Source organism: Pseudomonas xantholysinigenes, assembly GCF_014268885.2.
Classification (GTDB): Bacteria; Pseudomonadota; Gammaproteobacteria; order Pseudomonadales; family Pseudomonadaceae; genus Aquipseudomonas; species Aquipseudomonas xantholysinigenes.
On record NZ_CP077095.1, the window covers coordinates 1 to 457,200 of the forward strand.

Annotated in this window: 404 protein-coding genes, 3 tRNA genes, 1 other RNA gene and 4 pseudogenes (1 of these 412 only partly in view); 200 read left to right on the forward strand and 212 right to left on the reverse strand. The window is 64.2% G+C overall.

What is annotated here, in order from left to right:
- The 4 genes from dnaA to gyrB are packed head-to-tail and all read left to right on the forward strand — an operon-like array spanning position 1 to position 6,218.
- Positions 1-1,530: a chromosomal replication initiator protein DnaA gene (gene dnaA, locus HU772_RS00005; RefSeq protein ID WP_186652870.1), complete on the forward strand. Its 1,530-nt coding sequence runs from the start codon at positions 1-3 to the stop codon at positions 1,528-1,530.
- Between the two features lie 40 nt (positions 1,531-1,570).
- Positions 1,571-2,674, forward strand: coding sequence for a DNA polymerase III subunit beta (gene dnaN / locus HU772_RS00010; RefSeq protein WP_134689112.1), 1,104 nt, complete (start codon positions 1,571-1,573; stop codon positions 2,672-2,674).
- Between the two features lie 15 nt (positions 2,675-2,689).
- Positions 2,690-3,793, forward strand: coding sequence for a DNA replication/repair protein RecF (recF, locus tag HU772_RS00015; protein WP_186652868.1), 1,104 nt, complete (start codon positions 2,690-2,692; stop codon positions 3,791-3,793).
- A gap of 4 nt (positions 3,794-3,797) precedes the next feature.
- Positions 3,798-6,218, forward strand: coding sequence for a DNA topoisomerase (ATP-hydrolyzing) subunit B (gene gyrB, locus HU772_RS00020; RefSeq protein WP_186652866.1), 2,421 nt, complete (start codon positions 3,798-3,800; stop codon positions 6,216-6,218).
- Positions 6,219-6,326: 108 nt separating this feature from the next.
- Here the strand turns inward: gyrB and HU772_RS00025 are convergent, their stop codons facing one another.
- Together HU772_RS00025 and HU772_RS00030 are read right to left on the reverse strand one after the other, a co-directional pair.
- Positions 6,327-7,244 (reverse strand): Abi family protein, encoded by a 918-nt coding sequence (locus HU772_RS00025; protein WP_186652863.1) that lies wholly within the window; start codon positions 7,242-7,244, stop codon positions 6,327-6,329.
- 305 nt (positions 7,245-7,549) lie between these two features.
- Entirely contained in the window at positions 7,550-8,848 is a 1,299-nt protein-coding gene (locus tag HU772_RS00030; protein WP_186652860.1) for a sigma-54 interaction domain-containing protein, read from the reverse strand.
- Positions 8,849-9,095: 247 nt separating this feature from the next.
- Between HU772_RS00030 and HU772_RS00035 the strand changes: the two genes are divergently transcribed.
- The 3 genes from HU772_RS00035 to HU772_RS00045 are packed head-to-tail and all read left to right on the forward strand — an operon-like array spanning position 9,096 to position 12,116.
- On the forward strand, positions 9,096-9,980 hold the full coding sequence (locus HU772_RS00035; protein ID WP_186652858.1) for an MBL fold metallo-hydrolase: 885 nt from the start codon (positions 9,096-9,098) through the stop codon (positions 9,978-9,980).
- Between the two features lie 40 nt (positions 9,981-10,020).
- Entirely contained in the window at positions 10,021-11,301 is a 1,281-nt protein-coding gene (locus HU772_RS00040) for an NAD(P)/FAD-dependent oxidoreductase (protein ID WP_186652857.1), read from the forward strand.
- The gene (locus tag HU772_RS00045) at positions 11,298-12,116 is read left to right on the forward strand and encodes a sulfite exporter TauE/SafE family protein (protein WP_186652856.1); all 819 of its coding nucleotides are present in this window, start codon (positions 11,298-11,300) and stop codon (positions 12,114-12,116) included. Before HU772_RS00040 ends, HU772_RS00045 begins: the two co-directional genes overlap by 4 nt.
- On the opposite strand, the gene HU772_RS00050 is transcribed toward HU772_RS00045, so the two are convergent.
- Positions 12,105-12,992 carry a LysR family transcriptional regulator gene (locus HU772_RS00050; RefSeq protein WP_186652855.1) on the reverse strand — a complete coding sequence of 296 codons (888 nt, stop codon included), beginning with the start codon at positions 12,990-12,992 and terminating at the stop codon, positions 12,105-12,107. The two genes, HU772_RS00045 and HU772_RS00050, sit on opposite strands and share 12 nt — an antisense overlap.
- A gap of 239 nt (positions 12,993-13,231) precedes the next feature.
- On the opposite strand from HU772_RS00050, the gene HU772_RS00055 reads away from it, so the two are divergent.
- Both HU772_RS00055 and HU772_RS00060 read left to right on the forward strand, forming a co-directional pair.
- Positions 13,232-14,881, forward strand: a complete 1,650-nt coding sequence (locus HU772_RS00055) for a GMC family oxidoreductase (protein ID WP_186652853.1) — start codon at positions 13,232-13,234, stop codon at positions 14,879-14,881.
- 97 nt (positions 14,882-14,978) lie between these two features.
- The gene (locus HU772_RS00060; RefSeq protein WP_186652852.1) at positions 14,979-16,598 is read left to right on the forward strand and encodes an MFS transporter; all 1,620 of its coding nucleotides are present in this window, start codon (positions 14,979-14,981) and stop codon (positions 16,596-16,598) included.
- A 234-nt stretch (positions 16,599-16,832) separates the two neighbouring features.
- Here HU772_RS00060 and HU772_RS00065 read toward each other — a convergent pair whose 3' ends face one another.
- The 4 genes from HU772_RS00065 to glyQ form a co-directional block, all read right to left on the reverse strand.
- Positions 16,833-17,603 carry a lysophospholipid acyltransferase family protein gene (locus HU772_RS00065; protein WP_186652850.1) on the reverse strand — a complete coding sequence of 257 codons (771 nt, stop codon included), beginning with the start codon at positions 17,601-17,603 and terminating at the stop codon, positions 16,833-16,835.
- 65 nt (positions 17,604-17,668) lie between these two features.
- Entirely contained in the window at positions 17,669-18,196 is a 528-nt protein-coding gene (gmhB, locus tag HU772_RS00070) for a D-glycero-beta-D-manno-heptose 1,7-bisphosphate 7-phosphatase (protein WP_186652848.1), read from the reverse strand.
- Between the two features lie 4 nt (positions 18,197-18,200).
- Positions 18,201-20,255, reverse strand: coding sequence for a glycine--tRNA ligase subunit beta (glyS, locus tag HU772_RS00075; RefSeq protein ID WP_186652846.1), 2,055 nt, complete (start codon positions 20,253-20,255; stop codon positions 18,201-18,203).
- Positions 20,252-21,199: a glycine--tRNA ligase subunit alpha gene (gene glyQ, locus HU772_RS00080; protein WP_011531473.1), complete on the reverse strand. Its 948-nt coding sequence runs from the start codon at positions 21,197-21,199 to the stop codon at positions 20,252-20,254. The genes glyS and glyQ overlap by 4 nt, the downstream gene beginning before the upstream one ends.
- Positions 21,200-21,283: 84 nt before the next feature.
- On the opposite strand from glyQ, the gene HU772_RS00085 reads away from it, so the two are divergent.
- Positions 21,284-21,835, forward strand: a complete 552-nt coding sequence (locus HU772_RS00085) for a DNA-3-methyladenine glycosylase I (protein ID WP_186652844.1) — start codon at positions 21,284-21,286, stop codon at positions 21,833-21,835.
- A 41-nt stretch (positions 21,836-21,876) separates the two neighbouring features.
- Positions 21,877-22,764 carry a lysophospholipid acyltransferase gene (locus HU772_RS00090; protein WP_186652842.1) on the forward strand — a complete coding sequence of 296 codons (888 nt, stop codon included), beginning with the start codon at positions 21,877-21,879 and terminating at the stop codon, positions 22,762-22,764.
- A 116-nt stretch (positions 22,765-22,880) separates the two neighbouring features.
- Here the strand turns inward: HU772_RS00090 and HU772_RS00095 are convergent, their stop codons facing one another.
- The 5 genes from HU772_RS00095 to def all read right to left on the reverse strand — a co-directional run bounded on the left by HU772_RS00095 (position 22,881) and on the right by def (position 27,516).
- Positions 22,881-23,189, reverse strand: coding sequence for a tetratricopeptide repeat protein (locus tag HU772_RS00095; RefSeq protein ID WP_186652840.1), 309 nt, complete (start codon positions 23,187-23,189; stop codon positions 22,881-22,883).
- A gap of 120 nt (positions 23,190-23,309) precedes the next feature.
- Positions 23,310-24,683: a Trk system potassium transporter TrkA gene (trkA, locus tag HU772_RS00100; RefSeq protein ID WP_186652838.1), complete on the reverse strand. Its 1,374-nt coding sequence runs from the start codon at positions 24,681-24,683 to the stop codon at positions 23,310-23,312.
- Between the two features lie 24 nt (positions 24,684-24,707).
- The gene (rsmB, locus tag HU772_RS00105) at positions 24,708-26,018 is read right to left on the reverse strand and encodes a 16S rRNA (cytosine(967)-C(5))-methyltransferase RsmB (protein ID WP_186652836.1); all 1,311 of its coding nucleotides are present in this window, start codon (positions 26,016-26,018) and stop codon (positions 24,708-24,710) included.
- The gene (gene fmt / locus HU772_RS00110) at positions 26,015-26,947 is read right to left on the reverse strand and encodes a methionyl-tRNA formyltransferase (RefSeq protein ID WP_186652834.1); all 933 of its coding nucleotides are present in this window, start codon (positions 26,945-26,947) and stop codon (positions 26,015-26,017) included. Before fmt ends, rsmB begins: the two co-directional genes overlap by 4 nt.
- 62 nt (positions 26,948-27,009) lie before the next feature.
- A complete protein-coding gene (gene def, locus HU772_RS00115; RefSeq protein WP_028690050.1) occupies positions 27,010-27,516 on the reverse strand; it encodes a peptide deformylase in 507 nt (168 codons plus the stop codon).
- 208 nt (positions 27,517-27,724) lie between these two features.
- Here def and dprA point away from each other — a divergent pair, with 208 nt between their 5' ends.
- The 6 genes from dprA (at position 27,725) to HU772_RS00145 (ending at position 31,696) form a co-directional block, all read left to right on the forward strand.
- Complete coding sequence (dprA, locus tag HU772_RS00120) at positions 27,725-28,822, forward strand: DNA-processing protein DprA (protein WP_186652832.1); 1,098 nt, start codon at positions 27,725-27,727, stop codon at positions 28,820-28,822.
- 38 nt (positions 28,823-28,860) lie between these two features.
- On the forward strand, positions 28,861-29,418 hold the full coding sequence (gene tsaC / locus HU772_RS00125) for an L-threonylcarbamoyladenylate synthase type 1 TsaC (RefSeq protein WP_028690052.1): 558 nt from the start codon (positions 28,861-28,863) through the stop codon (positions 29,416-29,418).
- Positions 29,419-29,614: 196 nt separating this feature from the next.
- Entirely contained in the window at positions 29,615-30,136 is a 522-nt protein-coding gene (locus HU772_RS00130; RefSeq protein ID WP_225923174.1) for a hypothetical protein, read from the forward strand.
- A gap of 429 nt (positions 30,137-30,565) precedes the next feature.
- The gene (locus HU772_RS00135; protein ID WP_186652824.1) at positions 30,566-30,877 is read left to right on the forward strand and encodes a hypothetical protein; all 312 of its coding nucleotides are present in this window, start codon (positions 30,566-30,568) and stop codon (positions 30,875-30,877) included.
- A gap of 263 nt (positions 30,878-31,140) precedes the next feature.
- Positions 31,141-31,425 (forward strand): type II toxin-antitoxin system Phd/YefM family antitoxin, encoded by a 285-nt coding sequence (locus HU772_RS00140; protein WP_046853585.1) that lies wholly within the window; start codon positions 31,141-31,143, stop codon positions 31,423-31,425.
- The gene (locus HU772_RS00145) at positions 31,391-31,696 is read left to right on the forward strand and encodes a Txe/YoeB family addiction module toxin (protein WP_186652822.1); all 306 of its coding nucleotides are present in this window, start codon (positions 31,391-31,393) and stop codon (positions 31,694-31,696) included. Before HU772_RS00140 ends, HU772_RS00145 begins: the two co-directional genes overlap by 35 nt.
- Positions 31,697-31,762: 66 nt before the next feature.
- On the opposite strand, the gene HU772_RS00150 is transcribed toward HU772_RS00145, so the two are convergent.
- Complete coding sequence (locus HU772_RS00150; protein ID WP_186652820.1) at positions 31,763-32,740, reverse strand: NADPH:quinone reductase; 978 nt, start codon at positions 32,738-32,740, stop codon at positions 31,763-31,765.
- Between the two features lie 132 nt (positions 32,741-32,872).
- On the opposite strand from HU772_RS00150, the gene hemF reads away from it, so the two are divergent.
- Positions 32,873-33,784 (forward strand): oxygen-dependent coproporphyrinogen oxidase, encoded by a 912-nt coding sequence (gene hemF, locus HU772_RS00155; protein WP_186652818.1) that lies wholly within the window; start codon positions 32,873-32,875, stop codon positions 33,782-33,784.
- 25 nt (positions 33,785-33,809) lie between these two features.
- The gene (aroE, locus tag HU772_RS00160) at positions 33,810-34,634 is read left to right on the forward strand and encodes a shikimate dehydrogenase (RefSeq protein WP_096049038.1); all 825 of its coding nucleotides are present in this window, start codon (positions 33,810-33,812) and stop codon (positions 34,632-34,634) included.
- Between the two features lie 124 nt (positions 34,635-34,758).
- Here aroE and HU772_RS00165 read toward each other — a convergent pair whose 3' ends face one another.
- The 3 genes from HU772_RS00165 to betC all read right to left on the reverse strand — a co-directional run bounded on the left by HU772_RS00165 (position 34,759) and on the right by betC (position 38,921).
- Positions 34,759-36,324, reverse strand: coding sequence for a SulP family inorganic anion transporter (locus HU772_RS00165; RefSeq protein WP_186652817.1), 1,566 nt, complete (start codon positions 36,322-36,324; stop codon positions 34,759-34,761).
- Positions 36,325-36,465: 141 nt separating this feature from the next.
- A complete protein-coding gene (choX, locus tag HU772_RS00170) occupies positions 36,466-37,389 on the reverse strand; it encodes a choline ABC transporter substrate-binding protein (protein WP_186652815.1) in 924 nt (307 codons plus the stop codon).
- A gap of 14 nt (positions 37,390-37,403) precedes the next feature.
- Entirely contained in the window at positions 37,404-38,921 is a 1,518-nt protein-coding gene (gene betC / locus HU772_RS00175) for a choline-sulfatase (RefSeq protein WP_186652808.1), read from the reverse strand.
- A 109-nt stretch (positions 38,922-39,030) separates the two neighbouring features.
- Between betC and HU772_RS00180 the strand changes: the two genes are divergently transcribed.
- Together HU772_RS00180 and HU772_RS00185 are read left to right on the forward strand one after the other, a co-directional pair.
- Complete coding sequence (locus HU772_RS00180; protein ID WP_186652806.1) at positions 39,031-39,930, forward strand: choline sulfate utilization transcriptional regulator; 900 nt, start codon at positions 39,031-39,033, stop codon at positions 39,928-39,930.
- Positions 39,931-40,106: 176 nt separating this feature from the next.
- Positions 40,107-40,439, forward strand: a complete 333-nt coding sequence (locus tag HU772_RS00185; protein WP_186652805.1) for a DOPA 4,5-dioxygenase family protein — start codon at positions 40,107-40,109, stop codon at positions 40,437-40,439.
- A gap of 102 nt (positions 40,440-40,541) precedes the next feature.
- On the opposite strand, the gene trpA is transcribed toward HU772_RS00185, so the two are convergent.
- Together trpA and trpB are read right to left on the reverse strand one after the other, a co-directional pair.
- Positions 40,542-41,351, reverse strand: a complete 810-nt coding sequence (gene trpA, locus HU772_RS00190; protein ID WP_186652803.1) for a tryptophan synthase subunit alpha — start codon at positions 41,349-41,351, stop codon at positions 40,542-40,544.
- Positions 41,348-42,565, reverse strand: a complete 1,218-nt coding sequence (gene trpB, locus HU772_RS00195; protein WP_186652801.1) for a tryptophan synthase subunit beta — start codon at positions 42,563-42,565, stop codon at positions 41,348-41,350. Before trpB ends, trpA begins: the two co-directional genes overlap by 4 nt.
- A gap of 214 nt (positions 42,566-42,779) precedes the next feature.
- Here trpB and HU772_RS00200 point away from each other — a divergent pair, with 214 nt between their 5' ends.
- Complete coding sequence (locus tag HU772_RS00200) at positions 42,780-43,676, forward strand: LysR family transcriptional regulator (protein WP_186652799.1); 897 nt, start codon at positions 42,780-42,782, stop codon at positions 43,674-43,676.
- Here the strand turns inward: HU772_RS00200 and HU772_RS00205 are convergent.
- Positions 43,673-43,996: an ElaB/YgaM/YqjD family protein gene (locus tag HU772_RS00205; RefSeq protein WP_186652797.1), complete on the reverse strand. Its 324-nt coding sequence runs from the start codon at positions 43,994-43,996 to the stop codon at positions 43,673-43,675. The genes HU772_RS00200 and HU772_RS00205 overlap by 4 nt on opposite strands.
- 151 nt (positions 43,997-44,147) lie before the next feature.
- Here HU772_RS00205 and HU772_RS00210 point away from each other — a divergent pair, with 151 nt between their 5' ends.
- Together HU772_RS00210 and HU772_RS00215 are read left to right on the forward strand one after the other, a co-directional pair.
- Positions 44,148-44,363, forward strand: a complete 216-nt coding sequence (locus HU772_RS00210) for a dodecin (RefSeq protein ID WP_011531496.1) — start codon at positions 44,148-44,150, stop codon at positions 44,361-44,363.
- A 102-nt stretch (positions 44,364-44,465) separates the two neighbouring features.
- Positions 44,466-44,687 (forward strand): DUF1161 domain-containing protein, encoded by a 222-nt coding sequence (locus HU772_RS00215; RefSeq protein WP_186652794.1) that lies wholly within the window; start codon positions 44,466-44,468, stop codon positions 44,685-44,687.
- Between the two features lie 146 nt (positions 44,688-44,833).
- Here the strand turns inward: HU772_RS00215 and HU772_RS00220 are convergent, their stop codons facing one another.
- Positions 44,834-45,838 (reverse strand): LLM class flavin-dependent oxidoreductase, encoded by a 1,005-nt coding sequence (locus HU772_RS00220; RefSeq protein WP_186652793.1) that lies wholly within the window; start codon positions 45,836-45,838, stop codon positions 44,834-44,836.
- A gap of 152 nt (positions 45,839-45,990) precedes the next feature.
- On the opposite strand from HU772_RS00220, the gene HU772_RS00225 reads away from it, so the two are divergent.
- Positions 45,991-46,416, forward strand: coding sequence for an OsmC family protein (locus HU772_RS00225; protein WP_186652792.1), 426 nt, complete (start codon positions 45,991-45,993; stop codon positions 46,414-46,416).
- Between the two features lie 75 nt (positions 46,417-46,491).
- Positions 46,492-46,725 (forward strand): DUF1161 domain-containing protein, encoded by a 234-nt coding sequence (locus HU772_RS00230; RefSeq protein WP_186652791.1) that lies wholly within the window; start codon positions 46,492-46,494, stop codon positions 46,723-46,725.
- 145 nt (positions 46,726-46,870) lie between these two features.
- Here HU772_RS00230 and HU772_RS00235 read toward each other — a convergent pair whose 3' ends face one another.
- Entirely contained in the window at positions 46,871-47,284 is a 414-nt protein-coding gene (locus HU772_RS00235) for a PA0061/PA0062 family lipoprotein (RefSeq protein WP_186652789.1), read from the reverse strand.
- Between the two features lie 55 nt (positions 47,285-47,339).
- Positions 47,340-47,759, reverse strand: coding sequence for a PA0061/PA0062 family lipoprotein (locus tag HU772_RS00240; protein WP_186652788.1), 420 nt, complete (start codon positions 47,757-47,759; stop codon positions 47,340-47,342).
- A gap of 88 nt (positions 47,760-47,847) precedes the next feature.
- Here HU772_RS00240 and HU772_RS00245 point away from each other — a divergent pair, with 88 nt between their 5' ends.
- The gene (locus HU772_RS00245; RefSeq protein WP_186652787.1) at positions 47,848-48,918 is read left to right on the forward strand and encodes an aminopeptidase; all 1,071 of its coding nucleotides are present in this window, start codon (positions 47,848-47,850) and stop codon (positions 48,916-48,918) included.
- 114 nt (positions 48,919-49,032) lie between these two features.
- Here the strand turns inward: HU772_RS00245 and HU772_RS00250 are convergent, their stop codons facing one another.
- Positions 49,033-49,683, reverse strand: a complete 651-nt coding sequence (locus HU772_RS00250) for an HAD family hydrolase (RefSeq protein ID WP_186652786.1) — start codon at positions 49,681-49,683, stop codon at positions 49,033-49,035.
- Between the two features lie 101 nt (positions 49,684-49,784).
- A complete protein-coding gene (locus tag HU772_RS00255) occupies positions 49,785-50,333 on the reverse strand; it encodes a gamma carbonic anhydrase family protein (RefSeq protein ID WP_186652784.1) in 549 nt (182 codons plus the stop codon).
- A 66-nt stretch (positions 50,334-50,399) separates the two neighbouring features.
- Between HU772_RS00255 and prlC the strand changes: the two genes are divergently transcribed.
- The 4 genes from prlC to HU772_RS00275 all read left to right on the forward strand — a co-directional run bounded on the left by prlC (position 50,400) and on the right by HU772_RS00275 (position 56,032).
- Entirely contained in the window at positions 50,400-52,487 is a 2,088-nt protein-coding gene (gene prlC / locus HU772_RS00260; RefSeq protein WP_186652782.1) for an oligopeptidase A, read from the forward strand.
- Positions 52,484-52,765: a YheV family putative zinc ribbon protein gene (locus HU772_RS00265; protein ID WP_186652781.1), complete on the forward strand. Its 282-nt coding sequence runs from the start codon at positions 52,484-52,486 to the stop codon at positions 52,763-52,765. Before prlC ends, HU772_RS00265 begins: the two co-directional genes overlap by 4 nt.
- A gap of 132 nt (positions 52,766-52,897) precedes the next feature.
- On the forward strand, positions 52,898-54,907 hold the full coding sequence (locus HU772_RS00270; RefSeq protein WP_186652779.1) for a M3 family metallopeptidase: 2,010 nt from the start codon (positions 52,898-52,900) through the stop codon (positions 54,905-54,907).
- Between the two features lie 66 nt (positions 54,908-54,973).
- On the forward strand, positions 54,974-56,032 hold the full coding sequence (locus HU772_RS00275; protein WP_186652777.1) for a PA0069 family radical SAM protein: 1,059 nt from the start codon (positions 54,974-54,976) through the stop codon (positions 56,030-56,032).
- A gap of 47 nt (positions 56,033-56,079) precedes the next feature.
- Here the strand turns inward: HU772_RS00275 and HU772_RS00280 are convergent, their stop codons facing one another.
- The 6 genes from HU772_RS00280 to HU772_RS00305 all read right to left on the reverse strand — a co-directional run bounded on the left by HU772_RS00280 (position 56,080) and on the right by HU772_RS00305 (position 69,279).
- On the reverse strand, positions 56,080-62,487 hold the full coding sequence (locus HU772_RS00280) for an SPM autocatalytic domain-containing protein (RefSeq protein WP_186652775.1): 6,408 nt from the start codon (positions 62,485-62,487) through the stop codon (positions 56,080-56,082).
- Positions 62,488-63,078: 591 nt separating this feature from the next.
- Positions 63,079-63,600, reverse strand: a complete 522-nt coding sequence (locus tag HU772_RS00285) for a hypothetical protein (protein ID WP_186652773.1) — start codon at positions 63,598-63,600, stop codon at positions 63,079-63,081.
- A 50-nt stretch (positions 63,601-63,650) separates the two neighbouring features.
- Positions 63,651-64,145, reverse strand: a complete 495-nt coding sequence (locus HU772_RS00290) for a hypothetical protein (protein ID WP_186652771.1) — start codon at positions 64,143-64,145, stop codon at positions 63,651-63,653.
- 25 nt (positions 64,146-64,170) lie between these two features.
- Positions 64,171-65,586, reverse strand: a complete 1,416-nt coding sequence (locus HU772_RS00295; RefSeq protein WP_186652770.1) for an HlyD family type I secretion periplasmic adaptor subunit — start codon at positions 65,584-65,586, stop codon at positions 64,171-64,173.
- Positions 65,587-65,617: 31 nt separating this feature from the next.
- Entirely contained in the window at positions 65,618-67,744 is a 2,127-nt protein-coding gene (locus HU772_RS00300) for a type I secretion system permease/ATPase (RefSeq protein WP_186652768.1), read from the reverse strand.
- A gap of 119 nt (positions 67,745-67,863) precedes the next feature.
- Positions 67,864-69,279 carry a TolC family outer membrane protein gene (locus tag HU772_RS00305; protein ID WP_186652766.1) on the reverse strand — a complete coding sequence of 472 codons (1,416 nt, stop codon included), beginning with the start codon at positions 69,277-69,279 and terminating at the stop codon, positions 67,864-67,866.
- 455 nt (positions 69,280-69,734) lie between these two features.
- On the opposite strand from HU772_RS00305, the gene HU772_RS00310 reads away from it, so the two are divergent.
- Both HU772_RS00310 and HU772_RS00315 read left to right on the forward strand, forming a co-directional pair.
- The gene (locus HU772_RS00310; protein WP_186652764.1) at positions 69,735-70,454 is read left to right on the forward strand and encodes a carbonic anhydrase; all 720 of its coding nucleotides are present in this window, start codon (positions 69,735-69,737) and stop codon (positions 70,452-70,454) included.
- Between the two features lie 190 nt (positions 70,455-70,644).
- Positions 70,645-72,180 (forward strand): SulP family inorganic anion transporter, encoded by a 1,536-nt coding sequence (locus HU772_RS00315; RefSeq protein ID WP_189664850.1) that lies wholly within the window; start codon positions 70,645-70,647, stop codon positions 72,178-72,180.
- A 120-nt stretch (positions 72,181-72,300) separates the two neighbouring features.
- Here the strand turns inward: HU772_RS00315 and HU772_RS00320 are convergent, their stop codons facing one another.
- Entirely contained in the window at positions 72,301-72,942 is a 642-nt protein-coding gene (locus tag HU772_RS00320; protein ID WP_186652762.1) for a hypothetical protein, read from the reverse strand.
- 381 nt (positions 72,943-73,323) lie between these two features.
- Between HU772_RS00320 and coxB the strand changes: the two genes are divergently transcribed.
- From coxB to HU772_RS00340, 4 genes are read left to right on the forward strand one after another with little or no spacing between them, the layout of a single operon-like run.
- Positions 73,324-74,451 carry a cytochrome c oxidase subunit II gene (coxB, locus tag HU772_RS00325; protein WP_186652760.1) on the forward strand — a complete coding sequence of 376 codons (1,128 nt, stop codon included), beginning with the start codon at positions 73,324-73,326 and terminating at the stop codon, positions 74,449-74,451.
- A gap of 31 nt (positions 74,452-74,482) precedes the next feature.
- The gene (gene ctaD, locus HU772_RS00330; RefSeq protein ID WP_186652758.1) at positions 74,483-76,072 is read left to right on the forward strand and encodes a cytochrome c oxidase subunit I; all 1,590 of its coding nucleotides are present in this window, start codon (positions 74,483-74,485) and stop codon (positions 76,070-76,072) included.
- A gap of 10 nt (positions 76,073-76,082) precedes the next feature.
- Positions 76,083-76,634 (forward strand): cytochrome c oxidase assembly protein, encoded by a 552-nt coding sequence (locus HU772_RS00335; protein ID WP_186652756.1) that lies wholly within the window; start codon positions 76,083-76,085, stop codon positions 76,632-76,634.
- Positions 76,635-76,650: 16 nt separating this feature from the next.
- On the forward strand, positions 76,651-77,538 hold the full coding sequence (locus HU772_RS00340; protein ID WP_186652755.1) for a cytochrome c oxidase subunit 3: 888 nt from the start codon (positions 76,651-76,653) through the stop codon (positions 77,536-77,538).
- A 22-nt stretch (positions 77,539-77,560) separates the two neighbouring features.
- Here the strand turns inward: HU772_RS00340 and HU772_RS00345 are convergent, their stop codons facing one another.
- The gene (locus HU772_RS00345) at positions 77,561-77,764 is read right to left on the reverse strand and encodes a twin transmembrane helix small protein (protein ID WP_110736050.1); all 204 of its coding nucleotides are present in this window, start codon (positions 77,762-77,764) and stop codon (positions 77,561-77,563) included.
- Between the two features lie 63 nt (positions 77,765-77,827).
- Between HU772_RS00345 and HU772_RS00350 the strand changes: the two genes are divergently transcribed.
- From HU772_RS00350 to HU772_RS00370, 5 genes and pseudogenes are all read left to right on the forward strand, one after another.
- Positions 77,828-78,571: an SURF1 family protein gene (locus HU772_RS00350; protein WP_186652754.1), complete on the forward strand. Its 744-nt coding sequence runs from the start codon at positions 77,828-77,830 to the stop codon at positions 78,569-78,571.
- Positions 78,537-79,115: a PA_0111/PP_0108 family redox-active disulfide protein gene (locus HU772_RS00355; protein ID WP_186652752.1), complete on the forward strand. Its 579-nt coding sequence runs from the start codon at positions 78,537-78,539 to the stop codon at positions 79,113-79,115. The genes HU772_RS00350 and HU772_RS00355 overlap by 35 nt, the downstream gene beginning before the upstream one ends.
- A gap of 9 nt (positions 79,116-79,124) precedes the next feature.
- Positions 79,125-80,198 carry a COX15/CtaA family protein gene (locus HU772_RS00360; protein ID WP_186652750.1) on the forward strand — a complete coding sequence of 358 codons (1,074 nt, stop codon included), beginning with the start codon at positions 79,125-79,127 and terminating at the stop codon, positions 80,196-80,198.
- A 35-nt stretch (positions 80,199-80,233) separates the two neighbouring features.
- Positions 80,234-81,082: a heme o synthase gene (gene cyoE / locus HU772_RS00365; protein WP_189664856.1), complete on the forward strand. Its 849-nt coding sequence runs from the start codon at positions 80,234-80,236 to the stop codon at positions 81,080-81,082.
- A pseudogene (locus tag HU772_RS00370) lies at positions 81,079-81,705 on the forward strand (SCO family protein); the annotation flags it as partial. The gene cyoE and the pseudogene HU772_RS00370, both read left to right, overlap by 4 nt.
- A gap of 130 nt (positions 81,706-81,835) precedes the next feature.
- Here the strand turns inward: HU772_RS00370 and HU772_RS00375 are convergent.
- The 3 genes from HU772_RS00375 to HU772_RS00385 all read right to left on the reverse strand — a co-directional run bounded on the left by HU772_RS00375 (position 81,836) and on the right by HU772_RS00385 (position 84,349).
- The gene (locus HU772_RS00375) at positions 81,836-82,606 is read right to left on the reverse strand and encodes a MetQ/NlpA family ABC transporter substrate-binding protein (RefSeq protein WP_186652745.1); all 771 of its coding nucleotides are present in this window, start codon (positions 82,604-82,606) and stop codon (positions 81,836-81,838) included.
- 64 nt (positions 82,607-82,670) lie between these two features.
- Positions 82,671-83,342 carry a methionine ABC transporter permease gene (locus HU772_RS00380; protein ID WP_186652743.1) on the reverse strand — a complete coding sequence of 224 codons (672 nt, stop codon included), beginning with the start codon at positions 83,340-83,342 and terminating at the stop codon, positions 82,671-82,673.
- A complete protein-coding gene (locus HU772_RS00385) occupies positions 83,342-84,349 on the reverse strand; it encodes a methionine ABC transporter ATP-binding protein (protein ID WP_186652741.1) in 1,008 nt (335 codons plus the stop codon). The genes HU772_RS00380 and HU772_RS00385 overlap by 1 nt, the downstream gene beginning before the upstream one ends.
- A gap of 224 nt (positions 84,350-84,573) precedes the next feature.
- Between HU772_RS00385 and katE the strand changes: the two genes are divergently transcribed.
- Positions 84,574-86,718: a catalase HPII gene (gene katE, locus HU772_RS00390; protein ID WP_186652740.1), complete on the forward strand. Its 2,145-nt coding sequence runs from the start codon at positions 84,574-84,576 to the stop codon at positions 86,716-86,718.
- Between the two features lie 85 nt (positions 86,719-86,803).
- Here the strand turns inward: katE and HU772_RS00395 are convergent, their stop codons facing one another.
- The 4 genes from HU772_RS00395 to zur all read right to left on the reverse strand — a co-directional run bounded on the left by HU772_RS00395 (position 86,804) and on the right by zur (position 89,670).
- Complete coding sequence (locus HU772_RS00395) at positions 86,804-87,511, reverse strand: PA5502 family lipoprotein (protein WP_186652736.1); 708 nt, start codon at positions 87,509-87,511, stop codon at positions 86,804-86,806.
- A 128-nt stretch (positions 87,512-87,639) separates the two neighbouring features.
- A complete protein-coding gene (gene znuB / locus HU772_RS00400; RefSeq protein WP_186652735.1) occupies positions 87,640-88,422 on the reverse strand; it encodes a zinc ABC transporter permease subunit ZnuB in 783 nt (260 codons plus the stop codon).
- Entirely contained in the window at positions 88,415-89,188 is a 774-nt protein-coding gene (gene znuC, locus HU772_RS00405) for a zinc ABC transporter ATP-binding protein ZnuC (protein WP_186652734.1), read from the reverse strand. The genes znuB and znuC overlap by 8 nt, the downstream gene beginning before the upstream one ends.
- A complete protein-coding gene (gene zur / locus HU772_RS00410; RefSeq protein WP_134689051.1) occupies positions 89,185-89,670 on the reverse strand; it encodes a zinc uptake transcriptional repressor Zur in 486 nt (161 codons plus the stop codon). The genes znuC and zur overlap by 4 nt, the downstream gene beginning before the upstream one ends.
- Before the next feature lie 18 nt (positions 89,671-89,688).
- On the opposite strand from zur, the gene HU772_RS00415 reads away from it, so the two are divergent.
- The gene (locus HU772_RS00415) at positions 89,689-90,645 is read left to right on the forward strand and encodes a zinc ABC transporter substrate-binding protein (RefSeq protein WP_189664849.1); all 957 of its coding nucleotides are present in this window, start codon (positions 89,689-89,691) and stop codon (positions 90,643-90,645) included.
- A 60-nt stretch (positions 90,646-90,705) separates the two neighbouring features.
- On the opposite strand, the gene HU772_RS00420 is transcribed toward HU772_RS00415, so the two are convergent.
- Together HU772_RS00420 and HU772_RS00425 are read right to left on the reverse strand one after the other, a co-directional pair.
- Positions 90,706-91,656 carry a homoserine kinase gene (locus tag HU772_RS00420; RefSeq protein WP_186652725.1) on the reverse strand — a complete coding sequence of 317 codons (951 nt, stop codon included), beginning with the start codon at positions 91,654-91,656 and terminating at the stop codon, positions 90,706-90,708.
- Positions 91,657-91,728: 72 nt separating this feature from the next.
- Positions 91,729-92,016: a DUF2782 domain-containing protein gene (locus HU772_RS00425; protein ID WP_186652723.1), complete on the reverse strand. Its 288-nt coding sequence runs from the start codon at positions 92,014-92,016 to the stop codon at positions 91,729-91,731.
- A 74-nt stretch (positions 92,017-92,090) separates the two neighbouring features.
- Between HU772_RS00425 and polA the strand changes: the two genes are divergently transcribed.
- On the forward strand, positions 92,091-94,838 hold the full coding sequence (polA, locus tag HU772_RS00430) for a DNA polymerase I (protein WP_186652711.1): 2,748 nt from the start codon (positions 92,091-92,093) through the stop codon (positions 94,836-94,838).
- A 465-nt stretch (positions 94,839-95,303) separates the two neighbouring features.
- Here polA and yihA read toward each other — a convergent pair whose 3' ends face one another.
- Entirely contained in the window at positions 95,304-95,936 is a 633-nt protein-coding gene (gene yihA, locus HU772_RS00435; protein ID WP_186652709.1) for a ribosome biogenesis GTP-binding protein YihA/YsxC, read from the reverse strand.
- Between the two features lie 208 nt (positions 95,937-96,144).
- Between yihA and HU772_RS00440 the strand changes: the two genes are divergently transcribed.
- The 7 genes from HU772_RS00440 to HU772_RS00470 all read left to right on the forward strand — a co-directional run bounded on the left by HU772_RS00440 (position 96,145) and on the right by HU772_RS00470 (position 103,447).
- The gene (locus tag HU772_RS00440) at positions 96,145-96,447 is read left to right on the forward strand and encodes a c-type cytochrome (protein WP_050703202.1); all 303 of its coding nucleotides are present in this window, start codon (positions 96,145-96,147) and stop codon (positions 96,445-96,447) included.
- Positions 96,448-96,478: 31 nt separating this feature from the next.
- Positions 96,479-97,096 carry a c-type cytochrome gene (locus tag HU772_RS00445; protein ID WP_186652706.1) on the forward strand — a complete coding sequence of 206 codons (618 nt, stop codon included), beginning with the start codon at positions 96,479-96,481 and terminating at the stop codon, positions 97,094-97,096.
- Between the two features lie 174 nt (positions 97,097-97,270).
- Positions 97,271-97,906, forward strand: a complete 636-nt coding sequence (gene dsbA, locus HU772_RS00450) for a thiol:disulfide interchange protein DsbA (RefSeq protein WP_186652704.1) — start codon at positions 97,271-97,273, stop codon at positions 97,904-97,906.
- 12 nt (positions 97,907-97,918) lie between these two features.
- A complete protein-coding gene (locus tag HU772_RS00455) occupies positions 97,919-98,773 on the forward strand; it encodes an endonuclease/exonuclease/phosphatase family protein (RefSeq protein WP_186652702.1) in 855 nt (284 codons plus the stop codon).
- 97 nt (positions 98,774-98,870) lie between these two features.
- Positions 98,871-100,859: a diguanylate cyclase gene (locus HU772_RS00460; protein WP_186652700.1), complete on the forward strand. Its 1,989-nt coding sequence runs from the start codon at positions 98,871-98,873 to the stop codon at positions 100,857-100,859.
- 92 nt (positions 100,860-100,951) lie between these two features.
- The gene (locus HU772_RS00465; protein ID WP_186652697.1) at positions 100,952-101,728 is read left to right on the forward strand and encodes an N-acetylmuramoyl-L-alanine amidase; all 777 of its coding nucleotides are present in this window, start codon (positions 100,952-100,954) and stop codon (positions 101,726-101,728) included.
- A gap of 99 nt (positions 101,729-101,827) precedes the next feature.
- Positions 101,828-103,447 carry an EAL domain-containing protein gene (locus HU772_RS00470; RefSeq protein WP_186652695.1) on the forward strand — a complete coding sequence of 540 codons (1,620 nt, stop codon included), beginning with the start codon at positions 101,828-101,830 and terminating at the stop codon, positions 103,445-103,447.
- 21 nt (positions 103,448-103,468) lie between these two features.
- Here HU772_RS00470 and HU772_RS00475 read toward each other — a convergent pair whose 3' ends face one another.
- Both HU772_RS00475 and algB read right to left on the reverse strand, forming a co-directional pair.
- On the reverse strand, positions 103,469-105,247 hold the full coding sequence (locus tag HU772_RS00475) for a KinB sensor domain-containing domain (RefSeq protein WP_186652693.1): 1,779 nt from the start codon (positions 105,245-105,247) through the stop codon (positions 103,469-103,471).
- Positions 105,244-106,590, reverse strand: coding sequence for a sigma-54-dependent response regulator transcription factor AlgB (algB, locus tag HU772_RS00480; RefSeq protein WP_186652692.1), 1,347 nt, complete (start codon positions 106,588-106,590; stop codon positions 105,244-105,246). Before algB ends, HU772_RS00475 begins: the two co-directional genes overlap by 4 nt.
- 212 nt (positions 106,591-106,802) lie before the next feature.
- On the opposite strand from algB, the gene HU772_RS00485 reads away from it, so the two are divergent.
- From HU772_RS00485 to HU772_RS00510, 6 genes are all read left to right on the forward strand, one after another.
- Entirely contained in the window at positions 106,803-107,624 is an 822-nt protein-coding gene (locus HU772_RS00485) for a BON domain-containing protein (protein ID WP_186652691.1), read from the forward strand.
- Between the two features lie 174 nt (positions 107,625-107,798).
- Positions 107,799-108,083: a hypothetical protein gene (locus HU772_RS00490; protein WP_186652689.1), complete on the forward strand. Its 285-nt coding sequence runs from the start codon at positions 107,799-107,801 to the stop codon at positions 108,081-108,083.
- Between the two features lie 44 nt (positions 108,084-108,127).
- The gene (locus HU772_RS00495) at positions 108,128-108,289 is read left to right on the forward strand and encodes a DUF1328 domain-containing protein (RefSeq protein WP_003252966.1); all 162 of its coding nucleotides are present in this window, start codon (positions 108,128-108,130) and stop codon (positions 108,287-108,289) included.
- A 5-nt stretch (positions 108,290-108,294) separates the two neighbouring features.
- Positions 108,295-108,765, forward strand: a complete 471-nt coding sequence (locus tag HU772_RS00500; RefSeq protein WP_186652688.1) for an inhibitor of vertebrate lysozyme family protein — start codon at positions 108,295-108,297, stop codon at positions 108,763-108,765.
- Positions 108,766-109,492: 727 nt separating this feature from the next.
- Entirely contained in the window at positions 109,493-110,827 is a 1,335-nt protein-coding gene (gene gltP, locus HU772_RS00505) for a glutamate/aspartate:proton symporter GltP (protein ID WP_186652686.1), read from the forward strand.
- Positions 110,828-111,077: 250 nt separating this feature from the next.
- The gene (locus HU772_RS00510; protein ID WP_028688661.1) at positions 111,078-112,307 is read left to right on the forward strand and encodes a nucleoside recognition domain-containing protein; all 1,230 of its coding nucleotides are present in this window, start codon (positions 111,078-111,080) and stop codon (positions 112,305-112,307) included.
- Here HU772_RS00510 and HU772_RS00515 read toward each other — a convergent pair.
- The 9 genes from HU772_RS00515 to HU772_RS00555 form a co-directional block, all read right to left on the reverse strand.
- The gene (locus tag HU772_RS00515) at positions 112,289-112,903 is read right to left on the reverse strand and encodes an ABC-type transport auxiliary lipoprotein family protein (RefSeq protein WP_186652683.1); all 615 of its coding nucleotides are present in this window, start codon (positions 112,901-112,903) and stop codon (positions 112,289-112,291) included. The genes HU772_RS00510 and HU772_RS00515 overlap by 19 nt on opposite strands.
- Complete coding sequence (locus HU772_RS00520) at positions 112,900-113,838, reverse strand: MlaD family protein (protein WP_186652681.1); 939 nt, start codon at positions 113,836-113,838, stop codon at positions 112,900-112,902. The genes HU772_RS00515 and HU772_RS00520 overlap by 4 nt, the downstream gene beginning before the upstream one ends.
- Positions 113,839-113,841: 3 nt before the next feature.
- A complete protein-coding gene (locus HU772_RS00525; RefSeq protein WP_225923074.1) occupies positions 113,842-114,627 on the reverse strand; it encodes an ABC transporter ATP-binding protein in 786 nt (261 codons plus the stop codon).
- Positions 114,624-115,757: an ABC transporter permease gene (locus HU772_RS00530; RefSeq protein WP_186652680.1), complete on the reverse strand. Its 1,134-nt coding sequence runs from the start codon at positions 115,755-115,757 to the stop codon at positions 114,624-114,626. Before HU772_RS00530 ends, HU772_RS00525 begins: the two co-directional genes overlap by 4 nt.
- Positions 115,758-115,911: 154 nt before the next feature.
- Positions 115,912-116,934, reverse strand: coding sequence for a DUF5924 family protein (locus HU772_RS00535; protein WP_186652678.1), 1,023 nt, complete (start codon positions 116,932-116,934; stop codon positions 115,912-115,914).
- A 129-nt stretch (positions 116,935-117,063) separates the two neighbouring features.
- The gene (locus HU772_RS00540; RefSeq protein WP_186652676.1) at positions 117,064-118,470 is read right to left on the reverse strand and encodes a M16 family metallopeptidase; all 1,407 of its coding nucleotides are present in this window, start codon (positions 118,468-118,470) and stop codon (positions 117,064-117,066) included.
- Positions 118,471-118,501: 31 nt separating this feature from the next.
- The gene (locus HU772_RS00545; protein WP_186652675.1) at positions 118,502-120,160 is read right to left on the reverse strand and encodes a Na/Pi cotransporter family protein; all 1,659 of its coding nucleotides are present in this window, start codon (positions 120,158-120,160) and stop codon (positions 118,502-118,504) included.
- A gap of 348 nt (positions 120,161-120,508) precedes the next feature.
- Complete coding sequence (locus HU772_RS00550) at positions 120,509-121,279, reverse strand: TerC family protein (protein WP_186652674.1); 771 nt, start codon at positions 121,277-121,279, stop codon at positions 120,509-120,511.
- A gap of 72 nt (positions 121,280-121,351) precedes the next feature.
- Positions 121,352-122,659, reverse strand: a complete 1,308-nt coding sequence (locus HU772_RS00555; protein WP_186652673.1) for a CitMHS family transporter — start codon at positions 122,657-122,659, stop codon at positions 121,352-121,354.
- A gap of 267 nt (positions 122,660-122,926) precedes the next feature.
- On the opposite strand from HU772_RS00555, the gene HU772_RS00560 reads away from it, so the two are divergent.
- Positions 122,927-123,328: a GFA family protein gene (locus tag HU772_RS00560; protein ID WP_186652672.1), complete on the forward strand. Its 402-nt coding sequence runs from the start codon at positions 122,927-122,929 to the stop codon at positions 123,326-123,328.
- Positions 123,329-123,567: 239 nt separating this feature from the next.
- On the opposite strand, the gene HU772_RS00565 is transcribed toward HU772_RS00560, so the two are convergent.
- The 6 genes from HU772_RS00565 to HU772_RS00590 form a co-directional block, all read right to left on the reverse strand.
- Entirely contained in the window at positions 123,568-125,526 is a 1,959-nt protein-coding gene (locus tag HU772_RS00565) for a DUF7844 domain-containing protein (RefSeq protein ID WP_186652671.1), read from the reverse strand.
- Complete coding sequence (locus HU772_RS00570) at positions 125,523-125,843, reverse strand: DUF2388 domain-containing protein (RefSeq protein ID WP_186652669.1); 321 nt, start codon at positions 125,841-125,843, stop codon at positions 125,523-125,525. The genes HU772_RS00565 and HU772_RS00570 overlap by 4 nt, the downstream gene beginning before the upstream one ends.
- A 35-nt stretch (positions 125,844-125,878) precedes the next feature.
- The gene (locus HU772_RS00575) at positions 125,879-126,172 is read right to left on the reverse strand and encodes a DUF2388 domain-containing protein (protein WP_186652667.1); all 294 of its coding nucleotides are present in this window, start codon (positions 126,170-126,172) and stop codon (positions 125,879-125,881) included.
- A gap of 89 nt (positions 126,173-126,261) precedes the next feature.
- Positions 126,262-126,579, reverse strand: a complete 318-nt coding sequence (locus HU772_RS00580; protein ID WP_186652665.1) for a DUF2388 domain-containing protein — start codon at positions 126,577-126,579, stop codon at positions 126,262-126,264.
- 299 nt (positions 126,580-126,878) lie between these two features.
- Positions 126,879-127,091 (reverse strand): DUF1127 domain-containing protein, encoded by a 213-nt coding sequence (locus HU772_RS00585; protein WP_186652663.1) that lies wholly within the window; start codon positions 127,089-127,091, stop codon positions 126,879-126,881.
- Positions 127,092-127,705: 614 nt separating this feature from the next.
- Positions 127,706-129,094, reverse strand: coding sequence for a NorM family multidrug efflux MATE transporter (locus HU772_RS00590; RefSeq protein ID WP_186652661.1), 1,389 nt, complete (start codon positions 129,092-129,094; stop codon positions 127,706-127,708).
- Between the two features lie 156 nt (positions 129,095-129,250).
- On the opposite strand from HU772_RS00590, the gene HU772_RS00595 reads away from it, so the two are divergent.
- The 3 genes and pseudogenes from HU772_RS00595 to HU772_RS25150 all read left to right on the forward strand — a co-directional run bounded on the left by HU772_RS00595 (position 129,251) and on the right by HU772_RS25150 (position 132,290).
- The gene (locus HU772_RS00595) at positions 129,251-130,180 is read left to right on the forward strand and encodes a LysR substrate-binding domain-containing protein (protein WP_186652659.1); all 930 of its coding nucleotides are present in this window, start codon (positions 129,251-129,253) and stop codon (positions 130,178-130,180) included.
- A 205-nt stretch (positions 130,181-130,385) separates the two neighbouring features.
- A pseudogene (locus tag HU772_RS25145) lies at positions 130,386-131,378 on the forward strand (Cache 3/Cache 2 fusion domain-containing protein); the annotation flags it as partial.
- Positions 131,379-131,597: 219 nt separating this feature from the next.
- Positions 131,598-132,290: a methyl-accepting chemotaxis protein gene (locus HU772_RS25150; RefSeq protein ID WP_437182461.1), complete on the forward strand. Its 693-nt coding sequence runs from the start codon at positions 131,598-131,600 to the stop codon at positions 132,288-132,290.
- Between the two features lie 138 nt (positions 132,291-132,428).
- Here HU772_RS25150 and hglS read toward each other — a convergent pair whose 3' ends face one another.
- Together hglS and HU772_RS00610 are read right to left on the reverse strand one after the other, a co-directional pair.
- The gene (gene hglS, locus HU772_RS00605) at positions 132,429-133,814 is read right to left on the reverse strand and encodes a 2-oxoadipate dioxygenase/decarboxylase HglS (protein ID WP_186652655.1); all 1,386 of its coding nucleotides are present in this window, start codon (positions 133,812-133,814) and stop codon (positions 132,429-132,431) included.
- A gap of 199 nt (positions 133,815-134,013) precedes the next feature.
- Positions 134,014-134,904 carry a LysR family transcriptional regulator gene (locus HU772_RS00610; protein ID WP_186652653.1) on the reverse strand — a complete coding sequence of 297 codons (891 nt, stop codon included), beginning with the start codon at positions 134,902-134,904 and terminating at the stop codon, positions 134,014-134,016.
- Between the two features lie 135 nt (positions 134,905-135,039).
- Between HU772_RS00610 and amaB the strand changes: the two genes are divergently transcribed.
- The gene (gene amaB, locus HU772_RS00615; RefSeq protein WP_186652651.1) at positions 135,040-136,530 is read left to right on the forward strand and encodes an L-piperidine-6-carboxylate dehydrogenase; all 1,491 of its coding nucleotides are present in this window, start codon (positions 135,040-135,042) and stop codon (positions 136,528-136,530) included.
- A 131-nt stretch (positions 136,531-136,661) separates the two neighbouring features.
- Complete coding sequence (gene amaA / locus HU772_RS00620; protein ID WP_186652649.1) at positions 136,662-137,948, forward strand: L-pipecolate oxidase; 1,287 nt, start codon at positions 136,662-136,664, stop codon at positions 137,946-137,948.
- Between the two features lie 99 nt (positions 137,949-138,047).
- Here amaA and HU772_RS00625 read toward each other — a convergent pair whose 3' ends face one another.
- Positions 138,048-139,475 carry a mechanosensitive ion channel family protein gene (locus HU772_RS00625; protein WP_186652647.1) on the reverse strand — a complete coding sequence of 476 codons (1,428 nt, stop codon included), beginning with the start codon at positions 139,473-139,475 and terminating at the stop codon, positions 138,048-138,050.
- 316 nt (positions 139,476-139,791) lie between these two features.
- On the opposite strand from HU772_RS00625, the gene ycaC reads away from it, so the two are divergent.
- The 3 genes from ycaC (at position 139,792) to HU772_RS00640 (ending at position 143,064) form a co-directional block, all read left to right on the forward strand.
- Positions 139,792-140,421: an isochorismate family cysteine hydrolase YcaC gene (gene ycaC / locus HU772_RS00630; RefSeq protein WP_046853656.1), complete on the forward strand. Its 630-nt coding sequence runs from the start codon at positions 139,792-139,794 to the stop codon at positions 140,419-140,421.
- A gap of 56 nt (positions 140,422-140,477) precedes the next feature.
- Positions 140,478-141,029 carry an antibiotic biosynthesis monooxygenase gene (locus tag HU772_RS00635; protein ID WP_186652645.1) on the forward strand — a complete coding sequence of 184 codons (552 nt, stop codon included), beginning with the start codon at positions 140,478-140,480 and terminating at the stop codon, positions 141,027-141,029.
- Positions 141,030-141,225: 196 nt separating this feature from the next.
- On the forward strand, positions 141,226-143,064 hold the full coding sequence (locus tag HU772_RS00640; protein WP_186653156.1) for an amidohydrolase: 1,839 nt from the start codon (positions 141,226-141,228) through the stop codon (positions 143,062-143,064).
- A gap of 32 nt (positions 143,065-143,096) precedes the next feature.
- Here the strand turns inward: HU772_RS00640 and HU772_RS00645 are convergent, their stop codons facing one another.
- The 7 genes from HU772_RS00645 to HU772_RS00670 form a co-directional block, all read right to left on the reverse strand.
- A complete protein-coding gene (locus HU772_RS00645) occupies positions 143,097-144,008 on the reverse strand; it encodes a LysR substrate-binding domain-containing protein (RefSeq protein WP_186652643.1) in 912 nt (303 codons plus the stop codon).
- 1,106 nt (positions 144,009-145,114) lie between these two features.
- A complete protein-coding gene (locus HU772_RS00650; protein ID WP_225923076.1) occupies positions 145,115-146,065 on the reverse strand; it encodes a hypothetical protein in 951 nt (316 codons plus the stop codon).
- Positions 146,062-146,538, reverse strand: coding sequence for a PAAR domain-containing protein (locus HU772_RS24890; RefSeq protein ID WP_225923078.1), 477 nt, complete (start codon positions 146,536-146,538; stop codon positions 146,062-146,064). The genes HU772_RS00650 and HU772_RS24890 overlap by 4 nt, the downstream gene beginning before the upstream one ends.
- Before the next feature lie 204 nt (positions 146,539-146,742).
- A complete protein-coding gene (locus HU772_RS00655; protein WP_217858744.1) occupies positions 146,743-147,036 on the reverse strand; it encodes a DUF3077 domain-containing protein in 294 nt (97 codons plus the stop codon).
- 694 nt (positions 147,037-147,730) lie between these two features.
- Complete coding sequence (locus HU772_RS00660; protein WP_186662002.1) at positions 147,731-149,518, reverse strand: monovalent cation:proton antiporter-2 (CPA2) family protein; 1,788 nt, start codon at positions 149,516-149,518, stop codon at positions 147,731-147,733.
- 238 nt (positions 149,519-149,756) lie between these two features.
- Positions 149,757-150,773 carry an alpha/beta hydrolase gene (locus tag HU772_RS00665; RefSeq protein ID WP_186662003.1) on the reverse strand — a complete coding sequence of 339 codons (1,017 nt, stop codon included), beginning with the start codon at positions 150,771-150,773 and terminating at the stop codon, positions 149,757-149,759.
- Between the two features lie 289 nt (positions 150,774-151,062).
- Complete coding sequence (locus tag HU772_RS00670) at positions 151,063-152,550, reverse strand: YifB family Mg chelatase-like AAA ATPase (protein WP_186662004.1); 1,488 nt, start codon at positions 152,548-152,550, stop codon at positions 151,063-151,065.
- A 200-nt stretch (positions 152,551-152,750) separates the two neighbouring features.
- On the opposite strand from HU772_RS00670, the gene HU772_RS00675 reads away from it, so the two are divergent.
- Positions 152,751-153,017 carry a type II toxin-antitoxin system RelB/DinJ family antitoxin gene (locus HU772_RS00675; RefSeq protein WP_186662005.1) on the forward strand — a complete coding sequence of 89 codons (267 nt, stop codon included), beginning with the start codon at positions 152,751-152,753 and terminating at the stop codon, positions 153,015-153,017.
- A 9-nt stretch (positions 153,018-153,026) separates the two neighbouring features.
- Here HU772_RS00675 and HU772_RS00680 read toward each other — a convergent pair whose 3' ends face one another.
- The 5 genes from HU772_RS00680 to HU772_RS00700 form a co-directional block, all read right to left on the reverse strand.
- Complete coding sequence (locus HU772_RS00680) at positions 153,027-153,299, reverse strand: type II toxin-antitoxin system RelE/ParE family toxin (RefSeq protein WP_186662006.1); 273 nt, start codon at positions 153,297-153,299, stop codon at positions 153,027-153,029.
- 93 nt (positions 153,300-153,392) lie between these two features.
- Entirely contained in the window at positions 153,393-153,827 is a 435-nt protein-coding gene (locus HU772_RS00685) for a DUF2493 domain-containing protein (protein ID WP_225923079.1), read from the reverse strand.
- Between the two features lie 10 nt (positions 153,828-153,837).
- Entirely contained in the window at positions 153,838-156,549 is a 2,712-nt protein-coding gene (gene mgtA, locus HU772_RS00690; protein ID WP_186662007.1) for a magnesium-translocating P-type ATPase, read from the reverse strand.
- A gap of 919 nt (positions 156,550-157,468) precedes the next feature.
- Positions 157,469-157,897, reverse strand: coding sequence for a TOBE domain-containing protein (locus HU772_RS00695; protein ID WP_186662008.1), 429 nt, complete (start codon positions 157,895-157,897; stop codon positions 157,469-157,471).
- A 24-nt stretch (positions 157,898-157,921) separates the two neighbouring features.
- On the reverse strand, positions 157,922-158,185 hold the full coding sequence (locus HU772_RS00700; RefSeq protein ID WP_186662009.1) for an accessory factor UbiK family protein: 264 nt from the start codon (positions 158,183-158,185) through the stop codon (positions 157,922-157,924).
- A 402-nt stretch (positions 158,186-158,587) separates the two neighbouring features.
- On the opposite strand from HU772_RS00700, the gene glnK reads away from it, so the two are divergent.
- From glnK to sutA, 3 genes are all read left to right on the forward strand, one after another.
- On the forward strand, positions 158,588-158,926 hold the full coding sequence (glnK, locus tag HU772_RS00705; RefSeq protein ID WP_002555808.1) for a P-II family nitrogen regulator: 339 nt from the start codon (positions 158,588-158,590) through the stop codon (positions 158,924-158,926).
- A 47-nt stretch (positions 158,927-158,973) separates the two neighbouring features.
- Positions 158,974-160,308: an ammonium transporter gene (locus tag HU772_RS00710; RefSeq protein WP_186662010.1), complete on the forward strand. Its 1,335-nt coding sequence runs from the start codon at positions 158,974-158,976 to the stop codon at positions 160,306-160,308.
- 432 nt (positions 160,309-160,740) lie between these two features.
- Positions 160,741-161,070 carry a dormancy-specific transcriptional regulator SutA gene (gene sutA, locus HU772_RS00715; RefSeq protein WP_134688994.1) on the forward strand — a complete coding sequence of 110 codons (330 nt, stop codon included), beginning with the start codon at positions 160,741-160,743 and terminating at the stop codon, positions 161,068-161,070.
- Positions 161,071-161,192: 122 nt separating this feature from the next.
- On the opposite strand, the gene HU772_RS00720 is transcribed toward sutA, so the two are convergent.
- The 6 genes from HU772_RS00720 to lptM are packed head-to-tail and all read right to left on the reverse strand — an operon-like array spanning position 161,193 to position 165,803.
- On the reverse strand, positions 161,193-161,888 hold the full coding sequence (locus HU772_RS00720) for an HAD family hydrolase (RefSeq protein ID WP_186662011.1): 696 nt from the start codon (positions 161,886-161,888) through the stop codon (positions 161,193-161,195).
- Positions 161,885-162,784, reverse strand: coding sequence for a tyrosine recombinase XerC (gene xerC, locus HU772_RS00725; RefSeq protein WP_186662012.1), 900 nt, complete (start codon positions 162,782-162,784; stop codon positions 161,885-161,887). Before xerC ends, HU772_RS00720 begins: the two co-directional genes overlap by 4 nt.
- Entirely contained in the window at positions 162,784-163,482 is a 699-nt protein-coding gene (locus HU772_RS00730) for a DUF484 family protein (RefSeq protein WP_186662013.1), read from the reverse strand. Before HU772_RS00730 ends, xerC begins: the two co-directional genes overlap by 1 nt.
- Before the next feature lie 13 nt (positions 163,483-163,495).
- Positions 163,496-164,326 carry a diaminopimelate epimerase gene (dapF, locus tag HU772_RS00735; protein ID WP_186662014.1) on the reverse strand — a complete coding sequence of 277 codons (831 nt, stop codon included), beginning with the start codon at positions 164,324-164,326 and terminating at the stop codon, positions 163,496-163,498.
- 4 nt (positions 164,327-164,330) lie between these two features.
- Positions 164,331-165,578, reverse strand: coding sequence for a diaminopimelate decarboxylase (gene lysA, locus HU772_RS00740; protein ID WP_186662015.1), 1,248 nt, complete (start codon positions 165,576-165,578; stop codon positions 164,331-164,333).
- Between the two features lie 9 nt (positions 165,579-165,587).
- Positions 165,588-165,803: an LPS translocon maturation chaperone LptM gene (gene lptM, locus HU772_RS00745; RefSeq protein ID WP_134688988.1), complete on the reverse strand. Its 216-nt coding sequence runs from the start codon at positions 165,801-165,803 to the stop codon at positions 165,588-165,590.
- Positions 165,804-166,055: 252 nt separating this feature from the next.
- Here lptM and cyaY point away from each other — a divergent pair, with 252 nt between their 5' ends.
- The 3 genes from cyaY (at position 166,056) to rnk (ending at position 167,176) form a co-directional block, all read left to right on the forward strand.
- A complete protein-coding gene (cyaY, locus tag HU772_RS00750) occupies positions 166,056-166,388 on the forward strand; it encodes an iron donor protein CyaY (protein WP_008097793.1) in 333 nt (110 codons plus the stop codon).
- A 1-nt stretch (position 166,389) separates the two neighbouring features.
- Positions 166,390-166,608, forward strand: a complete 219-nt coding sequence (locus HU772_RS00755; protein ID WP_186662016.1) for a DUF1289 domain-containing protein — start codon at positions 166,390-166,392, stop codon at positions 166,606-166,608.
- Positions 166,609-166,765: 157 nt separating this feature from the next.
- Positions 166,766-167,176 (forward strand): nucleoside diphosphate kinase regulator, encoded by a 411-nt coding sequence (gene rnk / locus HU772_RS00760; RefSeq protein WP_011536336.1) that lies wholly within the window; start codon positions 166,766-166,768, stop codon positions 167,174-167,176.
- Positions 167,177-167,199: 23 nt separating this feature from the next.
- Here the strand turns inward: rnk and HU772_RS00765 are convergent, their stop codons facing one another.
- The 4 genes from HU772_RS00765 to HU772_RS00780 all read right to left on the reverse strand — a co-directional run bounded on the left by HU772_RS00765 (position 167,200) and on the right by HU772_RS00780 (position 172,004).
- Positions 167,200-168,063: a PI-PLC domain-containing protein gene (locus HU772_RS00765; RefSeq protein ID WP_186662017.1), complete on the reverse strand. Its 864-nt coding sequence runs from the start codon at positions 168,061-168,063 to the stop codon at positions 167,200-167,202.
- A 324-nt stretch (positions 168,064-168,387) separates the two neighbouring features.
- Complete coding sequence (locus HU772_RS00770; protein ID WP_186662018.1) at positions 168,388-171,246, reverse strand: class I adenylate cyclase; 2,859 nt, start codon at positions 171,244-171,246, stop codon at positions 168,388-168,390.
- Positions 171,247-171,407: 161 nt separating this feature from the next.
- Positions 171,408-171,653 (reverse strand): TIGR02647 family protein, encoded by a 246-nt coding sequence (locus HU772_RS00775; protein WP_186662019.1) that lies wholly within the window; start codon positions 171,651-171,653, stop codon positions 171,408-171,410.
- 51 nt (positions 171,654-171,704) lie between these two features.
- Positions 171,705-172,004, reverse strand: a complete 300-nt coding sequence (locus tag HU772_RS00780) for a hypothetical protein (protein WP_186662020.1) — start codon at positions 172,002-172,004, stop codon at positions 171,705-171,707.
- Positions 172,005-172,151: 147 nt separating this feature from the next.
- On the opposite strand from HU772_RS00780, the gene HU772_RS00785 reads away from it, so the two are divergent.
- Positions 172,152-172,811 (forward strand): glutathione S-transferase, encoded by a 660-nt coding sequence (locus HU772_RS00785; protein WP_186662021.1) that lies wholly within the window; start codon positions 172,152-172,154, stop codon positions 172,809-172,811.
- 122 nt (positions 172,812-172,933) lie between these two features.
- On the opposite strand, the gene argH is transcribed toward HU772_RS00785, so the two are convergent.
- The gene (gene argH / locus HU772_RS00790; protein ID WP_186662022.1) at positions 172,934-174,328 is read right to left on the reverse strand and encodes an argininosuccinate lyase; all 1,395 of its coding nucleotides are present in this window, start codon (positions 174,326-174,328) and stop codon (positions 172,934-172,936) included.
- Positions 174,329-174,626: 298 nt separating this feature from the next.
- Here argH and HU772_RS00795 point away from each other — a divergent pair, with 298 nt between their 5' ends.
- The 7 genes from HU772_RS00795 to rsd all read left to right on the forward strand — a co-directional run bounded on the left by HU772_RS00795 (position 174,627) and on the right by rsd (position 181,057).
- Positions 174,627-175,376 carry a LytR/AlgR family response regulator transcription factor gene (locus HU772_RS00795; protein WP_186662023.1) on the forward strand — a complete coding sequence of 250 codons (750 nt, stop codon included), beginning with the start codon at positions 174,627-174,629 and terminating at the stop codon, positions 175,374-175,376.
- Between the two features lie 107 nt (positions 175,377-175,483).
- Positions 175,484-176,425, forward strand: coding sequence for a hydroxymethylbilane synthase (hemC, locus tag HU772_RS00800; protein WP_186662024.1), 942 nt, complete (start codon positions 175,484-175,486; stop codon positions 176,423-176,425).
- Positions 176,422-177,189, forward strand: coding sequence for a uroporphyrinogen-III synthase (locus HU772_RS00805; protein WP_186662025.1), 768 nt, complete (start codon positions 176,422-176,424; stop codon positions 177,187-177,189). The genes hemC and HU772_RS00805 overlap by 4 nt, the downstream gene beginning before the upstream one ends.
- Before the next feature lie 45 nt (positions 177,190-177,234).
- Positions 177,235-178,335, forward strand: a complete 1,101-nt coding sequence (locus tag HU772_RS00810; protein ID WP_186662026.1) for a uroporphyrinogen-III C-methyltransferase — start codon at positions 177,235-177,237, stop codon at positions 178,333-178,335.
- Complete coding sequence (locus tag HU772_RS00815) at positions 178,332-179,570, forward strand: heme biosynthesis protein HemY (RefSeq protein ID WP_186662027.1); 1,239 nt, start codon at positions 178,332-178,334, stop codon at positions 179,568-179,570. Before HU772_RS00810 ends, HU772_RS00815 begins: the two co-directional genes overlap by 4 nt.
- 279 nt (positions 179,571-179,849) lie before the next feature.
- Positions 179,850-180,356: a disulfide bond formation protein B gene (locus HU772_RS00820; RefSeq protein ID WP_186662028.1), complete on the forward strand. Its 507-nt coding sequence runs from the start codon at positions 179,850-179,852 to the stop codon at positions 180,354-180,356.
- Between the two features lie 230 nt (positions 180,357-180,586).
- Positions 180,587-181,057 (forward strand): sigma D regulator, encoded by a 471-nt coding sequence (gene rsd, locus HU772_RS00825; RefSeq protein ID WP_186662029.1) that lies wholly within the window; start codon positions 180,587-180,589, stop codon positions 181,055-181,057.
- Position 181,058: 1 nt separating this feature from the next.
- Here the strand turns inward: rsd and HU772_RS00830 are convergent, their stop codons facing one another.
- A complete protein-coding gene (locus tag HU772_RS00830) occupies positions 181,059-181,724 on the reverse strand; it encodes an FKBP-type peptidyl-prolyl cis-trans isomerase (RefSeq protein ID WP_186662030.1) in 666 nt (221 codons plus the stop codon).
- A gap of 224 nt (positions 181,725-181,948) precedes the next feature.
- On the opposite strand from HU772_RS00830, the gene HU772_RS00835 reads away from it, so the two are divergent.
- Complete coding sequence (locus HU772_RS00835; RefSeq protein WP_186662031.1) at positions 181,949-183,007, forward strand: AlgP family protein; 1,059 nt, start codon at positions 181,949-181,951, stop codon at positions 183,005-183,007.
- Here the strand turns inward: HU772_RS00835 and HU772_RS00840 are convergent.
- The gene (locus HU772_RS00840) at positions 182,983-183,462 is read right to left on the reverse strand and encodes a TIGR02444 family protein (protein ID WP_186662032.1); all 480 of its coding nucleotides are present in this window, start codon (positions 183,460-183,462) and stop codon (positions 182,983-182,985) included. The genes HU772_RS00835 and HU772_RS00840 overlap by 25 nt on opposite strands.
- A 50-nt stretch (positions 183,463-183,512) precedes the next feature.
- Between HU772_RS00840 and HU772_RS00845 the strand changes: the two genes are divergently transcribed.
- The 3 genes from HU772_RS00845 (at position 183,513) to HU772_RS00855 (ending at position 186,982) form a co-directional block, all read left to right on the forward strand.
- On the forward strand, positions 183,513-185,423 hold the full coding sequence (locus HU772_RS00845; protein ID WP_186662033.1) for an ATP-binding cassette domain-containing protein: 1,911 nt from the start codon (positions 183,513-183,515) through the stop codon (positions 185,421-185,423).
- Positions 185,423-186,010, forward strand: a complete 588-nt coding sequence (locus HU772_RS00850) for a mechanosensitive ion channel family protein (RefSeq protein ID WP_186662034.1) — start codon at positions 185,423-185,425, stop codon at positions 186,008-186,010. The genes HU772_RS00845 and HU772_RS00850 overlap by 1 nt, the downstream gene beginning before the upstream one ends.
- 339 nt (positions 186,011-186,349) lie before the next feature.
- Positions 186,350-186,982 carry a LysE family transporter gene (locus tag HU772_RS00855; protein WP_186662035.1) on the forward strand — a complete coding sequence of 211 codons (633 nt, stop codon included), beginning with the start codon at positions 186,350-186,352 and terminating at the stop codon, positions 186,980-186,982.
- A gap of 90 nt (positions 186,983-187,072) precedes the next feature.
- Here the strand turns inward: HU772_RS00855 and HU772_RS00860 are convergent, their stop codons facing one another.
- Together HU772_RS00860 and HU772_RS00865 are read right to left on the reverse strand one after the other, a co-directional pair.
- The gene (locus HU772_RS00860) at positions 187,073-187,825 is read right to left on the reverse strand and encodes a slipin family protein (RefSeq protein WP_186662036.1); all 753 of its coding nucleotides are present in this window, start codon (positions 187,823-187,825) and stop codon (positions 187,073-187,075) included.
- A gap of 3 nt (positions 187,826-187,828) precedes the next feature.
- Positions 187,829-189,172, reverse strand: coding sequence for an NfeD family protein (locus HU772_RS00865; protein ID WP_186662037.1), 1,344 nt, complete (start codon positions 189,170-189,172; stop codon positions 187,829-187,831).
- A 96-nt stretch (positions 189,173-189,268) separates the two neighbouring features.
- Between HU772_RS00865 and HU772_RS00870 the strand changes: the two genes are divergently transcribed.
- The 3 genes from HU772_RS00870 (at position 189,269) to HU772_RS00880 (ending at position 190,739) form a co-directional block, all read left to right on the forward strand.
- Positions 189,269-189,727: an aminoacyl-tRNA deacylase gene (locus tag HU772_RS00870; RefSeq protein WP_186662038.1), complete on the forward strand. Its 459-nt coding sequence runs from the start codon at positions 189,269-189,271 to the stop codon at positions 189,725-189,727.
- Positions 189,728-189,787: 60 nt separating this feature from the next.
- Positions 189,788-190,030 (forward strand): DUF2789 domain-containing protein, encoded by a 243-nt coding sequence (locus tag HU772_RS00875; protein WP_186662039.1) that lies wholly within the window; start codon positions 189,788-189,790, stop codon positions 190,028-190,030.
- A 70-nt stretch (positions 190,031-190,100) separates the two neighbouring features.
- Positions 190,101-190,739 carry an NADH:ubiquinone oxidoreductase subunit N gene (locus HU772_RS00880; RefSeq protein WP_186662040.1) on the forward strand — a complete coding sequence of 213 codons (639 nt, stop codon included), beginning with the start codon at positions 190,101-190,103 and terminating at the stop codon, positions 190,737-190,739.
- 6 nt (positions 190,740-190,745) lie between these two features.
- On the opposite strand, the gene HU772_RS00885 is transcribed toward HU772_RS00880, so the two are convergent.
- The 3 genes from HU772_RS00885 to HU772_RS00895 all read right to left on the reverse strand — a co-directional run bounded on the left by HU772_RS00885 (position 190,746) and on the right by HU772_RS00895 (position 193,353).
- Entirely contained in the window at positions 190,746-191,183 is a 438-nt protein-coding gene (locus tag HU772_RS00885) for a CBS domain-containing protein (protein ID WP_186662041.1), read from the reverse strand.
- A gap of 204 nt (positions 191,184-191,387) precedes the next feature.
- Complete coding sequence (locus HU772_RS00890) at positions 191,388-193,118, reverse strand: dipeptidase (RefSeq protein ID WP_186662042.1); 1,731 nt, start codon at positions 193,116-193,118, stop codon at positions 191,388-191,390.
- A 158-nt stretch (positions 193,119-193,276) separates the two neighbouring features.
- Positions 193,277-193,353, reverse strand: a tRNA-Arg gene (locus tag HU772_RS00895).
- A 177-nt stretch (positions 193,354-193,530) separates the two neighbouring features.
- On the opposite strand from HU772_RS00895, the gene HU772_RS00900 reads away from it, so the two are divergent.
- Positions 193,531-196,047: a dermonecrotic toxin domain-containing protein gene (locus HU772_RS00900; protein WP_186662043.1), complete on the forward strand. Its 2,517-nt coding sequence runs from the start codon at positions 193,531-193,533 to the stop codon at positions 196,045-196,047.
- Here HU772_RS00900 and HU772_RS00905 read toward each other — a convergent pair.
- Positions 196,044-196,907, reverse strand: coding sequence for an ABC transporter ATP-binding protein (locus tag HU772_RS00905; RefSeq protein WP_186662044.1), 864 nt, complete (start codon positions 196,905-196,907; stop codon positions 196,044-196,046). The two genes, HU772_RS00900 and HU772_RS00905, sit on opposite strands and share 4 nt — an antisense overlap.
- On the reverse strand, positions 196,904-198,499 hold the full coding sequence (locus tag HU772_RS00910; RefSeq protein ID WP_186662045.1) for an ABC transporter permease: 1,596 nt from the start codon (positions 198,497-198,499) through the stop codon (positions 196,904-196,906). The genes HU772_RS00905 and HU772_RS00910 overlap by 4 nt, the downstream gene beginning before the upstream one ends.
- Before the next feature lie 298 nt (positions 198,500-198,797).
- Here HU772_RS00910 and HU772_RS00915 point away from each other — a divergent pair, with 298 nt between their 5' ends.
- Together HU772_RS00915 and HU772_RS00920 are read left to right on the forward strand one after the other, a co-directional pair.
- Positions 198,798-199,838, forward strand: coding sequence for an ABC transporter substrate-binding protein (locus tag HU772_RS00915; RefSeq protein WP_186662046.1), 1,041 nt, complete (start codon positions 198,798-198,800; stop codon positions 199,836-199,838).
- Positions 199,839-199,866: 28 nt separating this feature from the next.
- Positions 199,867-200,772, forward strand: a complete 906-nt coding sequence (locus HU772_RS00920) for a TauD/TfdA dioxygenase family protein (protein WP_186662047.1) — start codon at positions 199,867-199,869, stop codon at positions 200,770-200,772.
- 87 nt (positions 200,773-200,859) lie between these two features.
- On the opposite strand, the gene HU772_RS00925 is transcribed toward HU772_RS00920, so the two are convergent.
- Positions 200,860-201,831, reverse strand: a complete 972-nt coding sequence (locus HU772_RS00925; protein ID WP_217858722.1) for an IS110 family RNA-guided transposase — start codon at positions 201,829-201,831, stop codon at positions 200,860-200,862.
- A gap of 262 nt (positions 201,832-202,093) precedes the next feature.
- Entirely contained in the window at positions 202,094-202,999 is a 906-nt protein-coding gene (locus HU772_RS00930) for a LysR family transcriptional regulator (RefSeq protein WP_186662618.1), read from the reverse strand.
- Positions 203,000-203,191: 192 nt separating this feature from the next.
- Here HU772_RS00930 and HU772_RS00935 point away from each other — a divergent pair, with 192 nt between their 5' ends.
- The 6 genes from HU772_RS00935 to HU772_RS00960 all read left to right on the forward strand — a co-directional run bounded on the left by HU772_RS00935 (position 203,192) and on the right by HU772_RS00960 (position 212,822).
- Complete coding sequence (locus HU772_RS00935) at positions 203,192-205,528, forward strand: TonB-dependent receptor (protein WP_186662617.1); 2,337 nt, start codon at positions 203,192-203,194, stop codon at positions 205,526-205,528.
- A gap of 17 nt (positions 205,529-205,545) precedes the next feature.
- Positions 205,546-207,219 (forward strand): aryl-sulfate sulfotransferase, encoded by a 1,674-nt coding sequence (locus HU772_RS00940; protein WP_186662616.1) that lies wholly within the window; start codon positions 205,546-205,548, stop codon positions 207,217-207,219.
- A gap of 326 nt (positions 207,220-207,545) precedes the next feature.
- Positions 207,546-208,988 (forward strand): NADP-dependent succinate-semialdehyde dehydrogenase, encoded by a 1,443-nt coding sequence (gabD, locus tag HU772_RS00945; protein ID WP_046853707.1) that lies wholly within the window; start codon positions 207,546-207,548, stop codon positions 208,986-208,988.
- Between the two features lie 182 nt (positions 208,989-209,170).
- The gene (gabT, locus tag HU772_RS00950) at positions 209,171-210,448 is read left to right on the forward strand and encodes a 4-aminobutyrate--2-oxoglutarate transaminase (protein ID WP_186662615.1); all 1,278 of its coding nucleotides are present in this window, start codon (positions 209,171-209,173) and stop codon (positions 210,446-210,448) included.
- A gap of 136 nt (positions 210,449-210,584) precedes the next feature.
- Positions 210,585-211,922 (forward strand): response regulator, encoded by a 1,338-nt coding sequence (locus HU772_RS00955; protein ID WP_225923080.1) that lies wholly within the window; start codon positions 210,585-210,587, stop codon positions 211,920-211,922.
- 480 nt (positions 211,923-212,402) lie between these two features.
- Positions 212,403-212,822, forward strand: coding sequence for a hypothetical protein (locus HU772_RS00960; RefSeq protein WP_186662614.1), 420 nt, complete (start codon positions 212,403-212,405; stop codon positions 212,820-212,822).
- Between the two features lie 28 nt (positions 212,823-212,850).
- On the opposite strand, the gene HU772_RS00965 is transcribed toward HU772_RS00960, so the two are convergent.
- Entirely contained in the window at positions 212,851-213,840 is a 990-nt protein-coding gene (locus HU772_RS00965; protein WP_186662613.1) for a GGDEF domain-containing protein, read from the reverse strand.
- A 140-nt stretch (positions 213,841-213,980) separates the two neighbouring features.
- Positions 213,981-215,165, reverse strand: coding sequence for a delta-9 fatty acid desaturase DesA (gene desA / locus HU772_RS00970; protein WP_186662612.1), 1,185 nt, complete (start codon positions 215,163-215,165; stop codon positions 213,981-213,983).
- A gap of 151 nt (positions 215,166-215,316) precedes the next feature.
- Between desA and dibA the strand changes: the two genes are divergently transcribed.
- The gene (gene dibA / locus HU772_RS00975; protein ID WP_186662611.1) at positions 215,317-217,212 is read left to right on the forward strand and encodes a phosphodiesterase DibA; all 1,896 of its coding nucleotides are present in this window, start codon (positions 215,317-215,319) and stop codon (positions 217,210-217,212) included.
- Positions 217,213-217,374: 162 nt separating this feature from the next.
- Here dibA and HU772_RS00980 read toward each other — a convergent pair whose 3' ends face one another.
- From HU772_RS00980 to HU772_RS01005, 6 genes are all read right to left on the reverse strand, one after another.
- Positions 217,375-218,019 (reverse strand): methionine ABC transporter permease, encoded by a 645-nt coding sequence (locus tag HU772_RS00980; RefSeq protein ID WP_186662610.1) that lies wholly within the window; start codon positions 218,017-218,019, stop codon positions 217,375-217,377.
- The gene (locus HU772_RS00985; RefSeq protein WP_225923081.1) at positions 218,009-219,118 is read right to left on the reverse strand and encodes a methionine ABC transporter ATP-binding protein; all 1,110 of its coding nucleotides are present in this window, start codon (positions 219,116-219,118) and stop codon (positions 218,009-218,011) included. Before HU772_RS00985 ends, HU772_RS00980 begins: the two co-directional genes overlap by 11 nt.
- A 1-nt stretch (position 219,119) precedes the next feature.
- Complete coding sequence (locus tag HU772_RS00990; RefSeq protein WP_186662608.1) at positions 219,120-219,920, reverse strand: MetQ/NlpA family ABC transporter substrate-binding protein; 801 nt, start codon at positions 219,918-219,920, stop codon at positions 219,120-219,122.
- On the reverse strand, positions 219,913-221,301 hold the full coding sequence (locus tag HU772_RS00995; RefSeq protein ID WP_186662607.1) for an LLM class flavin-dependent oxidoreductase: 1,389 nt from the start codon (positions 221,299-221,301) through the stop codon (positions 219,913-219,915). Before HU772_RS00995 ends, HU772_RS00990 begins: the two co-directional genes overlap by 8 nt.
- A complete protein-coding gene (locus tag HU772_RS01000; RefSeq protein WP_186662606.1) occupies positions 221,301-222,482 on the reverse strand; it encodes an SfnB family sulfur acquisition oxidoreductase in 1,182 nt (393 codons plus the stop codon). Before HU772_RS01000 ends, HU772_RS00995 begins: the two co-directional genes overlap by 1 nt.
- A gap of 146 nt (positions 222,483-222,628) precedes the next feature.
- Positions 222,629-223,870, reverse strand: coding sequence for an SfnB family sulfur acquisition oxidoreductase (locus HU772_RS01005; RefSeq protein WP_186662605.1), 1,242 nt, complete (start codon positions 223,868-223,870; stop codon positions 222,629-222,631).
- A 550-nt stretch (positions 223,871-224,420) separates the two neighbouring features.
- On the opposite strand from HU772_RS01005, the gene HU772_RS01010 reads away from it, so the two are divergent.
- Positions 224,421-225,392 (forward strand): IS110 family RNA-guided transposase, encoded by a 972-nt coding sequence (locus HU772_RS01010; protein WP_217858722.1) that lies wholly within the window; start codon positions 224,421-224,423, stop codon positions 225,390-225,392.
- 76 nt (positions 225,393-225,468) lie between these two features.
- Here the strand turns inward: HU772_RS01010 and HU772_RS01015 are convergent, their stop codons facing one another.
- A complete protein-coding gene (locus HU772_RS01015) occupies positions 225,469-226,446 on the reverse strand; it encodes an NADPH:quinone oxidoreductase family protein (protein WP_186654144.1) in 978 nt (325 codons plus the stop codon).
- A 157-nt stretch (positions 226,447-226,603) separates the two neighbouring features.
- Here HU772_RS01015 and HU772_RS01020 point away from each other — a divergent pair, with 157 nt between their 5' ends.
- Positions 226,604-227,005, forward strand: coding sequence for a flagellar basal body-associated protein FliL (locus tag HU772_RS01020; protein WP_186654141.1), 402 nt, complete (start codon positions 226,604-226,606; stop codon positions 227,003-227,005).
- On the opposite strand, the gene HU772_RS01025 is transcribed toward HU772_RS01020, so the two are convergent.
- The 4 genes from HU772_RS01025 to HU772_RS01040 form a co-directional block, all read right to left on the reverse strand.
- Positions 227,006-228,118: an ABC transporter permease gene (locus HU772_RS01025; protein WP_186654139.1), complete on the reverse strand. Its 1,113-nt coding sequence runs from the start codon at positions 228,116-228,118 to the stop codon at positions 227,006-227,008.
- 1 nt (position 228,119) lies between these two features.
- Positions 228,120-230,846: a ribosome-associated ATPase/putative transporter RbbA gene (rbbA, locus tag HU772_RS01030; RefSeq protein ID WP_186654136.1), complete on the reverse strand. Its 2,727-nt coding sequence runs from the start codon at positions 230,844-230,846 to the stop codon at positions 228,120-228,122.
- Positions 230,843-231,802 carry an HlyD family secretion protein gene (locus tag HU772_RS01035; RefSeq protein ID WP_186654133.1) on the reverse strand — a complete coding sequence of 320 codons (960 nt, stop codon included), beginning with the start codon at positions 231,800-231,802 and terminating at the stop codon, positions 230,843-230,845. Before HU772_RS01035 ends, rbbA begins: the two co-directional genes overlap by 4 nt.
- 93 nt (positions 231,803-231,895) lie before the next feature.
- Positions 231,896-232,345, reverse strand: coding sequence for an EVE domain-containing protein (locus HU772_RS01040; protein WP_186654130.1), 450 nt, complete (start codon positions 232,343-232,345; stop codon positions 231,896-231,898).
- A 176-nt stretch (positions 232,346-232,521) separates the two neighbouring features.
- On the opposite strand from HU772_RS01040, the gene HU772_RS01045 reads away from it, so the two are divergent.
- On the forward strand, positions 232,522-232,677 hold the full coding sequence (locus tag HU772_RS01045) for a hypothetical protein (RefSeq protein WP_011536298.1): 156 nt from the start codon (positions 232,522-232,524) through the stop codon (positions 232,675-232,677).
- Positions 232,678-232,696: 19 nt separating this feature from the next.
- Here the strand turns inward: HU772_RS01045 and HU772_RS01050 are convergent, their stop codons facing one another.
- The 4 genes from HU772_RS01050 to HU772_RS01065 form a co-directional block, all read right to left on the reverse strand.
- Positions 232,697-233,305, reverse strand: a complete 609-nt coding sequence (locus tag HU772_RS01050) for a 5-formyltetrahydrofolate cyclo-ligase (RefSeq protein ID WP_186654116.1) — start codon at positions 233,303-233,305, stop codon at positions 232,697-232,699.
- A 61-nt stretch (positions 233,306-233,366) separates the two neighbouring features.
- Positions 233,367-233,546: non-coding RNA, 6S RNA (ssrS, locus tag HU772_RS01055), on the reverse strand.
- A 17-nt stretch (positions 233,547-233,563) separates the two neighbouring features.
- On the reverse strand, positions 233,564-233,881 hold the full coding sequence (locus HU772_RS01060; protein WP_186654114.1) for a cell division protein ZapA: 318 nt from the start codon (positions 233,879-233,881) through the stop codon (positions 233,564-233,566).
- Positions 233,878-234,087, reverse strand: coding sequence for a TIGR02449 family protein (locus HU772_RS01065; RefSeq protein ID WP_186654111.1), 210 nt, complete (start codon positions 234,085-234,087; stop codon positions 233,878-233,880). Before HU772_RS01065 ends, HU772_RS01060 begins: the two co-directional genes overlap by 4 nt.
- Before the next feature lie 153 nt (positions 234,088-234,240).
- Between HU772_RS01065 and HU772_RS01070 the strand changes: the two genes are divergently transcribed.
- From HU772_RS01070 to HU772_RS01090, 5 genes are read left to right on the forward strand one after another with little or no spacing between them, the layout of a single operon-like run.
- A complete protein-coding gene (locus HU772_RS01070) occupies positions 234,241-234,795 on the forward strand; it encodes a YecA/YgfB family protein (protein ID WP_186654108.1) in 555 nt (184 codons plus the stop codon).
- Positions 234,796-234,816: 21 nt separating this feature from the next.
- Entirely contained in the window at positions 234,817-236,151 is a 1,335-nt protein-coding gene (gene pepP, locus HU772_RS01075) for a Xaa-Pro aminopeptidase (protein WP_186654105.1), read from the forward strand.
- Complete coding sequence (gene ubiH, locus HU772_RS01080; protein ID WP_186654102.1) at positions 236,148-237,347, forward strand: 2-octaprenyl-6-methoxyphenyl hydroxylase; 1,200 nt, start codon at positions 236,148-236,150, stop codon at positions 237,345-237,347. The genes pepP and ubiH overlap by 4 nt, the downstream gene beginning before the upstream one ends.
- Entirely contained in the window at positions 237,344-237,826 is a 483-nt protein-coding gene (locus HU772_RS01085; RefSeq protein WP_186654099.1) for a DUF4442 domain-containing protein, read from the forward strand. The genes ubiH and HU772_RS01085 overlap by 4 nt, the downstream gene beginning before the upstream one ends.
- 3 nt (positions 237,827-237,829) lie before the next feature.
- The gene (locus HU772_RS01090) at positions 237,830-239,053 is read left to right on the forward strand and encodes a 2-octaprenyl-3-methyl-6-methoxy-1,4-benzoquinol hydroxylase (protein ID WP_186654096.1); all 1,224 of its coding nucleotides are present in this window, start codon (positions 237,830-237,832) and stop codon (positions 239,051-239,053) included.
- Between the two features lie 209 nt (positions 239,054-239,262).
- On the opposite strand, the gene HU772_RS01095 is transcribed toward HU772_RS01090, so the two are convergent.
- From HU772_RS01095 to HU772_RS01110, 4 genes are all read right to left on the reverse strand, one after another.
- Entirely contained in the window at positions 239,263-239,895 is a 633-nt protein-coding gene (locus tag HU772_RS01095; protein WP_186654093.1) for a TetR/AcrR family transcriptional regulator, read from the reverse strand.
- On the reverse strand, positions 239,895-241,472 hold the full coding sequence (gene gshA, locus HU772_RS01100) for a glutamate--cysteine ligase (RefSeq protein ID WP_186654090.1): 1,578 nt from the start codon (positions 241,470-241,472) through the stop codon (positions 239,895-239,897). Before gshA ends, HU772_RS01095 begins: the two co-directional genes overlap by 1 nt.
- A gap of 241 nt (positions 241,473-241,713) precedes the next feature.
- A complete protein-coding gene (locus HU772_RS01105; RefSeq protein ID WP_186654087.1) occupies positions 241,714-242,097 on the reverse strand; it encodes a PaaI family thioesterase in 384 nt (127 codons plus the stop codon).
- The gene (locus HU772_RS01110) at positions 242,097-244,421 is read right to left on the reverse strand and encodes a Tex family protein (protein ID WP_186654084.1); all 2,325 of its coding nucleotides are present in this window, start codon (positions 244,419-244,421) and stop codon (positions 242,097-242,099) included. Before HU772_RS01110 ends, HU772_RS01105 begins: the two co-directional genes overlap by 1 nt.
- A gap of 147 nt (positions 244,422-244,568) precedes the next feature.
- Between HU772_RS01110 and ompR the strand changes: the two genes are divergently transcribed.
- Both ompR and HU772_RS01120 read left to right on the forward strand, forming a co-directional pair.
- Entirely contained in the window at positions 244,569-245,309 is a 741-nt protein-coding gene (gene ompR / locus HU772_RS01115) for an osmolarity response regulator transcription factor OmpR (protein ID WP_186654081.1), read from the forward strand.
- Positions 245,310-245,402: 93 nt separating this feature from the next.
- On the forward strand, positions 245,403-246,716 hold the full coding sequence (locus HU772_RS01120) for an ATP-binding protein (RefSeq protein WP_186654066.1): 1,314 nt from the start codon (positions 245,403-245,405) through the stop codon (positions 246,714-246,716).
- A 98-nt stretch (positions 246,717-246,814) separates the two neighbouring features.
- Here the strand turns inward: HU772_RS01120 and rimK are convergent, their stop codons facing one another.
- Positions 246,815-247,720 (reverse strand): 30S ribosomal protein S6--L-glutamate ligase, encoded by a 906-nt coding sequence (gene rimK / locus HU772_RS01125; RefSeq protein WP_011531656.1) that lies wholly within the window; start codon positions 247,718-247,720, stop codon positions 246,815-246,817.
- Complete coding sequence (gene rimB / locus HU772_RS01130; RefSeq protein ID WP_437182412.1) at positions 247,717-248,199, reverse strand: retropepsin-like aspartic endopeptidase RimB; 483 nt, start codon at positions 248,197-248,199, stop codon at positions 247,717-247,719. Before rimB ends, rimK begins: the two co-directional genes overlap by 4 nt.
- Before the next feature lie 109 nt (positions 248,200-248,308).
- Between rimB and HU772_RS01135 the strand changes: the two genes are divergently transcribed.
- Complete coding sequence (locus tag HU772_RS01135; RefSeq protein ID WP_186654063.1) at positions 248,309-248,710, forward strand: RNA-binding S4 domain-containing protein; 402 nt, start codon at positions 248,309-248,311, stop codon at positions 248,708-248,710.
- Positions 248,711-248,763: 53 nt separating this feature from the next.
- Here the strand turns inward: HU772_RS01135 and HU772_RS01140 are convergent, their stop codons facing one another.
- Positions 248,764-249,564: a phosphatase PAP2 family protein gene (locus HU772_RS01140; RefSeq protein WP_186654060.1), complete on the reverse strand. Its 801-nt coding sequence runs from the start codon at positions 249,562-249,564 to the stop codon at positions 248,764-248,766.
- 109 nt (positions 249,565-249,673) lie between these two features.
- On the opposite strand from HU772_RS01140, the gene hslO reads away from it, so the two are divergent.
- The 3 genes from hslO to HU772_RS01155 all read left to right on the forward strand — a co-directional run bounded on the left by hslO (position 249,674) and on the right by HU772_RS01155 (position 252,911).
- Positions 249,674-250,576 (forward strand): Hsp33 family molecular chaperone HslO, encoded by a 903-nt coding sequence (gene hslO / locus HU772_RS01145; RefSeq protein ID WP_186654057.1) that lies wholly within the window; start codon positions 249,674-249,676, stop codon positions 250,574-250,576.
- Positions 250,577-250,755: 179 nt separating this feature from the next.
- The gene (locus HU772_RS01150) at positions 250,756-252,297 is read left to right on the forward strand and encodes a phosphoenolpyruvate carboxykinase (protein ID WP_186654053.1); all 1,542 of its coding nucleotides are present in this window, start codon (positions 250,756-250,758) and stop codon (positions 252,295-252,297) included.
- 179 nt (positions 252,298-252,476) lie between these two features.
- Positions 252,477-252,911: an acyl-CoA thioesterase gene (locus tag HU772_RS01155; protein ID WP_186654050.1), complete on the forward strand. Its 435-nt coding sequence runs from the start codon at positions 252,477-252,479 to the stop codon at positions 252,909-252,911.
- Here HU772_RS01155 and HU772_RS01160 read toward each other — a convergent pair.
- From HU772_RS01160 to fdhD, 5 genes are all read right to left on the reverse strand, one after another.
- Positions 252,901-253,557, reverse strand: a complete 657-nt coding sequence (locus HU772_RS01160; RefSeq protein WP_186654047.1) for a response regulator — start codon at positions 253,555-253,557, stop codon at positions 252,901-252,903. The genes HU772_RS01155 and HU772_RS01160 overlap by 11 nt on opposite strands.
- A gap of 118 nt (positions 253,558-253,675) precedes the next feature.
- Complete coding sequence (locus HU772_RS01165; RefSeq protein WP_186654045.1) at positions 253,676-254,485, reverse strand: CheR family methyltransferase; 810 nt, start codon at positions 254,483-254,485, stop codon at positions 253,676-253,678.
- 210 nt (positions 254,486-254,695) lie between these two features.
- On the reverse strand, positions 254,696-255,172 hold the full coding sequence (locus HU772_RS01170) for a YMGG-like glycine zipper-containing protein (RefSeq protein WP_186654042.1): 477 nt from the start codon (positions 255,170-255,172) through the stop codon (positions 254,696-254,698).
- Between the two features lie 380 nt (positions 255,173-255,552).
- A complete protein-coding gene (locus tag HU772_RS01175; RefSeq protein ID WP_186654040.1) occupies positions 255,553-257,898 on the reverse strand; it encodes an FdhF/YdeP family oxidoreductase in 2,346 nt (781 codons plus the stop codon).
- A gap of 8 nt (positions 257,899-257,906) precedes the next feature.
- The gene (fdhD, locus tag HU772_RS01180; RefSeq protein ID WP_186654037.1) at positions 257,907-258,734 is read right to left on the reverse strand and encodes a formate dehydrogenase accessory sulfurtransferase FdhD; all 828 of its coding nucleotides are present in this window, start codon (positions 258,732-258,734) and stop codon (positions 257,907-257,909) included.
- A 173-nt stretch (positions 258,735-258,907) separates the two neighbouring features.
- Here fdhD and lysM point away from each other — a divergent pair, with 173 nt between their 5' ends.
- Positions 258,908-259,348 (forward strand): peptidoglycan-binding protein LysM, encoded by a 441-nt coding sequence (gene lysM, locus HU772_RS01185; RefSeq protein ID WP_186654034.1) that lies wholly within the window; start codon positions 258,908-258,910, stop codon positions 259,346-259,348.
- Positions 259,349-259,466: 118 nt separating this feature from the next.
- On the opposite strand, the gene yrfG is transcribed toward lysM, so the two are convergent.
- Positions 259,467-260,129 (reverse strand): GMP/IMP nucleotidase, encoded by a 663-nt coding sequence (gene yrfG / locus HU772_RS01190; protein WP_186654031.1) that lies wholly within the window; start codon positions 260,127-260,129, stop codon positions 259,467-259,469.
- 64 nt (positions 260,130-260,193) lie between these two features.
- Between yrfG and nudE the strand changes: the two genes are divergently transcribed.
- Both nudE and cysQ read left to right on the forward strand, forming a co-directional pair.
- The gene (gene nudE / locus HU772_RS01195; protein WP_186654028.1) at positions 260,194-260,760 is read left to right on the forward strand and encodes an ADP compounds hydrolase NudE; all 567 of its coding nucleotides are present in this window, start codon (positions 260,194-260,196) and stop codon (positions 260,758-260,760) included.
- On the forward strand, positions 260,757-261,590 hold the full coding sequence (cysQ, locus tag HU772_RS01200) for a 3'(2'),5'-bisphosphate nucleotidase CysQ (protein WP_186654025.1): 834 nt from the start codon (positions 260,757-260,759) through the stop codon (positions 261,588-261,590). The genes nudE and cysQ overlap by 4 nt, the downstream gene beginning before the upstream one ends.
- Positions 261,591-261,631: 41 nt before the next feature.
- On the opposite strand, the gene HU772_RS01205 is transcribed toward cysQ, so the two are convergent.
- Genes HU772_RS01205 through rfbB form a run of 7 tightly spaced genes read right to left on the reverse strand, consistent with a single transcriptional unit; the run spans position 261,632 to position 268,700 of the window.
- The gene (locus HU772_RS01205) at positions 261,632-262,087 is read right to left on the reverse strand and encodes a thioesterase domain-containing protein (RefSeq protein WP_186654023.1); all 456 of its coding nucleotides are present in this window, start codon (positions 262,085-262,087) and stop codon (positions 261,632-261,634) included.
- Positions 262,084-263,493, reverse strand: a complete 1,410-nt coding sequence (locus tag HU772_RS01210; protein WP_186654021.1) for a sigma-54-dependent transcriptional regulator — start codon at positions 263,491-263,493, stop codon at positions 262,084-262,086. Before HU772_RS01210 ends, HU772_RS01205 begins: the two co-directional genes overlap by 4 nt.
- On the reverse strand, positions 263,490-265,304 hold the full coding sequence (locus HU772_RS01215; protein ID WP_186654019.1) for a sensor histidine kinase: 1,815 nt from the start codon (positions 265,302-265,304) through the stop codon (positions 263,490-263,492). The genes HU772_RS01210 and HU772_RS01215 overlap by 4 nt, the downstream gene beginning before the upstream one ends.
- Before the next feature lie 39 nt (positions 265,305-265,343).
- A complete protein-coding gene (rfbD, locus tag HU772_RS01220; protein ID WP_186654017.1) occupies positions 265,344-266,204 on the reverse strand; it encodes a dTDP-4-dehydrorhamnose reductase in 861 nt (286 codons plus the stop codon).
- Positions 266,201-266,749, reverse strand: coding sequence for a dTDP-4-dehydrorhamnose 3,5-epimerase (gene rfbC, locus HU772_RS01225; RefSeq protein ID WP_186654015.1), 549 nt, complete (start codon positions 266,747-266,749; stop codon positions 266,201-266,203). The genes rfbD and rfbC overlap by 4 nt, the downstream gene beginning before the upstream one ends.
- Entirely contained in the window at positions 266,746-267,621 is an 876-nt protein-coding gene (gene rfbA / locus HU772_RS01230; protein WP_186654013.1) for a glucose-1-phosphate thymidylyltransferase RfbA, read from the reverse strand. The genes rfbC and rfbA overlap by 4 nt, the downstream gene beginning before the upstream one ends.
- Positions 267,618-268,700 (reverse strand): dTDP-glucose 4,6-dehydratase, encoded by a 1,083-nt coding sequence (gene rfbB, locus HU772_RS01235; RefSeq protein WP_186654011.1) that lies wholly within the window; start codon positions 268,698-268,700, stop codon positions 267,618-267,620. The genes rfbA and rfbB overlap by 4 nt, the downstream gene beginning before the upstream one ends.
- 187 nt (positions 268,701-268,887) lie before the next feature.
- On the opposite strand from rfbB, the gene HU772_RS01240 reads away from it, so the two are divergent.
- The 4 genes from HU772_RS01240 to HU772_RS01255 all read left to right on the forward strand — a co-directional run bounded on the left by HU772_RS01240 (position 268,888) and on the right by HU772_RS01255 (position 273,636).
- The gene (locus HU772_RS01240; RefSeq protein WP_186654009.1) at positions 268,888-271,788 is read left to right on the forward strand and encodes an aminotransferase; all 2,901 of its coding nucleotides are present in this window, start codon (positions 268,888-268,890) and stop codon (positions 271,786-271,788) included.
- Between the two features lie 202 nt (positions 271,789-271,990).
- Positions 271,991-273,097, forward strand: coding sequence for an agmatine deiminase (aguA, locus tag HU772_RS01245; protein ID WP_186654006.1), 1,107 nt, complete (start codon positions 271,991-271,993; stop codon positions 273,095-273,097).
- Positions 273,098-273,280: 183 nt separating this feature from the next.
- On the forward strand, positions 273,281-273,478 hold the full coding sequence (locus HU772_RS01250; protein WP_186654003.1) for a hypothetical protein: 198 nt from the start codon (positions 273,281-273,283) through the stop codon (positions 273,476-273,478).
- Between the two features lie 20 nt (positions 273,479-273,498).
- Positions 273,499-273,636, forward strand: a complete 138-nt coding sequence (locus tag HU772_RS01255) for a hypothetical protein (protein ID WP_186654001.1) — start codon at positions 273,499-273,501, stop codon at positions 273,634-273,636.
- Here the strand turns inward: HU772_RS01255 and HU772_RS01260 are convergent.
- The gene (locus HU772_RS01260) at positions 273,624-275,711 is read right to left on the reverse strand and encodes a TonB-dependent receptor (protein ID WP_186653998.1); all 2,088 of its coding nucleotides are present in this window, start codon (positions 275,709-275,711) and stop codon (positions 273,624-273,626) included. The two genes, HU772_RS01255 and HU772_RS01260, sit on opposite strands and share 13 nt — an antisense overlap.
- 567 nt (positions 275,712-276,278) lie before the next feature.
- Between HU772_RS01260 and HU772_RS01265 the strand changes: the two genes are divergently transcribed.
- On the forward strand, positions 276,279-277,586 hold the full coding sequence (locus HU772_RS01265; protein ID WP_186653995.1) for an OprD family porin: 1,308 nt from the start codon (positions 276,279-276,281) through the stop codon (positions 277,584-277,586).
- Between the two features lie 30 nt (positions 277,587-277,616).
- Here HU772_RS01265 and HU772_RS01270 read toward each other — a convergent pair whose 3' ends face one another.
- From HU772_RS01270 to tssA, 12 genes are all read right to left on the reverse strand, one after another.
- A complete protein-coding gene (locus HU772_RS01270; RefSeq protein ID WP_186653993.1) occupies positions 277,617-279,287 on the reverse strand; it encodes an FMN-binding glutamate synthase family protein in 1,671 nt (556 codons plus the stop codon).
- Positions 279,288-279,434: 147 nt separating this feature from the next.
- Positions 279,435-281,363 carry a type VI secretion system Vgr family protein gene (locus tag HU772_RS01275; protein ID WP_186653990.1) on the reverse strand — a complete coding sequence of 643 codons (1,929 nt, stop codon included), beginning with the start codon at positions 281,361-281,363 and terminating at the stop codon, positions 279,435-279,437.
- 11 nt (positions 281,364-281,374) lie between these two features.
- Entirely contained in the window at positions 281,375-284,050 is a 2,676-nt protein-coding gene (gene tssH / locus HU772_RS01280) for a type VI secretion system ATPase TssH (RefSeq protein ID WP_186653987.1), read from the reverse strand.
- The gene (tssG, locus tag HU772_RS01285) at positions 284,043-285,041 is read right to left on the reverse strand and encodes a type VI secretion system baseplate subunit TssG (RefSeq protein WP_189664880.1); all 999 of its coding nucleotides are present in this window, start codon (positions 285,039-285,041) and stop codon (positions 284,043-284,045) included. Before tssG ends, tssH begins: the two co-directional genes overlap by 8 nt.
- Before the next feature lie 14 nt (positions 285,042-285,055).
- Positions 285,056-286,918 carry a type VI secretion system baseplate subunit TssF gene (gene tssF, locus HU772_RS01290; protein WP_186653974.1) on the reverse strand — a complete coding sequence of 621 codons (1,863 nt, stop codon included), beginning with the start codon at positions 286,916-286,918 and terminating at the stop codon, positions 285,056-285,058.
- Entirely contained in the window at positions 286,915-287,430 is a 516-nt protein-coding gene (gene tssE, locus HU772_RS01295) for a type VI secretion system baseplate subunit TssE (RefSeq protein WP_186653960.1), read from the reverse strand. Before tssE ends, tssF begins: the two co-directional genes overlap by 4 nt.
- A complete protein-coding gene (locus HU772_RS01300) occupies positions 287,424-287,834 on the reverse strand; it encodes a hypothetical protein (RefSeq protein WP_186653957.1) in 411 nt (136 codons plus the stop codon). The genes tssE and HU772_RS01300 overlap by 7 nt, the downstream gene beginning before the upstream one ends.
- Entirely contained in the window at positions 287,831-288,265 is a 435-nt protein-coding gene (locus tag HU772_RS01305; protein ID WP_186653954.1) for a type VI secretion system amidase effector protein Tae4, read from the reverse strand. Before HU772_RS01305 ends, HU772_RS01300 begins: the two co-directional genes overlap by 4 nt.
- 72 nt (positions 288,266-288,337) lie before the next feature.
- Complete coding sequence (locus HU772_RS01310) at positions 288,338-288,826, reverse strand: Hcp family type VI secretion system effector (protein WP_028689173.1); 489 nt, start codon at positions 288,824-288,826, stop codon at positions 288,338-288,340.
- 106 nt (positions 288,827-288,932) lie between these two features.
- On the reverse strand, positions 288,933-290,426 hold the full coding sequence (gene tssC / locus HU772_RS01315; RefSeq protein ID WP_186653950.1) for a type VI secretion system contractile sheath large subunit: 1,494 nt from the start codon (positions 290,424-290,426) through the stop codon (positions 288,933-288,935).
- An 11-nt stretch (positions 290,427-290,437) separates the two neighbouring features.
- On the reverse strand, positions 290,438-290,953 hold the full coding sequence (gene tssB, locus HU772_RS01320) for a type VI secretion system contractile sheath small subunit (protein ID WP_134693245.1): 516 nt from the start codon (positions 290,951-290,953) through the stop codon (positions 290,438-290,440).
- A gap of 73 nt (positions 290,954-291,026) precedes the next feature.
- Entirely contained in the window at positions 291,027-292,061 is a 1,035-nt protein-coding gene (gene tssA, locus HU772_RS01325) for a type VI secretion system protein TssA (protein WP_186653941.1), read from the reverse strand.
- 397 nt (positions 292,062-292,458) lie between these two features.
- On the opposite strand from tssA, the gene tagH reads away from it, so the two are divergent.
- The 17 genes from tagH (at position 292,459) to HU772_RS01410 (ending at position 312,431) form a co-directional block, all read left to right on the forward strand.
- Positions 292,459-293,787 carry a type VI secretion system-associated FHA domain protein TagH gene (gene tagH / locus HU772_RS01330; RefSeq protein ID WP_186654170.1) on the forward strand — a complete coding sequence of 443 codons (1,329 nt, stop codon included), beginning with the start codon at positions 292,459-292,461 and terminating at the stop codon, positions 293,785-293,787.
- A 49-nt stretch (positions 293,788-293,836) separates the two neighbouring features.
- The gene (gene tssJ, locus HU772_RS01335; RefSeq protein WP_186653931.1) at positions 293,837-294,334 is read left to right on the forward strand and encodes a type VI secretion system lipoprotein TssJ; all 498 of its coding nucleotides are present in this window, start codon (positions 293,837-293,839) and stop codon (positions 294,332-294,334) included.
- A gap of 16 nt (positions 294,335-294,350) precedes the next feature.
- Positions 294,351-295,685 carry a type VI secretion system baseplate subunit TssK gene (gene tssK, locus HU772_RS01340; RefSeq protein WP_186653914.1) on the forward strand — a complete coding sequence of 445 codons (1,335 nt, stop codon included), beginning with the start codon at positions 294,351-294,353 and terminating at the stop codon, positions 295,683-295,685.
- Between the two features lie 180 nt (positions 295,686-295,865).
- Entirely contained in the window at positions 295,866-297,176 is a 1,311-nt protein-coding gene (locus HU772_RS01345) for a DotU family type VI secretion system protein (protein ID WP_186653899.1), read from the forward strand.
- Positions 297,173-300,679, forward strand: coding sequence for a type VI secretion system membrane subunit TssM (gene tssM, locus HU772_RS01350; RefSeq protein WP_186653897.1), 3,507 nt, complete (start codon positions 297,173-297,175; stop codon positions 300,677-300,679). The genes HU772_RS01345 and tssM overlap by 4 nt, the downstream gene beginning before the upstream one ends.
- Positions 300,676-301,332 carry a type VI secretion system-associated protein TagF gene (tagF, locus tag HU772_RS01355; RefSeq protein WP_186653884.1) on the forward strand — a complete coding sequence of 219 codons (657 nt, stop codon included), beginning with the start codon at positions 300,676-300,678 and terminating at the stop codon, positions 301,330-301,332. Before tssM ends, tagF begins: the two co-directional genes overlap by 4 nt.
- The gene (locus tag HU772_RS01360) at positions 301,329-302,048 is read left to right on the forward strand and encodes a PP2C family protein-serine/threonine phosphatase (protein WP_186653869.1); all 720 of its coding nucleotides are present in this window, start codon (positions 301,329-301,331) and stop codon (positions 302,046-302,048) included. Before tagF ends, HU772_RS01360 begins: the two co-directional genes overlap by 4 nt.
- A 7-nt stretch (positions 302,049-302,055) precedes the next feature.
- On the forward strand, positions 302,056-305,040 hold the full coding sequence (locus tag HU772_RS01365; RefSeq protein ID WP_186653866.1) for a serine/threonine-protein kinase: 2,985 nt from the start codon (positions 302,056-302,058) through the stop codon (positions 305,038-305,040).
- Positions 305,040-305,744 (forward strand): ABC transporter ATP-binding protein, encoded by a 705-nt coding sequence (locus HU772_RS01370; protein WP_186653853.1) that lies wholly within the window; start codon positions 305,040-305,042, stop codon positions 305,742-305,744. The genes HU772_RS01365 and HU772_RS01370 overlap by 1 nt, the downstream gene beginning before the upstream one ends.
- A complete protein-coding gene (locus tag HU772_RS01375; protein ID WP_186653851.1) occupies positions 305,744-306,946 on the forward strand; it encodes an FtsX-like permease family protein in 1,203 nt (400 codons plus the stop codon). Before HU772_RS01370 ends, HU772_RS01375 begins: the two co-directional genes overlap by 1 nt.
- Positions 306,939-308,705: a formylglycine-generating enzyme family protein gene (locus tag HU772_RS01380; protein WP_186653848.1), complete on the forward strand. Its 1,767-nt coding sequence runs from the start codon at positions 306,939-306,941 to the stop codon at positions 308,703-308,705. The genes HU772_RS01375 and HU772_RS01380 overlap by 8 nt, the downstream gene beginning before the upstream one ends.
- A gap of 78 nt (positions 308,706-308,783) precedes the next feature.
- Positions 308,784-309,710, forward strand: a complete 927-nt coding sequence (tagQ, locus tag HU772_RS01385) for a type VI secretion system-associated lipoprotein TagQ (RefSeq protein WP_186653836.1) — start codon at positions 308,784-308,786, stop codon at positions 309,708-309,710.
- A gap of 226 nt (positions 309,711-309,936) precedes the next feature.
- Positions 309,937-310,794 carry an Ssp4 family T6SS effector gene (ssp4, locus tag HU772_RS01390; protein WP_186654167.1) on the forward strand — a complete coding sequence of 286 codons (858 nt, stop codon included), beginning with the start codon at positions 309,937-309,939 and terminating at the stop codon, positions 310,792-310,794.
- Entirely contained in the window at positions 310,791-311,210 is a 420-nt protein-coding gene (locus HU772_RS01395; protein WP_217858748.1) for a hypothetical protein, read from the forward strand. Before ssp4 ends, HU772_RS01395 begins: the two co-directional genes overlap by 4 nt.
- 3 nt (positions 311,211-311,213) lie before the next feature.
- The gene (locus HU772_RS01400; RefSeq protein ID WP_186653822.1) at positions 311,214-311,648 is read left to right on the forward strand and encodes a hypothetical protein; all 435 of its coding nucleotides are present in this window, start codon (positions 311,214-311,216) and stop codon (positions 311,646-311,648) included.
- 160 nt (positions 311,649-311,808) lie between these two features.
- On the forward strand, positions 311,809-312,000 hold the full coding sequence (locus HU772_RS01405; RefSeq protein WP_134693260.1) for a type II toxin-antitoxin system HicA family toxin: 192 nt from the start codon (positions 311,809-311,811) through the stop codon (positions 311,998-312,000).
- Between the two features lie 17 nt (positions 312,001-312,017).
- The gene (locus HU772_RS01410; protein ID WP_186653820.1) at positions 312,018-312,431 is read left to right on the forward strand and encodes a type II toxin-antitoxin system HicB family antitoxin; all 414 of its coding nucleotides are present in this window, start codon (positions 312,018-312,020) and stop codon (positions 312,429-312,431) included.
- Here HU772_RS01410 and HU772_RS01415 read toward each other — a convergent pair whose 3' ends face one another.
- Positions 312,432-313,811, reverse strand: coding sequence for an ATP-binding protein (locus HU772_RS01415; protein WP_186653818.1), 1,380 nt, complete (start codon positions 313,809-313,811; stop codon positions 312,432-312,434).
- A 1-nt stretch (position 313,812) separates the two neighbouring features.
- Positions 313,813-314,532 carry a response regulator gene (locus tag HU772_RS01420; protein ID WP_186653815.1) on the reverse strand — a complete coding sequence of 240 codons (720 nt, stop codon included), beginning with the start codon at positions 314,530-314,532 and terminating at the stop codon, positions 313,813-313,815.
- Between the two features lie 141 nt (positions 314,533-314,673).
- Here HU772_RS01420 and HU772_RS01425 point away from each other — a divergent pair, with 141 nt between their 5' ends.
- On the forward strand, positions 314,674-316,968 hold the full coding sequence (locus tag HU772_RS01425) for a TonB-dependent siderophore receptor (protein ID WP_186653812.1): 2,295 nt from the start codon (positions 314,674-314,676) through the stop codon (positions 316,966-316,968).
- On the opposite strand, the gene HU772_RS24895 is transcribed toward HU772_RS01425, so the two are convergent.
- Positions 316,920-317,177 (reverse strand): DUF3079 domain-containing protein, encoded by a 258-nt coding sequence (locus HU772_RS24895; protein WP_225923082.1) that lies wholly within the window; start codon positions 317,175-317,177, stop codon positions 316,920-316,922. The genes HU772_RS01425 and HU772_RS24895 overlap by 49 nt on opposite strands.
- 78 nt (positions 317,178-317,255) lie before the next feature.
- Positions 317,256-318,347 carry a copper-containing nitrite reductase gene (nirK, locus tag HU772_RS01435; protein ID WP_437182422.1) on the reverse strand — a complete coding sequence of 364 codons (1,092 nt, stop codon included), beginning with the start codon at positions 318,345-318,347 and terminating at the stop codon, positions 317,256-317,258.
- 546 nt (positions 318,348-318,893) lie between these two features.
- Here nirK and HU772_RS01440 point away from each other — a divergent pair.
- Positions 318,894-320,192: a hypothetical protein gene (locus HU772_RS01440; RefSeq protein WP_186653806.1), complete on the forward strand. Its 1,299-nt coding sequence runs from the start codon at positions 318,894-318,896 to the stop codon at positions 320,190-320,192.
- 3 nt (positions 320,193-320,195) lie between these two features.
- Positions 320,196-320,774, forward strand: a complete 579-nt coding sequence (locus tag HU772_RS01445; RefSeq protein WP_186653805.1) for a hypothetical protein — start codon at positions 320,196-320,198, stop codon at positions 320,772-320,774.
- A gap of 285 nt (positions 320,775-321,059) precedes the next feature.
- Here HU772_RS01445 and HU772_RS01450 read toward each other — a convergent pair whose 3' ends face one another.
- The 9 genes from HU772_RS01450 to HU772_RS01485 form a co-directional block, all read right to left on the reverse strand.
- Positions 321,060-322,490, reverse strand: a complete 1,431-nt coding sequence (locus HU772_RS01450; RefSeq protein ID WP_186653802.1) for a P-loop ATPase, Sll1717 family — start codon at positions 322,488-322,490, stop codon at positions 321,060-321,062.
- Between the two features lie 225 nt (positions 322,491-322,715).
- Positions 322,716-323,000 (reverse strand): hypothetical protein, encoded by a 285-nt coding sequence (locus tag HU772_RS24900; protein WP_225923083.1) that lies wholly within the window; start codon positions 322,998-323,000, stop codon positions 322,716-322,718.
- Entirely contained in the window at positions 322,997-323,977 is a 981-nt protein-coding gene (locus HU772_RS01455; RefSeq protein WP_186653799.1) for an integrase domain-containing protein, read from the reverse strand. Before HU772_RS01455 ends, HU772_RS24900 begins: the two co-directional genes overlap by 4 nt.
- A gap of 929 nt (positions 323,978-324,906) precedes the next feature.
- Positions 324,907-326,226 carry a tyrosine-type recombinase/integrase gene (locus tag HU772_RS01460; protein WP_186653795.1) on the reverse strand — a complete coding sequence of 440 codons (1,320 nt, stop codon included), beginning with the start codon at positions 326,224-326,226 and terminating at the stop codon, positions 324,907-324,909.
- 163 nt (positions 326,227-326,389) lie between these two features.
- Positions 326,390-326,465 (reverse strand) — tRNA-Thr (locus HU772_RS01465).
- Positions 326,466-326,563: 98 nt separating this feature from the next.
- The gene (locus HU772_RS01470) at positions 326,564-326,815 is read right to left on the reverse strand and encodes a hypothetical protein (RefSeq protein ID WP_437182413.1); all 252 of its coding nucleotides are present in this window, start codon (positions 326,813-326,815) and stop codon (positions 326,564-326,566) included.
- A gap of 22 nt (positions 326,816-326,837) precedes the next feature.
- Positions 326,838-327,224, reverse strand: coding sequence for an Aq_678 family protein (locus HU772_RS01475; RefSeq protein WP_186653792.1), 387 nt, complete (start codon positions 327,222-327,224; stop codon positions 326,838-326,840).
- Positions 327,225-327,242: 18 nt separating this feature from the next.
- Entirely contained in the window at positions 327,243-327,449 is a 207-nt protein-coding gene (locus HU772_RS01480; protein ID WP_011536200.1) for a helix-turn-helix domain-containing protein, read from the reverse strand.
- Between the two features lie 9 nt (positions 327,450-327,458).
- Positions 327,459-328,037 (reverse strand): hypothetical protein, encoded by a 579-nt coding sequence (locus tag HU772_RS01485; RefSeq protein ID WP_186653787.1) that lies wholly within the window; start codon positions 328,035-328,037, stop codon positions 327,459-327,461.
- Positions 328,038-328,470: 433 nt separating this feature from the next.
- Between HU772_RS01485 and HU772_RS01490 the strand changes: the two genes are divergently transcribed.
- Together HU772_RS01490 and mdtI are read left to right on the forward strand one after the other, a co-directional pair.
- Complete coding sequence (locus tag HU772_RS01490; RefSeq protein WP_186653784.1) at positions 328,471-328,830, forward strand: SMR family transporter; 360 nt, start codon at positions 328,471-328,473, stop codon at positions 328,828-328,830.
- A complete protein-coding gene (gene mdtI, locus HU772_RS01495; RefSeq protein ID WP_186653782.1) occupies positions 328,824-329,141 on the forward strand; it encodes a multidrug/spermidine efflux SMR transporter subunit MdtI in 318 nt (105 codons plus the stop codon). Before HU772_RS01490 ends, mdtI begins: the two co-directional genes overlap by 7 nt.
- A 213-nt stretch (positions 329,142-329,354) precedes the next feature.
- On the opposite strand, the gene HU772_RS01500 is transcribed toward mdtI, so the two are convergent.
- The 5 genes from HU772_RS01500 to HU772_RS01520 all read right to left on the reverse strand — a co-directional run bounded on the left by HU772_RS01500 (position 329,355) and on the right by HU772_RS01520 (position 333,720).
- The gene (locus HU772_RS01500; protein ID WP_186653780.1) at positions 329,355-330,590 is read right to left on the reverse strand and encodes a methyltransferase; all 1,236 of its coding nucleotides are present in this window, start codon (positions 330,588-330,590) and stop codon (positions 329,355-329,357) included.
- A 141-nt stretch (positions 330,591-330,731) separates the two neighbouring features.
- The gene (locus HU772_RS01505) at positions 330,732-331,421 is read right to left on the reverse strand and encodes an ABC transporter permease (protein ID WP_186653778.1); all 690 of its coding nucleotides are present in this window, start codon (positions 331,419-331,421) and stop codon (positions 330,732-330,734) included.
- Positions 331,422-332,114, reverse strand: coding sequence for an ABC transporter permease (locus HU772_RS01510; RefSeq protein WP_186653776.1), 693 nt, complete (start codon positions 332,112-332,114; stop codon positions 331,422-331,424).
- Positions 332,115-332,171: 57 nt separating this feature from the next.
- Positions 332,172-332,933, reverse strand: coding sequence for an ABC transporter substrate-binding protein (locus tag HU772_RS01515; protein WP_186653774.1), 762 nt, complete (start codon positions 332,931-332,933; stop codon positions 332,172-332,174).
- A gap of 13 nt (positions 332,934-332,946) precedes the next feature.
- Positions 332,947-333,720, reverse strand: a complete 774-nt coding sequence (locus HU772_RS01520) for an ABC transporter ATP-binding protein (protein WP_046853793.1) — start codon at positions 333,718-333,720, stop codon at positions 332,947-332,949.
- 605 nt (positions 333,721-334,325) lie between these two features.
- Here HU772_RS01520 and gabP point away from each other — a divergent pair.
- A complete protein-coding gene (gabP, locus tag HU772_RS01525) occupies positions 334,326-335,711 on the forward strand; it encodes a GABA permease (protein WP_186653764.1) in 1,386 nt (461 codons plus the stop codon).
- 178 nt (positions 335,712-335,889) lie between these two features.
- On the opposite strand, the gene HU772_RS01530 is transcribed toward gabP, so the two are convergent.
- The 6 genes from HU772_RS01530 to HU772_RS01555 all read right to left on the reverse strand — a co-directional run bounded on the left by HU772_RS01530 (position 335,890) and on the right by HU772_RS01555 (position 341,480).
- Positions 335,890-336,333, reverse strand: a complete 444-nt coding sequence (locus HU772_RS01530) for a hypothetical protein (protein ID WP_186653750.1) — start codon at positions 336,331-336,333, stop codon at positions 335,890-335,892.
- 194 nt (positions 336,334-336,527) lie between these two features.
- Positions 336,528-337,538 (reverse strand): polyphosphate kinase 2, encoded by a 1,011-nt coding sequence (gene ppk2 / locus HU772_RS01535; RefSeq protein WP_225923084.1) that lies wholly within the window; start codon positions 337,536-337,538, stop codon positions 336,528-336,530.
- Positions 337,539-337,725: 187 nt separating this feature from the next.
- Positions 337,726-337,801, reverse strand: a tRNA-Phe gene (locus HU772_RS01540).
- Between the two features lie 90 nt (positions 337,802-337,891).
- On the reverse strand, positions 337,892-338,164 hold the full coding sequence (locus HU772_RS01545; RefSeq protein WP_110734368.1) for an oxidative damage protection protein: 273 nt from the start codon (positions 338,162-338,164) through the stop codon (positions 337,892-337,894).
- Entirely contained in the window at positions 338,161-339,228 is a 1,068-nt protein-coding gene (gene mutY, locus HU772_RS01550; protein WP_134689918.1) for an A/G-specific adenine glycosylase, read from the reverse strand. The genes HU772_RS01545 and mutY overlap by 4 nt, the downstream gene beginning before the upstream one ends.
- A complete protein-coding gene (locus HU772_RS01555) occupies positions 339,225-341,480 on the reverse strand; it encodes an AsmA family protein (protein WP_186653747.1) in 2,256 nt (751 codons plus the stop codon). The genes mutY and HU772_RS01555 overlap by 4 nt, the downstream gene beginning before the upstream one ends.
- A gap of 468 nt (positions 341,481-341,948) precedes the next feature.
- Here HU772_RS01555 and HU772_RS01560 point away from each other — a divergent pair, with 468 nt between their 5' ends.
- The 6 genes from HU772_RS01560 (at position 341,949) to hisF (ending at position 347,091) form a co-directional block, all read left to right on the forward strand.
- Positions 341,949-343,607 carry an OFA family MFS transporter gene (locus HU772_RS01560; RefSeq protein ID WP_186653733.1) on the forward strand — a complete coding sequence of 553 codons (1,659 nt, stop codon included), beginning with the start codon at positions 341,949-341,951 and terminating at the stop codon, positions 343,605-343,607.
- A gap of 270 nt (positions 343,608-343,877) precedes the next feature.
- The gene (gene hisB / locus HU772_RS01565) at positions 343,878-344,471 is read left to right on the forward strand and encodes an imidazoleglycerol-phosphate dehydratase HisB (protein ID WP_084941144.1); all 594 of its coding nucleotides are present in this window, start codon (positions 343,878-343,880) and stop codon (positions 344,469-344,471) included.
- Positions 344,472-345,110 (forward strand): imidazole glycerol phosphate synthase subunit HisH, encoded by a 639-nt coding sequence (gene hisH, locus HU772_RS01570; protein ID WP_186653729.1) that lies wholly within the window; start codon positions 344,472-344,474, stop codon positions 345,108-345,110.
- Positions 345,111-345,371, forward strand: coding sequence for a DUF2164 domain-containing protein (locus HU772_RS01575; protein ID WP_186653727.1), 261 nt, complete (start codon positions 345,111-345,113; stop codon positions 345,369-345,371).
- A gap of 107 nt (positions 345,372-345,478) precedes the next feature.
- Positions 345,479-346,210 carry a 1-(5-phosphoribosyl)-5-[(5-phosphoribosylamino)methylideneamino]imidazole-4-carboxamide isomerase gene (gene hisA, locus HU772_RS01580; protein WP_186653724.1) on the forward strand — a complete coding sequence of 244 codons (732 nt, stop codon included), beginning with the start codon at positions 345,479-345,481 and terminating at the stop codon, positions 346,208-346,210.
- Between the two features lie 110 nt (positions 346,211-346,320).
- Positions 346,321-347,091 carry an imidazole glycerol phosphate synthase subunit HisF gene (hisF, locus tag HU772_RS01585; protein WP_008091498.1) on the forward strand — a complete coding sequence of 257 codons (771 nt, stop codon included), beginning with the start codon at positions 346,321-346,323 and terminating at the stop codon, positions 347,089-347,091.
- A 120-nt stretch (positions 347,092-347,211) separates the two neighbouring features.
- Here hisF and choV read toward each other — a convergent pair whose 3' ends face one another.
- The 3 genes from choV to HU772_RS01600 form a co-directional block, all read right to left on the reverse strand.
- Entirely contained in the window at positions 347,212-348,390 is a 1,179-nt protein-coding gene (choV, locus tag HU772_RS01590; RefSeq protein ID WP_186653708.1) for a choline ABC transporter ATP-binding protein, read from the reverse strand.
- The gene (gene choW, locus HU772_RS01595; protein WP_186654157.1) at positions 348,387-349,235 is read right to left on the reverse strand and encodes a choline ABC transporter permease subunit; all 849 of its coding nucleotides are present in this window, start codon (positions 349,233-349,235) and stop codon (positions 348,387-348,389) included. The genes choV and choW overlap by 4 nt, the downstream gene beginning before the upstream one ends.
- Before the next feature lie 81 nt (positions 349,236-349,316).
- Positions 349,317-350,264 carry a choline ABC transporter substrate-binding protein gene (locus HU772_RS01600; RefSeq protein WP_186653705.1) on the reverse strand — a complete coding sequence of 316 codons (948 nt, stop codon included), beginning with the start codon at positions 350,262-350,264 and terminating at the stop codon, positions 349,317-349,319.
- Between the two features lie 444 nt (positions 350,265-350,708).
- Here HU772_RS01600 and HU772_RS01605 point away from each other — a divergent pair, with 444 nt between their 5' ends.
- Together HU772_RS01605 and gbdR are read left to right on the forward strand one after the other, a co-directional pair.
- Positions 350,709-352,085: an L-serine ammonia-lyase gene (locus tag HU772_RS01605; protein WP_186653703.1), complete on the forward strand. Its 1,377-nt coding sequence runs from the start codon at positions 350,709-350,711 to the stop codon at positions 352,083-352,085.
- 389 nt (positions 352,086-352,474) lie between these two features.
- Positions 352,475-353,581, forward strand: a complete 1,107-nt coding sequence (gene gbdR, locus HU772_RS01610; RefSeq protein ID WP_186653694.1) for a choline metabolism transcriptional regulator GbdR — start codon at positions 352,475-352,477, stop codon at positions 353,579-353,581.
- Positions 353,582-353,691: 110 nt separating this feature from the next.
- Here gbdR and HU772_RS01615 read toward each other — a convergent pair whose 3' ends face one another.
- Positions 353,692-353,949, reverse strand: a complete 258-nt coding sequence (locus tag HU772_RS01615) for a hypothetical protein (protein WP_186653692.1) — start codon at positions 353,947-353,949, stop codon at positions 353,692-353,694.
- 338 nt (positions 353,950-354,287) lie between these two features.
- Here HU772_RS01615 and HU772_RS01620 point away from each other — a divergent pair, with 338 nt between their 5' ends.
- On the forward strand, positions 354,288-355,634 hold the full coding sequence (locus HU772_RS01620; RefSeq protein WP_186653689.1) for a zinc-dependent metalloprotease family protein: 1,347 nt from the start codon (positions 354,288-354,290) through the stop codon (positions 355,632-355,634).
- Between the two features lie 94 nt (positions 355,635-355,728).
- Here the strand turns inward: HU772_RS01620 and HU772_RS01625 are convergent, their stop codons facing one another.
- From HU772_RS01625 to choX (HU772_RS01640), 4 genes are all read right to left on the reverse strand, one after another.
- On the reverse strand, positions 355,729-356,202 hold the full coding sequence (locus HU772_RS01625; protein WP_186653686.1) for a thioesterase family protein: 474 nt from the start codon (positions 356,200-356,202) through the stop codon (positions 355,729-355,731).
- Positions 356,203-356,212: 10 nt separating this feature from the next.
- Complete coding sequence (locus tag HU772_RS01630; protein ID WP_186653683.1) at positions 356,213-357,178, reverse strand: L-carnitine dehydrogenase; 966 nt, start codon at positions 357,176-357,178, stop codon at positions 356,213-356,215.
- 150 nt (positions 357,179-357,328) lie between these two features.
- Entirely contained in the window at positions 357,329-358,213 is an 885-nt protein-coding gene (gene cdhC / locus HU772_RS01635) for a 3-dehydrocarnitine:acetyl-CoA trimethylamine transferase CdhC (protein WP_186653681.1), read from the reverse strand.
- 168 nt (positions 358,214-358,381) lie between these two features.
- Positions 358,382-359,326 carry a choline ABC transporter substrate-binding protein gene (gene choX / locus HU772_RS01640; RefSeq protein WP_186653678.1) on the reverse strand — a complete coding sequence of 315 codons (945 nt, stop codon included), beginning with the start codon at positions 359,324-359,326 and terminating at the stop codon, positions 358,382-358,384.
- Between the two features lie 146 nt (positions 359,327-359,472).
- Between choX (HU772_RS01640) and HU772_RS01645 the strand changes: the two genes are divergently transcribed.
- A complete protein-coding gene (locus tag HU772_RS01645; protein WP_186654155.1) occupies positions 359,473-360,417 on the forward strand; it encodes a GlxA family transcriptional regulator in 945 nt (314 codons plus the stop codon).
- 69 nt (positions 360,418-360,486) lie between these two features.
- Here HU772_RS01645 and HU772_RS01650 read toward each other — a convergent pair whose 3' ends face one another.
- On the reverse strand, positions 360,487-360,888 hold the full coding sequence (locus HU772_RS01650; RefSeq protein WP_186653668.1) for a lysozyme inhibitor LprI family protein: 402 nt from the start codon (positions 360,886-360,888) through the stop codon (positions 360,487-360,489).
- Positions 360,889-361,174: 286 nt separating this feature from the next.
- Between HU772_RS01650 and HU772_RS01655 the strand changes: the two genes are divergently transcribed.
- The 7 genes from HU772_RS01655 to HU772_RS01685 all read left to right on the forward strand — a co-directional run bounded on the left by HU772_RS01655 (position 361,175) and on the right by HU772_RS01685 (position 370,852).
- Complete coding sequence (locus HU772_RS01655; protein ID WP_186653665.1) at positions 361,175-362,152, forward strand: dipeptidase; 978 nt, start codon at positions 361,175-361,177, stop codon at positions 362,150-362,152.
- Positions 362,153-362,365: 213 nt separating this feature from the next.
- Positions 362,366-362,896 carry a DUF5943 domain-containing protein gene (locus tag HU772_RS01660; protein ID WP_028688448.1) on the forward strand — a complete coding sequence of 177 codons (531 nt, stop codon included), beginning with the start codon at positions 362,366-362,368 and terminating at the stop codon, positions 362,894-362,896.
- Positions 362,897-362,911: 15 nt separating this feature from the next.
- Positions 362,912-364,972: a dimethylglycine demethylation protein DgcA gene (dgcA, locus tag HU772_RS01665; protein ID WP_186653662.1), complete on the forward strand. Its 2,061-nt coding sequence runs from the start codon at positions 362,912-362,914 to the stop codon at positions 364,970-364,972.
- A 207-nt stretch (positions 364,973-365,179) separates the two neighbouring features.
- Positions 365,180-367,132, forward strand: a complete 1,953-nt coding sequence (dgcB, locus tag HU772_RS01670) for a dimethylglycine demethylation protein DgcB (RefSeq protein ID WP_186653659.1) — start codon at positions 365,180-365,182, stop codon at positions 367,130-367,132.
- Positions 367,132-368,364 carry an electron transfer flavoprotein subunit alpha gene (gene etfA / locus HU772_RS01675; protein WP_186653656.1) on the forward strand — a complete coding sequence of 411 codons (1,233 nt, stop codon included), beginning with the start codon at positions 367,132-367,134 and terminating at the stop codon, positions 368,362-368,364. Before dgcB ends, etfA begins: the two co-directional genes overlap by 1 nt.
- An 11-nt stretch (positions 368,365-368,375) precedes the next feature.
- Entirely contained in the window at positions 368,376-369,146 is a 771-nt protein-coding gene (gene etfB, locus HU772_RS01680) for an electron transfer flavoprotein subunit beta (protein WP_186653654.1), read from the forward strand.
- An 803-nt stretch (positions 369,147-369,949) separates the two neighbouring features.
- Positions 369,950-370,852 (forward strand): RHS repeat-associated core domain-containing protein, encoded by a 903-nt coding sequence (locus tag HU772_RS01685; RefSeq protein WP_186653651.1) that lies wholly within the window; start codon positions 369,950-369,952, stop codon positions 370,850-370,852.
- A 204-nt stretch (positions 370,853-371,056) separates the two neighbouring features.
- Here the strand turns inward: HU772_RS01685 and gbca are convergent, their stop codons facing one another.
- Positions 371,057-372,349, reverse strand: a complete 1,293-nt coding sequence (gbca, locus tag HU772_RS01690; RefSeq protein ID WP_186653648.1) for a glycine betaine monooxygenase oxygenase subunit — start codon at positions 372,347-372,349, stop codon at positions 371,057-371,059.
- A gap of 298 nt (positions 372,350-372,647) precedes the next feature.
- Between gbca and gbcB the strand changes: the two genes are divergently transcribed.
- Both gbcB and HU772_RS01700 read left to right on the forward strand, forming a co-directional pair.
- The gene (gbcB, locus tag HU772_RS01695) at positions 372,648-373,748 is read left to right on the forward strand and encodes a glycine betaine monooxygenase reductase subunit (protein ID WP_186653635.1); all 1,101 of its coding nucleotides are present in this window, start codon (positions 372,648-372,650) and stop codon (positions 373,746-373,748) included.
- A gap of 234 nt (positions 373,749-373,982) precedes the next feature.
- Positions 373,983-374,633, forward strand: coding sequence for an RHS repeat-associated core domain-containing protein (locus HU772_RS01700; protein WP_186654152.1), 651 nt, complete (start codon positions 373,983-373,985; stop codon positions 374,631-374,633).
- Positions 374,634-374,688: 55 nt separating this feature from the next.
- Here the strand turns inward: HU772_RS01700 and HU772_RS25155 are convergent, their stop codons facing one another.
- Together HU772_RS25155 and HU772_RS25160 are read right to left on the reverse strand one after the other, a co-directional pair.
- Positions 374,689-375,561, reverse strand: coding sequence for a methyl-accepting chemotaxis protein (locus tag HU772_RS25155; RefSeq protein WP_437182423.1), 873 nt, complete (start codon positions 375,559-375,561; stop codon positions 374,689-374,691).
- Positions 375,562-375,591: 30 nt separating this feature from the next.
- A pseudogene (locus tag HU772_RS25160) lies at positions 375,592-376,353 on the reverse strand (MCP four helix bundle domain-containing protein); the annotation flags it as partial.
- 237 nt (positions 376,354-376,590) lie between these two features.
- Here HU772_RS25160 and HU772_RS01710 point away from each other — a divergent pair.
- The 4 genes and pseudogenes from HU772_RS01710 (at position 376,591) to HU772_RS25170 (ending at position 379,237) form a co-directional block, all read left to right on the forward strand.
- Entirely contained in the window at positions 376,591-376,821 is a 231-nt protein-coding gene (locus HU772_RS01710; protein WP_186653614.1) for a hypothetical protein, read from the forward strand.
- Entirely contained in the window at positions 376,818-377,120 is a 303-nt protein-coding gene (locus HU772_RS01715) for a cell division protein ZapA (RefSeq protein ID WP_186653611.1), read from the forward strand. The genes HU772_RS01710 and HU772_RS01715 overlap by 4 nt, the downstream gene beginning before the upstream one ends.
- Positions 377,121-377,482: 362 nt before the next feature.
- Positions 377,483-378,328, forward strand: a pseudogene (locus tag HU772_RS25165) (PDC sensor domain-containing protein); the annotation flags it as partial.
- Between the two features lie 204 nt (positions 378,329-378,532).
- On the forward strand, positions 378,533-379,237 hold the full coding sequence (locus HU772_RS25170) for a methyl-accepting chemotaxis protein (RefSeq protein ID WP_437182424.1): 705 nt from the start codon (positions 378,533-378,535) through the stop codon (positions 379,235-379,237).
- Between the two features lie 106 nt (positions 379,238-379,343).
- Here the strand turns inward: HU772_RS25170 and HU772_RS01725 are convergent, their stop codons facing one another.
- The gene (locus tag HU772_RS01725; RefSeq protein WP_186653606.1) at positions 379,344-380,384 is read right to left on the reverse strand and encodes a threonine aldolase family protein; all 1,041 of its coding nucleotides are present in this window, start codon (positions 380,382-380,384) and stop codon (positions 379,344-379,346) included.
- Positions 380,385-380,701: 317 nt separating this feature from the next.
- Between HU772_RS01725 and HU772_RS01730 the strand changes: the two genes are divergently transcribed.
- From HU772_RS01730 to fdhA, 7 genes are all read left to right on the forward strand, one after another.
- Positions 380,702-381,955, forward strand: a complete 1,254-nt coding sequence (locus HU772_RS01730) for a serine hydroxymethyltransferase (protein WP_186653603.1) — start codon at positions 380,702-380,704, stop codon at positions 381,953-381,955.
- 15 nt (positions 381,956-381,970) lie between these two features.
- The gene (locus HU772_RS01735; RefSeq protein ID WP_134689883.1) at positions 381,971-383,221 is read left to right on the forward strand and encodes a sarcosine oxidase subunit beta family protein; all 1,251 of its coding nucleotides are present in this window, start codon (positions 381,971-381,973) and stop codon (positions 383,219-383,221) included.
- 16 nt (positions 383,222-383,237) lie between these two features.
- A complete protein-coding gene (locus HU772_RS01740; RefSeq protein ID WP_186653601.1) occupies positions 383,238-383,573 on the forward strand; it encodes a sarcosine oxidase subunit delta in 336 nt (111 codons plus the stop codon).
- Entirely contained in the window at positions 383,570-386,587 is a 3,018-nt protein-coding gene (locus HU772_RS01745; RefSeq protein ID WP_186653599.1) for a sarcosine oxidase subunit alpha, read from the forward strand. Before HU772_RS01740 ends, HU772_RS01745 begins: the two co-directional genes overlap by 4 nt.
- Positions 386,588-386,760: 173 nt before the next feature.
- Positions 386,761-387,393, forward strand: a complete 633-nt coding sequence (locus HU772_RS01750) for a sarcosine oxidase subunit gamma (RefSeq protein ID WP_186653596.1) — start codon at positions 386,761-386,763, stop codon at positions 387,391-387,393.
- Between the two features lie 12 nt (positions 387,394-387,405).
- On the forward strand, positions 387,406-388,263 hold the full coding sequence (gene purU / locus HU772_RS01755) for a formyltetrahydrofolate deformylase (RefSeq protein ID WP_186653592.1): 858 nt from the start codon (positions 387,406-387,408) through the stop codon (positions 388,261-388,263).
- 270 nt (positions 388,264-388,533) lie between these two features.
- Entirely contained in the window at positions 388,534-389,733 is a 1,200-nt protein-coding gene (gene fdhA / locus HU772_RS01760) for a formaldehyde dehydrogenase, glutathione-independent (protein ID WP_186653567.1), read from the forward strand.
- Between the two features lie 81 nt (positions 389,734-389,814).
- Here fdhA and HU772_RS01765 read toward each other — a convergent pair whose 3' ends face one another.
- Positions 389,815-390,633: an RHS repeat-associated core domain-containing protein gene (locus HU772_RS01765; RefSeq protein WP_225923087.1), complete on the reverse strand. Its 819-nt coding sequence runs from the start codon at positions 390,631-390,633 to the stop codon at positions 389,815-389,817.
- A 246-nt stretch (positions 390,634-390,879) separates the two neighbouring features.
- Here HU772_RS01765 and HU772_RS01770 point away from each other — a divergent pair, with 246 nt between their 5' ends.
- The gene (locus HU772_RS01770) at positions 390,880-391,449 is read left to right on the forward strand and encodes a DUF2780 domain-containing protein (protein WP_186653561.1); all 570 of its coding nucleotides are present in this window, start codon (positions 390,880-390,882) and stop codon (positions 391,447-391,449) included.
- Between the two features lie 95 nt (positions 391,450-391,544).
- Here HU772_RS01770 and yihG read toward each other — a convergent pair whose 3' ends face one another.
- Positions 391,545-392,432 (reverse strand): 1-acylglycerol-3-phosphate O-acyltransferase, YihG family, encoded by an 888-nt coding sequence (yihG, locus tag HU772_RS01775; RefSeq protein ID WP_186653558.1) that lies wholly within the window; start codon positions 392,430-392,432, stop codon positions 391,545-391,547.
- 182 nt (positions 392,433-392,614) lie between these two features.
- On the opposite strand from yihG, the gene rloA2 reads away from it, so the two are divergent.
- The 4 genes from rloA2 (at position 392,615) to creD (ending at position 396,881) form a co-directional block, all read left to right on the forward strand.
- On the forward strand, positions 392,615-393,115 hold the full coding sequence (rloA2, locus tag HU772_RS01780) for a retropepsin-like aspartic peptidase RloA2 (protein WP_186653555.1): 501 nt from the start codon (positions 392,615-392,617) through the stop codon (positions 393,113-393,115).
- 115 nt (positions 393,116-393,230) lie between these two features.
- Positions 393,231-393,911: a two-component system response regulator CreB gene (gene creB, locus HU772_RS01785; RefSeq protein ID WP_186653552.1), complete on the forward strand. Its 681-nt coding sequence runs from the start codon at positions 393,231-393,233 to the stop codon at positions 393,909-393,911.
- A complete protein-coding gene (creC, locus tag HU772_RS01790) occupies positions 393,911-395,344 on the forward strand; it encodes a two-component system sensor histidine kinase CreC (RefSeq protein ID WP_186653549.1) in 1,434 nt (477 codons plus the stop codon). The genes creB and creC overlap by 1 nt, the downstream gene beginning before the upstream one ends.
- Positions 395,345-395,552: 208 nt before the next feature.
- Entirely contained in the window at positions 395,553-396,881 is a 1,329-nt protein-coding gene (creD, locus tag HU772_RS01795; protein ID WP_186653546.1) for a cell envelope integrity protein CreD, read from the forward strand.
- A 190-nt stretch (positions 396,882-397,071) separates the two neighbouring features.
- Here creD and HU772_RS01800 read toward each other — a convergent pair whose 3' ends face one another.
- The 5 genes from HU772_RS01800 to aceE form a co-directional block, all read right to left on the reverse strand.
- On the reverse strand, positions 397,072-397,686 hold the full coding sequence (locus tag HU772_RS01800) for a glutathione S-transferase (protein WP_186653543.1): 615 nt from the start codon (positions 397,684-397,686) through the stop codon (positions 397,072-397,074).
- 3 nt (positions 397,687-397,689) lie between these two features.
- On the reverse strand, positions 397,690-398,358 hold the full coding sequence (gene msrA / locus HU772_RS01805) for a peptide-methionine (S)-S-oxide reductase MsrA (RefSeq protein ID WP_186653541.1): 669 nt from the start codon (positions 398,356-398,358) through the stop codon (positions 397,690-397,692).
- A 156-nt stretch (positions 398,359-398,514) separates the two neighbouring features.
- Positions 398,515-401,205 carry a putative bifunctional diguanylate cyclase/phosphodiesterase gene (locus tag HU772_RS01810; RefSeq protein WP_186653539.1) on the reverse strand — a complete coding sequence of 897 codons (2,691 nt, stop codon included), beginning with the start codon at positions 401,203-401,205 and terminating at the stop codon, positions 398,515-398,517.
- Between the two features lie 363 nt (positions 401,206-401,568).
- Complete coding sequence (gene aceF, locus HU772_RS01815) at positions 401,569-403,203, reverse strand: dihydrolipoyllysine-residue acetyltransferase (RefSeq protein WP_186653536.1); 1,635 nt, start codon at positions 403,201-403,203, stop codon at positions 401,569-401,571.
- A gap of 13 nt (positions 403,204-403,216) precedes the next feature.
- Entirely contained in the window at positions 403,217-405,862 is a 2,646-nt protein-coding gene (gene aceE, locus HU772_RS01820) for a pyruvate dehydrogenase (acetyl-transferring), homodimeric type (RefSeq protein WP_186653534.1), read from the reverse strand.
- Positions 405,863-406,245: 383 nt separating this feature from the next.
- Here aceE and glnE point away from each other — a divergent pair, with 383 nt between their 5' ends.
- The 8 genes from glnE (at position 406,246) to HU772_RS01860 (ending at position 416,379) form a co-directional block, all read left to right on the forward strand.
- The gene (glnE, locus tag HU772_RS01825) at positions 406,246-409,179 is read left to right on the forward strand and encodes a bifunctional [glutamate--ammonia ligase]-adenylyl-L-tyrosine phosphorylase/[glutamate--ammonia-ligase] adenylyltransferase (protein ID WP_186653532.1); all 2,934 of its coding nucleotides are present in this window, start codon (positions 406,246-406,248) and stop codon (positions 409,177-409,179) included.
- Positions 409,180-409,418: 239 nt separating this feature from the next.
- Positions 409,419-410,468 carry a lipopolysaccharide heptosyltransferase II gene (waaF, locus tag HU772_RS01830; RefSeq protein ID WP_186653529.1) on the forward strand — a complete coding sequence of 350 codons (1,050 nt, stop codon included), beginning with the start codon at positions 409,419-409,421 and terminating at the stop codon, positions 410,466-410,468.
- A complete protein-coding gene (waaC, locus tag HU772_RS01835) occupies positions 410,469-411,527 on the forward strand; it encodes a lipopolysaccharide heptosyltransferase I (RefSeq protein ID WP_186653526.1) in 1,059 nt (352 codons plus the stop codon).
- A complete protein-coding gene (locus HU772_RS01840; RefSeq protein WP_186653509.1) occupies positions 411,527-412,651 on the forward strand; it encodes a glycosyltransferase family 4 protein in 1,125 nt (374 codons plus the stop codon). The genes waaC and HU772_RS01840 overlap by 1 nt, the downstream gene beginning before the upstream one ends.
- Positions 412,648-413,454, forward strand: a complete 807-nt coding sequence (gene rfaP, locus HU772_RS01845; protein WP_186653507.1) for a lipopolysaccharide core heptose(I) kinase RfaP — start codon at positions 412,648-412,650, stop codon at positions 413,452-413,454. Before HU772_RS01840 ends, rfaP begins: the two co-directional genes overlap by 4 nt.
- Positions 413,454-414,188, forward strand: a complete 735-nt coding sequence (locus tag HU772_RS01850) for a lipopolysaccharide kinase InaA family protein (RefSeq protein ID WP_186653505.1) — start codon at positions 413,454-413,456, stop codon at positions 414,186-414,188. The genes rfaP and HU772_RS01850 overlap by 1 nt, the downstream gene beginning before the upstream one ends.
- Positions 414,185-414,937, forward strand: coding sequence for a lipopolysaccharide kinase InaA family protein (locus tag HU772_RS01855; protein ID WP_186653503.1), 753 nt, complete (start codon positions 414,185-414,187; stop codon positions 414,935-414,937). Before HU772_RS01850 ends, HU772_RS01855 begins: the two co-directional genes overlap by 4 nt.
- Positions 414,937-416,379, forward strand: a complete 1,443-nt coding sequence (locus tag HU772_RS01860) for a lipopolysaccharide kinase InaA family protein (RefSeq protein WP_186653501.1) — start codon at positions 414,937-414,939, stop codon at positions 416,377-416,379. Before HU772_RS01855 ends, HU772_RS01860 begins: the two co-directional genes overlap by 1 nt.
- A gap of 8 nt (positions 416,380-416,387) precedes the next feature.
- Here HU772_RS01860 and HU772_RS01865 read toward each other — a convergent pair whose 3' ends face one another.
- From HU772_RS01865 to HU772_RS01900, 8 genes are all read right to left on the reverse strand, one after another.
- Positions 416,388-419,177, reverse strand: coding sequence for a dermonecrotic toxin domain-containing protein (locus HU772_RS01865; protein ID WP_186653499.1), 2,790 nt, complete (start codon positions 419,175-419,177; stop codon positions 416,388-416,390).
- A 66-nt stretch (positions 419,178-419,243) separates the two neighbouring features.
- The gene (locus HU772_RS01870; protein ID WP_186653498.1) at positions 419,244-419,429 is read right to left on the reverse strand and encodes a hypothetical protein; all 186 of its coding nucleotides are present in this window, start codon (positions 419,427-419,429) and stop codon (positions 419,244-419,246) included.
- Positions 419,426-420,538 (reverse strand): PepSY-associated TM helix domain-containing protein, encoded by a 1,113-nt coding sequence (locus tag HU772_RS01875; RefSeq protein ID WP_186653496.1) that lies wholly within the window; start codon positions 420,536-420,538, stop codon positions 419,426-419,428. Before HU772_RS01875 ends, HU772_RS01870 begins: the two co-directional genes overlap by 4 nt.
- Before the next feature lie 77 nt (positions 420,539-420,615).
- The gene (locus HU772_RS01880; protein ID WP_186653493.1) at positions 420,616-423,048 is read right to left on the reverse strand and encodes a TonB-dependent siderophore receptor; all 2,433 of its coding nucleotides are present in this window, start codon (positions 423,046-423,048) and stop codon (positions 420,616-420,618) included.
- A 139-nt stretch (positions 423,049-423,187) separates the two neighbouring features.
- Positions 423,188-424,153, reverse strand: coding sequence for a FecR domain-containing protein (locus tag HU772_RS01885; protein WP_186653490.1), 966 nt, complete (start codon positions 424,151-424,153; stop codon positions 423,188-423,190).
- On the reverse strand, positions 424,150-424,668 hold the full coding sequence (locus HU772_RS01890; RefSeq protein WP_186653487.1) for an RNA polymerase sigma factor: 519 nt from the start codon (positions 424,666-424,668) through the stop codon (positions 424,150-424,152). The genes HU772_RS01885 and HU772_RS01890 overlap by 4 nt, the downstream gene beginning before the upstream one ends.
- A gap of 180 nt (positions 424,669-424,848) precedes the next feature.
- Positions 424,849-425,559, reverse strand: a complete 711-nt coding sequence (locus HU772_RS01895; protein WP_186653484.1) for a 3'-5' exonuclease — start codon at positions 425,557-425,559, stop codon at positions 424,849-424,851.
- On the reverse strand, positions 425,556-427,493 hold the full coding sequence (locus tag HU772_RS01900; RefSeq protein ID WP_186653472.1) for a putative nucleotidyltransferase substrate binding domain-containing protein: 1,938 nt from the start codon (positions 427,491-427,493) through the stop codon (positions 425,556-425,558). Before HU772_RS01900 ends, HU772_RS01895 begins: the two co-directional genes overlap by 4 nt.
- A 212-nt stretch (positions 427,494-427,705) precedes the next feature.
- Here HU772_RS01900 and HU772_RS01905 point away from each other — a divergent pair, with 212 nt between their 5' ends.
- Positions 427,706-428,149 carry a response regulator gene (locus tag HU772_RS01905; RefSeq protein WP_186653461.1) on the forward strand — a complete coding sequence of 148 codons (444 nt, stop codon included), beginning with the start codon at positions 427,706-427,708 and terminating at the stop codon, positions 428,147-428,149.
- 118 nt (positions 428,150-428,267) lie between these two features.
- Here the strand turns inward: HU772_RS01905 and HU772_RS01910 are convergent, their stop codons facing one another.
- Positions 428,268-430,445 carry a malate synthase G gene (locus HU772_RS01910; RefSeq protein ID WP_186653459.1) on the reverse strand — a complete coding sequence of 726 codons (2,178 nt, stop codon included), beginning with the start codon at positions 430,443-430,445 and terminating at the stop codon, positions 428,268-428,270.
- Between the two features lie 458 nt (positions 430,446-430,903).
- Here HU772_RS01910 and HU772_RS01915 point away from each other — a divergent pair, with 458 nt between their 5' ends.
- Entirely contained in the window at positions 430,904-431,422 is a 519-nt protein-coding gene (locus HU772_RS01915) for a glycine cleavage system transcriptional repressor (RefSeq protein ID WP_186653457.1), read from the forward strand.
- A 261-nt stretch (positions 431,423-431,683) separates the two neighbouring features.
- Here HU772_RS01915 and rarD read toward each other — a convergent pair whose 3' ends face one another.
- The 4 genes from rarD to HU772_RS01935 form a co-directional block, all read right to left on the reverse strand.
- Positions 431,684-432,571 carry an EamA family transporter RarD gene (gene rarD, locus HU772_RS01920; protein ID WP_186653455.1) on the reverse strand — a complete coding sequence of 296 codons (888 nt, stop codon included), beginning with the start codon at positions 432,569-432,571 and terminating at the stop codon, positions 431,684-431,686.
- Positions 432,572-432,632: 61 nt separating this feature from the next.
- Positions 432,633-433,607 (reverse strand): serine/threonine protein kinase, encoded by a 975-nt coding sequence (locus HU772_RS01925; RefSeq protein WP_186653446.1) that lies wholly within the window; start codon positions 433,605-433,607, stop codon positions 432,633-432,635.
- A gap of 94 nt (positions 433,608-433,701) precedes the next feature.
- The gene (locus tag HU772_RS01930; RefSeq protein ID WP_186653434.1) at positions 433,702-434,466 is read right to left on the reverse strand and encodes a TOBE domain-containing protein; all 765 of its coding nucleotides are present in this window, start codon (positions 434,464-434,466) and stop codon (positions 433,702-433,704) included.
- Between the two features lie 57 nt (positions 434,467-434,523).
- Complete coding sequence (locus tag HU772_RS01935; protein ID WP_186653430.1) at positions 434,524-435,261, reverse strand: ComFC family protein; 738 nt, start codon at positions 435,259-435,261, stop codon at positions 434,524-434,526.
- Between the two features lie 89 nt (positions 435,262-435,350).
- On the opposite strand from HU772_RS01935, the gene bioB reads away from it, so the two are divergent.
- From bioB to HU772_RS01980, 9 genes are all read left to right on the forward strand, one after another.
- Entirely contained in the window at positions 435,351-436,409 is a 1,059-nt protein-coding gene (gene bioB, locus HU772_RS01940; protein WP_186653427.1) for a biotin synthase BioB, read from the forward strand.
- 2 nt (positions 436,410-436,411) lie between these two features.
- Positions 436,412-437,584, forward strand: coding sequence for an 8-amino-7-oxononanoate synthase (gene bioF / locus HU772_RS01945; RefSeq protein ID WP_186653424.1), 1,173 nt, complete (start codon positions 436,412-436,414; stop codon positions 437,582-437,584).
- Positions 437,577-438,308 carry an alpha/beta fold hydrolase gene (locus tag HU772_RS01950; protein WP_186653422.1) on the forward strand — a complete coding sequence of 244 codons (732 nt, stop codon included), beginning with the start codon at positions 437,577-437,579 and terminating at the stop codon, positions 438,306-438,308. Before bioF ends, HU772_RS01950 begins: the two co-directional genes overlap by 8 nt.
- Positions 438,301-439,128, forward strand: a complete 828-nt coding sequence (gene bioC, locus HU772_RS01955) for a malonyl-ACP O-methyltransferase BioC (protein ID WP_186653420.1) — start codon at positions 438,301-438,303, stop codon at positions 439,126-439,128. The genes HU772_RS01950 and bioC overlap by 8 nt, the downstream gene beginning before the upstream one ends.
- 1 nt (position 439,129) lies before the next feature.
- Positions 439,130-439,810, forward strand: coding sequence for a dethiobiotin synthase (gene bioD / locus HU772_RS01960; protein ID WP_186653418.1), 681 nt, complete (start codon positions 439,130-439,132; stop codon positions 439,808-439,810).
- Positions 439,811-439,958: 148 nt separating this feature from the next.
- Entirely contained in the window at positions 439,959-440,258 is a 300-nt protein-coding gene (locus HU772_RS01965; protein WP_186653416.1) for a pyrroloquinoline quinone biosynthesis protein PqqE, read from the forward strand.
- A gap of 249 nt (positions 440,259-440,507) precedes the next feature.
- Positions 440,508-442,313 carry a phenylacyl-CoA dehydrogenase gene (locus HU772_RS01970; protein WP_186653414.1) on the forward strand — a complete coding sequence of 602 codons (1,806 nt, stop codon included), beginning with the start codon at positions 440,508-440,510 and terminating at the stop codon, positions 442,311-442,313.
- A gap of 362 nt (positions 442,314-442,675) precedes the next feature.
- Positions 442,676-443,959, forward strand: coding sequence for a GGDEF domain-containing protein (locus tag HU772_RS01975; protein WP_186653411.1), 1,284 nt, complete (start codon positions 442,676-442,678; stop codon positions 443,957-443,959).
- Between the two features lie 137 nt (positions 443,960-444,096).
- Positions 444,097-445,875 (forward strand): acyl-CoA dehydrogenase C-terminal domain-containing protein, encoded by a 1,779-nt coding sequence (locus tag HU772_RS01980; RefSeq protein WP_186653408.1) that lies wholly within the window; start codon positions 444,097-444,099, stop codon positions 445,873-445,875.
- Between the two features lie 335 nt (positions 445,876-446,210).
- On the opposite strand, the gene HU772_RS01985 is transcribed toward HU772_RS01980, so the two are convergent.
- Positions 446,211-447,134, reverse strand: a complete 924-nt coding sequence (locus HU772_RS01985; protein WP_186653405.1) for a LysR family transcriptional regulator — start codon at positions 447,132-447,134, stop codon at positions 446,211-446,213.
- Between the two features lie 209 nt (positions 447,135-447,343).
- On the opposite strand from HU772_RS01985, the gene HU772_RS01990 reads away from it, so the two are divergent.
- Entirely contained in the window at positions 447,344-448,621 is a 1,278-nt protein-coding gene (locus tag HU772_RS01990) for an aspartate aminotransferase family protein (RefSeq protein ID WP_186653402.1), read from the forward strand.
- Between the two features lie 171 nt (positions 448,622-448,792).
- Positions 448,793-448,951 carry a YqaE/Pmp3 family membrane protein gene (locus HU772_RS01995; RefSeq protein ID WP_009681539.1) on the forward strand — a complete coding sequence of 53 codons (159 nt, stop codon included), beginning with the start codon at positions 448,793-448,795 and terminating at the stop codon, positions 448,949-448,951.
- Between the two features lie 127 nt (positions 448,952-449,078).
- Here the strand turns inward: HU772_RS01995 and HU772_RS02000 are convergent, their stop codons facing one another.
- From HU772_RS02000 to HU772_RS02035, 8 genes are all read right to left on the reverse strand, one after another.
- On the reverse strand, positions 449,079-450,917 hold the full coding sequence (locus HU772_RS02000) for a S9 family peptidase (RefSeq protein ID WP_186653399.1): 1,839 nt from the start codon (positions 450,915-450,917) through the stop codon (positions 449,079-449,081).
- A complete protein-coding gene (gene pqqE, locus HU772_RS02005) occupies positions 450,883-452,031 on the reverse strand; it encodes a pyrroloquinoline quinone biosynthesis protein PqqE (RefSeq protein WP_186653396.1) in 1,149 nt (382 codons plus the stop codon). Before pqqE ends, HU772_RS02000 begins: the two co-directional genes overlap by 35 nt.
- Entirely contained in the window at positions 452,003-452,278 is a 276-nt protein-coding gene (pqqD, locus tag HU772_RS02010) for a pyrroloquinoline quinone biosynthesis peptide chaperone PqqD (RefSeq protein ID WP_186653393.1), read from the reverse strand. The genes pqqE and pqqD overlap by 29 nt, the downstream gene beginning before the upstream one ends.
- Entirely contained in the window at positions 452,275-453,030 is a 756-nt protein-coding gene (pqqC, locus tag HU772_RS02015; RefSeq protein ID WP_186653390.1) for a pyrroloquinoline-quinone synthase PqqC, read from the reverse strand. The genes pqqD and pqqC overlap by 4 nt, the downstream gene beginning before the upstream one ends.
- 133 nt (positions 453,031-453,163) lie before the next feature.
- Positions 453,164-454,075, reverse strand: a complete 912-nt coding sequence (gene pqqB, locus HU772_RS02020; RefSeq protein WP_186653382.1) for a pyrroloquinoline quinone biosynthesis protein PqqB — start codon at positions 454,073-454,075, stop codon at positions 453,164-453,166.
- Positions 454,076-454,154: 79 nt separating this feature from the next.
- Positions 454,155-454,226: a pyrroloquinoline quinone precursor peptide PqqA gene (pqqA, locus tag HU772_RS02025; protein WP_003243383.1), complete on the reverse strand. Its 72-nt coding sequence runs from the start codon at positions 454,224-454,226 to the stop codon at positions 454,155-454,157.
- Between the two features lie 168 nt (positions 454,227-454,394).
- Entirely contained in the window at positions 454,395-456,680 is a 2,286-nt protein-coding gene (gene pqqF, locus HU772_RS02030; protein ID WP_186653379.1) for a pyrroloquinoline quinone biosynthesis protein PqqF, read from the reverse strand.
- Between the two features lie 197 nt (positions 456,681-456,877).
- Positions 456,878-457,200 carry the 3' end of a carbon-nitrogen hydrolase family protein gene (locus tag HU772_RS02035; RefSeq protein WP_186653378.1) on the reverse strand. 460 nt of this gene lie beyond the right edge of the window, so 323 of the gene's 783 nt are visible here — the last part of the coding sequence; its start codon lies off the right edge, out of view — the gene reads right to left on this strand; it ends in the stop codon at positions 456,878-456,880.

Here is a 457,200-nt window from a genome sequence, read left to right on the forward strand (position 1 = left end):
GTGTCAGTGGAACTTTGGCAGCAGTGCGTGGAGCTTCTGCGCGATGAACTGCCTGCCCAGCAATTCAACACCTGGATCCGTCCGCTACAGGTCGAAGCCGAAGGCGACGAGTTGCGCGTCTATGCGCCCAACCGCTTCGTTCTCGATTGGGTCAATGAAAAGTACCTTGGCCGTTTGCTGGAGCTGCTTGGCGAACAGGGCAGCGGCATTGCGCCCGCCCTTTCCTTATTAATAGGCAGCCGCCGCAGCTCGGCGCCGCGCGCCGCCCCCAACGCGCCGGTAAGCGCCGCGGTCGCGGCGCAGCAGGCACAAGTTCAGCAGAGCGCACAGGTCGTGCGTCCGCTCGAGCCGGCCAGCACACCTGCGGCCGAGCCGGCAGTCGTCGCCGAAGCCGTTGAAGAGCCAAGCTCCCGTGACAGTTTCGACAGCATGGCCGAACCAACGCCTGCGCCAGCCACCAGCGGGCGCACCGAACAGCGCACGGTGCAGGTCGAGGGCGCGCTCAAGCACACCAGCTACCTGAACCGTACCTTTACCTTTGAAACCTTCGTCGAGGGTAAGTCCAACCAGCTGGCCCGCGCAGCGGCCTGGCAGGTGGCCGACAACCCCAAGCATGGCTACAACCCATTGTTCCTTTATGGCGGCGTTGGCTTGGGTAAGACCCACTTGATGCACGCTGTGGGTAACCACCTGCTGAAGAAGAACCCGAATGCCAAGGTGGTGTACCTGCATTCGGAGCGTTTCGTCGCCGACATGGTCAAGGCGCTGCAACTCAACGCCATCAACGAATTCAAGCGCTTCTACCGTTCGGTCGACGCGCTGCTGATCGACGATATCCAGTTCTTTGCCCGCAAGGAGCGTTCGCAGGAGGAGTTTTTCCACACCTTCAACGCCCTGCTTGAGGGTGGCCAGCAGGTGATCCTCACCAGTGACCGCTACCCGAAGGAAATCGAAGGCCTGGAAGAACGCCTGAAATCGCGCTTCGGCTGGGGCTTGACCGTGGCGGTCGAGCCGCCTGAGCTGGAAACCCGCGTGGCGATCCTGATGAAGAAGGCCGACCAGGCCAAGGTCGAACTGCCGCACGACGCCGCGTTCTTCATTGCCCAGCGCATTCGTTCCAACGTGCGCGAACTGGAAGGCGCCTTGAAACGGGTGATCGCCCACTCGCACTTCATGGGCCGCGATATCACCATCGAGCTGATCCGGGAATCGCTCAAGGACTTGTTGGCACTGCAGGACAAGCTGGTCAGTGTGGATAACATCCAGCGCACCGTGGCCGAGTACTACAAGATCAAGATCTCCGATCTGCTGTCCAAGCGTCGCTCACGCTCCGTGGCGCGCCCGCGCCAGGTAGCCATGGCATTGTCGAAAGAGCTGACCAACCACAGCTTGCCGGAAATCGGCGACATGTTTGGTGGCCGCGACCATACCACCGTGCTGCACGCCTGCCGCAAGATCAACGAACTGAAGGAATCCGACGCGGACATCCGCGAGGACTACAAGAACCTGCTGCGTACGCTGACGACCTGATGGCCGTCTGCGCAGCTTATTGAAGGCAAGGGACTAGACCATGCATTTCACCATTCAACGCGAAGCCCTGTTGAAACCCCTGCAACTGGTCGCAGGCGTCGTCGAGCGCCGCCAGACCTTGCCGGTACTGTCCAACGTGCTGCTGGTCGTGCAAGGCCAGCAGTTGTCGTTGACCGGTACCGACCTGGAAGTCGAACTGGTTGGCCGCGTCCAGCTGGAAGAACCCGCGGAGCCGGGCGAGATCACGGTCCCGGCGCGCAAGCTGATGGACATCTGCAAGAGCCTGCCCAGCGATGTGCTGATCGACATCAAGGTCGATGAGCAGAAGCTACTGGTCAAGGCCGGCCGCAGCCGTTTCACCCTGTCGACCCTGCCGGCCAATGACTTCCCGACTGTGGAAGAAGGCCCGGGCTCGCTGACCTGCAACCTCGAGCAGAGCAAGTTGCGCCGCCTCATCGAGCGCACCAGCTTTGCCATGGCCCAGCAGGACGTACGTTATTACCTCAACGGCATGCTGCTGGAAGTGTCCACCGACACCCTGCGCGCCGTTGCCACCGACGGTCACCGCCTGGCCCTGTGTGCCATGCAGGCGCCAATCGGCCAGGCGGACCGCCACCAGGTCATCGTGCCGCGCAAGGGTATCCTCGAACTGGCGCGCCTGCTCACCGATCCGGAAGGCATGGTCAGCATCGTCCTCGGCCAGCACCACATTCGCGCGACCACCGGTGAATTCACCTTCACCTCCAAACTGGTCGATGGCAAGTTCCCGGACTACGAGCGCGTGCTGCCCAAGGGCGGCGACAAGCTGGTGATCGGCGATCGCCAAGCCCTGCGCGAAGCGTTCAGCCGTACCGCGATCCTGTCCAACGAGAAGTACCGCGGTATTCGCCTGCAACTGGCTGCCGGCCAACTGAAGATCCAGGCCAATAACCCGGAGCAGGAAGAAGCGGAAGAAGAAATCAGCGTCGACTACAACGGCAGCTCGCTGGAGATTGGTTTCAACGTCAGCTACCTGCTGGACGTGCTGGGCGTCATGACCACTGAACAGGTTCGCCTGATTCTGTCCGACTCCAACAGCAGCGCCCTGCTGCAGGAAGCCGGCAATGACGACTCGTCCTACGTTGTCATGCCGATGCGTCTGTAACCTAAAGCAGGCGACATGTCCCTTCGACGTCTCTCGGTCACCGCGGTGCGCAACCTGCACCCGGTGACCCTCTCACCCTCCCCCCGCATCAATATCCTTTACGGCGCCAACGGCAGCGGCAAGACCAGTGTGCTCGAAGCTGTGCACCTGCTTGGGTTGGCGCGTTCGTTCCGCAGTACCCGACTGAACCCGGTGATCCAGTACGAGCAAGCGACTTGCACGGTGTTCGGCGAGGTCGAGCTGGCCGAAGGTGGCACCAGCAACCTCGGGGTTTCGCGGGAGCGGCAAGGCGAGTTCACCATCCGCATCGATGGGCAGAATGCCCGCAGCGCTGCGCAACTGGCCGAAATGTTGCCGCTGCAACTGATCAACCCGGACAGTTTCAGGTTACTCGAGGGCGCCCCCAAGGTGCGTCGGCAGTTTCTCGATTGGGGTGTGTTCCACGTGGAACCACGTTTCATGGCCACCTGGCAGCGCCTGCAGAAGGCCCTGCGACAGCGGAACTCGTGGCTGCGGCATGGTACACTGGACGCCGTTTCGCAAGCCGCCTGGGATCGGGAGCTGTGCCTCGCCAGTGCGGAATTGGATGAATACCGTCGCAACTATATCAAGGCCTTGAAGCCCGTCTTCGAGCGGACCCTGAGCGAGCTGGTCGAACTGGACGGGCTGACCCTGAGCTACTACCGCGGCTGGGATAAGGACCGGGAACTCAACGAAGTCCTCGCTACTTCCCTGCTTCGCGATCAGCAGATGGGCCATACCCAGGCCGGTCCCCAGCGCGCCGATCTACGCCTGCGATTGGGCGCGAACAACGCGGCTGACATTCTTTCGCGGGGCCAGCAAAAGCTGGTGGTGTGTGCCTTGCGAATTGCCCAAGGGCATTTGGTCAGCCAGGTTCGCCGCGGTCAGTGTATTTATCTGGTGGATGACTTGCCGTCCGAGTTGGACGAGCAGCATCGCCGCGCCCTGTGCCGCTTGCTTGAAGAATTGAACTGCCAGGTGTTCATCACCTGTGTAGACCACGAATTTCTGAGGGAAGGCTGGCAGACGGAAACGCCAGTCGCCTTGTTCCACGTGGAACAGGGCCGTATCACCCAGAGCCACGACCATCGGGAGTGAAGGCATGAGCGAAAATCAAACGTACGACTCCTCCAGCATCAAGGTGCTGAAAGGGCTGGATGCCGTACGCAAACGTCCCGGCATGTACATTGGCGACACCGATGACGGCAGCGGCCTGCACCACATGGTGTTCGAGGTGGTCGACAACTCGATCGACGAAGCCCTGGCCGGGCACTGCGATGACATCACCGTCATCATTCACCCGGACGAATCCATCAGCGTCCGTGATAACGGCCGTGGTATTCCGGTCGACGTGCATAAAGAAGAAGGCGTTTCCGCAGCCGAGGTCATCATGACCGTGCTGCACGCCGGCGGTAAGTTCGACGACAACTCCTACAAGGTATCCGGCGGTCTGCACGGTGTAGGTGTGTCGGTGGTGAACGCCCTGTCCGAGAAACTGGTGCTCACCGTTCGCCGTAGCGGCAAGATCTGGGAACAGACTTACGTCCACGGTGTTCCACAAGCGCCTATGGCTGTGGTCGGTGATAGCGAAACCACCGGCACCCACATCCACTTCAAGCCATCGGCGGAAACCTTCAAGAACATCCACTTCAGCTGGGACATCCTCGCCAAGCGCATTCGCGAGCTGTCTTTCCTGAACTCTGGTGTTGGCATCCTGCTGAAGGACGAGCGCTCCGGCAAGGAAGAGTTCTTCCGTTACGAAGGTGGCCTGCGCGCATTCGTTGAATACCTCAACACCAACAAGACCCCGGTCAACTCCCAGGTCTTCCACTTCAACGTCCAGCGTGACGATGGCGTGGGTGTCGAAGTCGCCCTGCAGTGGAACGACAGCTTCAACGAAAACCTGCTGTGCTTCACCAACAACATTCCCCAGCGCGACGGTGGCACCCACCTGGTCGGCTTCCGCTCCTCGCTGACCCGTAGCTTGAACAGCTACATCGAGCAGGAAGGTCTGGCCAAGAAGAACAAGGTCGCCACCACCGGTGATGACGCCCGTGAGGGCCTGACCGCGATCATCTCGGTCAAGGTACCGGATCCGAAGTTCAGCTCGCAGACCAAGGACAAGCTGGTTTCCTCGGAGGTGAAGACCGCCGTGGAACAGGAGATGAACAAGTACTTCGCCGACTTCCTGTTGGAGAACCCCAACGAAGCCAAGGCCGTGGTCGGCAAGATGATCGACGCCGCCCGTGCTCGCGAAGCAGCGCGCAAGGCCCGTGAGATGACCCGCCGTAAAGGCGCGCTGGATATCGCCGGCCTGCCGGGCAAACTGGCCGACTGCCAGGAGAAGGACCCTGCCCTTTCCGAACTGTACCTGGTGGAGGGTGACTCCGCGGGTGGTTCGGCCAAGCAAGGCCGCAACCGTCGCACCCAGGCGATCCTGCCGCTGAAGGGCAAGATCCTCAACGTCGAGAAGGCACGCTTCGACAAGATGATCTCGTCCCAGGAGGTCGGCACGCTGATCACCGCCCTGGGCTGTGGCATCGGCCGCGAAGAGTACAACATCGACAAGCTGCGTTATCACAACATCATCATCATGACCGATGCTGACGTCGACGGTTCGCACATCCGTACCCTGCTGCTGACCTTCTTCTTCCGTCAGTTGCCAGAGCTGGTCGAGCGTGGCTACATCTATATCGCCCAGCCACCGCTGTACAAGGTGAAGAAAGGCAAGCAGGAGCAGTACATCAAGGACGACGAGGCCATGGAAGAGTACATGACCCAGTCGGCCCTGGAAGACGCCAGCCTGCACCTGGACGAGTCGGCACCGGCGGTTTCCGGTGTGCAGCTCGAAGCGCTGGTCAACGAATTCCGCGCCGTGATGAAGACGCTCAAGCGTCTGTCGCGCCTGTACCCGGAAGAGCTGACCGAGCACTTCATCTACCTGCCGGAAGTCACCCTGGAGCAACTGGCCAACCATGCCACCATGCAGGATTGGTTGAGCAAGTTCCAGGAGCGCCTGAACAATAGCCAGAAGTCCGGTCTCAGCTACGTGACCAGCCTGCGCGAAGACAAGGAGCGCAACATCTGGCTGCCGGAAGTGGAAATCACTTCCCACGGCCTGGCCAGCTACGTCACCTTCAACCGCGAGTTCTTCGGCAGCAACGACTACCGCTCGGTGGTCAACCTGGGCGCCAAGCTCGGCACCTTGCTCGGCGAAGGTGCCTACGTTCAGCGTGGCGAGCGTCGCAAGGCGGTCACCGAGTTCAAGGAAGGCCTGGACTGGCTGATGAACGAGAGCACCAAGCGTCACACTATCCAGCGATACAAAGGGTTGGGTGAGATGAACCCGGACCAGTTGTGGGAAACCACCATGGACCCGACCGTGCGCCGTATGCTCAAGGTGACCATCGAGGACGCGATCGCCGCCGACCAGCTGTTCAACACCCTGATGGGCGATGCGGTCGAGCCACGTCGTGACTTCATCGAAAGTAACGCGCTGTCGGTGTCCAACCTGGACTTCTGATAGCGCTATATGTACTAGTAGATCAAAGAAAATAGCCCGCGAAAGCGGGCTTTTTCTTTGGTGACTGACTCGTGTTACCGAGGGACTATCGAGTGGCTGATGCAATGGTTAGCTGAACAGGTGTCGAGGGAACCCTGTGACTGGTAATCCCATTGCCTCATAAGTGCATCCCGGTAGGTTTGGCTTGGTGTCCACCAAGGATCCGACCTCCCGGATCCAAGTTGAGCTTGGTGCTATTCGCTTGAGCAAGAACCAAATTATGGATATCAACCCGTACAGCCGCTTTCGAGAGCTTTCGTTGAGCTGCAGGGGCTGAAAGTACGGGTGATTGGCTGGCACCGAGAGAGGATTTGGCGAGGCCTGGTTCCAGATTCGGGTATGGTGAGCGCAGCGATTGCGCAGGTGGCTGATCTGTTGTAGCCAGCGACTGAACATTTTCGCGTCTGAGAGACCTAGTCGGCCAAGGATCAAGTTCTGGTACTTCCCAGAAAGCAACTCGAAGAATTCGGAGAGGTCCCCGAAATCCCAGGCCTCCACCGCAACCCAGACTGGAATGGATTTTTTCGCTTGCATGTGCCACTGAATACAGTCTTCCTTGCTGCGCTTCAAATGTGACTCTTGCTTGATGCTCCATTCGAGCCATTTGTTACGCGGGTTGCCATTACGATCGGTGTATGGCTGGGTCCATTTCGGCAGGATGTATTTCACGTCTGTATACGCCATGGGGTCGTGATAGCCGATCTCATGTGCAACTACAGTTTTTAGATGTACCTCCAGACGCTCGATCGCATCCAGCATGAGCATCCTCAAGGTCTTGTCGAACTTGTAAAGCGAAACGGCATCTTCGAAGGCTGTACCTGGTTCGAATGCATCCAGCCGAATGGGCTTTCTAGATATGCTGCACAACAGACGTTGTTGATGGGGGTCAAGATGGAATTGGCGTGCGGGATACCAGAATCCACTCAGCCGGTAGTAGCCGAGCTGGGCCAGTTTACGCTCGGTCCGCGTCGTATCTTCGATATGCATGCCCCGCTCCGCCAGTATCGCTACCAGATCGGTATAGCTACGGAAAGGCTTGGGAGGTGATAGCTGCGGCACTTTTCCATGTCCCAGATACGAGAAGGCCCGAACGTAATGCCGGACTAAGCCAGCACCAGAGGATCGGGCGCGATTGAGTTCAGTCTGCCGATAGTTGTATCAATCGTCAACCGAATTCGGTTGACGATTCTGGTACTGAAAGCGCGTAGCGAAACTTCCTAGTAGCGTTTACCAGGTTTCGGATCGTTGGATTTGCAAAGCATTCTTTCAACGTTCCACGTGGAACATGTGATTCAGAGGCCCAACGTCTTCAGGCGTCTGTACAAGGTGCGCTCACTCATTCCCAAGTATTCGGCCAGTTCACTGCGTGAGCCTTTAAAGGTTTCCAGGGCATGAGCTAACTCGGCCATTGTGTTGCGTCCGTGAGCGGGGAACAGCTTCTGCTTCGCCGTCGGCTGGATATCCGGAGGCAGGTGTTCTGGCCGGATAAAACCATCATCGGCGAAAAGATGGGCGCGCTCTAGGATATTCCTGAGTTCGCGAATGTTGCCCGGGAAGCTATGTAGGTTGAGCCACGCCAGAGCTTCTGGAGTTACTTTGGGAGACTGCTTGCCAGCAAGACGCTGCAAAAGGCTTTCACACAGCAGAGGCAAATCTTCTGCCCGTTCACGCAGCGAAGGCAGGCGAATCGGGAATCCACTGATGCGGTAATACAGGTCTTCGCGGAACGTCCCTTCGGCCGCCATCTCTTTCAATGGCTTGTGCGTGGCTGATACCAGGCGAAAGTCCGAATGGACCGTGCGGGTGCTGCCGACAGGCCGGAAGCTGCCTGATTCGATCAGGCGCAGCAACTTTACCTGCATGGCCAATGGCACCTCGCCGATCTCATCGAGGAACAGTGTGCCGCCGTGAGCGGCTTCGGCCAGGCCGATCTTGCGCTGGGTTGCACCCGTGAAAGCGCCCTTCTCGTAGCCGAACAGCTCGCTCTCGAACAGTGACTCGGTCAGCCCGGTACAGTCCACCACCACCAAGGGGCCATTGGCCCGAGGGCTGCCCAGGTGCAAGGCGCGGGCGAACAGTTCCTTGCCGGTTCCCGATTCGCCTTGCAGCAGTACCGGAATCTGCGCCGGTGCCGCTCGCTGCAAACTGGCGACTGCCGCCTGGAACGCGGGTGCACGACCGACCAAGCCCTGCTGTTGCGGTTGTGCCGATGCCAGGGTGACGCTGGTGAGGCGTTCGACGAAGGCCACCACCCTGCCCTCGTCGTCGAGGATCGGGCGCAGTTCCACATCCACATGCTCAGGTCCGCGCGGGGTGTGATGAATATGCAGCACGCGCTCGGGTACCTTGCTGCCCAGCGACTTGCGCAGCGGGCAGTGCTCACCGGCCTGGTCGCATGGAACGGCATAGTGGTGCGAGACGCGATGACATTTCTCGCCGATCGGCGCATGCGTCTCGCTGCCAAACTGGCGACGATAGGCGGCATTGGCGGCGAGGATGTTGTAGTCGGTATCCAGCACGATGCTGGGTAGCACATCGTGTTCGAGATAGGACACCAGCGCGAGGATCGCGGGATGGGAAGCGGCTAGCATGACAGCACCAGATGAAGGACCTGGCGAGGGTAGCAAGGACTGCCAAACACTGCCATTGGCTGACAGTCGACTGCCAGGAACTGTCACCTTTGGTTGGCTGGGATAGGGCTGCTGCGCGGCCCATCGCGGCACGAGGCCGCCCCTACAAGGGGACGGCGTCCTATCTGAAAGGCTGGCATGTATCTTGATAAAGCACCTTCCACTGCCTATGCCTTCAAGGAGGCCCGGTGGATAACTGGAGAGTGCAATGATCATCGGCAACAACCTTCACGTTGAAGAGTTCTTCGACAAAGCGACCTGGACCATCAGCTACCTGGTCATGGATGGCGAGACGCGCCAGTGCGCGCTGATCGACAGCGTGCTGGACTACGACCCCAAGTCTGGGCGCACCAGCACCGATTCGGCAGACAAGCTGATCGCCCGGGTCGAGGCGCTGGGCGCCAAGGTGCAATGGATTCTGGATACCCATGTGCACGCCGATCACCTGTCCGCAGCGGCCTATCTCAAGGACAAGCTGGGGGGCAGCATCGCCATCGGCGCGCAGATCACCCAGGTGCAGAAAGTCTTTGGCACCTTGTTCAATGCCGAGCCCGGCTTTGCCCGAGATGGCAGCCAGTTCGATGTACTGCTCGTTGATGAAGAGGGCTTTCGCATCGGCAACCTCCATGCCCGTGCCCTGCATACCCCTGGACATACCCCGGCATGCATGAGCTACATGGTCGAGGATGCAGGCGAGATTGCCGTATTCGTCGGCGACACGCTGTTCACCCCTGACTACGGTACCGCGCGCTGCGACTTCCCCGGCGCCAGCGCGAGAACCCTGTACCGCTCGATTCGTCGCTTGCTGGCCTTCCCCGACCAGACCCGTCTGTTCATGTGCCACGACTACCTGCCCGGTGGCCGCGAGCTGCGCTACATGACCACCGTGGCCGAACAGCGCGCCGACAATATTCATATCCATGAAGGCGTCAGCGAAGAGAGCTTCGTCGAGATGCGCGAGGCCCGTGACAAGACCCTCGACATGCCCGTGCTGATCCTGCCGTCGGTGCAGATCAACATGCGCAGCGGACAGTTCCCCGAGCCTGAAGCGAATGGCGTGAGCTACCTGAAGATTCCGCTGAACAAGCTGTAAGTCACGCTGCACCCATAACGAGATTCAAAGGAACACTGCCATGCCTGCCCTGCTGTCCCCTGCCGATACATCCCGTGCCGACCACCACAAGGTGGTGATCGTCGGTGCCGGTGCCGCTGGCATCGCCACCGCTTCCAGCCTGATGGCCCGCGACCCTTCGCTGGACATCGCCCTGATCGACCCTGCCGATGTGCATTACTACCAGCCCGGCTGGACCATGGTCGGTGCCGGCGTGTTCAAGGCGCCGAGCACTGCGCACACCATGGCTGCCACCCTGCCCCGCGGCGTGCGCTGGATCAAGGCGCGGGTCGAGGGCTTTGACCCGCAAGGTCAATTGGTCATCCTCGACGATGGCCGCGCCGTCAGTTATGAACAACTGGTGGTCTGCCCAGGGCTGAAGCTGGATTGGCAGGCCATCGAAGGCCTGAGCGAAACCCTCGGACGCAACGGCGTCACCTCCAACTACCGCTACGACCTGGCGCCTTATACCTGGCAACTGGTGCAGAACCTCAAGCAAGGGCGCGCCCTGTTCACCCAGCCGCCGATGCCGATCAAATGTGCCGGTGCCCCGCAGAAGGCGCTGTACCTGTCCTGCGACCACTGGTTGCGCAACGGCCAGCTGGGCGATGTAAGGGCCAGCTTCTTCAATGCCGGGGCGGTGTTGTTCGGTGTGCCAGACTATGTGCCGGCGCTGATGAGCTACATCGACAAGTACGGCGTCGATCTGAACTACCAGCATCGCCTGACGGCGGTGGACGGCCCGAATAAGCGCGCTACCTTTGTCCGCACTCTGCCCGACGGCAGCACCGAGACCCGAGTCGAGGCCTTTGACATGCTGCATGTGGTGCCACCTCAGGTGGCGCCTGATTTCATCCGCCAGAGCCCACTGGCCGATGCGGCGGGTTGGGTCGACGTCGATCCGCATACCTTGCGCCATCGCCAGTTCGGTAATGTCCACGCGCTGGGCGATGTGGCCAATACCAGCAACGCCAAGACCGCCGCCGCTGCCCGCAAGCAGGCGCCGGTGGTGGCCAACAACGTGCTGGTGGCCCTCGGTCGCTTGTCGACCCTGGCCCAGTACGACGGTTATGGCTCCTGCCCGCTGACCGTGGAGCGCGGCAAAATCGTCCTGGCCGAGTTCACCTATGGCGGCAAGGTGGCGCCGAGCTTCCCTCGCTGGCTGCTCGATGGGCGCAAACCCACCCGCCTGGCCTGGTTGCTCAAGGCGCAGATCCTGCCGCCGCTGTACTGGAAGGCCATGCTCAAGGGCCGCGAGTGGCTGGCTCGACCGCAACCTCTGGTGGTCGAGGCGCAACGGTGATCGAGCAGCAAATGCTGGGCGCCGGGCTTGGCGCAGTCATTGGCGCGGTGTTGGCCCTGACCGGCGCCGGCGGAGGCATCCTGGCGGTGCCACTACTGGTGTTCGGCCTGGGGCTGAGCATGGTCGAGGCTGCGCCGATTGGCCTGCTGGCTGTGGGGTTGGCAGCATTGGTCGGGGCAGTGCTCGGGCTGCGCCAGGGTTTGGTGCGCTATCGAGCGGCCCTGTTCATCGCGGTAATCGGCATTGCCTGCGCACCCTTCGGTCTGATGCTCGCCCATCGCTTGCCTAATACACCGCTGGCCTTGGTATTTGCCGGGGTGCTGGTGTATGCCTGCCTGCGGATCTGGCGCAAGGCCGCTCGAGAACTGCGTGGTGAATCACCCTGCGGGGAGCGGGAGATCATGCCCTGTGTGCTCAACCCGCTGCAGGGGCGCCTGCGCTGGACCCTGCCCTGCGCCCGGGCGTTGGCGTTCACCGGGATGCTCTCGGGGTTGCTCTCAGGGTTGTTGGGCGTCGGCGGTGGATTCGTGATCATCCCGGCGCTGAACCGCTATACCAACCTGAACATGAAAAGCATCGTCGCCACCTCGCTGGCGGTGATCGCCCTGGTGTCCACTGGCAGTGTGGTCAGCGCCAGCGTGGCGGGGGTCATGCACTGGTGGGTCGGGGCGCCGTTCGCCGTGGGGGCGGTGCTGGGCTTGCTGCTGGCGCGGCCATTGGCGAGCAAGCTGGCTGGTCCACGCCTGCAGCAGCTGTTCGCCGTGGTGGGGTGTGGCGCCGCCGTGCTGCTGGCCGCCAAGGCGTTACTCGGCTAGCAACGCGTCCTGCTCGGCGGCACACAACGCCAGCAGATAGTCCCAGACCACCCGCAGGCGTACCGACTTGTGCAGCTCGCGGCGGGTGCAGATCCAGTAGCTGCGCTGGATGGTTTCGCTGGGCAGGACGCGCACCAGTCCCGGGTTGTGGCGGGCCATGTAGTTGGGCAGCACGGCGATGCCCAGCCCGGCCTGGGCGGCTTGCTGCTGGGCGATCACGCTGGTGCTGCGGAACACCACGTTCGGTGCTCGGCAAAAGCTGTTGAGGAACAACAGCTCCTGGCTGAACAGCAGGTCGTCGACATAGCCGATCCAGCTGTGTCGGGCCAGGTCCTCGCGGCTGTGTAGGGGCGGTGCGCGGTCCAGGTAGTCCTGGCTGGCGTACAGGGCCAGGCGGTAGTCGGTGAGCTTGCGGGTGATCAACAGGTCGGCGCTGGGGCGTTCCAGGTGGATGCTGATCTCGGCTTCGCGGTTGAGGATGCTGACGAAGCGCGGCACCGCCACCAGTTCCACTTCGAGCCCCGGGTAGCGCTGGAACAACGCGTTCATGCGCGGGGTGAAGAACATGATGCCGATGCCTTCGGTGACCCCCAGGCGGATCTTGCCCAGTGGCGTGATGGCCTGGGTGATCTCTTCCTGCGCCAGCAGGGCGACATTTTCCATGGCCTCGGCATGTTTGAGCAGGGCCTGGCCGGACGGGGTGAGTTCATAGCCCTGGGCGTGCTGGACGAACAGCGCGGTGCCCAGGTGCTTCTCGATGCTCTCGATATGCCGGGCCACGGTGCTGTGGGTGGTGTTGAGGCGCTTGGCGGCGGTGAGCAGGCGGCCGCTGCGCTGCAACTCGAGGAAAAACCGCAGATCGTTCCAGTCGAACATGCTGATCCTTTTGGCTGTTCGCGTTGGCCCTTTCGCGGTTAAACCCGCTCCCACAGGGTCAATGCCAAACTCAGGATTGGCAGTGAACCTGTGGGAGCGGGTTTACCCGCGAATGGGCCAGCTCAGGTATGACGCTGTGCTAAAACGCACAACGGCTGCGCGAAATCTCGTGTTTCCTCGGCGAAATTAATCAATAAGATGGATCGGGACAAGAATAATAATCAGGCGCGAGGTTGCACATGCCATCAGCCGATTCTGTCTACGACTACGTGGTCGTGGGTGCCGGCCCCGCCGGTTGCCTGCTGGCCAACCGCTTGTCCGCCGACCCTGCCTGCCGCGTCCTGCTGCTCGAGGCCGGTGGTCGCGACAACTATCCCTGGATTCACATCCCGGTCGGTTACCTCTATTGCATCGGCAACCCACGCACCGACTGGTGCTTCAAGACCGAGGCCCAGCCAGGCCTGAACGGCCGTGCCCTGGGTTATCCACGGGGCAAGGTGCTGGGAGGCTGCTCGTCGATCAACGGCATGATCTACATGCGCGGCCAGGCCGCCGACTATGATCGCTGGGCCGAGCAAGGCAATGATGGCTGGGCGTGGAAGGATGTGCTGCCCTTGTTCAAGGCCAGCGAGAACCACTTTGCCGGCACCAGCGACAGCCACGGCGCCGACGGCGAATGGCGGGTCGAGCAGCAGCGCTACAGCTGGCCGATCCTAGATGCCTTCCGCGATGCCGCCGAGCAGAGTGGCATCGCCATGGTCGGCGACTTCAACACGGGCGACAACGCCGGCTGTGGATACTTTCAGGTCAACCAGCGCAGCGGCGTGCGCTGGAACTCGGCCAAGGCGTTTCTCAGGCCTGTTCTAAAACGACCGAACCTCACGGTCTTGACCGGCGTGCAGGTCGACCAGGTGCTGCTCAACAACACCCGTGCCCGGGCCGTGAAGGCGCTCTGGCAAGGGGCATGGCATGAGTTCGGCGCCCGTCGCGAGATCATCCTGTGTGCGGGGGCGGTGGGTTCGCCCGGCATTCTGCAGCGCTCCGGCATTGGCCCGCGCAAGTTGCTGGAAGACCTGGGCATCCCGGTGCGCCACGACATGCCCGGAGTGGGCGGTAACCTGCAGGATCACCTGCAACTGCGATTGATCTACCAGATCCGCAATACTCGCACCCTCAACCAGATGGCCAACAGCCTGTGGGGCAAGCTGGGCATGGGCCTGCGCTATGCCTTTGACCGCAGCGGCCCGTTGGCCATGGCGCCGAGCCAGCTGGGAGCCTTCGCCCGATCCGGCCCCGAGCAGGCGACCGCCAACCTGCAATACCATGTGCAGCCATTGTCGCTGGAGCGCTTTGGCGAACCGCTGCATGAGTTCCCGGCCTTCACCGCCTCGGTGTGCAACCTGCGCCCGGCAAGCCGTGGACGGATCGACATTCGCTCGGCAGACATGAACGCCGCGCCGCTGATCGACCCCAACTACCTCAGTGACCCCGAGGACCTGCGCGTTGCCGCCGATGCCATCCGCCTCACCCGGCGCATTGTCCAGGCCCCTGCCCTGGCGGCCTTCGATCCTCGCGAGTACCTGCCAGGCCCTGCCCTGCAGAGCGAGGAAGAGCTGCACCAGGCCGCCGGCCAGATCGGCACCACCATCTTCCACCCGGTGGGCACCTGCCGCATGGGCAGTGGCGCGCTGGATGTTGTGGATAACCAGCTGCGCGTGCATGGCATTCCGGGGCTGCGCGTGGCCGACGCCTCGATCATGCCGCAGATTGTCTCCGGCAATACCTGTTCACCCACGGTCATGATTGCCGAAAAGGCGGCACAACTGATCATCAAGGGGGCCAATACCCAGACCAACCTCAGCGACGCCAGCGCGATACCGACGCCCTGACCCGGGTGTTTGCAACAGCGGCGGCTTGTGGTCGCAAGCCGCCGGCAGTGGAACAACAAGAATAATCACTGTGGCCCGCGGGCCGAGGACAGCAACGATGTCGGATTACATCCAGGAACAGGGGGCGGCCGCGAGCAGCCCAAGCCGTCGTGAAGAGCGCAAGATCATTTTCGCGTCATCCCTCGGGACGGTGTTCGAGTGGTATGACTTTTTTCTCTATGGCGCGCTGGCCGCGGTCATCAGCAAGCAGTTCTTCGCTGGGGTCAACGACACCACCGCCTTCATCTTCGCCCTGATGGCCTTCGCCGCCGGCTTCCTGGTGCGCCCGTTCGGCGCGCTGGTGTTCGGTCGCCTGGGCGACATGATCGGGCGCAAGTACACCTTCCTGGTGACCATCGTGCTGATGGGCCTGTCCACTTTCGCGGTCGGCCTGCTGCCGACCTACGCCAGCATCGGCATCGCCGCGCCGATCATCCTGGTGGTGCTGCGCATGCTCCAGGGCTTGGCGCTGGGCGGTGAATACGGCGGCGCGGCCACCTATGTCGCTGAACACGCGCCACCCGGCAAGCGTGGTTTCCATACCGGCTTCATCCAGTCCACCGCCACCCTCGGCCTGCTGCTGTCACTGGTCGTGGTCCTGGCCAGCCGCTACATCAGCGGCGACCAGTTCGAAACCTGGGGCTGGCGCCTGCCGTTCCTGCTGTCGATCGTGCTGCTGGCGATTTCCACTTGGATCCGCATGAGCATGCATGAGTCGCCGGCCTTCGTGAAAATGAAGGCCCAGGGCAAGGTCAGCAAGTCGCCGATCCGTGAGTCGTTCACCTCCTGGCCGAACCTGAAGGTGGTGCTTACGGCGCTGTTCAGCATCAATGCCGGGCAGGCGGTGACCTTCTACACCGCGCAGTTCTACGTGCTGTTCTTCATGACCCAGATGCTCAAGATGGACCCGGCCCAGGCCAACACCCTGCTGATCATCAGCGTGGTGATCGGTGCGCCGTTCTTCGTGTTCTTCGGTTGGCTGTCGGATCGGGTCGGGCGCAAGCCGATCCTGATGCTTGGCCTGTTGCTGGCGACGGTGCTGTACTTCCCGTTGTTCAAGGCCCTGAGCCATTACGCCAACCCGCAGATCGACACCGCCAGTCGCCAGGCACCGATCGTCGTCACCGCCGACCCCCAGGGCTGCACCTTCCAGTTCGACCCGGTGGGCAAGGCACGCTTCGACAGCCCATGCGACAAGGTCAAGACGTTCCTGGTCAAGCAAGGGCTACCCTACAGCTCGGTGAGTGTCGCCGGCAGCGAGGTGATCGTCAGCGTCGGCGACAAGACCATCAATGGTTTCGACGAAGCGGCCATGCGTAGCGCCATCGATAGCGCCGGCTACCCGGCCAAGGCGGATCCCGCGCATGTGAACCAAGTGATGGTGGTGGTGCTGATCGTCGCCATGATCCTGATCGCCACCATGACCTACGGGCCGTTGGCGGCGGTGATGGTCGAGCTGTTCCCCACGCGCATCCGCTATACCTCGATGTCCCTGCCTTATCACATTGGTAATGGCTGGTTCGGTGGCTTCCTACCGACAGTGTCGTTCGCGTTGGTGGTGTACACCGGGGATATCTTCTATGGGCTGTGGTACCCGGTGCTGATTACCGGGGTGAGCCTGGTGGTGGGGATCTTCTGCCTGAAAGAGACCCGGGATGTGGATATCGACAAGGTCTGAGTTTGTCGCTGGCTTCTTCGCGGGTAAACCCGCTCCCACATACCCGCGAAAAAGCCTGCAGCGATTTCAGCCCATGAAAAAACCGGCGTAAAAGCCGGTTTTTTTATCGCGGGAAAAAACTTATGCACGATTTTCGAAAAAACGTCATACATGGAAATAAATAGCTAATTCAATCACTTAGCTATGTATTGAGACGCTTCATCCAAAAATTGCTAACAAGTTATCCACAGATCGTCAGGCAGGCTGCTGCTCAGGTTTTTCCGCGCTTGGCGGCAGCGAACCCATGGCCCGCTGGGTCGCCTCGTTCCATGCCTGGGCACGGTCGTTGAGCTCGGCGATGGCACGCGGGCCAGTCCCCTCGGGGAACATCGGCTTGCCAATCACCACTTCGATGGTGCCCGGGCGCTTGCCCCAGCCTTCACGCGGCCAGAACTTGCCGGCGTTGTGGGCGATCGGCAGTACCGGCAGGCCGGCGTTCACCGCCAGCGCGGTGCCGCCGCGGGAGAACTTGCCCATCTGCCCATGCGGCACGCGAGTACCTTCGGGGAAGATCAGCACCCAGGTGCCCTGCTTGAGCAGCTCGTCGCCCTGGCTGGCGACCTGGCGCAGGGCCTCCTTCGGGTTTTTCCGGTCGATGGCGATCGGCCGCAGCATGGCCATGGCCCAGCCGAAGAACGGCACATACAGCAGTTCACGCTTGAGCACCTGGCTCAGCGGCGAGAAATACGCCGAGAGGAAGAACGTCTCCCAGGTACTCTGGTGGTTCGACAGGATCACGCAAGGTACGTCAGGCACGTTCTCGGCGCCGGTGACCTTGTAGTCGATCCGCAGGATCGTTCGCACCAGGAACAGCGCGCAGCGGCACCAGTACACGTTGATGAACTTGTAGCGCTTGGGGAACGGCAGGAAAGGCGCGACGAAGAAGCTCAGCGAGCACCACAGCAGCGAACTGGTGCCCAACAGCAGGTAAAAAAGAAAGATTCTGATCGCCTGCAGGATCGACATAGTGGCATGTACCGTTGCGGGGCGTGCCCGCCTAATGAAAAGTGCGCAGGTCCCGGCGCACTCTTTTAAATAAGTTCTCTGGCGATGGCTGCCAGATCGTCGAAAATCAGTGTAGTTTTTGCGACGCCCTTTTCCAGGGTCCGCTCGCCCTTGCCGGTTTTCACCAACACGGGTTGTGCATCGACGGCCAGGGCCGCCTCCAGGTCACCTTTGCTGTCGCCGACGAACCATACGCCGGTCAGTGGTACCTGGTAGTGCTCGGCAATGGTCCGCAGCATGCCAGGCTTGGGCTTGCGGCAGTCGCAGCCCTCGTCCGGGCCATGCGGGCAATGCACGATCAGGCCGACTTCGCCGCCCTGCTCGGCCACCAGCGCGCGCAGGCGCGCGTGCATGGCCTCGAGGGTTTCCAGCGGGTAGTAGCCGCGGGCAATGCCGGACTGGTTGGTGGCAACAGCCACCGTCCAGCCCGCCTTGCTCAACTGCGCGATGGCCTCGATCGAGCCGGGAATGGGGATCCATTCCTCCAGCGACTTGATATAGGCGTCGGAGTCGTGATTGATCACTCCGTCTCGATCAAGAATCAGCAGTTTCAACGACTTACCCCAGCAGCGAGATATCGGCCACGCCCAGGAACAGACCGCGCAGGCGGCTGAGCAGGGCATAACGGTTGGCGCGTACCTTGGCGTCCTCGGCGTTGACCATCACCGCCTCGAAGAAGGCGTCGACTGGGTCGCGCAGGGCCGCCAGGCGGGCCAGGGCTTCGCTGTACTGACGCGCGGCCGCCATCGGTTGCACGGCCTGGTCGGCCTGCTGGATGGCCGAGTACAGGGAGAACTCGTTGGCGTTGTCGAAGTACTTCGGCTCGACCTGGTCGGCGATGGCGCCTTCGGCCTTGCCCAGCAGGTTCGACACGCGCTTGTTCGCCGCGGCCAGGGCGTCGGCTTCAGGCAGCTTGCGGAAGGCCTGCACGGCCTGCACGCGCTGGTCGAAGTCCAGTGCCGAGCCTGGCTTGAGGGCACGCACCGACAGGTAGGTGGAAACGTCGATGCCTTCGTCTTCATAACGCGCGCGCAGGCGGTCGAAGATGAACTCCAGCACCTGCTCGGACAGGCCGGCGGCCTTGACCTTGGCACCGAACTGCTTGACCGCGAACTCGACCGCGGTGGTCAGGTCCAGGTCCAGTTGTTTCTCGATCAGGATACGCAGCACGCCCAGGGCCGCGCGACGCAGGGCGTACGGGTCCTTGCTGCCGGTAGGCAGCATGCCGATGCCGAAGATGCCGACCAGGGTGTCGAGCTTGTCGGCGATGGCCACAGCGGCACCGGTGAGGGTCTGCGGCAGCTCGGCGCCAGCACCGCGCGGCATGTACTGCTCGTTCAGCGCCAGGGCGACGTCTTCCGGCTCGCCGTCGTTGAGGGCGTAGTAGTAGCCGGCGATACCCTGCATTTCAGGGAATTCGCCGACCATTTCCGAGGCCAGGTCGCATTTGGACAGCAGGCCGGCACGGCCGGCATTGGCGGCGCTGCCACCGATGTACGGGGCAATGAAGGCGGCCAGCTTGGAAACGCGCTCGGCCTTGTCGAACACGGTGCCCAGCTGAGCCTGGAACACCACGTTCTTCAGGCGCTCGTTGAAGCTTTCCAGCGGCTGCTTCTTGTCCTGCTTGAAGAAGAACTCGGCGTCGGTCAGACGCGGACGCACGACCTTTTCGTTGCCTTCGACGATCTGCTTCGGATCGCGGCTCTCGACGTTGGCCACGGTGATGAAGCGCGGCAGCAGCTTGCCTTCGCTGTCCAGCAGGCAGAAGTACTTCTGGTTGTCCTGCATGGTGGTGATCAGCGCTTCCTGTGGCACCTCGAGGAAACGCTCCTCGAACGAGCACACCAGCGGCACCGGCCATTCGACCAGGGCAGTCACTTCGTCCAGCAGTGCCGGTGGCACGATGGCCGTGCCTTCCTGCTGCATCGCAAGCTCGGCGGTACGCTTGCTGATCAGCTCGCGACGCTCGGCGAAGTCGGCCAGCACGTGGGCCTTGCGCAGGTCCTCGACGTAGTTGGCCGGGGTGGTGATGAGCACGTTTTCCGGGTGGTGGAAACGGTGGCCACGGGACTCACGGCCGGCCTTCTGGGCCAGGATGGTGCAATCGACGACCTGGTCACCGAGCAGCATCACCAGCCACTGGGTCGGGCGTACGAACTCTTCACGGCTGGCGCCCCAGTGCATGCGCTTGGGGATCGGCAGGTCGTTGAGCGAATCCTCGACGATGGTCGGCAGCAGGCTGGCGGTGGCCTTGCCCGGGATGTGTTGGGAGAAGCGCAGCTTCGGGCCGCTCTGGTCGATGTCCGCCAGTTCCACGCCGCACTTCTTGGCGAAGCCCAGGGCCGCCTGGGTTGGCTGGCCTTCGGCGTTGAACGCCGCTTGCAGGGGCGGGCCGTCGATGTTGATGCTGCGGTCCGGTTGCTGCACGTCCAGCTGACGGATCAGCACGGCCAGGCGGCGCGGCGCGGCGTAGACCTGCTTGCCGCTGTAGTTCAGGCCGGCGGCCTGCAGGCCTTTCTCGATGCCGGCGAGGAACGCGTCGCCCAGGGTGGCGAGGGCCTTCGGTGGCAGCTCTTCGGTGCCCAGTTCAACCAGGAAATCTTGAGCACTCATTGTGCAGCCTCCAGCTTAGCCAACACTTCGTCACGCAGTTCGGGAGAGGCCATCGGGAAGCCCAGGCGTGCGCGGGCTTGCAGATAGCTTTGCGCGACGTCCCGGGCCAGGGTACGCACGCGCAGGATGTAACGCTGGCGCTCGGTCACCGAGATGGCGCGGCGGGCGTCCAGCAGGTTGAAGGTGTGCGAGGCCTTCAGGACCATTTCGTAGGTCGGCAGCGGCAGGTCCAGCTTGATCAGGCGGTTCGCTTCGCTTTCGTAGAAGTCGAACAGCTCGAACAGCTTCTCGACGTTGGCGTGCTCGAAGTTGTAGGTCGACTGCTCCACTTCGTTCTGGTGGAACACGTCGCCGTAGGTGACCTTGCCGAACGGGCCGTCGGCCCACACCAGGTCGTAGACCGAGTCCACGCCCTGCAGGTACATGGCCAGGCGCTCCAGGCCGTAGGTGATTTCACCGGTGACCGGGTAGCACTCGATGCCGCCGACTTGCTGGAAGTAGGTGAACTGGGTCACTTCCATGCCGTTCAGCCAGATTTCCCAACCCAGGCCCCAGGCGCCGAGGGTCGGCGATTCCCAGTTGTCTTCGACGAAGCGGATGTCGTGAACCAGCGGGTCCAGGCCGATGGCTTTCAGCGAGCCGAGGTACAGCTCCTGGAAGTTGGCCGGGTTCGGCTTGAGCACTACCTGGAACTGGTAGTAGTGCTGCAGGCGGTTGGGGTTTTCGCCATACCGTCCGTCGGCGGGGCGACGGCTAGGCTGCACGTAGGCGGCGTTCCACGTCTCTGGGCCCACGGCGCGCAGGAAGGTGGCGGTATGGAAAGTGCCGGCGCCTACTTCCATATCGTAGGGCTGAAGCACCACACAACCTTGCTCGGCCCAGTAGTTCTGCAGGGCGAGGATCAGGTCTTGGAAGGTACGCACGGCTGGCGTAGGCTGGCTCACGAAATTCACCTGTATCTGGGGATGCGGATGTAAAGAGCGGGAGTATAACCCGATTCGCCTCGCCCTCTACGTTATTGGAGCCTTATGCCACGCTGCTTTTGGTGTTCCGACGATCCGTTGTACCAGGCCTATCACGACCAGGAGTGGGGAACGCCGCAGCGCGACCCGGCGTTGCTCTTCGAGATGCTTTTGCTCGAAGGGTTCCAGGCGGGATTGTCGTGGATCACGGTATTGAAGAAGCGCGAGCGTTATCGCCAGGTGCTGGATGGCTTCGACCCGGTGAAACTGGCGCGCCTGAGCGACGAGCGCATCGAGGAGCTGATGCTTGATCCCGGCATCATCCGCAACCGTCTCAAGCTCAAGGCCGTGCGCCGCAACGCCCTGGCCTGGCTGGCTGTGGATAACCCGGCCGAGTGGTTGTGGTCGTTCGTCGGCGGCGCGCCGAAGATCAACCATTTCCAGGGCCGCGGCGATGTGCCGGCGGTCACCGATGAGGCCAAGGCCATGAGCAAGGCCTTGCAGAAAGCCGGCTTCACCTTTGTCGGGCCGACCATTTGCTACGCCTTCATGCAGGCCACCGGCATGGTCATGGACCACACCACTGACTGCGATCGCTACGCCGCCTTGCTGCGCTGAGGGGTTACAATGCGCGCCTTGCTGAAATAAGGAATTCGCCTGTGGAAAAGTTCAAGGGCGCCCTGATGGTCGGGGTGCTGCGCCTGTTTGCCAAGCTGCCCTGGAGCGCTGTGCAGCGCGTCGGCGCCGGTATCGGCTGGCTGATGTGGAAAATCCCCAATGGCTCGCGCAATGTCGTGCGCATCAACCTGGCCAAGTGTTTCCCTGAGATGGACCCGGTCGAGCGTGAGCAACTGGTGGGCCGTGCATTGAAGGATATTGGCAAGTCGTTCGTCGAGAGCGCCTGTGCCTGGATCTGGCCACCGCAGCGCTCGTTGGACCTGGTCAAGGAAGTGCACGGCCTGGAAGTGCTGGAGCAGGCCCTGGCCTCGGGCAAGGGCGTGGTGGGCATCACCAGCCACCTGGGCAACTGGGAAGTGCTCAATCACTTCTATTGCAACCAGTGCAAACCGATCATCTTCTATCGTCCGCCCAAGCTGAAGGCGGTGGATGACCTGCTGCGTGAACAGCGCGTGCAGATGGGCAACCGCGTGGCGCCTTCGACCAAGGAAGGCATCCTCAGCGTGATCAAGGAAGTGCGCCGGGGTGGTCAGGTGGGGATTCCTGCGGATCCAGAGCCGGCCGAGTCGGCGGGTGTGTTCGTGCCTTTCCTGGGTACCCAGGCGCTGACCAGCAAGTTCGTGCCGAACATGCTGGCCGGTGGCAAGGCGGTCGGGGTGTTCCTGCATGCCCTGCGGCTGCCGGATGGCTCGGGCTTCAAGGTGTTCCTGGAAGCGGCACCAGAAGCGATGTACAGCACCGATGTAACTGAATCGGCAGCGGCCATGAGCAAGGTGGTCGAGCGTTATGTGCGCGAGTATCCGAGCCAGTACATGTGGAGCATGAAGCGCTTCAAGAAGCGTCCGGCTGGGGAAACACGTTGGTATTAAGAACCTGGGGGCGCTTTGCGCCCCTTTCGCGACGCAAGGCCGCTCCTACAGGGTAATGCGATCTCCTGTAGGAGCGGCCTTGCGTCGCGATGGGCTGCAAAGCAGCCCCGGCGATTTCAGACCTTATTCAATTTCTTCAGAAACACCGTCATCTCCTTCTCGGCCTGCTTGTCCCCATGGGCCTGCGCCGCCTCGATCCCCTCCTCCCAGGCCTTGCGCGCCCCAGCCAGGTCACCCTGCAGCTGATAGGCCTTGCCCAGCAGCTTCCACGCCGCCGAGTACTTCGGATCCTGCTGCACACAGGCCGCCAGGTGCAGCGCCGCTTCAGCCCCATTGCCTTCATCCAGCCAGGCCTTGCCCAGCCCGAACCTCAGCAGCGGGTTATCCACACCCTTGGCCAGCATCTTCTCCAGCGATTCGCGCATAGGTCTCTCTCCCGAATCCATGATGTTGCGAGCGCCTGTGGGAGCGGATTCACCCGCGAATGCGTCGGTAGATCGACAATCGCATTCGCGGGTAAACCCGCTCCCACAGGGGGAAATGAACTAGAAGAAACTCAGGCCCACGTGGAACAGCTTCTCCACGTCCCGAATATGCTTTTTATCCACAACGAACAGGATCACATGGTCGCCCGACTCGATCACCGTGTCGTCATGGGCGATCAGCACCTCCTCGTCGCGGATGATCGCGCCGATGGTGGTGCCCGGCGGCAACGAGATGTCCTCGATGGCCTTGCCCACCACCTTGCTCGATTTTGAATCGCCATGGGCCACCGCCTCGATGGCTTCGGCCGCGCCACGGCGCAGCGAGTGCACGCTGACGATATCGCCGCGGCGCACGTGGGCCAGCAAGGTGCCGATGGTAGCCAACTGCGGGCTGATGGCGATGTCGATCTCACCACCCTGCACCAGGTCGACGTAGGCTGGGTTGTTGATGATGGTCATCACCTTGCGCGCCCCCAGGCGCTTGGCCAGCAGCGACGACATGATGTTGGCCTCGTCGTCGTTGGTCAGGGCCAGGAAGAGATCGGCGTCGGCGATGTTCTCTTCGAGCATCAGGTCCTTGTCCGAGGCGCTGCCCTGCAGCACCACAGTGCTCTCCAGAGTGTCGGAGAGCTGGCGGCAGCGCGCCGGGCTCTTCTCGATGATCTTCACCTGGTAGCGGCTCTCGATGGCCTCGGCCAGGCGCTCGCCGATCTGCCCGCCACCGGCGATGACCACGCGCTTGTTGGTTTCGTCGATGCGCCGCAGCTCGCCCATCACCGCGCGGATGTCCTTGCGCGCGGCAATGAAGAACACTTCGTCGTCGGCCTCGATCACCGTGTCGCCCTGCGGGGTGATCGGCCGGTCGCGGCGGAAGATCGCCGCCACGCGGGTATCGACGTTGGGCATGTGCGCGCGGATCTGGCGCAGTTGCTGGCCCACCAGCGGCCCGCCGTAATAGGCGCGGACCGCCACCAGCTGGGCCTTGCCCTCGGCGAAGTCGATCACCTGCAATGAACCTGGATGTTCGATCAGGCGCTTGATGTAGTTGGTCACCACCTGTTCGGGGCTGATCAGCACGTCCACGGGAATGTGGTCGTTGTCGAACAACTCTTCGCGGGTGAGGTAGGCCGACTCGCGCACCCGGGCGATCTTGGTCGGGGTGTGGAACAGCGAGTAGGCGACCTGGCAGGCGACCATATTGGTCTCGTCGCTGTTGGTCACCGCCACCAGCATATCGGCGTCGTCGGCGCCGGCCTGGCGCAGCACCGTCGGCAGCGAGGCGCGGCCTTGCACGGTGCGGATGTCCAGGCGGTCGCCCAGGTCGCGCAGGCGCTCGCTGTCGGTGTCGACCACGGTGATGTCGTTGGCTTCGCTGGCCAGGTGCTCCGCCAGCGTGCCGCCCACTTGCCCTGCGCCGAGGATGATGATCTTCATCCGCTACTCCCTACCCTTTTGTTCTTACCCGCGCGAAGCGGCGATCTTGATCAGTTTGGCGTAATAGAACCCGTCATGGCCGCCTTCCTGGGCCAGCAACTGGCGGCCGTGGGGCTGGCGCAGGCCGGCTTCGGTGGCCAGGTCCAACTCGCGGGCACCAGGGGTGCGGGCGAGGAAGGCATCGATCACTTCGGTGTTCTCGGTCGGCAGGCTTGAGCAGGTGGCGTAGAGCAGCATGCCGCCCACCTCCAGCGTCGGCCACAGGGCGTCGAGCAATTCGCCTTGCAGCGCGGCCAGGGCCGGAATGTCCTCGGCCTGGCGGGTCAGCTTGATGTCTGGGTGGCGGCGGATCACGCCGGTGGCCGAGCATGGCGCGTCGAGTAGGATGCGCTGGAACGGTTTGCCATCCCACCAGCTGGCGGTGTCGCGGGCGTCGCAGGCGATCAGCTCGGCGTCGAGCTTGAGGCGGTCGAGGTTTTCGCGCACACGGGCCAGGCGCTTGGCTTCCAGGTCGATGGCGACCATGTGGGCCAGGCCGGGCTCGGCTTCCAGCAGGTGGCAGGTCTTGCCGCCGGGGGCACAGCAGGCGTCGAGCACGCGCTGGCCGGGAGCCAGTTCCAGCAGGTCGGCGGACAACTGCGCGGCTTCGTCCTGCACGCTCACCCAGCCGTCGGCGAAGCCCGGCAGGCCGCGCACGTCGCAGGCCTCGGCCAGGACGATGCCGTCACGGCTGTACTGGCAGGCGCTGGCCTGGATGCCGGCCTCGGCCAGCAGTGCCAGGTAGGCGTCGCGGCTGTGATGGCGGCGATTGACCCGCAGGATCATCGGTGGGTGGGCGTTGTTGGCGGCGCAGATGGCTTCCCATTGTTCCGGCCAGAAGGCTTTCAGCGACTTCTGCAGCCAGCGTGGGTGGGCAGTACGCACTACCGGGTCGCGTTCCATGCCGACGAGCAGCTCCTCGCCTTCACGCTGGGCGCGGCGCAGCACGGCATTGAGCAGGCCCTTGGCCCACGGCTTCTTGAGCTTGTCGGCGCAACCCACGGTCTCGCCGATGGCGGCGTGGGCCGGGATGCGCGTGTAGAACAGCTGGTACAGGCCGACCAGCAGCAGCGCCTGCACATCGGCGTCGGCGGCCTTGAACGGCTTCTGCAGCAGTTGCGCGGCCAGCAGGTCCAGGCGCGGTTGCCAGCGGGCGGTGCCGAAGGCCAGGTCCTGAGTGAGGCCACGGTCGCGCTCGTCGACCTTGTCCAATTGCGCCGGCAGCGAGCTGTTCAGCGAGGCCTTGCCGCTGAGTACGGCGGCAAGGGCGCGGGCGGCGGCCAGGCGTGGGTTCATTGGCCGAGCACCTTGCCACTGGCGAATTTCTCGCGGCGGCTGTTGAACAGGTCGCTGAAGGCCAGGGCCTTGCCGCCGGGCAGTTGCAGGCGGGTGAGGCTCAGGGCGCCATCGCCGCAAGCGACGACCAGGCCGTCCTTGCTGGCGGAGAGGATTTCGCCGGGGGCGCCCTTGCCTGTGGACAAGTTAGCGGCCTGCACTTTCACGCTTTCGCCGTCGAGGGTGCTGTGGCACACCGGCCACGGGTTGAAGGCACGGATCAGGCGCTCCAGCTCCACGGCCGGGCGGCTCCAGTCGATGCGCGCCTCGTCCTTGTTCAGCTTGTGTGCATAAGTGGCCAGAGCATCGTCCTGAACTTCACCTTGCAGGGTGCCATCGGCCAGGCCGGCAATGGCCTGCACCACGGCGCCGGGGCCCATGGCGGCGAGGCGGTCGTGCAGGGTGCCGCCGGTGTCGTCGGCGCTGATCGGGGTGATCACCTTGAGCAGCATCGGGCCAGTATCCAGGCCCGCTTCCATGCGCATCACGGTCACGCCGCTCTCGGCGTCACCGGCTTCCACGGCGCGCTGGATCGGCGCCGCACCGCGCCAGCGCGGCAGCAGGGAGGCATGGCTGTTGATACAACCCAGGCGCGGAATATCCAGCACCACTTGCGGCAGGATCAGGCCGTAGGCGACCACCACCATCAGGTCTGGCTTGAGCGCGGCGAGTTCGGCTTGCGCCTCGGCGTTGCGCAACGTCTGCGGCTGGTACACCGGGATGTCATGGGCCACGGCCAGCGCCTTCACCGCGGTGGGCATGAGCTTCTGGCCACGGCCGGCCGGGCGGTCGGGCTGGGTGTAGACGGCCACGATCTCGTACGGGCTGTCGAGCAGGGCCTTGAGGTGTTCGGCGGCAAACTCTGGAGTGCCTGCGAAGACGATGCGCATGGAGTTCTCGCTTCTTGAAAAAGAAAAAGGCTTGCCGGAGCAAGCCTTCTGGAAGGTGGGGATCAGGCTTGCTGGCGGTGCTGCTTTTCCAGCTTCTTCTTGATCCGGTCGCGTTTGAGCTGGGACAGGTAGTCGACGAACAGCTTGCCGTTGAGGTGATCGAACTCATGCTGCACGCACACCGCCAGCAGGCCTTCGCATTCCAGCTCGTAGGGCTTGCCGTCGCGGTCCTGGGCCTTGACCCGCACGCGCAGCGGGCGGTCGACGTTCTCGTAGAAGCCGGGTACCGACAGGCAGCCTTCCTGGTACTGGCCCATGTCGTGGGTCAGTTCCTCGACCGTGGGGTTGATGAAGACGCGCGGTTCGCTGCGGTCTTCGCTCAGGTCCATCACCACGACCTGCTTGTGCACGTTGACCTGGGTGGCGGCCAGGCCGATGCCGGGCGCCTCGTACATGGTCTCGAACATGTCGTCGATCAGCTGGCTCAGGGCGTCGTCGAACTCCGTCACCGGTTTGGCGATGGTGCGCAGGCGCGGATCGGGGAATTCGAGAATGTTCAAAATGGCCATGGCGGTCAGGCAGTCACTGTGCGGTCGGTTGAAAACTGAGCACACATAATAAAGGGAAATGGGGCGTTCGGCACCTGTGAAGCTTGGCTAGGGTCTCTATGGGCTTGATAGCTGCCGTTTCATGGACAGCTTTTCAAAGTGTTACTCACAAAGTTATCCACAGGATGTGCCACGTAATTGGCCCCCTGTCGATCAAGGATGATTCCTCATGAACCCATCCCGTTCGTCGCCTTGTCCGCCTGCGGAACTGGAGGCGCGGCTGCGTCTTCATAGCCTTCCCGATATTGGCTTGCGTCGTTTCCATACTCTCATCGAAGCGTTCGGCAGTGCCTCGTCGGCGCTGAGTGCACCGGCCAGCGCCTGGCATGCGTTGGGACTGAAGGCAGCCAGTATAGACGCCCGGCGCAGCCCGCAAGTGCGCGACGGCGCATTGGCTGCAATGCGCTGGATAGAGCATCCGGGCCAGCATTTACTGATGTGGGACGGGCCTGGCTACCCGGCGCTGCTGGCCGAGATAGACGATCCGCCACCGCTGCTGTTCGTCGCGGGTGACCCTGATTTGCTCGAGCAACCGCAACTGGCGATCGTGGGCAGCAGGCGTGCTTCACCTCCGGCGCTGGATACGGCGGGCGCGTTTTCCCGTTGCCTTTCCCAGGCTGGTTTCACCATCACCAGCGGGCTGGCGCTGGGCGTCGATGGTGCCGCTCATCGGGCCGCTTTGAAGGCCGGCGGGCACACCATCGGGGTGCTCGGCACGGGGTTGCAAAAACTTTATCCACAGCGCCACCGTGACCTGGCACGGGCAATGCTCGACAGTGGTAGCGCGCTGGTTTCCGAGTACCCGCTGGATGCCGGGCCGCTGGCCGGCAACTTCCCGCGCCGCAACCGGATCATCAGCGGCTTGTCGCTGGGCGTGCTGGTGGTGGAGGCCAGCCTGGCCAGCGGTTCGTTGATCACCGCACGGCTTGCCGCCGAACAGGGGCGGGAGGTGTACGCGATTCCCGGGTCCATTCATCACCCCGGCGCCAAGGGCTGCCACCAGCTGATCCGCGATGGTGCCCTGCTGGTGGAAAGCGTGGAGCAGATCCTCGACAGCCTGCGCGGTTGGCAGAACCTGCCGCCCGCAGTTGTGGATAAAGCCGCCCATCCCCTGCTCGCCCTGCTCCACGCCGCACCCCAGACCAGCGAGGGCCTGGCCCACAGCAGCGGCCTGCCGTTGGCCCAGGTGCTAGCAAGCCTCACTGAGCTGGAACTTGAGGGCCGGGTGAGCAATGAAGCCGGGCGTTGGTTTGCCCGTGCGGGCTAAGTACACTGCGCACACGGCGTTTATGCGGAGAGACGGAAATGGTGAGCAGTTGGCGTGTGCAACAAGCCGCGCGTGAGGTGAAGGCGGGTGCGGTGATCGCCTATCCGACGGAAGCGGTCTGGGGCCTGGGCTGCGACCCGTGGAACGAGGACGCGGTGTATCGCCTGCTGGCGCTCAAGTCGCGGCCTGTGGATAAAGGGCTGATCCTGGTCGCCGACAATATTCGCCAGTTCGATTTTCTGTTCGAGGATTTCCCCCAGGATTGGATCGATCGCATGAGCGCCACCTGGCCGGGGCCGAACACCTGGCTGGTGCCGCACCAGGGCCTGCTGCCCGAGTGGGTGACCGGGCAGCACGACACCGTGGCGCTGCGAGTCAGCGATCATCCACAGGTGCGGGAGCTGTGCGCGCTGGTCGGGCCGTTGATCTCCACCTCCTGCAACCCGGCCGGGCGGCCGGCGGCCAAGAGCCGACTGCGGGTGGAGCAGTATTTCCACAACGAGCTGGACATGGTGTTGGGTGGAGCCTTGGGTGGGCGGAAGAACCCGAGCCTGATTCGCGACCTGGCGACCGGTGAGGTTGTGCGCCCGGGCTGATGCCGCTGGCGAGGGCTTTGCCCTCGTTTCGCGACACAAGGCCGCTCCCACAGGCAATCGCGATCCCCTGTAGGAGCGGCCTTGTGCCGCGAAAGGGCCGCAAAGCGGCCCCAGTAACCAATTGGGAAACGTCCTACTACCCCCGTCCTAAGCCGCCACCTTCACTACAGGAACCCCTACCTCTAGCTTGCTCGCCGTGCGTCACAAATCGGCGGGAGCATCTAGAACAATGCCGCTATTCGAGAATGCCGAGTACCTGATAAGGGCGAATCTGGAGCAACTAGCGTCCAATCATCGGGTCAGGGCGGTGGAGATAGGCAGATTTACCGCTGATCAGTTCGAAGCGATCAACAGGCAGAAAGCAGGGCAGGATTTACCCCAGCTTGAGGATCCGGGCATCGTCTTCATTGGCAGTCATGCCTACAGAAGCCGGGTGATACGCGACGGATACACCATTGATGACATGGTTCTGCAAATCAAGGCAGCGCTGGCAGCGACATCGATCTGGAAGAAGGCCACGCACATGACTGCTCTTCGCAGCACGATTGGCCGAATCGATGGCTATGGCAATGAAATCTACGATGAGGCGATTTTTGAACTGACGGCCCGCAAGCCCAAGGCGGAGCTCTATTCCATCGTGCCCAAAGGGGATAGAAACAAGCCCAAAAATAATGGCCGCTTAAGCGGCCAAAGGGTAAGGATGCGCTCGCCCGGATAACTTGAAACTCAACCGGCGCACCAGCACAACCTCAGGGAGAAAGGCTACGCCTCAGAGCCGGCACGGTCAAGCGAGGGGCCCTACCCCTCGCGTGTCGCTCCCACAGGGATTCTCTGCACCCTCAGGACTTTCTGATTTTTCCTCTCAAGGTTGCCCATTTCGAATTCAGAGAAATATCCTACGCAGTCTGTCGACTGCCATTACCTTCTCAGTGGGAACGCCTGCCTCTAGGCTCCAGACCGTCGCCGAATAACTTGGCGATCGGGTGTGGTAACCCGAGCAGGGAGAGATCTTGGCAGTCAATGGCGGCTGCATGCGGGAGGCTTTTTGCCTGCCGGGTTTTGAGATCTCTCCCGGTTTACCACCCCGTGTGCAGCTGCCACCCATTCGTGTGGTAACGAATGCGTGTCGGCCCTGAAACGAGATCTCATGATGAAGAAAATCGTTCCGGATCCACCTCTGCCTTCGACTTCTACCCACCCCTTCGGCCGCTGCGACGCCGGCCACCCTCCACTCTTCACCGTAAACCCCAACATCGAAGCCCACGATGCCCTGGTACACGTCGCGCTCTACCTGCGCTGTGCCTACGACACCGGCATCAAGGCCCTCGATCACCTGCGCGACGAGGGGCGTGGCATGTACTGGTCGAGCCTGCATTCGCTGGAAATGGCGGAGGGATTGGTGGAGGCGATGCTCGATGGCATCGAGTCGGCGCCAGCGGCGAAGAAACCCACTGACTGAACTGACGCAATCGCGGGGCAAATCGCAGCGGCTAACCGCCGCTACGACTTGCCCCGCGATGGGATAGAAACTGGGAAATACCCTACGTGTCACACCGATCCAATCACGTTCCCGCTGAAGGTTTGGGCCGGTAATCTCCCTTTGCTTTGCGCAGCACTCCATCCCGAGTGATGAAGACGCCGACGGCGGGTCGTTGAGATTTGTACACAGCTTTGTACAATGTTCGCTCAGCTCTCCTTTGTAATCCGGGAAGGATTGGACAAATGCATGTACTGACTTTTAGCCAAGCTCGCGCCGACCTGAAGCAAACGATGGATGACGTATGCCGCGACCACGAGCCGGCGATCATCACGCGCCAACGTGGCGAGCCGGTGGTCATGCTGTCCCTGGAGGATTACAACGGCATGCAGGAGACCCTTTACTTGCTAGGGTCTTCTGCCAACGCAAGGCGCTTGCGTTCATCAGTCGAGCAGCTGCGGTCGGGTCAGCCAGTTACTCAAGAGCTGATCATTGATGAACATGAAGTCAAAGCAACGCAACAAGACTGAGGCTCGGAATTCCGTGAGCGTTGCGTTCACTGCCGAGGGGTGGGAAGACTATCACCACTGGCGGGAAGCTGATTCGGCGATCTTCGAGACGGTCAATGTGCTGATCCGCGAGTGCTGCCGTACACCCTTCAAAGGGACTGGCAAACCTGAGCCGCTCAAGGGCGATCTTTCGGGGTTCTGGTCTCGTCGCATCACCCGAGAGCACCGTCTGGTCTACTTCTATGAAGGTGGCCGGTTGACTGTACTTCAATGTCGGTTCCACTACGACTGAGAAATCGCATCGCGGGGCAAGTCGCAGCGGCGGTTCGCCGCTGCGACTTGCCCCGCGATAGAGCCCTCAAGGTAGAAGCACAGTCGAACCAACCGTCCGCCGCGCCGACAACTCCGCCTGCGCCTTGGCCGCCTCGCTCAACGGATACCGCTGCTGGATATCCACAACCAGCTTGCCACTGGCGATCATCGCGAACAGGTCATCGGCCATGGCCTGGGTGTTCTCGGCATTGTTGGCGTAGCTCCCCAGCGTCGGCCGGGTGACATACAACGACCCCTTCTGCGACAGGATCCCCAAGTTGACCCCGGTTACCGCGCCAGAGGCATTGCCAAAGCTCACCATCAACCCCCGCGGCCTCAGGCAATCCAGCGAAGTCAGCCAGGTATCGGCCCCCACGCCGTCATACACCACCGCGCACTTCTGACCGTCTGTCAGCTCCAGCACACGCTTGGCCACGTCTTCATGGCTGTAGTCGATGGTCGCCCATGCCCCGAGCGCCTTGGCACGTTCGGCTTTCTCAGGAGAGCTCACGGTACCGATCAGCTTCGCCCCCAGTGCCTTGGCCCACTGGCAAGCCAACGACCCCACACCACCGGCGGCGGCATGGAACAGCACGAAGTCCCCCGGCTGCACGGCGTAGGTCTGCTTGAGCAAATACTGCGTGGTCAGCCCCTTGAGCATCACCGCCGCCGCCTGTTCGAAGCTGATTGCCTCCGGCAGCTTCACCAAGTTGGTCTCCGGCAGGGTATGCACCTCGCTGTAGGCCCCCAGCGGCCCACCGGCATAAGCCACTCGGTCGCCGACCTTGATCCGGCTGACCCCCTCGCCCACCGCCTCGACCACGCCGGCCGCTTCGGTACCCAGCCCGGAAGGCAGCGCAGGCGGTGCATACAGCCCGCCGCGGAAATAGGTGTCGATGAAATTCAAGCCGATCGCATGGTTGCGCACCCGCACCTGCTGCGGGCCGGGCGGTGCCGGGTCGAACTCGACCAGTTGCAGAACTTCCGGGCCGCCATGCTGGCTGAACTGGATACGCTTGGCCATCACACACTCCTGTCGTCGTGGGTCGCAAAGGCCTTCTATCGGACGCCTTTGCTTGACCGCCGTCAACTGCGACGCGGCGTCGGCCGGTGGTATGCTACGCGGCGAATTTTCCCGCTCCTTCCAGGTGACCCGATGACCAGCCGCACCGAGGCCGTAAAAGCCTACCTGCTCGACCTGCAAGACCGCATCTGCTCTGCCCTCGAAACCGAAGACGGCGGCGCCCGTTTCGTCGAGGATGCCTGGGTGCGCGATGCCGGTGGCGGCGGGCGCACGCGAGTGATCGGTGACGGCAAGGTGATTGAGAAAGGCGGGGTTAACTTCTCCCACGTATTCGGCGCCGGCCTGCCGCCGTCGGCCAGTGCCCACCGGCCGGAGCTGGCGGGCCGTGGTTTTGAGGCCCTGGGCGTGTCGCTGGTGATCCACCCGCACAACCCGCATGTACCGACTTCCCACGCCAACGTGCGGTTCTTCATCGCCGAGAAGGAAGGCGAAGAGGCGGTGTGGTGGTTCGGCGGTGGCTTCGACCTGACCCCGTACTACGGCAATGAGGAAGACTGCGTGCACTGGCACCGCGTCGCCGAGCAGGCCTGCGCGCCTTTCGGCGCCGACGTCTACCCGCGCTACAAGGCTTGGTGCGACCGCTACTTCCACCTCAAGCACCGTGGCGAGCCTCGCGGCATCGGCGGCCTGTTCTTCGACGACCTGAACGAGTGGGATTTCGACACCAGCTTCGCCTTCATGCGTGCGATCGGCGATGCCTATGTCGACGCCTACTTGCCGATCGTCCAGCGCCGCAAGGACACCCCGTACACGGCCAAACAGCGCGAATTCCAGGAATACCGCCGTGGCCGCTACGTCGAGTTCAACCTGGTCTACGACCGTGGCACCCTGTTCGGCCTGCAGTCGGGCGGGCGCACCGAGTCGATCCTGATGTCGCTGCCGCCGCAGGTGCGCTGGGGCTATGACTGGAAAGCCGAGCCGGGCAGCGAGGAAGCGCGCCTGACCGAATACTTCCTGCAGGACCGCGACTGGCTCGCCCAGTAAGCCTGTGGATAACAGAGGAACCGCAATGGACCAGTACGTCGTATTCGGCAACCCCATCGGCCACAGCAAGTCGCCGCTGATCCACCGCCTGTTCGCCGACCAGACCGGCCAGGATCTGGAGTACGCCACCTTGCTGGCGCCGTTGGACGAGTTCAGTGACTGCGCCACAGGCTTCTTCAAGCAAGGCAGCGGCGCCAACGTCACCGTGCCATTCAAGGAAGAGGCTTATCGCCTGTGTGACAGCCTCACCCCGCGTGCGCAACGTGCCGGCGCGGTAAACACCCTGACCAAGCTGGCCGACGGTACCTTGCAAGGCGACAACACTGACGGTGCCGGGTTGGTACGTGACCTGACGGTGAATGCCGGGGTGACACTGGCAGGCAAGCGCATCCTTATCCTTGGCGCTGGCGGTGCTGTTCGGGGTGTGCTGGAGCCGATCCTGGCGCACAACCCGCAATCGCTGGTGATTGCCAACCGTACCGTCGAGAAAGCCGAACAACTGGCGCGGGAGTTCGATGAGCTGGGGCCTGTGGTGGCCAGTGGGTTCAGCTGGTTGCAGGAGCCGGTGGACGTGATCATCAACGCCACTTCGGCGAGTCTGTCCGGTGAGCTGCCGCCGATTGCCGACAGCCTGGTCGAGGCGGGGCGTACCGTGTGCTACGACATGATGTATGGCAAGGAACCGACACCGTTCTGCCAGTGGGCCAGCAAGCTGGGGGCGGCCAAGGTGCTCGATGGGCTGGGGATGCTGGCCGAGCAGGCGGCCGAGGCGTTCTTCATCTGGCGAGGGGTGCGGCCGGAGACTGGACCGGTGCTGGATGAGCTGCGCAGACAACTCGCTCGGGCTTGAGATTGCCGGGGCCGCTATGCGGCCCTTTCGCGACACAAGGCCGCTCCTACAAGGGGCCGCGATTTCCTGTAGGAGCGGCCTTGTGTCGCGAAAGGGCTGCGCAGCAGCCCCCAGGATCTGAAACTCATTCCTGGAATTTGACCGGACATCCTTCAACCCCCTCTAACTTCTGTAGTTCCTCGATTACCTGCGGCCTTGCCCGCTGCAACGTCAGGCTCCCGCCATTACGCATCAACCGCCGCGCCTCGCGGTGCAACATATCCACACCCGAATAGTCGATGAAGTTCACCTGCCGCGCATCGATCACCACATGCGGCCCCTGGCAGCGTTGCAAGCGCACTTGCAGGTAGTGCGCGGCGCCAAAGAAGATCGACCCACCTACCCGCAATACATCCGTCTCCCCTTCCCGGCTTTGCTGCACCCTCGGTCGCGAAGTGCGCTTGAGGTAGAAGAACAGCGACGCCAGCACCCCGGCGTAGATCGCCGTCTGTAGCTCGAGCAGCAGCGTCGCGGCGGCCGTCAGCGCCATCACCAGGAACTCCGAGCGGCTGACCCGGAACAGCGCCCGGATGCCGCGATGGTCCACCAGCCCCCAGCAGATCAGCAGGATGCTGCCCGCCATCGCCGGGATCGGCAGATGGGCGATCAGCCCGGCACCAGCGACCGCGAACAGCGCCACCCACAACGCCGAAAACACCCCGGCCAACGGCGAGCGGGCACCTGCGTCATAGCTGAGCCCGGAGCGGGTAAAGGAGCCGGAGGACAGGTAGCCGGAGAACAATGCCCCGATGATGTTCGACAGGCCCTGGGCGCGGATCTCCTGGTTGGCGTCGATCAGTTGCTCGGAACGGGCGGACAGCGAACGGGCGATGGACAGGCTGGTGACCAGTCCGAGCATGCCGACAGCCACGGCACTGGGCAGCAGGCGCAGGATCAGTTCCACATCGAGTAACGGCAGCGGGCTGAACGGTGGCAACTGGCCGACGAAAGCGGGCACGCGCGGCACATGGCCGAACACGCCGGGCAACAGCCAGGCCGCCAGGCTCACCAGCAGCAGACTTATCAACAGGCCCGGCCAGTGTGGGCGCCACAGCTTCACCAGCACGCCAATCGCCAGGGTGCTCAGCCCCAGAACCAGCGATGGCATGTCCACCTCGCCAACATGGCCGACCAGTTCCTGCACGGTCTTCAGAGCCGTGGCCTGGCTCGGCAGATCCAGGCCCAGCAGGTTGGGCAACTGCCCCAGGGCAATGACCACGGCGGCGCCGAGGGTGAAGCCCAGCACCACCGAATGGGAGACGAAGTTGACCAGCGCGCCGAAGCGCAGCAGCCCGAGCAAGAGTTGGAAGATGCCGCCGAGGAAGGTCAGCAGCAGCACCAAGGTCACGTAATCGGCGCTGCCGGCCAAGGCCAGCGGGCTGATGCTGGCGTAAAGGACGATGGAGATGGCGGCGGTAGGGCCGCAGATCAGGTGCCAGGACGAGCCCCACAGGCAGGCCACCAGCACCGGCACGATGGCGGCGTACAGGCCGTATTCGGCGGGCAGGCCGGCGATCAGGGCGTAGGCGATCGATTGCGGCAGGGCTAGGATGGCGCCGCTCAGGCCCACCAGCAGGTCCTGGCGCAGGCTGCGGTCCGATTGACGGGGAAGCCAGGTGAGGAAGGGCAGCAGGCGGGTCAGGCGGGGCATGGGAATAGGTATTCCTGAAGATTTCACCAGCCCTGTGGGAGCGGGTTTACCCGCGAAGCAAACACCGCGGTGCATGGCACCGGCTGTGCCGGTGTTCGCGGGTGAACCCGCTCCCACAGGGGTTATATGTCGCTCAGTGGGTCAGAGTTTAGCTTTTACGGCCGCTTGGGATTCTCCGCCAGCTTTGGTGGTGACCCCTGCGAGCCAGGCATCCAGCACCTGTGGATGAGCCTTCACCCACCCCCTGGCCGCCTCATCAAAGCTCACCTTCTTATCCACAACCTCGGCCATGATGCTGTTCTCCATGTCCAACGTGAACGTCAGGTTGCTCAACAGCTTCGCTGCATTCGGACACGCCTGTGGATATCCCTTGCGGGTCAGCGTGTACACATCGCCTTTGCTGCCAAACCACTTTTCGCCCCCCGTGAGGTAATGCATCTTCAACTTCACGTTCATCGGGTGCGGGGTCCAGCCCAGGAAGGTGATGAACTGCTGCTTCTTCACCGCCCGATCCACCTGGGCCAGCATTGCCTGCTCGCTGGACTCGATCAGTTTCCACTGCCCAAGCTCGAAATCGTTCTTTTCGATGATCTCTTTCAGCGACAGGTTGGCCGGCGCGCCAGAGCCAATGCCATAGAGCTTTTTGTCGAACTTGTCGGCGTTCTTCTGCAGGTCGGCGAAATCCTTCACGCCTGCATTCCAGACGTAGTCGGGCACCGCCAGGGTGAACTCCGTGCCTTCGAGGTTGCGCCCGAGCCGGTGTACATCGCCATTGGCGATGAACTTGTCATGAAAGCCTTGCTGCGCCGGCATCCAGTTGCCGAGGAAGGCATCCACCCGGCCATCCTTCAGCCCACCGTAGATGATCGGCACGGCCAGGCTGTCGATCTTCACCTGGTAGCCCAGGCTTTCCAGGAGCAGGCGGGCGACGGCGTTGGTGCTGGCGATATCGCTCCAGCCAGGGTCGGCCAGTTTCACGGTGCTGCATTGCGCGTCGCCATCGGCGGCGTGGGCCGTGCCCAGGCTCAGGGCCAGGGCGAGCACGGCGGTGGAGAACTTCTGCATGGCGGCCTCTCTTCTCAATCCAGGGGTGCGGGCTGTGGATAACGTGCCTTGCGCTCGAGGTCGTCGAGATCGATGTGGTTGCGCATGTACTGTTGGCTGGCGTCCACCAGCGGTTGGTGGTCCCAGCTTTTCAGCGTGCCGATGGCCAGCGCCTCGGCCACCAGGCGGCGGCGGCGCTGGCTGGCCAGCACTTGCTGGCGCAGGCTGGGGATATCCCAGCGCTGCTTCGCTTCATCGACAAATGCCTGCAGCAGCGCCTGGTGGTCCGGGCTGCCGGTGAGGTTCTCCCGCTCGTGCGGGTCGCGGCTCAGGTCGTAGAGTAAACAGGGGTCGTCCTCGCTGTACACGAACTTGTAGGCGCCGCGGCGGATCATCATCAGCGGGCCGACGGTACCTTCGGCCATGTATTCGCCGATCACCTCGTCATGACCGTCCTGCCCTTGCAGGTGGCCGAGCAGTGAGCGGCCGTCCAGGTGCAGGTCTTTATCCACAGTGCCGCCGGCCAGGTCGACAAGCGTCGGCAGCAGGTCGCAGGTGGAAACGCTGGCGCTGATGCGCGCAGGTTTGAAGTGCCTGGGTGCGTGGATCAGCAGCGGTACCCGTGCCGACATCTCGAACCAGTGCATCTTGTACCAGAGCCCGCGCTCGCCAAGCATGTCGCCGTGGTCGCCGGAGAAGACGATCAGGGTGTCGTCGGCCAGGCCGCAATCTTCCAGGGTCTGCAGAAGCAGGCCGATATTGTCGTCGATATAGTTGCAGGCGCCGAAATAGGCGCGGCGGGCGTCGCGGATCTTGTCCACGGGTAGGGGCTTGTCCCACAGGTCGTAGACCTTGAGCAGGCGTTGCGAGTGAGGGTCTTGCTGGTCCTGGGCGATCTCGTCGCGGGGCAGCGGGATATCCACAGCCTCGTAGAGATCCCAGTAGCGTTTGGGGATGGTGTACGGGTCATGCGGGTGGGTCATCGACACGGTCAGGCAGAAGGGCCGGCCATCGTCTTCGCGCACATGGTCGTAGAGGTACTGGCGTGCCTTGAACACCACCTCCTCGTCGAAATCCAGCTGGTTGGTGCGCACGCAGGGGCCGGCCTGCAACACCGAGGACATGTTGTGGTACCAGCTCGGGCGCTCGTCAGGCGCGTCCCAGTTCACCGCCCAGCCGTAGTCGGCCGGGTAGATGTCGCTGGTCAGGCGCTCTTCGTAGCCGTGCAGCTGGTCCGGGCCGCAGAAATGCATCTTGCCCGACAGCGCGGTGCGATAGCCGAGGCGGCGCAGGTAGTGGGCGTAGGTCGGAATGTCGGCGGGGAAGTCGGCGGCGTTGTCGTAGGCGCCGATGCGGCTGGGCAACTGGCCGCTGACCAGCGTGAAGCGCGAGGGGGCGCACAGCGGGCTGTTGCAGTAGGCGGAGTCGAACACCACGGCCTGCTCGGCGAGGCGCGCCAGGTTGGGCATCTTGATCGGCGACGGGCTGTAGATCGGCAACAGCGGCGCGGCCATCTGGTCGGCCATGATGAACAGGATGTTGGGTTGCTTCATGGTGCCCTTCCATCGTCGAGAGTTATGGTGAACGCTTGCAATCCAGCATGGTGCTGTGGATAAGTTGGGTAAAGCCCACGTCGGGCAATGACTGGGATTAGCCACGCTTATGTTTGAGCACCTTGCCGACCTGTCTCTCGACGCATTGCGCGTGTTCGAGTCCGCCGCGCGCTTGCGTAGCTTCACGGCTGCGGCCCTTGAGCTGGGCACAACCCAGCCGGCGGTAAGCCAGCAGGTCAAGCGCCTGGAGGCGCAACTGGGGACGCGGTTGTTCGACCGTATCTACCGGGGCATCGAGCTGACCGAAGCGGGCCAGCTGCTGTTCGAGCAGGCACATCAAGGGCTTCAGGCCATGGACGATGGTGTTGCCTTGGCCAGCGGGCGTGGTCAGCGCGAGGTGTTGCAGGTGGCCACTGACTTCGCGTTTGCCGCGTTCTGGTTGATGCCGCGTCTGCAGCGTTTCCACGAGGCTTATCCACAGGTGGATGTGAGCCTGGTGACCGGCGAGCGCAGCCAGGGGATGTTGCGTCCGGACATCGATGTGGCGGTGCTGTTTGGTGATGGGCGTTTCCATCAGGGCGAGAGTCGCTGGTTGTTCGACGAGGAAGTCTTCCCCGTTTGCAGCCCACGGCTGAGTCATGGCAAACCCTTGTCAGCCGTGGCTTTGCAACGATTGCCGTTGTTGCATCTGAAGGGCGAGCAGGCCAGTCGCTGGTTCGATTGGGCGGGGGTGTTTCGTGGCCTTGGTGTGGACAGCCCTCCTCCGTCCGGGCAACTGCGGTTCGATAACTACACGCTGCTGATACAGGCTGCGATTGCCGGGCAAGGTGTGGCGATTGGCTGGGCACACCTGGTCGATGGGCTGGTCGAGCAAGGGTTGTTGTGTCGGCCCATGGAAGGCAGTTTGCGGTCGGAGCGCGGGTATTACCTGGTGCTGCCGCCGCGCAAACGGCGCGGGGCGCTGATACAGCGGTTCGTAGACTGGCTGGAGCAGGAGCGTGGCCGATGAACGGCGCTGTCTGTAGGAGCGGCCTTGTGTCGCGAAAGGGCTGCGCAGCAGCCCCGGCGATCGTGATCATCACGCAAATTCTGGGGCCGCTTCGCGCCCCTTTCGCGACACAAGGCTGCTCCTACAGGGATGGCGTAGACTTCAAGATGTTCGCATTACCGCAATCAGGAGCCACCGTGCAAAGGATCAAGGGCTATCACGCCCACGTGTACTACGACGCATCGACCATGGAGCAGGCCCGCGAACTTTGCGAGGAAGCGACGCGCCTGTTCCCCGTGACCATGGGGCGCATGCACCAGAAACCGGTCGGGCCGCACCCGGACTGGAGCTGCCAGCTGGCCTTCGGGCCGGAAGTGGTCGGCGTGGTTCTGCCGTGGCTGGCGTTGTATCGCAAGGGGTTGGTGGTGTTCCTGCACCCGGAGACCGGGGACGAGCTGGCGGACCACCGCGATCATGCGATCTGGATGGGGGCGATCAGGCCGTTGGACCTGTCGATTTTCAAAGAGTAGGTCGGTGTTGTTTGTGTGGGCCTCTTCGCGGGTAAACCCGCTCCCACAGGATCACACCCTATCCTGTGGGAGCGGGTTTACCCGCGAATCAGGCGACGCGGATCAGGATCTAGCGGCGCGCACACCCTCAGCCAACGCCGAGCACAGGCTCAGCACATCCTGCACCGCCTGGCCGGCATCCTTGGCCTGGGCGATCTTGTCGACCAGCGCCGAACCGACCACCACGCCATCGGCCAGACGGGCGATAGCTGCGGCCTGTTCAGGCGTGCGGATACCAAAGCCAACGCTGATCGGCAGATCGGTATGCCGACGCAGGCGCGCAATGGCTTCGGTCACATGTTCGGTAGTCGCCGAACCCGCACCGGTCACACCCGCCACCGACACGTAGTAGACGAACCCGGAGCTGCGCTCCAGCACGCGCGGCAGGCGCGCATCGTCGGTGGTCGGGGTGGTCAGGCGGATGAAGTCGATGCCTGCGGCCTGGGCCGGAGTGGCCAGCTCGGCGTCATGCTCCGGTGGCAGGTCGACGATGATCAGGCCGTCGACGCCCGCCTCTTTCGCCTCGGCGACGAACTGCGCCACGCCGAAACGGTGGATAGGGTTGTAGTAACCCATCAGCACGATCGGCGTGGTCTGGTTATCCACACGGAATTCGCGAACCATCCGCAGGGTCTTGGCCAGGGTCTGGCCGGCTTCCAGGGCGCGCAGGGTGGCGAGCTGGATGGCCACGCCGTCGGCCATCGGGTCGGTGAACGGCATGCCCAGTTCGATCACGTCGGCACCGGCGGCCGGCAGGCCCTTGAGGATCTGCAACGAGGCGTCATAGCCCGGGTCGCCAGCGGTGACGAAAGTGACCAGTGCCGAGCGGCCTTCGGCCTTCAGTTCGGCGAAGCGTTGTTCGAGACGGCTCATGCCTGTTTCTCCTGGGCGGCCATGTGGTTCATCACGGTTTGCATGTCCTTGTCGCCGCGACCGGACAGGCAGATCACCATCAGGTGGTCCTTGGGCAGCTTCGGCGCGCGCTTGATCGCCTCGGCCAGGGCGTGGGAGCTTTCCAGCGCCGGGATGATGCCTTCCAGGCGGCAGGTGGCGTGGAAGGCGTCCAGGGCTTCGTCGTCGGTGATACTGACGTACTCCACGCGCTTCACTTCGTGCAGGTAGGCGTGCTCCGGTCCGATGCCGGGGTAGTCGAGGCCTGCGGAAATCGAGTGGGCGTCGGTGATCTGGCCGTCGTCGTCCTGCAGCAGGTAGGTGCGGTTGCCGTGCAGCACGCCCGGCACGCCGCCGTTGAGGCTGGCCGCGTGCTTGTCGGTGTGCACGCCGTGGCCGCCGGCTTCGACGCCGATGATCTGCACGCTGGCATCATCGAGGAAGTCGTGGAACAGGCCCATGGCGTTGGAGCCGCCACCGACGCAGGCGATCAGGCTGTCGGGCAGGCGCCCTTCCTTTTCTTGCAACTGGGCGCGGGTTTCCTTGCCGATGATCGACTGGAAGTCGCGGACCATGGCCGGGTACGGGTGGGGACCTGCCACGGTGCCGATCAGGTAGAAGGTGTCGTCGACGTTGGTGACCCAGTCGCGCAGGGCTTCGTTCATGGCGTCCTTGAGGGTGCCGGTGCCGGCGGTCACCGGGACGATCTCGGCGCCCAGCAGCTTCATGCGGAACACGTTGGCCTGCTGGCGCTCGATGTCGGTGGCGCCCATGTAGATCACGCAAGGCAGGCCGAAACGGGCGGCGACGGTGGCGGTGGCCACGCCGTGCATGCCGGCGCCGGTCTCGGCGATCAGGCGTTTCTTGCCCATGCGCTTGGCCAGCAGCACCTGGCCGATGCAGTTGTTCACCTTGTGCGCGCCGGTGTGGTTGAGCTCTTCGCGTTTGAAGAAGATCTTCGCGCCGCCGCAGTGCTCGGTCAGGCGCTCGGCGAAATACAGCGGGTTGGGGCGGCCGATGTAGTCGCGCTGGAAGTAGGCGAGTTCTTCGAGGAACTTGGGGTCGGCCTTGGCGGCTTCGTATTCGCGGGCAAGGTCCAGCACCAGGGGCATCAGGGTTTCGGCCACGTAGCGGCCGCCGAACGCGCCGAACAGGCCGTTGGCATCGGGGCCGGCGCGGTATTGGGTCTGGGTCATGGGGCGCTCCATAGGCGGTGTAGAGGTTGGGATCGTGTTGGCTTCTTCGCGGGTAAACCCGCTCCCACAGGTACCGTGTGGCGTTTGGCATCTGTGGGAGCGGGCTTGCCCGCGAAGAGGCCGACACCGGTCGATGGGCTTTACTCTACCCACGACATGCCCGGCTGAAAACCGATAAGATTGCGCAAACCTGTCAGGAAAACTCACAAGTAAAATGGCCCAGGACCTTCCCCCTCTCAACGCCCTGCGGGCCTTCGAGGCGACCGCCAGGCTGAACAGCGTCAGCCAGGCGGCCGAGGTGCTTCACGTCACCCATGGCGCCGTCAGCCGGCAGATCAAGGTGCTCGAGGAGCATCTGGGCGTGGTCTTGTTCGCCAAGGACGGGCGTGGCGTCAAACTCACAGATGCCGGGATGCGTCTGCGCGATGCCAGCTCCGAGGCGTTCGACCGCTTGCGCAGCGTCTGCGCCGAGCTGTCCCGCGATGCCGACGAAGCGCCCTTCGTGCTTGGCTGCTCAGGCAGCTTGCTGGCGCGCTGGTTCATCCCGCGCCTGGGGCGGTTGAAGGCCGATTTGCCAGAATTGCGCCTGCACCTGTCCGCCGGCGAAGGTGACCTCGATCCACGTCGCCCGGGGCTGGATGCCTTGCTGGTCTATGCCGAATCCCCATGGCCGGCGGACATGCAGGTGCATGTACTCGCCGAAGAGCGAATTGGCCCGGTGCTGAGCCCGCACTTCGAAGGCTTCGATCGCTTGAAAGCCGCGCCAGCCGTGGCTTTGCAACGAGAGGCAGTGCTCCATACCACCTCGCGGCCACAGGCTTGGCCGACCTGGGCGCAGCAGCATGGCATCGAGCCCGGCGCACTGAGTTACGGCCAGGCATTCGAGCATTTGTACTATCTGCTCGAAGCGGCGGTGGCTGGTCTTGGCGTCGCCATCGCGCCACAACCGCTGGTGGCGGATGACCTGAAGGCCGGACGGCTGGCAGCACCTTGGGGCTTTTCCCCCACCCATGCCGCATTGGCCTTGTGGGTGCCCCGGCGCGCCGCGGACGGGCGCGCCGAGCAACTGGCGCAATGGCTGCGCCAGGAACTGCAACAGCAGGCGCTCTAGTTGCGCCGGCACATCAGGTAGGCCGCCAGCAGGCCGAGGGCGCCCACCGCCACGCCGGCGGTGGTCCAGGGATGTTCCTGTGCATAGTCGCGAGTGGCGATGCTGGTCTGGCGGGTACGGGCCTTGACCTCGTCATAGGCATCGCTGAGCAGGCTGCGCGAGTGCTTGAGGGCGTTCTCGGCATTGCCGCGCAGCGCCTTCATGGTCTTGTGGGACTCTTCCGAGGCATCGTGCTTGAGGTGTTCCAGGGCCTTGAGCAGGCTCTCGATCTCGGCTTCCATGCTTTCCAGCGACGCTTTGCGCAGCGAGTTGTGGGCCATGGTGACTCTCCTTCGCGGTGGTGGGCTGTACTGGTTGCGACTGCGCCACCCGGCGAAAGTGCGATCGAACTTTGCCCTGCGGCGATCGCTCGCAGGTAAACCGGGCCTGCGCTGCTAGGCTCAACGGACTACCCAACCGAGGAGAGCGCTCATGTCGGATCATCACACCTACAAGAAAATCGAGCTGGTCGGATCGTCCCCCACCAGCATCGAAGAAGCGATCAACAACGCCCTGGCCGAGGCCGGCAAGAGCATCAAGCACCTGGAATGGTTCGAGGTGGTCGATACCCGTGGGCATATCCGCGACAACAAGGCCGCGCATTTCCAGGTGACGCTGAAGGTCGGCTTCCGTATCGCCAACAGCTGAAATGAAGCAGGGCTAGGCTTGTCTGGCCTGATCGGGTAATAAGTTTCCAGGGCGCGGGCTTCGCGCCCTTTTCGTCTTTGATCTGTACAAGGAAAGCGATCGATGAAGAAGTTGATTCTGGCCGTGGGGTTGATGGCGTTGGCCGGTGGCGCGCTGGCGGCGGGCAAGCCGTGCGAGGAGCTCAAGGCGGAGATTGCCGCCAAGCTGGATGCCAAGGGGGTGAAGGGCTATACGCTGGAGATCGTCAACAAGGGCGAGCCGGCGGGCAAGGTGGTCGGCACCTGCGAGGGTGGGACCAAGGAGATTGTCTACCGGCGTGGCTGATGCGCTGGATTCTTCGCGGGCAAGCCCGCTCCCTCAGGTTTTGCACTGCTATCAAGGTCAGTGGTGCACCTATGGGAGCAACTGCCCTGCTCAACTGCTAAAGCTAGCGCGGTCGCTGTGGGAGCGGGTTTACCCGCGAATGAGGCTCACTCGGTCTTGAGCGCCTGCGCCATCAGCTCATAGGACCTGATCCGGTCGGCATGTTCATACAGGTCGCTGGTGAAGATCAGCTCATCCGCCCCGGTCTGCTCCAGCAGCACCTCCACTTTCGCCCGCACCTTCTGCGGGCTGCCGATCATCGCCAGGCCCAAGAAGCTGCTCACCGCATCGCGCTCATGGGGCAGCCACAGCCCATTCATGCTCTCGACCGGCGGGCGCTGCATCAGGCTCTGGCCACGGATCAGCGCGAGGATGCGCTGGTACACCGAGGTCGCCAGGTAGTCGGCCTTCTCGTCGGTCTCGGCCACCACCATCGGAATGCCGAGCATCACATAAGGCTTGTCCAGCGTCGTCGAAGGCTTGAAATGGTCTCGGTAGATGCGGATCGCTTCGTGCATGTAGCGTGGCGCGAAATGTGAGGCAAACGCATAGGGCATGCCGCGCATGCCGGCCAACTGGGCGCTGAACAGGCTGGAGCCGAGCAGCCACATTGGCACCTCGGTGTCATGGCCGGGCACGGCGATCACTTTTTGATCATCTGTACGTGGGCCGAGGTAGCGCGACAGTTCCTCGACATCGTCGGGGAAGTCGTCGGCACTACCAGAGCGTTCACGGCGCAGGGCGCGGGCGGTCATCTGGTCGGAACCGGGGGCACGGCCCAGGCCTAGGTCTATACGACCTGGGTACAGGCTGGCCAGGGTGCCGAACTGCTCGGCGATCACCAGCGGCGCATGGTTGGGCAGCATTACTCCGCCGGAGCCGACGCGGATGCGCGAGGTGCCACCGGCCAGGTAGCCGATCAGCACCGCGGTGGCCGAGCTGGCGATACCGTCCATGTTGTGGTGTTCGGCCACCCAGAAGCGGTTGTAGCCGAAGCGCTCGACGTGCTGGGCCAGGTCCAGCGAGTTGCGCAGCGCTTGCGCCGGGCCGCCATCGGCGCGCACCGGCACCAGGTCGAGGGTAGAAATCTTCAGGTCTCGCAGGTGCGTCATTGGAGCCTCCGCATCAGGTGGTTGGCCAAGGGCCTTGCGGACTCTGTATGGGCATATTCGGCGGATTCAATGCCTGCCTGCAGATTGATCTGAACTTGATGCAAGCCCAGTCCTCAGAACTTTACATACCCAACCCATGTCCGGGAGGCAGCATGAAAAAGACAGCATCGGCGGTCTGGCAAGGTAGTCTGAAGGACGGCAAAGGCCATATATCCACTGAAAGCGGCGCGCTCAAGCAGGCGCCATACGGCTTCAACACCCGTTTCGAGGGCAGCCCCGGGACCAACCCGGAGGAGCTGATCGGCGCCGCCCATGCCGGGTGCTTCTCGATGGCGCTGTCGATGATGCTGGGCGAGGCGGGGTTCACCCCGGAGCGTGTCGATACTTTAGCCGAAGTGAGTCTCGACAAGCAGGCTGATGGCTTTGCCATTACCGCTGTGCACCTCACACTCAAGGCCGCAGTGCCAGGTGCCAGTGAGGCGCAGTTCCAGGAGATCGCCAACAAGGCCAAGGCGGGTTGCCCGGTCTCCAAGGTGTTGAACGCGACCATCAGCCTGGACGCCACTCTGCTTTCCTAGGCGGCGCAACGGCGGCGGTTTCCTGTAGTCTAAACAGCGTTGGCAGCGCGTCTGCCCTGTCTCAGGAGCCGTTCCATGATCCGCGTAGCAATGGGTGTGCTGGTTTCCCTGCTGGCCACCGCCGCACTGGCCGTGCCCAAGCCGTGCGAGGAACTTAAGGCCGAGATCGAAGCGAAGATTCAGGCGCGCGGGGTGACCTCCTACACGCTGGAGATCGTGCCTAACAGCGAAGTCCGCGATCAGAACATGATCGTGGGCAGCTGCGATGGCGGCACGAAGAAGGTCATCTACCAGAAGAACGATAGGTAAGGCCGGCCTCCACCACTGTAGGAGCGGCCTTGTGTCGCGATGGGCTGCGCAGCAGCCCCGGCGATTTTTGTTTGATGCTGAAATCCTGGGGCCGCTACGCGCCCCTATCGCGACACAAGGCCGCTCAGGCGAATGGCTGTGAGTCTTAGGGAATGCAGGTCACGTTGCTTGGTTCGTTGACCACCACCGTGCGATTGGCGTCGTACAGCAGCACCTGTGGCTGCATCGCCGGGGCTCGCGCCTCCAGACGATAACGTTGGCCGGCCTTGAAGTCGTTGTAGCGCACGGTGAGGTAGCAGGTCCGCTCGGTGGGGTCGGTACTGAAACCACCCGAGTAGATCTCGTAGTCGAAGCGCACCACCAGTTCATGCTTGCCGGGCGTCACCTGGAAATAGCGCCCGTCGTCCAGGCGCTGGCCGTCCAGGCGGTCGGCCATGATGGTTCTGCCGGGCGTGATGGTGTAGAGATCAACCCAGGCCTTGCCTGGATCGACCGGTGGCAAGGGGCTGGCGCATGCCCCCAGGGCACTGAGGGCCATCAGCATCATGGGCTGGCGCATGGCGAAACTCCCGCTCGCGGTTCACAGGTAACAAGCATAGCGCCGTTCGCGAGGTTCAGGTGCGTTGGCAGCCTGCGGGTTCGCCCTGGCCGATGAGTTTTTGCTGCTGGTCGTAGAGCTTGATCCAGGGGCGGAAGCCGATGCTGCCCGCCTGCAGCTGATAGCGTTGCCCGGCGGTGAAGTGCTTGTAGCTGAGATTGAGCTGGCAGTCGCGCCATAACGGCTCGTCCACCGGGCCGATATTGCTGGGCATCACGGCGAACTGGTAGCGCACGGTCAGCTCATGATTGCCGGGCTGCACCTCGAAATAACGGGTGTCGGCCCAGTCGCGCTCATCGACCTGCAGGGCGTGCAGCGAGTCGTTGTCACCCGGGGCCAGGTCGATCCAGGCCTGGTTCGGGTCGGCGCGGGGCAGGAAGGAGGCACAACCGGACAACAGCACGAGCGTGCCGGCGGCAAACAGCAGTGTACGCATGGCGAAGCTTCCCCTTGGCGAGATAGTCTTGGTCGCATTCGGCCGACGAGCGAGATAGACAGCCTCGATGTTTGGACTTTTTCTTTTCATGCGCTGCAGCCGTCGGGCTCTGGACTGCGTTTTCACCCGGTTGGTTCCCGTGGCGCTGGGCGTTCTGCTGGGCGGTTGTTCCAGCGTGGGCTACTACGGCCAGCTGGCAGAGGGGCAGTGGCAGCTGTTGCGGGCGCGCCAACCGCTGGATCGGGTGATTGAGGATCCCTCCACTAGTCTGGAGCTGCGCCAGCGCCTGCTGTTCGCCGAAAAGGCCCGGGCGTTCGCCAGCGCGCAGCTGCGGTTGCCGGACAACGGCAGTTACCGGGTCTACGCCGATCTGGGGCGCCCGTATGTGGTGTGGAATGTGTTCGCCACCCCTGAGCTGTCATTGCAGCCGGTGACCCATTGCTTCCCCATCGCCGGCTGCGTGGCCTATCGCGGTTATTACCGGCAGGGCGCGGCCCGCGGCGCGGCGGCGTTGATGCGCGAGGAAGGGCTGGATGTCTATGTGGGCGGCGTGGAGGCGTACTCGACCCTGGGCTGGTTCGACGATCCGATCCTGTCGACCATGGCCGGCTGGGGTGATGAGCGCCTGGCCACGGTGATCTTCCATGAGCTGGCGCACCAGCGCTTCTACGTGCAGGACGATACCGAGTTCAACGAGTCGTTCGCCTCGTTCGTCGAACAGGAGGGTACGCGGCAATGGCGTGCCGCGCGCGGGTTGGCAGCCATCGAGGACGCGGGCGCCAGGCAGCGCGAACAGTTCACCCGGCTGGTGCTGGCCAGCCGCGAGCGGTTGCAGGCGATCTATGCCGGGCCGTTGGATGAGCCGGGCAAGCGGGTGGCCAAGCAGGCCGAGTTCGAACGGCTGCGCCGGGAATACTGCCAGGTGCGGGATCGGGACTGGGCAGGGGACCGGCGCTTCGATGCCTGGATCTATGCACCGTTGAACAATGCCAAGCTGCTGCCGTTCGGCCTGTATGACCAGTGGGTGCCGGCGTTTTCGCAGCTGTTCAAGGAAGTTGGCGGAGATTGGGCACGGTTCTATCAGCGGGTCGAGGCGCTGGGGCGGATACCGATTGAACAGCGCAAGCTGGCGCTTGGACGGTTGATGGCAAGGCCTTGAGATAAAGGGGCCGCTTTGCGGTCCCTCACGGGCAAGCCCGCTCCCACAGTGACAACGCTCGACCTGTGGGAGCGGGCTTGCCCGCGAAGGGCTGCAAAGCAGCCCCGATACCTGTCAGCCTCTGATGAACGCCTGATGCAGCTCAGCCAGCGTCTCGAAATGGTACGCCGGCGCCTCGGCCTCGAGTTCCTCCCGGCTACCGAACCCATAGCCTACCGCCACTGCTTGCAGGCCATTGCTGCGCGCACCAATCAGGTCATGCTTGCGGTCACCGATCATCAGGGTCTGTGCCGGGTCCAGCCCTTCTTCATCCAGCAGGTGGCGAATCAGCTCGACCTTGTTGGTGCGGGTGCCATCCAGCTCGCTGCCGTAGATCACCTTGAAGTGGTGGTCGAAGGCGAAGTGCCGGGCGATCTCGCGGGCGTATTCCCAAGGTTTGGACGTGGCGATGTACAGTGTGCGGCCTTGGCTGTTGAGTGCCTGCAGCAGCTCTGGCACGCCGTCGAACAGCAGGTTCTCGTACAGCCCGGTGATCTTGAAGCGCTCGCGATAGAAGTTCACCGCCTCCCACGCCTTGGCCTCGTCGAAGTCATAGAACTGCATGAAGGCCTGGAGCAAGGGCGGGCCGATGAAGTGTTCGAGGCGAGCGAGGTCGGGCTCGTCGATGCCCAGCTTGGCCAGGGCGTACTGGATCGAACGGGTGATGCCCTCGCGAGGGTCGGTCAGGGTGCCGTCGAGGTCGAAGAGGATGTTCTGCTGGTGCATGGAGTGGTTCCGCTCGAATTCTGGGTCGATTGCTTCGCCGGTAAACCCGCTCCCACAGGCTGTGTGCAGGCCCTGTGGGAGCGGGTTTACCCGCGAATGCGTCATTGCGGTTGGTCGTAGCCTTCGGCCAGGTGCTGGTCCTTGAGCTTCACGTAGTTGCCGGCGCTGTAGGGGAAGAAGGCATGTTCCTGCTCGCTCAGCAGGCGCACTTGCTTCACCGGGCTGCCCATGTACAGGTAGCCACTGACCAGGCGCTTGCCCGGCGGCACCAGGCTGCCAGCGCCGATGATCACCTCGTCCTCGACGATGGCGCCGTCCATGATGGTGCTGCCCATGCCAACCAGGATGCGATTGCCCAGGGTACAGCCATGCAGCATGACCTTGTGACCGATGGTCACCTCGTCGCCTATGATCAGCGGGAAGCCATCTGGGTTGAACAGCCCGGCGTGGGTGATGTGCAGCACGCTGCCGTCCTGCACGCTGGTGCGCGCGCCGATGCGGATGCGATGCATGTCGCCGCGCACCACGGTCAGCGGCCAGATCGAGCTGTCCTCGCCGATCTCGACGTCGCCGATGACCACCGCCGAGCGGTCGACGAAGGCCCGTGCTCCCACTTTCGGCGTGTGTTGCTGGAAGGTCCGGAGGGCCATGATAGTGTTCCTCTGCAATGCCGATAGGCAGGCTGCCTGCTGCGGTCGGCGTCGATTGTAATTAAGATGGTCCCGTGTTTCTCCTGCCAAGGTACCCGAACCGTGAGTACGAACAACCCGCTGCTGCAGTCCCATGATCTGCCGCCCTTCTCGGCAATCCGCGCCGAGCATGTGCTGCCGGCGATCGAGCAGATCCTCGCCGACAACCGCAAGGCCATCGCCGAGATCCTCGAACAGCAGGGCAAGAACCCAACCTGGGCCGGCCTGGTGCTGGCCATGGACGAACTCAACGACCGCCTGGGCGCCGCCTGGAGCCCGGTCAGCCACCTCAACGCGGTGTGCAACAGCCAGGAGCTGCGCGAGGCCTACGAGTCGTGCCTGCCGGCCCTGAGCGCCTACTCCACCGAACTGGGCCAGAACCGCGCCCTGTTCGAAGCCTATGAAGCTCTGGCTGCCAGCCCTGAGGCCGCTGGCTTCGATGTGGCGCAGAAGACCATCATCGACCACGCCCTGCGCGACTTCCGCCTGTCGGGTATCGACCTGCCGGCCGACAAGCAGCAGCGCTATGCCGAAGTGCAGAGCAAGCTCAGCGAGCTGGGCAGCCGTTTCTCCAACCAGCTGCTCGACGCCACCCAGGCCTGGAGCAAGCACGTCACCGACGAGGCCGCCCTCGCCGGCCTGACCGACTCGGCCAAGGCGCAGATGGCCGCCGCCGCCCAGGCCAAGGGCCTCGACGGCTGGCTGATCACCCTGGAGTTCCCCAGCTACTACGCGGTGATGACCTACGCCGACGACCGCGCCCTGCGCGAAGAGCTGTACGCCGCCTACTGCACCCGTGCCTCCGACCAGGGCCCGAACGCTGGCCAGTTCGACAACGGCCCGGTGATGGCAGAGATCCTCGACCTGCGCCAGGAGTTGGCCAAGCTGCTGGGCTACCTGAATTTCGCCGAACTGAGCCTGGCCACCAAGATGGCCGAGTCCAGCGACCAGGTGCTGAGCTTCCTGCGTGACCTGGCCAAGCGTTCCAAGCCGTTCGCCGCCCAGGACCTGGAGCAGCTCAAGGCTTACGCCGCCGAGCAGGGCACCGCCGAGCTGGCCAGCTGGGACGCCGGCTACTTCGGCGAGAAGCTGCGCGAGCAGCGCTACAGCGTGTCGCAGGAAGCCCTGCGCGCGTATTTCCCGATCGACAAGGTACTGACCGGCCTGTTCGCCATCGTCCAGCGCCTGTACGGCATCGAAATCGCCGAGCTCAAGGGCTTCGACAGCTGGCACCCAGACGTGCGCCTGTTCGAGATCAAGGAAAACGGCCAGCATGTCGGCCGCTTCTTCTTCGACCTCTATGCCCGCGCCAACAAGCGTGGCGGCGCCTGGATGGACGGCGCCCGTGATCATCGCCGCACCGCCGCCGGCGCGCTGCAGAGCCCGGTGGCCAACCTGGTGTGCAACTTCACCCCGGCCACCCCCGGCAAGCCTGCGCTGCTGACCCACGACGAAGTCACCACCCTGTTCCACGAGTTCGGCCATGGCCTGCACCACCTGCTGACCCGCATCGAGCATGCCGGCGTATCCGGCATCAACGGCGTGGCCTGGGACGCGGTGGAGCTGCCGAGCCAGTTCATGGAGAACTGGTGCTGGGAGCCGGAAGGCCTGGCGCTGATCTCCGGCCACTACGAAACCGGCGAACCGCTGCCCCAGGACTTGCTGGACAAGATGTTGGCGGCGAAGAACTTCCAGTCCGGCATGATGATGGTGCGCCAGCTGGAGTTCTCGCTGTTCGACTTCGAGCTGCACGCTACCCACGGCGATGGCCGCAGCGTGCTGCAGGTGCTCGAGGGCGTGCGCGATGAGGTCTCGGTGATGCGTCCGCCGGCCTACAACCGCTTCCCCAACAGCTTCGCGCACATCTTCGCCGGCGGTTACGCGGCGGGTTACTACAGCTACAAGTGGGCCGAAGTGCTGTCGGCCGACGCTTTCTCCCGTTTCGAGGAAGAAGGCGTGCTCAACGCCGAGACTGGCCGCGCCTTCCGCGAGGCCATCCTGGCCCGTGGCGGTTCCCGCGAGCCGATGGTGCTGTTCGTCGACTTCCGTGGCCGTGAGCCTTCCATCGATGCATTGTTGCGCCACAGCGGCCTCACCGAGGACGCGGCGGCATGAGCGAGGTAGCCGTGAGCAAGAGCAAACGTCGCTTCATCGCCGGGGCGGTATGCCCGGCGTGCAGCGAGATGGACAAGCTGATGATGTGGAACGAGGACGGCGTGCCGCACCGCGAGTGCGTGGCCTGCGGGTTCACCGATACCCTGAACGAGCAGGGATTGTCGGTGCCCTCGGAGCTGGGCACCCGGGTCAACCACCTGGCGCCCAAGGCGGCGCCGGCCAAGGTGCAGGCGGTGCAGTTCTTCCCTAATCCGAAGCTGAAGAAACCGGCCGAATAGAGGCGTTGTGCGGCCCGGGTGTCATTGCCGGGCCGCACGCCCCCCGCCGCTCTGGGTGGTAGCTAATCAACGTCCCCAGTGCCAGGTGGCCGTCCATGCTCGCCAGTCCTTCAACTGAGCGAGATGCTTCCTATGTCTTCCGTTAACCCCCTCCTGCAACCCAGCGCCACGCCGATCGACTATGGCGCGGTGACCCTGGATAACGCCCACGAGGCCTTCGCCCATGCGCTCGCGGCTCATCGCGATGGCATTGCCCGGATCATCGAGCAGCAACGTGAGTTGCCGACTTGGGATGACCTGGTGCTGGCGATTGATGAGCTGGATGCCCAGCTCAATGCTGTGCTATTGGCGGCTTCGCCGCTGACCTACAAAGGCGAGGATTGGGCGAACCTGATCAACGAGTGCTATGGGCAATTGCTCACCCGTTTCGATGAAAAACTGGCCAGCTCAGTGTTGCGCGACCTGTACCACAAGCTGGCAGAGCGGATGGGCATGAACCTCGATGCCCATGAGCGTGCCACCTTGCAGTGGTACAGCGAGGCCTTCATCAGGCACGGGGCGCAGTTGGATGAGGCAGGCAAGCAGACGCTTGCGCAGATAAACGGAAAAATCCTGGAAATCGCCGACAGTTTTGCCGAGAACATGCAACTGGAAGGCACCTCTGTCAGCGAGGAAGCTTTGCTGGTGGGGCTCCCAGCCAGATTGCGCAATGAGTTGGCGGAACAGGCCAGGCAAAATGGCAAGTCGGGCTGGCTGATAGGTTCAGATATTGCCTCGACCGAGGCGTTGCTCGATCAAGCTGGCGATCGCAGCCTGCGCGAGTCGGTCTACCGCCGTCACCATCAGCGGGGTGTCAACGCCGATGTGCAGCAGGACAATGGCACTCACCTGCTCAATTTGGCTATCGAGCGTGAAAAGAAGGCCCACCTGCTAGGTTTCAGCGACTACCCAGCGCTGAGCTTGCGCGGCAAAAGCGCGGGCGATAGCGAGCAGGTACGACGCTTCCTGCATGACCTGGCGGCACGCATGCGGCCGCTGATGATCCAGCGGCGCGAGGCACTGCGGATGTTGGCGGGCCAGCACGGCCTCGATACTTTGCAACCCTGGGATCGGCGCTATGTGCAGACCCTTGAGCGCCAGGCCCGGCAACTGCCCACGCTGGATGCCTTTCGCGAGTTCTTCCCCCTGCCAAAGGTGATCGAGGCGCTGGGCGACCTGGTGCACAAGTTGTTTGGGCTGAGGCTCGTCGCGCCTGCATCGCCCGGCACAATGGCGGTCTGGCATCCAAGTGTCAGGGCTTTCGAAGTCTGGCTCGACCATGCGTTGGTGGGTTATTTCTACCTGGATGCCGAGCAGTATGCCGGCAAGCAGCCCGACCTGGTGGCCACCCGTTACATCCATAACCGCCGCGTCGATGCGGAGGGCCGTTTCCACCCGAGCGTGGTGGTGGCTTTCAGCGACACCCCGCAGGGCAGCCCTGCCCTACTGGGCCATACCCAGCTGCTCAAGCTGTTCCATGAGTTTGGCCACGCCATGCATCATCTGCTGGTGCGTACCACCAACCATGTAGCCTCGGGGGTAAGCAACCTTGGCGCGGACGGGGTCGAAGTATTCAGCAAGTTGTTCGAGCGTTGGGCATGGGATGCGGATTATCTGGCGAGTATCTCGGCGCACAAGGACGACGGTCACCCACTCCAGCGCGAGCAGGCGCAGGCATTGCTGGCCAGCTTGCGCGGCGAGGCGCTCGACAAGACCGTCAACGACCTTGCCCTGGCCTTGTTCGACCTCGATCTGCATGCCACGCCCAATGACGGTAGAAGCGTGCGTCAGCGCCTGAGCGAAGCGCGTGAGCGTTGTGGTTACTGGCCGTTGGAGGAGCATGAGCATCCGGCGCATGCCTTCGAGCATCTACTGGGTTATTACGACGCGGGGTACTACGCCTACGTATGGTCGGACGTGCATGCCTGCGATCTGTTCACCCGTTTCCAGCACGCGGGTCTTCAGGATCGCGCCACCGGCGCGGCCTTGCAGGCGGCCCTGCTCGACAGCGGAGCGGCCCAACCGTTGCGCGCGGGCATGCGTGGGTTCCTCGGCCGTGAGCCTGACCTTGAAGCGTTCCTCGCCTGGCATGGGCTGAGCTGACCGAAGGCGCTGGCCGTTCGGGTGAGCACCTTGTACTGTATGTATAAACAGTACGGGGTGTATCCCATGATTCCGCCAGCACCACAACGAGGCCGTGGCACGGTTCACAATCCGCACAACCGCTTCGCCCCACGCCTGTCGGTGGTGGAGGATGACGGCTGGCAGCAGGAAGTCCCGGTCACCCAGGGTACCGAGGTGCGGATCGAGACGGCCAAGACCATCATCGCCCGCAACACCTCCCCCGACCTTCCCTTTGACCGTTCCATCAATCCCTACCGCGGTTGCGAGCATGGCTGCATCTACTGCTATGCCCGCCCCAGCCACGCTTACTGGGACCTCTCCCCCGGCCTCGATTTCGAAACCAAGCTGATCGCCAAGACCAACGCCGCCGAGGTGCTCGAGCAGCAACTGAGCAAACCGGGCTACGTGTGCGCGCCGATCAACCTCGGGTCCAATACCGACCCCTACCAGCCCATCGAGCGCGAGCACCAGCTCACCCGGCGTCTGCTCGAAGTGCTGCTGCGCTACCGCCACCCGGTCACCATTGTCACCAAGGGCTCGCTGATACTGCGCGACCTCGATCTCATCCGCGAACTGGCGAGCCAGCGACTGGTGCGGGTGATGATCAGCCTTACCACCCTCGACGACGAGCTCAAGCGCACCCTGGAGCCCCGCGCGGCGGCACCCAAGGCGCGCCTGCGGGCGATCCGCGTGCTGCGTGAAGCCGGCGTTCCGGTGGGCGTGCTGTGTTCGCCGATGATCCCGATGATCAATGACAGCGAACTGGAGCGCCTGTTGGAGGCGGCGAAGGAGGCCGGCGCGCAGAGCGCGGCGTACATGATGCTGCGCTTGCCGTTGGAGGTGGCGCCGTTGTTCGAGCAGTGGCTGCACGATCACTATCCGCAGCGGGCGGCGCATGTGCTGAGCCTGATCCGCCAGAGCCGGGGCGGCGAGCTGTATGACAGCCGCTTTGGGGCGCGGATGCGCGGTGAAGGGGTGTTTGCCGAGCTGCTGGCGCAGCGCTTTCGCAAGGCGGTCAGGCGGCTGGGGTTCGAAGGGCGGGAGGGGTTGGCGCTGGATTGCAGCGCCTTCTGCCCGCCAGGCGGGCAGATGGCATTGTTTTGATCTGGATGCCGTCACCTGGAGGCTCGCAAGCCTCCAGGTGCCAGGCGTCAGCGCCAGTTGGCGGCCAGCACCGGCTGCAAGGCCTGCGCCTGCGCCGCGTTAAAGCTGCTGGTGGTCGCGCCGGGCGGCGCGAATGCCGCCATGGCCTGGACCAGCTGCTCGACATTGCGGTCCGACAAGTGCTGGCCGTTACCCGCCACGATATCGCGGACCCGCGCAGGCGAGCTGGCGTACCAGTCATGCAGGGTCACCTGCTGCTCACTGCCGAGACGGCTGATCAGCAGGTCATCGCCCTGATGCTGGAACCACAGCTGTTCGGGCAGCACGGGCTTGCCGAAGCTCAAGGTGCTCATGGAGCCCCGGAATGCAAGCTCGGTACGGCCTTCGCCGACTTGCACATCGGCCATGTTGCCTGCGACCACGACGTTGTTGTGGCCTTTGCCCAACGTGATGCTGGCGAACGAAGACGACGTCTCGATGCGGTTGTCGCCATCGCCGACCACCAGCTTGCGGAACTCGCCCTTGACCGTGTTGCCGCCATTGCCCAGGGTGATTTCGGCGAACGAGCCCGAGCTTTCGATATGGTTGTCGCCGTTGCCGGCCACCAGCTTGTCGAGCTTGCCCGAGACGGTGTTGCGGCCATTGCCCAGGGTGAAGTTGGAGGATGAACCGGTGCTTTCGATGAGGTTGTCGCCATGGCCGACCACCAACGTGTCGACCCCTCCCTTGACCGTGTTGTTGCCATCGCCCAGCGTGACCTCGGCCCGCGAGCCAGTGGCGAAGACCTGCTGGTCGTCCTTGCCCAGCAGGGTGGCTTGGGCCCCGCTACCAAGCAGCGCCAGGTGACGACCGCCGTTGGCGGTGACCTTGGTGAACGAATTGCTCAGGTTCACCGCGTACTGGTCGTCGGCCAGGGTGACGCTGTCGAACGTCGGCACGGTCAACACTGTCGGCTGGACGATCAGGTGCAGCATGGCGCTGGCTTCGCTGCCGGCGTTCACCCTGATGTCGAAGTTGCCGGCGAGTCCGGCCTGGGGTGTCCCCGTCAGCGACGCCTGGGCCGAGTCGAAGCTCATCCAGGCTGGTAGCGGTGAGCCGTCGGCCAGGCTGACCTGGTAAACCGGTGCCTGGTCTTTCAGCTCCCTGCCGAACAGCCCGCCCAAGGAGCCCGCGCTCCAAGCCTGGCCGGCGACGATCAACTGATAGGCCTGGGCCGGTGAGGCGCTGGCCTGTGGCTTCGGTGTCGGGGTGGTGTCGGAGGACGTGGGGCGCTTGACCTCGAAGTCGCGGTGGTCAATGACCGTCGGCTTGATCTCCGGCACTGTCACCGGCTCGCGCTCGAAGCGGTCACGTGTGATGTCCGCCATGATCTGCTCGTGTCGGCGCCGCGCTTCTTCGAGGATCGCCGCGACGTCGGTGCTTGGGCGCAGGTCGATCGCAGGCCGGTCAGGGATTCTGACCTCCGGGATTTCGATGGGCGTTGGCCGGATGTCAGGAATCTCGACTGGACGGGTCGGTACGCTCGGCTGGTCATCGAAGCGCTTGCGCCAGTCGTCCGTGCCGCGATTGAGCAGGTCGTTCAGATCCGGGATCCGGTGATCCGGAATGCTGAAGTCCGGAACCCGGGTATCGGGAATCTTGATATCAGGCCGTTCGATGATCGGCGTGAGCCGGTCGGGGATCTCGATGGGCTTGACCCGGTCCGGCAGCGACAGGTCGATCCCTGGCAGGCGGGTTGGCGGCAGCGCGGGTTGGCCGGTCTCCACCGGCAGGTGGGTGCTGGCGAAGATAAAGTCGTTGGCATCCAGCTGGGCCACTTCGATGGCATCGAGGTAGACCAGGTTGACCGGCTGGCCGGCGCCACGCAGCACGCTGGTGTTCAATTCCACTCCGTGGATCTGCGACAGGCCGTTGATGGTGCCGCGGTTCTTCTGGACGATGTTCAGCTCGTCGAAGCGAGTGACGCCGACCTGGCTCAGGTCGATCTTGTCGATGCCATGGCGGAAGCCGCGCAAGGCGTTGCGATAGTCACTGGCATTGAGCTGGTGGCTGATGACGAAGCGGTCCGAGGTGGCGCTGTCGTGGCTGTAGACCTTGCCCGCCAGCGCGGCGACCAATTGCCCGTCGGCACCGCTGCTCATGCTTACGCCCTGGGCGCCACCGTTGAGCACCACGGTGCCGGCGACGGTGCTGGTGTCGACGTTCGGCCGGCTGCTGTCGACATAGTTGGCCGGGGCGACGAAGCGGTCCTGGAACTGGAAGTTCGCCGCGCTGATGTTGCCCAGCGACTGCCCGCTCAGCAGGATGTGCTGGCCGTTGCCCAGGTCGACGCGGACATCCGCGCCCTGCTGCTGCAGGGCCAGGTCGGCGAAGGACTTGCCGGTGAAACCGACCAGGTCGATGACCTCCCCTTTCGCCGCTTCGAAGCGGTGCAGGGTATCCTGGCCACCCTCGCGGCGATGGACCACGAAGAAGTCCTTGCCGCTGCCGCCGGTCAGGCTGTTGTTGCCCCGGCCGCCATCGAGCAGGGCATCGGCGTTGCCGGCCACCAGGGTGTCGTTGCCGTCACCGCTGATGAGGTTGTGCACGCTGTTCGGGTTGCGCAAGGTCAGCGCCGCGCCGCCGATGCTGGCCACGCCGGTGGCCAGGTTGACCTGGACATCGCCGCTGACCGCCGCTGCGTTGAGGGTGTTGCGCCCGCCCGCGGTGCCGTTGCCGGCGTCGTCGAGCACTGCGCGATTGGCCTGGCCCTGCACCGCCTTGAGGTACTCGTCGGTGTAGAAGTAGGTGTCGTCCGCGCCGGCCTTGCTGCCATACAGGCGCAGGGCCCAGTTGTTGAGGGTCACCGGCTGGCCGTTGCTGGCGTCCTTGACCTCGAGGGTCCAGGTGCCGGCCGAGCGTTCGCCCCAGTCGCGGGTGCTCATGAAGCTGTACTTGAAGGCGCCGGAGCGTGTGCTGCCGACGTCGCTGTCGCTGGCCCCGGCCATGCCTTGCGGCACTTTGCCGGTGCGGTCGAGCAGGATGCTGCGGGTGCCGTCGGGCGATACCAGGGTGACCGTGAGGTCGCCAAGGCGGCCGACGCTGGCATCCAGGTCGATTTCCACGTGCTCGACGTTCAGCCCGGCATCCATCTGCACCGAGCTGCTCAGGCTGCCGCCACCGGCCAGGGTCTTGCCCAGGGCACCGCTGCTGGCGCTGAACACGCTTTCGTCGGCGCCGGTGCTGCGGGTCATCCAGCTTTCGGCCAGGCGCACCGCGGCGCGGGCGTCCACTTCGCCGAAGCCGTAGTCGTGGCTGGTGTGCATGCCGCCGCCGTTCCAGTTGCGCGCGCCGTTGTCGTCCCAGCGGGTAGCACTGTCATTAACACGACGGGCCGACAGCGCCAGGATCTGCTGCACATCCCGGTAGCCCAGGTTGGGGTTGGCTTCGAGCATCAGCGCGGCCACGCCGGAGACGATCGGCGCGGCGAAGCTGGTGCCTTGCATGCTGGTGTAGTCGTTGCCGAAGGTCGAGCCGCGCTCGGTCTCCACCAGGCGGCTGGTGGACAGCACGTTGCTGCCCGGGGCCGAGACCAGCAGGCTGGCGCCGGGGTTGGAGAACGGCGTCGAGCCGATCTGCAGGGTCGACAGGTCGCCCTGGGCGTTGATCGCGCCGACTTCGATCGAGAAGCGGTTGTTGTTGGTCAGCGAGCCTTGGGCGCTGCCGCCGTGGGCGCGCTGGTTGCCGCCTGCGGTGACGATCACCGTGCCCAGGCCGCCGCGGCCATTGTGCGCGGCATAGCGGGCGTTGGCCGCCAGGGCGCTGGCGGTGTCGATGGCGCCGTTCTGCAGGTTGCTGATGGCGAAGTCGTTCTGGAAGCCCCAGCTGTGGTTGGCGACATCGTAGTTGACCATGTTGCCCAGGCCGGTCAGGTCGTCGCCCTTGTTGGCCAGGTAGAAGCCGCTGAGCTTGGCGTCATAGGCCACGCCCACGCCGCCCTGGTCGTTGCGCCCGGCCACCATCACCCCGGCGACCATGGTCGCGTGGTTGGAGGCCAGCTCTGGCAGCACGCCCTTGTCGCGCTGGGTCTTGAGCCAGGCCTGGTCGACGTTGGCGGCCAGGTCGGGGTGCTGGATGTCGAAGATTTCCGGCGCCGTGGCGAACTCGCCACCGGGCTCGAACATGGCGATGCGCACGCCCTTGCCGGTGTAGTCCTGCCATACCGGCAGCACGTTGGTGTCGCTCAGGTACCACTGCTGCGCGGCCAGCGGGTCGTTTGGCATGCCGGCGTCGAGCAGGGTCACGCTGGCGCGCATGGGGGCGGTCTGGCCGCTGCCCAGGTCGACCACCGAGGCCGACTTGTTGCCCTGGGCGTCGATGATGCCGTACTTGAAGCCCATCATGCCGGTGTAGCCGGCCAGCGGGGTGAACAGCACGTCACCTTGGGCGGTGAGGCTGACCGAGCCGCCAGTGGCATCGCCGATGTTGTCGATGCGCAGGCCACCCTGGCTGCCGAGCAGCAGGTCGTTGGCCAGCAGGCTGGAGGCGGCGATCAGGTGGCTGCGGTTGCGGTCAAAGCGCTGGCCGTCCTTGTCCTGGCGCAGTACGTCGGCCACTGGCATGGCATTGGGTTGCGACAGGTCCACGGCGGAAATGTCGGCGAAGTTGAGCTTGTGGATGTTGCGCAGTTGCACGGTGCCGTCGCGCCCGGCCAGGTTGTCGGCCACCTGGTAGCCGTTGCTGGTGTGGGTGATGCGGTACTCGCCGTACTTGCCGTGCAGGCTGACCAGGTTGGTGCCGGCGCCGCCGTCGATCCGAGCGTTGCCGTGGCCGACCTCGATCACATCGTCACCGGCTCCACCGTGGATCACATCGTTGCCGCCACCGGCGTGGATGATGCTGCCCCCTGCCGAGGCGTAGATCAGGTCGCCGTTGGGCCCGGCGTAGATCACCGCCTTGCCGCTGCCCCCGATCAAGGTGTTGTGGCCGCTGCCGCCGACCAGCACGTCGTTGCCGGCGCCGCCGATCAGGGTGGCATTGCCCTCCCCGCCCTTGATGAACACACCGGCGCCACCGCCACTGCGGATCACGTCGTCGCCGCGACCGCCCTGGGCGATGGTCAGCCCAGCCTTGGCCATGTTCAGCTCGACGCCCTGGTCGCCGACGATCAGCGCTGTGTCGCGGCCGCCATTGCCCTGGATGTTCTGTGGGTTGTCGCTGGCGCTGATGACGAAGACATCGTCGCCGGCACCCCCGACGTACGTATTGCTGCCGCCACCGCCGACCAGCCAGCTGCCGCTGGCGCTCGCGGTGAGGCGGTCATCGCCGCTGCCGCCGTACAGGTTGTTCACCCCCAGCGCCGTGGCGTCCAGGTGTTCGCCTTGGGTGCTGGTGCTGCTGTAGGCCGTGGTCGTGGCGCCATCGCTGCTGGAGGTTACGCGCAGGCCATTGCCTTGGCGGGTGGTGGTACTGCTCACCGGGTCGCCGAGGAAGTCCACCGCCAGCGCCTCGCGGGTGTTGCCACCGATGACGAACGAACCCCGGGCCAGCACGCGGCTGCCATCGCGGCTCTCGCCAGGTGTACTGGCGGCGCGCACGTTGATCTGGGTGATGCCCAGTTCGGTCAGGGTCTTCAGTTCGCCGCCGTCGACGCGGGCGTCATGGCTGGCGTCTACCCAGACGCGCAGCTGGTTCCAGATCGGGTCGCGGGCATCGATGATGCCATCGCCATTGCCATCCTCGCTGGCCAGCGCGGCGAAGCCGTCCTTGAAGCGGGCCTCGCCCGCCGCGCCGTTCACCCCGGCCTTGCCCTTGTAGTACTCGGAGAACATCTGGCTGACGTCCTTGACCTGGCCGCTGCCGTCGTCGATCACCAGCATGCCGGTCTTGCGGTCGGCCCAGGCACTGCGCTTGAGCGTGCCGCTGTGGTCGGTGTCGAACAGCACGGCGTCGCTCAGGTCGGTCATGCGCACGCCTTCGCCGCCCAGGTCGAGCAGCAGTGGGTCGACGTAGGTGTTGCGGGTGGTCATGGCCGACAGGCCGTTGAGGGTCACCGCGTTGCGCAGGCTGAAATCGAAACCGCTGGTGCTCGGCTGGTCGAGGTAGAACTTCGACAGGTGGCTGTTGGGGCGGGCGTTCGGGTCCAGTTGCATTTCGCCAGGGCGGATGCCGCCGGAGGTCAGGCTGGCCATCTGCGTGGAGGCGAAGTCGGTCTTGTTGAGAATGCCGCCGAGGGCGAACACGTTGTGGGTCGCGGCGTTCTGCACATAGCCGTTGCTTACGTCCTGGCGTGCCTGGTCTTCGCCCTGGACGCGCTGTTGCGGCTTGGGCGAGGCGTCGATGTGGATCTGGATCGACTGGTTGGCGTCAGGCTGGGTGGGGGTGTCTTCGCCGGCGCCGAACCACTGGAAGACTTTATAGCGATTATCGGCGGCGTAGCGTTCCAGCTCTCGTACATACTTCCAGGTAGGAAGCATGTCCAGCTCCGTGGAACTGAACAAATACCGGCTGAGGCCTGCGACATTCTGCATGACGGCAATGGTGATTTTCTTTGCCCGCTCTACGCCCTCTCCTGGGACTTGCACGAAGTCGCGCCCAAGGCCCCACATGCCGATGGGGAGTTCGTCGGCGATAGTGCCAGCCCAGTTCCAGCTTTCTAGCTGCAACCCGAAAACTGCCGACTTCACGTCAGCCCTGATAATTTCAGCTACTTCGGGAAAACCACGCTCTTGGATAATCCGTTCTGAAACATGACGAGCCAACTGGTCAGACGCTTTCTGAAACTCAGCATCCGAGAGCGGCCGTCCTTTACTGGCTGCTGCAAAGACCATGGAGCCGCGTACAATTTCACTAAATTTCGAACCGTCATTGGCATTGATTGAGCTGGCGCTACTCAGCCAGTTTGCCGCAATGGTGAGGTCCTCTTTAAGTTTTGGGTCAAGGGTTTTTGCGTTTTCTGCCTCGACAGCTGCTCTCAAATAAAGATACATGTCTGGATATTTTCCAGCGTCGGTGAGCCGCTTTAGTTCGGCCAACTGGTCGCTGGAAAGGTTTACTGTGTTCATGCATTAATCCCTGTGTGCGAGGATGGGCTCGACGAAGTGTCGAATAAACTCATCCATTTCCTTGAGTTTGTTATGTTTTTCATTGTACTGGTAAATGATCAGAACTCCTTTCTGCATGCGCTGCGCGAACCATGTGTGTCCTACTTTAGAAACAATTACGTGTGCGCTGTCACTGCCATGGAATACATACTTTTCTTCGTTGAATACGCGGTAGACATCGTATTCCTCGTCATGGCGCAAAAATGTTTCATCGTTAATCAACGCGCCAAGGTCATAGTGGTCTGAGACGTAATAGAGTTGAAGCTCTATCACTTCCCCTTTCCATGAGTGATCTACTGCTTTCGCTAGAGGGTAGCCAAGGCGAATAGATATTATTCTTCCGTCAATATATTCAATCGTGCGGCACTCAGCAGCGGTCAAGTTTAATCTGTAAATAGCCTCTGATCGCGAATCGTGTAGCACGCAGCCCAAGCTGGCCTGGCTGCAGATAAGCGTTAGAAGAAAAAGTGGCAGACGACTGATCATTGTGCAGGCTCTGGTGGTTAGCACATGCCGTTGATGTGCAGCTGGGCAATTTAGCGATCCTGTACAGCAGGACTTCCGCCATCTAGAAATAAGCTTTCAAGGAATCTCAATACGTTGGCATCCTGCGTTTTGAAATCTGAGCATTCGCTTGAGTACTGATAACTGACGGCGTATTCATGGAAGCGTCGATACGCTATTCGATTGTGTTGATTTACTTTGACCTGCACCGTATTTCCGTCGGAGCCTGTAAATCGGTCAGAGCCAATCTCATCAAGTACTTTCAACGGTCTATCGTCGGCCTCTACAATTCTCACCCTGACATCGGGGTGACCCACGATTTCCGGTGCTTCCCATGCCAAGGAAGAACTCGTGGTCATTGCGATCCACGGGCGTCTGCAGCGTTCGCTGCGTCGGTATTGTTCATTGGCATTGCTACGCTGCAGCGCCCGTGAAGATCGGGGATCATTCTCCAGTGCCCAGGCGGATTCGACGGATTGAAACAAGAAACTCATCAGCGTGGCTGACAGTTGCTTCATAAACTTCATGTCCTTTAATTCCTTTTCGATGGCATTACCGTTCCCGCAAACTTTCTTGCGCATGCTGTTGCAACGGACTCAGGAAGTAATCGATCACCGTCCGCTGATCGGTCTTGATCTCGGCGCTCACCGCCATGCCCGGCGTCAGCGCCACGGCCTGGCCGTTGACCTGCAGGTGGTCGCTGGCCAGGCGGATGCGGCTGCTGTACACCAACCCGCGGCGTTCGTCCTCGATGGCGTCGCGTGACACGCTCAGCACTTCGCCCTGTACCGTGCCGTAGCGGGTGTAGGTGAAGGTCTCGACCTTGACCGTCACGGCTTGGCCGACCTGGACGAAGCCGACGTCCTTGTTCTCCAGCAGTGCCTCGACCTCCACCGGCTGGTCACCGGGCACGATGACCATCAACGCCTGGGCAGGGGTGACCACGCCGCCAACCGTATGCACCGCCAGCTGCTGGACGGTGCCGTCGACCGGGGCCAGCAGTTGCGTGCGGGCTTCCTGGTAGCGCGCCTTGGCCAGTTCCTGGCGCAGGCTGGCGACCTTCTGTCCGGCGGTCTGCTGCAGGTCGAGCAGGCTGCGCCTGGCCTGGGCCACCACGCCTTCGCGGCGGCGGCGGGCCTCTGACTGCGCGGCGGTCGACTGCAGCACGCTGGCTTGCTGCACCTGCAGCTGGCGCTCCAGGTCGAGGCGGGCCTGTTCCTTGTCGAGGTATTCGTGGCGGGCCACGTACTGCTGCGCCAGCAGGTTCTGGTAGTCCTGGGCCAGCTGGGTGGCGATGGGCAGGGTCTTGCGCAGGCTCGCCACCTGCACCTGGGCGGCCTGGATCTCGGCGCCACGCTGCTGGATCTCGGCATCGACCTGGTCGAGGCTGTTGCGATATTCCTGGTACTGGCCTTGCAGCCAGCGTTCGGCATCCTGCACCTGCTGGGCATCGGCCTGTTCGATGTCGCCTTGCAGCCCATGGGGTGGCTGGCCGCTGGCAATGGCCTGGAGCATGGCGCTGCTGCGCGCCACGTCGATGCGCGCGGCGAGCAGTTCGCTCTCGCTGCGGCGCACCTCGGCGTCGGCGGTGGTCGGGTCGAGTTCGAGCAGCAACTCTCCGGCCTTCACCCGTTGGCCATCGCTGACGTGGATGGCCTTGACCACCGCAGTCTCGCTGGGCTGGACCAGCTTTGTGCGCCCGCTCGGCACCACTTTGCCCGTGGCCACCGCGACCACGTCGATATGACCGAGGCAGGCCCACAGCAAGGCCAGGGCGGCAAAGCCCATGATGCTCCAGACGAACACCCGTGGTGCCGGGTGCGGTGGCCGTTCCTGCAGGGCCAGGGCGGCCGGCAGGAACTCGATTTCGTGGGCGGCGCGCAACGGCGCGTCAAGCGCCTTGCGCTGGCGCCAGGCGTGCTGCCAGGCCTCGCGGTAGCGCTGCCAGAGGCTGGAATAGGCGGACATGGCCTCTCCTTGGTATGGGGTGGTGAGAGGGTCAGCCCTGTTGCAGGCGGTGCAGCCTGGCGTAGTGCCCGGCCTGGTGTGCGAGCAGTTCGGCGTGGCTGCCTTGTTCGACGATCTGGCCGCGGTCCACCACGACGATGCGGTTGGCATCGCGCACGGCGGACAGGCGGTGGGCGATGATGATCACCGTGCGCCCCTGGCAGATCGAACGCATGTTCTGCTGGATGATGCGTTCGGACTCGTAGTCCAGCGCGCTGGTGGCTTCGTCGAAGATCAGGATGCGCGGGTCGCCGATCAGCGCCCGGGCTATGGCGATGCGCTGGCGTTGTCCACCCGAGAGCGAGGCACCGTGCTCGCCCACCATCGTGTCGTAGCCTTCGGCGAGTTCGAGGATGAAGTCGTGGGCACCGGCCAGGCGCGCGGCCTGCATGACCGTCTCCAGCGGGGTGCCGGGGTCGGCTAGGGCGATGTTCTCGCGGATGCTGCGGTTGAACAGCAGGTTGTCCTGCTGCACCACGCCAATCTGCCGGCGCAGCGAGGAAGCATCGGCCAGGGCCAGGTCCATGCCGTCGACCAGCACCCGCCCGCGCTCGGGCACGTAGAGCCTCTGCAGCAGACGGGTCAGGGTGCTCTTGCCGGAACCTGAGCGCCCGACCACGCCGATCACCTCGCCGGGCTCGATGCACAGGTTGACCCCGCGGAGGATCTCCGAGCCATCGGCGCGGTAGCGAAAATGCACTTGGTCGAACTCGATACGGCCTTGCAGGGGGGGCAAGGCGCTGCGTGCAGAACTGGCCAGCTCGGTGCGGGTGTTGAGGATGTCGCCCAGGCGCTGCACCGACACGCCGGTCTGCTGGAAGCTGGTCCATAGCTGGGCCAGGCGCATGATCGGCTGGGCCACGCGCCCGGCCAGCATGTTGAAGGCGATCAGCTCGCCGACCGTGAGCTGGCCATCGATCACCAGGCGCGCGCCGAGCCAGAGGGTGGCGACGGTCACCAGCTTGCCGATCAGGCCGACGCTTTCGTTGGCCAGGGTCGACAGGGTCTGGGTCTTGAAACCGGCGGCGACGTAGGCCGCCAGCTGGTTGTCCCAGCGCCGCAGGATCTGCGGCTCGACGGCCATCGACTTGAGGGTGTCGATGCCGTTGACCGTCTCGACCAGGAACGCCTGGTTCTCGGCGCCACGGTTGAAGCTGTCCTGCAGGCGCTGGCGCAGCACCGGTGTGATCAGCAGCGACACCAGCGCGTAGAGCGGCAGTGAAGCCACCACCACCAAGGTCAGCCAGCCGCTGTAGTAGAACATCACGGCGATGAACACCACCGAGAACAGCACGTCCATCACCAGGGTGATGGCGTTGCCGGTGAGGAAGTTGCGGATGTTCTCCAGCTCGCGCACCCGCGCCACCGAGTCACCGACCCGGCGCGCCTGGAAGTAGGCCAGCGGCAGGTGGATCAGGTGGTGGAACAGGCGTGAGCCCAGTTCGACGTCGATGCGGCTGGCGGTGTGGGCGAAGACGAAGCTGCGCAGGCCGCTCAGGGCCGACTCGAACAGCATGATGCCCAGCAGGCCGATGGCGATCACATCCAGGGTGGTCAGGCCGTGGTGCACCAGGACCTTGTCCATCACCACCTGGAAGAACAGCGGCGTGAGCAGGGCGAAGATCTGTAGCACGAAGGACACCAGGGTCACTTCGCCGAGCAGCTTGCGATGCTTGACGATGGCCGGGATGAACCAAGTGAAGTCGAAGCGCGAGGACTCGCCGGGAGCCAGTGCTTCGCTGCGCAGCAGCAGCAATTCGCCGCTCCAGCGTTGTTCGAGGGTGGCCAGGTCGATGACCTCGGGGCGCTCGGCACGCGGGTCCTGGATCAGCGCCTTGCCCTGGTCCATGCGGGCAATGACGAAGAAGCCACCCTCACGATCGGCGGCAATCGCCGGCAGTGGCGTGCGTGCCAGGCGTTCGATGCAGGTCTGGACGCGTCTGGCCTTGAGGCCGAGCTTGCGCGAAGCCTGCAGCAGCTGTGGCGTGGCGAAGGGTTGCTGGCCATCGCCGAACTCGTGGGCCAGCTGTTCGCCGGAGGCGGCCACGTTGTGGAAACGGGCCAGCATCAGCAGGCAGATCAGCCCGGTGTCCGGGGTGCCTGGTTGGTGTTCACTCATAACGCATCCATGCAGGCCGTGACGACCTGGTAAAGCCAACTAATTCAATAGGTTAGCTTGGTTCGTAAAAATTGTAATCATTTTGCCATCATTGAATGATTGAGATTTCATTCAACTGTTTAACTGGCGATGGGCTGCCTGGCCTCGGGCGGCAGAAAGTCGCGGTCGGGGTCGTAGTCGCGGCTCAGGTAGTGGGACAGCTCGAGCAGGTCCTGGGGAGCCAGGCTGCCGGCGGCCTGCTTGAGCTTCAGGGAATCGATGATGTAGTCGTAGCGGGCATCGTTGTACTCACGCACGGCCCGGTACAGCTGGCGCTCGGCATTGAGGACGTCGGCGGTGTTGCGTGAGCCGAGCGCCCGGCCCACCTGGTTGGCCTTCAGCGAGGCCTGGCTGGAGCGGATGCTTTGCTGGCGAGCCTGGACCTGCTCCACATCGGCGTTGACCGCGCGGTGCAGATTACGGGTCTGCAGCACCACTTCGCGGCGGCGGTCTTCGTGCTCGTCCTCGCTCTGCGCCAGACGCTCGCCCGCTTCGCGGGCCTGCGAGCTGGTCAGGCCGCCTGCGTACAGCGGAATGTTCAGCTCCAGGCCGAGGGTGCCCTGGGCGATGTCGTCGCGGTAGCCGTTGCGACCGAAGTCGGTCGGGTTGCTGTAGCCGAAGCGGTCGTTGTCGCCTTTGCGGTAGGACGCGACGGCATCCAGGGTCGGGGCATGCCCGGCCTTGCGCTGGCGGTTGGCTTGCGCGGCGGCATCCACCGCGTGGCCGCTGGCGAGCAAGGCGAGGTTGCCCTGCACCGCCTGCTCGACCCAGGTGCTGGCATCGTTGGGCACCGGGGCCTGGACCGGCAGTTGGTGGGCGATGCCGGCGATCTGCGCATAGTCCTGGCGGGTCAGGCGGTACAGCGCCTCGAAGGCATCGTCGACCTTGCGTTGCGCCAGCTGGCGGTTGGCACTGGCGTTGTCGTAGGCGGCCTGGGCATCGAGCACGTCGGTGATGCTCGAGGCGCCGTTCGCCAGGCGGCCCTGGGCCTGCTCCTGCTGGCGCTTGAGCGCCTTGGCCTCGGCCTTGGCGGCGGCCAGCGCGTCGAGGGCGCGCAGGGTATCGAAATAGGCCTCGGCGGTTTGCAGGATCAGCGCCTGTTCCTTGGTGGCGAGGTCCAGGCCGGCTTGCGCGGTGCCGGCCTCGGCGGCCTTGAGGGCATACCAGCGGTCCAGGCGCAGCAGCGGTTGGTTGAGGTTGGCCTGGTAGACCATGCCGCTGCGGGTGCGGGTGAGCGCGGGTTCGTCGCGCTGCAGGCGAGTGCTTTCGAAGGTGGCGCCGGCATTGAGGGTCGGCAACAGGCCGGCACGGGCTTGTGGCACGCGTTCGCTCAGGGCCTGGAATTCGTGGCGGGCGGCGCTGAGGCGGGCATCTTGGTCCAGTGCCTGTTGGTAGACCGCCAGCAGGTCGGCGCGTTGCGGGTCGGCGAGCAGTGCCGGGCAGACACTCAGGCTGCTCAGGAAGGTGGCGTGGAGCAAGGTAGTGCGCAGGGGCATGACAATCCGTGTCTGGCGGCGATGAAGGATGCGCATCCTATACTGGCGAAATGCCCTGAATAAATCGGAAGCGCGACATGAATGTTGTCGGAAAGCGCGCAGTAGAGCGGTTTGTTTGTTCTGCAGCGGTGTCGGATCCGCCCCTGTGAGGCGCTGAAGGCCTTATGCGATGGCCCAGTCCGGAGTATCAGCACCGTTAGGGTAAGGCGGCAGTTTCACTCATGGCGCTTGGCAATTGATGCTTTTTTGCTATTATCCAGGGCACCCGCCTCCCAGCTAGAACGACCGTTCTAGAGCCTTCGCAATTAAGTTTCAGTTAAGTTTTCTCCGCTAGCGTAGGAATCAGCCCACCGGGACTGTGATCAATTTCCTGTGCGTGTCATCTAAATCCCGCATAGCCCTGATCTTTCCCCAGTAACATGGCACCTACCTTCAAACCGTCTAGAGGATGAATCATGCCCGTCAAGGACCCATCCAAGGTCGTCCCGGCTGCGCCCGCCGAAAGCGCCGATGCTGCCCTGAAGCATATCGTCGACGGCTTCCTGCGGTTCCATACCGAGGTCTTTCCCGAGCAGCAGGAGCTGTTCAAGAAGCTGGCCACCGCGCAGAAGCCGCGTGCCATGTTCATCACCTGCGCCGACTCGCGCATCGTCCCCGAACTGATCACCCAGAGCTCGCCGGGCGATCTGTTCGTCACCCGTAACGTCGGCAACGTCGTGCCGCCGTATGGCCAGATGAACGGCGGTGTGTCGAGCGCCATCGAATACGCGGTGCTGGCCCTGGGCGTGCATCACATCATCGTCTGCGGCCACTCCGATTGCGGCGCCATGCGCGCGGTGCTCAACCCGCACTCGCTGGACAAGATGCCGACCGTTGCCGCCTGGCTGCGCCATGCCGAAGTGGCGCGCACCGTGATCGAGGACAACTGCTCCTGCGGCAGCGAGCACGAAAGCATGCAGCTGCTGACTAAGGAAAACGTCATCGCCCAGCTGCACCACCTGCGCACCCACCCGTCAGTGGCCTCGCGCCTGGCCGCCGGGCAGCTGCATATCCATGGCTGGATCTACGACATCGAAACCAGCCAGATCGAAGCCTACGATGCCGCCAGCGACCGCTTCCTGCCGCTGACCGCCGGCGAGTCGATCCCCTCCGCTACTCCGAGAGGCCGCTACTAAGCGACCCGTACACGCTGAACACGCCTTGATTGCCGGCTGCACCCGCTGGGTGCGGCACGGCTTGCGCCTGCCTTGAAAACGCCCTGACCCCTTGCCGGCACTCCCGCTGGCGGCCCGCGCCTGCGCGCGATTCAGGGTTCCCCCGTGCTCGCGGCCAGTGGAATGGCCGTGAACCCCAGAAAGGAGCTTCATGGTGAACATGACACAGATCAAAGCGGCATTGCCGCGTGAATTGCTGGCTTCGGTGGTGGTGTTCCTGGTGGCCCTGCCATTGTGCATGGGCATCGCCATCGCTTCCGGCATGCCGCCGGCCAAAGGGCTGGTCACCGGCATTATCGGCGGCCTCGTGGTGGGCTTTCTGGCCGGCTCGCCGCTGCAGGTGAGCGGCCCGGCCGCGGGCCTGGCGGTGCTGGTGTTCGAACTGGTGCGCCAGCACGGCATGGCCATGCTCGGGCCGATCCTGCTATTGGCCGGGCTGTTGCAATTGCTGGCCGGGCGCCTGCGCCTGGGCTGCTGGTTCCGGGTGACGGCACCGGCGGTGGTGTACGGCATGCTTGCGGGTATCGGCGTGCTGATCGTGCTGTCCCAGGTGCATGTGATGTTCGACACGGCGCCGCAACCCTCAGGTGTGGACAACTTGCTGGGCTTCCCGGCGACGCTGGCCTCGGCCCTGCCGCTGGAAAGCGCGGGCAATGGCTGGCAGGCCGGTGCCCTGGGCCTGGGCACCATCGCCATCATGTGGGCTTGGGAGCGCTTTCGCCCGCAACGCTTGCGCTTCATCCCCGGCGCGTTGCTCGGGGTGGCGGCGATGACTGCCATCAGCCTGTGGCTGGCGTTGCCGGTCAACCGGGTGCAGGTGCCCGCCGACCTGTCCGAAGCCATCGACTGGTTGCGCCCAGGCGACCTGCTCGAGCTCGCCGACCCGACCCTGCTGGTGGCGGCGTTCGCCCTGGCCTTCATCGCCAGTGCCGAAACACTGCTGTCGGCTGCTGCGGTAGACCGCATGCACAGCGGCCAGCGTTCGGATTTCGACCGTGAACTGTCGGCGCAGGGTATTGGCAACATGCTCTGCGGCGTGCTCGGCGCGTTGCCGATGACCGGGGTGATCGTGCGCAGCTCGGCCAACGTGCAGGCCGGCGCGCAGACCCGCGCTTCGGCGATTCTGCACGGCGTCTGGTTGCTGGCCTTCGTGGTCGCGCTGAGCAGCGTGCTGCAGCAGATTCCGGTGGCGAGCCTGGCCGGCGTGCTGGTGTACACCGGCGTGAAACTGGTGGACTTCAAGGCGTTCCGTGGCCTGGGCCGTTATGGGCGGATGCCGATGTTCACCTATGCGGCGACGGCGCTGGCGATCGTTTTCACCGATCTGCTCACCGGTGTGCTGCTGGGCTTCGCCCTCACCCTGCTGAAGCTGGCGTTCAAGGCGGCGCGGTTGAAGATCAACCTGGTGGCGTTGGCAGCGCCGGGGCACATGGAATTGCGCCTGAGCGGGGCGGCGACCTTCCTCAAGGTGCCGGCGCTGACCCAGGTGCTGCAGACCGTGCCGGAGGGCAGCACGCTGCATGTGCCGCTGGGCAACCTGAACTATATCGACCATTCCTGCCTGGAGCTGCTGGAGGACTGGGGGCGCAGTGGCGCGGCCAAGGGGTCGCGACTGGTGCTGGAGCAGCGGCGGTTGAAGCGGCGGGTCGAGGGACGGTTGCGGACTACGGCGGGGGTTGGGGTTTAGCGTGAGTCTGTAGCGGCCTCTTCGCGGGCAAGCCCGCTCCCACAGGCACGGAGCTGTTCTCACCCTGTGGGAGCGGGCTTGCCCGCGAAGGGGCCGGCCCAGGTTGCATCAATGTTGAATTCAGGCCGACTGGCCCAATTCCACACCCAGCTGGCGCGACAGGCACGGCCAGCGTTTCCACGCCGCGCCAGTCGCCGGGCTCGACAGCTTGTCGCGGTAGGCTTCGACGGATTCGGCAGCGAAGCTCTGGTCGTCGAGCATTTCATCCACCGAATGGTGCACTACTTCATCCAGCTGGTTGGCGAAGGCCTCGCCGATCAGTTGATGGGCGATCAGGTTGGCGACGGTGGTGTCGACTGGGATCAGTGGCTGTTGGAAGTGGCGGATATACAGGTCGTTGACCTCTTCCACCAGGCGATGGGCGAGGTAGGCCTCGTCCAGCAGGCAGTCCAGCCCGACCTGCCCGGCCATTACGCTCGGCGGCTGCAGGAAGTAGGCTTCGGCGATCTTCAGCACTGGTTTGATCTGCGACTCGATACCGGCCTCGACCGCCACGGTGTGCGCGGCTTCGAGCAATTCCGGTACTTCGTTGATGTAGGCGCCGACGAAGCGCGCCAAGGTACCCTGTGCGTCCTGCTGGGGTAGCTGAATCGAGGGGTGCAAATGCGGCAGTTGCTGCTCGAGGCGATGTTTCAGTTGGCCTGTGCGGCTTTCGTGTTGATGGGCATTTTCGATCTGCTCGCGTACAGCAGCGATGTTCATGACAACTCCAGGGACAAGGCGTTACAAACGGAAGACACTAAGTTAGCTTGCTTACGAGAATAGCTAAGACGCATTTGTTATATCGCTGAGGCACGTGTAGGAAATTCGCTATATCAATGTGCCATCAGTGTGCTCGAGCCCAGCAATTACGCGGCTTTCAGCGCAAACGTTTGGTTCGATGAAGTTGATTTCACCCCTTGCGTTGCGCGCCATTGGTCGGTGGCTATACTCCCGGTGAAACGTGATTCGTTGATGAGGCCCGACTGCCTTTAGCAGGGGGCTCGGTCGTCGAAGCCAGGCAGTCTTGGCCGCCGTTCCCCCCTTTGTCGTAGCAGGTCGTCCACGCCTCCGGGACTACAAGAACGATAAGGGGAACCCGCAATGATGCGACATCCACATGTCTGGATGGGCCTGTTGCTGTGGTCAATGTTTGGTCAGGCACAGGCGGCATGGACCGTGAACATGGCTCCCGGGGCGACGGACGTCTCCCACGCCGTGTTCGACCTGCACATGACCATCTTCTGGATCTGCGTGATCATCGGCATCGTGGTGTTCGGCGCGATGTTCTGGTCGATGGTCATCCACCGCCGCTCCACCGGCCAGCAACCGGCGCATTTCCACGAGCACACCTGGGTCGAAATCCTCTGGACCGTGGTGCCGTTCCTGATCCTCGTGGTCATGGCCATCCCGGCAACCAAAACCCTGATCGACATCTACGATGCCAGCGACTCGGACATCGATATCCAGGTCACCGGCTACCAGTGGAAGTGGCACTACAAGTACCTGGGCCAGGACGTCGAGTTCTTCAGCAACCTGGCCACCCCCACCGATCAGATCCACAACAAGGCGCCCAAGGACGAGCACTACCTGCTCGAGGTCGACCAGCCGCTGGTGCTGCCGGTCGGGGCCAAGGTGCGCTTCCTGGTGACCGCCGCCGACGTCATCCACTCTTGGTGGGTGCCGGCCTTCGCGGTCAAGCGCGACGCTATCCCCGGCTTCGTCAACGAAGCCTGGACGCGGGTCGAGAAGCCCGGCATCTACCGTGGCCAGTGCACCGAATTGTGCGGCAAGGACCACGGCTTCATGCCGGTGGTGGTCGAGGTCAAGTCCAAGGCCGACTACGACGCCTGGCTCGGCGAGCGCAAGGCCGAGGCGGCCAAGCTCAAGGAGTTGACCAGCAAGGACTGGACCCTGCAGGAGCTGGTCGAACGTGGCGACAAGGTCTACCACACCACCTGCGTGGCCTGTCACCAGGCCGAGGGCCAGGGCCTGCCGCCGATGTTCCCGGCGCTCAAGGGCTCGAAGGTCGCCACCGGACCGAAGGAGGAGCACCTGAGCGTGGTCTTCCATGGCCGCCCTGGCACGGCCATGGCCGCGTTCGGCAAGCAGTTGTCGGAAGTCGATATAGCCGCCGTGGTCACCTACGAACGCAACGCCTGGGGCAACAACAAGGGTGACATGGTCACGCCGAAGGATGTGCTGGCGCTCAAGCAGGCGGAAAGCAAATGAACCGGTGCCCCAGGTTGGCAGGAGACAGGACATGAGTGCAGTGATCGACGACCACGCCCAGGGTCATGAACACGCCCACGGCCCGGCCAAGGGCCTGATGCGCTGGGTACTGACCACCAACCACAAGGACATCGGCACGATGTACCTGTGGTTCGCCTTCACCATGTTCCTGCTCGGCGGCTCGTTCGCCATGGTGATCCGCGCCGAGCTGTTCCAGCCCGGGCTGCAGATCGTCGAGCCGGCGTTCTTCAACCAGATGACCACCATGCACGGGCTGATCATGGTGTTCGGCGCGGTGATGCCGGCGTTCGTCGGCCTGGCCAACTGGATGATCCCGCTGATGATCGGCGCGCCCGACATGGCCCTGCCACGGATGAACAACTTCAGCTTCTGGCTGCTGCCGGCGGCGTTCCTGCTGTTGGTCTCGACCCTGTTCAGCCCCGGTGGCGGGCCGAACTTCGGCTGGACCTTCTACGCCCCGCTGTCGACCACCTACGCCCCGGCCAGCGTGACCTTCTTCATCTTCGCCATCCACCTGATGGGCATCAGCTCGATCATGGGCGCGATCAACGTGATCGCCACCATCCTCAACCTGCGTGCCCCAGGCATGACTCTGATGAAGATGCCGCTGTTCGTCTGGACCTGGCTGATCACCGCGTTCCTGCTGATCGCGGTGATGCCGGTACTGGCAGGCGTGGTGACCATGATGCTGATGGACATCCACTTCGGCACCAGCTTCTTCAGTGCCGCCGGCGGCGGTGACCCGGTGCTGTTCCAGCATGTGTTCTGGTTCTTCGGCCACCCCGAGGTGTACATCATGATCCTGCCGGCCTTCGGCGCGGTCAGCTCGATCATCCCGGCGTTCTCACGCAAGCCGCTGTTCGGCTACACCTCGATGGTCTATGCCACCGGGGCCATCGCCTTCCTGTCGTTCATCGTCTGGGCCCACCACATGTTCGTGGTCGGCATTCCGGTGGTCGGCGAGCTGTTCTTCATGTACGCCACCATGCTGATCGCCGTGCCCACCGGGGTGAAGGTATTCAACTGGGTCAGCACCATGTGGGAAGGCTCGCTGACCTTCGAGGCGCCGATGCTGTTCGCCATCGCCTTCGTGATCCTGTTCACCATTGGCGGGTTCTCCGGGCTGATGCTGGCCATCGCCCCGGCCGACTTCCAATACCACGACACCTACTTCGTGGTGGCGCACTTCCACTATGTGCTGGTGCCCGGGGCGATCTTCGGCATCTTCGCCTCGGCGTATTACTGGCTGCCGAAGTGGACCGGCCACATGTACGACGAAACCCTGGCCAAGCTGCACTTCTGGTTGTCGTTCATCGGCATGAACATGGCCTTCTTCCCCATGCACTTCGTGGGGCTGGCCGGCATGCCGCGACGCATTCCCGACTACAACCTGCAGTTCGCCGACTTCAACATGGTCTCGTCGATCGGCGCGTTCATCTTCGGCGCCACCCAGGTGTTCTTCCTGTTCATCGTCATCAAGTGCATCCGCGGCGGCGCGCCGGCCCCGGCCAAGCCCTGGGATGGCGCCGAGGGCCTGGAATGGTCGGTGCCGTCGCCGGCACCGTACCACACCTTCCAGACCCCACCGGATGTGAAGTAGGAGCCCTGCAATGGACGGCCTGTCGCTCAAACGCCTGGTCAGCCGCCTGTTGCTGCTGACGGTGGTGATGTTCGCCTTCGGCTTTGCCCTGGTGCCGATCTACGACGTGATGTGCAAGGCCTTCGGCATCAACGGCAAGACTGGCGGGCAATACGAGGGCAGCCAGGTCAGCGATCCCTCGCGTGCGGTGCGGGTGCAGTTCATGTCGACCAACGCCGGCGACATGAGCTGGGAATTCCACTCCACCGCCGACCAGATCGAGGTCAACCCAGGGGCGGTGAACCAGATGATCTTCATCGCCCGCAACCCGACCAACAAGCCGATGAGCGCCCAGGCTATCCCCAGCATCACCCCGGCCGAGGCCGCGGCGTACTTCCACAAGACCGAGTGCTTCTGCTTCACCCAGCAGGTGCTGCAACCCGGTGAGCGCATCGAGATGCCGGTGCGTTTCATCGTCGATCGCGACCTGCCGGAGTCGGTGAAGCACCTGACCCTGGCCTACACCCTGTTCGATATCACCGCTCGCCACCCCCCGGTCGCCGCGACCGCGGGCGCCCGTTGAGGGAAGGAGATCCGCCATGGCAAGCCACGAGCACTATTACGTCCCGGCGCAGAGCAAGTGGCCGATCATCGCCACGATCGGCCTGTTCATCACCGTGTTCGGCCTGGGCACTTGGTTCAACGACCTCAAGGCTGGCCATCCGGAGTCCCATGGGCCGTTGATCTTCTTCGTCGGCGGGCTGTTCCTGGCGTACATGCTGTTCGGCTGGTTCGGCGCGGTGGTCAAGGAAAGCCACGCCGGGCTGTACAGCGCGCAGATGGACCGCTCGTTCCGCTGGGGCATGAGCTGGTTCATCTTCTCCGAGGTGATGTTCTTCCTGGCCTTCTTCGGTGCGCTGTTCTACGTGCGGGTGCTGGCCGGGCCGTGGCTGGGGGGCGAGGGGCACAAGGGCGTGGCGCACATGCTGTGGCCCAATTTTGAGTTCGTCTGGCCGCTGCTGCACACGCCCGACCCGAAACTGTTCCCGCCACCGAAGGAGGTGATCGATCCGTGGCACCTGCCGCTGATCAACACCATCCTGCTGGTGAGCTCCAGCGTCACCGTGACCATTGCCCACCACGCCTTGCGCAAGGGGCATCGTGGCGCGTTGAAGCTGTGGCTGGGGCTGACGATTGTGCTGGGTATCGCCTTTCTCGTGCTGCAGGCCTACGAGTACCACGAGGCCTACACCGAACTGGGGCTGACCCTGGGCTCGGGGATCTACGGCGCGACGTTCTTCATGCTCACCGGGTTCCACGGCGCGCACGTGACCTTGGGGACGTTGATCCTGTTCGTGATGTTCTGCCGAGTGCTGCGCGGGCATTTCAACCCGGACAAGCACTTCGGCTTCGAGGCGGCCAGCTGGTACTGGCACTTCGTCGATGTGGTCTGGGTGGGGTTGTTCATCTTTGTGTATGTGCTGTAGGAGCCCTGTGGGAGCGGGGGTTTCAGAACGGCGCGTGCGACACCAACTGCCCGCTGATGAAGCCCCAGGCCACCAGCCCGATGGTCAGGGTGGCGAGGGCGACACGCACGGTGAGGGCCTTGAGCAGGCGGGTCGACTGGTCGTCGTCCTTGACCAGGAACACCAGGCCACTGAACAGGCTGGCGATGGTGGCCAGCAGCATCAGGACAATCGCGGCCTTGAGCATGGCGAAACTCCGGGGGGATGCAGTGATGAGGACAAGTATAGCGATTGCCCCGACGGGGCCCCGATGAGGCCGTTCCGTCCGGGCTGGATCCCGACCCTGGTGGTGCTCGCGCTGCTGCCGGGGTTGATCGCGCTCGGCTGCTGGCAGCTGCGTCGCGCCGATGAAAAACGCGCCTTGCTCGATACCTACACCGCGCGCCAGATCGAAGCGCCAGTGGCCGCCGCGCAATTGCGCCAGTTGCCGGATCCGGCTTTCTACCCCGTGCATCTCTACGGCCGCTTCGACGCCGAGCACAGCCTGCTGCTGGATAACCAGCTGCGCGATGGCAGGCCTGGCGTGGAACTGTTGCAGCCGTTCCACGACCAGGCCAGCGGGCAATGGCTGCTGGTCAATCGCGGCTGGCTGCCCTGGCCGGATCGGCGCGTGCCGGTGCGCTTCGACACCCCCGACCAGCCGCTGGCGCTGGAGGCCTCGGTGTATGTCGCGCCCGGCAAGACGTTCCAGCTCCACCCCGATTCGACCGAAGGCCAGTGGCCGCACCTGCTCACCGCCATCGAACCGACCGCGCTCTGGCAGCAACTGGGGCGGGACGGCTTCGCCCATGAACTGCGCTTGCAACCGGGACCGGCCAGCTATCGGCTGGACTGGCCGGTAGTCGCCATGGGGCCCGAAAAGCACCTGGGCTATGCCGTGCAGTGGTTCGCCCTGGCGACGGCATTGCTGCTGCTCTACCTCTATTTCGGCTGGCATCACAACGACAAGGAGAACCGCCATGGCCGCCGCCACGAGTCCGCTGCACGCACCTGAAGGCCGCAAGGCCCGTGGGCGCCTGCAATTGCTGCTGATCCTGTTCGTCGTGCTCGGGCCGATGATCCTCGCCACCAGCATGTACAAGCTGCAGTTCTGGGTGCCGGACGGGCGCAGTTACCACGGGGTGATGATCGGCAACGGCCTGGGCCGCGCCGATATCGGCATCGATGCCCAGGATGAGCGCTGGCAATTGTTGGTCAGTGCCCCCGAGGCCTGCGCCGAAGACTGTCGGCAGTTGGTGTATCTGGCCCGGCAGATCCAGATCGGCCTGGGCCGCGACGCCAGCCGCGCCAGCCATGCCCTGGCTTCGGCCCAGGCGCTGGATGGCGATTACCAGGGCATGCTCGACCGTGAATACCCGCAGTTGCAGCGCTATCCGCTGGACGCCCAGCGTTACCGGCAAAAGGTTGGCGAGCCCGGCCCGCAGCTGTGGATCGTCGACCCGCACGGCAACCTGGTGTTGCGCTATGACGCCAAGGTCAACGGCAAGCAGGTGCTGGATGACCTGCGTCACCTGCTCAAGCTGTCCAACATCGGCTAGGAGGCCGCCATGGCCAGACCCGGATTCCGCCTCGCTGTGTTCGCCACCCTGCTGGCGCTGCTGGTCGTGCTGCTCGGTGCCTACACCCGGCTGACCCATGCCGGGCTCGGCTGCCCGGACTGGCCGGGCTGCTACGGCTTCATCAGCGTGCCCAAGACCGATGCGCAACTGGCCCATGCCGAGCTGCACTTCCCCGAGCACCCGGTCGAGGAAGCCAAGGGCTGGGCGGAGATGGTCCATCGCTATTTCGCTGGGACGCTGGCGCTGGTGATCGCCCTGCTCGCCTTCCAGGCCGTGCGCCGACATGCCCGAGATGGCCAGCCCTATCGCTTGCCGCTGCTATTGCTGGGCGTTGTGCTGGCCCAGGCGGCGTTCGGCATGTGGACGGTGACCTTGAAGCTCTGGCCCCAGGTAGTCACCGCGCACTTGCTCGGTGGCTTCACCACGGTCAGCCTGCTTTTCCTGTTATCCCTGCGTCTATCCCGGGCCTTTGCGCCTTTGCCGAAACTGCCCCTGAGCCTGCGCCGTATCGCCGCGTTGGCACTGCTGGTGGTGATCGGCCAGATCGCTCTGGGCGGCTGGGTCAGCTCCAATTACGCGGCAGTGGCCTGCATTGACCTGCCCACCTGCCATGGCCAATGGTGGCCGGCGGCGGACTTCAGCAACGGTTTCCACCTCACCCAGCATGTCGGCCCCAACTACCTAGGCGGGCAGCTGGACAGCGATGCGCGCACCGCGATCCACATCAGTCACCGCCTCGGCGCATTGATGGTGATCACGGTGCTGCTGATGCTTAGCTGGAAGCTGCATCGCCATGGCCTGACCGGCCTGGCACGCCTGGTACTGCTGGCGCTGGCGCTGCAGATCGGGCTGGGCGTGAGCAATGTGCTGCTGCACCTGCCGCTGGCCGTGGCCGTGGCCCACAACGCTGGCGGCATCCTGCTGCTGCTGAGCATGGTGCTGGTGAACTACCGCATCCGCGTGGTCGACAAGGTGCGCGTGGGCCATGGCTGGCGCCTGCGGCCGATCACCAGCGCGGGCATTTCCCATCACATGAGGAACGACTCGTGGCGACGCTTCTGAGCACGGATAGCCCGCGCGCCGGTTGGCGCGACTATATGGAGCTGACCAAACCCAAGGTGGTGGTGCTGATGCTGATCACCTCGCTGGTGGGCATGTTCCTCGCCACCCGCGCCGGGGTGGCCTGGAGCGTGCTGCTGTTCGGCAACCTCGGCATCGCCTTGTGCGCGGGTGGCGCGGCGGCGGTCAACCATGTGCTGGACCGGCGCATCGACGCGCTGATGGCCCGCACCCACAATCGCCCGCTGGCCCAGGGCCGGGTCGCGCCGTTGCCGGCCTTGCTGTTCGCCCTGCTGCTGGCCTTGGCGGGCATGGGCCTGCTGCTGGTATTCACCAACGCCCTCACCGCCTGGCTGACGCTGGCCTCGCTGCTGGGTTACGCGGTGCTCTACACCGGCTATCTCAAGCGGGCCACGCCGCAGAATATCGTGATCGGCGGCCTGGCCGGGGCAGCCCCGCCATTGCTGGGCTGGGTGGCGGTGAGCGGGCATGTGAGCGCCGAGCCGCTGCTGCTGGTGCTGATCATCTTCGCCTGGACTCCGCCGCACTTCTGGGCCCTGGCCATCCACCGCAAGGCCGAGTATGCCAAGGCCGATATCCCCATGCTGCCGGTGACCCACGGCGAGCGCTACACCGCCCTGCATATCCTGCTGTATACCCTGATTCTGCTGGCCGTGAGCCTGCTGCCCTATGCCATCCACATGAGCGGCCCGCTGTACCTGGCCTGTGCCCTGGGGTTGGGCCTGCGCTTCCTGCAGTGGGCCTGGGTGTTGTACCGTGGCAGCCGGCCGCACGCGGCGATCGGCACGTTCAAGTACTCTATCGGCTACCTGTTCGCCCTGTTCATCGCGTTGCTCGTTGACCACTACCTGTTGCTGAACCTATGACCCGAACCCAGAAAACTGTCTTTATCCTCGTTGCCCTGGTCGCGCTGATCATGGGCCTGACCGTCAACAAGGTGCTCAACGACCGCGGTCAGTTGAACCCCACCGAACTGATCGACGCCGGCATCATCCTGCTGCCACAGAGCCGCAGCGTGCCGGACGTGAGCATGACCGACCAGAACGGCCAGCCGCTGGCGCTCAATGAACTCAAGGGCAAGTGGTCGTTGCTGTTCTTCGGCTACACCTATTGCCCGGACATTTGCCCGACCACCCTGGCCCAGCTGCGCCAGGTCAAGAGCGAGCTGCCCAAGGAAGCTCTGGAGCGTCTGCAGGTGGTATTGGTGAGCGTCGACCCGAACCGCGACACGCCGAACCAGCTCAAGCAGTACCTGGGCTATTTCGACAAGGATTTCGTCGGGGTGGCGGGGTCGATCGAGGATACCCAGAAGCTGGCCAATGCCTTGAGCATCCCGTTCATTCCGGCCGATACCAGCAAGGCGGGGTATACCGTGGATCACAGCGGCAACCTGGCCATCGTCGGGCCGGATGGGCGTCAGCGCGGGTTCATTCGGGCGCCGTTCAACAACCAGAAGCTGGCGGCGCAGTTGCCGGGGCTGGCCCCGCGATTGGCATTCGGTCCTCGGGCCTGCTGCGCAGGCCATCGCGACACAAGGCCGCTCCTACAGGAGATTGCATTCCTCTGTAGGAGCGGCCTTGTGTCGCGATGGGCCGCAAAGCGGCCCCGGGGATGTCAGCTTAGAACGCTGGCACCACAGCGCCCTTGTACTTCTCGGTGATGAACTGCTTCACCTCGGGCGAGTGCAGTGCCTGCACCAGCTTCTTCACCGCGTCCGCGTCCTTGTTGTCCTCGCGGGTGACCAGGATGTTCACGTACGGCGAATCGCTGCCCTCGATGGCCAGGGCGTCGGTCTGCGGGTTGAGCTTGGCTTCCAGCGCGTAGTTGGTGTTGATCAGGGCGGCATCGACCTGGGTCAGCACGCGCGGGATGGTGGCCGCTTCCAGCTCGCGGAACTTCAGGCCTTTCGGGTTCTCGGCGATGTCCTTTAGGGTCGACAGGATGTTCTTGTTGTCCTTGAGCTTGATCACCCCGGCCTTGTCCAGCAGCAGCAGGGCGCGGCCGCCGTTGGTGGCGTCGTTGGGGATGACCACGGTGGCGCCGGATGGCAGCTCGTCGAGCTTCTTGATCTTGCTCGAGTACACGCCCAGCGGCTCGATGTGCACGCCGGCAACACTCACCAGGTGGGTGCCCTTGGCCTTGTTGAACTCATCCAGGTACGGTTGGTGCTGGAAGAAGTTGGCGTCCAGGCGCTTTTCGGCCACCTGCACGTTCGGCTGGATGTAGTCGGTGAACTCCTTGACCTTCAGCTCCACGCCCTCTTTGGCCAGCTGTGGCTGGACGAACTTGAGGATCTCGGCGTGCGGCACCGGGGTGGCGGCGACGGTCAGGGTCTCGGCGTTGGCCGAGAAGGCCGCGACGGCGGCGACAACAGCAAGCAGCTTCTTCATTGATCACTCCTTGTGAGGGCCGCGACGGCCCCCGAACGGGTCGGCCGGGCCGACCCCATTGGGGTTACTTACGGGAATAATGCACGACCAGCTTGTCGCCGATCATCTGCAGCACCTGGACCAGGATCACCAGCAGTACCACGGTGACGATCATCACGTCGGTCTGGAAACGCTGGTAGCCGAAACGAATCGACAGGTCGCCCAGGCCACCGGCGCCGACCACGCCGGCCATGGCGGTGTAGGACACCAGGGTGATGGCGGTCACGGTGATGGCGGCGATGATGCCCGGCATCGCTTCAGGCAGCACGGCCTTGAAGATGATCTGGCGGGTGGTGGCGCCCATCGACTGAGTGGCTTCGATGATGCCCCGATCGACCTCGCGCAGCGCGGTTTCCACCAGGCGCGCGAAGAACGGCGTGGTGCCCACCACCAGTGGCGGGATGGCGCCGGCGACGCCCAGCGAGGTCCCGGTGATCAGTACCGTGACCGGGATCATCACGATCAGCAGGATGATGAACGGCACCGAGCGCACGATGTTGACGATGGTCGCCAGCACGGCATAGAACTTGGTGTGCTCGAACATCTGCCGCGGGCTGAACAGGAACAGCACCACGCCCAGGGGCAGCCCCAGCAGCACGATGAACACCAGCGAGGTGAACAGCATGACCATGGTGTCGTTGGTCGCTTGCCAGATCTCGACCCAGTCGACGTTGGCGAAGTAGTTCAGGATATCCATCAGCGCAGTACCTCCATATGTACGTCAGCCGCCGTGAAGCGGGCGAACGCCGCTTCCATGTCGCCACCCATCAGAGCGAGGGTCAGCTGGCCATAAGGAATGTCCTTGATGCGGTCGATGCGCCCGGCCAGGATGCTGTAGTCCACCCCGGTCTCGCGGGCCACGGTGCCCAGCAGTGGCGCGTAGGTGGCGTCACCCTGGAAGGTCAGGCGCACGATGCGCCCCGGTACGTGGGCGAAGTCGTCGCGTTGCTCGTTTTCGTCGACCTGCTCGTCTTCCTGGACGAAGCGCTTGGTGGTGGCGTGCTGCGGGTGCAGGAACACCTCGGCCACCGGGCCTTGCTCGACGATCTGCCCGGCATCCATCACCGCCACGCGGTCGCAGACCCGGCGAATCACGTCCATTTCATGGGTGATCAGCACGATGGTCAGCTTCAGCTCGCGGTTGATCTCCGCCAGCAGTTGCAGCACCGAGGCGGTGGTTTGCGGATCGAGGGCACTGGTGGCCTCGTCGCACAGCAGGATCTTCGGGTTGGTGGACAGGGCGCGGGCGATGCCGACGCGCTGCTTCTGCCCGCCCGACAGTTGGGCCGGATACTTTTTGGCGTGGTCCTGCAGGCCGACGCGGGCGAGCAGTTCGGTCACGCGCTTGTCGATCTGCGCGCGCGGCAGCTCGCCGGCCAGCACCAGGGGCAAGGCGACGTTGTCGGCGACGGTCTTGGAGGCCAGCAGGTTGAAGTGCTGGAAGATCATCCCGACCTGCTGGCGGAAGCTGCGCAGCTGATTGGCGTCGAAGGCGGTGACGTCTTCGCCGTCGACGACGATCTTGCCGCCGGAGGGCTCCTCGAGGCGGTTGATCAGGCGCAGCATGGTGCTCTTGCCGGCGCCGGAGTGGCCGATCAGGCCGAACACCTGGCCATCTTCGATGGTCAGGCTGGTCGGGTTCAGGGCCGGGATATCCCTACCGGCGACGCGGTAGGTCTTGTGGACGTTTTGAAACTCGATCACTGAGCGAACCTTGTGGGGCGCATGGAAATTGGGCTGGCGGTGTGCCGGGGTGGCGCATTTTAGCCTTTTTCGATAGCGGTACTTATCACTTATTTCCGATTGATCCAACTCGCCGGGCATAACGCGACAACCGGTAATCCAGATTGAACGCTCGCCGCGACGCCTCAGTCACTACTTCAACCAGCCCCCAGGGGCAGCCTGAAGACTGATGAGGAGAGCCGGACATGGCCAGCAAGAACACGCCGGAACCACGCGCAAGCCAGGTGGCGGGCACCCAGACACCCGATCGGGCCAACACCAACGCCAAGTTGCAGAGTCTGGAACACTTCCGCAGCGACGCCAGCGGCCAGGCGCTACGGACCAACCAGGGGGTGAAGGTTGCCGACAATCAGAACAGCCTCAAGGCCGGAGCCCGTGGGCCCTCGCTGCTCGAAGACTTCATCATGCGCGAGAAGATCACCCACTTTGACCACGAGCGCATCCCCGAGCGCATCGTTCATGCCCGTGGCACCGGGGCTCACGGCTATTTCCAGAGCTACGGCTGTCACGCCGAACTGACCAAGGCCGGTTTCCTCCAGGACCCGGACGCCATCACCCCGGTGTTCGTGCGTTTTTCCACCGTGCAGGGGCCGCGCGGCTCCGGCGACACGGTGCGTGACGTGCGCGGCTTTGCGGTGAAGTTCTACACCGACGAGGGCAATTTCGACCTGGTCGGCAACAACATGCCGGTTTTTTTCATCCAGGATGCCATCAAGTTCCCGGACTTCGTTCACGCGGTGAAGCCTGAACCGCATAACGAGATGCCCACCGGCGGCTCGGCCCACGATACGTTCTGGGACTTCGTTTCGCTGGTGCCGGAGTCGGCGCACATGGTGATCTGGGCCATGTCCGACCGTGCCATCCCGCGCAGCCTGCGCATGATGGAAGGCTTTGGCGTGCATACCTTCCGGCTGATAAACGCCGACGGCGTGGCCAGTTTCGTCAAGTTCCACTGGAAGCCGCGCCAGGGCGTGCACTCGGTGCTGTGGGACGAAGCCCAGAAGCTGGCCGGCAAGGACGCCGACTACCACCGTCGCGACCTATGGGATGCGATCGAGACCGGGCACTACCCGGAGTGGGAGCTGGGCGTGCAGATTGTCCCCGAGGCCGACGAGCACAAGTTCGAGTTCGACCTGCTCGACCCGACCAAGCTCATCCCCGAGGAGCTGGTGCCGGTGACGCCGCTGGGCAAGATGGTGCTCGACCGCAATCCGGATAACTTCTTCGCCGAAGTGGAGCAGATCGCCTTCTGCCCGGGGCATATCGTGCCGGGCATCGACTTTACCAACGACCCGTTGCTGCAAGGCCGGCTGTTCTCCTATACCGATACGCAGATCAGCCGCCTGGGTGGGCCGAACTTCCACGAAATCCCCATCAACCGGCCGATTGCCGCCAACCACAGCAGCCAGCGCGATGCCATGCACCGCATGACCATCGACAAGGGGCGTGCGTCCTACGAACCCAATTCGATCGATGGCGGCTGGCCGAAGGAAACTCCGCCGGCTGCGCGCGATGGCGGTTTCGAGAGTTACCAGGAGCGTATCGATGCGCACAAGATCCGCCAGCGCAGCGAGTCGTTCGGCGATCACTTCTCCCAGGCGCGGCTGTTCTTTCACAGCATGAGCGCCAGCGAGCAGCAGCACATCATCAAGGCCTACAGCTTCGAGCTGGGCAAGGTGGAGCGTGAGGAGATTCGTGCCCGGGAGGTGAACGAGATCCTGGCCAACATCGATCTCAAGCTGGCGGCGGCGGTGGCGGCCAACCTCGGGCTACCCGTGCCGAAGGCCGGGACGGTCAAGGTCAAGGACAGCAAGCCCGGCCAGTCCAAGGCCTTGAGCCAGATGAACCACCCCGGTGATATCGGCATCAGCGGGCGCAAAGTTGCTGTTTTGGTGGCCGATGGCGTGGACGCGGCGAGCGTCGACAAGGTGGTCAAGGCGCTAGAAGCGCAACGTGCGCGGCCGATGCTGCTGGGGCCGACTTCGGCGGCGGTGAAAACTGCCGATGGCAAGGCGCTTGCGGTGGATGCATCGATGGAGGGCATGCCGTCGGTGATGTTCGACGGGGTCTGGGTCCCAGCGGGCAAGGCATCGTTGCAAGCATTGGAGAGCAGTGGCGTGGCCAAGCACTTCCTGCTCGAGGCCTACAAGCACCTCAAGCCCATGGGGTTGGCGGTGGATGCCAAGCTGCTGCTGAACAAGCTGGGGTTGCAGGAGGATGCTGGATTATTGCTGGGCGATGATCGGAAGACGTTCGAGGCCTTCTTCAAGGCGGTCGAGGGGCATCGGGTGTGGGCGCGGGAGGCGGCGGTCGAGGCTATTCCTGCATAAGCAAGGCCGCTCCTACAGGGATTTCGCGGTCACCTGTAGGAGCGGCCTTGTGTCGCGATGGGGCGCGCAGCGGCCCCGAAAAATCTCACTTCAGGTGGGGAACCAGCACCACCTGAGCCGGCAGCGAACGCTGGATCTCATGGGTCTGCTGCAACGCGAAGCCGCTGTCGAGCTTGCGCACGCGTTTCTCCAGCAGGGTCTTGAGCCACGGCGCGTCCTGGGTGCGCGGCACCTGGAAGACCACCTCGCACTGGTAGTTCACCACGTCGGCGGCGATGTCATCGAGCTGGCGACGCAGGGCGCGGCTGTCGGTGGTCTGCAGCGCCACCACGGTAGACGGCGCGGCCGGGTCGATCAGGCGTGCCTTGGGCTTGGCTTCGGCGGCCTTGAGTGCGGCCTCGGCCTTTTCCAGTTCGGCCTTGCGTGCCTGGGCCATGGCGTCACCACCGGTCAGCGCGGGCGCTTGCGGCATCAACGCACGGGCACGGGCCAGGGCGGTGGCGGCAGCGTTCACATCGCCCTTTTGCAGCACGATCTGGCTGCGTTGCAGATAGGCTTCGGCCAGCTGGCGCTGGTGCGGCTCGACCCGCGGATCGTTTGGAGCCTGCGCCTGCAGCGCGGCCAACTGGTCCTCGGCGGTGGCCAGCTCGCTGCTGGCGATGCTTTGTTCCAGCTGCTGCCAGGCATCCGGTTGAGCAGGCGCGCTCGGCTGTTCTGCCGGGGTGCTGGAGCACGCAGCCAGGAACAGGGAAAACGCGGCAACAAGCAGATAACGTGAGGCGAACGGCTTCATTCCTGCGACTCTCTATTTGCGCAAAAAGCGAGCAAGTCTACACCCAGGTGCGCACGCTCGAAAACAAGTCCTACAGACCTGCAACCGGTGAAAAGGTTGCAGGATGCGCTTGCGCGCATCCAGATATTTCAGCGTTTGGGCAACGCCAGGCTCAGCAAGAATAGCACTGCCGCGCAGACCACGATCGACGGTCCGGCCGGGGTGTCCTTGAACCACGACAGCGCTAGGCCGCCGCACACTGCGGTAACACCCAGCAGGCTGGCGCCCAGGGCCATCTGTTCCGGCGAGCGGGCGTGACGTTGTGCCGCGGCGGCCGGAATGATCAGCAACGAGGTGATCAGCAGCACGCCGACGATCTTCATCGCCACCGCGATCACCACCGCGATCAGCAGCATCAACGCCAGGCGCAGGCCCGCCACCGGCAGGCCCTCGACCATGGCCAGCTCTTCGTGCACGGTCACGGCCAACAGCGGTCGCCAGAACACGGCCAGCAGCACCAGCACCAAGGCGCTGCCGCCAAGGATCCAGGCCAGGTCCGTGGTGCTGATCGCCAGCAGGTCACCGAACAGGTAGGCCATCAGGTCGATGCGCACGTCGTGCATGAAACTCAGCACCACCAGGCCCAGCGACAGGGTGCTGGGGGCCAGAATGCCAAGCAGGGTGTCCGAGGCCAGCGGCTGGCGCTGTTGCAGGGTGACCAGCAGGATCGCCAGCAACAGGCAGCCAACGGTCACCGCCAGTGCCGGGCTGACGTCCAGGGCGAAGCCCAGGGCCACGCCCAGCAGCGCGGCATGGGACAGCGTGTCGCCGAAATAGGCCATGCGCCGCCACACCACGAATGAACCCAGCGGGCCGGCCACCAGCGCCAGGGACAAACCGGCAAGCAGGGCGTAGAGAAGAAAATCAGCCATGCTTGCAGTGCTCTCCGTGGACATGGGCGCCGGGGGCGATCACGGCGCCATGCAGGTCGTGACTGTGATCGTGATGATGATGGTAGACGGCCAGGCTTGGGGCGTTCTGGCCGAACAGCTCGACGAAGGCCGGGTCGTTGCTGACCTGCTCGGGGTGGCCTGAGCAGCACACGTGGCGGTTGAGGCAGACCACCTGGTCGGTGGCGCTCATCACCAGGTGCAGGTCATGACTGACCATCAGCACGCCGCAGCCGTGGCGGTCGCGCAGGCGGGTGATGAGGTTGTACAGCTCGGTCTGGCCGACCACGTCGACGCCTTGCACCGGCTCGTCCAGCACCAGCAACTCGGGCGCGCGCAGCAGGGCGCGGGCCAGCAGCACGCGCTGCATTTCGCCGCCGGAAATGGTCTGGATCGGGCTGTCGATCACCTGCTCGGCACCGACCTCCTGCAACGCCGACAAGGCGGCCGCGCGATCCACGCCGGGTACCAGGCGTAGGAAGCGCAGCACCGACAAGGGCAGCGTGGCGTCTACCTGGATCTTCTGCGGCATGTAGCCGATGCGCAGCTTCGGCTTGCGCCAGACCTTGCCACGGTGCGGCTTGAGCAGGCCCAGCACGGCGCGCACCAGGGTGGTCTTGCCGGCGCCGTTGGGGCCGATCAGGGTGACGATCTGCCCGGGGGCGACCGACAGGTCGATGCTGTCGAGCACCGCCTCGCCGCCGAAGCTGACGCCGACCTGCTCGAGGCGGATCAGGGCGTCGCTCATGCCTTGCCCCGGCAGTTGCCGCACAGGCCGACCACTTCGACGGTCTGGGTCTCGACGGCGAAACCCACGGCCTTGGCGCTGTCGACGATGGCGTTGCTGATGCTGTCCTGTTCCAGCTCGATGGCCACGTGGCAGGCGCGGCAGATCAGGAACTGGCCCTGGTGCGCGTGCTCGGGGTGGCTGCAGCCGATGAAGGCGTTGAGCGAGGCGATGCGGTGCACCAGGCCGTTGTCGAGGAGGAAGTCCAGGGCGCGGTACACGGTGGGCGGCGCGGCGCGGCGGCCATCCTGCTCGCTGAGCACGGCGAGGATGTCGTAGGCGCCCAATGGCTTGTGGCTCTGCCACACCAGCTCCAGCACCCGCCGGCGCAGGGCGGTCAGGCGCAGACCCTGGCGGTTGCACAGCGCATCGGCCTCGGCCAGCGCGCTGTGGACGCAATGGGAATGATCGTGGGGGCGGTGGGCCAGTGGCGTGATGGACATGGGCAGCGACGGTTCTGGATGGAGACGTTATTATGTTACCTGTTTCTGACGACCCGAGTATCCACCGTGTCCCGATTCCTTGCCCTGTTTGTCGCTTTCATCGCTGTTTCGGCCAACGCCGACGTGCGTGTGCTGACCAGTATCAAGCCTCTGCAGCAGATCGCCGCCGCCGTCCAGGACGGTGTCGGCAGCCCCGATGTGCTGCTGCCGCCAGGCGCCTCCCCGCATAACTACGCGCTGCGCCCGTCCGATGTGCGCAAGGTCGGCGATGCCGACCTGCTCTACTGGATCGGTCCGGACATGGAAGGTTTCCTGCCCCGGGTGCTGGGCAACCGTGCCAAGCCGACCGTGGCCGTGCAGTCGCTGGCGGGCATGCAACTGCGTCACTTTGGCCAGGACAGCCATTCCCATGACGAGGACGACCACGACGATCACGACCATGACCACCGCCCGGGCAGCCTCGATGCGCACCTGTGGCTGTCGTCGGTGAATGCCCGGGTGATCGCGACGCAGATGGCCGGCGACCTGGCGGCAGCCGATCCGGCCAACGCCACGCGTTACCAGGCCAACCTGAAACAGTTCGTCGAGCGCCTGGATGCCCTTGACCTGCGCATCAAGCAGCGCGTGGCAGGCATCGCCGGCAAACCGTACTTCGTGTTCCATGAGGCGTTCGACTACTTCGAGGCGGCCTACGGCCTGAAGCACACGGGCGTGTTCAGCGTGGCGTCCGAAGTGCAGCCGGGCGCGCAGCACGTGGCCGCGATGCGCAAGCGTCTGCAGGAAGTGGGCAAGACCTGCGTGTTCAGCGAGCCGCCACTGCGCCCGCGCCTGGCCGAGACGTTGACGGCGGGGTTGCCGGTGCGTTTGGCGGAGCTGGATGCGCTGGGGGGCAGCGATAGGGTGGATGCCAAGGGTTATGAGCGCTTGCTGGAGAAACTGGGCAGTGACCTGAGCGGTTGCCTGGAAAAGCTCTAGCGCCAGGGCTGGCCCTTTCGCGGGTAAACCCGCTCCCACAGGTTGTGGGAGCGGGCGCGGTTACAAGGCGAACGGCAGCTTCAGCGCCACCTGCTGGCGCTGCGCCAGGCGCACCTCGAACTCGCTCGGGTCATGGATCATCACATCCATCCCGGCAAATGCCTGCGCCGCGATCAAGCGCGACAGCCAGAAGCGCACGCACGCCACGCGCAGTATCACCGGCCACAGCTCGGCCTCGGCGGCGGTGAATGGCCGTAGCGCCGCATAGGCACCCAGCAGCGCCTGGGCGCGTGGCAGGTCGATGCCGCCCTGCTCGTCCAGGCACCAGTCGTTCACGGTGATGGCGATGTCATACAGCATCGGCCCGGAGCAGGCGTTGTAGAAGTCGATCAGCCCGGTCAGGTGGGTGCCTTCGAACATCACGTTGTCGCGGAACAGGTCGGCGTGCAGGTTGGCCTTGGGCAGGGCGAGGATCTGCGCCTTGTGCGCGCGGATCTCGTCCAGTGCCGGGGTCAGCAGCGCCGCCTGTTCGGTGCTCAGGCCCGGCAACAGCTCGGCGCCAGCCTCGAGCATCCACTCCAGGCCACGGTCGGTGCGGCGCTCGAGCATTCGCTCGCGGGTGGCCAGGTGGATATGCGCCTGGAGTTCGCCGACCTGGGCGCAATGCTGGTTGTTCGGTGCCTTGACGTGTTTGCCCGACAGCCGCGGTTGCAGCAGCGCCGGCTTGCCGCACAGCTCGCGCAGGCCTCGGCCGTCGCGGTCACGCACGGCGTAGGGCACAGGCATGTCGGCCTCGTGCAGCACGTCGAGCAGGTCGATGAAGAACGGCATGTCTTCGGCCGGCCCGCGCTCGATCAGTGTGAGGACGAACTCCCCTTTTTCCAGGCTGACGAAAAAGTTGCTGTTCTCGGTACCGGCGGCGATGCCCTGGAAATCAAGCAGGCGGCCCAGCTCGTACGGCGCCAGAAAGGTTTCCAGCTCAGGCCGGGACACAGGGGTGAAGACTGACATGTTGAAGAATTGCCCATGCGGGCACCTCCGCCCGGAAGTGCCTGGTTGATAAGAACGATACGCGTTACTAGCTTACCACTCGAAGATCTTCCAGGACGGAATCAGCATGTCCGGCTGGTCGGAACGAATGAAATTGCCTTCGGAGCCATCGGCGCGTACCAGGAAATAAGGCTTGCCGCCTTTCGGCGTGACCTTGATCGCATACAGGAAACCGTTCTGCCGGTACTCCTGGATGGTTTTGTCGCCTTCCGTGCGAATGGTTACATCGGGATCGGCCGATGGGGCTTCGTCCGCCGCCAGGGTGACGGCTGGCATGGTGGCCAGCAGACCGAGCAGTAACAGGCGATTGAGTGTGCGCATGATAACCTAGTCCTTTTGTCGTCATTGATCCGGCTATTCTAGCTCCGGACCCGCCGAAAAGGTTGATTCTCCTCATGAGCCAAGCGCCCCTCGTCCTGGTGGACGGTTCGTCCTACCTCTACCGCGCCTTTCACGCGCTGCCGCCGCTGACCACCTCCAAAGGCATGCCCACCGGCGCGGTCAAGGGCGTGCTGAACATGCTCAAGAGCCTGCGCAAGCAATACCCCGACAGCTTGTTCGCGGTGGTCTTCGACGCCAAGGGCGGGACGTTCCGCGATGCCATGTTCGCCGAGTACAAGGCCAACCGCCCGAGCATGCCCGACGACCTGCGGGTGCAGGTCGAGCCGCTGCATGCCAGTGTCCGCGCCCTGGGCTACCCGCTGTTGTGTGTCGAAGGCGTGGAGGCCGATGACGTCATCGGCACCCTGGCGCGCAGCAGCGCGGCGGCCGGTCGCCCGGTGATCATCTCGACCGGCGACAAGGACATGGCCCAATTGGTGGACGGCCACGTCACCCTGGTCAACACCATGACCGGCAGCGTGCTGGACGTCGCCGGCGTGCACGAGAAGTTCGGCGTGGGCCCCGAGCACATCATCGACTTCCTGGCCCTGATGGGTGACAAGGTCGACAACATTCCCGGCGTGCCGGGTGTCGGCGAGAAGACCGCGGTAGGCCTGCTGACCGGTATCGGCGGCGGCTTGAGCGACCTGTACCAGAACCTCGACAAGGTCCCGGCCCTGGCCATCCGTGGCGCCAAGACCCTGCCGGCCAAGCTCGAGGAGCACCGCGACGCGGCCTTCCTGTCCTATGAGCTGGCCACCATCAAGTGCGACGTCGAGTTGGATGTCGAGGTCGATGCACTGGTTTGCGGCGAGCCCGACCGCGAGGCACTGCTGGCGCTGTACACCGAGATGGAATTCAAGAGCTGGATCGCCGACGTGCAGCGCGAGGCGGCCCAGGCCGGTACCACGGTCGTTGCCGCCGCAGTACCTGAGCAGAAGGTCGAGCCAACGTACGAAACCATCCTCGACCAGGCGCGTTTCGACGCCTGGCTGGAGAAACTGCGCCAGGCGCCGCTGTTTGCCTTCGACACCGAGACCACGGGCCTGGACGCGCAGAAAGCGCAGCTGGTCGGCCTATCCTTCGCTGTCACCCCGTTCGAGGCCGCCTACGTGCCGCTGGCCCATGACTACGAAGGCGCTCCGGCGCAGTTGGACCGTGAAGCCGTATTGCTGGCGCTCAAGCCACTGCTGGAAGACCCAGCCAAGGGCAAGGTCGGGCAGAACGCCAAGTACGACATCAATATCCTGGCCAACGGCAGCCCGGCCATCCTGATGCGTGGCGTGGCCTACGACACCATGCTCGAGTCCTACGTGTTCAACTCCACCGCCACCCGTCACGACATGGACAGCCTGGCGCAGAAGTACCTGGACCACACCACCATCTCGTTCGAGGACATCGCCGGCAAAGGCGCCAAGCAGCTGACCTTCAACCAGATCCACCTGGACAAGGCCGGCCCCTATGCCGCCGAGGACGCCGACATCACCCTGCGTCTGCACCACGCGTTGCAGGCACGCTTGGCTGAAACGCCGAGCGTGATGCCCGTGCTGATGGACATCGAGATGCCGCTGGTGCCCGTGCTGGCGCGCATCGAGCGCCAGGGCGCACTGGTGGATGCGGCGTTGCTGAAGGTGCAGAGTGGCGAGCTGGGCGTGAAGATGGCCGACCTGGAGAGCAAGGCCTTCGAGCTGGCCGGTGAGGTGTTCAATCTGGGCTCGCCCAAGCAGCTTGGCCTGATCCTGTACGACAAGCTCGGCATGCCGGTGTTGAGCAAAACCGCCAAGGGCCAGCCTTCCACGGCCGAGGCCGTGCTCGATGAACTGGCCGAACAGGGCTACCCGCTGCCCGAAGTACTGATGCAGTACCGCAGCCTGAGCAAGCTCAAGAACACCTACACCGACAAGCTGCCCGAGCAGATCAACCCGCGTACCGGGCGCATCCACACCTCCTACCAGCAGGCCGTGGCCGCCACCGGGCGCCTGTCGTCCAACGACCCGAACCTGCAGAACATCCCGATTCGCACCGCCGAAGGCCGGCGCATACGCCAGGCCTTCGTCGCCAGCCCAGGCTACAAGCTGCTGGCGGCGGACTACTCGCAGATCGAACTGCGCATCATGGCCCACCTGGCCAAGGACGAAGGCCTGCTGCATGCCTTCCGCAACGACCTGGACGTGCACCGCGCCACCGCCGCCGAGGTGTTTGGTGTGGCCCTGGAGGCGGTGACCACCGACCAGCGGCGCAGCGCCAAGGCGATCAACTTCGGCCTGATCTACGGCATGAGCGCGTTCGGCCTGGCCAAGCAGATCGGCGTCGATCGCAAGCAGTCCCAGGACTACATCGACCGTTATTTCGCCCGCTACCCCGGCGTGCTGGCGTACATGGAGCGCACCCGCGCCCAGGCCGCCGAGCAAGGTTTCGTCGAAACCCTGTTCGGCCGGCGCCTGTACCTGCCGGACATCAACGCCAAGAACCCGGCCCTGCGCAAGGGCGCCGAGCGCACGGCGATCAACGCGCCGATGCAGGGCACCGCGGCGGATATCATCAAGCGCGCCATGGTGGCGGTGGACAACTGGCTGAGCGACAGCGGGCTGGATGCGCGGGTGATCCTCCAGGTGCACGACGAACTGGTGCTGGAGGTACGCGAGGACCTGGTCGAGCAGGTGAAAGATGAAATTCGTGGCTACATGAGTGGCGCCGCGCAACTCGATGTACCGCTGCTGGTGGAAGTCGGCATTGGCGCGAATTGGGACGAAGCTCACTAAACGCAGCGTGAAAGCTGTGTAGGATCTGCGGCGTAGTGTCGCGGATCCGGAGCTGGCCGAAGGCCATTAGATCGGGAGTTTCATGAAACTATCGCAAATAGTTTCCAGGGGCTCGGAACTAATCCGGTGAACCGCCACTCAGAGGTACTGAATGGCTGGTGAAGCCTTTCGATGCTCCTATGTTGTGTTAAGTGTTGGCAGATACCCGGACCCCGCCCTAGCGGTCCGGACTTGAACCCCGAACTTCCCCCTCCCCATATGAAGTCCGGGGTTTTTTTTGCCCGTAATTCGGCGTTTGGGCGGGGTGCTGCCTCTGTGGAAGCGGGCTTGTCGGACCGCCGCACCGCCGCGAAGCAAGCGACGCGGTGCCTGGCACCGGCTGTGCCGGTGTTCGCGGCTGAAGCCGCTCCCACAGTGACCGCGCTAGCTTTGGCAGTTGAGCAAGACAGTTGCACCCACAAGCCTTCAGGCCACCGGCTTGTCTTCCAGCTCCATCCAGTCCGCCAGCACCCGGTAGGCTTCTTCCAGGCCCAGGCGCTTGGGCGCCGAGAACAACTGGATGGTCACGCCGTCACCCCAGCCCTTGCGAATCTCCGCCTGTACCTTGAGCAGGGTGTTCTTGCCCGCGCCGTGGGTCAGCTTGTCGGCCTTGGTCAGCAGGATATGCATGGGCATGCCGCTGGCCTTGGCCCAGTCGAGCATCATCTTGTCGAAGTCGGTCATCGGGTGACGGGTGTCCATCATCAGGATCACCCCGCGCAGGCACTCGCGGCTGCCCAGGTAGGCCTCCAGGTGTTTCTGCCAATGCTGCTTGAGCGGGATCGGCACTTTTGCATAACCGTAGCCCGGCAGGTCGACCAAACGCCGTTCATCGTCCAGACTGAAGAAATTCAGCAGTTGGGTGCGCCCGGGGGTCTTCGAGGTGCGCGCCAGGCTGGCGTGGGTCAGGGTGTTGAGGGCACTGGATTTACCGGCGTTGGAACGGCCGGCGAAAGCCACCTCGTAACCCTGGTCTTCGGGGCATTGTTCGACCTTGGCGGCGCTGAGGGCGAATTTGGCTTTCTGGCAGAGGCCGAGGATGGGGTTCTTGACTTGCATGGGATTTCCGATGTGGGTGTTGCCCAGCGCTGGAGGCGTAGGACCAGGCCTGGCAAGCGGTGTCGTTTCCGTTTGGCTGGCGGAAGTATATAATGCCCCAGTTTTTGTGTGCTCATTCGCCCAGCGAAGGCAATTGAGCATGGGGTGTCGAACAATAGCTCGCGCAACAGAACGCAGCGCGGCCCCCAACCCTGTCAGGTCGTTTCGCATGGCGAAATGGCTGCTTGCTGTCGGTATGTTCCTGCCGTTTTTCAGCGCACAGGCTACACAGGATCCCGAGGCGTTGTACAACCGCACGTGCGCGGCCTGTCACGCCGGACAACTGCCCCAGGCACCTAAAAGCGGTGACCGGGCGGCCTGGGAGCCAAGGCTGGCGCGAGGCATGGAGCAACTGGTGGTGCATGTTACACAGGGTTTCAAGGCTATGCCGCCGCGTGGATTGTGCATGGACTGCAGTGCCGAGGACTACCGTTTGGTCATCCTTTGGATGAGCGGCAGTCCCGATACATAACATTTCACCCTTAGCCGTGTTGGATTAGCTGATGAACAAACTAGTCGTGAGTCTGCTGTTGACCATGGGTGTCGCAGGTGCGGCCACTGCTGCAGAACCTATCAAGGGCGACGCCGCCGCCGGCCAGGCCAAGACTGCCGTCTGTGGCGCCTGCCACAACCCCGACGGCAATAGCCTGGCGCCGAACTTCCCGAAACTCGCCGGCCAAGGCCAGCGCTACCTCGAAAAACAACTGCACGACATCAAGTCCGGCAAGCGTACCGTGCTGGAGATGACCGGCATGCTGGCCAACTTCAACGACCAGGACATGGCCGACATCGCCGCCTACTTCGCCAGCCAGAAAGGCAGCGTCGGCGCCGCCGATCCGAAGCTGGTCGAGCGTGGCCGCGCGCTGTTCAACGGCGGCGACCTCGAGAAAGGCATGCCGGCCTGCACCGGTTGCCACTCACCCAATGGCGCGGGCATCGCCTTGGCGGGTTTCCCCCATCTCAGTGGCCAGCACGCCCAGTACGTCGGCAAGCAGCTGACCGACTTCCGCGAAGGCAACCGCACCAACGACGGTGACGCCATGACCATGCGCACCATCGCCGGCAAGCTGAGCAACAAGGACATCGAAGCGCTGTCCAGCTACATCCAGGGCCTGCACTGATCCTCTAGGTCCGGGCGTTAACACTCGGTTAATGCTTCAGCGCTAAAGATGAAAAGGGCAGCCCGCGCTGCCCTTTTTTCTGTCCATAGCCGTTACACTACAGAACTCGAGCCCTTCCCGGCCTGTCCTACGCAGGTCGCGTCGAGGCGACCAAAGACTGCTCAGGAGTAAAGCATGCGTAAACTGATTCTCAGCGCTGCGCTGGTCGCCGCCAGCGTATTCGGTATGGCCGCCGTGCAGGCCGCTGAACCTGCCACCGCCGGCAAGGAATATATCGAGCTGAGCAACCCCGTCCCGGTGTCGGTGCCAGGCAAGATCGAAGTCGTCGAGCTGTTCTGGTACGGCTGCCCGCACTGCTACCACTTCGAGCCGACCATCAACCCCTGGGCTGAAAAGCTGCCGAAGGACGTCAACTTCAAGCGCGTACCCGCCATGTTCGGCGGCCCGTGGGATGCCCACGGCCAGATGTTCCTGACCCTCGAAGCCATGGGCGTCGAGCACAACGTCCACGCTGCCGTATTCGACGCCATCCAGAACAAGCGCATGCGCCTGACCAAGCCTGAAGAAATGGCCGATTTCCTGGCCACCCAGGGCGTGGACAAGGACAAGTTCCTGGCCACCTTCAACTCATTCGCCATTAAAGGCCAGGTCAACCAGGCCAAAGAGCTCGCCAAAAAGTACGAAATTACTGGCGTTCCAAGCCTGGTGGTCAATGGCAAGTACCGCTTCGACCTGGGTACCGCTGGCGGTCCTGAGGGCGTGCTGAACGTCGCCGACCAGCTGATCGCCAAGGAGCGCGCCGCTAAGTAAGCGGCGAGCGCCATGGGCCGCTTTCGTTCCACCCGAAGCGTCGGCCTGCACCAGCCGCAGGTCAACGAGCATCACCTGCAGGCCACCGGCCTGCCGGCCGATGGTCGTCTGCGGCTGCTCAGTTTCAATATCCAGGTCGGTATCAGCACCGAGCGTTATCGCCATTACGTGACCCGCAGCTGGCAGCACCTGCTGCCGCACAATGGCCGCGCCGGCAACCTGCAGAAGATCGGCGAGCTGCTCGGTGATTTCGACCTGGTGGCCTTGCAGGAAGCCGATGGCGGCAGCCTGCGCTCGGGCTACGTCAACCAGGTCGAGCATCTTGCCCAGCTGGGCGCCTTTCCCTACTGGTACCAGCAGCTCAATCGCAACCTCGGACGCTTCGCCCAGCACAGCAACGGCGTGCTCAGCCGCCTCAAGCCCCAGCACCTGGAAGACCACCCCTTGCCTGGCCCCGCAGGGCGAGGAGCGATCCTGGTGCGTTTTGGCGAGGGTGAGGACGCGCTGATCGTGGTGGTGATGCACCTGGCCCTGGGCGCCAAGACCCGCGTCCGCCAGCTGGCTTACATTCGCGAGTTGATCGGCGGCTATCGCCACCAGGTCCTCATGGGTGACATGAACACCCACGCCAGCGACCTGCTCGAACACTCGCCGCTGCGCGACCTGGGCCTGGTCGCGCCCCAGGTCGAGGCCACCTTTCCGAGTTGGCGGCCACAGCGCTGCCTTGACCATATCCTGCTCAGCCCGAGTCTGGCCCTGGAGCGGGTCGAGGTGCTGGCCCAACCGATTTCCGACCACCTTCCGGTCGCCGTCGAGATCCGATTGCCTGATGCCCTGACTGTGGATACGCTGCCGATCCCCAGCTAGGCCTGCCAAGGGCGAGTCATGCCCTCAAGTGTTCGGCTTTTCCGCCGAAATCCAGTGATTACAGGACTAGATGCCACCACCCGTTGCGGAATCAGGCATGACCGAAGAAGCCGAGCGCTGGAAAGAAAAATACCTCAAGAGCATCGAGCAGCAGGAAAAGCTCGAGCGGCGCTGGGAAGCCCGCCTCGACCTGCTGCGCCGTGGCCTGGTGCGCAGCACCCTGGCGGCGGAAGGCAGCGACAAGATCGTTGACCAGTGCATGAAGGAAATGCGCGAGGTCATCCGTGGCGACAACATGGATGCCGGGCTGGCCGGGCTGATTCCGCGCCTGGAAAAAGCCGTGCTCGATTCCGAGCAGCGCCGCGAGACGCGCATGAACCAGGTCAGCGAGGCGCTGACGGCACTGGTTACCCAGTTGCAGACTTTGCCCCTGCCGGGCGATGTCGCCCGCCCGCTGAAGAAACTGGCGAAAAAGCTCGATGGCGGCGTCAGCCAGTCCCGCGAATTGCCGCCTTTGCTGGGGGAGCTCAGTGGCCTGCAGGGGCGCGCCCTGAGTGCCGTGCAACGGCCAGACGAGGACGCCCGGCCGGGGTTCCTGCAACGCCTGTTCGGTGGCCGCGAAGAGGCGCCGACCGACCTGGCGCTGGTGCCCGTCGCGGCCGAAGTACCGCTCCCATCACCTGTGCCGGCGGCGCCAGTTGCCGCGCCACAGGACGCCGATGAATTGCACGCCTTGCCCCCCGCGCCACTGGCGCGGCACGAGACGGTCGCGGTGCCTGAGGACGCGGCCCCGGTCGTCGAGCTCGAGTTGCCAGGCCCGGCGCTGGTCGAGACCACCCCCGTGGTTGCGCTCGAGCCCCAGCCTCAGCCCGAGGAGTTGGCGCCCGCAGTGCCGGTCGAGCCCGAGCCCACGCCCGTCGAGGCTGAACAGCCGGCAGTAGTCGATGCGCCGGAAATCCTGCCGGAGGGTGATGAGGCACCGGCCGAGGACAGTCCCGGCGAGGATGGCCCCTATGCCCTGCCCGATGCCGTCGAGCCGCCCTACAGCCAAGTCGCGGCCCATATCGAGCAGACCCTGATCGGTCTGCTCGACGATCTCAGCCTGCCCGAGCGTCACAAGGCTCAGGCCCTGGAGATGCGCGAACGCGTCTCGCGAGGCCTCAACTGGTATGAGCTGATCCCGGTGCTGGATGACCTGGCCGTGCTCATGCTGGCGATCACCGACAGTGGCCAGCATGAGTTCGAGGCCTACCTGCAGGAGCTCAACGAACGCCTGGAAAGCTTCCAGAGCCACTTGCACGAAGCCAGCGCGGGTCATGCCGACAACAGTTCCGCCGCCCGTGAACTGGACAGCCAGTTGCGCGAGCAGGTCGATGGCCTGCAGAGCAGCGTACAGGGCGCCGTCGATGTCGACAGCCTCAAGCACATCCTCGAGAACCGCCTTGAAGGCTTGTTGGTCACCATGGACGAACACCAGCATGAGCGCGATCGTCGTGAACAAGAGCTGGCCGGTCGCCTGCAAGGCCTGGCCGAGCGGGTGGCGAGCATGGAACAGGAAGCTCAGGGTTACCGCGAGCACCTCGAGGAGCAGCGGCAGAAGGCGATGATCGATCCGCTGACCGGCCTGCCCAACCGCGCCGCCTGGTCCGAGCGGGTCGAGCGCGAGGTGCTCGAGTGGCAGGACAACGGCGGTCACCTGGCGATGGCCATTCTCGACCTCGACCACTTCAAGCGCATTAACGATGGCTACGGTCACCTGGCTGGCGACAAGGTGTTGAAAATCGTCGCCGAGCAATTGCGCAAGCGCCTGCGTGGCCGCGACTTCATCGCCCGCTTTGGCGGCGAGGAATTCGTCCTGCTGCTGCCGCAGACCTCGCCACCGGCTGCGGTGCAGGTGGTCGAAGCGCTGCGCGCGGCGATCGAAGCCTGCCCGTTCCACTTCAAGGGCGAGCGGGTGGTGATCACCACATCCATCGGTCTGAGCGCCTTCCGCTCCGGCGAGCGCAGCGACCAGGTGCTCAAGCGCGCGGACGAGGCGCTGTACCGGGCCAAGGACAACGGCCGCAACCGAGTCGAGCAGGCGTGAGCCTGCCTGTGATCGGAGGCATGGCGATCCGATGCGCGGAGCACGTTATACTGTAGCGCTAATGCCGCCTACCTCATGACGTGTTCCCCGCAATGAAAAGACTTTTCACCGCCCTGCTCCTGCTTGCCCTGGCCGGTTGCTCCAGTGGCCTGCGCATCGATCGCAGCCACCCTTCGGCGAACCAGGACAGCCGTATCCAGTTCGTCGTGCTGCATTACACCAACGCGTCGCTGGAGCGCTCGCTCGCCCTGCTCACCCACGGTGAGGTCAGCAGCCACTATCTGATCGGCGATGGCCCGGCCACGGTCTACCAGTTGGTGGACGAGAATCGTCGCGCCTGGCACGCCGGTGATAGCCAATGGCAGGGGCGTACCTGGCTCAACTCCAGCTCCATCGGCATCGAGATCGTCAACCCGGGCTACACCGATACCCCTTCCGGGCGGGTCTGGCATCCGTACAGCGAGGCACAGGTACAGGCGCTGATCGCCTTGCTCAAGGACATCGTCAAGCGCAACAACATCGACCCCCGACACATCATCGGCCACAGCGACATTGCCCCCCTGCGCAAGCTTGACCCGGGCCCGCTGTTCCCCTGGAAACGCCTGGCCGACGCCGGCCTGGGCGTCTGGCCTGATGCCGGCGCCGTGGCGCGCCAGCAGGCGTATTTCGAGGTCAATCCGCCGACCGTGACCTGGTACCAGCAGCAACTGGCGCGCTTTGGCTATGCCATCGACCAGACCGGCGAGCTGGATGTAGCCACCCGTCATGTGATCGCGGCGTTCCAGATGCGTTTCCGCCCACAGCGTTTCGATGGCATGCCGGATGCGCAAACGGCGGCGATGCTGCAGGTACTCAATCGCAAGCGCTAGCCGGCCTTGCCGGCGTCTACCGGGGAGCGCATATGCCCAACGGCCGCGCCAACTGCTGAATCCGTTGCTATACCTTTGGTATTCAACTGGATGCCGTGCATGTCTGCCCTGTTCGCCGTGGTGCGTCAATTTTTCCACCGGCCCTGGCTGCTGGCCGCTCTCGCGGCCCTGGCCAGCGCCGCGCTGTTGCTGGCCGCCAGCGTCGGGGTGACCCTCCAGCAGATGACGCAGAACGAAAGCGCGCAGATGAACGCCCGGGGCGAGCGCTTTCTCGAGCGCCTGGAGCAAGTGTTCGGCCAGTTGCGCGAGGGCGTCGATCAACTGCAGGCGCAGCCTTTGCGGGGCTGCGACACGGCCATGCTGGCCCAGTTGCAGCAGGTGGCGCTGAAGTCGCGGTTCATCTATGAGGCGGCCTATGTCAGCGGCACCCAGGCCTGCTCCAGCCGTGGCGGCGAGCGTGTCATCGAGCCGCTGCGCACGCCGGATATCCAGGGCCCGACCTACAGCTACTGGCTCAACACCACCACCGAGCCCAATGAAAACCTCGCGGCGCTGATGCTCGGGCGTGGCAACTTCCTGGTCTCCACCTCCCGTGGCCATCTCACCGATGTGGTCGACCTGCCGGCCGGCGGCAGCCTGTTGGTGGTGCTGGACCGTGGCACCCGGGCGATTCCGGTGCTCGGCCCGGAGCAGCACTGGCCGCCCACCGACGATTGGCCGCCGCCGTCGCACAAGTCGCTGGTCGAACTGCCCGACCGCCTGGTGTACCGGATGTCGACCAAATCGCCGGACTATCAGCTGGTGCTGATCGCACCCAGGGCCAGCCTGCCGCTGAAGCTCAATGGCATGCTCTGGCTGCTGTTTCCCGGTAGCCTGGTGCTGGCGTGTTGCATCGGTTGGTTGGTCTTGCAGCTGATCCTGCAACGCCGTTCGATGAGTTCCGAACTGCAGCAGGCGCTGCGCCGTGGCGAGCTGCAGGTGCTGTACCAGCCGATCTTCGAGCTCGACAGTCGCCGCTGTGTCGGCGCCGAGGCGCTGGTGCGCTGGCGCCGTCCGGATGGCAGCCTGACCAGTCCGGAGTTGTTCATCCCGTTGGCGGAGGACACCGGGCAGATCCGCCAGATCACCGACTTCGTCCTGCAACGGGTGCTCGAGCAACTGGGGCAGTTGCTGCGCGCCAACCGGCAGTTGTACATCTCGGTGAACCTGGCGGCGTGCGATGTGATGGCGCCGCGCATTGGCCGGGTGGCAGCACGCCTGCTGGCACACCACCGAGTGGCCGCCAGCCAGATTGCCTTCGAGGTGACCGAGCGCGGCCTGATCGATGTGGTAGTGGCGCGGGACAACCTGCAAGCGTTGCGGGCGGTGGGGCATCAGGTATTGATCGATGACTTCGGCACCGGCTATTGCAGCCTGGCCTACCTGCAGACCCTGCCGGTGGATTGCCTGAAGATCGACAAGTCGTTCATCGATGCCCTCGGTCACGACGCCGCCAGCAGCGGCGTGGCGCCACATATCATTCGCATGGCCCATGACCTGCATCTGCGGGTGATCGCCGAAGGCATCGAGTGCGAGGACCAGGCCGTGCTGCTCAATGCCGAAGGGGTCAACTATGGCCAGGGCTGGCTGTTCGCCCATCCGCTGAATGCCCGGCAGTTCGCCGAGCTGATCACCCGCGGTCGGCGGGTGGCGGGCCGGCGTATCGACGATGAGCCGTAACGCGGTTGATTACGCCATGAATCAGACCGGTAAGGCCATGTAGAACTGCGTGCCCTGCCCAGGCCGCGAAAACACCCCCATGCGTCCGCCGTGCAACTGCACGATCTCCTTGCACAGCGCCAAACCCAGGCCAGCCCCGCCCTTCTTGCGCCCGACTTGCACGAACGGCTCGAAGATTCGCCCTTGCTGACCATAGGCGATGCCTTCGCCACTGTCCTCGACGCTGATGATCACCCGCTCGGCATGCCGCCTTGCATGCAGGCGGATGCGCCCGCCATGGCCGGTGTGGCGGATGGCGTTGTGCAGCAGGTTGTCGAGCACTCTGTCGAGCTGGGCAATATCGGCCTGCAGCCGTGGCAGCGGGGGCTCCAGTTCGCGCACCAGCTCGATCTGCTTGGCTGCCGCCTGTTCGGCGAAGCGCTGCTCGGCGCGTTCGAACAGGACGTCGAGGTTGCAGGGCTCCAATGCCAGCTTCTGCAGGCCGCTCTGGTAGCGTGAGAAGTTGAGCAGGTCGTTGATCAGTTGGGTCAGGCGCTGCATTTCCTCGCCGATGGTCTCGAGCAGGTCGCTCTCGCGGGCTTCGGGCGGGAAGCTGATGCGCTCGCGCAGCAGGCCGAACGCCATGTGCATGCCGGTGACCGGGGTGCGCAACTCATGGGAGGCGCGTAGCACGAACTCGCTGCGTACCCGCTCGAAGGCGCGTTGCTCGGTGACATCGTGCAGCACCATGACCGCGCCGAGGATCGGCCCCTGGGGGTGGCTGACCGGGGTCAGGCTGTAGGTCAGCAGGCGGCTTTCCTCGTCCACTTCCAGGTTCAGGTCGTCGGGCGGGCGATCCAGGCTGCCGCCGCGCAGCACCTGGCGCAGCTGCTGTTCCAGCTCTGGGCGTTGCAGCGCCTCGGCCAGGCTGACCCCCAGGCGGCTGGGGTCCCAGCCGAGCTGGCGCTGGGCCACCGGGTTGAGGTGCTCCAGGCGCCCCTGGCGATCGATGATCAGCAGCCCGTCATCGATGCTGTCGAGCACCGCCTGCAGACGCTGCTGGCCGGCCAGCAGCTCGTCGATGTTGGTGGCCTGGTGCTTGCGCAAGGCATCGGCCATCAGGCCGAAGCGCCGGGTCAGTTGGTTGAGTTCGGTGGCCTGGGTCACCGGCAAAGTGACGTCGAAATTGCCCTGGCCGACCTGGTCGGCGGCCTTGGCCAGGGCTTCGATCGGCTGACCGAAACGCCGGGCGATGTTGTGCGCGGTGATGAAGCCTAGCACCAGCACGGTCAGGCCCATCAGGCCGAGGGTACCGCCGACCAGCAGCGCGTGATCGCGGGACTGTTCCTCGCTACGGGCGATGTGTTCCAGCGCCTGCTTGTGTGAGTCGAGCAAGTCGTTGCGTACCTGGTTGAAGGCCGCGCCAAGGGGTTGCTCGACGCCCATGCTGCGCGCTGGCGCGGGGCTGTCGCGGTAGGCTTGGAGGAAGGCCTGGTAGTTGCTGCTGGCCTTGCTGAAGCCGGTGCGTTCGCCGTCTTGCTCCAGGCCCTGGTTGAGCAGGCCCTGGAACTGGCTCTGCAAGGTGACCAGGCTCTTCGGGTCGGTATAGGGGTCGAGCATCAGGTTCAGCTGTTCACCGAGGTTTTGCCGCAGTTGCAGGCCCAGTGACAGGGTATGGGTGGTGTCCTGCACCAGGCGCTGCTGCAAGGTTGCCATCTGCAATACGCTGACCAGCCCCAGCAGCAGGCCCAGCAACGCCACCGTCACCAGCGCCGAAATGCTGAGGAACAGTCGCGTGCGCAGCTTCATCGGCCATTTCATAGGTTGTACTGCTTGCGTTTGCGGTACAGGGTGGAGGCGTCGATACCGAGGGTCTTGGCAGCCTGGTCGAGGGTGTCGCTGGTGGCCAGCACCGCGCCGATGTGCGCCCGTTCCAGCTCATCCAGGCTCAGCGCGGCGCCAACCCTTGGAGCATTGCTGGCCTGGGCTTCAGCCATGCCCAGGTGGCTGATTTCGACACGCTCCTGTGGGCAGATGATGCTGGCGCGCTCGATCACGTTACGCAGTTCGCGGATGTTGCCTGGCCAGCGGTAGTTGAGCAGCGCGCTGCGGGCCTCGTCGCTGAAGCCTCGGGCCGGGCGCGCGTACTCCTTGACGAAGCGCGCCAGGAAGCGGTCGGCCAGGGTCAGGATGTCTTCGCTGCGCTCGCGCAGTGGCGGCAAGTGCAGGGTGATCACATTGAGGCGATACAGCAGGTCTTCGCGGAAGCGGTTCTCGCGCACCATCTCGTCGAGGTTGAGGTTGGTGGCGGCGAGAATGCGGACATCGGCGCGGCGGGTGACTGGATCGCCGACCCGCTCGTATTCCTTATCCTGAATGAAACGCAGCAGTTTTGGTTGCAACGTGAGGGGAAAGTCGCCGATCTCGTCGAGGAAAAGGGTGCCGCCATCCGCCTGGCTGACTCGCCCCAGGGTGCTTTCGCTGGCGCCGGTAAAGGCCCCGCGGGTATGGCCGAACAGTTCGCTTTCCATCAGCTCGGCGTTCAGCGACGGGCAGTTGATGGTCACACAGGCCTTGCGTGCGCGCTTGCTCCAGCCGTGGATGGCGCGTGCCAGTTCGCCCTTGCCGGTGCCGGACTCGCCCAGGATGAGGATATTGGCGTCGGTGGTCGCCACCTGCCGGGCGGTTTCCAGCACCGCCATCATCGCCGGGCTGTGGGAGTCCAGGCCGTCCTTGGGCTTGCGTACTTCGCCTTCGAGGGCTTCCAGGCGCGCGGACAGTTGGCGTACCTCCAGCTGCTTGGCGGTGGCCAGGCGCAACTGGTCGGGGCTGCACGGCTTGACCAGGTAATCGGCGGCGCCGGCCTGGATCGCGTCCACCGCGGTGTCGATGGCCGAGTGGGCGGTGACTATTACCACCCGCATCCACGGCGCCTGGATACGCATCTGCGCCAGCACATCCAGGCCGTTGTCCTCGCCCAGGCGCAGGTCGAGGAAGCACAGGTCGAACACTTGGCGTTGCAGCAGGGTCTCAGCCTGGGCGGCGCTGTTGGCGGTGGCCACGCTGTAGCCTTCGTCCTCGAGGCAGTAGCGGAAGGTACGCAGGATGGCGGACTCGTCGTCCACCAACAGAATGCGGCCTTGGTTGTCCTGGGCAGATTCCATTTTTCCTGCGCTCCTTTGGGATTGGTCTCAATTAGTGTCGGAAAAATCGGGCAAGTTGCATGGTTAATTCTGATTGATTCCGCGCCATGCATGCTAGCCGAGTGCCTTCATGATGGTTAAGTGATTGAAAAACCGCAGGATGGTTCCCCGTTTTGCACTGGCACACCGCTTGCGCCTGCCTTGGGTTGAGCTATTCGCAAGGAGATCTATTCATGTGCTATTCCCTCCGAATGACCGCGCTGGCTGTCTGCCTGCTCCCGATGATTGCCCCGGCGTTGGCCGACCCAGTACAGGACGCCCGTCTCGAAGGCGCCCTGCAGACGGCGCTGTCGCTCAACCGCATGCTCAACCCCTTCTCTATAAAGGTGCAAGTCGAAGGGCAGCGGGCGCGATTGACCGGTGAGGTCGAGAACCCGGTGGAGCACGCCCTGGCCGAGCAGGTGGCGTTGGCCACCCTCGGCGTGGAGCAGGTCGACAACCAGCTGCGGGTCAACCCGCAACTGGTGGAGCAGCCACAGGAACTGCGCGCTTATGCCCAGCGTCTGGAGGACGCCACCTTGGCTGCGGTGATTCGTGCCCGTTTGCTGTGGAGCCGGGTGACGGAACAGGCGCCCATCGCGGTGGAAAGTCGTGAGGGCGTGGTGACCTTGCGCGGCAAGGTGGACAGCCCTGAGGCCAAAGAGCTGGCCGGGGTGCTGGCGCGCACTACTACCGGCGTGCACCTGGTCAACAACCTGGTCAGCCTGGACAGCACTGGGCTGGCCAAGGCCCGGGAGACGCCGGTGGACGCGCTGGATGGCCCACAGCCTAGCGACAGCTGGATAGTGGACAAGATCCGGGCCAGCTACCGCTTCAGCCGCAACCTCGATGGGCTGAACCTCAAGGTCGCCAGCGAACAGGGGCTGGTCAGGCTGGCCGGCGAGGTGGTCAGCAGTGAGCAGAAAACCATCGCGGTGGAGGTGGCACGGCAGATTGTCGGAGTGCGCGGGGTGGACGCCGACCTGTTGAAGGTCGCGACCAAGCTGGAAGGTTGAATCGTGCAAATCGCACGGTCGACCAGCGGGCATCGTGCAGGATACGTCCTTGCAATAGCTGAGTAATATTAGTAACTAATTGATTTATAAGGATTTTAATAAATAAAACAGACTGGCATGCAGCCTGCACTGATCCTTCCAGCATGGATAACAAGTACAGCAGGAGGAGCCGGCATGAATCGCCCCAACGTCAACCGCGCACAGGTCGCCGAATGGCCATTGCGTCAGCTGCTGTTCCTCGCCATGGCCGTACTGCTCACCTTGGTGGCCGGGCAGGCCTACTACAGCTGGCAGACCGCCCGGCTGGCCGAACAGGTGGCGGCGCAGACCGCACTGTTGACGCAATTGCGGGCGAACACCGGCAACACCCTGGTCAGGGCCGCCGAGCCACTGGCCCAGGCCGATACCGCGCCGGCAGTCCTCGAGCGCGTCGAGCCCCAGGAACGCTGGGTGTTCTGATCTCCCACCGCTTACCGATTTCGCACGAGAAAAGGAGAAACATCATGCTTAGTTGGGCAATCACCTTTCTGATCATCGCCATCGTTGCCGCGGTCCTGGGCTTTGGTGGTATCGCCGGCGCTGCCACCGGTATCGCGAAGATCCTGTTCATCGTCTTCCTGGTGCTGTTCGTGGCGTCCTTCTTCTTTGGCCGCGGCAGAGGTTGACGATCATGGGCAGGATGCTCCCCAAGGCGCTGGTCACCGCCCTGTTGCTGGGCGGTGGCGCGGCGGCTATGGCCGCCAACGACGGTCAGGTCCGGGTCAACCAGTTGCTGGGCAGCGACCCGGAATACCGGCAGACCTGGCAGAAGACCATCAAGCAGGAAGAACGCTTGCCCGAGTGGGTGATCAACCTCAGCGGCAGCTCGGCGCAGCAGATGTCGGCGGTGACCGAGGACGGCGACCAGTACCTGGTCGGCCCCCTTTGCGAAGCCGAGGACAAATGCACCTACAAGCGTCTGATCGTGGCGTTCAGCTGGGACAAGGACGACGCCTACGGGATGCTCGTGGAAGTGCCCGAAGGCCTGCCCGCAGACAAGTCACCCACTCGTCACGCCGACTATCGCTGGCTGGGCAAGCCGGACGATGGGATGAAGGCGCTGTTGCGCGAACAACTCAAGCGTGATCCGAACTGGTACTGACCAACGGCAGCGCGCTGTAACGCAATAGAAGCTGAACCTTTTTATCTTTCAGGCTTCTATGATGCGCCGCCCCGAGGAGGGACGGCGCATGACCAGGGGGCCGGGCTGTTCTGATTGTTGCAGGATCGGAGTGGCCTAGGGGCACAGGGAGTGCCTCCGCAATGGGCCGGGTCAGGAGAGGGTGGCATCGGAAGTTGCAGGTCGGTGACGCACAGAGGCGTGTGACCGATCTGGCTTCCGAAGCGCCTTATGTAGGAATCCTTCCTTATATACGGGCGACTTTTTTCTCAGACACATTTTGTCGCTACCGTACATCGAAATTTTTTTACCTGTCCGACGCGTCAGCTTGAGTGGCATTTCAGCCATTCGGATTGTCGAACACGCCACTTCCACCCATAGCGTCAGTCCGCCAAATCTGCCGAAAAATGGCGTTTTGGTCTTGTTCGGAAATCCGAACGTTGAAAATCAAGGGCTTGGCGATGCCCGATTTTGTCTTCTGGTCTCATGCCGATTCGGCATGGGGTAGTCGTTTCCGGCATTAGACTGCCCCTGCCTGCGTCGCAATAGTTGCCGCCTTTTTCCTCGGCCCGAGCGCCAGCCAAGCTCGCTCGCGGTGTCCTTACAGAGGGGCAGCGGCCCGCAAAGTTACCATCCATGATCCTTTCCAAGGCTCTGGGATGGGCTTTTCAGACCGATGCTCGTGACCACTACAACAAAGGGTAATGACATGAAGAAGGCAAAACTGAGCCTCGCCTGGCAGATCGTCATCGGTCTGTTGCTGGGCGTTGCAGTCGGCGCGCTACTGAATCATTTCAGTGCGGAAAAGGCATGGTGGATCAGCAACGTCCTCCAGCCGGCCGGCGACATCTTCATTCGCCTGATCAAGATGATCGTCGTCCCGATCGTGATTTCGTCGCTGATCGTGGGCATCGCCGGGGTTGGCGACGCGAAGAAACTGGGCAGCATCGGCCTGAAGACCATCATCTACTTCGAGGTGGTGACCACCATCGCCATCGTCGTCGGCCTGGTCCTGGCCAATGTGTTCCACCCGGGCGCCGGCATCGACATGAGCACCCTGGGTACCGTCGACATCTCCAAGTACCAGGCCACCGCGGCCGAGGTGCAGCATGAGCACGCGTTCATCGAGACCCTGCTCAACCTGATCCCGTCGAACATCTTTGCAGCGCTGATGCGTGGCGAAATGCTGCCTATCATCTTCTTCTCGGTGATGTTCGGCATGGGGCTGTCGAGCCTCAATGCCGATCTGCGCGAGCCGCTGGTGCGTACCTTCCAGGGCGTGTCGGAGACCATGTTCAAGGTCACCCACATGATCATGAACTACGCCCCGATCGGCGTGTTCGCCCTGATCGCCGCCACCGTCGCCAACTTCGGCTTCGCCTCCCTGCTGCCGCTGGCCAAGCTGGTGCTGCTGGTGTACTTCGCCATCGCCTTCTTTGCCTTCATGGTGCTGGGCCTGGTGGCGCGCGTGTTCGGCTTCTCGATCATCAAGATCATGCGCATCATGAAGGACGAGCTGATCCTCGCCTACTCCACCTCCAGCTCCGAGACCGTGCTGCCGCGTGTGATCGAGAAGATGGAGAAGTACGGTGCGCCGAAGTCGATCTGTTCGTTCGTGGTGCCGACCGGCTACTCGTTCAACCTCGACGGTTCGACCCTGTACCAGAGCATCGCGGCGATCTTCATCGCCCAGCTGTACGGCATCGACCTGTCCTGGAGCCAGCAGCTGCTGCTGGTGCTGACCCTGATGGTCACCTCCAAGGGCATCGCCGGCGTGCCGGGCGTGTCGTTCGTGGTGCTGCTGGCCACCCTGGGCAGCGTGGGTATCCCGCTGGAAGGCCTGGCCTTCATCGCCGGTGTCGACCGCATCATGGACATGGCCCGTACCGCGCTGAACGTGGTGGGCAACGCCCTGGCCGCGGTGGTCATCGCCAAGTGGCAAGGCATGTACGACGCCGAGAAAGGCGCGGCGTACTACCAGTCGCTGGTGCTGGACAAAGGCAAGAGCGAGGCCGTGGTGGCGGGCAAGACCGTCAACCAGTAAGCCGCTGAGCTGAACAAAAAGCCCCGACTAGTCGGGGCTTTTTGTTTTATAGGCAACCACTCCCCCTGTAGGAGCGGCCTTGTGTCGCGAAAGGGGCGCGCAGCGGCCCCAGAGTCTCGGCATCATGCAAAATCGCCGGGGCCGCTGCGCAGCCCTTTCGCGACACAAGGCCGCTCCTACAGGTACTCGGCCTCCAGCCAGGCACCGGCATGCGCTATCATTCGGGCATTTTTCACGGGGGAACACACGGATGCTCAACGGCCTGTGGCTCGGCTTTTTCCTGGTGGCGGCCATCTCCGCCCTGGCCCAGTGGCTGGTGGGCGGCAACGCCGGCATTTTCGCCGCCATGGTCGAGAGCATCTTCGCCATGGCCAAGCTGTCGGTGGAAGTCATGGTCTTGCTGTTCGGCACCCTGACCCTGTGGCTGGGCTTCCTGAAAATCGCCGAGAAGGCCGGCATCGTTGAATGGCTGGCCAAGGTCCTCGGCCCACTGTTCGCCCGGCTGATGCCGGAAGTGCCGCCCGGCCACCCGGCCCTGGGCCTGATCACCATGAACTTCGCCGCCAATGGCCTGGGCCTGGACAACGCCGCCACGCCCATCGGCCTGAAGGCCATGCGCGCGCTGCAGGAGCTCAACCCCAGCAGCACCACGGCGAGCAATGCGCAGATCCTGTTCCTGGTGCTCAACGCCTCGTCGCTGACCCTGCTGCCGGTGACCGTCTTCATGTACCGCGCCCAGCAAGGCGCGCCCGATCCGACCATGGTGTTCCTGCCGATCCTGCTGGCGACCAGCTGCTCGACCCTGGTCGGCCTGCTGTCGGTGGCGGTGATGCAGCGCCTGCGCCTGTGGGATCCGGTGGTGCTCGCCTACCTGATTCCCGGCGCCCTGCTGCTGGGCGGTTTCATGGCGTTCCTCGGCACCCTGTCGGCGGCCGCGTTGGCCAGCCTGTCGTCGATCCTCGGCAACCTTACGCTGTTCGGGGTGATCATCCTGTTCCTGGTGATCGGCGCGTTGCGGCGGGTGCAAGTCTACGAGGCCTTCGTCGAAGGCGCCAAGGAAGGCTTCGACGTGGCCAAGAGCCTGCTGCCTTACCTGGTGGCGATGCTGGTGGCAGTCGGCGTGTTGCGCGCCTCAGGGGCGCTGGAGCTGGCCCTGGACGGCATTCGCCATGCGGTGAACTGGATGGGCCTGGATACGCGTTTCGTCGAAGGGCTGCCCACCGCGCTGGTCAAGCCGTTCTCCGGCAGCGCGGCGCGGGCCATGCTGATCGAGACCATGCAGACCCAGGGCGTGGACAGCTTCCCAGCCTTGGTGGCGGCGACCATCCAGGGCAGCACCGAGACCACCTTCTATGTGCTGGCAGTCTACTTCGGCGCGGTGGGCATCCAGCGTGTGCGCCACGCCGTGGGGTGCGCCCTGCTGGCCGAGCTGTCCGGGGTGATCGCGGCAATCTTCGTCTGCTACTGGTTCTTCGCCTGAGCCTGGCTGACGGTCCAGTCGATCACCTGGCGCGCCAGTTGGTCGCTGGCCGTGCCGAAGCCGGCGACCACTGCCGGAACCTTGTTGTCGTTCAACGGCTGGCGCACTTCGAAGCGCTTGCTGGCGAGGATGCGCTGGCTCCGGCCCTGCACCAGCCGTGCATCGTAGCGAATCACCACCTCCACTGCCCCGCCGGCGCGGTATTCGCTCTGGAACGCCTGTAGTTCGCCACCCAGTTCGTAGTCGGCCTGCAGGTTGCTGTCGTCGGCGCTCAAGCGCTGTACCCGGCCATCGCGCTGGAAGCCGTCGAGCAGGCGGTTGCGTACCAGCATCGGCACCGGGTCGCTCCAGCGTGCGCCCTTGTAGCTGCTGATCACGTCACCCTGGGGGATCACCGCGATACGCGGCCCGGCCAGGGTCTCGCTGGCCAGCGGCTTGTTCAGGCGCAGCGACCAGTCCAGCGGCGCGGCGGCGCGGGCCGACTGGTTCACCGGCAGACGGTAGATATCCACAGGCTCGCTTTGCGGCAGGATCGAACAGGCCGAAACCAGGCTCAGGGTGGTGGCGGCGAAGGCCAGGCGCAGCGACGGGGTCATGGCTGGAACTCCTTGTTGTTGTCGCGGCCCAGCAGGTAGCCGCTCGGGTCGGCTTCCAGGCGCCGGGAGATGCCCTTGAGCGAATTGAGGGTCTCGCGCAGCTCACGAATCGCCGGGGCGATCTGATTCAGGCCCTGGGCACCGTCGTCCAGGGACTGGCGGTTGTCCTTGAGCAGGCTGTTGATGGTGGCGGTGCTCTCGGCCAGCGACTGCATGGCCTGCTCGGCGCTGCCGATGGCCTGCTTGCCCTGGGTGCCGAGCAGGCCGTTGGCGTTGCGCATCAGCGCCTGGGTCTCGGCGAGGGTGGCGTTGGCCTGCTTACCGACCTGGGCCAGTTGCTCGATGGCGTCGGCGATGCCGCCCTTCTGGCTGGCGAAGGCGCCGGTGGTCTGCTCGAGATTGGCCAGGGTGTTGCTCAGGCGCTCGATGTTGCTTTCGGAGAACATCAGGTTGGCGTTGTGCAGCAGCAGGTTGATGTTGGTCACCAGGTCGCTGCTGTCATTGAGCAGGCGCGATATCGGCGAGGGCGAGGCGATGATCACCGCCAGCTTGCCGTCCTTGCCCTTGAGTTCCGGGCTTTGCGGGGTGCCGCCGCTGAGCTGGATGAACGCGTTGCCGGTCACCCCGGCCAGGGTCAGCTTGGCCTGGGTGTCTTCCTTGACCGGGGTATCGCCGCTCAGGCGTACCCGTGCCAGCACCCGGCGCGGGTCCTTCGGGTCCAGGCGCAGGCTGCTGACGTCGCCGACCTTGATGCCGTTGTACTGCACTGGGCTGCCGCGGCTCAGGCCCGACACCGCCTCGTTGAACACCACTTCGTAATCCTTGAAGGCATCGTCGACGCTGGACTTGGTCAGCCACAGGCCGAACAGCATGGCGCCGGCCACCACCAGCACGGTGACCAGGCCGATCAAGACATGATGAGCTCGGGTTTCCATCGTTCAGCGCTCCTGGCGGGCGCGCAGGGCGGCGTCTTCGGCCGCCCGGCCACGCGGGCCGTGAAAGTATTCGTGAATCCACGGATCAACGGTCTGCTCGACCTCGGCCAAGGGGCCCGCCACCAGCACTTTCTTCTGCGACAGCACCGCCACTCGGTCGGTGATGGTGTAGAGGGTGTCCAGGTCGTGGGTGATGAGGAACACCGACAGCCCCAGGGCGTCGCGCAAGGTGAGAATCAACTGGTCGAAGGCGGCGGCGCCGATCGGGTCGAGGCCGGCGGTGGGCTCGTCGAGGAACAGGATGTCCGGGTCCAGGGCCAGGGCGCGGGCCAGGGCGGCACGCTTGACCATGCCGCCGGACAACGAGGCTGGGTACTTGTCGGCAGCGCTGATCGGCAGTCCGGCCAGGGCCAGCTTGACCCCGGCCAGGTGCTCGGCGTCGGCCCGCGACAGCCCGGCATGCTCGATCAGCGGCAGGGCGACGTTTTCGGTCACGGTCAGCGACGAGAACAGCGCGCCCTTCTGGAACAGCACGCCGAAGCGGCGTTCGACCAGCGAGCGCTGGGTTTCGTCGAGCGTGGCCAGGTCCTGGCCGAACACCTTGACCGTGCCTTCGTTGGGCCGGCGCAGGCCGACGATGCTGCGCAGCAGCACCGACTTGCCACTGCCAGAGCCGCCGACCACGGCGAGGATCTCGCCGCGATACAGGTCCAGGTCGAGGTTTTCGTGCACGCTCTGGCTGCCGAAGCGGTTGCATAGGCCCCGGACTTCGATCACGGCTTCAGTCACCAGCCCATCTCCATGAAGAACAGCGCGGCCACCGCATCCAGCACGATCACCACGAAGATCGATTGCACCACGGCCGAGGTGGTGTGGGCGCCGACCGATTCGGCGCTGCCGCTGACCTTGAAGCCTTCCAGGCAACCGATGGCGGCGATCAGGAAGGCGAAGAACGGCGCCTTGGCCAGGCCCACCAGGAAGTGCTGCACGCCGATGTCACTCTGCAGCAGCGAGAGGAACATGGCCGGCGAGATGTCCAGCGTCAGGGCGCAGACCACGGCGCCGCCGACCATGCCGCAGAGCATCGCGACGAAGGTCAGCAGCGGCAACGCGATCAGTAGCGCCAGTACCCTCGGCACCACCAGCAGTTCGATGGGGTTCAGGCCGAGAGTGCGGATGGCGTCGATTTCTTCGTTGGCCTTCATCGAGCCGATCTGCGCGGTGAAGGCGCTGGCGGTGCGCCCGGCCATGAGAATGGCGGTGAGCAGCACGGCGAACTCGCGCAGGAAGGAAAACGCCACCAGGTCGACGGTGAAGATGGTCGCGCCGAAGTCGGCCAGCACCGTGGCGCCGAGGAAGGCCACCACCGCGCCCACCAGGAAGGTCAGCAGGGCGACGATCGGCGCGGCATCCAGGCCAGTCTGTTCGAGGTGGGCGACTACTGGGGTGACGCGCCAGCGGTGCGGCTGGAACAGGCGCAGGAACAGGGTCTGCAGGATCAGGCCGATGAAGCCCAGGACTTGCTGGGTGTCCTGCCACAGCTGGTCGACGGCGCAGCCGATGCGGGCCAACAGCAGGAGCAGCACCGGGCGTTGGGGCTCCTTGACCGGTATGCAATAGTCCTGCACCGAGCTGTAGACATTCTTCAGCAGCGCGCGGCTGGCGTCGGGGAGTTCGTCGGTGCAGCGCGACAGGCGTTCAGCGCCCAACAGCTCGGCCAACAGCGAGGCACCGGCGGTGTCCAGACGGCCCAGCTGGCTGAGGTCGACCTGGGTGTCATCGCCGTACTGGCTGCCCAGGCGCTCGCATTCGCGCTTGAGGCTGGCGTAGTGGGCCAGGGTCCAGTCGCCGGCGATATGCAGGCGGGATGGCTGCTGGAGGGTGTCCAGGGTGGCGCTCGGGACGGTCATAAGTTCCATGCGTCTGGCTGAGGGCACAGAGGCTGATCATAGCGCAGCAGCATGGTCGACGGGGATTCCTGTGGGAGCGGGCGTGCCCGCGAAGCAGGCACCGCAGACTCAGGCACCAGCTTCGCTGGTGTTCGCGGGCAAGCCCGCTCCCACAGGTGTCGCGTCAGGATGCTGGCACGTCGTCGACCACCTTGAACCGCAGCACCCCGATCACCTGGCCATCCTCGGTCAGCACCCGCACCTGCCACTTGCCCACCGGGTTCGGCGGGAAGTTCTGCTTGTGGGTCCAGGCCCGGTAGCCCTCCTTGCGCCCGCCGTGGATGTCCAGGGCGATGCGGTCGACCTCTTTGCCGTCGAGCTGCCACACATGGTAGATGCGCTCGTCCAAGCCTCGCGGCGCGTTGATCGCGGTGTAGGCGTACAACCCGCCGCTGCGGATGCGGCTGGCGGGAACCTCTTCCAGCGAAGCTCCCGGTTGGCGGTTGATCACTTCGGTACTTACCGCCACATCGGTCATCCACAAGGTCGCGGGCGGTACCCAGGAGCGCAGCAGCCAGCCGCCTGCGCCCACGGCCAGGGTCACCAGCACCAGGGCCACGCCGCGGCGCCAGGAGTTGATCGGGAAGCTGCTGGCCAGGCTCGGGAACGACAGCACCATGGCGGCGATCAGCGCCAGCTTGAAGCTCTGCGCGGTGGTCAGGTGCAGGATGATCGGCAGCGCCGTGAGCATCGCGGCGAACAGCGTCAGGGTATGCAGCGCGAGGAACAGCCAGCGCCGCGGCGCCAGCCACTTGTGGTACAGCGGGTCGACGATCGAGATCAGCCCGGCGGCGCCGAGCAGCCCGGTGAAGATCAGCTGGCCGCTGTTCCAGGTGGTGGTGATGAAGAAGAACGGCAGGACGAAAAACAGGCTTTCCTGGTGGATCATCTGCGTCGCGAAGCGCAGCAGCGGCTGCGGGATCTCGCGTTTGAAGGTGCGGGCGAACAGCTCGGTGAGGGTGTTCTCCAGCATCAGCCAGACCCAACTGACCAGCATGACGATGGCGATCCAGCTGGCCAGGCCGGCTTGGCGGTCGACCAGGATGAAGCTGCCGATTCCCGAGAGGAAGCCGTAGAGCGCGATGATGCCGGGGTAGCGTTTGAGCAGCTCGATGATGCGCAGGACGAAGCTGGGGATAGGGGGCATGGGTTTACAACAGGAAGGTGAGGTGGAGGTAGCGGCCTCTTCGCGGGCAAGCCCGCTCCCACAGTGCCTGTCGAGAACCCTGTGGGAGCGGGCTTGCCCGCGAAGAGGCCGCTACAGGATACCGCTGAATCACGGCTCCCGTGTAGCACCTCCAGGGCGACTGGCCACCACACGGCGCCGACGAATCAGCCCCGCAGCCAGGATCAGCCCCAGCACCAGCGCCACCAGCCCATACAGTTCGTCATACCCCAGCAACGGCTGCTCGATGCGCAGGTACCCCGGTTCCTTGAGCAGCTCGCGCAGCGCCGCATCGGCCTGCTTGAGGCTGACCTGGCGCAGCAGCCGCACCGGATCGGTGAAGCGCCCGTCCTCGTAGGCGTTGAGCGCGCCCCAGTAATAGTCGGCCAGTGCCGCATTGCCCTGGGTGGTCCAGCTTTCCCGGGCGATCGCCGCTTCCTTGATGCGGGCGAAGGTGTCCGGGTCCAGGCCGTGCTTGCGCAGGTGCTCGAACAGTTGCTCGATCACCTTCTGCGCCGCGTCGACGTCTTGGCGCTCGAGGTCGGCATTGAGGCTGAGCATGCCACTGTCGCCAAAGCTCTCGCGTTGCACCGATGGGCCATAGGACAGGCCATGGCGCAGGCGCAACTGGTCGTACAGCGCCCAGTCCAGATAGCGCGAGAGCAGCTCCAGGGTCTGGTCGTGGCCCTCCTCCAGGGTCGGCTCGATGAACAGCCAGTGCAGCTTGACGTTGTCGCCCAGCCAGCCGCGGGTCAGGTCGCGGCGCTGTTCGGCCTGCTGGCTGATGCTTTCCAGGCTGCGGCGTTCCTCGGGCTCGGTCGCCGGCAGCTCGCCGAAGGTACGTTCCAGATAGGCCGGCAGCAGGCGGTCGAGGCCGCCGACGACGATCAGCGACATGTTGTTGGCCGCGTACCACTGTTCGCGCAGGTGCTGCACCTGCTCCAGGGTCATGTCGTCGAGGTTGGAGCGTTCGGGGCATTTGAGGCCCAGCTCGGTGGCCAGTTGGTCGCTGGCCGGATGGCCGATGTCCTGGCGGTCGAGCCAGCGCTGCAGGCGACCGTAGTGGCCGCCGTCCTCGCGTTCGATGATGGTCTTGGCGGTGGCCAGGGCCTTGGCGTCGATGCGCGTGTCGCGGATCACCGCCAACAGCAGGTCGAGCACCTTGCGCTGGTTGCGCGCCGGGGCCTCGATGACAAAGGTGGTGTCGGCGCTGCTGGTGTAGGCATTCCACTCACCGCCCAGGGCTTGCATGCGCTCTTCCAGGCCACCCTCGCCGGTGTCGTCGATGCCGCTGAACAGCAGGTGCTCGAGCAGGTGCGGCAGTTCGCGCTGGTCGCAGGCGAAGTCGTCCAGGCCAACACCGACCACCAGGCGGATCGACACATGGTCGCGCTCGTAGCCAGACTTGAGGATCACCTGTAGGCCGTTGGGCAACAGGTAGCCCTCCACCCGCGAGCGGTCGAGGGCGAAGGTTGGCAGGCTGCAGATCAGCAGGCAAACGAACATCAGGCAACGCATGGGCGAGCTTCGGTCTCCGGGGTGGGCGCGGTCAGGGCTGGCGGGCTTCGTCCGGCACGCTGTCGAGCATCAGCCCGCCGGTGTCGGTGCCGCCCAGTACCACATAGGCACTGCTGCAGAACAAAGAGTTCAACCGCCGCATGTCGGCAATGAGCTCCAAGTGTAGCGAACTGGTCTCGATACTCTGCACCACTTTACGTTGCAGGCGGCTGACATGGGCATGGGCCAGGCGCCGTTCCTGGGCGCGGAAGCGGCGCTTTTCGCGCAGCAACTGCTGCGCGCTCTGCGGGTCGGCGCTGAGGAACACCGACAGGCCCAGGCGCAGGTTGGCCAGCAGTTGCTCCTGCAGGCCGGTCAGTTCCTCCAGGCCGACCTGGGAAAACTCCCGCCGCTGCGAGGTCTTCTGTTGCTGGACCTTGCGCAGCATGCGCTCGATCAGGTCACTGGCCAGCTTGAGGTTGATCGCCAGCTCGATGATTTCCGCCCAGCGCCGGTTGTCCTGCTCGCCGAGATCCTCGCGGGGCATTTGCGCCAGGTACAGCTTGATGGCGTTGTACAAGGCCTCGGCATCCTCGACCAGGGTCCGCACCTGCTGCGGCATGGCGGTCTGGGTGCCGCGCAGGGCACCGAGCATGGCTTCGAGCAGGCTGTCGACGATATCGCCCAGGCGCAGGGTCTCGCGCACGGCGTTGGCCAGGGCCAGGCTGGGGGTGTTCAGCGCGGTCGGGTCAAGGTGGCGTGGCAGGGTGTGGCCGTTGCCGTTGTCGCGCTCGGGCAACAGGTAGCTGCACACCCGCCCCATCGGCTTGACCGTCGGCAGCATGAGCAGGCAGCGCAAGGTGTTGTAGAGCAGGTGGAAGCCGATCACCAACTCCTGGGGGCTGAAGCTCAGGCTGTCCATCCACGCCACCAGTGGGTGCAGCACCGGGATGATCAGCAGCAGGCCGATGATCTTGTACAGCAGGCTGCCCAGCGCCACGCGGCGCCCGGCGCTGTTCTGCAGGCTGGTGGTGAGGAAGGCGAGCAGGCCGCTGCCGATGTTGGCGCCGATCACCAGGCCGATGGCCACCGGCAGGCTGATCACCTCGGCGCCGGCCAGGGTGGCGGTCAGCAGCACGGCGGCCAGGCTCGAGTAGGAAATCATGGCGAACAGAGCGCCGATCAGGGCATCGAGCAGGATGTCGCCGGTCAGCGAGGCGAACAGCACCTTCACCCCTTGGGCGTGGGTGATGGGCGCGGCGGCGTGGACGATCAGTTGCAAGGCCAGGATGATCAGGCCCAGGCCGATGCCCACCCGCCCCAACTGGCCGGCGCGGGTCTGCTTGCGCGAGAGGAAGAAGATCACTCCGAGGAAGATCAGCAGCGGCGACAGCCAGGACAGGTCGAAAGTCAGCACCCGCGCCATCAACGCGGTACCGACGTCGGCGCCGAGCATGATCGCCAGCGCCGGGGTCATGGCCATCAGGCCCTGGCCGACGAATGAGGTGACCAGCATGGCGGTGGCGTTGCTGCTCTGCACCATGGCGGTGACCACGATGCCGGCGATGAACGCGAGTGGGCGTTTGTTCATGTTCTGGCCGAGCACGCGGCGCAGGTTCGAGCCGTACACCCGCAGGATGCCGGTACGCACGATATGGGTGCCCCACACCAGCAATGCCACGGCGGAGAGCAGGTTGAGCAGGGTCAGCATGGTCGGGCCCCCTATTCTTCTATGCCCCTGGGTGGGGCCAATGGGTGCGGCGGTGAGCCTGGCCCGGGGGTGGGCTGTTTTTTTCAGTGCTCACTGAAGCTTTAGTTGTTTTGCCTGGCTGGCGCCAGCTTGGCATGGGTGAAACATATTTGAAACACGGGTGGCCTGTAGGCCTTGCCGAGGCGTCGGACCGGTCGGAAAGGACCGCAGAGCAGTCCCGACAATCTTGCATGATGCCAAGAACCTGGGGCCGCTGCGCGCCCCTATCGCGACACAAGGCCGCTCCTACAGGGGACGTGGATGCAAAAAGGGCCCTGCGAAGGGCCCTCTTGTACCGCGCGCCTGATCTTACTGACCTGGAATGTCCTTGCGCAGTTTCACCGGGTCGTGCTCCTTGCCCTTCTTGCGTGCCAGCGCGGTGCGCATGCGGATGTTGATCGCCTCTACCGCCAGCGAGAAGGCCATGGCGAAGTACACGTAGCCCTTCGGCACGTGAACATCGAAAGATTCGGCGATCAGCACGGTACCGACGACGATCAGGAACGAAAGTGCAAGCATCTTCAACGAAGGGTGCTTGTCGATGAAGTCGCTGATGGTGCCGGCGCAGAGCATCATCACCAGCACCGCGACGACGATCGCGGCGATCATCACCGGCACGTGGGAGACCATGCCCACGGCAGTGATCACCGAGTCCAGGGAGAACACGATGTCGATGATGGCGATCTGGATGATGGTGTAGAAGAACTTGCCGCCCGCCCCTTTTGGCTCCTCGGCGCTCTCGTCCTCGCCTTCCAGGCCGTGGTAGATCTCCTGGGAGCTTTTCCACAGCAGGAACAGGCCGCCAAAGAACAGGATCAGGTCGCGGCCAGAGATGCCCTGGCCGAGCACATGGAACAGATCGTCGGTCAGGCGCATGACCCAGGTGATCGACAGCAGCAGCATGATCCGCGTGACCATGGCCAGGGCCAGGCCGAAGATCCGCGTGCGCGGCTGCATGTGCTTGGGCATGCGGCTGACCAGGATCGAGATCATGATGATGTTGTCGATCCCGAGCACGATCTCAAGCGCGGTGAGGGTGAAAAAGGCAACCCAGATTTCCGGGCTGGTCAGCCATTCCATGTGTATTCCTTCGAGCGGTAAAGGCGAAACGCCCGGGTTTCGGGCGATTCGCGGTTGGATGATGCGCTTGTATTACAGACTGCTGAACAGCGGGAACGTCCCCAGGGCCAGCGCGCCGGCCATTATGCACAGGCACACCAGCACTGCCCACTTGAGGGTGAAGCGCTGGTGATCGCCGAACTCGATGCCGGCCAGGGCCACCAACAGGTAGGTGGAGGGTACCAGCGGGCTGAGCAGGTGTACCGGCTGTCCGACGATCGACGCCCGGGCCATTTCCACCGGGGTGACGCCGTAGTGGCTGGCGAACTCCGACAGCACTGGCAGCACGCCGTAGTAGAAGGCGTCGTTGGACATGAAGAAGGTGAACGGCATGCTGACGATGGCGGTGATCACCGCCATGTACGGGCCGAACGCCTCCGGAATCACCGCCAGCAGGCTCTTGGACATGGCGTCGACCATGCCGGTGCCCGAGAGGATGCCGGTGAAGATACCGGCGGCGAAGATCAGCCCGCTGACCGCCAGCACGCTGGAGGCGTGGGCAGCGATGCGGTCCTTTTGCTGCTGCAGGCAGGGGTAGTTGACGATCATGGCGATGCTGAAGGCGATCATGAACAGCACCGGCAGCGGCAGCGCGCCGGCGATCAGCGCCACCATCAGCGCGGCGGTCAGCGCGCCGTTGAACCAGATCAGCTTGGGCCGGCGGGCTTCCGGGAACTGCGACACGCTGATCTCGCTGTGGTCGATGTCGTCGGTGGGCAGGTGCAGCTCGCCCAGGCGGGCGCGCTCACGTTTACCGTACCAGTAGGCGATGGCCAGGATCGCCGCCACGCCAAAAGCCATGGCCGGGATCATCGGCACGAAGATGTCCGCCGGGTCGACGTGCAGGGCGCTGGCGGCGCGGGCGGTGGGGCCGCCCCAGGGGGTCATGTTCATCACCCCGCCAGCGAGGATGATCAGGCCGGCCATGATCCGCGGGCTCATGCCCAGGCGGCTGTACAGCGGCAGCATGGCGGCGCAGCAGATCATGTAGGTGGTGGCGCCGTCACCGTCGAGGGACACCACCAGGGCCAGCACCGCGGTGCCGACCGAGACTTTCAGCGGGTCGCCCTTGACCAGCTTGAGGATCTTGCGCACGGCCGGGTCGAACAGGCCGGAGTCGATCATCAGGGCGAAGTAGAGAATGGCGAACATCAGCATCACGCCGGTGGGCGCGAGCTTGCTGATGCCTTGCAGCATCATCGGGCCGATGTCGCTGTAGAAACCGCCGAACAGGGCGAACAGGATCGGCACCAGGATCAGGGCGATCAAGGCCGACAGGCGCTTGGTCATGATCAGGTACATGAAAGTGATGACCATGGCGAAGCCGAGGAAGGTCAGCATGGCGGTACTCCAGGCGGGACGCGGCGAAAGGAAGGACGCTTCGGGCGGATCAGCGCGTCAGGCGCTGTGCGGGGAGTAGGCGCGGAGGTACGGCGAGGAGGCGGGCACAGGAAAACATCGGGAATCACCATTGTTGTTGTTGATGGGCCGGGCACGGAAGATTCCGGGTGCCCTGGCTGACCGGTCTTTGCCGGTAGTGGCGCTATCCTAGGTGGGCAAGCTTTCAGCCAGCTTTCGGCTGGTGCCAGGCGACGGGAGGTCATATCGATGTCGGAGGTCGTTGAAGGTGGGTGCCATTGCGGTGCCCTGCGCTATCGGCTGGAGGGCCAATTGGCGGATGTCGCCCATTGCCATTGTTCGATCTGTCGGCGGGTCAGCGGTGCCACCCTGGTGACCTGGGTCACCCTGCCCCTGGCGGGTTTCCAGTGGTTGGCGGGCTCGCCCCAGCGTTACATGGCGCCGGAAACCTGCAGCCGGTACTTTTGTGGCAACTGCGGGGCGCACGTGGCGCTGGTGACCGCCCAGAGTCCTGAAACGATCGATGTGACGGTGGCGACGCTGGACCACCCAGAACGGGTCCCGGCCAATCGGCATATCTGGGTGACGAGCCGTTTGCCGTGGTTGCAGGTGGATCAAGGGTTACCAGAAGAAGACGAAGAAAGCCTGTGATCCGCAGGTGCTGTGGGAGCGGGTAGACCCGCTAAGCGAGCGACGCGGCGTATGGCACCGGCTGTGCCGGTGTTCGCGGGCTTGGAGATGATGAAAAACCTGTAGGAGCGGCCTTGTGTCGCGAAAGGGCTGCGCAGCAGCCCCGGGACTTCAGCGTTGTTGCAAAGATCGCTGGGGCTGCTGTGCAGCCCTTTCGCGGCACAAGGCCGCTCCAGGGATCGAGGTATAACTCATCAAGATCAGGGCAGCTGCAGGCCCCCGGCCGCCTTGTGCAGTGCCCGCAGGCGCTCGCCGATCTGCTTGATATTGGCCTCCACCGCTTTGATCTCCCTGCCCCGCTCAGGCCCCAGCAGCGCCCTCACCTGCTGGTCCAGGTCGGTGCTCAGGCGCAACAGTTGGGCCTGGCGCTCGCTGCTCTCCTGTTCCAGTCGCTTGCGTTCTTCTGGCTGCGGCAAGCCGTAGCCCCCTGCCCCGAGCAATTCCGCCGGGCGGCTGAGGAAGCCGCTATTGGCCAACATCGCCTGCAGGGTTTCGTTGGCTTTGTCGAAACTGCCATCCTTGAGCGCGCGACCATTGAGGTAGCGCTGCTTGACCTCATCCTGGGCCAGCAGCAGCTGGCGGCGCAGGCCGGCCTGCTCGAGCAGCAGCAAGGCGGCGCTGGTGCGCAAGTCGGCGCGCTCGAACCACGGCCGGCGTTGCTCGGCGTCCAGGGCCAGCCAGTCTTCCACGGCGGCCTGCTTGACGGGCAACTGCTTGCGCAGCACATCGAACATGGCCTGGTAGCGCTCGCGGTAGGAGTCGAAACGATAGCCCAGGCGCAGCGCCTCGCGCGGATCGTCAAGCACGCTGGTATCGGCCAGCCCCCTGCCCTTCAGAACCTCCAGCAGGCCGTTGGGCATGATGTTGTCAAGGTCATTCAGGCCAGGGTTGCCCGTGCCACTGCGCAGCAGCTTGAGCGACTCAACCGCGCAGTTGTTGGACAGGAAGTAATAGTTGCCGTCATAGCTCCAGTGCATTTCGGCCGCTTGGCGCACCAGGTTTTCGATTTCGTTGCGGCTGAGCTTGAGTGGCACCGAGGCCAGGCTGCGCAGCTCGGTCTTGGTGTATTCGTCGATCACCTGCCCCAGCGGCAGCACGAACAGCCGCGACGGGTAGGCACCCACCAGGCCGTCCCAGCTGGATAACTGCACGTCGTTGACGAAGGCGCGGTACGACAGCACCAGGCTCTGGTCCAGGTCCAGTCGGCAGGCCGGGCCGCGCGGGCGGCCTGGGGCGCAGATCACCAGGCGCAGCATGCTGTGGCCCCAGCGGCTGACCCAGTTCTGGTTGGCCTCGGCCAGCAGGTAGTCGACCTCGTACACCCGCTCCGGGTCGATTTCGCCCAGCGGTTGGCGGGCGAAATCGTTGCCGGCATTGAGGAACGGCAGGCCCTTGGCGCAGGGCGTCTGCTCGGGGGCCCAGTCGAAGTGGTCACGCAGGTACTGGTTCAGCGCCGGACGCCGGCAACCGTAGCTCGGGTCGAGCAGGAAGTACTCCATGTTGACCGCGACGAACTCTTTCGGGCTGCTCAACTCGTAGCTGTCCGGGCTGCGCACCCGTTGGCCATTGTGCTGCTCGCGCTCGCCTCGGCGGCCGACGTATTGCGGCCAGCCGGCCAGGTCGAGCAGGCGCGGGTCGTCGCTGAGGGTGAAGCGGCGTTCGGCCTGGCCCCGGCAGTCTTGCGGCAGGCCGACCTTGCCCAAGGCGCCCTGCTGGCGCTTGCAGCGGTTGATCAACTGGCGTTCGGCGCTGGGCCACAGGCGCGCGCGATCGTAGATATGGGTCAGTTCATGCAACACGGTGGCCAGCAGTTCCTGGCGGACCGTGCCATGCGGGCGGTTGGTCTGTTGCTGGGCGGCGCTACCGTCGACCAGGCCTGGCAGCAGGCGGCGGTTGAGTTCTAGGGTGGCCACGAGGGACGCCTGGCCGTAGGCGTCCTCGGGCATGCGTGCCGTCCAGCTGACCAGGATCTGCCGGTCGAGTTGCTGCTTGAAGCGCGGTGGCAGCTTGGCCATGGCCTCGTCGAGCAGTGCCTGGCTGGCGTGCTGCTGGGCCGGGTCGAGGCCATCGCGCTGCAGCACCAGTTGCAGGTCGGCCAGGGCGGGCGTGCCAAGCAGCGTCAGGGCGCAGCCCAGCAGCCAGGCACGCACGCGCTTCACAGGGCGAGAATGGCTTCGGCCAAGACGTGATCGCTGGCGTCACGGGCCTCGGGCACGCGGGCGCGCAGGGTGTCGAACGCGGCTTCCAGTTGGGCGCCACGGATATCGCCGTTGCTGGCGACGAAGCTGGCGGCGTCGTCGTGGGCTTCGCGCACCACTTTCGAGTCGCGGATCGAGGTGGTGGTGTCCGAGGTGAAATCGATCGAACGGCCAAAGGCACGGACGATGATGTTGCTGGTGGCCACCAGGGTGTGCGCCTGGGCCAGGTCGGCGAGCAGCAGCATGCCGAGGGTGGCGGCGATCAGCGGTTTACGCATGGAGCATCTCCGGGAATGCAAGGGAGCGGGTGTAGTTATTGGACGAGAATCGCTTCGGCCAGTTCACGGTCGCCGACAGAGTGTCGGGCGCAATCCTGGCGCAGGGTGTCGAACGCCGCTTGCAGGCGCGCGCCGCGGATCAGGCCGTCACTGGCGACGAACGCCGCGGCGTCGTCACGGGCGGCGACGATACGCTTGCGGTCGAACGGCGCGGCGGTCACTTGGCTGGTGACGTAGCCGCTGATGACCAGGCTTTGGGTGGTGGCATCCATGGCATGGGCGCTGCCCACGCAGGCGAGGGCGAACAGTGACGGCAACAGGTAACGCATGAGCTGATTTGAACGCGGTTGTCTCGGGCGGCAAAGGCTACCCCGGATGCACCGGCCGGGGCCAGTGAATCCGGGTGTGGGTAGGCGAATCAGAGGGCGAGGATGGCGCGCGCCAGTTGCGCGTCGCTGGCCTGCAGCGCTGGCAGTTGCTGGCGGATATGCACGAACGCGCTCTCCAGCTTGGCGCCACGGATCGCGCCTTCGCTGCCAACGAAGCTGGCGGCGTCGTCACGGGCGGCCTGGACGATCTTGTCGTCACGGAACGACGAAGAGATGTCGGAGGTGGCGTCGGTGGAGGCGGCGACTGCGCCCACCACGGCGTCGGTGGTCACGACGAAGCTGGTGGCATTGGCCGCGCCAGCGAGGGACAGCAGCAAGGCGGCGCCAAACAGGTGATAACGGGACATGGTCGGTGGACTCCTGCACAGGGTCGAAGGTGGTTCTGGTTATCGGACGCTCGCTTGGCTCGTCTCGGTACTTTTTCTGCCAGGCGCGTAGGACAAGCGTAACACGCGCAGGTTCTATCGCCTGGCTTGGCTAAACATCACAAAGCGTAACTGTACTTGTTGTTTTTGGATTTATTAAAACTGTACCTGTTAATGTCGAGAGCGCTCTAGTTCGCGCCATACAAACAAAAAACCCGTCACAGTTGCCTGTGACGGGTTCTTGGGAATTCGCGGCGCCGGGCAAGGCCGGCAGCCGGGGCTTAGCGCCAGAACGGCTTGCTGAGCTCTTCGTAGCGCTGCGACTCGCTGATACCGGCGTCGGCCAGCAGGCGGGAGTCCAGGCGCGCCAGCTGGCGGCGGCTGGCCATGCGGCGCTGCCACAGTACCAGGGTGGACAGGACACGCAGCGGCAGGGAAGCGTTGGAAACTTGGGCGTTTTCGAAAACCAGGTCGGAACTGAGGGTACGTTCCATGATGTGTCATCCTTCCGCTTGTGGCGGGATTAGATAGTGATTTAACTGGTGCCCATCTTCCTCCTCTCTCGTCCAGAACAATAGGTACAGTTCAGTAGTATTGCGATGGCTCAGTTAACTGTTGGAAGGGACTGTTGCACCAGTTATTGAGGGAACTGTACTGGCGCGCACTAGTTTGGTGCGATTTTGTGGTGTTGGTAGGGAAATGGAACGCAGGAAGTGATGTTTGAGGCGGTACAGTAGTACAGTTTTATATGGTTTATGCTTCAAGGTGTTCGACGATACAGTTGCAGCGCCTATGCGATCGAGCGCCGCCCGCGCGGCGCATCGCGACGCAAGGCCGCTCCTACATCTGTTTCGGGCCAATCTATCCTGTGCCATTACCGGGTCCGCCTTGTGGGTACGGCGCGGTCTCAGCGTGGGCACCACTGCCGCTCCACCTGTCTCAAGACATGCACCAAGGCGGGCAACCATGGCCTGACAGGTTCGGCACGTTGCAACAAATGTAGGAGCGGCCTTGCGTCGCGATGCGCCGCGCGGGCGGCGCTCGATCTCAAGGGCCCTGCAAGACCATCGCCAGGCACCTGTCCGCCATTACGCGATCCCCAACCCCCTCAAACCGAAACCGCCACCCCCCGCGCCCGCCCAGCCTTGCTCATCAACCGCTTCATCCGCCATTCAAAGCCAAACGTCAGCGCCACCGCCGCGCAGGCCAGGCCCAGCGCCAGCCCCCACCAGATGCCTGGCGCCCCGCCCCCGAAGGTGAACGCGAACAGCCATGCGCTCGGCGCACCAACCAGCCAATAGCACACCAAGCCAATCAGGAACGTGGTCTTGGCATCCTTCAGGCCACGGATCGAGCCCATGGCGATGGTCTGCACGCCATCGAACAACTCAAACCACGCCGCAACCATCAGCAACTGTACTGCCAGCATGAAGATCGCCGCGAAGGCCGGGTCATTGCGATCGATGAACAGTGCCACCAGGCTGTCCGGCAGCAACCAGAACAAGGCGGCGAAGGCGAACATCAGCGAGGCGCCGAAACCAATGCCCACGCGCCCGGCGCTGCGTGCCGCGAGCAAGTTGCCAGCACCATAATAGAGGCCGACGCGCATGGTCACGGCGTAGGAAAGCCCTGTTGGGACCATGAATGCGGTGGAGACGATCTGCAGGGCGATCTGGTGCGCGGCGAGCTCGGTGCTGCCCAACACGCCCATGCACAAGGCGGCGAAGGCGAACAAACCCACCTCGACCATGTAGGTGCCACCGATTGGCAAGCCCAGCCGCCACAATTCGCGCAGGGCCGGCAGGGAAGGGCGCGACAGCCCCTTGCGCAACGGATAGTCGGCATAGGCCTTGTGCCAGCGGATGTACAGCGCCAGGGCAATGGCCATGCCCAGGGTCACCACCGCAGTGACCAGGCCGATACCCATCAGCCCCAGCTTGGGCAAGCCGAACATGCCCTCGATCAGTGCGTGGTTGAACAGGTAGTTGAACACTGTGCCGACCAGGCTGATGACCATCACCGGCGTCGAGTGGCCAAGGGCGCTGGTGAAGCCGCGCAAGGCCATGAACGTCATGTAGCCGGGCAGGGCCAACGGCAGCAGGGTCAACAGCTGCATGGCCGAATCGACGTTCTCGGGTTGCTGTCCGAACAGCAGCAGCACCGGCTTGAGGTTCCACATCACCAGCGCCGCCACCAGCGCCAGGCCCCAGGCCAGCCACAGGCCGCTCTGCGCCAGACGGGTGACGCCTTCGGTATCATCGGCGCCCTTGCGGATGGCCACCAGGGTACCGACAGCGGCGATCACCCCCAGGCAGAAGATCGACACGAACGAGTAACTGGCCGCACCCAGGCCACCGCCGGCCAGGGCCTGTGGGCTGATGCGGGCCATCATCAGCGTGTCGGTGAGTACCATCAGCATGTGCGCCAGCTGCGAGGCGATCAGCGGCCCGGCCAGGCGCAGCAAGGCCTTGAGTTCTGTGGTGGGCGCGACATGCATGGGGGCGGTCCTTCTGGATGGTGCGAAAGTGCGAGCGATCAATTCTGAAGCCTCGGTCAGCTTTGCACAAAAGGATAAAAGCGATTGCTCGCATGAGTCTGACTCATGGATATATGATCACGACCCTGTGTTTTGGCCCCGTATGACAGGTACATCATGTCCCGCCAGCTTCCCCCGCTCTATGCGCTGCGCGCATTCGAAGCCGCCGCCCGGCTGAGCTCCTTCACCCGTGCCGGGGAAGAACTGTCGATCACCCAGAGCGCCGTCAGCCGGCATATCCGCACGCTGGAGGAGCATTTCGCCTGCCGCCTGTTCGTGCGCAACGGGCGTAGCCTGCAACTGACCGAAGCGGCCCGAATGCTGCTCCCCGGGGTACGTGACGGCTTTGCCGCGCTGGAGCGCGCCTGTGACACCTTGCGCGGCGAGGACGACATCCTGCGCATGAAAGCGCCCTCGACCTTGACCATGCGCTGGCTGCTGGCGCGTTTGAGCCGTTTCCGCCACCTGCAGCCGGGCAACGAAGTGCAGTTGACCAGCGCCTGGATGGACGTCGATCACGTTGATTTCAACCAGGAGCCGTTCGATTGCGCGGTGCTGCTCAGCGACGGCGCCTTCCCGGCGGACTGGGAGGTGCGCCGGTTGTTTTCCGAGTTGCTGATCCCGGTCGGGGCGCCGGACCTGCTGGACGATGCGCCGTGGGATGAGCGGCGCCTGTGCGGGATCGAACTGCTGCACCCCACGCCCGACAAGCGCGACTGGCGGGCCTGGTTGGCGCGCATGGGCCTGACCGACAAGGTCTCGCTCAAGGGCGGGCAGGTGTTCGACACCTTGGAGCTTGGCATGATCGCGGCGGCCCGGGGTTACGGGATCTCCATGGGCGACCTGTTGATGGTGGCCGAGGATGTCGCAGGGCGGCGCCTGAGCCTGCCATGGCCAACGGCGGTGGCCAGTGGCCTGGACTACTATCTGGTGTGGCCGCGGACCCGGCCGGGTGGCGAGCGCTTGCGCCGCTTGAGTGTGTTCTTGCAGGAGGAGGCGGCGGCGATGGACTTGCCGGCGGTGGAGGTTCTGCCGGCTCAACACTGAGTCGTTCGACCTTGCCGGTGACCAAGGCCTACCAGCCAAGCACCAGGCAAAGGTTTGCGAATATCCTGGTCCGACACTCAAGTATTTCTCCGCGACGCCGATCAAATTGCACCAGCGTCCCGGAAGAGGGCGCGATAACCCGTCGATTGGAAGCGGGCGGTCAGCGTGATCAGGATGATCCCGGCCTCTTGCCAGGAGCTCTCCCATGTCTCAACCGCGTGCCCGCATCGCCTCGCAGCTCGGCCTCGCCCTCGCCATCGTGCTGGCGCTGGTGATCACCGGCAGTACCTTGTTCGCCCTGCGCTCGCTGGACGACGCCAACCTCGCCACTCGCCAGGAGCACCTGGCCAGCGAGGCGCGGTTGCTGGCCGACCAGCTCGATACCTTCCACGGCTCGCTCAAGGACAACACCCAGCGCCTGAGCGGCCTGTTCGAGCGCCGCTTCGCCTCGGGCCTGGCGCTGCACCCAGGCGAGAGCGTGCAGGTCGCGGGCCAGGCCACGCCAGCGTTGTACCTGGGTGAGCGGCTGTTGAACAACGACTTCCAGGTGGTCGATGAATTCCAGCAGATGACGGCTGGCATCGCGACCCTGTTCGTGCGCAGCGGCGACGACTTCGTGCGCATCAGCACCAACCTGAAGAAGCAGGATGGCAACCGCGCCATCGGTACCCAGCTGGACCGCCAGCACCCTGCCTATGCCAAGCTGCTGGCCGGGCAGATGTATGTTGGCCGGGCCGTGCTGTTCGAGCGCAACTACATGACCCGCTACGTGCCTGTGCGCGACGGCAGCGGCCAGGTGATCGCCGTGCTGTTCGTCGGTTTCGACTACACCGACGCACAGAATGCCCAGTTCGCCAACCTCAAGCGCTTCCGCATTGGCCAGACCGGCTCCCTGGCCATCCGTGACGACCAGGGCCAATGGCTGGTACCCCCGGCCAATGCCGACCAGGATCTGTTCAGCGTCAGCGCGCCGTTCGCCGAAGGCCCGTGGACCGTGGTGGCGAGCATGCCCAAGGCGGAAATTCGCCAAGTGACCTGGAGCGTCGGCCTGCGCCTGGCCATCGGCAGCCTGCTGGCGATGCTGCTGGCCGTGGCCGCCACCCTCTGGCTGCTGCGCCGCAAGCTGCGTCCACTGGGCGACCTGGTACGCCAGGCCGAGGCGCTGGGCGCGGGCGACCTGAATGCCCGCCTGAGTGTCACCAGCCATGACGAGATCGGCCAGCTGGCGCGCAGCTTCAACCAGATGGGCGAGGCCCTGGCGACCATGGTCGAGCATATCCGCAGCGCCTCCGACCAGGTCAGTGGCCGCGCCCGCTCGCTGTCGGGCCTGTCGTCCGGCGCCTGCGAGGGCATGGACCAGCAGTCCGGCGAGATCACCAGCATGGCCGGCGCGGTGGAAGAGTTCAGCGCCACCTCGATGAACATCGCCGACAACATGGCCGGCACCGAGCGCATGGCCCGCGACAATGCCCAGCAGACCCGAATCGGGCGTACTGCCATGGACGAGGCGTCGGCGTCGCTCAAGCAGATCGCCGACGCGCTGGGCGGGACCGCCACGGTGATGGACACCCTCGGTGCGCGCTCCCAGGAAATCGGCGGGATTGTCGGCACGATCACCGCGATTGCCGAACAGACCAACCTGCTGGCGCTCAACGCCGCCATCGAGGCGGCGCGGGCCGGCGAGCAGGGGCGCGGTTTCGCGGTGGTCGCCGACGAGGTGCGCGGCCTGGCCGCGCGCACCCGCCAGGCCACCGATGAAATTTCCGGGATGATCGCCAGCATCCAGCAGCAGACCGGGCATGCCATCGACACCCTGGAGCAGGGCAACCAGCTGATGCAGGAAGGCTTGGCACGCAACGACAAGGTGGCCGAGGCGCTGGCGCGGATCGACGAGCAGAGCAGGGCGGCGGGCGAGCAGTTCGCCGTGATCAGCACCGCGACCCAGGAGCAGAGCAGCACGGCGACGGTGCTCAGCCGCAACCTGCAGAGCATCGCCCAGGCCAACAGTGAACAGCGTGACGTGGCCAACGAACTGGCCATGACCGCGCGCGAGCTGGAAGGGCTGGCGGGGCAGTTGCGTCAGGAAGTGGATCGGTTCCGGGTCAAGTAACGCGGCGGTTGTCAGGACCGGCCTTTTCGCGGGTAAACCCGCTCCCACAGGAGTCATGCAGGCCTTGAAGGCAATGCATAACCTGTGGGAGCGGGTTTACCCGCGAAAGGCAGCAAGGCTACCTCGGAATCTCAAGCCCTACAGGTTCCCGAGGTCCAACGCCTGCGCACACGCCTGCAACGAGCGCTGCTCGCTCTGCGCATACAACGCCAGCTCGTCCTGCACCTGTAACCCCAGCGCCTGCTCGAAGGCTTCGCGGTTGGCGTTGCTGCCATACTCGGCCTGGCCCTCGTCCCCCAGGTTGGACTGGAAGATCCCCGCCGCGCTCACCGGCAGGAAGTCTTCGTACACCAGCGCCTCGTAATGCACATGCCCGGCCTCGATCAGCCCCTGCAAGGTGGTCGGGCGATCCTGTTGCCCCCGCGCCGCGAGGCCTTTCTCGGTGGCGAAGTAACGGAAGTACGCCAGCCCCTGTTCGCGCATCTGTGCCAGGTCGTCCGGGAATTCGGCGAACTGCTCGGCGAGCAGCGTCATGTAGCGCTCGGCATTGGCCTCTGCCGGCACCCCGCCCAGGGCTGCGCGGGTGGCATCCAGCAGGCGGTCGTACAGGTGGCGGCCCTTGGGCGTCAGCGCTGCGCCACGTTGTTCGATTTCGCCAAAACGCGCGGTGTGGCTACCTTGCGCATCGCTGAAGGCGACCTTTTCCTGCAGCGCCTTGAAGCTGGTCTGGCGTAGCAGGATCGGTTGCCGGCGGGTGGGCGGGCCTTCGACCACGGCCTTGGGCGGGATGCCTTTGGCCGGCATGCCCAACTGGATCGCGTCGATGTCCAGGGTGCGTGGGGTCAGGTGGTTGATATGCGGGCCCTTGAACGCCACCACGTCGGCGATCAGCCGGTGCTGGTCGTGCAGTTGCTGGTACTGCGCGGCGGTCACGGTGGCGTCCTGGTGCCAGCGGAAGGTGTGCAGCGCCTCTTGCACGAAGCTGTCGGCATCGGCCTGGTTCAGGCCGCCATCACGTTCGCACTGGGCAATCAATGCCAGTACCCGCGGGGTAAAGATCTGCCGCTGGGCGAGAATGTCCTGGGCCAGCGTGCGCAGTTGCGGGTTGTCGATCAACTCCAGGCGCAGCAGCGAGGTGAACACACGGAACGGGCTGATATGCAGGGACTGTTCGTGCACGGCGCGGAACGCCGTGGAATGCACCGGCACGCCGGCCGAGCTCAGGTCGTAGTAGCCGACCGGGTGCATGCCCATGACCGCGAACAGGCGGGCGATGGTCGCAAGCTCCGCTGCAGTGCCGACGCGGATGGCGCCATGGCGCTCCTGGTCGAGACGCTCGATCTCGCCGGTCCAGCGCAGGGCTTCGGCCACCTTGGGCTGCTCGGCCATGACCTGCTGGTTGATCTCGCTCACCAGCTCGAGCAGGGTGCCGTACAGCGGCACTTCCTGCTTGTACATGAGCGACATGGCGGCAGAGAACTGCGCGCGGATGTGGTCGGGGCTGACGAAATCGTGGGCGGGCATCGCAAGCTTCCTGGGAGTGAGTGGAGGACGCTTACATGAAAGCTGGGAATGGACTTGCCGTTCAAGCGAAAAAAAGTGCGGGTTTCATTCCTTTTTTGATCGACCTTCAGGACCATTTCGCGGGTAAACCCGCTCCCACAGATACTCTACTGCCCTTGAGGCTTGTGTGAGCCCTTTGGGTTTACCCGCGAAGAGGCCCTCAAGCCGTAAGCTGCTCGCGAATCCACTCCACCAACGCCCGCACCTTCGGCACTTCCGCCGCATGCTCGGCATACGCCAGGTAATGCGCGCCGTTGCTGCGCATCGCATGGTCCCAGGCCAGCACCAGGCTGCCCTCGGCCAGCTCCCGGGCCACCAGGTAACGCGGCACCAGCGCCACCCCGCAACCGGCCTGCGCCGCGCTCAGGGCCATGTAGAAGGTATCGAAGCGCGGCCCATGGTAGCTGTTGTCGGTGTGCAGCCCTTGCTCCAGGAACCACTCGTGCCAGGCCTGCGGGCGCGAGGTGCTTTGCAGCAGCACCAACTCCGCCACGGCGCTGGCGTCGGGCAAGGTCCGGCCTTGCAGCAGCTCCGGCGCGCACACCGGCACCACTTCCTCGCCGAACAACTCCACGCAGGTCGCTCCCGGCCAGGTGCCCTGGCCATAGAAGAACACCACATCGGCCGAGCCCTGCAGCAGGGCGAACGGCTCCATCTCGTTGCGGATGTCCAGGTGGATGTTCGGGTGGCGCTTGCCGAAGCCCTTGAGGTGCGGGATCAACCAGCGCACGCCGAAACTCGGCTGAGTGGCTACTTTCAATACTTCGGTCTGCGTGCCGTAGGTGAGTACGTAGCGGCTGGACATGTCGACCTGGGTGAGGATCTTGTTCACTTCGGCCAGGTACAGCGAACCGGCGGGGGTCAGTTGCAAGCGCCGGCGGATGCGTAGGAACAGGTGGTGGCGCAGCATCTCCTCGAGCTGCGCCACCTGCTTGCTCACCGCGCTCTGGGTCAGGTGCAGTTCTTCGGCGGCGCGGGTGAAGCTCAGGTGGCGGGCGGCGGCCTCGAAGCATTGCAAGGCGGTCATGGATGGAACCAGGCGTTTGGACATAGCGGTCTCGGCGGCTGAAATCATTACCTGCCGGAATGATATGCGGAATAAAGGTCGTTTGTTGCACCTGTGTAATCGGATTAATACTGACCCACGTCATTTTCCAACCCTTCATCCGATCAAAGGAGAAGCACAATGGTTGCTGGATTGCTCGAGCGCCTTGGCGTTGCCGCCGCGGCTTACACCCAGGGTGACTACCCTGTTCATACCCCGATCGACGGCAGCCAGATCGCCGCCGTGAAGCTGCTCGGCAAGGCCGACACCGTTGCCCGTATCGACCAGGCCCAGCAGGCCTTCGAAGCCTGGCGCAGTGTGCCGGCGCCACGCCGTGGCGAGCTGGTGCGCCTGTTCGGCGAGGTGCTGCGCGCGCACAAGGCCGACCTCGGCGAGCTGGTTTCCATCGAGGCCGGCAAGATCACCCAGGAAGGCCTGGGCGAGGTGCAGGAAATGATCGACATCTGCGACTTCGCCGTTGGCCTGTCGCGTCAGCTGTACGGCCTGACCATCGCCTCCGAGCGCCCGGGCCACCACATGCGCGAGACCTGGCATCCGCTGGGCGTGGTCGGTGTCATCAGTGCCTTCAACTTCCCTGTGGCCGTGTGGGCGTGGAACGCCGCGCTGGCGCTGGTGGCCGGTAACGCCGTGGTGTGGAAACCGTCCGAAAAGACCCCGCTGACCGCCCTGGCGTGCCAGGCACTGTTCGAAAAGGCCCTGAAAGCCTTCGGCGACGCCCCGGCTGGCCTCAGCCAGCTGGTGATTGGCGGCCGTGAAGCCGGCGAGGCCCTGGTCGACGACCCGCGCGTGCCGTTGGTCAGCGCCACCGGCAGCACCCGCATGGGCCGCGAAGTCGGCCCACGCGTGGCGGCGCGCTTTGGTCGCACTATCCTCGAATTGGGCGGCAACAATGCCATGATCCTGGCGCCGAGCGCCGATCTTGACCTGGCCGTGCGCGGCATCCTGTTCTCCGCCGTCGGCACCGCCGGTCAACGGTGCACCACCCTGCGCCGGCTGATCGTGCACCGCTCGATCAAGGACGAAGTGGTTGCCCGGGTGAAGGCTGCCTACGCCAAAGTGCGTATCGGTGATCCACGCAAGGACAACCTGGTTGGCCCGCTGATCGACAAGCAGTCGTTCGACGCCATGCAAGGCGCGCTGGCCAAGGCTCGCGATGAAGGTGGCCAGGTCTTCGGTGGCGAGCGCCAGCTGGCCGAGCAGCACCCGAATGCCTATTACGTGTCGCCGGCCATTGCCGAGATGCCGGCGCAGAGCGAGGTGGTGCGCCACGAGACCTTCGCGCCGATCCTCTACGTGCTGGCCTATGACGACTTCGAAGAGGCCCTGCGCCTGAACAACGAGGTGCCGCAAGGGTTGTCGTCGTGCATCTTCACCACCGATATCCGCGAGGCCGAGCGCTTCCAGAGCGCCTCGGGCAGTGATTGCGGCATCGCCAACGTCAACATCGGCACCAGCGGTGCGGAGATTGGCGGGGCGTTTGGCGGCGAGAAAGAGACCGGTGGTGGCCGTGAGTCCGGCTCGGATGCGTGGAAGGGCTATATGCGCCGGCAGACCAATACCGTGAACTATTCGCGTGAGTTGCCGCTGGCGCAGGGTATCGTCTTCGATTGAAGCTGCAAGGCCGGGGGCTCTGCCCCCGGTTCGCGGGTAAACCCGCTCCCACAGGGTTCGGCGTGATCCTTGTGGGAGCGGGTTTACCCGCGAATGGGTCGTGACAAGAATAATATTGCTGGAGCCGGGCCATGTCCGAACTGCGTCAAGAATGTCTGTGGGAACACGTCACCCAGCCGAGCGTCGCCGTCCAGGCCTTGGCCGGCGAGCACAAGGCCGATGTTTGCGTGATCGGCGGCGGCATCACCGGCCTGTCCGCGGCGATTCACCTGCTGGAACAGGGCAAGTCGGTGATCCTGCTCGAGGCCTGGAAGATCGGCCACGGTGGTTCCGGGCGCAACGTTGGCCTGGTCAACGCCGGCACCTGGATTCGCCCCGACGACGTCGAGGCGACCCTCGGCCACAAGCAAGGCAGCCGCCTGAACAAGGTGCTCGGCGAGGCCCCGGACGAGGTATTCGCCATGATCGAGCGCCTGGGCATTGACTGCCAGGCCCAGCACAAGGGCACTCTGCACATGGCGCACAATGCCACCGGCATCGCCGACCTGGAGGCCCGCCATCAGCAATGGACGCGTCGCGGCGCCGACGTCGAGTTGCTCACCGGGGCGCAGTGCCAGGAATACTGCGGTACCGACAAGATTTCCGCCGCGCTGCTCGACCGCCGCGCCGGCACCATCAACCCCATGGGCTATACACAAGGCCTCGCCGCCGCCGTGAGCCGGCTGGGCGGCACGCTGTTCCAGCAGTCCGCGGTCGAAGGCCTCGAGCGCGATGGCGATGCCTGGCGGGTGAAGACCGCGCGTGGCGCGGTGCGCGCCGACAAGGTGGTGATCTCCACCGGCGCCTACACCGAGGGCGACTGGAGCAACCTGCAGAAGCACTTCTTCCGGGGTTACTACTACCAGGTGGCCTCCAAGCCCTTGCATGGTGCCGCCGCCGACAAGGTCTTGCCGCATGGCCAGGGCTCGTGGGACACCCGTACCGTGCTCAGCAGCATTCGCCGTGACGAGCAGGGCCGCCTGTTGCTGGGCAGCCTGGGGCGGGTCGACAACAAGCCGGCGTGGTTCGTGCGCAGTTGGGCCGACCGCATCCAGAGCCACTATTACCCGGAGCTGGGCAAGGTCGAGTGGGAGATGCACTGGACCGGCTGCATCGACTTCACCCCGGATCACCTGATGCGCCTGTTCGAACCGGCGCCGGGGTTGGTGGCGGTGACCGGCTACAACGGCCGCGGCAACACCACCGGCACGGTGATTGGCCGAGCGTTCGCCGAGTTCCTGCTCAAGGATGACCCGGACAGCCTGCCGATTCCGTTCTCGCCGATGAGGCCGGTGAGCGCGCCGTCGTTGCGCACGGCGTTCTACGAGTCGGGATTCTCGCTGTATCACGCGGGGCAGTGTCTGCGGGTGGTGCTGTAATCGCGCCGCCTTGTTCGCGGGTAAACCCGCTCCCACAGGGATTGCACGCCCCCTGTGGGAGCGGGTTTACCCGCGAACAAGGCGACGCAGAGGGTCAGGTCATTTATGCAACCAGCTGAGGAACCCGCCTTTCTTCACTGCCACCGGCTTCTGCAGCAGCAGTGACTCGCGCTTCTGTCGGCGGAACCGCTGCAGCTTGGTCAGCGCCGATTTCACATCCCCACTCTCGGTCAGGCAACCGCGCACCTGTTCCTTGTCGATGCGATACAGCATGCAGCCGCTCAGGGCACGGAACTCCACGGGCGAAGCCTCATCGTCCAGCAAACCCTCCAGCCCCAGCACCTCTCCAGGCCCCATGCGCCCACCTTCGATCAGCCGTTCGCCATCGCGTACCGAGGCCAGCACCACGCCGCGGCTGATCAGCAGCACATGCTCGGAACGTTCGCCGATGCCGAGGATCACCTGGTCGGCCAGGTACTCCACCGTGGTCATGCGCTGGCTCAGGGCGTCTCGTTCATCGTTGCTCAATGAGCGGAACACCCGCACTTCATCCAGCAGCTCGCGCTGGCGGCTGCGCACTGGGGCGCCGAGGTCGGTGTTCCAGGTGACGCCGCTGGCTTCCAGGTGGCGGTGGGCCAGGTCGAACAGTTGATTGCGAACTTCGGTCTTGCGTGACATGTCGGCGATGAAACCACTGGCCTCGTATTCCACCGACTCCAGGGTCGAGGCCTTCACCGCGACCTTGGCTGCTGGCTTGTCCAGCAGCAGGCTGGTGCCCTGCAGGGTCTTTTCCAGCGCGTCGAACACCCGCTGCGGCCGTACCTTGGCCGGCACCACAACATTGATCGACACCCCGTGCACCTCGGCCGGACGGCTGAAATTGAGGATCTTGGCCTTGGCCGCCACCGAGTTGGGGATCACCGCCAGGCTGCTGTTGCTGGTGATCAGCCGGGTCGCCCGCCAGTCGATGTCGACCACCTTGCCCTCGGTGCCGTCGATCGAGATCGCGTCGCCGATCTGGTAGGGCCGCGTGGTGTTCAGCACGATGCCAGAGAACACGTCGGCCAGGGTGCTTTGCAACGCCAGGCCGATGACGATCGCCATGACCCCGGAGGTGGCCAGCAAGCCCTTGACCGGCAGCTGCATCACGTAGGCCGCCGCAGCCACCACTGCGGCGAGGAAGATCAAGGCGCCGATCACATCCTGCAGCAACCGCCCGCCATGGCTGCCCCGTGCCACTAGCAGCAGGCCGAACACCACGGTCACCGTGCGCGCGGCGAACAGCCACCAGCCAATCGCCAGCACCGTGGCCATCAAGTTGCGCGGCACATCGTCGACCCAGGGCGCGGGTTGCAGTGGGCTCATGCCCGTTGTCAGCAGCACCGCGCTGAACAACAGGAAGATCACCAGCCGCGTGGCAATGCGCCAGGCCCGGTGTTGCAGCGTGATCGACTGCCAGAGCAGCAGGTCGAGGAGGATCAGCACGGTGCCGAGCAACAACGGGTATGACTGGATGAACGCCAGCATGATGGTCTCGGTGCGGGGGAGGGCTGTGGGTAGTAATAGAGCAGGTTGGGGTGGCAGGCAATGGGCTGGGGATGGTGCTGATGGCCTCTTCGCGGACAAGCCCGCTCCCACAGGTTGTTTATCACCTTGAAGGCCTGCGCGGTCCCTGTGGGAGCGGGCTTGCCCGCGAAGAACCCAACATAGATGGATCGTTCTTCAAATGGAACGCTACAGCCAAATTTCACTATCTACCGCCACAAAGGTCGCGGTTTTAATCTTCTCCCATCAACGCGAAACACCCAACCCACTGAAGATCGAAACCCAAGGAGCACCGGCAATGAACAACTTCAAATACAACCGCCTGAACAAAGACGACGCCGCCGTACTGCTGGTCGACCACCAGGCCGGCCTGCTGTCCCTGGTCCGCGACATCGAGCCGGACCGCTTCAAGAACAACGTCCTGGCCCTGGCCGACCTGGCCAAGTACTTCAACCTGCCGACCATCCTCACCACCAGCTTCGAGCAAGGCCCCAACGGCCCGCTGGTGCCGGAACTCAAGGAACTGTTCCCGGATGCCCCGTACATCGCCCGCCCAGGCCAGATCAACGCCTGGGACAACGAAGACTTCGTCAAGGCAGTGAAGGCCACCGGCAAGAAGCAGCTGATCATCGCCGGCGTGGTGACCGAAGTGTGCGTGGCCTTCCCGGCGCTGGCGGCCCTGGAAGAAGAGTTCGACGTATTCGTGGTCACCGATGCTTCCGGCACCTTCAACGAAATGACCCGCGACGCCGCCCACGACCGCATGAGCCAGGCCGGCGCGCAACTGATGACCTGGTTCGGCGTGGCCTGTGAGCTGCACCGCGACTGGCGCAACGATGTCGAAGGGTTGGCCGCGCTGTTCTCCAACCACATCCCCGACTACCGCAACCTGATCACCAGCTACAACGCCCTGACCGCCGGCAAGTAAGCCGCCCCGCCAGGCACCGTCCGGTGCCTGGCCCCACCCACTTCAGGTACGCCGCGATGAACGACAGCACCGTGGTCACGCTGGTCATCCAGCACAAGGTTCGCGCCGAGGCCCTGGCGCGCTACGAAACGTGGTTGCGCCACACCGTGGGCGTGGCCCGTCGGCAACCGGGGCATCTGGATGTCAACGTGATCCGCCCCGACGACGGTGGCCGCCAGTTCACCACCGTGGTCCGTTTTGCCGAGGCCAGCCAGTTGCAGGCCTGGGTCGATTCCGCCGAACGCCAGGCGCTGGTGGCCGATGTGCTGCCACTGCTGGAGGAGGGCGACCAGCCCCAGGTGCATGACGATCCGGAGTTCTGGTTCACCCCGGCCACCACGGCAGTGACGCCACCGCCGCGCTGGAAGCAAGCCTTGCTTACCTACCTGGTGATCTGTCCGCTGACCCTGCTGGTGCCAATGCTGTTGGCGCCACTGTTCGAGCGCTTCCCGCTGCTGGGCGCGCGGCTGCCGAGCAACCTACTGGTTAACCTCTGCGTCATCCTCCCGGTGGTGTTCTTCATCATGCCTTGGGTGACGCGTCGCTGTGCCGGCTGGTTGCGTCGCTGAGCGCCTGTCGTGATCCCTTGCTAGCCTTCAACCGCCTGCCGAAACCATCCGGACGGAGAGCATCATGAGCCAGGACCCTACCGACCAGAGCCGCCGCAAGTTCCTCGCCAGCAGCACCGTGCTCGGTGCCGCCGGCGCACTGTGGAGCGCATTGCCGTTCACCGATTCCGCCCATGCCGCCCTTTCAGGAGATCCCATGACCGCCGACCTCATCTTGTTCAATGGCAAGTTGCACACTGTTGACCGCGAGAAGCCCACCGCCAGCGCCGTCGCCATCAAGGACGGCAAGTTCCTCGCCGTGGGCAGCGACGCCGAAGCCATGGCCCACAAGGGTGCCGCCACGCAGATCATCGACCTCAAGCAGCGCACGGTGATCCCCGGCCTCAACGACTCGCACCTGCACCTGATCCGCGGTGGCCTGAACTACAACCTCGAACTGCGCTGGGAAGGCGTGCCGTCGCTGACCGACGCCCTGCGCATGCTCAAGGACCAGGCCGAGCGCACGCCGACCCCGCAGTGGGTGCGCGTGGTCGGCGGCTGGAACGAGTTCCAGTTCGCCGAGAAACGCATGCCCACGCTGGAAGAGATCAACCAGGCCGCGCCGGACACCCCGGTGTTCCTGCTGCACCTCTACGACCGTGCGCTGCTCAACCGCGCCGCGCTCAGGGCGGTGGGCTACACCAAGGACACGCCCAATCCCCCGGGCGGCGAGATCCAGCGCGACAAGTTCGGCAACCCCACCGGCATGCTCATCGCCCGGCCCAACGCCACCATTCTCTACGCCACCCTGGCCAAGGGGCCGAAGCTGCCGCTGGAATACCAGGTCAACTCCACCCGCCAGTTCATGCGCGAGCTCAACCGCCTCGGCCTGACCAGCGCCATCGATGCCGGCGGCGGCTACCAGAATTACCCGGACGACTACCAGGTGATCCAGGAGCTGGCCAACAACGACCAGCTGACCGTGCGCATCGCCTACAACCTGTTCACCCAGAAGCCCAAGGAAGAACTGGCCGACTTCAAGAACTGGACGCAGAAGGTCAAGCCGGGCGACGGCAACGACTTCTTCCGCCACAACGGCGCCGGCGAGATGCTGGTGTTCTCCGCCGCCGACTTCGAGGACTTCCTCGAACCGCGTCCGGACCTGCCGCAGACCATGGAGCAGGAGCTGGAGCCGGTGGTGCGTCACCTGGTCGAGCAGCGCTGGCCGTTCCGTCTGCACGCTACCTACGACGAGTCGATCTCGCGCATGCTCGATGTGTTCGAGAAGGTCAACCGCGACATCCCGTTCAATGGCCTGCCATGGTTCTTCGACCATGCCGAAACCATCACCCCGCAGAACATCGAGCGGGTCCGGGCACTGGGCGGTGGCATCGCCATCCAAGACCGCATGGCTTTCCAGGGTGAGTATTTCGTCGACCGTTATGGCGCCAAGGCCGCCGAGCACACTCCGCCGATCAAGCGCATGCTCGACATGGGCGTGCCGGTGGGGGCGGGTACCGACGCTACCCGGGTGTCCAGCTACAACCCGTGGACTTCGCTGTACTGGATGGTCAGCGGCAAGACCGTCGGCGGGCTGGAACTGTATCCGGAAGGCCTGAGCCGCGAGACCGCGCTGCAGCTGTTCACCCATGGCAGCGCCTGGTTCTCCAGCGAGCAGGGCAAGAAGGGGCAGATCAAGGTCGGCCAGCTAGCGGACCTGGCGGCGCTATCGTTGGACTTCTTCAGTGTTGATGAAGAGGCGATCAAGGGCATCGAGTCGGTGCTGACCATCGTCGACGGCAAGGTGGTGTACGGCGCTGCGGAGTTCGACAAGCTCGGCCCTGCGCAGGTGCCGGTGTTGCCGGAGTGGTCGCCGGTGGCCAAGGTGCCGGGGCATTGGCGTGCCGGGGCACCGATGGTGGCGGCGCTGCACCAGTGTGTCGGGCCGTGCGGGGTGCATGCCCACAGCCATGAGAAGGCGCGGCATTCCAGTGTGCCAGTGAGCGATTATCAGGGCTTCTGGGGGGCGCTGGGTTGTTCCTGCTTCGCGTTCTGAGTGGGCCTGGGGCTGCAACGCAGCCCCAGTATCTAAGCCATGTCGCTGATGGCGAACTCCTCCGCCAGATGATCGATCAACGACCGCACCGACGGCAGCAACCCCCGCCGCGACGGGAAGATCGCATGCACGATGCCGCAACGCGGATGCCAGTCCGGTAGCATCTCCACCAACCGCCCCGCCGCCAGGTCCTCGCGCACTGCCACCCTGGGCAGGTGCGCGATCCCCACGCCCGCCACCACGAAATGCCGCAGCGCGAACAGGTCGTCGGTGACCATCCGTGGTTTGTGTGGGATCACCAGGCTGCGGCTCATGTCCTCACCCTGGAACAGCTCCCACTGGTATTCACGCTGGGCACCGCCCCAATGCACGCTGGGCAGCTCACTGAGCTGCTGCGGATCAAAGCCTGTCGCAAGTTGTTCGCGGAACGACGGGTGCCCGACCAGGCACTGGGTGCTGTTGCTCAGCACCTTCATCACCATGTCGGTGTTCTCCAGCGGCGGGAAACGCACCCGCAGCGCCACGTCGAAGCCTTCGTGCAGTAGATCGACGCGGCGGTTGGTGCTCTCGATGAACAGCTCCACCTGCGGGTACTTGAGCATGTAGCGGGTGAGCATCGGCCCGACCCAGGAGTTGAGCAGGGTGGTCGGGCAGCTGATGCGCACCAGCCCGCGCGGCTCGCTGCGGTTGCGCTCGATGATCTCGGCGGCGCCCTCGGCCTCCACGCGCATGGCCAGGCAGCGGTTGTAGTAGGCCTGGCCGATCTCGGTCAGCGAGCAGTGCCGGCTGGTGCGGTGCAGCAGGCGCACGCCGAGGCGCTCCTCCAGGTCGGCGATGCGCCGGCTGAGCTTGGACTTGGGCATGTCCAGCGCCCGCCCGGCCGGGGCGAAGCCACCGTGCTCGACCACCTGGGTGAAGTAGTAGAGGGAGTTGAGGTCTTCCAAGGGGCACAGTCCATGCGGTGGGCGGTTTGTGGGGGGCGGGCTTTTCCCGCGAAATACCCTTTATCGTTTAAAAAACAGAACGATAAGGCCAATTTTCGCAGCCTACCGTGTCAAAGGTGATGAATCCACCCTCCCTATTAGCGGGTTAGGTAGGAATATGTGAGCCCTAGAAGCCCCATCAAAAGCATCCAGGTCGAGGCGTTAAGGCGCTTTTTTATATGGTGGGGAAGTCGTTTGATATCGTCGGGATCAAGTAATCCACGCCTGATAAAGTGCTGGGGGAAGAAGGCGAGCGGGGCAATCCCGCATACCAATGAAAGCCGAGAGCAGAAACCGCTTTCTCCCCATATTTTTTTGAGACGTTCGAGGGCGACTGTTCTGTCCAGTGATTCAATTAGTGTCGGATAGTGCCTTGAGCACGCAAGTTGGATGTCAAGGGCTACACCTGAAAGCCCAATCAGAAAAGGAAAGGCTTTAAGTGAAATTTCCCATGCGAATTGCCAGGAATCACTCATTGTTCAATGTGTTCGTAGATCACGTTGCCTTGGCACTCCAATAAGAGGAGTAGAAGCCGAGAGCTGTGGTCATGATAAGCGATTTTGTAATTGATACGAGATGAAGGTGTGGTCGATGGGATGAATTATGATTGTTAGTGAGTTCGTTCTCGATCATGTTGCATTCTCTACTTTTTATTGGCTGGCTTTTATTGTTCGATTATTTATTTGGCGGACTAAATTATTGAGTATGTAACTGTGCCCCAGCACAGGCCGATGATGGCAAGCCAGCATGAGCCAATCATCCGTCTGCGCAAAAAGCTTGGAAGTGAATAGTATTCTTTCTGATCGAGTATGTTGTTTCTGATGCTGTATGTTGGAAATAGTATAACTGCGCACAGCCTATATATAAGGCGGAGCCTGAATTTCAAAAAACGCAGGTTGAAGTTTTTAGCTGCTGTGTCCAGTTCTATCGTTTTCGGTAAAGCGGCTGTGAGCATGGAAAAGTTTTTTCCAACTGCCAAATGGCCACTCATGAAAATGCTCGTAAAACACAAGATTATGGGGCCTAGGGTGAAAATTATTCTCAGCCCGAGCGATAGACTAGAGAATTCAGTCGGTGGTGAAATCATAAAGCACCTCCCCCAAAGCCTCACCTGCGCCACCAATACTTGTAGCCCCTAGAAAAGCTCCGGTACCCACTATGCCAATCATGCAAATAGAGCTACCAGCTCCTTTGGTTATTGTTTTGGCAGCTATAGTACAGACTATGCGGCCGGTCATCTCTCCAACTTTCGCCCCGGCCCCGCCACCTGCCATGCCGCCGATAAAACTACCCGTTTCTTTGAGTCGGACCTTCTTGCAGTTTTCGGTTTCGCCAGCTCTACATGCCTCATAGATTTTAAGTATGCTATTGCTGAAGCCTAGTCCGATACCGACATGGCCGCCATATTGAAGGAACTTAGAGGTTTTTGCTACTTCGTCCAAGTGCGACGCGTACCCGGGGATCTGTCCAGGAGCTCCTGCTTTTGACCAGTGATGCACGAGGCTCTTCGTCGATATTCCCAGCCCTCTCTTCAATGACGAGTGATCGCCCAAACTCAGGTGTCTATTGAGAAATGCACTGCGCAGCTGCGATTCAAGCTGGTGGTAAAGTTTTTTGCGGGAGGCGAAGAACTGCGAGCTATTAAGATGCCCATGTTTCATAAACTCTTGTTGGTGGAGCCGTTCAATACCTTTTAGCGTATCCTCCACTCGCCCCAAACTGTAGGCCAGCATATCCTTACCTACGCCCATCGACTGGCTAGCACCATTGAGTAAACCGGCGATTTCACCGATGTGCTGCATCATGAAATCCGCTTCGCTCTCGTCCAGCCCAGTCAGTGCCACTCGCGCCCGCTCGGCGGCAGTCATCAATTCAGCCTCTTCACGCGTACAAGCATGCCCGTTGTCCGGATCACCGATCACGAAGATCTCGCCCGCCTTGAACCCTTGTGCAAAGGTCGGATTGAGGCGTTGCAACCGGGCGATGGGGGCTGCATTGCCAGCGTCGAACAGTTTCATGAGCAGCTGTGCAAAGGTGCTGTGACGCTGGACGATGTGGAAGCCTGGCTCGAGGCTCCCCGGCATCGCCGAGACGGAGGACCTGGAGTTGGCAAAGGCTTGCGCTGGCGAAGGCGAGGGCCTTTGCGCTGGTCGTGCCGTGGCTGCTTCGGGTGGGGGGTGGTGGCAGCCTGTGGCGCGGCTTGATGTTGTGATTGGGCGATGACGTAATTGCTGCCGGGTGGGCAACCGCACTTTACCGGTGTGCCATCGACCACGCTGGGGATACCGTCCTGTCGCCAGCGTGTTTCGCCGTTGACGAGCGTACCTTCTTCGCCGCAGTGAGGGCAGGCGGTGGTCTTGTCGCCTTGCAGCAGCCAGCGGCGGCCACCGACCTTGCCTCTGGCCTGGCTGGCGATGCAGATGGCGCCAGTGCTGGTGAGGTCGCCTTCCAAGCCTTGGCCTTTGCCGAAGATGCTGACGCGTGTGTTCATGGGTTACTTCCTTGATAGGGAAGCACTGCACGCTAGCAGCTGGAAACAGGGTATTTTCGCGGGCTGGCCAGTTAGGGAAATGTCCTACGCAGGTTGCAGTTATGGACTGCCGGAGCTTTACAAGGTTTGTCGAGAGTAATGCTCTGTTGGTGGGGACCGACCCTGTGTAGGGCGGTCCCTTTCAAGGCATTGGTTGTTGTGCGATCAGTTGGACGATTGGCTCTCGATACCTTCGAGCATCGCTTCGGTCAGCCCCTCGGCCATCTCCACTGCATGCAGGCTGGCCCACAAAAGACTCTTGCCCGTGTCGTCCATGTGGTCGAGGGCCTTGTAGCCGACATCATAGGCACTGCGCAGGTACTCGGCGACATGCACCAGGGCGTCGTGGGCGTTGATATTGGGGTTGACCGCGAACAGCGGTGGGTGGCCGGCGTCGCATTTGCCGAAGGGGTGGCGGCGGGTGTCGGGGAGGGGTGGGTCGGGGACGATTTTTTTCATGGTCAAGCTCCGATAGAAATTGACCGGCACCGTCCGTTTCCACGCGAAGGGTGGCGGCTGTACACGGGGTGGAAAACCAGGTCATCGGAGAACCCCGGCAGGCCTTGCGGCCTCCCGCGTACAGCTGCCGTTACGACAGACAATCCGATAACCAACCAGCCGGGTTTCCACGCCCGATCGCTGAACCGACAGCGACCCGGTCAGCCTAGAGGGCATGATTTCACCGGACAATCAGAAGGGTATCGACAGACTTTGTAGGGTATTTCCTTGGATGTAGCTTGCCTAGCGAGAAAAGTCTTCAGGAGTTGTGGGAGCTATCTGGCGATGTTGAATGCGCGCGGTTTTCCGGTGATCCTGAGTAATGGCCACCAGGCGCAAGCCTGTAGGGCTATGGCGTCTATCAGATCGAGCGCCGCCCGCGCGGCGCATCGCGACACAAGGCCGCTCCTACATCTGTTTCGGGCCATTCAATCCTGTGCCATTACCTGGTCCGCCTTGTTGGTTCGACGCGATTTCAATGTGGGCACCACTGCCGTCCCACCTGTCTCAAGGCATGCGTCAAGGCAGGCAACCATGGCCTGACAGGTTCGGCACGTTGCAACAAATGTAGGAGCGGCCTTGCGTCGCGATGCGCCGCGCGGGCGGCGCTCGATCTCATGGGCGAAATAACCCTCGAGACATGCACATGAGGCCCTCAATCCTCATCCGACGCAAACAACCGCTCCAGCTCCAGCCGCGCCTCCTTGGCCGTCTGCATCACCTTGGCCCGGTCGTCGCGCACATGCCCCTGGGCCTCCAGCACCTGCTCGTCATGCTCGGTGAAGCGGGCAATGCGATCCGCCGCCTGGGCCTCGGTCAGTCCCAGCCCGACCAGCGCCCGCCGGCTCATCTCCAGGCTGGAATGGAAGGTCTCGCGAATCGGCTCGGCGCCCACGTCCACCAGCTTGTGCACATGCTGGCGGTTGCGCGCCCGGGCGATGACCTTCAGGTGCGGGTACAGGCGCTTGACCCGCTCGGCCGTGCGGGTCGCGGCCTCGGGGTCGTCGATGGTGATGATCACGTACTCGGCTTCGCCGACCTTGGCCGCATGCAGCACCTCGCTGCGCGACGGGTCGCCGTAGAACACCGGCACCTGCTCGAACATGCGGGTCATCTCGATGGTGTCCACCGAGGTTTCCAGGGCGACGAAGGGGATCTTCTGCGCGCGCAGGATGCGCGCCACGATCTGGCCCATGCGGCCCATGCCGACGATCACCACCCGTGGCGTGCCAGCGTCGATCTGCTTGTACTGCTCGGGCACTTCCCGGGCGGGTTGCGGGCGCTTGAGGGCGCGGGCGCAGCCAATCATCAACAGCGGGGTGAGGGCCATCGACAGGGTGATGGTCATCAGCAGCAGGTCGTAGGTCAGGGTGTCGAACAGGCCCTGGTCCTTGCCCAGCTTGAACACCACGAAGGCAAATTCGCCACCGGCCGCCAGTACCATGCCCAGGCGCAGGGCGCTGGCGCTGGTCAGGCCCCCGGCGATGCGGCCGACGCCAATCAGCAGCACCAGTTTCACCGCGATCAACAGCACGGTCATGCCCAGTAGCACCAGCGGCATTTCCAGCAGCAGGCGCAGGTTGGCGCCCATGCCGACGCTGATGAAGAACAGCCCCAGCAGCAGGCCCTTGAACGGCTCGATCTGCGATTCCAGCTCGTGGCGGTACTCGGAGTCGGCCAGCAACAGGCCGGCGAGGAAGGCGCCCAGGGCCATGGAAATACCGGCTTCCTCCATCAGCCAGGCGGTGCCGATCACCACCAGCAGCGCGGTGGCGGTGGACACCTCCGGCAGGCCGGTGCGGGCAACGGTGCGAAACAGCGGGCGCAACAGGTAGCGACCGCCAACGATGACGATGGCGATGCTGGCGAATACTTTCAGGCCATGTTCGAAGCTATCGCCGTGGCTGGTGTCCGGGCCGCTCGCGGCCAACAGCGGCACCAGGGCGATCAACGGGATGGCGGCGATGTCCTGGAACAGCAGGATGGCGAAGGCCAGGCGGCCGTGGGGCGCGTTGAGCTGCTTGCTCTCGGCCAGGCTCTGCAGGCCCAGGGCGGTGGATGACAGCGCCAGGCCCAGGCCGAGCACGATGGCCGCCGGCAAGGTCTGGCTGAAACCGAACAGGGCGATGGCGCCGAGCGCCGCGCCGGTCAGCACCACCTGCGCGGTGCCGACGCCGAACACTGACTTGCGCATCAGCCACAGGCGCCGGGGCGACAGCTCCAGGCCGATGATGAACAGCAGCAGGACAACGCCCAGCTCGGAGATGTGCGCGACGCTCTCGGTGTCGCGGATCAGCCCCAGGGCCTGCGGGCCGATGGCCACGCCGGCCAGCAAGTAGCCGAGCACGGCGCCCAGTTGCAGGCGCTTGGCCAGGGGCACGGCGACCACGGCGGCGAGGAGGAAGATGACGGCGGTTTGTAGAAGGCTGCCTTCGTGTGGCATTGCGCGGACTCCTTGAACTGCGTGCGGCAGCGTTTGATGCAACAGCTTATGCCATCGATGAAAGAGGCGGGCATTTTCGGGCGGCAAGGGAAACGGGACAATCCTGGGGTTTCAGGAAGCAGCGTTCTGAAAGTGGAACCTTATATAGGCTATTCGCGGGCAAGCCCGCTCCCACAGGTTCAATAATGGACCCTGTGGGAGCGGGCATTGTCCGCGAATGCGGTCGAACAGAGGCCGCTTATTGCAGATTTGCCTTCAGCGCCTGCGCCGCCTGGTCCATGGCACTGCGCACGCTGGGCACGTCGCTCAGCACGTTGAGCAGGCCGTAGTCATGGATCAGGCCGTTGTAGCGCACGGCGGTCACCGGAACCCCGGCGGCGTCCAGCTTGCGGGCGTAGGCTTCGCCTTCGTCGCGCAGCACGTCCATCTCGGCGGTCTGCACCAGGGCCGGTGGCAGGCCTTGCAACTGCTCGAGGCTGGCGCGCAGCGGCGAGGCATGGATGTCGTCGCGCTGGCGCGGGTCGGTGGTGTAGTTGTTCCAGAACCACTGCATCATGTTGCGGGTCAGGAAGTGACCTTCGGCGAACTGGTTATACGAGGCGTTGTTGAAGTTGGCGTCGGTCACCGGCCACAACAGGGCCTGGAAGCGCAGCTTCGGCGTGCCGGCCTCCTTGGCCTTCAGTGCCACCACTGCGGCCATGTTGCCGCCGGCACTGTTGCCGGCTACCGCCAGGCGGCTGCCGTCCACGCCGATCTCCTTGCCGTGCTCGGCGACCCAGCGGGTGGCGGCATAGGCCTGGTTGATCGCGGTGGGGAACTTCGCTTCTGGTGATCGTTGGTAGTCGACGTATACCGCTGCGGCACCCGAGCCCACCACCAGGTCACGAATCAGGCGTTCATGGGTGGAATAGTCGCCCAGCACCCAGCCACCGCCATGGAAGTACATGAACACTGGCAGGTCACCCTTTGCGCCTTCAGGCCGCACGATGCGAATTTCCAGCGGCTGGCCATCGACCTGGATGGTCCGGCGTTCGACGCGAATCCCCGAGAGGTCCACCTTCACCCCGGCTTGGGCACCGGTCAGTACCGCGCGGGCATCCTGGGGCGAGAGGGTTTCCAGCGGCTTGCCGCCACCTGCGGCCAGGGTATCGAGGAAGCCCTGGGTGGTGTGCTCGACACCGGGGCTGCCGGCGGCGAAGGCGCTGTTTACGGCGAGGGTCAGCAGGCCGGCGGTCAAGGTGTGGGACAGTTTCATGGTCTAGCTCCTTTGGGGTTCGAGTCGTGGCTCGGTTCTGGTTGCTGAGGACGAAGGGTCATGATCGTTCTCTGGGTTCTGCTCAATGGCAGCGTCGACTGCTTGCTGCGTGAGACAAATAATGTGCGCTAATATTTAGCGTGCAAAATATATTTCCGCTATGACACTGATTGAGTGCGTCTTGGCTGGATGCTGTGGGAGCGGGTTTACCCGCGAACACCCGCGAAGCGGGTGCCTGGCTCCGCGGTGCCTGTTTCGCGGTTGAACCCGCTCCCACAAGGGGCTGGCATCAAGTGCTGGGTCGGTACTGTAACGCTTCCGCCAGGTGCGCCCTGGCGATGGCTTGCGCGCCCTCCAGGTCCGCCAGCGTGCGGGCCACCTTCAGCAGCCGATGCGCTGCCCGCAACGACAGCGTCAGCCGTTCGCAGGCCTGCTCCAGCCAGGCCTGGTCCACCGACTCCAGCGGGCAATGTCGGCGCAGCCCCTTGAGGTCGAGGAAGGCATTGGCGCAGCCCTGCCGACGCTGCTGCAGCGCCCGTGCCTCGGCCACCTTCTGGCCAACGCTGGCACTGGTCTCGCCACTGGGCTGGTGGGTCAGCACGGTACTTTCCCGGGCCACCGTCAGGTGCAGGTCGATGCGGTCGAGCAGCGGGCCGGACAGCTTGTTGCGGTAGCGCTGGACTTGTTCGCTGCTGCACCGGCAGCGGCCGGTGGGGTCGCCCAGGTAGCCGCAGGGGCAGGGGTTCATGGCCGCCACCAGTTGGAAACGCGCCGGAAAGCGTACGCGGTCTTTGGCTCGGGCCACCACGATCTCGCCGGACTCCAGCGGTTCGCGCAGCACCTCCAGCACGCGCCGTTCGAACTCGGGCAGCTCGTCGAGAAACAGCACACCATGGTGCGCCAGGGTGATCTCGCCGGGTTGCGGCCGGCTGCCGCCGCCTACCAACGCGGGACCTGAGGCCGAATGGTGCGGGTGGCGAAACGGTCGCTGTGGCCAGCAGTCGAGCGGAGCGTGGCCGCTGACCGAGCGAATCGCCGCCACCTCCAGCGCCTCGCGTTCGTCGAGCGGCGGTAGCAGCCCCGGCAAGCGGCTGGCGAGCAAGGTCTTGCCGGTGCCTGGCGGGCCGGTGAACAACAGGTTATGCGCCCCGGCCGCGGCGACCAGCAGGGCCCGCTTGGCCGCGATCTGGCCCTGGACTTCGCTGAGGTCCGGATAGGGGCGTTGTTCCAGCAGCAGGCCATTGGCCGCGTAGGGAGACAGCGCGGGTTGGCCGTTCAGGTGGGCCACCAGTTCGCGCAGGTGCCCCATCGCATACACCACCAGGCCGCTGGCCAGGCTGGCTTCCTCGGCATTTTCCCGTGGCACCACCAGCGCCCGGCCCGCATCCCGGGCCGCCAATGCCGCGGGCAGCACGCCCTGCACCGGGCGCAAGGCGCCCGACAGGGCCAGTTCGCCCAGGCACTCGATGTCGTCGAGGGTGGCCACCGGTACCTGGCCATTGGCGGCGAGGATGCCCAGGGCGATGGCCAGGTCGTAGCGGCCACCGTCCTTGGGCAGGTCGGCGGGGGCGAGGCTCTGGGTGATGCGCCGGGCCGGGTAGTCCAGGCCGGAGTTGACGATGGCGCTGCGGACCCGGTCCTTGCTCTCCTTGACCGTGGTTTCCGGCAGGCCGACCAGGGTGAGCGTGGGCAGGCCGTTGGCCAGGTGGGTTTCGACGCTGACGGCGGGGGCCTGCACGCCGACCTGGGCGCGGCTGTGGACGAGGGCGAGGGACATGGGCACTCCGTGTTTGCGTGTAAGGGGCCGCGTCCTGCGGCCTGGCAAAGCTTAGTGGTGCTCCTGGGCGGGTGGACGAGAAGAGTGCGTCGAGGTTTTTCCGGGTCAGCCCGCCTTTCTGACTGTTGTATCTGGACAGGGCGAGGCTAAGGTCTAGAATGTGGTCACAACGTAGCTACAAAGTGCTTAAGGGGAGTCTCATGGCCCATACCGAAGTCGTTCGCACGCGCATCGATAGCGAACTGAAGACCAACGCGACAAGAATCCTGGAGGAAATGGGCATCACCGTTTCCCAGGCCATCCGCATGATGCTGGTCCAAGTCGTACAGACCAAGGCGCTGCCGTTCGAAGTGAAGGCTTTGTCGCTAAACGAGCGAGCCCGCCAGGTAATGGAAGCCCAGGACCGTGAGCGTACCGTGCAGACGCATGACAACGCCGAGGCGTTGTTCAAGGACCTGGGTATTTGAGTCAAGGGTCTATTCGAACAGGTAGTTGTGTGGGCCGGTCTGTTCCAAGGTGATGGTGCCGGCTCTGATGTCGCATTGGTAGATTAGCCACCAGTCGTAACTGACGAGGCAGCACCAGCGACCGGGCGCCCCTACCAGCTGACCATCACAGTGCCTGGGCGGCAGCGGGAGCTGCTTTTCCAGGTGGCGGATGACATCCTTGAAGGCGGCAAGGTCTGGGCCCCTGCTTAGTTGCAACCGAAAGTCGGCCCGGAATTGTTCGGTGGTCTGGATTTTGAACATTGGAGGCCTCCCGCCGGGTTGCGCGACGGGAGTTTCGGTTGGGGTTGGCACTCCAGGTTCGCGTGAAAGCCGCAGCCTGCGGCTTGGCAAAGCTTAGTGGTGCGCTTGGGGAGGTGGACGAGAAGAGTGCGTCGAGTTTTGTCCGGCCTGGCACTCAGTACTGTTGGCGCCTGCCGCCCGAGGCTGCCTGCCGCAGATCACCGGAATCCCCGAACCCCGCGCCCGTGCCAGCAGCTCCTCGGTATCGTCGCCGCCCGGCAGCGCCAGCACCAGGTCGGGCCGGCTGTCACGCAGCATAAAGACGTTGCGCAAGCGCTCGGCCAGCTTGCCGTGCAGCTGCCAGTTGGGCGGGTAGCGCACGATGTCGGCGCCCTGTTCGCGGGCCCAGCCTTCGATCTCGCCGCCCAGGTGCTGGCTGCCGCCGTGGATCAGTACCCGGATCGGTTGCTGGCGCTGGAGGGCGTCCAGCGCCTGGCGGCAGCGTTGGCTGTCGGCGTAGTTGCGCCCTGCGCAGATCAGTACGCGCATGCCCACCCCCTCAGAACCACTGGCCGAAGCGGCGGATGTACAGGGTCTTCATGCCCTGGGCCACCAGGCAGTAGCCCAGCAGGGTGGCGGCCAGCCACGGGAAGTATTCCCACGGCAGCGGCACCAGCCCGACCATCGCTCCCAGCGGCGAGAACGGGATGTAGATGCCCAGGCACATGACCAGGCCGGTGGCCAGGATCACCGGCAGCGCCGCGGTGCTCTGGAAGAACGGCACCTTGCGGGTGCGCAGCATGTGCACCACCAGCGTTTGTGACAGCAGCCCCTCGATGAACCATCCGGACTGGAACAGCGCCTGCATTTCCACGCTGTTGGCGGCGAACACGTACCACATCAGGGCGAAGGTGGTGATGTCGAAGATTGATGAAGTAGGGCCGATCCACAGCATGAAACGGCCGATGTTGCGGGCATCCCACTTGCGTGGCTCGCGCAGGAACTCCTTGTCCATGCGGTCCCACGGCAGCGACAGCTGGGAGAAGTCGTACATCAGGTTCTGCAGCAGCAGGTGGATCGCCAGCATCGGCATGAACGGGATGAACGCGCTGGCCACCAGCACCGAGAACACGTTGCCGAAGTTGGAGCTGGCGGTCATGCACAGGTACTTCATGATGTTGCCGAAGGTTTCACGGCCCTTGAGCACGCCTTCTTCCAGCACCATCAGGCTCTTTTCCAGGAGGATGATGTCGGCTGACTCCTTGGCGATGTCGGTGCCGCTGTCCACCGAGATGCCCACGTCGGCATCGCGCAGCGCCGGGGCGTCGTTGATGCCGTCGCCGAGGAAGCCCACGGTGTGGCCGTTGGCCTGCAGCGCCTTGAGCACCCGCGATTTCTGCAGCGGGGTGAGCTTGGCGAACACCGTGCGTTCTTCGGCCAGCGCCTTGAGCTGGGGATCGTCCAGACGCTCGATATCCTGGCCAAGCAGCGGCTGGCCCGGTTCCAGGCCGACTTCACGGCAGACCTTGCAGGTGACCACCGGGTTGTCGCCGGTCAGCACCTTCACCTTCACCCCCATCTCGCGCAGCGCGGCGATGGCCGGGCCGGCGGTTTCCTTGGGCGGGTCGAGGAAGGTCAGGAAGCCTTGGATCACCAGCTCGCGCTCGTCATCGGTGTGGTACTGGGGCTTGCCGGCGGCGGCCGGAATGTCGCGGGTGCCGACCAGCAGCACGCGGAAACCGTCCTGGTTGTAGGCGCTGGCGGTGGCCAGCAACTGCTGGCGTCGCCCGGCATCCAGGGCGACCCGCTGACCGCCTTCTTCCACGTGGGTGGCGATGGCCAGCATTTCCTCGACGGCGCCCTTGCTCACCAGCAAGTGATTGCCCAGGGCATCCTTGACGATCACCGACAGACGCCGGCGGATGAAGTCGAAGGGCAGCTCGTCGACCTTGGCGTAGGCATAGGGGGGCTGGAAGCCCTGGTCTTCGCCGGCGAAACGCAGCACGGCCTGGTCCATCAGGTTCTTCACGCCGCTCTGGTGGTGGCTGTTGAGCCAGGCCAGCTCGAGCAGGCGCGGGTCCTTGTGGCCGCTGGCGTCGACGTGGTGCTCGAGGATGATGCGGTCCTGGGTCAGGGTGCCGGTCTTGTCGGTGCATAGCACATCCATCGAGCCGAAGTTCTGAATGGCGTTGAGGCGTTTGACCACCACCTTGCGCCGGGCCATGGCCACGGCGCCCTTGGCCAGGTTGGCGCTGACGATCATCGGCAGCATTTCCGGGGTCAGGCCAACGGCCACGGCCAGGGCGAACAGGAAGGCGTCGCTCCAGTCGCCCTTGACCACGCCGTTGAGCATGAACACCACCGGCACCATCACCAGCATGAAGCGGATCAACAGGCGGCTGACGCTGTTCACCCCACGGTCGAAGGCGGTTTGGCTGCGCGAGCCGACGATGGCCTTGGCCAGCGAACCGAAATAGGTGCGCTTGCCGGTGGCCACCACCACGGCGCGGGCGCGGCCGCTAACCACATTGGTGCCCATGAAGCCGATGTTGGGCAGATCCAGCAGGCCGCTTTCATCGTTGGCACTGTCGGCGGCGGACTTCTGTGCGACGTGGCCGAGGGTGTCGTACTTTTCCACCGGCAGCGCTTCGCCGGTGAGCACCGCCTGGCTGATGAACAGGTCGCGGGACTCGATGAGGCGAATATCGGCGGGGATCATGTCGCCGGCGGCCAGTTGCACGATATCGCCGACCACCAGTTCGCTCATCGGCACTTCGCGCAGGCGCGCCGGCTGGTCGTGGCGCTCGCGGCGCAGCACGGTGGCGGTGGTACGGACCATGGCCTTGAGCGCATCGGCGGCCTTGCCCGAGCGGTACTCCTGCCAGAAGCGCAGCAGGCTGCTGAGGCTGACCATGGTCATGATGATGATGACTTTGGTCAGGTCCGCTTCTTCCAGGTCGCCGGCGCGTAGCGGCAACCAATAATCGGTGACGAAGCTGATGCCGGCGAGGGTGAGCAGCACATAGATGAAGGGGTTGTGCAGGGCCTTGAGCAGTTGCACCAGGGCCGGTTGCGGCTTGTCATGGGCAACCTGGTTGGCGCCATCGCGCTGCAGGCGCTTGGCGGCTTCGTGCTCGGTCAGGCCAAGCTCGCTGGCGTCGAGGTTGGCCAGGGTCACGGCCAGGCCGTTGCGTGCCTCACGGGCGGCGCGCATGGACAGGCGGGCATCGTCGCTGGCTTTGCTGTGGGTGTTGCGGTCTTTAACGGTCATTTGGCTGTGCTCCTGCCGCAGGAGGCGGCACGACACACAGTCGACTCACGGTAGGGAAGGTGAGTGAACGTGTCCCGTGTCGCAATGATTCAAACAATGAAAAACGTGATTTTTCCGACGTTTACGTGTTCGCTGGCGAATGCCGGAAATAAGATCGGCAGCGAACTTTCTACTGGCTGATTCCATGGTCGGTTAATGCCTTTGTTAAAAGGTGGGCAATAGAATTCCAACAAACTTTAATTGCTTAAAGTTCGGAAGTTTCTGACGATTTAAATAGTGTCAGTTCAGCGAGCGGACAGCATCGCGCGCATCACTGCAGGCAGCAACGGGCGCGCTATCGACTGGGTGGTTCCAGGGACGAGGGCAGGGCCCAGCCGAGGACAGGACGGTATGGGGCCTTGTACGTACAGGCGCACAGGCGAGGGATGGCGATATCGAGGTTCATGAGCTTGCCTCCGACCGGGCGGGCACCCGGGGCGGCAAGCTACGGCGGAGCAACAGGCTCTGGCGCGGCTTGCCCGACCTAGGGGCGGGCCCGGAGTTCCGGTTCAAGTGCCTGGCGGCCAACGGCTACCAGACAGCGACTAGATACTGTGTCCATTGAATTCTTCGTGAGTTGAAATAAAGGCCCGCTTTTCGGGGCGGGTGAACTTTATGCAAAGCATAGCGGGGAAGTCAACCGGGAAGGCGTAACTTAAATAAGTTTCATCTGTAGGGAAGTGAATTAATGCAATGCACTGCGCAAGTGCTATCGCGGGGCAAGCCCGCTCCTACAGGTTGGCGTAGTACCTGTAGGAGCGGCTTTAGCCGCGAACACCGGCGAAGCCGGTGCCATCCACCGCGTCGCTTGCTTCGCGGCTGAAGCCGCTCCCACAGGGTGCGTGGCTCCTGCCGGGTCAAGGCAGAAGCGGGCATTTGATCAGGCCTTGGCGCCCAGGATGATGTGCGAGGCCTTGATCAACGCAGTAGCCTTCGCGCCAGGCTTGAGGCCAAGGTCCTGTACCGCTTCGCGGGTGACGATGGCATACACCTCGGTGCCGCCCGACAGCTTCAGCACCACCTCGGCATTCACCGCGCCGTCGCCGACCCGCACTACTTCGCCTTCCAGGCTGTTGCGCGCAGACAGCTTGTAGCCGGCGGCATCGGTCATCAGCACCACCCAAGGCGCCTTGACCAGCGCCACGGCCTGCTTGCCGACATTGATGTTGAGGTTGTGCAGGCTGGCCATGGTGACCACCGCTACCAGCTTCTCGCCACCGGCGAGGGTCAGTTCGACCTCGGCGTTGACCGCACCTGGCTTGATATCGCTGACCGAACCTTCAAAGACATTACGGGCACTGACTTTCATGGCAAACACTCCGTGTATCGATTGTTATTCTGCGGTGGGCGGTGCCATCCGGGTTTCCAGATCGGCGACTTGCTTTTCCAGCGCCTCAAGACGGGCACGGGTACGGGCCAGCACCACCATCTGGCTGTCGAACTCTTCGCGGCTGACCAGGTCGAGCTTGCTGAAGGCACCCTGCATCAACACCTTGAACTGGCTCTCGAGCTCGGCGCGGGGTTGTGCGGTGTCGCCGCTGAACAGGCGCGAGGCCTGGTCGCTCAGGGCGTCGAGAAAGGCTTTGGGGGCGAGCATGTCTGGCTATCCGCTGATCAGTGAAAGGCCAGGAGTGTAGCACGCCGCCAACGACCACCTGCGCTGCACGCTTTTCGCGCAGGGCGGCCAAAGGTCGCGCACCGAAGTTGTGCAGCTTTTCCCTGCTGGCAACTGGCCAATCCGCCCCTTTTCGCGCAAGTCGCTGTTTTTGGAAGCTTTGCCTGAGCTGGCAAGGTTTCTGCAAAGACCTTGGCGAGCCATGCACTGATGCGAGCCGTCGTGACCAGGCAGTGCCAGGCTCACCGAGGCCCTTGTTTTCGCCGTGATGCGTTTCAGCGCGGAGCAGGGCGCCGACGACGCGTTACAAAGCCAGGCGCTGCGCTTAGACTTGAGACGGGTTTGTTTTCCTGGGGCAAGTCCACCAAATCGGGAGAGAGTTTCATGAAGCTAGTCACTGCCATCATCAAGCCGTTCAAGCTGGACGACGTGCGCGAGTCGCTGTCGGAAATCGGCGTGCAGGGCATCACCGTGACCGAAGTCAAAGGCTTCGGCCGGCAGAAGGGGCACACCGAGTTGTACCGCGGCGCCGAATACGTGGTCGACTTCCTGCCCAAGGTGAAGATCGACGTCGCCATCGACGACAAGGACCTGGACCGCGTGATCGAAGCCATCACCAAGGCCGCCAACACCGGCAAGATCGGCGACGGCAAGATCTTCGTGGTCAATCTGGAGCAGGCGATCCGCATCCGTACCGGCGAAACCGATACCGACGCGATCTAAGCCGCAACAAAAGCCTCACCAAACCCAACGCCCCAGGAGAAAACAACATGACTCTGCGCAAGATCGCAGGGCTAGGAGCCCTATTGTCCCTCGTAATGCCAGGGCTGGCCCTGGCCGAGGAAACGGCCGCCCCGGTGCTCAACTCGGGCGACACCGCCTGGATGCTCACCTCGACGGCGCTGGTCCTGTTCATGACCATCCCGGGCCTGGCCCTGTTCTACGGCGGCATGGTGCGCTCGAAGAACGTGCTGTCGGTGATGATGCAGTGCTTCGCCATCACCGGGCTGATCAGCATCCTGTGGGTCATCTACGGCTACAGCCTCGCCTTCGATACCGCCGGTATGGAAAAGGGCGTGCTCAACTTCAATTCCTTCATCGGTGGCTTCTCCAAGGCCTTCCTCAGCGGCGTCACGCCGTCGGGCCTGACCTCCGCCACCGCGCTGTTCCCCGAAGCGGTGTTCATTACCTTCCAGATGACCTTCGCCATCATCACCCCGGCGCTGATCGTCGGTGCCTTCGCCGAACGCATGAAGTTCTCGGCCATGCTGATCTTCATGGGCGTGTGGTTCACCCTAGTCTATGCGCCGATCGCGCACATGGTCTGGAGTGGCGACGGCGCGCTGATGTGGGACTGGGGCGTGCTGGACTTCGCCGGTGGCACCGTGGTGCACATCAACGCCGGTATCGCCGGCCTGGTCTGCTGCCTGGTGTTGGGCAAGCGCAAGGGTTATCCGACCACGCCGATGGCCCCGCACAACCTGGGCTATACCCTGATGGGCGCGGCCATGCTGTGGATCGGCTGGTTCGGCTTCAACGCCGGTTCCGCCGCCGCGGCCAACGGCACTGCCGGCATGGCCATGCTGGTGACCCAGATCGCCACCGCCGCCGCCGCCCTGGGCTGGATGTTCGCCGAGTGGATCTTCCACGGCAAACCCAGCGCCCTGGGCATTGCCTCGGGCGTGGTCGCGGGCCTGGTGGCCATCACCCCGGCCGCCGGCACGGTTGGCCCGATGGGCGCGCTGGTGATCGGCCTGGTATCCGGCATCGTCTGCTACTTCTGCGCCACCAGCCTCAAGCGCAAGCTGGGTTATGACGACTCCCTTGATGCCTTCGGCGTACACGGCATCGGCGGCATCATCGGCGCCCTGCTCACCGGCGTGTTCGCCGCGCCTGCCCTGGGTGGCTTCGGCGCGGTGACCGACATCGCCGCGCAGTTCTGGATCCAGGCCAAGGGCGTGATCTTTACCGTGGTCTACACCGCCATCGTCACCTACGTGATCCTCAAGGTGCTCGACCTGGTGATGGGGCTGCGGGTCAGTGAAGAAGAAGAGTCGGTTGGCCTCGACCTGGCGCAACACAACGAGCGCGGCTACAACCTGTAACCGCCCCGTGGGAAAACTTGCCCGGTTCGCCGGGCATTTTTTTGCCTGTAGTTTGGTGCTTGGCGGCGGGCAAACGGTTTCGCGGTCCTGTTCGCGACCTGGGCCGAAAACTTACAAGTCATTGGGCGTTTCTGGTGCTTTGCTTTTTTCGCGAGCGCGCTAGAATGCGCGCCGAAGAGTGAAGGACGAGTAGTCCACACACTTCGCCACCCTTTGCTAGGCTTGCCAATAGCCTGTGGCCAGCAAGGGTCAAACACGATTTCGTCAGGCCTTGCCAGGAGCGGGGCCTGCAGGGTGCCGGGTCCCTCACCAGGGGGCGGACATCCAGGGCAGTGGCCAACCCACGGCCAGTTGAATTTTCACTGGTGGCTGCCGGTCTACGGCTGCGCCGGTCTATAACTAACCTGCTTTTCGCAAGTCATGAGGTAGAACATGAGCGACGACGATCTGGAAAATGATGACCTCGAAGTAGGCGACGAAGACGAGGGTGATGAAGGCCTGGAAGCTGCGGCTGACGACGGCGCGGAAGACTCCGGCGACGACGACAGCAGCCCGGCGCCTGCGGCCAAGGGCAAATCCAAGGCGGCGGTCTCGGTAGACGAGATGCCGAGCATGGAAGCCAAGCAGAAAGAGCGCGATGCGCTGGCCAAGGCGATGGAAGAATTCCTGTCGCGCGGTGGCAAGGTGCAGGAAGTGGAGGCCAACGTGGTCGCCGATCCGCCCAAGAAGCCGGACAACAAGTACGGCAGCCGCCCTATCTGAGTGGTTGAATGCAAAAAAGCCCGCCGTCGCTGCGGGCTTTTTTGTGCCTGTCAGGTTGGCAAGGCCGCTCCTACAGGGATGGTGCACTGCCTGAAGATGTGGGATGGGGAATATGAAGTAGGTCAGCGCCAGCGCGCGAGCACGTCGGGCAACTGCGACAGCCGCTGGATCTCGGCATCCGGCGCCGTTTCACCGCTCCAGGGCTTGTGCTGCGGGTTGAACCACACCGCGCGCAACCCGGCGCGCTGGGCGCCGGCGATGTCGTCGCCCGGGTGGTCGCCGACGTGCACCGCCGCCGCCGCGTCCGCCTCACCCCGTTTCAGCGCCTCCATGAACGGCGCCGGGTCGGGCTTGCCAATCCCCAGGTCCTCGGCACACAGCGCGAACTTGAAGTAGTCCGACAAGCCGAGCCTGCGTACATCGGCATTGCCATTGGTGACCACGCCAAGGGTGTAGTGATGGCGCAGGATTTCCAGCACCGGCTGCACTTCGGGGAACACCTCCACCTGGTGCCGGGCATGCAGGAATACCTCGAAGCCTTCGTTGGCCAGCTCCAGGGCGTGCTTCTCGCTGTAACCGACCTCTTCCAGGGCATGGAACAGTACGCGCCGGCGCAGCGCGCTGATGCGGTGCTTGAGGCCTGGTTCGGCCTGTACCAGGCGCTCGCGGATGGCGAACAGGTGCTCCACCGGCACGCCGCCGAGGATCGGCGCGTTGGCTTCGAGCCAGTCGCGCAGCACGACTTCGGCGCTGGCGATGACCGGCGCGGTGTCCCACAAGGTGTCGTCGAGGTCGAAGGTGATCAGCTTGATGCTCATGAGTCCGTGCCCTTGCTGCGTTTGGCCCGTGGATGGGCGCTGTCGTACACCGCCGCCAGGTGCTGGAAGTCCAGGTGGGTGTAGATCTGCGTGGTGCTGATGTCGGCATGGCCGAGCATCTCCTGCACCGCGCGCAGGTCCTGGGACGATTCCAGCAGGTGGCTGGCGAAGGAATGGCGAAGCATGTGCGGGTGCAGGTGCTGGCCTAGCTCGCGCTCGCCGGCGGTCTTGACCCGCATCTGGATGGCGCGGGGGCTCAGGCGCTTGCCCTGGCGGGTGATGAACACCGCGTCGTCCAGCGGGCCGCCGATGCCGCGCAGGCGCAGCCAGGCCTGCAACGCCTCGCGGGCCTTGCGCCCGACCGGCAGCACGCGGCTCTTGCCACCCTTGCCGAGCACCTGCACCAGGCCGGCGGCCAGGTCCAGCTGGGCAAGGTCGAGGCCGGTCAGCTCCGACAGGCGCAGGCCGGATGAGTAGAACAATTCGAGGATGGCCTGGTCGCGGCGGGCGATGAAATCATCGTCGACGCCGCCGTCGAGCAGTTGCAGGGCGCGGTCGGTGTCCAGTGCCTTGGGCAGGCGCCGCTCGCCCTTGGGCGGCGTCAGGCCGTTGGCCGGGTCGTGCTGGCACAAGCCTTCGCGGTTGAGGTAGCGGTACAGGCCGCGCACCGCCGAGAGCAGGCGCGCCAGGCTGCGCGACGACTGGCCGTGATGGTGCTGGCGCGCCACCAGCTGACGCAGCTGCTGGACTTGCAGCCCGGCCCAGCCGGCGATGCCTTGGGCATTGCAGAACTCGATGACCTTATCAAGGTCGCGGCGGTAGGCCAGCAGGGTGTGCTCGGACACCTGGCGCTCGTTGCGCAGGTGCGCGCAATAAGCTTCCAGCTGGCGTTCCATCAGCGCACCGAGCGCAAGGTCTGGGTGAAGCGTGGGACCACGCGGCCGAGCACTTCGGCAATGTAACTGAGGAACAGGGTGCCGACGCTGCTCTTGTAGTGCTGTGGGTCGCGGCTGCCGATCGCCAGCACGCCATGCAGGCCCTGGTACTCCAGGGTGGCCACGGCGCTGGAGCCGACCTCCTTGTGCTGCGCCTCACCGAACAGGAAGGCCAGCTCATGCTCGCGCAGGCTGCCGCTGGTGGTCTTGCCTCCGGCGATCAGGCCGCCGATCGCTTGTTGCGCCTCGGCTCCGGACACCCAACGGCCGACCGGCGCGGCGTTTTCACCGAACAGTATCAGGCTGACGAAGGGCACCTGGAACTCCTGACGGAGGCTGTCCTCGACCGCCATCACCACTTCTTCCAGGCTGTTGGCATCCAGCAGGTCGAGGATCAGCCGGCGGGTCTTGTCGAACAGCCGGTCGTTGTCGCGGGCCACGTCCATCAGTTGCGACAGGCGATGGCGCATCTCGATGTTGCGGTCGCGCAGCAGCTTGAGCTGGCGCTCCACCAGCGACACGCTGTCGCCGCGCTGGTGGGGAATGCGCTGCTCGACCAGCAGTTCGTCGTGCTCGGCGAAGAACGTCGGGTGGGCGCGCAGGTAGGCGACCACGGTGTCGACGTCGAGCTCGGGTGTAGCGGTAGGCTGATCGGTCATGGCGGATACTCGCTTAGAGACGAACTTGTCCTTCGAATACGCGTACGGCTGGGCCGGTCATCAACACCGGCTTGCCGGGGCCGGCCCATTCGATGCTCAGGCGCCCGCCCGGCAGGTCGATGGTCACCGGCGAATCCATCCAGCCTTGGCTGATGGCCGCTACGGCAGCGGCGCAGGCGCCGGTGCCGCAGGCCAGGGTCTCGCCGGCGCCACGCTCCCAGACCCGCAGGTTGGCGCGGTGGCGGTCGATGACCTGGATGAAACCCGCGTTGACCCGCTGCGGGAAGCGCGGGTGATGTTCGATCCTCGGTCCCAGCTCGTGCACCGGCGCGCTACGCACGTCATCGACGCGCAGCACCGAATGCGGGTTGCCCATGGACACGGCGGCAATCTGGTGCACTTTGCCATCGACTTCGAGCGGGTAGCTCAGCGCCTGCTCATCGGCGATGAACGGGATCTCGGCGGGCACGAAACGTGGCGGCCCCATGTCGACGCAGACTTGGCCATCGTTGCGCACGTCCAGTTCGATGATGCCGCCCTTGGTCTCGACGCGGATGCGTTTCTTCGCGGTCAGGCGCTTGTCCAGCACGAAGCGGGCAAAGCAGCGCGCGCCGTTGCCGCATTGCTCGACCTCGGAACCGTCGGCGTTGAAGATCCGGTAGCGAAAGTCCACCTCCGGGTTGTTCGGCGCCTCGACGATCAGCAACTGGTCGAAGCCGATGCCGGTGTTGCGATCGCCCCATTGCTTGGCGTGCTTGGGTTGGATATGCGCGTGCTGGCTGACCAGGTCGAGGACCATGAAGTCGTTACCCAGCCCATGCATCTTGGTAAAGCGCAGCAACATGGGCTTACTCCGGCAGCAGGCTTTCGCCGGCGAACAGTTCGGGGATGGTTTCGCGGCGACGCACCTCGAAGGCCTGGTCGCCATCGACCAGTACTTCGGCGCAACGGCCACGGGTGTTGTAGTTGGAGCTCATGACGAAACCATAGGCGCCCGCGGAGCGCACGGCCAGCAGGTCACCTTCGGCGAGGTCGAGCATGCGGTCCTTGGCGAGGAAGTCGCCGGTCTCGCAGATCGGCCCGACCAGGTCGTAGGCCCGGCCTTCACCGTCGCGCGGCGTGACCGCGCTGACGTCCATCCAGGCCTGGTACAGGGCCGGGCGGATCAGGTCGTTCATCGCCGCGTCAATGACGGCGAAGTCCTTGTGCTCGGTGTGCTTGAGGTATTCCACGCGGGTCAGCAGCACGCCACCGTTGGCGACGATGTAGCGGCCTGGCTCGAACACCAGAGCCAGTTCGCGGCTGCCGACACGTTCACGAATGGCTTTGATGTAGTCGGCCAGTACCGGCGGCTGCTCGTCTCGGTAGCGCACGCCGACACCGCCGCCGAGGTCGAGATGGCGCAGGTGGATGCCGCACTCGGCCAGGCGGTCGACCAGCACCAGCAGGCGGTCGAGGGCGTCGAGGAAGGGCTCGACGCTGGTCAGTTGCGAACCGATATGGCAATCAACGCCGACTACATCCAGATTCGGCAACTGCGCGGCGCGCACGTACAGGGTCTCGGCGTCGGCGATGGCAATGCCGAACTTGTTCTCTTTGAGGCCGGTGGAAATGTACGGATGAGTGCCGGCATCGACATCCGGATTCACCCGCAGCGACACCGGGGCCACTTTGCCCAGCTCGGCCGCCACGGCTTGCAGGCGCTCGAGCTCGTCGGCGGATTCGACATTGAAGCAGTGCACGCCGACTTCCAGGGCGCGGCGCATGTCGGCGCGGGTCTTGCCAACCCCGGAAAACACCACGCGATCGGCGCGGCCACCGGCGGCCAGCACGCGCTCCAGTTCACCGCCGGAGACAATGTCGAAGCCCGCTCCCAGGCGCGCCAGCAGGTTCAGCACGCCCAGGTTGGAGTTGGCCTTGACCGCGAAGCACACCAGATGCTCGACCCCTTGCAGGGCCTCGGTGTAGCTGCGGTACTGGGCCTCGATATGAGCGCGCGAATACACATAGGTGGGGGTGCCGAAACGTTCGGCGAGCGCCGTCAGGGCTACCCCTTCCGCGAACAGCTCGCCGTCGCGGTAGATGAATGCATCCATGGGATTTCCTTACTGAGCGGGCGACGGCTCAGCCTGCTCTTGCGGCTCCAGGTCCTGTTGCTGCTGCACAGGCTGGGCCCGCTGGTGCTGGTGCGACGACGACTTGCGTGGGCCTTTGCCGTCCTTGCCGTCTTCGGGCAGGTACAGAGGGCCTTTCTGACCGCAGGCGGAAACGAGGCAGGCGACCGCGACCAGCGCCGCGAGAGAGGAAATCAGGCGTTTCATGGGTGAAATCCTTGGAAATATGCAGTATTGCGGCCGAGTATACCGAGCGACCACCTGATTGCCTATGCAAGTGCCGACCCGCCTGGCGGGCTATCGTTCGGGTTGCCGGGCGGGTAGAGCCGCTGCCTTGGTAGGAGCGGGTATACCCGCGAAAGGACTCGTGCAGGCATCCGCTAGTCTTTGCATTCAGCGGCTGGCGCCCGTATCTTCCCCGGCTTGCCTGTAATGCAGCCAATTTTCGAGGTTCTTGCAATGAGTTTGAGCGAAGCGCGTTTCCACGATCTGGTCGACGCGACCCAACAGGCCCTGGAAGACCTGTTCGACGAGAGCGGCATGGACCTGGACATGGAGAACTCCGCCGGGGTGCTGACCGTCAAGTTCGACAACGGCAGCCAGCTGATCTTCAGCCGCCAGGAGCCGCTGCGCCAGCTGTGGCTGGCCGACCGGTCCGGCGGCTTCCACTTCGACTACGACGAAGAAAGCGGCAAGTGGGTGTGCGAGAAGAGCGAAGAGTTGCTCGGCGAGATGCTCGAGCGCATCGTCTGGGAGCGGGCCGGCGAGAAGCTGGATTTCGACGAGATCTGAGATGAGCGTCCAGCCACGGCCAGCGAAGCCGCTCTACAGTAATGTCAGCCCCGCGGTGCCATCACCTTGTATCAATGTGTGTCGGTTGGATGAGCACAAGGTGTGCACCGGTTGCCATCGCCACGTCGAGCATATTCGCGAGTGGCGCTCGGCGGACGATGCGCGGCGCCGGCAAATCTGCCACGAGGCGCTGGCCTTGAGAGTCCGGATGCAGCGATAGCCCCAGCGAAGGTGTGGGCTTGAGTATTTGCCCGGCTGTGGTAGTGTCAGGTTCTGCGTCACTGACGCCAAACGCTTTTTGCAAACCCCGCCCTTGGGCGGGGTTTTGCTTTATCTGCCTGTGGAAAACCGCTGGTTCAAAGGAGTCTGACTGGATCATGAGCACCAAGCCTTCCCTCATCCTCACCCGCTTGGACGTGCAGCGTCTGGAGCGCCTGCTCGACAGCCTCGATGAAAGCACCCCGGGTGTGCTCGCCCTGCAGGACGAGTTGGACCGTGCCGAACAGGTGGTCGGTCACGAGGAGGTGCCCGCTGGTGTGGTGACCATGAACTCCCGCGTGCACTGCCGCGAGATCGCCAGTGGCAAGGACTACCACCTGACCCTGGTTTACCCGAAGGATGCCGGGCCGGAAGGCAATGTCTCGATCCTCGCGCCGATTGGCTGCGCGCTGCTGGGCCTGTCGGTGGGCGACCAGATCGACTGGCCGGCTCCGGGTGGCAAGACCCTCAAGCTTGAGCTGCTGGCGGTTGAATACCAACCGGAGGCGGCGGGCGACTTCGACCTCTGAGGTGTGGACACGGCTCCATGGACCTAGCCGAGCGCCCGCTTGTGCTGGTCCTTGGCAAGTGTGTAATTGGCATGGATGCAGTTATCGACGATACGGCTGCGTAGCGACCAGTCCGTGTTGATGATCCGGAAGTTCTGGATGTAGCTGTTGATGTCCTTGGACTCGAACCATGCGTCAATCTTGTCGCTGAAGTCGTCCGGGGTGAAAAACAGCTTGTTGTACTTGGCGCATTGGATCGAACTCAGGGGCAGGCGACGCTGCTGTTTCCGCTTCTGCGCCCATTCGTCCATGAACGCCTTCAGTTTCGTGGTGCTGGGGGTGTTGCTACCGATCCAGCCATGTGCAACGCCCCGCCAGTATCGGTCGGATGACGGCCCGTTGTAGGCAATGACCACCGTCTTGCCTGGGCGTTGCTGCCACAGTTGATCCAACGTTAGGTCGCGCAGGTTGTAGTCGATCATTCGTTTATTCAGGTGCTTTTCGAGCAGTTCCTGCAGGCGGCTGTGCTCCTCGTTACTGAATCCATCGAACTGATGTAAGTCGAGGATGACGATTTCCTTGGCATTGGCCGGGTTCCGGTAGAACGTCTCCAAGGCCATGACCACATCGCCCAGCACCGTGCGCCCCGAGGACTTCAGGTGGTACAGCTGGTAGCGTTCTGGCTGATCGGGACGAAATGACCGGTGTGCTTGCACGCGCAGGTCCAGTACGCGGATGCCGCCACGCAGTTGGGCGAGGCAGGGGACGTCCTGGGTGACTTCTTGGCGAAAGTTGTAGTTCGGTGCTTGCTTGTCCATGCCGGAGTCGTGGCTACCCGGCAAAATCAGTTGGTCGATGCGCAGGCGTCCCAGCTCAGGGTGCTTGCCCATCCAGTTTTCATTGCTCATGTTGCGCGTCTCATCAGGTGGGGAGCGCGCAGCATGCTTCCTACAAATCAGCTCCAGGCAGCCGGAAGCAGTTCCTAAAGGGCAGCCCTTTCAAGGTCTTTGCGTTTTTTCGGATGTGGCCGCTTCAATTCAAGATTGCCGGGGCTGCGTTGCAGCCCTTTCGCGACACAAGGCCGCTCCTACAGGACGGCACGGTCACCTGTAGGAGCGGCCTTGCCGAGGCGTCGGACCGGTCGGAAAGGGTCGCAAAGCGACCCCGGCGAGTCTAAGTCGGACGCCAATTCTCAACACCTTGAAAGGGCTGTTCCTAAAGGGGAAACAGCCTCAGGGCTCCAGAATGGCCTGCAACTGTTCCAGGCCATCGTTGAGCGCCTGCTCCAGCTGGCTCTTGTAGCGCAGGTAGAGGCTGGTCGAACCTTGTTCGTCGCCCAGCAGCTCGGATAGGTCCAGGTCGGTGATGTAGCCGCGGTAGCTGCCGGCGCCCCGGCGCTGGCGCAGGATCTGCTGTGCGACGACCGCATACAGTTGCTCGCCGTGCTCCAGCTGGGAAAACTCCTGCTGGTCGCAGTACAGCGTAACGTGCACTTCATCGCCCACGCCGGCCTGGAGGATTGCCTGGACCTCGTAGTAGGGCTGGTTGTGACTATCGATGGGTGCCTGACGAGGCTCGATGACACGGGCCTTGCCAGCACCCGACGGCAGCAGCTGGCTGTAGCATGGCTCCAGCGTGGCCTGTGGCAGGCTGTCCAGCGGCAACTGGGTATCACGGCGTGTCAGCATGGAGTGCAGGAACCGCTGCAGCGGCAGCAGCAAATGGCGTTCATCCTGTAGTGGCAGGCGCTGTTGCCACAGGGCATTGTGTTCATCGAGCACATACAGGTCGGCCCAGCCGTCGAGCAGGCGGTAGAACACTTGGATGGCGTGCGCCTGGCCTTGGGCCAGGACCAGAGGCAAGTCGCCATCTTGCAGGGCGTTACCATCCAGGTGCAGCGGGCTGTAGTGGTCACGTTCCTCGCCAAGCGCGGCCAGGATCTGCTCGTGGTGCTCGAAGGTGGCGAGGGTGACCTGGCCGGGATGCAGCTCCAGCACATGGGTGTGCTGGGCCACCTGTAGCAGGTAGCGATGGTCGAGTTGCTGGTCGAGCAGCAGTTGCGCGGTGTCGAAGATTTCCTCGACGCGCTGGCTGATAGCCTGGGCACGGTTGTGGCAGTAGCAGCGCACCCGCACGCGTGGGCGGTGGCTGCGCTGGCCGAGACTATTGAGGAAATCGCGCAGGCAGCGTACCAGCGCATGTTCGCCGTCGTAGCGTTGGACCAGCACTTCGTTCCAGCTGTTCAGGGTGATCTGGTCGAGGGTCAGCACCAGGTTCTCGCGCACCCCGGCGTAGCTCAGCGAATCGGTGCGCTCGGTGGTCATCAGGATGTTCAGGTCGCGGTGGTGACGCAGCGGGTCGACCGCGACGTTGACCAACAACAGCACTTCATCGGCCATGCTCGGCTGCAGCAGCCGGACTTCGCTGACCGTGTCCAGGGGCAGGGGGATGCCTTGTTGCAGGGCACCGAGCAGGTTGAACAGCTCGAATTCGCTCAGATCGCTGACGCCGGGGTGCAGGGCGATGCGTGTACTGCTGTCGATCACCCCGTTGCGGTGTGCCCAGGTGAGCAGTTCGAGCAGTTCGCGGCAGCGCTTGATCGGGCTGAAGTGTTCCCATTCGTGGACGCCCAGGTTGCCGTTGTACAGCCCCCAGTGGTGGCTGCCAGGCTCTTTGCGATTGGGGGACTGGACCAAGGTCAGGGTGTCTTCGGCCAGGTCCGGGGCGATACCCGGATTGATCACTTCGATCTTGCCGGCCCGGCGTTCGAAGGCTGCATAAAGGCGCCGCCCGAGCACGTTGAGGTCGCGTTGGTCCGCCCGGCTGTCGGCTCGCTCCTGGCGGGCGAACTGGGTGAGGAAGCGGTAGCTGTGGTTGAGTTCGGCCACCAGCTCGCGGCGCTCCACCGCCACCTGGCGTACCTTCCATTGGCCCCGGCTGTCGAGCAGGGCCAACTGGCGCTCGTCCCAGCCCCACTCCGCGGCCAGGCGTGCCAGCAGCTGGCGTTGCCAGCCGTTGCTGCGGCTGCGGTCGCTGAGTTTCTTGTTCACCTTCAGGTAGAGGCTGCGGCGCACCAGCTCCAGGCGCGCGGTTTCGCCGCGCTGTTGCAGGTAGCGCTCGATGCGCCGGTAGACCATGACATAAGGGTCCAGCTCATCAAGGTCGAGGTGATTGGCGAACACTGCCTGTTTGTAGTCCAGGCTCAGGCAGCGGGCGTTGGGGTGCTCGCTGGCGTAGACCTCGGTGAGCAACAGTTTGAGCAGTGATTTGTACGGCGAGTCGATGCCCTTGAACAGCTGCCACAGGCCGGCGCCGACGAACTCACCGGGGGGAATATGCGCCAGGTGACCGAGGTCGAGTCCATCCTGGGCACGGATGAAGCGCTTGGACAACAAGGTCTGGGTGTAGCCTTGGTAGTTGTGCTCCTGATAGACCGGCACCAGCCACCACAGTGGCGTGCGCCCGGCCAGCCAGATGGCGGTGCGGTAGAACTCATCGAGCAGCAGGTAGTGCTGGGTGGTGCCGCAGTCGTCCGAACTAAGCTGGCCGTCGCGCTCGCCTTGGACGAAGCCCTGGGGCTCGATCAGGAAAAAGTGCGCCTCGGCGCCGAGGCTGGCGGCCCAGGCCTCGAGCAACTGGCATTTGCGCCGCAGTTCGTCCAGGGCCTGTTCGTCCAGGTCGGGGGCATGGCACACCCACAGGTCCATGTCGCTCTGCTCGGCCTGGGCCAGGGAGCCCAGGCTGCCCATCAGGAACAGGCCGTGGATGGGCTGTGGCGGGTTGCCATGGCGGGCCTTGTAGGTGAACGAGCGGGTCAGGCGCTGGGCCTCGGCCAGCAGGTCGCTGTCGGGTTCGAAACCGGACACGCCGGCGGGGGTGGCGCCCGAGACATAGCCCGGCAGCAGTGGGTGGTTGACGTGGAAGAACAACGGCAACAGCGTCAGCACCTGCTGCTGACGCGTGGACAACCCCTCCATGGCTCGGTCAAGGCGGCCCTGGTTGATCTTGAGAAAGCGCGCACGCAGCTTGGACAGCTCCTTGCGGTCGATGCCTTGGTCGAGATCGGGGCGGATTTCATGGGGGTGGTTCATTGCGCACTCAGGCGGGCCGGGGGGAGCAATGGCGAGTTTAGCCTGAGTGGTGCGGTCGGATAAGGGGTTGATGGCTTTTTGACGCCAGATTTACAGCGTTCGTTTGCCGCCGTCGCGGAGCAAGCCCGCTCCCACTGGGCGTGAGGGCGGGCTCGGCGAAATCAGGCCGGCTGTGGCGTCTTGAGGATGCTCAGGAGTAACTGGACGCTTTCGGCGGCGTCATTGCCCAGGCTGGTGAGGTAGCCACCATCAGGTTGGTCGGTGAGCTCTTTGTCGTACAGGCGCTGGGCGGCGGCGATCAGGGCCGGGGAGGCGCTGCTGCCAACCTTGATGCCTTCCTGGTGGCTGTCCAGATTGAACAAGGCAAGCACTTCCAGTTCGGCGATCAGTTCCGGGGTGAAGGACATGGGCAACTCCTGACTTCGAGACAAGGATGGAAGTCAGGAGTGTAGACGGGCTTACTCGATGTCGCCTTGATCCGCCTCAGGTGGCAGCTCCGGCAGGGCGCGCAGCGCGGTTTCGTACCACTCGGTGTTGAACGGGCGGTCCTCGTCGAGCATGGCGTCGATCTCGATGGCCAGCACATGGGCCATGAGGTTGAGGATGTCTTCACGTTCGTAGCCGACCAGGCTCAGTTTGTTGAAGGTGGCCTTGGCCGCTGGGGGTTCACCGCTTTCGATCTGGTTCTCGATGGCCTGGGTGAGGGTCGACTCGGCGAAGGCCTCGTCGTCGTTGTCGATATCGGTGGGCTCGCTCATGGCGGTACTCCTGTGGTGAGGCGCACAGTGTGCCATGCCTGTCCCGGCAATGCCCGGCCATCGACGACACGCATGGCACTGGCCAGGGCCGGGCAACGGGGCTATAACAGCCGGGCCAACCCCACACGGCCCTGGAGGCTGCCTCACATGCTCAAGCTTCATGGATTCGCGGTCAGCAACTACTACAACATGGTCAAGCTGGCGCTGCTGGAAAAAGGATTGCCCTTCGAGGAGGTACCGTTCTTCGGCGGCCAGACACCCCAGGCCCTGGCGGTCAGCCCACGCGGCAAGGTACCGGTGCTGGAGACTGAGCAGGGTTTTATCAGCGAGACCGGGGTGATCCTCGACTACATCGAGCAGACCCAGCCAGGCAAGGCATTGCTGCCGGCCGACGCCTTCGGCCAGGCCAAGGTGCGCGAGCTGCTGCGGGAGATCGAGTTGTATATCGAGTTGCCGGCGCGAACCTGCTACGCCGAGGCGTTCTTCGGCGCGGCGGTGGAGCCGCTGATCAAGGAACGAGCGCGGGCGGACCTGCTGGCGGGCTTTGCCACCCTCAAGCGCAATGGGCGTTTCCAGCCCTTTGTGGCGGGTGAACAACTGACCATCGCCGACCTGATGTTCTGCTTCTCGGTCGACCTGGCCTGCGCGGTAGGCAAGAAGGTGCTGAACATCGACTTCCTGGCGGACTTTCCGCAAGCGAAGGCGCTGTTGCAGTTGTTGGGTGAGAACCCGCATATGGCGCGGATCGTGGCGGACAAGGACGCGGCGATGCCGGCGTTCGTCGAAATGATCAAGAGCAAGCGCTGAGATTTGAAAAGGGGGCTGCCTTGCAGCCCATTCGCGGGCAAGCCCGCTCCCACAGGGGATGTACACAATCCCTGTGGGAGCGGGTTTACCCGCGAACGAGGGCGCAGCCCCCGCGATATGGCTCAGCGCGAAGCGAGCAAGGCTTTGCCGCGAACAACAGCCGCACGTACTTGCGCCGGCGCGGTGCCGCCGATGTGGTTACGGGCGTTGACCGAACCTTCCAGGGTCAGCACCGCGAACACATCCTGCTCGATCTGGTCGCTGAACTGGCGCAGCTCGTCCAGGCTCATCTCGGCCAGGTCCTTGCCAGTGTCCACGCCATATTTCACCGCGTGGCCGACGATTTCGTGGCAATCGCGGAACGGCAGGCCACGACGCACCAGGTAGTCGGCGAGGTCAGTGGCGGTGGAGAAGCCGCGCAGGGCTGCTTCGCGCATGATGGCGTGCTTGGGCTTGATCGCCGGAATCATGTCGGCAAAGGCACGCAGCGAATCGCGCAAGGTGTCGGCGGCGTCGAACAGCGGCTCCTTGTCTTCCTGGTTGTCCTTGTTGTAGGCCAGCGGCTGGCCTTTCATCAGGGTCAGCAGGCCGGTCAGGGCGCCGAACACGCGGCCGCTCTTGCCGCGTACCAGCTCCGGTACATCCGGGTTCTTCTTCTGCGGCATGATCGAGCTGCCGGTGCAGAAGCGGTCGGGCAGGTCGATGAACTGGAACTGCGCGCTGGTCCACAGCACCAGCTCTTCGGAGAACCGCGACAGGTGCATCATCGCGATGCTCGCGGCGGCGCAGAATTCGATGGCGAAGTCACGGTCCGAAACGCCGTCCAGCGAGTTGCCAGCCACGGCTTCGAAGCCCAGCAGCTGGCAGGTCAGCTCGCGGTCGATCGGGTAGGTGGTGCCGGCCAGCGCGGCGCTGCCCAGGGGCATGCGGTTGGCGCGCTTGCGGCAGTCGACCAGGCGCTCGTAGTCGCGGCTGAGCATCTCGAACCAGGCCAGCAGGTGGTGGCCGAAGGTCACTGGCTGAGCGGTCTGCAGATGGGTGAAGCCGGGCATGATGGTCTCGGCTTCGCGCTCGGCCTGCTCCAGCAGGCCCTGCTGCAGGCGGGTGATCTCGGCCAGGATCAGGTCGATTTCGTCACGCAGCCACAGGCGGATATCGGTGGCCACCTGGTCATTGCGGCTGCGGCCGGTGTGCAGCTTCTTGCCAGTGATGCCGATGCGATCGGTCAGGCGCGCTTCGATGTTCATGTGCACGTCTTCGAGGTCGACGCGCCAGTCGAAGGTACCCGCCTCGATCTCGCCCTGGATGGTCTTCAGGCCGTCGATGATGGTGTCGCGCTCGGCGTCGCTGAGTACGCCGACCTGCGCCAGCATGGTGGCGTGGGCGATCGAACCCATGATGTCGTGGCGGTACAGGCGCTTGTCGAAGTCGACCGAGGCGGTGAAACGGGCGACGAAGGCGTCGACGGGCTCACTGAAGCGGCCGCCCCAGGACTGATTGGTCTTGTCGGTGCTCATGGATTCACTCGTTGAAGGCGTGAACGGGAAAAGTGCCGCGATCATAGCAGGGTTGCGCCTGCCGCCGCAGGGGGCGCTGGTCGTGAGAAACGTCCTAGGGCCGGGGGCGCGGCATATTCAACGATTGAACGGCAGTGTTCCACGGACCGTCTACAGTTGGACAGAGGACTGGCGGTGAATCTGCCGGCCCAGTGAATCTTTGGCCTTCGCACCGGTCTGTAGCGTGACCGCATTTCGGTCATCCCACACTTGTCTACGCTATACCCGTGCGAGACTCACTCAGGAATCCAGCGCAATTATGAATGTCCTGATCGTTGACGATGAACCCCTGGCCCGTGAGCGCCTGAGCCGGCTGCTTGGCGAGCTGGAGGGCTATACCGTGATGGAGCCCAGCGCCACCAACGGCGAGGAAGCCCTGGCCCTGATCGAAAGCCTCAAGCCCGATGTGGTGCTGCTGGATATCGGCATGCCGGGCCTCGATGGCCTGCAGGTCGCCGCCCGCCTGTGCGAGCGCGAAGCGCCGCCGGCGGTGGTGTTCTGCACCGGCGATGATGAATATGGCAGCCAGGCCTTCAAGGACAGCACGCTCAGCCATGTCGACAAGCCGATCCAGGCCCAGGCGCTGCGCGACGCCCTGCGCCGAGCCGAGAAACCCAATCGGGCGCAACTGGCGGCCTTGACCCGCCCGGCCGGTGACACCGGCGGTGGCCCGCGCAGCCATATCAGCGCCCGTACCCGCAAGGGCATCGAGCTGATTCCGCTGCCCCAGGTGATCTATTTCATTGCCGATCACAAGTACGTCACCTTGCGCCACGAGGCCGGCGAGGTGCTGCTCGATGAGCCGCTCAAGGCGCTGGAAGACGAATTCGGCGAGCGATTCGTGCGTATCCATCGCAACGCGCTGGTCGCCCGCGAGCGCATAGAGCGCCTGCAGCGCACGCCTTTAGGGCATTTCCAGCTTTATCTGAAGGGGCTCGACGGCGATGCCCTCACGGTCAGCCGACGGCATGTGGCTGGGGTGCGCAAGATGATGCAATCCCTGCACTGAGGGTGTGGTGGCGGGCTGGCCAAGGATCGTGTTTGCTGATCTGAATCTGCGGGAACACCGGGAGGAACTGTTATCATCGGCGGTATTTCCCTGGTTCGGTGCGTTCCATGTCCACTCGCGAAATCCGCATAGCCACCCGTAAAAGTGCCTTGGCCCTGTGGCAGGCCGAATATGTCAAAGCCCGCCTGGAGCAGGCCCATCCAGGTCTGCTGGTTACCCTGGTGCCCATGGTCAGCCGTGGTGACAAGCTGCTCGATGCGCCGCTGGCGAAGATCGGCGGCAAGGGGCTGTTCGTCAAGGAACTGGAAACCGCGCTGCTGGACAACGAGGCCGACATCGCCGTGCATTCGATGAAGGACGTGCCCATGGACTTCCCCGAGGGCCTGGGCCTGTACTGCATCTGCGAGCGCGAAGACCCGCGTGATGCGTTCGTCTCCAACACCTACGACAGCCTGGAGGCGCTGCCGGCCGGCAGCATCGTCGGCACCTCCAGCCTGCGTCGCCAGGCCCAACTGCTGGCCCGTCGCCCTGACCTCGAGATCCGCTTCCTGCGTGGCAACGTCAATACCCGCCTGGCCAAGCTCGATGCCGGCGAGTACGACGCCATCATCCTCGCCGCCGCTGGGCTGATTCGCCTCGGCTTCGAAGACCGTATCACCTCCAGCATCAGTGTCGACGACAGCCTGCCGGCCGGCGGCCAGGGCGCCGTGGGCATCGAGTGCCGCAGCGCCGACCGTGAAATTCACGCCCTGCTGGCGCCGCTGCACCACATCGACACTGCCGACCGCGTGGTGGCTGAGCGCGCCCTGAACAAGCGCCTGAATGGTGGTTGCCAGGTGCCGATTGCCTGTTACGCGGTGCTCGAAGGCGAGCAGCTGTGGCTGCGCGGCCTGGTCGGGCAACCGTCCGGTGGCACGCTGCTGGTGGCTGACGCCCGTGCGCCGCGTGGCGCTGCCGAAACCCTGGGCGTCCAGGTCGCCGAGGACTTGCTGGCCCAGGGGGCCGAGGCGATCCTCAAGGAAGTCTATGGCGAGGCCGGCCATCCGTGAGCCCCTGGCGCCTGTTGCTGACCCGCCCCGAAGAGGATTGCGCGGCACTGGCGCAGACCCTGGCAGAGGCGGGCATTGCCAGTGCGAGCCTGCCGTTGCTGGCGATCGAGGCCCTCGAGCAAGGCCCTGCGCAACGGCTTGGCCTGCAAGCCCTCGGCCAGGCGCGGGCGATTATCGTGGTGAGCAAGCCGGCAGCCCGCCTGTTGCTGGATGCCCTGGATCGCGCGGCTATCGCACCACCGCCTGCGGGCTGGTTCACGGTGGGGGAGGCCACGGCGCGGGTCCTGCAGGCGCGCGGACTATTGGTGACTTTCCCGGCCGTTGGTGACGACAGTGAAGCCTTGCTTTGCCTGCCTGCCTTGCGCGAGGCTGCTGGTTTTCCTGCTGCCCGTGTCGTGATCGTCCGAGGCGAGGGAGGTCGTGAACTGCTGGCCGAGCGTCTTGCCGAGCAAGGTGCTAGTGTCGATTATCTGGAACTGTATCGGCGCAGCCTGCCGCATTACCCGGCTGGCACCCTGGTGCAGCGTGTCGTAGGGGAACGCCTCAACGGCCTGGTGGTCAGCAGTGGGCAGGGGCTTGAACACCTGCACCAGTTGGCAGGCGCAGATTGGCCACGGCTGTCGTGCCTGCCGCTGTTCGTGCCCAGCCCGCGGGTGGCCGACCAGGCCCGCGCGCTGGGTGCGCGAGAGATTGTGGACTGCCGCGGCGCCAGTGCCGCGGCCTTGCTGGCAGCCGTGCAGCGAACCGCTGTACCTGCCCCTTAAGGCGCTAAGCTGCAGAGCGATGCGCACCCTGCAAAGGATGGATACGTGAGCGAAACTGTCTTGTCCCACACCGAACAGCCCAAGGCGCCCGAGACGCCAGAAACCACCACCGTCATGCCCGCCCGACGTTCCGGCAGCGGCCTGGCGCTGCTCGCGCTGCTGCTGGGCGCCGCCGGGGTCGCGGTTGGCGGCTGGGGCGTCTGGCAGGTACGGCAACTGCAAGGCAGCGAGCAAGGCCAGGGCGAGCATCTGCAGGCCCTCAACCAGCGCGCCGATGCCCTGCAGCAGCGCGAGCAGCAGCTCACAGCGCAATTGGCCAGCCTCCCGGCGGCCAGCGAACTGGAGGACCGTCGGCGCCTGGTGGCGCAGTTGCAGGGGGATCAGCAACGCCTCAGCCAACGCCTGGAGACCGTGCTCGGCGAGAGCCGCAAGGAATGGCGCCTGGCCGAGGCCGAGCACCTGCTGCGCCTGGCAACCCTGCGCTTGTCGGCCTTGCAGGACATCACCAGCGCCAAGGCGCTGGTCGAAGGCGCCGACGAAATTCTGCGTGAGCAAAGCGATCCGGGGGCTTTCGCCGCCCGGGAACAGCTGGCGCGCAGCCTGGCGACCCTTTCCAGTACCCAGCAGCCAGACCGCACTGGCCTGTTCCTCAAGCTGGCCGCCCAGCGCGAACAGGTCCAGCAGCTCAGCGCCCAGTCGCCGGAGTTCGACGGCAAGGCCGATGCCCTGGGCGCGCTGACCGCCGATGGCGACGGTGCCAGCCGCTGGTCGCAGTGGTGGGCGGAGATTTCCAAGTACTTCCAGATCGAGTTCAACGCCGACGACAATGTGCGTCCGTTGCTGTCCGGGCAGTCGCTCAACCAGCTGCGCCTGGCCCTGAGCCTGACCATCGAGCAAGCCCAGTGGGCGGCGCTCAACGGTGAGAGCAAGGTTTATGCCCAGGCCCTGGACGATGCGCGCAGCGTATTGCTGGCCAACTTCAACCCGGACAATCCGCAAAGCAAGGCCATGCTCGACAGCCTCAACCAACTGGCTGAACAGCCGGTGTCGGTGGTCACGCCTGACCTGAGCGAAAGCCTGGCCGCGGTGCAGGCCTACATTCAACGGCGCCACCAGCCGGCCGCCGCCGAGGGGGCCAAGCCATGAAACGTGTCTACCTGCTGGCGGTGCTGGCGATCGTGATCGCCGCGGCGCTGGGCATCGCCATCGCCAAGCACAGCGGCTACGTGCTGATCGCCTATGGCGGCTTCCGTTACCAGTCGGGGCTGTGGGCCGCGCTGGGGGCCTTGGTCGGGCTGGTGTTGCTGCTTTTGGTGCTGCGTTACCTGGTTGGGCTGGTACTGACCTCCAGTGGCGTGGTCAATCCCTGGTCACGGCGCAACCGTAGCCGGCGCACCCGCATTGCTGTCGAGCAAGGGCAGCTGGATCTGGCCGAGGGCCGCTGGGCCAGCGCCCAGCGCCACTTGCAACGCGCCGCAGAGTCTGCCCGGCAACCCTTGCTGTATTACCTTGGCGCTGCCCGTGCCGCCAATGAACAGGGGCGTGTCGATGACCGCGACAACCTGCTCGAACGCGCCCTGGAGCGTCAGCCCCAGGCCGAGCTGGCCATCGCCCTGACCCATGCCCAGTTGCAGATGGACCGGGGGGAGAACGACGGCGCGCTGGAAGCCCTGCAGGCCATGCAGGAACGTCATCCACACAATGCCCAGGTGCTGCGCCTGCTGCAGCGTCTGCACCTGGAGCGCGGCGACTGGCCGGCGCTGATCCGCCTGGTGCCTGACCTGCGCAAGCACAAGGTGCTGCCGCCAGCGGAACTGGCGGACCTGGAACAGCGTGCCTGGGGTCAGAACCTGGGGTTGGCCGCGAGCCGTGGCGACGACCCGCAGACCGCCCGCCAGGCACTGGAGCGTGCCTGGCAGCAATTGACTGCGGCGCAGCGCCAGGAGCCTCAGCTGGTGTCGGCGTATGCCGAGCAATTGCGTCAGAGCGGCGCCCAAGGCGAGGCCGAACAGGTGCTGCGCGCGGCGCTCAAGCGCGGCTACGAGAGCCACTTGGCGCGGTTGTATGGCCTGGTTCGCGGCGATGATCCGGCGCGCCAGCTGCAGACCGCGGAGGGCTGGCTCAAGGAGCACCCACAGGATCCAAGCCTGTTGCTGACCCTGGGGCGCCTGAGCTTGCAGAATCGCTTGTGGGGCAAGGCCCGCGACTATCTAGAGAGCAGCCTGCGCCTGGAGCGTAACCCCGAAGCCTGCGCGGAGCTGGCGCGGCTGCTGGCCGGGCTGGGTGAAACGGAGCGCAGCAACCAGCTGTTCCAGGAAGGCCTGGGGCTGCTGGACGAACGGCTGCTGGCCTTGCCGCTGCCAGAAGGCGTACAGGCCTGACCACTCGGGGCATGCTCCTTCTGTAGAAGCCAGCCTTGCTGGCGAACCTGGTGCTGCGCCGGTGTTCGCCGGCAGGGCCGATGTCCACAGCGCACAGTCCTATAGCGCTGGCGCGGTAATGTTGACTGTATCTGCTGCAGTGTCAGAAATTTCCCGCTGTTCACAGAATCTATTCTGAGCCTATTCCGCGACTTGTCCCCGCTGTAGCGCCTTGATACAAAGCGCACCTTTCCTCTACCGTTTTCATTCTTTTCCCTGACTCGCGGACACCCCTTGCCCATGTCGCTGGCCTGCTTGCGCAGCTTTTACCTTCCCGCCTTCCTGATTGCTTCGGGGGTGCTGGTTGCTTCGTTCCGGCTCGAATCCGTCGTCGGCCTGATTCCCTGCGCGCTGTGTTTCAGCCAGCGCTTCATGCTGGGGTTGTACGCTATGGCGAGCCTGGCTGCGGCGCTACGTGCCCCGCGTGCTTGGGGCACTCGCGTTCATACCTGGCTGATGTTGACGACAGCCGTGGGCGGGGCGTTGCTGGCGGGGCGGCACGTTTGGTTGCAGAGCGATCCGTCGCCCATCGAGGGGTGCCACCTGCCGCTGGGGCAAGTCATGCAGCGTCCTCTTGGGGAAATCCTGCAGCGGTTCTTGCTGGGCAGTCCCGAGTGCGTCTCCATCAGTTGGAGTTTCCTCGACCTGACCCTGCCCGAATGGAGCCTGCTGGCCTTCCTGCTGCTGGCCATGCTGCCCGCGTCCTGGCTGGTGGCGTATCGATTCCGCCAGGTTGCGGCAGGTTGATCCAGGGCAATGCCCGCGGCGTTGTTCGACCAGCGGTGGTCGGGGGCGGGATTAAACGCTTGTATGAACTTTGTCTGCTGCGTACCTTGAAGGGCAGGTCGCGCGGGCATAATCTCCCAGCACGCCCACCGAACATACAACTGCTCGATGCCGTTTGCTGATGTCACCTTTGTGCCACGGTGTTGTGTCGCGAGGTGCAACGGCGTCTATCCAGAAGGGAAGAGATCGCCATGCTCGATAGTTGCCAGAACGCCCAGGAACGCTGGGGCGGTGTTCACAAGCTGATCGATCGTTGGCTGGAGGAGCGCCAGGAGCTGGTGCAAGCCTTCCGCGCCCTGCGCGATGCCAAGCCGGCCTTTGCCGACAAGGACAAGAACCGCGATTTCTGCGCGCTCCTGGTCGATTATGTCTCGGCCTGGCACTTCGAGGTCAGCGAGCAGTTGGTCAGCGAAGCCAAGGCCTTTGGCGATACCAAGGCCCTGGAACTGGCCACGCAGATCAATCCACGCATTGACGACAGCACCCAGATCGCGCTGGCCTTCAATGACCACTGCGAAAAAGGCGAGTGCACCGACCCCGAGCGCTTCGCCGAAAAACTGGGCAAGCTGGGCAGCCTGCTGCGCGAACGTTTCGAGCTGGAAGATTGCCTGATCGAAGTGCTGCACACCGCGCACAAGGAAGAGGACGCGCTCCAGGCCTGATTCAGTCGGCCACCGCCAGCAGCTCGATTTCGAACACCAGTGGCGTGTAGGGTGCGATCAGGTCACCCGCTCCGTCGGCGCCGTACGCTTGCGCCGACGGGATCACCAGGCGCCATTTCGACCCCGCCTTCATCTTCGGCAGCGCCACTTGCCAGCCTTCGATCACCGAGTCCAGCTTGAACCATTGCGGTTGCTGGTTCTGGTCGAACACCGTGCCATCGGGCAGCCGCCCCACATACCGTACCTGCACGCTGCCGGTGGCCTTGGGCTGGGCGCCACTGCCGCTGGCGAGCTCGCTGTAGAGAATGCCCTCGGAGAGTTCATGCACGCCGGCCTTGCCACGCTCGCCGGCCATGAAGCGTTTTTCGGCATCCAGCATCTTGTCGACTTGAGCCTGTTCGGCGGCGGCACTGGCCTGCTCGTCATGTTGCTGCAGGATCGCCTGCATGCGCGACTTGGCGATGCGCGGCGGCTCGCCTTGGTAGGCTTGGCGCAGGCCTTCGACCAGGGCCTCCAGTTGCAGCCCGGGGACTTCGGCGCGTAGCCGTTCACCCAGGCTTGCGCCGATGCTGTAGGCCAGGTCGCCGTCTTCAGTGGGGCTGGTTGCAGGGCTGGCCAGGGACAGGGGCGCCAACAGGCACAGGCCAAGCATGAGGTAGCGGGGCATGGTCGACTCCGGCGGCAATAAGCGCAAAGTATGCCAGCCTTGTCGCGGGAGGATGTGTAAATCTCCGCAATACATTAAGGGGCAACTACACTTGTTTTCTGCTGCAAGACAACAACTTTGCCCAGGCATGCAACGCGGCGCTACTGAGACTGTCAACATGCCCTAGCGGCGGTAGCAGCAGAAGCATAGTATGAGCCGCACTCTCGTCAGCCAGGAGGTAAACCATGTCGGCTAAAAAGAAGCCAGTCAGTACGCCGTTGCACCTGCTCCAGCAACTTTCGGGCAGCCTGCTCGAACATTTGGAAGATGCCTGCTCTCAAGCGCTGGCGGATGCCGAGAAACTGTTGGCCAAGTTGGAAAAACAACGTGGCAAGGCACAGGAGAAACTGCACAACGCTCGCCTGAAGTTGCAGGACGCGGCCAAGGCCGGTAAAGCCAAGGCGCAAGGCAAGGCACAAAAAGCCGCCGGTGAACTTGAAGACTTGCTCGACTCGCTCAAGGACCGCCAGTCCCAGACCCGCACGTATATCCAGCAACTCAAGCGTGACGCCCAGGAAAGTCTTAAGTTGGCCCAGGGTGTCGGCAAGGTGCGCGAGGCAGCTGCCAAGGCTTTGGATTCGCGTGCGGCCGCACCGAAGGGTGCCTCCAAGCCGGCGGCAAAAACCTCCGCGGCCAAACCTGCGGCCAAGCCAGCTGCTGCGAAGGCTCCGGCGAGAACCGCCGCCGCCAAGCCCGCGGCTAAACCTGCGGCCAAGCCAGCTGCTGCGAAGGCTCCGGCGAGAACCGCCGCCGCCAGGCCAGCGGCCAAACCCGCTGTCAAGCCTGCCGCCGCCAAGGCACCGGCCAAGACCGCTGCCGCCAAGCCTGCAGCTAAACCTGCGACCAAGCCTGTTGCCGCCAAGGCGCCAGCGAAGGCTGCCGCCAAGCCCGCGGCCAAGCCCGTAGCTGCCAAGGCACCGGCCAAGCCTGCCGCCGCCAAACCAGCGGTTAAGCCTGCGGCCAAGCCTGTTGCTGCCAAGGCGCCTGCGAAGCCTGCCGCCGCCAAGCCTGCGACCAAGCCAGCTGCTGCCAAGGCGCCAGTTGCCAAGGCTCCAGCCAAGCCGGCTAGCAAGCCTGCCGCCACCAAGGCACCGGCCAAGCCCGCCGCCGCCAAACCGGCCGCCAGCAAGCCCGCTGAGAGCAAACCTGCCTCTGCGGCCAACGGTGCTGCGCCAGCCTCGGTGAGCAGCGCGGCGACCCCAGCCACCACCACCCCAGCTCAGTCGCCGACGTCGGCGTCCTGAAGCTCACGGGCCGCGACGCGCAGCTGATGCAGCGCGTCGTGGTTCCGCGCCTGGTCCGGCACCAACCGGGCTAGCCAATCCTGCCCAGCATCCGCTGTCGCAGGCCATCCCCGCGCCAACGTTTCCAGACGCTCCAGCAAGTTACGCTCGGCCCTTAGTTCCAGGTCCTTCAATTGTTCGCGCAACACGCTCAACTGTGGGTCGGTCAGCGCGTGCTCACGCCACTGTCGGCGCAGCGTGCGCAGCGGCGCAACCACATCGTGCTGCCAAGGGCTGGCCAGCGCCTGCAAGGCGGCTGCCCGCTGGTCATCGGCGGTCACGCCGCGGGCCTGCAGCCAGGTGCCACAGAGCAGTAGGCAGACATCGCCACCCAGTTCCTGAAGGGCCAGGCAGGCCGTTTCCACGCCTGGCCGGGCGTACAGGGCCAGGGCATGATTCCACAGGTCGGTGTGCATGGTTTCACTCGCGCCAGGGGTCGGCGAAGCTGGTAGACTCCGCGACCATCATGATCAGACTATCGAACCTCACTTTACAGCGTGGTCCGCAGCGCCTGCTAGAAGGCGCCGAGATGACCCTGCACACCGGTCACAAGGCCGGCCTGATCGGCGCTAATGGCGCCGGCAAATCCAGCTTGTTCGCCCTGCTGCGCGGAGAGCTGTCGCCCGATGCTGGCGACTGTCATCTGCCTGGCGACTGGCGCATCGCCCATATGCGCCAGGAGGTCGACACCCTCGACCGCATCGCCGTGGACTATGTGCTCGACGGCGACGTCCGCCTGCGCAAGGTCCAGGCCGAGCTTGCCGCCGCCGAGCAGGCCCACGATGGCACCGCCTTGGCACGCCTGCACAGTGAACTGGACAGCGCCGATGGTTACACCGCCGACGCCCGCGCGCGCAAGCTGCTGGCCGGCCTGGGCTTCAGCAACGAGCAGATGGACCGCCGCGTCGGCGACTTCTCCGGTGGCTGGCGGATGCGCCTGAACCTGGCCCAGGCGCTGATGTGCCCGTCCGACCTGCTGCTGCTCGACGAGCCCACCAACCACCTGGACCTCGACGCCATCCTCTGGCTCGAAGACTGGCTCAAGGGCTACCCGGGCACGCTGCTGCTGATCTCCCACGACCGTGACTTCCTCGATGCCGTGGTCGACCATGTGCTGCACGTCGAGCAGCGCAAGCTCAACCTCTACAAGGGCGGCTACAGCGCCTTCGAACGCACCCGCGCCGAACGCCTGGCACAACAGCAGCAGGCGTACGAGAAGCAGCAGGCGCAACGCGCGCACATGGAAAAGTACATCGCCCGCTTCAAGGCTCAGGCCACCAAGGCCCGCCAGGCGCAGAGCCGGATCAAGGCCCTGGAGCGCATGGAGGAGTTGTCGGCGGCCCATGTCGACTCGCCGTTCGACTTCGTCTTCCGCGAGTCCGAGAAGATTTCCAGCCCCTTGCTCGACCTGTCCGAAGGTCGTCTGGGCTATGGCGACAAAGCCATCCTCGAGAAGGTCAAGCTGCAACTGGCGCCCGGAGCTCGCATCGGTCTGCTCGGCCCCAACGGCGCGGGCAAGTCGACCCTGATCAAGAACCTGGCCGGTGAGCTGCAGCCATTGTCCGGTCGCCTGGTACGGGGTGAGAACCTTGCCGTCGGCTACTTCGCCCAGCACCAGCTCGATTCGCTGGACGACAAGGCCAGCCCGTTGCTGCACCTGCAGCGCATCGCCCCCGGCGAGCGCGAGCAGACCCTGCGCGACTTCCTCGGTGGTTTCGACTTCCACGGCAACCGTGTCGACGAGCCGGTGGTCAATTTCTCCGGTGGCGAGAAAGCGCGACTGGCCCTGGCGCTGATCGCCTGGGAACGGCCGAACCTGTTGCTGCTCGACGAACCGACCAACCACCTGGACCTGGAGATGCGCCTGGCGCTGACCATGGCCCTGCAGGAGTTCGCCGGTGCCGTGGTGGTGGTATCCCACGACCGTCACCTGCTCAAGAGCACCACCAACGACTTCCTGCTGGTGGCCGATGGCAAGGTCGACACCTTCGACGGCGACCTTGACGACTACAGCCGTTGGCTGGTCGAGTACCGTCAGCGCAACGCGCCGGCCAGTACTGCCCCGGTGAATCCGGACAAGACCGACAAGAAGGCCCAGCGCCAGGCCGCCGCAGCCTTGCGCCAGCAGTTGGCACCGCACAAGAAGGCGGCCGACAAGCTGGAAACCGAACTCAATCAGGTCCACAAGGAACTGGCCGAGATCGAAACAGCCCTCGGCGACAGTGGTCTGTACGACGCCTCGCGCAAGGACGAGCTGCGCGACCTGCTAGCCCGCCAGACCAAGCTCAAGCAGCGCGAAGGCGAGCTTGAAGAGGCCTGGATGGAAGCCCTGGAAACGTTGGAAAGCATGCAGGCCGAGCTCGAGGCGCTGTCCTGATGGAGGAACTGCGCGCGCTGCTGCCGGGGCAATGGATGGACACGCTCTGGCTGGGGCTGCAGATCCTGCTGATCCTGATCGCCGCGTTCGTCCTGCAGCGCATGGTCGCTCGTGGGTTGCGCAGCCTGGGTGAGCGCTACCCGTTGCCGCACGAGCTGATGGTGCCGGTACGTGGCGCCCTGCGCTGGCTGATCATGGGCAGCGCGCTGCTGTTCGTGCTGGAGCGCCTGGGTGTGTCGGCCACGGTGCTGTGGACCGCACTGTCGGGCTTCGTCGCGGTGGCGGCGGTGGCGTTCTTCGCCATCTGGAGCGTGCTGTCCAACCTGCTGTGCGCGGTGCTGATCTTCACCGTCGGGCCGTTTCGCATCGGCGATGTCGTTGAACTGGTCGATACCCTCGACAAGCCGGGGGTGAAGGGCCGGGTGATTGCTATCAACCTGCTGTACACCACGCTGATGGAAACGCCGGAGGCGGGCGGGGCGCTGGTGCAGGTGCCGAACAGCCAGTTCTTCCAGAAGGCCGTGCGGCGCTGGCGTGGAACCGAGGTGGCGACCGTGGCCAAGGATGCTGGTGTCGAGGCTGACTGAGGACTGTTCGGCCGCCTTCGCGGGTAAACCCACACAGCGACCGCGCCGACCTCGGGGCATGCACCACACCTGTGGGAGCGGGTTTATCGGGGCGCCGAACCGCCGCGAAGCAGGCGGCGCGGTACCTGGCACCGGCTTCGCCGGTGTTCGCGGGCAAGCCCGCTGCCACACGGATCGCGCCAGATTCTAGAAATTGAGCAAGACAGTTGCTCCCACAGGCAATGCGCAGACCCTGCGGGACCGCGAAAAGAGCCACACGACCTACGCAAAAACCACTGGTTATTTTTTCGCCAAGACCGTAGCTTAACGTTTTGCAACAAATGTCGAGCGAGGTGTGCGATGTCGATGGAAACGTGGTTGGCGTTCTTTGCCGCGTGCTGGGTCATCAGCCTGTCGCCGGGTGCCGGGGCGATCGCCTCGATGTCCAGCGGGCTGCAGTACGGTTTCTGGCGGGGTTACTGGAACGCCCTGGGCCTGCAACTGGGTCTGATCGTGCAGATCGCCATCATTGCCGCCGGTGTCGGTGCCATCCTTGCTGCTTCGGCCACCGCCTTCCAGGTCATCAAGTGGTTCGGCGTTGCCTACCTGGTCTACCTCGCCTACAAACAGTGGCGCGCGCTGCCGATGGACATGAGCGACGAGTCCGGCGTGCGGCCGATCGGCAAGCCGCTGAGCCTGGTGTTCCGTGGTTTCCTGGTCAACGTCAGCAACCCCAAGGCGCTGGTGTTCATGCTCGCGGTACTGCCGCAGTTCATCAACCCGCATGAGGCCCTGCTGCCACAGTATGTGGCGATCACCGTGACCATGATCAGCGTCGACATGCTGGTGATGGCGGGCTACACCGGGCTGGCTTCGCGGGTGCTGCGGCTGTTGCGCACGCCAAAGCAGCAGAAGCGCTTGAACCGTACCTTTGCTGGACTGTTCATCGGTGCTGCTACTTTTCTCGCCACCCTGCGCCGGGCGCCGATCTGATCAATAGCGTGGGGGCATTCGCGGGTAAACCCGCTCCCACAGGCTAATCACTGCGTTCAGAGCGGTGAGGTACCCGCGAATGCCACACCGCTATTTCTGCTTGTCCACCAGCCCCTTGAGCAGATCCACCGGCAACGGAAACACAATGGTCGAGCTCTTGTCCCCGGCAATCGTGCCGAGCGTCTGCATGTAGCGCAGTTGCATCGCCCCGGACTCCTTGCCCAGCATCTGCGCGGCTTGCATCAGCTTTTCCGACGCCTGCAGCTCACCTTCGGCGTGGATCACCTTGGCCCGTCGTTCACGCTCGGCCTCGGCCTGGCGGGCGATGGCGCGGACCATCGACTCGTTGAGGTCGACGTGCTTGATCTCGACGTTGGCCACCTTGATGCCCCAGGCGTCGGTTTGCGCATCCAGTACCTCACGGATATCCATGTTGAGCTGTTCACGCTCGGCCAGCAGTTCGTCCAGCTCGTGCTTGCCGAGCACCGCGCGCAGAGTGGTCTGGGCCAGTTGGCTGGTGGCGGTGAGAAAGTCTTCGACCTGGATGATTGCCTTTTGCGGGTCTAGCACGCGGAAGTACAGCACCGCGTTGACCTTGACCGAGACGTTGTCGCGGGTGATCACGTCCTGGGGCGGTACGTCGAGCACCACGGTGCGCAGGTCGACCCGGACCATCTGCTGGATGCCGGGGATCAGGATGATCAGCCCCGGGCCCTTGACCTGCCAGAAGCGCCCGAGCTGGAACACCACGCCGCGCTCGTATTCGCGCAGGATGCGCAGGGCCGATAGCACCAGGATGCCCAGCAGCACCAGCACGGCGCTGAAACCGAATTGCATGAACATCTTCTACGCTCCTTGCGCCGTGGGCGCAGTGGCGCTGACTTCGAGGGTCACGCCATGGCGGGCGGTCACCCGCACGTGCTGGCCGGGCTGCAGGGGGGTCGAGCACTGCGCCTGCCATTGTTCGCCCTGGGCCTGTACCGAGCCGCAGAACGGGTTGTCCGCGCGTACCTGAACCACCGTGACCAGGCTACCCACCAGCCAGGCATCGCCGCTGACCAAGGCACGCCTGCGCGCTTTCAGCGCCATGCCCAGCACGCCACCGAGCAACAGCGCCGACAGCACGGCGAGGCTGACGATCAGTGCGAGCGGGATGCCGAAGCCAGGAGCGTCGGTGTCCATCAGGATCACCGCGCCGACCACAAAGGCGATGATGCCGCCGAAGCCGACCACGCCGAAGCTGGGCAGGAAGGCCTCAGCGACCATGAATGCCACGCCGAGCAGGATCAACGCCACCCCGGCGTGGCTCACCGGCAGCAGTTGCAGGGCGTACAGCGCCAGCAGCAGGCAGATGCCGCCGACCACGCCGCCGACGCCGGAACCGGGGTTCATGAACTCGAACAGCAGGCCGTAGACGCCGATCATGATCAGGATCAGCGCCACGCTGGGGTTGGTGATCACTGCCAACAGGCGCGTGCGCCAGTCCGGCAGGTGCTCCAGCACGCGGGCATCGGCTGTGTTCAGGGACATGGCCTGGCCGTTGGCGGTCAGTGTCCGGCCATCGAGCTGGCGCAGCAGGTCCGGCAGATCATCGGCGACCAGGTCGATCACTTTGAGGCGGTGGGCTTCGCTGGCCGACAGGCTGACCGACTCGCGTACGGCCTGTTCCGCCCAATCGGCATTGCGCCCGCGCAGTTGTGCCAGGCCACGGATGTAGGCGGCGGCGTCGTTGATCTGTTTGCGGGCGAGGGTGTCCTGCTCGCGGGTGGCGGGTGGTTTCTCGTCCATGCCGGAAATGCCGATCTGCACCGGCGTCGCCGCGCCCAGGTTGGTCCCCGGGGCCATGGCCGCCACATGGCTGGCATAGAGGATGTAGGTGCCGGCGCTGGCGGCCCGGGTACCGCCCGGGGCGACATAGGTGGCCACCGGCACTGGGCTTGCGAGGATGGCCTTGACGATCTGGCGCATGGCGCTGTCCAGCCCGCCCGGGGTGTCGAGGCGGATCACCACCAATTGCGCGCCTTGTGCCTGCGCCTGATCCAACCCGCGCAGCAAGTAGTCGGCGCTGGCCGGGCCGATGGCATCGTCGATGTCCAGCAGCCAGACATTGCCGGCGGCCGCAGCGTGCCCGCCCGGGGCGAAGCCGAGGAGCAACAACAACAGCAGCACGCGCCAATGCCGGGCGATCACCTGTCGTCACCTCATGCGGACCTGTCCTTGAAGTTTAGTCGTGCCTGCCGGGGTACGGCCTAAACTTCAGGGTGGGGGCAAAACCGGAGGTGCAACATGCGAATGGCCAAGACCCTGCAGCAGCGCCTGGACCAGGCCAACTGCGACTACGACATCATTTCCCATCCCCATTCGGCCACCAGCCTGGAGTCGGCGCGCACGGCCGGCGTACCCGCCGAGCGGGTCGCCAAGTCGGTGATGCTCGACGACCGCCATGGCAACTACATCATGGCCGTGCTGCCGGCCAGCCGACACCTGGACATGAGCGAAGTGCGCATGACCGGTGCCTGGCAACTGACGCGCGAAAGCAACCTGCCAAGCCTGTTTGGTGATTGCGAGCGCGGTGCCATCCCGGCCCTGGGCGATGCCTACAACATCCCCATGCTGCTCGATCGGCGTCTTACCCATCAGGGCGATGTCTATCTCGAGGCAGGTGACCACGATCACCTTATCCACATGAGCATGGAGCAATACTTGAAACTGGTGCCGCACGCCGAAGTGCGCGAATTGAGCTGATGCTCGCAACCCACGCCGGGTTGGCGTCGTGGACGCCCTGCCCGGCTACAGGAGTGAATCATGGAAGCGCCGATCCACAAGTTTTCCGAACTGTTCAAGCAACTGGGCCTGCCGGACGATGCGCTGGGCATCGACCAGTTCATCACCAGCCACTCACCGCTCAAGGGGGATGTGAAACTGGTGGATGCACCTTTCTGGAACGAGGCCCAGCGCTCTTTTCTGCGGGACAGCATCCTTGAGGATGCCGACTGGGCGGAGTTGTTCGATCAACTCAACGAAGCCTTGCGTCGCCCCCGCCAATAAAGCGCCGAGCGGCACCTGATGGGTGATCGGGTGGTTGCTATGCTCAGGGAAAACAACAGGGGATGGCGCAATGAAAGATCCCTACGCACCAGGGTTCTGGTGCACCGTGACGGTCCTGGGCACCCTGACTGCCGGCTACTTCTACGGTATCCGGCACACCCACACGATGAACCATGCCCTGCAGTTTCTCTATGCCGCCGCCGCCGTGACCGGGGCGGTGGCGCTCTGTGGCCTGGCCTGGATCGCCTGGCAGCAGTTGCACCTGAACAAGCGCGAGGTGGCCCAGGGACGAACGTTGCTGACCATCTGGAACACCAAGGTTGCCCTGCGTCGGGTCGAGACAGTGTTCGACCGCTACTTCTGGGGCAGTTACTGGCACTCCGGGCGAACCTTCGAAGAGGTCATGGGCGAACTCAAGGGCACCCCCCTGGAGCAGAGCCTCGATGCCCTCAAGCGCCAGTGCCGCGAGCTTGACCGGGAAATCCACGACCATCACCACCACTGGCTGGCCAACGCTCGCGACCTGTCAAGCGTCGCCACGGCCATGGCCCGCGAGCGCTATCAGCTTGACCTGTGCGATGCTCCCGCGCGTGACGGCGGTAATACCGCCGTGCTCAATCGCGATCTGGAAGTACTGGTGTACACCTGGTCTGCGCGCTTGCGCAGCTTCGACCATCAGCTGGACGAACTGGAGCGCGCCTATCACTGAGCAGGGTCATTCGCCGCGAATGTACTGCTCCAATTGCAGGATCAGGTTGGCTTGTTCGGCGATGGTTTCCTTGACCAGGTCGCCAATCGACAACAGGCCCAGCAGCTTGCCTTCGTGAACCACCGGCAGGTGGCGCAGGTGACGGTTGGTCATCAGGTTCATGCAGTACTCGAGGTTATGCTTGGGCTCCACGGTGACCACCGGCGAGCTCATGATCTCGCGCACCGGCGTGGCTGCCGAGGAGCGCCCCTTGAGCACCAGCTTGCGAGCGTAGTCACGTTCGCTGACGATTCCCACGACCTGGTCGTTCTCCACCACCGGCAGCGCGCCGACATTCTTCTCCGCCAGCAGCTTCAGGGCATCCAGCACCGTGTCGTCAGGGCTGATGGTGTAGACGCTGTGGTGCTGGGCTTTGGCTTTGAGGATTTGTTCGACGTTCTTCATACGGGCCTCGGTGGGTGGAAACGCGATGTGTCGGAGTAAATAAAGCATCCGGCACGGCGCTCTGCACGGCAATGCAGGAAACGGCATCGAGGTGATTGAAAAACGTCATGCTGGCAAGCCATCTTCACGCAGCGGCCGAGCAGGCCTCAAACCATGTGGCGCGGTGGTTGGCAAAAGGGCCGCGATGCGGCCCTGGGCGGAGTATCAGAGCTTGGGCATCTGCCCCAGGCGCGCGACCATTTCGCTGACCACCTGCAGATCGAGCATGAACTGCTCCACGGTCTTGAACTCGTTGTCGTTGTGCCCGGTGTACTTCACGTCCGGCATGGCCAGGCCGAACTGCACGCCGTTGGGCAGGTCGTGTACCGAGGTGGCGCCGGCAGAAGTGCCGAATTCGTGCTTCATGCCCAGGTTCTCGCTGGCCACTGCCAGCAGCGCCTTGACCCACTCGCCTTCCGGGTTGCGGTACATCGGCTCGTCGAGGCTGTAGTCGAAGGCCACCGAAGTGTGGCTGCTGCGCGCCCAGTCTCCGAGCTTGTCGGAGATCTCGGTCTTGAGGGTTTCCAGCGGCTTGCCCTTGGGAATGCGCAGGTTCACCGCCAGCTTGAGGGCTTTGTCATCCAGGCCGACAAAGGTCAGCGAGGTGGTCAGCGGGCCCATGAAGTCGTCCTTGAAGCCAACGCCGAGCTTGTTGCCCAGGTAGTCCAGCCCCCAGTTATCGCTGGCATAACGCGCCGCATCAGTGATGTGGTTGTGCTTGAGCGGTACCTGCTTCTGTACGCCGTTGAGGAAGTCGAGCATGCGCGCCACCGGGTTGACCCCGGACTCGGGCTCGGAGGAGTGCGCCGATACGCCGGTCACGGTCAGCAGCACCTGCTTGCCATCAGCCTTGGCGTCGATGCTGAAATCACCACCGTGCTGCTTGACGTATTCGCTGCCGGCTTTTTCCAGGGACTTGGCCAGTTCGGCGGGCTGGTCGCCAACCAGTGTGGCCACCGAGCTGCCGGGGATCTGGTTGGTGGCCAGGCCACCGGTCAGGCCAATCACCTCGGCACCTGAGCCTGTGCCAGCACGCTTGGTGAAGGTGGCCATGACGGTGCCGTAGCCTTTTTCGGCGATCACCACCGGATAGCCGCCGTCCAGCGCCAGGTTGTAGTCAGGGGTGGCGTTGCGTTCGAAGTAGTAGGGGATGGCGTCGCCAGTGGTTTCCTCGGTGGTGTCCACCAGCAGCTTGAATTGGCGCGCCAGGGGCAGTTTCTCGTCCTTGGCCACTTTCAGTGCGTACAGTGCGACGACGATACCGTTCTTGTCGTCCTCGGTGCCGCGGCCGTACATGCGATCGCCCACCAGGGTGACCTTGAACGGGTCGAGCTTGGTGCCGTCCTTGAGCTTCCAGTTGTCCGGGTTGACCGGCACCACGTCGGCGTGGGCGTGGATACCGATCACTTCCTTGCCTTCGCCCAGGGTGATTTCGTAGACGCGGTTGTCGATGTTGCGGAACTGCAGGCCAAAGCCCTCGGCCAGGGCCTTGATCTTGTCGGCGATCTTGAGGAATTCCGGGTTCTCGTGCTGCGGCACACCCTCTTTGCGCACAGTGGGGATCGCCACCAGTTCGCGCAGGGTCTCGGTGGCGGCCTTGCCGTACTTGATGCGGGTGTACAGGCCCAGCAGGCGGTTGATCTCATCCTGCTGCTCGGCGTTCAGCGGCTTGCCGGCCAGGTAGGTCTTGAGGGTCGCGTCGAGCTTGTCGGCCTTGGCCAGGTCGCTGCCGGCCAGCTTGCCGAGGAACTGCTTGAAGTCGGCCGGATTGCTGCCGTCGTAGGCTTTGATGATAGCGGCGGATTGCTGCTGCGACAGATTGGCCTGGGCCGGGAGCGAGAGCAGGGCCACGCTGGCCAGCAGCACGGACGCGGCGGAAAGCTTGGTAAATGGCATGGGCGTGCGCATTCCTTTGCAAGTGGGGAGGGTGCCCGTTTACGCAAACGGGAAGATGCCCACGCTAACACCAATGCTCCCGCCGCGGGAGAGGTGGCACTGTGCAGTCACGCACAAACGAAAAAGCCCCGGGGCAATGCCCCAGGGCTTTCTGAAGATGGCGCACTCGGCGGGATTCGAACCCACGACCCCTGCCTTCGGAGGGCAGTACTCTATCCAGCTGAGCTACGAGTGCAACGGGGCGCATGATACCCATATGGGTCGATGGCGTCCATCGCCTTGATCTGTAGTCGTTTTCCGCAGCCGGTCAGTGATGTTCAGGTCGCATGAGTCAGTGCGGTACATAGCTACCGCCAGCAGTCATGGGCGGCATGGCCCATTCAGGATTCATTCATTTCTTGGGTTCATACCAATGAATACCGCACATGTTCAACATGACCTTGCCGAGCTGAGCGGCGCCTGGGCGCTCATGGACAATGCCCGGCAATTCGCCGAAACCTGGCCCGATGTCTTCAGCCTGGCGCGTCAGGCCGCAGGCGAGTACCTGCGTGAGCACCATCCACAGTCGCCGGATCCCGACCAGGTCTGGTGGCATGTCTTCGACAACGCGACGAATGGGCCGACATTCACGGGTTGGCAGCACACTGGAAAACCCCGGCTTTCCCTGACACTCACCCAGTTGTGGATCAGCCGCTTCGATGAAGGGTTCCAGTGGGCGGTCGACCTGCTCCCGGTCTACGGCGGCTTCTACCGCCAGGACGGCAGCGCCGATGCCTACGGTGTCGATAACCAGCTGGAGCTGGACCCGATCAAGGTCAAGGAAGACATGCGCGCATTGGATTTCGCGGCTCGGGTCGAACAACGCACGGCGGATTTCTGGGCGCTGAACGGCAGCGCATTCGAGATGCTGGCCAAGGTCAGCTTCGTTCAGCAGATCCAGCAGAGTTTGGCGCAAGGGCATATCGAACCCTTCGACGCCGAGCGCCTGCGGGCCTGGCTAGGCCTTGAGGCAGAGGGGCCAGTGGGGCTCGAGACACTGCGGAACAAGGTGCCGGACAGCCGCTTCAAGATTCGCCAGTATGAAGTGCAGGGCGGGGGGCATCTGTTGACGTTGACCACCGCAGACGGCCGGATACTGCTGTACACCCCAACCGCTCCGACGGTTCTGCAGGCATTTGCTGACATTGCGCAACTGGTGGCCTGGGTTCGCGAGCGCGTCAGCGCGCCGGATGCCCAGCAATGGTTCGATCAGTTGCACCCGCCGGGTTGGCTGGCGAGTGCCGCCGAGCGCCGTGAGTTTCGCTTGAGGAGAGCGTGGCAAGGGCGCATCCCCGTCTCGCCCTGGTGGCCTTTCGGCACCGGGAAGGAAGTCACCGGCGACCTGTTCGCGCAGCTCAAGCGCATGACCCAGGAGGACCTGAACGCCCAGCACCGGATTATTGTCAGCAACGAGGCGCTGGATACGCAGCACTGGCACGACTACATCACTGCGGCCACCCGGGTTTTCGGCTCGTTCACTTTGCTGTTCTGGCCGTTCAGCTTGTTCATGGTGGGCCTGGGCATGGTCAGCGTGGCATTGGATGTGCGGGCGTCGTTGGTCGCCACCAATGAAAAACAGCGCTGGGAAGCCTTTCTCAGTGCGTTCGCCGATGCGCTGGCGGTGGTACTGACAAGCCTGGATGTCGCGGTGGGGGCGAGCGCGGTTGGCTATCGCGCCGCGCCGCAGGTGCTCAAGGCGACGCCGAAGGCATGGTTGCCGATGAGCGCGACCGGTGAGGAGCTGGTGCCATTCGCCAGTGCGCGTCGCGCTGGCAACCCCATACAGACGCCTGGGCGCTTCCAGGGGGTGGAGGTCGATGCGCAGGGAGCGACCTGGATCGAGATGAACGACCTGAGCCTGCGCACCCGCTTCGATACACAACTGGACAGCTGGGTGGTGACCCATGAACGGGCACCCTACGGCCTGATGCCAGCCCTGCCCGTGCGCCTGGGCGAGGGAGGCGCCTGGCAGCTGCTCGCCCCCGAAGGCGACCTGGACGCGCTCGTCACGGACTTCTGGAATGTCTACATGGATGCCGACGAGGTGCAAAGCCAGGCATTGGCAAGGCGCATCGAGGCCCAGCAGCGGGCGCTGCTCCGATCAGGCAACCTGCCGGAATTCGTCGGCCACATGGCGCCCATGGATACCCAGGGCAATCCTTGCGTCACGGTCAACGGCACGACGCACTACACGTTCTGGCATGAAGGCGATGTCCACAACAGCCTGCTCGAGCAGTACAGCGGCCAGATGTCCAAGATCAATGACCTGTTCTCCGCCACTCGGCCCCGACCGACGTTCGTCCAGCTCCCCGAGTTGATGCACTACCTGGACAACCTCTTCGCCTCGATGGCCGAGCTGCCGCGTTCGACGGCGCCGTTGCTGTGGCGTGGCGTGCGAGGCGGGCGCTCAGGGCTGGCCGCGCACTATCGGGCGGGCGCGGTAGGGCCGGGCGACCTGTTGGTCAGCACCGACATCACCTCGTTTACCGAGAACCCCTACATTCCCCGGCGGTTCATGGTGGACAAGTCCTCTGTCGGGCGGCCCCTGGAGGAAATCACCGGCCAGTTCGACGAGCACACCGTGTTCTACGAACTGGTCAACGACGGCAAGGTCACGGGGGTACCCGTCGCGCCGATGACGCAGTGGCAGGAGTCGGAGGTGCTGTTCACGCCGGGGCGCTTGTTCCGCATCGAATCGGTCCGCGACATCGCTGGCCAGCACTATCGCTTCCTGCGCTTCAGGTTGCGCGAGGTCGAGCAGGCGCAGGGCGAGCGGGTCTTCGATATGCGCAGCGGCCTGCCGTTCGATCGGCAGGCCTATCTTGAGCGGGTCCAGTACGACAAGCTGGTGGAGCGCTGTTTCCCGGCCAGCCAATGGCCTGAGGCCTAGAGGGCGATCAGCTCGGGACGCAGCCCTTCGATCCGGCGTGCCGGGGGCGGGCGATGACCGACGCCCCCGGTGATCTGTAGCAGTACCTTCTCGCGCAGCCCGTGCAAGGCCGCACCCGTGCGCTGGCGCGGGTGCGGCAGGTCGATTGCCACCACGGCCTTGATACGCCCGGGACGTGGTTCCAGCACCACCACCCGGTCAGCCAGGTAGGTCGCCTCCTCGGCATCGTGGGTGACCAGCAGGATGGTGACCCCCGAACGCTTGCGAATCGCCAGCAGTTCATCCTGCAACTGTTGGCGGGTGAGGGCGTCGAGGGCGCCGAAGGGCTCGTCCAGCAACAGGATCCGGGGGCTGGCCACCAGGCCGCGGGCGATCGCCACGCGCTGGGCCATGCCGCCGGACAACTGGTGTGGGTAGGCCGACTCGAAGCCGACCAGACCCACCAGTTGCACGAACTCGTGCACACGCCGCGCGCGCTCGCCTTGGGTCAGTTTTTCGGTCGCCAGGCCCAGGCCAATGTTCTGTTCCACCGTCAGCCAGGGGAACAGACGGTGTTCCTGGAACACGATGCCACGTTCGCCGCTGATGCCGCCGACGGGCTGGCCATCGACCTGGATACTGCCCTTGTACTCGGTGTCCAGCCCCACCAGCAGGCGCAGCAGGGTGGACTTGCCACAGCCGGACGCACCGACGATGGCGATGAATTCGCCCTCATTGATCGACAGGTCGAAATCGCGGATGGCCTCGAATGACTGGCCATCGACCGTGAAGGCCTTGCCGACCCGCTCGAAGCTGACCAGCGGTGGCGTGGCATCGGCTTGGTTGGCCGCGTGCAGGGCCGGGGTGATGAAGGCGTTCATGCGGTTCTCCAGCGCGTGGCGCGTGATTCGAGGGATTGGCCGAGATGGCCGAGCAGGGCGCCGACCAGGCCGATCAGGACCATGGCGGCCATCACCTGGTCCATGCGGAACAACTGTTGGGCGCCGATCATCAGGCTGGCGATGCCGCCGTCGGAGGGCATGAAGTACTCGGCGCCGATGGTGCCGAGCCAGGCGTAGATCAATGACAGCCGGGCACCGGCGAAGATCGCCGGGGCGGCCCCTGGCAACACCAGCAAGCGCAGGCGTTGCGCCAGGTTCAGGCGCAGTGTCCTGGCGGCCTCGCCGAGCTGCGGCGACAGGCTGGCGATACCGCGTTGGGTGGCAATCAGCAGCGGGAAGAACGCCGCCAGGCCAACGAAGACCAGCTTGGCGCCCTCACCCAGGCCGAACCAGGCAGTGAGCAGTGGGACCCAGGCGAACAACGCGACTTGGCGCAGCGCTGACAGGCTCGGGCCGAGCAGGCGCTCGGCGCCCTGCGACAACCCCAGCAGCAGGCCCAGGATTAAGCCGGCGCCACCACCGAGCAGTAGGCCAGCCAAGGTGCGTTGCAGGCTCAGGCGCAGGGCTTCGGGCAACGAACCGTCCAGCAGGCCGTCCTGCAAGCTGCGTAGCACCTGCAGTGGCGAGGTGAGGATGTTGCCATCGATCCAGCCGAAGCTGCTGCTGGCCTGCCACAGCGCCAGCAGCGCCATCGGCAGCAACAGGCTCTGCCAGCCTCGTGGGCTCGGCCCGCGCACCTGTTCGCCAGTGGCCGGCTGCGGCCAGTACAGCAGCCGGCGTTCCAGGCCTGAGAAGCCTCGGTCCAGCAATGCGCCGACCAAACCGATCAGCAGGATGCACAGGAATACCAGGTCGAGCATGAACAACTGTCGACCCCAGACCATCAGGTAGCCGATGCCCTCGCTGGAGGCCAGCAGTTCCACCGCCAGCAATGAGGTCCAACCGGCGGCCAAGGCCAGGCGCACGCCCGCGAGGAAGGCCGGCAGGGCGGCCGGCAGCAACAAGCGCAGGAACAGCAGGTGGCGCGGCAGGCGCAAGGTGGCGGCGGCTTCGCGCAGCTTGGGCTGGGCATCACGTACACCAACCAGGGTATGCAGTGTGACCGGCACCACCACCGCCTTGACCAGCACCACCAGCTTGAGCAGCTCGCCGATGCCGAAGAACAGCATGAACAGCGGGATCCAGGCCAGGGTGGGGATCTGCGCCAGGGCCACGAAGGTCGGCAGCACCCAGGTTTGCGCGCGCCGCGAGCCGCCCAGCCAGGTGCCCAGCAGCAGGCCGCTGGAGATCCCCGCCAGCAGCCCCCAGCACAGCCGCTGCAGGCTTATCCACAGGTGGCCCCACAGTTCGCCGGAGCCGAACTCCAGCGCGGTCTGCCAAACCAGGCCTGGCGCCGGGAGAATCTGTTCGCTCATCCAGTGCGCGTGGCTGGCCACGACCCAGAGCGCCGCCAGGGCCAAGGGCAGCAGCCACGGCGTAATCCTGTACCCGCGGTCGCGGTGTCTTGCCGTGAAAGGGCTGCGTAGCGGCCTCCAGAGATGTCGCAGGCTGCTGCTCGATACCTCGCTCATCGGGCCCTCCTTCGAATCGTTCCTTGTTTATTCACTTATGGAATTAAAAATTCACACAAATGTACATCCTGAGATAAGAGCATGTGCCTGGCACCTGTGAAAGCCCTGCCTCGTTGCGTTTTCCTCATATTTTCCATGCGCTGCGCGCAAGTCCCTCGCAGAGCCGCATGGCGTCTCGTTTATGTTTTTTGGTTACTAAAAAATGAAGTTTTGATCTTTGTCGGTTCTAACTCGATCGGCCTAGCTTCTGGCCAAAGCGCCGGCCATCGCCGGTGGCAGCCTGCCAAGGAGCCTTGCCATGAGAACCGTCTTCCGCCACTTGCTCACCCCCTTGTTCGTCGCCCTGCTGGGGGCCCTGCCCGCGGTTGCCGATGCCGCCCAGCCCGACGTGATCCGCATTGCCGTGCCCGACCTGAGTGCCGGCAGCAAGCCCGCCGCTGGCGGCGTGGTGGACGTGCTGCGCGACCAGCAACTGCTGGAAAAAGAATTCGCCAAGGACGGCATCCGTATCGACTGGCGCTTCTTCAAGGGGGCCGGCCCGGTGGTCAACGAGGCATTGGCCAACGGCCAGGCGGACTTCGCCTACCTGGGCGACCTGGCCGCGATCATCGGCAAGGCCAACGGTCTGGACACCCGCGTGCTGTCGGCCGGGGTGCGTGGGGTGAAGAGTTACCTCGGCGTGGTGCCGGGGTCGGGCATCCACAGCCTGCAAGACCTCAAGGGCAAGCGTGTGGCGGTGTTCCGCGGCACGGCCAACCAGTTGTCGTTCGCCAGTGCCCTGGCCAGCCAGGGCTTGTCCGAGCGCGAGCTGAAAGTCATCAACCTGGATTTCAACGCGGCCAATGCCGCCCTGGCCGCCAAGCAGATCGACGCCACCTGGGGCCTGTCGAACCTGTTGTCGCTGCGTGAGCGGGGCCTGGTCGAACTGCCGGTCAACTCCCGTGACCTCGAAGGCGCCGGCAGCACCCAGGCGGTGCTGCTGGGTACCGGCGATTTCATCCGCCAGCATCCCGACCTCACCCAGCGCCTGGTCAACGCCCAGCAGCAGGCGGTGCAGTGGCTACGCGATGAGCACAACCGCGACGCCTACATCGCCCTGGTGGCCAGCACCGCCAACTGGCCACAGGCGATCTTGCGCGACGACCTGGCCCAGGAAAACCTCGCCAATTATTTCGACCCGCGCCTGGACGCCGGCTTCGTGAGCCTGTTGCAACAGGGCGTGGACTTGGCCGCCAAGGAGCGTCTGATCCGCCGCGGCTTCCAGGTCGCCGACTGGATCGAACCGCGTTTTCTCGACGCGGCCCTGCAACAGGACCAGGCCATCCAGGCCGCCCGCTGAGCCGACAACAACCCTGAGGAGCACAATCATGAGCAACGCTGCATTGGCCTCCGCGCCACAACCTCTCGAGCTGGACATCCACCCCGTCGCCGGGCGCATCGGCGCCGAGATCCGTGGCATCAAGCTGTCCGCCGACCTCGATCCGGCCACTGTCGACGCCATCCAGGCGGCGCTGGTGCGACACAAGGTGATCTTCTTCCGGGCCCAGACCCATCTGGATGACGTGGGCCAGGAAGCCTTCGCCCAATTGCTCGGCGAGCCCATCGCCCACCCCACCGTGCCGGTGGTGGACGGCACCAGCTACCTGCTCCAGCTCGACGGTGCCGAAGGACAGCGGGCCAACTCCTGGCATACCGACGTGACCTTCGTCGATGCCTACCCCAAGGCCTCGATCCTGCGCAGCGTGGTGGCGCCGGCCGCCGGCGGCGACACGGTGTGGGCCAACACCGCCGCGGCCTACCAGGAGTTGCCCGAGCCGTTGCGTGCCCTGGCCGACCAGCTGTGGGCGGTGCACAGCAACGAATACGACTACGCCAGCGTCAAGCCTGACGTCGACCCGGCCAAGCTCGAGCGCTATCGCAAGGTATTCACCTCGACCGTGTACGAAACCGAGCACCCGGTGGTACGGGTGCACCCGATCAGCGGCGAGCGGACGTTGCAGCTGGGGCACTTCGTCAAGCGCATCAAGGACTATTCGCTGGCTGACTCGCAGCATCTGTTCGCGTTGCTGCAGGGGCATGTGACGCGCCTGGAGAACACCGTGCGCTGGCGCTGGCAGGCGGGGGACGTGGCGATCTGGGACAACCGCGCGACCCAGCATTACGCGGTGGATGACTACGGCACCCAGCCGCGCATCGTGCGCCGGGTGACCCTGGCCGGCGAGGTGCCGGTGGGGGTGGATGGGCAGCTTAGCCGGAGCACGCGCAAGGGCTGAGATCGTTGGGGCCGCCTTGCGGCCCTTTCGCGGTACGAGGCCGCTCCTACAGGATCATGCGATTGTCTGTAGATACCGTCTTGACTCTCACCCCGCAAGAGGGATTTTGGGGTCAAACGGTATCCCCGACTTCACCACCCCGTAAACCAGGTGCAGCAGCTTGCGCATCGCCGCGCAGACGATCTGTTTGTAAGCTTTGTGCCGGCTGCTCAACCGCTCTGCCAGTTCCTTCACAACAGGGTTATGTCTGATTGAGACAGTGCCTGACATCCACAAGCCTGCACGCAGCCTTGAGGCGCCTGTACGCGAAATAGTGCTCTTACCTATGAACTCTCCCGATTGCTGCACCACTGGGTTTAAGCCTGAAAACGCGACAATCGCAGAAGGGCTTTGGTATTTCAGTGGATCGCCCAGTTCGGCGAGCAGCAACGTAGCAGTGGTGTCACCCAAACCATCAATCGAGGTAATCAGCTCACGTCGCTTGCGCAGGTCTGGATCATCATCGATCGTCTGCTCGATGGCCTTCCTGGTCTTTTCCAGCTCTTCGTTGATGTGCCCGATTACGTCTTGAATCGACTGCTGTACCGCATCTAGTGCGACATCCAAACGATTCTGCTCCATCTGGCGCATTTCCTTGAGGTCGTCCAGTCGCCGCACCAGAGCACGCAAGCGGCGCTGCGCAGGGGGCTCAGGCTCCCACTGGCGAAGCGAGACAGCCTTTTGTTGGCCATAGGCAGCAATGACTTTGGCGTCAGCCTTATCTGTTTTGACGCGCCGAAGCTCCACGTCAGCGAATTTCGCAATCACCGCCGGGTTCAGAATGCACACCCGATAACCTTGGTTGTGACAGTGCTCGGCCAGCGCTTCGTGATAGATGCCTGTAGCCTCCATAACAATCCAGGCGCCTGGTTCAGCATGGCGCTCAAGCCAGTCGCTAAACTGCCTGAACCCTCCAGGATCATTGGACAGCTTGGCTTTGGTGCGCATCTTGCCATTGGGGAGCGGGATGGCAATGTCGAAAGATTTTTTGGCGACATCAACGCCAACAAAGACGGACATGATCTCCTCCTTCAAACTACGAAAGTCGATCACCCTACACTCAGTTCAACCTTGTTAATGCGTGCTCACGCCGGGGGCGGGCACTAGATACCGTTCGAACTCGTCGAGTGGGGTTGGAAGACCAGAGCGTTATCTACAGTGCGGGCTTGATGCCCTTGGAGCGGCTCTGCTTCAAGGCCTTCCCTCGATGATCAGTCGAGAACTTTCGCCTCTAGGGAGGCGAAAGTCGAGATACAAGGAGCGGCCTTGCGCCGCGAAAGGCCTATGACTCGCTATCACAGGCAATCAACTGCCTCACCAACCCCCGCGCCAGCGCCGACAAGCCATACCCCACCCGGCTCACCACCCCATAGCGGGTATAGAACGCCTCCTCCTGCTCCGGCGCCAGGTCCACCAGCCTAAGTGCCACCAGCCCTTCATAAGGCCGCAAGTTCGCACTGCAGGCGATGCCGATGGTGTTCGAGTGCAGCACCACGTTGAGCAATGCATAGCCATGCTCGCACTCGACACTGGGCAGGAAGTCCTGCCGCCCACTGAGGTCGCTGAGGATCTTGCGGATGTTCGGCGGGCGGAAGGTGGTCGCCAACGGATAGTTGAACAGGTCCCGCGCACGCACCTCGGCAAGCTCGGTCAGCGGATGCCCGGCCCGGCAGCAGAAGTGCCAGCGCTGTGGCGCCAGCTTGTGCACCTGGTAGTCCGGGTCGGCCTCGAACTGACGGGTATCGGCGACGAAGAACTCGATCTCCTCGGCCATCAGGCGGCGGTTCAACGCCTGCCAGTTATCCACCTGGAAGCACGTGCGCGCCGCTGGATATTCGGCCACGAAGCGTGCCACCGCCCGTGGCACCAGGCCCCCGGCCGGCGCCGGCCCCGAGCCGAAGCGCACCACCCCGGTGGTAGCACCGTTGAACTGGTTGATCTCGTTGACCAGATTGTGCGCGCCATGCACCAGCCGCCGCGAATGTTCCAGCACCAGCAGGCCCTGGCGGGTCGGCGCCAGCTCCTTGCTGGCGCGGTCGACCAGGCGGCAGCCGACGTTGTGTTCCAGCGTCTGGATGCTGCGGCTGAAGGCCGATTGCGAGAGGTTCACCGCCGCTGCCGCGCCGACGAAGCTGCGGTGCTCGACAAGGGCGATGAAGTGGCGAAGTTGGCGCAGGTCGATATGCATTTTCTACATGGAAACTTTCGGTGGAATGCAATTGCTGGGAAGGGTTGGGACCCTTATAAAGGGAGTTACTTATTCCACAAAATATGAATTACAAATATTTATATCTCTTAAAAGAATATAAGCCCGCCTGACCGCGATTCGGTTCCGCCAACGGAAATGCTCGCCTGGGCCCTTGCCTCAAGGAGCACTTGCATGTCCCGACTTTCCCGTTGGCCGGCGCGCGCGTCGTTGTTCACCTTGCAACCCCTGGCAGCCGGTGTGTTGCTGGCCGCTGCCGGCAGCAGCTTCGCCGAGGATCCCGTCGGCGCCGTGCCGGCCGCCACCCGGGACACCCAGCTCGGCACCGTCACCGTCAATGCCCGGCGCCGCGAAGAGAGCGCGCAGAGCGTGCCCACGCCGATCAGTGTGTTGAACAGCGAAACCCTGGAAACCCAACGCATCTACCGAGTGCAGGACTTGCAGCAATTGGTGCCGAGCACCAACGTCGCGTATGTGCACGCCCGCCAGTCGAGCATTTCGATTCGCGGCCTGGGCAACAACCCGGCCAGCGATGGCCTGGAAGGCAGCGTCGGCGTGTACCTGGACAACGTCTACCTGGGCCGCCCGGGCATGGCGGTGTTCGACCTGCTCGATGTCGAGCAGCTGGAGGTGCTGCGCGGCCCGCAGGGCACATTGTTCGGCAAGAACACCACCGCTGGCGTGCTCAACATCACCACGCGCAAGCCGACCTTCCACCAGGAAGGCAGCGTGCAGTCGTCGCTGGGCGAGGATGGCTACTGGCAGACCCAGGGCAGTTTCTCCGGCCCGCTCACCGATACCTTGGCCGGGCGCATCAGTGCGTACCACACCGAGGACGACGGCTATGTGAAGAACGTCTACAACGGGCATGACCTCAACGGTGGCAAGCGCCAGGGCTTCCGAACCCAGCTGCTGTTCAAGCCCAGCGAAACCTTCAACCTGCGCTGGATCGGCGAGTACAACGAGGAAAACTCCGATAACGGCATCCTCAGCCTGTACAGCACGGGCCCCACCCTTAACGGCGTGAACCGCTATGAAAGCCTGGCCCGCCAGGCTGGCGCCACGCTGGTGTCGGGCAAGGACCGTAAGGTCAATTTCGATTCCGATCAGATGGTCAAGGTGTTCCAGGGCGGCACCTCGGTGGAGGCCAACTGGACGCTGCCCAACGACTTCACCCTCACCTCGATCAGCGCCTACCGCTGGTGGGACTTCACCCCGCGCAACGACGACGGACTCAATGTGCCGGTGTTCTACAACGCCGGCGTATCGGTGCGCGACAAGCAGTATTCCCAGGAAATCCGCCTGGCCTCGCCCACCGGTGGTTTCTTCGACTATGTGCTGGGCGCCTATTACTTCAAGCAGGACCTGGACAACAAGTCGTTCACCTACAACGGCCCCCAGGCTGATATCTGGAACCTCACGCCGGCCGGTGCCCTGGCCAACGTCACCACGATCGGTAATGGTCATATCGATACCGACAGCTATGCACTGTTCGCCCAGGGCACCTGGCACCTCACCGAGCGCCTGGACTTCACCGCCGGGGTGCGCGGCACTTATGAAGAGAAGAGCGCCTGGGTGACCCGCGATGCGCCGAGCGGTGGCGTGCCGGTCAGCGGCGCGGCCGCGGCAGCCCGCCAGGGCCGGGTGGGCGCCTACGATTCGGGTGATCTGAACCAGTACAGCTTTGCGCCCTCCGGCCTGCTGAGCCTGAGCTATCGCTTCAGCGATGACCTGCTGGGCTATGCCAGCCTGTCCCACGGCGAGAAGTCCGGCGGCGTCAACCTCACCGTCGGCGCAGCGCCACGGCTGGGCACCGACTCGCTGCTGGTGGGCACCGAGCGCGCCAACAACGCCGAACTCGGGATCAAGAGCAGCTGGTTCGACAACCGCCTGCAGTTCAACACCAACCTGTTCTGGACCGAAGTGCACGGCTACCAGGCCAACGTCTACGACCAGGTCAACCGCGTGCAGTACCTGGCCAACGCCGGCAGCGTGCGCTCCCGTGGCCTGGAGTTCGAGGCCACGGCAGCACCGTTGCGCGGGCTGACGCTGAACTTCAACGGCTCGTGGAACGATGTGCGCTACACCGAGTACGACGACGCGCCGTGCCCGCCGGAGATCAGCCTGGCCAACGCCGCCGCCACCTGTGATTTGTCCGGCCACCAGGTGGTGGGTGCTTCCAAGTACATCGCCAACCTCAATGGCCAATACAAGTGGCAACTGACCGAGCGCATCGAGCCCTATGTCAGTGCCAGCTACGCCTTCCGTTCCAAGGCCGTCGGCACCATCGATGACTCCGACTACGGCCAGATCCCAAGCTACGCCATCGTCAACCTCTCCACCGGCGTGCGCCTGGACCAGGGCGACGGCGTGCTCGACCTGTCGCTGTGGGTGAAGAACGCCGGCGACAAGACCTACTTCACCAGCCTGTGGAACTCCGCCAACGGCGGCTACGCCGGCGTGCTGGGCACCCCGCGCACCGTGGGCGCCACCGCCCGTTATGACTTCTGAGCACAAGGAGCTTTGCCATGAATGCCAAGACCCAACCGCACGACCTGCCCGAGGGCGCCTGCCTCACCGCCAAGGTGCCCGACCGCGACCAAGCCCTGCTCGGCGACGTGGTGGTCAACCCGTACCGCCTGGCGCCGCTGACCGCGATCATCCGCGACGGTGGCCGCACCCTGAGCGCCGCCCATGTGCGCGTGCTGGGCCGTGGCGAGCGCGGTGTCGACATTGTCTACGACGTGTCCGACCGTTCGCTGTGGACCTATGGCGGCATCCCGGTGTTCGGCCTGTATCCGGATCACGTCAACCAGGTCGAGGTGAGCTACAAGCTCGACGGCGAGCGTATTCGCGAGCGCTACGAAATCTACGCGCCGGCGGTGCGCCTGCCGGTGGTGGCCAAGCAGACTGCCGCGCTGCCCGAGGTGGAGCCGGTCAAGGTCGCCCCCGGTTTCGAAAAGCGCCTGTACCTGTTCAATCACCTGCTGGCCGAGATCCCGGGCGGGCGCGCCTTCAAGTGGAATGGCCTGGGTGGCGCCGCCGAGTGGGACTCGGTGGGCAACAACTGGATCGCCGACAGCAACGGTGACGTACGCTGGTACCTGGACATCGAGCAGATCCACGATTCCAACCACCGTGACGGTCTGGGCGGCACCATGGGCTTCCATCAGACCCGCGACGGCAAGCTGATCTGGGGGCAGGGCCAGACCTACTCCAAGTACGACCTGCTGGGACGCAAGGTGTGGCAGCGCAACCTGCCGGACAAGTTCGCCGACTTCTCCCACGAGATTCGCGAAACCGTAAACGGCAGCTACCTATTGCGGGTGGGCACCAGCGACTATCGCCGTCCGGACGGCAAGCGCGTGCGTTCGATCCGTGACCATATCATCGAGGTCAACGAAGCCGGGGATGTGCTGGACTTCTGGGACCTGAACCAGATCCTCGACCCGTACCGCGGCGAACTGCTGGAAACCCTGGGCAAGGCCGCGATCCAGCTGCCGGACGGTGTGCAGAGACAGGACGACCGGCTGGCCAACGAATTGGCCGAAGGCGACCTGCCATTCGGCGACACCCCGGGCATCGGCACCGGTCGCAACTGGGCCCACGTCAATGCCATCGACTACGACGCCGATGACGACAGCATCATCGTTTCAGCACGGCACCAGGGCGTGGTGAAGATCGGCCGCGACAAGCAGGTGAAGTGGATTCTCGCCGCCCCCCAGGGCTGGCCGGCGCGCCTGCAGGACAAGGTGCTCAAGCCCGTGGGCGAGGGCTTCGAGTGGTCCTGGACCCAGCACACCGCCTGGCTGACCGGCCGCGGCACGCTGACTGTGTTCGACAACGGCTGGGGGCGCGACTTCGGCCCGACCAAGCTCAGCGGCAACTACAGCCGGGCAGTGGAGTACAAGGTCGACGAGGCCAAGGGCACGGTCGAGCAGTTGTGGCAGTACGGCAAGGAGCGCGGGGATGAGTGGTACAGCCCGATCACTTCGGTGGTGGCCTACCGGGTGGATACCGACACCCAGTTCATCTATTCGGCTTCGGTGAACTACCTCACGCCCGAGAAGCTCACCACCACCGTGCTCAACGAAGTGCGTCGCGGCTCCCAGGAGGTGGCAGTGGAGCTGAAAGTGCACAGTCGCCAGCCGGGCAGCGTGGGCTACCGGGCGTTGGTGATCGACCTCGACAAGGCGTTCTGACTCAATCCTCTCTCCTGCAGGTTATCGGCTAACCTGTTCTGGCCTCTTCGCGGGTAAACCCGCTCCCACAGCGTTGGCGACAATCCTGTGGGAGCGGGTTTACCCGCGAATGGGGCGATGCGAATTTCGGACGGGGTGTTCAACCATTCGTTCTTTTTTTCGAACAGCCTATTGTCCAACACCCCAACCCCCGCTTAGCATTCCGTTTGAGATTTCAAACGCTCGGCACCCAGGCGTCGAACACCCTGGTGCACGAATTCCTGACGGCCGCCCCCTTTTGGGGGCGCCTTTTCAACAATCAAAATTCGCAGTAAAGGGAAGCCGACATGCAGCTCAAAGACGCTCAGTTGTTCCGCCAGCAGGCCTTCATCAACGGTGAATGGCTGGATGCGGACAGCGGTCAGACCATCAAGGTGACCAACCCGGCCACCGGCGAAGTGATCGGCAGCGTGCCGAAGATGGGCGCCGCCGAGACCCGCCGCGCCATCGAGGCCGCCGACAAGGCCCTGCCGGCCTGGCGCGCACTGACTGCCAAGGAGCGTGCCGGCAAGCTGCGTCGCTGGTTCGAACTGATGATCGAGCACCAGGACGACCTGGCCCGCCTGATGACCACCGAGCAAGGCAAGCCGCTGGCCGAAGCCAAGGGTGAAATCGCCTACGCCGCCTCGTTCATCGAGTGGTTCGCCGAAGAGGCCAAGCGCGTCTACGGCGATGTCATCCCGGGCCACCAGCCGGACAAGCGCCTGATCGTCATCAAGCAGCCGATCGGCGTCACCGCTGCCATCACCCCGTGGAACTTCCCGGCCGCGATGATCACCCGTAAAGCCGGCCCGGCCCTGGCCGCCGGTTGCACCATGGTGCTCAAGCCCGCTTCGCAGACCCCGTACTCCGCCCTGGCCCTGGTCGAACTGGCCACCCGTGCCGGCATCCCGGCCGGCGTGCTGAGCGTGATCACCGGCAGCGCTGGCGAAGTTGGTAGCGAACTGACCGGCAACTCGCTGGTACGCAAGCTGTCCTTCACTGGCTCGACCGAGATCGGTCGCCAACTGATGGAAGAGTGCGCCAAGGACATCAAGAAGGTTTCCCTGGAGCTGGGCGGTAACGCGCCGTTCATCGTGTTCGACGACGCCGACCTGGACAAGGCGGTCGAGGGCGCGATCATCTCCAAGTACCGCAACAACGGCCAGACCTGCGTCTGCGCCAACCGCATCTATGTGCAGGACGGCGTCTATGATGCCTTCGCCGAGAAGCTGAAAGCCGCTGTCGCCAAGCTGAAGATCGGCAACGGCCTGGAAGAAGGCACCACCACTGGCCCACTGATCGACGGCAAGGCTGTCGCCAAGGTTCAGGAACACATCGAGGACGCCGTTGCCAAGGGTGCCAAGGTGCTGTCCGGTGGCAAGCTGATCGAAGGCAACTTCTTCGAGCCGACCATCCTCGTCGACGTGCCGAAAACCGCCGCCGTCGCCAAGGAAGAGACCTTCGGCCCGCTGGCGCCGCTGTTCCGTTTCAAGGACGAGGCCGAAGTCATCGCCATGTCCAACGACACCGAGTTCGGCCTGGCGTCGTACTTCTACGCCCGTGACATGAGCCGTGTGTTCCGTGTCGCCGAGGCCCTGGAATATGGCATGGTCGGCATCAACACCGGCCTGATTTCCAACGAAGTCGCGCCGTTCGGCGGCATCAAGGCCTCGGGCCTGGGCCGCGAAGGTTCCAAGTACGGTATCGAGGACTACCTCGAGATCAAATACCTGTGCATCAGCGTCTGATCGCCGGGTAAACGGTTTTACCTCTGCCAGCGGGGCGCGAGAGCGACGTCTCGCTGGCCTTTTTGACATAGCGGTACCCGGTGGCCAGGGCATTCGTGGCAGTCGATCAACGAATACTGTGCGCGCATGCGTCCAGCCACCCCCGAATAAAAGCGCCTGGAATGGGCGCAAATGAGGGCACTATGAGCAAGACCAACGAATCCTTGATGCAACGCCGTGTCGCCGCCGTCCCGCGTGGCGTTGGCCAGATCCACCCGATCTTCGTCGATACCGCGAAGAACTCGACGGTGATCGACGTTGAAGGCCGCGAACTGATCGACTTCGCCGGCGGCATCGCCGTACTCAACACCGGCCACCTGCACCCGAAAGTGGTCGCGGCCGTGCAAGATCAGCTGACCAAGGTCAGCCACACTTGCTTCCAGGTGCTGGCCTACGAGCCCTACGTCGAGCTGTGCGAGAAGATCAACAAGCTGGTCCCGGGCAACTTCGACAAGAAGACCTTGCTGGTGACCACCGGCTCCGAAGCCGTCGAGAACGCCGTGAAGATCGCCCGTGCCGCCACTGGCCGCGCCGGCGTGATCGCCTTCACCGGCGGCTACCACGGTCGCACCATGATGACCCTGGGCCTGACCGGCAAGGTCGTGCCGTACTCCGCTGGCATGGGCCTGATGCCCGGCGGCATCTTCCGCGCCCTGTTCCCGAGCGAGCTGCACGGTATCAGCGTCGACGACGCCATCGCCTCGGTCGAGCGCATCTTCAAGAACGACGCCGAGCCGCGTGACATCGCCGCGATCATTCTCGAGCCGGTGCAAGGCGAAGGCGGTTTCCTGCCTGCGCCAAAAGAACTGATGCAGCGCCTGCGCGCCCTGTGCGACCAGCACGGCATCCTGCTGATCGCCGACGAAGTGCAGACCGGCGCTGGCCGTACCGGCACCTTCTTCGCCATGGAACAGATGGGCGTCGCGCCTGACCTGACCACCTTCGCCAAGTCCATCGCTGGTGGCTTCCCGCTGGCCGGTGTGTGCGGCAAGGCCGAGTACATGGACGCCATCGCCCCGGGTGGCCTGGGCGGCACCTATGCCGGTTCGCCGATCGCCTGCGCCGCGGCCCTGGCCGTGATCGAAGTGTTCGAGGAAGAGCAACTGCTGGATCGCAGCAAGGCTGTTGGTGAGCGCCTGACCACCGGTCTGCGTGAAATCCAGAAGAAGCACTCGATCATCGGCGATGTCCGTGGTCTGGGCTCGATGATCGCGGTGGAAGTGTTCGAGAAGGGCACCCACACTCCAAACGCCGCCGCCGTTGCCCAGGTCGTGGCCAAGGCCCGTGACAAGGGCCTGATCCTGCTGTCCTGCGGTACCTACGGCAACGTCCTGCGCATCCTGGTGCCGCTGACCGCCGAAGACGCGCTGCTGGACAAAGGCCTGGCCATCATTGAAGAGTGCTTCGCCGAACTGGCCTGAAAAATGTGACAGGCTCCAGAAAAAAACCCGCCTCGGCGGGTTTTTTTCTGCCGCTCGCGGGCGTCAGGCGCTAAGGTTGTACGAGGATTTCGTGGAAGCTGCGATGGATCGCGCGTCATTTTCTGGAGACTCGCTCATGAGCGCTGCCGACCCCGTGCCCCCATGCGTGCTGATTGCCGAAGGCGATCCCTGGGTGCGCGACATGCTCAGCGAGATGCTGCTCAGCGTGCGTTGCGATGCACGCCTGCAGGTCTGCGCCGATGGCTCCCAGGCGCTCAGCGCGCTGGCGAGCAAGCCCGACCTGATCATCGCCGCCCGCGAACTCGCCGGCCTCGATGGCCTCGACCTGCTGCGCAAGGTACGCGCCAAGGGCGACCGCCCGGGGTTGCCGTTCATTCTCATGAGTGATCGCACCGACAGCGCCAGCGTGCGCGAGGCGGTGCCGCTGCAGCCGACCGCCTACCTGAGCAAGCCGCTCGACCTGGACAACCTGCGCAAGCGCCTGGAAAAACTGCTGCTGGAGGTGGGGGAGCAGATCGCCTGCCCGGTGCCGCCGCTGCAACCCGGAGCAACACTGCCGGCTTACCTGGAACAGCGCCGCGCCACGGCCGATGGCGGCCCGTTGTTTGCCGATGTGCAGGTGGCGGTCAAGCGCGCGCTCAACCCACAAGGCCTCAACCTCAAGGTGCTCGAGGAGGAGGTGCGCAACGACCCGCAGATCACCGGCGTGCTGATTGCCGCCGCCAACAGCGCCGCGTTGCACCGCGAGGCGCCGGTGCAGACCTTGCTGCAGGCGCTGAACAAGCTTGGCAGCACCCAGAGCATGAACCTCATCCTCGGCCTGACCCTCAAGCGCAGCGCGCGCCTCAGCGATCCGCTGCTGGCTCGGCATGCCGCGCATTATTGGGACTTGTCGCTGCACACCGCCGAATATGCCCGCACCTTGGCGCGTCTGCTCGAGGTCGACGAGGCGCTCTGTTACTGCGCAGGGCTGTTGCATTGCCTGGGCGACCTGGCCGTGTTGCGCACCCTGCAGGAGTGGCGCCTGGCAGGCGGGGAGCTGGACGAGGACCAGGTGCAGCTGTCGCTCAATGAGTTTGGCGCGCCGTTCGGCTCGGCGTTGCGCACCCGCTGGCGCTTGCCGCTTAACCTGCGCGAGTTGATCGCCGCGGTGTATCAACTGGGTGGCGGCGTGTATTCCCGCGAGATACTGGCCATGAACCTGGCAGGCCAGTTGGCCGCGCTGAAGCCCAGCCAAGGGCTGGAGAAGGTCGCCGCCAGCAAGACCGCGCGGTTGCTCAAACTCGGGCTGCCGGAGCTGTCGCGGCTGCGCAAGGTCGACCCTGAGGCGCTTGCGCGGGAGCATGCCGAGCGTGAGGCGGCAGAAGCTGCCGAGCGCGAACTGGAGGTTGCCCCGAGCGCTACGCCGGCGGCCGATACCGTGCCGCTAGAGGGCGGCGAGCGCCAGGGCTGATCAGCCATCGCTCAGGCTTGGGATCGCTCCTACAGCTATTGCGGACGCCTGTTCGTATCCAGGGAAACCCATCAGCGGTAGTTTTCCAGCCACTCCACCAACGGAATGGCAGGAAGGCTGCGGCTGAAGATGAGCTCATACAAATACCGTGGTCTGCGTTATCAGGTTTATCGTTCCCAGGCGCGAACGCTTGCCCATGAGGCATTCTCGAGAGGGAACTGTTCGCTTGGCGCCGGCGTTGACGTTGACAGGGTCCGTTTTGAACCTATCGGCAGGCGGGCTATCGAGGCTTTGCAGTATTGGGACAACCAAACCCACCATTTCCCCTGGGAGGAAGTGCCACGCTGGACTGATCGTGACCACAGAGGGCTCGATCTCTCACTGTGGTCTGCGCATGAACTCTGCGGTCTCTGCTATGCCAGTCCGCGGAGGAGCAGTCACTGCATCAAGATCATCCTGTTGGAAGGTAAGCCAGGTCCCATGAACCCACTGAGAGGCCTGGTGGCGTCGCTGTCGGTGTTGGCCATCATTGAATACGCAAGGATGCTCAGCTGTTCGCAAATAGAAATTCAGCAACCGGACCCAGGTGTCGAGCCGTGGTATTCATCGATTGGGTTCGACCGCGATCCCGCCGGGCGTCTTGTGATGCCCGTGCGAGCGACTATTCCACAAACCACTGTTCAGGTATCAGAGGTTCCCATGCGCTATTCAACAAGTTCCAGGAAGGCCGAATTGATCAGGCGATACACTGCCGAGGCTGTCGCCCTCGCAGGTGAAACGACCGACCAGCAGCGCCATATACTTGAAGTGGCATTCAAGGAGGGTCGGCAGAAAGAGCCTGAGGGGATACTGGCGGGGCCCCGTAGCGGCCCGATCGACTACGAGTGGGCCTCCAGATGAATCGAGCCCGTGGCTACGGTTAGCGCGCTCAACCTTTCACGATCTGGTTCTTGCCTTGGCGCTTGGCGCGGTACATGGCCGCGTCCGCCCGGGCGAACAGGCTATCCAGAGTCTCATCTTCATCCAGCAACCCAGTCAGCCCTTGGCTCACGGTAACCCCGTAGGTTTGCTCTCCATGGTTGAAGCTCAGGCGCTGGATCTCCCGTTGCAAGCGCTCGGCGATCTGCTCGGCGACCTGCGCGGTACAACCTGGGAACACCGCCGCGAATTCCTCGCCACCGATGCGTCCGAACAGATCGCCACGTCGTAGCACGGCCTTGCCACTGTCGGCGATACGCTGCAGCACCTGGTCACCTTCCTGGTGGCCGTAGCTATCGTTGATCTGTTTGAAATCGTCGATATCCAACAACAGGAACGCCATCGGCGTGCCGTCCTCGCGTGCACTGTCAAAAGCCAGTTGGGCGCATTCGAAGAAGTGTCGACGGTTGCTGCTCTGGGTGAGCACGTCGGTGGTGGCCAGGCGTTGCAGTTCGCCTTCGAGCTGCTTCTTTTCGGTGATGTCCTCGGCGATGCCGACGATGATCACGCGCTGCTCGCCTTCACGTTGCTGGTTGATGTAGCACTTGTCGCTCAGCCAGCGCACTTCCCCGGCGGCGTTGAGGATACGGTATTCACGGTCCTCGACGGTGCCCTTGACCAGCACCTGGGCCAGGCTGCGTTCGGCGTATTCGAGGTCGTCCGGGTAAATGGCGTCGCGCCACTCGTTGTAGTCGGCCAGCACCAGGCTGGCCGGGCGGCCAAAGATGCGCTCATAGGCGGGGCTGACATAGAGCACCTGGCGGGTCTCCCAATCGAAGGCCCAGAGCACGGCGTTGACGCTGTCGAGCAGCGAGCTGTACAGCTGCTCGCGCTCGCTCAGCCGCGCCACCTCGCCTTGGGCGTGCAAAAGGGCGAGCAGGGTCTGGGCAGCTTCGGGGCGGGCGGTAGCGGATTGCGTGGGTGGAAGGTCTTTGGCCATGAGCACGGAACGTTTCTCGACGATGGGCGTGCGGCCACGGACCGGCCCGCCACGCGGGCGATGTGCCGAATTTGAGTCGAGCGCAGGGGGGGAAGTTCCGGTCGGCATGCCCCGTTGCGGGGCATGCCGATCAACGGCGGTCAGGCGCCGTTGGGGCGCAGCGAGTAGGTCTTGAGTTGCGCGGCGAAGTCACGCAGTGACTGAATGCCACTGGCCTCGGCCTCGTGGACCCAGTCTTTCATGGCGGCGAGCATGTCGTGGCCGTTGGCGCTGGTACGTGCCCAGATCTGCTGCAGTGCCAGGCGCTTTTCGTAGATGGTCTTGAGCGCTTGGCTGTGGGCCAGCATGGACTCGATACGCAGGTGATGGCGATCCTGGAGCAGGCTGGTTTCGCGCGACAGCAGGCGCTTGGCGCGGCGGAAGCGGTGGCGCACCGAGGTGTCGACCTTGTCCAGCTCCTGTTTCACCAGCGGTGCGATCACCAGCTTGCGGTACTGGGCCATGATCTGGAAACGGTTGTTGAGGATGGCCATGGCGGTGTCCATGTCCAGCGAGGCCTTGCCTTCGACTCGATGGGCGATGGGCGCCACGCGCTGCACCTTGGCCAGGCGCAACAGGCTCAGCAGGCGGATCCACATCCAGCCGATGTCGAACTCCCAGCGGCGTACCGACAGCTTGGCCGAGTTGGGGTAGGTGTGATGGTTGTTATGCAGCTCTTCGCCGCCAATGATGATGCCCCAGGGCACCAGGTTGGTGGCGGCGTCGCGGCATTCGAAGTTGCGGTAGCCAACCGCATGGCCCAGGCCATTGACCACGCCAGCGGCCCAGAACGGAATCCACATCATCTGGATGGCCCAGATGGTGATGCCGATGGTGCCGAACAGCAGCAGGTCGATCACCGCCATCAGGGCAATGCCGCCGAGCTTGTAGCGGCTGTAGAGGTTGCGCTCGATCCAGTCGTCCGGGCAGTTCTTGCCGTAGATGCGCAAGGTTTCTTCGTTGCGCGCCTCTGCGCGGTACAGTTCCGCGCCCTTGCGCAGCACGGTGCCCAAGCCCTTGTGCACCGGGCTGTGCGGGTCGTCCGGGGTTTCGCACTTGGCGTGGTGCTTGCGGTGGATGGCGGTCCACTCGCGGGTATTCTGCGCCGTGGTCAGCCACAGCCAGAAACGGAAGAAATGCTTGAGGCCCGCGTTCAACTCCAGGGCGCGGTGAGCCGAGTAGCGGTGCAGGTAGAGGGTGACGCTGACGATGGTGACATGGGTCAGCAGCAGGGTGACGGCGACCAGTTGCCAGGCCGACAAGTCGAGTAAACCGTAGTACCACATAACGGGAAAGACCCTCGGGAAACAGGGGGAAACAGCGCTCGCATTATCCCTTTGCGGGGAAATAAAACCAGTCGCCCTTTTTGATAGGAGGTCACAGGGTGTTTCAGCCCTTATAATGCCCCTTCCTTTTTCATGGGCTCATCCACCCGACATGTCTGTTTCCGTTCGCGACGCCTTGCGCATGGCCGGGCTCTATGTGGTGCTTTCAATCCTCTGGCTGGTCCTGTCGGAAATGGTCCTGCACGGCATGACCGAAGACCCCTTGGCGCTCACCGTGGGGCGGCAGATCAACGTGGTGGTCTGGGTGCTGCTCAGCGCCTTGCTGATTTTCGTTTCGCGCGCCCGGCTGTTGAACTTCATCGGCGTCGGCGCGCGCCTGCGCAGCGAGGACCGTGAGCGCCTGCGCATGGCCGCGGCGGTGTTCGATAGCACCCTGGAAGGGGTGCTGGTGACTGATCGCAACGGCCTGATCGTGCACGTCAACCGGGCCTTCATGCGCATCACCGGGTACCAGCAGGATGAGGTCATCGGGCAGCGCCCGAGCAAGTTCAAGTCCGGTCGCCACGGTGCGCCGTTCTACCAGCAGATCTACGCGGCCTTGGCTGACAAGGGCGAGTGGAGCGGAGAAATCTGGAACCGACGCAAAAGTGGCGAAATCTACCCGCAGTGGCAGACGATTTGCGCCATCCGCGACGATAGCGGCGCTCTCAGCCACTATGTGGCGGTGTTCAGCGACATCAGTGCGATCAAGCACAGCGAGGAGGAACTGGCCTACCTCGCCCATCACGACCCGCTGACCGGCCTGCCCAACCGCCTGCTGTTCAATGACCGGGTCGAACAGGCGCTGACCGCGGCACAGGCCAACAAGCGCGGCTGCGCCCTGCTGCTGCTCGACCTCGATCACTTCCAGAGCATCAATGATGGCCTTGGCCACACCATTGGCGACCAACTGCTCAAGCTGGTGGGCGAACGCCTGCGCGAGTTGCTGGGCAACGGCGTGACCCTGGCGCGCCTTGGTGGCGACGAATTCGCCGTGCTGGCCGAGAACTGCCAGCAGGTCGGCCAGGCCGGCAAGCTGGCGCAGACCATCATCGAGCGGTTGAAGGAACCCTTCTGCTTCGACGGCAACCGCCTGTTCATCAGTGTCAGTATCGGCATCAGCCTGTTCCCCAGCGACGCGCTCAGTGGCGAGCAGTTGCTGCGCAACGCCGACTCGGCGCTGTTCAAGGCCAAGAGCAATGGCCGCGCCTGCTACGCGTTGTACACCGAGGAACTCACTGCCCACGCCCAGCAGCGGGTGGAGACGGCCGGCGAGCTGCGTCGGGCCCTGGAGCAGCAGGAACTGCGGGTATTCTTCCAGCCGGTGCACGATCTGTTCACCGCGCGCATGGTCGGGGTCGAGGCGCTGGTACGCTGGCAGCACCCCCAGCGCGGCCTGGTACCGCCCGGCGAGTTCATCCCCATCGCCGAGCGCACCGGGCTGATCGCCGAGATCGATGCCTGGGTGCTGCGCCAGGCTTGTCGGCAGATGGTGCAGTGGCAAACCGAAGGGCGGCAGTTGTCCTTTGTCGCGGTGAACATTTCCAGCCGCCTGTTCAGCCAGCGCGACTTGTACCGGCAGGTGGCGGATGTGCTTAACGACAGCGGCCTGGACCCGGCGCTGCTGGAGCTGGAGGTGACCGAAAGCGCGGTGATGGAAGACCCGGAGGTGGCGCTGGAGCAGTTGCACCGCTTGCGTGAACTGGGCTTGAGCCTGGCCATCGACGATTTCGGCACCGGCTATTCGTCGTTGCTGCGGCTCAAGCGCCTGCCGGTGCAGAAGCTCAAGATCGACCAGGGCTTCGTTGCCGGCCTGCCGTGCGACGAGGATGACATCGCCATTGTCCGGGTCATCATCGCCCTGGCCCGCAGCATGGGCATGCAGGTGCATGCCGAAGGTATCGAGCAGGCCGAGCAAGCGCGCTTCCTGTTGGAGCAGCAGTGCCAGATGGGGCAGGGGTACTGGTTTGGCAGGCCGGTGCCGGCTCAACAGCTGCACTGGGGGTGACACGCCTCCTGTAGGCGCCAGCCTTGCTGGCGAACCAGGCGACGCGTTGCCTGGCACCGGCTGTGCCGGTGTTCGCGGGCAAGCCCGCTCCCACAGCAATTGCGACAGCTTGAGGAGCGCAGGCAAGACAGCCGCTCCCACGGTTGATCGTGGGAGCGGGCTTCAACGCTTGTTCAAGCCTTTGGCCAGACGGTCGCCACCCAGCTGGATCACCGCCACCAACGCCACCAGCATCACGATCACCGTCAGCATGATCTGGCTGTCGAAGCGCTGGTAGCCGTACCGGTAGGCAATATCCCCCAGCCCGCCGGCGCCGATTGCCCCGGCCATGGCCGACGAGTTGATCAGCGTCACCAGGGTGATGGTGAAGCCGCCGACGATCCCCGGCAGCGCCTCGGGCAGCAGAACATGCCAGACGATGTGCCAGCGCCGGCAGCCCATGGCCTGGGCCGCTTCGATCAATCCGTGATCGACTTCGCGCAGGCTGACCTCGGCGATCCGTGCGAAGAACGGAGTCGCGGCGATGGTCAGTGGCACCACGGCGGCCCAAACGCCATAGGTGGTGCCGACCACCAGGCGGGTGAAGGGAATCAGCGCGACCATCAGGATCAGGAACGGGATCGAGCGGAACAGATTGACGACGGCGCCGAGCACGCGGTTGAGCGTGGGGGCCTCGAAGATCCCGCCCTTGTCGCTGGTGACCAGCAGCACCGCCATCGGCACCCCGACCAGCAGCGCCACCAGCGAAGACACGCCCACCATCAGCAAGGTGTCCAGCAGGCCTTGCAACAGACGATCAATCCACATGGCCAAGGACCTCCACGTTGGCGGCCCAGCGTCGGGCGCGCAGTTCAAGCTGATGGCTGTCCAGCGGCGAGCCGCGCACCGCCAGCACCAGTTGGCCGAGGGCATGCTCGCCGATGGTTTCGACTCCGCCCTGGAGCAGTCGCACCTGCCCGCCCAGGTCGGCGAACAGCGCGCTCAGATCGGGCTCACCGACCAGGGTGAGCTTCAGCACCACGGCCGCGTCGCGGTTGCCTGGCTGGGGCCGCAGGCTGGCCTGCAAGGCCGCTGGCAAGCGGGTCTGCAACGGCGCCAGCAGGGTTTGGGTGACCGTATGGCGTGGCGCGCCGAATACCTGCCAGACCTCGCCCTGCTCGACCACCTCGCCCCGTTCGAGCACCACCACGCGCTGGCAGATGTCGCGGATCACCGCCATCTCATGGGTAATCAGCACCACGGTCAGGCCCAGGCGCTGGTTGATGGCGCGCAGCAGTTCGAGGATCGCGGCGGTGGTTTCCGGGTCCAGCGCCGAGGTGGCCTCGTCGCACAGCAGGATCTCGGGGTCATGCACCAGCGCCCGGGCGATACCGACGCGCTGCTTCTGGCCGCCGGACAACTGCGCCGGATAGACATGATGTTTTTCTGCTAGCCCGACCAGCTCCAGCAGTTCGCGTACCTTGCGCTGGCGCTCGGGCTTGGCGATGCCAGCTACCTTCAGCGGCAACTCGACGTTCTGCCACACGGTCTTGGCCGACATCAGGTTGAAGTGCTGGAAGATCATGCCGATGCGCCGGCGCAGGGCTACCAGGCGTTCCTCGTCGAACGGCGCGATGTCTACCTGGTCGATCAGCACCCGGCCCTGACTGGGCTGTTCCAGGCGGTTGATGGTGCGCAGCAGAGACGACTTGCCGGCGCCGCTGCGACCGATGATGCCGAAGATCTCGCCCCGGCGGATGTTCAGGTCGATCCCCTGCAGCGCGGCGTGGGTCTGGCCCGGGTAGGTCTTGCCCAGGCCGACGAAGCGGATATGGGCCTGGTTCACCTCCGGGCGTAGCGCCTGTTCGGTCGCCCGCGGCGTTTGTGTGGGCGGGAGGGGCGCCCTGAGGGCGCTGGCCTGGCTCACGTCAGCCTTCCCAGCCGGCCTGGTAGAGGCTGCCATGGGCCTTGTCCAGGGCGGCTCGCACGACCGGCGAATGCTGGTAGATGTCGACGAACTTGGCCAGGCGTGGGTCGTTCTTCTCCTGCGGGCGGATGACGAACTGGATCACGTACTCCTTGTTTTCCAGGCCATCGAACAGCAGCGCCGAGGTGGCGTCGAAAGTGTTGGCCAGGCGGATGTACGCAGGGTAGCCCTGGACCAGGTCGGCGTCGTCATAGGCACGTACCAGTTGCACCGCCTCGACCTGGAGAATCCTGATCTTCTTCGGGTTGGCGACGATGTCGTCCTCGGTGGCCTTGTAGCCCACGCCCGGCTTGAGGCTGATCAGCCCAGCCTTGGCCAGCAATTGCAGGCCCCGACCGCTGTTGATCGGGTCGTTGGCGATGGCCACGCTGGCGCCTTCGGGCAGATCGTTGAAGCTTTTGTATTTTTTCGAGTACAGGCCGACGTTGTTGATGATGCCCGGTGCGTAGGGCACCAGGTCGAAGCCGGCGGCGGCCTTGGCGTTTTCCAGGAACGGGATGTGCTGGAAGTAGTTCACGTCGATATCGCCGCTGTTGAGGCTGACATTGGGCGCGATCCAGTCGCTGAACTCGATCAGCTTCACTTCCAGGCCCTGTTTGTGGGCCTCCGCCACCGCGGCTTCCAAGGGAATGGCGAAGGCGGCGGTGGTGCCGATCTTCAGCGGTTCGGCGGCGAAGGCGGCGGCGGACAGGCCGAGGCCCAGGGCGATGGCCGCAACGGGCCGGAACAGTTTCTCAAGCATGGTGCAGGGCTCCAGTCGGGGCAGGGGTCGGATGGCGGTAGGCGGCGCCGGGGTGGTCGGCGGGCAGGAGGGCCTGGGCGCCGTCGAACAGCTTCTGGCGCAGGCTGCCGTGGCGGTAGGCGGTCTTGTAGCGCCCGCGGCGTTGCAGCTCGGGCACCACCAGGTCGATGAAGTCCTCGTAGCTTTCCGGGGTGACGGTGCGGGTCAGGTTGAACCCGTCCAGGCCGGTTTCATCGATCCAGCTGATCAGTTGCTTGGCGACCTGTTCGGGGTTGCCCACCAGGGTCACGTAGCGCCCGCCCAGGGCGTGCTGCTCGAGCAGGCGGCGGCGGGTCCAGGCGCTCTCCTGCAACTGGCGGGTGGCGGACTGGATGGCGTTGCCCTTGGCAAAACCTATGGGTTCGTCCAGCGCATAGCGCGAGAAGTCGATGCCGGTGGAGCTGGCGAAGTGCGCCACGCCGGCTTCTGCGCTGGCATAGCGCAGGTATTCGGCGTGCTTGGCGCGGGCCTGCTCCTCGGTCGGGGCGACGATCACGGTGATGCCCATGAACACCTTGAGCGCCTGGGGATCGCGCCCGGCGGCCTTGGCGGCGGCGCGCACCTTGTCGACCTGGGCGCGGGTCGCCGCCTGGTCCTGGCCACTGATGAACACGCACTCGGCATGCTGGCCGGCGAAGGCCAGGCCGCGTGGCGAGCTGCCCGCCTGGAACAGCACTGGAGTGCGCTGCGGCGAGGGTTCGCACAGGTGATAACCCTCGACCTTGTAGAACTCGCCGTGGTGTTCGACCTTGCGCACCTTGTCTGGCCGCGCGTACACGCGTTGCTCGCGGTCGGCGACCACGGCGTCGTCGGCCCAGCTGCCTTCGAGCAGCTTGTACAGCACCTGCAGGTATTCGTCGGCCTGGTCGTAGCGGCGGTCGTGCTCGGGTTGCTGCGCCAGGCCCATGGCCCGGGCGGCGCTGTCGAGGTAGCCGGTGACGATGTTCCAGCCGACCCGGCCATTGCTCAGGTGGTCGAGGGTGGAGAGGCGCCGGGCGAACAGGTAGGGCGCCTCGTAGGTGAGGTTGGCGGTGAGGCCGAAGCCCAGGTGCTTGGTCACCGCCGCCATGGCCGAGACCAGCAGCAGTGGATCGTTGACCGGCAACTGGATCGACTCCTTGAGCGTCACCTCCAGCGATTGCCCGTAGACATCGTAGGTGCCGACGATATCGGCGATGAACAGCCCGTCGAACAGGCCGCGTTCGAGCAGGCGGGCGAGGTCGGTCCAGTAGTCCAGGGTCTTGTACTGGGTCGAGGTGTCCCGTGGGTGGGTCCACAGGCCGTGGTTGATATGCCCGATGCAGTTCATGTTGAAGGCATTGAGCAGGATTTCCTTGGCCATCAGATGGTCCCCCGGCGCGGCGGCTTCTCGTCGTTGAGGTAGTAGTTGCCGATGGCGTGGTACTTCCAGCGCACCGGGTCGTGCAGGGTGTGCACCCGGGCGTTGCGCCAGTGGCGGTCGAGGTTGTGCTCGGCCAGGGTGGCCTGGCTGCCGGCCAGCTCGAACAGGCTGGTGCCGGCGGCGAGCGAGATTTCGGTACTGATCGCCCGGGCCTCGGCCACGGCGATGGAGGCGGCGGCCAGGGTCTCGGCGTTGCTGTCGGCCTGGGCAGCGTCGAGGATTTCGCCGGCACGTTCGAGCAGGGCTTCGGCGGCATGCAGGCGGATTGCCAGGTGGCCGAAGCTCTTCAGGGTCAGCGGATCGTCGCTGGCCTTGTCCAGGCCCGAGTCGATCCAAGGTCGGCTGCGGCTGCGCACGAAGTGCAGGGCGTCTTCGAAGGCGGCGCGGGCGATGCCGGTGTCGATGGCGGCGTGGAGGATCTGCGCCAGCGGGCCGACCGTGGTCGGACGCTCGAAGGCGCTCTGGAACGGCACGACGTCCTCGGCGCGGACGAACACGTTGTCGAAGATCACCGAGCCGCTGCCGGTAGTGCGCTGGCCGAAGCCGCTCCAGTCGTCGATCACCTTGATACCTGGCGTATCGGCGGGCACGAAGGCCAGGTGCGAAACGCCCTGTTCGTCGATCACCAGGGTCGGGATGCGCTGCGCGTACAGGGCGCCGGTGCAGTAGAACTTGCGGCCATCGATGCGGTAATGGTCGCCGTCGCGGCTCAGGCGGGTGGTGCGTTCATGAGCGTTCTTGGTACCGATCTCGGCCAGTGCGTTGCCGAAGCGCTGGCCGGCGAGGACTTCTGCGTACAGGCGTTGCTGTTGTTGCGGGGTGCCGTTCACCCGCAGCACTTCCAGGGCGTAGAAGTGGTTTTGCGGGATTTGCCCGATCGAGGCGTCGGCCTGGGCGATACGCGCGACGACCTTGGCCAGGGTGGCATTGGACACGTCGGCGCCGCCGAAGGCCTTGGGCACGCTGATGCCCCATAGGCCGGACTGCACGAAATGGTCGAGCTCGGCATGCGGCAGGCGGCGTTCGCGGTCGCGCAGGGCGCTGTCCTGGCGCAGGTGTTGGGCCAGTTCGTCGGCGACGGCCAGGGCCTGGGCGTCGGTGGTGATGATGGATGCAGTCATTTTGCTCTCCGGAGCCTGGGGACGCCGTGCGCCTCTTCGCGGGTAAACCCGCTCCCACAGGTACAGCGCTGTTATCGGAATCGGTGCGATCCCTGTGGGAGCGGGTTTACCCGCGAAGGGCTGCGCAGCAGCCCCAGGGCTCGAAATCAGATCCAGGAATGGCGGGCCGGCAGGGTGCCGTTGAGGTAGTAGGCGCCGACGGCGTGGTACTTCCAGCGCACCGGGTCGTGCAGGGTGTGCACCCGGGCGTTGCGCCAGTGCCGGTCAAGGTTGAACTCGGCCAGGCTGGCGCGGCTGCCGGCCAGCTCGAACAGCTTCTCGCTGGCCTGCAGGGCGATCTCGGTGGTGAGCACCTTGGCTTCGGCAACGGCAATCGAGGCCCGGGCCGCGGCGGCGGCATCGATCACGCCGGCGTTCACTTCGTCGAGCACCTTGGCGGCCTTGCGCAGCAGCGCTTCGGCGGCATGCAGATCGAGCTTGAGGCGGCCGATGTCGGCGATCACATAGGGGTCGTCGCTGTTACGCTCGACCTTGGCCTCGATCCAGGGCCGGGACTTTTCCTTGACGAAGTGGATGGCATCGTCGATGGCCGCCTCGGCGATACCGGCGTCGATGGCCGCCTGGATCAGCTGCGAAGCGGCGCCCTGGATGCTGGGTGCGCCACCCAGGCGCCAGTTATCCACAACCAGGTCGGCGTCCACCGGCACCTGGTCGAGCAACACGGTGCCGCTGGCGGTGGTGCGTTGGCCGAAACCGGACCAGTCGTCGACGATACGCAGCCCCGGGCTGCCGCGGCGCACCAGCGCCAGGCGCTGGCGCCCTTCGTCGTCCAGCGCCTTGACCGCCACCCAGTGGGCGAACAGGGCGCCGGTGGAATAGAACTTTTCGCCGCTGATGCGATAACCATCGCCGTCGTGGGTGATGCGCGCCTTGAGCGTCAGGGTGTCCTTGGTGCCGCGCTCGGGCCCGGCGTTGCCGATGCGCCAGCCGTCGAGCACGGCGCGGAAGATCGCTTCCTGCTGGGCCTCGGTGGCGGTCAGGCGGATCAGTTGCAAGAGGCCGAACTGGTTCTGGGGGATCTGTCCCAGCGCCGGGTCGGCGGCGCTGATCAGGCGGAACACCTCGGCGATGGTGACGAACGACACCTCGGGGCCGCCGTAGGCCTTGGGCACGCTGATGCTGCCCAGGCCGCTGCGGGTGAACTGTTCGATTTCGGCCCAGGGCAGCTTGCGCTGCTGGTCGCGCTTGGCCGCCTGCTGACGGGCCACCTGGGCCAGCTCGCGGGCGGCCTGCAGGGCTTCTTCGTCGTTGCGCAGCACCTTGGCCGGCAGCAGCAGCGGCGAGCTGTCGATATCGCTGTGGAATTGGGTAGTTGGCTGGCTGGACATCAGTACCGCTCCTTGGCTGCACTCAATGCCCTGGCGTTGGCCACTGGGGTGATTGTGATCCTGACCATTCCTTACCTCACAAAGTGAAAAACGTCGCCTCAGCTGACGGCGACAGACATTTGCTGGTCCGGTGGTCCGGTCTATATACCCTATTCGTTTAGAAAAAGTTTATGAACTACCGTTTAGGAATATGGATAGAAGTGTACCCGTCGTGGGAGCGGGCTAGCCCTGGGCTTTCAGCGTTGTTGCAAAGATCGCCGGGGCCGCTTTGCGGCCCTTTCCGACCGGTCCGACGCCTCGGCAAGGCCGCTCCTTGTATCTCGACTTTCGCCTCCCTAGAGGCGAAAGTTCTCGACTGATCATCGAGGGAAGGCCTTGAAGCAGAGCCGCTCCAAGGGCATCAAGCCCGCACTGTAGATAACGCTCTGGTCTTCCAACCCCACTCGACGAGTTCGAACGGTATCTAGTGCCCGCCCCCGGCGTGAGCACGCATTAACAAGGTTGAACTGAGTGTAGGGTGATCGACTTTCGTAGTTTGAAGGAGGAGATCATGTCCGTCTTTGTTGGCGTTGATGTCGCCAAAAAATCTTTCGACATTGCCATCCCGCTCCCCAATGGCAAGATGCGCACCAAAGCCAAGCTGTCCAATGATCCTGGAGGGTTCAGGCAGTTTAGCGACTGGCTTGAGCGCCATGCTGAACCAGGCGCCTGGATTGTTATGGAGGCTACAGGCATCTATCACGAAGCGCTGGCCGAGCACTGTCACAACCAAGGTTATCGGGTGTGCATTCTGAACCCGGCGGTGATTGCGAAATTCGCTGACGTGGAGCTTCGGCGCGTCAAAACAGATAAGGCTGACGCCAAAGTCATTGCTGCCTATGGCCAACAAAAGGCTGTCTCGCTTCGCCAGTGGGAGCCTGAGCCCCCTGCGCAGCGCCGCTTGCGTGCTCTGGTGCGGCGACTGGACGACCTCAAGGAAATGCGCCAGATGGAGCAGAATCGTTTGGATGTCGCACTAGATGCGGTACAGCAGTCGATTCAAGACGTAATCGGGCACATCAACGAAGAGCTGGAAAAGACCAGGAAGGCCATCGAGCAGACGATCGATGATGATCCAGACCTGCGCAAGCGACGTGAGCTGATTACCTCGATTGATGGTTTGGGTGACACCACTGCTACGTTGCTGCTCGCCGAACTGGGCGATCCACTGAAATACCAAAGCCCTTCTGCGATTGTCGCGTTTTCAGGCTTAAACCCAGTGGTGCAGCAATCGGGAGAGTTCATAGGTAAGAGCACTATTTCGCGTACAGGCGCCTCAAGGCTGCGTGCAGGCTTGTGGATGTCAGGCACTGTCTCAATCAGACATAACCCTGTTGTGAAGGAACTGGCAGAGCGGTTGAGCAGCCGGCACAAAGCTTACAAACAGATCGTCTGCGCGGCGATGCGCAAGCTGCTGCACCTGGTTTACGGGGTGGTGAAGTCGGGGATACCGTTTGACCCCAAAATCCCTCTTGCGGGGTGAGGGTCAAGACGGTATCTACAGAGATCACGCCAGTTGAGAGGTCTCAGCAAGACAGTTGCTCTTACGTTGTATGGCGTTACCGGATCGTCACCACCAGCTTGCCCACCGCTTGGCGCTGCGCCAGGCGTTCGATCGCCGCGCCGCCCTCGGCCAGTGCAAAGGTCTGCGACACCAGCGGTTTCAATTTACCTTCGGCATGCCAGGCGAACAGCTGGTGGAAGTTGGCCGCGTTGTCCTGTGGCTGGCGCTGGGCGAACGCGCCCCAGAACACCCCGATCACCGCCGCGCCCTTGAGCAGCGCCAGGTTCACCGGCAATTGCGGGATGCTGCCGCTGGCAAAGCCCACCACCAGCAACCGCCCATTCCAGGCCAGCCCGCGCACCGCCTGGTCGAACAGCGCGCCGCCAACCGGGTCGTAGACCACGTCGACGCCCTGGCCACCGGTCAGGCGCTTGATCTCGTCCTTGAGGCTGGCCTGGCTGTAGTCGATCAGCTCGTCGGCCCCGGCGGCCTTGGCGATGGCCAGTTTCTCGGCGCTGCTGGCCGCAGCGATCACCCGTGCGCCCAGGGCCTTGCCGATTTCCACCGCCGCCAGGCCGACGCCACCGGAGGCACCGAGCACCAGCAGGGTCTCGCCGGCCTTGAGCTGGCCGCGCTGGGTGAGGGCGTGCATCGAGGTGCCGTAGGTCATGCCGAAGGCGGCAGCGCTGGTGAAGTCCATGCCTTGCGGAATCGGCAGCACGTTGTAGAACGGCACCGCCACTTGCTCGGCGAAGGCGCCCCAGCCGGTCAGGGCCATGACCCGGTCGCCGACCTTGAAGGCGCCGGCCTTCTCGCCGACCGCCGTCACCACGCCGGCGGCTTCGCCTCCCGGCGAGAACGGCAGCGGCGGCTGGAACTGGTACTTGCCTTCGATGATCAGGGTGTCGGGGAAGTTGACCCCGGCGGCATGCACATCGATCAGCACGTCATTCTTTTTCGGCGTCGGCGCGGCGACCTCATCCAGGACCAGGTCCCGCGCTGGGCCCAGGGCTTTGCACAACAAGGCTTTCATCAGGGCTATTCCTTTGCGTGTGGTGGCCGATAAGTGTAGGAGGGCGGCCCCGAGGGTCAACGAGCATGGCCCGCCCTGATGCACCGGCATAAGCCCGGGCTTGGGTTTGGCCGGCGCGCTGGGTAAGCTGGCGCCAACTGTATTGAGGAGCGAATTCGTGAAAGCGTGGATCTTGATGGTGCTGGCCCTGATGCTGCCAGTGGCGGCGATGGCCGAGGAAAAGGAAGGCGAGCCCAAGGTGGCCTATATCACCCTCAGCCCACCCTTCGTTGGCAACTATGCCCTCGATGGCACCCCCAAGCTGCGGGTGTACAAGGCTGATGTCGCCCTGCGCGTGACCGGCGATGCCGCCGCCGCTGCGGTCAAGCACCACGAGCCGCTGATCCGCAACCAGCTGGTGGCGCTGTTCACCCAGCAAGGCGTGGACAACATGAGCAACGTCGAGGCCAAGGAAAAACTGCGCCAGGAAGCCCTGAAGCAGGTGCAGCAGGTGATGGAGTCCGAAGAGGGCAAGCCGATTGTCGAGGACCTGCTGTTCAACAACCTGATCGTGCAGTGATCACGAGGCGAGGCTGCGGCGAAAACGCGCCAGGGCCACGCCAAAGAACACCAGGCCGATCACGGCCAGGGCCAGGACATCTGGCCACACCACGCTCAGCCCGGCGTCGCGGAACAGGATCGCCGCGCCGAGGCTGACGAAGTGGGTCGAGGGCGAGCCCTGCATGACCCACTGCAGCCACTGCGGCATGCTGTCCAGCGGCGTGCTGCCGCCCGAGAGCAACAGCATCGGGATGATCACCGGGATCGCCAGCAGGCCGAACTGCGGTGTCGAGCGCGCCAAGGTGGCAAGGAAGATGCCCAGCGCCGTGCTGGCGAACAGGTACAGCGCGGTCACCCCCAGGAACAGCCCCAGGGAGCCGGCCAGCGGCACCCCCAACGCCCCCTTGACCACCACCTCCAGCGAAACCCAGGTGCACAGCACCACCACCAGGGCGTTGCTGGCGATCTTCGCCAGCATGATTTCCAGCGCCGTCAATGGCAGCACCAGCAGGTGGTCGAGGGTGCCGTGCTCGCGCTCGCGCAGCAGCGCGGTGCCGGTGAGGATGATGGCCAGGATGGTGATGTTGTTGACGATCTGGATCACCGCGAGGAACCAGCCACCCTCCAGGTTGGGGTTGAACAGCGCCTTGGGATTGAGCGAGACCGGGCTCTGCGCCGCGTCGCGGTTGGCGTACTCGAGCAGTTCGCGCTCGAAGATCCGGCCGATGTAGCCGGCGCCCATGAATGCCTGGCTCATGGCCGTAGCGTCGACATTGACTTGCAGCTCCGGCGAGCGTCCGGCCAGCAGGTCGGCCTGGAAGTTCACCGGCACGTTGATCACGAAGGTGTACTGGCCGCTGTCCATGGCCTGGTCCAGGCGCTCGGCGGGCAGGGCCGCGGCGGGTTGGAACTCCGGCGCTTGCAGCGCCTCGGCGAGCTTGCGCGAGACGGCGCTGTGGTCTTCGTCGACCACCGCCACGCTAGCGTTGTGCACGCCGATCACCGAGCCTGCCGCGGGCATGTAGATCGCCACGCTGAAGGCGTACAGCAGGAACAGCAGCAGCACGCTGTCGTGGCGCAGGCTGGTCAGCTCCTTAAGGCCCAGGCGCAGGGTGTGGGCGAGGCGACGCATGTCAGGCCTCCTGCTTTTTCAGCATGACCAGGCTCAGCCCGGTGAACGCAGCGAAGAAACCCAGCAGCGCCAGGCACTGCGGCCATAGTTCACGTAGGCCCAGGGCCTTGGTGAAGGTGCCGACGGCGATGTCGAGGAAGTAGCCGGCCGGGAACAGCTGGCCCATCAACGCCGCCGCACCTTCCAGCGACGAGCGCGGCACGATCAGCCCGGAGAACTGGATGGTCGGCAGGCTGGTGAGGATCATGGTGCCGAGGATCGCGGCAATCTGCGTGCGGGTGAACGCCGAGATCAGCAGGCCCAGGCTGGTGGTCGCCAGCAGATAGGCCAGGCCGCCGCAGGCCAGGGCCAGCGGGCTACCCTTGAGCGGCACGCCGAACAGCCAGCGGTTCATCGCCACCAGCAGCGCCAGGTTGACCAGGCTCACCGCCAGGTATGGCGCCTGCTTGCCGAGCAGGAACTCCAGGCGGGTCAGGGGCGTGGCGTAGAAGTTGGTGATCGAGCCCAGCTCCTTCTCGCGGACGATGCCCAGGGCGGTGAGCATGGCCGGGATGAATGCCAGGATCAGCGCCATCACCCCAGGGCCGATGGCGTTCACGCTGACCACGTCCTGGTTGTAGCGAAAACGGGTTTCCAGGCGCACCGGTTGCTGGCGCGCGAGGGGGTGGGGGCTGAGCGCCGCAAGTTGCTCGAGGTTGGCCTGGTGCACGGCCTCGACGTAATTGCGGCTGGTCTCGGCGCGGAACGGCATGCCGCCGTCGAGCCAGGCGGCCACCACCGGTTGGCGTCCGGCGTGCAGGTCGCGGCCGAAGCCCGGCGGGATCTCCAGGGCGAGCTTGATTTCCGAGCGTTGCAGGCGTTGGTGCAACTGGCGGGCATCGCGGATCGGCGGTTGCTCGGCGAAATACCGTGAGCCACGGAAGGCTTCCAGGTAGGCACGGCTTTGCGGGCTCTGGTCCTGGTCGTAGACGGCAAAGGCCAGGTTCTCGACATCCAGCGAGATGCCGTAGCCGAAGATCACCATCATGAACAGCGCACCGAGCAGGGCGAAGGCCAGGCGCACTTTGTCGCGCAGCAGTTCCTTGCCCTCGCGGCTGGCCACCGCCAACAGGCGGCGCAGGCTGAAGCCCTGGCGCAGCACTGGAGTATCGCCGGACTGCTGCCCTAGCGTGCTGGCAGGCTGGGGCGCGGGTGTTGCTTCCTGGGCCTGCTCCAGGCAGGTGACGAAAGCGTCCTCCAGGGTTGCGCCGCCGAACTGGCGCTGTAACGCCTGCGGCGTGTCGCAGGCCAGCACCCGGCCCGCATGCATCAGTGAGATGCGGTCGCAGCGCAGGGCCTCGTTCATGAAGTGGGTGGACAGGAAGATGGTCACCCCCTGGTCGCGGGACAGCTCCACCAACAGCCGCCAGAAATCGTCGCGAGCCGCCGGGTCGACGCCCGAGGTCGGCTCGTCGAGGATCAGCACCTCCGGGCGGTGCAGTACCGCGACCGCCAGCGACAGGCGCTGGCGCAGGCCCAGGGGCAAGGCGCCGGATGGCTGGTCGGCGATGGCGCCAAGGTCGAAGCGTTCGATCAGCTCGGCGATGCGCGGGGCGCTGTCGGCCTTGGCCAGGTCGAACAGGCGTGCATGCAGTTCGAGGTTCTGCCGGGTGCTCAGCTCACCGTAGAGCGAGAAACTCTGGGACATGAACCCGACCCGCTTGCGCGTGGCCAGGTCAGCCGCATCCACCGGGCGGCCGAGCAGGCTGGCGCTGCCCTCGCTGGCCGGCATCAGGCCGGTCAGCACCTTCATGGTGGTGGTCTTGCCGCAGCCGTTGGAGCCGAGGAAACCGAAGATTTCGCCACGGCCAATGGCGAAGCTGACCTTGTTCACCGCGGTGAAGGCGCCGAAGCGCAGGGTCAGGTCGTGGGCTTCGATGGAGATCGGGCCATCTTCGGTCGGGCGCGGCGGAATGCGTAGCGGCTCGGGCTGGTCGCGGCCGGCGCCTTGGAAATGGGTGAAGGCATCGTCAAGCTTGCCACTGGGGGTGACCGTGGCCAGGTCGCGACTGAGCCCTGCGGCCAGCAGGCGGCCAGCGTCGAGCATCAGGCAGTGCTCGAACTGTTCGGCCTCTTCCATGTAGGCGGTGGCCACCAGCAGGGTCAGCTGCGGGCGTTGGCTGCGTACCTGCTCCACCAGCTCCCAGAAGCGCCGCCGCGACAGCGGATCGACGCCGGTGGTCGGCTCGTCGAGGATCAGCAGGTCCGGCTCGTGGATCAGCGCGCAGCACAGGCCGAGCTTTTGCTTCATGCCGCCGGACAGCTTGCCTGCCGGGCGCTCGGCGAAGCGCGCCAGGTCGGTGGCCTGCAGCAGGCCGGCCATGCGCTGCTCGCACTCGGCGCGGCCAAGACCGAACAGGGTGGCGAAGAAGCGGATGTTCTCGGCGATCGACAGTTCCGGGTAAAGATTGTTGCCCAGCCCCTGGGGCATGAAGGCCACCTTGGGGTACAGCACGGTGCGGTGGCGGCGTTGGCGAATCGAACCACCCAGTACTTGCAGTTCGCCCTGTTGCAGGCGCTTGACCCCGGCAATCAGGCCGAGCAGGGTCGACTTGCCGGCGCCGTCCGGGCCGATCAGGCCGCAACGGGTTCCGGCCGGCAGGCTGAAGGCGACATCCTGCAAAGCCTGGAGCGTGCCGTAGCGGTGGTGAATGCCGCTGGCCAGCAGCGCGGGGGCAACGGTGGTCATTGCAGGTTGGCCGGCCAGTCCACCTCGGCGGTGCGCACATAGCCGGCCCCGGGCATGCCCGGCTTGGCCTGGGGCACGGCGCTGGGGTCGGTAAGGCGCAGTTTGACCCGGAACACCAGTTTCTGCCGTTCGTCACGGGTCTCGACCTGTTTCGGGGTGAACTGCGCCTTGGCCGCGACGAACGCTATCTTGGCCGGCAGCGCCTGGTCGGGCAGGGCGTCGAGGACGATGCGCGCCTGGGCGCCAACGGTGAGCCGGCCGGTGGTCGAGGCGGGCAGGTAGAGGTTCATGTACTGGTCGCTGGGGTCGATCAGCATCAGCACCCGACCGCCAGCGCCAAGCACTTCGCCAGGCTCGGCCAGGCGTAGCTGGATGATGCCGTCGATGGGCGCGCGCAGGCTGCTGTCGTCGATCTCGCTGGTGAGCTGCGCCACCTGGGCCTCGGCGGCACCGATGGCGGCCTTGATCGCCGCTAGCTGGGCGCGGGCGGCCTGCACCGCGGCGCCGGCTGTGTCGTAGCGGGCTTGTTGCTGGTCGAGCAGTTGCTGGCTGGCGAACTTGCGCTGGAAAATCTCGCGTACCCGCTTGAGCTCCTGACTGGCCAGCAACAGCTCGCTCTGGCGCAACTGCACGCTGGCCTGGGCGGCGGCGTAGTTTTCGCGGGCGCGCAGCACTTCGGCCTCGGCCTGGCTGCGCTGGGCTTCCATGGTCCGGGTATCGATGCGGGCCAGCAGCTGGCCGCGGGCGACCTTGTCGCCCTCGTCGACCAGCACCTCGGCCAGGCGGCCGGGGACCTTGGTGGCGATCTGCACTTCGGTGGATTCGAGGCGCCCGTTGCCCATGCTCAGGCCTTCGGGCAGGCGGTCGTGAAGGGATTTCCAGTAGCCCAGCCCGCCTGCCGCCAACAGCAGCAACACCAAGGCACAAGCGAAGATTCTGGGGGCTTTGCGGTTCATCGGTCTGCATCCTGCTGCTTGCACGCCTTATCCTGGCGCGACGCGCTTCCCGGCGCGTTGATGTTGGTCAAACCCCTGACGATAGACGTTGAATCAGCTCAGCGCGAGAATCGCGGCCCATTGCTCGGCGGTCACCGGCATCACCGACAGGCGGCTGCCCTTGTGCACCAGTGGCAGTTCCTCCAGCGCCGCCTGCTGCTTGAGCAGGCCCAAGCCGAGTACCTGACGGAAGGTTTTCACGTGTTCCACGTCCACCGCGCTCCACGGGTTCTTCTCGGCGCTGGCCTTGGCGTCGTGGTAGTGGCTGGCCGGGTCCAGGGCGGTGGGGTCGGGGTACGCCGCGGCGCTGATGCGGGCGATGCCGGCGATCCCTGGCTGCGGGCAGCTGGAGTGGTAGAAGAAGAATTCGTCACCTACGCTCATGGCCCGCAGGAAGTTGCGCGCCTGGTAGTTGCGCACCCCGTCCCAACGGGTGCTGCCCAGGCGAGCCAGGGCTTCGATGGAGAGCTCGTCGGGCTCGGATTTCATCAGCCAGTAGGCCATGGGTGCTGCTCCTGAAAAGGTTTGAAATAACTCGTTGCATGAAACCGACAGTCGGTTGGCGTCAAGGTTTGCGTGTCGCCTCATGTTGTCGGAAAATGCGCCGATTTTAAGCTATACGCTCCGGCAGCCATCAAGAAAGCCGCCGAGCCTGGACCTTTTGCCTAGGGGGGCAATCGATGAAACAACGTAAACCGGACCTGCTCTGGATTCTGGCCTTCATTTTCGGGCTGGGCGTGGTCACTACCGGTTACGCGCAGGGCCTGTGGGAGCGCAAGCTGGACGCCGCCTACCAGCAGGCGCCAGTCGATCCGGCACAACAGCAGCACCGCTGATCCCCCTTTTCGCGCCGGCTCACTTCGGCGCCAGGTACCTGCCACGGTCCGAGACCGTGCCTTGCAAGGGTACATCCCAGCTGGCCTGGGCCAGCCGCTCGACTTTCTGGCACTCATGGGCCAGCCCCAGCAGCAGCGGTTTTTTCCAGGCCTTGCGCCGGCTCTGATAGGCCAGGCTGCGGTCATAGAAACCGCCTCCCATGCCCAGCCGTCCGCCCATTTCATCGAAACCGACCAACGGCAGCAGGATCAGGTCCAGCGCCCAGATCGCTCGTTGGCGCTTGCGCTCGACCAACGGTTCGGGAATGCCGAAGCGGTTGGGGCGCAGTTGCTCACCGGCCTCGAAGCGTTGGAACACCATGCGTGTGCGTGGCCAGGCGTGCAGCACCGGCAGGTAGACGCGCTTGCCGCGCTTGAGTGCCGCGTTCAGCAGCAGGCGTGGATCGATCTCGCCGTCGTTGGGCAGGTACAGGGCGATATGCCGGGCGCGGCGGAACAGTGGATCTTGCGCCAGTTGGCGATACAGGCCTTCGGCGGCCTGGCGTTGCTGGGCGGGGGTCAGGGCGCGGCGTGCATTGCGCAGGACGCGGCGAAGCTGTGGGCGGGTCAGTGGCGCGGTGTCGGTCATGGCACGGGCGATCCCTGAGAAAACGAAAAGCCCGCCAATCAAGGCGGGCCGTTCTGAATGCAGGCTCCCCGACAAGACCGCTATCGGTGTAGCCCTTGAACCCGAAAGTTCAAGGTGGAGATTGCAGGGGGCGTTAAGGCTTTCCGTCGGGCGGACATGCACACCGGCCCCAGCGTGCAACCCCCGTGGTTGTGCGTATCGGCTCAGGGACATAACCGACTGGCGCATCCCCCAGGGAGTGGCGCCAGTATACCAATCTCAGTCGCTTTTGCTAACCGGGTCGTCGGACAGTGCCTGGTCGACCCGTTCCAGCAGGTCGCGCACCTGTTCGCGGGTGGCGCCACCGCCGGCAGCTTCCGGGCGTTCCTGGCGGTGCAGCAGTTCGTGGGTGATGTTCAGCGCGGCCATCACGGCGATGCGGTCGGCGCCGATCACCTTGCCGCTGCTGCGGATCTCGCGCATCTTGCCATCCAGGTAACGCGCGGCACCGACCAGGTTGTTGCGCTCTTCCGGTGGGCAGATGATCGAGTATTCCTTGTCGAGGATCTGCACGGTGACGCTATTGCTTGAACTCATGAGTCTTGCTCCAGGGCCTTGAGGCGCAGGATCATCGATTCGATCTTGCGTTTGGCGATCTCGTTCTTTTCGATGAGGTGGGCGCGCTCCTCGCGCCAGGATCGTTCCTGAGCTACTAAGAGTGCGTTTTGCCGTTTTAGTTGCTCGACGCGCTCGATCAGCGCCTCGAACCGGCTCATCAGCGCTTGCAGGTCGTTCTCTTGCATGGGTTGCACTCGATTCGCTCCATCGTTACGCACCTGCCGATCATGCCTGCCTCGGGCCCCCGGCGGCCAGTGCTGATGGTCTTGGCGCGCCTGCCGGTGCTAGGATACAAGGTCTTCATTCTAGTCATTGCGCCGCCTGGCGCCTAGCAGACCATGCCCAATACCCAATCGCCCTACGTCGCCTTCGCCATGCTGCTGTCGAGCAATGGCCACCCTGTCACCCCCGCCGAACTGCACGGCTTGCTGATCGGCCGCAGCTGCGCCGGCGCCGGCTTCGATGCCGACGCCTGGCTGGCCGACGCGGCCCAGCTGCTCGAGACCGAGCCGGGCGACACCGTTCGCAATGCCCTGGTCGGCCTGCAAGAGATGGTCAAGGCCGAGCTTACCGGCGAGGACGTCGCCATCGTCCTGCTGCTGCCGTCCGATGACGCCGCGCTGGCCGACCGCGCCACGGCGCTGGGCCAGTGGTGCCAGGGCTTCATCACCGGTTTCGGCCTGAACGCCGGTGGCAAGGACTTGTCCACCGATGCCAAGGAAGTGCTCCAGGACCTGGTGGCCATCTCGCAGGTCCAGGAAGCGCTGGAAGAGTCCGAGGACGGCGAGAGCGACTACATGGAAGTCATGGAGTACCTGCGTGTCGCGCCACTGCTGCTGTACACCGAGCTGGCCCAGCCCGAAGCGCCCGCACCAAAGCCTTCGCTGCATTGATCTGAACGGGGTCGTTTGCCCATGAGCCACATACCCAAGGCGGAGTACGCCCGTCGGCGCAAGGCGCTGATGGCGCAGATGGTCCCCAACAGCATCGCCATCCTGCCCGCCGCTGCGGTCGCGATCCGCAACCGCGATGTCGAGCATGTCTACCGCCAGGACAGCGATTTCCAGTACCTGAGCGGTTTCCCCGAACCCGAGGCGGTGATCGCCCTGATTCCCGGCCGCGAGCACGGCGAATACGTGTTGTTCTGCCGTGAACGCAACCCCGAGCGCGAGCAGTGGGATGGCCTGCGTGCCGGCCAGGAGGGCGCGATCCGCGACTTCGGCGCCGACGACGCGTTCCCCATCACCGACATCGACGAGATCCTCCCCGGCCTGATCGAAGGCCGCGAGCGGGTCTACAGCAACATGGGCAGCAACCCCGAGTTCGACCGCCGGCTGATGGACTGGATCAACGTGATCCGCTCCAAGGCGCGCCTGGGCGCGCAACCGCCGAACGAGTTCGTTGCCCTGGATCATCTGCTGCACGACATGCGCCTGTATAAATCGGCGGCGGAAGTGAAGGTGATGCGCGAGGCCGCGGCAATTTCCGCCCGCGCCCATGTGCGGGCCATGCAGGCCTGCCGTGCCGGATTGCACGAATACAGCCTGGAAGCCGAGCTGGACTACGCGTTCCGCAAGGGCGGGGCGAAAATGCCGGCCTACGGTTCGATCGTCGCCGCCGGGCGCAATGGCTGCATCCTGCATTACCAACAGAACGACGCGCCGCTCAAGGACGGCGACCTGGTGCTGATCGACGCCGGTTGCGAGATCGACTGCTATGCCAGCGACATCACCCGCACCTTCCCGGTCAGCGGGCGTTTCTCGCCAGAGCAGAAGGCCATCTACGAGCTGGTGCTCGCCGCCCAGGCCGCGGCGTTCGCCGAGATTGCGCCGGGCAAGCACTGGAACCATGCCCACGAGGCCACCGTGCGGGTGATCACCAGCGGCCTGGTGGAGCTGGGGTTGCTCAAGGGCGAGGTACAGGCGCTGATCGACAGCGAAGCCTATCGCGCCTTCTACATGCACCGCGCCGGGCACTGGCTGGGCATGGACGTGCACGACGTGGGCGAATACAAGGTCGGCGGGCAGTGGCGCGTGCTCGAGCCGGGCATGGCGCTGACCGTGGAACCGGGCATCTACATTGGCGCCGACAACACCAGCGTCGCGAAGAAGTGGCGCGGTATCGGCGTAAGGATCGAGGACGACGTGGTAGTGACCAGACAAGGCTGTGAAATCCTCACTTCAGGCGTGCCGCGCACGGTCGCCGAAATCGAGGCGCTGATGCTCGCCGCCCGCCAGGACGCCGCATGAACCGGGTCAACCTGGCGATCATCGGTGGCGGCCTGGTCGGTGCCAGCCTGGCCCTCACGCTGCAGGGCGCGGCCAAGGCCCGTGGCTGGAAGATCCTGCTGATCGAACCGTTCGCCCCGGGCGACAGCTTCCAGCCCAGCTATGACGCCCGCTCGTCGGCGCTGTCCTATGGCACCCGGCAGATCTACGAACAGCTGGGCTTGTGGCAGGCCATCAGTCGCCGCGCCGAGCCGATCCGGCAGATCCAGGTGTCCGACCGTGGCCGCTTCGGCGCCACCCGCCTGGACGCCCTGGAAGAAGGCGTGCCGGCGCTGGGTTACGTGGTGGAGAACGCCTGGCTCGGTCAGTGCTTGTGGCAGGCCATCGACAACGAGGTCATCAGCTGGCGTTGCCCGGCCGAGGTCAAGGCGATGCAAGCCATCGCCGGTGGCTACCGCCTGCAACTGGACGACGACACCTCGCTCGAGTGCGATCTGGCGGTGCTGGCCGATGGCGGCCGATCTGGCCTGCGCGAGCAATTGGGCATCCATGTGCGCCGCACGCCCTATGACCAGAGCGCGTTGATCGCCAACATCACCCCCGGCGAGGCCCATGCCGGGCAAGCCTTCGAGCGCTTCACCGAACAAGGGCCGATGGCCTTGCTGCCATTGCCGGAAAACCGCTGCGCGCTGGTCTGGACCCGTCAGGGGATGGATGCCAAGCGCCTGGCCGAGCTGGACGAGCGCAGTTTCCTGCGCGAGCTGCAGGACGCCTTCGGCTATCGCCTCGGCGCCTTGCGCCAGGTCGGCGCCCGGCACCTCTACCCCTTGTCGCTGGTCGAGGCCGAGGAACAGGTGCGCCCGCACCTGGTGGTGCTGGGCAACGCTGCCCATAGCCTGCATCCGATCGCCGGTCAGGGTTTCAACCTGTCGCTGCGCGACGTGCAGTCGCTGGCCGAGGCGTTGCTGGCCGGCCCGGCGCTCCCCGGCGACCTGGCGACCTTGCAGGCCTATCACCAGCGCCAACGCCTCGACCAGGCCCTGACCATCGGCTTCTCCGACCAGGTCACCCGCCTGTTCGGCAGCGCCCAGCCGCTGCTGGCGGCCGGGCGCAACCTCGGCCTGCTCGGCCTGGACCTGCTGCCGCCGGCCAGAAGCTGGTTCGCCCGCCAGGCCATGGGCCTGGGTACGCGTCCCGACCCGCGAGGTCGCGCATGAGCGATTCGCGCAGGCTCGCGCGCCGGGCCCGGATGCTGCGCTGGCTGTTGAACTGCTACCCGCCCTACCTGGGCGCCGGCATCCATATCCAGGAAATCAGCCCGGACCTGCGCAGCGTCAAGGTGCGCATGAAGCTGACGCGGTGGAATCGCAACTACGTCGGCACCCAGTTCGGTGGCAGCCTGTACGCCATGGTCGACCCCTTCTACATGCTGCTGCTGATCGAGCAGCTGGGGCGCGACTATATCGTCTGGGACAAGGCCGCCAGCATTGATTTCATCGCCCCGGGCAAGGGCCCGGTGTATGCCCAGTTCCACGTCGACGACGCGCTGCTGGACGAGATCCGCCAGCAGACCGCCAGCGGCAAGAAGTACCTGCCTCGGTTGCAGGTGGAGATCCGCGACGGCGCCGGCGAGCTGGTGGCGCGGGTCGACAAAACCCTATATGTGCGGCTCAAGCCGCAAGCGAGGCAGGCGTAAGGCATGGAAACGCGCGCAGATCTGTTGATTGTCGGTGCCGGTATGGTCGGCAGCGCCTTGGCGTTGGCCCTGCGTCACAGCGGCCTGGAAGTGGTCCTGCTCGATGGCGGGCCGCTGACGGTCAAACCCTTTGACCATCAAGCACCGTTCGAGCCGCGGGTCAGTGCCCTGTCGGCGGCCAGCCAGCGCATTCTCGAGCGCCTGGGGGCCTGGGACGGCATTGCCCGGCGGCGGGTGTCGCCGTATTCGGACATGCACGTCTGGGATGGCAGCGGCACTGGCGAGATCCATTTCTCGGCAGCCAGTGTGCACGCCCAGGTGCTGGGCCATATCGTCGAGAACCGGGTGGTCCAGGACGGCCTGCTGGAGCGCCTGCACGACAGCGATGTCGGCTTGCTGCCCAACGCTCGCCTGGAGCAGCTGCGGCGCTCCGGCGATGACTGGCTGCTGACCCTGGCTGACGGTCGCAAGCTGCGCGCGCCGCTGGTGGTCGCCGCCGATGGCGCCAACTCGGCGGTGCGCCGCCTGGCTGGGTGCGAGACCCGTGAGTGGGACTATTTGCATCACGCCATCGTCACCAGCGTGCGCTGCAGCGAGACGCACCGGGCCACGGCCTGGCAGCGCTTCACCGACGAGGGGCCGCTGGCCTTCCTGCCGCTGAGCCGCGACGGTCGCCAGGACTGGTGCTCGATCGTCTGGTCGACCACGCCGGAACAGGCTGAACAGGCCATGGCGATGGACGACGCGGCGTTCTGCGCGGCGCTCGAGCGTGCTTTCGAAGGGCGCTTGGGTCGCGTGCTCGAAGCGGATCCGCGGGTTTGCGTGCCGCTGCGCCAGCGCCATGCCAAGCGCTATGTGCAGGAAGGGCTGGCGCTGATCGGCGATGCGGCGCACACCATTCACCCACTGGCGGGGCAGGGGGTCAACCTGGGCTTCCTCGACGCGGCGGTGCTGGCCGAAGAGTTGGTGCGTGCCTGCGAGCGTGGCGAGCGTCTGGCGGATGTGAAGGTGCTGAGCCGTTTCGAGCGCCGGCGCATGCCGCACAACCTGGCATTGATGGCGGCGATGGAAGGTTTCGAGCGGTTGTTCCAGGCCAATCCGCTGCCGTTGCGCTGGCTGCGCAACAGCGGGCTGAAACTGGTGGAGCAGCTGCCGGAGGCCAAGGCGGTCTTCGTGCGCCAGGCACTGGGGTTGTCCGGCGACCTGCCGGAGCTGGCCAGGGCGTGATCCTCCCAGGGCCTCCCAGGTGGCCCTTGGTGTCAGTCAGTTAAGGTTGCATCCTCACTTACTGGGGCCGCTCTGCGGCCCTTCGCGGGCAAGCCCGCTCCCACAGGATTGCGCAAAATCTCAAGCTTGCGTTGTACCTGTGGGAGCGGGCTTGCCCGCGAAGGGCAGCAGAGCAGCCCCATTTGGCTTGGCTGACCGGCATTGAGGTTTCAGCTCGGGCGCTTGGCCAGGTACGGCGGCAGGTAGAGCCCCAGGTAGGCTTCGAACACCCGCATCCCTTCTTCGGCCATGCGTGGGGTGATCTGCTCATGCAGCTGCATCGAGCGGGCGTAGACCCGGTCGCTCAGCTCCATGGCCAGGGCGAACACGTCGACATCCCTGGGCATCGCGGGTAACTGGAAATGCCGGTCGAACAGCGTGTGCATCAGCTCGCCCAGCTCCAGGTCGTGCTGCCGGTCGGCCTGGACCACTTCGCTCAGCCCGTGCTGGGCCAGGATCAGTTGGCGCGCCGCGGTATCTTCCTTGTAGATGTCGAGCATGCGCCGCTCGACCAGGCGCGACAGGTCGTGCCAGGTATTGAACGCGGCACTGTCGATCGGTGCGCTCAGGGCTTCGCGAAAGGCCCGGTGCACATCGGCGGTCAAGGCCTCGAGCAGGGCGGGCACGCTGGCGAAGAAGTGGTAGACCGACGACGGCGGGATCTGCGCCCGTTCGGCCACGCTGTAGATCGACAACCCCGCCACCCCTTGCCCGGCCAGCAGCTCGCGCGCCGCGGCCAGGATCGCCTCGATCCTGGCCTGGCTACTGGCGCGTGGCTTGCGTGGGACGGCGACGCGGCTCATCAGTTGCTGATCGCCAGGATGCTGGCCTGGTAGGCGCCGACAAACAGGTCGAAGTCACCCACCTCCTGCTGCTCCAGGCGCGATTGCTCGGCCAGGGATTCGCGGGCGAGGGTCTCGAAGGCTTGCTGGCGTTCGGCGGGCAGTGGCTGTTCGCGGAAATTCTCGGCATGCAGACGGCTTTGGCGCAGGGAGAACTGGACGAAGGTCTCGTCGTGTTCGGTCATGCGCGCCAGCACCTGGGCCGACGGCGTCAGCTCAGGATCATCGACCTTGGCCTGCTGCGCTTGCAGGGCCTTGGCGTGGGCGTTGCCGTCGTGGGCGCGGTCGAGCAGCGCGGCCAGCTGGCCGATCCGTTCGATCAGCTCGGTGGCCCAGGCCTTCAGCGCGATCGGCTGGCCGTCACGGCGCAGTTCCAGGCCAGGACGACGGCCTTCCTTGACCACGGTGAGGAAGTTGTCGGTGCATTGACCGCATTCGCCGCTGTCCAGCTGCGGGCTTTCTTCCAGCGCGCAGAACAGCAGGAAGGCGTCGAGGAATCGCGCCTCGGTCAGGTCGATACCCACCGGCAGGAACGGGTTGATGTCCAGGCAGCGCACTTCCACGTACTGCACGCCACGGGAGGTCAGGGCCTGGATCGGCCGTTCGCCGGTGTAGGTGACGCGCTTGGGGCGGATGTTCGAGTAGTACTCGTTCTCGATCTGCAGGATGTTGGTGTTCAGCTGCACCCACTCGCCATCCTTGTGCGTGCCGACCTCGACATAGGGCGGGTAGGGCGTGCCCACCGCCTTGCGCAGGCTGTCGGTGTAGCTGGCGAGGTTGTTGTAGCAGGGTGTGAGGCCGGCCTGGGCGTTGCTCTGGTAGCCCAGGTCGCTCATGCGCAGGCTGGTGGCGTAGGGCAGGTAGAGCGTTTGCTCATCCAGCTCTTCGAGCTGGTGCGCGCGACCGCGCAGGAAACCTTTGTCCAGGGTCGGCGAGGCGCCGAACAGGTACATCAGCAGCCAGCTGTAGCGACGGAAGTTGCGGATCAGCGCGATATAGGCCGAGGACTGGTAGTCACGGTCGTTCTCCGCGCCGCCTTCGGCGTCGCGCAGCAATGGCCACAGCGCTTCGGGCAGGGAGAAGTTGTAGTGGATGCCGGCGATGCACTGCATGGTGCGCCCGTAGCGCAGGGCCAAGCCCTTGCGATAGACGTGCTTGAGCTTGCCGATGTTCGAGCTGCCGTACTCGGCGATCGGAATGTCCTCCTCGGCCGGCAGCGTGCAGGGCATCGACGGGCTCCACAGGAACTCGCCGCCGAGCTTGGTGTAGACGAAGCGGTGGATCTGGTCGAGGCTCTCGAGCACCTTGGCCGGGTCCGCCAGGGCCGGGGTGATGAACTCCAGCAGCGACTCGGAATAATCGGTGGTGATCTGCTCGTTGGTCAGCGCCGAACCCAGGGCTTCGGGGTGCGGGGTCTGGGCCAGGCGACCGTCGTCGGTCACGCGCAGGCATTCGCGCTCAATGCCGTGCAGGCACTGCTTGAGCAGGTCGATATTGTCGCCGAGCAGGCTCAGGCGGCGGTTGAGGAGGTCGCTCAAGATGGATTCCTTCACGCGTCAGTCGCCCCAATATGGGGGTAGGGATGACGGTCTACAAGGGTAGTTGGGAAAGGAACTGGCGTTGTCGCCTGGTTTACGCGGTTCCGTCGCTGGCCTGTATGCGTCTGATCGCGGATCAAGCCCGCTCCCATGAAGCCCGTGAGCGTTCGTGGCAGCGGGCTTGACCCGCGATCAGGTGTACAGCAATACGCCGAAAATACCGCAGATGGGGGCCTGTCAGCTAGAGAACCGCGAAGGTTCCCTGGGCCTTGGCCACCAGTTTGTCGCCCTGGAGCACGTCAGCGTCGACCACCAGTGTGCGCCGTCCGGCATGCAGCACCCGGGCGGTGCACAGCACCTCGCCCTCGCTGACGGCGCGCATGTAGTTGATCTTGCACTCGATGGTCACGCTCTGCTGGTCGAAACCATGGCTGGCCGAGCAGGCCAGGCCCATGGCGATGTCCACCAGGCTGAAGATCGCCCCGCCGTGCAGCTTCTGCCCGCGGTTGCGCAGGTGCGGCTCCAGCGCCAGGGCCACCTCGGCCACGCCCGTGTCCAAGCGTTGCAGGCGGCAGCCCAGGAGCTGGCTGAAGGCGCTTTCGACGTACTCCGGTGCGACGTCCATCACTTCTTCTTCAGTTGCTTGGCGTTGGCGAACAGTGCCGCCATGGCGTTGTTGGCCGGTGCCGCAGCGGTGGTTTCGCGAGGGCGCGGCGCCTGCTGCTGGCGGTTGCCGCCGTTGCCACGGTTGCCGCCACGATTGCCCTCGACCTTCTCGCCCGGGGTGTCGCTCATGCGCATGGACAGGCCGACGCGTTTGCGCGGGATGTCCACCTCCATGACCTTGACCTTGACCACATCGCCGGCCTTGACCGCTTCACGCGGGTCCTTGACGAACTTCTCCGACAGCGCCGAGATGTGCACCAGGCCGTCCTGGTGCACGCCGATGTCGACGAAGGCACCGAAGTTGGTGACGTTGGTCACCACGCCTTCGAGGATCATGCCTGGTTCCAGGTCCTTGAGGTCCTCGACGCCGTCCTGGAAGGTGGCGGTCTTGAATTCCGGGCGTGGGTCGCGGCCTGGCTTGTCCAGCTCCTGGAGAATGTCGGTGACGGTCGGCAGGCCGAAGCTTTCGTCGGTGAATTTCTTCGGATCCAGGCGCTTGAGGAAACCGCTGTCGCCGATCAGCGAGCGAATGTCGCGGTCGGTGTCGGCGGCGATGCGCTGCACCAGCGGGTAGGCCTCTGGGTGCACAGCGGAGGCGTCCAGCGGGTTGTCGCCGTTCATCACGCGCAGGAAGCCGGCGGCTTGTTCGAAGGTCTTCTCGCCCAGGCGGCTGACTTTTTTCAGCGCCGCGCGGGTGGCGAACGGGCCGTTGCTGTCGCGGTGGGCGACGATGTTCTGCGCCAGGGTCGCATTGAGGCCGGAGATACGGGTCAGCAACGCCACCGAGGCAGTGTTGACGTCCACGCCCACGGCGTTCACGCAGTCCTCGACCACGGCGTCCAGGCCGCGGGCCAGCTTCACCTGCGACACATCGTGCTGGTACTGGCCGACACCGATGGATTTCGGGTCGATCTTCACCAGTTCCGCCAGTGGGTCCTGCAGGCGACGGGCAATGGACACCGCGCCACGGATCGACACGTCCAGGTCCGGGAACTCGCGAGCAGCCAGCTCCGACGCCGAATACACCGAGGCGCCAGCCTCGGAGACCATGATCTTGGTGATCTTCAGGGCCGGATACTTCTTGACCAGCTCGGCCACCAGCTTGTCGCTCTCGCGGCTGGCGGTACCGTTGCCGATGGCGATCAGCTCCACCGAGTGCTTGGCGCACAGCGCCGCCATGATCGAGATCGTGCGATCCCAGTCGTTCTTCGGCGCGTGCGGGTAGACCGTGGTGTGGTCCAGCAGCTTGCCGGTGGCATCGACCACGGCGATCTTGCAGCCGGTGCGCAGGCCCGGGTCGAAGCCAAGCGTCGCGCGCGGGCCGGCCGGGGCGGCCAGCAGCAGGTCGTGCAGGTTGTGGGCGAAGACGTTGATCGCCTCGCCTTCGGCGTTGTCGCGCAGCTCGCCGAACAGGTCGGTTTCGAGGTGGGTGTAGAGCTTGACCTTCCAGGTCCAGCGCACCACCTCGCCGAGCCATTTGTCGGCCGGGCGGCTACGGTTTTCGATGCCGACATGCTCGCCGATCATCAGCTCGCAGGGATGCAAGGTGCCGGGTAGCTCTTCGCCAACCTTCAAGGACGCGCTCAGCACGCCTTCGTTGCGCCCGCGGAAGATCGCCAGGGCACGGTGCGACGGGGCGGTGCGCAGCAGCTCGTCATGGGCGAAGTAGTCGCGGAACTTGGCGCCTTCCTCTTCCTTGCCGGCGACCACGCGGGCGCTGAGCACCGCTTCCTGCTTGAGGAAACTGCGCAGCTTGTCGAGCAGGGCGGCGTCTTCGGCGAAGCGCTCCATGAGGATGTACTTGGCGCCTTCCAGGGCCGCCTTGACGTCGGCCACGCCTTTTTCGGCGTCGACGAAACGTGCCGCTTCGCTCTCCGGAGTCAGTTGCGGGTCGTTGAACAGGCCGTCGGCCAATTCGCCGAGGCCGGCTTCCAGGGCGATCTGGCCCTTGGTGCGGCGCTTCTGCTTGTACGGCAGGTAGAGGTCTTCGAGACGGGTCTTGGTGTCGGCCAGCTTGATTTCGCGGGCCAGCTCCGGGGTCAGCTTGCCCTGCTCCTCGATGCTGGCCAGGATGCTGGCGCGTCGATCGTCGAGTTCGCGCAGGTAGCGCAGGCGCTCTTCCAGGTGGCGCAGTTGGGTATCGTCCAGGCTGCCGGTCACTTCCTTGCGGTAGCGGGCGATGAAGGGCACGGTCGATCCTTCGTCCAACAGGCCCACGGCCGCTTCGACCTGCTGTGGGCGCACGCCCAGTTCCTCGGCGATACGGCTGTTGATGCTGTCCATGAAAACCACCTGGCAAGGATTTAAAGCGGCGCATTATACCGATGTGGGAGCGGGAACTGGCATCGGGGGAAAAATCTGCTAACAATGCACACGGCACGCGCGGCAATGGCTACGCCATAATGCGCGGCGATATCAGAGGAGTAATTCATGACCAGCACCGCAAACGCCACCGATGGCGACAAGATTCTCATCGTCGACGACGACCCGGGCCTGAGCAGCCTGCTGGACCGTTTCTTCACCAGCAAGGGTTTCCGGGTGCGCACCGTGCCCAACGTCGAACAGATGGACCGCCTGCTGGCTCGTGAAGTGTTCAACCTGGTCGTGCTCGACCTGATGCTGCCGGGCGAGGACGGCCTGTCCGCGTGCAAGCGCCTGCGTGCATCGAACAACCAGATCCCGATCATCATGCTCACCGCCAAGGGTGACGAACTCAGCCGCATCAAGGGCCTGGAGCTGGGCGCCGACGATTACCTGGCCAAGCCGTTCAACCCCGACGAGCTGGTGGCGCGGGTCAAGGCTGTGCTGCGTCGCCAGGCGCCGGCGGTGCCGGGCGCGCCGGGCAGCGAGGACGAAACCGTCACCTTCGGCGACTACGAGCTGTCGCTGGCCACCCGCGAACTCAAGCGCGGCAACGAAGTGCACATGCTGACCACCGGTGAATTCGCCGTGCTCAAGGCGCTGGTCATGCATGCTCGCGAGCCGCTGACCCGCGACAAGCTGATGAACCTGGCCCGTGGCCGCGAGTGGGATGCCCTGGAGCGCTCCATCGATGTGCAGATCTCGCGCCTGCGCCGGATGATCGAGCCCGACCCGTCCAAGCCACGCTATATCCAGACCGTCTGGGGTGTTGGCTACGTCTTCGTGCCGGACGGAAACGCCGGCAAATGAGCCTGTCGGCTTGTCCGGGTGCAACAGGGCGGCTCATGCGAGTCGCCCTGTTTTCGTCTGTGGCGGCCGACCATTCAGTACAGTAGTTGATCGATGAAAACGCCCCTGTGGTTCCCGCAAAGCTTCTTCGCCCGCACCCTCTGGCTGGTGCTGATCGTCGTGCTGTTTTCCAAGGCGCTGACACTGGTGTACCTGCTGATGAACGAGGACGTGCTGGTCGATCGCCAGTACAGTCACGGCGTGGCCCTGACGCTGCGGGCCTACTGGGCGGCGGATGAAGAAAACCGCGAGCAGATCGCCGAGGCCGCCGGGCTGATCCGCGTGACCGGGGCGGGTGTGCCGGAAGGCGAGCAGCATTGGCCGTACAGCGAGATCTACCAGCGGCAGATGCAGGCCGAACTGGGTGAGGACACCGAAGTCCGCCTGCGCATCCACGCGCCGCCGGCGCTGTGGGTGAATGCGCCGAGCCTGGGGCCGGGCTGGCTCAAGGTGCCGCTGTACCCGCATCCGCTGCGCGGGCAGAAGATCTGGAACGTGCTGGGCTGGTTCCTGGCCATCGGCTTGCTGTCCACCGCATCGGCATGGATTTTCGTGCGCCAGCTCAACCAACCGCTCAAGCGCCTGGTGTTCGCCGCCCGCCAACTGGGCCAGGGGCGCAGCGTGCGCCTGCCGATCAGTGACACGCCCAGCGAGATGACCGAGGTGTACCGGGCGTTCAACCAGATGGCCGAGGATGTCGAACAGGCCGGGCGCGAGCGTGAGCTGATGCTGGCCGGGGTGTCCCACGACCTGCGCACGCCCCTGACCCGGCTGCGCCTGTCGTTGTCGCTGATGGGCAGCGACAGCGACCTCAGCGACGACATGGTGCGTGATATCGAGGACATGGACGCGATCCTTGACCAGTTCCTGGCGTTCATCCGCGACGGACGCGACGAGCCGGTGGAGGAGGTCGACCTCAACGACCTGATCTACGAGGTGGTGGCGCCCTACAACCAGCATGAGGAACAGGTACGACTGTGCCTGGAGCCGATTCCACCGTTCCCGCTGCGCCGGGTGTCGCTCAAGCGCATGCTCGGCAACCTGATTGGCAACGCCCTGCACCATGCCGGCAAGGGCGTGGAGGTGGCGGCCTATGTGTCGGGCGAGCAGAGCGCGCCTTATGTGGTGCTCAGCGTGTTGGACCGTGGCACCGGGATCGACGAGTCGGAACTGGAAACCATCTTCAACCCGTTCATTCGTGGTGACCGCGCACGCGGCGGCAAGGGCACCGGGTTGGGGCTGGCAATCGTCAAGCGGATTGCCGCGCAGCATGGCGGCAATGTGGAACTGCGCAACCGCTCCGGTGGCGGGATCGAGGCGCGGGTGAGGCTGCCGTTGGGGTTGTTGCTGCCGCGCAACGCCGTGTGATCTTCAGCGGCCTCTTCGCGGGCAAGCCCGCTCCCACAGGGTTCGGCATCATTCCTGTGGGAGCGGGCTTGCCCGCGAAGAGGCCGGTACAGGCGCCATCAACCCTTGCCCTTGGTCCGGGTCTGATTCGGCCCGCTGTTCTTCTCCAGGTGTTCGATGATCATCCCGGCCACATCCTTGCCGGTGGTCACCTCGATACCCTCCAGCCCTGGGGAGGAGTTCACCTCCATCACCAGCGGCCCATGGTTGGAACGCAGGATGTCCACGCCGGCCACGCTCAGGCCCATGACCTTGGCGGCACGAATGGCGGTCATGCGTTCCTCGGGGGTGATCTTGATCAGGCTGGCCACGCCACCGCGGTGCAGGTTGGAACGGAACTCGCCCGGCTTGGCCTGACGTTTCATCGAGGCGATCACCTTGTCGCCGACCACGAAGCAGCGGATATCGGCGCCGCCGGCCTCCTTGATGTATTCCTGGACCATGATGTTCTGTTTCAGGCCCATGAACGCCTCGATCACCGACTCGGCGGCCTTGGTGGTTTCGCACAGCACCACGCCGATGCCCTGGGTGCCTTCGAGCACCTTGATCACCAGCGGCGCGCCATTGACCATCTGGATCAGGTCGGGGATGTCGTCCGGTGAATGGGCGAAGCCGGTGATGGGCAGGCCGATGCCACGGCGTGACAGCAATTGCAGCGAGCGCAGCTTGTCCCGCGAGCGGGCGATGGCCACCGATTCGTTGAGCGGATAGACGCCCATCATCTCGAACTGGCGCAGCACCGCGCAGCCATAGAAGGTCACCGAGGCGCCGATGCGCGGGATCACCGCGTCGAAACCCTCCAGCGGCTTGCCCCGATAGTGAATCTGCGGCTTGTGGCTGGCGATGTTCATGTAGGCCCGGAGCGTATCGATCACCACCACTTCATGGCCCCGTTGGGTACCGGCCTCGACCAGGCGGCGGGTGGAATACAGACGCGGATTGCGCGAGAGCACAGCGATCTTCATGCAGCACCTGTGACAGGGGATAGGGTGGCCGGGAAGGCCGGTTTGTCCTGGACGTACTTGAGGCCTGGGTTGACCACCAGCTGGCCATGGATCAGCGCCTTCGAGCCGAGCAGCAGCCGGTAGCGCATGTTCTTGCGGCAGGCCAAGGTGAACTCTACCTCCCAGACCCGGTCGCCAAGCGCCAGGCTGGTGCGGATCACGTAGCGCGCCTGGGCCTGGCCGTTGGAACTCTTGATGCGTTTCATCGCCACCAGTGGCGCTTCGCAGCGCCGGTGGCGCAACTGCACCACCGAGCCCAGGTGAGCGGTAAAGCGCACCCAGGGCTGGCCATCGCGCTCGAACGGCTCGACCTCGGTGGCATGCAGGCTGGAGGTGCTGGCGCCAGTGTCGATCTTGGCGCGCAGGCCGGCGACGCCGAGGTCGGGCAGGGCGACCCACTCGCGCAGGCCGATCACAGTCAGGTGGTCAAATGTCTTCACGAAGCGGGCCCTGCGAATAAGGTGGTGAACTGTAATGACGGCACGGACTTTTTGCATCCGTCAGTCACGGTAGTACAGTTCCGTGAACGACAGTATTCGAGGAAAAACCATGGCACAAAAGCCTGAGGACGACGACAAGGTCCGTTTGGACAAATGGCTGTGGGCGGCGCGCTTCTACAAGACCCGGGCCTTGGCCAAGGCGGCCATCGAAAGCGGCAAGGTGCACTGTCGGGGCGAGCGCTGCAAGCCGGGCAAGGAACCACGGGTGGGCGACGAGTTCGTGCTGCGCACCGGCTTCGACGAGCGTACCGTGGTGGTGAAGGCGTTGGCGGTGGTGCGGCGCGGGGCGCCGGAGGCACAGACGTTGTACGAGGAAACCGCCGAGAGCGTGAAACGTCGTGAGCAGGCCGCCGAACTGCGCAAGGCGGGAGCGGTGGGGGTGAGCACCGACGGGCGGCCGACCAAGAAGCAGCGGCGGCAGATTCACCAGCTGCATGGCAGTTTCGAATGATCCTTGCCTGAGCACGCAGGAGCCAGCAAGGCTGGCTCCTGCAGGGCTTGCAATCAGGCGGTGCGAATGACGCTCATGCGCCCGACCAGCGGCAGCTTGCCCAGCAGCCTGAACAGCGGTGCCGTCCAGCGCACCAGCGCCGCGCTGCCTTTGGCGGCCAACGGTGTGTAGCAGCTCCAGCCCAGCGCCAGCACGGCCATCAGCAGGCCACCGATATAATCGTCCTGGCCCCAGTGGGCGCCTGCCACCAGGCGCGGCAGCATGAACAGCAGCGCTAGCGCCCAGATCACCAGGTGTTGCATCAGGCGGCGGCTGAACAGGCTCATGAACAGCGCCCAGATCAGCAGCACCGACGCGTGGTCACCCGGGAAACTCTGGCTCGAACGGTCCTTGAGCTCCCATTTCTTTTCCACGTCCGGGTAGTAGTCGCTCAGGTGCACGGCGTTGTCGAACGTCATCGATGGGCTATTGTGTTGCCAACCCATTGCACTGACCCACTTGGAAAACAGCGCGCGAATCACCACTAACAGGAGCAGGGTCACCAGGAAGCCGAAAAATGCCTGGCGCACCTGCACGGCCTTGAACACCCAGTCGCCGCGAATCAGCAGCGACAACATGATCAGCCCGACCAGGATGTCGAATGGACGCAGGCTGCCGACGGCCCAGATGGTACGCCAGACTACGTTGTCGGCCAGCGGGGCGTTGAGGCTGTGGAACAGCCATTCGTCGAAAGTCAGGCACAGGATCTGGCCAACGGGCCATAACCAGAAACACAGTAGAGCGATGGGCAGCAGCGTGCAGGCTGCCAAGGGTCCCCAGGACCACCTCGCTTGGAACAGTGGTCGATTGTCCATAAGATACCTCGATCTCCTAACGTGAAATGAGCGCCCAGCGAGCGCTCAGCGACGGACGTTTTAGTCCCGGATAATCATTTTGTCATCATTTTCAGATAGCCAGACAGCCATGAGCGACTTGCCAGATACCGATTTCACACAACGTTTCATCTTCGACGACCGCGATGTGCGCGGTGAAATGGTCGCGTTGGAACGCAGCTATGCCGAGGTGCTGGCCAAGCACGCCTACCCGCAGCCGGTGCAGCAACTGCTGGGCGAACTGATGGCCGCCGCCGCGCTGTTGGTCGGCACCCTGAAGTTCGACGGCTTGCTGGTGCTCCAGGCGCAATCCCAGGGGCCGGTGCCGCTGCTGGCCATCGAGTACACCAGCGAGCACGACATCCGTGGCCTGGCGCGCTACGAGGCCGAGCAGATCGGGGCTGACGCCACCCTTGCCGATCTGATGCCGGGCGGTCACCTGGTGTTGACCATCATTCCGGTCAACGGCCAGCGCTACCAGGGCACGGTCGAGCTGGACGGCAAGGACCTGTCGGAGTGCTTCACCAACTACTTCGTCATGTCGCAGCAGATCAACACCTGCATCTCCCTGGCGGCCGATGGCGTGCGCGCCCGCGGTCTGCTGGTGCAGCAGCTGCCGGCCGAGATCCACAAGGATAGCGAAGAGCGTGAGGAAAGCTGGGCCCACGTGAAGGCCTTGGCCAACACCGTGAAAGTCGAGGAGCTGCTGGGCCTGGACAACGAAACCGTGCTGCACCGCCTGTACCACGAGGACGCCGTGCGCCTGTTCGACATCCAGCCACTGCGCTTCAAGTGCAGTTGCTCGCGCGAGCGCTCCGGCAATGCCCTGGTCAGCCTCGGCGAGGCCGACGCCAAGGCGTTGGTGGCCGAGTGTGGCGGCACTGTCGAGATCGATTGCCAGTTCTGCAACGAGCGTTATCTGTTCGATGCCACCGATGTCGCGCAATTGTTTGCTGGCGGTGGTACCGAGGCGCCCTCAGAAACTCAGCACTGAAACGCTTCACTACAGGACAATCTCCTGTCGAATTGCGCAAAAGCGCAGTTCTGACAGGAGGGGCCTACTTTTTTTGGGCTTTTCTGGCATAATCCGGCCACTTTTTTCGCTGTAGTAGTTTTTTCAAGACGACTACAAAACGTTTGGAGCACTCGGCCTCGGGCCGGATGGGGTATCTCATGACGCAAGCCAACAACACCGTGTACACCGACCTGAGCGTCGATGACCTGGTAAAAGAAGCGCTGCAACGCGGTGAAGGTGTGCTGGCCGATACCGGCGCACTGGTGGTGGAAACCGGTCACCGCACCGGTCGTTCGCCGGCTGACCGTTTCATCGTCGAAGAGCCGTCCACCCAGGACCAGATTGGCTGGGGCCCGATCAACCGCAAGTTCCCGGCCGACAAGTTCGATGCCCTGTGGGACCGCGTCGAGGCGTTCAACAACGCCCAGGATCACTTCGTTTCCTACGTTCACGTAGGCGCCGCGGCCGAGCACTACCTGCCGGTCAAGATGACCACCCAGACTGCCTGGCAGAACCTGTTCGGTCGTTGCCTGTTCATCAACCCTGAGCAGTACAACCCGGCTGGCCGTGGTGAGTGGCAGATCCTCAACGTCGCCAACTTCGAGTGCGTGCCTGAGCGTGATGGCACCAACTCCGACGGCTGCGTGATCATCAACTTCGCCCAGAAGAAGGTGCTGATCGCCGGCATGCGTTACGCCGGTGAAATGAAGAAAGCCATGTTCTCGGTGCAGAACTTCCTGCTGCCGGCCGCCGACGTGCTGCCGATGCACTGCGCCGCCAACATCGGCGAAGAGGGCGATGTGACCCTGTTCTTCGGTCTGTCCGGCACCGGCAAGACCACCCTGTCGGCCGACGAAAGCCGTTACCTGATCGGTGACGACGAGCACGGCTGGGGCGAGGGCGTGGTGTTCAACATCGAAGGCGGTTGCTATGCCAAGTGCATCGACCTGTCCGAGAAGAACGAGCCGGTCATCTGGAAAGCCATCAAGCACGGCGCGGTGTTGGAAAACGTCGTGATCGACGCCAACAAGCACGCCGACTACGCCGACGTGAGCCTGACCCAGAACAGCCGTGCGGCCTACCCGCTGGAGCACGTTGAGAAGGTCTCGGCAGAGAACCTGGGCGGTGAGCCGAACGCGGTCATCTTCCTGACCTGCGACCTGACTGGCGTTCTGCCTCCGGTGTCGATCCTGAACAACGAGCAGGCGGCCTACCACTTCCTGTCCGGCTACACCGCGCTGGTCGGTTCCACCGAAATGGGTTCGGGCGGCGGCATCAAGTCGACCTTCTCCACCTGCTTCGGCGCACCGTTCTTCCCGCGCCCGGCTGGCGTCTACGCCGAGCTGCTGATCAAGCGCATCAAGGCGTTCGGCTCCAAGGTCTACCTGGTCAACACCGGCTGGACCGGCGGTGGCTACGGCGTGGGCAAGCGCTTCAGCATCCCGACCACCCGCGGCGTGATCGCGGCCATTCAGAGCGGCGCGCTGGTCGGTGCCGAGACCGAGCACCTGGACATCATCAACCTGGACGTGCCGAAGGCTGTTCCAGGCGTTGAGACCGAACTGCTCAACCCGCGCAACACCTGGGCTGACCAGGCTGCCTACGACGAAGCCGCCAAGGGCCTGGCCGGCCTGTTCATCGAGAACTTCAAGAAGTTCGACGTTTCCGATGCCATCAAGGCTGCCGGTCCGCAGCTGTAAGCCTGCCGTCGACCTGAAAAGCCGCCCCTCGGGGCGGCTTTTTCGTTCTCAGGAATCACCGCAGCCCTGTAGGCGCCAGCTTTGCTGGCGAACCAGGCATCGCCGTGCGAGGCGATAGGCGATCCCGGCAGGGTGTGGGATGCTTCGCTTACAGCGAAAGACAGCCAAGGATGCCCTTCATGACCGAATCCCCGCAACGCGCCGCCTTCTCTCACTTCCACCCCATCCTCACCCGCCCCCAGGACAACGACCTCAACGGCCACCTCGCCGGCTCCACCGTGCATGGCTTCTTCGAGACCGCCATCCAGGCATTCCTGGTAGAGCAGGCCGAACTGGACCTGCGCGATGGCGAACTGGCCGGCTTCGTGGTCAGCTCGGCAGCAGATTTCTTCGCCCTGCCGGGGTTTCCCGACGTGCTCGAGGTCGGCCTGGGCGTCACTCGCCTGGCCGGAAGCACGGTGGAGTTCCGCCTGGCGCTGTTCCGTCCGGGTGAAGCCGAGGCTTGCGCGGCGGGCACCGTGGTCCAGGTCTTCGTCGAGCGGGCTTCAGGGCGACCGGCGGCGTTCCCCGAGGCTCTGCAGTTGATCCTCGCCGGGCTGTCGCTCAATCGTTGAGACGGATGATCCCTTCGCGCACGGCGAACAGTACCAGCCCGGGTACATCGTGGATCTGCAGGCGGTGCATGATCTGCGAGCGATGCGCCTCGACGGTCTTGATGCTCAGGCCTAGGCCATCGGCGATGGAGCGGGTGGTCTCGCCGCGGGCGATCAGGCGCAGGATCTCCAGCTGGCGGGTGGTCAGCGGCTGAGCCGGGGCCTGCGTGCCGCCGCGCTTGCGGTTGTGCCTGAGGGCTTGGCCGATGACCATTGGCAGTACCGCCGAAGACAGGTACTGGCCGCCGCCGCGCAGGGTCTGCAGCGCTTGTTCGAGCTCGGCCACCGAGGCGTTCTTCAAGAGAAAACCGTGGGCGCCCAGTTGCAGGCAGTTCATCACGTGGTCGAGCTCCGAACGCGCCGAGAACATCAGCACCCGGCTGGCGGGCGCGCGGATGAAGAGCTCCTGCAGGGCCTGCTGACTGTCCAGTTCGCCGCTCATGTCGAGGATCACGATATCGGGCTTGAGCTTTTCGGCCAGGCTGACGGCCGTCATGGCATCGCCGGTGTCGCCCACCACCACGAAGTCTTTCTTCTGTTCGAGCAAGGCGCGCAAGCCTGCGCGGAAAAGGGGCGATGGGTCGGCAAGGAGAATTCGGCAAGGCATGGATAAAGGCCTGTTTCGCAAAGGAAGGGGGGCGGCAGGCTGGCTCGATCCCAAAGCGCACTGCCACGCGGGTGCGCGATCAGTCCTTGTCTGCCGGTAGGCGCGGCAGTGCCTGTGATCATAGGCGCTCGAACACCGATGGCAGCAGTGGCCGCAGCGGCAGCTGCAACCCGTGGATGCTCTCGCTGTGGCTGATGATCAGCAGACCGCCCGGGCGCAGGTGCGCCAGCAGACGGGGAAGCAGCCTAGCCTTGTAGGACGGTGCCAGGCTGGCCAGAAGGTTGCGCAACAGGATGACGTCGAAACTGCCAAGGTGATCGGGCAGGGGCTGGATCAGGTTGATCGCTTCGAAGCGCATGTGCTCGCGCAGGTGCGGGGCGATACGCAGGTGCCCAGTGGTGGCGTCGGTGCCGTACTGGCAGTGCCGGGCCAGCCAGCCTTCCGGGAAGTAGCGGGCCTGGGCGACGTCGTAGAGGCCGGTGCCGGCGCGCTCCAGCAGTTGCGGGTCGAAATCGCTGGCCAGTACCTGCCAGTCCGGATGCCGAGCACTTTCGGCGGCGACCATGGCCAGGCTCCAGGCTTCCTCGCCGCTCGCGCAGGCGGCGCTCCACAGGCGCGCTGGGTGCTCGAGCCCGGCCAGCCAGCGGGTGAGGCATTCGAAGTGACGATGTTCGCGAAAGAAGTAGCTGTCGCGGGCAACCAGCAAACGCAGCAGATGCTCCAGCTCAGCCACGCCGTCCGAGCTTTCGAGTAGTGCCAGGTACTGTTCGAAATGGCTCAGCCGCAGGGCTTTGAGACGCTTGTGCAGGCGGCTGGCGACTACCATGCGGCGATCGTCGGCCAACAGCGCGCCGGTGGCTTGCACGACCCGTTGGCGAATCTGCGCGAATGCGCTTTCGCTGAGCAGGGGCGGGCGGCGGCCGGGCATCCTTCAGGTGTCCCTGGCCTGGGCCGAACAGATAGGATCAGTGCCGATCACGCGCATTCCCTGCGTCCTGTACATGGTGTGGAGAGCGGATGATAACTAGTGGCTACTAGCCTCCATATCGGGGCAGCCCTTAATCCGCTGGCGCAGACACGAACGAAAAGGCCCCGCCGGTGAGGGCAGGGCCTTAGGCGTCAGGCGCAAGCCTGGCGATCAGTCGCGCCAGTGGCGCTTGTGCTTGCGGTGGCCGTAGTGGTGGCCACGGTCGTGGTAGCGGCGGTCGTCGTAGTCACGACGGTAGCGGCGCTCGTGGCGCTCGTCTTCGTCGGCCTTGTTGCCCATGTAGTTACCCAGTGCGCCACCGGCGCCACCGCCAGCGGCCGCACCGATGTAGCTACCGGTGGTGCCGCCCATGGAGCGACCGACCACGTTGCCGCCGGCTGCGCCCAGCGCGCCACCGATGGCCGCTTCGCCACGCTGGCGTTTGTCGGCACCCAGGGCACCGCCGGCCGCGCCGCCCAGACCGGCACCAATGGCGCCGCCGGTGCTACCGCCGATGGAGTTGCCCACCACGGAGCCCAGTACCCCACCCAATGCGCCGCCAATGCCGGCCTCGGTGGTGCCGCCTGCCATGGCAACGCCGCTGAGCAAGCTGAAAGACAACAACAGAATCGAGGAGTACTTCTTCATCAAGAGAGCCTCAAGGGGATGACGAGGCGGAATTTGAGGCTCGGCGAGGGCGCTGGCAATGGAAATCCGACGAGTAGCACGAGTTGTACACAATTCTCTAACTTATTGAATTATGTATGAAACTTTCTCGGTTTTCGGCGGTCTGAGCTATTTATGACGAAGCCCTGAACCGTTACGGAACAGGGCTTTTTTGTGGGCAGTTGCTCGGAATCTGCGCTTGCCCCTGTAGGAGCGGCCTTGTGTCGCGAAAGGGGTGCGAAGCGCCCCCACGATTTGTGCATCAAGCAGATATCGCCGGGGCCGCTTTGCGGCCCTTTCGCGACACAAGGCCGCTCCTACAGGGATCGCGCATAGCCCAATCTTGCGTTCTGGCACACGGCTCAGATGATTCGCCCGTCGTCCCGCGCTCGCTCCAGCTTGATGGCGATGAACTTCGATGTTGGCGTGTGGCTGCCGTCGCCGATGCTCTCCAGCGGTACCAGTGGGTTTACCTCTGGATAGTAGGCTGCCGCCTGCCCTGCCGGGATATCGAACGCCAGCAAGGTAAAACCGTGTACCCGGCGCACATGCTCGTCGCCCCACAGCGAGACGATGTCGACCTTCTGCCCCGGCTGGAAGCCCAGGCGCACGATATCGGCCTCGTTGACGAACAGCACGTCGCGCTGGCCGCGTACCCCGCGGTAGCGGTCATCCATGCCGTAGATGGTGGTGTTGTACTGATCGTGCGAGCGCATCGACTGCATGATCAGATCAGGCACCTGGCCACTGGCGCGCACACGTTCATCGAGCAAGCTGTCGGGCAGCAAGTTGGCCTTGAAGTTGGCGCGGCCGCTGGCGGTCTTCCACTGACGGCTGCCGGCGCTGTTGCCCAGGTAGAAACCGCCGGGCAGGTTCAGGCGCTGATTGAAGTCGGCGAAGCCCGGGATGGTATCGGCAATCAGCTCGCGGATGCGGTCGTAGTCGGCCACCAGCCACTGCCAGTCCACCGGCTGCTTGCCGAGGGTGGCGGCGGCGATGCCGGCCACCACCGCAGGCTCCGAGCGCATCTGCCGGGACAGCGGCTTGAGCTGGCCGTTGGAGGCGTGGACCATGCTGAACGAATCCTCCACCGTCACCGCCTGCGGGCCCTCGCCTTGCAGGTCGATGTCGGTGCGGCCCAGGCAGGGCAGGATCAGCGCCTGCTTGCCATGTACCAGGTGGCTGCGGTTGAGTTTGGTGCTGATGTGCACGGTCAGTTCGCAATTGCGCAAGGCCTGCGCGGTGCGCTCGCTGTCCGGGGTGGCCTGGGCGAAGTTGCCGCCCAGGCCGATGAACACCTTGGCCCGGCCTTCGAGCATGGCGTGGATCGCCTCGACGGTGTTGTGGCCGTTGTGGCGGGGCACCGGGAAACCGAAGCGCTTTTCCAGGGCATCGAGCAGCGCCACCGGTGGGCGCTCGTTGATGCCCATGGTGCGGTCGCCCTGCACGTTGCTGTGGCCGCGTACCGGGCACAGGCCTGCGCCGGGGACGCCGAGGTTGCCGCGCAGCAGCATCAGGTTGACGATTTCCTGGATGGTCGGCACCGAATGGCGGTGCTGGGTGATGCCCATGGCCCAGCACATGATCACCCGCTTGCCCTTGCAGTACATGCGCGCCGACAGCCCGATGTCGGTCAGGGTCAGGCCCGATTGCGCCACGATCTGTTCCCAGGGGGTGGCATCGACCGCTGCCAGGTAGTCATCCACGCCATGGCCGTGCTCGGCGATGAAGCCGTGGTCGAAGATCGCTGGCTCGCCCTTGGCCTGAGCTTCGCGCTCCCACTGCAGCAGGAACTTGGCCATGCCGCGCAACAACGCCATGTCGCCGCCCAGGGCTGGGCGGAAGAACGCGGTGTTGGTCGGGCGGTCGCTGTTGGTCAGCATCTCCAGTGGGTTCTGCGGGTGCTGGAAACGTTCCAGGCCGCGCTCTTTCAACGGGTTGACGCAGACCACCTGGGCACCGCGCTTCACTGCGTCGCGCAGCGGGTCGAGCATGCGCGGGTGATTGGTGCCAGGGTTCTGGCCCCAGACGAAGATCGCGTCGGCGTGTTCGAAATCATCGTAAGTGACGGTGCCCTTGCCCACACCGACGCTCTGGCCCAAGGCCACGCCGCTGGCCTCGTGGCACATGTTCGAGCAGTCCGGGAAATTGTTGGTGCCATAGGCACGCACGAACAACTGGTAGAGGTAGGCGGCTTCGTTGCTGGCCCGGCCGGAGGTATAGAACTCGGCCTGGTCGGGGCTGGTCAGGCCATTGAGGTGGCGGGCGATCAGGGCGAAGGCCGCGTCCCACTCGATCGGCTGGTAGCGGTCGCTGATCGGGTCGTAGACCATCGGCTCGGTCAGCCGGCCCTGGTATTCGAGCCAATAGTCGCTTTGCGTGAGCAGCGCGCTGACGCTGTAGCGGGCGAAGAACGCCGCGTCGACGCGGCGCTTGGTGGCTTCCCAGTTGACCGCCTTGGCGCCGTTCTCGCAGAACTTGACCATGCCGCTCTCGGGCGAATCACCCCAGGCGCAGCCGGGGCAGTCGAAACCGCCGTTCTGGTTGGTCTTGAGCAGGGCGCGGATGTTCTTCAAGGCATTGTCGCTGCCGACCCAGGCCTTGGCCACGCTGCGCAGCGCGCCCCAGCCGCCGGCGGGGCCAGGGTAGGGTTGGTAGCGGGGCGTGGCGGCGGGGGCGTTGTCGGGCAGTTTTTCGTACGAGGTCACGGCTGTTGCTACTCCGCCGCCGGGCTGAAGACCCGCGGTGCGCTGTGTTTGGGCAGGTGGATGAGGTTGAGGTTGTGCTTGCGCGCCCATTGCAGGGCCAGGCCCGTGGGGGCCGAGAGGCTGACCAGGGTCTGGATGCCGGCGCGCAGGACTTTCTGAATCAGCTCCAGGCTGCAGCGGCTGGTAACGATGGCCAGCCCGCCTGCGCTGTCGATGCGCTGGCGCAGCAGGGCGCCGATCAGCTTGTCCAGGGCGTTGTGCCGGCCGATGTCTTCGCGGCCCAGCAGCAACTGGCCGTCGCGGTCCATGAACAGCGCCGCGTGCACCGCGCCGCAGTGCTGGCCGAGGGGCTGGAAGGCATCGATGCGCTGGCGCAGGTCCTTGAGCCAGTGCGCTGGCGGCAGCGGCGCGCCGGGCAGCACCTTGAGTTCGGGCAGTGCCTGCTCCAGGGCTTCGACACCGCACAGGCCGCAGCCGCTGGTGCCGGCCAGTTGGCGGCGCTGGTCCTTGAGGTTCCAGAACGCGCGGCTGGAAATTTCCAGATCGGCGTACAGCGCCGAGCCGCTGCCAGAGAGCTTCACATCGTAGATTTCATCGGTACTGGCGACGATGCCGCTACCCACGCTGAAGCCCACGGCGAAGTCTTCCAGGTCAGTGGGGCTGACCAGCATCACCGCCTGGTTGAGGCCGTTGTAGACGATGGCCAGCGCGACTTCCTCGGCCAGCGGGGTGCTGTCGGGAGTGGCGTTGGAGAGTTGGACGTAATCGTAGGTGTTGCTGGCGGCGGGCAGGGCGAGGGGCGTGGACGCCGCGCAGACCGGTGGCTTGCTGTTCATCGGGGTGAATACCGGCTGGCAGTTTGACCCCTCAAGCCTAGGCCCCTGGGCACAGGGCGTCTAATCGCTAGCGTCTATCCCGTGATAGAGCGCGTCGATCAGTCGCAGGGGGCGGGTTGGGCGATCCTGGCCTAGACTGCTGCTTCCATGGATTCATCATCAAGGAGCGCCACATGAGCCTGTTCAGTTTCGTGAAGGAAGCCGGCGAGAAGTTGATCGACCTGCTGACGCCGGGCAACGCCAATGCCGAGGAGCAGTTGAAGAAGCATGTCCAGGACATCGGTCTGGGCAACCCGAACATCTCGGCCACTGTAGAGGGTGACAAGGTGATCCTCAAGGGCGAGGTGAGCAGCCAGGAAGAGAAGGAGAAGATCATCCTGGCCGCCGGCAACATCGCCGGCGTGGCCTCGGTGGACGACCAGATCACCGTTACCGGGCCAGTGGCGCAGGCGGCACGGTTCGTCGAGGTCGAAAAGGGCGATACCCTCAGTGCCATTTCCAAGCGGGTCTATGGCGACGCCAACAAGTACAACAAGATCTTCGAGGCGAACAAGCCCATGCTGAAGGACCCGAACAAGATCTATCCAGGGCAGGTATTGCGTATTCCCGACTGATTGATCGTTATCGCCAGTTCAGGCCCTTTCGCGGGTAAACCCGCTCCCACAGGTCAAAGGTGATGCACATCCTGTGGGAGCGGCGGTTCTCCGCGGCGATTTACCCGCGAAGAGGCCCTCACAGGCCAATCAGTAACTGCCGATAATCTTCCACCGCGGCGAACTCCTGGGTATCCCGCGGCTCGGCCCGGCTATCCGGCTGGCGCACCGCCAGCAGATGCCCCACGCCGAACCGCCGCGCACTGCGCAGAATCGCCAGGGTGTCGTCGATGAACAGGCTGCGCGCCGGATCAAAACCGATATCCGCCTGCAACGCGTCCCAGAACTGCGGGCTCTCCTTCGGGTACCCATAGTCATGCGAGCTGATCAGCCGTTCGAAATACGGTGCCAGCTCAACCCGCTCGAGTTTCAGCGACAACGAGTCGCGATGCGCGTTGGTGATCATCACCACCCGCTTGCCCGCCTGGCGAATGGCGGCCAGGAAGGTGTCTGCGTCTGGCTTCAGGGCGATCAACTCGGCGATTTCCTGTTTGAGCGCGCGAATCGGCAGGCGCAGTTCACGGCTCCAGAAATCCAGGCAGTACCAGTTGAGCGTGCCGGCGTGGCGCTCGAACAGCGGTTGCAGTTCCATTTCGGCCATGGCCCGGCTCACGCCATGCAGCTCGGCATAGCGCTGGGGCAGGTGCTCCAGCCAGAAGCGGTTGTCGTAGTGCAGGTCGAGCAAGGTGCCGTCCATGTCCAGCAGGACGGTGTCGATGGCGGACCAGGGAAGAACGGGCATGGGAAACTCTCGATCAGTCGGCAAGCCACGGTATAGTAACCCGTTCACGCCAAGGAGCCGCCCCATGCGCCAGAAACCCACCGTCCTCAGCCGCGAGATTGTCGCCAGCAGCCGTCTGTTCCGTGTCGAAGCCGTGCAGTTGCGCTTCGCCAACGGCGCCGAGCGCACCTACGAGCGCCTGGTCGGGCGGGGCAACGGCTATGGCGCGGTGATGATCGTGGCCATGCTCGACGCCGAGCACGCGGTGCTGGTCGAAGAGTACTGCGGCGGCACCGACGAATACGAACTGTCCCTGCCCAAAGGCCTGATCGAGCCCGGCGAGGACGTGCTGGCCGCCGCCGATCGGGAGCTCAAGGAAGAGGCCGGGTTTGGCGCGCGCCAGCTGGAGCACCTGACCGAACTGTCGCTGTCGCCCGGCTACATGAGCCAGAAGATCCAGGTGGTGCTGGCCAGCGACCTGTATGAGGAACGCCTGGAGGGCGATGAGCCTGAGCCGATGCGGGTCGACAAGGTCAACCTGCGTGATCTGTCCACCCTGGCGATGCACCCGCAGTTCACTGAAGGTCGGGCGCTGGCAGCGCTGTACCTGGCGCGTGACCTGCTGATCCAGCGTGGGGTGCTGAGCGTATGAACGATCGGGAACTGATGCAGGGCGTGATCCAGATCGCCTTGCACGCGGGCGAGGCGATCCTGCCGTTCTGGCGTGCCGACGTGGCGGTGACCAGCAAGGCCGATGACTCGCCTGTCACGGCCGCCGACCTCGCGGCCCATCGGGTCATCGCCGCAGGCCTGCAGGCGTTGGCGCCGCAGATTCCAGTGCTGTCCGAAGAGGACTGCGACATCCCGCTGGCGACCCGTGAAGGCTGGCAGCGCTGGTGGCTGGTCGATCCGCTGGATGGCACCAAGGAGTTCATCGCCGGCAGTGAAGAGTTCACCGTCAACATCGCCTTGATCGACAACGGCGAGGTGGTGTTCGGCGTGGTGGCGATGCCGACCAATGGCCGCTGCTATTACGGTGGCCGCGACCTGGGTGCCTGGCGCGTGGAGCATGGCGGTGCGGCGCAGGCGATCCAGGTGCGCACTGCGCCACCACGCGGTGAGCACTTCACCGTTGTCGCCAGCCGTCGTCATTCCAGCCCGCAGCAGGAGGCCTTGCTGGCGGGGCTCAAAGGGGCGGTGGGTGAGTTGGAACTGGCCAACATCGGCAGTTCGCTGAAGTTCTGCCTGCTGGCCGAGGGCAGCGCCGACTGTTATCCGCGCCTGGCGCCGACCTCGCAGTGGGATACCGCTGCCGCGCAAGGGGTGCTTGAGGGGGCGGGGGGCGAAGTGATCGGCCTGGATGGGCTGGCGTTCCGGTATCCGCCGCGGGAGTCGTTGCTCAATCCGTTTTTCCTGGCACTGCCTAAGGCTGCCGGTTGGCGACAGGCGTTGGTCGAGCTGGCGGGCGCTATCCGAGCTTGAGACCGCCGGGGCTGCTTTGCAGCCCATCGCGGCACAAGCTTTCAGCGATGCAGAACGTACTGCCCATTGAATTTCACCGCAGGCTCGTCACTACCCTCGTTGCTCACCATCGTCTCCAGCGTCAGCCGCGCTCGCCCCCGGCGCTGATACAGCGTCAGGAACCGTTCCCAGGTCCTTTCGTCTGGCGCCGGGCAACGCGCCACCGCAGTGCCGGTGACCGGCAGCGGATAACTGATCTGCCCCTCCTGAATGACGATATGCCCGTCATCGATCCCCAGCTCGCGCAAGCGCAAGTGCAGCCAGCCCCAACCCACCAGCACCGCGCCGCAGTACAGGCTGCCGCCGAACATGGTGCTCTTGTGGTTGACGTTGGGCGCCAGCGGCAAGCGCAGGCGCAGGCAGTGATCCTGCCAGTCGAGCACCTGCATGCCCATATCGCGGGTCAGCGGGATGTCGCCGTGCAGCACGGATTGCAGGTACTGGCTGTCGCTACTCATTGACGGTTGTCCTCCTGGTCGTCGTGCCCGCCGCTTGCGCCTTCGAAGCTCAGGCCATGCTTGCGCAGCTTGTCGTGCAAGGTCTTGCGCGGAATGCCGAGGGCTTCGGCAAGGCTGCGCATCGAGTTGTGGGGTTGTGTCAGCTCGGCGGCGATCAGTGCTCGTTCAAACTGCTCGACCTGCTCGCTGAGGTTGCCGCTGGGCGCGGGCAGATGAGTGTCGTGGGGCTCGGCCGGTGCCTGGCCATCGAGGGCCAGCTCCAGGCCCAGGGCAAAGCGTTCGGCGGCGTTCTGCAGTTCGCGCACGTTGCCTGGCCAGTCGTGACGCAGCAACAGCGCGCGTTGCGCCGGTTGCAGGCTGTGCGCTGGCAGGCCATGACGCTCGCTGGCGGCATCGGCGAAGTGCTGGAACAGCACCAGGATGTCGTCGCCACGCTCGCGCAATGCCGGAATGCGCAGCGGCGCGACGTTCAGGCGGTAGTACAGGTCGGCGCGGAAGCGCCCCTGGTCGGCGGCCTGGCGCAGGTCTTCCTTGGTGGCGGCGATGATGCGGATATCCAGTGGGATCAACTGGTTGCCACCGAGGCGCTCGACCACCCGCTCCTGCAACAGGCGGAGCAGCTTGACCTGCACGTCGAGGCTCATGCTCTCGATTTCATCGAGGAACAGCGTGCCGCCATTGGCGAACTCGAACTTGCCAATGCGGCGCTTCTGCGCGCCGGTGAAGGCGCCTGGCTCATGGCCGAACAGCTCGCTCTCGACCACCGATTCGGCCAGGGCGCCGGCATTGATCGCGACGAACGGGCCATCGCGGCGGCTCGACAGGTCGTGCAGGGCACGGGCGACCACCTCCTTGCCGGCACCGGTCTCACCGAGGATCAACACGTCGGCGCGGGTCGCGGCCAAGGCACCGATCTGCTCGCGCAGGCGTTGCATGCCTGGCGACTGGCCGACCAGGCGCGTGGCCAACTGCTGGCGGTCGCTCAGGGCCAGGCGCAGGCTGCGGTTGTCCAGCACCAGGCGGCGCAGGGCCAGGGCCCGGCGCACACTGTCGAGCAGGGCATCGCTGGCAAACGGCTTTTCGAGAAAATCATAGGCTCCGGCGCGCATCGCCTGCACCGCCAACGGCACATCGCCGTGGCCGGTGATCAGCAGCACCGGCAGCTCGCTGTCGCGGGCGTGCAGTTGCTCCAGCAGTTGCAGGCCATCGATACCCGGCATGCGGATATCGCTGACCACCACCCCTGGCCAGTCCGCCTCGATCCGCCCGGCCAGGCCCTGGGCGTCAGCCAGGGCCATCACCTTGAGCCCGGCCAGGTCCAGGGTCTGGCTCAGGGCCTGGCGCAGGTGCGGGTCGTCATCCACCAGGATCACCTGGGCGCGGCTGTCGATCAGTGTCTCGGTCATGCCGAGGAGTCCTCCGAGGATTGCAGGTTGGCGCCGGGCTTGGCCACGCGCAGGCGCAGGGTCAGCAGGGCGCCGCCTTCCGGGTGGTTGCCCAGTAGCAGCTCGCCGCCCAGCGCGTGCATCAGGCTCTCGCAGATGGCCAGCCCCAGGCCCAGGCCCTGGGTGCGGGTCTTGGTGGTGAAGAACGGCTCCTTGGCGTGTTCCAGGGCCTGGCGGCTGAAGCCTGGGCCATTGTCGCGGATGTACAGGTAGACGCAGTCATCGCGGCGTTCGGCACTTAGCCACAGCTTGCGTGGGTTGGCTTTTTCGGTGAGGGCGTCGAGGGCGTTGGCCAGCAGGTTGCCGAGCACCTGGCGCAGGCGTGTCTCGCCGGCCTGCACCCACAGCGTGGCTTCCGGCAGGTCGCGTACCAACTCCACGGCCATGGCCCGGCGGCGCTTGGCCAGCAGCGCCAGGGCGTCGTCCAGGGCTGGCTGCAGGGCCACGCTTTCCGGGGCATGCTGATCGCGACGGGCGAAGGCGCGCAGGTGGGTGATGATCGAGGCCATGCGCCCGGTCAGCTCGCCGATCAGCTTGAGGTTGCCGCGCACGTCGTCGGTGCGCTGGTGGTCGAGCAGGATCTCGGCGTTCTCGGCGTAGCTGCGGATCGCCGCCAGCGGCTGGTTGAGCTCGTGGCTGATGCTCGCCGACATGGTGCCCAGCACCGACAGCTTGCCGGCCTGGACCAGTTCGTCCTGGGCACGCACCAGCTCTTGCTGGGCGCTCTCGCGCTCGAGCACGGCGCTCTTGAGCCGGGTGTTGAGGCCTTCGAGGTCGGCAGTGCGTTCGATCACGCGCTTCTCCAGCTCTTGGCGGGCGCGGGCCTCGAAGTCGATGCGATCGATGTAGTGGCGTCGACGCTGCATCACCAGGCCGGCCAGCAGCATGGTCACCAGCAACGCGCCAGCGCCAATGGCCATGACGGTCTGCACCGAGCGGTCCACCAGTTGCCGTGGGGCGAGGATGCTGACCTTCCAACCGGTTTCCTGGATATCGCGGGTCTGGATCTGCCAGGCGTCGTGGTTCAGGCTCAACGGTTGCGGCGCCTGCGTCGGGTAGGGCTGGATGGCGATGATTGCCTGGCGCTCGGCAGCGGTCAGCTCTCGGGTGGCGCGGAACCGCCAGTCCGGGCGCGAGGTGAGCACCACCACGCCATTCTGGTCGGTCAGCAGCAGTTGCTCCGGGGTGCGGCCCCAGAGGGTTTCGGTATGGTCGAGGTCGACCTTGACCACCAGCACGCCGATCACGCGCTCGCGGTCATGCACGGCGGCGGCGAAGAAATAGCCGCGCTTGGCCGAGGTGGTGCCTTGGCCGAAGAAACGCCCCAGGCGGCCTTCCATGGCTTCGATGAAGTACGGGCGGAACGAGAAGTTGCGGCCGACGAAGCTGTCCTGCTTGTCCCAGTTGGAGGCGGCCAGGGTGTTGCCGCTGACATCCATCAGGTACATCACCTCGGCACCGGTCTGGTGGGCGATGTCCTTGAGCAGGCGGTTGGCGTTGGTCACCGATTCCAGGCGCAACGGGTCGGCCAGCACGCCACGCAGGGCCGGCAGGTCGCCGAGGATCTGCGGCAGGGTCTCGTAGCGGTGCAGGGTGCCCAGCAGGTTGGCCACGTACAGGTCGAGGGTCTGGCGGTTCTGCGAGGCCAGTTCGTCCTGGTAGTAACGTTCCGCCAGGTGGTGCAGCGGCCACAGCAGCGGCGCCAGGCACAGCGCCAGCAAGGCCAGGCTGCGCCAGCGCGGGCGGCGGGGAGGCGTGGGTCGTGGAATCATCGCGGTCATTGCGCCAGAAAAGTCTGGCGCAATTATGCGCTACTTCAGGCAGTCGATCAGTGCTTCGTGCCAGTGCGGCTGGGTTACCTGCCATTCCCGGGCCAGGCGCGAGCAGTCCAGGCGCGAGTTGAGCGGCCGGCGGGCCGGCGTCGGGTACTCGCTGGAGGGAATCGGCAACAATTCGGCGCAGGGCAGGCCACGGGCCTCGAGCTGCTCGGCGATGGCCTGGGCGAAGCCGAACCATGAGGTTTCGCCTTGGGCGGTCAGGTGGTAAGTGCCCCAGGCGCCGGCCTGGCCCTGTTGCCAGCGTTCGATCAGCGCGCGGGTGCTGGCGGCAATGGTGGCGGCACAGGTGGGAGCGCCGACTTGATCGTTTACGACCTTCAATTGCGCCCGCTCCTGCAGTAGTTTCTGCATGGTCAGCAGGAAGTTGCGCCCATGCAGGGAATAAACCCAACTGGTCCGCAGGATCAAATGCTCGCCGCCGACGGCCGCTATGGCCTGCTCGCCCGCCCATTTGCTGCTGCCGTACACGCCCAGCGGATGGGGCGTGTCGTCTTCGCTATAGGGCGCGGTCTTGCTGCCATCGAACACATAGTCGGTGGAATAGTGGATCAACGGCACGCCAAGACGTGCCGCTTCTTCGGCAAGCACGCGCGGGGCTTCGGCGTTGATGGCGAAGGCCAGGGCTGCTTCGCTTTCGGCCTGGTCGACCGCCGTGTGGGCGGCGGCATTGATGATCAGGTCGGGTTGCAGCTGGCGCAGCGGCTCGCGCATCTGCTCAGGCCGGGACTGGTCAAGCTGCTCGCGACCAAGCGCCACGACTTCGACCAAGCCATCAAGGGCGTCGTGCAAAGCTTGGGCAACCTGGCCGTTACGCCCGCAGACGAGGATCTTCACGCGAATTTTTCCGCCTCACGGAACGACAAGGCTTTCTGGTCCTTATCCGAGAGCTGCGGTTGCAATCCGCCCAGTTGCCAGTCGATGTTCAGGTCCGGATCATCCCAGCGGATGCTGCGCTCGGCGGCGGGGTTGTAGTAATCGGTGGTCTTGTAGAGAAACTCGGCGGTGTCGCTCAGGACCACGAAGCCGTGAGCGAAGCCGGCCGGAATCCACATCTGGCGGTGGTTTTGCGCGGACAGGCGTTCAGCCACCCATCGACCGTAGGTCGGTGAGCTTTCACGGATATCCACCGCCACATCCAGCACTTCGCCCTGGACCACGCGCACCAGCTTGCCCTGTGCGTTCTGCACCTGGTAGTGCAGGCCGCGCAGCACGCCTTTCAGGGAGCGGGAGTGGTTGTCCTGAACGAACGTTGCCTCGATCCCGGCCTGTTCGGCGAAGGCGCGGGCGTTGAAGCTTTCGTAGAAAAAGCCACGGCTGTCACCAAAGACCTTGGGCTCGATGAGCAAAACATCGGTGATGGCCGTCTTGATGATGTTCATTGTGCTTCGTCAGCCAACTTGCTCAAGTACTGACCGTAGCCGGTTTTCTTCAGCTCCTCGGCCTTGGCCAGTAGACGCTCGCGGCAGATCCAGCCCTTCTGGAAGGCGATTTCTTCCAGGCAGGCGACTTTCAAGCCCTGTCGGTGCTCGATGGTCTGCACGTACTGGGACGCTTCGAGCAAGCTGTCGTGGGTCCCGGTGTCGAGCCAGGCGAAGCCGCGCCCGAAGCGCTCGACGCGTAGGTCGCCACGTTTGAGGTAGGCGTTGTTGACGTCGGTGATCTCCAGTTCGCCACGTGGGGAGGGCTTGATGCCCTTGGCGATCTCGACCACATCGTTGTCGTAGAAATACAGGCCAGTCACGGCGTAGCTGGACTTGGGCCTGGCCGGTTTTTCCTCGATCGACAGCGCGCGCCCGTCGGCATCGAACTCGACCACGCCAAAGCGATCCGGGTCCTTGACCCAGTAGCCAAACACCGTGGCGCCAGTGGGTTGCTTGACCGCACGCTGCAATTGCTCGCTGAAGCCCTGGCCGTGGAAGATGTTGTCGCCGAGGATCAGGCAGACCGGGTCGTTGCCGATGAAGGCCTCGCCGATCAGGAAGGCCTGGGCCAGGCCATCGGGCGATGGCTGTTCGGCGTAGCTGATGTTGATGCCGAACTGGCTGCCGTCGCCGAACAGCTGGCGGTACTGCGGCAGGTCGTGGGGGGTGGAGATCAGCAGGATATCGCGGATGCCGGCGAGCATCAGCACCGAGATCGGGTAGTAGATCATCGGTTTGTCGTAGATCGGCAGCAGCTGCTTGGAGACCCCGAGGGTGATCGGGTGCAGGCGGGTGCCGGAGCCGCCGGCAAGGATGATGCCTTTGGTCATGCGATCGAATCCTTCTGGCTGTTTTGGCCGAGCCGCTCACGTTGATAGCTGCCGTCCTGCACATGGCGGCACCATTGGAGGTTGTCCAGGTACCACTGCACGGTCTTGCGCAGGCCGGTGTCGAAGGTTTCCTCTGGTACCCAGCCCAGTTCGCGCTCGATCTTGCTGGCATCGATCGCGTAACGCTGGTCGTGGCCTGGGCGATCCTTGACGAAGGTGATCAGGTCGGCGTAGCGGGCGACCCCGGCCGGGTGCTGCGGGGCCAGCTCTTCGAGCAGGGCGCAGATACCACGGACCACGTCGATGTTCTTCTGCTCGTTGTGGCCACCGATGTTGTAGGTTTCGCCAACCTCGCCCTCGGTCACCACCTTGAACAGGGCGCGGGCGTGGTCTTCGACGAACAGCCAGTCGCGTACCTGCAGGCCATCGCCGTAGACCGGCAGCGGCTTGCCTTCGAGGGCATTGAGGATCACCAGGGGGATGAGCTTTTCCGGGAAGTGGAAAGGCCCGTAGTTGTTCGAGCAGTTGGTCAGCAGGACCGGCAGGCCGTAGGTGCGGTGCCAGGCGCGGACCAGATGGTCCGAGGCTGCCTTGCTCGCCGAATACGGGGAACTGGGGGCGTACGGGGTGGTCTCGGTGAACAGGTCGTCGACACCGTGCAGGTCGCCGTACACCTCGTCGGTGGAAATATGGTGGAAGCGGAAGGCCTTGCGCGCGTCTTCGTCCAGCGTGCTCCAGTAGCCGCGCACGGCTTCCAGCAGGCTGTAGGTGCCGACGATGTTGGTCTGGATGAAGTCCGACGGACCATCGATGGAGCGGTCCACATGCGACTCCGCCGCCAGGTGCATGATGGCGTGCGGCTTGAAGCGGGCAAGTATGGCGCTTACCGCAGCCTGGTCGATGATATCGGCCTGGACGAACTCGTAGCGGGGATGGTCGGCAATGCTGGAGAGCGATTCCAGGTTGCCCGCATAGGTCAGCTTGTCGAGGTTGAGTACTTCATGCTCGGTGTTGCTGACCAGGTGACGTACCAGTGCCGAGCCGATGAAACCGGCCCCCCCGGTGATGAGAATACGCATCTCGGATTCCCTTTCCTTACAAATGTGACGGTGGCTGGCGGGCCCACAGCTTGTCGACTGACTGGATTGCGGGCAAGCAGAATGCGCTGGGTTGCGCATCTCGCGCGACGAACTGCAATTGTACGCTGGCCGCTTGCCAATTTCCCTGGCTGATGGCGATATACGGGGAAAAAACGAGGTTTCCCACATGTCCCTGTCGACCCTGATCCAGCGCTCCAGCCTTCCGGCCCCTCTGCTCGGCGAGGCCCAGGCCCATGCCTTGCTGCGGGCGCACTACGATCTGGCGGGAACCCTGCAGGCGCTGGGCAGCCAGCAGGACCTGAACCTGCGGCTCGACAGCGGCACGGCGCGCTATGTGCTCAAAGCCTGCCATGGCAGCTACGCCCAGGTGGAGCTGGAGGCCCAGCATGCGGCGCTAGGCTACCTGCGCAGCCAGGGGCTGCCAGTCCCGGCGGTGCGCCTGGCCAGTGATGGCGCCGAGCTGCTGGCGCTGGACGTCGATGGCCAGGCGCTGCGGGTGCGGCTGCTCGAATACATCGACGGCGAGCCACTGACACGCCTGAAACACCTGCCGGTGCAGGTAATCGCCGAGCTGGGCGCGCTGTGCGCCAGGGTCGACCAGGCGCTCGCCGGCTTCGACCACCCGGGCCTGGAGCGCACGCTGCAATGGGACCCGCGCCATGCCGAGGCGTTGATCAAGCACCTGCTGCCGGCCTTGGCGGATACGCAACGACACGCCCAGGTCGAACAGGTCGCTCGGGCCGCCAGCGCCTGCTTGCAACCACTGGCGGCGCAGCTGCCGATCCAGGCCGTGCACCTGGACATTACCGATGACAACGTGGTCTGGCACCGTGATGAGCAGCGCCACTGGCAGGTGCAAGGGGTGATCGACTTCGGCGATTTGCTGCGTACCTGGCGCGTGGCCGACCTGTCGGTGACCTGCGCCGCCCTGCTGCACCATGCCGAGGGTGATCCGCTGCGCATCCTGCCGGCGATCACCGCCTACCAGGCGATCAACCCCCTGCAGGACGTCGAGTTGCGGGCCTTGTGGCCATTGGTACTCAACCGTGCGGCAGTGCTGGTGCTCAGCAGCGAACAGCAACTGGCCATCGACCCTGGCAACCAGTACATCCGCGACAACATCGCCCATGAGTGGGAAATCTTCGATACCGCCTGCTCGGTACCGGCCGCCTTGATGCAGGCGGCCATACTCCAGGCGGCGGGCCGGGCCACCGATAGCGTGGAGTTTGGCGAATGCGCCCCGTTGCTGCCGGAGTTGGCCGGGCAAGCGGTGACCCAGGTCGACCTGGGTGTGCTCAGCCCCCATTGCGAGGCCGGCAACTGGACGCAACCGGGCTTTGACCAGCGTCTGCTCGCGGCCCAACCTGCGCCGGCCAGCAGCTTGCATGGCCAGTATCGTCTGTCGCAAACCCATATCGACCGCCCCGAAGAGCCGGCTACCTGTGCCTTGGGCGTCGAGCTCAACCTGCCGCCTGGCGCGACCTTGCAGGCACCCGCGGCCGGGACCTGGCTGCAGACCGGAGAGGGCCGGGGCTGCCTGCGCACGGCGCGCTGGAACTTGTGGCTCAATGGCCTGGAAGATGCGCCGGGCGATGGCCAGGTGCTGGACCAAGGCCAGGCGCTGGGCGCGACCTGCGGCTTCCTCAGCGTGCAGCTGTGCCTGCACGCCGATCTGCAGCCACCGTTCTTCGCCACGCCGTCGCGGTCCGCCGCCTGGCTGGCGTTGTGCCCATCGCCCCGGGCGCTGCTGGGTTTTGACTGCGACGCCGCGCCGCTGGCCGACCCCCAGGCCCTGCTGGCCCGCCGCGATGCCAGCTTCGCTCGTTCGCAGAAGCACTACTACGCGCAGCCGCCGCATATCGAGCGCGGCTGGCGCAACTACCTGATCGACATGCAGGGCCGTTCATACCTGGACATGCTCAACAACGTCGCGGTGCTGGGCCATGGGCACCCGCGCATGGTCGCCGAATCGGCGCGCCAGTGGTCGCTGCTCAACACCAACTCGCGCTTCCACTACGCGGCCATCGCCGAGTTTTCCGAGCGCTTGCTGGAAGTGGCGCCGCCGGGCTTCGACCGGGTGTTCCTGGTCAACAGCGGCACCGAGGCCAACGACCTGGCGATACGCCTGGCCTGGGCCTACAGCGGTGGGCGCGACCTGCTCAGCGTGCTGGAGGCCTACCATGGCTGGTCGGTGGCCACCGATGCGATTTCCACCTCCATCGCCGACAACCCCCAGGCCCTGGAAACCCGACCAGACTGGGTGCATCCGGTGCAAGCGCCGAATACCTTCCGTGGCCGCTTCCGTGGTGCCGACAGCGCCGCGGACTACCTGCGCGACGTCGAGGCCAAGCTCGCCGATCTCGATGCCCGTGGGCGCCAGCTGGCCGGGCTGATCTGCGAGCCGGTATACGGCAATGCCGGGGGGATTTCGCTGCCGCCGGGCTACCTGCGCGAGGCCTATGCCCAGGTGCGCCAGCGGGGCGGGGTGTGCATCGCCGATGAGGTGCAGGTTGGCTACGGGCGGCTGGGCGAGTACTTCTGGGGCTTCGAGGAGCAGGGCGTGGTGCCGGACATCATCACCATGGCCAAGGGCATGGGCAATGGCCAGCCATTGGGTGCGGTGATCACCCGCCGGGAGATCGCCGAGGCATTGGAGGCCGAGGGCTACTTCTTCTCCTCCGCCGGTGGCAGCCCGGTGAGTTGCCGCATCGGTATCGCGGTGCTCGATGTGATGCGCGACGAGGGCTTGTGGGACAACGCGCGGGAGGTGGGGCGGTATTTCAAGGCGCGTCTGCAGGCACTGGTCGATAAATATCCACTGGCCGGCGCGGCCCACGGTTCAGGCTTCTACCTGGGACTGGAGCTGGTGCGCGATCGCCAGACGCTGGAGCCGGCGACCGAGGAAACCATGATCCTGTGCGACCGCCTGCGCGACCTGGGGATCTTCATGCAGCCGACCGGCGATTACCTGAACATTCTCAAGATCAAACCGCCGATGTGCACCACCCGGGCGAGCGTGGACTACTTCGTCGACAGTGTGGAGCGGATCCTCGGCGAAGGGCTCTAATCCCTGTCTCCAAAGCCGCTATGATCGATTGTTATCGATCATAGCGGCTTTTTTATGGCGAAATATTTTATGTAAAGCTATTTAAAGTCGATATTTATCGGTTGTAATATCGAGCCCATGACCTGCCGCCTATACTGGCGGCCTGCACCTTTTCCGCTCACCGACCTGGCGCCGCTGGCTCCGGGCTTCGCAGAGGTTACCGATGAAGACGCTCAACTCGACCCCCCGCGCCGACGGCTTCCACATGCCCGCCGAATGGGCCCCGCAGACCCAGGTATGGATGGTCTGGCCCGAGCGCCCGGACAACTGGCGCCTGGGTGGCAAGCCGGCGCAGGCTGCCCATGTCACCCTGGCCAAGGCCATTGCCCGCTTCGAGCCGGTGACCGTGGCGGTCTCCGCCGGGCAGTACGAGAATGCTCGCCGTCAGCTCGACCTGCCCAACATCCGCGTGGTCGAGATCAGCAACGACGACGCCTGGGTGCGTGACACCGGCCCGACCTTCGTGATCAACGACCAGGGCGAGGTGCGGGGCGTGGACTGGGGCTTCAACGCCTGGGGCGGCTTCGACGGTGGCCTTTACGCGCCGTGGAACCGCGATGAAGAACTGGCGGCCAAGGTCATGGAGATGGAGCGCGTGCAGCGCTACCACACCGAAGGCTTCGTGCTCGAGGGCGGCTCGATCCATGTCGACGGCGAAGGCACCCTGATCACCACCGAGGAATGCCTGCTCAATCGCAACCGCAACCCGCACCTGAACCGCGAGCAGATCGAGGACATCCTGCGCGAGCACCTGGCGGTGGAGACCATCGTCTGGCTGCCCGATGGCCTGTACAACGACGAGACCGACGGCCACGTCGACAACTTCTGCTGTTACGTAAGCCCCGGCGAAGTGTTACTGGCCTGGACCGATGATCCCCAGGACCCCAACTATGCGCGCTGCCACGCCGCCTATGAGGTGCTGAAAAACAGCCGCGACGCCAAGGGCCGTGAGTTCGTGGTGCACAAGATGCCGATTCCGGGGCCGCTGTACGCCACCCAAGCCGAGTGCGACGGTGTCGACCAGGTGGTCGGTAGCCAGGAGCGCGACCCTTCGGTGCGCCTGGCCGGTTCCTACGTGAACTTCCTGATCGTCAATGGCGGCATCATCGCCCCGAGCTTCGACGACCCGGCCGATGCCCAGGCCAGAGCGATCCTGGCCAAGGTCTTCCCGGACCACGAAGTGGTGATGATCCCGGGCCGTGAACTGCTGCTCGGCGGTGGCAATATCCACTGCCTCACCCAGCAGCAGCCGGCGCCGTTCAAGCGCTGATTCACCTGGTAGCCAAAAGCCCGTCCGATGACGGGCTTTTTTGTGGGCGACGACCGTCGGCAAGGGGAAATGGCATAGCTCTTGTATTGGCTTTGCGGTGTTTCAGGGAGAAGAGAGGCACACCTTTCTGTCACAAACCTTACGTAAGTTAGCCGCTCACGGCCCCAGGGAGTGCGTGTTGAAATGAATGCAGCAAGTGAGTCGGCTTTGCGCCCACTGGCAGTGAATCACCAGTCGCTCAAGATGTTGGCGCAGTGGTTGAAACACCATGGAAGCAACCGGGTCAGGACGACCGACCCACGACGCCTGCTGGACGGGCGATACCCACAGGGCCTGATCAGCGATGCCGAGCTCGAGGCTCTGCTGGCTGTGTGGCACTGACCGGGAAGGATCCCGTTGCAATGAACAACGCCACCGCGCAAGCGGTGGCGTTTTCGTTTGTGGTTCATCAAATGACCGATGGCCACTTTAGGAAATCGCCCGGCCCTTTCGCGGCACAAGGCCGCCCCTACAGGTTTTCAGCCGATCAGAAGGTGTAGCTGCCCGTGACCACCAGGCTGCGCGGGTCGCCAAACTGAATCTGCGAACCACTGGTGGCCGAGCTGTAGTAGGTCTTGTCGGTGATGTTGCTCAGCGCCGCGCGCACGTCCCAGTCGTGGGTGCGGTAGCCCGCTAGGGCATCCCAGCGGCCATAACCAGGCAGCACGATGGTGTTGGCGTTGTCGGCGTAGCGATCGCCGACCAGGGTCAGGCCGGTCTCGGCGTACCAGCCCAGCTCTGGCTTCCAGGTCACGAACAGGCTGGCGTTGCGCTTGGCCACGTCGTTGATGCGCTTGCCCTCGTTGCCGTTGTCGTCCTTGACGATGGTGGCATCCTGCAAGCCGAGGCCGCCGCGCACGTACCAGTTGCCGACCACGTTGCCGGTGGCGGTCAGTTCGATACCGCGCGAGCGCTGCAGCCCGGTCAGCAGGTAGGTACCCTTGTTGAGCGGGTCTTCCTGGCGGCGGTTGTACAGTTCAATTTCGTAGACCGCGAGCGTGGTGCTCAGGCGCTCGTCGAACCACTCGCTTTTCACGCCGATCTCTTTTTGCCGAGTCAGCTCTGGATCGGTCTGGTTGGCGTTGCCTTTGGTGCCCGGCGACAGGCCGATCAGCCCGCCGCCAATCGGCGCGAACGACTTGCTCCAGGAGGCATAGAACGAATGGTCCTTCCATGGTGTGTAGACCACGCCCAGGCGCGGGCTGGTGCTGGTGCTGTCCTGCTTTTCCTGGACGCCTGAGACCTTGCTGGTGGTGTCCACCTCGAAGCGATCGAAACGCACGCCCGCCAGCACTTGCCATTCATCGTTCAGGCGAATCTGGTCCTGCAGGTACAGGCCGGTGCTGTCGACGTTGGTCACGTTGTTGCTGAACAGCTTCATCGCGCCATTGTGCTGATTGCGCGCGGTGGAGCCGCCAATCGGCGCCGAGGTCACGCCGACGCCCTGGTCGAGGCGCGAATGGCGGCGTTGCTCGCCCACTTCCAGGCCCACCAGCAGGGTGTGCTCCAGGCCGTAGGTCTGCACATGGCCTTCGAGTTCGACGGTGTTGTACAGGTTGCGGGTGCTCAGGTCCTGCTGCCAGCGTTGGCGCGCGACCAGGCCGGTCGAGGGGGTGTAGCCGGTCAGGTAGGTATTGTCGAAATCGCTCTCCAGCTTGAACAGGCTGAAGGTATGACGCAGTTGCCACTGGTCGTTGAGGTCGTAGTTCAACCGCGAGCGCAGCGATTGCGCGCGGTCGTCGATGTAGTCGCGCTGGGTATCGCCATAGGTGGTCTTGCGGCTGACGTCGGCGGGGCGTCCGGTCAGTGGGTTGCCCGGGATACCGCGGTCCGGGGTGCGGTTGTAGCGGCTGTACTCGTATTGCACCAGCCAGTTCAGGTCGGGGTTCAACTGCCAGCTCATGGACGGCGCGAACAACTGGCGGTGATTGCCATCGATGCCGTCGCGGAAGCTGTTCTTGTCCTCGTTGCCCAGGTTCAGGCGCAGGCTCAGGGTGTCGCTGGGGTCGGCGCTGAGGTCGGCGTACAGGCTGCGCAGGTCCTGGCTGCCGCCCTGGGCCTCGACGGTCGAGCGGCGGCCGTGTTCCGGGGCCTTGCTCACCCGGTTGATGATGCCACCCTGGCTGCCACGGCCATACAGCACCGCCCCCGGGCCCTTGAGTACTTCGACCCGCTCGATGTTGTGCAGGTCGCGGGTGTACTGGCTGTCGTCGCGCACGCCGTCCAGGTAGAAGTCGTTGCTGGCGTCGAAACCGCGGATGCGCAGGCTGTCGAAGCGGGTGTCGGCGCTGCTGCTGACGTTGGGGATGCCTTCGAGTGCCTTGCCCAGGTTGCTGCTGCCGTAGTCCAGCACGCTGCGGGTCTTCACCGAGTCGATGGCCTGGGGCACGTAGCGGGCCGGGGTCGAGGTGCGGGTGGCCGTGGTCACTTCGCGCACGCGCGGGTTGTCCTCCTCGCGAGTGCTGTCGGCGGTGATCGCGGTTTCCGACAGGGTGGTGGTGGCGCTGGCCAGGCCTGCGCTGCACAGCAGCGACAGGCCCAGGGTCAGGGGCGAAAGGCGGCAGGGGGCGAGCATTACGGGCGTCCGGATTAGCTAGTGAGAAATTGGGCGCGAATGGTAATGCTTGCTATTTACTATTGCTTGGCTATTTGTAAAGGCTTGTCTTTACAAATGTATCAATTTGTAACATCCAATTGGATTGTTTTTACGTGATCGCCTATTCGCCGGGCAGGCCGGCTCCTACTGCGTGATGCAGGCCTTTTTGCAGGAGCCGACCTTGCCAGCGAAGGGGCCAACCGCGCGCGATTTATATGACAGTTGTACGTTTGTCGCCGGCTTTCCATAAAAGAGACAAATTTGCGCTGACCCACGGCAGATATGCATGGAAATGCACCAGCGCCGACCTAATTTTTGGTTATATCAACCTGCAATTCACGATTTTTTGACATGTATAAGCAGGCAAGGCTAGGATTCGGCGTCTACGCCTGCTGGCCATGACTTGGCCATGCGGCTGCAAGGCTCGTTGCAGAGCTGTTGACGGGCTTTTCGGCTTGGATCCGCATAGCGTCGAACCTACGAAGGGGCGTTGGTTCCTGGCGTTCTAATGCAGAGCGTTTTTGAATACTCAATAAGGAAAATAACATGTTGAAAACCAGGATCAGCCTGGTCGCCCTGGCGATGATCGCCGCGACCCAGGCACAGGCCAATGACCAGGCCGAAAGCAAGGGCTTCATCGAGGACAGCCACGCCAACGTCCTGCTGCGCAACGCCTTTATCAACCGCGACAAGAAGCACCACGTCAACGACCAGTCGCAATGGGGCCAGGCCTTCATCGGCAACTTCTCCTCCGGTTTCACCCAAGGCACCGTCGGTGTGGGCGTCGACGCGTTCGCGCTGTACGCCGTGCGCCTGGATGGTGGCAAGGGCCGCAACGGTGGTGGCGGCATCGACTTCTTCAAGCGCGAAAACACGCTCAATGCGCGTGAGCGCAGCGACGCGGCCAACGACCTGTCCCGCGCTGGCGCGGCGATCAAGTTCCGCGTTTCCAACACCGTGCTCAAGTACGGTGACCAGATGCCGGCCCTGCCAGTGCTGCAGTACGACGATTCGCGCCTGCTGCCAGAAAGCTACAGCGGCACCCTGATCACTTCCAAGGAGATCAAGGGCCTGGAGCTGAACGCCGGTCGCTTCACCAGCGAAGTGCAGAAGAGCGCCCAAGGCCACGACAGCGGTCGCTTGAAGTCGATCAACGTCCTGGGCGGCAGCTACAAGTTCACTGACAACTTCACCGCGTCGCTGTACACCGCCGACAACGAAGACGTGATGAAGAAGCACTACCTGGGCATGAACTACGTCTACCCGATCGCGGCTGACCAGTCCCTGACCCTGGACTTCAACGGCTACAAGTCCAAGCTGGACAAGAAGTTCATCACCAAGTGGGACATGCCGGAAGGCGATCGCGACAACACCATCTGGAGCCTGGCGGCGACCTACGCCTTCGGCCCGCACTCGGTGACCATCGCCCACCAGCGCAGCACCGGCGACACCGGCTACAACTACGGTGGCTACCAGCGTAACGGCGGCTTCGGTGACGGTGGTTCGACCATCTACCTGGCCAACTCCTACTGGTCCGACTTCAACGCCGAGGACGAGCGCTCCTGGCAGATCGGCTACGGCCTGGACTTCGGCGCCTTCGGCGTACCTGGCCTGACCTACAAGATCGCCTACGTGCGTGGTGACAACATCAACACCCACGGCTTCGGCGAAGGCAAGGAGCGCGAGATCTTCAACCAGCTGCGCTACGTCGTCCAGGAAGGCCCGGCCAAGGACCTGTCGGTCAAGCTGCGTGGCTCGTTCCTGCGCACCAACAATGCTGTCCAGCAGAACGGCTACAACGACGACGGCAACGAAGTCCGCGTATTCGTCGAGTACCCGATCAGCATCTTCTGATCCTGATCCCGCGTCAGCCACAGCCCCGGCCTATGCCGGGGCTGTTTCTTTCCGGCGTGGGGCCGCCGCTGCTGGCGTCACGTCCACCTCGCCGGTCTCTGGCGCAAAGCTGTCACTGCGCGCCATCCGCCACATCCGCGCGTAGAACTCGCTGGTGATCGCGCCGCTGAGCAGTTCGCCGGGTTTGAGGAAGGTGTGCAACTGCGAGAACAGGCTGATTTCGCTGGAGCTGATGCGTCGCACCAGGTGCTTGGGCTTGAGCTCCGCGGGGTGGTCAAGGCCGGCGGCGGCGAGTATTTCGGCCAGGGCATGCAAGGTGTTGCGGTGGAAGCTGGCGACCCGCTCGGCCTTCTCCGGCACCACCAGCGCGCGTTGGCGCAATGGATCCTGGGTGGCCACGCCGGTCGGGCATTTGTTGGTGTGGCAGCTTTGCGACTGGATGCAGCCGATGGCGAACATGAAGCCGCGCGCCGAGTTCACCCAGTCGGCGCCGATGGCCAGCACGCAGGCGATGTCGAAGGCGCTGACCAGCTTGCCCGCCGCGCCAATCCGTATGCGCTCGCGCAGGTTCAGCCCGACCAGGGTGTTGTGCACGAACATCAAGCCCTCGCGCAATGGCACGCCGATGTTGTCGGAGAACTCCCGGGGCGCGGCGCCGGTGCCGCCTTCCTTGCCGTCGACGACGATGAAGTCCGGGGTGATGCCGGTGGCCAGCATGGCCTTGGCGATGCCCATGAACTCCCACGGATGACCCAGGCAGAACTTGAAGCCCACTGGCTTGCCGCCAGACAGCTCGCGCAGCCGGGCGATGAATTGCAGCAGCTCCACCGGCGTGCGGAAGGCGCTGTGCGCCGCCGGCGAGATGCAGTCCTCGCCTTCGCGCACGCCGCGGGTCGCGGCAATCTCGGCACTGACCTTGTGCCCGGGGAGGATGCCGCCATGGCCCGGCTTGGCTCCCTGGCTGAGCTTGACCTCGATCATCTTCACCTGGGCATCGCGGGCCTGGGCGGCGAAGCGTTCAGGGTCGAAGCGACCGTCCTCGGTGCGGCAGCCGAAGTAGCCGCTGCCGATTTCCCAAATCAGGTCGCCGCCGTGCTCACGGTGATAGGGGCTGATACTGCCTTCGCCGGTGTCATGGGCGAAGCGGCCCAGGCGCGCGCCCTTGTTCAGCGCGGCGATGGCGTTGGCACTGAGGGCGCCGAAGCTCATCGCCGAGATGTTGAAGATCGACGCCGAATACGGCTGGGTGCACTGTGGCCCGCCGATGCGGATGCGCAACGACCCAGGGTCGGGCATCTGCACTGGCAGCATCGAGTGGCTGATGAATTCGAAGCCGGGCTTGTAGGCGTCGTTGAGCGTGCCGAAGGCCTTCTCGGCGCTTTCGTTCTTGGCCCGGGCGTAGACCAGCGAGCGCTGGGCGCGGGAGAACGGCAGCTTGTCGTCGTCGCCCTCGATCAGGTACTGGCGGATCTCCGGGCGGATGGTCTCGATCAGGTAGCGGATATTGCCCAGGATCGGGTAGTTGCGGCGCACGGCGTGGTGGGTCTGGCGCAGGTCGTTGAGGCCGACCAGGCTAAGCAGGGCGCAGGCCAGTGTGAATGGCCAGAGCCAGCTGTGCTGAGAGAGAAAGGGCAGGCTGACGAGGGTGAACAGCAGGCACAGGGCCAGGCAGGCGTAACGGCTGGGAAGCGAGTCTTTCATGGGGCCATCGCAAGCAGGTTGACCGGCCTAGGATAGGCAAAGCCACGTGATGGAAAACCTGGGCAATCGGTAAAAGACTATTACTCGCGGTGCAGCGAGCGTGCCCGGCCCACCGCGCCCTGCCGGGTCGACAGGGCACGCGGGGCGCTATTGCTTGAACACCTGCTTCACCCGCCCGTCGATCTCGCCCTTGTCGCCCTGCCCCGAGGCCTTGGCCTGCGGACCGCCGCCCAGGTTCAGGTCGAGCTTGCCATCGGTGTTGATGATGCCGTCGGCCGTCGCATGGATGTTGAACTGGGTGCAGCTGATATTGATGGTGCCGTCGGACTTCAGCTCGATCACGCTGTCGCCACAGACCAGGCGGATCTGGTCGCCGGCATCCATCACGTAGTTGCCGTGCACACTGTCGCGCTTGTCGCCACCGACCAGCAGGATGTCGCGCTGGCGCACCGAACGCAGGCGGTCCTGGCCGATGGTCACGGTCTCGATCATGCCCACGGTCTTGACCCGGCTGATGCCCACGGAGAGTGTCTGGTTCTGCTCCACCACGCTGTCCATGTTGCGCTCGGCATGCACGTACAGCTGTTCGGCGCCCTTCTTGTCCTCCATGCGGATTTCATTGAAGTTGGCCGGGCTGCCGCCCTTGCTCGAGCGGCTCTTCATGCCGCTTTGCGTGGCGCTGCCGGGCAGGTCGTAGGGCACGGTCTGTTCGGCGTTGTACACACGCCCGGTGATGATCGGCCGGTCGGGGTCGCCTTCGAGGAAGCTGACGATCACTTCCTGGCCAATACGCGGCACCTGGATCGAACCCCAGTTCTTGCCCGCCGTGGCTTGCGATACGCGGATCCAGCACGAGCTGTTCTCGTTGGACTGGTCGTGGCGGTCCCAGTGGAAGTGCACCTTGACCCGGCCGTACTGGTCGGTCCAGATCTCCTCGCCGGAAGGGCCGACCACCACGGCAGTCTGCGGGCCCTTGACGATCGGCCGCAGGGTGCTGCCCACCGGGCGGTAGCTTTGCTGGGCATCGATGCAGCTGAGGTTGCTCTCGAACTGCGCCGCGCCGCCGCCGCCGCCGCTCTCCAGGCGCTCCTGGTGCACGTAGTAGCGGGCCGCGACGATCAGGTACTCGCGGTTCTGGTCCTGGCGGCTGAAGTTGCTCAGGCTGAACAGGTGGCCACTGCCCAGGCCGCGCGCGTTGCCGCGCAGCTCGACCCGTTCGTGCAGGCTCTGCAACGACTCCAGACGGGTGCGCGCGTAGTGCTCGCCGTCCTGGGTCTGCTCGTAGGCACCCGGATAGTCGTACAGCGGGTAGTCGCCGGACTGGTGCGGGCGCGGCATTGCCGAGCGCACGTCGATGCGCGCGCTGGGGCGCTGGAAGTCGTAGTCGTTGAGTTCCAGCGAGCCTGGCTGGACTTCCTGGGCCAGGTGCCAGTCGTTGATATGGTCGCGCTCGCGGTGCTGGCCGTCCGGTGGGTAGTAGGGCACGGTCTCGTAGCCGGGCACCTTCTGGTGCGCGCCATAGGCGTCGGCGAGCACCAGCACGTGGCGTTCCTGTTCATGGCGGAAGAAGTAGTAGATGCCTTCTTCCTCCATCAGCCGGCTGACGAAGTCGAAGCTGGTCTCGCGGTACTGCACGCAGTATTCGCGCTCGCGGTAGTTGCGGCTCAGGGCGTCCTCGAAATCCGAGAAGCCCAGGTCACGGAACACCTGCTTGATGATCTGCGGCGCGCTCAGGTGCTGGAAGATCCGGCAGTCGCTGGTGCGGGTCAGCAGCCACAGCCACGGGCGCAGGGTGACCCGGTAGGCGGCGAACTGGCCCTGGTCCACCGACTGGCTGCAGCGCGCGACGATGCCATGGAAGTGCCGTGAACTGCCGACGCTCTGCTGCACGCTCAGGCTCATCGGCTTGCCCAGCAACTGGTTGAGGTCGATGGCCGGATCGTCGCTGGTCAGCTGCAGCTCGAAGTCGAACAGGCGGCCTAGCTCTTCGCTGCCGCCCATCTCGGCAAGGATCAGCTTGTCCGGCCCCAGGGGGCTGTTGATCTGCGCCAGGCGCGTGAACTGCTTGAACAGCATGGTCGGTCCTGTCAGTCGGCGGCGCCGAAGTCATAGTGCAAGTCGTTGTCGCGGCGGCTGATGCTGACGCTGGCCAGCGGCTTGCCTTCGAGCAGCCGAGTGAGGAACTCGCGGCTCATGTCCGGCAGCAGGCCGTTGGTGAGAATGGCGTCGATCATGCGGCCACCGCTTTCGGTCTCGGTGCAGCGCGAGACGATCAGCTCGACCACGCCGTCATCGTAGGCGAAACCAACCTTGTGGGTGCCCTCCACGCGCTTGCGGATACGCTCAAGCTGCAGGCGGGTGATGGCCTTGAGCATGGCATCGCTGAGCGGGTAGTAGGGGATGGTCACCAGGCGGCCGAGCAGCGCCGGCGGGAAGATCTCCAGCAGCGGTTTGCGCAGCGAGGTGGCCACGGCTTCCGGGTCGGGTAGTGCTTGTGGGTCCTTGCAGATGTCGGCGATCAGCTCGGTGCCGGCGTTGGTGGTGAGCAGGATCAGGGTGTTGCGAAAATCGATCTGGCGGCCCTCGCCGTCTTCCATCACGCCCTTGTCGAACACCTGGAAGAAGATCTCGTGCACATCGGGGTGGGCTTTTTCCACCTCGTCCAGCAGCACCACGCTGTACGGGCGACGGCGCACCGCTTCGGTCAGCACGCCGCCCTCGCCGTAGCCAACGTAGCCGGGTGGGGCGCCCTTGAGGGTGGAGACGGTGTGGGCTTCCTGGAACTCGCTCATGTTGATGGTGATCAGGTTCTGTTCACCGCCGTACATGGCTTCGGCCAGGGCCAGGGCAGTCTCGGTCTTGCCCACGCCGGAGGTGCCGGCGAGCATGAACACGCCGATCGGCTTGTTCGGGTTGTCCAGGCCAGCGCGGGAGGTTTGGATGCGCTTGGCGATCATTTTCAGCGCGTGGTCCTGGCCGATGATGCGCTTGGCCAGGTGGCTGTCGAGGTTGAGCACGGTCTCGATCTCGTTGCGCGCCATGCGCCCCACCGGGATGCCGGTCCAGTCGGCGACCACCGAGGCCACCGCCTGGTAGTCCACGGTTGGCAGGATCAGCGGGCTCTCGCCTTGCAGGGCGGTGAGGCGCTGTTGCAGGTCGACGAGCTTCTCGCGCAGTTCATGGCTGCCCTGCATGTCTACTTCCTGGTCGACCACGCCCACTTGCTCGCGCAGTTGCGCGCGGGTGGCCAGCAGTTGGTCGACCAGGGCTTTCTCCTCGGCCCAGCGGATTTCCAGGCCGGTCAGGCGCTCGCGTTCCTCAGCCAGCAGGTTATCGGCCTGGGCTTGGCGTTGCGCGGTGTTGACGCCGATGGCGGCTTCGCGGGCAATGATCTGCAATTCGACTTCCAGTGCCTCGATGCGCCGACGGCTGTCGTCCACCTCGGCCGGCACCGCGTGCAGGCTGATGGCGACGCGGGCGCAGGCGGTGTCGAGCAGGCTCACCGACTTGTCCGGCAACTGGCGCGCCGGGATGTAGCGGTGCGACAGCTTCACCGCGGCTTCCAGCGCCTCGTCGAGGATCTGCACCTGGTGGTGTTTTTCCATGGTCGAGGCCACGCCGCGCATCATCAGCAACGCCTTGGCTTCGCTCGGCTCGTCCACTTGCACCACCTGGAAACGGCGGGTCAGGGCTGGGTCTTTCTCGATGTGCTTCTTGTATTCGGCCCAGGTAGTCGCGGCCACCGTGCGCAGGCTGCCACGGGCCAGGGCCGGCTTGAGCAGGTTGGCGGCGTCACCAGTGCCGGCGGCGCCACCGGCACCGACCAGGGTGTGGGCTTCGTCGATGAACAGGATGATCGGCTTGGGCGAGGCCTGTACGTCCTCGATCACCTGGCGCAGGCGTTGTTCGAATTCGCCCTTCATGCTGGCGCCGGCCTGCAGCAGGCCGACGTCCAGGCTGCGCAGCTCGACGTCCTTGAGCGCCGGTGGCACGTCGCCGGCGACGATGCGCAGGGCGAACCCTTCGACCACGGCGGTCTTGCCCACGCCGGCTTCGCCGGTGAGGATCGGGTTGTTCTGCCGACGGCGCATGAGGATGTCGACCAGCTGGCGGATCTCTTCGTCACGGCCGACGATAGGGTCGAGCTTGCCACTGCGGGCCTGCTCGGTGAGGTCGACGGTGAAGCGCTTGAGCGCCTCCTGCTTGCCCATCGCCGCCGGGGCCACGGCGCCGCTGGCCTCGCCCGGGGCGGCGGCGCTGAAGCCGTCGCTGGCGGCCAGGTTGTTCTCCGGCGAGTCGCCGACGTAATCGTCGAAACGCTCGCTCAAGGCCTCGATCTTCAGCTTGGCGAACTCGCCGGAAAGCCCCAGCAGGGCATTGCGCAGGCTCGGTGTCTTGAGGATGCCGACCAGCAGGTAGCCGGTGCGCACCTGGCTTTCACCGAACATCAGGCTGCCGTAGACCCAGCCACGCTCGACGGCTTCTTCCACTTGCGAGGACAGGTCGGTGATCGAGGTCGAGCCGCGCGGCAGGCGGTCGAGGGCGTCGGTCAGGTCGCGGGCCAGGCGTGCCGGCTCGACGTTGAACTGGCGCACGATGCGGTGCAGGTCGCTGTCTTGCAGTTGCAGCAGCTGGTGCAGCCAGTGCGCCAGTTCGACATAGGGGTTGCCCCGCAGCTTGCAGAACACCGTGGCGGCCTCGATGGCCTTGTAGGCGACGCTGTTGAGTTTGCCGAACAGCGCGGCGCGGCTGATTTCACCCATGGTCCTGACTCCTTGTGAGGGGGGCGACGACCGGCTGCTCGGCGTAGTACCGGGCCAGCTTCAGGTCGCGTGCATCGTGCGATGGCCGGCCGAGCCAGGTGTCGAACCCCAGGCGTTGACCGGCGTTGAGTTGCAGCGCGGGCACTTCGCCCTGCGCCAGGATGAGGTTGAGGTCCCAGTCCAGCTCCTGGCCGAGGTACTCGGCGACCCAGGCGGCAAGCTCGACGAACGCCTGGCCGCCCGGGAGCAGGGCGTGGTACTGGTCGAGGGTCAGCGGGCCGAGGCACAGGCGGAACTTGTGCTGGCGGTCCCACACATAGCGGCCCAGGCACAGGTCCACGCCCAGGCGGTTGGCGCGCACGCCGAGCTGGCTGCGCTCGGGCAGTTCGAGCCACTGGCCGACGTACTCTTCGAGCTTCACCGGCACGCCGAAGTAGCCCGCCAGGATGCTGCACAGGCCATCGGGGTAGCGGGTCTGCGCGGCCAGGTGGCCGGACCAGTGCAGCTTGGCGGTGTCGGCCAGCGGCCCCTGGCCTTGCAGTTCCGGCTGGCCGCGACCACTTAGCGCGGCCAAGCGCGCGGCCCAGTAGTCATCGCCCGGGCGATCGTGGCTGACCGTGGGCCTGGCCTCGGCCCAGGCGCGGTAGAACAGGCTCAGCAGACGGTGGTGGAAGGTGTCGAGAAAGCGCTTGCTGGTCGGGTCGGCGTGGTTGCGCTGGCGCTCGCGCATGTACTCGGTCAGGTGCAACGGCAGCGGGCCGTTGGGGCCGCCGAGGCCGAAGAAGAACTGCTCCAGGCGCGCTGGCTGATCGTCGCCGGTGGTGACCGAGGCCAGGGTCGCCGGGGCGAAACCGCAGTCCAGGCGCTGACCCAGGCGCACCGGCTCGTCGGCCAGGCGTAGTGAGTGGCCGAAGCGCGGCAGCTCCGGGTTTTCTGCCTCGAGGCGGCGCAGCGCCTGGAAGAAGTCGTAGGCCCAGGGCTCGGCCTGCATGGCCTGTAGCGTGTTCACAGGGTCGGCCTACGTCCGGGCTTGGCGTTCCAGCGCATGATCTCGCCACGTTCGCTGGTGCGCAGCACGGTTTCGGTGAAGCTGTTGATCGACACGTAGCGGGTCAGGAAGCGTTCGAATACCGCGCCCAGTAGGAATACCCCGGTACCGCGGAAGGCGTTCTCGTCGAAGGTCAGGGTGATCTCCAGGCCACGGCCGAAGACGATCGGCCCGGGCATCGGCAGGCGTCGGGTGCAGGGCTTGCAGCTGACTTCGCGCAGGCCGTCGATCTGCAGCAGCAGGGCACTGTCCTGCGGGTCGCCATACAGGCGCAGCAGCTCGCGCAGGGCGGCGGCGCCCTGGCCCTGTTCGGCCAGCGACAGGTAGTTCAGCGACAGCTGGCTGATCAACCGCCAGGCGCGGTTGTCGTGGGCATGGCTGGCCTTGGGGCGGCTGGGGCCGGCCAGGCAGCGCACGGCGGCGACCGGGGCGCTGTCGGCCAGGCTGAAGTCACTGCGCCCGTCGCCGACATTCATGAACAGTGGCAGGTCGCGGTTGCTGCACAGCGCGCTGATGCCCAGCTGGCGCAGGTCGTGGCGGTAGGGCGCCTGCTGGCCGTCGACCAGGCTGATAAAGGTCTCGCTGCCCATGTAGCTTGAGCGCGTGCCGTTGCGCCGCTGCTCGCTGGACAGCACCCGTGGCTCGCGACGAACGATGTAATAAGCCTGGTCGCGGCCATAACGCGATGGGTCGCGCACGGCATAGAACGGCAGGAATGCCTGGTCCGGCCCGGTGCCGTGGCCGGCGACCTGTTGCAGCGAATGGATCTCGAAATCGGTGGGCCGGGTGCGGTCGGCGATCACATGGTGCTCATGCACCCGGTCGCTCAGGTGGATGCGGTCGACCCGGCGCGGGAACAGGTTGATCGCCGGGGTGCAGAACGGCACGAACTGGCTGGCGCCAATGCTGCTCTCCAGGCTCTGCTCGAAACGCTCGAACAGCACCACGATTTCCAATTCCTGGCCATTGCAGCGTTGCACGGCACGCTCAAGCCCGGCGAAGTCGACGAACAGGAAGCGTTGCGGCAGGGCGAAGTACTCCTGCAGCAGGCGATAGCCCTGGAACGCCTGGGGCACCACCGGCAGCGCCGCTTCGCGATCATCGAAGCCGCACGGCAACAAGGCTTGCTCGACCGGGATGCGTTCGACCCACTCGGCGCCGGGCTGGCGCACGAATACTGCGCAGGCACTGCCCAGCAGTTGCTCGTAGAGGCGGAACGGGGTTTCGTCGGCTCCGTTGAGGTACAGCGGCAGGTGGCTCAGCGGCAGGCTGGCGAACGGGATCTCGGCGCCGCTGCGCAGGGTCAGGCGCAAGCCGGCGCGGGCCTTGGGCTCGCTGGCGGCCAGGCGCCCGAGCACGGCGCCGGGGTTGCCGAAGTATTCGGCGCGGGCCACCTGCAAGGGCCACAGGGTGACGTCCTGGGTGCTGCGAAATTCGCATGGCGTTTGTGAGTTGCGCCCGAGGTTGGCGCGCAGCACGCTGTCGCGCGGCAGGCGAAAACCGGCGGCCAGCGAGCCTTCGTCGGGGTCGGTCTGCAACTGCACCACGGTCATCGATGGGGTCGGCGCCAGGTAGTGCGGGTAGGCGATTTCCAGCAGGTTGTGGGTGAAGGTCGGGTACTCGGCGTCGAGTTTAAGCTGCACCCGCGCGGTGAGGTAGGCGAAACCTTCGAGCAGGCGCTCGACATAAGGGTCGGCGCATTCGATTCCGGACAGCGTCAGGCGCCCGGCGATCTTCGGGTATTCCTTGGCGAACTCGGCGGCACCCTCGCGGATGTGCTGCAGTTCCTGGTTGTACAGTTCGAGCAGGCGCGGGTTCATGTGCGTCTCCGGCGCTCGGCGGGTGCCACGCGGACATGGCCGGATTCCAGGTCGACGTCGGTCTGCAGCAGCAACGGCAGGGCCGCCGGCTGGGCCCACAGGTCGCCTTCGATCTCGAAGCTCAGGGCGTTGGCGTTCATCTCGCCGGGGGCGGCCTGGGCGCGCACCTTGAGGGTGTGGGCGAGAATGCGTGGCTCGTAGGTGGCGATGGCCTGGTGGATGATGCGCTCCAGGGCGCTCAGGTCGATGTTCGAGGCGCTGTTGCCGGCCAGCGCCGGCAGGCCGTAGTTGACCACCGAGGCGCCGGCATGGGTGTTCAGGGTGTCAACGCTGTCGAGCAGCGAGGTGGTGTTGAGCAGCCAGGCCAGGTCGCGCAGCACCGAGGCCTTGAGCTGGTGCAGGCTGAGCACGCGCTTGTCGGGGGCTTCCTGCGGGTTGCCCGGGTCGTCGTCGGTCAGACGGTCCAGCAGCGAAGGCTGCAGGCGGTCGCGGGTGGCGATTTCGGCTACCACTGGAACATCCCTGTGAACATTTTCTGGTCTTCGAAGCCGGTGTCGCAGGACGCGCTCGGCGCCGGCGTGGAGGCTTCCAGGCCGGCCGGGGTGAGGCGCACGGCGCGGGAGGTCTTCAGGCATTCGCCCTTGAGCGTCGGGTGTGGCTGCACATGGGTCACCAGCACGATCGACATACCGCCGAACTGCTCGACCCGGGCCTTGCCGGCGCGGTCGGGGCTCAGGCCGCAGGGCCATGGCATGTCCAGCGCCAGGCGCTGTTCGCCGCGATCGAGCACGCACTGCCCGGCATTCTCGGTCAGCTTCACCGGCTGCCCGCCCAGGTTCGCCTGGTTCAGCAGTTCGGCGTCGGCGCAGGCGCTCAGGGCCAGCAGCAGGGCGCCGGCCAGGGCCACGCGCTTCATGTCAGCTCCCAGAACCAGACCTGTTTCGACTGGTAATTCTGATCGGAGAAGCCCTTGGTCAGGCCGCGGTTCCACAGGTCGATATGGTCACCCGTGCGGTTTTCCTGGCTTTGCCCGGTGCGGGCGAAGCAGTCCTTGTAGAAGATGATCCCGGTCTTGGCCTTGAGCTTGTCGCGCTCCTGGGCGCTGCCGCCGATGCGCTGCGGGCGTCCCAGCTGGCGCTCCAGCCAGTTGGCCAGGGATTCGGCGCTACGGGCATGGCCATGGGTGCACTTGGGTTCGGTGTAGGTGGATTTGTTGACCTTGAGGCTCATCTCGCCGTTGAGCGCGATGCTCATGCGGATGGCGCACTGGTTGTCCCACGGACCATCGCAGGGCGAGGACACTTTCGGATAGGCATTCCACAAGTTGATGAAAGAAGGCTTGGCCATGATGTTCACCGTGGGCGGGTGAGGCGTGGGGAAGGGCGCCCGCGCTGCCTGGGGCGGCACGGGCGCGGTCGGTCAGATCTTGACGTTGGAGCGGATGTTCCAGCCGTACTTGATCGGGCCGCCTTCCTTGGTGCCGTCGGCTTTCTGCGGCTGGTAGTCGACGGTGACCTTGGCGAAGTTCAGGGTCACGTTCTCGGTCAGGCGGTCGTCGCTACCCGAGCCACCGGTGCTCAGCGAACTGACGATCACTTCTTCGAGGTTGATGATCAGGTACTCGACCTGGCTCTCGCCACCGGCTTTGCGCACGGTCAGCTTGACCTTGTCGATGTGCTTGCCGCTGGAGCAGTGCGCCATCAGGTTGGGGCTGGACTTGTCGATGTACTTGGTGATCGACAGGTCCTGGATGTTGACCTTGCCCGAGCCGCCGCCGCTGCCCATGTGCATGTTGCCGGACTGGGACATGCCCCAGCTCCAGTTGAGCACGTCGATTTCGTCCTTGTGGGCCTTGTCGTGGGACTCGCCCTTGATGTCGCCGATCTTGATGAAAATATCTACAGCCATGATGTCCTCGGGATTTCCAGTCGGTTGGCGGTGCTATGGGGGCCGCGTCGCGGCCCTTTCGCGGGCAAGCCCGCTCCCACAGGGGATGTGTGGCGCCCCTGTGCTGTCAGGCCCCTTTGGCCGAAGGCAGCTTCGACACCAGGCGCAGCGACACGGTCAGCCCTTCGAGCTGGTAGTGCGGGCGCAGGTAGAAGCGCGAGTTGTAGTAACCCGGGTTGCCTTCGACGTCCTCGACCACCACTTCGGCGGCCGCCAGCGGGTGCTGGGCCTTGGTGGTCTCGGTGGAGTGCGCCGGGTCGCCGTCGACGTAGTTGAGGATCCAGTCCTGCAGCCAGCGCTGCATCTCGTCCTTTTCCTTGAACGAGCCGATCTTGTCGCGAACGATGCACTTCAGGTAATGGGCGAAGCGGCAGGTGGCGAACAGGTACGGCAGGCGCGCGGCCAGGTTGGCGTTGGCGGTGGCGTCCGGGTCATCGTATTCGGCCGGCTTCTGCAGCGACTGCGCGCCGATGAAGGCGGCGAAGTCGGTGTTCTTCTTGTGCAGCAGTGGCATGAAACCATTCTTCGCCAGTTCCGCCTCGCGGCGGTCGGAGATGGCGATCTCGGTCGGGCACTTCATGTCCACGCCACCGTCGTCGGTGGGGAAGGTGTGTGCCGGCAGGCCTTGCACTTCACCGCCCGATTCCACGCCGCGGATGCGCGAGCACCAGCCGTAGTGCTTGAACGAACGGTTGATGTTCACGGCCATGGCATAGGCGGCGTTGGCCCAGGTGTACTTGCTGCTGTCGGCGCCGTCGGTGTCTTCCTCGAAGGCGAAGGCCTCGACCGGATCGGTCTTGGCGCCGTAGGGCAGGCGTGCCAGGAAGCGCGGCATGGTCAGGCCGATGTAGCGCGAGTCTTCCGATTCGCGCAGCGAGCGCCAGCCGGCGTATTCCGGGGTGGTGAAGATCTTGGTCAGGTCGCGCGGGTTGGACAGCTCCTGCCACGAGCCCATGCCCATCACCGTCGGCGAGGCGGCGGAGATGAACGGCGCGTGCATCGAGGCGCAGACCTTGGAGACTTCGCCCAGCAGTTCGACATCGGGTGGCGACTGGTCGAAGTAGTAGTCGCCCACCAGGCAGCCGTAAGGCTCGCCGCCGAACTGGCCGTATTCCTCTTCGTAGAGCTTCTTGAAGATCGGGCTCTGGTCCCAGGCGGTGCCCTTGAACTTCTTCAGGGTCTTGTGCAGGTCGTTCTTCGAGATGTTGAGCACGCGGATCTTCAGTTGCTCGTCGCTCTCGGTGTTGTTGACCAGGTAGTGCAGGCCGCGCCAGGCGCTTTCCAGCTTCTGGAAGTCGTCGTGGTGGATGATCTGGTTGACCTGGGCGGTGAGCTTGGCGTCGATCGCGGCAATGATCTGCTCGATCGAACCGATGGCATCGTTGGACACCAGGTTGGTCTGCGCCAGGGCCTGCTCGGCCAGGGTGCGCACGGCGCTTTCCACGGCTTCCTTGGCCCGTTCGGTCTTGGGCTTGAATTCCTGCAGCAGCAGGCTGGCGAATTCGCTCGGGTCCTGGGTGGCCGCCTGCGGGGCCTGGCTGTCGCGCAACGGATCGTTCATGGTCGGTCTCCTCAGGCCTTCGGCTCGGTGTCGGCGGGTTTCGGCGCGCTGGCCAGGGCCTGGAGCAGGGCCGGGTCCTTGATGGCCTTGAGGATGATGTCCTCGGCGCCGGTCTTGCCGTCCATGTAGGTCAGCAGGTTGGCCAGTTGGGTGCGGGCCTCGAGCAGCTGGTTGAGGGCATCGACCTTGCGCGCCACGGCGGCGGGGCTGAAGTCGTCCATGCTCTCGAAGGTGATGTCCAGGCTCAGGTTGCCTTCACCGGTCAGCTCGTTGGGCACGTTGAATGCCACGCGTGGCTTCATGGCCTTCAGGCGCGAGTCGAAGTTGTCGACATCGACTTCCAGGAACTTGCGGTCGGCCACTGCCGGCAGCGGCTCGGCAGGCTTGCCGGCGAGGTCGGAGAGCACGCCCATGACGAAGGGCAGCTGGACCTTCTTCTCGGCGCCATACAGCTCGACGTCGTATTCGATCTGTACCCGCGGCGCACGGTTGCGCGCGATGAATTTCTGGGAGCTGTCTTTCGCCACGTTGTTCCTCCTGGTCGCCGGTACGGCGGCTCTGTTTGTTGCGGGCGTCGGTGTTTAGGCGGCCGGAGCGACGTCAGTCGTGTTCCGGGCCACGCAGATTCTCGAATTGCGACATCCCGTCGGGGATCAGGTCGCGGACGATGGTCGCGAAGTCGGCGTTGACCAGGTTTTTCGCCCGGCGCAGCAGTACCGGCAACGGGCTCGAAGGCTCGTGGCGGGCGTAGTACTGGAGCAGGCGCTCCAGGCTCTGCAGCACGTCCTCGCGGCTGTTCACTTCGCCGGGGCGCGCGGCTGGACGCGGCGTGGCAGCGCTGGTCACGGGCGGCTGGTCTTCGTCAGTGTTCGCTGTCGGCTGCTCGGCGTCGGCCTCGCTCGGCATCGCGCCATCCGGGCTGTAGTCGGCCAGCACCTGCTGGACCTGGCGTAGCGGCTGGCGCAGGGCTGACAGGTCGACGCCGCTGGCCGAGCCGACCTGGTCGTTGACCCGGTTTTCGATGGTGTCCAGCGCCTCGCGGGCCAGTTGCAGGGCCTGGCGACATTGCGCGAGCTGCTCGGGGTCGGCGTCACGCAGGGCGGCGGCGAGTTCCTCGGCGCTCAGCTGCTCGCTGGCGAAGTGCTGTACCCCGGCGGCATGCAGGGCGGCGCGCAGGGTCACCGGGCCGAAGGCGCGGGAGCGCACCAGCACGGCGTCGCGCAGCAGGGCGATGTTGGTGTCGCAGGTGAGACCGGCCAAGGCGTTGACCCGCACGGTGGGGTCGTTGTCGTCGGCGGCGTCCAGTTGCGGGTGCAGGTACAGCCAGTATTCGCCCAGCAGGTCGCGAATCAGCTCGAGGCTGGCGGCCAGGCCCGGCAGGCCGTGCAGGGCCAGGTTGGCCTGGACCAGGAAGTGGGTGATGCGCAGGTCCTTGCTGCGTTGCAGCAGGGTGGCGCAGGACTGCTCGATGGCGCGCCACTGGGGTGGTTCGGCCGGCTGTACGGCGTCGCCCATCACACGCTCGGGGCGGCCCTGGGCATCACGTTCCAGTTGCAGGAATTCGGCGTCGTATTCGAGATCGTCGCCACAGGGGAAGTCTGCGGAAATAGCGGCGAGCAGCAGCGGCGAGTTCACCAGAATTCGATCTCCATATCGGCCCTTGGCACGGGCTTCGTATACACCAAGTTGCAAATGTGAACTGGCGCACAAACTTGTCAAAGAATGCGAAGTTGATATCAGTGTGATATCACTTTGGCACTCTCAAGTTGCGCATTTATGGTTTATTTCCAAATTGCTGTCAAGGTAAGCTACGCGCCGCGAGAGGGTGACTGTGAACCAGTTGGCAAGCCTTCGTGTCCATTGGTCAGGTGCCATCAAAGTGCCTTGCCGATAGGGTTTAATACGACCTTCCGGAATGCGGCTTTTCGGCGCGGACCCAGTATTTATGGGGTTTCTGCTGGTTTGCCTGGTCGGGCTTGTTCATCCACTCAAATGGATGGATAAGTGTTTCATATATATGCAAGGAGGCATGATGGCACTTTGCCTGACCATCACCAGTTACCACAAGATCACGCCAGGACAATGTCCGGAGAAGTTGCTGGAAACCGGTGCCATTACGGTGGGAAGAGCCACGGATAACGATTGGGTATTGCCCGATCCCGAGCGCCTTGTATCTTCGAAACATTGTGTAATCCAATTCAAGGATGGCCGCTATTACCTGACCGATAACAGCACCAACGGCGTGGAGTTGGTACACGCCGGTATTCGCCTGCGCCGCGGTAACAGCGAGCCATTGATGGATGGTGAAGTTATTCGGATTGGCGATTACGAGATCCAGGCGCGCATCGATGCCGGCCTGGCGATCCCGCTGGCCGGGCAGCCCGAGGCGCACAGCTTCGAGGCGCTGATGGCCAACCAGGCGGCGCCGAGCGCACCCATCGCCGGTGCGCCGGCGGCCTTCCTGCAAGGGGCGTCCAACCACGACACCTTGCCGGATCTGTTCGATTTTCTTGGCCCGGCCAGCGTGCCGCCGGTGAGCCAGCCGGACCATGTGCCAGCACAGCAGCACGACTTCCGCCCGCCGACGCCTGTCGCCGCGCCAGCTGCCCCCGGGGTGATTCCCGCCGACTGGGCGCTGTTTGATGACACGCCGGCTCCGGAACCGCAAATCGCGCCGGTTGCCCCTGCGCCACAAGCCATTGCAGAGCCCGTCTCGGCCCCGGTCGCGCCTGTTGCGCCGGCCCCGGTGGCTCCGGCTCGGCCTGCCAATAACGACGCTTTGCTCCAGGCTTTCCTGCGTGGTGCCGGGATCGAGCACCTGCGTATCGACGCCGCCGATGCCGCGGCGCAGATGGAGGCCATTGGCCGTAGCTACCGGTTGATGGTCGAGGGCTTGATCGACGTACTGCGTGCGCGCAGTAGCCTCAAGGGCGAGTTTCGCATGCAGCAGACCAGCATCGCCCCGGTGCAGAACAACCCACTGAAATTCGCCCCCAACGCCGACGAGGCGTTGCTGTTGCTACTGCGTCACGGCAGCCAGGCGTTCATGGCCCCGGACCAGGCGGTGCGCGATAGCTTCGACGATTTGCGCGCCCACCAACTGGCAGTGATGGCCGGCGTCGAGGCGGCGCTCAAGCACCTGCTGGCGCGTTTCGAGCCGGCGCGCCTGGAAGAGCGCCTGGCCCCTGCCGCCGGGTTGTCGAAGCTGTTCGGCGGCTCGCGCCAGGCCCATTGCTGGCAGCAGTTCACCTCGCTGTACCAGCAGATTTCCCGCGAGGCCGAGGACGATTTCCAGGACCTGTTCGGCCGCGAGTTCAGCCGCGCCTACCAGGCTCACAGCCAACGCATGCAACGCCCCTGAGGCCACCGCCCGGGACCCAGGAAGAACCGAATACGTCATGAGGACGAGGATGAGTGCAACAAGACTGATCGCAGCCCTGGCCATCGTGCTGCTCAGTGCCTGCAGCAAGGACACGCCGGTCGAAGCCAGCGCCCCAACCGAGGCCGGGACTGCGGGCATCACCCTGTACTTCAGCGCCGCCGCCGGGCTCAACCCGGGCGCGAGCGGCACGCCCGCGCCTGTACGGGTGCGCATCTACGAGCTGAAGAACAGTGCCGCGTTTGCCCGCGCCGACTATTTCGCCCTGGCCGAGCGTGCCCCGGCGACCCTCGCCGCCGACCTGATCGACCAGGACGAAGTGCTGTTGCAGCCCGGCGAGCAACTGCGCCTGGAGCGCCCGCTCGACCCGGCCACCCGCCAGGTCGGCCTGGTGGTCGGCTACCGCGAGATCGACCAGGCCCAGTGGCGCAGCGTGCTGCCGGTGCCGCCCCGCGATTATCAGATCAGCCTCGATGTGCGCGCCGTGCGCAGCGCCGTGGCCACCCCACAACCTGAGCCTGCCCGCTAGGCAATCGGAGTACTGCATGTCCTGGAACAATCGCGTGGTCTGGTCGGAAGGGATGTTCATCACGACCCAGCACTTCCAGCAGCACGACCGCTACCTGGAGCACTTCGTCGATACCCGCAGCCGGCCGCTGAGCGCCGCCGCCTGGGGTTTCTCCGAGCTGCTCATCGACCAGGGCCTGCTGGCCCAGGGCAAGCTGGCGATCCTCAGTGCCCGTGGCCTGTTGCCCGATGGCACGCCGTTCGACATCCCCCGTGACGACCTGCCGCCGCCGCCACTGGACGTTCCCGATGCGCTGCGCGACGGCGTGATCTACCTGGGCCTGCCGCTCAAACGCGCCGGCGCCAGGGACACCGTCGACGACGGCGAGCCGCTCGATGGCGCGCGCTACGTCAGCCGTGTCAGCGAAGTGCGTGACGACAACGCCCCGTTCGAGAACCGCGCGCCCCTGGCCCTGGGCAGCCGCGCCCTGCGCCTGCTGCGTGGCGAGGATGGCCTGGGCGACTACGCCGCGCTGGGCGTGGTGCGGGTGCGCGAGAAGCGTGCCGACCGCGCCCTGGTGCTGGATGACAGCTACATCCCGCCACTGCTTGATGTGACTGCCAACAACACCCTCTCGGGGTTTCGTGGTGAGTTGCTGGGCCTGCTGCACCAGCGCGGCGAGGCCCTGGCTGGGCGCGTAGTGGCTTCGGCCAACGGCGGTGCCTCGGAGATTGCCGACTTCATGCTGCTGCAACTGGTCAATCGCGCCCAGCCGCTGGTCGAGCACCTCGACCAGTTGACGCCGCTGCACCCTGAGCGGTTGTACAGCGAGCTGGTGGCGCTGGCCGGCGAGTTCGCCACCTTCACCCGCGACGGGCGTCGCCCCGAAACCTTCCCGGTGTACCAGCACGATGACCTGGCCGCGACTTTCGCCCCGGTCATGGCCGCCCTGCGCGAAGCCTTGTCGATGCTGATCGACAGCAAGGCGGTGGCCATCCCGCTGGTCGAGAAGGCCTATGGCATCCACGTCGGCATGCTTGCCGATCGCAGCCTGCTGGACAGCGCCAGCTTCATCCTGGTGGTGCGCGCCGACGTGCCCAGCGAGACCCTGCGCAGCCGTTTCGGCCAGCAGAGCAAGATCGGCTCGGTGGAGCACATTCGCGACCTGGTCAACCTGCAACTGCCGGGCATCGGCCTGCTGCCGTTGCCGGTGGCGCCACGGCAGATTCCGTTCCACGCAGGCTCCACCTACTTTGAGCTCGATCGGGGCAGTGAGCATTGGAAACAGCTGCAGCATTCCGGTGGTTTCGCCTTCTATGTCGCCGGTGAGTTCCCTGGCCTGAACCTGGCCTTCTGGGCGATTCGGGGATAAATCGTGATGTTTGTCGTTCGACTCGACCCAACCTGGACTCTGTGGGAGCGGGCTTGCCCGCGAAACAGGCGACTCGGTGCTTGGCACCGGCTGCGCCGGTGTTCGCGGGCAAGCCCGCTCCCACAGGGGCACTCGAATCACAGGGCCACCCCCCATCCAAGGACCGGAGACTAAGCCGCGATGCAACCGGACGATCCGCTCGCCAACGACCGCACCCAGTTCATGCCGCGCCCCGGTGGCCGTGGCCCGCAATCGGCCACGCCGACACCGGCTGCGCCGCCGCCACCGCTGAACGTGCCCGCCGCGCCGCTGGCAGCCGGCCAGGCCGAGGGCCTCAACCCGCTGGAGCAGGCGGCAGGCCCGCTGCTGGCGCTGCTCACCCGGCTGCGCAACACCATCGCCCACCCGGCGCCGGCCAGCCTGCGCGCGCAACTGCTGGCCTACCTGCGCCAGTTCGAGGAACGCGCCGAGGCCGCGGGCGTGCCGCGCAACGAAGTGCTGCTGGCACGTTACGCGTTGTGCACCGCGCTCGACGAGGCGGTGCTCAGCACGCCCTGGGGCAGCGCCAGCGACTGGGGCAAGCAGAGCCTGCTGATCACCGTGCACAACGAGGCCTGGGGTGGCGAAAAGGTCTTCCAGCTGATGGAGCACTGCCTGCAAAGCCCGCGTGAGCGCCTGCACCTGCTGGAACTGCTGTACCTGTGCACCAGCCTTGGCTTTGAAGGCCGCTACCGGGTGATGAACGGCGGCCGCGCTCAACTCGAGGCCCTGCGCGAACGCACCGCCGCGACCATCCGTGGCGCCCGTGGCGAGATCGAGCGCGAGCTGTCGCCGCACTGGCGCGGCGTCACGGTGGCGCGCGATCGCCTGGCGCAGTTCGTGCCGCCCTGGGTCGGCCTGGCGGTGGCCCTGGCGCTGCTGTTGCTGGTGCTGTTCGGCTTGCGCCTGAAACTGGCCGCCGATGCCGAGCCGGTATTCCGTGGCATCCACGCCCTGGGCGAGATCCCGGTGCAGGCCATGGACCGCCCGGTGGTCCAGCCCAAGCCCATCGAACGCCCACGCCTGGCAGGCTTCCTCGCCGACGACATCAAGGCCGGGCGGGTCGCCGTGGAGGACGCGGTGGACCGCTCGGTGGTGACCATCCGTGGCGACGAGCTGTTCGCCTCGGCCAGCGCCAGCATCAAGGACGATTTCCAGCCCTTGATGCTGCGCATTGCCGAGGCCGTGGCCAAGGTCAAGGGCAACGTCAAGGTCACCGGCCACAGCGACAACCAGCGCATTGCCACGCTGCGCTTCCCGTCCAACTGGGCGCTGTCCCAGGCCCGGGCCGAGGAGGTCAAGGACATCCTGGCCGCCCGTACCGGCCAGCCAGGACGCTTCACCGCGCAGGGCCTGAGCGACACCGAGCCGCTGGCGTCGAACGACAGCGCGCAGGGCCGGGCGAAGAATCGCCGGGTTGAAATCACCGTTCTGGCGGAGGGCGTCGAGTGAAGGCGTTTTTCAGTTTTGTCATTCGCTGGGTGATCCCGGTGCTGGGCCTGCTGGCCCTGAGCCTGATCATCTGGTTTGTCGGTCCATTGCTGGATGTGCTGGCGCCGGTCACCCCGCGCGTGGTGCTGATCGTCCTGCTGTTCGCGGCGTGGCTTGCCTACCGGGCATGGCGCATCGTCCAGGCCCGCCGGCAGGCGGCGAAAGTCATGGAAAGCCTGGCCGCCGAAACGGCGCCGGACCCTGCCAGCCTCGCCACCGCCGAAGAGCTGGCGACCCTGCGCCAGCGCATGGACGAGGCCCTGGTGCTGCTGAAGAAGGCGCGTCTGGGCGGTGACGAACGGCGCAACCTCTATGAGTTGCCGTGGTATGTGATCATCGGCCCGCCCGGTTCGGGCAAGACCACCGCGCTGGTCAACTCCGGCCTGCATTTCCCGCTGGCGGCGCAGTTGGGCGAGGGGGCCATCCGTGGCGTGGGCGGCACGCGCAACTGCGACTGGTGGTTCACCGACCAAGCCGTGCTGCTGGATACCGCCGGGCGCTACACCACCCAGGACAGCCATGCCCAGGTAGACAAGGCCGCCTGGCTGGGTTTTCTCGACCTGCTCAAGAGCCAGCGCTCGCGCCGGCCGATCGACGGCGCGTTCATCGCCATCAGCCTGTCCGATCTGCTGCTGGGCAGCGATGCCGAGCGCGCCGCCCATGCGACGGCCATCCGCAAGCGCATCCAGGAGCTGTACAGCCAGTTGGGCGTGCGCTTCCCGATCTACCTGATGCTGACCAAGCTCGACCTGGTGCCAGGCTTCATGGAGTTCTTCGACAACCTGAGCAAGGATGAGCGCGCCCAGGTGTGGGGCATGACCTTCGCCCTGGATGACGGCCAGCAGGGCGATGGCCCGTTGGCCCAGTTCGGCAGCGAATTCGGCCTGCTGGAGCAGCGCTTGAACCAGCGTTTGGTCGAACGCCTGCAACAAGAGCGCGACCCGGCGCGGCGCGACCTGGTGTACGGTTTCGTCCAGCAGTTCGCCGCCCTGCGCGGCAACCTCACGACTTTCCTCGATGGCATCTTCAAGCCCAATGCCTTCGAAGAGCGCGCGCTGCTGCGCGGCGTGTACTTCACCAGCGGCACCCAGGAAGGCAGCCCGATCGACCGCCTGATCGGCAGCATGGCCCAGAGCATGGGCCTGGATCGCGCGCACCTGGCTCGCCAGAGCGGCAGCGGGCGCAGCTACTTCATCGAGAAACTGTTCAGCGCGGTGGCCTTCGCCGAGCGCGGCCTGGTCGGTAGCAATCCCAAGGTCGAGCAGCGGCGCAAATGGATCGCCCGTGGCGCCCTGGCCCTGAGCGTGGCCCTGGTGCTGGTGGTCGGCACCCTGTGGACCCTGAGCTACCGCGCCAACCAGCAGTACATCGCCGAAGTCGACAGCCGCCTCAAGCCTTTGGGCAAGAGTGTGCAGGAGCTGAGCCCGGCGCAGCGCAACGTGGTCGAGGTGCTGCCGCTGCTCAACGCCGTGCGTCGCCTGGCCGACGATCCACCGGGCTGGGCCGAGGGGCTGGGCCTGTACCAGGGCGACATGCTCGAAGGCGAGTCCGACAGCGTCTACCGCAAGCTGCTGATCGCCATCTTCGCCCCGCGCCTGGTCACCCGCATCGAAGAGCAGCTGTACGCCGGAGGCCCGTCCGACTACCTGTACGAAGGGCTCAAGGCCTACCTGATGCTGGCTGACGGTGAGCATTACGACCCTGAGTTCATCAAGGCCTGGATTACCCTCGACTGGGAGCGCAGCCTGCCCCGCGACCTCGCTCCGGACTTGCGCCAGGCCCTGTCCCAGCACCTGGCGGCGCTGTTCGACAAGCGCCCGCCCAATGCCCGCCTCGACCAACGCTTGATCGACGACACCCGTCGCCAGTTGCAGCAGCTGCCGGTGGCCCAGCGCGTCTACGATCGGGTCAAGCGGCAGAAACTGCCGGCCGGGGTCAGCGACTTCCGGGTCAGTGATGCCGCCGGTCGTGATGCGGCGCTGGTGTTCCGCTTCAAGAACGGCAAGCCACTGAGCGAGCCGTTGCCGGGCATCTTCACCGTCGAGGGTTACCGCAAGGCGTTCCTGGCCGCCAGCCTGGCGCACAGCGAGACCCTGGCCGAGGAGCGCTGGGTGCTGGGTCGCGAGGCCAGTGAGGCGGGCGACGCCAAGCGCCTGGCCGACGACGTGCTGCAGCTGTATTACCAGGACTACATCCGCAACTGGGAGGCGCTGCTGGCCGACCTGGACTTCGTGCCCATCACCAGTGTCGGCCAGGCTGCCGATGTGCTGCGGGTGCTGTCCGGGCCGACTTCGCCGATGAAGAAGCTGCTGCAAGCGGTGGCCAAGGAAACCAACCTGGCCCAGCCAACCACCCTCGACAAGGTCCAGGCCAAGGCCGAGCAGGCCGGTGTCGACCAGCTGCGCCAGCGCCTCGGCGGCCTGCTGGGCGATACGCCGCTGCCCAGCGACAACCCGGCGGCCCGTGAGGTCGACCCGGTGACCGCGCACTTCGCCGAACTGGCCGCCCTGGTGGACACCGGTGAAGGCCAGCCGGCGGCCATCGATGGCCTGCTGACTGACCTCAATGCGCTGTACGTGCAAGTCAGCGCCATGGTCGGCGCCAGTGGCGATGCGCTACTGGGCGAGGCCAAGAACCAGGCCCAGGCCGCGGCGCAGCGCGTTGCCCTGGGCGCGGCGCGCCAGCCCAAGGTGGTGCAGAACCTGGTGGGTTCGGTGCTCGGCTCCACCCACAACCTGGTCATGGGCGGCGTGCGCAACCAGCTCAATGCCGCCTGGACCAGCGAGGTGGTCAACGTCTACCGCCAGTCCCTCAGCGGGCGCTACCCGCTGGTGGCGGGCAGTGCGCGCGATGCCACCCTGGAAGACTTCGGCCAGTTCTTCGGCGTTGGCGGGGTGATGGACAACTACTTCCGCAAGTACCTGCAACCCTACGTCAACACCTCCAGCACACCCTGGAGCTGGCAGCCGGGCGCGGCGCAGAAGCTGGGGATCAACAGCAACGTGCTGCAAACCTTCCAGCGTGCGGCGAGCATCCGTGATGCCTTCTTCCGCAACAGCAACGGCGTGCAGCCTGGAGTGCGCTTCGAACTCAAGCCGGTGGCGATGGACGCGACCATCACCCAGTTCCTGCTCGACCTCGACGGCCAGCAAGTCAGCTACGACCATGGCCCGAGCCGGCCGGTGGCGCTGCAGTGGCCCAACCCCAACAGCATTGGCGTGGTGCGTTTGTCTATCTCGCCACCCTCGGTCACTGGCCGTTCCGGGCTGACCGTGGAAGGGCCGTGGGCCTGGTTCCGCCTGCTCGACCAGTCCGACCTGGTGGCTGGCAGCTCGCCGGAGCGCTTCAACCTGCGCCTGCGCGTCGATGGCGCCAGTGTGTCCTACGAGCTGCGTGCCAGCAGCGCCTTCAACCCATTCCGCAGCCGAGTGCTCAGCGGTTTCAGCCTGCCGGAGCATCTGTGAGCGACCTGGGTTTCTACGGAAAGCTGGCCAGCCGCGGCGACTTCGTCAGCCGTGGCTTGCCACAGCGTTTCATCCAGCCTTGGGACCAATGGCTGGCGGCGGGCCTGCAGGCCAGCCAGCAGGCGTTGGGCGAGCGTTGGCTCGAGGCCTATCTGGTCAGCCCCTTGTGGCGGTTTGCCCTGGCGCCGGGTGTGTGTGGGCCGGATGCGGTGGTTGGGGTGTTGATGCCGAGCATCGACCGGGTTGGGCGGTATTTTCCGTTGACCGTGGCCCAGGTGCTGGAACCGGGGCAGCCGTTGGCGCCTGTGGTGGCCGGGGATGACGAATGGTTTGAAGCGGTTGAGGCTGCTTTGTTGGCGACCCTTGAGCCGGGTGCTGCCTTTGAGAATTTTGAGGCGGCTTTGCCGCCTTTTCGCGGCACAAGGCCGCTCCTACAGGGGCCGCGTGTGGCTGTGGGTGGTTTGCAGCGGTTGGATGCGACTACCCCGCAAGGGCGTGCACTGGCCTTGGCCGAATGCGCCTGCGAGGGCATGAGCCTGTGGTGGGGCAGGGGCTCCGAACGTATCGCCCCGGGGCTGATGCGCTGCGCGGGCTTGCCGCGCAGTGAGGATTTCGCCGGGTTTCTTCTGGGTAGCGAGGCAGCGCACGCATGACCGACCTGCAATACACCGCAGCCAGCTACAGCCATGTCGGCATGGTGCGCAAGATCAACGAAGACGCCTGCCTGGACCTGACCTGGGCAGGGCTGTGGGCGGTGGCCGACGGCATGGGCGGCCATGCGGCTGGCGACTACGTCAGCAGCCTGGCGGTGGACAGCCTGCGCAGCCTGCCCAGGCTCGAGTCGCTGGAGGAGTTTGCCGGCGAAGTGCGTGATGGCCTGTCGTGGGTCAATCGCACGGTGCGCGAGGAAACCGCGCGCCGGGGCGTGGCGATGATGGGCAGTACCGTGGTGGTGCTGGCGGCGCGGGGCGACCAGGCCATCGGCCTGTGGGCCGGCGATAGCCGCCTGTACCGCCTGCGTGAAGGTTGCATCGAGCGCCTGTCCCACGACCACAGCTACGTCCAGGAATTACAGGACAGCGGCCTGCTCAACGAGGCCGAGGCGCGGGTCCATCCGCGCGGCAATATCGTCACCCGCGCCCTGGGCGTCGAGGACCATATCGAGTTGCAGGCAGTCGCCCTGCAGGTGCAGCCCGGCGACACCTACCTGTTGTGCAGCGACGGCTTGAACAAGACCGCCGAGGACCACGAGATCGCCGAGGTGCTTGGCCACGACGACCCCTACGAAGTGGTGCGCAGCCTGGTGCACCTGGGCCTGACCCGGGGCGCCCCCGATAACATCACCGCCGTGGTCGTGAAGGCGAGCTGAAGACACCATGAATATGCAGATCCCCGGATTCGACATCGATCACGAGCTTGGCCAGGGCGCCATGGCCAGTGTGTACCTGGCCACCCAGCGCTCGCTCGAGCGCAAGGTGGCGCTGAAGATCATGGCGGCCAGCCTGGCCGCCGACCCGACCTTCTGCGAGCGCTTCCTGCGCGAGGGCCGTACCCTGGCGCGGCTGGCGCACCCGAACATCGCCACCATCCATGACATCGGCAATGTCGGCGAGCTGTACTACATGGCCATGGAGTACCTGCCCAGCGGCACGCTCAAGGAGCGCATCGCCGAGGGCCTGACGCCCGAGCAGGGCCTCGCCTACGTGCGTCAGATCGCCCAGGCGCTGGGCTATGCCCACGCCCAGGGCCTGGTGCACCGCGACGTCAAACCGGCCAACATCCTGTTCCGCGCCGACGGCACCGCAGTGCTGTCGGACTTCGGCATCGCCAAGTCGCTGGATGACCGCACCCAGTTCACCCAGGCTGGCTTCGCGGTCGGCACGCCGAGCTACATGAGCCCTGAGCAGGCCCGTGGCATGGAGATCGACGGGCGTGCCGACCTGTACGCGCTGGGCGTGGTGCTGTACGAGATCCTGGTCGGCAAGCTGCCGTACAACGGTACCGATGCGCTGTCCACGGCACTGGCGCACCTGACCGAGCCATTGCCGGAGCTGCCGATCGAGCATGGCCGCTACCAGGACATCCTGCGTGGCCTGCTGGCCAAGGACCCCAACGAGCGTTTCGCCGATGCCGCGGCCTTGCTGGCCGCGCTGGATCGCCTGACCGTGCAGGCACCGCTGGATGAGCGCGATAGCACGGTGCTGCGTCCGCTGGTCGTGCCGCCGCCGCTGGCGCCGCAACCGGTGTCCATCGAAATCCCCCAAGTCGTGGCCGAGCCTGTGCCACGGCCCGCGCCCAAACCACAGCCCGCGCCGGTGGCGAAGTCCGGCTCGAACAAACCCGCCAAGGCGGTATTGGCCGTGGCTATCGCGGCGGCCTTGGGCCTGGGGGGCGCGTTCTTCTGGTTGCTGGGTGGCAGCGACGAGCCAGCCGTCGTGCAGGCGCCGACCGACACCGTCGCCCCTGCGCAGCCGCCAGTACAACCGGTAGCGGCCCGCGACGATGGCCGCCCGTTGCTGATGCCCGGCAAGCAGACCCTGTTCCAGCGGGTGCTGACCAAGCCCGACGCGCAACTGCTGGCCCAGCCCGGCGATGCGTCGGGAGCAAAGCTGCCGGCGTTCTCCGTGCTCTACGTCTACCAGCGCAAGGATATCGGCGGCAAAGCCTGGTTGCAGGTGGGCGCCGCCAGTGATGGCCAGCGCGAGGGCTGGTTGCCGGCCGAGCAGACCAGCGACTGGAAGCAGAGCCTGGTGCTCAAGTTCACCGAGCGCTCGGGCCGTTCGCCGGTGATGTTCATGCGCCAGGTGGACGATGTGCAGCAGTTGCTCGACGATACCGCCAAGGCGCGCGACAGCTTGCTCAAGGCGCAGAACAGCCCCGACCAGGTGCCCCAGGTGATGGCCCTGGAACCGGCGGCCAGCGCGGTGCCGCAGAACCAGTTCTACCTGATGCCGATCTTCGACTACCGGGAAAGCTTCGATGCCGAAGGCCAGCCGGTGCAATTGCTCAACATCGCCTCCATCGACCCTGGCAGCAGCGCCCGCGACAGCGCGCCCAAGGCCGCCGGTGTGGCAGCGGCGAGCGACAACGGTTTCCGCACCGGCATCGTGCTGGTGGTGGACACCTCGGTGTCGATGCAGCCCTACATCGACCGTGTGCGCCAGGTGGTCAGCGAGCTGCAGCAGCAACTGGCGGCACGTGGCGAACTGGACAGCGTCAGCTTTGGCCTGGTGGGCTTTCGCAACAGCGTCAAGCGCACCCCCGGCCTCGATTACCTGAGCAAGACCCTGGTCAGCCTGGAGGAGGGCCGCGACCCGGCGCGCTTCCTCAAGGCAGCATCCCAGGTCAAGGCCACCAGCGTCTCCAGCCATTCGTTCAACGAGGACGCTTTCGCCGGCGTGATGCAGGCCGTCGAAGGCATGGACTGGTCGGGCTACGGCGGGCGCATCATCCTGTTGGTCAGCGATGCCGGCGCGCTGCGCAAGAACGACCCGTTCAGCAGCACCCAGATGAACGAGGCCGAAGTGCGCCAGGCCGCGTTGAGCAAGCAGATCAAGATCTACGCCCTGCACCTGCTGACCCCGGCCGGCGTGAAGAACCACGGCGCGGCGCAAGCCCAGTACCGCGTGCTCACCGCCGACAGCAACCCGCAGATCGGCGACCTGTATGTGGGTGTGCCGGGCGGCGAAGTCGGGGTGTTCGGTGAGCGTGTGCGCGAGATCGGCTCGACCTTCGCCGAGTTGGTGCACCAGGTGCGCAACCAGCAGCCGCAGCCGGTGCCGCTGCTGACCTCGGCTTCGAGCCTGGCGGCCAAGTCCCAGGCCATCGGCTATGCCATGCACATGGACTTCCTCGGCCGCCACGGCGCCAGCCAGGCGCCGCAACTGGTCAGCGCCTGGACCGCCGACCGCGACCTGACCAACCCGGCGTTGCCGACCCTGCAGGTGTGCGTGATGCTGACCAAGCTGCAGCTCAACGACCTGCAGCAGTCGCTCAAGCTGATCGTCGACGCCGCGCGCAAGACCCGCAGTTCGCCCGGCGACTTCTTCAACGAGATCGCCAGCGCCAGCGCCTACATGAGCCGCGACCCCGGCGCCCTGCGCAAGGGCGCCAACCTGGCCCAGGGCGGGGTGCTCGGTGAATACCTCGATGGCCTGCCGTACCGCAGCAAGTCCCTGGCCATGACCCAGGACCTGTGGCTGTCGCTGTCGGTGGCCGAGCAGGAGGACTTCATCGACGAGCTGGACTCGAAGATCCGCCTGTACGAGACCTTCCACAACGACATGGCCAACTGGGTGCGCTTCGGCAATGCCGAGCCGGGTGACGCTCTGTACCGTGTCCCACTGTCGACGCTGCCGTGATGATCCGCCTGGACGGGGTGCGCAAGACGCGCGGGCAGGGCGCCCAGCGCTACAGCCTGCTGGTCGACCAACTGCACCTGGCGGCGGGTGAGCGGGTGGCGCTGGTCGGCCCCAGCGGCTGCGGCAAGAGCACCTTGCTCGACCTGCTGGCGTTGGTGCTGGCGCCGGATGCGGCCGAGGGCTTCAGCCTGGATGGCGAGGATGTGGCCGGGCTTTGGCGCGGGCATCGGCTGGATCGCCTGGCGACATTGCGCAGCCGGCACCTGGGGTATGTGCTGCAGGCGGGCGGGTTGCTGGGGTTTCTCGATGTGCGCGGCAATATCCGCCTGCCCCGGCAGCTGCTGGGCATGGATGACGACGGCAGCGTCGAGCGCCTGGCCGAGGCGTTGGATGTGCACGATCAGTTGGGCAAGAAACCCGCCACCTTGTCCCTCGGCCAGCGTCAGCGGGTCAGTTGCGCCCGTGCCCTGGCCCATGGCCCGGCCTTGTTGTTGGCCGATGAGCCGACCGCCGCGCTGGACCCGGTGAACGCCGAGCGGGTCATGCAACTGCTGCTGCGCGAAGCTGGCGAGCGCCAGGTCACCTGCGTGGTCGCCACCCATGACGAAGCCCTGGCCAGGTCGGCAGGCTTGGGCCTGCTGCGCATGAGCTGCCGGCGCGATGCCGACGGCGGCGTCACCGCGACCCTGGCGAGGGCCGCCTGATGCGCCCGCTACTGATCGCCGGGCTGGCCTGGCAGGACTACCGCAACGACGCGCGGCTGTCGGCCTGTGGCGTGCTGGCGCTGGTGGCGGTGATCGCGCCGCTGCTGGTGCTGTTCGGCCTGAAGTTCGGCCTGGTCGGCAGCCTGACCGAGCGTCTGCAGCGCGATCCGGGCGTGCGCGAGATCATTCCCTTGGGCGGTGGACGCTTTCGCGGCGAGTTCATCGAGGAACTGGCACAACGCCCGGGAGTGGCCTTCACCATCCCCCGGACCCGGCAGATCGCCGCCACCGCCGAACTGCTGCTGCCCGCCCACGGCCGTGGCCTGACGGTCGAGATGCTGCCCAGCGCCGAGGGCGATCCCTTGCTGGCCCAGGTCGCTCCCCCGTCGGGGCTGCAACAGGTGGTGCTGAGCTTTACCGCTGCGGAAAAGCTGGGCGCCAGGGCCGGAGACGAGCTGCAGGCCAGCTTCAGCCGCCAGCAGGCCGGGCAGATGCAATGGCGGCAGACGCGCCTGCAGGTCCTCAGCGTGTTACCCCTGGCCGCGTTCGAGCGCGATGGCCTGTTCGCATCGTTGCAGTTGCTCGAGGCCGTCGAAGACTACCGTGATGGCCGCGCGGTGCCGGCGCTGGGCTGGCAGGGCGAGGCGCAGGGCTCCGTGGCGCAGCGGGTTTACCCGGCGTTTCGCCTGTACGCCCGCGAGCTGACCGACGTCGAGCCGCTGCGCCAGTTCTTCGCCGAACGCAAGCTGCTGGTCTCGACCCAGGCCGCGCAGATCGCCCAGGTGCAGTCGCTCAGCCGCAACCTCGACCTGGTGTTCTGGATCATCGCCAGCCTGGCCGTGGCCGGCGCGGTAGCGGCCATCGCTGCGGGCGCGGTGGCGGCGGTGGAGCGCAAGCAACGCGAACTGGCGGTGCTACGCCTGCTGGGCTTCGGCACCGCCGCGCTGTTGTTGTTCGTGATGCTCCAGGCGCTTTACAGCGGGCTGTTCGCCGCGGCGTTGGCGGGCCTGCTGTACCTGTTGGCCGAGCACGGCCTGAACCGACTTTTCATGCAGGTGCCCGGCGAGTTCGCCAGTCACCTGTTGCCCATGCACTACCTCGTTGCGTTGTGTGCCGTGCTGCTGGCCAGCACCGCCGCCGCCGCCCTCGGCGGCTGGCGCGTGGCGCGCATCGAGGCTTGCCAAGGAATTCGTGATGTCTGACCGCCGCCTCGGGGCTGTCGCCCTGATCCTCACCGCGCTGAGCCTGGGCGCCTGTTCCCAGGCCGATGGCGACGACAAGGCCAAGCCGGTCGCCCAGCCCCAGGCTGGGAGTGAGAGCAAGCTCGATAATCCCAAGCCGCTGCCGGGCGATGTCAGCCTGCCGCTGCCCTGTGGCGGCGAGCTGGTTTTGCGCAGTGTCTACGTGCTGGCCCAGGGCAGCCTCGACGACCGCGAGGTCAACCTCGGCTATCCGTTCAGCGAAGGCGAGGCCGGTTACAAGCAGTCGTTCATCTCGGGCTACCGACGCGACTTCATCAACGGCCAGTTCAGCCTGCAGGACCTCGCGCCGCAGTGGCAGAAGGCCGTTGGCCCGACCTTGCCGAAGGTCGACAAAGGCAGCCCGCTGACGCCGATGATGTACTTCATCGGCAAGTACGAAGTGACCGCGCGCCAGTATGCCCAGGTGATGGCCCAGGCGCAGTCGCTGGCCAGCGGCGAGGCTGCACCGGCCTGCGCGGCGAGCAACGATGCTGCCGGGCGTCTGCCCAAGGTCAAGCTGTCGCGCTTCGAGGCCGAGCGCTTCGCCGCGGTGTACAGCGCCTGGCTGATGAAGCATCACCGCGATCTGCTACCGGTCAGTGGCCGTGGTGGCAAGGCCGAGGATGGTGGCATGGGCTTCGTGCGCCTGCCCACCGAAGTCGAGTGGGAATTCGCCGCCCGTGGCGGTTCGGCGGTCAGCCGCCAGGAGCTGGAAGGGCGCCTGTTCCCACGCAAGGTCGAAGGCGCCGACAGCGAGGGGCCGCTGGCCGACTTCGCGGTGTTCAACCAGGTGGCCGGTGGCACTGGGCAAGCAGCGCGGCTGATGCCGATCGGCACCAAGCAACCTAACCCGCTGGGCCTGTTCGATGTGATCGGCAACGCCGCCGAGATGGTCCAGGAGTCGTTCCAGCTGGTGCATGCCGGTCGCCTGCAAGGCGCCTACGGCGGCTTCGTGGTCAAGGGTGGCAACTACCTCGAAGGCGAGGGCACGTTGTTTACCGGCATGCGCCGCGAGTACCCGCTGTTCGGCGCCGATGGCACCGAGCAGCGCAACGAGACCACCGGCTTCCGGGTCGCCATCGGCGCCTTGTCGGCACCGCGTTCGCGCTATCAGGAGCTGTTCGAGCAATGGCAGAAGGAGGGCCGCCTGGCTAGCCTGACCGACGATATCGACGCCGCCCAGGACCCGACCAAGCGCCTGGACAGCATCATCGCCGCCGCCAATGACCCGCGCCAGCAAGCCGAGCTGGGGCTGGTCAACGAAGAGCTCAAGCGCAATGTCTCGCTGATCGCCCGCCAGCGCGAGGAAGCCGCCGGCAACCTGATCCAGTCCGCCGCCCTGGTGGCCGAGACCATCAACAACTACAACATCCGCCTGACCAACCTGCAGAACACCCAGGCCAAGGCCCAGGCCTCGGGCGACCAGACCAGCGCGCGCATGTACGGCGCGGCCATCGCCAACGGCCGCGCGGCCCTCGACGGCGCCGTGGCGATCTACATCGACAACCTGGCCAGTGGCACGCGCTACACCGATGCGGTGATCCAGGCGCAGTTCCAGCGGGTCAAGGAAGAACTCAATCGCAAGCCGGTCCTGGGCAACAGCCTGGTGACCCGCGCCACCCTGTTCGTCCGCCACGTCGGGGAGTACCGCCAGAACCGGCGGGCCGATCCGGCGACGATCCTCAAGGAGCTGCTGGCATCGGCCGCCCCGCGACCCTAAGGACAGCTTCCGTAGAAAGGACTCCCGGGTGGCATGACGCCCCCGGTTACCAAGAAACCCAAGAAGAGAAACCAGACCATGTTCACCCGCAAACCCCTGATCACCGCATCCCAGGCCCGTACCGCGCTGCTGCTGGCCGCCGGTTTCAGCACCGTGCTGTTGAGCGGTTGCGCCAGTTCGCCGGCGTCCAAGGTCGGCGCCACGACCAAGGTCGAGTACTACCCCAACTGCTACGAGCCGGTGCAGCACCTGCGCTCCACCGACGGTGACATGACCCGTTCGGTCGCCACCGGCGCGCTGCTCGGCGCGGTCGGCGGTGCCCTGACTGGCGCCCTGGTCGACAAGGACAACCGCGGCCGCAACGCCGCCATCGGCGCCGCTGGCGGTGCCCTGGTCGGCGGCGCGGCTGGCTACTACACCGAGCGCCAGAAGCAGATCAGCGACGACAAGCAGCGCATTGCCTCGTACGCCGCCGACATCGACAAGAGCGCCGCCGACCTGGACCGCACCACCGCCTACGCCAAGTCGTCGCAAAGCTGCTACCAGCGCGAGTTCGCCAGCCTGATCCAGAACCGCAAGTCGGGCCGCATCAACGACACCGAGGGCCGCAAGCGCCTGGCCGAGATCGTCGCCGGCCTGCAGGAGTCGAACAACCTGCTGACCACGGTCAATGGCCGCCTTGGCGAGAACCTCAACAACTACACCCAGGCCTACGAGCAGGACCTCAAGCAAGTGGGCGTACAGCGCACCGAAGTGGTTGCCGTTGCCGAGCCGCCGAAGGTGGCCACCACTGGCAAGAAGAAGGACGTGAAGAAGGTCCAGCCGGCCAAGACCAACAGCAAGGTGCCACAGGAAGCGGTGGCCACCGAGAAGACCCTGCAGAACGCCAACGGCAAGAAGACCGAGGCCCAGCAGGTGGCCAAGGCCGGCGCCGACCAGGTCAATGCCATGTGCCGCAACCCGGACATGGGTGACTGGGCGCCGGTGCCTTGCCCGAACGTTTGATAACGCGCCAGGGGCGCTTTGCGCCCCTTTCGCGACGCCGTCCTGTAGCGGCCTTGTGCCGCGAAAGGGCTGCAAAGCAGCCCCGGCAATCTTGAATTGAAGCGGCCATGTCGCAAAAAATCGCCAAGACCTTCAAAGGTCTGCCCCCAAGGCTCTGATTCATGTGCAAGGAAACCGATTCGTGACAGACCTGCTTTCCACCCGCCTGGGCAATACCTCGCAGTTCATGGCGCGTCAGCGCATCCAGGGGCGGATCAACCTGCCGCAGATGTTCGCCGCCATCGATGCCGATCCACGGATCGTCGGGGCGGGCGTGGTGTACATCGACGCCGACTACAACGTCATCACCTTGCGTGAGTTCCAGCCGATCTGCAGCATCCGTCCCAAGCGCGTGATCCTGCGCGAGATCAAGAAGTACCAGACCCCCGACCAGTACACCCAGCAGTTGCAGCACAACCCGCGTGAGTCGCGGGTGGTCAAGGAGGCGGTCAACACCACGCTCTCCTGTGCAGGTGCCGTGATTGGCTGGTTCGTGGTGTTCAGTGGCACCATTGCCGCGCCATTTTCCGGTGGCACCAGCCTGGTGCTGACCTACATCGGTGGTGCTGCCGCCACCGCCAGTAGCATCCAGTGCAGTATCGGTGTCATACGCACGGTGCGTGAAGTGACCAACCCGGCGGCCAACGATGCCCTGGATGAGAGCCAGTGGTACCAAGCCGCCTCGAAAGTACTTGATGGTGTTTCCCTGCTGGGTGTCGGCGCGTCGGGGCTTAGCACGTTGAAGTACCTGCAGGTACACAGGGCCGCAACCGGGCGTAGCTGGCTGGAACTGTCCAAGAGCCTCAGTCGTCAGCAGCGCAAGGCGCTGACCGATGAACTGTTGTCGATCAAGCACCCAAGCCTGACGGCCAAGCAGATCAAGTTGCAGCAGGCTGCTGGGACCATGACCAAGCGCTATACGCCGACCGAGATCAGCCATGCCACGCAGACCCTGATGCGCGACTCGCTCGGCGCCACCTTGGGACTGGCTGGCAGTGCGACGGTACAGAGCATCGCCGTGGGGCTCTACGAGGAAGTCGAATGATGATGACGCCGGCAGACTTCCAGGCCTTCATGCGTCGTTACTTCGCGACATTCTTGCTGGGTTTTTTCATGTGCGTGATTTCTGCGGCGTTGTCATCGGGCCAATGGATAGACAGCCATTGGCGTCACCACCCGGACAACCCCTCGTACACCCTGCTGGCCAGTGCCTTGTCCACCTTGTTGTTGTGTGGTGGGCACTTGGCGATGGTCCGTGGCCGTATCTGGGCCATGTGGTTGGTCCTGCCCGTGCCGGCAGTGGCCTTGTTGATGACGCTGAGCCTGGTCGGCAGCGGTTTGAATGCCGTGCTACTGGCGATCATGCTGGTGCTTCCTCTGCTCGCGCTGCTGGTCTTCAACAGTGGTCGCCATCGGGAAATGCGCCGGCGCCTGATAGAGCTGCGTCAGCTGAGGCGCTGACGCATGACGTGTCAGATGCAACTCAAGGACTTTCTCCGACGCTACTTCGGCGTTTTCATCGGTGCGTTCTTCGCCTCGATCATCGCCGTTGCCTGGACCTTTGCCCTGGCCTGGAGCAGCTATTGCCGCAATTGCGCGCAGGATGGCCTGTTCCCCCTGGGCCTTTATGGCCTGTTTGCGCTGTTCGCTTTGGGCCATGGCGCCGTGGTGCGTGGGCGGGCTTGGGGTACCTGGCTGATCGCCGGCATGTGCATCGCGTGCATGCTGATCACCTTGCCCACCTATGGGCACAGGCCGAACCTATTCATCTACACCGGCAGCCTGTTGGCGGCATTGGCGGCATTGGTGGCCTTGCTGCTGCTCAACAGCCAGCGCTATCGAGAGATGCGCAAGCGGCTGGCGGAGTATCGCCAGCAGCGGCGCCAGGCACGTCGCTAGGGGCGGCAAGATCCCGCATCACTTCTCTGCTCCCGCTCCTGGCTCTCATCACCATACTTGCCCTCGGATCGCCCGCTCGTCGCCGCAGTGGGTATGGTGTTGATAATGCTGGTTCGGTGGTTATACTAACCACCAATCGGCCAGCCCAAGGAATGGGTTCATGAACAGCCGTGAAATGATTTCGGTGATCGAGGCGGATGGTTGGTACCTGGTGCGTTGCAAAGGCAGCCACCATCACTTCAAGCACCCTGACAAACCTGGGCTGGTAACCATCCCGCACCCGAAGAAGGACCTGCTGCCCGCCACCGCGGCCAGCATCCTGCGCCAGGCGCGGATCGTCTACGCCAGCTGACGAGGAGGCTTAATCCCATGTTGTTTCCCATCGCCATCCTTCCCGGTGACGACCAGTACGCCTGGGGCGTTGAAGTGCCGGACATCCCTGGCTGCTTTTCGGCGGGTGAAGACCTCGACAACGCCATCGCCATGGCCCGCGAGGCGATCGAGGGCCATCTCGAGCTGCTCGCCCAGGACCAGCAGGAAATTCCCAAGGCCAGCAAGGTCGCCGTGCATGCGGCCAATCCGGCCTATGCCGGCTGCACCTGGGCGTTGATCGATATCGATATCACCCGCTACCTGGGCAAGGCCGAAAAGCTCAACATCACCCTGCCGGCCTACCTGCTCACCCGTATCGACAGCTATGTGCAGAACCACCCCGAACACAAGAGCCGCTCGGGCTTCCTGGCCGAGGCGGCGCTGAAGATCCTCCAGGGCGAGGGTAAGTAGTCAGGCCGTGCCACCGGTGGGCAGGCGCACGCTGACGCGCAGCCCGCCGCTTGCGCGGTTGCGCAGGACCAATTCACCGCCATGACTGGCAGCAATGCGCTGGGCGATGCTCAGCCCCAGGCCGTAACCGCCCGAGGCCTGGTTGCGCGAGCCCTCGCCGCGCACGAACGGGTCGGTGACGGTCGCCAGCAAACCCGGCGCGATGCCGGGGCCACGGTCGTCGATGTGGATGCACACCTCATGGCGGGTGCTTTCCAGGGTGACCGACACCTCCCGGGCATAGCGCAGGGCATTGACCAGCAGGTTCTGCAGGCAACGTTGCAGCAACAGCGCATCGACCCGTGCCTGGCCCGCCTGGCCACGAATGGGCAACGGTTCTTCAGCGCTGGCAAGGTCGGCGCACAAGCGGGCCACCAGGCGATCGAGGTCCACTTGTTGCAGGTTCTGCTGCTCGCCCGCGCGCAGGTAGTCGAGCACCTGGCCGATCATCCCGTCCATCTGCGCGATGTTGTGGCGCAGGCGTTCCTTGTGTTCACCGTCTTCCAGCCGTTCCAGGCGCAGGCGCATGCGCGTCAGCGGTGTGCGCAGGTCGTGGGACACCGCAGCGAGAAAGTACGCCTTGTCGTTGACCATGCCGATCAGCCGCTGCTGCATGGCGTTGAAGGCCTGGGCGGCCTGGCGCACTTCCTCGGGGCCATCCAGCGGCAGCGGCGCTTGCGCGAGATTGTGGCCTAGGCCCCGGGCGGCGTCGGCCAGGCGGCGCAGCGGGCGCAGGCACAGGCGCACCGCCAGCAGGCACACCAGCAGCACGGCGACGATGCGCAGTGCGTAGACTCGCAGCAGGTAGTCGCTGATCAGCACCCAGGCCGATTCGCCGCTCCAGCCCTGCAGCTCCTGGCCATCGATGATCAGCCAATGGCCATCGACCAGGGGCACGGCGAATTCCAGGTGGGCCTGGGCGGTACGCAGGCCGAACAGGCTGCGCCAGACGATCGGCTGACCCTGCTCGTCGGTGAGCTGGACCTTGAGCAAGCGTGCCTGTGGATCGCGGCCCAGCTCATAGGCCAGCGCCTGGTGCAGCAGCAGCTCGATCCGTCGATGGCCGCGGCGCTCGTCATGCTCGGCTGCCGGCACGGCTTCGGCGCAACGCACCTGGTAGTGACGGGGCAGCGCGAGCGCCGCGCCATGACAGTCGGCCTGGGCGATCAACGGCGCGCTGCGCGCCGCGATCAGCCGCACCGGCGCTTCCAGCACCTGGGCGAAACGCACATCGAACCAGATGCTGCTGGACAGCAACTGGATCACCAGGGTGCCGCTGATCATGATCAGCAGCAGTTGGCCAAACAGCGTGCGCGGCCACAGCCGACGGAGCCAGCGCACTTCAGGCGCCCAGGGCTTCGCGGGCCAGGCTCAACAGGTAGCCTTCGTTGCGGATGGTGAGGATCTGCGCGCCATGGCCGCAGGCGCGGCGCAGTTGCTGGCGCAGGCGGCTGATGCACATGTCCACCGAACGGTCGTCGGGCAGGTGGTCGCGGCCGAACGCGCTGCGCGTCAGCTGATCGCGCGACACCACGCGGTTGTTGGCCTCGAGCAGTTCGCGCAAGACCCGGTAGTCGGAGCGGGGCAGGGTCTGCGTTTGCCCATCGGGGTGGGTGAGCAGGCGCTTGACGTGGTCCAGGCGAAAGCCGGCAAACACCTGTGGTTCAACGACCGGCTCTTGCGTCACGGCCTCCAGGCGTTGCGGCCGGCGCAGCACCGCCTTGATCCGCGCCACCAGTTCGCGGGGCTCGAACGGCTTGGCCAGGTAGTCGTCGGCGCCAACTTCCAGGCCAATGATGCGATCCAGAGTGCTGCCCTTGGCCGACAACATGATCACCGCCAGGCCGGGTTGCGCCTGCAACTGTCGGCACAGGCTCAGGCCGTCCTCGCCGGGCAGCATCAGGTCGAGCACCACCAGGTCCACGGCGTGGCGCGCCAACTGCTCGCGCATCTGCTCACCGTCAGCGGCGGCCAGGGCCTGGTAACCGGCATCGGCCAGGTAATCGCAGAGAAGTTCGCGGATTTCGTCGTCATCGTCGACGACCAGCAGGGTCGTGCTCATGGTGCGGGGATACCTGTGCGAGGCAGCGTTTGGCTGCTCATTACGTTCGATTACATCCCCGTACATGCCATCCATGGAGCCGAAGGGGCGGATGCCTAGAATCGTAACAAAAAATCATCTGCGAATACGAAACCTTCCCAAATGGTACGACAGAGCATCATGACCGACGCATACCCCGTTCTCCGAGGCGGCAGTCGCCTCACCCCGCTTGCCTTCTTCGTCGCCCTTGGGCTGTCCGGCACTGCCGCAGCCGCCAACCAGGCCGTGGAGCTGGATGCCACCACCATCGACAGCAGCGCCTTGCCACTGGCCGACGACAGCGGCCAGATCGGCTACACCGTCGAAAGCACCCGCAGCTCGACCGGGCTGAAGCTGACGCCGCGACAAACCCCGCAGTCGGTCACCAGCATCACCCGCCAGCAGATGGACGACCGCGACATCCATACCATCGAGCAGGCGCTGGACACCACGCCCGGGGTGAGCATGAGCAAGATGGAAGTGGGCGGGCGCACCGACTTCCGCGCCCGCGGCTATTCGATCAGCAACTGGAAGATCGACGGCTTGCAGTTCCCCGGCGGCTCGGACTTCAGCGGTGGCGGCAACGCCCTGAACATGGACCTGTACGAGCGCATCGACATCGTCCGTGGCGCCAACGGCCTGCTTGGCGGTACCGGTGATCCGTCGGCCACCGTCAACCTGATCCGCAAGGCACCGGGCAAGACCTTCGGTGGCAGCGCCTACGCCACCTACGGCAGTTGGGACAAACGCCGCCTGGGCGCCGACCTGAACCTGCCGCTGTCCGAGGATGGCCGCCTGCGCTCGCGTTTCGTCATGACCCAGCAGGACGCCAACTCGTTCCGCGACAACCAGTCCGAGCGCTCCCGCGCGGCCCTGGCCAACTTCGAGTTCGACCTGGACGACGCCACCACCCTCGGTGCCGGCTACCAGTACGAGTACAACAAGGTGGTCGGCGGCGGCTGGGGCGCCAACATCCCGATCTGGTACGGCGACGGCAGCAAGACCGACCTGCCGCGCAGCACCAACGTGGTGCCAAGCTGGAGCTTCGGCGAGTACATCACCCGCACCACCTTCGGCTCGCTGGCGCACCGCTTCGACAACGACTGGAGCCTGGACCTCAAGGTTGCCCAGAGCACAGGCGAGGCCCTCAACCATCGCGGCCTGGCCAAGGTCAATTCATCCGGCCGCGGCGTCTATGGCGGCTACTGGGACCAGGACGGCAGTGGCGCGGTGCTCAACGGCCTGCACAGCTCCACCGACACCACCCAGCAATCGGCGCAGATCGACTTGTCTGGACCGTTCCAACTGCTGGGCCGCACCCATCAGGCGATGGTCGGCTACAACGACAGCCGCACCGTGGCCTGGTCGCCGCAGTACAGCTGCAGCATGGTCGGCGGCGGCAAGACGGTGAACAGCGGCGTGGGCTGCCAGTTCCGCGCCAACAACGGCCTGGGCCTGAGCAACTGGCTCGATGGCGTGGATGACGACTACGCCATGCTGGCCTCGAAGACCGGCCTGCACAGCAAGACCACCACCCGCCTGCAGGGCCTGTACGCCGCTACCCGCCTGAGCATCAGCGACCCACTGTCGGTGATCCTCGGCGTGCGCAGCACCGACTATTCGGCCACCACCCGCAACGTCAACGGCGCCCGCAGCAACCAGCAGAACAACGGCATCGTCACTCCCTACATGGGCGTGGTCTACGACCTGAACGACACCTACTCGCTGTACGCCAGCTACACCGACATCTTCAACCCGCAGACCGAAGAGACCGCCAGCGGCACCAAGGTCGAGCCGATCCGTGGCCAGAGCTACGAGAGCGGGATCAAGGGCGCCTGGTTCGATGGCCGCCTGAACGCGTCCGCCGCTTACTTCCGCACCAAGCAGGAAAACAAGGCGGTGATGGACGGCGACCTGCTGACCCCGACCGGCGCCACCGCCTACAAGGCCGGCTCCGGCCAGGAAACCGACGGCATCGACCTGGAAGTCGCCGGCGCCCTGACCCCGAACTGGAATGTCTATGCCGGCTACACCTACCTGCACTTCCGCCGCCTGGACAGCGACGGGCGCAGCGATCCCTCGCACCTGTTCAAGGCCTCGACCACCTATCGCCTGTCCGGTCCGCTGGACCGCCTGACCCTGGGGGCTGGCGTTACCGCGCAGAGCAACATCCGTGCGATCTCCTCGCCAGCCGGCCAGCCGAGCAATGGCGTCAGCCGCAGCGCGAGCGATGTGAACTGGTCGGGCTATGCCATCTGGAATGCCATGGCCAAGTACCAGCTGACCGACGACACCAGCGTCAGCCTCAACGCCAACAACCTGTTCGACAAGCACTACTACACCCGTTACGGGTTCTATGCCGGGGCGATCTACGGTGATCCGCGCAACCTGGCGTTGACGGTGAGTACGGCGTTTTGAGCGCTGTTGGCTGGCAGATCTTGCGGTAGTGATATCGGTTGATCCAGCCGGGTATCGAGCTGATCCCAATCCTCGCCGAACAGCTCCGCCGGATGCATGGTCCGCTCCGCCCCATTGCCGCAGGCCAGCGCCTTGGCCGGGCAGTACAGGTCGCAGCCCCAGCAGATCCGCTCCGGATGGCTGGGGTTGCTGGGAAATTTCTTGGCCATGGTCTCCCTCCATGAAGTGAGTGCCTGCGCTCAGGCTATGCCGCGCATGGCCAAGGGGCTTGACCGGGGTCAATGCCGCTAGCGGATAGGCCCCGGCGCTTCCAACTGGCTCATCAGGTCGTCGTTCCACGCGCCCTCGACCTGCACATGCGCCGCCGCGCCGAGCATCACCGCCTCGATCAGGTTGTGGTTGAGGTAGGTGTACAACCCAGGCTGGCGGAAGCTGTACAGCGCCGCCCCCGCCGCGCCCCCGGGGATAAACCAGGTTTCCAGGTTGCGTTGCGGCGGGTTGGCGAACTTGCCCGCCGCCCAGACATAGTCGCCATGGCCGCCGATCAAGTGCGGGCGGGTGTCGCGGTTGGCCTGGGAGTGGACGATCAGCACCGTCTCGCCGACCTTGGCGGTCAGCGCCTGCTTGCCGGTCAGCGCGCCGACGCTGCCGTTGAACACCACATGGCTCGGCACCAGCCCCTTCATCAGTTGGCTCATGTCGCCGAAGCTGGCCATGGGGTTGGCGTAGCGCTTGTATTTGCCGTCCTTGTCGCGGGGGATGTAGTAGTCCTGTTCACCGATGTACCACACCTTGTCGTACTTCAGCGGCCGGCCCTCGGCATCCTTCAGCCCCTCGCGCGGCAGCACCATGATCGCCCCGTTCATACCGCACACCACATGCCAGGGAATCATCGCCCCGCCCGGCGCGCAGTGGTACACGAACACCCCGGCACGGTCGGCCTTGAAGCGCAGCTTCACCTGCTCGCCCGGTTTCACATGGGTCAGCTCGCCGCCGCCCAGGGCGCCGGTGGCGGCGTGGAAGTCGATGTTGTGCATCATGCTGTTGCTGGCCGGGTTGACCAGCGTGAGTTCCACATAGTCGCCTTCGTGCACCACCAGCAACGGCCCCGGCACCGAGCCGTTGAAGGTCATGGCATGGATGTAGGCCCCGGCCGTGTCGATGGCCAGTTCCTTTTCCTCGATGACCATGCGGAACTCGACGATCCGCGGCTTGCCCGGCGCCCGTTGGCTGTGGGCATGGACCTGCGGTGGCGGCACCAGCTCGACGCTTACCCGTTCCAGCTTGGCCAGGTCCATGGCGGGGTCGGTGATCACGGCCGGCGCTGCCGGTGCGGCCTGGGCCAGACCGGCGCCGAGTACGGAAGTGCCGACGCCCAGCAACACCGTGCCGGCGAGCATGCCACGCCGGGTCAGGGCAACGCCTTCTTGCTCACTCATGGGGCTTCTCCTTAAGTCGACGGGAATCGTCTGGCACAGGAATAGCCGCTTTAAACGTAAGGTTTATTGAGCGAAAACAAGAAGTGGGTGGGGTGGGCGATGTGTCGCAGGGGGTGGAGAGCTGAAACGAAAAAGCCTCGACGGAAGTCGAGGCTTTTGGGAGATGGTGCGGCACCAGGAGTCGAAAAAGCTCGTAAATAACTGAAAATAAATATTTTTCTGTAATGTTTTTTTGATTCTATCTCTAAAACTATCCGTCGAGATTATATCCGTTGTTTAACTGGTGAGTGATACTCCGGGTTGGCCCGAATAAATGGCGGTTGAGTATCTAGTAGCAGATGTTTTTGCGCTCGGCGTATAAGTGTTCCCTACAGTATTAAGTTTGCGATATAAGAGCGATTAAACACCATGAGTGTTTTTGTTGCATTTCGGAGGGCGTAAAAATTATACTGAGCCATCATTCTGATATTGCAGAGGGAATTGAAGGTGCTTCCGAAAGTCTTTGTATACCCTGAGGGACAGCGGATATGGTTGGTTAGGGCATCCGGCGGAAAACATTTTCAGAATTTCCTGAAGCACGGCGTTGTTGCAATCGCTCATATCGACAAGTTAATCAAAAAACACGCGCTTGACGAAATTCCCTCTAGAGAGATTTTGCGCAGGTATCTGGAAGCTGAATCTGATAGCTTCTTTGATTCACCTTTAGCAGCACTGAAAAAACTCGATGACAGCAGCACTGAGCTAGAGCAAGATGTTGAGTTGGCCGAGGAAGAATATTTCGAAAGCAAAATGTCTCTAGCCAACCGCGAAGCGCAGGTGAATAAATTTGCGCAAGAAATGTGCGTGGGTGATCTGGTCGTTACTTTATGTAAGACCCATATAGCTATCGGGCAATTCACATCAGAGTCTTACATTGATGAAGCTGTGTTGGTTAATAAAATATACCGAGGCTCAAAAGAGCCGAAAGTTGAATATTTAGAGTCTAAGCTACGCAGGAATGTTGCTTGGGGTAAGCCAATTGCACGTGAGCTTCTTAGTGCCGGATTAAAGAAGCCTCTTTTAGCTAGGAATACGGTTTCCAGCTTGGACGAGTATTGGGATAAAATATATTGTTTGATTTATCCTATTTTTGTTCGTTCTGATGTGGTTTACTTCTCTAATCGCGTTGCGAAAAGTGGCCCCGTTGGCACTCGAAGTATGTGCAAGCTGCTTGATTTCGTAGTTTGCACGCAATTGACGACAGATGCTCTGCTGAAACCAACTATGCCTGGGTTTGACCTGGCGAGATTGCTAGAGGATAGCTTGCATGGGACCGACTTCCAAGAAAGATTGACCTCGCAGGCTGAAGTTATGTCACCTGGTTACTTTCATCACGCAGTTCAGGTGTTGAATGGAGTGAAACCAGAGGTATATGCTCGGGTCTTAGCTTCTTTACTAGCCTTCGGCTTGACTGGGTGCCAAGGTGGGTCTGATGTGCTGACTAGTCTCTCTGAAGAGATAGTATCAGCTCTTAAACAAGATGATATGTCCCAGGAGCGAACTGCAAAGCCTGCTGATAGGGATAAAACAGATAAAATGCTTGAGGAGTATAAGCAGATTATGGGCAAGAAAGGGGTTACAAGTTTGACCTCCAGCCTTGATCTAAAATTAGCTAACGCCGATAGCGCATTGCCGTCTATTTCCTTCTCGCCACAAATAGATATTGAAAGTGGTTCAGAAAAAACCATGGGGCCCAAACAACATTCCAGCGGAACGGGCGAACAGTTCCGCCTTGACTTGGAATAGGGGGTGACGGTGAGAAACGGAATTTTAGAATTCGTAGGTGGTGCATTCTTACTGACGGCTATTACATATGCTTCAGGAAGAGGCTATTTTAATGGTTACTTTCGAAGCGTGAGAGTAGATCCCGCGTTCGTTGATGTTGCTGTAGATCAAATTTTCTTTGAGGGTGGTAGAGAAATAATCAAAGTTGTAAGCCCTGTTGCGTATCCGCTTTTATTTTTTGTTGTCGCTAGTGTGCTGTTGGCGTTATTGGGTACGCTGTATTTGAAGAAAATTGCATCTGCAAGGGCTGAGAATTTGTTGCTCGCCTGTTCGCAGTTGAAAGGGATTTTTTTTCTGGTTGGGATAGTGTGGTTTTCTAACTATCTATTCAATTCGGCAATGAAAAGTGGTGGCGAGGTTGCTGCCACTAATGGGTGCAATTTTGTGGTCGTTCATGTGAACGACAAGGACAGCCAGACGGGATGTCTCATTTATAAAAGCGTGGATAATATTTGGGTGCGCTACGAGACCGAAGAGTCTGAGTACGTTTCTGTTTTCCCGAGGGATAATTTTTACAGGGCAGACATGAGGATGAGGAATTAACTACTGCCGTTTGTAGTCGCAGGGGGCGGTTTTCGGTGTTGTTTAGATTTTGGATCAAAAGGGGGGCTGATTTATATTTCAGAAAATATATCAGTCCCCATTTTCTAATGCCACATTACCCTAGAATTGACCGCTAAATTCCTACGGAAACCCACGATGAAACAGGGGGCAGATTTATTTAAGGGCACACATCAACCTGTGCCGAAAAAATAAATCTGTCCCCTTTTCTCCAATATAAGCCCCTTCGATGTGCTGACTGTATGTTCGAGTATGAAGAGGAATTTGCTAAATTATTTGTAGTGATTTGAAGAGGCCGCGGTGTAGTACGATTGGCTCCTTACGATTAAAGTTTGCTTCAGGGCTAATATATCTAAATACGTGAGTATTGTTTTGTTTCGGTTGGTTGCCTATTACCGAAAAATTGAACAGCACTGCAAGTACGAAGTCTGCAGTTCTTTCATGAGTGGCGGCGCCCGGTTCTTCTTCGTAAGCGGCTTCAAACTCTGCAATTGAGAGGGTTTGCTTTCTCACGATTGAAAATAAGTTCAGTATCGACTTGATATTTGGTAGGAATCCGCTTATTTCATCTTCGATCTCGCTGCGGAGATAGTTAGAGAATGATTTGTCAATTTTTGTAACTATGTCAGGCGTTATTTTTGTTCGATTGTCTCGAAGAGCTTCCTCTGCACATGCCTGTAAGTATCGTATATAGTCCCTGGGCCTAATTTGAGTGCTTCGGGTTATATAGTCAAATGCCTTCATTTCTTTCTGCTGTTTGTGTCCGTATTTGACAGGAAGATTGCTGAAGAGCATTCTCCAGGCTTGATAGAAAGGTAGTGTCGGATCGGTCGAGGAATGCGCTTTGGAGATTCGAAAAGCTAAAAGTTCCTTGATTTTGGCTTCATCCCAAGCAAGAGGGACCTTCAAGTCGTTCCATTTGTTCCTGTCATTATCCATCAATAAATCGTAAATATCATCTCGAAGGAACACAACAGGGAAAAGTTTATAAGGTTGTCCGAATACCGAACGTACATCTTGAACTGCCTTGAATAATCCAGTCAACAATGCTGTATAGCGATTGTAGTTTTCTGGATCTGTGATGTCTCGGTAATCTTCGTCTAGCTCATCGAATACAATTAGATATTCAGATTTGTCCAGGTGTTGTAGAAGCAAGTCTTCGAGTGTTTCAACTCGCTCTATCCAAGAAGTTTCATTTTTCTGCGTTGCATTCGAGCCGCTTGCTTCTATCCCGCTACCGAGTATAGATATCTTGAATGTCCCGCTTACCCATCGCTTAATGCTTCGTGCAAGAGACTGCTCGACATCGCCCTCGTAAATTGATCTGAGTTTCTCTCGGATCGAATCGTCTATTGATTCATTTTTTATCATTAGCTTTGCGACTGAGCTATATATTAGGTATTTCCACAGCGTCATATACTGATTGGGAGCTGTAAAACTCTTATTTGTTAAATCATAAAGCTCTTGGAAGGGGAAGTTCTTGAATGACAGCTTTTTGGCGAAACGAGAAAAGCTTACATCTTTTATGATATGTTCGGTAATAGCTGTTTTCCCTGTTCCTTTTCGTCCAATTACGTAAGATTTCGAGCCTGATGTTATCTCGTCTACAATGTTTACATGAAAAAAGTACCTGCTAGTATCTTCCAGCTTTGCTTCTACTTTCCATGCCGCTACTTCTTTCAACAATTCCCGGCTCATACATCATCCCTGCATGCCATTAAAGGCCAAATGCTATCAGGGATTGAGAGTTTGTGAAGGGTTTTCTGTACCTAACCGCCCGCAACATGTGAGATGAATTTCGAATTGCATCTAGTATGGCGAATATGTAATTCGGTTGATTATTAAAAGCGATCAATAGATAGCAGTCGATAGTTTTTGTCTACTAACAAACTCTTTGGTTTGATTTCTGTGGGTCATGACTCATTAGCTCTCACTTTGAGAGAAACGCCATGAGGTTTCTAGTCGTCGAGCAAGCAGCCGCACCGTAAGCAGGTAGTAGTACCGTGTAGCCTCGCTGCGATGGCGAATGCGATGTTCAAGGAACCAAGCAAGATGCTTTCTCTGCCAAGTCCAAGGGGTTTCTCGCTGCCAGCGTCCCGCAATTTCTGCTTGGATAAGCATCGCCTGCCGCAAGTGGCGTTGCCGCGTCGCGTGCGACCCGGTTAGCACGCCAGTCAAGAACAGTTCCATTTCGAATGACTTGCTCATGCCCGTCCACCAATGTAGGCCGCGACCACATCGATCCGACCGTGCCCCAGCTCATAGCTGATTTGCCTTCTGGCCTCACGATCTAGGTGCCTATCTACCTGGCAACATTGGCCGTCGTTGATTGGCGCGGGATGTTGGGTGATCTGCTCGTAGCGCTCACATGCGTACGCCGCTCGTAGCTCATGGAAGCCCTTGAGGTTGTGTGCATGCAGGATGACCCGCGCAGGGCGGATGCTTTCTTGCAGAAGACTCAGGTAGCTTTCGTGTGAGGCAATCAGGTTGCGGCTACTTGCAGGCGACACTTGCCGTGCAAACTCAAGAGCATCTCGAACATTGTCGTTAACCGCAATCCAACGTGGCGCCGAGGCGCCAGCACGGCCACCTTTGGTGCCGTCCTGGATGTTGATCCTGCCTAGGTCTTCAGCCTCACGGATTAGACGTGGCAGGTCGGCCAAGATGGCCTCACGCAAGCGCATGCCAGTGGCTCGTGCCAACAGAACAATCGCTGCGGCCCGTTGCTGATGATCTCGACAAAGCGCATCGACGATCTGCTTAATCTGTTCGCGGTCTTGGCCTTGCGGAGCCGATTGGCGAACTCCGGTGCGCTGCATTCCCAACACCTTGCTCGGACTGGGCAATTTCACACACTGATCACCGCGCAGCGCCGCCATTGTCCTGTTAACGCTGGATAGGCGGTTTTGTGCGGTGCTGACAGCAAGGTCACCGCGCCTTACCACGTCGCGCAGGTACGCCGCATAGTCCGCCAATACCTTCCGATCAATCTGCCGCGCATCATTGATACCGGCCCCTTGTTCGGAGCGGCACCATCTGACGAATGCCTGCCACCGATCACAGTGTGCCTTCACCGTGCCGAAGTGGCCGCCGCCGAACATGTCTCTCAACGCCTGCGGCCCTGCATAGCTCAGTTGCCTGCCGTAGCCGAAATTACGGCCATCGCGTCTACCCACCAATGCCATGTCGAATCACCTCATTGCCTGGTCTCCGATCCTCGCCCCACGTCATCCCGCCAAGAATGCTGAGTGTTATCAGGGATCAAGGCCCCTGCGACCTGTGGGGAATGTCCTCTACGCGGGACTGGCGGCTCCTTACGACCGAGAGCAAGGGCATCTCATGATCTGGCCTCCTGAACACCGTTACCGGTGGGCGGGTGGAGGCAGCACTGGCTGACGAGACCAGCGCCTGAAGATCCTGAGCCATGTGCAAGCAGCAATGCGATGACTGGGGCATGCCTGACTGTCAGTCAGGTGCAGTCCATTCCCTGGTCTGCGGCACCATCATCTACATCGCTGTTGCTGGTGACATCGGCGTTTGTCACGCCGATTGTCACGAGGGGGAATGCCGCAAAGCCTTATGCGATCAGGGCTGCAGCAGTGGTAGAAGTGCCCGTCTCTTTCCAGAGAAAGAGACGGGCACAGGTTGGCGCAGGATTCGGCCAAGCGGATAGGTTGCTGCAGGGCAGCGAGGTACGGTGTGTCTGGCGCACAAGGGCCATATGTGTAAGAGCATCCATCACATGGGTAGTGACCGGGCGAGCTGCCGGATGCGAATCGCCCTTGGGGAGAACCACCGCCAGAGCGGCGTGACCTTTAAGGTTCGGATCACCTGGGGTGCTGTCATCGACAGCTCTTGCAACTCCCGGTCTACGCCTGTGGACAATATTCGTCAAGCAAAGCGATTTCAGGTATTTAGCGCCTGTGGATAAAACTATCTCCCGGTGGACATCAGTGGTTTTCCACAGACGCACTCTGTGCCAGCAGTTTTTTTCTTAGGTATGGTCCTTTCAAACGGGGCGGCTTTGCAGCCCCGTTTGAAAGGACCCGCGCGGAGGAGCTTCATGCGGTGCTGTGGGTAACTTCACAGCTAGTTGAGGTGGTGTTGCGGCGGGTTACTCGGTCCTCTTGGCACTGCGAAGCCGCGTGACGTTCTCGCCCGTCTGCTTGGCAAACTCATGCGGCGTCACATGGTCCTCGCGGTTCGCCTCTATAAACCGGCTCCACCAGGTCATGATCATCCGGCGCTCTTCAAGGAACTCAGCCTTGTGGGTATAAGCGGCCCGTACGTTGTTGCGTTCCTTGTGGCTCATCTGCCGCTCGATAGCCGTCTCCGACCACAGTCCGGACTCGACCAGCGCACTGCACGCCATGGCTCGGAACCCGTGGCCGCAGATATCCACCTTGGTGTCATAGCCCATCGTCCTTAGCGCGGCGTTCACCGTGTTCTCGGACATCGGCTTCCACGGTTTGGCATCCCCCGCGAACACCAGCTCGAACTTGCCGGTGATCGCGTGGATCTGCTCAAGCAAGGCCACTGCCTGCGGCGATAAGGGTACAACGTGGATATCCCCGGCCATTTTTGTACCCCTTGTGGAAAAGGGTACTCCGTCCAGCGCCGGGCGGGTGTCGGGGATCTCCCAGATGCCACGCTTGAGGTCAAACTCGTTCCAACGGGCGAAGCGCAGTTCACTGGAGCGCACGAACACGTGCAGCGATAGCATCACCGTGAGGCGCGTGAGCGGGCGACCTTTGTAGCCGTCGATACGCGCCTGTAGCTCTGGCAACCGCGATAAGGGTAGTGCGGGTCGGTGAGTTACCCGTGGTGTCTTGATCGAGCCATCGAGGTCGTGAGCTGGGTTCGCTGTGATCAGCCGCAGCCGTTTGGCTTCACGCATGATGCTTTGCAGGTAGTTCTTGACCCTGAGCGCCACGTCGATGGTGCCGCGCTTCGTCACGGCTTCCAGTGGCTGCATGAGGTCGTGGGTGTCCAACTCAACGATTGCTCTGGCACCGATCAAAGGGAATACGTGAGTCTTCAAGCGGCTGAGCACTGTCTTGGCGTGGCCGGGCGCCCATTTGGGCACCATGCTCGCGTGCCAGTCGAGCGCAACGCTTTCAAAGGTGCGGCCGTTGATCACGGCCTGGGTCTTGTTTTGTTGCTTGTACTGAATGGGGTCTATGCCGTTGGCGAGCTGCTGCTTGATCTCGAAGCGCTTGCGGCGTGCGTCGCCCAGGCCAACCACTGGGTAACTGCCGAGGGCGGTCAGGCCTTCGCGGCCATCGGGTTTCACGTACCTGAGCCGCCAGCCTTTGCGGCCGTTGGGTTGCACAAGGAGGTAAAGACCGTCGCCATCGAAGAGCTTGTACTCGCGCTCTCTGGGCTTTGCCGTGCGACAGGCGGTGTCTGTAAGCGGGGCAGTGGTGCGGGCCATAAGGGTAGTCTCCGATATCGAAACGGACCTCTATCCTTAAAACTACCCTTATTAGCGCTGGCTACCCTCGGAATCCGACGGAACGCCAAAACGAAAAAACCCGCCAGAAGGCGGGTTTTTCGGGGGTTCCAGAGATTTTAAAAGCTTTCTATGGAACCTTGAATGGTGCCGGCACCAGGAATCGAACCCGGGACCTACTGATTACAAGTCAGTTGCTCTACCATCTGAGCTATACCGGCACAGGGGCGTCATTATAGCGATGGATTCGCGGCTGTAAACCACTTCATCGCATCCATCGCACATTCCCCTAAGTCACCGCGCAGAAAGAAGAATTTTCCTACCAGCCGCGGTGCATGGAGTTGACGCCTGGCTCCATTTGGCCAGGGTTGAAGAACAGCTTGCCGTTGTCGCAGCCGCGCTTGCGGCAGCTGCCGTCGGCGTTGTGCAGCGGCAGGCCGCGGTCGCCGCCCAGTTGCATGCCGGGCATGTTCCAGCCCAGCGGGGTGGGCTTGCTGGCCGGGAAGTCGTTGGCGCAGCCGGTCATGGCCAGGGCAAGGGTCAGCAGGGCAAAGGATTTCACGTGTTTCACGATGTTCGAGTCCGTTCCGGGTTCAGTCTTTGTTCAATATGCGCTGGATGGTGCCGCCGCAGGCCATGTAGCAGCTGTCGTAGTCCGACCCGCAACTGTAGCTGCTGCCCGTGTTGAACGGGTAGCTCGGGTAGTGGCAACTGTGACGCGCTTCTTTCTTGCTCTTGCCTTTCTGGCAGTACTCGTAGGTACGCATCTCGGCCTGGTACAGCGCGCGTTCGCTGTTTTCCTGCAGGCGGGCCATCTGCTTGCAGTGGTTGCGCTCCATCGAGCAGCTGTTGATGCAGTTCATGCCATGCGCGCTGGGCGGTGGCGAATATCTATAGCTGTAGCTCGGGCCGCAGCCGGCCAGGGCCAAGGCCAGGCAGGCCAGCACGAGGGCTGCCAGGCCATTGTGGAAAAGTGCCATGGGTGTTGCAGTCCTTGATCATTCGTCGCTGAACTCCAGCAAATCGCCAGGCTGGCAGTTCAGGGCGCGACACAGCTTCTCCAGGGTCTCGATCTTGAAACCCTTGATCTTGCCGTTTTTCAGCAGCGACAGGTTTGCTTCCGTGATACCGATGATTTCCGCCAGGTCCTTGGAACGTATTTTGTTCCGGGCCATGACGACGTCGAGGCGGATGATTATCGGCATAGGAGGCGGTTAGACATAACAGTTGTGTTCATCGCTGATGGTCTTGGCGTCACGCATGAGCAGCGAGAAGGCACACAGCAGGATGCCTTTCATGATCTCGTAGACAGCCTGCGATGATACACCGATCGAGACGTTGAAGCTTCTCTCGCCAGCGGGCAGGTCGATGGCCAGTGCCAGGCCTTGCAGGGTGTAGGTGACCGGCCACAGCAACGGCGTGCCGATACACAGCAGGCCAACCCACCAGAGCATCTTGATGTTTGCCGAGGTCCAGGTCTGGCCGCGCGAAAGGCGGTGGAAGAACAGGCCGGTCAGGCCCAGGGCGGCGACCGAGATGAAGGTCGGGATCATCTCGACGGCCAGCACCAGGCCGATCGCCAGTGTCGATGCCTGATAGCCGGGCTCCAGCAGCAAGGGCATGTGCTCGCCGTGGATCTGCAGGTAGGCGGCTTGCATGTCGGGGTAATCGAATATGCAGAGCAGCGGCGTGGCCAGCAGTTCGAACGCGGCGGTGGTCCAGGCCATATAAGCGGCGAATACGCCGATGGCGCGTAGGCGCGAACGCGCATAGGCCACGGATCTACTGTTCATGGGGTGCCTCCGTACAGTGATGAACGGGGCGGATTATTCTTGATAAATTATCGTAAAACAATAATTAATTTGCTGTTTGTTGCGGTGGCGACGGTTTGTCGCAGGGACGGGGCGGTCTGCCGTCGAAATGGGGCGGGGAATATAATTTACGAAGCTTTCAGCAGCCTTTAAGGGGCTTTCTCTGAAAGACGCAATGCAAACGCGATAAATTATTAGGCTGTGCCTATCGTTTTGACTTAATCGATCACCTAAGCTAATCTTGTGTTCATTATGTTGAACAGTAAAGCTTTCAAGCTCCTCGCTTCCTCCCGCCTGGTTTCCCGTGAACGTCACTGGACCGGCGACCTCTAGCGCCACCCTCCCTCTACAGCCGTAAACGTCTCTATCCGCCGGTGCCTGTGCGCCCGGTTGCTGTCGCCCATGGGAGGGCATCATGCGTTCCTGGATCTATCTTTGCGTCGCTATCACCGCCGAGGTGATCGGCACGGCGTCGATGAAATTCGCCGCCACTCATTTCCCTGTGATGGGCTATGTCGTCATGTACGGCATGATCTGTCTCTCGTATTTCTTCCTGGCCCTGGCGGTCAAGCGTGTGCCGGTCGGCGTGGCCTATGCGCTGTGGGAAGGTATCGGCATCGTCCTGATCACCTTGGTCAGCGTGCTGTGGCTGGGCGAAAGCCTGGGCTGGGCCAAGGCCCTGGGGCTGGCGGTGATGATCGCCGGCATCCTGTTGGTAAAAGCCGGTACCCGCAGCAAACCGACTACGGCTGAAGGGGAGGCGCTGCCATGCTGATTCCATTTGCCTGGCTGGCCCTGGCCATCGTGCTGGAAGTGCTGGCCAACCTGCTGCTCAAGTATTCCGACGGTTTCCGCCGCAAAGGGCTGGGCGTGGCCTCGATCGTTGCCGTGCTGGCGGCCTTTACCGCCCTGGCCCAGGCTGTGCAGGACATCGAACTGTCGCTGGCCTATGCCATCTGGGGTGGCTTCGGCATCCTGGCCACCGTGGCCATGGGGTGGGCGCTGTTTGGCCAGCGCCTGGCCGGGCGTGGCTGGCTCGGCCTGGTGCTGTTGCTGGTGGGCATGGGCCTGCTGAAACTGGCGTAAAAACAGCCCCGGCGCAAATGCTTATGCACAAGAGGCATTTGCCCGTTGCGCGAAAGGCATGCCGACCGGTGTGACCACCGGTCTTTGCGCAAAGGCCTGTTTTTCCTGGTTTTCAGGACGTCATCGGAATAAGCAAAGCGGCGCAAATAGCTCCGGGATCCAAGATTCCGTGATTTTCATCACAAGCTTGTTCACAGACTTATCCACAGGTTTTCAAGGGTTCTGCGGCGATCCGTCGCGCTCGCCCAGTACCAGCAAGTTGCGCGGGGTCAGGGGGTAGTCGCAGAACACACCGACATGCACCGCATAGCCTTGCTCCTGGAGGAACAGGGCGCGGTCCAGTACCAGCCACATTTCCAGGGGGCGGCGGAACAGGTTGCGTACCAGCTCCAGGTTGCGCACCGCGGCCAGGCGCTGCCAGCCGGCGGCCTCCAGGGCTGTCCAGTCCGGCTCGCCGCTAACGCTCACCTGGCGCAGTGCTGCCAGGTCGCGGCAGTACTGCGCGAAGGGCTTTTCCAGCCAACTGATGGCCAGGGAGGGCGTCGACAGGTAGTCATCCACACCACGCTGTTCGCGCTGCAACAGGTCGAAGCCCAGGCGCCGGGCCATCGACGCATCGCGCTGACGGCGCACCCGGGCGCTGGAAGTGACCGCTTCATTCAACGGCAATCCCAGGTCGGCCTGCGACAACTGCAGTGACGACTGCCGGGCGGTTGTGGATAACGCCTGGTAGGTGCTGCCCTGAATGCGGTTGTAGCAGCACGGGGCGATCGCCACTTGCCGGCAGCCTTGCTGGCTGGCCAGTTGCAGCAGGCGTACATGCAACTCACCGCAGGCGTGCAGGGCGACCGCGCTCTTGTCCTGGTCCAGGTGCTGCGCGCTGTCGGCCGCCAGCACATCCTGGCGCAGGTGGCGGGCGGGCAGGTGGTGGTGATCGCTCAGGGCCTGGCCGGCAGTGACCAGTTCGGCGTCGTGCTCGAGGCAGGTCAGGTGCTGGCCGGGTTGCAGCAGGCGGCGGCCCAGGTGGCCTTTGCCCGAGCACCAGTCGAGCCAGTGGCGTGGTGGCTGGCAGAAGGCCAGGCGCCGAGTGAAGGCTTCGATCTGCTGCCATTTGCGGCCTGGCACGTTGACGTCCAGGCGGTGGCCGGCCGGGTGCAGGCCGGCGTCGGGCAGTTCGCCGACGGCGGACAACTGCAAGGCCTGGGCGGCCAGTTGCGGGAAGGGTGCCGGGGCCGGCAATTGCTCAAGGTGTTGCTGGGCGGCCTCGGCCTGCTCCAGGGTGCGGTTGCGCAGCCAGGTGGCGAGTTCGGGATGTTGGGTTTCCCACTCCAGGCGTAGCTGGGTGAAGGGGCGCGGGCGCCACAGGTGCTGGTGCTGGATCAGGAAGTGGTCGAGGGCCTGGAAGCGCTCGATGAGCTGCTGGCCTTGGAGATGGGGGATGGTCTGCATGGGAGCACCGCGGCGCTATCGAGAGGGAGCGCTGTGCGCCCCATCGCGGCACGAGACCGCTCCTACAGGGCATTGCGTCCCGCCTGTAGGAGCGGCCTTGTGCCGCGATGGGGCGCGCAGCGGCCCCGGGTTGTCACTGTCTTATCGCCCCTGGCAGGCATCCACGCGCAACCAGCGCTCCAGCAGTTTGAAGCCCTGGACCAGGAAGAACGAGATCACCAGGTAGAACACGCCCGCGGCGAAGAAGATCTCCACCGGCAGGTAGGTCCGCGCGATGATGGTCCGCGCCATGCCGGTCAGTTCCAGCAGCGTCACGGTACTGGCCAGGGCGCTGGCCTTGAGCATCAGGATCACTTCGTTGCTGTAGGCCGGCAGGCCGATGCGCGCGGCGCGTGGCAGCATGATGTAGAACAGCGTCTTGCCGCGCGACATGCCCAGCGCCCGGGCCGCTTCGATCTCGCCCTTGGGGATCGCCTGCAGCGCGCCGCGCAGGATCTCGGCGATGTAGGCGGCGGTGTGCAGGGTCATGGTCAGCACGGTGCACCAGAACGGATCGCGCAGGTACGGCCACAGCGAGCTGTCGCGCACCAGGTCGAACTGCGCCAGGCCGTAGTACACCAAAAACAGCTGCACCAGCAGCGGCGTGCCGCGGAAGAAGAAGATGTAGCCGTAGGGCAGGGCGCGCACGTACCAGTGCCGCGACGAGCGGGCGATCCCCAGCGGGATGGCCAGGATCAGCCCGGCGATGACGGCGATGGCCACCAGCTCCAGGGTCAGGGTCGCGCCCTGGGCCAGGCGTGGCAGCCACTTGATGATGACTTCCCAGTTCATTTATTCGGCCCTCATGAAGCCGCGAGCGGCGCGCTTTTCCAGGAAGTGCATGCCGGTCATGGCGATCACGGTCAGGCCCAGGTAGATGCAGGCGGCCACGGCGTAGAAGGTGAACGGTTCCTTGGTCACGGTCACGCCGATCTGGGCGTGGCGCATGATTTCTTCCAGGCCGATCACCGACACCAGCGCGGTGTCCTTCATCAGGATCATGAACAGGTTGCCCAGGCCCGGCAGGGCCACGCGCCACATCTGCGGCAGGATGATCCGCGACAGGATGCGGCCCTTGGACAGGCCCAGGGCCAGGCCCGCCTCGCGGTGGCCCTTGGGGATGGCCAGGATCGCGCCGCGGAACACTTCCGTGGCGTAGGCGCCGAAGCACAGGCCCAGGGCGATGACGCCGGCGGCGAAGGCGCTGAGTTCCAGGCCTGGCATGTTCAGGGCGGCGCCGAGGCTGTTCATCAGCCCGACGGTGCCGAAGTAGATGAGCAGCACCCAAAGCAGTTCAGGTACGCCGCGCACCAACGTCGAATAGAGGCCGCCAAGCCATTGCAGCGGCTTGACCGACGAGGTCTTGGCCAGGGCGCCGAGCAAGCCCAGGGCCAGCCCCAGCAGCAAGGCGCAGAGCGCCAGTTTTACGGTCATCAGGGTGCCGGCCATCATGGCCGGGCCGAATCCGTGCAGGTCGATAGTCATGGGTAAGTTTGTTCAAGGGACAGGCATCGCCATGGCGGCGATGCCTGTCGGGGCGAATCAATAGATGCTGAACGGGAAGTACTTGTCGTTGATCTTCTTGTAGGTGCCGTCGGCGACGATTTCCTTCAGCGCGGCATTGAGCTTGTTGCGCAGCTCGTTGTCGCCCTTGCGCACGGCGATGCCGACCTTGTCGCTTTCGTTGACCGGTTCGCCCTTGAACTCGTAGTCCTGGCCGGCCTTGGACTTGAGCCAGTCGTAGTTGGCGTACTTGTCGGCGAGGATGGCGTCGACACGGCCGGAGGTCAGGTCCAGGTAGGCGTTTTCCTGGCCGTCGTAGAGGTTGACCTTGAACTCGCCGTCCATGCCGCCGTTGTCATCCAGCCAGGTCGCGGCCTGGGTGGCGCGCTGGGTGCCGATGGTCTTGCCCTTGAGCGAAGCGCGATCGGTCTTGAAGTCGACCTTTTTCGGCGCGATGAACTGCTGCTTGTTCGAGTAGTAGGGGTCGGTGAAGTCGACGGCTTGCTTGCGCTCGTCGGTGATCGACAGCGACGAGACGATGAAGTCGAACTTCTTGGCGTTCAGGGCCGGGATGATGCCGTCCCAGTCGGAGGTGACCACTTCGCACTCGACTTTCATCTTGGCGCACAGGGCGTCGCCGATGTCCTTGTCGAAGCCGACGACCTGGCCGCTGGCATCCTTGTTGTTGAACGGTGGGTAGGCGGCTTCGATACCCATGCGCAGTTTTTCCGCGGCCAGGGCGTTGGCCGACATCACCAGCGTGGCAGCGGCTGCCAGGAGGAATTTCTTGTAGGTCTGCATTCGTGTTGCTCCGTTAGCGGTGGCTGGACATGAATTGCTTGCAACGCGCCGAGGTCGGGTTTTCGAAGACCTGTTGCGGCGATCCCTGCTCTTCGACCAGGCCCTGGTGCAGGAAGACCACTTCGCTGGACACCTGGCGGGCAAAGTTCATCTCGTGCGTCACCAGCAGCATGGTACGGCCTTCTTCGGCCAATGCGCGGATGACGTTAAGCACTTCCTGGACCATTTCCGGATCGAGCGCCGAGGTCGGCTCGTCGAACAGGATGACCTTGGGCTTCATGGCCAGGGTACGGGCGATGGCGGCGCGCTGTTGCTGGCCACCGGAAAGCTGGGCGGGGTAGCTGTGGCGCTTGTCGAAGATGCCGACCTTGTTCAGCAGCGCCTCGGCATGCTCGATGGCCTCGGCCTTGCTCTGGCCGAGCACGCGGCGTGGCGCCTCGATGATGTTGTCGAGGATCGACATGTGCGGCCACAGGTTGAAATTCTGGAAGACGAAGCCGATCTCGCTGCGCAGGCGGTTGATCTGGCGGTTGTCGGCGGCGATCAGGTCGCCGTTTTTCTGCGCCTTGAGCTTGAGCGCCTCGCCGGCGACGAGGATCTCGCCCTGGTGCGGGTTCTCCAGCAGGTTGATGCAACGCAGCAGGGTGGACTTGCCGGAGCCGGACGACCCCAGGATGGAAATCACGTCACCGTCGCGCGCGGTCAGCGAAATGCCCTTGAGAATTTCCTGCTCGCCATAGCGTTTGTGCAGGTTGCGGATTTCCAGCGCGGGCGTGGCCTGGGCCATGTGCGGTCCTCATGTATACGGGTGCGTTCCCAGCTGTTGGCGGCCTTCCTGGCGAGCGCCAAGCTAGCATAGCGGCGCAACGACGGCCAACGGGGTCGCGAGGGGCTCAGGTCGCTGGTGGGACAGTTTGTCGCATCGCTGCAGTGGACTGTCGCCAGGATGTCCGCAAGGGCGTTTTGCCCAGCACCGGAGCCTTGATGAAAAAAGGCGCGATGGTGCCAGTTTTGGCCCGCTCTGGGAAGCCGTTTTTGGCCGGGTGGTACTGCTGCGTGCGTTATGCCGCAGTGGGGTTGCGCCAATGGGTTGCTCTTTTTCTGCTCATCATTTGTGCAAAGGTGTTACCGAGGGGCACCTTTGGTGCGTTTGTAAGTGAGTATTTCAGTAATCCAGACTTGGCATGGGGATTTGGCGGCCTTTCGGTCAAAGCTTGGCATGATGGCCTGCAAGCCGCGCCGTTATTGGGGGCTGAAGCATTTCAGACGAAAGCGATTCTCACCTGGCCCACTTATTGCCATCTGGAAACCACTGAATGCAGCGCTGCCTACCTTCATCCCCGGCGCGCTGGCAGTCATTCGTGTAGTCCACCTCCTTACAAAGGTAGTTTTATGAGCGGTAACAATTCCAATGACCTCGCTCAGGGGCTCAAGCAACGGCATGTGACCATGCTGTCCATCGCCGGCGTGATCGGCGCCGGCCTGTTCGTCGGCTCCGGCCACGCCATCGCCGCCGCCGGCCCGGCCGTGCTGCTGGCCTACGCCGCCGCCGGTACCCTGGTGGTGCTGGTGATGCGCATGCTCGGTGAAATGGCGGTCGCCTCGCCGGACACCGGCTCGTTCTCCACCTATGCCGACCGCGCCATCGGGCGCTGGGCCGGTTTCACCATCGGCTGGCTGTACTGGTGGTTCTGGGTCCTGGTGATCCCGCTCGAAGCCAACGCCGCCGCGGCCATCCTGCATGCCTGGTTCCCGTCGGTGGACCTGTGGGCGTTCTCGCTGATCATTACCCTGGCGCTGACCATCACCAACCTGTTCAGCGTGAAGAACTACGGTGAGTTCGAGTTCTGGTTCGCCCTGCTCAAGGTGCTGGCGATCATCGGCTTCATCGTCGTCGGTTGCGCGGCCATGTTCGGCATGGTGCCGAGCAGCCAGGTCAGCGGCATCAGCCACCTGTTCGATACCCAGGGCTTCATGCCCAATGGTCTGGGCGCTGTGCTGGCAGCCATGCTGACCACCATGTTCTCGTTCATGGGCACCGAAATCGTCACCATCGCCGCCGCTGAGTCGAAGGACCCGGGCAAGCAGATCAGCCGCGCCACCAACTCGGTGATCTGGCGCATCTGCCTGTTCTACCTGGTGTCGATCTTCCTGGTGGTGGCCATGGTGCCGTGGAACGATCCGACCCTGGCGGAAAAAGGCTCCTACCAGACCGTGCTCAGCCTGATTGGCGTGCCGAATGCCAAGCTGATCGTCGACATCGTCGTGTTGATCGCCGTGACCAGCTGCCTGAACTCGGCGCTGTACACCTCCTCGCGCATGCTGTTCTCCTTGAGCAAGCGCGGCGACGCCCCGGCCATTGCCCAACGTACTACCAAGGCCGGCACCCCGCACTGGGCGGTGCTGCTGTCCACCGCGGCGGCTTTCCTGTGCGTATTCGCCAACTTCCTGGCCCCGGCCGAGGTGTTCGAGTTCCTGCTGGCCAGCTCCGGCGCCATTGCCCTGCTGGTGTACCTGGTGATCGCCGTGTCGCAACTGCGCATGCGTGCCCAGCGTGAAGCCAGCGGCGAGAAGATCTCGTTCAAAATGTGGATGTTCCCGGGCCTGACCTGGGCGACCATCGCCTTCATCATTGCTGTACTGGTGGTGATGGCCCTGCGCGAGGATCACCGTGCCGAGATCATCGCCACGGCCATGCTCAGCATCGGCGTGGTGGCGGCCGGCCTGCTGGTGCACCGCAAGCGTGGCGTTGCCGCGCGGGTGGCGCTGGATAGCTGATCCATTGGTGAAATGAAAAGGCCGCGCCCTGTGAGGGGCGCGGCCTTTTGTTTTGCCGGTGCTGGCCCTTTCGCGGGCAAGCCCGCTCCCACAGGTTCTTCACTGCCTTGCAGGCTTGTGAGCCGCCTGTGGGAGCGGGTTTACCCGCGAAGAGGCCAGGGCTGCTTACAAATTGCGGTCAGCCGAACTGCTTCTGCTGTTGCTGCTGCTTGGCCACGGCTTCCGAGGCGGCGACATAGGCATCCTGGAACTCGTCGCTCTCCAGCCAGGCCATGGTTGCGTCTTCGTCGGTGCCGTCGAGCCATTTGCGGTAGGCGGTGAACACCATGACGATGTAGTCGGTGGCGTGCTCTTCCTTGTGGCCCTTGAGTACCAGTGCCAGCAATGGGTCGACCAGGAACACCGAGATCATCGGCACCAGGCCGTTTTCCTGGGCTTCTTTCATCTTGTCGAACAGGCTGTTGTAGCTGCCCGATTCCATGGCCTTGTTGAACACCTGCTCGACGCTGGCGCTGTCGCCGGCGCTGGCCTTGACCGCCTGGCCGCTGCGCACCATGCGGTTCTGCTTGGCCTTGGTGGCGGCGCGCTTGGCGCGTTTCTGTTGTTTGCTGTTGGTGGCCATGGGGCGAATCCTTGGGGGAGCGGGTAAAGGCGCGTATTGAAGCTTAGTTGCCCGGGAAACCCAAGTAGGTATTCGAGATTGTCGGGGGGCGCTTTGCGCCCCTTTCGCGACACAAGGCCGCTCCTACAGAGGTACGCGATCCCCTGTAGGAGCGGCCTCGTGCCGCGAAAGGGCTGCGCAGCAGCCCCAGCGATTCAGCCGGCCAGCACCGCCGGCTCATCCTCCTCGAACCCTCGCGAAGCCCGACCGACCAGCAGCGCATCCGGCGCATGTGCCACGCGGTGATCCTTGCCCGGATAATCCAGCGAATGCAGGAAGTGGCGAATGCAGTTGATCCGCGCCCGCTTCTTGTCATCCGACTTGATCACCGTCCACGGCGCATCGGCGGTGTCGGTATGGAAGAACATGGCCTCTTTGGCCGCGGTGTAGTCCTCCCACTTGTCCAGCGACTTGATGTCGATGGGCGACAGCTTCCAGTGCTTGAGCGGGTCGTCGCGGCGGGAGATGAAGCGGCGCAGTTGTTCCTCGCGGTTGACCGAGAACCAGAACTTGAACAGCAGGATGCCGCTGTTGCACAGCATGCGCTCAAGGTCGGGCGCCTGGCGCATGAACTCCAGGTATTGCAGTGGCGTGCAGAAGTCCATCACCTTCTCGACGCCGGCGCGGTTGTACCAGGAGCGGTCGAAGAACACCATTTCACCGGCCGTGGGCAGGTGCTGCACATAGCGCTGGAAGTACCACTGGCCCTTTTCCTGCTCGGAGGGCTTCTCCAGTGCGACGATGCGTGCGCCGCGCGGGTTCAGGTGCTCCATGAAGCGCTTGATGGTGCCGCCCTTGCCTGCGGCATCGCGGCCCTCGAACAGCACGACGATGCGCTGGCCGGTCTCCTTGACCCAGTTCTGCACCTTGAGCAATTCGATTTGCAGCTCGTGCTTGGCCTTCTCGTAGTCCTGGCGGCGCATGCGCGTACGGTACGGGTAGCTGGCCGGCAGGCGTGCCGAGGTGCTGTCTTCGTTGCTGCCCTTGCGCGCGTTGGCCACTTCCAGGGCGGCGGGCTGTTGGCTGACCTGGGTGATGGTCTCTGGCGCGGCGGTGCTGGTAGCGGTTTTGCGCTGGCGCGGGCGACGGGTTCGGGGCGCAGGCTTGGGGCTGCTGCCGGTCTCGACAGGCGACGGCAGGGGGAGGGTGGCGGATTCTTCGCTCATGGAGGTCCTTGCGGGGTCGTTCGAATGTCCACCTGTCATCCTATGAGCGCAGGACGGGTGGCTTTTTGATGTCGATCAACCGGGCATGAAGGAAATCGGGGCAAAAATCGCAGGCAACAAAAAAACCCGCACTGGGCGGGTTTCTTGTGTCGCTTCGGGTAACTTTGCAACCACCAGAAGCTGAAGGTGGTGCCCAGAGACGGAGTCGAACCGCCGACACGAGGATTTTCAATCCTCTGCTCTACCGACTGAGCTATCTGGGCGACGAGGTGCATTAAATAGATTTCCGAACCGACCGTCAACGACTTTTTTGAAAAAATTTAAATTAATTCCGTCGCTTACGGTTTTCGGGGTCAATTCGAAGGCGGAACGTAGCCTTCGGCCTGGGCGTAGTCCTCACCAGCGAAGAACTTGTCCATCTCGGCCTGGATGAACTTGCGGTCCTCGGCGTTCATCATGTTCAGGCGCTTCTCGTTGATCAGCATGGTCTGGTGGTCCTGCCACTCCTTCCAGGCTTTCTGCGAGATGTTTTCGAAGATGTCCTGGCCCTTGGCACCTGGGTACGGTGGGCGGTCGAGACCTGGCAGCTCTTCGTTGTACTTGCGGCACTTCACGGTGCGGGTCATGGCTTGTCTCCTGCAATCAGTTCGTCGGCCGCGCGTTGCAGCAGCTTCTTGACCGGGGCGGCGAGGCCCAGGCGCGGCGGGGTGGCGAGGTTATACCAGAGCCAGTCGGGCTCGGCCACGTGCGCGCCGACCGGGTCGACACGCACCAGCCAGGGCTCGATGGCCAGCTGGAAATGGCTGAAAGTGTGGGTCAGGCCTGCCAGGGCCTGGCGGTCGTTCAGGCGCAACCCGTGCTGGTAGGCGAGGTCGTCGAGTTGTTCGAGGTTGTCCAGCTCCGGCAGGCTCCACAGCCCGCCCCACAGGCCGGTGGATGGCCGGCGGTAGAGCAGGATCGCGCCTTCGTGGTTGGTCAGCAGCGGCATCAACGTCTTGCGCTGGGGCAGGGCCTTGCGTGGCTTGGGCTCGGGGTAGCGGGTCTCTTCGCCGTGCAGATGGGCTTCGCAGCCGCGCTGCAACGGGCAGATCAGGCAACTGGGCTTGCTACGGGTGCACAGCGTCGCGCCCATGTCCATCATCGCCTGGGTAAAGTGGTTGACCCGGGTCATCGGCGTGAAGCGCTCGGCGCTGGCCCACAGCTGGTTGGCCACCTTCGGCTCGCCGGGGTAGCCGGCCTGCGCGGTGAAGCGGGCCAGCACGCGCTTGACGTTGCCATCGAGGATCGGCGCGCGGATGCCCATGCTGATGCTGGCGATGGCGCCTGCGGTGGAGCGGCCGATGCCGGGCAGCTCGGTGAGCTGCTCGACGCTGCGCGGAAACTCGCCGCCATGCTGCTCGACGACGATCTTCGCAGCCTTTTGCAGGTTGCGCGCGCGGGTGTAGTAGCCCAGGCCCGTCCACAGGTGCAGCACTTCGTCCTCGGGCGCCTCGGCCAGCGCCTGCACGGTGGGCAGGGCCTGCATGAAGCGGTCGAAGTAGTTGAGCACGGTGCTGACTTGGGTCTGCTGCAACATGATTTCGGAGACCCACACCCGATACGGGGTGATGCCCTGTTGCCAGGGCAGGTCATGCCGGCCGTGCTGGTCGTACCAGTCCAGCACGGCGCTGGAGAACTGCTGTGGGCTCATCGTTTGAACAGCCCCTTCAGTGCGTCTTTCAGTTCCGGGCTGACCTTGTCGCCGAGTTTTTCTTCAAGCTTCTGGTCGATCTTGTCTTTCAGACGGTTGCCGGCCAGCTTGGCGGCTACCTTGCCCAGGCCGTCCTGGTCCAGGCGGCAGGCCTTGGCCCCCAGCTCCAGCGGGCCGCGGCAGCGCAGCGGCACTTCGACGCCGACATAGCGCTCGTTGACCTGGCAGGCCGGGTCGGGCATGGCGCGCTGGTCGCCTTCGACGACCACGCCGACGTTGTAGTCCATGCCCAACACGCGCAGGTCGAGGTCGCCGTGGCCGTTGACGGTCAGGCCCGGGATGCGTGCCTTGAGGTCGGGGTTGCTGGCCACGCCGTTGCGGATCACCAGGCTGCCGCGCAGTTCCTGGAACGGCGTGTCCTTGCCGCGTGGCTCACCGCTCAGTTGCTTGCGGTTGAGCGTGGCGATGGCCTGGCACAGTTGCTGTTCGAGGTTGGCGTTGACCAGCACGCCGTCGTTGATGCTGAAGCTGGCGTTGCCGTTGAGGGTGTCGACCAGCGCTTTCTGGCTATTGCCGGTGGCGGTGAGGTCGCTGTTCAGGGTCAGCAGGCCCTTGACCGGCGGCTGTTGATCCGGACTTTCGCCCTTGATGAAGTGCTCCACCGGCACCCGGTTGATCTTGGTGTTGATCCCAAGCTGTGGCACGGCCGGTCGCACATCGACGGTGCCCTTGGCTTCGAAGGTACCGTTGTACAGGCTGCCGCGCAGGGTCTGCAGGGTTAGCAGGCCGCCCTGGCCGCTGGCGTTGAGCTGGGCGTCGCTGATCGGCAGCTTGTCCAGGGTGAGGGCGCCGAAGCCCAGGTCCGCTTGCAGGTCGAGGGCACGCAGGCGGTCGACCGGCAGCAGCTTGTCGGTGCTCCAGGCAACCTGGGTCGGGGCATTGGGCAGCGGCGTGGAGCCGGCGCCGGCCACCGCCGTGGCTTCCTGTTGCTTGACCTCGGCCTGGCGCGCGGCGCTGGCGCCCTTGGCCTGTTCACTCTTGGCCGGCAGGTAGCGATCGGCGTTGAAGGTGTCGCCTTTCAGGCGTATGCGCAGGGCTTGCTTGGCGAAGTCTTCCACCGCCACGCGGCCGCTGAAGGTGCTGTCGTCCAGTTTCACCGCCAGGTCTTCCAGGGCCAGGCTGTTCGGCGAGCCCTCCAGGCGGGTGACCAGCTCGAGCTTCTTGAATACCGCAGGGTCGGCGGTGGCCGGCAGTGGATGGCCGATGCCATCGAGGAAGGTGCGCAGGTCGAACTGGGCGATGGACAGGCCGCCGCTTACCTGTGGCGCTTTATCCAGGTCGCGCAGGTTCAGTTCGCCAAGGGCGCGCAGCTGGTTGGCCGAAACCTTCAGGCCGCTCCACGAGGCGACGTTGGCACCCAGGTCGACCAGCACTTGGCCTTGGGCAACGAAGGTCAGGGTCTTGCCGGCCAGCGGCTCGCCCGAGGTTTCACCAGACAGGCGCATGTCCTCGAGGTTGTAGCGCTTGAGCTTGCGGTCAAAGCGCAGCTCGCCGGTCAGCTCGGTGCGCGCCTTGAGGTTCGGCTGGCTGGCGCTGAGGAAGGCACTGGCCTTGAGCGGGATGTTCGCGCCCTCGTGCACGGGGCCGGTGCTCAGCTGGATGCTTTCGGCGCCGTAGCTCTGGCCGGCCTTTTCGTCGGTGTAGAGCACACGGGCGTTGTTGACGGTCAGGCTGTCGATGTCGAGCTTGACCGAGCGTTCGCTGGTTTGCGCTTGGGCGGGGGCGGGGGCGGAGCCCGGCGCCTCGGCAGGCGAGCTGGCCGGGTTGCCGGCGACGCTCGGCTCGGGCAGCGGCTTGCCGATGTCTTCCCAGTTGCCATGGCCGTTGGCGTCGCGGGTGAGGGTCAGGTTGAGGCCTTCGACCCGCACATCGCTCATCTGCACCTCGCGGCGCAGCAGCGGCAGCACACGCACCGACAGGCCGAGCATCTGCAGGTCGGCGAACGGTACCTTGGGGTTGTTCAGCGTGGCGATGCTCGCCTCGTGCAGCTCCAGGCCCAGCCAGGGGAACAGGCTCCAGCCGATGTCGCCGTTGAGGGTCAGCTCGACATGGGCCTTTTCGCGGGCCAGTTGGCGGATTTCGTCTTTGTAGTCGTTGGGATCGAAGAGGTGGGTCAGGGCGAAGCCCAGCGCCACGATGATCAGCAACAACCCGAGAAGCCCCAGCCCCAGGATTTTGCCGAACGCTTTCATGGGCGAGTCCTTGTAGTCCGATTATGAAATTCAGCGGCGAGTATAGCGCCGTGGCACTTGGCTCTGCGCATTCGACGTTTCGACAGTGCCCAGAGAAGCAGTTCCTTCATGAACGGGCTGTGACTGTTGTGGGAGCGGGCTTGTCGGACCGCCGCATCGCCGCGAAGCAAGTGATGCGGTGCCTGGCACCGGCTACGCCGGTGTTCGCGGCTGAAGCCGCTCCCACAGGGACCGCGCTAGCTTTAGCAGTTGAGCAAGGCAGTTGCTCCCACAGGATTGACCATTTCAGTTGACGAAAAAAACACGATATCAGATTGCTTCCATGCCACTGGCTGCTGGTACTCTTGCGCCGCCCGTGGAGCCCCCGCGACGCATTGTCGCGGGCGATGCCGCAAACGGCCGGGTTGCCTTGCGTGCAGCCACACAGAGCCGTCCACGCGCACAGCCCACCTACAAAAGGAACAATCCATGAACAGCAGTATCACGGCGGGGGCAGTGGCGAGCGCGCCAGGCTTCCTGTCGAAGGAGCGCATCATCGCCCGTCCGGGCTTCAACCGCTGGCTGGTGCCGCCGGCGGCCCTGGCCATCCACCTGTGCATCGGCATGGCCTATGGCTTCTCGGTGTTCTGGCTGCCGCTGTCCCAGGCGCTGGGCGTCAGCGCGCCGGTGGCCTGCGCCGCCGACATGGGCTTCGTCGCCCGCCTGTTCAGCGCCGAGTGCGACTGGCCGATCTCCATGCTCAGCTGGATCTACACCCTGTTCTTCGTGTTCCTCGGCTGCTCGGCCGCGGTGCTCGGCGGCTGGCTGGAGCATGCAGGCCCGCGCAAGGCCGGCCTGGTTTCGGCGCTGTGCTGGTGCGGCGGCCTGCTGATCTCGGCGATCGGCGTGAAGACCCATCAGCTGTGGCTGATGTGGCTGGGTTCGGGGGTGATCGGGGGGATAGGCCTGGGCCTGGGCTACATTTCGCCGGTGTCGACCTTGATCAAATGGTTCCCGGACAAGCGCGGCATGGCCACCGGCATGGCGATCATGGGCTTTGGCGGAGGTGCCATGGTGGGCGCGCCGCTGGCTACTGCCTTGATGGGGCATTTCTCCAGCCCGACCGAGGTGGGCGTGTGGCAGAGCTTCGTCGCCATGGCCGCGATCTACTTCGTGTTCATGACCGCTGGCGCCCTGGCCTACCGCGTGCCGCCGACCGGCTGGAAGCCTGAGGGCTGGACGCCACCGGCGAAGAAGGCCAACGCCATGGTCACCGACCGCCACGTGCACGTCAGCGTGGCCTGGAAGACCCCGCAGTTCGCCCTGGTCTGGCTGGTGCTGTGCCTGAACGTCTCGGCGGGTATCGGCATCCTCGGCATGGCCTCGCCGCTGCTGCAGGAAGTGTTCGCCGGCAAGCTGCTGGGCAACGAACTGACCTTCGGCGAGCTGAACGCCGCGCAGCTGGCGCAGATTGCCGCCATCGCCGCCGGCTTCACCGGCCTGCTGAGCCTGTTCAACATTGGTGGGCGGTTCTTCTGGGCGTCGTTCTCCGACTACATTGGTCGCAAGAATACCTACTTTGCCTTCTTCGCCCTGGGCGTGGGCCTTTACAGCCTGGTGCCGAACATGGGCCACATCGGCAACGTCGCGCTGTTCGTGGTGGCGTTCTGCATCATCCTGTCGATGTACGGCGGCGGTTTCGCCACGGTGCCGGCGTACCTGGCCGACCTGTTCGGCACGCAGATGGTCGGCGCCATCCATGGTCGCCTGTTGACCGCCTGGGCGGCGGCTGGCGTGCTGGGGCCGGTGCTGATCACCTACCTGCGCGAGGCGCAGCTGGCGGCGGGCGTGGAGCGGGCAGCGGCCTACGACATGACCTTGTACATCCTCGCCGGCTTGCTGGTGCTGGGCTTCATCTGCAACCTGCTGGTGCGACCGGTGGCGGACAAGTACTTCATGACCGATGCCGAACTGGCTGCCGAGCGCGCGCTGAGCCATGACAAGGGCGCGGATTCGGCGCGTGCGCTGGAATGGCATGCGGCGCCGGGCAGCCTGCCGTTGGTGCTGCTGGCCTGGGCCGTGGTGGTGATTCCGCTGGCCTGGGGGGTGTGGATCACCTTGCAGAAGACCGCAGTGCTGTTCCATTGAGGTAGAGGCATTGGGGGCGCTTTGCGCCCCTTTCGCGGCGCAAGGCCGCTCCCATAGGCATTGCGTACCTTCAGGGTTACGAGGTTCCTGTAGGAGCGGCCTTGTGTCGCGATGGGCTGCGACGCAGCCCCAAAAGGTGCTTGTATAGACCTGTAGACCCGTCCCGCCCCCGTAATTACTAGCCCTGCCATATGTCATCCGCGTTTCAAGCCGGCGCATTCTGGGCCTATAATGGAGCCCTTTTCGCCCAATGATTTTGCGGAGCTGGTGATGGTCGAACGTAAGGCTTCCGTCGAGCGCAATACCCTGGAAACCCAGGTCAAGTGCTCGATCAACCTCGATGGCAGCGGCAAGGCCCGATTCGAAATCGGCGTGCCTTTCCTTGAACACATGCTCGACCAGATCGCCCGACATGGGCTGATCGATCTGGACATCGAGTGCAAGGGCGACCTGCATATCGACGATCACCATACCGTCGAGGACGTCGGCATCACCCTGGGCATGGCGTTCGCCCAGGCCATCGGCGACAAGAAGGGCATCTTCCGCTACGGCCATGCCTATGTGCCCCTGGACGAAGCCCTGTCGCGGGTGGTCATCGACTTCTCTGGCCGTCCGGGCCTGCAGATGCACGTGCCCTATACCCGTGCCACTGTCGGCGGCTTCGATGTCGACCTGTTCCAGGAGTTCTTCCAGGGCTTCGTCAACCACGCCCTGGTGACCCTGCACATCGACAACCTGCGTGGCCACAACACCCACCACCAGATCGAGACCGTGTTCAAGGCATTCGGCCGCGCCCTGCGCATGGCCATCACCCTTGACGAGCGCATGGCCGGGCAGATGCCTTCCACCAAGGGATGCCTGTAAATGCAGACGGTAGCCGTAATCGACTATGGCATGGGCAACCTGCACTCGGTGGCCAAGGCCCTGGAGCACGTGGGCGCCGGCAAGGTCCTGGTGACCAGCGACGCCGCGGTGATTCGTGAAGCCGATCGCGTGGTGTTCCCAGGCGTTGGCGCAATTCGCGACTGCATGGCCGAGATTCGCCGCCTGGGCTTCGACAGCCTGGTCCGCGAGGTTAGCCAGGATCGCCCGTTCCTCGGTATCTGCGTCGGCATGCAGGCGCTGCTCGAGCACAGCGAGGAAAACGCCGGCGTCGACTGCATCGGCCTGTTCCCCGGCCAGGTGCGCTTCTTCGGCAAGGACCTGCAGGAAGACGGCGAGCACCTGAAAGTGCCGCACATGGGTTGGAACGAAGTCGGCCAGACCAACGACCACCCGCTGTGGCACGACATTCCCGATCGCGCGCGTTTCTACTTTGTGCACAGCTACTTCATCGAGGCCGGTAAGCCGAGCCAGGTGGTGGGTCGCGGCCACTATGGCGTCGACTTCGCCGCCGCGCTGGCCGAGGGCTCGCGCTTTGCCGTGCAGTTCCACCCAGAGAAGAGCCACACCCACGGCCTGCAGTTGCTGCAGAACTTCGTCGCCTGGGACGGGCGCTGGTAAATGAGCAGATCGCGGAGCAAGGCCCCCGTCATCACCCTGGCCCCGGAGCAGGAGCGCGAGGCGCTCGACACGCTCAAGCGTTTTCTCGAAGACCGCTTCGAGCTGCAGCTGGGGTCGTTCGAGGTGGCCGAGGTCCTCGAGCTGTTCAGCAAAGAGATTGCACCCCACTACTACAACAGGGCGATTGCCGATGTTCAGCTGCACCTCAAGGAGCGGTTCGAAAGCATCGAAAGCGACCTGTGGGCTTTAGAAAAGAGCTGAAAGCTTCAAGCTTCAAGCTTCAAGCCAAAGCTGGATCGCCAATCCGACACATAATGCGCATTGCTTGCAGCTTGTCGCTTGCAGCTTGCAGCTTGAAAGGAAAGAGCATGCTGATTATCCCCGCTATCGATCTCAAGGACGGTGCCTGCGTACGCCTGCGCCAAGGCCGCATGGAAGACTCCACCGTATTCTCCGACGACCCGGTGAGCATGGCCGCCAAATGGGTCGAGGGTGGCTGCCGTCGCCTGCACCTGGTCGACCTCAACGGCGCCTTCGAAGGCCAGCCGGTCAATGGTGAAGTGGTCACTGCCATCGCCAAGCGCTACCCGACCCTGCCGATCCAGATCGGCGGCGGCATCCGCTCGCTGGAAACCATCGAGCACTACGTCAAGGCTGGCGTCAGCTACGTGATCATCGGCACCAAGGCGGTCAAGCAGCCTGAGTTCGTCGCCGAGGCGTGCAAGGCCTTCCCGGGCAAGATCATCGTTGGCCTGGACGCCAAGGACGGTTTCGTCGCCACCGACGGCTGGGCCGAAGTCAGCTCGGTGCAGGTCATTGACCTGGCCAAGCGTTTCGAGGCTGATGGCGTGTCGTCGATCGTCTACACCGACATCGCCAAGGACGGCATGATGCAAGGCTGCAACGTGCCCTTCACCAAGGCCCTGGCCGAAGCCACCCGCATCCCGGTGATCGCCTCGGGCGGCATCCACAACCTGGGTGACATCAAGGCCCTGCTGGACGCCAAGGCGCCGGGCATCATCGGCGCCATCACCGGCCGTGCCATCTATGAAGGCACCCTCGACGTCGCCGAGGCCCAGGCCTTCTGCGACAACTATTGAATAGGAGCGGCAAGCTGCAAGCGGCAAGCTGCAAGAGAAAAGCCGGACCGCGTACTGCTTTATCTTGCAGCTTGCCGCTTGAAGCTTGCAGCTGCTCCCCAGGAGCTCCCATGGCTTTAGCTAAACGCATCATCCCCTGCCTGGACGTGGACAACGGCCGGGTGGTCAAGGGCGTCAAGTTCGAGAACATCCGCGATGCCGGTGACCCGGTGGAAATCGCCCGGCGTTACAACGAGCAAGGTGCCGACGAAATCACCTTCCTCGACATCACCGCCAGCGTCGATGGCCGCGACACCACCCTGCATACCGTCGAGCGCATGGCCAGCCAGGTGTTCATCCCGCTGACCGTGGGCGGTGGCGTGCGCACCGTGCAGGACATCCGCAACCTGCTCAACGCCGGTGCCGACAAGGTGTCGATCAACACCGCCGCGGTGTTCAACCCGGAGTTCGTCGGTGAGGCGGCGGACCGCTTCGGTTCGCAGTGCATCGTCGTCGCCATCGATGCCAAGAAGGTGTCTGGCCCGGGCGAGACGCCGCGCTGGGAGATCTTCACCCACGGTGGGCGCAAGCCGACCGGGCTGGATGCCGTGGAGTGGGCGAAGAAGATGGAAGGCCTGGGGGCCGGTGAGATCCTGCTGACCAGCATGGATCAGGACGGCATGAAGAACGGTTTCGACCTGGGGGTGACCCGGGCGATCAGCGATGCGCTGGGGATCCCGGTGATTGCTTCGGGTGGTGTGGGCAACCTGCAGCACCTGGCCGACGGCATTCTGGAGGGGCATGCCAGCGCGGTGTTGGCGGCGAGTATCTTCCACTTTGGCGAGTACACGGTGCCGGAGGCGAAGGCCTATATGGCTTCGCGTGGGATCGTCGTGCGCTGATGGATTGATTGGGGCTGCCTTGCAGCCCATTCGCGGGTAAACCCGCTCCCACAGAGGGCGGTGAAATCCCTGTGGGAGCGGGTTTACCCGCGAATGGGCCGCAAAGCGGCCCCCATTGCATCACCCGTGATTCTTGCCGAGCAACGCGTGGTACAGCTCGGTATCGCCGAGGATCCCCACCACCTTGTCGTTATCCTGCAGCACCAGCTTGTTGCCAGTGTGATAACGAATCTGCAGCGCTTCGCGCATGCCGATGTTGGCGTTGACCAAGGTCGGCCGGCGGTCGAGCAACTCCACATCCTGTCCCGGCGCCCAGTTCTGCAGATCGAGGCCGTTCTGGCCTTGGCGCGCGCGCTTGATCGAACCGCCTTCGCCAAGGTCCAGCCAGGAGTCGATGCCCGGATCGATGCACACCGAGCCGTTGACTCGCTTGCAGTTGTCCAGGCTGCGCATCAGGCTGCGCCCGCACAGCACGTTCAGCGGGTTGGTGTGGGCGACGAAGGTGCGCACATACTCGTCGGCCGGGTTGAGCACGATCTCTTCGGGCTTGCTGTACTGGATGATCCGCCCGTCCTTCATGATGGCAATGCGGCTACCCAGCTTCAGGGCTTCGTCGAGGTCGTGGCTGACGAACACGATGGTCTTGCTCAGCTTGCTTTGCAGGGCCAGCAGCTCGTCTTGCAGGCCCTGGCGGATCAGTGGGTCGAGGGCCGAGAACGGTTCGTCCATCAGCAGGATGTCGGCGTCCATCGCCAGCGCCCGGGCCAGGCCCACGCGTTGCTGCATGCCGCCGGACAGCTCGTCCGGTTTTTTATTGCGCCATTGGGTCAGGCCGACCAGCTCGAGCTTCTCGTCGACCAGCTTGCGCCGTTCCTTTTCCGGGCGGCCCTGCATTTCCAGGCCAAAGCTGATGTTCTCGCGCACGGTCAGCCAGGGCATCAGGGCGAATTTCTGGAACACCATGGCGATGCGCTGGGTACGCATCATCTTCAGCTCCGCCGGGGTGCAGTGGGCGATGTCGATGTGCTTGCCTTCATGCTCGACGAACAGCTTGCCGCGGCTGACAGTGTTGAGGCCGTTGATGCAACGCAGCAGGCTCGACTTGCCGGAGCCGGACAGGCCCATCAGCACGCAGATCTCGCCCTTGTTGATGTCCAGGTTGGCTTTTTCGACGCCGACCACCAGGCCGGTCTGCTTGAGGATCTGCTCGCGGGTCTGGCCCTGGTCGAGCAGCGCCAGCGCCTCGCGCGGCTTGCTGGAGAAAATGACGTCGACGTCTTCGAAACGAATGATGCTCATGCCTCACCCCTTGCCGGCAGTTCCGGTTGCTTGCAGATACGGTCGAGCATGATCGCCAGCAGCACGATGGCCAGGCCCGCTTCGAAGCCCAGGGAGATGTCGGCGGTGTTCAGCGCGTTGACCACCGGCTTGCCGAGGCCGTCGGCGCCGACCAGGGCGGCGATCACCACCATCGACAGCGACAGCATGATGCACTGGGTCACGCCGGCGGCGATGCTCGGCATGGCGTGGGGCAGTTCGATACGGGTCAGCAGCTGGCGGCGCGAGCAGCCGAAGGCCTTGCCGGCATCCAGCAATTCCTGCGGCACGTCGCAGATGCCCAGGTAGGTGAGGCGGATCGGCGCGGCGATGGCGAACACCACGGTGGAGATCAGCCCCGGCACCACGCCCAGGCCGAACAGGGTCAGGGTCGGGATCAGGTAGACGAAGGTGGGCACGGTCTGCATCAGGTCCAGCACCGGGCGCATGGCGGTGTAGAACATCGGCTTGTGCGCCGCGGCGATGCCCAGTGGCACGCCGATGACCACGCAGACCACCGTGGCGAAGGTGACCTGGGCCAGGGTTTCCATGGTTTCCTGCCAGTAACCCAGGTTGAGGATCAGCAGGAACGACAGGGCGACGAACACGGTAAGCGCCCATTTGCGCTGGATAAAGTGCGCGAGGGCGGCGAACAGGGCGATGAGCACGAACGGGTTGAACCAGGTCAGGGCGCTGGTGACCCCATGGATCATGAATTCCAGGCCTGCGGCAATGGCGTCGAAATAGCTGGCGCCGTTCTGGGTCAACCATTCGACGAATGAGGCGATGTACTGCCCCAGGGGTATTTTCTGATCGATAAGCATGATAGCGAGCTTCCACCTGCAAAGATTGAAATCAGTCCGGGGCGGGCACGGTCCCGCCCCGCGGTGTTGCCTGGGCGTCTTGCGTTATTGCGTCAGTTTGGCCTTGGCTGCCTCGAGGCCAGGCTTGCCATCCACGGTGGTCACGCCGGCCAGCCAGGCATCCAGCTTGCCGGGGTTGTCCTTGAGCCACTTCTTGGCCGCGGCCTCGGGTTTCATCTTGTCGTCCAGGACATAGCCCATCATGGTGCTTTCATCCTTGAGCTCGAACGACAGGTTCTTCAGCAACTGGCCAACGTTGCCGCATTCCTGTGCGTAGCCCTTGCGGGTGTTGGTGAGCACGGTGGCCTTGCCGAAGTCGGGACCGAAGTAGGCGTCCCCGCCGGTCAGGTAGGTCATCTTGAAACGGGTGTTCATCGGGTGCGGTTCCCAGCCGAGGAACACGATCGCTTCGTCGCGCTTCTGCGCCCGGTCGACCTGGGCGAGCATGCCGGCCTCGCTGGACTGCACGATCTGGAAACCGGCGTCCTTCAGGCCGAAGGCGTTGTCGTCGATCATCTTCTGGATGGTGCGGTTGCCGTCGTTGCCGGGTTCGATGCCGTAGATCTTGCCCTTGAGCTCCTGCTTGAACTTGGGAATGTCGGCGAAGTCCTTCAGGCCCTTGTCGTACAGCGCCTGGGGCACGGCCAGGGTGTACTTGGCGTTTTCCAGGTTGGCGCGCACGGTCTCGACGGTGCCGGCGTCGCGGTACTGCTTGATGTCGTTCTCCATGGTCGGCATCCAGTTGCCGAGAAACACGTCCAGGTCCTTGCCGGTGGCCAGCGACTTGTAGGTCACTGGTACCGAGATCATGGTGGTGTGGGTCTTGTAGCCCAGGGCTTCGAGCACGACGCTGGTGGTGGCGGTGGTGACCGTGATGTCGGTCCAGCCGACATCGGAGAAACGCACCGTCTGACACTGCTCGGGTTCGGCGGCCTGGGCCAGCAGCGGAGCGGACAGCAACGCGACCAGCAACAGCGAGGGTGAACCTTTCATGGATGGACTCCTGTGATTTTATCTTCGGGTTCGCGTGGGTCGCCGGGCGTTCTCAGGGCTCCGGTCGACCAGGCCTGCAGAGGGCAGGATGCGAGGCCGTGCAATACGAGTCGCTTTCGATAATCCTCCAGCGTCGGGCAATCGCCTACTGGTGGCGTCGTATCCAGTACAGGACGGGTCGCATCCAGTACGCACGATGTCGCAACTGGCTTTTTCCACCCCCATGCCACTGCTTTTACGTCGCCCGGGCGCTGGAAAACGGCGCGCACGGGGCCGGTGCGGCAGCGGCGCTGCTGGACAAAAGTACGTCGGTTGCAGACGGCGAGGGGCAGGGCAAAAGCCCGATGATGCGAGCATTCCAAGGCGGCTCGACGATTCAGCCTAGCAGGTGCGCTAGGGGTCGTATGGCGCGTCCAGACAAGCCCAGCAAGAGGTGATCCGACAATGGCCATCAGCGTGTTCGACCTGTTCAAGATCGGTGTCGGGCCATCCAGCTCGCACACTGTCGGCCCCATGCGTGCCGGCGCGCTGTTCGTCCAGGGGCTGCGCGAGCGCGGCGAGCTGGAGCGGGTGCGGCGCCTCGAGGTCCGGTTGTATGGTTCGCTGTCGGCCACCGGTGTCGGTCACGGCACCGACAACGCCACGATCATGGGCCTGATGGGCGAATGGCCCGACGCCATTGACCCCAGCCAGATCACCCCACGCATCGCCGACCTGCGCGAAACCAATGTGCTCAAGCTCGACAACCGGCTGCCCATCGAATTCGTCTGGGGCCGTGACATGCTGCTGCTCGACGAGAACCTGCCGTATCACCCCAACGCCATGACCCTGATCGCCGAGGGCGAGGGTGGCGAGCTGCATCGCGACACCTACTACTCGGTGGGCGGCGGCTTCGTCGTCGATGCCGCCCAGGCCGCCAGCGGCGTGCTGGATGCCGACCAGACCGTGTTGCCGTACGACTTCAACAGCGCCGCCGAACTGTTGCGTCTGTGCAAGCAAAACGACCTGAGCGTGTCGCAATTAATGTTGGCCAACGAGAAGGTCTGGCGCAGCGAAGCCGAGATCCGCGCCGGCCTGCTCAAGCTCTGGCAGGCCATGCAAGAGTGCGTGAACAACGGCCTCAAGCACGAAGGCATTCTGCCTGGCGGGCTCAATGTACGGCGCCGCGCCGCCCGTCTGCACCGCAGTTTGCAGGAGCTGGGCAAGCCCAACGTGATCGGCTCGACCATGAGCGCCATGGAGTGGGTCAACCTGTTCGCCCTGGCCGTGAACGAAGAAAACGCCGCGGGCGGGCGCATGGTCACCGCGCCCACCAACGGCGCGGCGGGGATCATCCCGGCGGTGTTGCACTACTACATGCGTTTCTCCGATGCGGTGGATGAATCCAACGTGGTGGACTTCTTTCTCGGCGCGGCGGCGGTGGGCATCCTGTGCAAGAAGAACGCGTCGATTTCCGGCGCCGAGGTTGGCTGCCAGGGCGAGGTCGGCTCGGCCTGCGCCATGGCGGCCGCGGGCCTGGCCCAAGTGCTCGGTGCCACTCCGGCGCAACTGGAGAACGCCGCCGAAATCGCCCTGGAACACAACCTTGGGCTCACCTGCGATCCGGTCGGTGGCCTGGTCCAGGTGCCGTGCATCGAGCGCAACGCCATCGCCGCGGTGAAGGCGATCAACGCCGTGCAGATGGCCCTGCGTGGCGACGGCGAACACTTCATCTCCCTCGACCAGGTGATCCGCACCATGCGTGACACCGGCGCCGACATGCACGACAAGTACAAGGAAACCTCCCGCGGCGGCCTGGCGGTCAGTGTCATCGAGTGCTGATGCGCCGTTCTGGCCCGTCGCTGAGCGTTGCGCCACATTCTGGCGCAACGCCTGTCATCTACCGACCGTCGCCTGTCGTTACCAGCAGGGTCATTGTCGGTGACACTCAAGTCTGTCGCATCTGGGCATCCTTCCCACAAGTGCTACCGAACTGCTCAGCCGTGATACGCAAGGGCGCTGGCGCGCCTGTTTGCGTTTAGGTCTAAGCTCCTTCCCGACCCCGCTGGAAGGCGCATGCCAACGTCGCTTTTGGGTTTTGTTGGATGAGCGTTCAACTTCCGGCATGCCATTTGCGTTGGGATTGGCAAAGCCCCTGCATACGAAACGGGGCCACTACAAGAACAGTGCTCGCCTGAAGCACACCCTGCATTGTGTGAGGAGAAATCGCGATGACGTCGTACACCTCCGGGAACCCAACCCAGAACCGCACAGCACCCCAGTCCATCGGCTTTCTCCTGCTGGACAACTTCACCCTGATTTCCCTGGCTTCGGCGGTCGAGCCGCTGCGTATGGCCAACCAGCTGTCCGGTCGTGAGCTGTACCGCTGGCATACGCTGACTGTCGACGGTGGCCAGGTCTGGGCCAGCGATGGTTTGCAGATCACCCCCGATGCGGCCATGCACAGCGCCCCGCCGATCGACACCGTGATCGTCTGCGGTGGCGTTGGCATCCAGCGCACCGTCACCCGTGAGCACGTCACCTGGCTGCAGGCCCAGGCCCGCCAGTCGCGGCGCCTGGGCGCGGTGTGTACCGGCAGCTGGGCGCTGGCTTGCGCCGGCCTGCTTGACGGTTTCGATTGCAGCGTGCACTGGGAATGCCTGGCGGCAATGCAGGAGGCCTATCCACGGGTGAACATGAGCACCCGCCTGTTCACCCTCGACCGCAACCGCTTCACCAGCTCCGGCGGCACCGCGCCGCTGGACATGATGCTGCACCTGATCAGCCGCGATCATGGCCGTGAGCTGTCGGCGGCGATCTCCGAGATGTTCGTCTACGAACGCATCCGCAACGAGCAGGACCACCAGCGCGTGCCGCTCAAGCACATGCTCGGCACCAACCAACCGAAGCTGCAGGAAATCGTCGCGCTGATGGAGGCCAACCTCGAAGAGCCGATCGACCTGGACGAGCTGGCGGTGTACGTGGCGGTGTCGCGGCGTCAGCTCGAGCGATTGTTCCAGAAGTACCTGCACTGCTCGCCGTCGCGCTACTACCTCAAGCTGCGCCTGATCCGCGCCCGGCAACTGCTCAAGCAGACGCCGATGTCGATCATCGAGGTGGCATCGGTGTGCGGGTTCGTCTCCACGCCGCACTTCTCCAAGTGCTATCGCGAGTACTTCGGTATTCCGCCGCGCGACGAACGCGTGGGCTCGAACACCACCCAGCAAGTGGCGATGATGCCGATCCCTCAGGCCATGGCCCTGTCGCCGCACAGCGGGCCGATGGCGGCGCTGAGCCAGGCGCGCAACGAATCGACCTTTGCCAGTGTGAGGCTCTGATACCGCGGCGCCTTGTTCGCGGGTAAACCCGCTCCCACAGGTTTGAATGTCAGTGCGATCCCTGTGGGAGCGGGCTTGCCCGCAAAGAGGTCGATGCAGGAAAAAGCCGGTCAGGCGCGCTTGTTGAACTGCGCCAACGCCGGCAACAGTTGTTTGTCGATGGCCTGGCGCACCGCTGGCAGGATGGTCGCGCTGCCGGTGTACATCTGCTCGACCATGCCCTTGAGGGCCCGCGCATTGGGCTCGGTCAAGCCCCGCACCACCACCTCGCAGGCCTGCTCGGCGCTGGCGCCGGCCGGAATGTCGAAACCCCGCGAGCGCAGCTGGCCCAGCAGGTCGTCCTGGTCGATCAAGTCCGCATGCATCATGACTAATGTCCTTCGCCGCTGTTGTTTTCAATCGATTCTGTGTCCGATGCGCCGGTGCGGCAAGGGCGGATTGTCGCGATGGCCGCTTTGGCTAAGAACAGGTCGTTTACGGCTAAATCGTCTGAGAAGGAAGGCCGCACACTGAAAGTCATTCACGGCACCGAGGGTTTGGTCACCCTCACTTCATGCACAGTGGATGTTGCTCGCTCTTGACCCCGGAGGCTCACGGCTTTCCGGGGTTGTTTTTTTTCGCCTGTTCGCGGTACCTAGTATTTCTGTCAGTTGTCGACTCATTGAGTTCATGTCCAAATGAAATGACAATTGACTGGAGGTCTGCGATGTTACAGAAGCACTTGAAGACAGCGGTGCTCTGCTGTGGGCTAGTTGCGCTGTCTGCTTGCGAGACCAGCAGGCTTGATCAGGACACATTGAATAATGATGGTTCAATTTTTCTCGAGATTAAACAACCGGTAGCCCTTCAGAAGTTGCACGCCGAGCGCCCTGGTGATACTCGGGTCAATGCCCTATTGGCTTCTCAGAAGGAGATGCCTGACCAGGAGGTTCGTTTGGTGCAAGCCCGGCCTGCTGCGATAAAGGCAGATACAAAATTACTATCTGTACAACTACCAGACGGGCAGGTAGTGACGTTTCAACAGCGCAGGTCGAGTGAAAAAGACGCGTCAGAGTCTTACTGGTTCGGTGATATCGTCTCTGATCGGAAGCATCGATTCCCCTCCGCTAAAGAGGTCGATGTAGACCCAATGGAGTGGATGTCTATCAGTCGGTATGGCGAGCAGTTGCTCGGTAGTCTCCATGTACGGGGTAATACCTACCAACTCGCCTCTTTGGGAGACGGTCGGCAGCTCGTCATAAAAAGTACTAGAGTGCCGGCTGCGGAGTGCGAGCCATTGGTAGAAAACCTCGAGCAGGGGCAGGTTGCGAAGGTAGCGGGTAAATCAAATGATTCGCCAAGTGTGGTGCGCGTTCTAGTTGTAAGTACCAACGAAGGGCGTCTCGTGGATTTTGATATCGAGCAAGGGATGAAACATGTTCTCGAAACAGCTACTTCAATTTATCAAGGAAGTGGCGTGAATGTGCGTTTTGAGTATGCTCAACATATTCCAGTTGTGTACTCGGAGGCTACCAGGGATTATGATCTTACCAATATCCTGCGAGATCTTCGTAATGCTCAACATCCGATTGGCATGCTGGTGAAAGAGAGGAGAGATACATTTCAAGCTGATGTGGTCATAGTGGTTTCTAGTCAGCGACTATTGACGTATGGGAAAGCCTATATTCAAGCGAGGAAAGAAACTGCATTCGTTATAGTTCCTCTTTTCACTTATTACGGAGTTGGGCTTGTGGGGGATAAAACAATCCATCAACTTGGGCATCTGTTCGGGGCTGGACATGGATGGTACCCAGGAGACCCTATAGCGCCACCGCCTCAGTATAGGAACGGTTACCTTACCAAGACGGGCACTGTTCTGTATCGTACAATAATGGCATATCTTGACTGCCTTCTTCGTGAAAATTGTTATGGCGATCCCTTTACCTTCGAAGTTGATCATTTTTCGGATTCAAACGCTGAGTACTATGGTGTAAAGCTGGGTGCCGAGCCAAATAATAATGTGGTGCGACTGCTTAAGGAGCGGGTTGGAGAAGTTTCAAACTTCTATCCGTGATGAGCGTGCGGCTGGGCTTGTAAATTATCCAGTCGAGTGTGAGGCCATGCCTGAAGTGACTCAAGGGCATGGCCTCTTAACTTGAGTCTATCTGTCAGTGGGTTTTCAGGAGAATGGTCCGGCCAATGTGTGTTGGACCCGGTAGATCGCCTTGCTCCTCCACCAGTGCATGCAGGCTTTCGATGGACGATTGCTCGAACGGAGCCGATGTCGGTCCTGAAAGCGCTACATGCAACAACAGCTGCTCACTGGCGGCAAGGGCTTCATGGCAGCCTTGACGGTGCAAGCTGTGATACAGGTGCAGGCGCTTTCTGTCGAAGCCGATGATCTGCGTCTGCACCCACACCTCGGTATCGAGTTTCACCTCGTGCAGATAGTTGATGTGGGCCTCCAGGGTGAACAGCGAATGCCCGCTCTGCCCGCGGGCATCGGCGTCCAGGCCGATGCGCTCCATCAGGGCGTCGGTGGCGTAGCTGAAGATCAACAGGTAGTAGGCGTCGCGCAGGTGGCCGTTGTAGTCGACCCATTCCGGCAACACTCGGGTGCGGTAGGTGATCAGGGCGGGCATCGTTTTCTCCTCAGTCGCCGAAGGCCATGCCGTGCTTGGCTTTGCTGGTTTTCACCGCATCCAGTACCGCCAGCAGTGTGTCATCACGATAGCGCTCCAGGGCCGCGATGCTGTGTTCGCCCAACTGCGCCGAGGTACCTACTACTACTTCGTCGATCAGCTTGTCGGTCAGCTCCGGTGCCGGCAGGTAAGTCCAGGGCAGCTTCAGCGCGGGGCCGAACTGGGCCATGAAGTGGCGCATGCCGGCGTCGCCGCCAGCGAGCGTGTAGGTAAGGAAGGTGCCCATGAACGACCAGCGCAGGCCAGCGCCGAAACGGATCGCGTCGTCGATCTCGCCGGTGCTGGCGACACCGTCGTTGACCAGGTGCAAGGCTTCGCGCCAGAGCGCTTCGAGCAGGCGGTCGGCGATAAAGCCGGGGACTTCCTTGCGCACATGCAAGGGGCGCATGCCGAGCGCGGTGTAGATGACTTTTGCCGCTTCGATCGCGTCCGGGCTGGTCTTGCGGCCGCCGACGATCTCCACCAGGGGCAACAGGTACACCGGGTTGAACGGATGGCCAACCAGGCAGCGCTCGGGGTGAGTGGCCGATTCGTAGAATTCACTGGGTAACAGGCCCGAGGTGCTGGAGCCGATGATCGCATTCGGCTTGGCGGCGGCGCTGATCTTCGCGTGCAGGTCGAGCTTGAGGTCCAGGCGTTCGGGGGCGCTTTCCTGAATGAAGTCGGCATCGCGCACGCACGCTTCGATGGTGGCCACGAACGTAAGGCGATCTTGTGAGGCGCCGGGGGCCAGGCCTTGTTTTTGCAGGGCCGGCCAGGCGTTGGCGACGCGCTGGCGCAGGGCCGCCTCGGCGCCGGGCGCCGGGTCCCAGGCGACCACGTCCAGGCCATGTGCCAGGGCGCGGGCGACCCAGCCGCTACCGATCACGCCGCTACCCAGTGCGGCGAAGGTCTTGATGTCGGTGATCAAAGGCATGTCGAGCTCTCACTGAAAAATTACATGATGTGGCGGCGCCCCCCTGTGGGAGCGGGTTTACCCGCGAACACCGGCACAGCCGGTGCCATCCACCGCACAGCCTGCTTCGCGGGTAAACCCGCTCCCACAGGAAAGGTGTGCAAGCGGGTTTCAACGGTGCTTGAGGTTCATCTTTTCCCGGCCTTGCGCCGGGGTGAGCACGCGGGCACCCATGCGGGTGATGATTTCCGCCGCCCGCTCCACCAACTGGCCGTTGCTGGCCAGCACGCCACGGTCCAGGTACAGGTTGTCTTCCAGGCCGACCCGCACGTTGCCGCCGAGCAGCACTGCCTGGGCGGCCATGGGCATCTGCATGCGACCAATACCGAATCCGGCCCAAGTGACGTTGGCTGGCAGGTTGTCGACCATGGCTTTCATGGTGGTGGTGTCGGCGGGCGCGCCCCAGGGAATGCCCAGGCACAGCTGGAACAGCGGGTCGTCGAGCAGGCCTTCCTTGATCATCTGCTTGGCGAACCACAGGTGGCCGGTATCGAAGATCTCCAGCTCGGCCTTTACGCCCAGCTCGGTAATCCGCTTGGCGCCGGCGCGCAGCTGGGCGGGGGTGGAGACGTAGATGGCGTTGCCGTCGCCGAAGTTGAGCGTGCCGCAATCGAGGGTGCAGATTTCCGGCAACAGCGCCTCGACATGGGCCAGGCGCTCCAGCGGGCCGATCAGGTCGGTGCCCGGGCCGAACTCCATGGGCGATTCGCCGGGGCCGATTTCCAGGTCGCCGCCCATGCCGGCGGTGAGGTTGACGATGACGTCGACGTCGGCCTCGCGGATGCGCTCCATCACTTCGCGGTAGAGGTTGACGTCGCGGCTGAAACGGCCGGTTTGTGGGTCGCGGACGTGACAATGGACCACGGTGGCGCCGGCCTTGGCGGCTTCCACGGCGGATTCGGCGATCTGTTTCGGGGTGACCGGGACCAGGTGGCTCTTGGCGACCGTGTCGCCGGCGCCGGTGAGGGCGCAGGTGATGATGACGTCGTGGTTCATGGGGGTTCCTTGTGGTATCTGAGTAGCAGGATCGTTGTAGGAGCGGCCTTGTGTCGCGAAAGGGCCGCGCAGCAGCCCCTGGATTTATGCGGCGCTGCTGATAACCAGGGGCCGCTTTGCGGCCCTTTCGCGACACAAGGCCGCTCCTACATCGCTCAGGTTGGCCTGTCAGTTGGCGGAAAGCTTGAGGTTGTCGGCGGCCGGCTTGCCGTCGAAGGTGGTCACCCCGTCAAGCCAGCGCGCCTTGTCCTCGGGATGGTCCTTGAGCCACTGGCGGGCGGACTCCAGCGCATCCTTGTGGTCGAGCAGCGGCTGCATCATCCGGCTCTCGTCTTCGGCGCTGAAGCTGAGGTTGGCCAGCAGGCGATGGGCGTTGGGGCAACGCTGGGCGTAGTCCGGCGCGGTCACGGTCCACACCGTGGCGCGGCCTTCGTCGGGGCCGAGGGCGTCCTGGCTGTCGCCCAGGTACACCAGGTCGATGTTCACGTTCATCGGGTGCGGCGCCCAGCCGAAGAACACCACCGCCTCCTTGCGGCGCACGGCCCGGTCGACGGCGGCGAGCATCCCGGCTTCGCTGGATTCGACCAGCTGGAACTTGCCCAGGTCGAACTGGTTCTTGGCGATCATCGCCTTGATCTGGGTGTTGGCCCCCGAGCCCGGCTCGATGCCGTAGATCTTGCCGCCCAGCTCCTTCTGGAACTTGTGGATGTCGGCGAAGCTTTTCAGGCCCTTGTCGGCCAGGTATTTCGGCACCGCCAGGGTGGCGCGGGCGTCTTCGAGGCTGGGTTTGTCCAGCACCTTCACTTGCCCGGCGTCGATGAACGGGGTGATGGTCTGGGTCATGATCGGGTTCCAGTAACCCAGGAACATGTCCAGGCGCTTGTCACGGATACCGGCGAAGATGATCTGTTGCGAGGCGCTGGTCTGCTTGGTCTGGTAGCCCAGGCCGTCGAGCAGCACCTGGGCCATGGCGCTGGTGGCGATCACGTCGGTCCAGTTCACCACGCCCAGGCGCACGTCCTTGCAGGCGGCGGGTTCGGCGGCGAACAGCGGGGTGGCGACGCTGGTGCTGAGGGCGAGGGATAACAGGCTGCGGCGGATAAAGCGATGCATGGTGGCTCTCCATCGGCAGTACATCTTGTTATAGGGGCCGGCCTCTGCGGGCCGTGAGAACACGCTACGCTGGCGGCGGGGTGGAAAATCGCACCCTGGCGACCAACACTTGCACGCAGGCGACCACCTTCACCCTGGAGCATGCAATGCCGGAGACCATTCACTTCCTTCTGCTGCCGGGCTTCTCGGCCATGGGCTTCATCAGTGCCGTGGAGCCCTTGCGGGTGGCCAACCGCTTTCGCGGGCCGTCCTACAGCTGGCGCGTGCTCAGCCTGGATGGCGGCGCGGTGCTGGCTAGCAATGGCATGTCGGTGAATGCCGATGGTGCGTTAGGGGAAGGCGAGCGTCCGCGCTTGCTGCTGGTGGTGGCCGGTTTCGACCCGCTGGCCTGCTATGGCCCGGCGCTGCAACAGGCGTTGCGCCGGCTCGACCATGACGGCGCGATACTTGGCGGCATCGACACCGGGGCCATGGTCCTGGCCGAAGCCGGCTTGCTCGACGGGCATCGCGCGACCTTGCATTGGGAGGCGCTGGAGGCGTTCAAGGAACGTTATCCGCGCCTGCAGGCGACCCAGGAGCTGTTCGAGATCGACCGTCGACGCATTACCTGCGCGGGCGGTACCGCGTCGATCGACCTGATGCTCGACCTGATCGCCCAGGCCCATGGCAGCGAGCTGGCGGTGCAGGTGTCCGAGCAGTTCGTGCTCGGCCGTATCCGCCCGCGCCAGGACCACCAGCGCATGCAGATCGCCAGCCGCTACGGCCTGCGCAACAAGAAGCTGGTGAAGGTGATCGGTGAGATGGAGCGCAATACCGAGTTGCCGCTCAACACCCAGGTGCTGGCCGAGGCGATACAGGTCACCCGGCGCCAGCTGGAGCGCTTGTTCCGCCTGCACCTGGACGACACGCCCAGCGGTTTCTACCTGCGCTTGCGCCTGGACAAGGCCCGGCAACTGCTGCGCCAGACCGACATGAGCGTGCTGGAGGTGGCGGTGGCGTGCGGGTTCGAGTCGGCGTCGTATTTCACCCGTTGCTACCGGACACGGTTCGAGCGATGCCCGCGGGAGGACAGGTTGGCCCATGCTGTTTGATACAGCCAAACAGCTGTGTAGGAGCGCCCCGGCAAGGCCGCTCGTACAGAGGGTGATGTGAGATTGCCTCTACTGCTGTCCGATCGACTGCAAGTATTCCGAACGCTCATCGCTACGCTGCGCCACACAGGTGTTCCACGCCGCCTCGAAGGCCTTGCTTCCCGGCTTCTCGGCCCAGGTCTCGACCTTGCAGTCGGCATCGCGCAACTGGGTCCAGAGCTTTTCGGCGGCCTCCATCTTGCCCGTCAGCGCCGTGGCCTTGTCGCTTTCGTCGGCGTATTGGTCGCGGATGCGCTGGAGCAAGTCGTCGTAGGCCGCCTTCAGTTCCCGCTCGGCGGTCTGCTTGTTGTAGACGGCGCAGGCATAGCCTTGCTGGTCGGTCTCGACGTTGTCGCAGGGCGTGCTTTCCTCTTCGGCGGCGTGCGCGCCGCCGACGACGGCCAGCAGGACCAGCCATGCCATTGATTTCATCGGTCTTCTCCTGAACAGGCTGACGAATCGCAGGGATTCTCGCTCAGCCCTGGCCCTGGCGATAGCTCCCTGACGAAAAGTTCATCAAAGTCTTACGCGGCAGCCAGACGAGACTCGCTCTCATCTGCCCATGGCGTGCCAGAGCGCGTCGCGAGCGCCATTGACGCTTTCGGCAAACCCCCTGTCGTTTTTGCATCGGGGCGTCACCGACGGCAGGCATATGCTGGCCCCAAAGCGCCGGCACAAGGTTCGGCGCAGGCAAACTTGAATAAAAGGGGACAGCCTGATGAGCCCAGCCGAACTTCACGCCGACAGCATCGTCATCGACGGCCTGATCATTGCCAAATGGAACCGCGAGCTGTTCGAGGACATGCGCAAGGGCGGGTTGACCGCGGCCAACTGCACGGTCTCGGTATGGGAAGGGTTCAAGGCCACCGTCGACAACATCGCCGCCAGCCAGAAGCTGATCCGCGACAACAGCGACCTGGTGATGCCGGTGCGCACCACCGCCGACATTCGCAAGGCCAAGGAACTGGGCAAGACCGGCATCCTCTTCGGCTTCCAGAACGCCCATGCGTTCGAAGACCAGATTGCCTACGTCGACGTGTTCAAGCAGCTTGGCGTGGGCATCGTGCAGATGTGCTACAACACCCAGAACCTGGTCGGCACCGGTTGCTACGAGCGTGACGGCGGCCTGTCGGGCTTCGGTCGCGAGATCGTCGCCGAGATGAACCGCGTGGGCATCATGTGCGACCTGTCCCATGTCGGTTCGAAAACCTCCGAGGAAGTCATCCTCGAGTCGAAGAAGCCAGTCTGCTATTCCCACTGCCTGCCGTCCGGGCTCAAGGAACACCCGCGCAACAAGTCCGATGCAGAGCTGAAGTTCATCGCCGACCACGGCGGCTTCGTCGGCGTGACCATGTTCGCGCCGTTCCTGGCCAAGGGTATCGACTCGACCATCGACGACTACGCCGAAGCGATCGAATACACCATGAATATCGTCGGCGAGGATGCCATCGGCATCGGCACCGACTTCACCCAGGGCCATGGCCAGGACTTCTTCGAGTACCTGACCCACGACAAAGGCTACGCCCGGCGCCTGACCAACTTCGGCAAGATCATCAACCCGCTGGGTATTCGTACCGTCGGCGAGTTCCCCAACCTGACCGAGACCCTGCTCAAGCGCGGCCACTGCGAACGCGTAGTGCGCAAGATCATGGGCGAAAACTGGGTCAACGTCCTGAAGGACGTCTGGGGCGAGTGAGCACTGCTGGGGCCTACTGCGCACGCCGATCGCTGCGTCAGGCCCTCACGAAAAGCTCGCCGTGCCTCGGCACTGTCTCGCTTTTCGCTTCGGCCCTTCCTTGCGCTCGACGCGCTCGCTACGGCCCCAACAGCACTCACAGCGGCTGTTTATAAAAACAAAAGCCAAAGCGGCTTTTGATCGAATCCAAAAATTTTATGGAGTTGAGTTTCCATGGCCAAGATCGCCCCGCAATTGCCAATCGAAGTCGACAGCGAGACCGGTGTCTGGACCAGCGACGCCCTGCCGATGCTCTACGTGCCACGGCATTTCTTCGTCAACAACCACATGGGCATCGAGGAAGTGCTGGGCGCCGACAAGTACGCCGAGATCCTCTACAAGGCCGGCTACAAGTCTGCCTGGCACTGGTGCGAGAAAGAGGCCGAATGCCATGGCCTGGAAGGCGTGGCGGTGTTCGAGCACTACATGAAACGCCTGAGCCAGCGTGGCTGGGGGCTGTTCCAGATCCAGGACATCGACCTCGATAAAGGCACCTGCAGCGTCAAGCTCAAGCACTCCGCCTTTGTGTACGTGTACGGCAAGTGCGGGCGCAAGGTCGACTACATGTTCACCGGCTGGTTCGCCGGCGCCATGGACCAGATTCTCGCTGCCCGTGGCAGCTCGATCCGCACCGTGGCCGAACAGGTCTATGGCGGGTCGGAGGAAGGCCACGAAGATGGCCTGTTCGTTACAAAGCCGTTGTAAGCCGGAGATAGCGTCATGGCCTTCGAAGCAATGTTCCAGCCGATCCAGATCGGCAAGCTGACCATCCGCAACCGCGTGCTCAGCACCGCGCACGCCGAGGTCTACGCCACCGACGGCGGCATGACCACCGACCGCTACGTGAAGTACTACGAAGAGAAAGCCAAGGGCGGTATCGGCCTGGCGATCTGCGGCGGCTCGTCGGTGGTGGCCATCGACAGCCCGCAGGAGTGGTGGTCGTCGGTCAACCTGTCCACCGACCGCATCATCCCGCACTTCCAGAATCTTGCCGATGCCATGCACAAGCATGGCGCCAAGATCATGATCCAGATTACCCACATGGGCCGCCGCTCGCGCTGGGACGGTTTCAACTGGCCGACATTGATGTCGCCATCGGGCATCCGCGAACCGGTGCACCGCGCCACCTGCAAGACCATCGAGCCGGAAGAGATCTGGCGGGTGATCGGCAACTACGCGCAAGCGGCGCGCCGGGCGAAGGAGGGTGGCCTGGACGGCGTCGAGCTGTCGGCCGTGCACCAGCACATGATCGACCAGTTCTGGAGCCCGCGGGTCAACAAGCGTACCGATGAATGGGGCGGCACCTTCGAGGGCCGCATGAAGTTTGGCCTGGAAGTGCTCAAGGCCGTGCGCGCCGAGGTGGGCGACGACTTCTGCGTGGGCATGCGCATCTGCGGCGACGAGTTCCACCCCGATGGCCTGAGCCACGAGGACATGAAGCAGATCGCCGCCTACTACGACGCCACCGGCATGCTCGACTTCATCGGCGTGGTCGGCTCGGGCTGCGACACCCACAACACCTTGGCCAACGTCATTCCCAACATGAGCTACCCGCCGGAGCCGTTCCTGCACTTGGCGGCCGGCATCAAGGAAGTGGTCAAGGTCCCGGTGCTGCACGCGCAGAACATCAAGGACCCGAACCAGGCCACGCGCATCCTCGAAGGCGGCTACGTGGACATGGTCGGCATGACCCGTGCGCATATGGCCGATCCGCACCTGATCGCCAAGATCAAGATGGGCCAGATCGACCAGATCAAGCAGTGCGTCGGCGCCAACTACTGCATCGACCGCCAGTACCAGGGCCTGGATGTACTGTGCATCCAGAACGCCGCGACCTCCCGCGAGTACATGGGCGTACCGCACATCATCGAGAAGACCACCGGCGTCAAGCGCAAGGTGGTGGTGGTCGGTGCCGGACCTGCTGGCATGGAAGCCGCCCGTGTAGCTGCCGAGCGGGGCCACGACGTGACGCTGTTCGAGAAAAAGGAGCAGATCGGCGGGCAGATCACCATCGCCGCCAAGGCCCCGCAGCGTGACCAGATCGCCGGTATCACCCGTTGGTACCAACTGGAGCTGGCGCGCCTGAAGGTCGACCTGCGTCTGGGCACCGCCGCTGACGTGGCGACCATCCAGGACCTGCGTCCGGATGTCATCGTGCTGGCGGTCGGCGGCCACTCGTTCCTGGAGCAGAACGAGCACTGGGGCGCTGCCGAAGGGTTGGTGGTCAGCAGCTGGGATGTGCTGGACGGCAAGGTTGCGCCGGGCAAGAACGTGCTGGTGTACGACACCATCTGTGAGTTCACCGGCATGTCGGTGGCCGACTTCATCGCCGACAAGGGCAGCCAGGTCGAGATCGTCACCGACGATATCAAACCGGGCGTGGCCATGGGCGGCACGACCTTCCCGACCTACTACCGCAGCATGTACCCCAAGGAAGTGATCATGACCGGCGACATGATGCTGGAAAAGGTCTACCGCGAGGGTGACAAGCTGGTGGCGGTGCTCGAGAACGAGTACACCGGCGCCAAGGAAGAGCGGGTGGTCGACCAGGTGGTGGTGGAAAACGGCGTGCGCCCCGACGAGCAGCTGTACTACGCGCTCAAGGACGGCTCGCGCAACAAGGGTCAGATCGACGTGGAGGCGCTGTTCGCCATCAAGCCGCAGCCGATCCTCAGCCAGCCGGGCGAGGGCTACCTGCTGTACCGCATCGGCGACTGCGTGGCCCAGCGCAACGTGCATGCGGCGATCTACGACGCCTTGCGCCTGTGCAAGGACTTCTGATCGCACCGCCTTTCTAGAGGCGGGATTGGCCCCCTGTAGGAGCGGCCTTGTGTCGCGAAAGGGTCGCGAAGCGACCCCGGGATCTGTGCATAACCGCTAAGCCCCCGGGGCTGCTACGCAGCCCTTTCGCGACACAAGGCCGCTCCTACAGGGGTCGGTGCCGCCCTTGAGAGCGGCGCAGGATTCTAGCTGTTGTGGGAGCCTCCCATGTTGAACACCCTCTTACCCATCCTGCTGTTCACCGCCCTTGGCCTGGCGGTGCTCGGTGCCTTGCGCCGGGTGCGCATGTGGCGGCGCGGGCGGCCGAGCAAGGTCGATCTGATCAAAGGCCTGCTGGCCATGCCGCGGCGCTACCTGGTCGACCTGCACCACGTGGTCGAGCGCGACAAGTACATGTCCAAGACCCACGTGGCTACCGCTGGCGGCTTCGTGCTCTCGGCGCTGCTGGCGATCCTGGTGCATGGCTTCGGCCTGCACAGCAAGATCCTCGGCTATGCCTTGCTGGTGGCCACGCTGATCATGTTCAGCGGCGCGGTCTTTGTCTTCAAACGCCGGCTCAACCCACCTGCGCGCCTGTCCAAGGGCCCGTGGATGCGCCTGCCCAAGAGCCTGCTGATGTTCGCGGCGAGCTTCTTCATCGCCACGCTGCCGGTGGCCGGTATCCTGCCGCAAGGCACCGGTGGCTGGGTGCTTGTCGCCGTGCTGGGGATTGGCGTGCTGTGGGGCGTGTCCGAGCTGTTCTTCGGCATGACCTGGGGCGGGCCGATGAAGCACGCCTTCGCCGGTGCCTTGCACCTGGCCTGGCACCGCCGCGCCGAGCGCTTCGGCGGCGGCCGCTCCACCGGCCTCAAGCCGCTGGACCTGGAAGACCCCAACGCGCCGCTGGGTGTGGAGAAACCGGTTGATTTCACCTGGAACCAGCTGCTCGGTTTCGACGCCTGCGTGCAGTGCGGCAAGTGCGAGGCCATGTGCCCGGCGTTCGCCGCCGGCCAGCCGCTGAACCCGAAAAAGCTCATCCAGGACATGGTCATCGGCCTGGCCGGCGGCACCGACGCACAGTTCGCCGGCAGCCCTTACCCGGGCAAGCCGATCGGTGAGCACGGCGGCCATCCGCACCAGCCGATCGTCAATGGTCTGGTCGATGCCGAGACGCTGTGGTCGTGCACCACTTGCCGTGCTTGCGTCGAGGAATGCCCGATGATGATCGAGCATGTCGATGCCATCGTCGACATGCGCCGCCACCTCACCCTGGAAAAGGGCGCGACGCCGAACAAGGGCGCCGAGGTGCTGGACAACCTGATCGCCACCGACAACCCCGGCGGCTTCGCTCCTGGCGGGCGAATGAACTGGGCGGCCGACCTCAACCTCAAATTGCTGTCTGAGGTGAAGCGCACCGAGGTGCTGTTCTGGGTGGGCGATGGCGCCTTTGACATGCGCAACCAGCGCACGCTGCGCGCCTTCGTCAAAGTGCTCAAGGCCTCCGGCGTGGACTTTGCCGTACTTGGCCTGGAAGAGCGCGACAGCGGTGACGTGGCCCGTCGCCTGGGCGATGAAGCGACCTTCCAGCAACTGGCCAAACGCAATATCCAGACCCTGGCCAAGTACCAGTTTCAGCGCATCGTCACCTGCGACCCGCACAGCTTCCATGTGCTGAAGAACGAATACGGTGCCCTTGGCGGCGACTACCAGGTGCAGCACCACAGCACCTACATCGCCGAACTCATTGCCGCCAACAAACTCAACCTCGGCCAGCACAAGGGCGGCAGCGTCACCTACCACGACCCTTGCTACCTGGGCCGCTACAACGACGAGTACCAAGCCCCGCGCGATGTGCTCAGGGCGCTGGGGATCGAAGTGCGCGAGATGCAGCGCTCGGGCTTCCGTTCCCGTTGTTGCGGTGGCGGCGGCGGTGCGCCGATCACCGATATCCCTGGCAAGCAGCGTATCCCCGACATGCGCATGGATGATATCCGCGAGACCGAAGCCGAGCTGGTGGCCGTGGGTTGCCCACAGTGCACGGCGATGCTCGAAGGCGTGGTTGAACCACGTCCGCAGATCAAGGACCTGGCCGAGCTGGTTGCCGATGTGCTGATCGAAGAGCAAACCCCTGCAACCGCCAAGTCGCAGGCTGCCAAACGTGAACCTGCGGAGGTGCACTGATGAGCGACATCATCCGCCGCGATCCACGCGCCGAGTGGATCGCCCGTAACCGCCTGCACCCGCTACATGCGGCAATGCAGACGCAACAGAGCAGCTGGATGGGCCCTCAAGGCATCATCCGCAAGAACCCGCACGCGATCGCCGCCGGCTTTATCGGGGCTAGCGGCCTCAAGCGCATCGACCGCAGCGGTGTCCAGCAGGGTACCGGTGTCGGCGGACGACGCAGCGCGGCGGCCGAAGTGCAGCTGCCGCTGCATAGCGTGGCAGATCCGGCCTTCTACATCGCTGTGGTGCCGGACATGGTCGGAGGCCGCCTGGGCAGTCACGATCGTGACCTGCTGGGCCTTGCCCACAGCCTTGCCGGCAGCGAAGGCGCGGTATTGGCCATCGTGTTTGGCGAACACAAGGAAAACAACTTTTCCACAGCCGGTGTCGATCGGCTGCTGGTTATCGAGGGCGAGGCCTTCGAGGGTTATGCACCGGAACAGTTGGTGCAGGGCCTGCGTGCTGTGGATAACCAGTTCTCCCCACGCCACTGGTTGCTGCCCGACAGCCGCAGCGGTGGCGGCGAACTGGGCCGGCGTTTCGCCGCAGCCCTGGGCGAGCGTCCGGCGACGCGGGTGTGGCAGGTCAAGGATGGCCAGTGCATCGGCCGTGCCGGTGCTGGCCAGCAAGATCTTCAACGTGATCTGCCACGGTTGATCCTGGCCGCCGCCGAATGCGCCGAGCCGGTCAGCGAGACCCGTCACCAAGCGCTGCCCGTGGAGTTGTCCACAGGCGTGGCGCGCAGCCTGTCGCGCATCGAAGACCTTGGCCCGGTGGCCGTGGACCCGGCTGCCATCGCCATGGCCGAGGCCGAATTCATCGTATCGGGCGGTAACGGCGTCAAGGATTGGGACCTGTACCACAGGGCCACCGCTGCCTTGGGCGCCACCGAGGGCGCGTCGCGGGTGGCGGTGGACGATGGCTTCATGCCGCGCAACCGCCAGGTCGGTGCCACCGGCACCTGGGTCACCGCACGGGTCTATGTGGCTGTGGGTATCTCCGGCGCCATCCAGCACCTGCAGGGCATCGGTGCCTGCGACAAGGTGGTGGCGATCAACATGGACCCGGGCTGCGACATGATCAAACGGGCCGACCTGTCGGTGATTGGCGACAGTTCGGCGATTCTCAAGGCTCTGATCGAGGCTGTGGACAACTTCCGCAGCGGCGGCCAGCGCGACGCGGCATAGGGGCAGTGAGCATGAGTACGAAAGTCATCAGCCTGGTCTCGATCGGCGCCCACCCCAGCTCCGGTCGCGCCCGCCGCGCCGAGCAGGATGCCCGCGCCGTCGAACTGGGTTTGCAACTGGCTGGGGATAACTTGCAGGTGGTGCATGCCGGCAATCCGCGCGAGGAGGCGCTGCGTGCCTACTTGGGCATGGGGCTGGATCACCTGGATGTGCTGGAGCAGCCTGTCGGCGCCGATGTGCTGGGCGTGCTTGGCGACTACCTGCGTGACGCGGGCGCCCAGCTGGTGCTGACCGGCAGCCAGGCCGAGACCGGCGAGGGCTCGGGCATGTTGCCGTTCCTGCTGGCCGAGAAGCTGGGCTGGCCGCTGGTGGTCGGACTGGCTGAAGTGGAGTCCATCGACAACGGCACTGCTCAGATACTTCAGGCACTGCCTCGCGGCCAGCGCCGCCGCTTGAAGGTACGCCTGCCGCTGTTGGCGACTGTGGATAACGCCGCGCCCCAGCCTCGGCAGAGCGCGTTCGGCCCGGCCCGCCGAGGCGTGCTGGCGGCGCGCACTGTAGAGGTCGTGGAAGATCCGCTGCTGGCCGCAGATGCCCTGCAACCCGCCCGCCCACGGCCCAAGCGGCTCAAGGTGATCAAGGCCAAGAGCGGCGCCGACCGCATGAAGGCCGCCACGGCCAAGGCCAGTGGCGGGGGCGGCAAGGTGCTCAAGGATGTTTCCGCGCAGGATGGCGCCGAGGCCATTCTCAAGCTGCTGGTGGAGGAGGGAGTGCTGCGCTGAAATTTTGAGGATCAAGCGTAGGCTCGATATTCGCGGGCTTGCCCGCGAAAGGGCCAGTACAGGCACCACATAAATCAGCCCTCACTTCATGTCGCGGCGGTTTGAATCTTGTCCACAACGGCTCCAGCCGCGACCACTCCCGGCCCAGATCAGTGAGATCGACAATCTGGCTTTCGGTTATCCACGAAATCTGTTCGACAATGTGTGGATAAAGTGTTCGCGCTTGGCTGTAGCCCTTGCCCAGCAAGGCTTACACGGATTTGTTCGAAATTTGATCAAGTCTACCCACGGGTAACAACGCGGCTCTTTCACTGCTCAAGACAGTTTGCTCACAATCTCTGTTGGCCATGCTGTGGATAACCTGTTTGGTTATCGCTGGAGGTCCCGACTATCAAGGGACACGATAGATTGTTCAGTAATCGATCAAAGGCTCGACTCATCAAACTGATCTGGAAAAAGGTGGGTTCCGGCGAGATATGCACAACCCCTTTTCCCCTCGTTCAGAGTTTTTCACAGTTCCTGTGCGCCCACCTGTGGAAAAAGTGTTGGATTTTCGCTGCAAGCGCCGCTATGCCTAGCGTCCATGGGACTGCTCAATATTTGATCAGCCGCCGCCAGTGTAAACGATGGCCGTTGCAGCCGCGCTTTGCTCAAGTGGGACGGAAGGCTGTGGATAAGTGCGTGAAAGCAAGGTGACGCCCTAGTATTTTTGTCAGTAGTCAGCCCCTCCGGCCAGGGCCACAATCGAAGCCACCTCTTGCTGGCCGAATAACTTGGACCTCAAACAATCTAGGAGTTGTCCCATGGCATCGACACAACTGCTGATGACGGATTTGCTTCTGAGCCCGTTTGCTTCTCGAGTTACGTCTGGCCTGATGGTTGCCGCGTACTCGCCCTATGGCTACCGACCTAGGCCTGCTGGTTTCACGAAAGTTGGCTTCACAGGTCAACTGCGCGAGCTGAAATCAGATATTTATTTGTTGGGTAATGGGTATAGAGCATACAGCCCGGTGTTGATGCGCTTTCTTTCGCCGGATGATAAATGGAGCCCGTTCGGTGCTGGCGGCAGGAACGCTTACGCGTATTGCCAGGGGAACCCTGTCACTTTCCATGATCGAAGTGGTAGGTCATTTGTCACGACAATTACTAACGCGTGGAGTTCGTTTACTTCATTCGCCGCTAATCTTCTGGGTTCCTCTGCGCCCGCTATTGGAAACGTGAGTGCCGCTATTGGGTCACGTTACAATCCTGAAACCGCCAACCCTTTGCGAACAGGGACTGGAATCGTTGAAACAACTGCCTCAGTGGTCGCAACCGGCGCTTTCCTTGTAGGTGCAGAACCTGTGATGAATACGGCGAATGCGATAGCTGGTAGCATATCAGTCGCTAACTCAGGCATGAATCTAGCCTCTGATATCAGCCGGCCGCGTGCCAATATGGAGACTATTCCTGAAGGTGTCATCATTGATATTGAAACTCCCCCGGCTACTGTTGAGCGACGACCGTTGACCAGGGCCTACAGTCGGCAGCACTCGGCCCTGAGTGGTGTTGAGGCCAATATTTTAAGGCAGGAGCTGGATATCGCCATGGCCGAAGCAGCCAAGTGGGAGGCCCGAGCGGTAGAGGCTGAACAACGGCTTGCACGTGCGACTCAGAGAGTTATTTTGGGGGTTGAACGTATTCGGGCGGGTCAAAGTAAACCCTAAACCGGCCACCAGTTACAAAAATATTAGATGTGCGCTGAAGGCCGTGCGGTGACTGGCGTGGATTATTTGGACAGTGGTGTGCGCTCCGCTCCCGAGAGCGATTTTCGTGCAGTGCATATGATGTTTTGGTGAGCTTTCGCTCAGCGTCTTTCAATGCTGTCGGTACTCAATGAGTAAGCCCCCGATTTGCGGGGGCGGCTCAGATTATTGTGCCTTTACTTCCTTTAGGTACGGTGCCGGTTCTGCCCCAAGATTATTCAAGATGCGCTGGCTGTACCAGTCGATAAAGTTAACCACGCCAAATTCATAAGTCTTCGAATACGGCCCTGGCTGATACGCCGTGGAGTTGATCCCCCGCTGGTTCTCCTCCGCCAACCGCCGATCCTGGTCATTGGTGGCATCCCACACCTTGCGCATGTCCTCGGGGTTGTAATCCACCCCCTCCACTGCATCCTTGTGCACCAGCCACTTGGTGGTGACCATGGTCTCCTGCGCGCTGATCGGCCACACGGTGAACACGATCATGTGGTCGCCCATGCAGTGGTTCCACGAATGCGGCAGGTGCAGGATGCGCATCGAGCCGAGGTCCGGATTCTTGATGCGGCCCATCAGCTTCTGGCACGCCACCTTGCCGTCCATGGTCATCGACACGGTGCCCTTGAGCAGCGGCATGCGCACGATGCGGTTACGCAGGCCATGACTCTTGTGCAGGTAGGGGATCTTCTCGGCTTCCCAGGCGGCGGCCGAGGCGGCGACGTGGTCCTTGAATTCCTGGCTGGCGCGGGGGTCGTTGGTGTCGTCCCACTCGAGCAGGGTCTTCAGCAGTTCGGGGTGCGAGCCGCTGCAGTGGTAGCACTCGCGGTTGTTCTCCAGCACCAGCTTCCAGTTGGCTTTCTCCATCAAGGTGGTCTGTACCGCCACCTTGGTGTTCTCCATGTCGTAGGGTTCCATGTAGTGGTCGAGGGTGGCGAGGAATTCGTCGATGGCCGGGGGGGTCTCGGCCAGGCTGATGAAGATGTAGCCACCGGCAACCTTCACGTTCACGGGCTTGAGGCCGTACTGGTTCATGTCGAAGTCGGCGCCCATCTCGGTGCCGGCGAACAGCAGGCGACCGTCGAGCTCGTAGGTCCATTGATGGTAGTGGCAGACCAGCTTGGCCACCTTGCCTTTGTCGCTGACGCACAGGCGCGAACCGCGGTGGCGGCAGACGTTGTGGAAGGCATGCACCTTACCTTCGGCACCGCGTATCACGATGATCGGGTTCTTGCCGATCTGCAGGGTGATGTAGTTGCCCTTGGTCGGGATCTCGCAAACCATGCCGGCGATCAGCCACTCCTTGTGGAAGATCTCCTGCATGTCGATCTGGAACAGGCGCTCGTCGCAGTAGAACGGTTGCGGCAGCGAGTAGGTGCGCTCGCGGGTCTGCAGCATCTCGGCGGTGGCCTTGCGTGCAGGTTCCAGTGGATCGCCCAGGCTCAGGGTTGCGGTGACGTCCATCGTGTGGTCCTCGGGGCCGCGTGCGGCCGGCAAAAGGTGGCTAATCGTTGTTGTTATGCCGCAAGGCGGTCTGCTTTGGGATACAGCAGTTGGTTTTGCCGAGGAGTGTGCGTTCGGGCACTGAAACGACCATGTCCATGGGCGACATGGCCGAATCGAATTCCGACGCGCCAGCCCCTGTAGTGCGGGGCTGGTCGCGATAAGCACGCCGATGTCGCGGATGGGAATGTACGGCGCCGGCGGGATGCGCATTATCGGAGCCATAAGAAAGGCCGACAGTCGGCTGCTGGAGATGAACATGTCCGATACCTTCCTCAATCCGGTCACCACTCAGACCTGGGCCAATGGCCGCCACATCGTGCGCTGCGTCAAGGTCATCCAGGAGACCTGGGACGTGCGCACTTTCTGCTTCATGGCCGACCAGCCGATCATGTTCTTCTTCAAGCCCGGGCAGTTCGTCACCCTGGAGCTGGAGATCGAAGGCCGGCCTGTGATGCGTTCATACACCATCTCCAGTTCGCCGTCGGTGCCCTACAGTTTCTCGATCACGGTCAAGCGGGTGCCGGGCGGGCAGGTGTCGAACTTCCTCCACGACACCATGCACGAAGGCGCAGAGTTGCCGGTGCACGGGCCGGTGGGGTTGTTCAACGCCATCGATTTCCCGGCGGGCAAGGTGCTGTACCTGTCCGGTGGTGTCGGCATCACCCCGGTGATGTCCATGGCCCGCTGGTTCTACGACACCAACGCCAATGTCGACATGGTCTTCGTGCACAGCGCCCGTTCGCCGAAGGACATCATCTTCCACCGCGAGCTGGAACAGATGGCCTCGCGCATTCCCAATTTCAGCCTGCATATCGTCTGCGAGAAGCACGGGCTGGGCGAGCCGTGGGCGGGCTATCGCGGTTACCTCAACCAGCGCCTGATGGAGCTGATCGCCCCGGACTACATGGAGCGGGTGATCTTCTGCTGCGGCCCGACGCCCTACATGAACGCGGTCAAGCGCATGCTCGAGGCGGTTGGCTTCGACATGCACAACTATCACGAGGAATCATTCGGTGCGACGCCGCCGGAAGCCAAGGCCGATGCCGTGGAGCACGCGGAAGCGGCGGCCGATGCGCCGGAAGTGGACGTGGCCGACCTCAACCTGGTGGAGTTCGTCGGCAGCGACAAGAGCATCCGCGTGGCCCCGGGCGAAACCGTGCATGCGGCGGCGGCCAAGCTCGGGTTGATGATCCCCAAGGCCTGCGGCATGGGCATCTGCGGCACCTGCAAGGTGCTCAAGCTCGGCGGCGAGGTGGAGATGGAGCACAACGGCGGGATCACCGAGGAGGATGAGGCCGAGGGCTACATCCTGTCGTGCTGCAGCGTGCCGAAGGGGGATGTGCGCATTGAGTATTGATCTGTGTTCGTAGGGGCCGCAACGCGGTCCTGGTGACATGGGGGCCTGATATTTTTGCCAGTTCCACTGCCGCTGCATCGCTGCCAATCTTTAGTCGGAATCCTCGACGAGGGGCTGTGGCCAGTGCTTGTCTACCTGCTTACCTGTGACAGACAGAACAGCCCCATCGGCGGTGTTGGGTATCCTGGCCGCAGCTATACGGCCTATGGTGCGGTACCGTTACCGATCGGCCCGATGACAGGTTTCTGTGGCCAGCCACGCGATGCGCGAATGGATCGTTATCCATTTGGTAATGGCCACCGTCGGTACAACCCTGTTTTGATGCGCTTTCATGAGCCTGATCCGCTGAGCCCGTTCGACAAGGGCGGCATCAATGCGTACATGTATTGTGCGGGGGATCCGGTGAACCGGTTTGATCCGACTGGCGGGTACTCCGCCTTGGTCTCGCAGATCATTCAGCGCTCCGGGACCATCGCATTGCATACCGCCTCGCCGCTGGCTTTGTTGTTGGGGCCAGAGCCCAAGGGGGCGTTGGCGGTGAACGCCACACGGGTTGCCTTGGCTGGCTCCGCCACCAGTGTGGTAGCAGCAGGATTGGGGTTGGCTGGGGTGGGAGCGGCAACTTATGTTGCCAATGCTGGGACCGCTCTGCTGGCAGCGGGCGCAGGAACTCGAGTTGCCAAGGCGGTCTGGGAGAATCGAGCGGAGCTCTGGCAGTATGTCAAGGAAAGGGTCAGCACCAATGTAAGGGCAGTGCTGGGCCTGCCCAGAGAAACAAACAAGCCATTGACAACCGATGGAGTTCCCAAGGTTCGGGTATTCACGCTTGACGACAAACCTGTTTCACCAGAAGAAGCCAGGAGTGGCATCAGGATCTCAACCTGATGCCATTGGGTTGGGGTTGGCTAATTGCGGGCTTGCCCCGCGATGGCTGTGAAAGTCAGGTACGGAATCGAGCCACCAGGCCGTTCAAGTCCACCGCCAGGCGCGACAGCTCGGCACTCGCCGCGCTGGTCTGATGCGCCCCGGTAGCACTCTGCACCGACAGGTCGTTGATGTTCACCAGGTTGCGGTCGACCTCGCGGGCCACCTGGGCCTGCTCCTCGGCGGCGCTGGCGATTACCAGGTTGCGCTCGTTGATCTGCGCCACCGCGCCGGCGATGGTGTCCAGCGCCAGGCCCGCGCCACGGGCGATGTTCAGGGTCGACTCGGCGCGTTCGGTGCTGGTGCGCATCGAGTCCACGGCCTGTTCGGTACCGCCCTGGATGCTGCCGATCATCCGCTCGATCTCGCTGGTGGACTGCTGGGTACGATGGGCCAGGGCGCGTACTTCGTCAGCGACCACGGCGAAGCCACGGCCAGCCTCACCGGCGCGGGCGGCCTCGATGGCGGCGTTGAGCGCCAGCAGGTTGGTCTGGTCGGCCAGGCCGCGGATCACGTCGAGCACCTTGCCGATATCACGGGACTGCTCGGCCAGCTGGCTGATCAGCTTGGCGGTGGCCTGCACGTCGCCGCTCATGCGCTCGATGGCGCCCACGGTCTCCATCACCAGGTCGCGGCCATCGCCAGCCGAACGGCTGGCCTCGCCGGAGGCTTCGGAAGTGCTCACAGCATTGCGCGCGACTTCTTCGACGGCGCTGGTCATCTCAGTAACGGCAGTGGCGGCCTGCTCGATCTCGTTGTTCTGCTGCTGCAGGCCACGGGCGCTTTCGTCGGTGACGCTGTTCAGCTCCTCGGCGGCGGAGGCCAGCTGGGTGGCTGAGCCGGCGATCAGCTGCAGGGTGTCGCGCAGCTTGTCCTGCATCTTGGCCATGGCCTGCAGCAGGCGCGCGGCCTCGTCGGTGCCGTCGGGGCGAATGCTATGGGTGAGGTCGCCTTCGGCGATCTGCTCGGCGGCCTTGAGCGCTTCCTCGATGGGCTTGACGATGCTGCGGGTCAGCAGGAAGGCGAACAGCAGGGTCAGCACGGTGGCGGCGACCAGCAGGCCGATCACCAGGGCGAAGGCGCCGGCGTACTGGCTGGCGGCGGCGGCGTTGGTGTCGGCGGTCTGGTCGGTGTTGATGCGCACCAGGGTGTCCATGACCTTGTTGATCTGCTCGGAGTTGGCCAGCAGGTCGCTGTTGAGCAGGTCGCGCAGGGCATCCAGGTCGCCGGCCTGGCTCAGGCTGCGCATGCGCGCCTCGAGCTGGCGGTATTGGTTGAGCAACTGGCCATATTGGTCGAACGCGGCCTTCTCGTCAGTGGCGGTGACCAGCGGTTCATAGATGCTGCGGGCCTTGTCGATTTGCGCATTGCGCTCGTCGAGCAGGCGCAGGGTCTCCTGCTGGGTGGCCGGTTCGCGGTTGAGCAGCAGGCGGTAGGAGAGGGTGCGCAGGCGCAGGTTCAGCGCGGTCAGTTCGTCGAGGGTCTTGATGCTGGGCACGCTGATTTCTTCGATGGTCACGCCGGCCTGGCGAATGTTGCCCATCTGGATCAGCGAGAAGATACCCAGGCCAAGCATCAGCACGCCGATCACGGCGAAACCGAGCAACGCACGGGGCGCGATATTCATATTGCGTAGGGACATGGAGGCGGTTTCCAAGGCAGATGAGGTGCCGCGATCCATGCGACTGAGAGTGACCTGCCGAGCTATCGGTCGTGACCGGCGAGTCTTGAGGCCGAAATGATGAAACTGTGAGCCAGCTATCTATTTTCCTGACCAGCGGTTGATCCAGGTCGGAACAAGGCGGGGGTTGGCCTGTCAACCTGACCGGGTAAACACTTCCTGAATCCTATATTTAATGGCGGGGGCGCAGGTTTTTCCTTATCGTGTGCGCCCTCTGCAACAACCCGAGATAGACGCATGTTGGAAACTTCCCTGAATCAACTCGAGCAACTGGTCAGCGACCTGATGCACAAGAACGCCCAGCTGACCGAACAGAACACCAGCCTCAGCCAGGAACTGGCCCAGGCCAAGGAAGAGAACGACAGCCTGCAGTTGTCCCTGATGGAACAGGAAGAGAAGCACGGCGCCACCGCCGCCCGCATCCAGGCTCTGGTCGAGCGCGCCAGCGCAGGTGTCGTGAACGCATGAGACTGCACGCGCAGCCGGTCAACGTCGTGTCGATCCTAGGCAACGACTATTCGCTCAAGGCGCCTGAAGGCCAGGAAGAAACCCTCTCCCAGGCCGTGCGCATGCTCAACGTTGCCTTGGCTGAAACCAAGCGTAACTACCCGACCCTGATCGGCGACAAGCTGCTGGTGCTGGCGGCCTTGAACCTGTGCTCCAAGCAGATCGAACTGCAGCGCGAGCACGCCCAGACCCTCGAGCGCACCCAGGCGCAGATCGATGCTACGGTCGACGCCATAAGCCGGACCATCAGCGACCAGTAAAACGTTCACGCATTCCCTGTGGGAGCGGGTTTACCTGCGAAGACGTCGGTTAAGCCATCATTGTCTTCGCGGGTAAACCCGCTCCCACAGATGCTTTGTGCTGTCGCAGATTGCTGGAATAACTGGATACTTAAGTGTATACACTTCCCGAAAAACAATAATTATCGGGGAGCAAGGGCATGCTTATCTGGCGGCGAAGCATCCAGTGGCAATTGATCGCAAGCATGGGCGCCGCCCTGCTGGCGAGCATCCTGGTGGTGGTGGCGATCTACACGGTGGCACTCAACCGCCTCACCGAACGCTACCTGGTCGACACGGCGCTGCCGGCCAGCGTCGAGGCCATCCGCAACGATATCGAGCGCATGCTCGGCCAACCGCTGGTGGCCGCGGCGGACATCGCCGGCAACACCCTGCTGCGCGACTGGCTGGCCGCCGGCGAAGACCCTGGCGAACTGCCGCGCTTCATCGAATACCTCGACACCGCCAAGCAGCGCAACCGCGCCTTCACCACCCTGTTCGCCTCCACCAGCACCGGCCACTACTACAACGAGAAGGGGCTGGACCGCACCCTCAGCCGCGCCAACCCCAAGGACAAGTGGTTCTACGGCTACATCGACAGCGGCGCCGAGCGCCTGATCAACATCGATATCGACGGCTCCACCGGCGAGCTGGCGCTGTTCATCGACTATCGGGTCGAGAAGGACGGCCAGTTGGTCGGCGTGGCCGGCATGGGCTTGCGCATGACCGAACTGTCGAAGTTGATCCACGACTTCAGTTTCGGTGAGCACGGCAAAGTGTTCCTGGTGCGCAATGACGGCCTGATCCAGGTTCACCCCGACCAGCAGTTCAGCGGCAAGCGCCAGCTCGCCGAGCAGTTGGATGGCGAGGCGGCCAAGGCCGTGCTGGTGGGGGGCGAAGGCCTGCGCAGCAGCCGTTTCCAGCGTGACGGCGAGGACTACCTGGCCCTGGGCTTGCCGCTACGCGACCTGAACTGGACGCTGGTGGCCGAGGTGCCGGAGGCTGAGATCTACGCCCAGGCACGCCAGGCCATCTGGCAGACCTGCCTGATCGGCGGTGCGGTGGCGCTGCTGTCGCTGGTGCTGGTGGTATGGCTGGCCCGTGGCTTGGTGCGGCCCATCCGCCAGGTCACCGCGGCGCTGGTGCAGATCGGCAGTGGCGCGGGCGACCTCAGCCATCGCCTGGACGATGCGCGCCAGGATGAGCTGGGCGACCTGGCCCGTGGTTTCAACCGCTTCCTCGACAGCCAGCGCGAGCTGATCGGCGAAGTGTTGCGTACCACCGAGCGCCTGCACCTGTCGGTGGAGCAGGTGACCCAGGTGGTGGACAACACCGCCGAGCGCTCGGGCCGCCAGCAGGAAATGACCGAAATGGTCGCCACCGCCGTGCACGAGATGGGCCTGACGGTGCAAGACATCGCGCAGAACGCCGGCTCCGCCGCCCACGCCTCGCAGTCGGCGCGCGACGAGGCGTTGCAGGCGCGGGAGGTGGTGCGCCGTTCGATCGACAATATCGAAGGTATGTCCGGGGAAATCGGCCGTGCCGCCGAGGCGGTCACGCAACTGGCCGACGAAGTCGCCTCGATCGACGAGGTGCTGGCGGTGATCCGCGGCATTTCCGAACAGACCAACCTGCTGGCGCTCAATGCCGCCATCGAAGCGGCCCGTGCCGGTGAGATGGGCCGGGGTTTTGCCGTGGTGGCGGACGAAGTACGTACCCTGGCGCGGCGCACCCAGCTTTCCACCGACGAAGTGCAGCAGATGATCCAGCGTCTCAAGCACGGTGCCGGCACGGCGGTGGCGTCGATGCAGGCCGGGCGCGAAGCAACGGGCAATGGTGTCGACTCGAGCCAGCGCACCGGGGCTTCGCTGGGGGCGATCACCGACCAGGTCGAGCGCATCAGTGGGATGAACGAGCAGGTGGCCACGGCGACCGAGCAGCAGTCGGCGGTGACCGAGGAGATCAACCGTACGGTGCAGGGCATTTCCGACCTGGCGCGGCAGACGGCCAGCGAAGTGCAGGGGTGCCGCGAGCAATGCCAGGCATTGCGTGGGTTGGCCGATGACCTGGCGCGGCAGATGGGTGGGTTCAGGCTTTAGATGGGTGTTGGATTGTTCGCGGGTAAACCCGCTCCCACAGGTTGGTCACTGCCCTTGAAGACGGTGCCGGATCTGTGGGAGCGGGTTTACCCGCGAAAGCGTTCGGTCAGGCAGCAAAGATGGCGCGGATATCCGCCGCCAGTTCACGCACCCGCGCTTCCTGGGTGTCCCACGAGCACATGAACCGCGCGCCGCCGCTGCCGATGAAGGTATAGAAACGCCAGCCCTTGCTGCGCAGCGCCTCCAGCGCATGCTCCGGCATCTGCAGGAACACCCCGTTGGCCTCCACCGGGAACATCAGTTCCACCCCTGGCAGGTCACCCACCAGCGACGCCAGCAATTGCGCGCAGTGGTTGGCATGCTGGCCATGGCGCAACCAGGCGCCATCTTCCAGCAGCCCGACCCACGGCGCCGACAGGAAGCGCATCTTCGAGGCCAGTTGCCCGGCCTGCTTGCAGCGGTAGTCGAAGTCCTCGGCCAGGTCGCGGTTGAAGAACAGGATCGCCTCGCCCACCGCCATGCCGTTCTTGGTGCCGCCGAAGCACAGCACATCGACCCCGGCCTTCCAGGTCAGCTCCGCAGGGCTGCAACCGAGGAACGCGCAGGCATTGCTGAAGCGCGCGCCGTCCATGTGCAGGTTCAGGCCCAATTCCTTGCAGGTGGCGCTGATCGCCTTGAGCTCGTCGGGGCGGTACACCGTGCCCACCTCGGTAGCCTGGGTGAGGGTCACCACGCGTGGCTTGGGGTAGTGGATGTCCTGGCGTTTGAGTGCCACTTCGCGGATCGATTGCGGCGTCAGCTTGCCGTTGACGCTGGGCGCGGTCAGCAATTTGGAACCGTTGGAAAAAAACTCCGGCGCGCCGCATTCGTCGGTCTCGACGTGGGCGGTCTCGGAGCAGATCACGCTGTGGTAGCTCTGGCACAGCGAGGCCAGGGCCAGGGAGTTGGCGGCGGTGCCGTTGAAGGCAAAGAACACCTCGCAGTCGGTTTCGAACAGCTTGCGGAAGTACTCGGCGGCGCGTTCGGTCCACTGGTCGTCGCCGTAGGCGCGTTCATGGCCCTGGTTGGCCTTTTCCATGGCGGCCCAGGCTTCGGGGCAGATACCGGAATAGTTGTCGCTGGCGAATTGCTGGTTGTTGTTGGTCATGACGCCTGTCCTTTTGTACGACGCAGGATCGCACTCTAAACCATCGATTTGGCGGTTGCCTATACAGGCCCGGGCTTGTGTCACCTGTGCCGGCCTCTTCGCGGGTAAACCCGCTCCCACAGGGTGTGGCGCAATCCCTGTGGGAGCGGGTTTACCCGCGAAGAGGCCGGCACAGACAAACCCAGCAGCCAATGTCGTAAACGCGCCATTGCAAGGCGCGCGCAGGCATCTGTGCCCCCCGGCCCGGCCATACCATCGCTGCAAAGGGTGAGAAGACCCTCACTAGACAAGAAACGATCGCTGCCGGGAGATACACGATGTTCAGCAAGCAAGACCAGATCCAGGGTTACGACGACGCACTGCTGGCGGCGATGAATGCCGAGGAGCAGCGCCAGGAAGATCACATCGAGCTGATCGCCTCGGAGAACTACACCAGCAAGCGCGTGATGCAGGCCCAGGGCAGCGGCCTGACCAACAAGTACGCCGAGGGCTACCCGGGCAAGCGCTACTATGGTGGCTGCGAGCACGTCGACAAGGTAGAAGCGCTGGCCATCGAGCGCGCCAAGCAGCTGTTCGGCGCCGACTACGCCAACGTCCAGCCGCACTCCGGCTCTTCGGCCAATAGCGCCGTCTACCTGGCCCTGCTGCAAGCCGGCGACACCATCCTGGGCATGAGCCTGGCCCACGGCGGCCACCTGACCCACGGTGCCAAGGTGTCGTCCTCGGGCAAGCTGTACAACGCCGTTCAATACGGTATCGACACCAATACCGGCCTGATCGACTACGACGAAGTCGAGCGCCTGGCCGTCGAGCACAAACCCAAGATGATCGTTGCCGGTTTCTCGGCCTACTCGAAGACCCTCGATTTCCCACGCTTCCGCCAGATCGCCGATAAAGTCGGCGCGCTGCTGTTCGTCGACATGGCCCACGTCGCCGGCCTGGTCGCCGCTGGCCTGTACCCGAACCCGATCCCCTTCGCCGACGTGGTCACCACCACCACCCACAAGACCCTGCGCGGCCCGCGTGGTGGGCTGATCCTGGCCAAGAGCAACGAAGAGATCGAGAAGAAGCTCAACGCCGCCGTGTTCCCCGGCGCCCAGGGCGGCCCGCTGATGCACGTGATCGCCGCCAAGGCGGTGTGCTTCAAGGAAGCGCTGGAGCCTGGCTTCAAGGCCTACCAGAAGCAGGTCATCGAAAACGCCCAGGCGATGGCCCAGGTGTTCATCGAGCGCGGCTACGACGTGGTCTCCGGCGGCACCGACAACCACCTGTTCCTGGTCAGCCTGATCCGTCAGGGCCTGACCGGCAAGGACGCCGACGCCGCCTTGGGTCGCGCCCATATCACCGTCAACAAGAACGCCGTGCCCAACGACCCGCAGTCGCCGTTCGTCACCTCGGGCCTGCGCATCGGCACCCCGGCCGTCACCACCCGCGGCTTCAAGGTCGCCCAGTGCGTTGCGCTGGCGGGCTGGATCTGCGATGTGCTGGACAACCTGGGCGACGCCGATGTCGAGGCCGATGTGGCCAAGAACGTCGCCGCGCTGTGCGCCGACTTCCCGGTCTACCGCTGAGTGGAGCAGAACACCATGCAACGTTATTCGGGCTTCGGCCTCTTCAAGCACTCCCTCAGCCACCACGAGAACTGGCAGCGCATGTGGCGCACGCCAACGCCGAAAAAGGTCTACGACGTAGTCATCGTCGGCGGTGGCGGCCATGGCCTGGCCACTGCCTATTACCTGGCCAAGGAACACGGCATCACCAATGTCGCGGTGATCGAGAAGGGCTACCTGGGCGGCGGCAACACCGCCCGCAACACCACCATCGTGCGTTCCAACTACCTGTGGGACGAGTCGGCGCACTTGTATGAACACGCCATGAAACTGTGGGAAGGGCTGTCGCAGGACATCAACTACAACGTGATGTTCTCCCAGCGCGGCGTGTACAACCTGTGCCATACCCTGCAGGACATCCGTGACTCCGAGCGCCGGGTCAACGCCAACCGCCTCAACGGCGTCGACGGCGAGCTGATCCGCACCGAGCAGGTCGCGGCCGAGATCCCTTACTTGGACTGCTCGAAGAACACCCGCTATCCGATCCTCGGCGCTACCGTGCAACGGCGTGGCGGCGTGGCGCGTCACGACGCCGTGGCCTGGGGCTTTGCCCGTGCCGCCGACGCCCTGGGCGTGGACCTGATCCAGCAGACCGAAGTGATCGGCTTCCGTAAAGAGAATGGCGCCGTGATTGGCGTCGAGACCAACAAGGGCTTCATCGGCGCCAAGCGCGTCGGCGTGGTCACCGCCGGTAACTCCGGGCACATGGCCAAGCTGGCCGGCTTCCGCCTGCCGTTGGAATCGCACCCGTTGCAGGCACTGGTATCGGAGCCGATCAAACCGATCATCGACAGCGTGATCATGTCCAACGCCGTGCACGGCTATATCAGCCAGTCCGACAAGGGCGACCTGGTGATCGGCGCCGGTATCGACGGCTGGGTCGGTTACGGCCAGCGCGGTTCCTACCCGATCATCGAGCACACCCTGCAGGCGATCGTCGAGATGTTCCCGATCCTCTCCCGCGTGCGCATGAACCGCCAGTGGGGCGGCATCGTCGATACCACCCCGGATGCCTGCCCGATCATCTCCAAGACCCCGGTGAAGAACATGTTCTTCAACTGCGGCTGGGGCACCGGCGGCTTCAAGGCCACCCCGGGCTCGGGCAACGTCTTCGCTGCGAGCCTGGCCAAGGGCGAGATGCACCCGCTGGCCGCGCCTTTCTCCATCGACCGTTTCTACAACGGTGCGCTGATCGACGAACACGGCGCCGCTGCCGTCGCCCACTGACCCGGAGACAACCGTCATGTTGCAAATCTTCTGTCCCCACTGCGGCGAGCTGCGTTCCGAGGAAGAATTCCACGCGTCGGGCCAGGCGCACATCGCCCGCCCGCTGGACCCTGCCGCCTGCTCCGACGAGGAGTGGGGCACCTACATGTTCTTCCGCGACAACCCGCGCGGCATCCACCACGAGCTGTGGGACCACGTCGCCGGTTGCCGCCAGTACTTCAACGTCACCCGCGACACCGTGACCTACGAAATCCTGGAAACCTACAAGATCGGCGAGAAGCCGCAGGTTACCGCCGCCTCGAAACAGAGCACCGCGCCAGCGACCGCCAAGGGCCAAGGGGAAAAAGTATGAGCCAGACCTATCGCCTCGCCAGCGGCGGCCGTATCGACCGCAGCAAGGTGCTGAACTTCACCTTCAACGGCAAGACCTACCAGGGCTACGCCGGCGACAGCCTGGCCGCCGCGCTGCTGGCCAACGGCGTGGATATCGTCGGGCGCAGCTTCAAGTACTCGCGTCCGCGCGGGATCATCGCCGCCGGCACCGAGGAGCCGAACGCAATCCTGCAGATCGGCGCCAGCGAAGCCACCCAGATCCCCAACGTGCGCGCCACCCAGCAGGCCCTGTATGCCGGCCTGGTGGCCACCAGCACCAACGGCTGGCCGAACGTCAACAACGACATGATGGGCATCATCGGCAAGGTCGGCGGCAACATGATGCCGCCCGGGTTCTACTACAAGACCTTCATGTACCCCAAGTCGTTCTGGATGACCTACGAGAAGTACATCCGCAAGGCGGCGGGCCTGGGCCGCGCGCCGTTGCAGAACGACCCGGACAGCTACGACTACATGAACCAGCACTGCGATGTGCTGATCGTCGGTGCCGGCCCTGCCGGCCTGGCCGCCGCGTTGGCCGCTGCCCGCAGCGGTGCCCGGGTGATCCTGGCGGATGAGCAGGAAGAATTCGGCGGCACCTTGCTCGACAGCCGCGAAACCCTCGATGGCAAACCAGCCGCCGATTGGGTCAACGCCGTCGTTGCCGAGCTGGAGTCGTTGCCGGAAGTCACCCTGCTGCCGCGCAGCACGGTCAACGGCTACCACGATCACAACTTCCTCACCATTCACGAGCGCCTCACCGACCACCTCGGCGACCGTGCGCCGATTGGCCAGGTGCGCCAACGCGTGCACCGTGTACGTGCCAATCGTGTGGTACTGGCCGCCGGCGCCCATGAGCGTCCGCTGGTGTACGGCAACAACGACCTGCCGGGTAACATGCTGGCCGGTGCGGTCTCGACTTATGTGCGCCGCTACGGCGTGGCGCCGGGCCGCAAGCTGGTGCTGTCGACCAACAACGACCACGCCTACCGCTGCGCGCTGGACTGGCACGACGCTGGCCTGCAAGTCGTCGCCATCGCTGACGCCCGGCACAACCCACGTGGCTCGCTGGTCGAGGAAGCCCGCGCCAAAGGTATCCGCATCCTCACCTCCAGCGCCGTGATCGAGGCCAAGGGCAGCAAGCACGTCACCGGCGCCCGCGTGGCCGCCATCGATGTGCAGGCGCACAAGGTCACCAGCCCGGGGGAAACCCTCGAGTGCGATCTGATCGCGACTTCCGGCGGCTACAGCCCGGTCGTGCACCTGGCCTCGCACCTGGGCGGTCGCCCGGTGTGGCGTGAAGACATCCTCGGCTTCGTGCCGGGCGACGCGCCGCAGAAACGCGTGTGCGTCGGCGGCGTGAACGGCGTCTATGCCCTGGGCGATGTGATCGCCGACGGCTTCGAAGGCGGCGTGCGCGCGGCCACCGAGGCCGGCTTCAAGGCCAGCGCCGGCACCCTGCCGAAAACCCTGGCGCGCAAGGAAGAGGCCACTGTGGCACTGTTCCAGGTGCCCCACGACAAAGGCACCGCCCGTGCGCCCAAGCAGTTCGTCGACCAGCAGAACGACGTCACCGCCGCCGCCATCGAGCTGGCCACCCGCGAGGGCTTCGAGTCGGTCGAGCACGTCAAGCGCTACACCGCGCTGGGCTTCGGCACCGACCAAGGCAAGCTGGGCAACATCAACGGCCTGGCCATCGCCGCGCGTTCGCTCGGGATCGGCATCCCGGAAATGGGCACCACCATGTTCCGCCCCAACTACACGCCGGTGACCTTCGGCGCGGTAGCGGGCCGGCACTGTGGCCATCTGTTCGAACCGGTGCGCTTCACTGCGCTGCATGCCTGGCACCTCAAGAATGGCGCCGAGTTCGAGGACGTCGGCCAGTGGAAGCGTCCGTGGTACTTCCCCAAGCCCGGCGAAGATATCCACACCGCCGTGGCCCGCGAGTGCAAGGCCGTGCGTGACAGCGTCGGCCTGCTGGACGCCTCGACCCTGGGCAAGATCGACATCCAGGGCCCGGACGCGCGCGAATTCCTCAACCGCATCTACACCAACGCCTGGACCAAGCTCGACGTGGGCAAGGCCCGCTACGGCCTGATGTGCAAGGAAGACGGCATGGTCTTCGACGACGGCGTCACCGCCTGCGTCGGCGACAACCACTTCATCATGACCACCACCACCGGCGGCGCCGCCCGCGTGCTGCAGTGGCTGGAGCTGTACCACCAGACCGAATGGCCCGAGATGAAGGTGTACTTCACCTCGGTCACCGACCACTGGGCGACCATGACCCTGTCTGGTCCCAACAGCCGCAAGCTGCTGGCCGAGGTCAGCGACATCGACCTGGACAAGGACGGCTTCCCGTTCATGAGCTGGAAGGAAGGCCTGGTTGGCGGCGTGCCGGCGCGGGTGTTCCGTATCTCGTTCACCGGCGAGCTGTCGTACGAGATCAACGTCCAGGCCAACTACGCCATGGGCGTGCTGGAGCAGATCGTCGAGGCGGGCAAGCAATACAACCTGACTCCGTACGGCACCGAGACCATGCACGTGCTGCGCGCCGAGAAGGGCTTCATCATCGTCGGCCAGGACACCGACGGCTCGATGACCCCGGACGACCTCAACATGAGCTGGTGTGTGGGCCGTAACAAGGCCTTCTCGTGGATCGGCCTGCGCGGCATGAACCGCGAGGACACCACCCGCGAGAACCGCAAGCAGCTGGTGGGCCTCAAGCCGGTGGACCCGAACGTGTGGCTGCCTGAGGGCGCCCAGTTGGTGTTCGATCCCAAGCAGCCGATCCCGATGGACATGGTCGGCCATGTCACCTCCAGCTACGCGGCCAACTCCCTGGGCTATTCGTTCGCCATGGGCGTGGTCAAGGGCGGCCTCAAGCGCCTGGGTGAGCGGGTGTATTCGCCGCAGGCCGACGGCAGCGTGATCGAGGCCGAGATCGTGTCTTCGGTGTTCTTCGATCCGAAGGGTGAACGGCAGAACGTCTAAGGCTTCAGGCTGGTACACGGTGCCAAGTTGGTAATGAGGTCCCTGTGGGAGCGGGTTCACCCGCGAAGAGGGCGGTGAATCCACCATCGCATTCGCGGGCAAGCCCGCTCCCACAGGATGGCCATACCCCGCAGGCATCGTGGTCGACCCACAGAATTCAAGGCAGGTAACAAATGAGCGCTATCAACGTCTTCCAGCAAAACCCAGGCTCCGATGCCAAGGCCCAGTCGCCGCTGCACCACGCCGACCTGGCCAGCCTGGTCGGCAAGGGCCGCAAGAACGCAGGCGTGACCCTGCGTGAAAAGAAATTCCTCGGCCACCTGACCCTGCGTGGCGACGGTCACGACCCGGCCTTCGCCGGCGCCGTGCACAAGGCCCTGGGCCTGGAGCTACCGGTGGCCTTGACCGTGGTCGCCAACGGCGAGATGTCGTTGCAGTGGATCGGGCCGGACGAATACTTGCTGATCGTTCCTGGCGGCCAGGAGTTCGCCGTCGAGCAGAAGCTGCGCGACGCCCTCGACGGCCAGCACGTCCAGGTGGTCAACGTCAGCGGCGGGCAGACCCTGCTCGAACTGCGTGGCGCCAACGTGCGCGACGTGCTGATGAAGTCCACCAGCTATGATGTGCATCCGAACAACTTCCCGGTCGGCAAGGCCGTCGGTACCGTGTTCGCCAAGTCGCAACTGGTGATCCGCCGCACCGCCGAGGATACCTGGGAGTTGGTGATCCGCCGCAGCTTCTCCGATTACTGGTGGCTGTGGTTGCAGGACGCGTCGGCCGAGTACGGCCTGGCCATCGAAGCCTAAGGAGCATTACCCATGAGTCGGGCACCGGACACCTGGATTCTCACTGCCGACTGCCCGAGCATGCTCGGCACGGTCGATGTGGTGACGCGGCACCTCTACGAGCAGCGCTGCTACGTCACCGAGCACCATTCCTTCGATGACCGGTTGTCGGGACGGTTCTTCATTCGCGTGGAGTTTCGTGCCCCGGACGGCTTCGATGAAGACGCCTTCCGCACAGGCCTGGCCGAGCGCAGCGAAGCCTTCGGCATGGCTTTCGAGCTGACCGCGCCCAACCACCGCCCCAAGGTGGTGATCATGGTGTCCAAGGCCGACCACTGCCTGAACGACCTGCTGTACCGCCAGCGCATCGGCCAGCTGGCCATGGACGTGGTCGCGGTGGTGTCCAACCATCCTGACCTAGAGCCTCTGGCGCACTGGCACAAGATTCCCTACTACCACTTCGCCCTCGACCCCAACGACAAGCCAGGGCAAGAGCGCAAGGTGTTGCAGGTGATCGAGCAGAGCGGTGCCGAGCTGGTGATTCTTGCCCGCTACATGCAGGTGCTGTCGCCGGAGCTGTGCCGACGGCTGGACGGCTGGGCGATCAACATCCACCACTCGCTGCTGCCGGGGTTCAAGGGCGCCAAGCCGTATCACCAGGCCTACAACAAGGGCGTGAAGATGGTTGGCGCCACGGCGCACTACATCAACAACGACCTGGATGAAGGGCCGATCATCGCCCAGGGCGTGGAGGTGGTGGACCACGCCCACTACCCCGAGGACCTGATCGCCAAGGGGCGTGATATCGAGTGCCTGACCCTGGCGCGGGCGGTGGGGTATCACATCGAGCGGCGGGTGTTTCTTAACGCCAATCGCACAGTAGTTCTCTAGCGCCCGCACTGGCCCTTTCGCGGGTAAACCCGCTCCCACAGGGATCGCCACTGCATCAAGCACTGTGGGTCCCTGTGGGAGCGGGTTTACCCGCGAATGGGCCAGCACATTTTTACCTGCCGTGAACAGGCATCTGCCTGTCGCATCCAGTCACCGCCCCACCGCTCATCCAGCCCACAATCCCCCTCATTCCAGTAACACAGGCCGCCCACGGATATGGCGGCGCTTTCCACCACCGCTGCATAAATACAAATCAAGCGAGGTAAGAGCATGTCTGGTAACCGTGGAGTGGTGTATCTCGGCGCGGGCAAGGTCGAGGTGCAGAAAATCGACTACCCCAAGATGCAGGACCCGCGCGGCAAGAAGATCGAGCACGGAGTCATCCTCAAGGTGGTCTCCACCAACATCTGCGGCTCCGACCAGCACATGGTCCGCGGCCGCACCACCGCCCAGGTCGGCCTGGTATTGGGCCACGAAATCACCGGTGAAATCGTCGAAATGGGCCGTGACGTCGAACGCCTGAAGATCGGCGACCTGGTGTCGGTACCCTTCAACGTCGCCTGCGGCCGCTGCCGCTCGTGCAAAGAGATGCACACGGGTGTCTGCCTCACCGTCAACCCGGCCCGCGCCGGTGGCGCCTACGGCTATGTCGACATGGGCGACTGGACCGGCGGCCAGGCCGAGTACGTGCTGGTGCCCTACGCCGACTTCAACCTGCTGAAACTGCCTGACCGCGACAAGGCCATGGAGAAGATCCGCGACCTGACCTGCCTGTCCGACATCCTGCCGACCGGCTACCACGGCGCCGTCACCGCGGGTGTCGGCCCGGGTAGCACGGTCTATGTTGCCGGAGCTGGCCCGGTAGGCCTGGCCGCCGCTGCTTCCGCGCGCTTGCTGGGTGCTGCCTGCGTGATCGTCGGCGACTTGAACCCGCTGCGCCTGGCTCACGCCAAGTCGCAAGGTTTCGAGGTGGTCGATCTGTCCAAGGACACCCCGTTGCACGAGCAGATCATCGACATCCTCGGCGAGCCGGAAGTGGACTGCGCCGTCGACGCGGTGGGTTTCGAGGCTCGTGGACACGGCCATGAGGGCGCCAAGCATGAAGCCCCGGCCACCGTGCTCAACTCGCTGATGCAGGTGACCCGCGTGGCCGGCAAGATCGGTATCCCCGGCCTGTATGTGACCGAAGACCCGGGCGCGGTGGATGCCGCCGCCAAGATCGGTGCCCTGAGCATCCGTTTCGGCCTGGGCTGGGCCAAGTCGCACAGCTTCCACACCGGCCAGACCCCGACCATGAAGTACAACCGCCAGCTGATGCAGGCGATCATGTGGGATCGCATCAACATTGCCGAGGTGGTGGGCGTGCAGGTGATCAGCCTGGACCAGGCGCCGGAAGGCTATGGCGAGTTCGACGCGGGCGTGCCGAAGAAATTCGTGATCGACCCGCACAAGACCTTTAGCGCGGTGTGAATGAGGGAAACGCCCCGACAAGGGGCGTTTCTTCAGGGCCGTATGGTTTGGTATCGGGTGCAATATCGGCAGGGAAAGCGTTCAAGTACCTGAGAAGAGGCCGACCAGGCGGCGGGCGAAAGTGTCATTGTTTCGTAGTTCTTCCACTTTTGCATCGATCGCACTCCAATCGTCTTTTGTCAGTCTTAATACCTTTCGTGTAAATTCTTCTCGTGCTAGGTATATTTTGCGCTCTGTTTTCCGTTGTAGTTTCTCCGTTTCCCTGATGTATTGTTCCATGAGCGGTCTTTCTATTTCCCTTAGCGGTGAGTCAGTACTAATGCGGCCCTCTAGGGCTCGTTTACTGATATTGATAGTTTCGATCTGGATTTGCCTGGTTTTCTCAAGGCTTTCTATGCGCTTAAAGGGTTTTACGATTTCCTCTGGCAGCGCAGATATAGGTGTTGTTTTGAGTTTTTGTATTGCTTCTTCTCGAGTCGGTACAAACTTACCGGGAGCGTCTATCTCATAAATTGTTGGTAACTTATTCTGGGGAAACCAAGTGCCTGACTTCTTTCGCTCGTTTCCCGACAGATCTTGCCAGTTGACCGGATCCTGTTCGCAATAAGCATACGCATTGATTCCTCCCATGCCAAACGGACTCCAAGCATCTGGCGAGTGAAAACGCATCAGGACAGGATTGTAGGCGCGTTTGCCATTGCCCAATAGATAGAGGCCTGCGGCCTCCAATATCTGTGCAGTGAGTCCCGGCAACGGATATTTTTCCAGGGTGCTGCTGAAGCCAAACGGCGAGTAGGTAAGCACGTCACGGTTCCCAGCAACCTGACGTGTAATCACCGACCGTTGGTTGTCCAAACCCAATAATACTGCCGCGGAACGTGATGCATTGGCCTTCAACATACGCCACCTGCGCAAGATCATCGACGGATTAGATTGTGCGCTAATCCCAAACGAGGGCAACTGACAAAAATACTAGCTATTAAGAATGGCAGCAGTTCGTAAAATATCGGTCAAGCTGATTGCCCAGGGCAGAGATACCTGCTGATGAACGTGCAGTCACCCTCGGCAATTGGTTCGGAACAAACCTCCGTCATCCCAGTCCAACCCTCGTTTCCCGGCCATTCCGGCCGACCGAGGTCCCTCCCGATGAAAGCACTCACCCTGGCAACCCTGATGACCCTGGCCGCAAGCCCGGTGTTCGCCTTCAACCTTAGCGACGTCGCCAATGCGGTGTCTGCCGCGCAAAGCCCGCAGCAGAATGGCCAGGTCCAGGCGCCCGCCGCCCAGGCAAACCTGCTCAACACCCTGGGCAGCGAATTGAAGATCACCCCCGAGCAGGCCGTTGGCGGTGCTGGGGCGATGCTGGGGCTGGCACGCAACAACCTGAGCAGCGATGACTATGGCCAGCTGAGCAAGGCGGTGCCGGGCCTGGACCTGCTGTCCGGTGCCAATGGTTTGGGCGGCCTGAGTGGCTTGGGGCAGTTGCTGGGCAACGACAAGACTGCCCCGGCGTTGAGCAACGCCCTGGGCAACCAGGTGCAGAACCGGGGCGACCTGGACAATGCGTTCAAGGCACTGGGCATGGATACCGGCATGATCGGCCAGTTCGCGCCGTTGATCCTGCAGTACCTGGGGCAGCAGGGGATTGCCGGGTCGTTGCTGCAGAATCTGGGGAGCTTGTGGGCGACGCCGGCAGTGGCCGCGCCGTCGGTGTGATTCAATGCCGGCCTCTTCGCGGGCAAGCCCGCTCCCACAGAGGCCAGTGCAATCCCTGTGGGAGCGGGCTTGCCCGCGAAGAGGCCGGAACAGGATCAGCGCATCTCGGCGCGCAGCTCCTCGATCCGCTGGTCCTTGTCCAGCCACAGCTGGTTGACCCAGGCCTGCACGGTCTGGCGGAACGCCGGGTCGTTCTCGTAGTCGCCTTCGCTCAACGCCGGATCCAGCTCGCGCACGCGGATATCGATGATCACCCGGCTGATGCTGCCGTTGAGCAGGTCCCAGAACCCCGGGGCCTTGTTGCCCGGGTAGACGATGGTCACGTCCAGCAGCGCATCGAGTTGCTCGCCCAGCGCCGCCAGCACGAAGGCCACGCCGCCGGCCTTGGGCTTGAGCAGGTGGCGATAGGGCGATTGCTGTTCCTGGCGCTTGGCCTCGGTGAAGCGGGTGCCTTCCAGGTAGTTGACCACGGTCACCGGCTGGCGCTTGAACAGCTCGCAGGCGGCCTTGGTGATCTCCAGGTCCTTGCCCTTGAGCTCGGGGTGCTTCTCCAGGAACGCCTTGCTGTAGCGCTTCATGAACGGGTAGTCGAGCCCCCACCAGGCCAGGCCCAGCAACGGTACCCAGATCAGCTCTTTCTTGAGGAAGAACTTGAAGAACGGCACGCGGCGGTTGAGGCTTTCGATCAGCGCGGGGATATCGACCCAGGTCTGGTGGTTGCTGACGCACAGGTACGATGTGTCCTTGCGCAGCGTGTCGACTCCACGGATGTCCCATTGGGTCGGGATGCACAGGGCGAAGATGGCCTTGTCGATTTCCGACCAGGTTTCGGCAACCCACATCACCGCGGCCGACGCGTAGTCGCGGCCACGGCCGGGCAACACCAGCTTGAGCAGGGCGAAGACCAGCAGCGGGCCGATCAGCACCAGGGTGTTGAGCAGCAGCAGGGTGAGGGTGAGGATGCCGGTCAGCAGGCGACGCATAGGGGAACTCTTGTTGTGTGAGGTAAACGGTTGGCAATGATAAGCAGGGCAGCGGCCTACGCCAAACGTCGTACGTCCATTAACTGGGACAAATGTTTCACATTGTGTTGTTTACCCTGTGACAACGAACCTATCCTGCCTGCGTAGTCTAAGCACTGTCCCAACTCAAGGAAGCCTTGCCCGTGAAATCCTTGCTTGCCCTGCTGTCCCTGCTGGCGCTGCCGGTCATGGCCGCCGAACCGACGATTTATGGTCGCTACGAGAACATCAAGCTGCCGGAAATCGGCCAGACCCTGGAAGCCAAGATGGACACCGGTGCCTGGACCGCCTCCTTGTCGGCCAAGGACATCGAGATGTTCACCCGTGACGGCAATGAGTGGGTACGCTTCCGCCTGGCTACCAAGGGCGCCAGCGACAAAGTCTACGAGCACGAAGTGTCGCGCATCAGCAAGATCAAGAACCGCGCCGAGGAAGATGACGAGGAAGAGGCGCCAGCGCTCTCCCATCGCCCGGTGATCGACCTGGAAATGTGCCTGGGCGACGTCAAGCGCACGGTGGAGGTCAACCTGGTCGACCGTAGCAACTTCCGTTACCCGCTGCTGATCGGCTCCAAGGCCCTGCGCAAGTTCAAGGCGGCGGTGGACCCGCGCGAGAAGTTCACGGCGGGCAATCCGGGCTGCTGATGCAGTAGCTGCAAGCTTCAAGCTTCAAGCCGCAAGCTGCAAGAAATGGCGGATCGGTGTAAGTTGCCGCGATCCGCTTTCACTTGAAGCTTGCAGCTTGAGGCTTGCCGCTCAGATGCCCCACATCCTCATCGTCGAAGACGAATCCGCCATCGCCGACACCCTGGTCTATGCCCTCCAGGCCGACGGCCACAGCACCGAATGGGTGAGCCTGGGCAGCGCCGCCGTCGAGCAGCAACGCCTGCGCCCGGCCGACCTGGTGATCCTCGACATCGGCCTGCCGGATATCAGCGGTTTCGAAACCTGTCGCCAGCTGCGCCGCTTCAGCGACGTGCCGGTGATGTTCCTCAGCGCCCGCGACGCCGAGATCGACCGGGTGCTGGGCCTGGAAATCGGTGCCGACGATTATGTGGTCAAGCCGTTCAGCCCTCGCGAGGTGGCCGCGCGGGTGCGGGCGATCCTCAAGCGCATGGCGCCCCGGCCCGAGCCGGTCGAGCCGGCATCGCCGTTCCAACTCGACACCCTGGCCATGCGCATCCTCTACCGCAACCAACCATTGACCCTGACCCGGCACGAGTTCCGCCTGCTGCAAAGCCTGCTCGAGCAGCCACGGCGGGTGTTCAGCCGCGAGCAGTTGCTCGACGGCCTCGGCGTGGCCTCGGATGTGGGCTACGAACGCACCATCGACAGCCATATCAAGAGCCTGCGGGCCAAGCTGCGCCAGGTGGCCGTGGACGCCGAGCCGATCCAGACCCACCGCGGCCTGGGCTACAGCTACAGCCCGGAACACGCCTGATGCGCCTGGGAATCCGGATCTTCCTGGTGTACTTCCTGTTCGTCGGGCTGGCGGGTTACTTCCTGCTCAACACCGTGCGCGAGCAGATTCGCCCGGTGGTGCGCCAGTCGTCCGAGGAGACCCTGGTCGACACCGCCAACCTGCTGGCGGAAATCCTGCGTGACGACGTCAAGCGTGGAACCCTGAGCCAGAGCCGCCTGGCCCAGGTGCTGACGGCCTATGGCGAGCGCCGCCCCAGCGCGCAGATCTGGGGGTTGGCGAAGAACCAGGTCAGCCACCGCATCTACGTGACCGACGCCAACGGCATTGTCTTGCTCGACTCCACTGGCCAGGACCTGGGCAAGGACTATTCACGCTGGAATGATGTCTACCTGACCTTGCGTGGCCAGTACGGCGCACGTTCGACGCGCAGCGACCCGGATGACGAGAACAGCTCGGTGATGCACGTGGCGGCGCCGATCCTTGATGAGGGCCGGATCATCGGTGTGGTCACGGTGGCCAAGCCCAACAGTTCGCTGCAGCCCTACATTGATCGTTCCGAGCAGCGCCTGTTGAGCCTCGGCCTAGGGCTGATCGTGCTCGGCCTGCTGGTGGGCGCGGCGCTGTCGTGGTGGCTGACCCGCTCGCTGCGCCGGCTCACCCACTATGCCCAGGCCGTCAGCGCGGGCGAGCGCGCGGCCTTGCCGCACTACAAGGGCGGCGAGCTGCTGCAACTGGCCACGGCGGTGGAGCGCATGCGCACGCAACTGGAGGGCAAGGCCTATGTCGAGCGCTATGTGCACACCCTCACCCATGAGCTGAAAAGCCCGCTGGCGGCGATACGCGGCGCTTGCGAGCTGCTGCAGGGCGAGATGCCGCACGAGCAGCGGGCGCGTTTCGCCGGCAACATCGAGCGTGAGAGCGAACGCTTGCAGCAGATGATCGAACGCCTGCTCAACCTGGCCCGGGTCGAGCAGATGCAGGCGCTGGAGGATGAACAACAGGTGCCGCTGGCGGCGCTGGTCGACGAATTGCTGCTGGCCCATGCCGCGCGAATCGACGCGGCAGGGGCGCAGGTACGCCAGGACATACCGGCCAGTGCCAGGCTGCTCTGCGACCCGTTCCTGATGCGCCAGGCCCTGGCCAACCTGTTGGACAACGCCCTGGATTTCACGCCGCAGCAAGGCGTGTTGACCTTTGCGCTGGAGATCGAGGGCGAGCGGGCAGCGCTGAGCCTGTGCAACCAGGGGCCGGCCATTCCCGACTATGCGCTGGAGCGGGTGAGCGAGCGATTCTATTCGCTGCCAAGGCCCGCTACCGGGCGCAAGAGCACTGGGCTGGGGCTGAACTTCGTGGCCGAGGTGATGCAGTTGCATGGTGGGGCATTGGCGGTGGACAACGTCGAGGGTGGGGTGCGGGTGAGGCTCTGGTTGCCGATGCGGCGACTTGGCTGAGTCGATGGGTGTTGCCTGTGGGAGCGGGTCACCCGCGAAGAGGGCAGTGAATTCACCCTTGCATGCGCAGGTAAACCCGCCCCAGGGGAATGCTGTGCTGTGATCGTGGGGCTGCTGGCGCCAATCTCCACACAATCTCCACATTCCCTCCCCAAGGGCTCCACGCGGCGGGCAGACACTGCCCACATCGCAAACGGAGCCCAACCCCATGAACAAGACCTTAGGTTTCAAGCTCGGCCTGATCGCCGTGCTGATCGTGCTGCTGCTGATTCCCCTGCTGATGATCGGCGGCCTGATCGACGAACGACAGCAACTGCGCAACAACGTACTGGGCGAGATCGCCGCCAGCTCCAGCTTCGACCAGCTGGTCAGTGGCCCGGTGCTGGTGGTGCCCTATCGCAAGTACGAGCGGCGCTGGATCGACAAGGACGGCCAGAGTGTCCAGGAGACCACCACGATGCATGGCAACCTGTACTTCCTGCCGGAAACCTTCGCGATGGATGTCGGTGTCGATACCGAGCTGCGCGCCCGCGGCATCTATCAGGCGCGGCTGTTCCATGCCAAGGGCCGGGTCAGTGGCCGTTTCAAGCTGCCTGAGCGCTGGGGGATCGAGAAGGACTACGACGACTACCGCTTCGACAAGCCGTTCCTGATGGTCGGCATCAGTGATATTCGGGGCATTGAGAACAGCCTGGAGCTGACCCTGGATGACCAGCGCATGCCATTCGAGGCCGGCAGCGGTGTCGACTGGCTTCCCGGTGGCGTGCATGTGGCCCTGCCGCAGTTGAGCGACCAGAAGGCCCGCGAGTTCGACTACGCCTTCGACCTGGCCCTGCTGGGCACCGGCCAGCTGGCGGTGCTGCCGGTTGGCCGTAGCAGCATGGTCGATATGCGTGCCAACTGGCCGCACCCGAGCTTCGTCGGTAGCTACCTGCCCAGCCGCCGGGCGATCGATGAGAAGGGCTTCAGCGCCCATTGGCAGACCTCGTTCTTCGCCACCAACCTGGAAGAGTCCATGCGTCTTTGCGCGACCGTCGGCAAGTGTGGCGACTTCAACGAGCGTGCTTTTGGCGTCAGCTTCGTCGACCCGGTGGACCAATATCTCAAGAGCGAGCGGGCGATCAAGTATGCGCTGCTGTTCATTGCCCTGACCTTTGCCGGCTTCTTCCTGTTCGAGGTGCTGAAGAACCTCAGCGTGCACCCGGTGCAGTACATCCTGGTGGGCGTGGCGCTGGCGTTCTTCTACCTGTTGTTGCTGTCGCTGTCCGAACACCTGGGGTTTGGCCTGGCCTATGGGCTGTCGGCGTCGGGTTGCGTGTTGCTGATCGGCTTCTACCTGGTCCACGTGCTGCGCAGCCTGGGGCGTGGGATTGGCTTTGCGGCGGGGTTGGCGGCGTTGTACGCGATGCTCTATGGGCTGCTCAGTGCCGAGGACTATGCGTTGCTGATGGGATCGCTGCTGTGCTTTGGCCTGCTCGGCGTGTTCATGGTGCTGACCCGGCGGCTGGACTGGTCGCGGGTGGGGAGGATGGCATGAGGGAGGAAAGAGAGCTTGGGCGCTGGTTGGCCCGGGAAATAGGATTGTTGTTTCCCTTGCGACGAAGCTGAACTTGGGGGCTGCTTTGCAGCCCTTTCGCGGCACAAGGCCGCTCCTACAGAGGAATGCGCTCTTCGGTAGGAGCGGCCTTGTGCCGCGAAACGAGGGCGAAGCCCTCGCCAGCGGTGGTTCAGGCTACCGGAGCGGTGGCCACCATCGACGGCCGCTGGCTCACCTCGGCATACCAAGCCGCCAGCCCCGGATACAGCCCACGCCAGTCGAACCCTGGCTGGCGCAAGTCCAGGTAGCCCAAGGCGCAGGCCACACCGACGGAGGCGATATCGAAGCCGGAGATGATCTCTGCCAGGTGCTCGTGTTCCAGGTTCGCCAGCCCGCGGCGGATTTTCTCGCCCTGTGCCTGGACCCAGCCATCCCATTGCTTGTCGGCCGGGCGCAGGAAGGTCTCGTAGCGCGTGGCCACCGCCGCGTCCATGATCGCGTCGGCCTGGGACGCCAGGGTCAGGCGCCGCCAGCGCATCGAGCCCTCGCGGGGCACCAGCGGCAGGCCGACATGCTGGGTGTCGAGGTACTCGCAGATCACCCGGCTGTCGTGCAGCACGCTGCCGTCGTCCAGGCGCAGGGCCGGGATCTTGCCGATCGGATTGTCCTGGTTGAGCTGGTCGTCGCCATTCACCGGGCTGATGTTCACGCCCTGCAGGCTGACGCGGCCCAACTGGCCGGTCTCGTGCAGCACGATCATGACCTTGCGCACGAACGGCGACAGCGGTGAATGGAACAGGATCATGACTCAGTTACCTTGCAGGCTGGGTGGCAGGCAGACGCCGGTGCCACCGATGCCGCAGTAGCCGTCCGGGTTCTTGGCCAGGTATTGCTGGTGGTAGGCCTCGGCGAAGTACACGGTCGGTGCCTGGGCGATCTCGGTGGTGATCTCGCCGAAACCGGCCTTGCTCAGCTCGGCCTGGAAGGCGGCCTTGCTTGCGTTGGCTTCATCCAACTGCTGTGGCGAGGTGCAGTAGATCGCCGAGCGGTACTGGGTGCCGACGTCGTTGCCCTGGCGCATGCCCTGGGTCGGGTTGTGCAACTCCCAGAACATTGCCAGCAACTCGCGGTAGCTGACCCGGTTCTTGTCGAACACCACCAGCACCACCTCGGTATGGCCGGTCAGGCCTGAGCAGACTTCCTCGTAGGTGGGATTGGGGGTGAAGCCGCCAGCGTAGCCGACCACGGTGCTGACCACGCCTTCGCGCTGCCAGAAGCGGCGCTCGGCGCCCCAGAAGCAGCCCAGGGCGAAGATGGCAAAGTCGATGTCGCCGTCGAAGAACGGGCCGAGCAGCGGCGTGCCTTCGAACACATAGTGGAACTCGGGCAGGCTCATCGGGGTTTCGCGGCCAGGCAGGGCCTGTTCCGCGGTGGGCAGGACGTTTTTGTTCACCAGGATTTCCGAACGCAGGACCATGGCCGTTCCTCTGTGTTTGTCAGTGGGATTGGTGTTGGCTTCTTCGCGGGCAAGCCCGCTCCCACAAGGGCAGCACAGCCTTTGCGGTCTGTGGGAGCGGGCTTGCCCGCGAAGAGGCCCGAATGGCTTCTATAGTGCCCGAGGTTGGCGCCGCTGTCAGGCCACCGGCCCGCGTGGATAACGGCGCAGTTTCTCGCTCAACTCGCGCCCCGGAATCGGCCGGTCGAACAGGTAGCCCTGGCCGACGTCGCAGCGATGGCGCCGCAGGAACGCCAGTTGCTCGGGGGTCTCGATGCCCTCTGCGACCACCTTGAGCTTGAGGTTGTGGGCCATGGCCACCACCGCCGAGGTGATCTCCATGTCGTCCTGGTTGTCGGGGATCTCGTTGATGAAGCTGCGGTCGATCTTGATGATGTCGATCGGGAACTTCTTCAGGTAGCTCAGCGACGAGTAGCCGGTGCCGAAATCGTCCATGGCCAGGGTCAGGCCCAGGGCCTTGAGTTCGTCGAGCTGGCGGTGGGTGTCCTCGGTGGCCTCCAGCAGCAGGCCCTCGGTCAGCTCCAGCTCCAGCAGGTGCGGTGGCAGCGCTTCCTCCTTGAGGATATTGCCGATCGAGGCAACCAGGTCGGGGTCGGAGAACTGCTTGGGCGACAGGTTGATCGCCACGTGCAGATTGCCAAAGCCCGCCTCGCGCAGTTGCTGGCTCATGCGGCAGGACTGGCGCACCACCCACTTGCCGATGGGGATGATCAGGCCGGTTTCCTCGGCCACGCTGATGAACTGGTCGGGGCGGATCATGCCGCGCTCCGGGTGGTTCCAGCGCAGCAGGGCCTCCAGCCCGAGCAGGCGGCCGCTGCGCAGGCACAGCTTGGGCTGGTAGAACACTTCCAGCTCGTTCTGGGTCAGGGCGCGGCGCAGGTTGTTCTCGACGAACAGCTTGTAGCTGGCCTCGGCATTGAGTACTTCAGTGAACACCTGTACCTGGTGCTTGCCGTTGGCCTTGGCCTTGTGCAGGGCCAGGCCGGCGTTCTTCATCAGGGTCGCCGGGTCGGCGCCGTGCAGCGGCGCGCAGGCCAGGCCCACGGAGGCGGTGACGTTGATCAGCTGGTTGTCGACGAACATGGGTTTGTCGAGGGTGTGCAGCAGCTGGTGGGCGACGCCCTGGCCGTCCTCGAGGTGGGTGTCGTCGAGCAGCACGGCGAACTCGTTGCTGGCGAAACGCGCCAGGCTGCCACCGCTGCTCAGGCTGTTGCGCAGGCGCCGGGCCAGGCTGATCAGCAGTTTGTCGCCGGTCTGGTGGCCGAGGCTGTCGTTGATCCGCTTGAAGTTGTCGATGTCCACCAGCAGCAGGCAGATCGGGCTGTTGCTGTCGCGAGCGAAGCGTTCGTCGAGGTTGCGGATGAACGCCGGGCGGTTGCCCAGGTTGGTCAGGTTGTCGGTGTAGGCCAGGCGCTCGATGCGTTGTTGCGCGAGTTTGGTCTGGGTGACGTCTTCGTAGATGCCGATGTAGTGGGTCAGTTCACGGTTGTCGCCATACACCTTGGAAATCGACAACTGGCCCCAATAGGGCTCGAGGTTCTTGCGCCGGCTCTTGAACTCGCCTTGCCAGCTGTTGCCCATGGCCAGGCTCGAGGGCGAGTCGAACAGCAGTTCGCTGAGGTTTTCCAGCGCCGGCAACTCGGCCAGGTGGTGGCCCTGGACCTCCTCGGTGCTGTACTGGGTGATGGCGGTGAAGCTCGGGTTGACGTACTCCACCACACCGTCGCGGTTGACCAGCAGGAAGGCGCTGGCGCTTTGCTCCACGGCACGCTGGAACAGGTGCAGGGCGCTGGCGGCGGTGCGGCGGTTGTGGTTGTTGATGACCTGGGCGAACTGGTCGGCCAGTTCGCCGGCGAAGGCGATTTCGTCCGACTGCCAGGCCCGGGCGCGGCCGGTCTGCTCCAGGCACAGCACGCCGACCACCTGGCCGTCGATACGGATGCTGGCGTCGAGCATGGCGTTGTCGGCGCTGGCGTACAGCGCTTCGGCCATTTCGCGGGTGCGCGGGTCGTGGCTGGCGTTGTGGGCGTCGATGGCGCGGCTGGCGTGCAGGGCCTCGAGGTAGTCGGGGAAATGGCTGGCGTCGATCGCCTCGGGCATGCGGTGCTGCCGCTCGCGACGGTACCAGGCGATGATCGGGTCCAGGCGCTGCTCGTGCAGGTACCAGATGCTGGCGCAGTCGACGTTGTAGATTTCGCAGGCGCTCTGGGTGATCAGCTCGGCGGCTTCGACCAGGGAATTGCCGATGCTGTAGCGCTGGCGTGCCAGGCGCAGGATCAGGTCCTGCTGGGCGCGTACCCGCTCCAGGTGCTCGAGCTGTTCCTGCTGGGCCCGCTGGTTCAGTTGCAGGGCCAGTTGCAGGCGGTTGTTCTGCGATTCCAGGTCGTGGGTATCGGGCTCGGGCGGCTCGGCTTGGTGGTCGAACACTGTCAGGTAGCCGCGCAGCAGCTGGCGATTGTGCTGCTTGTAGCTTTCGCCCACTTCCAGCAGGCGCAGGGGCTCGGGATGGGCATGCAAGGTGTAGCGCACTCGGTAGTAGCCGCGCTGGCTCAGTTGCAGCTGGATTTCGTCATGCAGTTGGTAGCGCGCCTCGGGCTCCATCAGGCTGGCGTAGGGCGAGCCGATCAGGGCGCACAGCTCGGCGGCTGGCAAGCCGAACTGGCGCTCGCAGGCCGGGTCGAGGTAGAGCATCGCCCAGCTGGCTTCGTTGAGCCGTTCGAAACGCAGCATGCCGAGCCGCGAGGGCACGGGAAGCTGCGTGACGACCTCGGCCGCCACACGGCTGGCGGCATCGGGTTGGCTTTTCATCGAAGACTCGCTTGAACTGGGGCGCCGTTCGCAACCGGCGTATCGGGCAAGGTTGCATCATGTCCCGTGGGCTGGCAAGCGGCCATGGGGGATGCTGTGAACAGGTTGTCGGCTGGTGGTGGGGAATCTGAAGGTCAGGAGCTGCAAGCTTCAAGCTTCAAGCTTCAAGCAAAAGCAAAAGCAAAAGCAAAAGCAGCGAGTTGGGCCATGAGGACGCTTTTTCTTGCAGCTTGAAGCTTGCAGCTTGCAGCTTGCAGCTTGCAGCTGACAAAAAAAGCCCCGCCAAAATGACGGGGTTGAGGTACGAGCGTGGCAGCTCGAAAGAGTACCTGCCCCTCGACAGAGGGGCAGGGAAACAGCGGTTTACAGCAGCATGGTGCGGATATCGCCCAGCACGTCGCCCAGGCGCTTGGTGAAGCGCGCGGCGGCGGCGCCGTTGATCACACGGTGATCGTAGGACAGCGACAGCGGCAGCATCAGCTTGGGCTGGAAGGCCTTGCCATCCCAGACCGGTTGCATGGTCGCCTTGGACACGCCGAGGATCGCCACCTCAGGCGCGTTGACGATCGGCGTGAAGCCGGTGCCGCCAATGTGGCCGAGGCTGGAGATGGTGAAGCAGGCGCCCTGCATCTCGTCGGCCGAGAGCTTCTTGGTGCGGGCTTTTTCGGCCAGCGAAGCGGCTTCGGCAGCCAGTTGCAGCAGGCTCTTCTGGTCGACGTTCTTGATCACAGGGACCAACAGGCCGTCCGGGGTGTCCACGGCGAAGCCGATGTGCACGTACTTCTTGCGGATGATCGCCTTGCCGCTTGGCGCCAGCGAGCTGTTGAAGTCCGGCAGTTCCTTGAGCAGGAAGGCGCAGGCCTTGAGCAGCAGGGGCAGAACGGTCAGCTTGACGCCGGCCTTTTCAGCGACCGCTTTCTGCGCAACGCGGAAGGCTTCCAGCTCGGTGATGTCGGCGGAGTCGAACTGGGTGACGTGCGGCACGTTCAGCCAGCTGCGGTGCAGGTTGGCGGCGCCGACCTGCATCAGGCGGGTCAGGGCGACTTCTTCCACTTCGCCGAACTTGCTGAAGTCCACGGCCGGGATCGGCGGGATGCCAGCGCCACCGGTAGCACCGGCGGCCGGCGCTTCCTTGGCCTTCTGCATCATGGCCTTGACGTAGACCTGCACGTCTTCCTTCAGGATGCGACCGTGCGGGCCAGTGGCCGCGACGGCGCCCAGGTCGACGCCGAATTCACGGGCCAGCTGACGAACGGCTGGGCCTGCGTGGACCTTGGCGTTGCTGCCGGCGGCCGGTGCGGTGGCGACCGGGGCAGGGGCAGCAGCCGGAGCGGCGGCAGGCGCGGCGGCCGGAGCCGCCTCAGCCTTGGCCGGGGCGGCAGCAGCGGCAGGTGCCGGAGCGGCAGCCGGGGCCGCGCCTGCGACTTTCAGCTTGAAGATCAGGTCGCCAGTGCCGACTTCATCTTCCAGCTTGCACAGTACTTCTTCGACCACGCCGGCAGCCGGCGACGGGATTTCCATGGAGGCCTTGTCGGACTCCAGGGTGATCAGCGACTGGTCGGCTTCGACGGTGTCGCCGACCTTGACCAGCACTTCGATGATCTTGGCCTTGCCCGACGAGCCGATGTCCGGCACGTGGATGTCCTGCACGCTGGCGGCAGCCGGGGCCGCTGCTGGAGCAGGGGCGGCTTCAGCGGCCGGCGCTGGAGCGGCAGCAGCAGGGGCCGGAGCGGCGGCGGCCGGAGCCTCAGGCGCCGCAGCGGCGCCCTCGGCTTCCAGGACCAGCAGCTCGTCGCCTTCTTTCAGGCGATCACCCAGCTTGACCTTCAGTTCCTTGATGACGCCAGCCTTGGGGGCCGGGATCTCCATGGAGGCCTTGTCGGACTCCAGGGTCAGCAGGCTCTGGTCAGCCTCGATACGGTCACCGACCTTGACGAACAGCTCGATGATTTCACCTTCACCGCTGCCGATGTCAGGTACGCGAATGAGTTCGCTCACTTAAAAATACTCCTCAGCAGTCCAGTGGGTTGCGCTTGTCCGGGTCGATACCGAACTTGACGATGGCGTCAGCCACAACCTTGGGTTCGATCTCGCCACGGTCAGCCAGGGCTTCCAGGGCAGCCAGCACCACGAAGTGGCGGTCGACTTCGAAGAAGTGACGCAGCTTCTTGCGGCTGTCGCTGCGACCGTAACCGTCGGTACCCAGGACCTTGAACTCTTTGCTCGGCACCCACTGGCGAATCTGCTCGGCGAACAGCTTCATGTAGTCGGTGGAGGCGATGACCGGGCCCTTGCGACCGGCCAGGCACTGCTCGACGTAGGTCTGCTGTGGCTTCTGGCCAGGCTTGAGGCGGTTGGCGCGTTCCACGGCCAGGCCGTCACGGCGCAGTTCGTTGAAGCTGGTGACGCTCCACACGTCGGCGCCAACGTTGAACTCGTCACGCAGGATCTTCGCCGCTTCGCGGACTTCGCGCAGGATGGTGCCAGAGCCCATCAGCTGTACGTGGTGCGCGGCGTCGCGGGTGTCTTCCTCGAGCAGGTACATGCCCTTGATGATGCCGTCCTCGACACCGGCCGGCATGGCTGGCTGCTGGTACGACTCGTTCATCACGGTGATGTAGTAGAAGATGTCCTGTTGCTCTTCGGTCATCTTCTTCATGCCGTCCTGGATGATCACCGCCAGCTCGTAGCCGTAGGTCGGATCGTAGGTGCGGCAGTTCGGGATGGTGCCCGCCATCATGTGGCTGTGACCGTCTTCGTGCTGCAGGCCTTCACCGTTGAGGGTGGTACGGCCGGCGGTACCGCCGATCAGGAAACCACGGGTGCGGCTGTCGCCAGCGGCCCAGGCCAGGTCACCGATACGCTGGAAGCCGAACATCGAGTAGAAGATGTAGAACGGCAGCATCGGCTGGTTGTGGCAGCTGTACGAGGTACCGGCAGCGATGAACGACGACATGGCGCCGGCTTCGTTGATGCCTTCCTCGAGGATCTGGCCCTTCTTGTCCTCGCGGTAGAACATCACCTGGTCCTTGTCGACCGGCTCGTAGAGCTGGCCCACGGACGAGTAGATGCCCAGCTGGCGGAACATGCCTTCCATACCGAAGGTACGGGCTTCGTCCGGAATGATCGGGACGATGCGCTGGCCGATGTCCTTGTCCTTGACCAGCTGCGCGAGGATGCGCACGAAGGCCATGGTGGTGGAGATTTCGCGGTCGCCCGAGCCGTCGAGGATCGCTTTCAGCGTTTCCAGCGGCGGGGTCGGCACGCTGAAGCTCTTGGCGCGACGCTGTGGCACGAAGCCACCCAGGGCGGCGCGGCGCTCGGCCAGGTACTTGGCCTCGGCGGAACCTTCCTCGGGCTTGAAGAACGGCAGGTTCTCGAGGTCGGCATCCTTGACCGGGATGTCGAAGCGGTCACGGAAGTGACGCAGGCTCTCGACGTCGACCTTCTTGGTGTTGTGCGCGGTGTTCTTGGCTTCGCCGGCACCGGTACCGTAACCCTTGATGGTCTTGGCCAGGATGACGGTCGGTTGCTCTTTGTGGTTCACCGCCTGGTGGTAGGCCGCGTAGACCTTGTACGGGTCGTGACCGCCACGGTTGAGCTTCCAGATCTCGTCGTCGGACAGGTCTTCGACCATGGCCTTGAGCTCTGGGGTGTTGAAGAAGTGCTCACGGACGTACGCGCCGTCCTTGGCCTTGTAGTTCTGGTACTCGCCGTCGATGACTTCGTCCATGCGGCGCTGCAGGGCACCGTTGGTGTCCTTGGCCAGCAGTGGGTCCCAGAAACGGCCCCAGACGACCTTGTTGACGTTCCAGCCGCCGCCGCGGAACACGCCTTCGAGTTCCTGGATGATCTTGCCGTTACCGCGAACCGGACCGTCGAGGCGCTGCAGGTTGCAGTTGATGACGAAGATCAGGTTGTCCAGCTTCTCGCGGCCGGCCAGGGCGATCGCGCCCAGGGATTCCGGCTCGTCGCACTCGCCGTCGCCCATGAAGCACCAGACTTTCTGCTTGCCGGCCGGGATGAAGCCGCGCGCTTCCAGGTACTTCATGAAGCGGGCCTGGTAGATGGCCTGGATCGGGCCCAGACCCATCGAAACGGTCGGGAACTGCCAGAAGTCAGGCATCAGCCATGGGTGCGGGTACGAAGACAGGCCGTTGCCGTCGACTTCCTGACGGAAGTTGTTCATCTGCTCTTCGTTGATGCGGCCTTCCATGAAGGCGCGGGCGTAGACGCCTGGCGAAGCGTGGCCCTGGAAGAAGATCAGGTCGCCGCCGTGCTCGTCGGTCGGAGCCTGGAAGAAGTAGTTGAAGCCGATGTCGTACAGGGTGGCACTGGAAGCGAAGCTGGAGATGTGGCCGCCCAGGTCCGAATCCTTCAGGTTGGTGCGCATCACCATGGCCAGCGCGTTCCAACGCACCATCGAGCGAATGCGGCGTTCCATGAACAGGTCGCCAGGCATGCGTGCTTCGTGGGTGACAGGGATGGTGTTGCGGTATGGCGTGGTGATGGCGTACGGCAGCTGCGAACCACTACGGGTGGCCAGCTCGCCCATGCGGGTCATCAGGTAATGAGCGCGGTCTTCGCCTTCTTTGTCGAGGACCGACTCCAGGGCATCCAGCCATTCCTGGGTTTCGATTGGATCGAGGTCTTGCATGGCTTGCTCCAGGGCGGAAAGGCCACCAGAATCGATGGCCTGAGTTTGCGACTGGCCTTATGGGCAGACGTCGTGAATTCTTGGATTACCGGACAGTCATCCGGCGCGGTGTAGTTTTACTACAAATGGATTCGCATTTCATGCTTTCGCACGCTGGGAGTAGTAGTAAAACTACACAAATGCGACGTTTGGTCGCACCCTGGGTTGTGAGGAAAAACGTTCATGTTGGTTGGCGTTGTGTTGCTGATAGGTGGATCTTGATGTTTTTTGCCAATCTTTCTGCTGTTTCAGCTATTTCCAACTTTTGTACGACAGTCCAACCGTGGTCCAGCCTGCGCTTGACCCCCTCAACCCCTCTCATTCACGCCGATCAAGGATAGACCATGCGCCTGCCTTTGCCGCTCGATCTGCCTGCCGCTCTCCAACCGCTGGTCGCCCGTAATCGACAGTTCCTCGCCGACGCCCTGGCCGCTCATCCCGAACTGGCGATCGACAGCTGGTCCGCGGCCCAGCGCCAGCAGTTCGACCAGGTGGCCGCGGCCAGCGATTTCGTGCTCGCCCAGGCCCAGCGCGAACCGGCGATGCTGTTCGACCTGCTGGCCGGCGGCGAGATGGGCCGCGCCTTCGCCCCGGGCGAACTGCGCGCGCGTATTCATGCCGCGGCCCAGGCCGCGCAGAGCGAGGACGAGTTGGCGCGCAACCTGCGCCGCGAGCGCAATCGCCAGCAACTGCGCATCATCTGGCGCGACGTTACCCGCCAGGCCGCGCTGGCCGAGACCTGCCGCGACCTGTCCGACCTGGCCGACGCCAGCATCGACGAAGCTTATCAATGGTTGTACCCGCGCCACTGCCAGCAGTTCGGCACGCCCATCGGCAACCGCAGCGGCCAGCCCCAGCACCTGGTGGTGCTGGGCATGGGCAAGCTGGGGGCGATGGAGTTGAACCTGTCGTCCGACATCGACCTGATCTTCGCCTTCCCCGAGGGCGGCGAGACCGAAGGCGTGAAACGCTCGCTGGATAACCAGGAATTCTTCACCCGCCTGGGCCAGCGCCTGATCAAGGCCCTCGACCCGGTTACCGTCGACGGCTTCGTGTTCCGCGTCGACATGCGCCTGCGTCCCTACGGTTCGGCCGGCGCCCTGGTGCTCAGCTTCAATGCCCTGGAGCAGTACTACCAGGACCAGGGGCGTGACTGGGAACGCTACGCCATGATCAAGGCGCGGGTGGTCGCCGGCGACCAGGCGGCCGGCGCCCAGTTGCAGGACATGCTGCGACCGTTCGTCTACCGACGTTACCTGGACTTCTCTGCCATCGAGGCGCTGCGCACCATGAAGCAGCTGATCCAGCAGGAAGTGCGGCGCAAGGGCATGGCCGAGAACATCAAGCTCGGTGCCGGTGGCATTCGTGAAGTGGAGTTCATCGCCCAGGCCTTCCAGCTGATTCATGGCGGGCGCGACCTGAGTTTGCAACAGCGGCCATTGCTGAAGGTGCTGGCGACCCTGGAGGGGCAGGGCTACCTGCCGCCAGCGGTGGTGGCCGAGCTGCGCGAGGGCTATGAGTTCCTGCGCTATACCGAACACGCCATCCAGGCCATCGCCGATCGCCAGACCCAGATGCTGCCCGACGACGAAACCGACCGCGCGCGTATTGCCTACATGCTCGGCTATGCCGATTGGGCCAGTTTCCACGACCAGTTGATGCACTGGCGCGGGCGCGTCGACTGGCATTTCCGCCAGGTGATCGCCGACCCGGACGAAGACGACGCCGAGGGTGAGCTGGTGGTGGGCGGCGAATGGTCGCCGCTGTGGGAGCAGGCCCAGGATGAAGAGGCCGCCGGGCGCCAGTTGGAGGAAGCCGGTTTCCGCCAGCCCGGCGAGGCCCTGCGTCGGCTCAATGCCCTGCGTGTCAGCCCGACCTTGCGCTCGATGCAGCGTATCGGCCGCGAGCGCCTGGACGCGTTCATCCCACGGCTGCTGGCCCAGGCGGTGGAGCACGACAACCCGGACCTGGTACTCGAACGCGTGCTGCCGCTGGTCGAGGCAGTGGCGCGGCGCTCGGCCTACCTGGTGTTGCTCACCGAGAACCCCGGCGCCCTGCGCCGCCTGCTGACCCTGTGCGCCGCCAGCCCGTGGATCGCCGAGCAGATCGCCCGTTACCCGCTGTTGCTCGATGAACTGCTCAACGAGGGCCGCTTGTTCAGCCCGCCGCTGGCCCCGGAGCTGGCCGCCGAGCTACGCGAGCGCCTGACGCGGATTCCCGAGGACGACCTCGAGCAGCAGATGGAAGCCCTGCGTCACTTCAAGCTGGCGCACAGCCTGCGGGTGGCGGCGTCCGAGATCAGCGGCAACCTGCCGTTGATGAAAGTCAGCGACTACCTGACCTGGCTGGCCGAGGCGATCCTCGACCAGGTGCTGGCCCTGGCCTGGCGCCAGACCGTGGCGCGCCACGGCCAGCCGAAGCGTAGTGACGGCAGCCTGTGCGACCCGGGTTTCATCATCGTCGGTTATGGCAAGGTGGGCGGCATCGAGCTGGGCCATGGGTCCGACCTGGACCTGGTGTTCATCCACGATGGCGACCCGCACGCCGAGACCGATGGCGCCAAGCCTATCGACAGCGCGCAGTTCTTCACCCGCCTGGGCCAGCGCATCATCCACCTGCTGACCACCCAGACCAACTCTGGCCAGTTGTACGACGTCGACATGCGCCTGCGCCCTTCCGGCGCCTCCGGGTTGCTGGTCAGTTCGTTGGGCGCCTTCGAGCGCTACCAGCAAAACGAAGCCTGGACCTGGGAGCACCAGGCCCTGGTGCGGGCCCGCGTGCTGGTCGGCTGTCCGCAGGTGGCGACGGCGTTCGAGGACGTGCGGGCCAAGGTGCTCGGCCAGCCGCGCGAGCTCGACAAGCTGCGCGCCGAGGTGAGCGAGATGCGCGCCAAGATGCGAGACAACCTCGGCACCAAGGCCACCGCCGCAGGTATTGCGGGCAACGCCTTCGACGCCGGCCAGCCGTTCGATATCAAGCAGGATGCCGGCGGTATCGTCGATATCGAATTTATGGTGCAATACGCCGCTTTGGCCTGGTCCCACGAGCATCCGGCCATACTGCGCTGGACCGACAACATCCGCATTCTCGAAGAGCTGGAGCAGGCCGGGTTGATGCCCGTCGCCGACGCCGTGCTGCTGCGCGAGGTGTACAAGGCGTTCCGCTCGGCCTCGCACCGCCAGGCCCTGCAGAAACAGGCCGGGGTGATCGACGCGGCGCAGTTTGTCGATGAGCGTCGTGAAGTAAGGCGGATCTGGGGTGAACTGGGTCTGACTTGAGATTTTGGGGGCCGCTGTGCGGCCCTTTCGCGACACAAGGCCGCTCCTACAAGGGATTGCGTTCCCTGTAGGAGCGGCCTTGCCGAGGCGTCGGACCGGTCGGATAGGGCTGCAAAGCAGCCCCAAAGGTTCATGCCTCACCACCGGTGGTACACTGTCCGCCACATAGCCTGAATATAAAGAGGGGAGGCCAGGTTGTAGCGCAGCCTGCAGCCTCCCCGAATGTTTCTGGATAAAGCATGAGAATACTGATCATTGGCCCCAGCTGGGTCGGCGACATGGTGATGGCGCAGACCCTGTTCCAGTGCCTGAAGCAACAGCATCCCGACTGCGTGATCGATGTGCTGGCCCCCGAATGGAGCCGGCCGATCCTCGAGCGCATGCCCGAGGTGCGCCAGGCCTTGAGCTTCCCGCTCGGCCACGGCGCTCTGGAGCTGGCCACCCGTCGGCGCATCGGCAAGTCGCTGGCCGGCCAGTACGACCAGGCGATCCTGCTGCCCAATTCGCTGAAGTCGGCGCTGGTGCCGTACTTTGCCGGCATCCCCAAGCGCACCGGCTGGCGCGGCGAGATGCGCTACCTGCTGCTCAACGATGTGCGCAAGCTGGACAAGGCGCGTTACCCGTTGATGATCGAACGGTTCATGGCCCTGGCCTATGCGCCGGGCACCGAACTGCCGCAGCCATACCCGCGCCCGAGCCTGCGGATCGAGGCCGCCAGCCGCGACGCGGCGCTGGCCAAGTTCGGCCTGGCGCTGGATCGTCCGGTGCTGGCCCTGTGCCCTGGCGCCGAGTTCGGCGAGGCCAAGCGCTGGCCGGCGGAGCATTATGCCGAGGTGGCCGATGCGCTGATCCGCCAGGGTTGGCAGGTCTGGCTGTTCGGCTCGAAAAACGATCACCCGGTCGGCGAGCAGATCCGCGACCGCCTGATCCCAGGCCTGCGCGAAGAATCCTGCAACCTGGCCGGCGAGACTTCGCTGGCCGAGGCCATCGACCTGATGTCCTGCGCCAGCGCCGTGGTCTCCAACGACTCGGGCCTGATGCACGTGGCCGCCGCCCTCAACCGCCCACTGGTGGCGGTGTACGGCTCGACTTCGCCGGGCTTCACCCCGCCGCTGGCCGAGCAGGTCGAGGTGGTGCGCACCGGCATCGAGTGCAGCCCATGCTTCGAGCGGACCTGCCGCTTTGGCCACTACAACTGCCTGCGGCTGCTCGAGCCGGCGAAAGTCATCGCCGCGTTGCACAGCCTGGGTGGCTCGAACCTGATCGATACCGTGGCCGAGGTCGACTGAGTGCGGGTCCTGATCATCAAGACGTCGTCGCTGGGCGACGTCATCCACACCCTGCCGGCACTCACCGATGCCGCCCACGCCATTCCCGGCATTCGTTTCGACTGGGTGGTGGAGGAAGGCTTCGCCGAAATCCCCAGCTGGCACCCGGCGGTCGATAGGGTGATCCCGGTGGCGATCCGCCGCTGGCGCAAGAATATCTGGCAGACCCTCAAGAGCGGCGAGTGGAAGGCCTTCAAGCAGCGCCTGCGCGAGCACAAGTACGACCTGGTGATCGATGCCCAGGGCCTGGTCAAGTCGGCCTGGCTGACCCGCTACGTGAAGGCGCCGGTGGCCGGTCTCGACCGTTATTCGGCGCGCGAGGGCCTGGCCAGTCGTTTCTACGACCGGCGGCTGTCGGTCGCTGTCGGCCAGCACGCTGTCGAACGTGTACGCCAGCTGTTCGCCCTGGCCCTGGCCTATGACCTGCCCGAGGGCCTGGGCCACTACGGCCTGGACCTGAACCGCCTGCAGCTGCCGCCCGCCGCGCCCTACGTGGTGTTCCTGCATGGCACCACCTGGGCCACCAAGCACTGGCCCGAGGCCTACTGGCGCGAACTGGCCGAACGCATGGGCCGACGCAAGCTGCAGGTGATGCTGCCGTGGGGCAACCCGGCGGAGAAGGCCCGCGCCGAACGTATCGCCCAGGGCTTGAACAATTGCCAGGTGCTGCCCAAATTGAACCTGGCGGGCGTGGCCCGCGTGCTTGCCGCGGCCAAGGCCTGCGTGGCGGTGGACACCGGCCTGGGTCACCTGGCCGCGGCCCTGGATGTCCCGACCATTTCCCTGTTCGGCCCCACCAACCCTGGTTTGACCGGTGCCTACGGACGCGCCCAGATCCACCAGGCGAGCGACTTCCCCTGCGCCCCGTGCCTGCAGAAGAAGTGCACCTACAAACCGAGCGCCGAGGACCTGCGCCGGTTCGATCTCAAACGCGAGTGGCCGCTGTGCTTCACTCGCCTGAATCCCGAGCATGTGGCGGGCCGCTTGAGCGCGCTGCTGCTGGCTGAGGATGTTCGTTGATGCAACTGGCTTTTGTGCTCTACAAGTATTTCCCTTTTGGCGGGCTGCAGCGCGATTTCATGCGCATTGCCCTGGAGTGCCAGCGGCGCGGGCACCAGATCCGTGTGTACACCCTGATCTGGGAAGGTGATATCCCGCCGGGCTTCGAAGTGCTGGTGGCGCCGGTCAAGGCGCTGTTCAACCACCGCCGCAACGAGAAGCTCAGCGCCTGGATGGAGGCCGACCTGGCCAAGCGTCCGGTCGATCGCCTGATCGGCTTCAACAAGATGCCTGGGCTGGACGTGTACTACGCCGCCGACGGTTGCTTCGAGGACAAGGCCCAGACCCTGCGCGGCGGTCTGTACCGCCGCTGGGGGCGCTACCGCCATTTCGCCGAGTACGAGCAGGCGGTGTTCGCCAAGGAGGCACGCACCGAGATCCTGATGATCTCCGAGGTGCAGCAGCCGCTGTTCATCAAGCACTACGGCACCCCCGAGGCGCGTTTCCACCTGCTGCCACCGGGGATTTCCCAGGACCGCCGACGCCCGGCCGACGCCGAGGCGATCCGTGCCGAGTTCCGCCGCGAGTTCGGCCTGGCCGACGACGCGCTGTTGCTGGTGCAGATCGGCTCGGGCTTCAAGACCAAGGGCGTGGACCGCAGCCTCAAGGCCCTGGCGGCCTTGCCATCGGCGTTGCGCAAACGCACCCGGCTGATGGTCATCGGCCAGGACGACCCCAAGTTGTTCCAGGTGCAGAGCACGGCGCTCGGCCTCGGCGAGCAGGTGCAGTTCCTCAAGGGGCGCAGCGATATCCCGCGTTTCCTGCTCGGCGCCGACTTGCTGATCCACCCGGCCTACAACGAAAACACCGGCACCGTGCTGCTCGAGGCGCTGGTCGCCGGGCTGCCGGTGCTGGTGTCCAAGGTCTGCGGCTACGCCCACTACATCGCCGAGGCCGACAGCGGCCTGGTGCTGGACGAGCCGTTCGAGCAGGAGCAGCTCAACCGCTACCTGCAACGCATGCTGGAAGACCATGCGGCCCGCGCGGCCTGGTCGAGCAACGGCGTGGCCTTTGCCGACAGCGCCGACCTGTACAGCATGCCGCAACATGCCGCCGACGTGATCCTGGCCCAGGAGCGCCCATGAAACTGATGCTGGCAGAGCCGTTCAAGCGCCTGTGGGCCGGACGCGATCCGTTCGACGCCGTCGAGCAGCTGCAGGGCGAGGTGTACCGCGAGCTGGAAGGCCGCCGTACCTTGCGCACCGAGGTTGCCGGCGAGGGCTTTTTCGTCAAGATCCACCGTGGCATCGGCTGGGGCGAGATCTTCAAGAACCTGTTCAGCGCCAAGCTGCCGGTGCTCGGTGCCGGTCAAGAGTGGCAGGCGATCCAGCGCCTGCACGAGGTGGGCGTGCCGACCATGACCGCGGTGGCCTATGGCGAGCGCGGCAGCAACCCGGCGACCCAGCATTCGTTCATTGTCACCGAGGAACTGGCGCCGACCGTCAGCCTGGAAGACTTCAGCCTCGACTGGGTCAAGCAGCCACCCGAGCCACGCCTGAAGCGCGCGCTGATCGCCGAGGTGGCGAAGATGACCGGCGGCATGCACCGTGCCGGCGTCAACCACCGCGATTGCTATATCTGCCACTTCCTGTTGCACACCGACCGCCCGGTGAGCGCCGACGACTTCAAGCTCTCGGTGATCGACCTGCACCGCGCCCAGACCCGTGCCAAGGTCTCCCGGCGCTGGCGCGACAAGGACCTGGCGGCCCTGTATTTCTCGGCCCTGGACATCGGCCTGACCCGCCGTGACAAGCTGCGCTTCCTGCGCGGCTATTTCCAGCGCCCGTTGCGCCAGATACTCAAGGAAGAGGCCGCATTGCTCGCCTGGCTCGAGCGCAAGGCGCAGAAACTCTACGACCGTAAGCAACGCTATGGGGACGCACTCTGATGGCGAGCTGGAACCTGGCGCCTGAGTATGCGCACCTGGCTGCCGATTTCGGCAGCATCGACGCGGTGTTCGCCATCCAGGGCGAACGCCTGACCTGGGACCCGCTGAGCGAAGTGGTGCGCATCGAGCGTGATGGCATCACCTATTACGTCAAGCGTTACACCGGCGCAGGCAAGGCCATGCGCCGCTACTTGGGCCGTCCACGGGTCAAGGCCGAATGGCAGAACCTCAAGCTGTTCGCCAAGTGGGGTATCCCCACCGCCGAGGTGGTGGCCTGGGGTCTGGAGCGCAATGGGCTGGCCTTTGGCCGGGGTGCGCTGATCACCCGTGAATTGCCGCGCACCGAAGACCTCTCGGCCCTGGCCGACCGCAACGACCCGCTGCTGAGCGACCGTGCCTGGGTCGACAGTATCAGCCGGCAACTGGCTCGCCACACCCGGGTGATGCACGAGCACCATTTTGCCCACAACGACCTGAAGTGGCGCAACCTGCTGGTGGATGACCAGGGCACGCTGTTCTTCATCGATTGCCCGACGGGCGATTTCTGGCGTGGTTTCATGTTGCGCCACCGCCTGATCAAGGACCTGGCGTGCCTGGACAAGGTCGCCAAATACCACCTGTCGGCCACCCAGCGCTTGCGCTTCTATCTGGAATACCGCCAGCGCCCGCGCCTCAACGCCCGGGACAAGCGGCGGATCCGCCAGGTGCTGAGCTTTTTCGAGGGAAGGGAATGACCGACTACCTGGCCAGCGCCGACCAGGCGCTGCTGCAACGCCATGGCCTGGGCGACTTTGACGCGCTATGGGCGCTGCAACTGGACGCCGTGGACGAACCCAACACTGGCCGTGGCGGCTGGAGCAGCGTGTTTCGCCTTGAGCTCGAAGGTAAAGGGTTCTACCTCAAGCGCCAGAGCGACTACCTGACTCGCACCTTGCACCGCCCGTTCGGCGAGCCGACTTTCGCCCGCGAGTTTCGCAACATCAGCCGCTACCAGAAGCTCGGCATTCCGGCGCTGCAGGCGGTGTTCTATGGCGAGCGCAAGCAGGCCGGACAGCACCGCGCGATCCTCATGACCCGTGCGCTGGACGAGTGGACCGACCTGGACCAGTTGCTGGCCCAGTGGCCACAACTGCCTGAGGCCCAGCGCACCGACATTCTCCAGGCTTGCGGCCAGCTGGCCCGCACCCTGCACGCGGCCGGCCAGGTGCATGGCTGCTTCTATCCCAAGCATATTTTCCTGCGCGAGCGCCGCGAAGGCTGGCAGGCCCAGCTGATCGACCTGGAAAAGACCCGGCCACTGCTGTTCGGCAAGCGTGACCGGCTCAAGGACCTGGAACCCTTGTTGCGCCGGGCCGGTGCCTGGAGCGAAGCAGATGTGCGCGTATTGCTCGGCGCCTACCTGGCGCAACCGGTGGGGAGCGCGCAGGTCGCCACCTGGCTGCAACGCCTGGTGCAACGTCGTCGCCACAAAGAGGCTCGCTGATGCGTTTGTCCGAACTCAAGCAGGCCGGGCGCAGCCCGGCGCTGCCGCTGACCATCACCCTGGCCGATGCCGCAGGCGCGGCCGACCTGCAACTGCTCAGCCTGCTGCGTGTGCTGCCGGGGCAGCGTTATGTCGGCGCCGGTATCTGGCGTGGCACCAAGGTGCTGGCCAAGCTGCTGGTCGGCGGCAATGCTGCCCGCCACTTCCAGCGTGAACTCGACGGTGCCCGGTTGCTGGCCGCGCAGGGGCTGACCACGCCCCGCCTGCTGGCCGACGGCCTGAAGGAAGGCGAGGGCGGCTGGCTGCTGTTCGAATACCTCGAGCATGCCGAAAGCCTGGGTGACGCCTGGGCCGCGGTGGAGGCATTGCCGATGCTCGCCGACGAGCAGCACCTGGTGCTGGGCGAGGCATTGACCGCGGTGGCGCAGATGCATGCCAAGGGCCTCTGGCAAGAGGACCTGCACCTGGACAACCTGCTGCGCCAGGACGGCAAGCTGTACCTGATCGACGGTGCCGGCATCAAGGCCGAGACCCCCGGCCAGCAGCTATCGCGCCAGCGTGTGCTGGAAAACCTCGGGGTGTTCTTCGCCCAGTTGCCCAAGCGCCTGGAACCGTTCATCGAAGAAGCCCTGGTGCACTACATCCTGGCCAACGCCGAGCACGCGTTGCCGCTGGAAGCCTTGCAGAAGCAGGTGGACAAGGTGCGCAACTGGCGCCTGAAGGATTACCTGGACAAGGCCGGCCGCGAATGCACGTTGTTCAGCGTCGAACGCAACCTGTCCGGGCTGCGGGCGATCCGCCGCGACGAGGTCGAAGCGATGCGTCCGCTGCTGGAGCAAGCCGATGCGCTGATCGACCAGGGCCATCTGTACAAGACCGGTGGCGCGGCCAGCGTGGCGCGTATCGAGGTAGCCGGGCGCAAGCTGGTGCTCAAGCGCTACAACATCAAGAACACCGCCCATTGGTTCAAGCGCTTCTGGCGCCCGAGCCGGGCCTGGCATTCATGGATCGAGGGCCACCGCCTGGCGTTTCTCGACATCGCCACGCCTCGGCCCCTGGCGGTGCTGGAGCAGCGCGTGATGGGGCTGCGCAGCACGGCCTACCTGGTCACCGAGTACGCCGACGGACCAGACCTGATCGAATGCTTTGCGCCCTACGTGGACAGCGGCGAGGCACCTGACGAGCAGGTCGAGGCCCTGGCGCAGGTGATGCGCCAATTGATCCGCGAACGCATCAGCCACGGTGACTTCAAGGGCCACAACCTGTTCTGGCAGGATGGCCAGTGGTCGCTGATCGATCTCGATGCCATGTGCCAGCATGCGACCCAGCTGAGTTTCGCCCCAGCCTTCGCCCGCGACCGCGCGCGGCTGTTGCGCAATTGGCCCAGCGGCAGCGCCCTGCATCGACGCTTGAATGAGGTGCTGCCGCGCCTGGCCGAGTGAGGCGCGCGCTACGCCAGCGCCAGCCAGTCACTGCTGCGCCCGGCCTGGCGCAAGCGGATTCGCCACTCTCCATCTACCTGTCGCAGTGTCGCCCAGGCCTGCACGGCACCTGCCGCGGCTTCCGGCATGCGCAGATGATAGTGCCCGGCCAGCAGGTGCCTGCGCACAGGCAACTGCCTGCCGTTGATCAGCAGGTAAAGCTCGCCTTGTGCATCGAACAGGTCGGCTTCCCCAGCCACTTCCACTCCTGCCAGGGGTGGGTGCAACTGGCTGTCTTCGAGCAACTGGCGTATATCCGGTAGCCCGTCATGCCACAGCACGGGTGAGTCGATCACCCAGCGGCCATCTTGTAAGCGCTTGAGTGGCTGCTTGATGTAGGCATCCGGCTGCCTGGGATCGGTCGTACGCCAGCGGTGGCCATCGAAGCTGACATGGTAGAAGCGCCCTTGACCATCCTGGATGTAGTACTGGGACAGCCCAGGGTTGGCCCCGGTCTTTTCGAAGACCCCTTCGCCGTGAACCCCGTCGATGCGGTAGCGCAGTTGGCTGACCTCCACCGGTACCGCGTGGCTGGGCGGCAAGGTCAGCGGCCTGGGCGGCGGCAACCCCCGGAACGCGCGGCGCATTAGGGTCGAGCCGGAGAAGCCCTTGATGCCCGAAGGCAGCGGGCTCAGGCCGCCGACCACGTTGTTGATGGCGTCGAGCGAGTGACTGAGGGCGGCGAACGCGTGGTGCAGGGCTTCCTCATGGTTGTCCTGGCCCATGGCCTGCACGCCGTCGAGCACGGAGATGGTCAGGCGCCCCAGGGCCAGGGCGGCCATGGCCGGATAGGGCAGGACCAGGCTGAGCAGGTCGAGCAGGATCCGCAGCGTATCCAGGCCGAAACGGCCCAGCAGTTCGCGATTGCTGCGGGTACTGGCGTCGGTCTGCGCCATCAGGCTGCGGACTTCGGCGCGGTACACTTCGTCGAACAGATGACCGGCGATGACCGGGCGCTGTACATGGGGGGCCAGGCGGCCTTTGCGCAACAGCGTGTCGATCTTGTCCGGGTCGGCTAGCGGCATGCGCTGGGTCACGTACTGGCGTAGTGCAGGATCCTTGCGCAAGGCCTTGAGTAATTCGCGGGTGTTGCGGTATTCACGCCAGGGGCGCCGGTCGGGCGCGTCAGGGGCATAGATCACCACGCGGGGGCTGACGGTTGTTTTGCCATTGAGCAAGAGCAGACCGTGCACGGTATGGCCCTGGATCAGCAGTTGCCGTACGTCGATCCGATGGCCTCTGTCAGTGACGCGGCCGTGTCGCTCGGGGTGCTCGATCAGTGCTCGGGCCCAGGCATAGCCTTGCTCCATGGTGCCCGGGAGGAAATGCCCGGCATAGCGTGCCTTGGCCGCCTCGGCATGCATGCGCGCGCGATTGATGCGGCCATGGGCTTGCCGGCGCCATTGCGCCTGTTCCGAGTCCAGCAGGTGCTGGCGCAGGAAGCGGTTGTAGCGGGTGCCAGCATCGAGGTTGCGCACCAGTTGCTTGACCCTGGCTGGCGTCAACGCCTCGATGGGCGCGCCGTCATCCCGGTGCACTCGGGCGGTGATCCAGTAGTCGGTGTCGAACCAGGCGATATTGAGTAGGGCCAGGTCCTCGAGCTTGTAGGTCACCGGGACCATCTCGATGCTGTCATCGGCATGGGGCCGGCTGTTGACCGGAATGTAGGACGACGGTGCCAGTGGGTTGACCAGCGGCCCGGTGCGTCGTGCCAGGGTGACGCTGACCTGAATCTCCTCGGGCGGCACGATGATCCCTGGGTTCCAGCGCAAGCCTTCGCCCAGGCGAGCCCTGACCCATTGCAGCAGGTCGTGGCGTTGCTGGAACTGCGCCAGCGTCAGGATGCCCGGGGCACTGGCCTGGCTGATCGCGCCGGCCAGCTCCTGCAGGGTTTGCATGACATGCGCCAGGGCTTGGGGCGAGGCTTCGCGCAGCCAGTCGGGGAGGTGCTTTTCCAGCAATAGCGCATAACGGGTGGCCAGCGGCTGCGCGCTGCCGATGTAGGGCTTGAGGTCCAGTGCGGCGTTCAGGCGATCGGTGTCGGGGGGCGTGGACGTGCTCCAGAGCGCATTGAGGGCGGCCCGCTGCTGGTCGATCAAGGCCAGGGCCTGGTAGTCGAATGGGTCATCGGCGTACCACTCGTAGCGCAGCCGGTCGGCATCACGAATGGTTGCCTGGTCTTGCGCGCTGGCCACCAACCCCAGCAAGGGCTGGGACTGCAAGGGATCATCGAGACGCTCACATAACTCGACATGCAGTTCGGCGAGGCTGGCGAACGCTTCTATGCCATGCGGCAGGCTGCATAGCAGGGCCTTGCCAGTGGTCGTGCCCGGGATCACCTCGGTGCCAGGTGTGGCCGCGATGATGACCAGCGTGCCGGGCAGATTGCAGCGTCGGTTTGGGCTTTGCGTGGAGAACCAGGGGCGGAAGATTTCGGCCCGGGCTTGCCCCGTGGGTTGTCGCTGCCAGGGTAGCGGGTAGGCCAGGCAGGTGCGCAGGAGGAATTCGTCGGTGTCGTCGAGGGTGACATCGGCCAGGCGCAGCTCCAGTTCCGCTTGCAGTTGCGCCTGGCGCAGCCGCGCCAGTTGCTGCCTGCGGCTGTGCCCGCCGTTGCCCTTGGCCTGCCAGAAGTTGGCCAGGTCGCTGAAGAACTGCTGGCGTTGCTGGCGCGCAGGACGTTGCGTGTCGAGGACGGGCTGGCCTTGTTGCAGGTTGGTTATGCGTGTGTCGAGGGCTTCGAGGTGTTCGAGTGGGGTCATGGTGAGGCTCCTGGGCAATCAGGTGCACACCATGGCCGCTCTCGTTCGGCGCAGGGCGGTAGCCGGTTATTGGCGCCGACGTGGCCAGAAGCCGCTCAATCCCAGTACGGCGGAGCTCCCCAGGCCCAGCCAGGCCAGGCTGTCCCAGGCGCCGTCACCCAGCAGCGCGGCGAACAGCCCGATGGCGCTGAGCAAAGCGATCAGCAGCGGCCAGGCGAAGATCCGACAGGTCGATTGCGAGGCATGGCTCATGGGCGTGCCTCCCGGGGCTTGCGCTGCTTGCCCCACCACAGGTACAGGCCGCTACCCAGCACCACGATGGTCAACACATCGAGCAGTGCCCAGAGGATCTGCATCGGCCGGCCGCCGTAGTCGCCAAAGTGCAGCGGCTGTGACAGTCCCATGGCGTCCATGTACCAGGGGCGGTCGCCGACCGCGGTGACTTCGAGGGTGCGGGCATCGATCAGTACGGGGGTGAACAGGTGCGAGGTCAGGTGCGTGGCGCCATTCATGAACACGGCGTAGTGGTGCTCGCTGGAGAAACGCGTGCCGGGGAAGGCGATGAAGTCGGGGCGCATACCGGGCGCGGCCTGCTCGGCGATTGCCAGCAGTTGGCTCGCCGGGGCGCGCTCGGTCAGCGGCGGTGCGTCGCGGTAGGGCGCGACCATGGCGGCCAGGCTGTCGTTGCGCCAGGCGGCGATCACCAGGTCGGAGAGGGCGCTGATCACCCCGGTGACGCCGACCACCAAGGCCCAGGTCAGGGTGACCACGCCGATCAGGTTGTGCAGGTCGAGCCAGCGCAGGCGCCGGGATTTGTCGTGGCGCACCGTGGCGAAGCGCAGGCGGCGCATGAACGGCGCGTACAGCACGGTGCCGGAGATGATCGCCACGACGAACAGCACGCCCATGAACGCCAGCAGCAGCTTGCCGGGCAGGCCGGCGAACATGTCCACGTGCAGGCGCAGGATGGTCATCATCAGGCCGCCGTTGGCCGCCGGCATGGCCACGGCCTCGCCGGTGCGGGCGTCGAGCATGAAGGTGTGGGACTGGTCGGGGTGGGTGCCGGCGGTGGCCGCCATTATTGCCACCACGCCGTTGGGTTCGTCCGCTTCGTAGCCGAAGTACTGCATCACTTCGCCGGGGCGGTGTTGCTCGGCCTTGAGCACAAGCTGCTGCAGGTCCAGGTGCGGGGTGCCGGCGGGCATCTCGCGCAATTCAGGGGCGTCGCCCAGCAGGTGTTCGAGTTCGTGGTGGAAGATCAGCGGCAGGCCGGTCAGTGCCAGTAGCAGCAGGAACAGCGTGCACACCAGGCTGCTCCAGGTATGGACCGCCGACCAGCGGCGGATGGTTAGGCTTTTCATCACGGCTCCTTGCGCCCTCGGGTGCCCTGCCCGCGCCCATGCTGGGAGCGGGTGGGGCACCCGAGGGCTTAGGTCACTCAGAACTTGTAGGTGGCGCTGGCGACGACGCTACGCTGATCACCGTAGTAGCAGTAGTACCCATCGCAAGTGGAGAGGTAGTCCTTGTTCAGCAGGTTGCTGGCGTTGATGGCCACCGAGGCGCCCTTGAGGCTGTTGTCCAGGCGGCCCAGGTCATAGTGCACGGCGGCGTCGAACACAGTGTAGGCCTTGCTCTTGCCGAGCCAGGTATTGGCTTCGTCACCGTAGCGGCTGCCGGTGTAACGTGCGCCCAAGCCAATGCCGAAGCCGTCAAGCACACCGGTATGCCAGGTGTAGTCGGCCCACAAGGAGGCCTGCTGGTTGGGCATCTGTTGCAGGCGGTTGCCTTTGTACGGCCCTTTCTGGACTTCGGATTTGGCCAGGGTGTAGGCGGCGATCACTTTCAAGTTGTCGGTGACGTCGGAGACGGCTTCCAGCTCCAGGCCGTGGACCTTGACCTCACCGGTCTGGCTGGAGACCGGCACCCCGCCCACGTTGTTGGTGACGGTCACGTTCTTCTGGGTGAGGTCATATACGGCCGCAGACAACAGGGTGTTGGAGCCAGGTGGCTGATACTTGATACCCAGTTCCCACTGCTTGCCTTCGGTGGGCTTGAACGACTTCTCAGGGCTGGCTTCAGAGCCGCTGCTCGGCTGGAACGACTCGGCGTAGGACAGGTAGGGGACGAAGCCTGAGTCGAACACGTAGCTGAGCGCCGCGTTGCCGCTGAACTGCTTGTCGCGTTGGGTGTTGGTGGCATCACCCAGGTTGTGGAAGGTGGTGCCAGTGTGTACCCAGTCCTCGCGCCCGCCCAGGGTCAGGCGCCATTTGTCGAGTGCCATCTGGTCCTGGACGTAGAGCCCGGTCTGGACGGTTTTCTGGTTGTAGTCCAGGTAAGCCGAGGAACGGGGCGGTCGGGTGATCGGCAAACCGTACACTGGATTATTGACGTTGGTGGTCGGCAGTCCGAAGCCGTAGATGGAGAGGAAGTCGGAGTCGGTACGTTGGTGATCCAGGCCGATCAGCACGGTGTGGCTGATGTCACCGGTAGTGAAGTCGGCCTGGAAGTTGTTGTCGAGGGCGAACTGGCTGATGTCCTCGTCGACGTTGGTCGACATGCGGCTGGCATTGCCCTCGTTGTCCACGGGGCCGCCTGGCTGGTAGTAGCTGCCGACGGTGATTGTCTGGAATGACAACTCTGTCTTGGTGTAGCGCAGGTTCTGGCGGAATTGCCAGACATCGTTGAAACGATGCTCGAAGGCATAACCCAGGGCGTAGTAAGTGCGGTCGTAGAACTCGTAGTCCGGATCGCCAAGATTCTTGTGGCGGGAGATCTTGCCGAATGGCATATCGATCTTGGTGCCTTGTATGGGGTAGAACTGGCTGGTGGCGCCGGTATCGTCACGGGTGAACTGGCTGAGGAATGTCAGCGAAGTGTCTTCGTCGATGTTCCAGGTCAGGCTTGGGGCGATGTTGTAGCGCTTGTTCTCGATATGGTCGATCTGCGTACCGCTGTCGCGCACGACACCGCTGATGCCATAGAGGAACTGGCCTTGCTCATCGATCTTGCCGGTACTGGCGAAGTTGATCTGGCGGTGGTTGTCGCTGCCGTACTGCAGTTGGATCTCGTGGCTGCTCTCAGCCTGGGGGCGGCGGCTGACCATGTCCAGCAGGCCACCGGGCGGGGTCTGGCCATACACCGACGAGGCCGGGCCACGCAGCAGCGCAAGTCGGTCGAGGTTCCAGGTTTCAGGTTTCGGGGTGGCATACACGCCGCGGGGCAGGGGCAGGCCGTCGAGGAACTGGGTCGGCTCGAAGCCGCGCACACGCATCCAGTCATAGCGGGTGTCGCTGCCGAAACTGGCCGAGACGATGCCCGGCATGTACTTCACCGCGTCATCCAGGCTTTGCACGCCGCGGTCGCTCATCTGCTGGCGGGTGGCGACGGAAATGGAGCGTGGGACTTCGACCAGGGCAGTGTCGGTCTTGGTGCCGGCGGCTGTGCGTTTGGCGGTATAGCCCTCGACCGGTCCCCAGGCGCTTTCGTAGCTGCTGTTGGCGTTGATATTGGTTTCCGGGAGCGCCAGGGTGCCCTCAGAGACGGCCATCAGGCTGTAGCTGCCGGCGCTGCCCTGCTGCAATTGCAGGCCGGTGCCGCGCAGGGCGGCCTGCATGGCGCCGAGGGCATCGTACTGGCCGTTGACGGGGGCCGAGGCGCGGCCCTGGACCAGGTTCGGGTCGATGGCCAGGGCAATGCCGGCCTGACTGGCGATCTGGTTGAGGGTGCTGGCCAGCGGACCGCTGGGCAGGTTGTAGGCCCGCGAGGCCGCTTGTTCGGCGGCGAACAGGGCGGGGCTGGCCAACGGGGCGGCCAGGCCAATGGCCAGGGCCATCAGGCTGGGGCGAAGCAAAGCATCAACGGCACGGGACATGCAGCGGCTCCTCGACGAAATAGTGCTGACTGCTTCCTTGCCGAGCGAGATTGGGAAAGTGACAGGGTGGTTTGAAAAAAAGTTTCGAGCTTCAAGCTGCAAGCAAAAACAGGCCGGTGCGAATGGCTTTTGCTTGCAGCTAGTTGCTTGCAGCTGCCTCGACGGTCACCCACCACGGCGTGTGCCGTTCGATCTTCACCGGCAGTGCCGGCAGCAACGAGGCCAGGGCCAAATCGGTGTCGGTCAGCGGGAAGCTGCCGCTCACGCGCAGGTCGGCCACCTCGTCGGTGACGCCCAGGTGGCCGCTGCGGTACTGGCCCAGGGTGGCCAGCAGGTCGGCCAGGCGTACGTTGTCCACCACCAGCATGCCGCGGGTCCAGGCATCGCTGCCAACCGCTACCGGGCTCACCCGGCCTAGGCCATCGGCGCTCATCAGCACCTGCTGGCCTTCGCCCAGCACCTGTTCGTCGCCACTGTTCTGCGGTTTGGCGGCCACCGAGGCTTGCAGCACCTCCAGGCGGGTGCCGTCGTGTTCGCGTTTGACCAGGAAGCGTGTGCCCAGCGGGCGCAGGCGGCCTTCCTCGGTGCGTACCAGCAGTGGGCGGCTGTCGGCATGGCCGGTCTCGACCGAGATTTCGCCCTGGCGCAGCACGATCAGTCGTTGCTCGCCTTTGAAGTCGATGTCGACCGCTGTCTGGGTGTTCAGGCTCAGCAGGGTGCCGTCTTCCAGGCGCAGCGTGCGCATTTCACCGGTGCCGGTGCGCTGGTCGGCCAGCCAATAGGCCGGCGCCAGGGTGGGAACCCCCGCCCCGAGCAGCAGGCCGCCAATCAGCAGCAGACCGGCCAGGCCACCACCGAGCCCGCCCAGGCGCTGGCGCAGTCCGGCACGCGATTGCAACAGGGTATGTCGCACCGGGCCCGCGGCGGCGTGGACGCGCTGGTCGAGCGCGCCCAGTTGGCGCCAGGCGCGGGCATGTTCTTCGTGGGCGGCGTGCCAGCGCATGAAGTCGTTGCGTTCGTCCGGGGTACCGCTACCTTCGTCCAGGCACAGCTTCCAGGCGATGGCTGCTTCCAGCACTTCGCTGGAAACCGGGGCGTGGTTCATGTCGGTGCCCCGTACAGGGCGATGTAGCACTGGCGCAGGCCCTGGGCGATGTACTGGCGCACGCGGGACACCGAGACACCCAGGCGCTCGGCGATCTCGGCGTGGCCGAGGCCGTCCAGGCGGTTGTACAAAAAGGCCGCGCGGGCCTTGCTCGACAACTTGCCGAGCAGGCGGTCGATGGCCTTGAGGTCTTCGAGGATCAGGTGCTGGAGTTCCGGGGAGGGCTGTTCGGCTTCGGCTATCAGGGCCAGTTCCGCCAGGTAGGCCTGCTCGAGGGCAGCGCGGCGGAAGTGGTCGAACAGCAGGCCCTTGGCCACGGCGGCGAGAAAGGCACGGGGCTCGCGCGGGGTGTCGAGCTGGTCGCGGCCAAGCAGGCGGACGAAGGTGTCCTGGCTCAGGTCCTCGGCACGCTGGCGACAGGCAGTGCTGCGCTGTAACCAGGCGAGCAGCCAGCCGCGATGGTCGCGGTACAGTGCCCCGATCAGGTCGGCGTGTGGACTGTGAGCAGACGTCAAGGAGCGCCCCCGGGAAAAATATGCGTTAACTAACGATAATTATTCGCGATTGTGTCAGAGGCAGGGGGCACGGCGCAATTGACGCTTATCGGATTGCCAGCATGGCAGGGAGAGCAGCCGTAAACGTTTGCGGTTCTCTTCAGGCCGTGTGCAATTTCTGTCGGCGCGGCGATTCGTGAGTCAAAGGCCGTGGTGCTGCACCTTGCGCCGCTGCCATTGGCCGAGCCGCTGGCGCAGTTGCAACGGGCTGTCCAGCTGTTGGCGGCGGGCCTGGCTGAACAGGATCAGCGCCAGTTCGGCGGTGACCTGGGCATCGGCGCTGGCATGGTGGCGAGCCTGCACCTCCAGGCCGAAACGAGCGATCCAGTCGTCCAGCCCGGCTTCGCGCAATACGGTATCGGGGTTGAGCATCGGCGCCAGTTCGGCGACATCCAGAAACGGCTGTTGCAGGCGCAAGCCCAGGCTGTCCTTCACCGCGCGTTCGAGCATGCGTTGGTCGAAGGGGGCGTGGAACGCCAGTACCGGGCTGTCGCCGATGAACTCGAGCAATTCGAGCAGCGCCTCGGCCGGGTCGCTGCCGGCGGCCAGGGCGCTGGGGCCCAGGCCGTGGATCAGCACGCTGGCGTTGGTCTTCTGCTCGGGCCGGCACAGGGTGCGTTCGAACGGGCGGCCTAAGGCGATGGCGCCGTCCTCGATGGCCACGGCGCCAATCGACAGGACCTGGTCGCGATTGGGGTTCAGGCCGCTGGTCTCCAGGTCGAGCACCACCCAGCGCTGCTCGCGCAGCGAACACACCGCCGCTGGCGCCGGGCGTGGCAGGCGGGCCAGGCGCTGGTGCAAGTCGGCAGCCAGCTCGGGTAGCGGTGCGCGCAGCCAGGCGAACAGGTTCACAGCTGGTACCGCAGGGCCAGGCTGCTTTGCAGGCGTTGGGCCTGGCGCAGAGACTCGCGCAGGATGCGCCGGTCCAGGTGGTTGAGGTTGTCCGGGTCGAGGCGGTTGGAGTACGGCAGGTTGTCGCGCGTCTGGCGCTGGTGCTGCTGCATGCGGGTCTGCTGAATGAAGTGGTAGGCCTCTTCATAGGCAGCGCCGTCCAGCGCCTCGATGACGCCTTTGGCGACCAGCTGGCGCAGGCGCTCGAGGGTGTTGCACGCGCCGATGCCGTTGGCCAGGGCCAGCAGCCTGGCGCCATCGACGAAGGGCGTCAGGCCCTGGACCTTGAGGTCGAGGGTGGCGGCCTTGTCGTCGCCCTGACGGGTCAGCACGAACTCGCGTAGACGGCCCACCGGAGGGCGCTGGCGCAGGGCGTTCTCGGCCATCATGCGCTGGAAGATACGGTTGTCGGCGACCTGTTCCAGCAGCGCCTGGCGCAGCTGCTCGCAGCCTTGCTCATCGCCCCAGACCACGCGCAGGTCGAAATAGATGCTCGAACCCAGCAGGTTTTCCGGGCTGGCCTCGCGCACGAACCCGGCGAAGCGCCGCGCCCATTCGCTGCGCGACAGGCACAGCGCGGGATTGCCGGCCATCACGTTGCCCTTGCACAGGGTGAAGCCGCATTGCGCCAGGTTGTGGTTGATGTGCTGGGCCAGTGGCAGCAGCTTGGCGCGGATCGCCTCGGCCTCGGCCTGGTCGACGGCGTCGAAGAGAATGCCGTTGTCCTGGTCGGTGTGCAGGGTCTGTTCGCGGCGCCCTTCGCTGCCGAAGCACAGCCAGCTGAACGGCACGCCTGGGTCGCCGCGCTCGGCGATGGCCAGTTCGATCACCCGGCACACGGTGTGATCGTTGAGCAGGGTGATGATCTGGGTGATCTGGGTGGATGAAGCACCGTGGGCGAGCATGCGCTCGACCAGCTGGCCGATTTCGCCACGCAGCGACACCAGGGTGTCGAGGCGCGGGGCATGGCGAATGGTGCGCGCCAGGTGCACCAGGTCGACCCGCTGCAGGGAAAACAGGTCACGCTCGGAAATCACCCCGCACAGGCGCTGGTTTTCCACCAGGCAGACATGGGCGATATGCCGCTCGGTCATCGCCATGGCGGCATCGAAGGCGCTGGCCTGGGGGCTGAGGTGGAACGGCCGAGGGGTCATGTAGCGTTCGATCGGCGCGGTCAGTTCGGCACTTGGGTCGGCCACCACCTGGCGCAGGTCGCGCAGGGTGAAGATCCCGATGGGAAAGCGCTGCGCATCGACGATGGCGATGCTGCCGACCTGTTGCTCGTGCATCAGCCCCACGGCCTCGCGCAGCGGCGTGTCGGCGGCGCAGACCACCGGATGGCGCAGCGCCAGTTCGCCCAGCGGCGTGTTCAGCGAGTACTGGGTGCCGAGGGTTTCCACGGCGCGCTGGCGTACCTGCTGGTTGACCTGTTCGAGCAGGCTGCTGACCCCGCGCAGGGCGAAGTCGCGGAACACGTCGGACATCGAGAACACACGGATGAACGCCGCCTTGTTCAACTGCAGGCAAAAGGTGTCCTCGCCGGCCAGGTGCTCGGTGCGGGTCGCCCGCTCGCCCAGCAGCGCGGCCAGTGGGAAGCATTCGCCGCTGGCGATCTCGAAGGTGGTCTCGGTGCCTGGCTTGGTCACATGGTGGCGCTCGCCGACCACCCGGCCCTGCTTGACGATGTAGAAGTGCTCGACCGGCCCGTCGCTGGGCTTGATGATGCTTTCACCGCCCGCGTAGAAACGCAGCTGGCACTGCTCCACCAGGTAGGCGAGGTGGCTGTGTTCCATCTGGTTGAACGGCGGAAACCGCTGCAAAAACTGCAGGGTGCCCTGGATGTTCTGCAGTACCGCAGTCCTGCCGGCTTGGGTGTAGGCGTCCTTTTTGCTCATGAAGCTGACCGTATCGCTACGCCGAACTATATATATCTATGTATAGAGGTCGGCTTTGTTGTTCTCGGCCTCCATGGTCGGCTGGCCGTCTTGCGGTGCCCATTGGACGTAAGTCTAGAGCGGGCGCTGGCAAAGACCCGACGAAAGGCGAACCAGGTTGCGTTACGTTGCGGTCTTAAAGCCGCGAGCGGGATTTTCTTGAAGAGATGGCCATGACCGAGCATGACGACATCCTCAGTGACGCTGAGCGCCAGGCGCTGGCCGGGGTGACTGCGCCTGGCGCACCCAGGCCCGTGGTGCTGGTGGTCGACGATAACCCAGTGAACAGCGAGGCGCTGAGCCTGTACCTGAAGAGCCGGGGCATTGCCTGTATGACGGCTGATGGGGCGCAGGAGGCCATGCTCAAGCTGCATTACGAGCCGCGTATCGCGTTGATGATCACCGACCTGCGCATGCAGCCGGCCGATGGCCTGGAGCTGATCCGTCAGGTGCGTGAGTCGGAGCGGGCCGCGCTGTCGATCATCGTGGTATCGGGCGACACCGATGTGAAGGAAGCGGTGGATGTGATGCACCTGGGCGTGGTGGATTTTCTGCTCAAGCCGGTGGATCTGGTGAAGCTGCTGGGGTTGGTGAAGCGAGAACTGCGGATAGAGTGATCTAGGCTGGGGCTGTTTTACAGCCCTTTCGCGGCACAAGGCCGCTCCTACAGAGAATCGCAATCCCCTGTAGGAGCGGCCTTGTGCCGCGAAAGGGCCGCAAAGCGGCCCCCTTGTCTTACAGCCCGTTGCGTGCCTTGAACTCGCGACGACGACGGTGCAGGACCGGCTCGGTGTAGCCGTTCGGTTGCTTGGCGCCCTCTACCACCAGCTCCACGGCCGCCTGGAACGCGATGTTGTCATCGAAGTTCGGCGCCATCGGTCGGTACAGGGCGTCACCGGCGTTCTGCTTGTCGACCACCGCAGCCATGCGCTTGAGGCTTTCCAGCACCTGCTCCTGGGTGACCACGCCATGGCGCAGCCAGTTGGCCAGCAGCTGGGCCGAGATGCGCAGGGTGGCGCGGTCTTCCATCAGGCCGACATCGTTGATGTCCGGCACCTTCGAGCAACCCACGCCCTGGTCGATCCAGCGCACCACGTAGCCAAGGATGCCCTGGGCGTTGTTGTCCAGCTCGTTGCGGATCTCGTCGGCCGACCAGTTGGTATTGGCGGCCAGCGGGATGGTCAGGATGTCGTCGACCGAGGCCGGGGTGCGGCTGGCCAGCTCGCGCTGGCGAGCCTGCACGTCGACCTTGTGGTAGTGCAGGGCGTGCAGCGTGGCGGCGGTCGGCGACGGTACCCAGGCGGTGTTGGCGCCGGCCAGTGGGTGGGCGATCTTCTGCTCGAGCATCGCCGCCATCAGGTCGGGCATGGCCCACATGCCCTTGCCGATCTGCGCGCGGCCTTGCAGGCCGGTGGCCAGGCCGACATCGACGTTGTTGTTCTCGTAGGCGCCGATCCATTTTTCGTTCTTCATGGCGCCCTTGCGCACCACGGCGCCGGCTTCCATGGAGGTGTGGATTTCGTCGCCGGTGCGGTCGAGGAAGCCGGTGTTGATGAACACCACGCGCTCGGCGGCGGCCTTGATGCAGGACTTGAGGTTGACCGTGGTGCGGCGTTCCTCGTCCATGATGCCGACCTTGACGGTGTTGCGTTGCATGCCCAGCAGGTCTTCGACACGGCTGAAGATCTCGGCGGCGAAGGCGACCTCTTCAGGGCCGTGCATCTTCGGCTTGACGATATACACGCTGCCGCTGCGGGTGTTCTTGCGGCTGGTATTGCCGTTGAGGTTGTGCAGGGCGATCAGGTTGGTGAACAGGCCGTCCTGGATGCCTTCGGGGATCTCGTTGCCCTGGGCGTCGAGGATCGCCGGGTTGGTCATCAGGTGACCGACGTTGCGCACGAACAGCAAGGAGCGGCCATGCAGGGTGACGCTGCCACCGTTCGGTGCGGCGTACTCGCGGTCCGGGTTCATGGTGCGGGTGAAGGTCTTGCCGCCCTTGCTCACGCTCTCGGCCAGGTCACCTTTCATCAGGCCCAGCCAGTTGCGGTAGACGATCACTTTGTCGTCGGCGTCGACAGCGGCGACCGAGTCTTCGCAGTCCATGATGGTGGTCAGCGCCGACTCCATCAGGATGTCCTTCACGCCGGCGGCGTCGGTGCTGCCGACCGGGGTGCTGGCGTCGACCTGGATCTCGAAGTGCAGGCCGTTGTGCTTGAGCAGTACGGCGGTCGGTGCGGCGGCGTCGCCATGGAAACCGATCAGCTGGGCGTCATCGCGCAGGCCGCTGTTGCTGCCGCCCTTGAGGGCGACCACCAGCTTGCCGCCTTCGATGCGGTAGCCGGTGGAGTCGACGTGGGAGCCAGCGGCCAGTGGCGCGGCTTCGTCGAGGAAGGCACGGGCGAAGGCGATCACCTTGTCGCCACGGACCTTGTTGTAGCCCTGGCCTTTCTCGGCGCCGCCTGCCTCGCTGATGGCATCGGTGCCGTACAGCGCGTCGTACAGCGAACCCCAGCGGGCGTTGGCGGCGTTCAGGGCGAAGCGGGCGTTCATCACCGGCACCACCAGCTGCGGGCCGGCCATCACGGCGATCTCTTCATCGACGTTCTGCGTGGTGGCCTGGAAATCGTCGGCTTGTGGCAGCAGGTAACCGATTTCCTGAAGGAAGCTTTTGTAGGCTGCGGCGTCGTGGGCCTGGCCCTGGCGTGCCTGGTGCCAGGCATCGATCTTGGCTTGCAGCTCGTCGCGCTTGGCGAGCAGGGCTTTGTTCTTTGGAGCGAGGTCTTTAATGATCTCTGCCGCCCCGGCCCAGAACTTGTCGGCTTCGATGCCGGTTCCAGGGATCGCTTCGTCATTGACGAAGTCGTACAGGGCCTTGGCGACCTGAAGGCCACCGACTTGAACGTATCCAGTCATTGCTTGCCTCACCTCTGCTCAGCTATTTCGCTTTCGCTCTTCTGTATTAAGCCTGTAGCGCTTCTCTAAACACGGCACCAGTGCATGCCCTCGGCATCGAGCGCGGCTGGGTGCGGCTCGCCAGACAGGCCGGCGGGCGGTTGGCGTATTTTCACAGGCGCCTTGGCAGACATCCAAACGACGTTTTGTAGTCCGCGCCGATGCATACTACATGAAGCAGCAGGCAGGTAAACATCAGACTAAAAGCGTCGTTCCGCGACCGATGAGTCGCATAGGGTCACGCTGGGAGTGCGTATGTTCGCAAAAAACAGGTGGATTGTTCCAGATAAATCTTGAAACAGTACACGATTGCCGAGCTGGACTGTCCTGCGGCAGGTTGCCGCGCCTTGCCTATACTGATGCGATCCCCGATTCATGGCCGTTTGCGACGGCCCCGAGCAAAGCAGAAGGAGTGGCCCGTGGACCATCTCGTACTCACCGTGATCGCCCCCGACAAGGCCGGGCAGGTCGAACGCGTTGCCCAGTGCATCGCCGATCACAACGGCAACTGGTTGGAAAGCCGCATGTCGCGCATGGCCGGGCAGTTCGCCGGGATCCTGCGGGTGGCGGTGCCGGCGGAAAACTATGCGGAGCTGGTCGAGTCGTTACAGAAGTTGAGTGACCATGGCATCAGGGTTCTGATCGCCGAAAGCGGCATCGAACCGTCCTGCACCTGGAAGCCGATCGCGATGGAACTGGTGGGCAATGACCGGCCGGGCATCGTTCGTGATATCACCCGGCTGCTGGCCGAGCAAGGGGTGAATGTGGAACGGCTGAGCACTGAGGTACGCCCAGCGCCGATGAGCAGCGAGCCGCTGTTCCATGCCGATGCGTTGCTGGCGTTGCCGTTGACCTTGTCGTTGGACGATCTGCAGGCGCGGCTGGAGAGCCTGGCGGATGATTTGATGGTGGAGTTGCGGCTGCGGCCGGAGGATTGATTCGAGATCGCCGGGGCTGCTTTGCAGCCCGTTCGCGGCGCCCTTGGTGGTTATCCCTATTTATCGGGGGCGACCCTGTGGATAACCTGGGGGGCCTCTTCGCTAGCCCAGCAATTACGAGGCCTAGCGAGACTTGAGCAAAAAACGTCCAATTATCAGAGGCTTGTGCACAAACGCCGGGGACGAGGGTGTGGATAACCTTTGGAGCGCTTGCTACAGGCCACGTCCCCCGTGGCCTGTAGCAATATGATCATTTTTTGATCAGGCGCGCTTGCGCAAGCTCAGCCAGGCATCGACGCTGTAGACAGCCAGCCCGGCCCAGATAAAGGCGAACGCCACCAAGGTGCTCGACGACAGGTGCTCGTCGAACAGCAACACCGCCTGCAGCAGCACCAAGGTTGGCGCCAGGTACTGCAGGAAGCCCAGGGTGGTGTAGGGCAGGTGGCGCGCGGCGGCGTTGAAGCACACCAGCGGTACCAGCGTCACCGGGCCTGCCGCAATCAACCACAAGGCCTCGCTGCTGCTGAAGAATTCAGGGCTGGCGCTGCTGGCTGTTGGATGCAGCAGCAACCAGCCAAGGGCGATGGGCACCAGCATCCAGGTCTCGACTACCAGCCCGGGCAGTGCCGCCACTGGCGCCTGCTTGCGGATCAAGCCATAGAAGCCGAACGACAGCGCCAAGGCCAGCGACACCCAGGGCAGGCTGCCAACCTGCCACACCTGCTGCGCCACCCCCAGTGCCGCCAGCACCACTGCCAGCCATTGCAGGCGACGCAGGCGCTCGCCGAGCAGCAGCATGCCCAGCAGCACGTTGATCAGTGGGTTGATGTAGTAACCCAGGCTGGCTTCGAGCATGCGGCCGTTGTTCACCGCCCACACATAAGTCAGCCAGTTGCCGGCGATCAGTGCCCCGCTCAGGGCCAGGATCGCCAGGCGCCGTGGGTTCTCGCGCAGCTCGCGCCACCAGCCGGGGTGTTTCCACACCAGCAGCAGGAGCGAACCGAACAGCGCCGACCAGAGCACCCGGTGGACGATGATCTCCACCGCCGGGACGCTCTGGATGGCTTTGAAGTACAGGGGGAACAGGCCCCAGATGATGTAGGCACCGAGGCCCAGAATGTACCCGCGACGCGGGTTGGCGGCGTGCATGCAGAATCCTTGCTTAGGTAGCTAAATGAAGCGACGGCTATTGTAGACAGAGCGCGGCGCGCTAGAACAATTTCAGCGGTTCTTCATCCAGGGCGGCAAGTTGCTCGCGCAGGGCGAGGATCTGGTCGCCCCAGTAGCGCGGCTGGCCGAACCAGGGGAAGCTCGGTGGAAACGCCGGGTCGTCCCAACGCCGTGCCAGCCAGGCGCTGTAATGCAGCTGGCGCAAGGCGCGCAGCGGCTCGATCAGGGCCAGTTCGCGTGGGTCGAAGTCGTGGAACTCGTTGTAGCCGTCGACCAGTTCGGCCAGTTGCCCCAGGCGTTCCTCGCGGCTGCCGGCGAGCATCATCCACAGGTCCTGCACCGCTGGGCCCATGCGGCAGTCGTCGAGGTCGACGACATGGTAGATATCGTCACGGTGCATCAGGTTGCCCGGGTGCAGGTCGCCGTGCAGGCGGATCAGCTGGTGCGGGGTGCGGGCGTAGAGGTCCTCGACCCGTTTGAGCAGGTCGCGCGCCACCGACTCGTAGGCCGGCAGCAGCTCGCGGGGCACGAAATCGCCATCGAGCAGGGTCTTGAGCGAGGCGTGGCCAAAGTTGTCCACAGCCAGGGATTCGCGATGCTCGAAGGGTTTGGTCGCGCCGACCGCGTGCAGGCGCCCGAGCAGTTGCCCGAGGCGATAGAGCTGGTCGAGGTTGCCCGGCTCCGGGGCATGTCCACCACGGCGCGGGAACAGGGTGAAGCGAAAACCCTGGTGCTCGAACAAAGAGCGCCCCTCGTGCAGCAGCGGTGCCACCACGGGCACTTCGCACTCGGCCAGTTCGCGGGTGAAGGCGTGCTCTTCGAGGATCGCCGCGTCGCTCCAACGCCCGGGACGGTAGAACTTGGCGATCAGCGGCTGCGCGTCTTCGATGCCCACCTGGTAGACACGGTTCTCGTAGCTGTTGAGGGCCAGCACCCGGGCGTCGCTGAGAAAGCCGAGGCTTTCCACGGCGTCCAGCACGAGGTCGGGGGTCAGGGTGTCGAACGGGTGGGACATGAAAGGCTCCAGGCGCGAGGGCAGCGTGGGCGCATGGTAGCGCAAGTTCCGCGCCAGGCGCGGTCACAGTCTTGCTCGGATACAGCCAGGCAGGCTAGACCGGCACGCCGAGCAACACATAGGACGGATGGAACTGCGCACGCAACACGCTACCCGACGTCACCTTGGCTTGCGTAAGCCAGTCTGCCTCGGCGAAGGCGCACAAGGTCTGGCCGTTGCCCAATGCCAGGCGAACCTCGCACATGTTCTCCTCGGTCGCCAGTACCTCTTCGACGCTGGCCGTCAGGCAATTGCTGCTGACGTCGGGCTGCTCGTCCGGCGCCAGCAAGCGCACCCACCCCGCCTTGAGCAATGCCACCACCGTGGCGCCCAGCGACAGCTCCAGCCCCTCGGTGCTGTCCGGGGTGATCAGCGCCTCGATCTCCAACCCACCGCCCAGCGCCAGGCTGATGCGGTCGTGGCGCCCTTCGCGGCGCAATGCCGTGATGCGGCCTTGCAGCTGGTTGCGGGCGCTGGTGCGTAACATCAGGCGGCCGAGCAGGTCGAGGTCGCTGGTTTCTTCGGCGGCTTCGAGCAACTGCGTCTGCAAGGCCTGCAGGCGTTGGTACAACCGCAGCACCCGCTCGCCCTCGGCAGACAACCGCGCGCCACCGCCGCCACGGCCACCGGTGCTGCGCTCGACCAGCGGCTGGGCGGCCAGGTTGTTGAGCTCGTCGATGGCGTCCCAGGCGGCCTTGTAGCTGATCCCGGCGGCCTTGGCGGCGCGGGTGATCGAGCCTTGTTCGGCGACATGCTGCAGCAGGGCGATGCGCTGGGGACGGCGGGCGATGTGCTGGGTGAGCAGGGCAGGCAGGGACATGGGCAGGATTCGGGGTTGCGGCAGGTCCCGAGACGTTGCCGCCCGTCTGCGCTCAAGTCAAGCCTGGCCCGGCCTGGGCGTGCGGGCCAGGCAGTAGATATCCACACGCTGGGCGCCGGCCTTGCGCAACAGCTGGGCGATGGCCTGCGCGGTGGCGCCGGTGGTCAGCACATCGTCGACCACCGCCAGGTGCAGGCCCTCGACCTGCGCGCCGGGCAGCAAGGCGAAGGCCTGGCGCAGGTTGCGCCGTCGCGCCTGGGCGCCCAGGGCCTGCTGGGCCGGCGTGTCGCGCGAGCGTACGAGCAGGTGCTCGTCGCACGGCAGGTTCAAGTGCCGGGCCAGCCAGCGGGCCAGCATCGCCGCCTGGTTGAATCCACGCTGGCGCAGTCGACGCCGAGCCAGGGGCACGGGCAACAGCCGGTCGGGGCGCGACAGGCCCTCGCTGTAGTGATGTTCGAGGGCGTGCCCGAGCAACTGTGCCAGCAGCCGGCCCAGCGGCCATTGGCTGTTGTGCTTGAAACGACTGATCAAGGTATCGACCGGAAAGCGGTATTCCCAAGCCGCGATCACCCGGTGAAACGGCGGTGAGCGGCGCCGGCAGCTGTTGCAGGCAAGGCCGCTCATCGCCAGCGGCAAGGCGCAGCGCCGGCATTGATCCCTCAGCCACGGCAACTCCTGCTCGCAGGCCATGCACAGTGCATAGGGTTGCTGGGCGAGCTCATCACAAAGCAAGCAGGTTTGATTGATATTTAACCAGTTGTAAACCAGTGTCTTTATGTTTGGTTGACAGTTCATGGGCCTTCCGTGACTATGCGAGCTATCCGTGATGCGCTGACAGGCTTCACTGTCCCGGCGCCAGCTTCAGCCTAAACAAGGAAACGCCGATGAGCGCCAGCACAACTGCAACAACACGTCACGACTGGTCCCTGGCCGAGGTCAAGGCGCTGTTCCAGCAACCGTTCAACGACCTGCTGTTCCAGGCGCAGACCGTGCACCGCGCGCACTTCGACCCGAACCGCGTGCAGGTTTCGACGCTGCTGTCGATCAAGACCGGCGCCTGCCCGGAAGATTGCAAATATTGTCCGCAGTCCGGTCACTACAACACCGGGCTGGAAAAACAGAAGCTGATGGAAGTGCAGAAGGTGCTGGAGGAGGCCGCCCGGGCCAAGGCCATCGGCTCTACCCGTTTCTGCATGGGTGCGGCGTGGAAGCACCCGTCGGCCAAGGACATGCCCTACGTGCTGGAAATGGTCAAAGGGGTCAAGGCCATGGGCCTGGAAACCTGCATGACCCTCGGCAAGCTCGACCAGGAGCAGACCCAGGCCCTGGCCCAGGCCGGCCTGGACTACTACAACCACAACCTCGACACCTCGCCGGAGTTCTACGGCAGCATCATCACCACCCGCACCTACGGCGAGCGTCTGCAGACCTTGGCCTACGTGCGCGATGCCGGGATGAAGATCTGCTCCGGCGGCATCCTCGGCATGGGCGAGTCGCTGGATGACCGCGCAGGCCTCTTGATCCAGCTGGCCAACCTGCCCGAGCACCCGGAGTCGGTGCCGATCAACATGCTGGTCAAGGTCGCCGGCACGCCGCTGGCCGAAGAAGAAGACGTCGATCCATTCGACTTCATCCGCATGCTGGCCGTGGCGCGGATCCTCATGCCCAAGTCCCACGTGCGCCTGTCGGCCGGTCGCGAGCAGATGAACGAGCAGATGCAGGCGCTGGCGTTCATGGCCGGGGCCAACTCGATCTTCTACGGCGAGAAGCTGCTGACCACCGCCAACCCGCAGGCCGACAAGGACATGCAGCTGTTCGCCCGCCTCGGTATCCAGCCCGAAGCCCGCGAAGAACATGCCGACGAGGTGCACCAGGCGGCCATCGAGCAGGCCCTGGTCGAGCAGCGCAGCAGCGAGCTGTTCTACGACGCAGCCTCGGCCTGAGCATGGCCTTCGACCTCGCCGCGCGGCTGGCCGAACGGCGTGCCGCCGACCTATATCGTCAGCGTCCGCTGCTGGAGAGCCCGCAAGGGCCCGAGGTGGTGGTCGACGGCCAGCCGTTGCTGGCCTTCTGCAGCAACGACTACCTGGGCCTGGCCAATCACCCTGAAGTCATCAAGGCCTGGCGCGACGGCGCCGAGCGCTGGGGTGTCGGCGGTGGCGCATCGCACCTGGTGATCGGCCACAGCACGCCGCACCACCAGGTGGAAGAGGCATTGGCCGAACTGACCGGGCGCCCGCGGGCGCTGCTGTTCTCCACCGGCTACATGGCCAACCTCGGTGCCATCACCGCGCTGGTGGGGCAGGGCGACACGGTGCTGCAAGACCGCCTCAACCACGCGTCCCTGCTCGATGGCGGGCTGCTCAGCGGCGCGCGCTTCAGCCGCTACCTGCACAACGACCCCGGCAGCCTGGCCAGCCGCCTGGACAAGGCCAGCGGCAACACCCTGGTGGTCACCGATGGCGTGTTCAGCATGGATGGCGACTGCGCCGACCTGCCGGCCCTGGCCGAGGCGGCACGGGCCCGCGGCGCCTGGCTGATGGTCGACGACGCCCATGGCCTGGGCACGCTCGGCGCCAATGGCGGCGGGCTGGTCGAGCATCACGGCCTGGGCCTGGAGGATGTGCCGGTGCTGATCGGCACGCTCGGCAAGGCCTGTGGAACTTCCGGCGCCTTCGTCGCCGGTAGCGACGAACTGATCGAAGCGCTGGTGCAGTTCGCCCGGCCCTACATCTACACCACCAGCCAACCCCCAGCGTTGGCCTGCGCCACGCTCAAGGCCTTGGCGTTGCTGCGTGGCGAAACCTGGCGGCGCGAGCACCTGGCCGCGTTGATCAAGCAGTTCCGCGCCGGCGCCGAGCAGATCGGCCTGACCTTGATGGACAGCCACACGGCAATCCAGCCGATCCTGATCGGCGATGCCGCTCGGGCCATGGCGTTGTCGCGCAAGTTGCGCGAGCGCGGGTTGCTGGTCACCGCGATCCGACCGCCAACCGTGCCCGCCGGCAGCGCGCGCCTGCGGGTAACCCTGAGCGCCGCCCACAGTGAGGCGCAGGTGCAGCTATTGTTGAATGCATTGGCCGAGTGTTATCCACAGCTGGAGTCCGCCGATGCGTAACCGACTGATCCTCCTGCCCGGCTGGGGCCTGGGCTGTGCTTCCCTCGAACCGCTGGCCGCCAGCCTGCGCGCCCAGGACCCTCGCCTGCAGGTCGAGTTGATGCCCCTGCCGGAGTTGGCCGACAGTGATGTCCAGGCCTGGGTCGACCATCTGGACCGCAAGCTGCCGACCGATGCGTGGCTGGGCGGCTGGTCGCTGGGCGGCATGCTCGCCAGTGCCCTGGCGCACAAGCGCGGCGACCACTGTTGTGGCTTGCTCACGCTGGCCAGCAACCCCAGTTTTGTCGTCCGTCCGGACTGGCCCCATGGCATGCCGGTCGACACTTTCGGCACCTTCCTCGACGGTTGCCGCAGCCATACCCAGGTGACCCTCAAGCGTTTCCGCTCGCTGTGCAGCGACGGCGCGCAACAGCCGCGTACCTTGTTGCGCCAGCTCGGCGTGGGCGTACCAGATACCGACCCGCTGTACCTGGCCACCGGGCTTGAAGTCCTGGCCAAGCTGGACACCCGCACCGCCCTGGAGCAATACGGCGGCCCGCAGCTGCACCTGTTCGCCGGCAGCGACGCGCTGGTGCCGGTGGAAGCGGCCAAGGCCCTCAGCGACCTGTTGCCGGACGTGGAAGTCGGCCTGGTCGAAGACAGTTCCCACGCCTTCCTGCTGGAATATCCCCAGGAGCTGGCGGCGGGCATCAAGAGTTTCCTGCATGAGAGTGGCGATGACTGACCTTTCCCACCCAACCCTGCCCGGTGCCCTGCCGGACAAGCGCCAGGTGGCGGCTTCGTTCTCCCGCGCGGCGGCCAGCTACGACAGTGTCGCGGCCCTGCAGCGCGCGGTGGGCATGGCCTTGCTCGACAAGCTGCCCGATGGCTTGGCGCCTGCGCGCTGGCTCGACATGGGCAGTGGCACCGGGCACTTCAGCCGAGCCCTGGCTGAGCGCTTCAACGATGCCAGCGGTGTGGCCCTGGACATCGCCGAAGGCATGTTGCGCCACGCCCGCGAGCAGGGCGGCGGCGCGCATCAGCATGTGGCCGGCGATGCCGAGCGCCTGCCGTTGCGCGATGCCAGCGTCGACCTGCTGTTCAGCAGCCTGGCCGTGCAGTGGTGTGGCCAGTTCGCCAGCGTGCTGGACGAGGCGCAACGGGTGCTGCGCCCGGGCGGCGTGCTGGCGTTCAGCAGCCTGTGCGTGGGCACGCTGGATGAACTGCGCGCCAGTTGGCAAGCGGTGGACGGCATGGTGCATGTCAACCGTTTCCGCCGGTTCGAGGACTACCAGCGGTTGTGCGGCGCAAGTGGCTTGCAGGTGCTCGAGCTGGAGCGGCGTGCGCATGTCCTGCATTACCCCGATGTCCGCAGCCTGACCCATGAGCTCAAGGCGTTGGGCGCCCATAACCTCAACCCTGGGCGCCCTTCCGGGCTCACCGGGCGGGCGCGGATGCAGGGTTTGCTGGATGCCTATGAACAGTTCCGCCAGGCGCAAGGCCTGCCTGCCACCTACCAGGTGGTCTACGGCGTCCTGCGCAAACCGTTGGACGGGGAGCCGTGACATGAGCCAGGCCTATTTCATTGCCGGCACCGATACCGATGTCGGCAAGACCACCATCGCCGCAGGCTTGCTGCATGCGGCGCGGCAGTTGGGGTTGAGCACGCTGGCGGCCAAGCCGGTGGCGTCCGGCTGCGTGGTGACCGCCAAGGGGCTGCGCAATAGCGATGCCCTGGCGTTGATCGACGAAAGCTCGGTCAAACTGCCTTACGAAGCGATCAACCCCTTCGCCTTCGAGCCGGCGATCGCCCCCCATGTGGCGGCCCGCGAGGCCGGGGTGGCGTTGAGCGTGCCGGCATTGCGCGATGCCATGCAACAGGTGCTGGCACAGCACGCCGATTTCACCCTGATCGAGGGTGCCGGTGGCTGGCGCGTGCCGTTGTCCGACCATGCCAACCTGTCCGACCTGGCCATTGCCCTGAAACTGCCGGTGATCCTGGTGGTGGGAGTGCGCCTGGGCTGCATCAACCACGCCTTGCTCAGTGCCGAGGCCATTGCCCGGGATGGGCTGCAGTTGGCCGGTTGGGTGGCGAATATCGTCGATCCGCGCACGGCGCGGCTGGAGGAAAACCTGTCCAGCTTGGCCGAGCGCCTGCCGGCGCCGTGCCTGGGGCGGGTGCCCTGGCTGAAGGCGGCGGCAGCGGCTGCGGTGGCCGAGCATCTGCAGTTGGACCTGTTGGACTAGTGTCCTGCCGGCGAACCCGCCAAGATCACGATTTACATCATTCGATTCTATTGGATGGCACTAGGCTATTAGCGATTTAAACGGGCCTTTTGCCGGATCTACTGCTTTAATAAGGCCTGTTCACTATCCAGCGTCACGGAGTCCTGACATGGAAATCAATGCAAGCTCCGCCTTCTACGCGGGCCTTGGTGCCATCCAGGCCGGGCAGAATCGCGTCGACCAGGCAGCCCAGCAGATCGCCAGCGGCGCGGTCGAGCGCGGCGAGGCGGGCGGCCAGGCCAGCCAATTCCAGGCAGAACGCTTGCGCGGCGTCGATCGCAGCCAGCAGATGGACCTGGCTACCAGCACCGTGCAACTGGCCCTGGGCAAGCAAGAAGTCGAACTGGGCGCCAAAGTCGCCAAGGCTTCGGACGAAATGCTCGGTCGTTTCATCGACACCTACGCCTGACTGATCGACCCTTCTGACACACATCGCGGGGCAAGCCCGCTTCCATTCGTGGGGGCGGGCCTGCCCCGCGATGCGTTTGAGGGTGTCTGGCGTAAATGTCATGTTCGGCGGCATAAATGACACCGTTAGCCCTCCTTGACAGCGAGGCCACCTAAACGTAAGTTTCAAACAACTGTTTGACCGAAAGCCGCCAAGAGCTGGTCGGTATCCGCGGTCTCCCCACCGAACTCATCACAGAGGTTCATCGCAATGCCTGATTACAAAGCCCCCTTGCGTGATATCCGCTTCGTCCGCGACGAGCTGCTCGGCTATGAGGCGCACTATCAGAGCCTGCCGGGCTGCCAGGACGCCACGCCCGACATGGTCGACGCGATCCTCGAGGAAGGCGCGAAATTCTGTGAAGAGGTGCTGGCCCCGCTGAACCGTGTCGGTGACCTGGAAGGCTGCACCTGGAGCGAGTCGGGCGTGAAGACCCCGACCGGCTTCAAGGAAGCCTACAAGCAGTTCGTCGAAGGTGGCTGGCCGAGCCTGGCCCATGACGTCGACCACGGCGGCCAAGGCCTGCCCGAGTCGCTGGGTCTGGCCCTGAGCGAAATGGTCGGCGAGTCGAACTGGTCGTGGGGCATGTACCCGGGCCTGTCCCATGGCGCGATGAACACCATCTCCGCCCACGGCACCCCCGAGCAGCAGCACACCTACCTGACCAAGCTGGTCTCCGGCGAGTGGACCGGTACCATGTGCCTGACCGAGCCGCACTGCGGCACCGACCTGGGCATGCTGCGCACCAAGGCCGAACCCCAGGCCGACGGCAGCTACAAAGTTTCCGGTACCAAGATCTTCATCTCGGCCGGTGAGCACGACATGGCCGACAACATCGTCCACATCGTCCTGGCCCGCCTGCCCGATGCACCGGCCGGCACCAAAGGCATTTCGCTGTTCATCGTGCCGAAGTTCCTGCCCAATGCCGAAGGCGGCATCGGCGAGCGCAACGGCGTGAGCTGCGGCTCGCTCGAACACAAGATGGGCATCCACGGCAACGCCACCTGCGTGATGAACTTCGACGCCGCCACCGGTTACCTGATCGGCCCGGCGAACAAAGGCCTGAACTGCATGTTCACCTTCATGAACACCGCTCGCCTGGGTACCGCGCTGCAAGGCCTGGCCCACGCCGAAGTAGCGTTCCAGGGTGGTCTGAAGTACGCCCGTGACCGTCTGCAAATGCGCTCGCTGACCGGTCCGAAAGCGCCGGACAAAGCCGCAGACCCGATCATCGTCCACCCAGACGTGCGTCGCATGCTGCTGACCATGAAGGCTTTCGCCGAAGGCAACCGCGCGATGGTGTACTTCACCGCCAAACAGGTGGACATCGTCAAGTACAGCCAGGACGAGGAAGAGCGCAAAAAGGCTGACGCCCTGCTGGCCTTCCTCACCCCGATCGCCAAGGCGTTCATGACCGAAGTCGGCTTCGAGGCCGCCAACCACGGTGTGCAGATCTACGGTGGCCACGGCTTCATCGCCGAGTGGGGCATGGAGCAGAACGTGCGCGACAGCCGTATCTCGATGCTGTACGAAGGCACCACCGGCATCCAGGCCCTCGACCTGCTTGGCCGTAAAGTGCTGATGACCCAGGGCGAGGCGCTCAAGGGCTTCACCAAGATCGTCCACAAGTTCTGCCAGGGGCAGGAAGGCAACGAGGCCACCAAAGAGTTCGTCGAGCCATTGGCCGCGATCAACAAGGAGTGGGGCGAGCTGACCATGAAGATCGGCATGGCCGCCATGAAGGACCGCGAGGAAGTCGGCGCCGCTTCGGTGGACTACCTGATGTACTCCGGCTACGCCTGCCTGGCTTACTTCTGGGCCGACATTGCCCGCCTGGCCGCCGAGAAGCTGGCTGCCGGCACCAGCGAAGAGGCCTTCTACACGGCCAAGCTGCAGACCGCGCGCTTCTACTTCCAGCGCATCCTGCCGCGCACCCGCAGCCACGTCGCGGCGATCCTGTCCGGCGCCAACAACCTGATGGCGATGAAGGAAGAAGACTTCGGTCTGTCCATCTAAGCCAGCCGGTTGCACAAAAAACCGCCTGCCCTCACCGGCAGGCGGTTTTTTTTCGCCTGGGCTTTACGCTCCCCCTGTAGGAGCGGCCTTGTGTCGCGAAAGGGCTGCAGAGCAGCCCCAGGATTTCGATGTGAACGCAGAAAATGCTGGGGCCGCTTTGCGCCCTTTCGCGGCACAAGGCCGCTCCAGGCCCCGTGTAAACAGGAAGAATCCTACCCGGTGTCGCATCCAGTAACGAGAAAGTCTCAAGCTTCGCCCCTGATCTGCCGTTAAAGCGGCCATCTGTACTCATCTATTCATGTGCACTGCCGATGAAGTAGGGGCACAATGCCATTATTGATCTGCCGGGTCGGAGATTACCCTTGTTTCGTCTATCCGCTGTACGCGCGAGCCACTTCCTGCCTTCGCTGATTCTGTTGCTGGCAGGGCTTGCGGCAGCCTACGTGAGAGACCTCAGTGTCTTCTTCACGTCGCTGTTCAACGTTCTACCCACCTTGGTCCTGTTGCTGGGCGGCGCCTACTGCGCGGTGTACCGCCGCCAGCGTGAACTGTTCCTGATGGTCACGGTGTACATCGCCTACTTCCTGCTCGATACCCAGACCGACTTCTACCGTGACAATGGCCGGGTCCGCGAGGATGCCGCGGTGATCTTCCACCTGGTCTGCCTGTTGCTGCCGGCCTTGTACGGGCTGTATGGCGCCTGGCAGGAGCGTACCCACCTGGCCCAGGACCTGCTGGCGCGATTCGCCGTGCTGTTCGCCGTGGGCAGTGTGGCGCTGGCCCTGGAACAGAGCTTCCCCGAGGCGTTGCTGACCTGGCTGGCGGAGATCCGCTGGCCATCGTTGCACGGCCAGTGGATGAGCCTGATCCAGCTGGCCTACCCGCTGTTCCTCGCGGTGTTCATCCTGCTGGTGGTGCAGTACCTGCGCCAGCCCCGGCCCTTGCATGCGGCGCAGATCATCGGCCTGGTCGGGATCTTCTGGATGCTGCCCAAGACCTTCATCCTGCCGTTCACCCTGAACATCATGTGCAGCCAGGTCATGCTGATGATTGCCGCGGCGGTATCCCACGAGGCTTACCAGATGGCGTTTCGCGACGAGCTGACCGGGCTGCCGGGGCGCCGGGCGCTGAACGAGCGCATGCAGAGGCTGGGGCGCAACTACGTGATCGCCATGACCGACGTCGATCACTTCAAGAAATTCAACGACACCCACGGCCACGATGTCGGTGATCAGGTGTTGCGCCTGGTCGCCAGCCGGCTGTCCAAGGTGACCGGTGGCGGGCGCGCCTACCGTTATGGCGGCGAGGAATTCGCCCTGGTGTTCGCCGGCAAGACCGTCGAAGAGTGCCTGCCGCATCTGGAGTCGGTGCGCGAGATGATCGCCAACTACGCGATCCAGCTACGCGACCAGAACAGTCGCCCCCAGGACGATTCCGCAGGCCGGCAACGCCGCGGCGGTGGAGCCAGCAGCACGGTCTCGGTGACCATCAGTATCGGCGTCGCCGAGCGCCAGGTGGAGCACCGCAATCCCGACGAAGTGCTCAAGTCCGCCGACCAGGCGCTCTACAGCGCCAAGGGCGCGGGGCGTAACTGCGTGATGAGTTTTGGCCAGCAATCACGGCGTGGTGCCGTGCGCATGGCCTGATTGCGGGTGTGACCACATAGGACTATTCAGTCGCATGATGACCCTATGTCTCGGAAAAGTTGTTCGGTTACACTGCGGGTCATCCCAGTGCCGCGGCCCTCGACGGGCCGCCCCGACCCCGATAGCGAGAGGTTGTCATGGCTGAATATAAAGCGCCCCTGCGCGATATGCGCTTCGTCCTCAATGAAGTCTTCGACGTGGCCACACTCTGGTCGCAACTGCCGGGCCTGGCCGAGGCGGTCGACGCCGACACCGCCATGGCGGTACTGGAAGAAGCCGGCAAGGTCACGGGCAAGTCCATCGCCCCGTTGAGCCGCGCCGCCGACGAGGAAGGCTGCCACTGGGACAATGGCGCGGTGCGCACCCCAGCCGGTTTCATCGAAGCCTACCGGACCTACGCCGAGGGTGGCTGGGTCGGCGTCGGCGGTGACCCACAATTCGGTGGCATGGGCATGCCCAAGGCCATCTCGGCCCAGGTCGAGGAGATGGTCAACGCCTCGAGCCTGTCCTTCGGTCTGTACCCGATGCTCACCGCCGGCGCCTGCCTGTCGATCAACGCCCATGCCAGCGAAGCGCTCAAGGAGCAGTACCTGCCGAACATGTACGCGGGTGTCTGGGCCGGCTCGATGTGCCTCACCGAGCCACACGCCGGTACCGACCTGGGGATCATCCGCACCAAGGCCGAACCGCAGGCCGACGGTAGCTACAAGGTCAGCGGCACCAAGATTTTCATCACCGGCGGCGAACACGACCTCACCGAGAACATCATTCACCTGGTGCTGGCCAAGCTGCCGGACGCCCCGGCGGGCCCCAAGGGTATTTCGCTGTTCCTGGTGCCCAAGTTCCTGGTCAACGCGGACGGCAGCCTCGGCGCGCGCAACCCTGCTACCTGTGGCTCGATCGAGCACAAGATGGGCATCCAGGCCTCGGCCACCTGCGTGATGAACTTCGACGAAGCCGTCGGCTACCTCGTCGGCGAGCCGAACAAGGGCCTGGCGGCGATGTTCACCATGATGAACTACGAGCGCCTGGGCGTGGGTATCCAAGGCCTGGCTTCGGCCGAGCGTTCCTACCAGAACGCCGTCGAGTACGCCCGTGACCGCCTGCAGAGCCGTGCGCCGACCGGCCCGCAAGCGAAAGACAAGGTGGCTGACCCGATCATCGTCCACCCGGACGTGCGCCGCATGCTGTTGACCATGAAGGCGCTGATCGAAGGTGGCCGCGCCTTCTCCACCTACGTGGCCATGCAGCTCGACAGCGCCAAGTACAGCGAAGACGCTGCTACCCGCAAGCGCAGCGAAGAGCTGGTGGCGCTGCTGACCCCGGTGGCCAAGGCCTTCCTCACCGACCTGGGCCTGGAGTGCACCGTGCACGGTCAGCAGGTATTTGGTGGCCATGGCTACATCCGCGAGTGGGGCCAGGAGCAACTGGTGCGCGATGTGCGGATTACCCAGATCTACGAAGGCACCAACGGCATCCAGGCCCTGGACCTGGTCGGGCGCAAGGTGGTGGCCAGCGGTGGCGCCTACTACAAGCTGTTCGCCGACGAGATCCGCCAGTTCATCGCCACTGCCGACAGCGACCTGGGTGAGTTTACCAAGCCGTTGGCGGCGTCCCTCGACCAGCTCGATGAGTTGACGGCCTGGCTGCTGGACCAGGCCAAGGGCAACCCCAACGAGATCGGCGCGGCCTCGGTCGAGTACCTGCAGGCGTTCGGCTATGTCGCCTACGCCTACATGTGGGCGTTGATGGCCCGCGCGGCCAAGGCCGGCGAGGGCGATGCCGAGTTCTATGGTGCCAAGCTGGGCACGGCGCGTTTCTACTTCGCGCGTCTGCTGCCGCGGGTGCACTCGCTGGTGGCGTCGGTGAAGGCTGGCAGCGAGTCGCTCTACCTGCTGGACGCTACCCAGTTCTAAGCTGTCTGCTGGCTGGTTGACAGCCGCGCGGTCCAGGCCGCTCTTGCCGAGGATGCGATCCGTCGGTGGGAGTGGCCTTTTGCGTTAAGGCACTCCTGTTTGTGGATGCCCCTTTTTTGTAAGCATTCTCTTACATTGCGTGGTGACTTTTCGCCTCTTTCCTAAGATTGGATCCACGGTTAATCTTTGTCACATGGACGTAGCGCAGGACGCGCAATGGACAGAACAGGGACACGCAAGGATTGCCTGCCAGGGAGGCGGGACGATAGGGATGTCAAAGGGAAACAGTCTGGAGAACCCCGCTTAGGCGGGGTTTTCTTTGTGCGCGTGATTTGTCAGCCGAGCACGTCCAGCGGCGAGACACCCAGCGGCCGGGTGTCGATCTCTTCCTCGAGCAGGGCGCGCAGCAGCTCCACCGAGGCCTGCTGGCGTTGGGCGTCGCGAAACACCAGGCCAACCTTCAAGGGTACCCGCGGCTCGCTCAGCGGTTTCCACAGCAGTTCCTGGTCGTCCTGGGCGGCATCCTTGGCCCGGCCGGGCAGGATGGTCGCGAGCGCGGTATGCGCCAGGCTGTCGAGAATCCCCGCCATGTTGTTCATCTCGGCTTGCACCTGTGGCCGGCGGCCCTGGTTGGCCAGCTGTGTCTTCCAGATCTGGCGGATCTGGAACTCCTCGCCCAGCATCAGCATGGGCAGTTCCGCCGCCTGGCGGATCGAGACCTTCTTGAAGTCCTTCAGCGGGTGGGTCTTGGGGATGACCAGTTGCAGTTCGTCTTCGTACAGCAGCAGCCCATGCAGCCCAGGCTGACGCGGGGGCAGGTAGCTGATGCCGATGTCCAGGCTGCCATTGAGTAGCCGCCGCTCGATTTCCGACCCCGACAGTTCATAGATCTGCACCACCAGGTGCGGCTGGGCCTTGCGCACCCGTTCCAGCAACTGCGGTACCAGGCTGGGCCGCACGGTCTGCAGCACGCCGATGGCCAGGGTACGCAGCGACTGCCCCTTGAAGTTGCGCATGGCCTCGTGGGCTCGCTGCAGGCCTTCGAGCAAGGGGCCGGCGTGGTTGTACAGGGTATGGGCGGCCAGTGTTGGCAGCAGGCGCTTGTTGCTGCGCTCGAACAGGTTCAGGTCGAGGCTGTGCTCCAGTTGGCGGATCTGCTGCGACAGGGCCGGCTGGGACAGTGACAGGCGCTCGGCGGCGCGGCCGACGTGGCCTTCTTCGTAGACCGCGACGAAGTAACGCAGTTGGCGAAAATCCATAACTATTACTTATCGAAAAAGCTGGAAAAACGAAATGGCCGCAAACCGGCTCGGCGCCTAGTCTATCGCCGTATTCCAGAGGGTTACAGCGCTGATTGAGGCCATTGTTACCCGGGATGAAAAACACTTTTGATAGGCAAGGCAAAATATCCACTCCGGCGTCGATCGGAGGCCTTGACCGCCTCGCACCGTGATTGGCTGGAGCCCCGATGAACCTGTTCAACCTGCGCCGCTCGGCCGCCGCCGTCGCCGAGCCAAAGCGTGCCCCGGCACTGCTGCCGGCCACCGCGCAGCCTAGCCGCGAGCGGCTGATGCCCGGCGCCGAGCGTGCGGCACAGATGTTCGTGCGTGGCCAGGGCTCGTGGTTGTGGGACAGCGAGGGGCACGCCTATCTGGATTTCACCCAGGGCTGCGCAGTCAACAGCCTGGGCCATAGCCCGAACGTGCTGGTCAAGGCGCTGGGCAACCAGGCCCAGGCTGTGATCAACCCCGGCGTGGGCTATCACAGCCGCGCATTGCTGAGCTTGGTCGAGCGACTGTGCCAGAGCACCGGCAGCGACCAGGCCTACCTGCTCAACAGCGGTGCCGAGGCCTGCGAGGGCGCGATCAAGCTGGCGCGCAAATGGGGGCAACGCTACCGCAACGGCGCCTATCACATCATCACCGCCAGCCACAGCTGCCATGGCCGTAGCCTGGGCGCGCTGTCGGCCTCCGATCCGTTGCCGTGCAACCGCTGCGAGCCAGGTTTGCCGGGTTTCAGCAAAGTGCCGTTCAACGACCTGGCTGCGCTGCATGCCGCGGTCGACTCGCGCACCGTGGCGATCATGCTCGAGCCGATCCAGGGCGAGGCAGGGGTGATTCCGGCCAGTGTCGACTACCTCAAGGGGGTCGAACAGCTATGTCGTGAACTGGGCATCCTGCTGATCCTCGACGAGGTGCAGACCGGAGTCGGGCGCTGCGGAGCATTGCTGGCCGAGCAGACCTATGGTGTGCGCGCCGACATCATCACCCTGGGCAAGGGCCTGGGCGGTGGCGTGCCGTTGGCGGCGCTGCTGGCGCGGGGTACTGCCTGCTGCGCCGAGCCCGGTGAACTGGGCGGCAGTCATCACGGCAATGCGCTGATGAGCGCGGCTGGGCTGGCGGTGCTCGAGACCGTGCTGGAACCGGGCTTTTTCGAGCAGGTAATGGACAGTGGTCGGCACCTGCGCGATGGCTTGAGCCGCCTGGCAGGCCGCTATGGCCAGGGCGAGGTGCGCGGCCAGGGGCTGCTCTGGGCCTTGCACATGCGCGAAGCGCAGGCGGCCGCGCTGGTCGAGGCCGCCTTGCACGAAGGGCTGCTGCTCAATGCCCCGCAGGCTGATGTGCTGCGCTTCTCGCCGGCGCTGACCGTGAGCAAGGGCAATATCGACGAGATGTTGCTGCGCCTGGCCCGTGCCTTTGCCCGACTGCATGCCCAGCAGTACAACCGCCGGGAGATGCCGGCCTGACCGGCCTACAGAATTTCAACGAACCGTCTCGCGTTCCTGCGCATCGCCCCTGGCCTGAAATACTTGGCTCGGGGCGTTTTTTTTGTCTGTCGCACGGTGCCGGCATTATCGCAGGGAACCTCTGCGAAGCGAGGCTAGTCTGTGATGAGACACCCTCAAGGAGCGCATCGCATGGATTTCATTCGTATCATCATCGCCATCATCCTGCCGCCGCTGGGCGTGTTCCTTCAGGTTGGCTTTGGCGGGGCATTCTGGTTGAACATCCTGCTGACGCTGCTGGGGTATATCCCCGGGATCGTGCATGCGGTGTATATCATCGCCAAGCGCTAGGGGAAACGCGGCCCCTGTAGGAGCGGCCTTGTGCCGCGAAAGGGCTGCAAAGCAGCCCCAGGATCTCAGCGGCAAGGCAGATGTCGCTGGGGCCGCTTCGCGGCTTTTTCGCGGCACAAGGCCGCTCCTACAGGGATGGCGTTGCCTGGCCTAGCAACCGGCAGTAGAACTTCCACTCCTCCTCCAGCGCATGCGCCAGATTCGCCGCCTGGCGAAAGCCATGCCGCTCGCCTGGGTAGAAATGCCCCTCGGCCTGGATGCCGTTGGCCTGCAGTGCCTCAAGCATCGAGCGGGTCTGCTCCGGCACCACCACCGCGTCCAGTTCGCCCTGAAAAAAGATCACCGGTACCTGGATTTGCCCGGCATGCAGCAGCGGCGTGCGCTGGCGATAGCGTTCGGCATCCTTAGTGGGGTCGCCGATCAGCCAGTCGAGGTAATCCCCTTCGAACTTGTGGGTGGCTTGTCCCAGCGCCACGGGGTCACTGACCCCATAAAGGCTAGCGCCACCGCGAAACACCGAATGGAAGGCCAGGGCGCATAGCGTGGTGTAGCCGCCCGCGCTGCCGCCACGGATGAACGCCTGGCGCGGGTCGATCAGGCGCTGTTCGGCGAGGTGGGCGACCACCGCGCAAGCATCCTGCACATCGTACTCGCCCCAGTGCAGGTGCAGCGCCTGGCGGTAGGCGCGGCCATAGCCACTGCTGCCCCGGTAGTTGAGGTCGGCGACGGCGAAGCCACGCTGGGTCCAGTACTGGATGCGTGGGTCGAGCACCGGGTAGCAGGCCGAGGTCGGGCCACCGTGGATGAACACGACCAGGGGCGATGGGCCGGCGCTGTTCATGGCGGGATAGAAGAAGCCATGGGCCACGCCATCGCCGCCGGAGTAGCTGATGGGGTGTGGTTGGCTGATGCGCCCGGCGGGCAGCACCTCGGCGCCACCGGCCAGCACTCGCACTTCATGGCTGTGTAAGTCGATGGCGATGACAGCGGCGGGGCTGATCGGCGAGGCGGCGATGGCATAGATGCAGTCGGCATCCAGGGCCAGGCTGCGAAAGCGGGTGTAGGCGCTGGCGTAGCGCTGCATTTCGCCGCAAGCCGTGCGCAGCCCCAGTTGCCCGAAGCCGTCTTCGAACCAGCTGGCCAGGTAGCTGGCAGGCCCCAGCGCCAGCCAGGTACTGGGGCCCAGTTGCCAAGGGGCGGCGGCGTGGTCGGCTGCCGCCGCGGGCAAAGGCTGCCAGTGGCCGTCGATCTCGCCCCAGGGTTGCCAGAACCCTTGGCGATCCGACAGGCAGTACAAGCGCCCCTCGGTATCGAAGCGCGGTTGCTGCAGCGACTCATCCTGCCGGGCGATGCAACGTGCCGCCCCCCAGTTGCCAGCGCTGTCGCGCTCGCGGCACATCAGGCGGGTGCGTGTCCATGGTTGCGCGGGGCGATCCCATTCGACCCAGGCCAGGCGCCGGCCGTTGTCGCTCAGGCTTGGTGTGGCATAGAAATCGGCGCCTTCGGCGAGCACTTCGCGCAGGCCTGCGCCAAGCCTGACCAGTCGATGGGTCACCTGCTGGCCATGCTGCTCTTCCACGGCCAGCACCTGGCCGTCATGCCACAGCACATCGCCATACCGGCAGGTCGCATCGGCGGTTAGGGCATGCGGTGGCGAGCCATCCAGTGCCTGGTTATAGACCTGCTGGTCGCTCTCGTTGACGAACACCAGCCCGTCGCCACTCAGGCAGAAGCTGCCGCCGCCATACTCGTAGACCCGGCTGCGCACGCTGAAACCATCGGGCGTCAGGCAGCGCGCCTGCTGGTCACGCCAGTGCCAGATCCGGCAGGCGCCATCGGCGGGGCGGAATTCGTTCCAGAACAGCCCCAGCGCGCCGACCTTGAGTTCGGCGAAGTCGGTGCCGGCGGCTACCGCCTGGGCGGCGCTGAACTCAGCCACGGGCGATGACACGGGAGTTGCGTTCATTGCGGAAGGTCATCTGTTCGATCTCCAGCGTCGCGTGTTCGGCTTCCTCGCGGGCCTTGAGGATGATGCCGTGGTCGGGTGACTTGCCACACACCGGGTCGGCCTTGCTGGCATCGCCGGTGAGCATGAAGGCCTGGCAGCGGCAGCCGCCGAAGTCCTTTTCCTTCTCGTCGCACGAGCGGCAGGGCTCGGGCATCCAGTCATAGCCACGGAAACGGTTGAAACCGAACGAGTCGTACCAGATGTGCCGCAGGTCGTGGTCGCGCACATTGGGGAACTGCACCGGCAGCTGGCGCGCGCCGTGGCAAGGCAGGGCCGTGCCGTCGGGAGTGATGGTCAGGAACAGGCTGCCCCAGCCGTTCATGCAGGCCTTGGGGCGCTCTTCGTAGTAGTCCGGGGTGACGAAGATCAGCTTGCACGGGTGGCCTTCGGCCTTGAGCCTGGCGCGGTATTCGTTGGTGATGCGCTCGGCCCGTTCCAATTGCGTGCGGGTCGGCAGCAGGCCCAGGCGGTTCAGGTGCGCCCAGCCGTAGAACTGGCAGGTGGCAAGTTCGACGAAGTCGGCCTCCAAGGCCAGGCACAGCTCGATGATGCGGTCGATCTTGTCGATGTTATGCCGGTGGGTGACGAAGTTGAGCACCATCGGGTAGCCATGGGCTTTCACCGCACGGGCCATCTCCAGCTTCTGCGCGAAGGCCTTCTTCGAGCCGGCCAGCAGGTTGTTCACCTGCTCGTCGCTGGCCTGGAAGCTGATCTGGATATGGTCCAGTCCGGCCTGCTTGAAGGTGGCGATCTTTTGTTCGGTCAGGCCGATGCCGGAGGTGATCAGGTTGGTGTAGTAACCCAGGCGCCGGGCCTCGCCGATCAGCTCGGCGAGGTCCTGGCGTACCAATGGCTCGCCGCCGGAAAAACCGATTTGCGCGGCGCCCATTTCGCGGGCCTCGGCCATCACCTTGAACCACTGCGCGGTGCTCAGCTCCTGGCCCTGCGTGGCGAAGTCCAGGGGGTTGGAGCAGTACGGGCACTGCAGCGGGCAGCGGTAGGTGAGTTCGGCCAGCAACCACAGCGGCAGGCCGACCGGCACCTCAGGCGAGGGTGATCCAGTGTTCGGCACGGGCCACCTCCATGAATTGCTCGATGTCGTCAGCGACTTCGGGCACGCCGGGGAACTGCTGCTCCAGGTCGGCGATGATCGCCGCGACCGTGCGCTGACCATCGATCAGCCCGCCGATCAGGCCGGCGCTGTCGTTGAGCTTGATCATGCCTTCGGGGTACAGCAGCACATGGCCTTTCTGCGCCGGCTCGTACTGGAAACGATAGCCGGGGCGCCAGGCGGGTACCTGTTGACGGTCGAAACTCATAGGGTGATCCCCTTGTGCCAGACCCGCTCGCGGGTGACGCTGTGATAGGGCGGGCGGTTCAGTTCATAGGCCATGCTCATGGCATCGAGCATGCTCCACAGGATATCCAGCTTGAATTGCAGGATCTCCAGCATGCGTTGCTGGCCTTCGCGGGTGGTGTAGTGCTGCAAGGTAATCGCCAGGCCGTGTTCCACATCGCGCCGGGCCTGGCCCAGGCGGGTGCGGAAGTATTCGTAGCCGGTCGGGTCGATCCACGGGTAGTGCTGTGGCCAGCTGTCCAGGCGCGACTGGTGGATCTGCGGGGCGAACAGCTCGGTCAGCGAGCTGCTGGCCGCTTCCTGCCAGCTGGCGCGGCGGGCGAAGTTGACGTAGGCGTCGACGGCGAAGCGCACGCCGGGCAGCACCAGTTCCTGGCTGCGCAGTTGCTCGGGGTCCAGGCCCACGGCCTGGCCCAGGCGCAGCCAGGCTTCGATACCGCCGTCCTCGCCGGGGGCGCCGTCGTGGTCGAGCAGGCGCTGGATCCACTCGCGGCGTACTTCGCGGTCCGGGCAGTTGGCCAGGATCGCGGCATCCTTCATCGGGATGTTGACCTGGTAGTAGAAGCGGTTGGCCACCCAGCCCTGGATCTGCTCGCGGGTGGCGCGGCCCTGGTACATCGCCACGTGATACGGGTGGTGGATGTGGTAGTAGGCGCCCTTGGCGCGCAGGGCCTGCTCGAACTCGGCAGGGGACATCGGCGCAGTGTCATTCATCAAGCAGGTTCCTGTAGAACAGACCATCGGCTGTGCACGGATCCTGTGGGAACGGGTTTACCCGCGAATGCGGCAGTGAATCTTCCGAGGCATTCGCGGGTGAACCCGCTCCCACAGGGGCCGGGTACCAACTTCACAATTCGATGCTCATGCCATCGAAGGCGACTTCCACGCCGCGGCGCTGCACTTCGGCGCGCTCGGGCGAGTCTTCATCGAGAATCGGGTTGGTGTTGTTGATGTGGATAAGCACCTTGCGCTGGCGCGGGAAGCCATCCAGCACTTCGAGCATGCCTCCCGGGCCGTTCTGGGCCAGATGGCCCATCTCGCGACCGGTGCGGGTGCCGACGCCACGGCGCTGCATTTCATCATCCTCCCACAGCGTGCCGTCCACCAGCAGGCAGTCGGCGCCGTGCATCATCTGCAGCAGCTTGGCGTCGACCTGGCCCAGGCCCGGGGCGTAGAACAGCTTGCCGCCGGTGCGGGTGTCCTCGACCAGCAGGCCGAGGTTATCGCCCGGGTGCGGATCGAAACGGTGCGGCGAGTAGGGCGGCGCGGCGCTGCGCAGCGGGAAGGGGGTGAAGCGCAGGTTCGGGCAGGCGTCGATGACGAAGCTGCCTTCGAGCTCGATGCGGTTCCACTGCAGGCCGCCGTTCCAGTGGCTGAGCATGGTGAACAACGGAAAACCGGTGGTCAGGTCCTGATGGACCATGTCGGTGCACCACACCTGGTGCGGGCAGCCTTCACGCAGGCTGAGCAAGCCGGTGGTGTGGTCGATCTGGCTGTCGAGCAGGACGATGGCGTCGATGCCGGTGTCGCGCAGGGCACGAGCCGGCTGCATCGGCGCGAAGGCCTGGAGCTGGGCGCGGATGTCGGGCGAGGCGTTGCACAGGATCCAGTGCTCGCCGTCGTCGGACAGGGCGATGGACGACTGGGTGCGCGCCGTGGCACGCAGGGTGCCGTCGCGGTAGCCCTTGCAGTTGACGCAGTTGCAGTTCCACTGGGGAAAACCGCCGCCGGCGGCCGAGCCGAGAATCTGGATGTACATGGGCGCCCTCTGGAGCGGATATCGATGAGGCGAAAACGACGACGCCCCGGCGGGCCGAGGCGTCTGGTCGCGCAGCCGCTTAGCGGTTGGCGAAGTACATGGTCACTTCGAAGCCGATACGCAGGTCAGTGTATGCAGGTTTGGTCCACATGGGCGTGCTCCTTCCGGATGGGTTTGGGTGATCAGCTCATCATTGGGTCCTGCCCGCGGGCAGAGGTTCCATTGGCTGAGATTGCGCTATCTTACAAGAAAAATTTGTACCGAAAGGTTAATTATTCGAAATGCGCCGTTGCAGGCTTGGTAATAATCCAGGCCGATCTCAGTGCCATTGGTCGTCCGGGGCGGCGGCGTTGGCCAGGCACAGCCAGCCATGTTCGGCTGTCAGAAACTGTTGCAGTAGCGCGTCCAGATCTTCTTGCTCGACAGTCAGGATAGACCGTTGCATGTGAGACAGCCGGGGATTTTGTGTCGCCATATGTGCCTGCCAGGCCCAGTGGGCAACCTCGGCGTTGGTCATGGCGGCCTCGCTGAACTGTTCGGCCAGTTGCTGGCGGCTGGCTGGCACATTGTTCACCCCTTCCTGCAGCAACTGGATCAGATGCCCCAGGATCTCGCCCTGGCTGGCTTTGGGCGATTGCACGCCGAACAGCAGCCCGGCGAACCCCGCGACCTGGCGGAAGGCGCTGAACACCGCATAACCCAGTTGCAGCTCGACCCGCAGCCGCTGGTAGACCGGCCCTTGCAGCAGGTGGGCGAGCAGGCGGCCACTGGCCTGCTGGGTTTCTGGCAAGGGACAGAACAGCAGCAAGGCTGCTTCACTGCCCGGTGTGTGCACCTGATGCCAGTGACGCCCGCTGAAGGTCGGCCTGGCGGGTGGTTCGCCGGGCTGCCCGGGGATGGCCTGCAGCGCCGCACCGAGCGCTTCGAGGGTCGTCGGCTCGAAGCCAACGGCCAAGCCTTGCCAGCGAGCGTGTTGCCAGTGGGAGCCAGGCGCCGACAGCGCGGGATGTGTTTGTGCCGCAGCGGGTTGAAGGATGTCGGGTAGTGCCTTGAGCAGGGCGCGGATCGGCATTGGCGCCGGCTCGCTGGTCGATGGTGCTTGCCCAGGAGCATGGGGCGGCGTGCTGATCAGGCTTAGCGCTTCTTCCACGGCGTTCACCACGGCGAAGGGGTGGCCGGCCAGAAGCAATTGCCAATAGGCACCACTGGCCTCGAGGTCCAGTTGCAGCGTGGCGCGTTCCGCTCGCTCGCGCAGCGGCTGCAGGGCATGCTCGACAAAGGGCGGCACGCCGGCTGCCGAAGGCATGTGCCAGCGCAGGTAAAGGGTGGCGAACTGGCGCGAGGCGGGCAGGGCCTGGCTGACCGCCAGGCCTGCCGGCAAGGGCGCGCGCCGCGCCGGCAGGGCCGTGGCCAGCAGCGGTTCGTTCGCCGGCAATTGCCAGTGGCCGGCGGGGCCTTCAGGCAGATCGGCCAGCAGTGCGGTCAAGGCGGCCAACCCTTGCGAGTCCAGCGCGCTGTACGGTTGGCCCGCGCTGTCGCGTTGGGCCAGGTCCAGCGCGCTGGCGGCCTGCTCACGTCGTTGCTGCAGTTGCGCGAAGGCGGTGTTCAGGCGCTGGCCATCCTGTTGGCGAATGAAGCTGAGCCAGCTGTGCAGCAGTGTTCGCGCCTGCTCGGCGTTGGCATCGCTGTTCAGTTGCAGGCGTACGTGCCAGAGCAACTGGCCGGCGTGGCCGTACAGGCGCTGCGCCTTGCAGCTTTGCAGCCAGCCGCGCTGGCGCAACTCGCCCAGCCAGCCGCCTGGGCGGCTATCGGTGAGCAGGTCCAGCAGCAGCTCCAGCGCGTTCTGCGCCTGCTCCGGCAGGGCTTCGTGAGCGAACAGCAGGTCGTTGGTACTGGGCGAGCGCAGTGGGCCATCCAGTAGCCAGGGCGGTGGCGGCCTATCGACCGGGGCTGCGGTCTTGAACATGGCGCCAAAACGCCTGCCCAGTGCTTCGAGCGCCTCCAGAGACTGGGGCCCGGCCAGGCTCAGGGTGATTTGGCTGCCCTGATAGAAACGCTGGTGGAACCGCTTCAGCGCGCATTGGAACGCCGCGTCCCTCAATGGCAGGCTGTAGCGGTTGCCGGCATGAAAGGCACCTAGCGGATGGCCAGGCGCCACTGACTGGAGCAAGGCGAACTGGCGCTGTGCTTCGGGGTTGCGCGACCAGGCGATGAACTCTGCGTGAATCACCTCACGCTCTGGCTGCTGGCGTTCAAGGCCAAGGTCCGGTTCGGCCAGCATCTGGCACAAACGCTCAAGGCCGCTGGCCAGGGCTGCGGGTGGGACTTCAAAGAAGAAATCAGTGGTGCGCGCCTGGGTGCTGGCGTTGACTTGTCCGCCCAGGGCCTGCACATGACGCATCAGGCCATCGGCCAGGGGAAAGCGCTCGGTGCCGAGGAAAAACAGATGTTCGAGGAAATGCGCCAGGCCCGGCCATTGCGCGGGGGCGTCGTGGCTACCGGCCTGGACCCGCAGCGCCGCGGCGGCGCGCTTGAGGCGCGGGGCATGGCGCAGGGTCAGGTGCAGGCCATTGGCGAGGGAGATGTGGCGGAGGGTGTCGGGCATGCGGCAATGCTAGCGCGCAAGACGGCTGTTGTCTGCTCTGGCTCCCTGGACATGCGCAATGCCTGTGGGAGCAACTGTCTTGCTCAACTGCTAAAGCTAGCGGGGTCACTGTGGGAGCGGCTTCAGCCGCGAACACCGGTACAGCCGGTGCCAGGCAGCGCGTCGCTTGTCGGCGATGGGCCGCAAAGCGGCCCTGATCAGTGCAGGTCTCGGCGCAGGTCTTGCAGATAGGGAAATGCGTTTCGCCCAGTCACCACCCGCTCGCGCTCCAGGTCCGCCTGCAACTGGCATTCCTCGTGCCCGGCCATCGCCAGCAGGCTACCGTCCGGGCCGATGATGCTGCTCTGCCCGCAGTAGTGGATCTCACCCTCGCTGCCGCAATAGTTGGCATACACCAGGTAGCACTGGTTCTCCTGCGCCCGGGAGCGCACGGTCACCTGGCAGACGAAATCGTAGGGGGCCATGTTCGCCGTCGGCACCAGGATCAGCTCGGCACCGGCCAGGGCCAGGCGTCGGGCAT

Bases quoted from the DNA above. Each gene is read 5' to 3' on its own strand.
- dnaN (WP_134689112.1), top strand. From the start codon at position 1,571: ATGCATTTCACCATTCAACGCGAAGCCCTGTTGAAACCCCTGCAACTG.
- recF (WP_186652868.1), top strand. From the start codon at position 2,690: ATGTCCCTTCGACGTCTCTCGGTCACCGCGGTGCGCAACCTGCACCCG.
- gyrB (WP_186652866.1), top strand. From the start codon at position 3,798: ATGAGCGAAAATCAAACGTACGACTCCTCCAGCATCAAGGTGCTGAAA.
- HU772_RS00025 (WP_186652863.1), bottom strand. From the start codon at position 7,244: ATGCATATCGAAGATACGACGCGGACCGAGCGTAAACTGGCCCAGCTC.
- HU772_RS00030 (WP_186652860.1), bottom strand. From the start codon at position 8,848: ATGCTAGCCGCTTCCCATCCCGCGATCCTCGCGCTGGTGTCCTATCTC.
- HU772_RS00035 (WP_186652858.1), top strand. From the start codon at position 9,096: ATGATCATCGGCAACAACCTTCACGTTGAAGAGTTCTTCGACAAAGCG.
- HU772_RS00040 (WP_186652857.1), top strand. From the start codon at position 10,021: ATGCCTGCCCTGCTGTCCCCTGCCGATACATCCCGTGCCGACCACCAC.
- HU772_RS00050 (WP_186652855.1), bottom strand. From the start codon at position 12,992: ATGTTCGACTGGAACGATCTGCGGTTTTTCCTCGAGTTGCAGCGCAGC.
- HU772_RS00055 (WP_186652853.1), top strand. From the start codon at position 13,232: ATGCCATCAGCCGATTCTGTCTACGACTACGTGGTCGTGGGTGCCGGC.
- HU772_RS00060 (WP_186652852.1), top strand. From the start codon at position 14,979: ATGTCGGATTACATCCAGGAACAGGGGGCGGCCGCGAGCAGCCCAAGC.
- HU772_RS00065 (WP_186652850.1), bottom strand. From the start codon at position 17,603: ATGTCGATCCTGCAGGCGATCAGAATCTTTCTTTTTTACCTGCTGTTG.
- glyS (WP_186652846.1), bottom strand. From the start codon at position 20,255: ATGAGTGCTCAAGATTTCCTGGTTGAACTGGGCACCGAAGAGCTGCCA.
- HU772_RS00085 (WP_186652844.1), top strand. From the start codon at position 21,284: ATGCCACGCTGCTTTTGGTGTTCCGACGATCCGTTGTACCAGGCCTAT.
- HU772_RS00095 (WP_186652840.1), bottom strand. From the start codon at position 23,189: ATGCGCGAATCGCTGGAGAAGATGCTGGCCAAGGGTGTGGATAACCCG.
- trkA (WP_186652838.1), bottom strand. From the start codon at position 24,683: ATGAAGATCATCATCCTCGGCGCAGGGCAAGTGGGCGGCACGCTGGCG.
- rsmB (WP_186652836.1), bottom strand. From the start codon at position 26,018: ATGAACCCACGCCTGGCCGCCGCCCGCGCCCTTGCCGCCGTACTCAGC.
- fmt (WP_186652834.1), bottom strand. From the start codon at position 26,947: ATGCGCATCGTCTTCGCAGGCACTCCAGAGTTTGCCGCCGAACACCTC.
- def (WP_028690050.1), bottom strand. From the start codon at position 27,516: ATGGCCATTTTGAACATTCTCGAATTCCCCGATCCGCGCCTGCGCACC.
- dprA (WP_186652832.1), top strand. From the start codon at position 27,725: ATGAACCCATCCCGTTCGTCGCCTTGTCCGCCTGCGGAACTGGAGGCG.
- tsaC (WP_028690052.1), top strand. From the start codon at position 28,861: ATGGTGAGCAGTTGGCGTGTGCAACAAGCCGCGCGTGAGGTGAAGGCG.
- HU772_RS00135 (WP_186652824.1), top strand. From the start codon at position 30,566: ATGATGAAGAAAATCGTTCCGGATCCACCTCTGCCTTCGACTTCTACC.
- HU772_RS00140 (WP_046853585.1), top strand. From the start codon at position 31,141: ATGCATGTACTGACTTTTAGCCAAGCTCGCGCCGACCTGAAGCAAACG.
- HU772_RS00145 (WP_186652822.1), top strand. From the start codon at position 31,391: ATGAACATGAAGTCAAAGCAACGCAACAAGACTGAGGCTCGGAATTCC.
- HU772_RS00150 (WP_186652820.1), bottom strand. From the start codon at position 32,740: ATGGCCAAGCGTATCCAGTTCAGCCAGCATGGCGGCCCGGAAGTTCTG.
- hemF (WP_186652818.1), top strand. From the start codon at position 32,873: ATGACCAGCCGCACCGAGGCCGTAAAAGCCTACCTGCTCGACCTGCAA.
- aroE (WP_096049038.1), top strand. From the start codon at position 33,810: ATGGACCAGTACGTCGTATTCGGCAACCCCATCGGCCACAGCAAGTCG.
- HU772_RS00165 (WP_186652817.1), bottom strand. From the start codon at position 36,324: ATGCCCCGCCTGACCCGCCTGCTGCCCTTCCTCACCTGGCTTCCCCGT.
- choX (WP_186652815.1), bottom strand. From the start codon at position 37,389: ATGCAGAAGTTCTCCACCGCCGTGCTCGCCCTGGCCCTGAGCCTGGGC.
- betC (WP_186652808.1), bottom strand. From the start codon at position 38,921: ATGAAGCAACCCAACATCCTGTTCATCATGGCCGACCAGATGGCCGCG.
- HU772_RS00180 (WP_186652806.1), top strand. From the start codon at position 39,031: ATGTTTGAGCACCTTGCCGACCTGTCTCTCGACGCATTGCGCGTGTTC.
- trpA (WP_186652803.1), bottom strand. From the start codon at position 41,351: ATGAGCCGTCTCGAACAACGCTTCGCCGAACTGAAGGCCGAAGGCCGC.
- trpB (WP_186652801.1), bottom strand. From the start codon at position 42,565: ATGACCCAGACCCAATACCGCGCCGGCCCCGATGCCAACGGCCTGTTC.
- HU772_RS00200 (WP_186652799.1), top strand. From the start codon at position 42,780: ATGGCCCAGGACCTTCCCCCTCTCAACGCCCTGCGGGCCTTCGAGGCG.
- HU772_RS00205 (WP_186652797.1), bottom strand. From the start codon at position 43,996: ATGGCCCACAACTCGCTGCGCAAAGCGTCGCTGGAAAGCATGGAAGCC.
- HU772_RS00210 (WP_011531496.1), top strand. From the start codon at position 44,148: ATGTCGGATCATCACACCTACAAGAAAATCGAGCTGGTCGGATCGTCC.
- HU772_RS00215 (WP_186652794.1), top strand. From the start codon at position 44,466: ATGAAGAAGTTGATTCTGGCCGTGGGGTTGATGGCGTTGGCCGGTGGC.
- HU772_RS00220 (WP_186652793.1), bottom strand. From the start codon at position 45,838: ATGACGCACCTGCGAGACCTGAAGATTTCTACCCTCGACCTGGTGCCG.
- HU772_RS00225 (WP_186652792.1), top strand. From the start codon at position 45,991: ATGAAAAAGACAGCATCGGCGGTCTGGCAAGGTAGTCTGAAGGACGGC.
- HU772_RS00230 (WP_186652791.1), top strand. From the start codon at position 46,492: ATGATCCGCGTAGCAATGGGTGTGCTGGTTTCCCTGCTGGCCACCGCC.
- HU772_RS00235 (WP_186652789.1), bottom strand. From the start codon at position 47,284: ATGCGCCAGCCCATGATGCTGATGGCCCTCAGTGCCCTGGGGGCATGC.
- HU772_RS00240 (WP_186652788.1), bottom strand. From the start codon at position 47,759: ATGCGTACACTGCTGTTTGCCGCCGGCACGCTCGTGCTGTTGTCCGGT.
- HU772_RS00245 (WP_186652787.1), top strand. From the start codon at position 47,848: ATGCGCTGCAGCCGTCGGGCTCTGGACTGCGTTTTCACCCGGTTGGTT.
- HU772_RS00250 (WP_186652786.1), bottom strand. From the start codon at position 49,683: ATGCACCAGCAGAACATCCTCTTCGACCTCGACGGCACCCTGACCGAC.
- HU772_RS00255 (WP_186652784.1), bottom strand. From the start codon at position 50,333: ATGGCCCTCCGGACCTTCCAGCAACACACGCCGAAAGTGGGAGCACGG.
- prlC (WP_186652782.1), top strand. From the start codon at position 50,400: ATGGTCCCGTGTTTCTCCTGCCAAGGTACCCGAACCGTGAGTACGAAC.
- HU772_RS00265 (WP_186652781.1), top strand. From the start codon at position 52,484: ATGAGCGAGGTAGCCGTGAGCAAGAGCAAACGTCGCTTCATCGCCGGG.
- HU772_RS00270 (WP_186652779.1), top strand. From the start codon at position 52,898: ATGTCTTCCGTTAACCCCCTCCTGCAACCCAGCGCCACGCCGATCGAC.
- HU772_RS00275 (WP_186652777.1), top strand. From the start codon at position 54,974: ATGATTCCGCCAGCACCACAACGAGGCCGTGGCACGGTTCACAATCCG.
- HU772_RS00280 (WP_186652775.1), bottom strand. From the start codon at position 62,487: ATGCTTCCTACCTGGAAGTATGTACGAGAGCTGGAACGCTACGCCGCC.
- HU772_RS00285 (WP_186652773.1), bottom strand. From the start codon at position 63,600: ATGATCAGTCGTCTGCCACTTTTTCTTCTAACGCTTATCTGCAGCCAG.
- HU772_RS00290 (WP_186652771.1), bottom strand. From the start codon at position 64,145: ATGAAGTTTATGAAGCAACTGTCAGCCACGCTGATGAGTTTCTTGTTT.
- HU772_RS00295 (WP_186652770.1), bottom strand. From the start codon at position 65,586: ATGTCCGCCTATTCCAGCCTCTGGCAGCGCTACCGCGAGGCCTGGCAG.
- HU772_RS00300 (WP_186652768.1), bottom strand. From the start codon at position 67,744: ATGAGTGAACACCAACCAGGCACCCCGGACACCGGGCTGATCTGCCTG.
- HU772_RS00305 (WP_186652766.1), bottom strand. From the start codon at position 69,279: ATGCCCCTGCGCACTACCTTGCTCCACGCCACCTTCCTGAGCAGCCTG.
- HU772_RS00310 (WP_186652764.1), top strand. From the start codon at position 69,735: ATGCCCGTCAAGGACCCATCCAAGGTCGTCCCGGCTGCGCCCGCCGAA.
- HU772_RS00315 (WP_189664850.1), top strand. From the start codon at position 70,645: ATGGTGAACATGACACAGATCAAAGCGGCATTGCCGCGTGAATTGCTG.
- HU772_RS00320 (WP_186652762.1), bottom strand. From the start codon at position 72,942: ATGAACATCGCTGCTGTACGCGAGCAGATCGAAAATGCCCATCAACAC.
- coxB (WP_186652760.1), top strand. From the start codon at position 73,324: ATGATGCGACATCCACATGTCTGGATGGGCCTGTTGCTGTGGTCAATG.
- ctaD (WP_186652758.1), top strand. From the start codon at position 74,483: ATGAGTGCAGTGATCGACGACCACGCCCAGGGTCATGAACACGCCCAC.
- HU772_RS00335 (WP_186652756.1), top strand. From the start codon at position 76,083: ATGGACGGCCTGTCGCTCAAACGCCTGGTCAGCCGCCTGTTGCTGCTG.
- HU772_RS00340 (WP_186652755.1), top strand. From the start codon at position 76,651: ATGGCAAGCCACGAGCACTATTACGTCCCGGCGCAGAGCAAGTGGCCG.
- HU772_RS00345 (WP_110736050.1), bottom strand. From the start codon at position 77,764: ATGCTCAAGGCCGCGATTGTCCTGATGCTGCTGGCCACCATCGCCAGC.
- HU772_RS00350 (WP_186652754.1), top strand. From the start codon at position 77,828: ATGAGGCCGTTCCGTCCGGGCTGGATCCCGACCCTGGTGGTGCTCGCG.
- HU772_RS00355 (WP_186652752.1), top strand. From the start codon at position 78,537: ATGGCCGCCGCCACGAGTCCGCTGCACGCACCTGAAGGCCGCAAGGCC.
- HU772_RS00360 (WP_186652750.1), top strand. From the start codon at position 79,125: ATGGCCAGACCCGGATTCCGCCTCGCTGTGTTCGCCACCCTGCTGGCG.
- cyoE (WP_189664856.1), top strand. From the start codon at position 80,234: ATGGAGCTGACCAAACCCAAGGTGGTGGTGCTGATGCTGATCACCTCG.
- HU772_RS00375 (WP_186652745.1), bottom strand. From the start codon at position 82,606: ATGAAGAAGCTGCTTGCTGTTGTCGCCGCCGTCGCGGCCTTCTCGGCC.
- HU772_RS00380 (WP_186652743.1), bottom strand. From the start codon at position 83,342: ATGGATATCCTGAACTACTTCGCCAACGTCGACTGGGTCGAGATCTGG.
- katE (WP_186652740.1), top strand. From the start codon at position 84,574: ATGGCCAGCAAGAACACGCCGGAACCACGCGCAAGCCAGGTGGCGGGC.
- HU772_RS00395 (WP_186652736.1), bottom strand. From the start codon at position 87,511: ATGAAGCCGTTCGCCTCACGTTATCTGCTTGTTGCCGCGTTTTCCCTG.
- znuB (WP_186652735.1), bottom strand. From the start codon at position 88,422: ATGGCTGATTTTCTTCTCTACGCCCTGCTTGCCGGTTTGTCCCTGGCG.
- znuC (WP_186652734.1), bottom strand. From the start codon at position 89,188: ATGAGCGACGCCCTGATCCGCCTCGAGCAGGTCGGCGTCAGCTTCGGC.
- zur (WP_134689051.1), bottom strand. From the start codon at position 89,670: ATGTCCATCACGCCACTGGCCCACCGCCCCCACGATCATTCCCATTGC.
- HU772_RS00415 (WP_189664849.1), top strand. From the start codon at position 89,689: ATGGAGACGTTATTATGTTACCTGTTTCTGACGACCCGAGTATCCACC.
- HU772_RS00420 (WP_186652725.1), bottom strand. From the start codon at position 91,656: ATGTCAGTCTTCACCCCTGTGTCCCGGCCTGAGCTGGAAACCTTTCTG.
- HU772_RS00425 (WP_186652723.1), bottom strand. From the start codon at position 92,016: ATGCGCACACTCAATCGCCTGTTACTGCTCGGTCTGCTGGCCACCATG.
- polA (WP_186652711.1), top strand. From the start codon at position 92,091: ATGAGCCAAGCGCCCCTCGTCCTGGTGGACGGTTCGTCCTACCTCTAC.
- yihA (WP_186652709.1), bottom strand. From the start codon at position 95,936: ATGCAAGTCAAGAACCCCATCCTCGGCCTCTGCCAGAAAGCCAAATTC.
- HU772_RS00440 (WP_050703202.1), top strand. From the start codon at position 96,145: ATGGCGAAATGGCTGCTTGCTGTCGGTATGTTCCTGCCGTTTTTCAGC.
- HU772_RS00445 (WP_186652706.1), top strand. From the start codon at position 96,479: ATGAACAAACTAGTCGTGAGTCTGCTGTTGACCATGGGTGTCGCAGGT.
- dsbA (WP_186652704.1), top strand. From the start codon at position 97,271: ATGCGTAAACTGATTCTCAGCGCTGCGCTGGTCGCCGCCAGCGTATTC.
- HU772_RS00455 (WP_186652702.1), top strand. From the start codon at position 97,919: ATGGGCCGCTTTCGTTCCACCCGAAGCGTCGGCCTGCACCAGCCGCAG.
- HU772_RS00460 (WP_186652700.1), top strand. From the start codon at position 98,871: ATGACCGAAGAAGCCGAGCGCTGGAAAGAAAAATACCTCAAGAGCATC.
- HU772_RS00465 (WP_186652697.1), top strand. From the start codon at position 100,952: ATGAAAAGACTTTTCACCGCCCTGCTCCTGCTTGCCCTGGCCGGTTGC.
- HU772_RS00470 (WP_186652695.1), top strand. From the start codon at position 101,828: ATGTCTGCCCTGTTCGCCGTGGTGCGTCAATTTTTCCACCGGCCCTGG.
- HU772_RS00475 (WP_186652693.1), bottom strand. From the start codon at position 105,247: ATGAAATGGCCGATGAAGCTGCGCACGCGACTGTTCCTCAGCATTTCG.
- algB (WP_186652692.1), bottom strand. From the start codon at position 106,590: ATGGAATCTGCCCAGGACAACCAAGGCCGCATTCTGTTGGTGGACGAC.
- HU772_RS00485 (WP_186652691.1), top strand. From the start codon at position 106,803: ATGTGCTATTCCCTCCGAATGACCGCGCTGGCTGTCTGCCTGCTCCCG.
- HU772_RS00490 (WP_186652689.1), top strand. From the start codon at position 107,799: ATGAATCGCCCCAACGTCAACCGCGCACAGGTCGCCGAATGGCCATTG.
- HU772_RS00495 (WP_003252966.1), top strand. From the start codon at position 108,128: ATGCTTAGTTGGGCAATCACCTTTCTGATCATCGCCATCGTTGCCGCG.
- HU772_RS00500 (WP_186652688.1), top strand. From the start codon at position 108,295: ATGGGCAGGATGCTCCCCAAGGCGCTGGTCACCGCCCTGTTGCTGGGC.
- gltP (WP_186652686.1), top strand. From the start codon at position 109,493: ATGAAGAAGGCAAAACTGAGCCTCGCCTGGCAGATCGTCATCGGTCTG.
- HU772_RS00510 (WP_028688661.1), top strand. From the start codon at position 111,078: ATGCTCAACGGCCTGTGGCTCGGCTTTTTCCTGGTGGCGGCCATCTCC.
- HU772_RS00515 (WP_186652683.1), bottom strand. From the start codon at position 112,903: ATGACCCCGTCGCTGCGCCTGGCCTTCGCCGCCACCACCCTGAGCCTG.
- HU772_RS00520 (WP_186652681.1), bottom strand. From the start codon at position 113,838: ATGGAAACCCGAGCTCATCATGTCTTGATCGGCCTGGTCACCGTGCTG.
- HU772_RS00530 (WP_186652680.1), bottom strand. From the start codon at position 115,757: ATGGAACTTATGACCGTCCCGAGCGCCACCCTGGACACCCTCCAGCAG.
- HU772_RS00535 (WP_186652678.1), bottom strand. From the start codon at position 116,934: ATGCCCCCTATCCCCAGCTTCGTCCTGCGCATCATCGAGCTGCTCAAA.
- HU772_RS00540 (WP_186652676.1), bottom strand. From the start codon at position 118,470: ATGCGTTGCCTGATGTTCGTTTGCCTGCTGATCTGCAGCCTGCCAACC.
- HU772_RS00545 (WP_186652675.1), bottom strand. From the start codon at position 120,160: ATGCTGACCCTGCTCAACCTGCTCTCCGCCGTGGCATTGCTGGTGTGG.
- HU772_RS00550 (WP_186652674.1), bottom strand. From the start codon at position 121,279: ATGGAATGGCTGACCAGCCCGGAAATCTGGGTTGCCTTTTTCACCCTC.
- HU772_RS00555 (WP_186652673.1), bottom strand. From the start codon at position 122,659: ATGCTGACCTTCCTCGGCTTCGCCATGGTCATCACTTTCATGTACCTG.
- HU772_RS00560 (WP_186652672.1), top strand. From the start codon at position 122,927: ATGTCGGAGGTCGTTGAAGGTGGGTGCCATTGCGGTGCCCTGCGCTAT.
- HU772_RS00570 (WP_186652669.1), bottom strand. From the start codon at position 125,843: ATGCGTAAACCGCTGATCGCCGCCACCCTCGGCATGCTGCTGCTCGCC.
- HU772_RS00575 (WP_186652667.1), bottom strand. From the start codon at position 126,172: ATGCGTTACCTGTTGCCGTCACTGTTCGCCCTCGCCTGCGTGGGCAGC.
- HU772_RS00580 (WP_186652665.1), bottom strand. From the start codon at position 126,579: ATGTCCCGTTATCACCTGTTTGGCGCCGCCTTGCTGCTGTCCCTCGCT.
- HU772_RS00585 (WP_186652663.1), bottom strand. From the start codon at position 127,091: ATGGAACGTACCCTCAGTTCCGACCTGGTTTTCGAAAACGCCCAAGTT.
- HU772_RS00590 (WP_186652661.1), bottom strand. From the start codon at position 129,094: ATGCATGTCGCGCCCACCACAGAACTCAAGGCCTTGCTGCGCCTGGCC.
- HU772_RS00595 (WP_186652659.1), top strand. From the start codon at position 129,251: ATGTCCCGCCAGCTTCCCCCGCTCTATGCGCTGCGCGCATTCGAAGCC.
- HU772_RS25150 (WP_437182461.1), top strand. From the start codon at position 131,598: ATGAACATCGCCGACAACATGGCCGGCACCGAGCGCATGGCCCGCGAC.
- hglS (WP_186652655.1), bottom strand. From the start codon at position 133,814: ATGCCCGCCCACGATTTCGTCAGCCCCGACCACATCCGCGCGCAGTTC.
- HU772_RS00610 (WP_186652653.1), bottom strand. From the start codon at position 134,904: ATGTCCAAACGCCTGGTTCCATCCATGACCGCCTTGCAATGCTTCGAG.
- amaB (WP_186652651.1), top strand. From the start codon at position 135,040: ATGGTTGCTGGATTGCTCGAGCGCCTTGGCGTTGCCGCCGCGGCTTAC.
- amaA (WP_186652649.1), top strand. From the start codon at position 136,662: ATGTCCGAACTGCGTCAAGAATGTCTGTGGGAACACGTCACCCAGCCG.
- HU772_RS00625 (WP_186652647.1), bottom strand. From the start codon at position 139,475: ATGCTGGCGTTCATCCAGTCATACCCGTTGTTGCTCGGCACCGTGCTG.
- ycaC (WP_046853656.1), top strand. From the start codon at position 139,792: ATGAACAACTTCAAATACAACCGCCTGAACAAAGACGACGCCGCCGTA.
- HU772_RS00635 (WP_186652645.1), top strand. From the start codon at position 140,478: ATGAACGACAGCACCGTGGTCACGCTGGTCATCCAGCACAAGGTTCGC.
- HU772_RS00640 (WP_186653156.1), top strand. From the start codon at position 141,226: ATGACCGCCGACCTCATCTTGTTCAATGGCAAGTTGCACACTGTTGAC.
- HU772_RS00650 (WP_225923076.1), bottom strand. From the start codon at position 146,065: ATGAAACTGTTCGACGCTGGCAATGCAGCCCCCATCGCCCGGTTGCAA.
- HU772_RS24890 (WP_225923078.1), bottom strand. From the start codon at position 146,538: ATGAACACACGCGTCAGCATCTTCGGCAAAGGCCAAGGCTTGGAAGGC.
- HU772_RS00655 (WP_217858744.1), bottom strand. From the start codon at position 147,036: ATGAAAAAAATCGTCCCCGACCCACCCCTCCCCGACACCCGCCGCCAC.
- HU772_RS00660 (WP_186662002.1), bottom strand. From the start codon at position 149,518: ATGCCACACGAAGGCAGCCTTCTACAAACCGCCGTCATCTTCCTCCTC.
- HU772_RS00665 (WP_186662003.1), bottom strand. From the start codon at position 150,773: ATGAAACTGTCCCACACCTTGACCGCCGGCCTGCTGACCCTCGCCGTA.
- HU772_RS00670 (WP_186662004.1), bottom strand. From the start codon at position 152,550: ATGTCCCTCGCCCTCGTCCACAGCCGCGCCCAGGTCGGCGTGCAGGCC.
- HU772_RS00675 (WP_186662005.1), top strand. From the start codon at position 152,751: ATGGCCCATACCGAAGTCGTTCGCACGCGCATCGATAGCGAACTGAAG.
- HU772_RS00680 (WP_186662006.1), bottom strand. From the start codon at position 153,299: ATGTTCAAAATCCAGACCACCGAACAATTCCGGGCCGACTTTCGGTTG.
- HU772_RS00685 (WP_225923079.1), bottom strand. From the start codon at position 153,827: ATGCGCGTACTGATCTGCGCAGGGCGCAACTACGCCGACAGCCAACGC.
- mgtA (WP_186662007.1), bottom strand. From the start codon at position 156,549: ATGACCGTTAAAGACCGCAACACCCACAGCAAAGCCAGCGACGATGCC.
- HU772_RS00695 (WP_186662008.1), bottom strand. From the start codon at position 157,897: ATGAAAGTCAGTGCCCGTAATGTCTTTGAAGGTTCGGTCAGCGATATC.
- HU772_RS00700 (WP_186662009.1), bottom strand. From the start codon at position 158,185: ATGCTCGCCCCCAAAGCCTTTCTCGACGCCCTGAGCGACCAGGCCTCG.
- glnK (WP_002555808.1), top strand. From the start codon at position 158,588: ATGAAGCTAGTCACTGCCATCATCAAGCCGTTCAAGCTGGACGACGTG.
- HU772_RS00710 (WP_186662010.1), top strand. From the start codon at position 158,974: ATGACTCTGCGCAAGATCGCAGGGCTAGGAGCCCTATTGTCCCTCGTA.
- sutA (WP_134688994.1), top strand. From the start codon at position 160,741: ATGAGCGACGACGATCTGGAAAATGATGACCTCGAAGTAGGCGACGAA.
- HU772_RS00720 (WP_186662011.1), bottom strand. From the start codon at position 161,888: ATGAGCATCAAGCTGATCACCTTCGACCTCGACGACACCTTGTGGGAC.
- xerC (WP_186662012.1), bottom strand. From the start codon at position 162,784: ATGGAACGCCAGCTGGAAGCTTATTGCGCGCACCTGCGCAACGAGCGC.
- HU772_RS00730 (WP_186662013.1), bottom strand. From the start codon at position 163,482: ATGACCGATCAGCCTACCGCTACACCCGAGCTCGACGTCGACACCGTG.
- dapF (WP_186662014.1), bottom strand. From the start codon at position 164,326: ATGTTGCTGCGCTTTACCAAGATGCATGGGCTGGGTAACGACTTCATG.
- lysA (WP_186662015.1), bottom strand. From the start codon at position 165,578: ATGGATGCATTCATCTACCGCGACGGCGAGCTGTTCGCGGAAGGGGTA.
- lptM (WP_134688988.1), bottom strand. From the start codon at position 165,803: ATGAAACGCCTGATTTCCTCTCTCGCGGCGCTGGTCGCGGTCGCCTGC.
- cyaY (WP_008097793.1), top strand. From the start codon at position 166,056: ATGAGTTTGAGCGAAGCGCGTTTCCACGATCTGGTCGACGCGACCCAA.
- HU772_RS00755 (WP_186662016.1), top strand. From the start codon at position 166,390: ATGAGCGTCCAGCCACGGCCAGCGAAGCCGCTCTACAGTAATGTCAGC.
- rnk (WP_011536336.1), top strand. From the start codon at position 166,766: ATGAGCACCAAGCCTTCCCTCATCCTCACCCGCTTGGACGTGCAGCGT.
- HU772_RS00765 (WP_186662017.1), bottom strand. From the start codon at position 168,063: ATGAGCAATGAAAACTGGATGGGCAAGCACCCTGAGCTGGGACGCCTG.
- HU772_RS00770 (WP_186662018.1), bottom strand. From the start codon at position 171,246: ATGAACCACCCCCATGAAATCCGCCCCGATCTCGACCAAGGCATCGAC.
- HU772_RS00775 (WP_186662019.1), bottom strand. From the start codon at position 171,653: ATGTCCTTCACCCCGGAACTGATCGCCGAACTGGAAGTGCTTGCCTTG.
- HU772_RS00780 (WP_186662020.1), bottom strand. From the start codon at position 172,004: ATGAGCGAGCCCACCGATATCGACAACGACGACGAGGCCTTCGCCGAG.
- HU772_RS00785 (WP_186662021.1), top strand. From the start codon at position 172,152: ATGCTCAAGCTTCATGGATTCGCGGTCAGCAACTACTACAACATGGTC.
- argH (WP_186662022.1), bottom strand. From the start codon at position 174,328: ATGAGCACCGACAAGACCAATCAGTCCTGGGGCGGCCGCTTCAGTGAG.
- HU772_RS00795 (WP_186662023.1), top strand. From the start codon at position 174,627: ATGAATGTCCTGATCGTTGACGATGAACCCCTGGCCCGTGAGCGCCTG.
- hemC (WP_186662024.1), top strand. From the start codon at position 175,484: ATGTCCACTCGCGAAATCCGCATAGCCACCCGTAAAAGTGCCTTGGCC.
- HU772_RS00815 (WP_186662027.1), top strand. From the start codon at position 178,332: ATGAAACGTGTCTACCTGCTGGCGGTGCTGGCGATCGTGATCGCCGCG.
- HU772_RS00820 (WP_186662028.1), top strand. From the start codon at position 179,850: ATGTCGCTGGCCTGCTTGCGCAGCTTTTACCTTCCCGCCTTCCTGATT.
- rsd (WP_186662029.1), top strand. From the start codon at position 180,587: ATGCTCGATAGTTGCCAGAACGCCCAGGAACGCTGGGGCGGTGTTCAC.
- HU772_RS00830 (WP_186662030.1), bottom strand. From the start codon at position 181,724: ATGCCCCGCTACCTCATGCTTGGCCTGTGCCTGTTGGCGCCCCTGTCC.
- HU772_RS00835 (WP_186662031.1), top strand. From the start codon at position 181,949: ATGTCGGCTAAAAAGAAGCCAGTCAGTACGCCGTTGCACCTGCTCCAG.
- HU772_RS00840 (WP_186662032.1), bottom strand. From the start codon at position 183,462: ATGCACACCGACCTGTGGAATCATGCCCTGGCCCTGTACGCCCGGCCA.
- HU772_RS00845 (WP_186662033.1), top strand. From the start codon at position 183,513: ATGATCAGACTATCGAACCTCACTTTACAGCGTGGTCCGCAGCGCCTG.
- HU772_RS00850 (WP_186662034.1), top strand. From the start codon at position 185,423: ATGGAGGAACTGCGCGCGCTGCTGCCGGGGCAATGGATGGACACGCTC.
- HU772_RS00855 (WP_186662035.1), top strand. From the start codon at position 186,350: ATGTCGATGGAAACGTGGTTGGCGTTCTTTGCCGCGTGCTGGGTCATC.
- HU772_RS00860 (WP_186662036.1), bottom strand. From the start codon at position 187,825: ATGTTCATGCAATTCGGTTTCAGCGCCGTGCTGGTGCTGCTGGGCATC.
- HU772_RS00870 (WP_186662038.1), top strand. From the start codon at position 189,269: ATGCGAATGGCCAAGACCCTGCAGCAGCGCCTGGACCAGGCCAACTGC.
- HU772_RS00875 (WP_186662039.1), top strand. From the start codon at position 189,788: ATGGAAGCGCCGATCCACAAGTTTTCCGAACTGTTCAAGCAACTGGGC.
- HU772_RS00880 (WP_186662040.1), top strand. From the start codon at position 190,101: ATGAAAGATCCCTACGCACCAGGGTTCTGGTGCACCGTGACGGTCCTG.
- HU772_RS00885 (WP_186662041.1), bottom strand. From the start codon at position 191,183: ATGAAGAACGTCGAACAAATCCTCAAAGCCAAAGCCCAGCACCACAGC.
- HU772_RS00890 (WP_186662042.1), bottom strand. From the start codon at position 193,118: ATGCCATTTACCAAGCTTTCCGCCGCGTCCGTGCTGCTGGCCAGCGTG.
- HU772_RS00900 (WP_186662043.1), top strand. From the start codon at position 193,531: ATGAATACCGCACATGTTCAACATGACCTTGCCGAGCTGAGCGGCGCC.
- HU772_RS00905 (WP_186662044.1), bottom strand. From the start codon at position 196,907: ATGAACGCCTTCATCACCCCGGCCCTGCACGCGGCCAACCAAGCCGAT.
- HU772_RS00910 (WP_186662045.1), bottom strand. From the start codon at position 198,499: ATGAGCGAGGTATCGAGCAGCAGCCTGCGACATCTCTGGAGGCCGCTA.
- HU772_RS00915 (WP_186662046.1), top strand. From the start codon at position 198,798: ATGAGAACCGTCTTCCGCCACTTGCTCACCCCCTTGTTCGTCGCCCTG.
- HU772_RS00920 (WP_186662047.1), top strand. From the start codon at position 199,867: ATGAGCAACGCTGCATTGGCCTCCGCGCCACAACCTCTCGAGCTGGAC.
- HU772_RS00925 (WP_217858722.1), bottom strand. From the start codon at position 201,831: ATGTCCGTCTTTGTTGGCGTTGATGTCGCCAAAAAATCTTTCGACATT.
- HU772_RS00930 (WP_186662618.1), bottom strand. From the start codon at position 202,999: ATGCATATCGACCTGCGCCAACTTCGCCACTTCATCGCCCTTGTCGAG.
- HU772_RS00935 (WP_186662617.1), top strand. From the start codon at position 203,192: ATGTCCCGACTTTCCCGTTGGCCGGCGCGCGCGTCGTTGTTCACCTTG.
- HU772_RS00940 (WP_186662616.1), top strand. From the start codon at position 205,546: ATGAATGCCAAGACCCAACCGCACGACCTGCCCGAGGGCGCCTGCCTC.
- gabD (WP_046853707.1), top strand. From the start codon at position 207,546: ATGCAGCTCAAAGACGCTCAGTTGTTCCGCCAGCAGGCCTTCATCAAC.
- gabT (WP_186662615.1), top strand. From the start codon at position 209,171: ATGAGCAAGACCAACGAATCCTTGATGCAACGCCGTGTCGCCGCCGTC.
- HU772_RS00955 (WP_225923080.1), top strand. From the start codon at position 210,585: ATGAGCGCTGCCGACCCCGTGCCCCCATGCGTGCTGATTGCCGAAGGC.
- HU772_RS00960 (WP_186662614.1), top strand. From the start codon at position 212,403: ATGAACCCACTGAGAGGCCTGGTGGCGTCGCTGTCGGTGTTGGCCATC.
- HU772_RS00965 (WP_186662613.1), bottom strand. From the start codon at position 213,840: ATGGCCAAAGACCTTCCACCCACGCAATCCGCTACCGCCCGCCCCGAA.
- desA (WP_186662612.1), bottom strand. From the start codon at position 215,165: ATGTGGTACTACGGTTTACTCGACTTGTCGGCCTGGCAACTGGTCGCC.
- dibA (WP_186662611.1), top strand. From the start codon at position 215,317: ATGTCTGTTTCCGTTCGCGACGCCTTGCGCATGGCCGGGCTCTATGTG.
- HU772_RS00980 (WP_186662610.1), bottom strand. From the start codon at position 218,019: ATGTGGATTGATCGTCTGTTGCAAGGCCTGCTGGACACCTTGCTGATG.
- HU772_RS00990 (WP_186662608.1), bottom strand. From the start codon at position 219,920: ATGCTTGAGAAACTGTTCCGGCCCGTTGCGGCCATCGCCCTGGGCCTC.
- HU772_RS00995 (WP_186662607.1), bottom strand. From the start codon at position 221,301: ATGGCCAAGGAAATCCTGCTCAATGCCTTCAACATGAACTGCATCGGG.
- HU772_RS01000 (WP_186662606.1), bottom strand. From the start codon at position 222,482: ATGACTGCATCCATCATCACCACCGACGCCCAGGCCCTGGCCGTCGCC.
- HU772_RS01005 (WP_186662605.1), bottom strand. From the start codon at position 223,870: ATGTCCAGCCAGCCAACTACCCAATTCCACAGCGATATCGACAGCTCG.
- HU772_RS01010 (WP_217858722.1), top strand. From the start codon at position 224,421: ATGTCCGTCTTTGTTGGCGTTGATGTCGCCAAAAAATCTTTCGACATT.
- HU772_RS01015 (WP_186654144.1), bottom strand. From the start codon at position 226,446: ATGAAAGCCTTGTTGTGCAAAGCCCTGGGCCCAGCGCGGGACCTGGTC.
- HU772_RS01025 (WP_186654139.1), bottom strand. From the start codon at position 228,118: ATGCGTCGCCTCGCCCACACCCTGCGCCTGGGCCTTAAGGAGCTGACC.
- rbbA (WP_186654136.1), bottom strand. From the start codon at position 230,846: ATGACCACCGTTGCCCCCGCGCTGCTGGCCAGCGGCATTCACCACCGC.
- HU772_RS01035 (WP_186654133.1), bottom strand. From the start codon at position 231,802: ATGAACCGCAAAGCCCCCAGAATCTTCGCTTGTGCCTTGGTGTTGCTG.
- HU772_RS01040 (WP_186654130.1), bottom strand. From the start codon at position 232,345: ATGGCCTACTGGCTGATGAAATCCGAGCCCGACGAGCTCTCCATCGAA.
- HU772_RS01045 (WP_011536298.1), top strand. From the start codon at position 232,522: ATGAAACAACGTAAACCGGACCTGCTCTGGATTCTGGCCTTCATTTTC.
- HU772_RS01050 (WP_186654116.1), bottom strand. From the start codon at position 233,305: ATGACCGACACCGCGCCACTGACCCGCCCACAGCTTCGCCGCGTCCTG.
- HU772_RS01060 (WP_186654114.1), bottom strand. From the start codon at position 233,881: ATGAGTTCAAGCAATAGCGTCACCGTGCAGATCCTCGACAAGGAATAC.
- HU772_RS01065 (WP_186654111.1), bottom strand. From the start codon at position 234,087: ATGCAAGAGAACGACCTGCAAGCGCTGATGAGCCGGTTCGAGGCGCTG.
- HU772_RS01070 (WP_186654108.1), top strand. From the start codon at position 234,241: ATGCCCAATACCCAATCGCCCTACGTCGCCTTCGCCATGCTGCTGTCG.
- pepP (WP_186654105.1), top strand. From the start codon at position 234,817: ATGAGCCACATACCCAAGGCGGAGTACGCCCGTCGGCGCAAGGCGCTG.
- ubiH (WP_186654102.1), top strand. From the start codon at position 236,148: ATGAACCGGGTCAACCTGGCGATCATCGGTGGCGGCCTGGTCGGTGCC.
- HU772_RS01085 (WP_186654099.1), top strand. From the start codon at position 237,344: ATGAGCGATTCGCGCAGGCTCGCGCGCCGGGCCCGGATGCTGCGCTGG.
- HU772_RS01090 (WP_186654096.1), top strand. From the start codon at position 237,830: ATGGAAACGCGCGCAGATCTGTTGATTGTCGGTGCCGGTATGGTCGGC.
- HU772_RS01095 (WP_186654093.1), bottom strand. From the start codon at position 239,895: ATGAGCCGCGTCGCCGTCCCACGCAAGCCACGCGCCAGTAGCCAGGCC.
- HU772_RS01105 (WP_186654087.1), bottom strand. From the start codon at position 242,097: ATGGACGTCGCACCGGAGTACGTCGAAAGCGCCTTCAGCCAGCTCCTG.
- HU772_RS01110 (WP_186654084.1), bottom strand. From the start codon at position 244,421: ATGGACAGCATCAACAGCCGTATCGCCGAGGAACTGGGCGTGCGCCCA.
- ompR (WP_186654081.1), top strand. From the start codon at position 244,569: ATGACCAGCACCGCAAACGCCACCGATGGCGACAAGATTCTCATCGTC.
- HU772_RS01120 (WP_186654066.1), top strand. From the start codon at position 245,403: ATGAAAACGCCCCTGTGGTTCCCGCAAAGCTTCTTCGCCCGCACCCTC.
- rimK (WP_011531656.1), bottom strand. From the start codon at position 247,720: ATGAAGATCGCTGTGCTCTCGCGCAATCCGCGTCTGTATTCCACCCGC.
- HU772_RS01135 (WP_186654063.1), top strand. From the start codon at position 248,309: ATGGCACAAAAGCCTGAGGACGACGACAAGGTCCGTTTGGACAAATGG.
- HU772_RS01140 (WP_186654060.1), bottom strand. From the start codon at position 249,564: ATGGACAATCGACCACTGTTCCAAGCGAGGTGGTCCTGGGGACCCTTG.
- hslO (WP_186654057.1), top strand. From the start codon at position 249,674: ATGAGCGACTTGCCAGATACCGATTTCACACAACGTTTCATCTTCGAC.
- HU772_RS01150 (WP_186654053.1), top strand. From the start codon at position 250,756: ATGACGCAAGCCAACAACACCGTGTACACCGACCTGAGCGTCGATGAC.
- HU772_RS01155 (WP_186654050.1), top strand. From the start codon at position 252,477: ATGACCGAATCCCCGCAACGCGCCGCCTTCTCTCACTTCCACCCCATC.
- HU772_RS01160 (WP_186654047.1), bottom strand. From the start codon at position 253,557: ATGCCTTGCCGAATTCTCCTTGCCGACCCATCGCCCCTTTTCCGCGCA.
- HU772_RS01165 (WP_186654045.1), bottom strand. From the start codon at position 254,485: ATGCCCGGCCGCCGCCCGCCCCTGCTCAGCGAAAGCGCATTCGCGCAG.
- HU772_RS01170 (WP_186654042.1), bottom strand. From the start codon at position 255,172: ATGAAGAAGTACTCCTCGATTCTGTTGTTGTCTTTCAGCTTGCTCAGC.
- fdhD (WP_186654037.1), bottom strand. From the start codon at position 258,734: ATGAACAGCAAGCCACCGGTCTGCGCGGCGTCCACGCCCCTCGCCCTG.
- lysM (WP_186654034.1), top strand. From the start codon at position 258,908: ATGAGCCTGTTCAGTTTCGTGAAGGAAGCCGGCGAGAAGTTGATCGAC.
- yrfG (WP_186654031.1), bottom strand. From the start codon at position 260,129: ATGCCCGTTCTTCCCTGGTCCGCCATCGACACCGTCCTGCTGGACATG.
- nudE (WP_186654028.1), top strand. From the start codon at position 260,194: ATGCGCCAGAAACCCACCGTCCTCAGCCGCGAGATTGTCGCCAGCAGC.
- cysQ (WP_186654025.1), top strand. From the start codon at position 260,757: ATGAACGATCGGGAACTGATGCAGGGCGTGATCCAGATCGCCTTGCAC.
- HU772_RS01205 (WP_186654023.1), bottom strand. From the start codon at position 262,087: ATGAGTAGCGACAGCCAGTACCTGCAATCCGTGCTGCACGGCGACATC.
- HU772_RS01210 (WP_186654021.1), bottom strand. From the start codon at position 263,493: ATGACCGAGACACTGATCGACAGCCGCGCCCAGGTGATCCTGGTGGAT.
- HU772_RS01215 (WP_186654019.1), bottom strand. From the start codon at position 265,304: ATGATTCCACGACCCACGCCTCCCCGCCGCCCGCGCTGGCGCAGCCTG.
- rfbC (WP_186654015.1), bottom strand. From the start codon at position 266,749: ATGAACATCATCAAGACGGCCATCACCGATGTTTTGCTCATCGAGCCC.
- rfbA (WP_186654013.1), bottom strand. From the start codon at position 267,621: ATGACCAAAGGCATCATCCTTGCCGGCGGCTCCGGCACCCGCCTGCAC.
- rfbB (WP_186654011.1), bottom strand. From the start codon at position 268,700: ATGCGTATTCTCATCACCGGGGGGGCCGGTTTCATCGGCTCGGCACTG.
- HU772_RS01240 (WP_186654009.1), top strand. From the start codon at position 268,888: ATGTCCCTGTCGACCCTGATCCAGCGCTCCAGCCTTCCGGCCCCTCTG.
- aguA (WP_186654006.1), top strand. From the start codon at position 271,991: ATGAAGACGCTCAACTCGACCCCCCGCGCCGACGGCTTCCACATGCCC.
- HU772_RS01250 (WP_186654003.1), top strand. From the start codon at position 273,281: ATGAATGCAGCAAGTGAGTCGGCTTTGCGCCCACTGGCAGTGAATCAC.
- HU772_RS01255 (WP_186654001.1), top strand. From the start codon at position 273,499: ATGAACAACGCCACCGCGCAAGCGGTGGCGTTTTCGTTTGTGGTTCAT.
- HU772_RS01260 (WP_186653998.1), bottom strand. From the start codon at position 275,711: ATGCTCGCCCCCTGCCGCCTTTCGCCCCTGACCCTGGGCCTGTCGCTG.
- HU772_RS01265 (WP_186653995.1), top strand. From the start codon at position 276,279: ATGTTGAAAACCAGGATCAGCCTGGTCGCCCTGGCGATGATCGCCGCG.
- HU772_RS01270 (WP_186653993.1), bottom strand. From the start codon at position 279,287: ATGAAAGACTCGCTTCCCAGCCGTTACGCCTGCCTGGCCCTGTGCCTG.
- HU772_RS01275 (WP_186653990.1), bottom strand. From the start codon at position 281,363: ATGCTGTTCAAGCAGTTCACGCGCCTGGCGCAGATCAACAGCCCCCTG.
- tssH (WP_186653987.1), bottom strand. From the start codon at position 284,050: ATGGGTGAAATCAGCCGCGCCGCGCTGTTCGGCAAACTCAACAGCGTC.
- tssG (WP_189664880.1), bottom strand. From the start codon at position 285,041: ATGCAGGCCGAGCCCTGGGCCTACGACTTCTTCCAGGCGCTGCGCCGC.
- tssF (WP_186653974.1), bottom strand. From the start codon at position 286,918: ATGAACCCGCGCCTGCTCGAACTGTACAACCAGGAACTGCAGCACATC.
- HU772_RS01300 (WP_186653957.1), bottom strand. From the start codon at position 287,834: ATGAAGCGCGTGGCCCTGGCCGGCGCCCTGCTGCTGGCCCTGAGCGCC.
- HU772_RS01305 (WP_186653954.1), bottom strand. From the start codon at position 288,265: ATGGCCAAGCCTTCTTTCATCAACTTGTGGAATGCCTATCCGAAAGTG.
- HU772_RS01310 (WP_028689173.1), bottom strand. From the start codon at position 288,826: ATGGCTGTAGATATTTTCATCAAGATCGGCGACATCAAGGGCGAGTCC.
- tssC (WP_186653950.1), bottom strand. From the start codon at position 290,426: ATGAACGATCCGTTGCGCGACAGCCAGGCCCCGCAGGCGGCCACCCAG.
- tagH (WP_186654170.1), top strand. From the start codon at position 292,459: ATGGCACTTTGCCTGACCATCACCAGTTACCACAAGATCACGCCAGGA.
- tssJ (WP_186653931.1), top strand. From the start codon at position 293,837: ATGAGTGCAACAAGACTGATCGCAGCCCTGGCCATCGTGCTGCTCAGT.
- tssK (WP_186653914.1), top strand. From the start codon at position 294,351: ATGTCCTGGAACAATCGCGTGGTCTGGTCGGAAGGGATGTTCATCACG.
- HU772_RS01345 (WP_186653899.1), top strand. From the start codon at position 295,866: ATGCAACCGGACGATCCGCTCGCCAACGACCGCACCCAGTTCATGCCG.
- HU772_RS01360 (WP_186653869.1), top strand. From the start codon at position 301,329: ATGACCGACCTGCAATACACCGCAGCCAGCTACAGCCATGTCGGCATG.
- HU772_RS01365 (WP_186653866.1), top strand. From the start codon at position 302,056: ATGAATATGCAGATCCCCGGATTCGACATCGATCACGAGCTTGGCCAG.
- HU772_RS01370 (WP_186653853.1), top strand. From the start codon at position 305,040: ATGATCCGCCTGGACGGGGTGCGCAAGACGCGCGGGCAGGGCGCCCAG.
- HU772_RS01375 (WP_186653851.1), top strand. From the start codon at position 305,744: ATGCGCCCGCTACTGATCGCCGGGCTGGCCTGGCAGGACTACCGCAAC.
- HU772_RS01380 (WP_186653848.1), top strand. From the start codon at position 306,939: ATGTCTGACCGCCGCCTCGGGGCTGTCGCCCTGATCCTCACCGCGCTG.
- tagQ (WP_186653836.1), top strand. From the start codon at position 308,784: ATGTTCACCCGCAAACCCCTGATCACCGCATCCCAGGCCCGTACCGCG.
- ssp4 (WP_186654167.1), top strand. From the start codon at position 309,937: ATGGCGCGTCAGCGCATCCAGGGGCGGATCAACCTGCCGCAGATGTTC.
- HU772_RS01395 (WP_217858748.1), top strand. From the start codon at position 310,791: ATGATGATGACGCCGGCAGACTTCCAGGCCTTCATGCGTCGTTACTTC.
- HU772_RS01400 (WP_186653822.1), top strand. From the start codon at position 311,214: ATGACGTGTCAGATGCAACTCAAGGACTTTCTCCGACGCTACTTCGGC.
- HU772_RS01405 (WP_134693260.1), top strand. From the start codon at position 311,809: ATGAACAGCCGTGAAATGATTTCGGTGATCGAGGCGGATGGTTGGTAC.
- HU772_RS01410 (WP_186653820.1), top strand. From the start codon at position 312,018: ATGTTGTTTCCCATCGCCATCCTTCCCGGTGACGACCAGTACGCCTGG.
- HU772_RS01420 (WP_186653815.1), bottom strand. From the start codon at position 314,532: ATGAGCACGACCCTGCTGGTCGTCGACGATGACGACGAAATCCGCGAA.
- HU772_RS01425 (WP_186653812.1), top strand. From the start codon at position 314,674: ATGGTACGACAGAGCATCATGACCGACGCATACCCCGTTCTCCGAGGC.
- HU772_RS24895 (WP_225923082.1), bottom strand. From the start codon at position 317,177: ATGGCCAAGAAATTTCCCAGCAACCCCAGCCATCCGGAGCGGATCTGC.
- HU772_RS01450 (WP_186653802.1), bottom strand. From the start codon at position 322,490: ATGAGCCGGGAATTGTTGAAAGAAGTAGCGGCATGGAAAGTAGAAGCA.
- HU772_RS24900 (WP_225923083.1), bottom strand. From the start codon at position 323,000: ATGAGCAAGTCATTCGAAATGGAACTGTTCTTGACTGGCGTGCTAACC.
- HU772_RS01455 (WP_186653799.1), bottom strand. From the start codon at position 323,977: ATGGCATTGGTGGGTAGACGCGATGGCCGTAATTTCGGCTACGGCAGG.
- HU772_RS01460 (WP_186653795.1), bottom strand. From the start codon at position 326,226: ATGGCCCGCACCACTGCCCCGCTTACAGACACCGCCTGTCGCACGGCA.
- HU772_RS01475 (WP_186653792.1), bottom strand. From the start codon at position 327,224: ATGGCACTTTTCCACAATGGCCTGGCAGCCCTCGTGCTGGCCTGCCTG.
- HU772_RS01480 (WP_011536200.1), bottom strand. From the start codon at position 327,449: ATGCCGATAATCATCCGCCTCGACGTCGTCATGGCCCGGAACAAAATA.
- HU772_RS01485 (WP_186653787.1), bottom strand. From the start codon at position 328,037: ATGAACAGTAGATCCGTGGCCTATGCGCGTTCGCGCCTACGCGCCATC.
- HU772_RS01490 (WP_186653784.1), top strand. From the start codon at position 328,471: ATGCGTTCCTGGATCTATCTTTGCGTCGCTATCACCGCCGAGGTGATC.
- mdtI (WP_186653782.1), top strand. From the start codon at position 328,824: ATGCTGATTCCATTTGCCTGGCTGGCCCTGGCCATCGTGCTGGAAGTG.
- HU772_RS01500 (WP_186653780.1), bottom strand. From the start codon at position 330,590: ATGCAGACCATCCCCCATCTCCAAGGCCAGCAGCTCATCGAGCGCTTC.
- HU772_RS01505 (WP_186653778.1), bottom strand. From the start codon at position 331,421: ATGAACTGGGAAGTCATCATCAAGTGGCTGCCACGCCTGGCCCAGGGC.
- HU772_RS01510 (WP_186653776.1), bottom strand. From the start codon at position 332,114: ATGACTATCGACCTGCACGGATTCGGCCCGGCCATGATGGCCGGCACC.
- HU772_RS01515 (WP_186653774.1), bottom strand. From the start codon at position 332,933: ATGCAGACCTACAAGAAATTCCTCCTGGCAGCCGCTGCCACGCTGGTG.
- HU772_RS01520 (WP_046853793.1), bottom strand. From the start codon at position 333,720: ATGGCCCAGGCCACGCCCGCGCTGGAAATCCGCAACCTGCACAAACGC.
- gabP (WP_186653764.1), top strand. From the start codon at position 334,326: ATGAGCGGTAACAATTCCAATGACCTCGCTCAGGGGCTCAAGCAACGG.
- HU772_RS01530 (WP_186653750.1), bottom strand. From the start codon at position 336,333: ATGGCCACCAACAGCAAACAACAGAAACGCGCCAAGCGCGCCGCCACC.
- ppk2 (WP_225923084.1), bottom strand. From the start codon at position 337,538: ATGAGCGAAGAATCCGCCACCCTCCCCCTGCCGTCGCCTGTCGAGACC.
- HU772_RS01545 (WP_110734368.1), bottom strand. From the start codon at position 338,164: ATGACCCGCACCGTGAAGTGCCGCAAGTACAACGAAGAGCTGCCAGGT.
- mutY (WP_134689918.1), bottom strand. From the start codon at position 339,228: ATGAGCCCACAGCAGTTCTCCAGCGCCGTGCTGGACTGGTACGACCAG.
- HU772_RS01555 (WP_186653747.1), bottom strand. From the start codon at position 341,480: ATGAAAGCGTTCGGCAAAATCCTGGGGCTGGGGCTTCTCGGGTTGTTG.
- HU772_RS01560 (WP_186653733.1), top strand. From the start codon at position 341,949: ATGAACAGCAGTATCACGGCGGGGGCAGTGGCGAGCGCGCCAGGCTTC.
- hisB (WP_084941144.1), top strand. From the start codon at position 343,878: ATGGTCGAACGTAAGGCTTCCGTCGAGCGCAATACCCTGGAAACCCAG.
- hisH (WP_186653729.1), top strand. From the start codon at position 344,472: ATGCAGACGGTAGCCGTAATCGACTATGGCATGGGCAACCTGCACTCG.
- HU772_RS01575 (WP_186653727.1), top strand. From the start codon at position 345,111: ATGAGCAGATCGCGGAGCAAGGCCCCCGTCATCACCCTGGCCCCGGAG.
- hisA (WP_186653724.1), top strand. From the start codon at position 345,479: ATGCTGATTATCCCCGCTATCGATCTCAAGGACGGTGCCTGCGTACGC.
- hisF (WP_008091498.1), top strand. From the start codon at position 346,321: ATGGCTTTAGCTAAACGCATCATCCCCTGCCTGGACGTGGACAACGGC.
- choV (WP_186653708.1), bottom strand. From the start codon at position 348,390: ATGAGCATCATTCGTTTCGAAGACGTCGACGTCATTTTCTCCAGCAAG.
- HU772_RS01600 (WP_186653705.1), bottom strand. From the start codon at position 350,264: ATGAAAGGTTCACCCTCGCTGTTGCTGGTCGCGTTGCTGTCCGCTCCG.
- HU772_RS01605 (WP_186653703.1), top strand. From the start codon at position 350,709: ATGGCCATCAGCGTGTTCGACCTGTTCAAGATCGGTGTCGGGCCATCC.
- gbdR (WP_186653694.1), top strand. From the start codon at position 352,475: ATGACGTCGTACACCTCCGGGAACCCAACCCAGAACCGCACAGCACCC.
- HU772_RS01615 (WP_186653692.1), bottom strand. From the start codon at position 353,949: ATGATGCATGCGGACTTGATCGACCAGGACGACCTGCTGGGCCAGCTG.
- HU772_RS01620 (WP_186653689.1), top strand. From the start codon at position 354,288: ATGTTACAGAAGCACTTGAAGACAGCGGTGCTCTGCTGTGGGCTAGTT.
- HU772_RS01625 (WP_186653686.1), bottom strand. From the start codon at position 356,202: ATGCCCGCCCTGATCACCTACCGCACCCGAGTGTTGCCGGAATGGGTC.
- HU772_RS01630 (WP_186653683.1), bottom strand. From the start codon at position 357,178: ATGCCTTTGATCACCGACATCAAGACCTTCGCCGCACTGGGTAGCGGC.
- cdhC (WP_186653681.1), bottom strand. From the start codon at position 358,213: ATGAACCACGACGTCATCATCACCTGCGCCCTCACCGGCGCCGGCGAC.
- choX (WP_186653678.1), bottom strand. From the start codon at position 359,326: ATGCATCGCTTTATCCGCCGCAGCCTGTTATCCCTCGCCCTCAGCACC.
- HU772_RS01645 (WP_186654155.1), top strand. From the start codon at position 359,473: ATGCCGGAGACCATTCACTTCCTTCTGCTGCCGGGCTTCTCGGCCATG.
- HU772_RS01650 (WP_186653668.1), bottom strand. From the start codon at position 360,888: ATGAAATCAATGGCATGGCTGGTCCTGCTGGCCGTCGTCGGCGGCGCG.
- HU772_RS01655 (WP_186653665.1), top strand. From the start codon at position 361,175: ATGAGCCCAGCCGAACTTCACGCCGACAGCATCGTCATCGACGGCCTG.
- HU772_RS01660 (WP_028688448.1), top strand. From the start codon at position 362,366: ATGGCCAAGATCGCCCCGCAATTGCCAATCGAAGTCGACAGCGAGACC.
- dgcA (WP_186653662.1), top strand. From the start codon at position 362,912: ATGGCCTTCGAAGCAATGTTCCAGCCGATCCAGATCGGCAAGCTGACC.
- dgcB (WP_186653659.1), top strand. From the start codon at position 365,180: ATGTTGAACACCCTCTTACCCATCCTGCTGTTCACCGCCCTTGGCCTG.
- etfA (WP_186653656.1), top strand. From the start codon at position 367,132: ATGAGCGACATCATCCGCCGCGATCCACGCGCCGAGTGGATCGCCCGT.
- etfB (WP_186653654.1), top strand. From the start codon at position 368,376: ATGAGTACGAAAGTCATCAGCCTGGTCTCGATCGGCGCCCACCCCAGC.
- HU772_RS01685 (WP_186653651.1), top strand. From the start codon at position 369,950: ATGGCATCGACACAACTGCTGATGACGGATTTGCTTCTGAGCCCGTTT.
- gbca (WP_186653648.1), bottom strand. From the start codon at position 372,349: ATGGACGTCACCGCAACCCTGAGCCTGGGCGATCCACTGGAACCTGCA.
- gbcB (WP_186653635.1), top strand. From the start codon at position 372,648: ATGTCCGATACCTTCCTCAATCCGGTCACCACTCAGACCTGGGCCAAT.
- HU772_RS01700 (WP_186654152.1), top strand. From the start codon at position 373,983: ATGACAGGTTTCTGTGGCCAGCCACGCGATGCGCGAATGGATCGTTAT.
- HU772_RS25155 (WP_437182423.1), bottom strand. From the start codon at position 375,561: ATGGCCAAGATGCAGGACAAGCTGCGCGACACCCTGCAGCTGATCGCC.
- HU772_RS01710 (WP_186653614.1), top strand. From the start codon at position 376,591: ATGTTGGAAACTTCCCTGAATCAACTCGAGCAACTGGTCAGCGACCTG.
- HU772_RS01715 (WP_186653611.1), top strand. From the start codon at position 376,818: ATGAGACTGCACGCGCAGCCGGTCAACGTCGTGTCGATCCTAGGCAAC.
- HU772_RS25170 (WP_437182424.1), top strand. From the start codon at position 378,533: ATGGGCCTGACGGTGCAAGACATCGCGCAGAACGCCGGCTCCGCCGCC.
- HU772_RS01725 (WP_186653606.1), bottom strand. From the start codon at position 380,384: ATGACCAACAACAACCAGCAATTCGCCAGCGACAACTATTCCGGTATC.
- HU772_RS01730 (WP_186653603.1), top strand. From the start codon at position 380,702: ATGTTCAGCAAGCAAGACCAGATCCAGGGTTACGACGACGCACTGCTG.
- HU772_RS01735 (WP_134689883.1), top strand. From the start codon at position 381,971: ATGCAACGTTATTCGGGCTTCGGCCTCTTCAAGCACTCCCTCAGCCAC.
- HU772_RS01740 (WP_186653601.1), top strand. From the start codon at position 383,238: ATGTTGCAAATCTTCTGTCCCCACTGCGGCGAGCTGCGTTCCGAGGAA.
- HU772_RS01745 (WP_186653599.1), top strand. From the start codon at position 383,570: ATGAGCCAGACCTATCGCCTCGCCAGCGGCGGCCGTATCGACCGCAGC.
- HU772_RS01750 (WP_186653596.1), top strand. From the start codon at position 386,761: ATGAGCGCTATCAACGTCTTCCAGCAAAACCCAGGCTCCGATGCCAAG.
- purU (WP_186653592.1), top strand. From the start codon at position 387,406: ATGAGTCGGGCACCGGACACCTGGATTCTCACTGCCGACTGCCCGAGC.
- fdhA (WP_186653567.1), top strand. From the start codon at position 388,534: ATGTCTGGTAACCGTGGAGTGGTGTATCTCGGCGCGGGCAAGGTCGAG.
- HU772_RS01765 (WP_225923087.1), bottom strand. From the start codon at position 390,633: ATGTTGAAGGCCAATGCATCACGTTCCGCGGCAGTATTATTGGGTTTG.
- HU772_RS01770 (WP_186653561.1), top strand. From the start codon at position 390,880: ATGAAAGCACTCACCCTGGCAACCCTGATGACCCTGGCCGCAAGCCCG.
- yihG (WP_186653558.1), bottom strand. From the start codon at position 392,432: ATGCGTCGCCTGCTGACCGGCATCCTCACCCTCACCCTGCTGCTGCTC.
- creB (WP_186653552.1), top strand. From the start codon at position 393,231: ATGCCCCACATCCTCATCGTCGAAGACGAATCCGCCATCGCCGACACC.
- creC (WP_186653549.1), top strand. From the start codon at position 393,911: ATGCGCCTGGGAATCCGGATCTTCCTGGTGTACTTCCTGTTCGTCGGG.
- creD (WP_186653546.1), top strand. From the start codon at position 395,553: ATGAACAAGACCTTAGGTTTCAAGCTCGGCCTGATCGCCGTGCTGATC.
- HU772_RS01800 (WP_186653543.1), bottom strand. From the start codon at position 397,686: ATGATCCTGTTCCATTCACCGCTGTCGCCGTTCGTGCGCAAGGTCATG.
- msrA (WP_186653541.1), bottom strand. From the start codon at position 398,358: ATGGTCCTGCGTTCGGAAATCCTGGTGAACAAAAACGTCCTGCCCACC.
- HU772_RS01810 (WP_186653539.1), bottom strand. From the start codon at position 401,205: ATGAAAAGCCAACCCGATGCCGCCAGCCGTGTGGCGGCCGAGGTCGTC.
- aceE (WP_186653534.1), bottom strand. From the start codon at position 405,862: ATGCAAGACCTCGATCCAATCGAAACCCAGGAATGGCTGGATGCCCTG.
- glnE (WP_186653532.1), top strand. From the start codon at position 406,246: ATGCGCCTGCCTTTGCCGCTCGATCTGCCTGCCGCTCTCCAACCGCTG.
- waaF (WP_186653529.1), top strand. From the start codon at position 409,419: ATGAGAATACTGATCATTGGCCCCAGCTGGGTCGGCGACATGGTGATG.
- HU772_RS01840 (WP_186653509.1), top strand. From the start codon at position 411,527: ATGCAACTGGCTTTTGTGCTCTACAAGTATTTCCCTTTTGGCGGGCTG.
- rfaP (WP_186653507.1), top strand. From the start codon at position 412,648: ATGAAACTGATGCTGGCAGAGCCGTTCAAGCGCCTGTGGGCCGGACGC.
- HU772_RS01850 (WP_186653505.1), top strand. From the start codon at position 413,454: ATGGCGAGCTGGAACCTGGCGCCTGAGTATGCGCACCTGGCTGCCGAT.
- HU772_RS01855 (WP_186653503.1), top strand. From the start codon at position 414,185: ATGACCGACTACCTGGCCAGCGCCGACCAGGCGCTGCTGCAACGCCAT.
- HU772_RS01860 (WP_186653501.1), top strand. From the start codon at position 414,937: ATGCGTTTGTCCGAACTCAAGCAGGCCGGGCGCAGCCCGGCGCTGCCG.
- HU772_RS01865 (WP_186653499.1), bottom strand. From the start codon at position 419,177: ATGACCCCACTCGAACACCTCGAAGCCCTCGACACACGCATAACCAAC.
- HU772_RS01870 (WP_186653498.1), bottom strand. From the start codon at position 419,429: ATGAGCCATGCCTCGCAATCGACCTGTCGGATCTTCGCCTGGCCGCTG.
- HU772_RS01875 (WP_186653496.1), bottom strand. From the start codon at position 420,538: ATGAAAAGCCTAACCATCCGCCGCTGGTCGGCGGTCCATACCTGGAGC.
- HU772_RS01880 (WP_186653493.1), bottom strand. From the start codon at position 423,048: ATGTCCCGTGCCGTTGATGCTTTGCTTCGCCCCAGCCTGATGGCCCTG.
- HU772_RS01885 (WP_186653490.1), bottom strand. From the start codon at position 424,153: ATGAACCACGCCCCGGTTTCCAGCGAAGTGCTGGAAGCAGCCATCGCC.
- HU772_RS01900 (WP_186653472.1), bottom strand. From the start codon at position 427,493: ATGAGCAAAAAGGACGCCTACACCCAAGCCGGCAGGACTGCGGTACTG.
- HU772_RS01905 (WP_186653461.1), top strand. From the start codon at position 427,706: ATGACCGAGCATGACGACATCCTCAGTGACGCTGAGCGCCAGGCGCTG.
- HU772_RS01910 (WP_186653459.1), bottom strand. From the start codon at position 430,445: ATGACTGGATACGTTCAAGTCGGTGGCCTTCAGGTCGCCAAGGCCCTG.
- rarD (WP_186653455.1), bottom strand. From the start codon at position 432,571: ATGCACGCCGCCAACCCGCGTCGCGGGTACATTCTGGGCCTCGGTGCC.
- HU772_RS01925 (WP_186653446.1), bottom strand. From the start codon at position 433,607: ATGTCCCACCCGTTCGACACCCTGACCCCCGACCTCGTGCTGGACGCC.
- HU772_RS01930 (WP_186653434.1), bottom strand. From the start codon at position 434,466: ATGTCCCTGCCTGCCCTGCTCACCCAGCACATCGCCCGCCGTCCCCAG.
- HU772_RS01935 (WP_186653430.1), bottom strand. From the start codon at position 435,261: ATGAACTGTCAACCAAACATAAAGACACTGGTTTACAACTGGTTAAAT.
- bioB (WP_186653427.1), top strand. From the start codon at position 435,351: ATGAGCGCCAGCACAACTGCAACAACACGTCACGACTGGTCCCTGGCC.
- bioF (WP_186653424.1), top strand. From the start codon at position 436,412: ATGGCCTTCGACCTCGCCGCGCGGCTGGCCGAACGGCGTGCCGCCGAC.
- HU772_RS01950 (WP_186653422.1), top strand. From the start codon at position 437,577: ATGCGTAACCGACTGATCCTCCTGCCCGGCTGGGGCCTGGGCTGTGCT.
- bioC (WP_186653420.1), top strand. From the start codon at position 438,301: ATGACTGACCTTTCCCACCCAACCCTGCCCGGTGCCCTGCCGGACAAG.
- bioD (WP_186653418.1), top strand. From the start codon at position 439,130: ATGAGCCAGGCCTATTTCATTGCCGGCACCGATACCGATGTCGGCAAG.
- HU772_RS01965 (WP_186653416.1), top strand. From the start codon at position 439,959: ATGGAAATCAATGCAAGCTCCGCCTTCTACGCGGGCCTTGGTGCCATC.
- HU772_RS01970 (WP_186653414.1), top strand. From the start codon at position 440,508: ATGCCTGATTACAAAGCCCCCTTGCGTGATATCCGCTTCGTCCGCGAC.
- HU772_RS01980 (WP_186653408.1), top strand. From the start codon at position 444,097: ATGGCTGAATATAAAGCGCCCCTGCGCGATATGCGCTTCGTCCTCAAT.
- HU772_RS01985 (WP_186653405.1), bottom strand. From the start codon at position 447,134: ATGGATTTTCGCCAACTGCGTTACTTCGTCGCGGTCTACGAAGAAGGC.
- HU772_RS01990 (WP_186653402.1), top strand. From the start codon at position 447,344: ATGAACCTGTTCAACCTGCGCCGCTCGGCCGCCGCCGTCGCCGAGCCA.
- HU772_RS01995 (WP_009681539.1), top strand. From the start codon at position 448,793: ATGGATTTCATTCGTATCATCATCGCCATCATCCTGCCGCCGCTGGGC.
- HU772_RS02000 (WP_186653399.1), bottom strand. From the start codon at position 450,917: ATGAACGCAACTCCCGTGTCATCGCCCGTGGCTGAGTTCAGCGCCGCC.
- pqqD (WP_186653393.1), bottom strand. From the start codon at position 452,278: ATGAGTTTCGACCGTCAACAGGTACCCGCCTGGCGCCCCGGCTATCGT.
- pqqC (WP_186653390.1), bottom strand. From the start codon at position 453,030: ATGAATGACACTGCGCCGATGTCCCCTGCCGAGTTCGAGCAGGCCCTG.
- pqqB (WP_186653382.1), bottom strand. From the start codon at position 454,075: ATGTACATCCAGATTCTCGGCTCGGCCGCCGGCGGCGGTTTTCCCCAG.
- pqqF (WP_186653379.1), bottom strand. From the start codon at position 456,680: ATGCCCGACACCCTCCGCCACATCTCCCTCGCCAATGGCCTGCACCTG.